Annotated in this window: 329 protein-coding genes, 1 tRNA gene, 8 pseudogenes and 1 riboswitch (1 of these 339 cut by a window edge); of the genes and pseudogenes, 206 read left to right on the top strand and 132 right to left on the bottom strand. The window is 66.8% G+C overall.

Annotated elements, in window-relative coordinates:
- The 3 genes from HWX31_RS11190 to HWX31_RS11180 form a co-directional block, all read left to right on the top strand.
- Positions 1 to 832, top strand: an 832-nt coding sequence (locus HWX31_RS11190; RefSeq protein ID WP_175933910.1) for an electron transfer flavoprotein-ubiquinone oxidoreductase, incomplete at its 5' end; no start/stop codon positions are given.
- Between the two features lie 43 nt (positions 833 to 875).
- A complete protein-coding gene (gene bktB / locus HWX31_RS11185; RefSeq protein WP_010091542.1) occupies positions 876 to 2,072 on the top strand; it encodes a beta-ketothiolase BktB in 1,197 nt (398 codons plus the stop codon).
- Between the two features lie 33 nt (positions 2,073 to 2,105).
- Positions 2,106 to 2,960, top strand: a complete 855-nt coding sequence (locus HWX31_RS11180) for a 3-hydroxybutyryl-CoA dehydrogenase (protein ID WP_042585741.1) — start codon at positions 2,106 to 2,108, stop codon at positions 2,958 to 2,960.
- A gap of 88 nt (positions 2,961 to 3,048) precedes the next feature.
- Here the strand turns inward: HWX31_RS11180 and HWX31_RS11175 are convergent, their stop codons facing one another.
- Entirely contained in the window at positions 3,049 to 3,708 is a 660-nt protein-coding gene (locus tag HWX31_RS11175) for a TetR/AcrR family transcriptional regulator (RefSeq protein ID WP_174961646.1), read from the bottom strand.
- Between the two features lie 92 nt (positions 3,709 to 3,800).
- Between HWX31_RS11175 and HWX31_RS35180 the strand changes: the two genes are divergently transcribed.
- Positions 3,801 to 3,926: a hypothetical protein gene (locus tag HWX31_RS35180; RefSeq protein WP_279613146.1), complete on the top strand. Its 126-nt coding sequence runs from the start codon at positions 3,801 to 3,803 to the stop codon at positions 3,924 to 3,926.
- Between the two features lie 3 nt (positions 3,927 to 3,929).
- A complete protein-coding gene (locus tag HWX31_RS11170) occupies positions 3,930 to 4,415 on the top strand; it encodes an anthrone oxygenase family protein (RefSeq protein WP_174961648.1) in 486 nt (161 codons plus the stop codon).
- Between the two features lie 27 nt (positions 4,416 to 4,442).
- On the opposite strand, the gene HWX31_RS11165 is transcribed toward HWX31_RS11170, so the two are convergent.
- On the bottom strand, positions 4,443 to 5,243 hold the full coding sequence (locus tag HWX31_RS11165; RefSeq protein WP_174961650.1) for an AraC family transcriptional regulator: 801 nt from the start codon (positions 5,241 to 5,243) through the stop codon (positions 4,443 to 4,445).
- A 172-nt stretch (positions 5,244 to 5,415) separates the two neighbouring features.
- On the opposite strand from HWX31_RS11165, the gene HWX31_RS11160 reads away from it, so the two are divergent.
- A complete protein-coding gene (locus HWX31_RS11160; protein ID WP_174961652.1) occupies positions 5,416 to 6,372 on the top strand; it encodes an ATP-binding protein in 957 nt (318 codons plus the stop codon).
- A 14-nt stretch (positions 6,373 to 6,386) separates the two neighbouring features.
- Here HWX31_RS11160 and HWX31_RS11155 read toward each other — a convergent pair whose 3' ends face one another.
- Positions 6,387 to 6,761: a hypothetical protein gene (locus tag HWX31_RS11155; RefSeq protein ID WP_174961654.1), complete on the bottom strand. Its 375-nt coding sequence runs from the start codon at positions 6,759 to 6,761 to the stop codon at positions 6,387 to 6,389.
- Between the two features lie 130 nt (positions 6,762 to 6,891).
- Positions 6,892 to 7,572: a deoxyribose-phosphate aldolase gene (deoC, locus tag HWX31_RS11150; RefSeq protein WP_174961656.1), complete on the bottom strand. Its 681-nt coding sequence runs from the start codon at positions 7,570 to 7,572 to the stop codon at positions 6,892 to 6,894.
- A 138-nt stretch (positions 7,573 to 7,710) separates the two neighbouring features.
- Between deoC and deoR the strand changes: the two genes are divergently transcribed.
- Entirely contained in the window at positions 7,711 to 8,481 is a 771-nt protein-coding gene (gene deoR / locus HWX31_RS11145; protein ID WP_059610072.1) for a DNA-binding transcriptional repressor DeoR, read from the top strand.
- Positions 8,482 to 8,556: 75 nt separating this feature from the next.
- Here the strand turns inward: deoR and fucP are convergent, their stop codons facing one another.
- Both fucP and rbsK read right to left on the bottom strand, forming a co-directional pair.
- Entirely contained in the window at positions 8,557 to 9,930 is a 1,374-nt protein-coding gene (gene fucP, locus HWX31_RS11140) for an L-fucose:H+ symporter permease (protein WP_174961658.1), read from the bottom strand.
- Positions 9,931 to 9,980: 50 nt separating this feature from the next.
- The gene (gene rbsK / locus HWX31_RS11135; RefSeq protein ID WP_174961660.1) at positions 9,981 to 10,907 is read right to left on the bottom strand and encodes a ribokinase; all 927 of its coding nucleotides are present in this window, start codon (positions 10,905 to 10,907) and stop codon (positions 9,981 to 9,983) included.
- Between the two features lie 276 nt (positions 10,908 to 11,183).
- Here rbsK and HWX31_RS11130 point away from each other — a divergent pair, with 276 nt between their 5' ends.
- The gene (locus tag HWX31_RS11130) at positions 11,184 to 12,191 is read left to right on the top strand and encodes a hypothetical protein (RefSeq protein WP_059657096.1); all 1,008 of its coding nucleotides are present in this window, start codon (positions 11,184 to 11,186) and stop codon (positions 12,189 to 12,191) included.
- 195 nt (positions 12,192 to 12,386) lie between these two features.
- Here HWX31_RS11130 and HWX31_RS11125 read toward each other — a convergent pair whose 3' ends face one another.
- Positions 12,387 to 13,244 carry a DUF2071 domain-containing protein gene (locus HWX31_RS11125; RefSeq protein ID WP_174961662.1) on the bottom strand — a complete coding sequence of 286 codons (858 nt, stop codon included), beginning with the start codon at positions 13,242 to 13,244 and terminating at the stop codon, positions 12,387 to 12,389.
- An 80-nt stretch (positions 13,245 to 13,324) separates the two neighbouring features.
- Complete coding sequence (locus HWX31_RS11120; protein ID WP_415493040.1) at positions 13,325 to 14,347, bottom strand: AraC family transcriptional regulator; 1,023 nt, start codon at positions 14,345 to 14,347, stop codon at positions 13,325 to 13,327.
- A 156-nt stretch (positions 14,348 to 14,503) separates the two neighbouring features.
- On the opposite strand from HWX31_RS11120, the gene HWX31_RS11115 reads away from it, so the two are divergent.
- The 18 genes from HWX31_RS11115 to HWX31_RS11030 all read left to right on the top strand — a co-directional run bounded on the left by HWX31_RS11115 (position 14,504) and on the right by HWX31_RS11030 (position 36,102).
- Positions 14,504 to 16,210, top strand: coding sequence for an acyl-CoA synthetase (locus HWX31_RS11115; RefSeq protein WP_174961664.1), 1,707 nt, complete (start codon positions 14,504 to 14,506; stop codon positions 16,208 to 16,210).
- Positions 16,211 to 16,225: 15 nt separating this feature from the next.
- On the top strand, positions 16,226 to 16,993 hold the full coding sequence (locus tag HWX31_RS11110; protein ID WP_059610033.1) for a 3-hydroxyacyl-CoA dehydrogenase: 768 nt from the start codon (positions 16,226 to 16,228) through the stop codon (positions 16,991 to 16,993).
- Between the two features lie 19 nt (positions 16,994 to 17,012).
- Positions 17,013 to 18,206, top strand: a complete 1,194-nt coding sequence (locus HWX31_RS11105; protein ID WP_174961666.1) for an acetyl-CoA C-acetyltransferase — start codon at positions 17,013 to 17,015, stop codon at positions 18,204 to 18,206.
- A gap of 365 nt (positions 18,207 to 18,571) precedes the next feature.
- Entirely contained in the window at positions 18,572 to 18,898 is a 327-nt protein-coding gene (locus HWX31_RS11100; protein ID WP_174961668.1) for an H-NS histone family protein, read from the top strand.
- 498 nt (positions 18,899 to 19,396) lie between these two features.
- Positions 19,397 to 19,723 carry a hypothetical protein gene (locus HWX31_RS11095; RefSeq protein WP_174961670.1) on the top strand — a complete coding sequence of 109 codons (327 nt, stop codon included), beginning with the start codon at positions 19,397 to 19,399 and terminating at the stop codon, positions 19,721 to 19,723.
- 294 nt (positions 19,724 to 20,017) lie between these two features.
- Complete coding sequence (locus tag HWX31_RS11090) at positions 20,018 to 20,590, top strand: GNAT family N-acetyltransferase (protein ID WP_059635231.1); 573 nt, start codon at positions 20,018 to 20,020, stop codon at positions 20,588 to 20,590.
- Positions 20,591 to 21,212: 622 nt separating this feature from the next.
- Positions 21,213 to 21,917 carry an energy transducer TonB gene (locus HWX31_RS11085; RefSeq protein ID WP_174961737.1) on the top strand — a complete coding sequence of 235 codons (705 nt, stop codon included), beginning with the start codon at positions 21,213 to 21,215 and terminating at the stop codon, positions 21,915 to 21,917.
- A 75-nt stretch (positions 21,918 to 21,992) separates the two neighbouring features.
- Positions 21,993 to 22,910 carry a MotA/TolQ/ExbB proton channel family protein gene (locus HWX31_RS11080; protein WP_174961673.1) on the top strand — a complete coding sequence of 306 codons (918 nt, stop codon included), beginning with the start codon at positions 21,993 to 21,995 and terminating at the stop codon, positions 22,908 to 22,910.
- Between the two features lie 17 nt (positions 22,911 to 22,927).
- Positions 22,928 to 23,350: an ExbD/TolR family protein gene (locus tag HWX31_RS11075; RefSeq protein ID WP_059481340.1), complete on the top strand. Its 423-nt coding sequence runs from the start codon at positions 22,928 to 22,930 to the stop codon at positions 23,348 to 23,350.
- Positions 23,351 to 23,359: 9 nt separating this feature from the next.
- Positions 23,360 to 23,788 (top strand): ExbD/TolR family protein, encoded by a 429-nt coding sequence (locus tag HWX31_RS11070; RefSeq protein WP_010095493.1) that lies wholly within the window; start codon positions 23,360 to 23,362, stop codon positions 23,786 to 23,788.
- Between the two features lie 257 nt (positions 23,789 to 24,045).
- Complete coding sequence (locus HWX31_RS11065) at positions 24,046 to 24,621, top strand: helix-turn-helix domain-containing protein (protein ID WP_174961675.1); 576 nt, start codon at positions 24,046 to 24,048, stop codon at positions 24,619 to 24,621.
- A 219-nt stretch (positions 24,622 to 24,840) separates the two neighbouring features.
- The gene (locus tag HWX31_RS11060; RefSeq protein ID WP_174961677.1) at positions 24,841 to 27,591 is read left to right on the top strand and encodes a TonB-dependent receptor; all 2,751 of its coding nucleotides are present in this window, start codon (positions 24,841 to 24,843) and stop codon (positions 27,589 to 27,591) included.
- Positions 27,592 to 27,730: 139 nt separating this feature from the next.
- On the top strand, positions 27,731 to 29,554 hold the full coding sequence (locus tag HWX31_RS11055; protein ID WP_244143729.1) for an extracellular solute-binding protein: 1,824 nt from the start codon (positions 27,731 to 27,733) through the stop codon (positions 29,552 to 29,554).
- A 14-nt stretch (positions 29,555 to 29,568) separates the two neighbouring features.
- Positions 29,569 to 30,621 (top strand): microcin C ABC transporter permease YejB, encoded by a 1,053-nt coding sequence (locus HWX31_RS11050; protein ID WP_174961681.1) that lies wholly within the window; start codon positions 29,569 to 29,571, stop codon positions 30,619 to 30,621.
- Positions 30,575 to 31,681, top strand: coding sequence for an ABC transporter permease (locus tag HWX31_RS11045; protein ID WP_174961683.1), 1,107 nt, complete (start codon positions 30,575 to 30,577; stop codon positions 31,679 to 31,681). The genes HWX31_RS11050 and HWX31_RS11045 overlap by 47 nt, the downstream gene beginning before the upstream one ends.
- Positions 31,681 to 33,315 carry an ABC transporter ATP-binding protein gene (locus tag HWX31_RS11040; protein WP_174961685.1) on the top strand — a complete coding sequence of 545 codons (1,635 nt, stop codon included), beginning with the start codon at positions 31,681 to 31,683 and terminating at the stop codon, positions 33,313 to 33,315. The genes HWX31_RS11045 and HWX31_RS11040 overlap by 1 nt, the downstream gene beginning before the upstream one ends.
- Positions 33,308 to 34,741 carry a TldD/PmbA family protein gene (locus tag HWX31_RS11035; RefSeq protein WP_174961687.1) on the top strand — a complete coding sequence of 478 codons (1,434 nt, stop codon included), beginning with the start codon at positions 33,308 to 33,310 and terminating at the stop codon, positions 34,739 to 34,741. The genes HWX31_RS11040 and HWX31_RS11035 overlap by 8 nt, the downstream gene beginning before the upstream one ends.
- Positions 34,741 to 36,102, top strand: coding sequence for a metallopeptidase TldD-related protein (locus tag HWX31_RS11030; protein ID WP_174961688.1), 1,362 nt, complete (start codon positions 34,741 to 34,743; stop codon positions 36,100 to 36,102). Before HWX31_RS11035 ends, HWX31_RS11030 begins: the two co-directional genes overlap by 1 nt.
- Positions 36,103 to 36,136: 34 nt before the next feature.
- On the opposite strand, the gene HWX31_RS11025 is transcribed toward HWX31_RS11030, so the two are convergent.
- Positions 36,137 to 37,006, bottom strand: a complete 870-nt coding sequence (locus HWX31_RS11025) for a LysR family transcriptional regulator (RefSeq protein WP_174961690.1) — start codon at positions 37,004 to 37,006, stop codon at positions 36,137 to 36,139.
- A gap of 152 nt (positions 37,007 to 37,158) precedes the next feature.
- Between HWX31_RS11025 and HWX31_RS11020 the strand changes: the two genes are divergently transcribed.
- From HWX31_RS11020 to HWX31_RS11010, 3 genes are all read left to right on the top strand, one after another.
- Positions 37,159 to 38,322, top strand: a complete 1,164-nt coding sequence (locus tag HWX31_RS11020) for a multidrug effflux MFS transporter (RefSeq protein ID WP_244143721.1) — start codon at positions 37,159 to 37,161, stop codon at positions 38,320 to 38,322.
- 116 nt (positions 38,323 to 38,438) lie between these two features.
- Positions 38,439 to 39,230, top strand: a complete 792-nt coding sequence (locus HWX31_RS11015) for an MHYT domain-containing protein (protein WP_174961692.1) — start codon at positions 38,439 to 38,441, stop codon at positions 39,228 to 39,230.
- A gap of 32 nt (positions 39,231 to 39,262) precedes the next feature.
- Complete coding sequence (locus HWX31_RS11010) at positions 39,263 to 39,838, top strand: cysteine hydrolase family protein (RefSeq protein WP_174961695.1); 576 nt, start codon at positions 39,263 to 39,265, stop codon at positions 39,836 to 39,838.
- A gap of 14 nt (positions 39,839 to 39,852) precedes the next feature.
- On the opposite strand, the gene HWX31_RS11005 is transcribed toward HWX31_RS11010, so the two are convergent.
- From HWX31_RS11005 to HWX31_RS10995, 3 genes and pseudogenes are all read right to left on the bottom strand, one after another.
- Positions 39,853 to 40,563, bottom strand: coding sequence for a DUF3142 domain-containing protein (locus HWX31_RS11005; RefSeq protein ID WP_174961697.1), 711 nt, complete (start codon positions 40,561 to 40,563; stop codon positions 39,853 to 39,855).
- Positions 40,564 to 40,570: 7 nt separating this feature from the next.
- On the bottom strand, positions 40,571 to 42,742 hold the full coding sequence (locus HWX31_RS11000; RefSeq protein ID WP_174961699.1) for a PA5441 family protein: 2,172 nt from the start codon (positions 42,740 to 42,742) through the stop codon (positions 40,571 to 40,573).
- 678 nt (positions 42,743 to 43,420) lie between these two features.
- A pseudogene (locus HWX31_RS10995) lies at positions 43,421 to 44,179 on the bottom strand (beta propeller lectin); the annotation flags it as partial.
- Between the two features lie 149 nt (positions 44,180 to 44,328).
- On the opposite strand from HWX31_RS10995, the gene HWX31_RS10990 reads away from it, so the two are divergent.
- Positions 44,329 to 45,474: a helix-turn-helix transcriptional regulator gene (locus HWX31_RS10990; RefSeq protein ID WP_174961701.1), complete on the top strand. Its 1,146-nt coding sequence runs from the start codon at positions 44,329 to 44,331 to the stop codon at positions 45,472 to 45,474.
- Between the two features lie 270 nt (positions 45,475 to 45,744).
- Here HWX31_RS10990 and HWX31_RS10985 read toward each other — a convergent pair whose 3' ends face one another.
- The 7 genes from HWX31_RS10985 to HWX31_RS10955 all read right to left on the bottom strand — a co-directional run bounded on the left by HWX31_RS10985 (position 45,745) and on the right by HWX31_RS10955 (position 54,090).
- Positions 45,745 to 46,605 carry a PhzF family phenazine biosynthesis protein gene (locus HWX31_RS10985; RefSeq protein ID WP_174961704.1) on the bottom strand — a complete coding sequence of 287 codons (861 nt, stop codon included), beginning with the start codon at positions 46,603 to 46,605 and terminating at the stop codon, positions 45,745 to 45,747.
- An 87-nt stretch (positions 46,606 to 46,692) separates the two neighbouring features.
- Entirely contained in the window at positions 46,693 to 47,118 is a 426-nt protein-coding gene (locus HWX31_RS10980) for a GNAT family N-acetyltransferase (protein ID WP_174961706.1), read from the bottom strand.
- Positions 47,119 to 47,148: 30 nt separating this feature from the next.
- A complete protein-coding gene (locus HWX31_RS10975; protein WP_415493042.1) occupies positions 47,149 to 48,252 on the bottom strand; it encodes an ABC transporter permease in 1,104 nt (367 codons plus the stop codon).
- 14 nt (positions 48,253 to 48,266) lie between these two features.
- Positions 48,267 to 49,325, bottom strand: a complete 1,059-nt coding sequence (locus tag HWX31_RS10970) for an ABC transporter permease subunit (protein WP_174961741.1) — start codon at positions 49,323 to 49,325, stop codon at positions 48,267 to 48,269.
- Positions 49,326 to 49,331: 6 nt separating this feature from the next.
- Positions 49,332 to 51,224 carry an extracellular solute-binding protein gene (locus HWX31_RS10965; RefSeq protein WP_174961710.1) on the bottom strand — a complete coding sequence of 631 codons (1,893 nt, stop codon included), beginning with the start codon at positions 51,222 to 51,224 and terminating at the stop codon, positions 49,332 to 49,334.
- Positions 51,221 to 53,371 (bottom strand): TonB-dependent siderophore receptor, encoded by a 2,151-nt coding sequence (locus HWX31_RS10960; RefSeq protein WP_244143720.1) that lies wholly within the window; start codon positions 53,369 to 53,371, stop codon positions 51,221 to 51,223. Before HWX31_RS10960 ends, HWX31_RS10965 begins: the two co-directional genes overlap by 4 nt.
- A gap of 92 nt (positions 53,372 to 53,463) precedes the next feature.
- Positions 53,464 to 54,090, bottom strand: coding sequence for a TetR/AcrR family transcriptional regulator (locus HWX31_RS10955; RefSeq protein ID WP_174961713.1), 627 nt, complete (start codon positions 54,088 to 54,090; stop codon positions 53,464 to 53,466).
- Between the two features lie 852 nt (positions 54,091 to 54,942).
- On the opposite strand from HWX31_RS10955, the gene HWX31_RS10950 reads away from it, so the two are divergent.
- The 21 genes from HWX31_RS10950 to HWX31_RS10850 all read left to right on the top strand — a co-directional run bounded on the left by HWX31_RS10950 (position 54,943) and on the right by HWX31_RS10850 (position 73,131).
- A complete protein-coding gene (locus tag HWX31_RS10950) occupies positions 54,943 to 55,656 on the top strand; it encodes an autoinducer binding domain-containing protein (protein WP_174961715.1) in 714 nt (237 codons plus the stop codon).
- 331 nt (positions 55,657 to 55,987) lie between these two features.
- Positions 55,988 to 57,859 (top strand): hypothetical protein, encoded by a 1,872-nt coding sequence (locus tag HWX31_RS10945; protein WP_174961717.1) that lies wholly within the window; start codon positions 55,988 to 55,990, stop codon positions 57,857 to 57,859.
- Positions 57,856 to 59,421 (top strand): AMP-binding protein, encoded by a 1,566-nt coding sequence (locus tag HWX31_RS10940; protein WP_174961719.1) that lies wholly within the window; start codon positions 57,856 to 57,858, stop codon positions 59,419 to 59,421. Before HWX31_RS10945 ends, HWX31_RS10940 begins: the two co-directional genes overlap by 4 nt.
- Positions 59,418 to 59,675: a hypothetical protein gene (locus tag HWX31_RS10935; RefSeq protein ID WP_059714142.1), complete on the top strand. Its 258-nt coding sequence runs from the start codon at positions 59,418 to 59,420 to the stop codon at positions 59,673 to 59,675. The genes HWX31_RS10940 and HWX31_RS10935 overlap by 4 nt, the downstream gene beginning before the upstream one ends.
- A 10-nt stretch (positions 59,676 to 59,685) precedes the next feature.
- Positions 59,686 to 60,273: a GNAT family N-acetyltransferase gene (locus tag HWX31_RS10930; RefSeq protein ID WP_174961721.1), complete on the top strand. Its 588-nt coding sequence runs from the start codon at positions 59,686 to 59,688 to the stop codon at positions 60,271 to 60,273.
- Complete coding sequence (locus HWX31_RS10925; RefSeq protein WP_244143719.1) at positions 60,248 to 61,390, top strand: C45 family autoproteolytic acyltransferase/hydrolase; 1,143 nt, start codon at positions 60,248 to 60,250, stop codon at positions 61,388 to 61,390. Before HWX31_RS10930 ends, HWX31_RS10925 begins: the two co-directional genes overlap by 26 nt.
- Positions 61,387 to 61,722, top strand: coding sequence for a ferredoxin FdxA (fdxA, locus tag HWX31_RS10920; RefSeq protein ID WP_059610003.1), 336 nt, complete (start codon positions 61,387 to 61,389; stop codon positions 61,720 to 61,722). Before HWX31_RS10925 ends, fdxA begins: the two co-directional genes overlap by 4 nt.
- Positions 61,723 to 61,738: 16 nt before the next feature.
- Positions 61,739 to 63,199: an MFS transporter gene (locus HWX31_RS10915; protein ID WP_174961723.1), complete on the top strand. Its 1,461-nt coding sequence runs from the start codon at positions 61,739 to 61,741 to the stop codon at positions 63,197 to 63,199.
- A gap of 36 nt (positions 63,200 to 63,235) precedes the next feature.
- On the top strand, positions 63,236 to 63,535 hold the full coding sequence (locus tag HWX31_RS10910) for an acyl carrier protein (RefSeq protein WP_208456077.1): 300 nt from the start codon (positions 63,236 to 63,238) through the stop codon (positions 63,533 to 63,535).
- Positions 63,532 to 64,755, top strand: coding sequence for a beta-ketoacyl synthase N-terminal-like domain-containing protein (locus HWX31_RS10905; protein WP_175933909.1), 1,224 nt, complete (start codon positions 63,532 to 63,534; stop codon positions 64,753 to 64,755). Before HWX31_RS10910 ends, HWX31_RS10905 begins: the two co-directional genes overlap by 4 nt.
- The gene (locus tag HWX31_RS10900; protein WP_174966052.1) at positions 64,752 to 65,660 is read left to right on the top strand and encodes a beta-ketoacyl synthase N-terminal-like domain-containing protein; all 909 of its coding nucleotides are present in this window, start codon (positions 64,752 to 64,754) and stop codon (positions 65,658 to 65,660) included. The genes HWX31_RS10905 and HWX31_RS10900 overlap by 4 nt, the downstream gene beginning before the upstream one ends.
- Positions 65,661 to 65,664: 4 nt before the next feature.
- Positions 65,665 to 66,606, top strand: a complete 942-nt coding sequence (locus tag HWX31_RS10895) for an alpha/beta fold hydrolase (RefSeq protein WP_174966051.1) — start codon at positions 65,665 to 65,667, stop codon at positions 66,604 to 66,606.
- A gap of 23 nt (positions 66,607 to 66,629) precedes the next feature.
- Positions 66,630 to 67,355: an iron-containing redox enzyme family protein gene (locus HWX31_RS10890; RefSeq protein ID WP_174966050.1), complete on the top strand. Its 726-nt coding sequence runs from the start codon at positions 66,630 to 66,632 to the stop codon at positions 67,353 to 67,355.
- Positions 67,356 to 67,381: 26 nt separating this feature from the next.
- Positions 67,382 to 68,311, top strand: a complete 930-nt coding sequence (locus tag HWX31_RS10885; RefSeq protein WP_174966049.1) for a diiron oxygenase — start codon at positions 67,382 to 67,384, stop codon at positions 68,309 to 68,311.
- A gap of 37 nt (positions 68,312 to 68,348) precedes the next feature.
- Positions 68,349 to 69,518, top strand: a complete 1,170-nt coding sequence (locus HWX31_RS10880) for an acyl-CoA dehydrogenase family protein (RefSeq protein WP_174966048.1) — start codon at positions 68,349 to 68,351, stop codon at positions 69,516 to 69,518.
- Positions 69,515 to 70,261, top strand: coding sequence for an SDR family NAD(P)-dependent oxidoreductase (locus HWX31_RS10875; RefSeq protein WP_174966047.1), 747 nt, complete (start codon positions 69,515 to 69,517; stop codon positions 70,259 to 70,261). Before HWX31_RS10880 ends, HWX31_RS10875 begins: the two co-directional genes overlap by 4 nt.
- A gap of 49 nt (positions 70,262 to 70,310) precedes the next feature.
- Positions 70,311 to 70,748, top strand: coding sequence for an acyl-CoA thioesterase (locus tag HWX31_RS10870; RefSeq protein WP_174966046.1), 438 nt, complete (start codon positions 70,311 to 70,313; stop codon positions 70,746 to 70,748).
- Positions 70,745 to 71,209 carry a 3-hydroxyacyl-ACP dehydratase FabZ family protein gene (locus tag HWX31_RS10865; protein ID WP_174966045.1) on the top strand — a complete coding sequence of 155 codons (465 nt, stop codon included), beginning with the start codon at positions 70,745 to 70,747 and terminating at the stop codon, positions 71,207 to 71,209. The genes HWX31_RS10870 and HWX31_RS10865 overlap by 4 nt, the downstream gene beginning before the upstream one ends.
- 49 nt (positions 71,210 to 71,258) lie before the next feature.
- Positions 71,259 to 71,552 carry an acyl carrier protein gene (locus HWX31_RS10860; protein WP_174966044.1) on the top strand — a complete coding sequence of 98 codons (294 nt, stop codon included), beginning with the start codon at positions 71,259 to 71,261 and terminating at the stop codon, positions 71,550 to 71,552.
- Complete coding sequence (locus HWX31_RS10855; RefSeq protein ID WP_244143718.1) at positions 71,549 to 72,268, top strand: hypothetical protein; 720 nt, start codon at positions 71,549 to 71,551, stop codon at positions 72,266 to 72,268. The genes HWX31_RS10860 and HWX31_RS10855 overlap by 4 nt, the downstream gene beginning before the upstream one ends.
- A gap of 155 nt (positions 72,269 to 72,423) precedes the next feature.
- Positions 72,424 to 73,131, top strand: a complete 708-nt coding sequence (locus HWX31_RS10850; protein WP_174966043.1) for a hypothetical protein — start codon at positions 72,424 to 72,426, stop codon at positions 73,129 to 73,131.
- 248 nt (positions 73,132 to 73,379) lie between these two features.
- On the opposite strand, the gene HWX31_RS10845 is transcribed toward HWX31_RS10850, so the two are convergent.
- The 8 genes from HWX31_RS10845 to HWX31_RS10810 form a co-directional block, all read right to left on the bottom strand.
- The gene (locus HWX31_RS10845; protein ID WP_174966042.1) at positions 73,380 to 74,012 is read right to left on the bottom strand and encodes a GNAT family N-acetyltransferase; all 633 of its coding nucleotides are present in this window, start codon (positions 74,010 to 74,012) and stop codon (positions 73,380 to 73,382) included.
- A gap of 5 nt (positions 74,013 to 74,017) precedes the next feature.
- Positions 74,018 to 74,194, bottom strand: a complete 177-nt coding sequence (locus HWX31_RS10840; RefSeq protein ID WP_174966041.1) for a hypothetical protein — start codon at positions 74,192 to 74,194, stop codon at positions 74,018 to 74,020.
- Complete coding sequence (locus HWX31_RS10835) at positions 74,191 to 75,360, bottom strand: MFS transporter (RefSeq protein ID WP_244143728.1); 1,170 nt, start codon at positions 75,358 to 75,360, stop codon at positions 74,191 to 74,193. The genes HWX31_RS10840 and HWX31_RS10835 overlap by 4 nt, the downstream gene beginning before the upstream one ends.
- A 215-nt stretch (positions 75,361 to 75,575) precedes the next feature.
- Positions 75,576 to 76,010 carry a FixH family protein gene (locus HWX31_RS10830; RefSeq protein ID WP_174966040.1) on the bottom strand — a complete coding sequence of 145 codons (435 nt, stop codon included), beginning with the start codon at positions 76,008 to 76,010 and terminating at the stop codon, positions 75,576 to 75,578.
- Positions 76,007 to 76,981: a branched-chain amino acid ABC transporter permease gene (locus tag HWX31_RS10825; protein WP_175933908.1), complete on the bottom strand. Its 975-nt coding sequence runs from the start codon at positions 76,979 to 76,981 to the stop codon at positions 76,007 to 76,009. The genes HWX31_RS10830 and HWX31_RS10825 overlap by 4 nt, the downstream gene beginning before the upstream one ends.
- The gene (locus tag HWX31_RS10820; protein ID WP_175933907.1) at positions 76,978 to 77,901 is read right to left on the bottom strand and encodes a branched-chain amino acid ABC transporter permease; all 924 of its coding nucleotides are present in this window, start codon (positions 77,899 to 77,901) and stop codon (positions 76,978 to 76,980) included. Before HWX31_RS10820 ends, HWX31_RS10825 begins: the two co-directional genes overlap by 4 nt.
- 1 nt (position 77,902) lies before the next feature.
- The gene (locus HWX31_RS10815) at positions 77,903 to 78,646 is read right to left on the bottom strand and encodes an ABC transporter ATP-binding protein (RefSeq protein ID WP_175933906.1); all 744 of its coding nucleotides are present in this window, start codon (positions 78,644 to 78,646) and stop codon (positions 77,903 to 77,905) included.
- Positions 78,643 to 79,884 (bottom strand): ABC transporter substrate-binding protein, encoded by a 1,242-nt coding sequence (locus tag HWX31_RS10810; protein WP_174961513.1) that lies wholly within the window; start codon positions 79,882 to 79,884, stop codon positions 78,643 to 78,645. Before HWX31_RS10810 ends, HWX31_RS10815 begins: the two co-directional genes overlap by 4 nt.
- 358 nt (positions 79,885 to 80,242) lie before the next feature.
- Between HWX31_RS10810 and HWX31_RS10805 the strand changes: the two genes are divergently transcribed.
- Positions 80,243 to 81,259, top strand: a complete 1,017-nt coding sequence (locus HWX31_RS10805; protein ID WP_174961537.1) for an alpha/beta hydrolase family protein — start codon at positions 80,243 to 80,245, stop codon at positions 81,257 to 81,259.
- A 34-nt stretch (positions 81,260 to 81,293) separates the two neighbouring features.
- Positions 81,294 to 81,506, top strand: coding sequence for a hypothetical protein (locus tag HWX31_RS10800; protein ID WP_059609984.1), 213 nt, complete (start codon positions 81,294 to 81,296; stop codon positions 81,504 to 81,506).
- A gap of 38 nt (positions 81,507 to 81,544) precedes the next feature.
- Here the strand turns inward: HWX31_RS10800 and HWX31_RS10795 are convergent, their stop codons facing one another.
- Positions 81,545 to 82,690 carry an aminodeoxychorismate synthase component I gene (locus HWX31_RS10795; RefSeq protein ID WP_244143717.1) on the bottom strand — a complete coding sequence of 382 codons (1,146 nt, stop codon included), beginning with the start codon at positions 82,688 to 82,690 and terminating at the stop codon, positions 81,545 to 81,547.
- A 128-nt stretch (positions 82,691 to 82,818) separates the two neighbouring features.
- Positions 82,819 to 82,904: riboswitch (ZMP/ZTP riboswitch) on the bottom strand.
- Positions 82,905 to 82,943: 39 nt separating this feature from the next.
- Positions 82,944 to 83,543 (bottom strand): LysE family translocator, encoded by a 600-nt coding sequence (locus HWX31_RS10790; protein WP_244143716.1) that lies wholly within the window; start codon positions 83,541 to 83,543, stop codon positions 82,944 to 82,946.
- 106 nt (positions 83,544 to 83,649) lie between these two features.
- Between HWX31_RS10790 and HWX31_RS10785 the strand changes: the two genes are divergently transcribed.
- The gene (locus tag HWX31_RS10785; protein ID WP_174961533.1) at positions 83,650 to 84,510 is read left to right on the top strand and encodes a LysR substrate-binding domain-containing protein; all 861 of its coding nucleotides are present in this window, start codon (positions 83,650 to 83,652) and stop codon (positions 84,508 to 84,510) included.
- Between the two features lie 99 nt (positions 84,511 to 84,609).
- Here the strand turns inward: HWX31_RS10785 and HWX31_RS10780 are convergent, their stop codons facing one another.
- Positions 84,610 to 85,329 carry an AraC family transcriptional regulator gene (locus HWX31_RS10780; RefSeq protein ID WP_230463571.1) on the bottom strand — a complete coding sequence of 240 codons (720 nt, stop codon included), beginning with the start codon at positions 85,327 to 85,329 and terminating at the stop codon, positions 84,610 to 84,612.
- Between the two features lie 151 nt (positions 85,330 to 85,480).
- Between HWX31_RS10780 and HWX31_RS10775 the strand changes: the two genes are divergently transcribed.
- The 21 genes from HWX31_RS10775 (at position 85,481) to HWX31_RS10675 (ending at position 107,835) form a co-directional block, all read left to right on the top strand.
- Positions 85,481 to 86,920: an SLC13 family permease gene (locus HWX31_RS10775; protein WP_174961508.1), complete on the top strand. Its 1,440-nt coding sequence runs from the start codon at positions 85,481 to 85,483 to the stop codon at positions 86,918 to 86,920.
- Positions 86,921 to 87,073: 153 nt separating this feature from the next.
- Positions 87,074 to 88,033: a LysR family transcriptional regulator gene (locus tag HWX31_RS10770; RefSeq protein WP_059657182.1), complete on the top strand. Its 960-nt coding sequence runs from the start codon at positions 87,074 to 87,076 to the stop codon at positions 88,031 to 88,033.
- Between the two features lie 180 nt (positions 88,034 to 88,213).
- On the top strand, positions 88,214 to 88,450 hold the full coding sequence (locus tag HWX31_RS10765; RefSeq protein WP_059673617.1) for a hypothetical protein: 237 nt from the start codon (positions 88,214 to 88,216) through the stop codon (positions 88,448 to 88,450).
- 524 nt (positions 88,451 to 88,974) lie between these two features.
- On the top strand, positions 88,975 to 91,188 hold the full coding sequence (locus tag HWX31_RS10760; RefSeq protein ID WP_174961505.1) for an iron-containing redox enzyme family protein: 2,214 nt from the start codon (positions 88,975 to 88,977) through the stop codon (positions 91,186 to 91,188).
- Entirely contained in the window at positions 91,185 to 93,035 is a 1,851-nt protein-coding gene (locus HWX31_RS10755; protein ID WP_174961503.1) for a carbamoyltransferase family protein, read from the top strand. Before HWX31_RS10760 ends, HWX31_RS10755 begins: the two co-directional genes overlap by 4 nt.
- A gap of 21 nt (positions 93,036 to 93,056) precedes the next feature.
- Entirely contained in the window at positions 93,057 to 93,245 is a 189-nt protein-coding gene (locus HWX31_RS10750) for a hypothetical protein (protein ID WP_174961501.1), read from the top strand.
- 42 nt (positions 93,246 to 93,287) lie between these two features.
- Positions 93,288 to 94,391, top strand: coding sequence for a hypothetical protein (locus HWX31_RS10745; protein ID WP_174961499.1), 1,104 nt, complete (start codon positions 93,288 to 93,290; stop codon positions 94,389 to 94,391).
- 8 nt (positions 94,392 to 94,399) lie between these two features.
- Positions 94,400 to 94,552, top strand: coding sequence for a hypothetical protein (locus tag HWX31_RS10740; RefSeq protein WP_155122764.1), 153 nt, complete (start codon positions 94,400 to 94,402; stop codon positions 94,550 to 94,552).
- A gap of 111 nt (positions 94,553 to 94,663) precedes the next feature.
- Positions 94,664 to 95,659, top strand: a complete 996-nt coding sequence (locus HWX31_RS10735) for a fumarylacetoacetate hydrolase family protein (RefSeq protein WP_174961497.1) — start codon at positions 94,664 to 94,666, stop codon at positions 95,657 to 95,659.
- Positions 95,660 to 95,730: 71 nt separating this feature from the next.
- Complete coding sequence (locus HWX31_RS10730; RefSeq protein ID WP_174961495.1) at positions 95,731 to 96,918, top strand: amidohydrolase family protein; 1,188 nt, start codon at positions 95,731 to 95,733, stop codon at positions 96,916 to 96,918.
- 102 nt (positions 96,919 to 97,020) lie between these two features.
- Complete coding sequence (locus HWX31_RS10725; RefSeq protein ID WP_059775249.1) at positions 97,021 to 97,995, top strand: acyl-CoA desaturase; 975 nt, start codon at positions 97,021 to 97,023, stop codon at positions 97,993 to 97,995.
- An 87-nt stretch (positions 97,996 to 98,082) separates the two neighbouring features.
- Positions 98,083 to 98,382 (top strand): acyl carrier protein, encoded by a 300-nt coding sequence (locus HWX31_RS10720; RefSeq protein ID WP_059609973.1) that lies wholly within the window; start codon positions 98,083 to 98,085, stop codon positions 98,380 to 98,382.
- Positions 98,379 to 99,281, top strand: coding sequence for an SAM-dependent methyltransferase (locus HWX31_RS10715; protein ID WP_059609972.1), 903 nt, complete (start codon positions 98,379 to 98,381; stop codon positions 99,279 to 99,281). The genes HWX31_RS10720 and HWX31_RS10715 overlap by 4 nt, the downstream gene beginning before the upstream one ends.
- 140 nt (positions 99,282 to 99,421) lie before the next feature.
- Complete coding sequence (locus tag HWX31_RS10710; protein ID WP_059657195.1) at positions 99,422 to 100,576, top strand: cytochrome P450; 1,155 nt, start codon at positions 99,422 to 99,424, stop codon at positions 100,574 to 100,576.
- Positions 100,576 to 101,376 (top strand): thioesterase II family protein, encoded by an 801-nt coding sequence (locus HWX31_RS10705; RefSeq protein ID WP_059657197.1) that lies wholly within the window; start codon positions 100,576 to 100,578, stop codon positions 101,374 to 101,376. Before HWX31_RS10710 ends, HWX31_RS10705 begins: the two co-directional genes overlap by 1 nt.
- On the top strand, positions 101,373 to 103,202 hold the full coding sequence (locus HWX31_RS10700; RefSeq protein ID WP_174961493.1) for a fatty acyl-AMP ligase: 1,830 nt from the start codon (positions 101,373 to 101,375) through the stop codon (positions 103,200 to 103,202). Before HWX31_RS10705 ends, HWX31_RS10700 begins: the two co-directional genes overlap by 4 nt.
- Positions 103,189 to 103,620 (top strand): PaaI family thioesterase, encoded by a 432-nt coding sequence (locus HWX31_RS10695; RefSeq protein WP_059609968.1) that lies wholly within the window; start codon positions 103,189 to 103,191, stop codon positions 103,618 to 103,620. The genes HWX31_RS10700 and HWX31_RS10695 overlap by 14 nt, the downstream gene beginning before the upstream one ends.
- A gap of 9 nt (positions 103,621 to 103,629) precedes the next feature.
- On the top strand, positions 103,630 to 104,568 hold the full coding sequence (locus HWX31_RS10690; protein WP_059657201.1) for an AEC family transporter: 939 nt from the start codon (positions 103,630 to 103,632) through the stop codon (positions 104,566 to 104,568).
- 10 nt (positions 104,569 to 104,578) lie between these two features.
- The gene (locus HWX31_RS10685) at positions 104,579 to 105,628 is read left to right on the top strand and encodes a TauD/TfdA family dioxygenase (RefSeq protein ID WP_157378006.1); all 1,050 of its coding nucleotides are present in this window, start codon (positions 104,579 to 104,581) and stop codon (positions 105,626 to 105,628) included.
- Positions 105,629 to 105,653: 25 nt separating this feature from the next.
- Complete coding sequence (locus HWX31_RS10680) at positions 105,654 to 106,721, top strand: DUF6817 domain-containing protein (protein ID WP_059714187.1); 1,068 nt, start codon at positions 105,654 to 105,656, stop codon at positions 106,719 to 106,721.
- A 28-nt stretch (positions 106,722 to 106,749) separates the two neighbouring features.
- Positions 106,750 to 107,835, top strand: coding sequence for an enolase C-terminal domain-like protein (locus tag HWX31_RS10675; RefSeq protein ID WP_059714247.1), 1,086 nt, complete (start codon positions 106,750 to 106,752; stop codon positions 107,833 to 107,835).
- A gap of 241 nt (positions 107,836 to 108,076) precedes the next feature.
- On the opposite strand, the gene HWX31_RS10670 is transcribed toward HWX31_RS10675, so the two are convergent.
- The 3 genes from HWX31_RS10670 to HWX31_RS10660 form a co-directional block, all read right to left on the bottom strand.
- Positions 108,077 to 108,412 (bottom strand): H-NS histone family protein, encoded by a 336-nt coding sequence (locus HWX31_RS10670; RefSeq protein ID WP_059750209.1) that lies wholly within the window; start codon positions 108,410 to 108,412, stop codon positions 108,077 to 108,079.
- A gap of 72 nt (positions 108,413 to 108,484) precedes the next feature.
- The gene (locus HWX31_RS10665; protein ID WP_174961491.1) at positions 108,485 to 109,771 is read right to left on the bottom strand and encodes an MFS transporter; all 1,287 of its coding nucleotides are present in this window, start codon (positions 109,769 to 109,771) and stop codon (positions 108,485 to 108,487) included.
- A gap of 132 nt (positions 109,772 to 109,903) precedes the next feature.
- Complete coding sequence (locus tag HWX31_RS10660; RefSeq protein ID WP_174961489.1) at positions 109,904 to 110,809, bottom strand: LysR substrate-binding domain-containing protein; 906 nt, start codon at positions 110,807 to 110,809, stop codon at positions 109,904 to 109,906.
- Between the two features lie 779 nt (positions 110,810 to 111,588).
- Between HWX31_RS10660 and HWX31_RS10655 the strand changes: the two genes are divergently transcribed.
- Together HWX31_RS10655 and HWX31_RS10650 are read left to right on the top strand one after the other, a co-directional pair.
- Positions 111,589 to 114,135: an EAL domain-containing protein gene (locus tag HWX31_RS10655; RefSeq protein WP_174961487.1), complete on the top strand. Its 2,547-nt coding sequence runs from the start codon at positions 111,589 to 111,591 to the stop codon at positions 114,133 to 114,135.
- 136 nt (positions 114,136 to 114,271) lie between these two features.
- Positions 114,272 to 114,823 carry a glutathione peroxidase gene (locus HWX31_RS10650; protein ID WP_174961485.1) on the top strand — a complete coding sequence of 184 codons (552 nt, stop codon included), beginning with the start codon at positions 114,272 to 114,274 and terminating at the stop codon, positions 114,821 to 114,823.
- Between the two features lie 53 nt (positions 114,824 to 114,876).
- Here the strand turns inward: HWX31_RS10650 and HWX31_RS10645 are convergent, their stop codons facing one another.
- Positions 114,877 to 115,893 (bottom strand): extracellular catalytic domain type 2 short-chain-length polyhydroxyalkanoate depolymerase, encoded by a 1,017-nt coding sequence (locus tag HWX31_RS10645; RefSeq protein WP_174961483.1) that lies wholly within the window; start codon positions 115,891 to 115,893, stop codon positions 114,877 to 114,879.
- A 490-nt stretch (positions 115,894 to 116,383) separates the two neighbouring features.
- On the opposite strand from HWX31_RS10645, the gene HWX31_RS10640 reads away from it, so the two are divergent.
- Positions 116,384 to 118,528 (top strand): TonB-dependent siderophore receptor, encoded by a 2,145-nt coding sequence (locus HWX31_RS10640; RefSeq protein WP_174961531.1) that lies wholly within the window; start codon positions 116,384 to 116,386, stop codon positions 118,526 to 118,528.
- 62 nt (positions 118,529 to 118,590) lie between these two features.
- Here HWX31_RS10640 and HWX31_RS10635 read toward each other — a convergent pair whose 3' ends face one another.
- Positions 118,591 to 119,424, bottom strand: coding sequence for a response regulator transcription factor (locus HWX31_RS10635; RefSeq protein WP_174961529.1), 834 nt, complete (start codon positions 119,422 to 119,424; stop codon positions 118,591 to 118,593).
- Positions 119,425 to 119,916: 492 nt separating this feature from the next.
- Here HWX31_RS10635 and HWX31_RS35375 point away from each other — a divergent pair.
- The 5 genes and pseudogenes from HWX31_RS35375 to HWX31_RS10615 all read left to right on the top strand — a co-directional run.
- Positions 119,917 to 121,875: pseudogene (locus HWX31_RS35375) on the top strand (ESPR-type extended signal peptide-containing protein); the annotation flags it as partial.
- Between the two features lie 678 nt (positions 121,876 to 122,553).
- The gene (locus HWX31_RS35370; protein ID WP_425129507.1) at positions 122,554 to 126,483 is read left to right on the top strand and encodes a beta strand repeat-containing protein; all 3,930 of its coding nucleotides are present in this window, start codon (positions 122,554 to 122,556) and stop codon (positions 126,481 to 126,483) included.
- A 67-nt stretch (positions 126,484 to 126,550) separates the two neighbouring features.
- Positions 126,551 to 127,219, top strand: coding sequence for an OmpA family protein (locus HWX31_RS10625; RefSeq protein ID WP_174961479.1), 669 nt, complete (start codon positions 126,551 to 126,553; stop codon positions 127,217 to 127,219).
- A 221-nt stretch (positions 127,220 to 127,440) separates the two neighbouring features.
- Positions 127,441 to 127,788, top strand: coding sequence for an H-NS histone family protein (locus tag HWX31_RS35170; RefSeq protein WP_059657216.1), 348 nt, complete (start codon positions 127,441 to 127,443; stop codon positions 127,786 to 127,788).
- Between the two features lie 151 nt (positions 127,789 to 127,939).
- On the top strand, positions 127,940 to 129,580 hold the full coding sequence (locus tag HWX31_RS10615; RefSeq protein WP_059609955.1) for a YadA family autotransporter adhesin: 1,641 nt from the start codon (positions 127,940 to 127,942) through the stop codon (positions 129,578 to 129,580).
- An 87-nt stretch (positions 129,581 to 129,667) separates the two neighbouring features.
- On the opposite strand, the gene HWX31_RS10610 is transcribed toward HWX31_RS10615, so the two are convergent.
- Together HWX31_RS10610 and HWX31_RS10605 are read right to left on the bottom strand one after the other, a co-directional pair.
- Positions 129,668 to 130,756, bottom strand: a complete 1,089-nt coding sequence (locus HWX31_RS10610) for an ATP-binding protein (RefSeq protein ID WP_174961527.1) — start codon at positions 130,754 to 130,756, stop codon at positions 129,668 to 129,670.
- Positions 130,753 to 131,523, bottom strand: coding sequence for a response regulator (locus HWX31_RS10605; RefSeq protein WP_174961477.1), 771 nt, complete (start codon positions 131,521 to 131,523; stop codon positions 130,753 to 130,755). Before HWX31_RS10605 ends, HWX31_RS10610 begins: the two co-directional genes overlap by 4 nt.
- 98 nt (positions 131,524 to 131,621) lie before the next feature.
- Here HWX31_RS10605 and HWX31_RS10600 point away from each other — a divergent pair, with 98 nt between their 5' ends.
- The 28 genes and pseudogenes from HWX31_RS10600 (at position 131,622) to HWX31_RS10465 (ending at position 166,499) form a co-directional block, all read left to right on the top strand.
- Positions 131,622 to 132,797 carry an efflux RND transporter periplasmic adaptor subunit gene (locus tag HWX31_RS10600; protein ID WP_174961475.1) on the top strand — a complete coding sequence of 392 codons (1,176 nt, stop codon included), beginning with the start codon at positions 131,622 to 131,624 and terminating at the stop codon, positions 132,795 to 132,797.
- A 20-nt stretch (positions 132,798 to 132,817) separates the two neighbouring features.
- Positions 132,818 to 135,967 (top strand): efflux RND transporter permease subunit, encoded by a 3,150-nt coding sequence (locus HWX31_RS10595; protein ID WP_174961473.1) that lies wholly within the window; start codon positions 132,818 to 132,820, stop codon positions 135,965 to 135,967.
- A gap of 4 nt (positions 135,968 to 135,971) precedes the next feature.
- Entirely contained in the window at positions 135,972 to 137,402 is a 1,431-nt protein-coding gene (locus tag HWX31_RS10590) for an efflux transporter outer membrane subunit (RefSeq protein ID WP_174961471.1), read from the top strand.
- Between the two features lie 421 nt (positions 137,403 to 137,823).
- On the top strand, positions 137,824 to 139,308 hold the full coding sequence (locus HWX31_RS10585) for a flavin monoamine oxidase family protein (RefSeq protein ID WP_174961525.1): 1,485 nt from the start codon (positions 137,824 to 137,826) through the stop codon (positions 139,306 to 139,308).
- A gap of 11 nt (positions 139,309 to 139,319) precedes the next feature.
- Positions 139,320 to 139,976 carry a c-type cytochrome gene (locus tag HWX31_RS10580; RefSeq protein WP_174961469.1) on the top strand — a complete coding sequence of 219 codons (657 nt, stop codon included), beginning with the start codon at positions 139,320 to 139,322 and terminating at the stop codon, positions 139,974 to 139,976.
- Positions 139,977 to 140,010: 34 nt separating this feature from the next.
- Complete coding sequence (locus HWX31_RS10575) at positions 140,011 to 140,703, top strand: hypothetical protein (protein ID WP_174961467.1); 693 nt, start codon at positions 140,011 to 140,013, stop codon at positions 140,701 to 140,703.
- Between the two features lie 40 nt (positions 140,704 to 140,743).
- On the top strand, positions 140,744 to 141,364 hold the full coding sequence (locus HWX31_RS10570; RefSeq protein WP_174961465.1) for a TetR/AcrR family transcriptional regulator: 621 nt from the start codon (positions 140,744 to 140,746) through the stop codon (positions 141,362 to 141,364).
- 168 nt (positions 141,365 to 141,532) lie between these two features.
- A complete protein-coding gene (locus tag HWX31_RS10565; RefSeq protein WP_174961462.1) occupies positions 141,533 to 142,366 on the top strand; it encodes a phytanoyl-CoA dioxygenase family protein in 834 nt (277 codons plus the stop codon).
- Positions 142,367 to 142,383: 17 nt separating this feature from the next.
- On the top strand, positions 142,384 to 142,797 hold the full coding sequence (locus HWX31_RS10560; protein WP_059535579.1) for a RidA family protein: 414 nt from the start codon (positions 142,384 to 142,386) through the stop codon (positions 142,795 to 142,797).
- A gap of 345 nt (positions 142,798 to 143,142) precedes the next feature.
- Entirely contained in the window at positions 143,143 to 144,510 is a 1,368-nt protein-coding gene (locus tag HWX31_RS10555; protein WP_174961460.1) for a DUF1329 domain-containing protein, read from the top strand.
- Between the two features lie 77 nt (positions 144,511 to 144,587).
- Complete coding sequence (locus HWX31_RS10550) at positions 144,588 to 146,429, top strand: DUF1302 domain-containing protein (RefSeq protein WP_174961458.1); 1,842 nt, start codon at positions 144,588 to 144,590, stop codon at positions 146,427 to 146,429.
- Between the two features lie 63 nt (positions 146,430 to 146,492).
- Positions 146,493 to 148,853 carry an efflux RND transporter permease subunit gene (locus tag HWX31_RS10545; RefSeq protein ID WP_174961456.1) on the top strand — a complete coding sequence of 787 codons (2,361 nt, stop codon included), beginning with the start codon at positions 146,493 to 146,495 and terminating at the stop codon, positions 148,851 to 148,853.
- A 31-nt stretch (positions 148,854 to 148,884) separates the two neighbouring features.
- Positions 148,885 to 149,181: a beta propeller repeat protein gene (locus HWX31_RS10540; RefSeq protein WP_174961454.1), complete on the top strand. Its 297-nt coding sequence runs from the start codon at positions 148,885 to 148,887 to the stop codon at positions 149,179 to 149,181.
- Between the two features lie 31 nt (positions 149,182 to 149,212).
- Complete coding sequence (locus tag HWX31_RS10535) at positions 149,213 to 150,178, top strand: WD40/YVTN/BNR-like repeat-containing protein (RefSeq protein ID WP_174961452.1); 966 nt, start codon at positions 149,213 to 149,215, stop codon at positions 150,176 to 150,178.
- 66 nt (positions 150,179 to 150,244) lie between these two features.
- Positions 150,245 to 151,747: a flavin monoamine oxidase family protein gene (locus HWX31_RS10530; RefSeq protein ID WP_174961450.1), complete on the top strand. Its 1,503-nt coding sequence runs from the start codon at positions 150,245 to 150,247 to the stop codon at positions 151,745 to 151,747.
- A complete protein-coding gene (locus HWX31_RS10525) occupies positions 151,748 to 152,524 on the top strand; it encodes a c-type cytochrome (RefSeq protein ID WP_415493009.1) in 777 nt (258 codons plus the stop codon). It begins immediately after the preceding gene.
- A gap of 107 nt (positions 152,525 to 152,631) precedes the next feature.
- Positions 152,632 to 153,762 (top strand): saccharopine dehydrogenase family protein, encoded by a 1,131-nt coding sequence (locus HWX31_RS10520; protein ID WP_174961448.1) that lies wholly within the window; start codon positions 152,632 to 152,634, stop codon positions 153,760 to 153,762.
- A 41-nt stretch (positions 153,763 to 153,803) separates the two neighbouring features.
- A complete protein-coding gene (locus HWX31_RS10515; RefSeq protein WP_174961446.1) occupies positions 153,804 to 155,357 on the top strand; it encodes a class I adenylate-forming enzyme family protein in 1,554 nt (517 codons plus the stop codon).
- Positions 155,358 to 155,382: 25 nt separating this feature from the next.
- Positions 155,383 to 156,624: a thiolase family protein gene (locus tag HWX31_RS10510; protein ID WP_174961444.1), complete on the top strand. Its 1,242-nt coding sequence runs from the start codon at positions 155,383 to 155,385 to the stop codon at positions 156,622 to 156,624.
- 106 nt (positions 156,625 to 156,730) lie between these two features.
- Positions 156,731 to 158,124: pseudogene (locus HWX31_RS10505) on the top strand (NAD(P)/FAD-dependent oxidoreductase).
- Positions 158,125 to 158,361: 237 nt separating this feature from the next.
- A complete protein-coding gene (locus HWX31_RS10500; RefSeq protein WP_174961442.1) occupies positions 158,362 to 159,036 on the top strand; it encodes a TetR/AcrR family transcriptional regulator in 675 nt (224 codons plus the stop codon).
- 170 nt (positions 159,037 to 159,206) lie between these two features.
- A complete protein-coding gene (locus HWX31_RS10495) occupies positions 159,207 to 160,496 on the top strand; it encodes an acyl-CoA dehydrogenase family protein (protein ID WP_174961440.1) in 1,290 nt (429 codons plus the stop codon).
- Between the two features lie 176 nt (positions 160,497 to 160,672).
- Positions 160,673 to 161,422, top strand: a complete 750-nt coding sequence (locus tag HWX31_RS10490; protein ID WP_174961438.1) for an electron transfer flavoprotein subunit beta/FixA family protein — start codon at positions 160,673 to 160,675, stop codon at positions 161,420 to 161,422.
- 15 nt (positions 161,423 to 161,437) lie between these two features.
- Entirely contained in the window at positions 161,438 to 162,382 is a 945-nt protein-coding gene (locus HWX31_RS10485; RefSeq protein ID WP_174961436.1) for an electron transfer flavoprotein subunit alpha/FixB family protein, read from the top strand.
- Positions 162,383 to 162,598: 216 nt separating this feature from the next.
- A complete protein-coding gene (locus HWX31_RS10480) occupies positions 162,599 to 163,273 on the top strand; it encodes a histidine phosphatase family protein (RefSeq protein ID WP_174961434.1) in 675 nt (224 codons plus the stop codon).
- 25 nt (positions 163,274 to 163,298) lie between these two features.
- Positions 163,299 to 164,330: a phosphotransferase gene (locus HWX31_RS10475; protein ID WP_174961432.1), complete on the top strand. Its 1,032-nt coding sequence runs from the start codon at positions 163,299 to 163,301 to the stop codon at positions 164,328 to 164,330.
- Between the two features lie 59 nt (positions 164,331 to 164,389).
- Entirely contained in the window at positions 164,390 to 165,154 is a 765-nt protein-coding gene (locus tag HWX31_RS10470; RefSeq protein WP_059657220.1) for an SDR family oxidoreductase, read from the top strand.
- An 82-nt stretch (positions 165,155 to 165,236) separates the two neighbouring features.
- On the top strand, positions 165,237 to 166,499 hold the full coding sequence (locus HWX31_RS10465; protein WP_174961430.1) for an acyl-CoA dehydrogenase family protein: 1,263 nt from the start codon (positions 165,237 to 165,239) through the stop codon (positions 166,497 to 166,499).
- Between the two features lie 123 nt (positions 166,500 to 166,622).
- Here HWX31_RS10465 and HWX31_RS10460 read toward each other — a convergent pair whose 3' ends face one another.
- Positions 166,623 to 167,231 (bottom strand): VTT domain-containing protein, encoded by a 609-nt coding sequence (locus tag HWX31_RS10460; RefSeq protein ID WP_174961428.1) that lies wholly within the window; start codon positions 167,229 to 167,231, stop codon positions 166,623 to 166,625.
- Positions 167,232 to 167,466: 235 nt separating this feature from the next.
- Here HWX31_RS10460 and HWX31_RS10455 point away from each other — a divergent pair, with 235 nt between their 5' ends.
- From HWX31_RS10455 to HWX31_RS10425, 7 genes are all read left to right on the top strand, one after another.
- Positions 167,467 to 169,758, top strand: a complete 2,292-nt coding sequence (locus HWX31_RS10455; protein ID WP_174961426.1) for a heavy metal translocating P-type ATPase — start codon at positions 167,467 to 167,469, stop codon at positions 169,756 to 169,758.
- Positions 169,759 to 169,857: 99 nt separating this feature from the next.
- Positions 169,858 to 170,181, top strand: coding sequence for a hypothetical protein (locus HWX31_RS10450; protein ID WP_174961424.1), 324 nt, complete (start codon positions 169,858 to 169,860; stop codon positions 170,179 to 170,181).
- Positions 170,182 to 170,251: 70 nt separating this feature from the next.
- Positions 170,252 to 171,148 carry a LysR family transcriptional regulator gene (locus HWX31_RS10445; protein WP_174961422.1) on the top strand — a complete coding sequence of 299 codons (897 nt, stop codon included), beginning with the start codon at positions 170,252 to 170,254 and terminating at the stop codon, positions 171,146 to 171,148.
- Between the two features lie 306 nt (positions 171,149 to 171,454).
- The gene (locus tag HWX31_RS10440; RefSeq protein ID WP_415493048.1) at positions 171,455 to 172,573 is read left to right on the top strand and encodes a branched-chain amino acid ABC transporter substrate-binding protein; all 1,119 of its coding nucleotides are present in this window, start codon (positions 171,455 to 171,457) and stop codon (positions 172,571 to 172,573) included.
- 291 nt (positions 172,574 to 172,864) lie between these two features.
- Positions 172,865 to 174,061 (top strand): ABC transporter substrate-binding protein, encoded by a 1,197-nt coding sequence (locus tag HWX31_RS10435; protein WP_174961418.1) that lies wholly within the window; start codon positions 172,865 to 172,867, stop codon positions 174,059 to 174,061.
- 46 nt (positions 174,062 to 174,107) lie between these two features.
- Complete coding sequence (locus HWX31_RS10430; protein WP_174961416.1) at positions 174,108 to 177,818, top strand: hybrid sensor histidine kinase/response regulator; 3,711 nt, start codon at positions 174,108 to 174,110, stop codon at positions 177,816 to 177,818.
- Positions 177,819 to 177,854: 36 nt separating this feature from the next.
- A complete protein-coding gene (locus HWX31_RS10425; RefSeq protein WP_244143713.1) occupies positions 177,855 to 180,485 on the top strand; it encodes an EAL domain-containing protein in 2,631 nt (876 codons plus the stop codon).
- On the opposite strand, the gene HWX31_RS10420 is transcribed toward HWX31_RS10425, so the two are convergent.
- Entirely contained in the window at positions 180,416 to 182,050 is a 1,635-nt protein-coding gene (locus HWX31_RS10420) for a bifunctional aminoglycoside phosphotransferase/ATP-binding protein (protein WP_244143712.1), read from the bottom strand. The two genes, HWX31_RS10425 and HWX31_RS10420, sit on opposite strands and share 70 nt — an antisense overlap.
- A 298-nt stretch (positions 182,051 to 182,348) precedes the next feature.
- Between HWX31_RS10420 and HWX31_RS10415 the strand changes: the two genes are divergently transcribed.
- The 3 genes from HWX31_RS10415 to HWX31_RS10405 all read left to right on the top strand — a co-directional run bounded on the left by HWX31_RS10415 (position 182,349) and on the right by HWX31_RS10405 (position 183,760).
- Positions 182,349 to 182,828: a universal stress protein gene (locus tag HWX31_RS10415; protein ID WP_174961414.1), complete on the top strand. Its 480-nt coding sequence runs from the start codon at positions 182,349 to 182,351 to the stop codon at positions 182,826 to 182,828.
- 126 nt (positions 182,829 to 182,954) lie between these two features.
- Positions 182,955 to 183,230 carry a DUF1488 family protein gene (locus HWX31_RS10410; RefSeq protein WP_059775229.1) on the top strand — a complete coding sequence of 92 codons (276 nt, stop codon included), beginning with the start codon at positions 182,955 to 182,957 and terminating at the stop codon, positions 183,228 to 183,230.
- Positions 183,231 to 183,325: 95 nt separating this feature from the next.
- On the top strand, positions 183,326 to 183,760 hold the full coding sequence (locus tag HWX31_RS10405; RefSeq protein WP_174961412.1) for an Hsp20/alpha crystallin family protein: 435 nt from the start codon (positions 183,326 to 183,328) through the stop codon (positions 183,758 to 183,760).
- A 100-nt stretch (positions 183,761 to 183,860) separates the two neighbouring features.
- Here the strand turns inward: HWX31_RS10405 and HWX31_RS10400 are convergent, their stop codons facing one another.
- A complete protein-coding gene (locus HWX31_RS10400) occupies positions 183,861 to 184,526 on the bottom strand; it encodes a SagB/ThcOx family dehydrogenase (protein WP_174961410.1) in 666 nt (221 codons plus the stop codon).
- 231 nt (positions 184,527 to 184,757) lie between these two features.
- Between HWX31_RS10400 and HWX31_RS10395 the strand changes: the two genes are divergently transcribed.
- Positions 184,758 to 185,408 (top strand): BON domain-containing protein, encoded by a 651-nt coding sequence (locus HWX31_RS10395; RefSeq protein ID WP_059617256.1) that lies wholly within the window; start codon positions 184,758 to 184,760, stop codon positions 185,406 to 185,408.
- Positions 185,409 to 185,468: 60 nt separating this feature from the next.
- A complete protein-coding gene (locus HWX31_RS10390; RefSeq protein WP_059750202.1) occupies positions 185,469 to 185,708 on the top strand; it encodes a hypothetical protein in 240 nt (79 codons plus the stop codon).
- 37 nt (positions 185,709 to 185,745) lie between these two features.
- Here the strand turns inward: HWX31_RS10390 and HWX31_RS10385 are convergent, their stop codons facing one another.
- The 5 genes from HWX31_RS10385 to HWX31_RS10365 form a co-directional block, all read right to left on the bottom strand.
- Positions 185,746 to 187,518, bottom strand: coding sequence for a SulP family inorganic anion transporter (locus HWX31_RS10385; protein WP_174961408.1), 1,773 nt, complete (start codon positions 187,516 to 187,518; stop codon positions 185,746 to 185,748).
- A 162-nt stretch (positions 187,519 to 187,680) separates the two neighbouring features.
- Positions 187,681 to 187,971 carry a hypothetical protein gene (locus HWX31_RS10380; protein ID WP_059657230.1) on the bottom strand — a complete coding sequence of 97 codons (291 nt, stop codon included), beginning with the start codon at positions 187,969 to 187,971 and terminating at the stop codon, positions 187,681 to 187,683.
- 143 nt (positions 187,972 to 188,114) lie between these two features.
- Positions 188,115 to 189,155: an LOG family protein gene (locus HWX31_RS10375; protein ID WP_174961406.1), complete on the bottom strand. Its 1,041-nt coding sequence runs from the start codon at positions 189,153 to 189,155 to the stop codon at positions 188,115 to 188,117.
- Between the two features lie 13 nt (positions 189,156 to 189,168).
- Positions 189,169 to 189,504 (bottom strand): c-type cytochrome, encoded by a 336-nt coding sequence (locus HWX31_RS10370; protein WP_059610226.1) that lies wholly within the window; start codon positions 189,502 to 189,504, stop codon positions 189,169 to 189,171.
- 33 nt (positions 189,505 to 189,537) lie between these two features.
- Positions 189,538 to 190,539: an Acg family FMN-binding oxidoreductase gene (locus HWX31_RS10365; RefSeq protein WP_174961404.1), complete on the bottom strand. Its 1,002-nt coding sequence runs from the start codon at positions 190,537 to 190,539 to the stop codon at positions 189,538 to 189,540.
- Between the two features lie 197 nt (positions 190,540 to 190,736).
- Between HWX31_RS10365 and HWX31_RS10360 the strand changes: the two genes are divergently transcribed.
- Positions 190,737 to 191,726, top strand: a complete 990-nt coding sequence (locus HWX31_RS10360; RefSeq protein ID WP_174961401.1) for a zinc-dependent alcohol dehydrogenase family protein — start codon at positions 190,737 to 190,739, stop codon at positions 191,724 to 191,726.
- A gap of 75 nt (positions 191,727 to 191,801) precedes the next feature.
- Here HWX31_RS10360 and fnr (HWX31_RS10355) read toward each other — a convergent pair whose 3' ends face one another.
- The 3 genes from fnr (HWX31_RS10355) to HWX31_RS10345 all read right to left on the bottom strand — a co-directional run bounded on the left by fnr (HWX31_RS10355) (position 191,802) and on the right by HWX31_RS10345 (position 194,003).
- The gene (gene fnr, locus HWX31_RS10355) at positions 191,802 to 192,575 is read right to left on the bottom strand and encodes a fumarate/nitrate reduction transcriptional regulator Fnr (RefSeq protein WP_059610224.1); all 774 of its coding nucleotides are present in this window, start codon (positions 192,573 to 192,575) and stop codon (positions 191,802 to 191,804) included.
- Positions 192,576 to 193,006: 431 nt separating this feature from the next.
- Positions 193,007 to 193,435 carry a hypothetical protein gene (locus tag HWX31_RS10350; protein ID WP_174961399.1) on the bottom strand — a complete coding sequence of 143 codons (429 nt, stop codon included), beginning with the start codon at positions 193,433 to 193,435 and terminating at the stop codon, positions 193,007 to 193,009.
- A 1-nt stretch (position 193,436) separates the two neighbouring features.
- Positions 193,437 to 194,003: a hypothetical protein gene (locus HWX31_RS10345; RefSeq protein WP_174961397.1), complete on the bottom strand. Its 567-nt coding sequence runs from the start codon at positions 194,001 to 194,003 to the stop codon at positions 193,437 to 193,439.
- 1 nt (position 194,004) lies between these two features.
- Here HWX31_RS10345 and HWX31_RS10340 point away from each other — a divergent pair, with 1 nt between their 5' ends.
- On the top strand, positions 194,005 to 194,175 hold the full coding sequence (locus tag HWX31_RS10340; protein ID WP_174961395.1) for a hypothetical protein: 171 nt from the start codon (positions 194,005 to 194,007) through the stop codon (positions 194,173 to 194,175).
- Between the two features lie 50 nt (positions 194,176 to 194,225).
- Here the strand turns inward: HWX31_RS10340 and HWX31_RS10335 are convergent, their stop codons facing one another.
- Together HWX31_RS10335 and HWX31_RS10330 are read right to left on the bottom strand one after the other, a co-directional pair.
- Positions 194,226 to 194,873, bottom strand: a complete 648-nt coding sequence (locus HWX31_RS10335; protein ID WP_174961392.1) for a response regulator — start codon at positions 194,871 to 194,873, stop codon at positions 194,226 to 194,228.
- Entirely contained in the window at positions 194,870 to 196,867 is a 1,998-nt protein-coding gene (locus HWX31_RS10330; protein ID WP_174961390.1) for a PAS domain S-box protein, read from the bottom strand. The genes HWX31_RS10335 and HWX31_RS10330 overlap by 4 nt, the downstream gene beginning before the upstream one ends.
- A gap of 232 nt (positions 196,868 to 197,099) precedes the next feature.
- Here HWX31_RS10330 and HWX31_RS10325 point away from each other — a divergent pair, with 232 nt between their 5' ends.
- Complete coding sequence (locus HWX31_RS10325) at positions 197,100 to 197,570, top strand: universal stress protein (protein WP_174961388.1); 471 nt, start codon at positions 197,100 to 197,102, stop codon at positions 197,568 to 197,570.
- Between the two features lie 70 nt (positions 197,571 to 197,640).
- On the opposite strand, the gene HWX31_RS10320 is transcribed toward HWX31_RS10325, so the two are convergent.
- The 3 genes from HWX31_RS10320 to HWX31_RS10310 all read right to left on the bottom strand — a co-directional run bounded on the left by HWX31_RS10320 (position 197,641) and on the right by HWX31_RS10310 (position 200,007).
- Positions 197,641 to 198,474, bottom strand: a complete 834-nt coding sequence (locus HWX31_RS10320) for a universal stress protein (RefSeq protein ID WP_174961386.1) — start codon at positions 198,472 to 198,474, stop codon at positions 197,641 to 197,643.
- Positions 198,471 to 198,974, bottom strand: a complete 504-nt coding sequence (locus tag HWX31_RS10315) for a universal stress protein (RefSeq protein ID WP_174961384.1) — start codon at positions 198,972 to 198,974, stop codon at positions 198,471 to 198,473. The genes HWX31_RS10320 and HWX31_RS10315 overlap by 4 nt, the downstream gene beginning before the upstream one ends.
- A 193-nt stretch (positions 198,975 to 199,167) precedes the next feature.
- The gene (locus tag HWX31_RS10310; RefSeq protein ID WP_174961382.1) at positions 199,168 to 200,007 is read right to left on the bottom strand and encodes a universal stress protein; all 840 of its coding nucleotides are present in this window, start codon (positions 200,005 to 200,007) and stop codon (positions 199,168 to 199,170) included.
- A 186-nt stretch (positions 200,008 to 200,193) separates the two neighbouring features.
- On the opposite strand from HWX31_RS10310, the gene HWX31_RS10305 reads away from it, so the two are divergent.
- From HWX31_RS10305 to HWX31_RS10290, 4 genes are all read left to right on the top strand, one after another.
- Positions 200,194 to 200,730 carry a hypothetical protein gene (locus HWX31_RS10305; protein ID WP_174961380.1) on the top strand — a complete coding sequence of 179 codons (537 nt, stop codon included), beginning with the start codon at positions 200,194 to 200,196 and terminating at the stop codon, positions 200,728 to 200,730.
- Positions 200,720 to 201,466 carry a beta-ketoacyl-ACP reductase gene (locus HWX31_RS10300; protein ID WP_174961378.1) on the top strand — a complete coding sequence of 249 codons (747 nt, stop codon included), beginning with the start codon at positions 200,720 to 200,722 and terminating at the stop codon, positions 201,464 to 201,466. Before HWX31_RS10305 ends, HWX31_RS10300 begins: the two co-directional genes overlap by 11 nt.
- Positions 201,463 to 203,292 (top strand): PHA/PHB synthase family protein, encoded by a 1,830-nt coding sequence (locus HWX31_RS10295; protein ID WP_244143711.1) that lies wholly within the window; start codon positions 201,463 to 201,465, stop codon positions 203,290 to 203,292. The genes HWX31_RS10300 and HWX31_RS10295 overlap by 4 nt, the downstream gene beginning before the upstream one ends.
- Positions 203,293 to 203,392: 100 nt before the next feature.
- Complete coding sequence (locus HWX31_RS10290) at positions 203,393 to 204,433, top strand: zinc-dependent alcohol dehydrogenase family protein (protein WP_174961376.1); 1,041 nt, start codon at positions 203,393 to 203,395, stop codon at positions 204,431 to 204,433.
- 65 nt (positions 204,434 to 204,498) lie between these two features.
- Here the strand turns inward: HWX31_RS10290 and HWX31_RS10285 are convergent, their stop codons facing one another.
- Together HWX31_RS10285 and HWX31_RS10280 are read right to left on the bottom strand one after the other, a co-directional pair.
- Positions 204,499 to 205,902 (bottom strand): MBL fold metallo-hydrolase RNA specificity domain-containing protein, encoded by a 1,404-nt coding sequence (locus HWX31_RS10285; RefSeq protein ID WP_174961374.1) that lies wholly within the window; start codon positions 205,900 to 205,902, stop codon positions 204,499 to 204,501.
- Positions 205,903 to 205,994: 92 nt separating this feature from the next.
- Entirely contained in the window at positions 205,995 to 206,945 is a 951-nt protein-coding gene (locus HWX31_RS10280) for a universal stress protein (protein ID WP_174961372.1), read from the bottom strand.
- Positions 206,946 to 207,124: 179 nt separating this feature from the next.
- On the opposite strand from HWX31_RS10280, the gene HWX31_RS10275 reads away from it, so the two are divergent.
- Positions 207,125 to 207,571, top strand: coding sequence for a hypothetical protein (locus HWX31_RS10275; protein WP_174961370.1), 447 nt, complete (start codon positions 207,125 to 207,127; stop codon positions 207,569 to 207,571).
- Between the two features lie 10 nt (positions 207,572 to 207,581).
- Here the strand turns inward: HWX31_RS10275 and HWX31_RS10270 are convergent, their stop codons facing one another.
- From HWX31_RS10270 to HWX31_RS10250, 5 genes are read right to left on the bottom strand one after another with little or no spacing between them, the layout of a single operon-like run.
- On the bottom strand, positions 207,582 to 209,072 hold the full coding sequence (locus HWX31_RS10270; protein WP_174961368.1) for an efflux transporter outer membrane subunit: 1,491 nt from the start codon (positions 209,070 to 209,072) through the stop codon (positions 207,582 to 207,584).
- Positions 209,050 to 210,135 carry an HlyD family secretion protein gene (locus tag HWX31_RS10265; protein ID WP_059750079.1) on the bottom strand — a complete coding sequence of 362 codons (1,086 nt, stop codon included), beginning with the start codon at positions 210,133 to 210,135 and terminating at the stop codon, positions 209,050 to 209,052. The genes HWX31_RS10270 and HWX31_RS10265 overlap by 23 nt, the downstream gene beginning before the upstream one ends.
- Entirely contained in the window at positions 210,132 to 210,836 is a 705-nt protein-coding gene (locus HWX31_RS10260; RefSeq protein WP_174961517.1) for an ABC transporter ATP-binding protein, read from the bottom strand. Before HWX31_RS10260 ends, HWX31_RS10265 begins: the two co-directional genes overlap by 4 nt.
- A complete protein-coding gene (locus HWX31_RS10255) occupies positions 210,833 to 211,969 on the bottom strand; it encodes an ABC transporter permease (protein WP_174961366.1) in 1,137 nt (378 codons plus the stop codon). Before HWX31_RS10255 ends, HWX31_RS10260 begins: the two co-directional genes overlap by 4 nt.
- Positions 211,970 to 211,997: 28 nt before the next feature.
- Positions 211,998 to 212,189: a DUF2964 family protein gene (locus HWX31_RS10250; protein ID WP_059617217.1), complete on the bottom strand. Its 192-nt coding sequence runs from the start codon at positions 212,187 to 212,189 to the stop codon at positions 211,998 to 212,000.
- Positions 212,190 to 212,431: 242 nt separating this feature from the next.
- Between HWX31_RS10250 and HWX31_RS10245 the strand changes: the two genes are divergently transcribed.
- Genes HWX31_RS10245 through ftsH form a run of 3 tightly spaced genes read left to right on the top strand, consistent with a single transcriptional unit; the run spans position 212,432 to position 215,703 of the window.
- Positions 212,432 to 213,082, top strand: a complete 651-nt coding sequence (locus HWX31_RS10245; protein ID WP_059610202.1) for a BON domain-containing protein — start codon at positions 212,432 to 212,434, stop codon at positions 213,080 to 213,082.
- A gap of 33 nt (positions 213,083 to 213,115) precedes the next feature.
- Positions 213,116 to 213,763, top strand: coding sequence for a BON domain-containing protein (locus HWX31_RS10240; RefSeq protein WP_174961364.1), 648 nt, complete (start codon positions 213,116 to 213,118; stop codon positions 213,761 to 213,763).
- Between the two features lie 23 nt (positions 213,764 to 213,786).
- Complete coding sequence (gene ftsH / locus HWX31_RS10235; protein ID WP_174961362.1) at positions 213,787 to 215,703, top strand: ATP-dependent zinc metalloprotease FtsH; 1,917 nt, start codon at positions 213,787 to 213,789, stop codon at positions 215,701 to 215,703.
- 22 nt (positions 215,704 to 215,725) lie between these two features.
- Here the strand turns inward: ftsH and HWX31_RS10230 are convergent, their stop codons facing one another.
- Entirely contained in the window at positions 215,726 to 217,525 is a 1,800-nt protein-coding gene (locus HWX31_RS10230) for an adenosylcobalamin-dependent ribonucleoside-diphosphate reductase (RefSeq protein ID WP_174961360.1), read from the bottom strand.
- Positions 217,526 to 217,785: 260 nt separating this feature from the next.
- Here HWX31_RS10230 and HWX31_RS10225 point away from each other — a divergent pair, with 260 nt between their 5' ends.
- The 4 genes from HWX31_RS10225 to HWX31_RS10210 all read left to right on the top strand — a co-directional run bounded on the left by HWX31_RS10225 (position 217,786) and on the right by HWX31_RS10210 (position 223,202).
- Positions 217,786 to 218,721, top strand: a complete 936-nt coding sequence (locus tag HWX31_RS10225; RefSeq protein WP_174961358.1) for a 1-phosphofructokinase family hexose kinase — start codon at positions 217,786 to 217,788, stop codon at positions 218,719 to 218,721.
- A 107-nt stretch (positions 218,722 to 218,828) separates the two neighbouring features.
- Positions 218,829 to 219,617: a polysaccharide deacetylase family protein gene (locus HWX31_RS10220; RefSeq protein WP_415493172.1), complete on the top strand. Its 789-nt coding sequence runs from the start codon at positions 218,829 to 218,831 to the stop codon at positions 219,615 to 219,617.
- On the top strand, positions 219,580 to 220,869 hold the full coding sequence (locus HWX31_RS10215) for a putative glycoside hydrolase (protein ID WP_415493171.1): 1,290 nt from the start codon (positions 219,580 to 219,582) through the stop codon (positions 220,867 to 220,869). Before HWX31_RS10220 ends, HWX31_RS10215 begins: the two co-directional genes overlap by 38 nt.
- Positions 220,824 to 223,202, top strand: coding sequence for an exo-beta-N-acetylmuramidase NamZ domain-containing protein (locus HWX31_RS10210; protein ID WP_174961353.1), 2,379 nt, complete (start codon positions 220,824 to 220,826; stop codon positions 223,200 to 223,202). Before HWX31_RS10215 ends, HWX31_RS10210 begins: the two co-directional genes overlap by 46 nt.
- Before the next feature lie 291 nt (positions 223,203 to 223,493).
- Here HWX31_RS10210 and phaZ read toward each other — a convergent pair whose 3' ends face one another.
- Entirely contained in the window at positions 223,494 to 224,714 is a 1,221-nt protein-coding gene (phaZ, locus tag HWX31_RS10205) for a polyhydroxyalkanoate depolymerase (RefSeq protein WP_174961351.1), read from the bottom strand.
- Between the two features lie 352 nt (positions 224,715 to 225,066).
- On the opposite strand from phaZ, the gene HWX31_RS10200 reads away from it, so the two are divergent.
- Both HWX31_RS10200 and HWX31_RS10195 read left to right on the top strand, forming a co-directional pair.
- Positions 225,067 to 225,297, top strand: coding sequence for a hypothetical protein (locus HWX31_RS10200; protein WP_175933905.1), 231 nt, complete (start codon positions 225,067 to 225,069; stop codon positions 225,295 to 225,297).
- Entirely contained in the window at positions 225,294 to 225,743 is a 450-nt protein-coding gene (locus HWX31_RS10195) for a CBS domain-containing protein (RefSeq protein WP_174961347.1), read from the top strand. Before HWX31_RS10200 ends, HWX31_RS10195 begins: the two co-directional genes overlap by 4 nt.
- Before the next feature lie 35 nt (positions 225,744 to 225,778).
- Here HWX31_RS10195 and chrA read toward each other — a convergent pair whose 3' ends face one another.
- The 3 genes and pseudogenes from chrA to HWX31_RS35365 form a co-directional block, all read right to left on the bottom strand.
- A complete protein-coding gene (gene chrA, locus HWX31_RS10190; RefSeq protein WP_174961345.1) occupies positions 225,779 to 227,014 on the bottom strand; it encodes a chromate efflux transporter in 1,236 nt (411 codons plus the stop codon).
- A 227-nt stretch (positions 227,015 to 227,241) separates the two neighbouring features.
- Positions 227,242 to 228,015: a fumarate/nitrate reduction transcriptional regulator Fnr gene (gene fnr, locus HWX31_RS10185; protein ID WP_174961342.1), complete on the bottom strand. Its 774-nt coding sequence runs from the start codon at positions 228,013 to 228,015 to the stop codon at positions 227,242 to 227,244.
- A gap of 320 nt (positions 228,016 to 228,335) precedes the next feature.
- Positions 228,336 to 228,503 (bottom strand): annotated as a pseudogene (locus HWX31_RS35365) (ribose-phosphate pyrophosphokinase-like domain-containing protein); the annotation flags it as partial.
- Positions 228,504 to 228,546: 43 nt separating this feature from the next.
- Here HWX31_RS35365 and HWX31_RS10175 point away from each other — a divergent pair.
- The gene (locus HWX31_RS10175) at positions 228,547 to 229,506 is read left to right on the top strand and encodes an acetyltransferase (RefSeq protein ID WP_175933904.1); all 960 of its coding nucleotides are present in this window, start codon (positions 228,547 to 228,549) and stop codon (positions 229,504 to 229,506) included.
- Positions 229,507 to 229,607: 101 nt separating this feature from the next.
- Here the strand turns inward: HWX31_RS10175 and HWX31_RS10170 are convergent, their stop codons facing one another.
- The gene (locus HWX31_RS10170) at positions 229,608 to 230,120 is read right to left on the bottom strand and encodes a lecithin retinol acyltransferase family protein (protein ID WP_174959018.1); all 513 of its coding nucleotides are present in this window, start codon (positions 230,118 to 230,120) and stop codon (positions 229,608 to 229,610) included.
- A gap of 442 nt (positions 230,121 to 230,562) precedes the next feature.
- Here HWX31_RS10170 and HWX31_RS10165 point away from each other — a divergent pair, with 442 nt between their 5' ends.
- On the top strand, positions 230,563 to 231,222 hold the full coding sequence (locus tag HWX31_RS10165) for a dienelactone hydrolase family protein (RefSeq protein WP_174959015.1): 660 nt from the start codon (positions 230,563 to 230,565) through the stop codon (positions 231,220 to 231,222).
- A gap of 58 nt (positions 231,223 to 231,280) precedes the next feature.
- Here the strand turns inward: HWX31_RS10165 and HWX31_RS35165 are convergent, their stop codons facing one another.
- Positions 231,281 to 231,415 carry a hypothetical protein gene (locus HWX31_RS35165; protein ID WP_279613145.1) on the bottom strand — a complete coding sequence of 45 codons (135 nt, stop codon included), beginning with the start codon at positions 231,413 to 231,415 and terminating at the stop codon, positions 231,281 to 231,283.
- A gap of 28 nt (positions 231,416 to 231,443) precedes the next feature.
- The gene (locus tag HWX31_RS10160; protein WP_059615635.1) at positions 231,444 to 231,641 is read right to left on the bottom strand and encodes a hypothetical protein; all 198 of its coding nucleotides are present in this window, start codon (positions 231,639 to 231,641) and stop codon (positions 231,444 to 231,446) included.
- Between the two features lie 278 nt (positions 231,642 to 231,919).
- On the opposite strand from HWX31_RS10160, the gene HWX31_RS35160 reads away from it, so the two are divergent.
- The gene (locus HWX31_RS35160; protein WP_279613144.1) at positions 231,920 to 232,054 is read left to right on the top strand and encodes a hypothetical protein; all 135 of its coding nucleotides are present in this window, start codon (positions 231,920 to 231,922) and stop codon (positions 232,052 to 232,054) included.
- Positions 232,055 to 232,130: 76 nt separating this feature from the next.
- Here HWX31_RS35160 and zwf read toward each other — a convergent pair whose 3' ends face one another.
- The gene (gene zwf / locus HWX31_RS10155; protein WP_174959012.1) at positions 232,131 to 233,606 is read right to left on the bottom strand and encodes a glucose-6-phosphate dehydrogenase; all 1,476 of its coding nucleotides are present in this window, start codon (positions 233,604 to 233,606) and stop codon (positions 232,131 to 232,133) included.
- Positions 233,607 to 233,957: 351 nt separating this feature from the next.
- On the opposite strand from zwf, the gene HWX31_RS10150 reads away from it, so the two are divergent.
- The 4 genes from HWX31_RS10150 (at position 233,958) to HWX31_RS10135 (ending at position 236,664) form a co-directional block, all read left to right on the top strand.
- Positions 233,958 to 234,389 carry an STM2901 family protein gene (locus HWX31_RS10150; protein ID WP_059897044.1) on the top strand — a complete coding sequence of 144 codons (432 nt, stop codon included), beginning with the start codon at positions 233,958 to 233,960 and terminating at the stop codon, positions 234,387 to 234,389.
- Positions 234,389 to 234,742: a DUF1493 family protein gene (locus HWX31_RS10145; protein ID WP_174959009.1), complete on the top strand. Its 354-nt coding sequence runs from the start codon at positions 234,389 to 234,391 to the stop codon at positions 234,740 to 234,742. The genes HWX31_RS10150 and HWX31_RS10145 overlap by 1 nt, the downstream gene beginning before the upstream one ends.
- 372 nt (positions 234,743 to 235,114) lie before the next feature.
- A complete protein-coding gene (locus HWX31_RS10140; RefSeq protein ID WP_059534493.1) occupies positions 235,115 to 235,693 on the top strand; it encodes a TetR/AcrR family transcriptional regulator in 579 nt (192 codons plus the stop codon).
- Between the two features lie 95 nt (positions 235,694 to 235,788).
- Entirely contained in the window at positions 235,789 to 236,664 is an 876-nt protein-coding gene (locus tag HWX31_RS10135; protein WP_174959006.1) for an SDR family NAD(P)-dependent oxidoreductase, read from the top strand.
- Between the two features lie 15 nt (positions 236,665 to 236,679).
- Here HWX31_RS10135 and HWX31_RS10130 read toward each other — a convergent pair whose 3' ends face one another.
- The gene (locus HWX31_RS10130; protein WP_174959003.1) at positions 236,680 to 237,219 is read right to left on the bottom strand and encodes a DUF6622 family protein; all 540 of its coding nucleotides are present in this window, start codon (positions 237,217 to 237,219) and stop codon (positions 236,680 to 236,682) included.
- 196 nt (positions 237,220 to 237,415) lie between these two features.
- Here HWX31_RS10130 and HWX31_RS10125 point away from each other — a divergent pair, with 196 nt between their 5' ends.
- The 3 genes from HWX31_RS10125 (at position 237,416) to HWX31_RS10115 (ending at position 239,954) form a co-directional block, all read left to right on the top strand.
- Entirely contained in the window at positions 237,416 to 237,964 is a 549-nt protein-coding gene (locus tag HWX31_RS10125) for a hypothetical protein (protein WP_174959001.1), read from the top strand.
- A gap of 174 nt (positions 237,965 to 238,138) precedes the next feature.
- A complete protein-coding gene (locus HWX31_RS10120; protein WP_244143710.1) occupies positions 238,139 to 239,221 on the top strand; it encodes a sensor histidine kinase in 1,083 nt (360 codons plus the stop codon).
- 1 nt (position 239,222) lies between these two features.
- Positions 239,223 to 239,954 carry a LytR/AlgR family response regulator transcription factor gene (locus HWX31_RS10115; protein ID WP_174958998.1) on the top strand — a complete coding sequence of 244 codons (732 nt, stop codon included), beginning with the start codon at positions 239,223 to 239,225 and terminating at the stop codon, positions 239,952 to 239,954.
- Positions 239,955 to 239,995: 41 nt separating this feature from the next.
- Here the strand turns inward: HWX31_RS10115 and HWX31_RS10110 are convergent, their stop codons facing one another.
- Positions 239,996 to 240,904 carry a LysR family transcriptional regulator gene (locus tag HWX31_RS10110; protein ID WP_174958995.1) on the bottom strand — a complete coding sequence of 303 codons (909 nt, stop codon included), beginning with the start codon at positions 240,902 to 240,904 and terminating at the stop codon, positions 239,996 to 239,998.
- A gap of 121 nt (positions 240,905 to 241,025) precedes the next feature.
- Here HWX31_RS10110 and HWX31_RS10105 point away from each other — a divergent pair, with 121 nt between their 5' ends.
- Entirely contained in the window at positions 241,026 to 241,769 is a 744-nt protein-coding gene (locus HWX31_RS10105) for an SDR family oxidoreductase (RefSeq protein WP_174958992.1), read from the top strand.
- 8 nt (positions 241,770 to 241,777) lie between these two features.
- Here HWX31_RS10105 and HWX31_RS10100 read toward each other — a convergent pair whose 3' ends face one another.
- From HWX31_RS10100 to HWX31_RS10075, 6 genes are all read right to left on the bottom strand, one after another.
- A complete protein-coding gene (locus HWX31_RS10100; RefSeq protein ID WP_174958989.1) occupies positions 241,778 to 242,587 on the bottom strand; it encodes a TlpA family protein disulfide reductase in 810 nt (269 codons plus the stop codon).
- Between the two features lie 14 nt (positions 242,588 to 242,601).
- Positions 242,602 to 243,807, bottom strand: coding sequence for a sugar transporter (locus HWX31_RS10095; protein WP_174958986.1), 1,206 nt, complete (start codon positions 243,805 to 243,807; stop codon positions 242,602 to 242,604).
- 45 nt (positions 243,808 to 243,852) lie between these two features.
- Entirely contained in the window at positions 243,853 to 244,215 is a 363-nt protein-coding gene (locus HWX31_RS10090) for a hypothetical protein (RefSeq protein ID WP_174958983.1), read from the bottom strand.
- A 431-nt stretch (positions 244,216 to 244,646) separates the two neighbouring features.
- Positions 244,647 to 245,681, bottom strand: a complete 1,035-nt coding sequence (locus HWX31_RS10085; RefSeq protein ID WP_174958980.1) for an extracellular solute-binding protein — start codon at positions 245,679 to 245,681, stop codon at positions 244,647 to 244,649.
- Positions 245,678 to 246,481 (bottom strand): ABC transporter permease, encoded by an 804-nt coding sequence (locus HWX31_RS10080; RefSeq protein WP_244143709.1) that lies wholly within the window; start codon positions 246,479 to 246,481, stop codon positions 245,678 to 245,680. The genes HWX31_RS10085 and HWX31_RS10080 overlap by 4 nt, the downstream gene beginning before the upstream one ends.
- Positions 246,474 to 247,367 carry an ABC transporter permease gene (locus HWX31_RS10075; RefSeq protein ID WP_174958977.1) on the bottom strand — a complete coding sequence of 298 codons (894 nt, stop codon included), beginning with the start codon at positions 247,365 to 247,367 and terminating at the stop codon, positions 246,474 to 246,476. Before HWX31_RS10075 ends, HWX31_RS10080 begins: the two co-directional genes overlap by 8 nt.
- A 289-nt stretch (positions 247,368 to 247,656) precedes the next feature.
- Here HWX31_RS10075 and HWX31_RS10070 point away from each other — a divergent pair, with 289 nt between their 5' ends.
- From HWX31_RS10070 to HWX31_RS10040, 7 genes are all read left to right on the top strand, one after another.
- Complete coding sequence (locus HWX31_RS10070; protein WP_174958975.1) at positions 247,657 to 248,730, top strand: AraC family transcriptional regulator; 1,074 nt, start codon at positions 247,657 to 247,659, stop codon at positions 248,728 to 248,730.
- A 235-nt stretch (positions 248,731 to 248,965) separates the two neighbouring features.
- Positions 248,966 to 249,115: a hypothetical protein gene (locus HWX31_RS10065; protein WP_174958973.1), complete on the top strand. Its 150-nt coding sequence runs from the start codon at positions 248,966 to 248,968 to the stop codon at positions 249,113 to 249,115.
- Between the two features lie 21 nt (positions 249,116 to 249,136).
- A complete protein-coding gene (gene nosR, locus HWX31_RS10060) occupies positions 249,137 to 250,546 on the top strand; it encodes a response regulator c-di-GMP phosphodiesterase, NosR family (RefSeq protein WP_174958971.1) in 1,410 nt (469 codons plus the stop codon).
- Between the two features lie 93 nt (positions 250,547 to 250,639).
- Positions 250,640 to 252,409, top strand: a complete 1,770-nt coding sequence (locus HWX31_RS10055) for a histidine kinase (RefSeq protein WP_174958968.1) — start codon at positions 250,640 to 250,642, stop codon at positions 252,407 to 252,409.
- Positions 252,410 to 252,694: 285 nt separating this feature from the next.
- The gene (locus HWX31_RS10050; protein WP_174958966.1) at positions 252,695 to 254,134 is read left to right on the top strand and encodes a UbiA family prenyltransferase; all 1,440 of its coding nucleotides are present in this window, start codon (positions 252,695 to 252,697) and stop codon (positions 254,132 to 254,134) included.
- A gap of 18 nt (positions 254,135 to 254,152) precedes the next feature.
- A complete protein-coding gene (locus HWX31_RS10045; protein ID WP_244143708.1) occupies positions 254,153 to 255,340 on the top strand; it encodes a hypothetical protein in 1,188 nt (395 codons plus the stop codon).
- Positions 255,340 to 255,678 carry a DMT family transporter gene (locus HWX31_RS10040; protein ID WP_174958963.1) on the top strand — a complete coding sequence of 113 codons (339 nt, stop codon included), beginning with the start codon at positions 255,340 to 255,342 and terminating at the stop codon, positions 255,676 to 255,678. The genes HWX31_RS10045 and HWX31_RS10040 overlap by 1 nt, the downstream gene beginning before the upstream one ends.
- 4 nt (positions 255,679 to 255,682) lie before the next feature.
- On the opposite strand, the gene HWX31_RS10035 is transcribed toward HWX31_RS10040, so the two are convergent.
- The 10 genes from HWX31_RS10035 to HWX31_RS09990 all read right to left on the bottom strand — a co-directional run bounded on the left by HWX31_RS10035 (position 255,683) and on the right by HWX31_RS09990 (position 276,123).
- On the bottom strand, positions 255,683 to 257,047 hold the full coding sequence (locus HWX31_RS10035; RefSeq protein ID WP_175933903.1) for a cytosine permease: 1,365 nt from the start codon (positions 257,045 to 257,047) through the stop codon (positions 255,683 to 255,685).
- Between the two features lie 98 nt (positions 257,048 to 257,145).
- Complete coding sequence (locus HWX31_RS10030) at positions 257,146 to 257,907, bottom strand: aspartate/glutamate racemase family protein (RefSeq protein ID WP_174958957.1); 762 nt, start codon at positions 257,905 to 257,907, stop codon at positions 257,146 to 257,148.
- 96 nt (positions 257,908 to 258,003) lie between these two features.
- A complete protein-coding gene (locus HWX31_RS10025) occupies positions 258,004 to 258,780 on the bottom strand; it encodes an alpha/beta fold hydrolase (RefSeq protein WP_174958954.1) in 777 nt (258 codons plus the stop codon).
- Between the two features lie 80 nt (positions 258,781 to 258,860).
- On the bottom strand, positions 258,861 to 259,478 hold the full coding sequence (locus tag HWX31_RS10020; protein ID WP_244143707.1) for a flavin reductase family protein: 618 nt from the start codon (positions 259,476 to 259,478) through the stop codon (positions 258,861 to 258,863).
- Positions 259,475 to 260,959, bottom strand: a complete 1,485-nt coding sequence (locus HWX31_RS10015; RefSeq protein WP_244143724.1) for an efflux transporter outer membrane subunit — start codon at positions 260,957 to 260,959, stop codon at positions 259,475 to 259,477. The genes HWX31_RS10020 and HWX31_RS10015 overlap by 4 nt, the downstream gene beginning before the upstream one ends.
- Positions 260,960 to 261,032: 73 nt before the next feature.
- The gene (locus HWX31_RS10010) at positions 261,033 to 264,218 is read right to left on the bottom strand and encodes an efflux RND transporter permease subunit (protein WP_174958947.1); all 3,186 of its coding nucleotides are present in this window, start codon (positions 264,216 to 264,218) and stop codon (positions 261,033 to 261,035) included.
- A 56-nt stretch (positions 264,219 to 264,274) separates the two neighbouring features.
- The gene (locus tag HWX31_RS10005) at positions 264,275 to 265,453 is read right to left on the bottom strand and encodes an efflux RND transporter periplasmic adaptor subunit (RefSeq protein WP_174958944.1); all 1,179 of its coding nucleotides are present in this window, start codon (positions 265,451 to 265,453) and stop codon (positions 264,275 to 264,277) included.
- A 66-nt stretch (positions 265,454 to 265,519) separates the two neighbouring features.
- Positions 265,520 to 273,157 carry a non-ribosomal peptide synthetase gene (locus tag HWX31_RS35460; RefSeq protein WP_174958941.1) on the bottom strand — a complete coding sequence of 2,546 codons (7,638 nt, stop codon included), beginning with the start codon at positions 273,155 to 273,157 and terminating at the stop codon, positions 265,520 to 265,522.
- A gap of 50 nt (positions 273,158 to 273,207) precedes the next feature.
- The gene (locus tag HWX31_RS09995; protein WP_175933902.1) at positions 273,208 to 274,458 is read right to left on the bottom strand and encodes an acyltransferase family protein; all 1,251 of its coding nucleotides are present in this window, start codon (positions 274,456 to 274,458) and stop codon (positions 273,208 to 273,210) included.
- A 633-nt stretch (positions 274,459 to 275,091) separates the two neighbouring features.
- Positions 275,092 to 276,123 carry a helix-turn-helix domain-containing protein gene (locus HWX31_RS09990; RefSeq protein ID WP_174958935.1) on the bottom strand — a complete coding sequence of 344 codons (1,032 nt, stop codon included), beginning with the start codon at positions 276,121 to 276,123 and terminating at the stop codon, positions 275,092 to 275,094.
- Positions 276,124 to 276,775: 652 nt separating this feature from the next.
- Between HWX31_RS09990 and HWX31_RS09985 the strand changes: the two genes are divergently transcribed.
- The 9 genes from HWX31_RS09985 to HWX31_RS09945 all read left to right on the top strand — a co-directional run bounded on the left by HWX31_RS09985 (position 276,776) and on the right by HWX31_RS09945 (position 295,701).
- Positions 276,776 to 277,570: an alpha/beta fold hydrolase gene (locus tag HWX31_RS09985; protein ID WP_174958932.1), complete on the top strand. Its 795-nt coding sequence runs from the start codon at positions 276,776 to 276,778 to the stop codon at positions 277,568 to 277,570.
- A 72-nt stretch (positions 277,571 to 277,642) separates the two neighbouring features.
- Complete coding sequence (locus HWX31_RS09980) at positions 277,643 to 277,906, top strand: hypothetical protein (protein WP_174958929.1); 264 nt, start codon at positions 277,643 to 277,645, stop codon at positions 277,904 to 277,906.
- A gap of 327 nt (positions 277,907 to 278,233) precedes the next feature.
- Complete coding sequence (locus HWX31_RS09975) at positions 278,234 to 282,724, top strand: RHS repeat-associated core domain-containing protein (protein ID WP_174958927.1); 4,491 nt, start codon at positions 278,234 to 278,236, stop codon at positions 282,722 to 282,724.
- A gap of 406 nt (positions 282,725 to 283,130) precedes the next feature.
- A complete protein-coding gene (locus HWX31_RS09970; RefSeq protein ID WP_174958925.1) occupies positions 283,131 to 284,237 on the top strand; it encodes an ATP-binding protein in 1,107 nt (368 codons plus the stop codon).
- A 135-nt stretch (positions 284,238 to 284,372) separates the two neighbouring features.
- Positions 284,373 to 286,859, top strand: coding sequence for a DUF5682 family protein (locus HWX31_RS09965; RefSeq protein ID WP_174958923.1), 2,487 nt, complete (start codon positions 284,373 to 284,375; stop codon positions 286,857 to 286,859).
- A 100-nt stretch (positions 286,860 to 286,959) separates the two neighbouring features.
- Positions 286,960 to 288,084: a vWA domain-containing protein gene (locus HWX31_RS09960; protein ID WP_059761107.1), complete on the top strand. Its 1,125-nt coding sequence runs from the start codon at positions 286,960 to 286,962 to the stop codon at positions 288,082 to 288,084.
- Positions 288,085 to 288,092: 8 nt separating this feature from the next.
- Positions 288,093 to 290,321, top strand: coding sequence for an SWIM zinc finger family protein (locus tag HWX31_RS09955; protein WP_244143706.1), 2,229 nt, complete (start codon positions 288,093 to 288,095; stop codon positions 290,319 to 290,321).
- Positions 290,322 to 290,491: 170 nt separating this feature from the next.
- Positions 290,492 to 294,709 (top strand): WGR and DUF4132 domain-containing protein, encoded by a 4,218-nt coding sequence (locus HWX31_RS09950; RefSeq protein ID WP_174958919.1) that lies wholly within the window; start codon positions 290,492 to 290,494, stop codon positions 294,707 to 294,709.
- Between the two features lie 146 nt (positions 294,710 to 294,855).
- A complete protein-coding gene (locus HWX31_RS09945; RefSeq protein WP_174958917.1) occupies positions 294,856 to 295,701 on the top strand; it encodes a lysophospholipid acyltransferase family protein in 846 nt (281 codons plus the stop codon).
- 84 nt (positions 295,702 to 295,785) lie between these two features.
- On the opposite strand, the gene HWX31_RS09940 is transcribed toward HWX31_RS09945, so the two are convergent.
- The 6 genes and pseudogenes from HWX31_RS09940 to HWX31_RS09915 form a co-directional block, all read right to left on the bottom strand.
- On the bottom strand, positions 295,786 to 297,165 hold the full coding sequence (locus HWX31_RS09940) for a cytochrome P450 (protein ID WP_174958914.1): 1,380 nt from the start codon (positions 297,163 to 297,165) through the stop codon (positions 295,786 to 295,788).
- Positions 297,166 to 297,184: 19 nt separating this feature from the next.
- Entirely contained in the window at positions 297,185 to 298,309 is a 1,125-nt protein-coding gene (locus tag HWX31_RS09935) for a sterol desaturase family protein (protein ID WP_174958911.1), read from the bottom strand.
- A gap of 69 nt (positions 298,310 to 298,378) precedes the next feature.
- A complete protein-coding gene (locus HWX31_RS09930; protein WP_244143705.1) occupies positions 298,379 to 299,032 on the bottom strand; it encodes a YdcF family protein in 654 nt (217 codons plus the stop codon).
- 297 nt (positions 299,033 to 299,329) lie between these two features.
- Positions 299,330 to 300,082: a hypothetical protein gene (locus HWX31_RS09925; RefSeq protein ID WP_174958908.1), complete on the bottom strand. Its 753-nt coding sequence runs from the start codon at positions 300,080 to 300,082 to the stop codon at positions 299,330 to 299,332.
- Between the two features lie 461 nt (positions 300,083 to 300,543).
- Positions 300,544 to 300,651: pseudogene (locus HWX31_RS09920) on the bottom strand (IS6 family transposase); the annotation flags it as partial.
- A 120-nt stretch (positions 300,652 to 300,771) separates the two neighbouring features.
- The gene (locus HWX31_RS09915; protein ID WP_174958905.1) at positions 300,772 to 302,358 is read right to left on the bottom strand and encodes a glycosyl hydrolase family 18 protein; all 1,587 of its coding nucleotides are present in this window, start codon (positions 302,356 to 302,358) and stop codon (positions 300,772 to 300,774) included.
- A 404-nt stretch (positions 302,359 to 302,762) separates the two neighbouring features.
- Between HWX31_RS09915 and HWX31_RS09910 the strand changes: the two genes are divergently transcribed.
- A complete protein-coding gene (locus HWX31_RS09910; protein ID WP_174958902.1) occupies positions 302,763 to 302,945 on the top strand; it encodes a hypothetical protein in 183 nt (60 codons plus the stop codon).
- 140 nt (positions 302,946 to 303,085) lie between these two features.
- Here the strand turns inward: HWX31_RS09910 and HWX31_RS09905 are convergent, their stop codons facing one another.
- Complete coding sequence (locus HWX31_RS09905; protein ID WP_174959057.1) at positions 303,086 to 303,715, bottom strand: TetR/AcrR family transcriptional regulator; 630 nt, start codon at positions 303,713 to 303,715, stop codon at positions 303,086 to 303,088.
- 478 nt (positions 303,716 to 304,193) lie between these two features.
- Here HWX31_RS09905 and HWX31_RS09900 point away from each other — a divergent pair, with 478 nt between their 5' ends.
- The 7 genes from HWX31_RS09900 (at position 304,194) to HWX31_RS09870 (ending at position 314,418) form a co-directional block, all read left to right on the top strand.
- The gene (locus tag HWX31_RS09900) at positions 304,194 to 305,360 is read left to right on the top strand and encodes an efflux RND transporter periplasmic adaptor subunit (protein WP_059615113.1); all 1,167 of its coding nucleotides are present in this window, start codon (positions 304,194 to 304,196) and stop codon (positions 305,358 to 305,360) included.
- Positions 305,357 to 308,527, top strand: coding sequence for an efflux RND transporter permease subunit (locus HWX31_RS09895; RefSeq protein ID WP_174958899.1), 3,171 nt, complete (start codon positions 305,357 to 305,359; stop codon positions 308,525 to 308,527). Before HWX31_RS09900 ends, HWX31_RS09895 begins: the two co-directional genes overlap by 4 nt.
- Complete coding sequence (locus tag HWX31_RS09890; RefSeq protein WP_059617937.1) at positions 308,527 to 309,993, top strand: efflux transporter outer membrane subunit; 1,467 nt, start codon at positions 308,527 to 308,529, stop codon at positions 309,991 to 309,993. The genes HWX31_RS09895 and HWX31_RS09890 overlap by 1 nt, the downstream gene beginning before the upstream one ends.
- Before the next feature lie 127 nt (positions 309,994 to 310,120).
- Positions 310,121 to 311,455 (top strand): paraquat-inducible protein A, encoded by a 1,335-nt coding sequence (locus HWX31_RS09885; RefSeq protein WP_174958896.1) that lies wholly within the window; start codon positions 310,121 to 310,123, stop codon positions 311,453 to 311,455.
- A 39-nt stretch (positions 311,456 to 311,494) separates the two neighbouring features.
- Positions 311,495 to 313,090 (top strand): PqiB family protein, encoded by a 1,596-nt coding sequence (locus HWX31_RS09880; protein ID WP_174958893.1) that lies wholly within the window; start codon positions 311,495 to 311,497, stop codon positions 313,088 to 313,090.
- A gap of 26 nt (positions 313,091 to 313,116) precedes the next feature.
- Complete coding sequence (locus tag HWX31_RS09875; protein ID WP_244143704.1) at positions 313,117 to 313,788, top strand: PqiC family protein; 672 nt, start codon at positions 313,117 to 313,119, stop codon at positions 313,786 to 313,788.
- Positions 313,789 to 313,890: 102 nt separating this feature from the next.
- Positions 313,891 to 314,418 carry a TetR/AcrR family transcriptional regulator gene (locus HWX31_RS09870; protein WP_174958886.1) on the top strand — a complete coding sequence of 176 codons (528 nt, stop codon included), beginning with the start codon at positions 313,891 to 313,893 and terminating at the stop codon, positions 314,416 to 314,418.
- A 117-nt stretch (positions 314,419 to 314,535) separates the two neighbouring features.
- Here HWX31_RS09870 and dnaK read toward each other — a convergent pair whose 3' ends face one another.
- The 4 genes from dnaK to HWX31_RS09850 form a co-directional block, all read right to left on the bottom strand.
- A complete protein-coding gene (gene dnaK, locus HWX31_RS09865; protein WP_174958883.1) occupies positions 314,536 to 316,461 on the bottom strand; it encodes a molecular chaperone DnaK in 1,926 nt (641 codons plus the stop codon).
- A gap of 52 nt (positions 316,462 to 316,513) precedes the next feature.
- Positions 316,514 to 317,167: an HPF/RaiA family ribosome-associated protein gene (locus HWX31_RS09860; protein ID WP_174958880.1), complete on the bottom strand. Its 654-nt coding sequence runs from the start codon at positions 317,165 to 317,167 to the stop codon at positions 316,514 to 316,516.
- A 378-nt stretch (positions 317,168 to 317,545) separates the two neighbouring features.
- The gene (locus tag HWX31_RS09855) at positions 317,546 to 317,917 is read right to left on the bottom strand and encodes a hypothetical protein (protein WP_174958877.1); all 372 of its coding nucleotides are present in this window, start codon (positions 317,915 to 317,917) and stop codon (positions 317,546 to 317,548) included.
- Positions 317,918 to 318,023: 106 nt separating this feature from the next.
- Positions 318,024 to 318,407, bottom strand: coding sequence for a hypothetical protein (locus HWX31_RS09850; RefSeq protein ID WP_059617840.1), 384 nt, complete (start codon positions 318,405 to 318,407; stop codon positions 318,024 to 318,026).
- Between the two features lie 249 nt (positions 318,408 to 318,656).
- On the opposite strand from HWX31_RS09850, the gene HWX31_RS09845 reads away from it, so the two are divergent.
- From HWX31_RS09845 to HWX31_RS09830, 4 genes are all read left to right on the top strand, one after another.
- Complete coding sequence (locus tag HWX31_RS09845) at positions 318,657 to 319,097, top strand: Hsp20/alpha crystallin family protein (protein ID WP_174958874.1); 441 nt, start codon at positions 318,657 to 318,659, stop codon at positions 319,095 to 319,097.
- A gap of 15 nt (positions 319,098 to 319,112) precedes the next feature.
- Positions 319,113 to 319,520, top strand: a complete 408-nt coding sequence (locus HWX31_RS09840) for an Hsp20/alpha crystallin family protein (protein ID WP_017335032.1) — start codon at positions 319,113 to 319,115, stop codon at positions 319,518 to 319,520.
- Positions 319,521 to 319,684: 164 nt separating this feature from the next.
- The gene (locus HWX31_RS09835; protein WP_059617836.1) at positions 319,685 to 320,248 is read left to right on the top strand and encodes an Hsp20/alpha crystallin family protein; all 564 of its coding nucleotides are present in this window, start codon (positions 319,685 to 319,687) and stop codon (positions 320,246 to 320,248) included.
- 51 nt (positions 320,249 to 320,299) lie between these two features.
- A tRNA-OTHER gene (locus HWX31_RS09830) sits at positions 320,300 to 320,373 on the top strand.
- Between the two features lie 79 nt (positions 320,374 to 320,452).
- On the opposite strand, the gene HWX31_RS09825 is transcribed toward HWX31_RS09830, so the two are convergent.
- From HWX31_RS09825 to HWX31_RS09810, 4 genes and pseudogenes are all read right to left on the bottom strand, one after another.
- Positions 320,453 to 320,848, bottom strand: coding sequence for a hypothetical protein (locus tag HWX31_RS09825; protein WP_174958871.1), 396 nt, complete (start codon positions 320,846 to 320,848; stop codon positions 320,453 to 320,455).
- An 85-nt stretch (positions 320,849 to 320,933) separates the two neighbouring features.
- Positions 320,934 to 321,188 (bottom strand): hypothetical protein, encoded by a 255-nt coding sequence (locus tag HWX31_RS09820; protein ID WP_059615134.1) that lies wholly within the window; start codon positions 321,186 to 321,188, stop codon positions 320,934 to 320,936.
- 109 nt (positions 321,189 to 321,297) lie between these two features.
- A pseudogene (locus HWX31_RS09815) lies at positions 321,298 to 321,501 on the bottom strand (TCP-1/cpn60 chaperonin family protein); the annotation flags it as partial.
- A 255-nt stretch (positions 321,502 to 321,756) separates the two neighbouring features.
- Positions 321,757 to 322,677 carry a LysR family transcriptional regulator gene (locus HWX31_RS09810; RefSeq protein WP_059615138.1) on the bottom strand — a complete coding sequence of 307 codons (921 nt, stop codon included), beginning with the start codon at positions 322,675 to 322,677 and terminating at the stop codon, positions 321,757 to 321,759.
- 81 nt (positions 322,678 to 322,758) lie between these two features.
- Here HWX31_RS09810 and HWX31_RS09805 point away from each other — a divergent pair, with 81 nt between their 5' ends.
- From HWX31_RS09805 to HWX31_RS09770, 8 genes are all read left to right on the top strand, one after another.
- Positions 322,759 to 323,709 (top strand): ketopantoate reductase family protein, encoded by a 951-nt coding sequence (locus tag HWX31_RS09805; RefSeq protein WP_059615140.1) that lies wholly within the window; start codon positions 322,759 to 322,761, stop codon positions 323,707 to 323,709.
- Positions 323,706 to 324,098 carry a VOC family protein gene (locus tag HWX31_RS09800; protein ID WP_059615142.1) on the top strand — a complete coding sequence of 131 codons (393 nt, stop codon included), beginning with the start codon at positions 323,706 to 323,708 and terminating at the stop codon, positions 324,096 to 324,098. Before HWX31_RS09805 ends, HWX31_RS09800 begins: the two co-directional genes overlap by 4 nt.
- 2 nt (positions 324,099 to 324,100) lie before the next feature.
- Positions 324,101 to 324,559, top strand: a complete 459-nt coding sequence (locus HWX31_RS09795) for a MaoC family dehydratase (protein ID WP_059631972.1) — start codon at positions 324,101 to 324,103, stop codon at positions 324,557 to 324,559.
- Positions 324,559 to 325,779, top strand: coding sequence for a CaiB/BaiF CoA transferase family protein (locus HWX31_RS09790; RefSeq protein WP_174958867.1), 1,221 nt, complete (start codon positions 324,559 to 324,561; stop codon positions 325,777 to 325,779). Before HWX31_RS09795 ends, HWX31_RS09790 begins: the two co-directional genes overlap by 1 nt.
- The gene (gene aroE, locus HWX31_RS09785) at positions 325,779 to 326,612 is read left to right on the top strand and encodes a shikimate dehydrogenase (RefSeq protein ID WP_174958864.1); all 834 of its coding nucleotides are present in this window, start codon (positions 325,779 to 325,781) and stop codon (positions 326,610 to 326,612) included. Before HWX31_RS09790 ends, aroE begins: the two co-directional genes overlap by 1 nt.
- Positions 326,613 to 326,631: 19 nt before the next feature.
- Positions 326,632 to 327,075 carry a type II 3-dehydroquinate dehydratase gene (gene aroQ / locus HWX31_RS09780; RefSeq protein WP_174958861.1) on the top strand — a complete coding sequence of 148 codons (444 nt, stop codon included), beginning with the start codon at positions 326,632 to 326,634 and terminating at the stop codon, positions 327,073 to 327,075.
- A 57-nt stretch (positions 327,076 to 327,132) separates the two neighbouring features.
- Positions 327,133 to 328,560: an MFS transporter gene (locus tag HWX31_RS09775; RefSeq protein WP_174958858.1), complete on the top strand. Its 1,428-nt coding sequence runs from the start codon at positions 327,133 to 327,135 to the stop codon at positions 328,558 to 328,560.
- Positions 328,561 to 328,710: 150 nt separating this feature from the next.
- Positions 328,711 to 329,943, top strand: coding sequence for an MFS transporter (locus HWX31_RS09770; RefSeq protein WP_174959053.1), 1,233 nt, complete (start codon positions 328,711 to 328,713; stop codon positions 329,941 to 329,943).
- Positions 329,944 to 330,139: 196 nt separating this feature from the next.
- Here the strand turns inward: HWX31_RS09770 and HWX31_RS09765 are convergent, their stop codons facing one another.
- Entirely contained in the window at positions 330,140 to 330,895 is a 756-nt protein-coding gene (locus HWX31_RS09765) for a TetR/AcrR family transcriptional regulator (protein ID WP_059751925.1), read from the bottom strand.
- 149 nt (positions 330,896 to 331,044) lie between these two features.
- On the opposite strand from HWX31_RS09765, the gene HWX31_RS09760 reads away from it, so the two are divergent.
- The 7 genes from HWX31_RS09760 to HWX31_RS09730 all read left to right on the top strand — a co-directional run bounded on the left by HWX31_RS09760 (position 331,045) and on the right by HWX31_RS09730 (position 340,262).
- Positions 331,045 to 331,353: a hypothetical protein gene (locus HWX31_RS09760; RefSeq protein ID WP_174958855.1), complete on the top strand. Its 309-nt coding sequence runs from the start codon at positions 331,045 to 331,047 to the stop codon at positions 331,351 to 331,353.
- A gap of 12 nt (positions 331,354 to 331,365) precedes the next feature.
- Positions 331,366 to 332,436, top strand: coding sequence for a VOC family protein (locus HWX31_RS09755; protein ID WP_174958852.1), 1,071 nt, complete (start codon positions 331,366 to 331,368; stop codon positions 332,434 to 332,436).
- 36 nt (positions 332,437 to 332,472) lie between these two features.
- Positions 332,473 to 333,429 carry a fumarylacetoacetate hydrolase family protein gene (locus HWX31_RS09750; RefSeq protein WP_174958849.1) on the top strand — a complete coding sequence of 319 codons (957 nt, stop codon included), beginning with the start codon at positions 332,473 to 332,475 and terminating at the stop codon, positions 333,427 to 333,429.
- Positions 333,426 to 335,420: an acyl-CoA synthetase gene (locus HWX31_RS09745; protein WP_174958846.1), complete on the top strand. Its 1,995-nt coding sequence runs from the start codon at positions 333,426 to 333,428 to the stop codon at positions 335,418 to 335,420. Before HWX31_RS09750 ends, HWX31_RS09745 begins: the two co-directional genes overlap by 4 nt.
- Positions 335,421 to 335,535: 115 nt before the next feature.
- Positions 335,536 to 336,273, top strand: coding sequence for an OmpW/AlkL family protein (locus HWX31_RS09740; protein ID WP_174958843.1), 738 nt, complete (start codon positions 335,536 to 335,538; stop codon positions 336,271 to 336,273).
- A 55-nt stretch (positions 336,274 to 336,328) separates the two neighbouring features.
- Positions 336,329 to 339,307 (top strand): molybdopterin-dependent oxidoreductase, encoded by a 2,979-nt coding sequence (locus tag HWX31_RS09735; protein ID WP_174958840.1) that lies wholly within the window; start codon positions 336,329 to 336,331, stop codon positions 339,305 to 339,307.
- 10 nt (positions 339,308 to 339,317) lie between these two features.
- On the top strand, positions 339,318 to 340,262 hold the full coding sequence (locus HWX31_RS09730; protein WP_174958838.1) for a 4Fe-4S dicluster domain-containing protein: 945 nt from the start codon (positions 339,318 to 339,320) through the stop codon (positions 340,260 to 340,262).
- On the opposite strand, the gene HWX31_RS09725 is transcribed toward HWX31_RS09730, so the two are convergent.
- The 11 genes from HWX31_RS09725 to HWX31_RS09675 all read right to left on the bottom strand — a co-directional run bounded on the left by HWX31_RS09725 (position 340,229) and on the right by HWX31_RS09675 (position 353,664).
- Positions 340,229 to 341,428, bottom strand: a complete 1,200-nt coding sequence (locus HWX31_RS09725) for a M20 aminoacylase family protein (RefSeq protein WP_059615169.1) — start codon at positions 341,426 to 341,428, stop codon at positions 340,229 to 340,231. The genes HWX31_RS09730 and HWX31_RS09725 overlap by 34 nt on opposite strands.
- Before the next feature lie 69 nt (positions 341,429 to 341,497).
- On the bottom strand, positions 341,498 to 342,967 hold the full coding sequence (locus HWX31_RS09720) for an aldehyde dehydrogenase family protein (RefSeq protein WP_174958835.1): 1,470 nt from the start codon (positions 342,965 to 342,967) through the stop codon (positions 341,498 to 341,500).
- Positions 342,968 to 343,015: 48 nt separating this feature from the next.
- Positions 343,016 to 344,341 (bottom strand): NAD(P)/FAD-dependent oxidoreductase, encoded by a 1,326-nt coding sequence (locus tag HWX31_RS09715; RefSeq protein ID WP_174958832.1) that lies wholly within the window; start codon positions 344,339 to 344,341, stop codon positions 343,016 to 343,018.
- Between the two features lie 2 nt (positions 344,342 to 344,343).
- Positions 344,344 to 345,078, bottom strand: coding sequence for a cupin domain-containing protein (locus tag HWX31_RS09710; RefSeq protein WP_174958829.1), 735 nt, complete (start codon positions 345,076 to 345,078; stop codon positions 344,344 to 344,346).
- A gap of 90 nt (positions 345,079 to 345,168) precedes the next feature.
- On the bottom strand, positions 345,169 to 345,600 hold the full coding sequence (locus HWX31_RS09705) for a helix-turn-helix domain-containing protein (protein ID WP_059631990.1): 432 nt from the start codon (positions 345,598 to 345,600) through the stop codon (positions 345,169 to 345,171).
- 25 nt (positions 345,601 to 345,625) lie between these two features.
- Positions 345,626 to 346,903 carry an NAD(P)/FAD-dependent oxidoreductase gene (locus tag HWX31_RS09700; protein WP_244143703.1) on the bottom strand — a complete coding sequence of 426 codons (1,278 nt, stop codon included), beginning with the start codon at positions 346,901 to 346,903 and terminating at the stop codon, positions 345,626 to 345,628.
- Between the two features lie 200 nt (positions 346,904 to 347,103).
- On the bottom strand, positions 347,104 to 348,975 hold the full coding sequence (locus HWX31_RS09695; RefSeq protein ID WP_174958823.1) for an ABC transporter ATP-binding protein: 1,872 nt from the start codon (positions 348,973 to 348,975) through the stop codon (positions 347,104 to 347,106).
- A complete protein-coding gene (locus HWX31_RS09690) occupies positions 348,975 to 349,934 on the bottom strand; it encodes an ABC transporter permease (RefSeq protein WP_059617794.1) in 960 nt (319 codons plus the stop codon). Before HWX31_RS09690 ends, HWX31_RS09695 begins: the two co-directional genes overlap by 1 nt.
- Before the next feature lie 30 nt (positions 349,935 to 349,964).
- Positions 349,965 to 350,918, bottom strand: coding sequence for an ABC transporter permease (locus HWX31_RS09685; protein WP_059711970.1), 954 nt, complete (start codon positions 350,916 to 350,918; stop codon positions 349,965 to 349,967).
- A gap of 79 nt (positions 350,919 to 350,997) precedes the next feature.
- The gene (locus HWX31_RS09680) at positions 350,998 to 352,584 is read right to left on the bottom strand and encodes an ABC transporter substrate-binding protein (RefSeq protein ID WP_174958820.1); all 1,587 of its coding nucleotides are present in this window, start codon (positions 352,582 to 352,584) and stop codon (positions 350,998 to 351,000) included.
- Between the two features lie 411 nt (positions 352,585 to 352,995).
- Positions 352,996 to 353,664, bottom strand: a complete 669-nt coding sequence (locus HWX31_RS09675) for a haloacid dehalogenase type II (protein ID WP_174958817.1) — start codon at positions 353,662 to 353,664, stop codon at positions 352,996 to 352,998.
- Positions 353,665 to 354,128: 464 nt separating this feature from the next.
- Between HWX31_RS09675 and HWX31_RS09670 the strand changes: the two genes are divergently transcribed.
- The 5 genes from HWX31_RS09670 (at position 354,129) to HWX31_RS09650 (ending at position 359,640) form a co-directional block, all read left to right on the top strand.
- Positions 354,129 to 354,989, top strand: a complete 861-nt coding sequence (locus HWX31_RS09670; protein WP_059617785.1) for a GNAT family N-acetyltransferase — start codon at positions 354,129 to 354,131, stop codon at positions 354,987 to 354,989.
- A gap of 12 nt (positions 354,990 to 355,001) precedes the next feature.
- Positions 355,002 to 355,928: a 2-hydroxyacid dehydrogenase gene (locus HWX31_RS09665; RefSeq protein WP_059774818.1), complete on the top strand. Its 927-nt coding sequence runs from the start codon at positions 355,002 to 355,004 to the stop codon at positions 355,926 to 355,928.
- Between the two features lie 160 nt (positions 355,929 to 356,088).
- Complete coding sequence (locus HWX31_RS09660) at positions 356,089 to 357,489, top strand: aspartate aminotransferase family protein (protein WP_174958814.1); 1,401 nt, start codon at positions 356,089 to 356,091, stop codon at positions 357,487 to 357,489.
- Positions 357,490 to 357,576: 87 nt separating this feature from the next.
- Positions 357,577 to 358,068, top strand: coding sequence for an Lrp/AsnC family transcriptional regulator (locus HWX31_RS09655; RefSeq protein WP_059615195.1), 492 nt, complete (start codon positions 357,577 to 357,579; stop codon positions 358,066 to 358,068).
- 99 nt (positions 358,069 to 358,167) lie between these two features.
- Positions 358,168 to 359,640, top strand: coding sequence for an NAD-dependent succinate-semialdehyde dehydrogenase (locus HWX31_RS09650; RefSeq protein WP_174958812.1), 1,473 nt, complete (start codon positions 358,168 to 358,170; stop codon positions 359,638 to 359,640).
- A 121-nt stretch (positions 359,641 to 359,761) separates the two neighbouring features.
- On the opposite strand, the gene HWX31_RS09645 is transcribed toward HWX31_RS09650, so the two are convergent.
- Complete coding sequence (locus HWX31_RS09645) at positions 359,762 to 360,310, bottom strand: type 1 glutamine amidotransferase domain-containing protein (RefSeq protein ID WP_059617929.1); 549 nt, start codon at positions 360,308 to 360,310, stop codon at positions 359,762 to 359,764.
- A gap of 158 nt (positions 360,311 to 360,468) precedes the next feature.
- Between HWX31_RS09645 and HWX31_RS09640 the strand changes: the two genes are divergently transcribed.
- Both HWX31_RS09640 and HWX31_RS34915 read left to right on the top strand, forming a co-directional pair.
- A complete protein-coding gene (locus tag HWX31_RS09640; RefSeq protein ID WP_059617778.1) occupies positions 360,469 to 360,723 on the top strand; it encodes a hypothetical protein in 255 nt (84 codons plus the stop codon).
- Positions 360,724 to 360,778: 55 nt separating this feature from the next.
- Positions 360,779 to 361,003 (top strand): annotated as a pseudogene (locus tag HWX31_RS34915) (divalent metal cation transporter); the annotation flags it as partial.
- 93 nt (positions 361,004 to 361,096) lie between these two features.
- Here HWX31_RS34915 and HWX31_RS09635 read toward each other — a convergent pair.
- From HWX31_RS09635 to HWX31_RS09600, 8 genes and pseudogenes are all read right to left on the bottom strand, one after another.
- Positions 361,097 to 361,639 carry a hypothetical protein gene (locus HWX31_RS09635; protein ID WP_174958809.1) on the bottom strand — a complete coding sequence of 181 codons (543 nt, stop codon included), beginning with the start codon at positions 361,637 to 361,639 and terminating at the stop codon, positions 361,097 to 361,099.
- A gap of 28 nt (positions 361,640 to 361,667) precedes the next feature.
- On the bottom strand, positions 361,668 to 362,066 hold the full coding sequence (locus HWX31_RS09630) for a BON domain-containing protein (protein ID WP_174958806.1): 399 nt from the start codon (positions 362,064 to 362,066) through the stop codon (positions 361,668 to 361,670).
- A 168-nt stretch (positions 362,067 to 362,234) separates the two neighbouring features.
- Positions 362,235 to 362,444, bottom strand: coding sequence for a hypothetical protein (locus HWX31_RS09625; RefSeq protein WP_059615206.1), 210 nt, complete (start codon positions 362,442 to 362,444; stop codon positions 362,235 to 362,237).
- 199 nt (positions 362,445 to 362,643) lie between these two features.
- Positions 362,644 to 362,763: pseudogene (locus HWX31_RS09620) on the bottom strand (GMC oxidoreductase); the annotation flags it as partial.
- Positions 362,764 to 362,784: 21 nt separating this feature from the next.
- Positions 362,785 to 363,720, bottom strand: coding sequence for a hypothetical protein (locus HWX31_RS09615; RefSeq protein WP_174959051.1), 936 nt, complete (start codon positions 363,718 to 363,720; stop codon positions 362,785 to 362,787).
- A gap of 248 nt (positions 363,721 to 363,968) precedes the next feature.
- Entirely contained in the window at positions 363,969 to 364,325 is a 357-nt protein-coding gene (locus tag HWX31_RS09610) for a hypothetical protein (protein ID WP_063894714.1), read from the bottom strand.
- A 154-nt stretch (positions 364,326 to 364,479) separates the two neighbouring features.
- Positions 364,480 to 365,007: a DUF421 domain-containing protein gene (locus tag HWX31_RS09605; protein WP_174958802.1), complete on the bottom strand. Its 528-nt coding sequence runs from the start codon at positions 365,005 to 365,007 to the stop codon at positions 364,480 to 364,482.
- Between the two features lie 253 nt (positions 365,008 to 365,260).
- Positions 365,261 to 365,422, bottom strand: a complete 162-nt coding sequence (locus HWX31_RS09600) for a DUF1328 domain-containing protein (protein WP_174958800.1) — start codon at positions 365,420 to 365,422, stop codon at positions 365,261 to 365,263.
- 441 nt (positions 365,423 to 365,863) lie between these two features.
- On the opposite strand from HWX31_RS09600, the gene HWX31_RS09595 reads away from it, so the two are divergent.
- The 4 genes from HWX31_RS09595 to HWX31_RS09580 all read left to right on the top strand — a co-directional run bounded on the left by HWX31_RS09595 (position 365,864) and on the right by HWX31_RS09580 (position 369,776).
- Entirely contained in the window at positions 365,864 to 366,298 is a 435-nt protein-coding gene (locus HWX31_RS09595) for a CBS domain-containing protein (RefSeq protein ID WP_059632016.1), read from the top strand.
- Positions 366,299 to 366,389: 91 nt separating this feature from the next.
- The gene (locus HWX31_RS09590) at positions 366,390 to 366,884 is read left to right on the top strand and encodes a PRC-barrel domain-containing protein (RefSeq protein ID WP_174958797.1); all 495 of its coding nucleotides are present in this window, start codon (positions 366,390 to 366,392) and stop codon (positions 366,882 to 366,884) included.
- 108 nt (positions 366,885 to 366,992) lie between these two features.
- Positions 366,993 to 367,703, top strand: coding sequence for a UdgX family uracil-DNA binding protein (locus tag HWX31_RS09585; protein ID WP_174958794.1), 711 nt, complete (start codon positions 366,993 to 366,995; stop codon positions 367,701 to 367,703).
- A 480-nt stretch (positions 367,704 to 368,183) separates the two neighbouring features.
- On the top strand, positions 368,184 to 369,776 hold the full coding sequence (locus tag HWX31_RS09580; protein ID WP_174958791.1) for a PAS domain-containing hybrid sensor histidine kinase/response regulator: 1,593 nt from the start codon (positions 368,184 to 368,186) through the stop codon (positions 369,774 to 369,776).
- Between the two features lie 120 nt (positions 369,777 to 369,896).
- Here the strand turns inward: HWX31_RS09580 and HWX31_RS09575 are convergent, their stop codons facing one another.
- Genes HWX31_RS09575 through HWX31_RS09540 form a run of 8 tightly spaced genes read right to left on the bottom strand, consistent with a single transcriptional unit; the run spans position 369,897 to position 377,447 of the window.
- On the bottom strand, positions 369,897 to 370,868 hold the full coding sequence (locus HWX31_RS09575) for an alpha/beta fold hydrolase (protein WP_174958788.1): 972 nt from the start codon (positions 370,866 to 370,868) through the stop codon (positions 369,897 to 369,899).
- A gap of 6 nt (positions 370,869 to 370,874) precedes the next feature.
- Positions 370,875 to 371,294 carry a PaaI family thioesterase gene (locus HWX31_RS09570; RefSeq protein ID WP_174958785.1) on the bottom strand — a complete coding sequence of 140 codons (420 nt, stop codon included), beginning with the start codon at positions 371,292 to 371,294 and terminating at the stop codon, positions 370,875 to 370,877.
- A gap of 46 nt (positions 371,295 to 371,340) precedes the next feature.
- A complete protein-coding gene (locus HWX31_RS09565) occupies positions 371,341 to 373,125 on the bottom strand; it encodes a fatty acyl-AMP ligase (protein WP_174958782.1) in 1,785 nt (594 codons plus the stop codon).
- Positions 373,122 to 374,108, bottom strand: a complete 987-nt coding sequence (locus tag HWX31_RS09560; protein ID WP_174958779.1) for an amidohydrolase family protein — start codon at positions 374,106 to 374,108, stop codon at positions 373,122 to 373,124. Before HWX31_RS09560 ends, HWX31_RS09565 begins: the two co-directional genes overlap by 4 nt.
- 39 nt (positions 374,109 to 374,147) lie before the next feature.
- A complete protein-coding gene (locus HWX31_RS09555; protein ID WP_174958776.1) occupies positions 374,148 to 375,155 on the bottom strand; it encodes an acyl-CoA desaturase in 1,008 nt (335 codons plus the stop codon).
- Complete coding sequence (locus tag HWX31_RS09550) at positions 375,152 to 376,090, bottom strand: class I SAM-dependent methyltransferase (RefSeq protein ID WP_174958773.1); 939 nt, start codon at positions 376,088 to 376,090, stop codon at positions 375,152 to 375,154. The genes HWX31_RS09555 and HWX31_RS09550 overlap by 4 nt, the downstream gene beginning before the upstream one ends.
- Positions 376,091 to 376,102: 12 nt before the next feature.
- Entirely contained in the window at positions 376,103 to 376,387 is a 285-nt protein-coding gene (locus tag HWX31_RS09545) for an acyl carrier protein (RefSeq protein WP_174958770.1), read from the bottom strand.
- 25 nt (positions 376,388 to 376,412) lie between these two features.
- Complete coding sequence (locus tag HWX31_RS09540; protein WP_174958767.1) at positions 376,413 to 377,447, bottom strand: acyl-CoA desaturase; 1,035 nt, start codon at positions 377,445 to 377,447, stop codon at positions 376,413 to 376,415.
- Positions 377,448 to 377,799: 352 nt separating this feature from the next.
- Here HWX31_RS09540 and HWX31_RS09535 point away from each other — a divergent pair, with 352 nt between their 5' ends.
- On the top strand, positions 377,800 to 379,206 hold the full coding sequence (locus tag HWX31_RS09535) for a GGDEF domain-containing protein (RefSeq protein ID WP_174958763.1): 1,407 nt from the start codon (positions 377,800 to 377,802) through the stop codon (positions 379,204 to 379,206).
- Positions 379,207 to 379,275: 69 nt separating this feature from the next.
- On the opposite strand, the gene uvrA is transcribed toward HWX31_RS09535, so the two are convergent.
- A protein-coding gene (gene uvrA, locus HWX31_RS09530) for an excinuclease ABC subunit UvrA (protein ID WP_174958760.1) crosses the window boundary here: on the bottom strand, positions 379,276 to 381,939 show its final stretch. The gene runs 3,243 nt beyond the window's last position; the window shows 2,664 of its 5,907 coding nt (coding positions 3,244-5,907); the start codon falls outside the window, past its right edge — the gene reads right to left on this strand; its stop codon occupies positions 379,276 to 379,278.

The following is a 381,939-nucleotide window of genomic DNA, read 5'->3' as shown; positions in this document are numbered from 1 at the left end:
CCTGTCGCCGTTCGAGGAATTCCAGCGCTACAAGACGCATCCGTCGATCCGCGCGTTCCTCGAAGGCGGCAAGCGCGTGTCGTACGGCGCACGCGCGATCACCGCGGGCGGGCTGCTGTCGCTGCCGAAGACGGTGTTCCCGGGCGGCGCGCTGATCGGCGACGACGCGGGCTTCCTGAACGCGTCGCGGATCAAGGGCAGCCACGCGGCGATCAAGACCGGCATGCTGGCGGCCGACGCCGCGTTCGACGCGGTGCAGGCCGGGCGTCAGAGCGACGAACTGAATGCCTATCCGGACGCGTTCAAGCAGTCGTGGCTGTACACCGAGCTGTATCGCGCGCGCAACTTCAAGCAGTGGATGGCGAAGGGGCTGTATCTCGGCACGCTGATGGTCGGCCTCGAACAGAAGGTGATGGGCGGCAACGTGCCGTGGACGCTGCACCACAAGCACGCGGATCACGAGACGCTGAAGCCTGCGTCGCAGTGCGAGCCGATCGAGTATCCGAAGCCGGACGGCAAGCTGACGTTCGACCGGCTGTCGTCGGTGTTCATCTCGAACACGAACCACGAGGAAAACCAGCCGGCGCACCTGACGCTGAAGGATGCGAACGTGCCGGTAAACGTGAACCTGCGCACCTACGCGGGGCCGGAAAGCCGGTTCTGCCCGGCGGCCGTGTACGAGTTCGTGAAGAACGACGACGGCAGCGATCGGCTGGTGATCAACGCGCAGAACTGCGTGCACTGCAAGACCTGCGACATCAAGGACCCGACGCAGAACATCGTCTGGGTCACGCCGGAAGGCGGCGGCGGACCGAACTACCCGAACATGTAATGCGTGACCGCGCATGCGTGCGCGACCGAACTGGAGAGAGATGATGAGTCAAGCAGCAAAGGAAGTGGTGGTGGTGAGCGGCGTTCGCACCGCGATCGGCGATTTCGGCGGCAGCCTGAAGGACTTCGCGCCGACGGAGCTCGGCGCGAAGGTCGTGCGCGAGGTGCTGTCGCGCGCGAACGTGCCCGGCGACGCGGTCGGCCATGTCGTGTTCGGCCACGTCGTGAATACGGAACCGAAGGACATGTATCTGTCGCGCGTTGCGGCGATCGACGGCGGCGTTGCGCAGCACACGCCCGCGATGAACGTGAACCGGCTGTGCGGCTCGGGCCTGCAGGCGATCGTGTCGGCCGCGCAGACGATCCTGCTCGGCGATGCCGACGTCGCGATCGGCGGCGGCGCGGAGAGCATGAGCCGCGCGCCGTATACCGTGCCGGCTGCGCGCTTCGGGCAGCGGATGGGCGACGGCAAGCTCGTCGACATGATGCTCGGCGCGCTGCACGACCCGTTCCAGACGATCCACATGGGCGTGACGGCGGAAAACGTCGCGCGCAAGTACGGCATCACGCGCGACGACCAGGATGCGCTCGCGCTCGAATCGCATCGTCGCGCGGCGCGCGCCATCGCGGAAGGGCGCTTCAAGGACCAGATCCTGCCGATCGCGATTCGCACGCGCAAGGGCGAAGTGCAGTTCGATACCGACGAGCACGTGCGCAACGACGCGAGCGCCGACGATTTCACGAAGCTCAAGCCGGTGTTCCAGAAGGAGAACGGCACGGTGACGGCCGGCAACGCATCGGGCATCAACGATGCGGCGGCGGCCGTGCTGATGATGAGCGCGGATGCGGCGCGCGCGCAGGGCGTGAAGCCGCTCGCGCGGCTCGTGTCGTATGCGCATGCGGGCGTCGATCCGGCCTACATGGGCATCGGCCCCGTGCCGGCGACGCAGAAGGCGCTCGAGCGCGCGGGGCTGACGATCGCCGATCTCGACGTGATCGAGGCGAACGAAGCGTTCGCCGCACAGGCGTGCGCGGTGACGAAGGAGCTGGGTCTCGATCCGGCGAAGGTCAACCCGAACGGCTCGGGCATCTCGCTCGGCCATCCGATCGGCGCGACCGGCGCATTGATCACGGTCAAGGCGCTCTATGAGCTGAAGCGCATCGGCGGCCGCTACGCGCTCGTGACGATGTGCATCGGCGGCGGGCAGGGGATTGCGGCGATCTTCGAAAACCTTCAATAATCGAGCGCTCAGCACCCGACCACAGGAATCGTCATGGCAATCGAAACCGTAGGCGTCATCGGCGCCGGCACCATGGGCAACGGCATCGCGCAAACCGCGGCCGTTGCGGGACTCAACGTCGTGATGATCGACGTCAACGACGCGGCGCTCGCGAAGGGCGTCGCCACGCTGAAGGGCAGCCTCGACCGGCTCGTGTCGAAGGACAAGCTCGACGCCGCGACGCGCGACGCCGCGCTCGCGCGCATCGAGACGTCGACCGACTACCAGCGGCTGGCCGCGGCCGACATCGTGATCGAGGCGGCCACCGAGAACGTCGAGCTGAAGGCCCGCATCCTGAAGCAGATCGAAGCGGTGGTGCGTGCGGACGCGATCGTTGCGACCAACACGTCGTCGATCTCGATCACCGCGCTCGCCGCGCCGCTGGCCGACCCGTCGCGCTTCGTCGGCATGCACTTCTTCAATCCGGTGCCGCTGATGCCGCTCGTCGAGATCATCCGCGGGCTGCAGACGAGCGACGCGACCGCGGCCGCGGTGCGCGCGCTGACGGAGCGCTTCGACAAGTCGCCGATCGGCGTGCGCAACTCGCCCGGGTTCGTCGTCAACCGCATCCTGGTGCCGATGATCAACGAGGCGTTCTTCGTGCTCGCCGAAGGGATCGCGTCGGCCGAGGAGATCGACCAGGGGATGAAGCTGGGCGCGAACCATCCGATCGGGCCGCTCGCGCTCGCGGATCTGGTCGGGCTCGACGTGTGCCTCGCGGTGATGGACGTGTTCCTGAAGGACTTCGGGGATCCGAAGTATCGTGCGTGCCCGCTGCTGCGCGAGATGGTGACGGCCGGGCGCCTCGGGCGGAAGACGGGGCGCGGGGTGTACGACTACAGCGCGTGATGCTGCCGCATCGTCGCGACGGGCCGGGGGACCGGTCGTCGCGGCGATGCATGCTTTCCGGCATTGCCGTTATCGGCGCAAATAACCGCTACGCTTCAAGCACCGCCAGATCCACCGGCAACGTCCGCTTGAACATCGCCAGCCTTTGCCTTGCCGCTTTCGGCGGCAACCCGATCGCGTAGCGAACCGCCGCCGCGATCAGCACCATCGTCAGTTCCGAGAACGCGGACAATTGCGCACCGCGCGCGTCGGGCGCGATTTCGCGCAGCCGCTCCGTCAGCAACCCCGCCAGAAACGCACCGTCCGCCTCGTCGAGCGCCTGCAGCGCCCGGTCGGCCTGCGTCGCGCGCCAGATGTCCCGCATCAGCGGTTCGTCGACGAACATCCGGTAATAGCTGTCCGTGATGCGGCACAGTGTGTCGTGCAGGTCGTCGATCCGCTTCATCCTGGACAGGTCGCGCCGCACGCATTCGTGCCCGAGCGCGTTGTAGCGTTCCGCCAGCGTGCCGATCACGGCCGTCTTGTCCGGAAAGTACTGGTAGAGCGAGCCGAACGCGATGCCGGTCCGCTCGACGATGTCGCTCATCCGGAACGCATCGCAGCCCTTCTCGACCATCACCTCGGCCGCGCACGCGAGAATGCGCTCGAAGCGCTCGCGGCTGCGCTGCTGGGTCGGAACGAGCCGCGCGCGGCCGGGAACGCTCGCGACGTCGTCGCTGCCGGTCTGCTCCGATTTTCGCGTCGCCATGCCGCCTCCGGAAAAAACTTGATCTTTCAAATGCGAGAGTCTATCGTGTTTTAAAAACGCGAGATATTCTCGCTTTTACAAAGGAGATGCTCATGGCAACGCTTTCCGTCATCATCGTCGGCAGTTCCGGCAAAACGGGCGCGCGTGTCGATGCACGCCTGCGCAAGCTGCTCGGCACCGCGTTCGACCGGGCGCATCCCGACACGTGGAGCGCCTGACCCATGCGCGCGCTCGTCACGCTGGTCCTGCTGTGGTTTGCCGCGATCGGCTGCGGCTTGATGGCCGGGGTTTATTTCGCGTTTTCGACATTCGTGATGACGTCGCTCGGCCGCCTCGCGCCGGCGGCCGGCGTTGCCGCGATGAACGCGATCAACGTCGACATCGTCAGGTCGCTGTTCATGCCGGTCTTTCTCGGCACGACGCTGGCGTCGCTGGCGCTGGCGATCCTCGCGCTGCTTAACCGGGGCGACCCCGGCGCGCTATGGATCGTCGCGGGCGGCGCGATCTACGTGCTCGGCATGTTCGTCGTCACGATGGTCTTCAACGTGCCGCTCAACGACGCGCTCGCCGCGATCGATGCGTCCGGCACGGAAGGGGCCGCGTTCTGGGCGCGCTACCTGCGCGACTGGACGGTCTGGAATCATGCGCGCACGGCGGCATCCGCGGCGGCGTGCGGCTTGTTCATCGCCGCGCTCGCGGCGAGATAGCGCCGCCGCGTGACCGTATCGCACGGCCTATGCGTAGAACGCCGACGGCGGCACGCCGAAATGGCGCTTGAACATCGCCGAGAACGCGCTCTGGCTGCTGTAGCCGTGGTCCATCGCGACCGTGAGCACCTTCTCGCCATGCGCGAGCCGCTTGAGCGCGAGCAGCAGCCGCGCCTGCTCGCGCCAGCGGCGGAAGCCGAGCCCCGTCTCGCGCTGGAAGCCGCGATGCAGCGTCCTGACTGAAATGCCGGCGATGCCGGCCCATTCGGCGACCGTGCGCAGGTCGTCTGGGGCGGCGACGAGCGCATCGCAGATCGTCCGCAGCCGCGTGTCGTGCGGCCACGGCAGGTAGAGCGGCAACAGCGGTGCGGCCGTCACCTCGGCGAGCAACAGGCGCATCAGGTGGTCGTGGCGCGAGCCGGGCGCATAGTCGAGCGGGACGTCGACCGCCGCGAGGATCAGTTCGCGCAGGAGCGGATGCACTTCGACGACGCAACTGCGTCCGGGCAGATGCTCGACCGCCCCGGGCTCGACGAACACGGTCCGCATCTCGACGTTGCCGCTCATCTGCACCGTATGGTCGAGGCCCGCTTCGAGCCAGACGCCGCGCGTCGGCGGCACGATCCACGACGCGCCGTCGGACTGCACGTGCATCACGCCCTCGATCGCATAGAGCAGCTGCGCGCGCCGATGGCGATGCGGTGCGATCCAGGTGCCGTGAGGATACGACGCCGCCATCGCGGACACGGGCATCGGCGTCGACTCGTATGGCAGGTGCGCATCCTCGTGCACGGGCTGGGTTGGCCGATTGGCGACAGGTCGTGACATGTTGGCGTGAGACAGGCAGTTGGCGGGCAGGCACGATGACGCTTCGATTCACGTCAGCTGAATACAACGATATTAATCCGTCGCACGTTATGAACAAGATCACGCTGTTTCGTCACCGCGCAATCGCGCAACGTTTCCCGGCGCAGTTGCGTCAATCGCGAGGAGCACGGCAATGAGCGCCGATCCGCGGATGCAGGAACCGATTCCGTCGCCTGAAGGCTTCATGTTCGGCCTCGCGCACAAGCTCGACCGGATCGCGGCCGCGCTCGAAGCGATGACCCGCACCGCGCGTTCGACCGACGTCGATTTCGACGCGGCCGTCGCGTTCCGCTGGCGCGGCTTCGACAATCCGCAGCGCGCCGCGCCGCTTGAACCGATCCCGTCGCCGGCGCTGATCGCGTTCGATGCGCTGCGCAACGTCGAGCGGCAGGCGGCCGTCGTCGAACGAAACACCCGGCAGTTCGTGCAGGGCCGCACGGCGAATCACGTGCTGCTGACGGGCGCGCGCGGCACCGGCAAATCGTCGATCGTTAAGGCATGCCTGCACGCGTTCGCGAAGGACGGGCTGCGCCTGATCGAGGTCGGCAAGGACGGGCTGAAGGATCTGCCGGCCATCGTCGAGCTGGTTCGTGCGCGACCCGAGCGTTACGTCGTGTCTTGCGACGACCTGTCGTTCGAGGCCGGCGAGACCGGATACAAGGAACTGAAGACCGTGCTCGACGGATCGGTGGCGACCGATCTGTCGAACGTGCTCGTGTACGCGACGTCGAACCGCCGGCATCTGCTGCCCGAGCACGCGAGCGACAACGCGGACGTGTCGCGCGCGGAGAACGGCGAACTGCATCCCGGCGATGCGGTCGAGGAGCGGATCTCGCTGTCCGAGCGCTTCGGCATCCGGGTGACGTTCTATGGCTTCACGCAGGAACAATACCTGGCCGTCGTCGAAAGCCGCCTGGCCGCCGCCGGCTTCGATGCAGAGCAGATTCGCGCGGCGCGCGAGCCCGCGTTGCAGTGGGCGCTCGAACGCGGCGCGCGGTCGGGCCGGATCGCGGCGCAGTTCGTGCTCGATCATGCGGGGCGGTTCGATGTGGCCGAGGCGGGGGGCCAGCGCCAACTGAATCAAGCATAGCGAGGAGGTAAGCTTTACTGCATTTCCAGCAATCTAAAAACAAGAGACGCTTTCCCCTGCATCACTGACCAATCGGCCATCAAAGTAAGTTCGGCCTTTCTGCCCTCAGCCCACAATTGGCATGCGATGCGCCGCGATCTTGAGTCGGCATCGGTTTCGAATATATCGAATGGAATTCTGCCCGTATTGTCCGGGACAAATGCTAAATCATGCGGCGGCAAATTCAGGTCCTCGGCAGCAACTCCGGATCGCCGCAACTCATCTTCAATTTCCTCGAAAATATCACGAGTCACCCCGAATTTAATCAGTTCATCTGCTATTCCGATCTGGATTCCTTTTAAAAGATCACTCATGAGCCGATAGGTTTCATCCCGATCGAACGCTTGCATATTTCATGTCCTCCGTTTCACCGGAGCATCATAGTAACCGTACTTTGGCAGTGAGCTTACCGCCGCACGCTTCATCAAGCGCGCAGCGAGCGCATCGCCATTCCCGGGCCTCCGCGCCCGGCGGATCGAATCAATAAGCCCCGTCGCTCGCGCTTGCGTCGGTCACGATCGCGACGCCCGAACTCGTGCCCAGCCGCGTCGCGCCGGCGTCGATCATCGCGACGGCGGCCGCGCGGTCGCGCACGCCGCCCGACGCCTTCACGCCGATCTCCGGCCCGACCGTGCGGCGCATCAGTGCGACGTCCGCGAGCGTCGCGCCGCCGTGGCCGAAACCGGTCGACGTCTTCACGAACGCGACTCGCAGCTCGCGGCAGATCCCGCAGACGCGCACCTTCTCGTCGTCGGTCAGCAGCCCGGTCTCGAGGATCACCTTGAGCGGCACCGGGCCGCACGCGGCCTGCACGGCGGCGATGTCCGCCGTCACGTCGGCGACGCGGCCGCTCTTCAGCGCGCCGAGATTGATCACCATGTCGATTTCGCCGGCGCCGGCCTCGATCGCGGCCGACGCTTCGAACGCTTTCGCGGCAGAGAGGCCCGCGCCGAGCGGGAAGCCGACGACCGCGCACACGTTGACGCCCGTGCCGGCAAGCTCGCGGGCCGCGAGCGGCACGTTCGCCGAATTGACGCAGACCGAGTAGAAGCGGTGCTCGGCCGCCTGGCGGCACAGTTCGCGAATCTGCGCGTCGCCGGCGTCGGCCGCGAGCAGCGTGTGATCGATGGTTTGGGCGAGTTGGGCGTTGGAAAGCGGCATGTTTCAGACTCCACTGAGCGGTGCGGCGGTCCCGCCGCACGAAAAGTTGATGTTTTCACATCGGTTTGTTACAAATACGACATTTCGGCCGGGCGCTGGCGTCCGGCCCGACGAGCGGCTGGCAAGCAGGGCACGAGCATGGAAACGAAGAAGGGCGAACGGATCAAGACGCTGATGAACGTGCTGCAGGGGCAGAACGCGATCCATCTGCGCGAAGTCGCCGAGCTGTTCGGCGTGTCCGAAATGACGATCCGCCGCGATCTCGCCGACAATCCGCACGGCGTCAGCCTGATCGGCGGCTACGTGACACGCCATTTCGCCGCGCAGCGCAGCGACATCGGCGAATACCTGATCAGCGCCGAGAACAACCGGCAGACCGAGGAGAAGCGCCGGATCGGCAAGCTCGCCGCGCAGTTCGTGAAGACCGGCGACACGATCTTCGTCGATTGCGGCTCGACCACGCCGTTCGTCGTCGACTTCATTCCGGACGACCTCGAATTCACCGCCGTCTGCAATTCGCTGAACGTGTTCGCGAAACTGCAGCAGAAGCCGCACTGCAGCGTGATCCTGTGCGGCGGCACGTATCACCGCAAGAACATGGTGTTCGAGTCGGTCGCCGAATCCGGCATTCTCGACACGATCCGCGTGTCGAAGGCCTTCATCTCGGCGGCGGGCGTCAGCGACCGCTGCGGCGTCACCTGCTTCAACTTCCACGAAGTCGATGCGAAAAAGAAGGTGATGCAGCACGCGCAGAACCGCTTCCTGCTCGTCGATCACACGAAGTTCGACGAAGTGCGCGCCGCGTACTTCGCCGAGCTGACCGACTTCAACTACGTGATCTCCGACGGGCAGTTGAGCCGCCGCTACGAGACGGCGATCCGCGAGCACGGCATCGCGCTCGTGACCTGACGCACGGCTTGCGACGTCACGCATGCGGCGCTTCGCGGAAGTCGTCGCGCCGCAGTTCGATTTCGCCTTGCATATTCAGGCCTCCGACGGATTGCGCGCGTCGGCGTAGCGCGCGTTCGCATGCTCGGCCGGGGCCACGTCCGGCGTGGCGGCGGGCAGGTGCCGCAGGCAGTGGAAGCCGTAGTAGACGATCACGACGAAGCACGCGAGCGGCACGACGAACGCGAGCTGCATGTTGCCGCCGGTGTGGTCGGAGATCAGCCCCTGGATCAGCGGCACGACGGCGCCGCCGACGATGCTCATCACGAGGATCGAGCCGCCGTACTCGGTGTCCTTGCCGAGGCCGTCGATCGTGAGGCCGTAGATGGTCGGCCAGCACGGGCCGAGGAAGATGCTGACGCCGACCGCCGCGTACACCGCGGTGATGTCGTGCACGCTGATCGTGTACGCGAGCAGCGCGATGCACAGGATGCCGTAGACGATCAGCACCTTGGCCGGGCCGACGCGCTTCATCACGAGCGTCGCGATCAGCTTGCCGACGAAGAACGCGAAGAACGTCGCGAGCAGGTAGCGCGATGCGCCGCGCTCGGTGAGCCCGCCGATCTGCATTGCGAGCCGGATCGTGAAGCTCCACACGCCGACCTGCGCGCCGACGTACAGGAACTGCGCGACGACGCCCGCGACGAAGCGGCGGTTGCCGGCGAGGCGCGCGAGCGTGCCGCGCGCGTCGACGCGGTGCGTCGCGGCGTCCGAGCCGTTACCCTTGCAGGCCGGGTACGGCGTCAGCGCGAACACCACGAACACCGCGGCGAGCACGGCGATCAGCCACCGGTACGGCTCGAGCGTGGCCCGGATCATCGCGAGCTGGTGCAGGTGCGCGTCGGCGGCCGACATCGCCGCGAGCTGCGCATGCGACGCGTCGCCTTCCTTGAAGATCAGGAGGCTGCCCATGACCACGCCGGCCATCGCACCGAACGGATAGAACGTCTGCGAGATGTTGAGCCGCCGTGTGCTGGTTGCGCGCGGCCCCATCAGCGTCGAGTACGAGTTCGACGCCGTCTCCAGGAACGACAGGCCCGCGGCGATCACGAACAGCGCGACGAGGAACATCCCGTACTTCGCCATCGACGCGGCCGGGAAGAACAGCAGGCAGCCGATCGTGTACAGCAGCAGGCCGACGAGGATCGTCGTCTTGTAGCTGAACTTCTTCACGACGGTCGCGGCGGGAATCGCGACGAAGAAATAACCGAGATAGAACGCGGATTGCACGAACGCCGATTCGAAATCGGACAGGAAGAACGATTTCCTGAACTGCGCGATCAGCACGTCGTTCAGGTTCGCCGCGGTGCCCCACAGCGCGAACAGGCAGCACAGCAGCGTGAACGCGAAGAGGGGCGTGCGGTTCAGGTAATAGCCGTCGGGTGTGGGTTCGATTCTGGCTCGGCTCATGGGTGTCTCCTTCCCGGGTTGTCTCGTCTTTGGACGTCGCGTCGCGGCCGTCAGAGTCCGGCGTCGCGCATGAAACGCTCGAAGGTGGCGGCGTCGGCATACGACTTCTGCGTGCCGAGGCCGGTCACCGAGTGCGCGGCATACGCGCACGCGTAGCGCATCGCGGCGGCGGCGTCGCGCGATTCGACGTAGTAGCGCGCGAAGCAGCCGATGTACGCGTCGCCCGCGCCGGTGGTGTCGCGCGCGTCGACGCTGACGCCCGGCACGTGGCGCACGCCGTCGCGCGACACGAGCAGCGAGCCTTTGTCGCCGAGCGTGACGATCACCTGCCTGAGCCCGCGCTCGACGAGCGAAGCGGCGGCGCGCGCGGCGGTTTCGGGCGAATCGACGGGCATGCCGGACACGATCGCGAGCTCGGTTTCGTTCGGGACGAAGAATTCGACCGGGCGGATTCGCTCGAAATCGAGGTCGGGCACGGCCGGCGCGGGATTCAGCAGCACCGGTATGCCGTGCCGCGCACCGAACGCGATCGCGTGATAGACGGTGTCGAGCTCGATCTCGAGCTGCAGCACGATCAGCGCGCATTCGCGCAGCTTCGGCGCGGCTGCGTCGATGTCGGCGGGCTTCAGGTGGCGGTTCGCGCCCTTGATGATCAGGATGCTGTTGCTCGAATCGGGCTCGACGAAGATCGGCGCGACGCCGCTCGGCACGCCGGGCACCTTGCGCACGTGCTCGGTGTCGATGCCGGCGTGCGCGAAGTTGCGGATCGTGTTGTCGGCGAACACGTCGTCGCCGACTTTCGTCACCATCACGACCCGAGCGCCGAGGCGCGCGGCCGCGACGGCCTGGTTCGCGCCCTTGCCGCCGCAGCCGAGCTCGAAGCCGGGCGCTTCGAGCGTTTCGCCGCGCACGGGCATGCGGGTGACGTAGGTCACCAGGTCGACCATGTTGCTGCCGATGACCGCGATTGTCTCCATGTGTTGTTTTCCTTGGAATGATTTGGGGCGGATGCGGGGGAAAGGGCGGTCCGCGCATGTGTGATAATAAAATCACACAAAATGTGAAAATGCAATCTTCAGATGTGATGGGTGTCACGGGTGGGCATTGCTGCCGCGCGCGGCCGTTCCCCAAAATTGAAATGACCCTAAGAAATCAGGCGGGTCAGTGTGGATTGCCCCTATAACCCGAGGCCACCTATAATCGCCATCAACTTGTCCAAGATGTCGCGGTTACCAAGGTGAGGGGGTGTCCAAATGGGACAGTGCCGTCGCATCTATTCGCGCTTCGTCCTCGCAAGCTCGATCGTCGGTCTGGCAAGTCTGGCAGGCCTCGCGCACGCCGAGGACAGTCCTTCGAGCTCGCCGACCGGGTTCAAGCCATCGGAAAGAACGATCGACGTCTATGCGGTGTACGGCAACGGACGCGCGACCGAGGGTGGCGATATGCGTTGGCGTGCCTACGAAGTCGGCTTCGGCGACGTCCTGAATGACTACCTTTCGGTCTACCTCGCGTATGTGAACGAGGGGCATCCCAGCGATCACCACCGTGACGGCTTCGCCGCCCTGGGTTCGTTTCGTTGGCCGGTCGGCGATCGCCTGGCGCTCGAATTGTCGGCTGGGCCGTATTTCAGCATGGACACGACGCATGTCGACAACCAGCCGCGTAACGAAAAGCGATGGGGCGTGCGTGCCTCAGCGGCAGTGCGGTATTACCTCGTTCCCAACCGCTTCTTCCTCAAGGTGCAGTACAACCACATCCAGATGATCGACGGATTCAATTCCGACGCGGTGCTCTTCGGCATCGGCTCGGATTTCGGCGGCGATCCTGGCCCGGCGTTTTCGGACGGCAAGACGCAGGTTAGCGTTTGGGCCGGGACGTCGCAGACGAACCGTCCCCAAGTGCCGATCGAAAAGGGGTATATGGTCGAAGTCAAGCGGCCGCTCGGCAATGCGTGGGCCTATTCGGCGAGCTTCGTCTACGAAGGCAACAACGGCGTCGCCGGCCGAAGAGGTGTGGCGGCGCAATTCTGGTACGTCGCGCCGATCAAGATCAAATGGACGCTTTCGGCAGGTGTAGGTCCGTATCTCTCGCATGATCGTGACGAGGTCTCGAGCAAAACGAGACTCAATGCCTTGCTCAGCGCGCAGGTGACCTATCAGGTCACGAACGATTGGGCGGCGAGCTTGCGCTTCAATCGTGTCGCAACCGGCAACAACAAGGATCAGGACATGTTCATGGTCGGCCTGGCGCGCAACTTCTAGGGTCTCATTCTCACGCGTAGGCCCATTCCGTTCAGAGCGTCGAGAAGCGTTGCGGTTTGGGCTTGCAGGAAAGGCGCGGGAATACTACTTCGGGATCCGCGGCACACGTTTCCGGCCCGTTGTCCGGATGTCCGCGCTCGAGGGGGTATCGAGCGGCGGAGGTGAATGCTGCGCGCTTTGACGCGCGACCAGGCATCAGAGCACCCGCTCCGACAACACACGAAACGCAACGCCCGGAACGACAAAACAGAACGGCGCGCCAACCGCGCCGATCCGCTGCAGGAACTCGCCATGGCCAACCGGCTCCACCGTCCTGAGCGGCTCGACAGCCTCGACGTCGATCGGCAGGTCGATGCGCGCATGCGCGAGGCCATTGCAATCCTCGACATGCGCAACCGCACCATGCTGCAGGCACAGGAACGTCACCGCACTGCGCCATGAATCGAAGAACGGCGCGAGTTCGTCGGGCAGCGTGCGTTCGGAAATCGTCTCGGCGACGCAGCGAAAATCCGGCGCGCTGCCGTCGCCGCCCGCGAGCAGCGTACTGAATCGTCCGTCACGCGCCGCATGCTCGAAGCGCTGCGCGAGATGCGACGGCAACGCGTCGCTGAACAGCCGGCTGCCGAGCGCATAAAGCGGATGGTCGAAGACGTTCTTCACGAACAGGACCGTCGATTCGGCCGGCTTCCGTCCCGCAAGCGTATCGACGTAAAGCCGCCAGTTGCTTTGCAGCGGCGACGGAAAGAGGCGGCGCAGCGGGCCGGCGGCGCGCGGGCCGAAGTGGCGGTGCGCGTAGGTCAGGATGGTGAACGGCGTCTTGCCGTCGCGCGCGGCGAGCCCGACGCCGGGCGGCACCAGATGCGCGACGTCAGCGAGATCGACGAGCCACGTGCAATACACGACGTCCTGCACGTCGCTGGCGAGTTGCAGGAACGGCAGCCGCGACAGCAGCGCGCGGCGGGTGCGCAGCAGCGGACGGCTCGCGACGACCCGGTTGGCGAGCCGGCCGACGATGCCGGCGGACGGATGAACGAATGCGTTGGTATAGGACATGGCCGTTGTTGTCGTGATGGATCGATGCGCGACGCGTAAGCAAGCGCTTGCGGCTTGGGCGGGCACGCACGCAAGGTACCTCAATCGTCTGCCATCCGTTCGCGCGACGAACCGGATGAGCGACGCAAGCCCGCATGATCCGACCGAAACCCGCCGGGCGACTGCCCGGTCCATTTGCGGAACGCGCGATGAAACGCGCTCGGCTCGGAGAAGCCCAGCTCGCCCGCGATGTCGGCCACGCTGCGCGTGCCGTCGCGCAGCAGCGACTGCGCGATCACGCTGCGCATCTCGTCCTTGATCGCCGCGAAGCTCTGCCCTTCGCTGCGCAAGCGCCGCCGCAGCGTCGCCGGCGGCAGGTCGAGCCGCGCGGCCAGCGCGTCGAAGTTCGGCCAATCCGCCGCCGGAATGGCCTTCAGGTGCGCGCGGATCTTCGCGACCCACCCCGAGTCGTGACGGTAGCGCACCAGGATGTTGGCGGGCGCGCCGCGCAGGAAGGTCTTCAGCGCCTGCTCGGAGCGGATCGTGGGCAGGCGCAGATAGGCCGCGTCGAACGTGAGCCGGCAATCGGGCCGGTCGAAATGCACCGGCGCGCCGAAGAACTGGCTGTAGTCGGCGCGATGGGCGGGGCTCGCGCACGAGAAATCGATGCGCCGCAGCGGAATGCGCCGCCCGATCAGCCAGCACGCGAGCCCGAGCAGGATCAGCCAGAACGTGCGATACGCGAACGCAGGGCGCGGCCCGCCCGCGTCGGCGAGCACGATGCGCGCCTCGCCGCCGGCCACCTGCAGCCGGCCGTGCGGGTGGTCGAGCACCACCCGCAGAAACCGCAGCGCGCGCCGCAGCGCCTGCTCGAGCGTGGCCGCATGCAGGACCGCGTGACACAGCAGCGCGAAGCTGCCCACGCGCATCGGCCGCGCGGCGAGGCCGAAGAACTCGTCGTCGAGCGCGTCGGCCATCGCCAGCCACAGCCGCCCGTACTGCTGGATCGTGACCGGGCTGTCCACCTCGGCCGGCAGCCCGGCCGCGCGCAGCAGCGGCTGCACGTCGACGCCTTGCTGGCGTAGGCATGCGAGCGCGTCCTCGACGAAGCCCGGCGCGATCATGTGCCGTTCCACCACGGACCCTCCGAATATGGTATTTCCGATCAGAATCGTAGACTCGATTTGTCATTGTTTGCAATGTCGGCGATGACTACCATCGGGAACGAATCTGCCGCGCCGGCCGCTCTGCCGGCAGCGAGTCAACGGGAGGAGACACCCATGCCAGATCAGATCGCCGACGCCATCCCCGCCTACGCCGATGCGGTGGCCCGCTTCAGCCTCGATGCCGCCGCGGCGCGCCTCGACGGCGACCTCGCGCGCGGGCTGAACGCCTGCGTCGAATGCTGCGACCGGCACGTGGCGGCCGGCGGGACCGCGCTCGACTGGATCGATGCCGGCGGCCGGCATCACAGCTTCAGCTTTGCGCAGATGCAGGCGCTGTCGGCGCGCGTCGCCCATCTCCTCGTCGCGCAGGGCGTTCAGCCCGGCGACGCCGTGGCCGGCCTGCTGCCGCGCACGCCCGAACTGGTCGCGACGATCCTCGGCGTGTGGCGCGCGGGCGCGGTGTACCAGCCGCTGTTCACGGCGTTCGGGCCGAAGGCGATCGAGCACCGGCTGCGCATGAGCGACGCGAAGCTGGTCGTGACCAACGTCGCGAACCGCGCGAAGCTCGATGAAATCGCGGCGTGCCCGCCGGTGGCGACCGTGCGCCGGCCGGACGAGCCGCTGCATGGAGAGGACGAGCCGCTGCATGAGGAAGACGAGCCGCTGCGCGGCGGCGACATCGATTTCCTCGCCGCGCTCGATGCGCAGCCCGATGCATTCGAGCCCGTGCCGCGCACCGGCACGGACCTGTTCCTGATGATGTCGACGTCGGGCACGACCGGGCTGCCGAAGGGCGTGCCGGTGCCGCTGCACGCGTTGCTCGCGTTCGGCGCGTACATGCGCGACGCGGTGGACCTGCGTCCGGACGACCGGTTCTGGAACATCGCGGACCCGGGCTGGGCCTACGGGCTCTATTACGCGATCACCGGGCCGCTGCTGCTCGGCCATGCGACGACGCTGGTCGAAGGCGGCTTCTCGGTCGACGCGACCTATGACGTGATCGAGCGGCTCGGCATCACCAGCCTCGCCGGCTCGCCGACCGCGTACCGGCTGCTGATGGCGGCCGGCGCCGGGCCGGCCGCGCGCATCCGGGGCCGCCTGCGCGTCGTGAGCAGCGCGGGCGAACCGCTGAATCCGGAAGTCATCCGCTGGTTCGACGCCGAGCTTGCCGCGCCGATTCGCGATCACTACGGGCAGACCGAGCTCGGCATGGTGGTGAACAACCATCACGGCCTCGCGCATCCGGTGCATCCCGGCTCGGCCGGCGTCGCGATGCCCGGCTACCGGGTCGCGGTGCTCGACGACGCGGGCCGCGAACTCGGGCCGAACCAGCCCGGCGTGCTGGCGGTCGACATCGCGCGCTCGCCGCTGCTGTGGTTCACCGGCTACTGGCGCTGGCAGACGCCGGCCATCGCCGGCGGCTATTACCGCACCGGCGACAACGTGGAGCTGGAGCCGGACGGCAGCATCAGCTTCATCGGCCGCGCGGACGACGTGATCACGTCCGCCGGCTACCGGATCGGGCCGTTCGACGTCGAAAGCGCGCTGATCGAGCATCCGGCCGTGATGGAGGCGGCCGTGATCGGCGTGCCCGATCCGGAGCGCACCGAGATCGTCAAGGCGTACGTCGTGCTGTCGGACGGCCACGCGGGCTCGCCGGCGCTGGCCGACGAACTGAGCCTGCACGTGAAGAAGCGCCTGTCCGCGCATGCGTATCCGCGCGCGGTCGAATTCGTCGACGCGCTGCCGAAGACGCCGAGCGGCAAGATCCAGCGCTTCGTGCTGCGCAAGATGGCGGTCGAACAAAACGCGAAGAACTGAACGGAGGAACAACGAATGAACATCGATAACCGCGTGTTTCTGGTCACGGGCGCCGGCTCCGGCCTGGGCGCGGCCGTGGCGCGCATGGTCGTCGAGCACGGCGGCCGGGCGATGCTGGTCGACGTCAACGGCGATGCCGCGGCGGCCGTGGCGCGCGAACTCGGCGCGGCGGCGCGCAGCCACGCGGCCGACGTGACCAGCGAAGCCGACGGGCAGGCCGCGCTCGCCGCCACGCTCGACGCGTTCGGCCGAATCGACGGGCTCGTCAACTGCGCGGGCGTGGCGCCCGGCGAGAAGGTCGTCGGGCGCGACGGGCCGCACCGGCTCGCGAGCTTCGCGCGCGCGGTCTCGATCAACCTGGTCGGGACCTTCAACATGATCCGGCTGGCGGCCGACGCGATGTCGAAGCAGGACGCCGACGCGAACGGCGAGCGCGGCGTGATCGTCAACACCGCGTCGATCGCCGCGTTCGACGGGCAGATCGGCCAGGCGGCCTATGCGGCGTCGAAGGGCGGCGTGGTCGGGATGACGCTGCCGATCGCGCGGGAGCTTGCGCGCTTCGGCATCCGCGTCGTGACGATCGCGCCGGGGATCTTCGCGACGCCGATGATGACCGGGATGCCGCAGGACGTGCAGGACTCGCTGGGCCGGAGCGTGCCGTTTCCGTCGCGTCTCGGCCGCCCGGAGGAGTTCGCCGCGCTGGTGCGGCACATCGCCGGGAACACGATGCTGAACGGCGAAGTCATTCGACTCGACGGCGCGTTGCGGATGGCGCCGCGCTGACTCTCAAGGAGCATTAACCATGACGACACAACACGATCCGATTGTCATCGTCGGTGCGGCCCGCACCCCGATGGGCGGTTTCCAGGGCGACCTGGCCGCCGCGACGGCGAGCGAGCTGGGCGCGGTGGCGATTCGCGCGGCGCTCGAACGCGCCGGCGTGCCGGCCGACCAGGTGGACGAGATCGTCTTCGGCTGCGTGCTGCCCGCGGGGCAGGGACAGGCGCCGGCCCGGCAGGCGGCGCTGAAGGCGGGGCTGCCGCTGGCGGCGGGCGCGACCACGGTCAACAAGATGTGCGGGTCCGGCATGAAGGCCGCGATGTTCGCGCACGACCTGCTCGTCGCGGGCTCGGCGGACGTGCTGGTGGCGGGGGGCATGGAGAGCATGAGCAACGCACCGTACCTGCTGCCGAAGGCGCGCGGCGGCTACCGGATGGGACACGGGCAGGTGCTCGACCACATGTTCCTCGACGGCCTCGAGGACGCATATGACAAGGGCCGCCTGATGGGCACGTTCGCCGAGGACTGCGCGGCGGCCTACGGCTTCACGCGCGACGCGCAGGACGCGTTCGCGATCACGTCGCTCACGCGCGCGCAGCAGGCGATCGCGAGCGGCCGGTTCGCGGCCGAAGTCGCGCCGGTGCAGGTGCGCGCGGGCAAGACCGACACGGTGGTGAGCATCGACGAGCAGCCGGGCAAGGCGAAGCTCGACAAGATCCCGACGCTCAAGCCGGCGTTCCGCGAAGGCGGCACGGTGACGGCCGCGAATTCGTCGTCGATCTCGGACGGCGCCGCGGCGCTGGTGCTGATGCGCCGGTCGGAAGCGGCGCGGCGCGGCCTGACGCCGAAGGCGGTGATCGTCGGCCATTCGACTTATGCGGACAAGCCCGCGCTGTTCCCGACGGCGCCGGTCGGCGCGCTGCGCAAGCTGTCGGAGAAGACCGGCTGGGCGCTGCGGGACGTCGACCTGTTCGAGATCAACGAAGCGTTCGCGGTGGTCGCGATGGCCGCGATGCGCGATCTCGACCTGCCGCATGACAAAGTCAACGTGCACGGCGGCGCGTGCGCGCTCGGCCACCCGATCGGCGCGTCCGGCGCGCGCGTGATGGTCACGCTGCTCGCGGCGCTCGAGACGCATGGATTGCGGCGCGGCGTGGCGTCGCTCTGCATCGGCGGCGGCGAGGCGACGGCGATCGCGATCGAACGCCTGTCCTGATCCGGCGACGCGGGTCCGGCGTCCGGATTCGCGACGGCGTCGAGCGAGGGGCAGGACCGGGGCGGGCTGCAAGGGCCCGCCCCGGTTCGTTTACGGTCCCGTTCGTTGGTCGATCGCCGCGAACGTCGATCGAAAGCGGCGATGCCCGCGCGGACTGCTACAATCGCGACTTGTTTCATTCAGTGTGCTTGACGTTACGGACTCTGAACGGCTCGCGAGCGGCATGGTCGACTTGCGCAGAAAGCCGGGCGGTCAAAACCCCGACACCGCCTCATTCGGCAACGGTCAGGCAGACTGTGAACGAGTGAAGGGAATCCGCGTGCCCCGGTCGATGCCGGGCACCGCATCGACGAAGAAAACGCCACGTGACATCCAGCAAAATTCAAACGCTGCAGCAGCAGCTCGGCCACCTCAACCTGCTCGTCGAAGAAGCCCGGACGAAAGAGAAGGCGGAAGCATTGGCCAGGATCCGGGAACAGGTCAAGGAATACGGCATCACGGAGGTGGAACTGCTCCGTGCGGCCGGCTTCGTGAAGGACCGGCCGAAGAAGCATCCCGCCAAGTACTACGATCCGTCGTCGGGTAATTCCTGGACGGGTCGCGGCGCCCGCCCGAAATGGCTGGCCGACAAGAATCCGGACGACTATCTGATCCGACCCGAGGCCAAGCCCTGGTGGCCGGGCGAGGATTGATGCAATCCGGCCGGGCGTTGCCGATACGGCCCGCCTGATCCCGGCCGCTCGGCCGGCGCGATCCCTTTCCGCCGTCATTTCGCGCGGTCATTTTCCGCTGACGTTTCCGAATGTGACGGTAGCGAGTCAGCGAAGTGACATGCTTGCGCCCCCTGAATCGAACGGCGACGCGTGCGCCAAGTACGCCGCGTTGCGCCGCGCGACGGCCGCGCGGGGCCGTGCAAGCCCGCGCTCGGGGTCCGATCCGTTCATTCATCCGATCGCGAGCCTGCCGTTCGACCGGCGGCGCGCGGCTGCGCCACGCGTGCGCCGACGAACGGGCCGTCGCCGATGACCTACACTAGAAGCCTGCTCCTCGTGGGCCGGTGGCCGTTCCGGCACAACCAACCTGCATCGCTTCGACCCCCGGCTCGCCGTTGTGGATGGCGGTGGAGGGGAAGTACGGCGTGATCGGCTGCCCGGATTCGCCGGGCGCCGACATTCATGTAGGAGGTCATCATGTTGCAAGCCAGCGAGATGCAACAGCGCTTCAGCCACCTGCAGCAGACAATCAGCGAGGCATCACGGACCTGCCACTCGGACAAGACAGCGCCCAAGGACTTGCTGAACTGGGTGGACGAGCTGGACAAGGAATGCAAGTCGGCGAAGAAGATCGCGGCGTCCGGCGACGACGATCGCATCCGCCAATGGGTCGACGATCTCGAACGGATCGGTGATCGCGCCGAGCGCGCCTGCATGAAGGCCGGCGGTGTCGATGCCGGCATCATGAACGCGGTGAGCTCGATGCATTCGGAGCTCTCGGATCTGAAGCAGCAATTGCACTGAGCGATTCGCCCGGTATCGCGCGTCGCCGAGCGGGTAAACCGCGAACGGGTTTACCTGTGTCGAACGCGGGATTTTCGAGGAGTACGATCAGTCGTCCAGTTTGTTTTTGAGGTTTCTCAGAGCGAAGCTCGCCCGCGTACCGCGGGCATTTTTTTGTCCGCGATCCGGGGCCGTCGCAAGGATCTGCAACGTTTTCACTTTTTGATCCGATCAGGCCCGCGTGGGCGCTCGTGCCGACGACGGCAGGCTGCGCTATCTTCCTGCCTTCGACCTCCGCTCCTGTTCGATCCGCCGATGAAATTCGCGCCCCCGATCCTGCCGAACCCGCTCATCACCGACCGCCTGCTGCTCCGCCCGGCCGATCGCGCATACGCGCCGGATATGCTCGCGTACTACGTCGAAAACCGCACGCATCTGATGCCGTGGGAGCCGTCGCGGCCCGATTCGTTTTACACCCGGCATGCGATCGAGATGCGGCTGCAGTCGATGGAGGAAAACATCGCCGCCGGCCGCGCCGTGCACCTTCTGATGTTCGATAAGGACGACGATCGATTGATCGGCGATTGCAATTTCACGCAGATCGTTCCGGAGCCGTTCCGCGCGTGCTATCTCGGCTTTTCGATCGCACGCGATTGCGAAGGTCGGGGATTGATGCACGAGTGCCTCGAGACCGCGATTCGCTACGTGTTCGACGAGCTCGCGCTGCATCGCGTGATGGCCAATCATCGTCCCGAAAACCGGCGCAGCGCGCGGCTCCTCGAACGGCTCGGATTCGAGCGGGAAGGCTATGCGCGCGCGTATCTGCGCATCAACGGCGCGTGGGCGGACCATGTCCTGACCGCGCTGATCAATCCGGCGCCGGTTTGACGGCGTGCGTCGGCGGCGCGTTGCCGTGCCGATCGCCTGTTAATTTCCGATGCTTAATGATCGGATGACGAAATGAAATGAAGGTTATTTCGGCTTCGCGAGAGGCGGTTTCAAGTGGTCATATCCGGATAAAAGTTTGATGTGGTCAAACTTTTATCGATTATTCTGAATCGTGGATATAAAAGATGTTTGATTCAATCAAACGTCCGGTATTTTTCGTAATTAATTCGTCAAGTTTGATGTGATCAAACTTTGAGTGTTTCATCAAAAAAAGTTTGACGCTCATTTTTTTTCCTTGATATCTTCCTCAATCACGAAGCGACGGTTTGTTTATGAATATTCAATCAGCTCGGGGTTATTTCTCGGAGCGGCCCGCCTGATTTCGGCTTGGCCGCGCGCTGCCGGCCGCCGTTCGAGCGGACGAATATTCGCTACATTTCCCGGAATCGAATTGGGCTCGATGTGTGAGCCGCTTTGCCCGTGCGCGAGCCGCGGCTAACCTGAATTGCATATCCATAAATAAGCAATTCAGGATTAAGGGAAATTGAATTCGAGCACGTCGTAATCCGGGCCGTGGTCTGAAAAGACCGGTGAATTTCGCGTTGGGGGATTGAAGGTGGGTATCAAAGTCGACGAAGGCGTGCTCGCGTCCAGCAGCGGGCTGGCTCAGCTCGGGCGGCCGCGGCAATTCGGCGGGAAGCCGCAAAACCCGGTGCGCCGGTTCGGCGGTATCGCGATCGTGCTGCTGTTGCACGTCGTTCTGGTCTACGCGCTCCTCAATGGCCTCGCGACCAAGGTCGTCCAGGTCGTCCAGCATCCGATCGAAACCCGCATCATCGAACCGGTCAAGCCGCCGCCGCCTCCGCCGCCGATGCCGGTGGTCAAGCTGCCGCCGCCGAAAGTGGCGCTGCCGCCGCCGCCGTTCGTCCCGCCCCCGGAAGTGCCGGTGCAGGCGCCGCCGCAGGCGACGATCACCCACCAGGCCGCACCCGTGCCGTCCGCGCCGGCCGTGCAGGCGCCCGTCGTCGCACCGCCCGCGCCCGTCGCGAAGCCGGTGAGCCACGAGGTCGGCGTCGTCTGCCCGAATTCCGATCAGATGCGCGCATCGATGCAGTATCCGAAGGAAGCGCAGGAAAACAACATCACCGGCGACGTCACGATCGAATTCGTCGTCGACGCCGACGGCAACATCACCAACGAGCGTGTCGCGCAATCGGCGGACCCGATCCTGGACCGCGCGGCATACAACACGGTCAAGCGATTCAAGTGCGTGGCGCAGGGGCAGTCGGTGCGCGTGCAGGTTCCGTTCTCGTTCAACCTGAACTGAGCAGGCGCGAGCGGCGCCGGAACGGCAGGATCTGGCATGTCAATTAGTAAGTTTAACGAAAGAATCGGAGCAGGTATGGAAAAGCGTTCAATGGCCGCGCTGGCGGCCTGCATGTTGATCTCCGCAGCAGCGGTCGAGGCGGTCGTGGCGCCGCAGGCGGCGTTCGCGCAGGCGAGCGGGGCGGCCGCCGCACCGGCATCGGTCACGACGGCGGCCACGACGGCGGCCGAGCCGCAGGCCGCCGCGGACGCGCCTTCGCCGCCGCCCGCGCCGGCGGCGACGAAAGCCGTCGAGAATCCGTACGGTCTCGGCGCGTTGTGGAAGAACGGCGATTTCGTCGCGCGGTTCGTGCTGATCCTGCTCGTGATCATGTCGATGGGCAGCTGGTACATCATGATCGCCAAGTTCCTCGAGCAGTTCCGTGCGAACCGGCGCGCGAAGCTCGCGGACGAGCAGCTCTGGTCGGCTCCGACGCTGTCGGACGGCGCGAAGCTGCTGGACGACGCGTCGCCGTTCCGCTTCATCGCCGAGACCGCGATCGAGGCCGGCGAGCATCATGACGAGGCGCTGCTCGAGGCGGTCGACCGCAATACGTGGATCGACGTGTCGGTCGAGCGCGCGATCACCAATGTGTCGAACCGTCTGCAGGACGGCCTCGCCTTTCTCGCGACGGTCGGCTCGACCGCGCCGTTCGTCGGCCTGTTCGGCACCGTATGGGGCATCTACCACGCGCTGACCGCGATCGGCATCGCGGGGCAGGCGTCGATCGACAAGGTCGCGGGCCCGGTCGGCGAGGCGCTGATCATGACCGCGATCGGGCTGGCGGTCGCCGTGCCCGCGGTGCTCGGCTACAACTTCCTGGTTCGCCGCAACAAGTCGGTGATGGAGCGCGTGCGCAACTTCGGCGCACAGCTCCACACGGTGCTGCTCGCGGGCAGCAAGCGTCCGGTGCGGGCGGCCGCCGGCGCGCGGGCCGCGTCGCTCGTCCACTGACGCGGGCGGGGTGCGCGATGGCCATGAACGTCGGGCAGGACGACAGCGACGAGGTGATCGCCAACATCAACACGACGCCGCTCGTCGACGTGATGCTGGTGCTGCTGATCATCTTCCTGATCACGATCCCGGTCGTGACGCACACGATTCCGCTGGCGCTGCCGAAGGAAACGGTGCAGCCGCTGCAGACGACGCCGAAAAGCGTCGAGATCGCGGTGAATCGCGACGGGCAATTCTTCTGGGGCGAAACGCACGTGGACGGCGCGACGCTGCTCGCGAAGCTGAAGGGCATCTCGCAGATGTCGCCGCAGCCCGACGTGCACGTGCGCGGCGACGAGAACACGCGCTACGAGTTCATCGGCCGCGTGATCACCGCGTGCGAGCGCTCGGGCATCGCCAAGGTTTCATTCATCACCGAGCCGCCGGCGCGCGGCGGGTAGGAGTCGACGATGGGCATGAACGTATCTTCGGGTAGCGGCGGCGAGCCGGACGTGATGGTCGACATCAACACCACGCCGCTGATCGACGTGATGCTGGTGTTGCTGATCATGCTGATCATCACCATTCCGATCCAGATGCACTCGGTCAGGATGGACCTGCCGGTCGGCAATCCGCCGCCGCCGGCGAAGCCGCCGGAGGCCGTGCAGATCGACATCGGCGCCGACGGCGCGACGAACTGGAACGGCGCGCGGGTGCCGGATCGCGCGGCGCTCGAGCAGAAGCTCGCGCAAGTGGCCGCACAGCCCGTGCAGGCCGAGATCCGCCTGCGGCCGGACCGGCTCGCGCCGTACAAGGCCGTGGCCGGCGTGCTGGCCAGCGCGCAGCGCGTCGGCGCAACCAGGATCGGCCTCATCGGCAACGAGCAGTACATGCCGTGAAGCGGGCGGGCGTGCCGGTGATCCGGTAACGGCAGGCAGCGGTAACGGCGGAAACCGGGGAAAAGGCGAGATATCCACATTGGTTTGCAGTGCAAACTGACACGAGGCGATGCGAATAGCGGGAAAACCGTAACATCGAATCCAGGTCGCGTGACCACGGCTCCTGCCGGTACGCAGCCGCGCTGGAGGCGTGCTGCGATCGGGTCGGCCGGGCGCGTATTCATCAAACAGTTTCGACTACGGGTTCGTGTCTCACTATGGCTTCGCCTTCCGATGAATCGATGCTTGTCGCCGCCTCGATGGGAAACCGGATTCGCATGCTGCGGCGGCAGCTCAAGCTGACGCTGGACGTGACCGCCGCGTCGGCCGGCATTTCCAAGCCGTTCCTGTCACAGATCGAACGCGGGCGCGCGATGCCGTCGATCGCGTCGCTCGTCGGGATCGCGAGGGCGCTGGGCGTGACGATCGACCACTTCGTCGGCGCGCCGGGCGACGCGCCGACGGCGTGCCGGTGCGCGGCGCTGCCGCAGTCCGGCGTCGACGCGATCGCGCACGCGTTGGCTCAGGTCTCCCACCTGGCGAGCGGGACGAAGCTGGACGCGATGCTGTTCCGGATACCAGCCGGGCAGGCGGCGCGGGAAGTCGCGTCGTACGCGGGGGAGGAATTCCTCTACGTGATGAACGGCGAGATCGAGCTGACGCTGGACGGACGAACCGTCATGCTGAAGGCGGGCGAGACCGCGCATTACGAATCGATGGTGGCGCATGCGTGGAGCAACGCCGCCGACGAGGAAGCGGTGATCGTCTGGGTCGGTGCACCAAGACAGGGCTGATCGATGAAAAGGGCATCGCGTGTCCGGTCGAAGAATTACATAAGGACGACTGAATGATGAAAGTCGTCCGGTTCGCAACGCGGAAGGACGGGTTCGAAGCAGTGCAAGTGGCAGGTCGGCAATAACGGGGACCGGTATGCAGACGCCCGGCATCGGGCGGGGATCGACGAGATCCCGCTGCAAAACCGGCGGATTCTTATTGATGAGCGAGTGGGGAAGATGAAGCAGAGAGCTTTGGCGTTGGCTATCAAGAGAATGATCTGGGCGGAAGTGGCGCTGACGGCCACGCTGGCGGCGCCGGCGTTCGCGCAGAGCCAGCCGTCGCCCGGGGGGGCGGCGGTCGCGGAGGCGGTTGCGAACGATGCGCCCGCATCCACCGGTGCGGAGGCCGCGGCGCAGGGCAAGAACAAGGTCGCGCAGATCAAGCGCTTCGAAGTCACGGGCTCGCTGATCCGCAGCGCTGACAAGGTCGGCTTCAATCAGGTCCAGACCGTCACGGCCAAGGACATCGAACAGAGCGGCTATACGACCGTGTCGGATTTCCTGCGCGGCGTATCGGCCAACTCGTCGAGCAGCTGGGGCGAGGGCTCGGGCGCGCAGGGCAGCTTCGCGCCCGGCGGCGCGGGCATCGCGTTGCGCGGGCTGAGCGAGAAATACACGCTGGTGCTGGTGGACGGGCAGCGCGTCGCGCCGTATGCGTTCGCGGTGAACGGCACCGACCAGTTCTTCGACCTGAACACGCTGCCGATCAACATCATCGACCGGATCGAGATCGTCAAGACGGGCGCCGTGTCGCAGTATGGTTCCGACGCGATCGCGGGCGTCGTGAACATCATCACGAAGAAAAACTTCCAGGGCCTCGAGCTCGGCGGCAGCTACGGCGGCGCGACGCAGGACGGCGGCGGCGCGGGCACGACCCAGTTCAGCATCCTGGGCGGCATCGGCGACCTGAATGCCGACCGCTTCAACGTCACGGCCGCACTCAGCTACTACAAGTCGAACGGGATTCTGGCGTCCGACCGCGACATGACGCAGAACCAGGATTTCTCGAACTTTCCCGGCGGCCTGAACAACGAATCGCTGTCGTACTGGCGGCGCAACGGCACCAACATTCCGCTCGGCCCGTGCCCGAACGGCGGCCGGCAGCTTCCGTCCGGTTCGACCGCGCAGGCGTTCGGCTCGAGCGGCAGCGTGTGCGGCAACAACACCGCCTATGCGTCGTCGATCTCGCCGTGGACCGAGCGCCTGAGCGCGAAGGTGCATGCGGACTTCAAGATCAGCGACGCGATGCAGGCGTTCGCCGACCTGTGGGAAAGCAACAATACGACGGTCACGAACTCCGGCGTCGGCCGCCTGGGCTCCAGCACGCAGACGTTCGATCCGGCGACGGGCGGCGTCAAGCTGGTGTCGAACGTCGTGCCCGGCAGCAATCCGTACAACCCGTTCGGCGTGCCGACCCAGTTGCGCTATGCGTTCGGGCAAACGCAGTCGGTGCGCACCAGCGCGAACTTCTGGCGCGCGGCGACGGGCGTGAAGGGCACGTTCGAGACGCCGAAGGCCGGCGACTGGGACTGGTCGGTCGCGTACTCGCACTCGCAGAGCGTCGTGTCGAACAACTTCTCGAACCGGATCCGCGCGTCCGTGCTGGAGAACCTCATCCAGAACGGCGGATTCGACTTCGCGAACCCGTCCGCCACGCCCAACGGCCTGAACGGGCTGTACGGCAACGCGGAAACGCAGGCGATCACGAAGCTCGACACGGTCGACGCGACGCTCGCGACGCCGAACCTGTTCACGCTGCCGACCGGCAACGTCGGCCTCGGCCTCGGCGCGCAGTTCCGGCATGAATCCCAGTACATCGGCACCGGCCTCGGCTGGGCGGACGGCACGTTCATCGCGCCGGCGATGCAATCGGTGAACGGCCAGCGCAACGTCGCGGCGGTCTACTACCAGATCGACGTGCCGATCCTGAAAAACCTCACCTTCAGCCAGTCGGGCCGCTACGATCACTACAGCGATTTCGGCGGCGCGTTCTCGCCGCGCTTCGCGCTGCGCTTCCAGCCGGTGCGCGAGTTCACGACGTATGCGTCGTACACGCGCGGCTTCCGTGCGCCGACTCTGATCGAGAACACGTCGTCCCGCACTTTCGGCACGCAGGGCGTGATCGATTCGCACGATCCGAACAACCCGGGCGCGTACAACCTGACCGAGGAGATCCAGGCGGGCAACCAGAACCTGCAGCCCGAGCGCACGAAGAACTACAACATCGGCTTCCAGCTGTCGCCGACGCGCACGACCGACATCGGCTTCGACTGGTACAAGATCCACGTCGACAACGTGATCGGCACCGACGACGTGCAGTCGGTGGTCGACGCGAACGACCCGTCGCGCGTGGTCCGCAACCCGAACGGCTCGATCGCGTACGTGCTGCTGCCGTACAAGAACCTGTCGCACCTCGACACGGACGGCTTCGAGACGACGTTCCGCCAGTCGGTGAAGACGGCGATCGGCACGTTCACGCTGTCGGGCGACTGGGCGTACGTGTGGCACTTCAAGATGCCGGTGGGCGGCGTCGAGACGGACTTCGCGGGCAACAACGGCTCGGTGAACCAGCCGTTCGGCGGCAGCTTCCCGCGCTGGAAGGGCAACACGGACCTGAACTGGAACTACCGGAAGTGGAACACGACGCTGACGTGGATCTACGTGGGCCCGTACACCCAGGCGATCCTGCCGGCGGGGAACTATCCGGGCCAGCAGGACAGCGTCGCGTCGTACAGCCAGTTCAACCTGAACGTCAGCTACACGGGGTTCAAGCACTGGACGCTGTACGCGGGCATCAACAACATCTTCAACCGCAAGCCGCCGTTCGATCCGGTGTACATGAACGCGGCCTACCAGACCGGCTACGACACGTCGCTGTACACGTACGTCGGCCGCTTCGCGCAGGCCGGCGCGACGTACCGGTTCTGACCGCGTGAGGCCGGCGCTTGCGCGCCGGCATTTCGAATCGACCTCGCATCGGCCGCGCGCCGATGCGGCCACACGAAAATCCACGATGACAGTGTTGATGTTGCATGCGCGCTCGCTCGCGACGCGCGTCGCCCGCGCCATGAGCGCGGCCGTGCTCGCGTACGGCGTCGCGACGGCGGGCGCGGCGGCGGCGCCGGCGATCGCGCAGTTCGGCGAGCCGAAATATCCCGCCGGGTTCACGCATTTCGACTACGCGGACCCGGACGCGCCGGACGACGGCACGCTCAGCTTCCAGAACTACAACGAGGCGCAGAGCTACGACTCGCTGAACCCGTTCCTCGTGCGCGGCTCGGCCGCCCCGGATATCCAGCATCTGATGTTCGATACGCTGATGCAGCGGAGCTGGGACGAGCTTGCGTCCGAGTACGCGTTGATCGCCGACGACGTGCAGGTCGCGCCGGACGGCATGTCGGCGACGTTCCATGTCGATCCGGCCGCGCGTTTCTCGAACGGCGACCCGATCACGGCGGCGGACGTCAAGTATTCGTTCGACACGCTGTCGAGCCCGCAGGCGTCGCCGCTCTTCAACGCGCAGTTCGCGGTGATCCGGCGCGCGGTGGTCGTCGACCGGCAGACGGTCCGCTTCGACTTCAATCGCGCGGAGCGCGCGGCGCCGCTGATCGCGGGGGACCTGCCGGTGTTCTCGCCGAAGTGGGGGCTGCGGCCCGACGGCACGCGGCCGCCGTTCGACCAGATCGCGACCGTGCCGCCGATCGCGAGCGGCCCGTACCTGATCGAGCAGCGCAAGAACGACAAGCAGATCGTCTACACGCGCAACCCGCGCTACTGGGCGGCGCACCTGCCGTCGCGGCGCGGCATGTACCGCTTCGCGCGCGTGTCGTTCAAGCTGTATCTCGACCAGTACACGATGCTCGAGGCGTTCAAGGCGGGCGACATCGACGCGCGGGCGGAATACAGCGCGACGCAATGGGCGCGCCGGTACGTCGGCAAGAACTTCCGCAGCGGCTTGCTGACGCGCGCGACCTTCCCCGACGGCCCCGCGCAGATGCAGGGCTTCCTGATCAACCTGCGCAAGCCGCAGTTCAGCGACGTGCGCGTGCGTCATGCGCTGGCGCTCGCGTTCGACTACGACTGGATGAACCGGATGATGTTCTACGGGCAGTACCGCCGCACGAACAGCTTCTGGGAAGCGAGCCCGTTCGGCGCGCAAGGCATGCCGGGCGAGAAGGAGCGCGCGCTGCTCGCGCCGTATCGCGCCGAGCTGCCGCCCGAGGTGTTCGGCCCGATGGTCCGGCAGCCGTCGACGCTGCCGCCCGGCTCGCTGCGCGACAACCTGAAGGAGGCGCGCGACCTGCTCGCGCAGGCCGGCTGGCGCTACCGGGACGGCGCGCTGCGCGATGCGAACGGCACGCCGATGACGATCGAGATCATCGACGACCAGCCGGGGATGGACCGGCTGATCCTGCCGTACATCCAGGCGCTCGGCACGCTCGGCATCCGCGCGTCGCTGCACGAGCTCGACAGCGCGCTGTACCAGCGGCGCATGGACAACTTCCAGTACGACATGACGACCTTCATCTACCCGCCGGTCACGATCCCGGGCGCGGAGCTCGCGCGCCGCTTCGGCAGCGCGGCGGCCTCCGAGGTCGGTTCGGAGAACTATCCGGGCGTGCGCTCGAAGGCGGTCGACGCGCTGATCCGCGCGGCGCTCGCCGCCGACACGCTGGACGACCTCGAGACGGCGACGCGCGCGCTCGACCGCGTGCTGATCAACCTTTACCTCCTCGTGCCGCAGTACTACCTGCCGAATGCGCGGATCGCCTACAAGACCACCTTCGGGCATCCGGCCGTCATTCCAGGCTCCTACCAATACGAGGACTGGATCATCGACTACTGGTACCGGAAGCGGCCCGCGGGCGCCGCGCCGGTTGCCGGCACCTGACGGAGGGCGCGACGATGCTTGCCTACATACTCAGACGGCTGCTGCTGATGGTCCCGACGCTGATCGGCGTCGTGACGATCACGTTCATCGTCACGCAGTTCGTGCCGGGCGGCCCGGTCGAGCAGGTGCTGACCCAGTTGCGCCACGGCAACGCGCATGGCGGCGAAGCGGGCGGCGGCGGGGGCGGCTATCACGGCAGCCAGGGGATCGACCCGCAGCAGATCGAGCAGATCCGCCGGCAGTTCGGTTTCGACAAGCCGCCGCTCGAGCGCTACGGGATGATGCTGAAGGCCTACGCGCGCTTCGACCTCGGCCAGTCGTACTTCGTGCACGCACGCGTGTGGGACGTGATCCGCTCGAAGCTGCCGGTGTCGATCACGCTCGGCCTGTGGACGGTGTTCCTCACCTACCTGATTTCCGTGCCGCTCGGCATCGCGAAGGCGGTGCGCAACGGCTCGCGCTTCGATACGGCGACGAGCGTGCTCGTGCTCGCCGGCTACGCGGTTCCCGGCTTCGTGCTCGGCGTGCTGCTGCTGATGCTGTTCGGCGGCGGCACGTTCTGGCAGCTGTTCCCGATGCGCGGCCTCACGTCCGACGACTTCGACGAGCTGACGCTGGCCGGCCAGGCGCTCGACTACCTGTGGCACATCGTGCTGCCCGTCACGGCCTCGGTGGTCGGCAATTTCGCGATCGTCACGATCCTGACGAAGAACACGTTCCTCGACGAAATCGGCCGGCAGTACGTGCTGACCGCCCGCGCGAAGGGCGCGCCCGAACGCGACGTGCTATGGAAGCACGTGCTGCGCAACGCGGCGATTCCGCTGCTGACCGGGCTGCCCGCCGCGTTCGTCGGCGCATTCCTGAACGGCAACCTGCTGATCGAGACGCTGTTCTCGCTCGACGGCATGGGCCAGCTTTCGTACGACTCGGTGATCCGCCGCGACTATCCGGTCGTGCTCGGCTCGCTGTTCCTGTTCACGCTCATCGGTCTGCTGACCAAACTCATCGCTGACGTCTGCTATGTCCTCGTCGACCCCCGCATCCAATTCAACCGCCTGGACCGCTGAGCAGGCGCGCGCCGGCCAGTCCGCGTCGCCATGGCGGCGCACGTGGCGGCGCTTTCGCGCGCAGCCGCTCGGCTACTGGAGCTTCGTGATCTTCGTCGCGCTGTTCGCGCTCAGCCTGGGCGCCGACGTGCTGTCGAACGACCGGCCGCTCGTGCTGCGCTACGACGGTCACTATTACTTTCCGATCCTGAAGGACTATCCGGAAACCCAGTTCGGCGGCGATTTCCCGGCGAAGACGAACTATCTCGATCCTGATATCCGCGCGAAGCTCGACGCGCGCGGCAACCTGTCGATCTATCCGCCGAACCGTTTTCGCTACGACACGATCGACTACTTCGCGTCCCGGCCGTACCCGGCGCCGCCGTCGGCGAGCAACTGGCTCGGCACCGACCAGTTCGGCCGCGACGTGCTCGCGCGGCTGCTGTACGGCTTCCGGCTGTCGGTGCTGATGGCGCTCGCGCTGACCGCGTCGGGCACGCTGATCGGCGTGCTCGCGGGCGCGCTGCAAGGCTTCTACGGCGGCCGCACCGACCTGATCGGGCAGCGGCTGATCGAGATCTGGAGCGCGCTGCCGGACCTGTACCTGCTGATCATCTTCGCGTCGATCTTCGAGCCGTCGCTGTGGCTGCTGTTCGTGCTGCTGTCGATGTTCGGCTGGCTCATGCTGTCCGACTACGTGCGCGCCGAGTTCCTGCGCAACCGCGGGCTCGACTACGTGAAGGCCGCGCGCACGATGGGGCTGACGAACCGCCAGATCATGTGGCGGCACGTGCTGCCGAACAGCCTGACGCCGGTGATCACGTTCCTGCCGTTCCGGATGAGCGCGGCGATCCTGTCGCTGACGAGCCTCGACTTCCTCGGGCTCGGCGTGCAGCCGCCGACGCCGAGCCTCGGCGAGCTGCTGAAGCAGGGCAAGAACAATCTCGATGCGTGGTGGATTTCGGCGTCGGCGTTCGCCGCGCTGGTCGTCACGCTGCTGCTGCTGACGTTCATGGGCGACGCGCTGCGCAACGCGCTCGACGCGCGCACGCGCGGGTCCGCATTCGGTGGAGGCCGATGATGACGAAACCGTTGCTGGAAATCGACCGCTTTACCGCGCAGTTCGGCGACCGGACCGTCGTGCGCGAGCTGAGCCTGTCGGTCGCGCGCGGCGAGCGCGTGGCGCTCGTCGGCGAATCGGGCTCGGGCAAGAGCGTGACCGCGCTGTCGATCCTGCGCCTCGTGCGGCACGCGCAATTGTCGGGACGCATGCTGTTCGACGGCGAGGACCTGCTGACGAAGACCGAGCAGCAGATGCGCGGGATTCGCGGCGCGGACATCGCGATGGTGTTCCAGGAGCCGATGACGGCGCTCAATCCGCTGTATACGATCGGCCGGCAGATCGCGGAGAGCCTGCGGCTGCACGAAGGGCTGCGGCCCGGCGCGGCGCGCGCGCGGGGCATCGAGCTGCTGCGCCGCACCGGGATTCCGGAGCCGGAGCGGCGCATCGACAGCTATCCGCACCAGCTGTCGGGCGGCCAGCGGCAGCGCGCGATGATCGCGATGGCGCTCGCGTGCCGGCCGCGCCTGCTGCTCGCCGACGAGCCGACCACCGCGCTCGACGTGACCGTGCGCCAGCAGATCGTCGACCTGCTGCTCGAACTGCAGGCGCAGGAGGCGGCCGCGCGCGGGATGGCCGTGCTGCTGATCACGCACGACCTGAACCTCGTGCGCCGCTTCGCGCAGCGTGTCGCCGTGATGGAGCGCGGCGTGCTCGTCGAGACGAACGAGACCGGCGCGCTGTTCGATGCGCCGCAGCATCCGTATACGCGCCGCCTGCTCGACAGCGCGCCGCGCCGCGCGATCGAGCCGGTCGCGGCCGACGCGCGGACGATCCTCGACGTGCGCGCGCTCGCGGTCGACTACCGGACCGCCGCCAGGGGCTGGCGCGCGGTGTTCGGCCAGAGCGCGTTTCGCGCGGTGCACGACGTGCAGTTGTGCTTGCGTCGCGGCGAGACCGTCGGTATCGTCGGCGAATCGGGATCGGGCAAGTCGACGCTCGCGTCCGCCGTGCTCGGCCTGCAGCAGCCGGCGGCCGGCGCGATCGAGATCGACGGGCTGCCGCTCGCGGCGCTGCGCGCGAACGCGGGGCGGCGCGCGCTGTACGGGCGGATGCAGGTGGTGTTCCAGGACCCGTTCGGCTCGCTGTCGCCGCGCATGACGATCGAGCAGATCGTCGGCGAAGGGCTCGCGCTGCATCGGCCCGAGCTGGCGGGCGCCGCGCGCCGCGCGCGGGTCGCGGCGCTGCTGGAGGAAGTCGGGCTGCCGGCCGACGCGCTGCCGCGCTACCCGCACGAGTTCTCCGGCGGGCAGCGGCAGCGGATCGCGATCGCGCGCGCGCTGGCCGTGGAGCCCGAGCTGCTGGTGCTCGACGAGCCGACCAGCGCGCTCGACGTGTCGATCCAGAAACAGGTGCTGACGCTGCTGACGAACCTGCAGGCGCGCTACCGGCTCAGCTACCTGTTCATCACGCACGATCTGGCCGTGATGCGCGCGATGGCGCATCGGGTGATCGTGATGCAGGCGGGGCGCGTGGTCGAGGAAGGCGAGACGCTGCAGGTGCTGCATGCGCCGTCTCATCCGTATACCCGCGCGCTGATGGCGTCGTCGATGCTGACGCCGATGCGGGAAACAGTCGAGAGGGCACATGATTGACGAGAGCTGGGCGCATGCCGCCCGCGGATTGCGCAGCGACGCCGATTTCTGGTCGCTGCGCGTCGTCGACGAGACGACCGAGGACCACCGGGTGCGCAACGACGTCGCGCTGCCTTTTTCACGCGTGCGCGACCGCGGCGCGATGCTGGTCGCGTGGGCGGGCGCCGGCGCGGGCTACGCGGCGACCGCGAACCTGTCGGCGGCCGGACTCCAGGCGGCGCTCGACGTGGCCACCGCGCGCGCGAAGGCGAGCGCCGCGTGGTCGCTGATCGATCACCGGCAGGCCGCGCGTCCGCACGAGAGCGGCGCCTATGCGTCGCCGGGCCTCGATGCGCCGCTGCCGTCGCGCGCCGAGTGGATCGAGCGCCTCGCGCACGAATGCGCGGCGGCGCGCGTCGACGCGCGGATCGTCGAGCGCACGGCGAGCGTGTCGGTCACGCACACCGACCAGCTGGTCGTGACGAGCGACGGCGTGCGGATCGACCAGCGCTTCCGCTACCTGATGCCGGAGCTGAGCGTCGTCGCGCACGCTGACGGCGATACGCAGGTACGCTCGCTCGGCCAGTCGGGCACGCTTGCGCAGGGCGGCCTCGACGTGCTCGCGCGCTACGGCTTCGACGGCGCGGGCGCGCGGGTCGCCGACGAGGCGCTGCAGCTGCTCGCCGCGCCGAATTGCCCGTCGGGGCGGCGCGACCTGCTGCTGATGCCGGACCAGATGATGCTGCAGATCCACGAATCGATCGGCCATCCGCTCGAGCTCGACCGGATTCTCGGCGACGAGCGCAACTTCGCGGGCTGGAGCTTCGTGACGCCCGGGATGTTCGGCGCCTACCAGTACGGCTCGCCGCTTCTGAACGTCACGTTCGATCCGGGCCTGCCGTCCGAGGCCGCGTCGTATGCGTTCGACGACGACGGCAGCGCCGCGCGCAAGCAGTACCTGATCCGCAACGGCGTGCTCGAGCGGCCGCTCGGCGGCGCGCTGTCGCAGCAGCGCGCGGGCCTGGCCGGCGTCGCGAACTCGCGCGCGTCGAACTGGAACCGCCCGCCGATCGACCGGATGGCGAACCTCAACGTCGAGCCCGGCGACCAGCCGCTCGATGCGCTGATCGCGGGCATCGAGCACGGCATCCTGATGCGCACCAACACGTCGTGGTCGATCGACGATCGCCGCAACAAGTTCCAGTTCGGCTGCGAGTTCGGACAACTGATCGAGGGCGGCAAGCTGACGCAGGTCGTCAAGCAGCCGAACTACCGCGGCATTTCCGCGAGCTTCTGGCGCAGCCTGCGCGCGGTCGGCGACGCGAGCACCTTCGGCGTCTACGGCACGCCGTTCTGCGGCAAGGGCGAACCGATGCAGGTGATCCGGGTCGGCCACGCGTCGCCCGCGTGCGTGTTCGCCGACGTCGACGTTTTCGGAGGCGCGTGATGACGGGATTCGATACGACCACGGCCGCCGCGGCGCTCGACTGGCGCACGCACTTCGCGCGGCTCGCCGACGAAGCCGGGCGGCTCAAGGCGCCCGGCGAGACGGTGCTGCTGTGGTTCGCCGGCGAGACGACCGATTTCGTCCGCTTCAACCAGGGCCGGATTCGCCAGACCGGGCGCGTGGTGCAGGGCAAGCTGTCGGTGCGGCTGATCGACGGCGCGCGGCAGGCGAGCGCCACGTCGACGCTGGCCGGCGACACGGCCGCCGACCTGCCGGACCTCGCGGCGACGCTTCGCGCGCTGCGCGACGGGCTGCGCGACGCGGCCGACGATCCGCACCTGCTGTACGACACGTCGACGTGGACGCAGGACACGCGCCGCGCCGGCCGTCTGCCGGACGCGGATTCACTCGCGCGGATCGTCGCCGAATGCGCGCGCGGGCTCGACTTCGTCGGCTTTTACTCGGGCGGCTCGCTGGCGCGCGGCTTCGCGTCGTCGACGGGCAGCCGCGGCTGGCACGAAGTCGAGAACTTCGATTTCAACTGGTCGCTGTACGAGCCGGGCGGCCGCGCGATCAAGACGGCCTACGTCGGCGACGACTGGGACGACGCGGTGTTCGCGCACAAGGTCGAAACGGCCGCCGCGCGGCTGCCGGTGCTCGGCCGCGCGCCGCAGGCGCTCGCGCCCGGCCGCTATCGCGCGTATTTCGCGCCGGCCGCGATCTACGAGATGACCAGCCTGATCGGCTCGGACGGCTTTTCGGCGCGCGCGCACCAGAGCGCGCGCAGCGCGCTGCACAAGCTGCACGCGGGCGACGTCGCGCTCGATCCGCGCGTGTCGATCGCCGAGGATCTGGCGCTCGACCTCGTGCCCGCGTTCAATGCGGACGGATACCGCCGCGAGAGCGTGCCGCTCGTCGTCGCGGGGCAGAGTGCCGCGCGGCTCGTCGGCGCGCGCAGCGCCCGCGAGTACGGTCTGACGCCGAACGGCGCGGACGCCGACGAGACGCCGCAGTCGCTGTCGATCGCGGGCGGCACGCTGGCGGACGACGACGTGCTCGCGGCGCTCGATACCGGGCTGTACGTCGGCAATCTCTGGTACCTGAATTTTTCGGACCGGATGAATTGCCGGATGACCGGGATGACGCGTTTCGCGACGTTCTGGGTCGAGGGCGGCAGGATCGTCGCGCCGGTCGACGCGATGCGCTTCGACGACAGCTTCTATCGGCTGTTCGGCGCCGAGCTGGAGCAGCTCGGCGCGACGCCTGCGCTGCAGTTAAACGATGCCGGCTGGGGCGAGCGCGCGACGGGCGGCGCGCAGGTGCCGGGCGCGCTCGTGCGCGCGTTTGAATTGACGCTGTGAAGGAAGGGGGGCGCTGCCGGTCGGGCAGCGCGTCTCAACGCGCAAACGCGTCGGCAAGCGCGTCGACCACGACCCGCACCCGCGCCGTATGCGCCAGGTCCTGATGCAATACCAGCCAGGCTTCGTACGGCGTGGCGCGCTGCCGCTCGGGCCAGATTCGCACCAGCTCGGGGTCACGCAGCGCGAGGTAGGCAGGTAGCTCGCCGAGCGCGAGGCCCGCGCGCACGAACGTCGCCAGCATGAGACTGGAGTCCAGTTCGGCGACGACGCGCCCGTCGGTCATGGGTTCGCCGACCAGCGTGTCGTCTTGCCGTTGTGTGACGCCCGACTGGTACCGGGCAATATCGTGGCCGGCGAATCCGCTGCCGGGCTGCGGTTCGCCGAAGCGGTCGAGATAGCGCCGTGTCGCATAGAGCCCGACCTCCCAGCGCCCGAGCAGGCGCACGATCAGCTCGGGCTGGTCAGGGCGCGACGTGCGCACGGCGATATCCGCTTCGCGCCGCGCGAGATTGAGCACGCGCGGCGTGGTGCTCATGATTACGCGCACCGCCGGGTGACGGGACTGCAAGCGCTCGATCGCCGGCACCACGAAATCCACCGCCAGCGCATCGGTCGTGGTCACGCGCACCTCGCCGGCCGCCAGCGCGTCAGCGCCTTCGCTGCGCCGCTCGAACGAGATGGCCATGCATTCCATCGCCTCGGCCGTTCCCAATACCTGCTGGCCGCTGTCCGTCAGCGCGAGGCCGCCGGTCGTGCGCAAAAACAGGCGGCTGCCCAGGTCGCGCTCGAGGCTGCCCAGCCGCCGCCCCACCGTCGTCTGATCGACGCCGAGCTGTTCCGCCGCGCCGCGCAGCGTGCCGGCGCGATGCACGGCGAGAAAGATTCGGACGTCGTCCCAGTTCATAGTCACGGTCGAGGCTGCAAATTTGCAGATCATATCTGCGAATTCATGCATTTTCACCTGTTCGACGGCTCCGTAACATGGCCCGCTCCTATCCCAACCAAGCATGCCGGCGTCGCCGGCGTGCCCGGAGTTTCGTCATGCCACGACTATCGTTGATCCTCACCGTCGCGATGCTGAGCGCGTTCGGCCTCATCGCGTCGGATGTCTATCTGCCCGCCATGCCGGACATGTCCGTCGCGTTCGGTATCGCGGACTGGCAGATGCCGCAATCCGTTTCCGCCTATCTGCTGGTGCTGGCGACCGCGCAACTGGCCTACGGCCCGCTGTCCGACCGTCACGGCCGCAAGCCCGTCCTGCTGGCGGGCATCGCGCTCTACATCGTCGGCTCGCTGGGTTGTGCAGCGGCCGGCAGCTTCGCGGCCTTTCTGATCTGGCGCATGGTGGAAGCGCTGGGGGCCGCGTCGGGCCTCGTCATCGGCCGGGCCGTCATCGCCGACACCTGCGACAAGCGCACGTCCGCCAAGGTCTATGCGGTGGTTTATCCGCTCGTTTCGCTTTCGCCGGCTCTTGCACCGGCCATCGGCGGCCATCTTGCCGCGGCGGTCGGCTGGCGTGCCGACTTCCTGCTCGTCGCGGCATTCGGCGCGGCAGCGCTGCTGATGGTGCTCGCGTTGCTGCCCGAGACGCATCCTGAAGGCGTTCGAACCCGGACGTCGCCGTTCGCCGGATTTCGCGATGTATTGCGTGACTCCGCGTTCCGCCGCTACACGCTGGTGGTCTGCACGATCTATTGCGCGTGGTTCGTCTACCTGACGCAGTCGCCGTTCCTGTTCGCGCGGCAAGGGCTGAGCGAGGAACAAAGCGGCTGGCTGTACCTGCCGCTGACGGCCGGCATCATCTCGGCCAACCTGCTGGCCAAGCGTTTGCTCGACCGTTGGCCGTACGATCGCATCGTCGCGGCCGGCATCGCCTGCTTCGTGCTCGGCGGCATGGCCTTTGCCGCAGCGGCCGCGTTTCGGCTTCAGGGCGTCGCAGCGGTGGTGCTGCCGATGTGCGTGGTCAGCCTGGCCAACGGTTCGTCGCTGTCGCTGGCCGTTTCGGGCGCGGTCGCGAGTGAGCACGGCCATTCGGCCACGGCGTCGGGCCTCGTCGGCTTTTGTCAGATCGGCAGCGCGGCGCTGGTCGCGACGAGCGTGAGCGCGCTGTTCGGCACGAGTGGCAAGGTGCTCGCCGCGTCGGTTCTGGTGCTGGGGCTGCTGGCGCTTTCGACATGCGTTCCACGACGTTGGCATATGCGTTCGGCAGACCCGGCATGACGCGTTTCACCGAGTCTATGTATATACTCGATCCCTCAAGAATCAGGGCGCATCGGGGGCAATAACCGCGCGCTGGCAAGCATTGGCCAAATGCAGTTCAAACGAGTAGAACGATAATGACTGGCACTTACGATCTCGCGCTTGTCGGGCTTTCTTGTCTTATTGCAATCTTTGCATCGTATACGGCGCTGAATATTTCCGATCGCCTGGACGTGATCGGCAATCGACCACTCGGCCCGTGGATCGTTTTCGGCGGCTGCATCATGGGGCTCGGCATCTGGTCGATGCATTTCATCGCCATGCTGGCCTTCAAGCTGCCGATCGCCGTCGGCTACGACATCCCTGTCACGATTGCATCGCTGCTCGTCGCGATCGGCGCGTCGGCAATCGGATTCATGCCGCTGTGCCGCTACGATCCGAGCTGGCCGCATCTGATCACGGGCGCAATCGCGATGGGACTGGGCGTCGCCGGCATGCACTACCTCGGCATGCAGGCGATGGACATCTGTTCCGGAATTCGCTACCAGCCGTGGCTGGTCGTACTGTCGGTGGTGATCGCCATCTTGGCAAGCGGGGCGGCTTTATGGCTTGCATTCGATATGCGCCGCCACAGCACGCACCGGCGGATTCGCCGGGTGGGCTCGGCGATCGTGATGGGCTTTGCGGTGTGCGGGATGCATTACTGCGGCATGGCCGCCGCGCATTTTGAAGCAGGCAGCTACCCCGTTTCCATGTTGCGCAATCTGCCGGTGCCGTGGTTGGCCGGGATTGTCGTGACATTCAGCCTGGTGATTTTCGCGGTCGCGATTGCCATTGCGGGGCTGGATGCCAGGGCGAACGTGCGTGCACGTGCACGGGCCGAGGCGATTCTGGCCGAGCATATCGACAGGCGGGGCGCGGTTCGCTAATTGCCGTCGACGGAAAGGACAAGGGCACCAGCATGAGTTCACGGATTCCAGCTATCGCGCCGGCGCAAACCGCGCTCGTCGTCATGCATTACCAGACCGACATTCTCGCGCTCTTTCCATCGGTCGCGCCGGCGTTGCTCGCCAATACGCGCAAGCTGTGCGACGCGGCGCGGGCCAAGGGCGTCGGCGTCTATTTCGCGAACCTGCGGTTCAGTCCGGGCTATCCGGAAGTCAGTCCGTTGAACAGGAACGGGCAGGGGATCAAGCAGCTGGGTCTCTTCATCGACGACCGGACCGCGCCGGAGTTGGGCCAGCAGGCGAGTGAACCGCTCATCACCGCGCATCGCGCCAGCGTGTTCTTCGGCACCGATCTTGAAGTACGACTCTCCGCACGAGGCGTCGATTCGCTGATCATGGTCGGCATTGCGTCGACCGGTGTCGTGCTGTCGTCGGTCGCGTACGCGAGCGACGCGGATTTCCGCCTGTATACGGTCAAGGATTGCTGCTACGACCCGGATCAGGTCGTCCATGACCATCTGTTCTCCACCGCATTCGATTCGCGCACGACGGTGCTGTCGCTCGCGGATGCGTTGCAGTTGCTCGCCTAGGGCGTGAACACGCCCTAGGATGCATTCCGCAGGAATACGACGTAGCCGCGAAACCATGGATTCGCCGCGAGGTAGGGCGGCGCATCCCACTCGCCGCCTTCGATCACGCCGATGCGGAACGGCAGCTGCAGCCGCGCGACGCGGGGGAGATAGGCGGCGTAGGTGGGGATCGTGCTGCGCCCCTGATAGGTCTGCACGACCACTTCGTCGACGATCCCCCTGAGCTGGTTGACCTGGTCGGTATCGATGCGGCTGCTCCAGTCGAGGAGCCCCGTGATGCTCAACCGGCAATCGGCGGGCAAGGTCTCGCGCAGGGTCCGCAGAAACGCAAGGTAGTCCTGAAGATGGCGCGTGCGCGCATCGAAGTCGATCTGGATGCCCGCGATCGTGCGGCCCGACGCACGCCAGCGCGCGAGCTGGGCCAGCATGATCTGCGTGACCCGCGGCGTCCAGCGCAGCGTATGCGCACGATAGACGAGCCAGATGCGCGCATTCGGCGCGGGCGGCAGCGCGACGCCCTGGGCGATGAAGCGCACTTGCGCATCGTCCCGGGGCGACGCCTCGATCTGGCCTTGCAGCACGTAGACGGTGCGCGCATCGCGCACGACCGCTTGCGGCTTCACGCCCGCCCATAGCCAGAACGCGTCGTACTGCGCGGGATCGGCCGTGCCGGCCAGCGCGATGCGCGCGCAGAGCAGCAACGCGGTGCACAGGATGCGCATCAAGCCGGGCTCACCAGTAGTACTTGAGCGTCTGCGCCCACGGGCTGCCCGGATAGGCGGACTTCAGCGTATTGAACCAGCGCTTGCGGGTGGTCTTCGGAACGTCTTTCCCGCCGCAGTCGTTGGAGCCCGACGGCGCATAGCATTTGATCGCCCGATAGAGCGCGTAGGCCCGGTCGTTGGGGTTCGCCTGCGCATCGTCCATCACCGTCACGTAGCTCGGCATCCGCTCGTACCGCTTGCCCTTGAACAGTGACGGCGCACTCCCGAGCGTCGGCGGCACGCGCGCGCCGCTGGCAGGCGCGGCGCCGGCAGCCCACGACGGCGTCGAATATTCTTCGAGACCCGGAGCGGGCGGATGGCGGCGCACGAAATCGGCGAGGCAGTTCAGGCTTTTCGCATCGGCGGGATTCTGCTGCAGCGCCGCCGCGACGTCGCGCGCGGACGGGCACGCGTAGCCGTCCTCGTTCCTGGCGCCGGGCAGGGTGAACGGCTTCAACGCATCGGCAGGCGTGTCGGGCACCAGCGCGACGTCCGCGACGAAGTCGGCGTAATGCCCGCGCGTGAACTCCTTGTACAGCAGCGTATAAAGCGCGATGTCGCGCAGCGCGCCGGTGGTCGACTTGTTCTGTGCCTGCGCGCGCAGCAGGTCCGCATTGGCCGCGCGTTGCAGCAGGATTGCACGGATGGCGGCGTTCCGGACGGGTGAATCGTCGGCGAATGCGTCGTCGACGAGGCCGGCCTGCTCGAGGTTGATCGCGAGCGCGAGCTCCAGCGCCTCGCGCTGGAAGCGGAGTTTCGCGAGCGGGATCAGATCGCGCCAGAGCTGCCGCGCCTTGTCGGACTGGCCGCTGTCCTCCAGCGCGAAGGCGCGCAGCGTCTGCTGGCTCAGGCCGAAGTAGTCGAGCGACGCGCCGGGCGTCTGCGGCAACAAGCCGAGCGCCGCGTCCGGCTTATGCCCGACATGGACGTACCAGGTGGCAAGCAGGAAATCGTAGAGCGCGGGCATAGCGGCGAATCTCGGCTTCTGTGCCTGCAATTCGCCCAGTGCCAGCGGCTTGTCGCGGCTCGCGTCGCCGCTGCTCGACGTGCGCATGCGCATCAGGTCGACGGTCGCCAGCATGGCGGGCGACTGGACCTTGCGCGCGTCGAATTCCGATGCGAACAGCAGCTTGTTGTCGAGTTCATTCGCCAGTTGGATGAGCGGCACGTTCGACGCCGTGGGCGACCAGTGCGCGAACGCGTTGTCATAGAGATCGGCTTGCTGTGCGACGTTTCCGCCGAGCCATGCGACGCGCCGCAACAGACCCGACGCGGAGGCCGCATAGCGCCCTTGCGGATAAATCCGCAAGTACGTGCGAAAGACCGTATTCGCGGCGTCGAGCGAGACCTTCGATACGCTGTCGCGTGACGGCGTGGGGCTGTCGTGGTCGAACGCATTGGCCTGCGCGGCGTTCAACTGCGCGCGCCCGGCCATATAGAGCCCGGTTTCCTTCAGCCACGGGTTGGCGCCGCGCGATGCGCCGGCGAACGCCCTGGTCGCGGCGAGGAAGTCGAAGCGGTAGAACGCGTTCGTGCCGTCGAGGTAGGCCGCGAACTGCTGCCCGATCGGCGATTTGACCGCGGGCTTCGTCCACGCGGCACTGGCGCCGCCAGTGGAGCAGGTCTTTTGGGCGATTTCGACGCGCGCGGCGCGCAGGCGCGCGGCTTCGTCAGCGGGGAGATCCTTGGCGGTGTTCAGTGCGTCGCCGAACGCGTCGACGCCGGCATTCATGCTGCGGCAAATGCTGCCTTCGCCATCGGCGTATCGATTCGATGGAGCGGCGGCGTCCGATGCGTTGCCAGCCGTGTCGGGCTGCTTCTGGCCGATGTCGATCCATCCGGAGAAGTCGTACGAGAACGGTACGATGATCCGGTTTACCCGGTCTGCCGGCGGGATGGTCTTCGGGTCCGGGAACAGTTGCGCGACCTTGCCGCTGTCGACCATCAGCAGCATCGCGTTGATGCGCGTGTCGTTGGCAGGGGTCAGGATCGGCATGCCGCCGCAGGAATAGGTGTTCTGCCGGAGCGTGACGGGCGAATAGCAACTATCGTCCGAGCTGGCGTGGGCATGGGAGATGCAAAGCAGGCTCGCCGTCAGCGAGGCGATCAGGTTTCGGTGCAGCAACATGGTTTTCGGCATTGTTCTTGTGCTGGGGTGGAGCCGGGCGGATTCGAGGATTTCGGCCATGGGCTCGAAGCCGCTTGTTCCGGGCTTGCTTGCTCGGGGGAGCAAGGTCGAAGGGCTCGATTTTATTGAATGGGCATTGCTGGTAGCAAGCGGGCAAGCCGAGTAGTTGTTGGCGGGCTTGCGCGCGCGGCCGCGAATGACCGAGTTGTACTGGCGCCGACGTCCTCGGCGCTTCGATTGGGGAGTTCAACGTGCTGATGGTGACGTCGGCGGGTAATTTCGGTGGCTGTTGCAGACATCTTCCATTCGGTCGCGGACCGAAGACTGACCGGGGCGAATGTTCGGCGCAACCGTCTCGATCGTCGCTGAGAACGACCGCTTTCTGTGACCGGGGCAGCCCACTATCGACCCACTGCCGCCGGTCGGCAGATTTTTACGGACGTCGTCGATGCAGCGCGTAGCTTGAAGTATGTCGCTAATGGGTTGGACGTTTCTTCCATCGCAGCGGAGTCAAATCGATCCGTCCGCTGTTGCGCCCGAGGAAGTTTCCCGTTCCGTTGCTCGTAAGCGTTTTCTGTCCGGTTTTGTGCGTCGTGGGTCCGCTTCCGCTAAGGATGTCGTAGCTGAGTCGGACGGTCCCGCCAGAAGTGAACCCGTTGCCGGTAACCTCCATGAATCGTCCTTCATCGGCTATCGTGGGACAATCGGGACCGGTCCGTTCCATCCACCGGCACCATTTACCCAGGCAACATGCAGGATCCCGTTGCCATCAACGGCAAACACGTCCGTCTGATCCGAAATCCCGAACTGGTTCGATGCTGCAACGGCCGCGCCGGGAGGGAATAGGCCCGGCGGACTGATCGGAGCCGGGCCATTCCATCTGCCGGCGCCGTTGACCCAGGCAACGTGCAAGGCCCCATTGCTGCCCACGCCAAACACGTCGGTCTGATTCGAAATCCCGAACTGGTTCGACGCTGCGATGGCGGCGCCGGGAGGGAAAAGGCCCGGCGGACTGATCGGAGCCGGCCCGTTCCATCCGCCGGCGTCGTTGACCCAGGCAACGTGCAACGCCCCATTGCTGCCCACGCCAAACACGTCGGTCTGATTCGAGAGCCCGAACTGGTTCGACGCTGCGACGACCGCGCCGGGAGGGAATAGGCCCGGCGGACTGATCGGAGCCGGCCCGTTCCATCCGCCGGCGCCATTGACCCACGCAACATGCAAGGCCCCATTGCTGCCCACGCCGAACACGTCGGTCTGATTCGAGAGTCCGAACTGATTCGACGCTGCGACGGCGGCGCCGGGAGGGAAAAGATCCGGTGGACTGATCGGAACTGGCCCGTTCCACCTTCCGGCACCGTTTACCCAGGCGACCTGCAGGGTGCCCTCGCTATCGACGAGAAATACGTCGGTCTGATCTGAAATGCCGAATTGATTCGACGCAGCCAACTTGACCATTTTTTTTCCCCCGTCCTGTTCAATAACGTATAGGGTTTTGCGTTTCGCACCTGAAACGCCCTTGCCTATACTTTCGTTCAGATTGAATACGTCCGGCACTCCCATTTGGGAGGGAAATCGTCCTCAGACGGGCGGTAAACATGACGCGCGTCGAAACAATTCATCAAGCGATCCGGCATGTCTATGAAGCGGCGCTTGCACCCGACGGCTGGTCACACGCAGGTATCTCCGTCACCGAGGCGACCGGGGCGCACAAGGCAATATTCCTGGGGATTTCGGCAGCGACGGTACCTTGGTCGGCAATCACGACCGGCTTTGATGCCGAGTACGCGCGGCGCATGCAACGGAAATTCGAAACGCAACCACCGAACTGGGTGAAGGCGATTCCGGTCGGTATGCCGCTGCGCCAGACTTCGTTCGTCTCGGATGGGGCGTTCCGGCGATCGGAATTCTATTGCGACGCAGTGCGACCGACTGGTGGATTTTATGGAATGCTCGCGCCGCTTGTTCCCGATCGATGCATTTATTTTGTAGTGGGCCGAGATCTCGGGATGGCCGATTTCAGCGACGACGATGTCGAAGCCGCCCGATTGATCGTGCCGCATCTGACGACGGCGCTGCAGGTACAGAATCGTCTCGCCGCGGCGGATCTCAGGGCAAAAGAGGCATACGAAGTTATTTCGCGCCTGGAGTTTGGCGTGATTCTCCTCGACGCGAGAATGCGCCCGATTTTCGCCAATGGCCGCGCCGAAGCATTGGCGCACTGCGGCGACGGGCTTCTGCTCAAACGCAGCGAAGTGACTGCGGCGTCGCCCGCCGACGCACAGAGCCTGCACGACGCCATTGCAACGGCGGTCCGCTTGAACGCCGGCGGCCGAGACGCCAGCGAAGCCGTCGCGCGACCTTGGGCGCCGCTGAAATGCTATGTGTCGCGCCGTTCGCCCCATCTTCCACTGGTCATTCGTGTAGTGCCGGTCTCTGCATCGGAAATACCGAACGGAATAAGTACGGCCACACGGGTCATTCTGTTCGTGATGGAACCGGCCAAGCCGCCGGAGATTGATCCGAGCTTCCTCGTCGCGACTTTTAACCTCACGCGACGCGAGGCGATGCTTGCGGCGCTGCTCGTACGCGGCCTGGACCTCGCCGAGGCGGCGTCGCAATTGGGCATAGGCCTGGGAACCGCGCGCGGTTATCTGAAGCAGATCCTGGCGAAGACGGACACGCACCGGCAGGCGGAACTTGTATCGCTGCTTCTTCGCGCGGACATGCCAATCGTGCGTTGATGAGGCGATGTAGCCTCCGCCTCGTCACAGGCGATCCAGCTAATGGAACAGTGTCCGCACGAAGCCGGGCCTCAGGCTGCGATGCGTTTCTGCATGAATACACTCAGCGGGTCATTCGTGTAATCGCCAACCGGTCCCCGGCGGCGATCACGTCAGGTTGATCGGGGGATTCGAATGCGATAGTCATGGCTGGATAAGCGGAGCGAAACGGTCATCCAGGCGCCCAAAGACGCCTGCTGTCATGCAACGCCTGTCGGCGGATGTCTGCATCTAAACGTCGATCACACCCCGTCCGAGTTCTATCACCCGACCGCCAACGCCGATCTCGCCATTCGCGCTAACCGACAGCCGCAGCAGACAAGGCCGGCCAACGGCTTCACCTTGCTCGACCTCAAAGACGGCGGGCAAATGCCGGTTGGTGGCAAGCAGCCAACCGCCGAGATTCGCACAGGCTGAGCCGGTACCCGGGTCCTCCGAGATGCCGCCTCCCTCCTTCGCAAAGAAATAGCGGGAGACCACCTTCCCGGGGCGGTCCGAGTCAAAAGCGAACACATAGGCCGTCTTGCGACCGAGACTGCTTTTCGGCCAGATATCGAGGCATGCGCTATCGGGCCGGGCGCGGCGCACGGCGTCGGTGTCCTTGACTGCGACCAGCAGTTGATCCGAACCGGTGTCGACCCATATGGGCGACGCGAGCAAATCGCCCTCCGTCAGTCCCAGCAGCGCTGCGGCTTTTGCATCGGGAAGCTCGCAAGCGGCCGTTTTCGGCATGCCCGCGTGCGGCGCGGCGAATGTCCATACGTCGTCATCTGCACGGACGGATACAACCCCGGCTTTGAATTCGAGTTCGAGATCGTCGCCCGCATCAAGCATGTCTCGCACGACATGCGCCGTCCCGAGCGTGGGATGGCCTGCAAAGGGCATTTCATGGCCGGGCGTGAAGATGCGTACCCGCGCATGTGCACGGTCCGACGGCAAGACAAATGTCGTTTCGGACAGGTTGAACTGCACGGCCAGCGCCTGCATTGTCGCTTCGTCAAGGCCGCGCGCATCTTCGAACACACATAGGGGATTGCCGCCGAACGTAGACTCGGCAAATACATTCAGCAGGCGGAAGGCGTACGTTGTCATTCGACTCTCATGTTGGTATGTCGATCACCGTACTTCAGGGGACCGGTGACAGGCTGGTCGCGTCGGAGGGAAACATCCATACAGCAGTCATCCACCCAGCTTCTTCCTCAGAAAAATCCGCGAATGCCCAACAGGATAATCCGGCAATTCGCCGAAGCAAACATACCCGAGCCTTTCATAAAACGGCCGCGCCTGAAATTCGTGCGTATCGAGCCATGCGCTGTGGCACCCGCGCGCAATTGCCTCCTGTTCGGCCAACTGCATGAGACGTGTGCCCACGCCCCGGCCGCGCGCGCTGTCCGGCACGACGAGCAACTGGGTGAACAGCCAGCCATAACCCGTGGCTCCCCACATTCCGCCGACAACCTTGTCTTCCGCATCGCTCAGCATGACGACCAGCGGGCGATAGTGGCTGGGGCCGGCCTGGGCTTCGTTGAACCGAACCAGCGGCTCGACGATCTGCTTGCGAATGTCTTCGTCCGCGTGATCCGTCAGTGTGTATGTGTAGGTCATCGAGGGCAACATTCCGGGTGGGGCATAGCATCATAAATCACCGGCCCCAACGTTCGCCCGCTCGCGCTGCACGAACACCTCGCGCAACGCGTCGCCGATGAAGGTCAGCAACAGCAACGTCACCACCAGCACGCCGATCGCCGTCGCCGAAATCCACCACGCATCCAGATGCGCCTTCCCTTCGGCGAGCAGTTCGCCGAGGCTCGGCGCGGGCGGCGGCACGCCCATCCCGAGAAAATCCAGGCTCGTGAGCGCGACGATCGCGGCGCTCATCCGGAACGGCAGATAGGTAATCACGGGCGTGAGACTGTTCGGCAGGATGTGCCGCCGCATGATCTGCCAGTCGGACAGCCCGAGCGTGCGCGCGGCGCGCACGTAGTCGAGCGAGCGTTGCCGCAGGAACTCGCCGCGCACGTAGTCGGACAGCGTGATCCAGCCGAACGCGGCGAGCAGCGCGAACAGCAGCGGCAGGCTCGGCTCGAAGATCGACGACAGGATGATCAGCAGATAGAGGTCGGGCAGCGCATTCCAGATCTCGATCAGGCGTTGCCCGACCAGGTCGACGCGCCCCGCGTGATAGCCGAGCACCGCGCCCGCGAGCACGCCGACGAGCGCGCCCGACAGCGTGAGCGCGGCGGCGAACAGGATCGAGCTGCGAAAGCCGTACAGCGCGCGGGCGAACACGTCGCGGCCGAAGGCGTCGGTGCCGAGCCAGTTCTCGGCGGAAGGCGGCGCCGGAAACGGCCGCGCCGCATGATAGGCGACGGTGTCGAAGCGATAGTGGTCCGGCGCATAGAGCGCGAAGTTGCCGGGCCGCGCGAACTGGTCGCGGATGAACGGGTCGAGGTAGTCGGCCTCGGTCGGCAGCGCGCCGCCGAATTGCCGGTCGGCATACGCGTGCAGCGCCGGGAAGAGCCAGCGCCCGTCGTAACGCGCGACGAGCGGCCGGTCGTTGGCGAGGCAGCCGGCAAGAAGACTCGCGGCGAACAGGATCGCGAAGACGACGAGGCTCGCGAACCCGACCTTGTGACGGCGAAAGCGCTGCAGGATGCCGGCGGCGCGGGCGGGCGCGTTCGCCTGTGGGAGCGCGATCGCGCGGGCAACGTCCGGGTGAGCAGGGGAAGCGGCGGTCATCGAAGTGGACGGTTTCATCGCGCATCGCCGCCAAAGTGAATGCGCGGATCGATCAGCGCATACATGAGATCGCCGGCCAGTTTTGCGAGCAGGCTTACGGCGGTGAAGACGAACAGCGAGCCGAGCACGACCGGGTAATCCCGGCCGACGATCGCGTCGTACGAGAGCCGCCCGACGCCGTCGAGCGAGAAGAGCGTTTCGATCAGCACGCTGCCGCCGACGAAGGCTGCGACGAACGCAGCGGGAAAACCGGTGGCGATCGGAATCAGCGCGTTGCGCAGCACGTGCCGCCACACCACGCGGCGGCGGGATGCGCCCTTCGCGCGGGCGGTCAGCACGTACTGTCGCGCAAGCTCGTCGAGAAACGCGTTGCGCGTCAGCATGACGACCACCGCAAGGCTGCTCGCGACCGATGCCGTCACCGGCAGCACGAGGTGCCACAGGCGGTCGAGCGCGCGCTCGGCGAACGGCAACTGGTCGTAGCCGTCCGACGCGAGGCCGCCGAGCGGAAACAGGTGCAGGAACCGGTCGCCGCTGAGCAGCATCAGCAGCAGCACGCCGAGCACGAAGCCGGGAATCGCATAGCCCGCGAGCAGCGCGGCGCTCGTCGCGAGATCGAACGCCGAGCCGCGGCGCAGCGCCTTGGCGATGCCGAGCGGCACCGAGATCAGGTACGTGAGCGCGAGCGTCGCGCCGCCGAGCGCGATCGTGACGGGCAGCTTGCTGCAGATGAGCGCCCACACGGAACGGTGCTGGAAGAACGACTGGCCGAGGTCGAGCCGTGCGTAGCGCGACAGCATCCGCACGTAGCGCGTGAGCGGCGGCGCGTCGAAGCCGAACTCGTGGCGGATCGCGGCGATCTGCGCCGGATCGACGCCTTCGTTGCCGTGATAGCCGCCGTCGCCGGTGCTTGCACCGCCGCCCTCGCCATGCGGCGACGCGTGTTGCAGCCGCGCCATCACCTGCTCGACGGGGCCGCCGGGCACGAACTGCATGACGACGAAGGTGACGGTCAGCACGCCGAGCAGCGTGGGGATCATCAGGAACAGCCGGCGGCCGATATACGCGATCATCATGCATCACTCCTTGTGCGCGGCAGCGCCGGCCGCATCGGGGCTGGCATGCCACCAGCCGATCACCCAGTCGGCCCAGCGGTATTGGCGGGGCGTGCGCGCGGGCGGCGCGATACGCCGGTTCCACGCGATCCGCGCATGCGTGATGTGCCACTCGGGCACCATCACGTGCTCGCCCAGCAGCACGCGGTCCAGTGCGCGCGCGGCAGCGGTCAGTTCGCGTTTGCCGCGCGCGTGCTGGACGGCCGCGATCAGCGCGTCCACGGCCGGCGACGCGATGCCCGCGTAGTTCTCCGACCCGGGCGTGCGCGCCGCGCGGCTGCCGAAGCGCCGTTCGAGCTCCGCGCCCGGCACGCTGGCCGCGCGGTAGCCGACCGTGGTCATGTCGAAGTCGAAACGCTTGAGCCGTTCGTTGACGACGGTCTGGTCCATGAGGCGCAGCCGCGCGTCGATGCCCAGCAGGCGCAGGTTGCGCACGACGATCAGCAGGATGCGTTCCATGCCGGAGCCGTCGTCGAGCAATTCGAGCGTGAACGGCGCGCCGCCGGCGTCGCGCAGCACGCCGTCGCGATACCGCCAGCCGGCGTCGGCGAGCAGCGCCTCGGCGGCCGCGAGGTTGCGGCGCAGGCCGTCCGGGCCCGACGTATCGGGCGGCGGCGGCAGCGGGCCGAACACGCGGGCCGGCACCGTGCCGCGCAACGGTTCGAGCAGCGCGCGCTCGTCCGCGCCGGGTGCGCCGCTCGCCGCGAATTCGCTGTCGTCGAAATAGCTGCGGGTGCGCGTGTACTGGCCGTAGAACATGTTGCGGTTGATCCACGCGTAGTCGAGCGCCAGGCCGATCGCCTCGCGCACGCGCCGGTCGCGGAACTTCGCGCGGCGCAGGTTGAAGACGAGGCCCTGCATGTCGCCGATGCCGTGCTCGGGGAATTCGCGCTTGGAGAGCGTGCGGTTCGCGAACGCGGGGCCGGCATAGCTGCGCGTCCATTGCCCGGCGCTGCCTTCGAACATCGCGTCGATCTCGCCCGCGCGAAACGCCTGCAACGGCGCATACGGATCGCTGTAGAGCCGGAAGCGCACCGTCGAGAAGTTGAACATGCCGCGCCGCACCGGCAGGTCCGCGCCCCAGTAGCGCGGATCGCGCCGGTAGACGATGTCGCGGTTGCTCGCGCGCGACGCGATCCGGTACGGGCCGCTCGCGACCGGCGGCACCGTCGCGAGCTGATCGAAGGTCAGCGTCGCGCCGCCGGGTGCGCGCGCCCAGTTGCGCGAGAACACGTAGAGATCGCCGGCGGCGAGGGCGGCGCGCCGGCCGGGTGTGCGGAATTCGAAACGCACCGTCCGCGCATCGACGACGACCGCCGCGCGGATCGACGCATAGCGGCTGCTGTAGACAGGCGACGCGGCCGGGCTCGTGAGACGTTCGAACGAATCGCGCACGTCGTCGGCGGTGACGGGCGAGCCGTCGGAGAAGCGCGCGGCCGGGTTCAGGTGGAAGGTGGCGGAGCGCCCGTCCGGCGCGAGCGCGACGCGATCGGCGAGCAGCGGGTATTGCGTGTCGACGTCGTCGAGGCTGCGCTGCATCAGCGTTTCGAACATCAGGTTCAGCAGGTCGGGCGCCGGGTTGCCGCGCAGCAGGAACGGATTGAGCGAATCGTAGGTGGAGAACGCGTCATAGTTCGCGAGCGTGAGCGTGCCGTCGCGCGGCGGCTCGGCGTCGGCCCACGGCAAGCGCACGAACGCCGGGCCGGGCGGCACGTCGTCGAAGGCGGACAGCACGGTTTGCCAGTGCGGCGCGGCGGCGGCGGGCGCACCGGCGGCCGCACGCGCGACAGGCGCGCCCGTGGTCGCGATCGCGGCATACAGCGCTGCGACCGCCGCGGCACGACGCAGCGCGCTCACAGATCGAACCTCGCGTTCAGCGTGACCGTGCGCGGCGCGCCGACGAAGAGGTAGCCGGACTGCAGGAAGCCCCAGTAGCGGCGATTGAACAGATTGTCGACCTCGGCGCGCAACGTGACGCCGTGACCGCCGACCGTCGTCCGGTAGCTGACGCCCGCGTTGAACAGCGTGTAGCTCGGCAACGTGTACTGGTTGAAGCTGTCGGCCATCATCGCGCCGAAGTAGTGCGCCTCGGCGGAGGCCGTCACGCCGGGCAGGCCCGGAATCCGGTCGCTGACCTGCAGCACGCCCTGCCAGCGCGGAATGCCTTCGATGCGCTTGCCGACGAGATCGGCTTCGGTCTCGGTATAGGTGCCCGCGATCCACGACGCGCCCGCCGTGACCCGCAAGCCGGCCGGCAGGTCCACGCGCGTATTCAGCTCGAGCCCCTGGATGCGCTCGGAGCCGTTCGACACGAAGACGTTCTGCGCGTTGCCGTATTCGGCGCCGCGTTCGATCCGGAACAGCGCGGCCGATGCGCCGACCTTCGCGCCGTCGAATTTCACGCCGACTTCGTACTGCTTGCTCTTCATCGGCTTGAGCACTTCGTTCGCGTTCACGTAGGTCTGGCCGACGGTGCCGCCGTCTTCGAGCGCTTCCACGTAGCTCGCGTAGAACAGCAGGTCGCTGCGCGGACGGAACATCAGCGCGAGCGTGGGCGTGATCGGCGTGTACGTGTAGGTCGCGCTCGCGGCGCCCGGCCTGGTTCGCGACGACTGGTGGTAGTTCGTGTAGCGGATGCCGGCGAGGAACGACCAGTACTCGAGGAAGCTGAGCGTATCGCTCGCGAACACCGATTTCTGCTGCGAACTGAAGTTGTCGTACTGCAGGCCGTAGTCGTAGGTGCCGTTCCACGTATGCGTCGTGATCGGCCCATACAGATTGTTCGAGCCGATGTCCGTATACAGCGACTTCGGCACGGTCTTCTTGCTGAGCCATTGCTCGGCGACGCCCGCCACGACCTGATGGGCGATCGGGCCGGTCGAGAACCTGCCTTCGACCGTCGCCTGCACCTGGTCGTAGATCGACGAGCCGCGCGCACGGTTGAGGAACGTATCGAAGTCGCCCTGCGGGTCGAGCAGGCCGAGCCACTGGCCCGAGTAGCTGCGTTCGTCCTTGCTGTGGCTGTAGTCGACGCTGGCCTTCCAGACCGGATCGATCTGCCAGTGCAGGCCGGTGCCGAGGAAATAGACGTTCGAGTTGAACCACGTGTCGTCGTAGGCCGACAGGTTGGTGCGGCCGCTCGGCGCGCGCGGCAGGCTCGCGCCCTTGTACGCATCGAGCGTGAGATCCTGGATGCCGCCCGCGACCTTGCGCGACTGGTAGATGCCGTCGAAGGTCCAGGTGAGCGCGTTCGTGAGCCGCGCGTCGAGCGACAGCGATTCGGAGTTGCGCAGCACCGACGAGCCGCTGTAGGTGCCGCCCTGCTCGTGCGTGATGTTGAAGCGGTAGCCGAGCCGGCGGTCGGGGCCGAAGCGCCCGCCGGTGTCGATGTGCTCGCTGAACACGCCGTCCGAGCTGTAGCCGGCATCGGCGCTGAACGTGAAGGTGTCGGTCGGCTTCTTCGTGACGAAGTTGATGATGCCGCCCGGCGCGCCGAAGCCGTACATGAAGCCGGACGCGCCCTTGAGGAGCTGGATCGACTCGAACGACTCGACCGGCAGCTCCACCGTCGTCATGTAGAACGGCAGGCCGTTGATCTTGTAGCCGTTGTAGTCGTCGAGCGCGATGCCGCGCACGTTGATCGAATACGCGTTGAACGAATAGGTGTCGCCCAGCGACAGGACGGCCGCGTCTTCCGCGAAGACCTTGCCGAGCGCCTTGACCTGGCGGTCCTCCAGTTCCTGCTGCTTCACGACGCGCGTGGAAAACGGCGTTTCGAGGTCGGAGCGCGTGCCGAGCGCGCCGCTCGACACCTGCGGCGCATGCCGGCGCTTGCCGTTGACGGTCACGGTCGCGAGGCTGTGGACCTTGCCGTCGGCGGGCTCGCGGTCCTGCGCGGGCGGTTTCGGCGCGGCGGGCGTCGCGGTCGGGGCGTCGTCGGCGGCGTGCGCGACGGACAGGGCAAGCGTTCCCGTGCCCAGCAGCAGGGCGGAAAGCATGCGCATGCGAAATGCTCTTGTCTTCATCGATAGGAGTGCGATATTTCAGGTGGAATCCGGCTGGCCGGGAACGAATCGAAATCAGCCGTGGAGGAAACTCATGCGGGATCGGCGCCCGGCTGGCCGAGGAACGCGCGCAGCATGTCGACGAAATGCTCGAACGCGCGATCGGGAATCGCCTGGTCGCGCACGAACAGCTCCTGGAAACACAGCCCGCGGATGAAGCACGCGATCACGTAGCGCGTGAGCTCGGGCGAGCGCGACGCGTCGATGCGGGTGCGCGGCAGGTGGTTGCTCGCATCGTCGCCCACCGGATGCGTGAGCAGCGCGGCGTTGAAGCGCTCGCGCAGGTCGCGGTCATTGCGCAGCGCCCAGTAGAACTCCTGGGTCATCGAAAACGTCTCCTTCATCTGCGCACGCCACGCCGCCACTTCGTCACGCACGCCGGCCGCCGGCTGGAGACGCGCCTCGAGCGTCGCGAGCTTGCCCTCGAGCCACACCATGTACGACGCGACCAGCAGCTCGTTCTTGTGCGGAAAGTGGTGCAGCAGCGCGCCGCGCGACAGGCCGGCGCGCTTGCAGATCTCGGTGATGGACGTCTGCGCGATGCCGATTTCCATCAGGCAATCGAGCGTGGCGCTGATCAGCGCGAAGCGGGCGGACGCGCTGCGCTCGTGCTGCGAGCGGCGCGCGCGCGGCGGCGTGGTCGATACGGCATTCGTCATGGTCTGGCGTGCGGCGCGCCGGCTCACGCCGCGCCCCGTCGAATTGCGCTGAACAGGGAAAGAACAAGGAAACAGTACGAGCGGTATGTTATTGAGCGGCGTCGGGGGTGTCCAAGAACATCGTGTCACATGCTTATCTGCGTGACGGACGGCGTTGTACGGTTTTCGTCGAGGCCCGGGCGGGCGCGGTGCGCGACGGGTGCGGATTGAACCCGAATACGGCCGATTATCGATTCGGGTCTGATCGGATGATTTACTCCGATATTTTGATCGAAGCACTAATTAGGCTCGCTTAACTGAATAACCCTGTTTGAAACGGGTTATCGGTGGCCGTGTCTTGACAGAATTCGGTCAATCCGTAATTGCTCAGGTACTTTTTTGGTTATCGAAACTATTTTGCGGATTATTCTTGGGAATCGGCGGAAAATCCCGTTTCCAGACCATGCTTTGGCTTCTGGTATGCTTCAGAAGCATGCGAATGATGCAAAAATGTAATTTGAGTCGCATTGGGTATTCACTTCCAATACAAAAGCCCTATTTTTGAGGGCGGAAATCAAAACAGTCTTCGTCGTTCTTTTAAAATAATTCGTAAAACGAGACGGAACATCATGTGATCGCTGGTCACGGGATGACGGCTGTTCCGATTCCGCCGCGTCGAAGCGAAAACTTGTCGTCGTTGTACATCGAGCAGTCCCACCATCGAACCAAAGTCCCCGGTGTGCCTTTCTCGATGGTGGCCGGACGGCGACCCCGTCCGGGAGCGCGTGCGTCGGCCGGGCTGCAGTGCCCGTGCGACGCGCCGGCTCCGCGCATGACGCGCCGGCACAACCGGAGACGCGATCAGGAGCCAAGATGACAAACTGGGTTGAAGCACTGTTGGCCGGACTGGAGCAGGCCGGTTCCGAACGGGAGGTCTACGGCTGGATCGAGCACGCGGCGCGCGGCCTCGGCTACGAGTACTGCGCATACGGCCTGCGCATGCCGTGGCCGGTGTCGCGGCCGAGGATCCATATGCTCGACAACTATCCGGAGGCGTGGCAGAAGCGCTATCGGGAGGCGCGCTACGTCGACATCGATCCCACCGTGAAGCACGCGCGCCGCTCCCAGGCGCCGATCGTCTGGAGCGACGCCTGCTTCGCCGCCACGCCGCAGCTCTGGAGCGAGGCGCAGGCGCACGGGTTGCGGCACGGCTGGACGCAATCGGCGTTCGACAGGTGCGGCGTATCCGGCATGCTGACGCTCGCGCGTTCCAACGGGCCGATCACGCCGGCGGAACTCGAGCAGAACGAGTTCAAGATGCGCTGGCTCGTCAGCACCGCGCATCTCGCGATGACCGGCAAGCTGCTGCCGAAGCTCGCGCCCGACACCGAGCGCGGCCTCACCGATCGCGAGGTCGAAGTCCTCAAATGGGCGGCCGACGGCAAGACGTCGGGCGAAATCTCGACGATCCTGGTGATCTCCGTCGATACCGTCAACTTCCACTTCAAGAACGCGGTGTCGAAGCTCAAGACCGCGAACAAGACCTCCGCCGTGGTGCGCGCGACGATGCTCGGGCTGCTGAGCTGAGTCTTCGCGCGCGCGTTCCCCGCTGATCGTGCCGAAGCCGCACGTGCCGCGACGCTGTGCACGCGCCGCCGCATCGCATGCGCGCTTGACGAGCGTCGCATGCGATGCGCAAACAGTTGTAGCTCCTAACTCTGGTAGTTGTCGCGCCGCACGTCGCGCGCTGAAATCTCACTCCAGCGAATGGTCCGGTGCGATTGCCGCAAGGTCCGCACGAATCGGTCGTTCGCCTCGCTTCATCCCGTCGAAACGACACCCCCGGCAGGCGTGCTGTCCGGCTGATCCGGCGAGCGCGTCATTTGATCGAGTTTCCTTGCCTGAAGAGAGGTTGACGATGGACCCCAGAGCACACATGCCGACGCAGGACCGCGAGTCGCACAGCCTGTACGGGTTCGACATGACCGAGTACCTGCGCGGCGGCTCGCATGCGGGCCGCCCGGCCGGCGACGTCGCGCGGCACGCGCTCACGCACGGCGGCATCTATCCGGTCGAGCAGGCGCGCCTTGCACTCGGCGCCTACGAACGCGCCGCGCTCGACGTGCTGCAGCGCCGTCGCGAACTGCTCATCGACGCGGATACGCCGGCTGCCGCCTGCAGCGCCGCGACGCTCGCGCTCTACGTGAATTCGCTCGGGCGCCTGCACATCCGTCCGGCAGCGGCGCCGAAGGTCGCCTACGACGCGCACGACAGCTGGGTCGATCTCGGCACCGTGACCGTCGGCGCCGACGTGCTCGCCGAGATCGACGCGGGCGTCGCCGCGTGGCGCGCGATCGAGCGCCGCAGCTTCGCCGAGGTGCGCGCCGCGATGGATCGCGTGCATGCGGAAGGTCAGCTGCCGCGCGTGCTGGAGGAAGTCATCGATCACGTCGAGCACGTCGAATCGGTGTGCTTCTACGTCGGCGACCGCTTCTTCGCGCTGATCGACCGCTACACGAACCTGATCGACAGCAAGGGCGGCAAGGGCCATCTGCCCGGGTTGCGCGACCGGCCGTACCCGGCCTGGAGCGACGACGACGTGCTGATCGTCGCGGCGCTGCACGCGCTGTTCCTGTCGGGCCGCTCGGTGCGCTTCGAGGAATTCAACGGCGCGCTGCTGTGCGCGCAGGACCTCGTCGGCCGGCTCGACCGGCTCGCGGCCGCCTATACGGACGCCGGGTGCGAGGTCGCGGTGCCGCAAGCGCTCGACCTGTTCGAGCGCGCGCGGAAGATCCGCGAGCAGACGCTGTGCGCGATCGGCAAGCCGTGGCTGCGCTACCGGTGGATCTACGGGCTCAATTTCCAGAAGACCGAACGGATCCTGCGTTCGAGCGCGTCGACCGAGGCGCACGACCAGTGGTATCGCGAGTTCGGCGACGACTTCCGCCAGTTCGTGTCGCCGCGCGGCGAATTCTCGCCGCCCGAATACGTCGCGTTGGCGCTGCTCGCGAACGCCGCGATCGCGCGCGACGTCGCGGGCGTGCGCTGCGACGCGGGCAGCACGGCCGTCACGAGCTGGATCGAATACCTGATCGAGAAGACCGTCGCATCGGCGGTGCTCGCGACCGGCTCGGACTACGGAATGTCGAGCTCGCTGCGCGACATCGGCCAGCTCGTCGCGTACGACGAGACGACGCTGCTCGACACGATCCACGCGCTCACGCCGGCAAGCTTCTTCACCGCCTACGTGTCGCACCGGACGATCGCGCGCTTCGGCGAGCCGGAGAGCACGATGATCGCGACCTCGGTGCAAAAGCGCATGCAGTTCAACCGCTGGCACTTCATCCCGGGCAACTTCGACCGGCCGCTGATCCGCGCATCGCGCCACTGGTACTACCCGCCGCTCGTGCCCGACATCTCGTCGCATTCGGACATGCACCGCGCCGCGCACAACCGCGCGCGCGTCAAGTTCTCGATCCGCGTGCCGGGCCCGGACATGTCGCGCCCGCCGCTGAACATCGCGGGCCGGCGCTATCGCGGCTTCTACGACGTGCGCGTCGTGCGCGCGGAAGGCGACGAATACTCGACCGAGGACATGCTGCGCGTGCGCCGCCGCACGCTGTGGCTCGAAGCGCTGTACACCGCGCTGGTCAACTACCTGATGACGCCGGATGCGCGCCGGCTCACGGTCGACGGATTCGACGCGGGCACCTATCTCGACCTCGCGGGCGACGTGCTGCCGAACGCGGCCGATGCGCTGCGCGCGACGGCCACGGAGGGCGCACTGTGACGGCGTCCAGGGCAAGCGTCGTCAATACCGTCGCCGCGAACGGCGGCAAGCGCGCGACGCATCGCGTCACGTTCTTCCAGCAGGGCGGGCGAATCGTGCTCACGCACGCGCAGCTCGACGCGCAGGCGGCGCGGCTCGCGCACGCGTTGCGCGCGGGGGGCCTCGCGCCCGGCGCGCGCATCGGGATCGTCGCGCGCAACGGGCTCGCGTGGGTGCTGCTCGATCTCGCCGCGCTGAAGGCGGGGATCGTGACGGCCGGCTTCGAGTTCGGCAAGTTCCGGCCCGATCAGGCGCTCGTCGACCAGTACGCGCTCGACGCCGTCTATGCGGACGGCGCCACGTCGTTCGATCCGGCGCGCGACCTGCGCGCGCTCGTCGATGCGCAGGTGCGCGCCTGCCGCGATGGACGTAACGGGCGCGACGTCGATCCGGTCGCGCCGCCGTTCGAATCCGCGACGTATGCGCGCGACGACGTCACGACGATCAAGTTCACGTCCGGCAGCTCCGGCGAGCCGAAGGGGCTCGCGGCGCGCGCGGGCAGCATCGACGCGTCGCTCGCGGCGGTCCAGCAGCTCTACGCGCACGGCGACGGCGACGACGTGCTGGTGTTCCTGCCGCTGTCGCTGCTGCAGCAGCGCTACTGGGTCTATTCGGCGCTGACCTACGGGCACGACGCGACCGTCGCGCCGTTCGAGTTCGCGCTCGAGGCGACGCGCGAGCAGCCGCCGACGGTCGTGATGGGCGTGCCGGGCTTCTACGACGGCATAAAGAAGCGCATCGAACGGACCACGCCGCCGGACGACGACGGCCTCGACGCGCGCAGGCGGCGGATCGACGCGCTGCTCGGCCCGCGCATCCGCTACCTGTGGACGGGCTCCGCGCCGGCGAACCCGCAGACGCTGCGCTTCTTCGACGAAGCGGGCGTGCCGATCTTCGAAGGCTACGGGATGAACGAGACCTGCATCGTGACCAAGAACCATCCGGGCGCGGCGCGCACGGGCAGCGTCGGCCGGCTGATCCCGGGCAAGCGCGCGCGGATCGACGACGACGGCGTGCTGATCGTCGGCGCGGACGAGCCGGTCAACACGCAATACCTGTACAGCGAGCCCGGCGCGAGCGAACGGATCTTCCTGCCGACGGGCGAGGTGCGCACCGGCGATCTCGCGCGCTTCGACGACGACGGCTACCTGTACATCCTCGGCCGCGCGGACGACCTGATCGTGCTCGCGAACGGCAAGAACGTGCATACCCGCAAGCTGGAGGAGCAGGTCAAGGCGCACGTCGGCATCGAGGAATGCGTGCTGTACGGCGCGGGCCGGCCGTTCCTCGTCGCGGTGATCTCGCCGCAGCACGCGCGTGCCGACCACGCGGCGATCCACGCGCATCTCGCGGATCTCAACGCGACGCTCGCGCCGCACGAGCGGATCGTGAAGGCGTTCGTCGCGCCGCGGCCGTTCGGCGGCGACACGCGCTTCGTCACGTCGCAGTTCAAGCCGAAGCGCAAGGCAATCTTCAGCGCGTTCAAGAACGAAATCGAGCGACTTTATGGAGGGCAAGCGTGACCGACATCGAATCCATCGTGCGGCGCCACCTGTGCGAAGTAGCGGGGCGGCCCGCGTCCGACGCGGCGACGCTGCCGCTCGACGACGACCTGACGTTCGACTTCGGCCTCGCGTCGCTCGAACTGATCGTGCTGCTGAGCGGCGTGTGCGAAACCGCGCGCGTGCCGCTCACGGAATTCGGCGAGGACGATCTCGCGAAGCTGCGCACCGGCCGCGACATCGTCAACCTGCTGGCCGCCAAAGTACACGCATAAAGGACCACTGATGAGCTGGAACATTCCGAACCTCCTGAACGCGACGCTCGAGAACGACGTCGTGAAGCTGCGCCGCATCGGCGTCGACGACAAGGCCGGCTTCGCGCGGATCGCCTGCGACCCGGACAGCTGGACCTACATGGTGTCGGTCGTGCAGGACGAGCCGAGCCTCGTCGCGTTCCTCGAGCGCGCGATCGCCGATTCGCTCGCGGGCACGCGGATCGTGTTCGCGATCATCGACAAGGCGAGCGGCCGCTTCGCGGGCACGACCGCGTTCGGCAACCTCGCGCCGGCCGACCGCCGCATCGAGATCGGCTGGTCGTGGCTCGGCGCGCCGTATCGCGGCACCCGCGTGAACCGCGCGACGAAAGGGCTGCTGCTCGACTACGCATTCGGCGAGCTGGGCTGCGAGCGCGTCGAGTTCAAGACCGACGTGCTGAACGCGAGGGCGCGCGCGGGGCTGAAGGCGATCGGCGCGACCGAGGAAGGCGTGATGCGCAGCTTCAACTTCATGCCGGGCGGCCGCCGTCGCGACGCGATCTACTACAGCATCCTCAAGGCGGAGTGGCCCGATGTCCGTGCAACCCGCTTTCGTTGAGCCGGCGGTGCGCGCGCCGCACGACGACGCGCCGTTCGCGATCGACGCCGACGTCGAGCCGGCGCGCCGCGTGCGGCTCGCGGGCAGCCGCCGCGAGATCGGCCGCCGGCACGGCGCGGTGCTGCGCGACGCGATCGGCCGGTTCCTGACCGATCGCATCGCGCGGCTCGCGCCGCTCGTCACTCACGCACGGCTGCGCGAGCTGGCGCCGCTCGTCGCGAGCCATGCGCGCGTGATCGAGCGCGCGCTGCCCGATCTCGCGGAAGAGGTGCACGGGCTCGCGGAAGGCGCGGGCATCACGCTCGAGGATGCGTACCTGCTGCAGCTGCGCCGCGAGTTGACGGGCTTCCGGCGGATGCCCGCGCGCGGCGACTGCACGACCTTCGCGCGGCATGCGAACGGGCAGGCGGTGGTCGCGCAGACCATCGACCTGAACGGCGACATGGCGGGCGAGCTGAGCGTGCTGGAGATCGCGCCCGACGCGGGCGGCGCGCCCGTCGCGCTCGTCAGCTTCACCGGGCTGCTCGGCTACCTGGGGATCAACGGCCACGGCGTCGCGATCGGCCTGAACCTCGTGCTCGGCGGCGAATGGCGGCCCGGCATTCCCGGCTACCTGGCGATCCGCCATCTGCTCGACACCTGCGCGAGCGTCGACGAATGCGTGGACACGCTGCGCCGGCTGCCGCGCGCGAGCTCGCGCGCGCTGACGATCGCCGACGCGCGGCGCGTCGTGACGGTCGAGACCCTGCCCGACGACCTCGTCGTGATCGAAGGCGTCGAGCATGCGCATACGAATCACTTCCTGCATCCGGCCTTCGCGGCCGGCGACGCGCTGAACCCGTTCGCGCGCACGTCGTCGCTGCGCCGGCTGGACGCCTGCCGCGCCGGGCTCGCGCGCCTGCCGGACGACGCGGACGCGGCGGCCTGCCTCGCGCTGCTCGGCGAGCCGCCGATCGAGGTCGCGCCGACGGGCGACGTGCGGCGCGAGTGCACGGTCGCGTCCGTCGCGATGTTTCCCGCGCGGCGCGCGCTGCATGTGCGCGGCCGGCCGGGGCGCCGCCGCACGGATGACTCGAACCGACTACCGAATCCCGTCCCCACCGGAGAACCGCAATGACCTACGTCGTCACCGAGAACTGCATCAACTGCAAGCACACCGATTGCGTCGAGGTGTGCCCCGTCGACTGTTTCCACGAGGGCGAGAATTTTCTCGTCATCGATCCGGACGAATGCATCGACTGCGGCGTATGCGAGCCGGAATGCCCGGTCGGCGCGATCCGCCAGGACGTCGCGCTCGATGCGGACCAGGTGCATTACGCGAGCCTGAACCGCGAGCTCGCGCAAAGCTGGCCGACCCTCACGATCCGCAAGCCGGCGCTGCCCGACGCGGCGCAGTGGAAGGATGTCGAGGGCAAGTTTCAACAACTCAAGCGCGACGCGATCGCGTAAGCAACAAGGATTTTTCATGTCGAATGCTGGTATCAACGGGGCCGGCGTCTTGCCGGCAACACCTGAACGCGCGGCGCCGCACCGCCGGATGCTGCCGCTGCTGCTGATCGGGCAGGGGATGGCCGCGATGGACACGTCGATCGTGAACGTCGCCGCACCCGCGCTGCGCGCGGACCTGGGCATCTCGGGCGCGCTGCTGCAGCTCGTCGTCGCGGGCTACATCCTCGCGTATGCGGTGTTCCTGATCACGGGCGCAGGGCTCGGCGACGATTACGGCTACCGCCGGCTGTTCGTGACCGGGCTCGCGATCTTCACGGTGTCGTCGCTCGCATGCGGCGTCGCGCCGGGCACGTGGCTGCTGATCGTCGGGCGCATCGCGCAGGGCGTCGGCGCGGCGATGCTGGTGCCGCAGGTGATGTCGCTGATCCAGCGCAGCTTCGAGGGGCCCGCGCGGGCCCGCGCGATCGGCTATTACTCGATGATTCTCGGCCTCGGCTCGACCGCCGGCCAGGCGCTCGGCGGCGTGATCATCACCGCCGATTTCGCGGGGCTGTCGTGGCGGCCCGCGTTCCTGATCAACGTGCCGATCGGCATCGTGCTGCTCGCGAGCGCGCGCTCGGTGCTGCCGGCGCTCGCCGGGCCCGAGCGGCGCAAGCTCGACCTCGTCGGCGTCGCGCTGCTGACGGGCGCGATGCTGCTGATCGTCGTGCCGCTCACGTTCGGCCACGACGTCGGCTGGCCCGCATGGGTATGGGCGTCGCTCGCGGCGGGCGTCATCGGCGTCGCGACGTTCCTGCGTTTCGAGCGCACGCTCGCGCAGCGCGGCGGCAGCCCGCTGCTCAATCTCGACGCGGTGCTCGCCACCGGCATCCGGCCCGGGCTCGCGGTCGTGTCGATCGGCTTCATTGGCTACGGCGGCTGGCTGTTCGCGTGCGCGCTCTACCTGCAGACCGGCCTCGGCTTCTCGCCGATGATCTCGGGCTTCGTGTTCGCCGCGTACGCATTCGGCTTCGGCATCTCGAACGTGAGCTGGTCGAAGCTGCCCGCGCGCCTGCTGCGCTTCACGCCGGCAGTTGCGTTGATCGCGATGGCGGCCGCGAACCTCGCGTTCGGCATGACCGCGCGCCACGCCGGCTGGGTCGCCGCGGTGATGGTGCCGCTGCTGTTCTGCGCGGGCGCGAGCCACGGCCTTACGTTCGGCACCACCGTCAACCAGATGACGCAGCGCACCGCGCCGCAGCACGCGCCCGCGCTGAGCGGGCTCGTCACGACGTCGGTGCAGCTGTCGATCGTGATCGGGGTCGCCGCGCTCGGCGCGATCTATCTCGCGGTCGCGGCGCCCGGCGCGCACGTGGCGTCCGCGCGCGCGATCGCCGACGTGACGTTCGCGATCGGCGCGCTCGCGCTCGTCGCGATCGCGTGCTCGCTGCGGCTCGCCACCGTGCGCGCGCCGGCCGCGGCAGCGCAGCCGGCCTGATTTTCCCGCACGCGGACTAACCACAAGGACCGATTCGTGAACGACCAACCGTTGATCCTCAAACCCGTCGGCGCGCCAGAGAAGTTGCGCGCGCAACTGATCGACGAACTGCGCGCGACGGTCGCGGCGACGCTGCACGTCGCACCGGACACGCTCGATGCCGACTTTCCGCTCGCCGACGCGGGCCTTACGTCGGTCGAGCTGATCGACCTGATCGTGAGCTGCCAGGCACGCCATGCGATCGAGTTCCCGCCCGAGCTTCTGGTCAGGCTGACGCTCGGCTCGCTCGCGGACGGCATCCTGGCCGCCCGCGACGCGGGAAAGGACGCGCGATGAGCACGCCGATCGCCATCACCGGCTTCGGCGTGCTGTCGCCGGCCGGCGCGACGCCGGACGCGCTGTGGCGCGCGCTGGAGACCCGTGCGGTGCTGAACGGGCCGTGGCCGAAGCGGCCGCTGGCCGGCTATCCGGCCGACAACGTGATCGCGGTGCCGGAGGCGGTCTGGCGCACGCTCGAGCCAGGCGCGACCGGCATCGAGAACCGCGCGGCCGCGCTCGCGCGCCACGCGATCGGGCAAGCGCTGGCCGACGCGCGGCTCGCCGGCGCTGGCGCAGGCGGCCTGCGGATCGGCTGCATGCTCGGCACGACGACGGCCGGCGTCGAGGTCGCGGAGAACGTGCTCGTCGACGCGCCCGGCAGCGGCGCGGCCGGCGCGGCGGATCTCGACCCGAGCGCGCTGCTGCCGGGCCGCGACGGCCGCTGGCGCGGCCCGCTCGCGGTGCTGTCGACCGCGTGCTCGTCGGGGCTGCTCGCGCCGGCGCTCGCGATCGACGCGCTCGCGGCCGGCGAGGCCGACGTGATGATCGCGGGCGGCGTCGACGTGCTGCTCGAATACACGATCTGCGGCTTCAACGGGCTGCGCGTCGCGACGCGCGACCGGTGCCGGCCGTTCAGCGGGGACCGGCAGGGCGTCGTGCTGTCCGAGGGCGTCGCCTGCGTGTGCGTCGAACCGCTCGATGCGGCGCTCGCGCGCGGCGCGCCGATCCGGGCCATCGTGACCGGCCATGCGGCGGGCTGCGACGCGGCGCACGCGACCGCGCCGGACATCGATGGCGTCGCGCGCACGATCGCCGCCGCGCTCGCGGCGAGCGGCGTGCGCGCGGACGCGCTCGGCGGCGTGTTCGCGCACGGCACCGGCACGCCGACCAACGACGGCGCGGAAATCGCCGCGCTGCGCCGCGCGTTTGCCGACACCTACGGCAGTGACGCGCTGCCGCCCGTCACGTCGATCAAGTCGACGCTCGGCCATCCGCAGGCGGCGGCCGGCACGTTCTCGCTCGTCGCGGCGGCGCTCGCGCTCGCACGGCGGCGTTTGCCGCCGACCGCGAACCTCGACGTGCGCGACGACGCGCTCGGCGACGTGCGCATCGCCGACGGCGACGGCCTGCCGCTGGCGGGCGACAGCGTGCTCGTCAACGCGTTCGGCTTCGGCGGCAACAACTGCGTGATGGTCGTCGCCGACGCCGCGCGCGCCCGTCAGGAGGCCAGCGCATGAGTGCCATGACACCCCGCGCGTTCCGGATCGCGGCGGCCGCCGCGATCGTGCCCGCCGCCGACGGCGTGCTGACCGACGCGCATCTGCATGCGGAGCGCCGCTCGCGCAAGGTCGGTCCGCTGCCGCCGAAGGCGCGGATGACGCTCGCCGCCGCCGAGCGGCTGCGCGCCGCGCTCGGCGACGCCGACCGCGCGACGCCCGCCGGCCGGATCGGCGTGAGCTTCGGCACGCTGTTCGGCGCGATCGACGTCGCCGAGCAATGCATCGGCACCGTGCGCGCGGAAGGCTTCGAGCAGGTGACGCCGTCGTGGTACGCGGCGGGCCTGCCGAACGCGACCGCCGCGATCGTCGCGTCGCTGTTCAACTGGCGCGGCCCGAACCTGACCTTCCTCGGCTACCAGGCCGGCCTCGACGCGATCGTCGGCGCATGCCGGCAGCTCGCCGCCGGCCACGCGGACGCGGTGTGCGCGGGCGGCTTCGACTTGCCGAGCGCCCGCTATGTCGCGCGTGCCGACGCGCCGCTGCGCGACGCGCAGGCGCTCCATCCGGGCGCGGGCGTCGTATGGCTCGCGGCCGGTGACGCGCGCGCGGGCGACCTCGGCCGGATCGTCGGCTGGTCGCAGCAGGCGTTCGACGCCGATGCATTCGACGCGGCGCACGCGCGCGGCTTCCCGGCGCTCGTCGCGGCCGCGCTGCCCGGCGCGCCGGCCGATACGGCGCCGACGGTGCACGTCGTGCGCCCGGGCGCGCCCGGCACGATCGACCGGCTTGCGGCAAGCGCGCCGGTCGCGCTCGCCGAGGGGCTCGCCGGCGCATGGCGGCCGGGGCTGCACGCGCTCGTCGTGAAAGGGCTCGGCACGCTCGCGACGTGCGTGATCGTCGACAACCAATCAGTCAGGGCGTGACGCGATGGCCGACCTCATCGACCTGCTAGCGCGCGCGGCGCTGCCGTATCTCGATGCGCGGCTGCGCGCGTTCGACGCGCTGCGCCCGCTCGACGCGCTGACGTCGCACACCGTGACCGCGAGCGACGGCGTACCGCTCGCCGCGTTCGACGCGGGCGACCGCGATGCGCCGACGGTGCTCGTCGTCAACGCGCTCGGCGTATCCGCCGCGTTCGTCGCGCCGCTCGTCGCGCGGCTTGCCGATCGCCGCCGCGTGATCACGTGGGAATCGCGCGGGCTGCCCGATGCACGCGGCGATGCGTCCGACCTGTCGCTCGCGCGCCATGCGCGGGACGCGGCCGACGTGCTCGCCGCGCTCGCCGGCCCGAGCGCGCGCGTCGCGGCGATCGTCGCGTACTGCTCGGGCGCGAACGTCGCCGCGTACGCGCTCGACGAGCGCGTGCTGGCCGCGGACCGTCTCGCGATCGTGAGCCCGTCGCTCGAAGTCGCGGGCGTCGCGGACAAGACGCTCTACCAGAAGACCGTGCTGCCGATGTGGACGCGCATCGCGGAAGCGGGCGCGAAGCACGCGGCGCTCGTACGCGTGCTGCTGAGCCAGGCGCGGCGCGTCGACGACGGCTCGCTCGACTACCAGCTTTCAACGCTGAACGGATTGCCGTTCGGCGACGACGATTCGATCTGCCGCTATGCGCGGATGCAGGCCGCGTGCCTGCGCGAGGACTGGGCGGCGCGGCTCGGCCGCGTCGCGTTGCCCGCGCGGGTGCTGCACGGCGCGCGCGACGACGTGATTCATGCCGCGACGTCGCGCGGCGTCGCGCACGCGCTGCCCGGCGCGACGCTCGAGACGATCGACGACGCCGGCCACTTCGGCGTGTATACGAGCCGGACCCTGCAGGAACGGGTTGCGGCGTTCCTGGACGACGCCGGCCGGCCCGCGGGCAAATGATTTTCTGACAAGGAGTGCGAACGATGAAGATGCATCTCACCGTGCTGGAAGAAGCGAAGGCCGAGCTCGTCGGCCGGATTCGCAATCATTCGTTTCTCGCGCGCTGCCGCTCGGGCGACGTGCCGCTCGACGAGCTGAAGCTGTTCCTCGTCCAGCAGGGCCTCTACGGCAGCTACTTCACGCGCTATCTGTGCGCGCTGATGGCGAACCTGCCGGACAACGCGGACGTGCTGAAGCTCGCGGGCAACCTGTGCGAGGAACTGGGCCTCACCGACGACAGCGAGACGCCGCACAGCCTCGTCTATCGCGGGATGCTCGAGCACTTCGGGCTGACGACCGACGGCGCGCAGCCGCTGATCGGCACGCGCCGGCTGATCGACGCGATGTTCGACCATTGCCGCCACCCGGACCCGTCGCGCGGTCTCGCCGCGCTGTGCCTCGGCGCGGAGGCGCTGGTGCCGGCCGTCTACGCGGACATCATCAAGGGCTTCGAGCGGCACGGCGTCGCCGCGCCGGCGCTCATGTTCTTCCATCTCCACGTCGAATGCGACGACGGCCATGCGGAGACGATGCGCGACATCATGGTCGACATCGCGCAGCGCGACCCGGAGCGGATTCCGGCGATGCTGAGCGCGGGCTACGCGCTCGTCGACGCGCGCCTGGCGTTCTTCGATTCGATCGAGACGGGCTTCGCGCGGCGCGGCGACGCGCAAGGCCGCCGCGCATACGGCCCGCTCGCGCTCGCGTGAGCGCCGCCTTTCACGGAAACCGACACATGTACACGACGCTCAATCACGATGCGAGCTTCACGCGGAAGGTCGTCGAACGCCTCGCGGCGAGCTGGAACCACCGCGTGGCCGTGCGGCAGGAACGGCTCGACCTGACGCAGTACTGCGACGACGCGATTCCCGAATTCCCGGTGTCGATGGTGCCGTTCTGGGACGACGCGGATTTCGCGCGCCTGCCCGACGCGCGGAAGCGGCGCTTTCTCGGCGCCGCGTGGGTCGCGTACAACGAGAAGGCGATGTATCTCGAGGACGAGATCGTCCAGCCGCTGTGCAGCCTGCTGCTGAAGGGCCGGCTGCCGGGCGTCGGCGACCCGCGGCTCAAGCAGGTGCTCGCGCAGATCCAGGTCGACGAGCAGTTCCACATCCTGATGTGTGTCGACGTCTGCCACTGCGCGCGCGAGCGTCATGCGCTCGACGGCTACGCGCTGCCCGAGCCGCTGGTCGGCGCCGGGCAGCGCGCGCGGCTCGCGCAGGTGGGCGACGACGCGCGCCGCGCGGCGATCGTGCGGCTCGCGTATGCGTCGATCGCCGAGATGTCGATCAACGCATACCTGACGCAGGTGTCGGGCGACATGACGATCCAGCCGCTGAACCGCATCAACACCGACATGCACCGCCGCGACGAGGCCGCGCACAGCACCGCGTTCCACGAGATCGTCGCGTCGGTGTACCGCGCGCTCGACCCCGCCGGGCAGCTGGCGTTCCGCGACGAGACCGCCGCCGCGCTCGACGTGTACACGACGCCCGATGCGAGCGCGTGGGTGTCGATCCTCGCGTTCCTCGACGTGCCGGGCCGCGAGCGGATTCTCGCGCGGCTCGACGCGCGCACGCGCGGCGTGAAGCTGAACCGCGACTACGCGACGCTGCGCAGCCTGTTCGACGAGCTCGGCATCGCCGCGCCGGCCGCGTTCGCGTGACGCGTGCCTCCGATTGCAACGCCCATTCGGGAGCCACATGAAGATCTTCGATGCGTCGATCCTGAACCTGCCGTTCTACGACGCCGCGCACCGCACGCTGGCCGCCGACCTCGAAGCGTGGGTCGACGTGCACGCGTACCTGCCGCGCGAGTACGCGCACCTGAGCCCGTCCGAGCGCGGCCGCGTCTATGCGCGTGTGCTCGGCGAGCACGGCTGGCTGCGCTACGCGGTCGATCCGGCGCCGGGCCGCACGCGGCCCGACGTGCGCAGCCTGTGCCTGATCCGCGAGGCGCTGTCGTATCTCGACGATCTCGTCGACTTCGCGTTCGCGATCCAGGGCCTCGCGGCCGCGCCGATCGCGTGGTTCGGCTCCGCTGCGCAGCAGGCCGCATGGCTCGGCGCGCTGCGCGACGGCACCGCGGTCGGCTCGCTCGCGCTGTCCGAGCCCGACGCCGGCTCGAACCTCGCGGCGCTCACGGTGGCCGCCGAGCGCACGCCGGACGGCTATGCGCTCGACGGCTGCAAGACCTGGGTGTCGAACGGCACGATCGCGACACACCACGCGGTGCTGCTGCGCACCGGCGACGGCCCCGGCGGGCTCGGCCTGAGCTTCCTGTCGGCGCCGGCCGCGACGCCGGGGCTCGCGGCGAGCGAGATCGAGCTGGTCGCGCCGCGCGCGTTCGCGAGCCTGACGTTCGACCGCGTCGCGCTGCCCGCCGACGCGCTGATCGGCGCGTCCGGCGCGGGTTTCCGCTATGCGATGGAGATCCTGAACCTGTACCGCGTGACGGTCGGCGCGACCGCGCTCGGCTTCGCGCGGCGCGCGCTCGCCGCGTCGCTCGACTGGTCGCGCCGGCGTGAGGTCGCGGGCGGCAAGCTGATCCAGCAGCAGTTCACCGTCGACAAGCTGGCCGGGATGGCGACCTTCGCCGACGCCGCCGCGCTGCTCGTCGCGCGCGCGGCGTGGGAGTTCGACACGGGCGCAGCCGACGTCGCCGCGCACGCGAGCATGGCGAAGCTGTTCGCGACCGACGGCGTCGCGCAGGTCGTCGACGACACCGTGCAGCTGTTCGGCGCGGCCGGCCTCGTCGCCGGCTCGACGCCCGAGCAGCTGTACCGGCAGGTGCGCGCGCTGCGCATCTACGAAGGCACGTCGGAGATCCAGAAGATCGTGATCGCGGGCAGCGTCTCGCGGCCGCGCAAATGAGCGCGGGTGCGGGCGACGGGCGCGCCGTGCTCGTCACGGGCGGCACGCGCGGCATCGGGCTCGCGATCGTGCGCCGGCTCGCGGCGGCCGGCTGGTGCGTGGCGGCGTCGTATCGCGGCGATGCGGCGGCCGGCGCGCGGCTCGCCGACGCGCTGGCGCGCGCGGGCGTCGAGCATGCGGTGCTGCAGGCGGACGTGACCGCGCCGGACGCGGTGCGCCGGCTCGTCGCCGACGTCGTCGCGCGCTTCGGTCGCCTCGATGCGCTCGTCAACAATGCGGGCATCGTCGACGACGCGCCGTTCGTCACGCTGCCGCGCGAGCGCTGCGCGAACGTGCTGCGCGCCAACCTGCTCGGCGCGATCCGCACGACCGGCGCGGCGCTGCCGCATCTGCTGAAGTCGGCGCGGCCGGCGGTCGTCAACGTCGCGTCGCTCGGCGGCGTCGTCGGCAAGGAAGGGCAGGTCGCGTACGCGGCGAGCAAGGGCGGGCTGATCGGCTTCACGCAGTGGCTCGCGCGCCGCTATGCCGACGCCGGGCTCGCGGCGAACGCGGTCGCGCCGGGCTTCATCGACACCGACATGATCGCGTCGCTCACGCCCGCGATGACCGCGCACATCGTCGGCGGCAGCGCGGCAAAGCGGGTCGGGCGCGCGGACGAGGTCGCGCGGGCCGTGCAGTTCCTGCTCGAGCCCGGCTACGTGCACGGCACGACGCTGCGCGTCGACGGCGGCTTCAATCGGTGACCCGGGCTCCGGGTCTTCATCGGGATCAACCCGGAAACGGACACGCACCATGCGGACAGACGAACACGACACGACGATCGACTACGAAGTGGGCTACGCAGACACCGACGCGGGCGGCATTGTCTATCACGCGCGCTACATCGAGATGGCGGAGCGCGCGCGCAACCGGCTGATGCGCGCGGCCGGCTACTCGTTCGCGCGACTCGCGGACGACGGCGCGCTGTTCATCGTGCGCCGCGTCGAGGCCGTGTATCACGCGAGCGCGTGGCTCGAGGATCGGCTGACGCTGCGCGCGCGGATCGCGAGCGTGTCGGTGTCGCGCTCGGTGTGGGTGACCGACGTCGCCCGAGACGGCGCGCCGATCGCGCAGGTCACGATCGAGATGGTCGCCGTCGATCGCGCGACGCGGTGCGCGGTGCCGCATCCGCCCGCGCTGATCGACTGCCTCGTGCCGTACACGGCGCAGCGCGCGGGCGCGCCGGCATGACGGCCGCGACCGAAGCGGGCTTCACGCTCGCCGCCGCCGACGTGCTGCGCTGCCTGCCGCACCGGCCGCCGTTCCTGTTCGTCGAGCGCGCGCAGGTCGCGGCGGACGGGCTCGCGATCGTCGGGCATCGGACCTTCGCGCCCGACGAGCCGTGGTTCGCGGGGCATTTTCCCGGCGATCCGCTGGTGCCGGGCGTCGTGCTGATCGAGTTCGTCGCGCAGACGGCCAACCTGCTCGTCGGCCATCTCGCGGGCGGCGAGGCGCGCTGCCGTCTCGTCGGCGTGCGCAACGCGCGCTTCGCGCAGCCGGTGCGGCCCGCGCAGGCGATCGAGGCGCACGTGCGCGCGGGGCCTGACGGTGCGCTGCCGCGCGCGGGCGGCATCGCGACGTTCGACGCGGCCGTGCTGCGCGGCGGCGTGCGCTGCATGAGCGCGAGCGTGACGATTTACCTGACGCAGTAACGCAATCCGCCCGGCTTGCGCCGGGCCTTCAACCCGAATGGAGACGCACATGAGCCAGCCTTGGACGAAGAATCAGGTGATCGACGTGATCAGGACGGAGCTGCTGCCGGCGCTCGAATCGGCGGCGGGCGTGGCGCCGGAATCGATCGGCGTGGAGACCGCGCTGCTCGACAACGGGCTCGCGCTCGATTCGCTCGACGTGCTCGATCTGCAGGTGGCGCTCGAGCGCCGCTTCCGCGTCAAGCTGCCGGTGCTGAACCGGCAATTGATCGACGGGCCGCGCAACAGCGTCGGCGGCCTCGCGAGCCTCGTGCTCGACCATCTGCCGCAGGTCACGGCTTGAGCGCGCGGGTGCTGGTGATCGACGCGCACGGCCCGGTCGAGCGCGCGCTCTGCGCGAGCCTCGCCGAAGCCGGGCTGCGGGTCGTCGCGCATGTCGTGGATGAGGCGGACTTGCCGGACGCGCCTGGCGTGCAGCTTGTGCGCGCGGCCGATCCGGCCGCCGCGCTCGACGGCTGGAACGACGCGCACGGCCCGTTCGACCGGATCGTGTTCGGCCAGCCGCGCGACGTGCGCGCGGGCACGGGTGCTCCGGAGGTCGATCCGTTCGACGCGCTCGCGGACGGCGTCGAAACGCGGCTCGACGCGTTTCTCGCGACGCTGCAGGCGGCGTCGGCCGTCGCGCTGCGGCGCGGCGACGGCGCGCAGATCTGGGCGCTGACGCAGGACGACAGCGTCGGCTATTACCTGGACACCGCACCCGGCGCGCTGCCGATCGACGTGCGCGCGCGGCACGCCGCGCTGAAGAGTCTCGGCAAGGAGATGCTGCGCTTCGGCGTGCGCGTGAACGTTGCGCACCTGCAGCCGGTGGCCGAGGCGGCGGCCCCGGACGCGTGGCACGCGGCGCGCGACGGCCTGAAGGCGTTCGCGCTGCGGTTCCGGCCGTCGCCCGCGGCGTGCGTCGCGGCCGCGCTCACCGCGTGGATCGCACGTGACGACCTGCCGCTCGCCGGCATGGTGGTGCCGATCGGCATCGGTTTTGCGGAGAACAACGTGTGAAGGCCGGTGAATGGCTGATCGAGGTTGGTGCGCCCGGCACGTATAAAGCCCCGATATTTAAATGCTGCTCTCGTGTATCGCGACGAATATGCGGTTGATCGTCGCTATTTCCGGTTTCGCGATTAAATCATATAATGAATTCGTCAGGATCGGGTTTGTTATCTGACAACTTTGCGAGTTTCCAGTCGCATCATGCGGTCGAAGTCTTCTTCATATGCAGTGAAAAATTCAACAAGGGGATTCTTATGAAATCGGTGCGTATGGGCGTTATTTTGCTTGCGTGTAGTGTTGGCGTAGCTGTCGAGCCGGTGATTGCCGCGGAATTATTTCAAACATCCGAAGTTGCTGCGAACAATGCATCAAGCGAGAGCGGGAAAAAGGGGAGCTTTAAACTGGATGCCGCGCAACAAGCCGAGCTCGATCAGGCGCTTGGTTCCTATCCCCGGCAAAACTATCAGGGGCCTTATTTTGGAGCAACGCCTTACTGGAATCCAGGCACCGGGCCTTTTTGTCTCTACAATTGCCCTCCGCCGGTAGGCAGCGTATCGGCGTCTCCTCAACAAGTCAGCGTTCCGCAAAATGGGACGGGCGCGACAACGTTGCACTGGACATGGGATGAATCGCGCAAGTATCCGGTTGCCGAATATGCATGCCTTTGGGTGAGCGCCGGTAACGAACCCAATGCTCACATGGTGGATTGTGAACATCCTGGTAACCAATATACGGTCAATATTCCATGGATCGCTGCCGGCACGTATATATTCTGGGTCGCTTTAGGTAACCCGAAGGGAGGGCCTTCTACCGTGCCGATTGCCAATCTGATTCGATTTGCCCAGACGACCGTGGTAGGCATTTCACAGTAGTCGCTGTGACGCTGCCGAACGCGGCGACATAAACCACCGTCCGTCAATTTCAATGCAATTCGGAACGATATATTCCCGCGCAGTGTTGAGCGTTCTGTGCTCTTGGGGTGGTTAAGCAAGGTGACCCGGCTGCGGCCGGGTCACGATTCGGAGTGACCTTGCGTCGAATTCACGTGCGGCAACTCGCGCAGTTATCGATAACGATGCAGCATCGGTTGATGCTGACCGCGCTTCTCCGCTAAATACGACTACGTCCGCCCCGGCTCGCCGCGCATCACCACGCGCCGCAGCAGCGCGCGCCATTGCGCGGCGCGCACCGGCGCGCACGGGCGTTCGAGCATCTCGACCCGCAGCCGCGGCGGCACGCGCATGCCGTCCGGCGGCGGGCCGTCCATCCCGCACACCGTGAATCCGTGACGGGCGAACGTCGCGTGGCGCGCGTCGAGATCGGGAAACACTGCGCAGCGCACGGCCGCGCAGCCGTCCAGTTCGGCCAGCGCGGCGATCCGCGCCAGCAGCGCGCCGAGCACGTCGGCGGCGTGCGCGCCGTCGCGCACGTACAGCCGGCGGATCTCGCGCGGGCTCGCGGGCCCGCCATCGGCGGCCACGGCCGCACAGCCGAGCGGCGTCCCGTCGACCCGCGCGACGTACACCGCGCCGTACGGCGGCGCATACGGGCCCGGCAGCGACGTCAGCTCCGCGCCGAGCCGCGGCATCGTCACGCCGTGCCGCAGCAGCGCCATTTCGTATTCGAGCAGCAGGTCCTGCACGATCTCCTCGTCGTCGGGAAACGTCGCGGCGCGCACGTCGACCGAACGCGCGCGCGCCGCGGCGTCGAGCCCGGCCGGAAGCGATGAGGAAAGCGCGGAGGCAAGCGTCATGGGCGTCACCCGCAGAGCGAGAAGCCGGTGAGCAGCGACAGGAGCGCGGACGGCGTCAGGTAGCCGGCGAAGCTCCATGCGACGAGCGCGAGCAGGCCGAGCGACACGGCCCCGACGCGCGCGATGTGCGCGATGTGCACGATACGCAGGGCCGCGCGGCCGGGATGGCGTGCGGTGCTCATGCGGGCTGGGCCGCCGCCGGCACGGCGAGCCGCGCGACGCGCTGGTCGTTGATCGGCAGGTGCAGCAGCCCGGCGATCACGCCGAGCGCGATCGAGCCGTACCACAGCAGGTCGTACGAGCGGGTCGTGTCGTACACGATGCCGCCGAGCCACACGCCGAAGAAGCTGCCGAGCTGATGGCCGAAGAACACGAGGCCGAACAGCGTCGTGATGTAGCGCACGCCGAACACCTGCGACACCACGCCGTTCGTCAGCGGCACCGTGCCGAGCCAGATGAGCCCCATCACGAACGAGAACACGTAGAGGCTTGCCTGCGTGAGCGGCAGGAGCACGAACAGCGCCATCGCGGCCGAGCGGACGAAGTAGATGCCCGCCAGCAGGTACTTGCGCCGCAGGAAGCCGCCCGCGTAGCCGCACAGGAACGTGCCGATCGTGTTGGCGAGCGCGATCGTCGCGAGCGCGATGCTCGCCTCGCGCGCGGTCATCCCCTTGTCGAGCAGGTACGCGGGCATGTGCGCGGCGATGAACGCGAGCTGGAAGCCGCACGCGAGAAAGCCGAGATTGAGCAGCCAGAAGCCGCGGTGCGACAGCGCTTCGGTCATGGCCGCGCGGATCGTCTGGTCGTGGCCGCCTTCGGCGCCGCGGGTGACCGGGCGATCGCGCAGCCAGCCGGCGAGCGGCGCGGTCGCGAGCATCACGACCGCGAGCACGACGATCGCCGACACCCAGCCGAGCCCGCCGATCATCCCCTGCGCGAGCGGCACCATGCAGAACTGCCCGAGCCCGCCGATCGTGCCGGCGACGCCGAGCGCCCAGCCGCGCTTGTCCGCCGCGAAGAGCCGCGACAGCGCGCCGTACACCGCGCCGAACGCGGTGCCCGACAGCGCCACCCCGACCAGCACGCCGGTGCCGAGCGTGTAGACGCCCGTGGTCGCCGCGTAGGCCATCACGAGCAGGCCGAGCGCATACAGCACCGCGCCGACGAAGATCACCCGCGCGGACCCGAAGCGGTCGGCGATCATCCCCGTGAACGGCTGCGCGACGCCCCACAGCAGGTTCTGCAGCGCGAGCGCGAGGCCGAACGCTTCGCGCGACCAGCCGCGGTCGAGCGTGACCGGCATCAGGAACAGCCCCTGCACGTTGCGCACGCCGAGCGCCGCGCCCATCACGATGCCGCCCGCGATCACGAGCAGCCAGCGGCGCTTCCACGCCTCTTCAGGTCCGATCACCGTCGTCTCCTTCTTCTGTTGGACACTTTCATGCGTGCGTCGCACGCGGGCGACGACCGTTCGGTTATTAAAGCGCCGGCCGGACCGTTCCCTCAAGTGACTCTTCAGGCGGCTTCGCATGCACGGCGCGCATGCGAGTCGGTGAGCCGGGGTCAGCCGGCGCTGCCGCCGCTGCTGCCGTCGAAGCGCAGCTTGCGCACCACGCGGTCGCGCACCGGCGCGCTGAACGTCAGCTTCACGAGCCACACGCCGTCCATTTCCAGCGCGAGCCGCGCGCGGTAGCGCCCCGGCTGGCCGTCGGGCATCGCGTCGACTGGCGTGATGTTGTGCGCCATCGGCATCGACGGCATGTCGGCCGTCACCGTGAAGCGCGCGCCGTCGACGGGCGCGTGCGTGCGCGGATCGGCAAGATCGATCGCGCAGTCGTAGGCGGACGCGGCGCCGGCCGGCTTGCACGCGATCCGCGCGTCGGGGGCTGCGGCGTGTGCGGCGGGGAGGGCGGCCGCCAGCGCGACGATCGTCGCCAGCGCGCGTGCACGGCGCAGCGGCCGCCGGGCGGCGGCGAGGCAGGAATGCGGAAGGGTCATGTTTGCTCCGGTTGGCGCCGCGCCGCGCGGCGGCGCAAGCGGCGCGGCAGCAGCAGCGGCGAGAGGGAAAGGACACGCATCACGCGCCGAATACGCATCGCATTCCACCCGCACAGCTTCGCGACGAGGGTTTCGTCGATCAGCCCGCGCGGGCGCACGACGAGGATCACCGCGACGAGACCGCCGAACACGATCATCCGGTAGCCGTGAAACAGCCGGCTGCCCTCGAGCAGGCCGAGATCGACGGCGACGCCCGCGAACGCCCCGAGCGGCGCGCCGAGCCCGCCGATCAGCGCGTACGACAGCCCGTGGATGCCGAGCATCACGTCGAAGTTGTCCGGCTCGATATAGGTGTTGCAGTGCGCGTACAGCGCGCCGCCGAGCGCCGCGATTCCGCCCGCGAGCGCTGCCGCGCCGAGCTTCGTGCGCCGCACGTCGATGCCGAGCGCGCCGGCCAGCGCCGGGTCCTCGCCGGTCATCCGCAGCGCGCGGCCGAAGCGCGTGCGCTCGAGCACGACGAGCCCGGCGAACACGAGCGCGAGCACGCTCCACACGACGAGCGCGACGTCGCCGGGCGTCATCCCGTGCTCGAAGACGTAGCGGATGCCGGCGAAGCCTTCCGCGCCGTTCGGGCCGACCGGCTCGCCGTCCGCGCCGGGCCGCTGCACGCGCACGACCGCCAGCGCCTGGCGCACCGTTTCGGCGGCCGCGAGCGTCGCGAGCGAGAAGCCGAGCGCGTGCAGCCGCAGCGTGAGCGCGCGCAGCACGAGCCCGGCGGCGACGCCGACCGCCGCCGCGAGCGCGAGCGCGGCCGCGAGCGGCCACGCGAGGAGCACCGTCGCCGCCGCGCCCGCATACGCGCCGAGCGCGAACGGCGCCTGCTGGCCGAACGACCAGTCGCCGCCGATCGCGAGCACGTACGCGGACAGCGCAAGAAACGCCAGCAGCCCGAAGTTCGCGAGCAGCGTCATGGGCCGGCCTCCGCGCGGCCGAGCAGCGCGGCGCGCGCACGGGTGCCGGGCACGAGCGACGCGAGCCCGCCGGGCCGTACGCACAGCACCGCGAGCAGCAGCAGGTTCGATGCGAGATCGCGGTATTCGGCGCCGACGCGGGCCTGCAGCACAGTCTCGACCGCGCCGAGCGCGAGCCCGCCCGCGATTGCGCCCGGCATCGAGCCGAAGCCGCCGAGCACCGCGGCGGCGAGCCCCTTGAGCGTCGCCCACATCGCGAACATCGCGCTGACCTGGCCGTGGAGGCCGGCGATCAGGCAGCCGCCGAGCGCGCCGAGCGCCGCCGCGAGCGCGAACACCCGCGCCGACACGCGGCGCACGTCGACGCCCATGAACGCGGCGGCCGCGGCGTCGTCGACGACCGCGCGCACCGCGAGGCCGAACCGGGTCCGGTGGATCAGCAGCCAGCAGCCGAGCGTCGCGAGCGCGGCGCAGCCGAGCGCGATCGCGTGGTCCGCGCGCAGCGGGCCGGCCTGCCACGCGGCCGGCAGCCGCGCGAACGGCGACGGGAACGGGTTCGCGTGCGCGGGCAGCAGCAGCACGCTCGCTTCCTCGACCTGCATCCACACGGCGAAGCTGGCGGCCATCGCGGTGACGTTCGCGCCGACCTTCGCGCCGCCGCGATGCGGCGCGAAGCACAGGCGCTCGACGTACAGGTTCGCGACGAGCGTCGCCGCCACCGCGACGAGCGGCGCGGCGACCAGCGCGGCGACGGGCGGCAGCGGCGCCGTCAGCCGGATCGCGGCGTACAGCCCGAACATCACGGTCGCGCCGTATGCGAGATTCACGCGCCGCAGCACGCCGAACACGAGCGTGAAGCCCGATGCGAGCAGCGCATACGACGCGCCGAGCGCGAGGGCGTCGAACGGCAGCGCGCCCATGTCAGGCCACCGTGCAGCCGGGCTGCGGGGCCGGTGCGTCGCCGGGATACGCGTCGGGATACGCGCCGAGATACGCGCGGCATACGTCCGGGTCGGCGAGCACGCGCGCGGGCGTGCCGGCCGCGAGCACGCGGCCGTGTTCGAGCACGACGATGCGCTCGGCGAGCTGCGCGACGAAGCCGACCCGGTGCTCGACCAGCACGATCGCGACGCCACGCGCGCGCAACGCGGCGAGCCGTTCGCGCAGTGTCGCCAGTTCGTCCGCGTCGAGCCCCGACGCCGGTTCGTCGACCAGCAGCACGCGCGGGCGCAGCGCCAGCGCGCGCGCCAGTTCGAGCCGGCGCCGCTCCGCGAAGGTCAGCGTCGCCGCGAGCGCGTGCCGCCGGTGCGCGAGCGCGGCGTCGTGCAGCGCGGCGTCGGCGGCGTCGCGCCCGGCCGCCGCGAGGTTGTCGCGCACCGACAGCCGCTCGAACACCCGCGGCTGCTGAGCGGTCCACGCGATGCCGAGCGCGACGCGCCGCCACGCGGGCACGCGCGTCACGTCGGCGCCCGCGACGCGGATCGCGCCGGCCGTCGGGCGCAGCGTGCCCGCGACGAGGCCGAGCGTCGTGCTCTTGCCGGAGCCGTTCGGCCCGATCAGGCCGACCGTCTCGCCTGCCGCGACGTCGAGGTCCAGCCGGTCGACCGCGCACACGTCGCCGAAGCGGCACGTCACGCCGCGCAGCGCGACGAGCGGCTGCGTCACGGCTGGCGAACCGTCGGCGCGGCGCCCGCGAGCTCGCTGCGCGGCGCGGGCCGCTCGATGACGGTCCACTCGTTGCGGCGCGCCTCGACCAGCACGAACGGCTTGATCGACTCGCGATCCGCCGTGCGCTTCACCGGGCCGAGCAGGCCGTCGGCCGTCTTCATCGCGGCGAGCCCCTCGCGGATCTTCTCGCGGTCGGCCTGCACGGTGTCGGGCTTCGCGAGCACGCCGCGCGTCTCGATCGCGGCACGGATCATGTACAGGATCTCCCACGCGGCCATGCTGTGCAGGTCCGCGTAGCCGCCGTAGCGGGCGGTCTCGGTCGCAGCCTTCTGCGCGTCCGGGTTGATCGTCGCGAAGCTGGTCGGGATCACGAGCCCCTCGGCCGCCGGCCCGCACACCTTCAGCAGCTCGGGCGTCGAACTGCTCGTGAGGCCGACCAGCACCTTCGGCCGCACGCCCTGGCGCTGCATCTCCTTCAGTACGCCGCATGCCGAGTATGGATGCGCGGAGATCGCGACGACGTCGGCATTGGCCGCCTTGATCGCGCGCACCTGCTCGGCGAAGTTCGTGTCGTCGAGCAGCCAGCGCGTCTCGCCGAGCACGTCGAAGCCGGCCGCCTGCGCGCGCGGCTTCATCACCTGGTACCAGGTCTGGTTCGAATGGACGAAGTTCTGCTCGACGCCGCCGTACACGGTGCGCGCGTCCGGGTGCTCGCGCCGGACCCACGCGAACACGTCGTCGTACATTGCATTCTCGTCGGGAATGTTGCGGAACGACCAGTCGGACATTTTCGCGAGGCCGATCTTCATCGCGACGTCGGTGAAGACGGGCAGCTGCAGGCCGGAATCGGCCGCGTCGCCGGCTTTCTTCTGCAGCGAGCCGTACACCGCCTGCACGACCGGCGAACAGGTCGTGCCGACCGCTGCCAGCGTGTCGGCTTGCGCGAGGCGCCGCACGATGTCCACGCCGTCGGTCGGCTTGCAGTTGTCGTCGAGGTAGCGGATCTCGATGCGGCCGCGCGCGCCGTCGCCGAGCTTCACGCCGCCCGCGCGATTGATGTCGTCGGCGGCCGCGCGCAGCGCCGCCTCGCTGTTGACGCCGAACGGGCGCAGCACGCCCGACGTCGCGCCGAAGCCGGTGATCCGGATCACGCGCTCTTCGGCGGCGGCGCGGCCCGCGCCGGCGAGCGTCGCCAGCGCGAGCGCGGCGGCCAACCAGGGTTTGAGGTGTTTCATCGTGTGTGCCTCCTGAGGCGCGGCGGGCGGACGCTCGGCTCGGGCGTCGCGGACGCTGCGATGCGGTCGTTGGAACGCCGTCGATTTCACCGCGTCATGCCGAACGCGGACAACTACCAGCTTTGGTAGGTGGCGGCGCGCGCGAGGGTTTCAGGGGGCGGTTTGCATGGATGACGGGCCGCCGAACGGGCGCGTCGCCGATCGCGACGAAGCCGCGGACCCGGTCGGGCGAAGGTAGCCGGACGAGCGGGACTGCCATGCGTATCCCTCATGCGAGAGATGCAAGAAGATTGATTGAGCGAAACAGCTCGGTCAAGTGAAATAGGTGCCGTGACGTGGAGGGTTTCGAATGAGCGGAATGAATGACAGGGACACGAACATCGCCGAGCCGGAATCGATCGCGCTGACGGCGGCCGACGGCTATCCGATCAAGGGCTTCGTCTGGCGCCACCGCACGGGCCAGGACGATGGCGAGCCGCGGCCCGTCGTGATCGTGAACGCGGCGACGTCGGTGCGCTGCCGCTACTACTTCCGGTTTGCCGCCTACCTGCACCGGCACGGCTACGACGCGATCGTGTACGACTATCGCGGGATCGGCGAATCGCGGCCCGCGCAGCTCGCGCGGCTCGACGCGACATGGCTCGACTGGGGCGAGCGCGATTTCGAGGCGGTGCTGCGGTATGCGCTCGCCGAGTTTCCGGGCCAGCCGATCGACGTGGTCGCGCACAGCATCGGCGGCTTCGTCGCCGGCCTCGCGCCGTCGAACCATCTGGTGCGCCGCGTGTTCACGATGGGCGCACAGTACGCGCACTGGCGCGACTACGCGCCGCGCAGCAAGCTCGCGATGCTGTGGAAGTGGCATGTCGTGATGCCGGTGCTGTCCGCGCTGTTCGGTTATTTTCCGGCCAAGCGCCTCGGCTGGATGGAGGACACGCCGAAGGGCGTCGCGCTGTCGTGGAGCCGCAGCCGGCCGGATTTCGAGGACACCTACCGCCGCGCGCCGATCGCGCGCGACGACGCGCAGCGCCGCGCGCTCGTCCGGCGCTTTGCCGGGATGCGCGCGCAGGTGCTCGCCGCGAGCGTCACCGACGACCCGTTCGGCACGATTGCCGCGATCGAACGGCTGCTGCGGTATTTCACGCGCAGCAGCGTCGTGCATCTGCGGATTCCGCCGGATGCGATCGGCGTCGACAGCATCGGCCATTTCGCGTTCTTCCATAGCCGCTTCGAGGCGACGCTGTGGCCGATTCCGCTCGGCTGGCTGAAGACCGGGACGCTCGCGCCGGCGACGCCCGGCCGGATCGTGTCGGAGCGCGCCGCGCCGAGGCAGGCCGATGCGGAGCCGGCGGTCGAGCATCAGATCGTGCTGTTGTGAGCGGGCGGGTTGACCTGTCTAACGAGGTGCGGAAATGTTGCTCAGTCCACATGAAATCGCCGCGCTGATGGTGCTGGCCAGCACGCCATGCCAGCTGGACGGCGAGCTGGCGGAGGTTCGCGCGCTGCTCGGCCACGGTCTCGTGCGGCTCGACGCCGATGCGAGCGCGCATGTGCGCGTGCTGCTGTCGGTTCAGGGGCGGGACGTCGTGTCGCGGCTGGCGTCGACGCCGGCCGCGCGGGGGTAGTGGTCAGCGCGTACCCGGAGCGCCGGTGACCGGGATCGTCAGGTCCACGCGTCGCCGAACACGTCGCCCAGCACGCGGGATTTCCATTGGCATTCGCGCCACTCGAGATCCGCTTCGGAATCGAACACCACGCCGCCGCCGACGCCGTATACGCCGGCGCCGTTGCTTTCCAGCACGAGCGTCCGGATCGCGACGTTCAGCGAAAAATCCCCATTGGGCGCCATCCATCCGATGCTGCCGCAATAGAGGCCGCGATCCGCCGTCTCGAGTTGCTGGATGCTGCGCATCGCGGCGATCTTGGGCGCGCCGACGACCGAGCCGCACGGGAAGAGTGCGCGCAGCACGTCGAAGAAGGGCGCGTGTCCGACATCCGCGTTGATCGTCGACGTCAGCGTCCAGATGGACGGGTAGCGTTCAAGCTCGAACAGCTTCTCGACGGTGACGGAGCCGGTGCGGGCGATTTTGCCCATGTCGTTGCGCAGCAGGTCGACGATCATCGCATTCTCGGCCCGGTCCTTTTGGCTTGCCTGCAGCATGCGCGCGGACATCCGGTCCGCTTCCGGATCCGCATGCCGGGGCGCGGTGCCTTTCATCGGGCGGCTCGTCAGGACTCCTCCTGAGCGGGACAGGAACAGCTCGGGCGAGAAAGACAGCACATACGACTCGCCGTCGTCGATATAGGCTGCATGCGACACCGGGTGCAGGTTGATCAGGTTCCGATAGAGCGACTCCGGATGACCTTCGAAGCGGACGTCGACCGGAAGCGTGTAGTTGATTTGGTAGACATCCCCATTCTCGATCGAGCGCTTGATGGCCGAGATCTTTTCCCGGTATTCGTCGAAACGGATTCTCGGGCGAGCACCGAGAATGCGGCTGGATCGATCGGCCGGCAGCGATTTCCACGCGGGCTCGTTCAACGCGCTTTCGAAGACGAGGGCGGTCAGGCGAGGCGCAGCGTGGTCCGCCGAATGCGCGCCGTCTGCCCGCAACGCGGGTTCGAGCCACTCGCCCAGCGAATAGGCGAGCTTGAGGGCAATCCAGCGGCCTTCTTGTTGTGCGTGGTCGATGTCGGCGATGGCTTGCGGCAGTTCATCGGCCGTTCTGGCGGAGATTGTCTTGACGAATCCATGCAGCGAAACAGCGCTGCCGCGGATGGCATCCTCGAAGCGGCAGGTGACCATCATGCTCCCCGCGTGATGAGCGTGCAGGTGTCTGGAGCATGTGTGGCCGAACAGAATGGTTCGGCAACCGGGCGGCAATGGGCGGGGCGGGAGAGCGCGGGCATATTCCTGACCGTCGAATGGTTCAAAGGGAAATAGGCCCAGGCGCGCGGCAAGATGATTCACGTCGCGCTTCCCGATAGTGTTCTATCTCGTGGCGCCAGTTACGCGACGCGCCGATTCTCTCATGCTCCGTCATTCCGCCGCGCCCCGGCCGCTACGACAGCCACATCGGGACGATCGAGGCCACCAGCAGCAGCGCCAGCATCCCGTTGAGCAGCCGCCATTGCAGATCGGTTCGCAGCAGGCGGGCGAACAGCAGCCCGGCGGCGCACCACACGGACAGCGACGCCATCGCGGCAACGCCGAACGCGCAGCCGAGCAGCACGCCCAGCCGAAGCGGCCCGGACGCGAGCGCCGCGAACGATGCGGCCGCGCCGAGCGTCATCGCCCATCCCTTCGGGTTGTGCCACAGCATCCAGACGCCGCTCGCGAAGCCGGCCGGCTTGCGCAGATGCGCGTCGAGATGCGGCGCGCCGCTGCGTCCGATGCGCGATGCGAGCCACACCAGATAGCACGAGCCGATCGCTTTCATGCCGAGCTGCAGCGCAGGCATCGCCAGCAGGATGCCGCCGAGCCCCGCGGCCGCGGCGGCGGCCATCGACGCGAGGCCCGCCGCGATGCCCGCCATGTAGGGCAGCGACCGCCGAAAGCCGAAATGGGCGCCCGATGCGGTCGCCAGGGTCGTCGCGCCGCCCGGCGTAACGGTGGAGACGATGACGAACAGGAGCAACGGCAGGTAATCATGGAGCGGCACATGGTCTCCCGGCGATCGAAGATGACGATTTGCTGTTTTACCCGCGCGCCGCGCATTGAAACAGCGAATGTTCCTGATGCGTGCCATTAGCATCCATAATGCCGGGATGCCACGCAATCTCGACATCGCTTTGCTCCGCGCCTTCGTCACGGTCGCCGACCGTGGCAGCATGACCGCTGCCGGCCACCTGCTGCATCTGACGCAAGGCGCGGTCAGCCAGCAGATCGCGCGGCTCGAGGCGCTGTCCGGGCCGTTGTTCGTTCGCGAGTATCGCGACCTGCGCCTGACCGCGGCGGGGGAGCGGATGCTGGGGCACGCGCGGCGCCTGCTGGACGTTCACGACGCGTTGTGGACGGACCTGACGGCTGGCGCGGTGGACGGCGTGGTGCGCCTCGGCGCGCCGCAGGACCTCGTCGGCGCGCACCTGGGTCCGATCCTGAAGGGCTATGCGCAGGCGCATCCGCAGGTGGAGCTTGCGCTGACTTGCGCGGCTTCGCCGGCGTTGCTGCTTGCACTCGAGCGCGGGGAAATCGACGTGGCGCTGATCGAGGCGCCGGCCGGCGCGTCGAGCGGGGAATGCATTGCCGTCGAACGGCTGGTGTGGGTCGGGGCGCGAGGGGGAAGCGCGTATCGGATGCAGCCGTTGCCGGTGTCGATGGTGGACGAGACCTGCGGGTTTCGGCAGGTGGTGCTCGATGCGCTGCGCGAACGCGGGCGGGCGTGGCGGACCGTATTCGAAAACGGCAGCATCGATGCGACGGCGGCGACGGTGCGCTCGGATCTGGCGGTGACGGCCTGGCTGGCGTCGACGGTTCCGGAGGGGCTCGATGTTCTGCCGCCGGAAAGCGGGTTGCCTGAATTGCCGGGGTTCGCGATCAACCTGCATGTGGCGCGGGGGCAGCGGGCGGCGGCGGTGGGGGCGTTGGCGCGGTGCTTGAAGGAGGGGTTGGGGCGGCAGGCGGCGTGATGCGCGGGGGTTGGGCGCAGCCTGGGCCGCCTGGTGTCCGTCCGGCCCGGCACCGGCCGGGTCGCGTGCGCAACTGCAGTTTCTTCGGTGCGCGTCCGCTTACGTCGAAACGTTGCATAAATGCGAAGGCGGAAACCCGAGCGCACTCCGGAACATCGTCGAGAATGCGGGCGCATTGGCATAACCCACTTCCGTTGCGACGTCTGCGAGCGGTACGTTTCGGCCAATGAGATCGATCGCGCGCGCCAGCCTGAGTTGCCGGCGCCAGATTCCAAAGCTCGTTTGCAACTCCGTATGGAAGAGACGCGCGAGCGTGCGGGCGCTGGCGCCTACGATCGGCGCCCAATCCTGCAGCGTATTTTCCGAGCCGGGGTCTTCCATCATCGCCATGCATAACGCGCGCAAACGTCGTTCCTCCGGCAACGGCAGACCGAGCGGCAACGACGGGGCCTCCCGAATTTCTTCCACGAGCAGGCTCATCGCCATCCGCCTGCGGCGTTCCTGAACTATCGCGTCATCGGCCAGCGCGTTGACGAGCTCACGCATGAGCCGGCTCACTTCCACGACGGCGCATCGATCGAGCGGCAGCGGCGACGCGGTCGGCTCCACATAGAGCGCATGGAACTCCACCTCGCCCTGCATCACCACCTCGTGCTCGATCCCGGGCGGTATCCATACGGCGCGGTAGCGCGGAACAATCCACATCGTGCCGGGCACGCTGACGCGGATGCTCCCGAACCGCGGGCAGTTGAGCTGGCCCCAGCTGTGCCGATGCCGGCGGATGACGCTGTCGACCGGCGGTCGGCGGAGATGAACCATCACCGGTTCCGTCGGCGTTGGAGCGAGCTTCGGGAACGGATCATACGAGGAACGGCGTGGCATGATTTCGTAACTTTTTGGCTTGTAAGCAGATCGATGCCATTGTAAATCTAAATATCATCTACACCATCGCATCTTCCGGATCAACGCAATGAATCAACCGGCAAAGTCATTGGGCGCGCCCGAGCGGCAATGGACTGGCGAAGTCGTCGGTACCGGGCTTCTGCTCCTGACGGTGATCATTGCGCTCGTCTTGTTGCAACACACGTCGTTTCTGCCGGGTCTGTCCGCCGCGGCTTCACGTGCGGCCGTTCTCGTTTGCTTCACCGTCTGTTCCTGGGCGCTCGGTTTCTTCAAGGAGCCGATGACGACGCTGCTGTTCTTTCTGTTGGCGATGCTGTTCGATGTGACGCCGGCGCAGACGATTTTCGGGGGATTTGCATCGCCGGCGTGGTGGCTCGTGTTCGGCGGGGGCATCACGGGAATTGCCGTGCGCACGTCGGGACTCGCCCAACGGCTGAGCGACTTGCTCCTGTCGATGCGGATGGGCACCTACGGCTTCTATGTGTCGGCCGTCGTTCTTGCATCGGTGGGACTCGCTTTCGTCATGCCGTCGACGACCGGGCGAATCATGCTGCTCACGCCCATCGCATTGACACTGGCGGACCGCCTCGGATTCGGCGCGGGCCGGCGCGGCCGCACGGGCCTTGTGATGGCGGTGGCCGCCGCGAGCTATATGCCTCCCACGTCCATCCTTCCGGCAAATATTCCCAACTCGGTCCTGCTTGGCGCGGCAGAGCAGCTCTACGGCGTCAAGCTTCACTACGCCCCCTACTTTTTGCTGCACTTTCCCGTGCTGGGCGCGTTGAAGTCCGTGATACTGATCTGGCTCGTGCGCAGTCTCTATCCGGACGAGATCGATCCGGGACTCGGGCGCAACCATGAGGCCACGCCGCTGACGGCGCGTGAGATCGCCCTGGGCTCCGTGCTCGCGTTGTCGCTGGTCTGCTATGCAACTGACTTCTGGCACGGCATATCGCCCGCATGGGTCAGCCTTGCCGCGGGCATCGCCTGTTTGTTGCCCCAGACGCGAATCATGTCCCTGAAAGACTTTACCGAGCAGATGCATATTGCGCCGCTCGTGTACGTTGCGGGATTTCTGGGCCTCGGAGCCGTCGTGACGGAAAGCGGTCTGGGTGTGTGGGCGGCCAATCTGCTATTGCGTGCGGCGCCCATGGAGCCGGGTCATTACGTGACGAATGCATTGCTGATCCTCGGAATCGGCGCATCGATCGGATTGGTGACGACGCTACCGGGCCTCCCCGCCGTACTGACGCCCATTGCCGGCCAGCTCGCTCGTGCAAGCGGCTTGCCTTTGTACACGGTATTGATGCTTCAGGTTCCTGTTTTTTCAACGGTCTTTATTCCCTATCAATCGCCGCCGATGATGATCGCCATGCATATGGGTGGGGTCTCGTTGAAAGACGGCATTCGGCTCTGTATTCCCCTCGCGGTTCTTACCGTACTCTTTCTGTTGCCTCTCGATTATTTCTGGTGGCGATTCCTTGGTGTGCTTTCAGCGGCCACATAACAGCAGGGTTTCGTCTCTCGATTTTAAAAATAACATGCTGGTGCGCGCTTGAGCGTGACGGCGGGGCGCAATGTGCCGCCTTGTCGACGCTCGAGTGTGACAACCGCTCGCGTGTCGTCGCGGGTGACGGACATTGGACAGAGGACAGAAAAAATGCTTGATCCGAAACGATTGCGTTCCTTCGTTACGGTGGCTGAGGAACTGCATTTCGGTCGCGCGGCCGAGCGGCTTCATATCGCACAGCCACCTTTGACCCGGCAAATCAGCTTGCTTGAAACCGAACTGGGGTTCCAGCTCTTCGCGCGTACCAGCAGAAAAGTCATGCTGACGCCGGCAGGACTTCAATTCCTTCCGTACGCCCGAAGCGTGGTTGAATTCCATCTGCGCGCGACGGAGTTTGCGCGAAGACTTGCCGAGGGCATGCCGGTGCCCGTCACGTTCGGCTATTCGCCGTCCATATGTCTGGAAGATCGATTCACGGCCTCGATCAGAGCAGTCGGCGAAGAATTCCCGGGCGTCAAATGGACTTTCGTCGAACTGCCTTCAAAAGCGTTAAACGAAGCGGTGGCGAACGGCCGAATCGATGTCGCCGTTTCGCGCATCCGGCCGCCGCAGGATGCGCGCGGCATCGTGCTCGAAAACCGGATCAGCGAGCGCCTCGTCGTTGCGTTGCCGGAGAACGATGCGCTGTGCAAGCGGGCGAGCGTCTCCCCGGATAGCCTTCAAGACAAGCACATCATTCTTTCAGCCGCCGGTGCGGCGTCCGGGTTGAACGCACAACTTCATACGCTCTTTGACTGCTGGAACGTCAGGGCGCGGCTCGGCCCGACGGCTCCGCATCTGGCGTCGGTGCTCGCGCTGGTCGCGGCCAACCTCGGCATCGCGCTCGTTCCCGAATCCGCGGCCGCTTCGCCAAGGCTGGGCGTGCAATACCGTCCGCTCGAAGGTGAAAGCGGGTATCTCGACGCCTACGTTGTTCGCAAGGAAGAGAAATTGTCCGGCGCGGCCGAATGGTTGCTGCAAGCGATCGCCGGCTATTTTGGATCGGGGCAGTTCGCCGTTGTCCAACCGGATGAAGAAGCGGAGTTGGCTGGCGAAAGAGTGTGCGAGTAAGCGGGCGGTCAGGGCATCACGTGCGCGGGACGCGGGTTGCCGGCAATGCGATACGCTCGTCCAGGAACCGGTCCCGGCGCAGGTGACCGACAAGGGCATCGCTGCCGCCGGCTTGCCCGTCCAGGCGCTCGCCAACAAGTCCAATCGAGGACAACCGGGGCAAAACGAGAATGCGTCCGATTGGAGCCGGCCCGGCAAGGGCAGTTCGCGGGCTCGTTCTGCGCCGGGCATCGCGCCGCCGCCGCCATGAACATGTTTCGCTCGATCAATATGCCGAGCAGGTACGCATCATTCATCCGCAGCGCATCGAGCATGCCGCGCGATGCGGTATCGAACCGTATCGCCATTCTTGTCGCTATTCGCCAAATCGCCGCTCGTTGCGACTCCTTCGAGAGGCATCGTTTATTTCCCGCTTGAGTTCGCGAGCTTCGATTCTGATCTAAAAAAGACGAAAGTCGCGACAATCACCCTCGTAAAAACACGAGTCTAATCTCAAAAAAGGTATCGATACCGACGAATTTGGTATTGGTATTGCGTATGTCGGCGCTGGTATAAATGGTGCGACCCTCCAGGTGACGGCAATGAAGTTTCGCCGTAATGGTTGATATTGATTCCATATTGGAGGCGACCTGATTTATCGCGTTCGCGAGGTGGAGCAGCGCGCGATATCGGAATGATTCTGTCAGACGTGCGACCGGCCTGGATAAGGTCCGTTTGACGGTGAATGGTTGCGTGGTCAAAGAATGACAAGGCAGAGATGTTTGGATTGGAAAACTGCCGAGATGACGTTCCGAATGAAAGTGCGTTATCAAACATGGAGACCTGAGAGAATGCGCTTACACCCGCTGGGTGAGAGTTTAGCGGCGTCGTCGCCGGACTATGACGCAAAATGCGTTTTCAACGCACTCGTCTCGCTGGATGAGTCGCCTGACTCTCGGGAAATGGCACGCTATACCGTTCGTGCGGAATTGGACAGGGCCCGCATGTCCGGTACGGGCAGCATCGATCTGGACGTCACGATGTCCAGGCCGGCTGAGTGGCCGGCCGCCATCATCGAGCAGCGTTTGCGCGACGAAGAGAAAGTCAGCCGCTTGCTCGAAGGCGTCGACGACGCGGCACGCAAGATGATCTTGTGGCAGCATGCTCCCGCCGCGCTAACCGAGGGCAGCTGGATTCAGTTCGCCTTTTGTCCGGCGAGGTCCCACACGAACGTGAGCGCGATACTCCTGCGTGCACATCAGGAGTACGTCGGGTATGGAAATCAGAGCCGACACTTGGGAGGCCAGTTTCTCGACGCGCTGCGCGCGCTCGATATCACGGTCCCGGACGTCTCGACGTGGTCGTTCGCCAGTTCGCCCAATATCGATCCTGACGCGTGGCGGGGACCTGCTTTTGCGCTGGCGTTATCGGAATACCCGACGCACTATTTGCCGGAGCTGCTGGGCTACAACCTGTATCGGGCCGTATACGGGCTGTGCCCGTCGGTCGCCAACGCCTATCTGGGATTATCGAAGCAGCAGGCGGCGAGCAGATATTTCGATTTCCACAGCTCGGACACCCGCAGCAAATGGCTGGCAGGGCTCGCGGTCGACGCAATCGATGCCTATCTTGAAGAGCTGCGAGCCAGCTCGAGCGATACTCAAACGACGTTGGAACGCATTAAAACAGGCGTGAACGTCGGGGTATTGCTGGGTCGGCATTGGTTGAACATGATCACGGCGCTGAAAGACGGCGACGCGTTTACTGCTCGGGGCCGAATGCTGAGCCTGGTCCGGCGAAAGAGCATCGATGCGTTCGGATACCACCATCATTCGAGGCTGCGCGGGAAATCCGTCGACGACTATCTCGATCCCGAGGCGCCCCAGGCGGAGGGCTTGCTGGACGCGCTCGCGAAGTCCCCCTATGTCCGGCCCGGAAATTCGGCGGCCAGTCCGCTATTGACCCATCTCGTGCGGTTTGGCGGCCCGATGTTTCGGATTTTCACGCCGACCGAACTCGAGGATATCGCCCGGTGGATCGACAGTCTTCCAGCGGCGGCCGCAACGGAAGTGCAAGCGACCGTCGCTCGCGATCCGGTGCATGACGACCAGCGCTTGGCACACGGACCGCGCGCAGCGAAAGGCGGCGAAGGTGCGCGTCTCGCTTCTCGAATGAGCGTGTCCGAGCGTCTGCCCTTGCGCGAGCTTTATCATCGCCTCGTCAATATTGAGGAATATGGCGACGTGCTGGGCGCTGCGCATCGCTTCACATCGGAATGGCTGATGCGGTCGCGCGCGGGATTGACCGGCGACGATCGGAGAATCCCCTTTCTCGAGTATTCGCACGCGCGTCTCGAGCAGTGGTTGAGCGACAAACATCGGGAACAGGTCGAATCATACAGCGGCGACGAGGGGGCGCCGGTTCCTTCGCAGGAAGATGTCATTCAACAGTCGGTGCAACTGTGTCCGATGGTGCTGGTCGACGGCGCATGGCTTCAACGATTCTCGTCGGTGGCGCTGAGTGGAAGCCATATCGGTTCGCTTCTGTATCACGTCTACGCGGACGAACTCGGCAACGGCAGCGTGAAAGAGAATCACCCGAACGTCTATCGCGAACTCATGGCGCAAATGAAAGTCGATTTGCCGCCGTTCGGGTCGGCGGCTTTTGCGTACTGGAGTGGCTTCGATGACGAGTCATTCAAGGTTCCGGCGTTCTGGCTGTCGATTTCCCGTTTTCCGAGGGAATTTCTTCCAGAGCTCCTGGGCGTCAACCTTGCAATGGAGTTGTCGGGAGTCGGCGGTACATACCGCCAGGGCCGCGACATGTTGCGCCACTATGGCTACAGCTCCGCCTTCGTGGATTTGCACAACACGATCGATAACGTTTCGACCGGGCACACGGCGATGGCGTTGCGGGCCGTGTCGGTTCATCTCGATGAAATCGCCGCGAGAGGCAACCGGGAAGACGTGAACCGGGAATGGCTGCGCGTCTGGACCGGTTATCGGGCGCTGAAACCGCCTTCGGGCCTGAAGAGCCGGGTCTCCCTTCTCGGGAGCGTCATCGCGCAATCGATCTCGGGGATCGCAAAACGGCCGATCCATGCCGCGAGAGAATACCGGCTCGCCCCGTATGTCCGGTCCAGTTCCGAAGCAGACAACCACGTGGGAGCACCATGAAAAGTCGCGCGATTCTCGGCATATCCGCCTACTACCACGACAGTGCCGCGGCGCTGATAAAAGATGGAGTCATCGTCGCCGCAGCTCAGGAGGAGCGTTTTACACGCAAAAAGCAAGATAGCCGCTTTCCGGAAAACGCGATTCAATATTGTTTGCGGGAAGCCGGCCTGCGCCTCGATCAGCTCGAATCGGTCATCTTCTATGACAAGCCGCTTGCGAAATTCGACCGGCTCCTGAAGACCTATCTCGCGTTCGCGCCGAAAGGTTTTGCGTCGTTCGCCGAAGCGATGCCGTCGTGGATGCGCGACAAACTTCATGTCAAGTCGTCCTTGTACGCCGAACTCGCGAAATTCGGCGGACTCTCGTTGAGCGAACTTCCTCCGCTGCTGTTTTCCGAACATCATCTTTCTCATGCCGCATCGGCTTTTTACCCGAGTCCTTTTCGCAGCGCCGCGGTCTTGTGCCTTGATGGCGTGGGAGAGTGGGCGACGACGAGCGCCTGGCTAGGGAAAGATACATCGATCACGCCGCTGTGGCAGATCGATTTCCCGCACTCTCTGGGGCTGCTCTATTCCGCGTTCACCTATTTTTGCGGCTTCAAGGTGGACTCCGGCGAATACAAGGTGATGGGGCTTGCACCTTATGGCGTACCGCGATACCGGGACGTGATCCTTTCCACGCTGATGGATCTCAAGGACGACGGTACGTTTCGCCTGGATATGTCGTATTTCAACTATGCGACCGGTCTCACGATGACCAACGAGAAATTCGCTGCGCTCTTCGGCGGGGCGAGGCGCGAACCCGAGACGGAGTTGACTCAAAGGGAAATGGATCTGGCCGCCTCGGTTCAAGCCGTCACGGAAGAGGTGGTGCTTCGTCTCGCCAGAACGATTCATCGTGAAACCGGAGAGCGGAATCTTTGCCTCGCCGGCGGCGTGGCGCTCAACTGCGTTGCCAATGGCCGGTTATTGCGCGAGGGTCCGTTCGACGATGTATGGATCCAGCCCGCGGCGGGCGATGCCGGCGGGGCGCTGGGCGCAGCGCTCGTTGCATACCATGCGGACACGACGAGTTCCCGGCATGCCGACGGACGCAACGACGCCATGTTCGGCGCCTATCTCGGGCCCGCCTATACGGACGAGGAAGTGATCGCTTATCTCGACTCGGTCGGCGCCCCGTACTACCGGATGGATGAAGCGCATCTTGCCGAGTATGTTGCCGAACTGCTGGCCGAGGAGAAAGTGATCGGCTGGTTCCAGGGGCGCATGGAATTCGGTCCTCGCGCGCTTGGAAGCCGCTCGATCATCGGGGATCCGCGCAGCACCAAAATGCAAAGCACGATGAACCTGAAGATCAAGTATCGCGAGTCGTTTCGTCCGTTCGCGCCTTCGATATTGGCAGAACACGTGTCGGAATGGTTCCTGCAAGACCGCGCCAGCCCGTACATGCTGATCGTGGCGCCGGTGCTCGACGCACATCGATTACCCGTCGACGAAAATTACGGGAAGCTTTTCGGGATCGCCAAGCTGAACGTACCGCGATCCACCGTGCCGGCGATCACGCACGTCGACTTCTCGGCGCGTGTGCAAACCGTGCATGCGCAAACCAATCCGCGATTCCACAGGCTGCTGACGCACTTCTATGAACGGTCGGGTTGCCCGATGGTGGTCAACAGCTCGTTCAACGTGCGCGGCGAACCCATCGTCGAGTCGCCGGCCGACGCGTACCGCTGTTTTATGCGGACTGAAATGGACTGCCTGGTATTGGGCAACTGCGTATTGCTGAAAGAGCAGCAACCGGCCCAGGAGCGGGACACGGCATGGAAAGAGGAATTCGCGCTCGATTGATGAAACCAAGGAGCTTCGTATATGGCTGAACTGAAGGAAGTGGCGTGGCGTGTCGGGGTGGCACTGGTTTTCTTTGCAATCGTATCTCCGATCGCTTTGCTCGTGCGCCTGTTCCATGACCCGGTTGCAATGAAATGGGATCGCAAGGCGTCGACATACCGCGTCCAGGCAAAGAAGAACTATCGTCCAAATTTTTCGCGCGCTTCGTAGAAGGGCGTTATAGGCGATCGAAGATCGCCAGTGAGGAGCGGCATGTCCGGCGCGATGAAACGGTGGGCTGACGATCGGTACGCACTCGTTCCGCAGATGGTGGAATACGATCGCCTCATGGCGCCATCTCGACTGAGATGGCACCCGCACGTGATGTTCTTTCATCCGGAAAACTATCTATCCGAGGTGGTCAGCACGGATCGATGGGGGTTTCGGTACGGCAGCGGACGCAATGGAGAAGCGGAGATTTCCCTCGGCGACCTGCGTGGCGTCTCGGAGGTGAACCTGCTCGTCGGTGGCTCGGTTACCTTTGGTCTCGGCTGCACGCGAGACAGTCTGACGATCAGCTCGCGATTGACCGCTCTGGAATCGGGCGGGGCGCCATGGCTGAATTTCGGCGGGCGTGGCTTCACGTCCGCGCAAGAGCTGGTCGCATTCTTGCTGCTGCGTGACGAATTGCCTGCGGTACGGAACGTCGTGCTTTTGAGCGGACTCAACAACCTGGTGCTCGCTGATCCGGCTACGCGTCTGCGCAGCCCATTCGGTGAATTCTTCTTCTCCGAGGATTTCTATCGGGCGATGGAGGATGTGAAGAACGGATACAAGCCGAAGCAGGGCCTCTGGAAGAAACTGGCGCGGCATGAAGGCGCCGGCACGGCGCCTCCGGCCACCGCGAGTGACGCGCGTGGAGACAGGGATCGACATGAGATCGCCATTGCCGGGATCGAGCGCGACGTCCAGCATTGGGCGGCGATTTGCCAGGCACAGGGCATATCGCTGTTCTATGCCCTTCAACCATTCGCAACGTGGCCAGATCGGATTCTGCACGAGAGCGAGGCGACGCTTTTCGATTTGCTCGACAAGATGGCAGGAGGGCAATCGAATGCGACAGCCGAGATCGGCGACAAGGCGGTGGGTGCGCGATTCCGGCGCGCCGTACGAGAAATGTGCGACGGACTGACGGTGCCGTTCGTCGACGTCACGGAAGCCATCGAGCGCGATGCATGTCAGGGCAAGTGGCTGTTTGTGGATCGTGCACATCTGACCGACGACGGCTGCGCGGTCGTTGCCGAGCTGATCGATGCGCTTGTCGTTGCCAAATCGCAACCGCGTCATGCGGGAGCGCTTCTTCAATATGGCCATTAGGAGGTTATATGAATACCCGGAGTCAGAAGCAACCGACCGTTCGTCAGGCCGCACCGGCGCGCACTGGCGCGGTGCAGCGTCAATCGCTATGGGAAACCGTGGTCGCCAAGCTGTTTCGGCGAAAGAAGAAGAATGAAAAGACCATTTATCCGCTGTTTTGACCGGGCCTGAGGCAGGGAACGGCGGGAACCGTCGAACCACGCTTCCCGCTGTCCCGTCACGCAGACCCGATAGCGTGTACGTAGCGGCCGTCTAATCATTCCAGGATCCCTATGAACGGTATTGAGCTTGAACACGGATTCGCATTTGCAGTGGTTTCAAAGGCAGGACAAACGCCGTTTGACGCGATTGTGACGGGAAGCCGGGCGATTGCGCTTGCCGATGTCGTGCATGACGTGGAGTATCGGAAAACCGGCAGCGCGGCTGGTATCTTCGACGACTGGGATGCATTGTCGGCAACTGTCCTCGACGCGCATCGATCCGGCTTCAAGGGCATCGATGAGCGGCATTGGATCGATCTGTCGGACTTGCAGTTTCATGCGCCGTTGTTGCCGCGCGCGCAAATTTACTGCTCTTCCGCGAATTATCGCAAGCAGCTGGTCGAATTGATTATCTCGCGCGGCGGTGATCCCGAAATAGACGTGTTGCCGATATCGGAACGACGACCGACTGCCGAGCGAATGGTTGAAAAACGATCGCGCCAGGGCGAGCCGTATTTCTTTCTCCGGCCTAACTCGGGGTTGGCCGCGCCATACGCGGATATCGCGGTACCGGATACCGAGCATCAGATGGACTGGGAAGTGGAGCTTGGTGTCGTCATCGGACGCAGGACGAGAAACGTCAAGCGCGATCAGGCGCTTTCGCACGTAGCGGGTTATACGATCCTCAATGACCTGACGGATCGAAGCAAGATATACCGCAAGGATTTCCCCGGCGCCGACTGGTTGCGGGGGAAAGGGATGCCGGCGTCCATGCCGGCCGGCCCGGTCATCGTCCCTGCGTGCTGTGTGTCCGATGTGGGCGCGCTGCGCCTCCGGCTCTGGGTGGACGGCGAGCTCATGCAGAGCGAGCTGGTGAGCGACATGATCATCGACATCCCGCGGCAGATCGAATATTTGTCGGCGCGGTGCGAATTGCTTCCCGGAGACGTCATTGCGACGGGTACACCTGCCGGCACAGGCGCGGAGCGAGGCACGTTTCTGCGTCCTGGAAATGTCCTGAAGGCCCAGATAGACGGCCTCGGATTTCAGCTCAATCGAATTGTGTGAATCCTGCGTGCGAGGTGGCTGCACGAGTCGCGCGAACGCCACAAGGCACGCAACGATGCGGGGGAGGGGGCATGCTAACGCTGGGTCATTGCCCTGCAAGCTGGGCACTCAAGGGTATTACGTACTTTGACCACGAAACGCGTCGATTCGAAGTCGGCGATATTGAAATCGATGGCCAATGGATCACGAGCGTCGGCGCGCCAGGGTCGTCGAAGATCGAGTACGCAATCGATGGCCGCGACTACGCGTGCACACCCGGTCTGATACTCGCGCAAACCGATCTGCCGACGATCCAGCGAGGGTCGGAGCGATTGTTGCGAGCAGGCGTCACGACTGCCGGTGCGACTTGCCGGACTGCGAGCGAATGCATTCTGACGGCGAGTCAGACACAGGTTCAGTTGGTCCTGCGCCTGGTTCTGAATTCACCTGGCCGCGAGTGGAACGGGGAAGAGATTCTGGATGGACGAGACGCGCGCATTTTCAGTCGGATTGCGAGCCTGGCAAAGCTCAATCGCGTGCGCGTCGCCCCGGCGATTCACTGCTCGTCGGTTTTGTCTGCATCTGAACTCGTCTATGCGCAGAAGTTCGCGGCGGCCATCGGTCAAGGTCTCTGCGTGGTCTTGTCGGAGAGCCCGGAAGCAGCCCAAGCATTTCGCGAGCGATTCTTCTGCAGCGAAATACAACTGCTTTCATTTTTGCGGCTGATCGAGCCGGGTACGACGGTATCGGGACTGTCGCAAGTCACCCCCAGGGATCTCGACACGCTGAGGCGATCGGGCGCCGACGTCGTCGGCCTTCAGGATGCGATGAGAATGCACCGGCGCCGCAAGCGCTTGCCGGCATCCACGTGCTCGGGCGCACGGCGTGAGCCCTTCTCGCAACGCAAACCCGAGATGCGTCTCGGCGATGGTTCGTTTGCGACCGATCTGACGACGGCCGGTCCGTTCATCGAATCTGCGTTGGTCGACGCGGACGCCGGTGTGGACGATGCGACGATTCGGGCGGCTGCCACGCTGGGCGTGTCGCAATACTGCGGCCGCATTGCGCCGGGGATGCAAGCGGACCTATGCCTCTTCGACCTGCACGACCTGGAACGCCAGGGGCCATGCAGCGCGGCTTTCCTGCAGCTGTTCGAACATCGCGAACCTCGGTTTGTGTTCGTTGCGGGACAGCTCGCGACAGGCGCGTCGTCGACCATCTCCGATCGCGCGTCTTGGGAAATACCACAAAGGAGCAACGAAATTGCGCACTTGGCATGAAGGAAAGAGAGCGTGCGTCGGACCTGGCCCTCGGCATATCGGACGACGTGCAGAGGCGGCAGCGGAAACGGTTGAATACGATTGCATCGAACGGAGGCACGGGTGACAGGCGATTTCGACAGTGAGTTCCGGTCGGTTTTCACGGGCGATACGCTCGGGATCGCCGCGAAGCGGCGCGTCATCGACGATCCGTACATCCATCGGCTACAGCGTCGGCACTTCATTCTGTTCGACGTGTTGCCGTTTTTCGGCACGCTCGCCGCGCTTGCGTGGCTTTTCGCGCGGCCAATCGGCTGGCCGGAACTCGTCGCGTTCCTCACGATGTGGACGTTCTCGGGGCTCGGAATCTCGTCCGGCTATCACCGGCTGTTCGCGCACAAGTCGTATACCGCGACGCGCGGCACGCGGATCGCACTCGCGATCGCAGGCTCGATGGCCGGGCAGGGCGGCCTGATCTCCTGGGTCGCGATGCATCGCCGGCATCACGAGCGCGGCGACCAGGAAGGAGACATGCATTCGCCGAACCTTCATGGTCCGGGTTGGCGCGGCAAGCTGCGCGGCTTCCTGCACGCACACTTCACATGGATGATCGCGCATCCGTATCCGAACGTCGTCCACTATGCGCCGGACCTCGTTCGCGATTCCGCGATGAGCTATGTGAGCCGCCATTACTATCGGTGGGTTGTGCTGGGCTTCATCACGCCCGCAGTGTTTTGCGCGCTCGTGGAGTGGTCGTGGACGGGCTTGGCAAGCGGCTTTCTTTGGGGCGGAATGGTGCGGATGTTCGTGCTCGAGCAAGGGATCTGGTCACTGAACTCGTTCTGCCATCTGGTCGGCAAGCGCTCGTTCGCCACGCGCGACCAGAGCCGCAACATCGGTTGGCTTGCACCGTTCATCTTCGGTGAATCGTGGCATCACAACCATCACGCGTTCCCCGGCTCCGCATCATTTGGCCTCCGCTGGTATCGTGTCGACCCGGGCTACTGGTTCATCCGTGTGCTCGGCTTGCTCGGGCTCGCGAAGGAAATCAAGGTGCCGGCGCGCGAGCAGGTCGAGATGCGAGTAATGCGGACCTGAGGTAAGTCGATCACGCAATCATGACCGTCGAGAGATGCAGATTCCGAGCATGGCAGTTCGTATTCCTACTCACATTGGGGAAAATAGATGAACGCAGTCACGTCTTCGAGCACGCGTGAACAAGACGCGCAGGCCATTTTCGAATGGTGTGCGAAGTACATAGGCCAAATTCTGAATCTCGAACCGGAGCGAATCGTGCAGACAGATTCGCTCGACGTGCTCGGCCTCGATTCTGCGACCGCGACGTCCATGGTGATCGAACTCGAGAACCGATTCGGTGTGGACGTGCCGATCGCAATGGTGTTCGCGGAACCGACGCTCGGCGACATCGCGCACAGGATCGCCGAGCGGATGGCCGACGCCGCATGTGAGCGAGGCGTCGCATGAGTGCGCATGAGACGGTGGACTACGGCGGGTCCGCGCGGGCGGTCCAGTACCACTACGACATTGGCCGCGAATTCTACGGGCTATGGCTCGATTCGACGATGGCGTACTCGTGTGCGCAGTGGGCGGACGACGATCCGGCGTCCGCCGAACCGCTCGAATCTGCACAGCGACGCAAATTCGCGTTCCACCTGGGGCAGTCACGCGCAACACGGGCGAGACGCGTGCTCGATATCGGCTGCGGTTGGGGCGGACTCATGCAGTGTGCGGCCGCGTTGCCGGACGTCGAACGAGTGGTCGGGCTTACGTTGTCGGACGATCAGGCCGACTATGTGAGCGGCCTGAAATTGCCGAACGCACATGTGCGGCTCGAAAGCTGGGTCGATCATGCGCCGGACGAACGCTACGGCGCAATCGTGTCGATCGGCGCGTTCGAGCACTTCGCGAAACCGGAGGACAGCATTGCCGACAAGATCGCGGTTTATCGCGACTTCTTCGTGCGCTGCCGGGACTGGCTCGAACCCGGCGGCCGTCTGTCCCTGCAAACCATCGCATACGGCAGCATGCGCCGCGATGAGGCAAGTGAGTTCATCAACAACGAGATCTTCCCGGCCGCAGATCTGCCGACGTTCGCGGAAATCGCGCAGGCTGCAGACGGCGTGCTCGAGATCGTCGAGACGTACAACCACCGGCTGCACTACGCGCGGACGATGGAGGCGTGGGCGCGCAACTTGCGCAAGCGGCGCGACGAGGCGGTCTCGCTCGTCGGCGAGGCGGTTGTCGGACGTTACGAGCGCTATCTGACGCAGTCCGCGATGGGGTTCTACATGGGGAAGATCGGCCTGCTGCGCATCGCGTTCAGGCCGATCACCACGAACTGGCGCCATAGCGCGACGCCATGAGCTTGCGCGGCGCAGTCTTTCCGGGTTGGCCAGTCAATGGAGGAGCGGTGCAAGCAGTCGAACCCGTGCGCACAGCACGCATCCGTTTTAATCCGATCGATCCGGCTTTCCATGCGGATCCTTATCCTACGTATGCGCAGATGCGGCGCGATGCACCTCATCTGCGCGCGCTTGGCACGCTCGTGTTGACGCGCTACGCGGATGTCGTCGCCGCGCTGAAGACGCGCGACTTGAGCGTTGCATTGATTCCGGAAACGATCGAGCGTGCGGCACGCAGGCTCGACGTCGGCGACATCAGCGAGATCAGTCGCTTCATCCGACAATCGATCGTGTTCACCGACAATCCGGCGCATCTCAAGCTGCGCCGGCTCGTGAACGCCGCGTACAGCCCGGCGATGCTGACGGCAGTCGAACGGACGGTCGACGTGCAGGTGAGCGCGCTGCTCGACGCAATCGATGCTCGCGGCGGCACGGCCGACTTCATCGCGGACTTTGCCAGACCCCTGCCGGTCAACGTTCTATGTGCCTGGATGCGTGTGCCGGAGGCGCGCCGTGCATGGATCGCCGAGCACATCCACATGGTCCGCCATCTGCTCGATCCAGGATTGATCAACCGTGATCGGCTGGTGCGCACGCGCACGTCGCTGCGCACGTTGACCTCGTTCTTTGTCGACCATCTGCGCACCATTGGCGATGACGACGGCGTGATCGGCGCATTGACGATCGCGCGCGACGATGGCGACCGACTCGACGAGATCGACATCGCGTTCGCGTGCATCATGACGTTCGTTGCGGGTACGGAAACGACGGAGTCGCTGGTCGGCAATCTGTTCGACACGCTGCTCGCGCATCCGGACGCGCTTGCCGCGTTGCGCGACGACCGTTCGCTGATCGATGCGGCCGTCGACGAGTCGATTCGTTTCGAAACGCCGCTGCAGATGACGAAGCGGATCGCCCGCGCGCCGCAGTCGATCAACGGCATCGATGTGCGTGCGGACGAACAGATCCTGCTGTGCCTGGGCGCCGCGAATCGCGATCCGGAGGCGTTCGACGCGCCGGACACGTTCCGGCCTGATCGTCGCGGCCCGCCGCACGTCGGCTTCGGTTACGGGATGCACGCGTGTCTCGGCGCGGCACTTGCGCGGATGCAGGCTGCGCGCAGCGTCGCATATTCGCTGGAACGCTACGCGCACTGGCGCCGCACGTCGCCGGACGTGCGCTGGCAGACACACAGTGTGATTTTGCGCGGGCGGGGGGCGTTGCCGATCCAATTCGCAAAGGATGGGGTGGCGTAATGAAGCCGCATCGCTGGATCGTGCCGCCCGCCCGGCCGCGCGAACGCGCCTTGTTGCGGCTCGTCTGCTTTCACCACGCGGGCAGCAGTGCGGCTTGCTTCGCGGCTTGGCATGCCGGACTGCCGGATTGGATCGACGTATACGCGGCGCAACTGCCGCGCGCGTATCGATTCGACGAAGCCGCGGGTCATGCGGCACACGATACGACGCCACGTGCGTTGCTCGACACTTGGATCGACGCGTTGCTCGAAGCGCTCGTGTCGAACGTCGCCGGTTCGGCGCCTTTTGCGTTTTATGGCCACAGCCTCGGCGCGCTCGTCGCCTACGAACTCGTTTGCGCGCTGCGTCGCGCCGGCGAACCGTTGCCGGTCGCGCTCGCGGTGTCGGGCCGCCGCGCGCCGCATTGTGAACTGGCTGGCGCGCCGCTCGCGCTGCTCGACGATACGTCGCTCGTCGCCGTGCTCGAACGAATGGGCGGCGTTGCGCACGGGCTGTTGCATAACGACAATTGGCGAACGACGTTCCTGCCGACGCTGCGCGACGACCTGCGCGTCAGCGACCTGTACGCACCGCGCGACGAGCGGCCGCTCGATGTGCCGCTGCTTGGGTTTCGCGGCCAGGACGATCCGATTCTGACGCGCGACGAATTCGACGCGTGGCGCGCAGCGACAATCGGTGTCGTGCGGATGCGCGAACTTTCCGGCGCGCACTTCTTCGACGCAGCCGGTACGGCCGCATTGCAACGCCATATCGCGGTCGATCTCGAATCGCTTTTGACGGGTACGAAGGAGCGTCCATGAAAAACGACGACGTGATTCACGCCGATTTGGCGTACTGCCCGGTCGGCGGGCCGTCCGACGACGGGCCGCGAACCTTTGCACGGCTGTTGACGCATTGGGCCGCCATCGGCGGCAACGCTGTCGCGTGCGTGATGCTCGACAACGAGGGTGTGGAGGTCGGTGCGCTCACCTATGCGGAACTCGATCGCGCCGCGACGGTGCTCGCGGCCGAGCTTGCCGCGCGTGCCGAGCCCGGCGCGCGAGCGTTGCTGATGTTTCCCACCGGTCTCGCGTTTGTCGTCGCGTTCGCCGCGTGCCATTACGCGTCGCTTGTCCCGGTACCGGTCGTGCCGGTGCGCGGCCGGCGAATGCGCGACGCGTCGATCGCGATCGCGATCGACTGTGCGCCGGCGCTCGTGCTGACCGTGCCCGATTACGTGGATGCCGTGCGCGACCAGTTCGCGTCGCTGCCCGGACTCGCACGTGCGGCAATCGTGCCGGTCGACGCCGGTGTATCGGCGCACGCCCCGATGGGGCCGGCGCGCGGCATCGACCTACCGGCGCCGCTCGCCTTGCTGCAATACACGTCGGGATCGACGTCGATTCCGAAGGGAGTCGCGGTGTCGCAGGCGAACTTGTTCGCGAATCTCGAAATGCAGCGTCGCGTGTTCGGCAATCCGCCGGGTGCGACATACGTCGGCTGGGCGCCCTTGTATCACGATATGGGATTGATCTGCAATCTGCTGGAACCGCTATATGTTGGAGGCCGAGCGGTCCTGATGTCGGCAGGCGCGTTTGCGCAGTCCCCATGGCTGTGGCTGCGCGCGATAGACCGCTATCGCGCACGCGTTTCCGGCGGCCCGAATTTCGCGTACGACCTGTGCGTCGCGCGCGCGGAGCGTATCCTGCGCGAGCCGCTCGACCTGTCGCACTGGACAATCGCGTACAACAGCGCGGAGCCGGTGCGCGCCGACACGATCCGCCGCTTCTCCGACACGTTCGCGCCGGCCGGCTTCCGCGCTCACGCATTGCGTCCGTGCTACGGGATGGCCGAGGCAACGCTGCTCATCAGCGCGTCTCGCGTCGCGCGAGTGCCGACGATCGAGTCCGTCGACAAGAACGCGCTCGCGTTGGGCGATGCGCGACCGGCGCAACTGCCCGACGCCGTGCGCCTGTCGATCGGCTGCGGCGGCGCACTCGACGCGGAGCGAATCGCGATCGTCGACCCTGCGACCTGCGACGAGTTGCCGGAGGGCCGCATCGGCGAGATTTGGGTGCAGGGTCCGCACGTGCCGGACGGCTATTGGAACCGTCCCGAGCAGTCGCGCGAGACATTTCACGCGCACATCGCCGGCGACGCGTCCTTGCGTCGCTATCTGCGTACGCGCGACCTCGGTTATATGCGCGACGGCGAGCTGTTCTTCGTCGGCAGGTTGAAGGACGTCCTGATCGTCCGCGGCCGCAACGTGTATCCGCAAGACATCGAGCGGATCGCGGAGTGCGCATATCCGGGGATGAAGCCAAACTCGTCCGCTGCGTTCGCGCTCGACGAGGACACCGGCACACCGCGCTACGTGCTCGTGCAGGAGGTCGAGCGCGGGGTGCGGCGCACGCTGGACCACGATTTGGCCGCGCGTGCGATACGCCGCGCAGTGCTCGACGAATTCGACATGACGCTCAACGAGATAAGGTTCGTCGAGCCCGGTTCGATTCCGAAAACGTCGAGCGGCAAGATACGTCGCGGCGAGACGCGCGACCGTTACGGTCGCGACATGCTTGCGGCGATCGACCGGCCGCTGCGTGTCGCTCAATCGTTCAAAGAGGAGGATCGGGATGTCGTTGGCTGAAGTGGGAGGCGGTACCGGGCTCACGCGCGATGCACTCGAGGCGGTAGTCGCGCGGACGCCGTTTGCGGGCTGGATCGACGCGCTAATCGAAGCGTTCGAGCCGGGGCGCGTTGCGCTGTCGGTGCCGTGGAAGGCCGAATTGACGATGCACCACGGGTTCGCGCATGGAGCGGTGATCGGCTTCCTCGCAGACAGCGCCTGCGCGTGGGCGGCCGCGTCGCTTGTCGGCGACGTTGTGACGCTCGAATACAAACTGAACCTGATCGCACCCGCCGTGGGCGACTCGCTGTACGCCGTCGGCGAGGTACTGCGCACGAGCGGCCGCCATGCGGTGTGCCGCGCGGACGTATTCGCGCGACGCCGGGACCGGAGCGATCTGGTCGCAACTGCGCTCGCGACGATAGCGCGTTTCAAGTGAGGGGGCGTGATGCTTCAACTGCTGTACACCATGTTTCCGGTGTTCGCGATGATCGCGGCTGGCTATGCTGCCGAGCGGTTCGGCTGGCTGCAGGTCGCGCATTCCGAATCGCTGAACCGCTTTGTCTACTACGTGTCGTTCCCGGTGCTTCTATTCGGTGTGCTCGCGCACACGCCGACTACCGAAATCGCCGACACGCCGTTTCTCGTGGCATGGACCGCGTCGATGCTGGCCGGGTACGCGCTCGCGTGCGCGATAAGCACATGGCGGCACGGCGACGGACTCGCCGCGATGGGCGTGCGATCGATGAACGCGACATGCGGCAACACCGCGATGATGGGCATTCCGGTGGCGCTCGCCGCATTCGGGCCGCGCGGCCAACTGCTGGCGGTGCTCGCGACGACCGTGCTCGTGATCGTCAATGTGAGCCTGACCGTCTTGCTGCTCGAAGCAGGGCGTCACACGAACGGGGCGCGTCGCGTGGCCGTCGCGAAGATCGTGGCGGCGCTCGTTCGCAATCCGCTGGTGATTGGTGTCGTGGCCGGGATTGCGTACGGGCTCGCGTTTGGTGCGCCGCCCGCGCCGCTCGCGCGTCTCACGGACCTGCTCGGCGCGGCTGCGATACCGTGTTCGCTCGTCTCGACCGGACTGTTCTTCGCGGGCCAACGCAATCGGAATGGTGCGCGCTTTTCGGCCGCGCCCACCTTCACGTTGTTCAAGTTGATCGTGCAGCCCGGGATCGCGTACGCAATCTCGTGCGCGTTCGGCCTCGACCGCTGGACGACGGCGGTCGTCGTGCTGTTGTCCGCGATGCCGCCGGCGTCCACCTCTTTCGTGATTGCGCAACGCTACGGGATTCTCGTCGAGGAGACGTCGTCGATGACGATCGTATCGACCGCAGTGTCGGTGCTCACGTTGTCCTTGCTGCTTGCGTGGGCGAAACCCTGAGGAGGGCATGATGATCGAATTCGACGAGCAACCAGCAGACGACGGCGGCAGTGTGCCGCTCGTATGGCGGATTGTTGCGGGCGGCGCCGCCGCGCCGGAACAGATCAGCGCATGGCTTGCGCACGAGCGCGTGCGCGTAGACGCGGCGGTGTTGCGGCACGGCGCGGTACTGATCCGTGGTTTCGAAAGGCTCGCGAACGCGGCAGCGTTCGAGGCAGTCTCCGGCGCGCTCGGCAATGGGACGATGCCGTACATCGGCGGCACGTCGCCGCGTCGCGCGGTGCGCGGCAACATCATGACCGCGACCGAGGTGCCGCGCGATTACTCGATTCCGCTGCATCAGGAAATGTCGTACACGGAGCACTTTCCACCGCGCATCGCGTTCCTGTGCGTGACGCCCGCCGCGACCGGCGGCGAGACGACGGTTGCCGACATGCGTGACGTGACGAGGCGGATCGATCCGGCAGTGCGTGCGCGCATTGCGGAAAGGGGATTGCAACTGCGCCGCAACCTGCCGTTGCCCGAGTACGTCAACGACCGGCCGGGCGTGCCGAAGGCATGGACCGAGGTGTTCGCGACCGACGATCGTCGGCTCGCGGAGCGCGCCGCGACCGAGCGCGGCTGGCGCACCGAATGGCTCGCGGACGGCTCGCTGCAGCTGTGGCAGGAGGTCTTGCCCGCGATGCGCCGGCATCCGCTGACGCACGATCTCGTGTGGTTCAACCAGGTGCACATCTTCTCGCCGCACGCCGCACTGCGCTGGGCGCGCCGTGACGGCCGCCATGCGCTCGCCGGGCGGCTCGAGCGCGCGCTCGTGGAACATCCGGAACGGCTCGACGACGTTTGTCATGGCGATGGCACGCCGCTCGATCGTGACGACGTACTGCATGTCGCCGACGTTTTAGACGCTGCCGCGCGGCCCGTACGCTGGCAGCGCGGCGACCTGCTGCTGCTCGACAACGTACTCGGCGGGCACGGCCGCCGGCAGTTCGAAGGCGAGCGGCTGATCCTCACAGCGTTGATCGGCACGCAAGCCGCCGGGCAACGTCACGCGGCGTGATGCCGTATCGAAGCGGAGAAGAATCATGGATCGAATCGACGACAACGGCTGGCAGGTCGACGCGTGGCTCGCGGACGACTGGGCGGCCGTCGACCCCGAATACCCGCGTTTGCTTGCGTTGCTGAACAAGCGCCGGGCAGGGCAGAGCTGGCACAAGCACGCAACGTTCCGCGACCACCTGGTCGGGGTGTACCGTATGTTGAAGCTGTGGCGGCAGGATCGCGAGACGTGTCTGTGCGGGCTCTTCCATAGCGTCTATTCGAACGAGTACGTCGATCTTGCGCTGTTCGACCCGCACGAGGGACGCGACGTGCTCGCGAACGAAATCGGTGCCGACGTCGAACGGACGATTCATCGTTTCTGCACGATTCCGCGTACCGCATTCGTGCTCGCGCTGCTCGATGAGCGAACCGACTGCCGCGAAGGCATCACACTCGACCGCAACGGCGAGACATTCGAGCTGAGTCCGCGCGAGGTCGCGCTGTTCCTCGTCGTCACGCTCGCCGATCTCGTCGAGCAGTGGTACAGCTGGCAGGAAGACACGATGGCGAGCTATCCGCACACCGGTCGGCTGGACGCCCAGCCGAACTGGGCCGTCACGCTGTGGCCGGGGCCGTTTCGGCCCGGCTCGTCCGCGCTGTCGCTCGCGTCGCGGCTGGCGCGCCATCTGCGCGGGCTAGCCGAACCCGTGCCGCCGATCTTCGCGCAGTGCACCGCGCGCCTCGATTCAGCCGACGAAGCGGCCGCCGCCGCGCTTTACTGGCAAGTCGCGACGCTCCAGATGCCGCTCGTTGACCGCGAGCACGCGCGCGGCATGCTCGCACGCGCGGTTGAAATGAACCCGTGGGTGGGTGAACCGCATCTCATGCTTGCACAGATCGATCTGGTGTCCGGGCGGTTCGAAGACGCGGAGCAACACGCAGGACGGGGGCTCGCGCTGCTGCGCGATTGGGGCATTCAATGGGACAAGCGCGTGTCGTGGGAGGGATGGGTGGTGTGGGCATCGATGCTCGCACAACGCGCGCGACTGCGTGAATGGCCGGGCACGCTGCGCGATTTCAACAACCTTGGACTGGTGACGCGCGATGCATGACGCCGATCATCTTGCAGGTACGTGCGACATGCGTGGCAGCTTGCGCATTGCCGGCGTGCGGATGCGCACGGTCAGCGTGCCGCTCGAAAAGCCCGTGCGCACGGCGGCAGGTCTCGTATCGACCGCTGCGCTCGTGATCGTCGATATGGATACCGACCACGGCGCGAGCGGCACGACGTACGCATTCACCGACACGCCGGTCGCGCTCGGCGCGATACGCAGGCTGCTCGACGATCTTGCGGGGATGCTCACCGGGCTGCCGGTCGCGCCGGCCGCGCTCTACGCGACGCTGCGCCAGCGCCTCAAGTTGCTCGGCACCCCGGGGCTCGTCGGGATCGTGCTCGCGACGCTGGACATGGCCGCATGGGATGCGCTTGCGCGCACGCTCGGCGTGCCGCTTGCGACGCTTCTCGGCGGTGGGCCGGGGCCGGTGGCAGCGTATGCGAGCTACGGAATGGCCGGCGTCGAACAGGCGGAGCGAGACGGGGCCGAAGCGATGGAGCGCGGCTATCGCGCGCTCAAGATCAAGATTGGCTATCCGACGCTCGCCGAGGATCTCGCCGCGATTCGCGCAGTACGGCGCGTCGTCGGTGACGAGGTGCGCGTCATGGTCGACTACAACCAGTATCTGTCCGTCGCGGACGCGCTCGTGCGTTGCGCGGCACTCGACGACGAACGGATCGAGTGGATCGAGGAGCCGACTGCGTACGACGACTATGCGGGCAACGCGCGGATCGCCGCCGCGATCCGCACCCCGGTGCAACTTGGCGAGAATCTTTGGGGGCCCCGCGAGGTCGGCAAGGCGCTCGCGCACGGCGCGAGCGACCTGATGATGCTCGATCTGATGAAGGCGGGCGGCGTGACGGGCTGGCTGCGCGGCGCGGCACTGTGCGATGCAGCTGGTGTGCGCGTGTCGAGTCACGTGTTTCCGGAAGTGAGCGCACAGTTGTTGCGCGTCACGCCGGGAGCGCACTACCTCGAATCACTGGGCATCGCGACACCGCTGCTCGCGCGGCCGCTGCGCGTCGTCGACGGGATGGCGATCGTCGATGACACGCCCGGCAGCGGAATCGTCTGGAACGACGACGCGGTTGCGCGGCATTTGGTCGATTAGAACCAGGGAGATCACCGCGCCGCCCCGAATCGCATTGGCCCGGCCAAGAAAAAAGGCGATTGCCGTCAAGCAATCGCCTGAAACCATCTGCTGGTACTCAAGGCCACCCAGCGAAGACGGGACACGGCCATGCAGCCGCGCCTAAGGCACTCGGGGCCGGGCAGGTGCCCGAGCCGGAAAGCGACGGACCATCTCGGCGATCATTCGCCTGAACCCCGTCGGAACCCTGGCGAGCGAGCCGTCATCTCGCGCCGCGTTCGTGCTGCCGGGTGATCAGGAACGCGTCGCGGCTGCGGCCCGCGATCCACAGCGGCGGCCTGCCTCGACCGCTCCACGTCGCGCCGGTTTCCGGGTTGCGGTACTTCGGGGCGACCGAACCACGGCGTTTCCCGCGACCGCCGCTCGGCTTGGCCCGGCCAAAGATGTCCTCCGCGGAAATACCGTACTGGCAGACGGTCTGCCGTATCGCCTTGATCGCATCCGCGGCTTCCTTTTGCCGTGCAATCTCGGCCGCTTCCGACACCGACTTCAATCTGGCCTGGAGCTCTCGATAGGTTTCAGAATTCAGTTCGCTCATTTTTTACTCACCTATATAAATTTCCATCCCGGATCATCGAATTCGACGAGATGTTCCGCTTGACTGATCGGCTCAATCCTTGCGCGGGGACCAACATGCGGTTGCGATGAAGCTGAGGGCCGCGGTTCCCATCACGTAAAAGGCCGGAGCAAGATTATTCTGCGTTGCTGCAATCGCCCACGTGAGAATGGCCGCGGAAAATCCCCCGAACGTAATGACGGCAAGGTTGTACGAAATCGAAATGCCCGTGGAGACGATTTGCCGCGGAAACGTATCGCTCAACGCGGCGAGGATCGGCCCTTCATAACACGCAATAACCAGTCCGAATACGATCTGGAACAGCAGCAGCGAATGCAGCCCGGGGCTCGCATTCAAGAGCTTGAACAGCGGGTGCGCGGCAATGATGGCCATGACGAGCGCTCCCATGAGAAAGCGACGCCGTCCGTATCGATCGGAGAGGTGACCAAAAATCGGCGTGACGAACAGAACGATCGACGCCCCGACGAGAACGGCGATAAATCCCGTCGATGCCGGCAAGTGCAGCACCTTGGTTGCATACGTGGGGATATAGAAGAGCAGCACATACGAGCAGACGGTCCAGAAGATCACCAGGCCGAACCCGATCAACGTCTTGCTCTTCCAGCGACGCGCAATCTCGATCACCGGCGTACGCTCCCGAACGCGCGTCACGTCCTCCGTGGAATCATGCGCCTGGTTGCGGATGTAGATGCCGAGCGGCCCCAGGCACAAGCCGATCAGGAACGGTATGCGCCACCCCCACGACTCGACCTGATCCACGCTCAGATACTTGACGAGCACGACCGCCAGAACCGATGCGAGAATGATCGCGAATCCGATGCTCGCCTGAATCCAGCTCGTGTAATAGCCCAGCCGCTCGGCAGGAACGTGGTCTCTCAGGAATCCGGTGGCGCCGCCCATTTCGCCGCCGGCGGAAAAACCTTGCAGCAGGCGTGCACACACGATCATCAACGGCGCAAAGATTCCGGCGTCCTTGTAGGTCGGTGCAAAGGCAATCAATGCCGTGCCGATGGTCATCAACGTTATCGTGATGACCAGCGTTGCACGACGCCCGATCTTGTCCGCCATGCCCCCGAGGATGATGCCGCCCACCGGCCGCATGAAGAATCCGACGCCGATCGTGGAAACGGACAGCAACAGGGAAAGGTTGTCATCCGAAGTGGGAAAGAATAGTTTCGCAATAATGACGGAAAAGAAGCCATAAGAAATAAAATCGAACCACTCGAATCCATTTCCGATGATGACGGCGACGACGGCCTTTGTTCTTTCCTGCGCGGTGGAGTCTTGCCTGCTCCCGTGCAAGCCAACGGTGGTTTCCATATTCTTGTGACCTCGGATATTGATGTTGTGGCGCCATTGGCATGAATCAGCGGCGCAGCCAATGGTACGGGTTTTTCCTGACTATTTACTCTGAAATTTTTTCTGGCAAGGCCGAGTTTCTGGAATGCCTGGTTATCGCCTCCTCGGCATTCGCTTCAGCAACCACTCCCGGAATCGCGCCACGGCTGCCGTATCGCGCCGATCGTCGGGCCAAACCAGCTGGTACGCGCCGCCGAAGCTCGCGCTTGCATCCGACGCGAGCACCAGATCATTGCTTTCAACCAGCGGCGTGATCATGTGGTTCCATCCAAGGATGACGCCGTGGCCTCGCTGCGCAAGCTGCAGCAATACGGGATAGCTGTTGGCGGTGATCGTGCGCAACGGCTTGTACGTGATCTCGCTGTCGCATAGATGAAACCAGTCGCGCCAGCTCATCCATTGACGCTGCTGTTCCTCCGCGACCAGCAATGTCGAGCTCATCAACTCGAACGGCAACACGCGCCGGCGGCCCAGATAATCCGGTGCGCAATACGCGTGCACCTCTTCCTCGATGATGCGAATGCCGCTCATGCCGGGGGGCGGCGCATCGCGAATGTAATAAACGCCGATGTCGAATTCGGCGGGATTCAGATTGAAAACACCCTCCCGAACCAGGATCCGGATCGCCACGCTCGGATACTCGCGGCTGAATTCGGCAATCATGGAAGTCAGGAACATGCCGGCCGTGCCGGATGCGCAGGCAATCGTGATGCTGTGGGGCGTCGGCTCTTTCATGACGAGCGCCGTGGCTTCCGAGCAGGAAACCAGCATGTCGTGAATCCGGTCGGCATAGGTTTGCCCGGCACGCGTCAGATGAAGCGCCTTTGCGTCTCGCACGAACAACTGCATGCCGAGAAAGCTTTCCAGCTTGACGACCTGCTTGCTGACCGCACCTTGCGTCACGTTCAGTTCCTCGGCTGCGCGCGTGAAATTGCCATGCCGGGCGGCGGCATCAAAGAAGACCAGGCATTGCAGGGGCGGAATCGGGTGAATTCTCATGCGCGTTCCATATGACGTGGCTAGACCGACGTGCGATCGCAAGCGTAAGCAGGCACTTGACGGCACATCGTTCAGCAGTCGAAAAAATGGTCGTTCAAACGAAGCTTTCTTCGGAGCAGCTTCCTGTCACCGTCAACCGATAACAGGTCAACGCTGTCCGGAACCCGGTATGTCGCGATGAATGAAACAGCCGAGTGATGTGTTTCTTGACGGTGTGCGGCACGCTATCGGAATGGGCCCGAATAATCAAGAACCGCCGGCGCGGATCTCCTGAATACCCACTCTACGTCGTCATTCCCGTAAATCCGGTGCATGATTCGCCCGGATGCATCAAAGTGCATAAAATAGGAATGTTTTATTTTAATATTCAATATTATTGAATTATTGAGAAACTGTAAGGTAACGACGTGCGATGTCTTTGTTGCACGGGTTTATTCGCTGAATATGCGCTGTGTTTATTGCTTTCCGGGCGCAGCGTTTATCAATCACCGGCACGATTGACCCGTTCGACGGGCCTGTTGTCGGGAAAATGAAAGCCGTCGTCGCCGGTCGACCTGCCGGCGCGCTGCGTCCGTGGCCGCCGCGGCCCTCAACTCTTGGCCGAACCTGTCGTTAACCCGGGATGGCCACCTCTGGGTCTGTGCGACCCAAAGCGTGGGCCAGGTTGACACAGGATCGTCAAATGCGCCATCGAGGCCAGTGTGCCGTGTTCTCCGCCGCGACGCGCCGAGCGATCGGTCACAATTCCTGTTTGCGCGGTCATTGGATTTGGTCTGAGCATGTATCCGAGCACCTACGATGTTCCCGTTGCGCGCCTCGTCGCGCGTTCGATACTTTCCTGCACGCGAGCCACGCCGGTGCGAGAGGTCGCCCGACGCATCTTCGCCGAGCGTTGCAGTTCGATCGTCGTGATGGAGGACGGCAAGGCCGTCGGCATCTGGACCGAGCAGGACGCGCTGGCGGCCGGGGACAGCCCGCAGGCGCTCGACCGTCCGGTCGGCGAAGTGATGAGCAGCCCGGTGCTGACGCTGGAGGCCGATACGCCGCTCGGCGAAGCGGCGGTGAAGTTCAAGCAGTCGGGCGTCCGTCATTTCGTGGTCGTCAGGGACGGCGTTGCGATCGGCGTGTTGACCCAGACCGACGTCGTGGTGAACCAGGGGGCCGAGTTCTTCCTGCGCCTGAAGCCGATCGAGTCGATCCGTGTCCATTCGCCCGTCATGGTGCCCGAGCATGTCGCGCTGCATGATGTCGTCGCGCGGATGCGCGCGGAGAAGCTCGATGCCGTCCTGGTTGCCTACGACGATGGCGAGCATGGCATCGTGACCGAGCGCGACGTCGTCCGGCTGATTGCGGGCGGCGGCTTGCAGGGGGCCGTCGGCGAGCATGCGAGCAGGCCGCTGCAGATGCTGGCCACGAATCAGAGCCTGTATGCGGCCCACCGCTACATGATGCAGCAGAACATGCGCCATGTCGGCATTCACGACGACGACGGCGCGCTCACCGGGCTGCTCAGTTTTGCGGACGTCCTGCAGGGCATCGAGCACGAATACGTCAACGAGCTTCGCAGCGCATTGCGCGAGCGCGACGAAGCGCTCGGCCTCGCCCGCTTCAACCTGCGCATGGCGGACCGGGTCTTCGAGTCGGCGCTCGAAGGCATCATGGTGACCGACCGGCACGCCAGGATCGAGCGCGTGAACCAGGCGTTCACGCGCCTGACCGGGTACACGGAGGACGAAGTGGTCGGGCGTGATCCGAGCCTGCTGAGTTCCGGCCGCCAGACGCCGGATTTCTACCGGAAGCTCTGGCATTCGCTCACGACCGACGGCCACTGGCAAGGCGAAATCTGGAACCGCCGGAAAAACGGCGAGCTGTTCCTCGAATACCTGACGATCACCTGCATTCGCGACAACGACGGCAAGATCTCGCACTATGCGGCGATCTTCTCCGACATCACCCAGCGGCGTCAGGCGGAGGAGCGGCTGGGCTACCTCGCCACGCACGACGTGCTCACCGGCCTCGCGAACCGGACGCTGTTCGAGGAGCGGCTGGCGCACGCGATCATTCAGGCGAAGCGGCGCAGCCGCAAGGTCGCGGTGATGTACGTCGATCTCGATCGCTTCAAGCTCGTCAACGATACGCTCGGCCACAACGCCGGCGACGAAGTGCTGAAGGTGGTGGCCGGCCGGATCGTCGCGGGCGTGCGCGCGAGCGACACGGTGGCGCGCATGGGCGGCGACGAATTCGCGCTCGTCCTCGAGGAATTCGACGATGTCCGCGACGTCGGGCGGATTGCGCGCAAGCTGCTGGATGAAGTGGGGCAGGCGATCGACATCGGCGGCCGCGAGATCTTCGTGACGCCGAGCATCGGCATCAGCATCTATCCCGACGACGGCACCGACGCGGAGCAGTTGATGCAGCTCGCGGATCAGGCGATGTACGGCGCGAAGAGCCGGGGCAGGAACGTCTTCCAGTTCTTCGAGAGCAAGATGACGTCGTCGGCGATGGAGCAGCTCGAAACGCTCGGCGAACTGCACCGCGCGCTCGAGCAGAACGAATTCCGCCTTTTTTACCAACCGCAATACGACCTGTCGAGCGGCAGGATCGTCGGCGTCGAGGCGCTGCTGCGCTGGCTGCATCCGCACAAGGGGCTCGTGCCGCCGGGCGAGTTCATCGGGCTCGCGGAACGATCCGCGCTGATCGTGCCGATCGGCAGGTGGGTGCTGCGCGAAGCATGCCGGCAGGCGCGCAGGTGGCTCGACGAAGGCTTCGAATTCGGCCGCATCGCGGTGAACGTGTCGGCGCGGCAGTGCTTCGCCGACAGCTTCCTCACCGACCTGACGACCATACTCAGCGAGACTGCGTTGCCGCCGGAATACCTGCAGCTCGAATTGCTCGAAAGCATGGCGATGAACACGCGCGAGGAAATCGGGATTCTGCTGCGGGAGCTGGCGACCCGGGGGATCAGCCTCGCGATCGACGATTTCGGCACCGGCTATTCGTCGCTCGTGTATCTGAAGGACCTGCCGGTCGATACGCTGAAGATCGACCGGTCGTTTCTCGCCGACTGCGGCTCGGACAGTCCGGACGACGCGATCGTGCGCGCGATCGTCGCGATGGGGCGCGCGCTCGGCCTCGACGTCGTCATGGAGGGCGTGGAGACGGAGAAGCAGCTGGCGTTCCTGCAGGAGATCGGCTGCCACCAGGTGCAAGGGTTCCTGCTGGCACGGCCGCAGCCGGCCGAACAGCTGGTCGGGATCTCGCAGGGGCGCGGCGACGGCCGCGCGGCGGCCGGAGACGATTGCGGGGCGGCACTGCTGGCCGGGTGAGCGCGCGGGTGTCGGGATGGCAGGCAATGCGCGGTCGGCTCCGGCGCGTTTTTGCCGGTGCTGCTACGATACCCACCACACCGTACGCGCCGCTGCCGCGAACGTCATCGTCTCCCCCAACCGCAAGGACTCGCGCATGACCTCGCCCCTCTACGACATCCCCGTGAACGCCATCGACGGCACGCCGACCACGTTGCGCCCGTTCGAAGGCAAAGTGCTGCTGGTGGTCAACGTCGCGTCGAAATGCGGGCTGACGCAGCAATACGAAGGCCTCGAAGCCCTCTACGAAGACAAGCGCGCACGCGGCCTCGAAGTGCTCGCGTTCCCCGCGAACAACTTCAAGGGCCAGGAGCCGGGCACCAATGACGAAATCCAGGCCTTCTGCAGCGCGACGTTCGGCGTGAAGTTTCCGCTGTTCGCGAAGATCTCGGTCGTGGGCGACGATCAGCATCCGCTCTATCGCACGCTCACGCAGGCGCAGCCGCAGGCCACGGGCGACGGCCCGTTCCGCGAGCGCCTGAAGGGGTACGGGATCGAGCCGAATCCGGCGCCCGACGTGCTGTGGAACTTCGAGAAGTTCCTGGTGAGCCGCGACGGCAAGGTGGTCGCACGCTTCGCGCCGAACGTCGGCGCGGACGATCCCGCGCTCGTCGCCGCGATCGACGCCGAATTGGCGAACGCGCAGTAAGCGCGTCCCCGCATGCGCCGCACCCGCCCGGCGCATGCGTTCACCTCACCGCGTCAGGGCTTCGACGTGAGCCGCCCGATCATCGCGTTGACGGCCACCATTTGCGCGCCGGCCTTCACCGCGTAGTCCTTGCCCGTATAGCCGAACCAGTCCCAGCAGCCGTTCGGGTTGTTCGGCACCTTGGACGCATCGACCTGCGGATACAGGACCACGATGTTGTTGGTGTCGGCCCAGCGGTTGTAGCTGGTCTTCTGATAGAAGTCGTCGCCGACGACGCTCGCCGATTGCTTGCAGCCGTGGAACGCCACATGAACCCGGCACGCGGTGCCCTGCGTGCATGCCTGCGGCACGTACGCATACGCCTGCTCGGCCATTCCGGTCGCGGTGCCGGCGAACTCGCGCTGGTTGAACGCGATGATCTTGCCGGCGGGCTGGTCGGCCGGCGGATTCAGCGGGCCGTAGATGAACGACAGCAACTTGCCCGGCTGGTCGTAGCTCTGCTTGTTGACCGTGCAATGGTTGATGTAGGGCGTCGCCGTGATCGGGCAGTTGTTGCCGAAATCCGGCGTGATCAGCGCATGACCGGCCGGGATCGTCTTCTCGTAGGTGAGATTGTCGGCCGGCACGCCGGCGTCCTTGAAGAACGACACGGTCGTGTCGACGGCCCGCTGGTGCACCACCGTATCCTTGGTGCCGCTGAACACGTAGATGCGGTCGTTCTGCAGGCCGGCGAGCGGATCGATCTCGCCGCGCGCGGCGAAGTCCTTGGCGGCGCGCAGCAACTGCGCGGGATTGGGCAGGACCGGGAGCATCCCCATGCATTTGCCGGTGTTCGCCAGCTTGCCGGTTGCGCAGTAGTACGGGCCGCCGGCGACGATCCCCGAGCCGACCACGGAGTCGGAGTAGGCGACCTGGTACTGCACGGCCATGAACGCGCCGGACGACAGCCCGGAGACGGACGTATGGGCGGGATCGGCGCCCAGCGCGGGCAGCGGATCGACGGCAAAGGCGGCACGGGAACACAACGCGGTGCCGAGTACGGCAGCCGCCAGGGTGCGGTGGAATTTCACGGCAAACCTCCTGTTTCGTCGAGGGTTCGAATGCGCGAAGCGTTCATGGGCGAGGCAGTCGAATACCTGACTGCCGCGTTCGTCACGACACAAGCAGATACGATTGCGTGAATCTTGAAGCGGGGCATCGAAGCGCCGGAGGCGGAAAGCGGGCAGCCCCCCGCGGGGGAAAACTGTGCATGAAAAACGATTGTTGAGGCACCTGCTTTTTCTGACAGGTGCGGCGATCGTTCGCATTCGGTGCGGCGGTCCACGAGGAATCGAGGCGGGGCCACGTTCTCGAGCTTCGGGCCGACGGTCGCGGGCAACTAAAGACGATGCAGCTTTCTGCCGATATCGTCGAGAGGCCGGCACACGGCGCAGCCGGACGAAGCACGCTGAGGCATGCATGTGACGTTCCAGGGAAACAACGGGGAGGCCACAGGACGAATGTTGCTCTTGGACGGGCGGACCAACCCGAAAGGCCACCTGCATGACGGAGCAACTGAAGATGGAATGGGCAACGAGCACGGTGCGAGATACGTTTGCACTCGCTGCTGGAGCGATATCGTGCGCGACGCTCGCCGGCAACGCATACGCGCAGGCGATGCAGCCGGCGATCACCGTACAGGCGACGGGGGCGTCCAGCGGGCTCGTCGAAATGCGCACCGCAACCGGCACGAAGACCGACACGCCGGTCGCCGAGGTTCCGCAGACGATCAACGTCGTCACTGCGCAGCAGATCGAGATGACCGGCGCGACCGATCTCAACCAGGCGCTCCGCTATGTGCCCGGCTTCTCGACATTCGGGTCCGACAGCCGCACCGACGGGTATGCGGCGCTGCGCGGCTTTACGCCCACGTTGTTCGTCGACGGTTTGCAGGCGCCGAACACGGCAGCCATCGCGAGCTGGCGCGTCGATCCCCAGATGATCGACGGCGTCACGGTGCTGCGTGGGCCGACGTCGGGGCTGTACGGGGCAGGCGACCCGGGCGCGATCGTCGACGCACGGACGAAGCAGGCCGACGGTGAGCGCATCCGTGAAGCGGGCGTTCAGATCGGCAACTACGCGCGCAAACAGCTCATGTTCGACGTCGGCGACAAGCTCGACCCCGGCAATGCGGCTGCGTATCGCTTCGTCGGCGTCGCGCGCGACGGCAATGCGATGACCGGCCCGCATGCGGATCGACGCGTGGCGCTTGCGCCGTCGTTCCGCTGGCGGCCGAACGCCGACACGTCGCTGACGATTTCGGCGTCCTATCTGCAGGACCGGAGCGACATCTCATTCAATTTCCTGCCTGCGCGGGGCACCGTGCTGCCGAACCCGAATGGGCGCCTGTCGCCGGATGTCTACACGGGCGATCCGGCATTCAACGCCTACCGAAAGAAGCAATGGTCGCTCGGCTATCAGGCCGAGCACACGCTGAATTCGATATGGACGCTGCGCCAGAGCGCGCGCTGGATGCACCTGTCGCTCGACGATGCATCGGTCTTCGGCAACGGCCTTGCCTACGGCAGCACGACCAGCATGACGCGCTTCGCGGGGCTGTTTCAGCTGAACTACGCCCGCTTCGACGTGGACAACAACGCGCAGGCGCGTTTCGGCACCGGTCCGATCGAGCATGTGGTGCTGCTCGGCTTCCAGTACAACCGGCAGACGACGACCGACAGCGTGTGGCTCGCGCTGGCGCGGCCGTTGAATCTCTACCACCCCGTCTACACGCCGGTCACGAGCGCGATCTTCTCGGGCCCGACTTCGCTGGGCCACGTCAACCAGTACACGGCGATGAACACGTTCGGCGCATACGCGCAGGACCAGATCAAGTGGCATCGCTGGACGCTGACACTCGGCGGTCGGGAAGACCGCGTGAACATGCGCAAGGACGACCGCGCGGCGGGCACGCAAGCCGATGCGGACGTCAGTGCGTTCTCGGGCCGCATCGGACTCACGTATCAGGGCGGCCACGGGCTGTCGCCGTACGTCAGCTATTCGACGTCGTTCAATCCGGTCATCGGCGTGAGGATGGTCGGCGGCGGCTTGCCGAAGCCGACACGCGGCAGGCAGACCGAGGCCGGCCTGCGCTGGCAGTCGCCGGCCGGGAATCTTGCGCTGAGTGCGGCCGTCTACCAGATCGACCAGACGAACGTCGTGACGCGGGCGCCGACGCGTGTCGATCCGGCCGGCACGTCGTCCGTGCAGACCGGCGAGGTGCGCTCGCGAGGAATCGAGCTGAGCGTGGCAGGCAACGCGACTCGAGAGCTGTCCGTCGTCGCGTCATACGCGTACCAGGACGTGAAGAACGTGAAGGCGAACGATGTGTCGCTGAACAATTGGCCGGTCGCGGTTCCGCTCCCGCGCCAGATGGCATCGCTGTGGGTCGACTGGACATCGCGCATGGGCGCGCTCTCGGGCCTGGGGATCGGGAGCGGCATCCGCTACCAGAGCGCGACCGCGGGTGCGCCGGACAACTCGCTGAAGATCGCGAGCCATACGCTGTACGACGCTGCGCTGCACTACGACATCCGCAACTGGCGCTTCGCGCTGAACGTCGCGAACCTGTTCGACCGCCGCTACATCAGTGGTTGCAACTCTTACGAGGTCTGCGTGTTCGGCAATGAGCGAACCGTGCTGGCCACCGCGAAATACGACTGGTGATCGCGTGACGGCATGCCAGGTCAGCCTCGCCATGCGCATCCGAAGATGCATGCTTCGATGCGCTATGCATCGGCCTGACACGCTTCGGCGGTGTGGGCCATATCACCCCGCATGCACTGCTTTCGCCAATCCGACGGCGTGACGCCGAAGCGTTCGCGAAACGCCGTGGCGAAATTGCCTGCCGCGGAAAAACCGATCTCCACGGCGATATCCCCGATGCCCATCGACGTTTCGGCGAGAAAGCGATGGGCGATCCGCAGCCGCGTGTCGCGCAGATATTCGAATACCGTCTGGCCGAGATTGTCGCGGAACGCCCGGGACAAGCGCTTTTCGTGGGTGCCGACCAGCCTGGCGAGATCGTCGAGCGCCGGCGGATTGCGCAGGTCGCGCAGCAGGATCTCGCTCGCGGCGCGCACCAGCGATGCATCCGGATTGTCGGAAAGCACCGGCAGATGCTCGAGAGGCCGGATGCCGCGCGCCCTTTTCAGGTGATTCCGGATCCGCGCAATGACTTCGGCCGGTTCGAACGGTTTGACGATGTAGTCGACCGCGCCGATTTCGAGCCCTTCGATACGGTCCTCGAGGTCGCCGACGGCAGTCAGGAAGATGATCGGGATGGCTTGCGTCGAGGGCGCCGACGTCAGCAGCCGGCAAGCGACGAAGCCGTCCATGCGGGGCATGCGCACGTCCATCAGGATCAGGTCCGGGGAGATGGCCTGAGCACGGTTATAGGCCTGCAAGCCGTCGAACGCGATACTGATCCTGCAGCGCGCGACCCGCAGGATATCGATCAGTAAACGGAGCTCGTCCGGGCGATCGTCGACGACGAGAATATGTGCGTCGGCAAGATCGGGCGCAGCACGAAGCGACATCGAACCGGACAAGCAAGATGACATGGTTGGAAACGAGTTGGGGAGCGGATCTTGTTGGACCGACGGCATCGGGGGCCACGGGCGTGCCATTGTTGCAAAAATCATAAGCGGGCGGAAGAGACGGTTTGGGGTCCTGCACGGTCGCACGACCTGTGCTGCAGCGCGGCATTTTTGTTGTGAATTACCGGTGAATGTTTATTCCGGATTTGATTGGGTGTCGCGTTGCAATCTTCGAATGCCCGACGCGAAATGAATGTTCGCGTTGTCCGCTCCAGAAAAGAATATTTCCGCCCGGAAAAAAGTCCGTCTCGCTGAATCCTTGCACACTACGCCCATATCGCTGAAGCCGGCTTGCGACCTTGGGTACGGCTTCGTGAGCGAAGAGGAAGGCAATAAGCACTTCCATATCTAATTCAGTAATCCGAAGTGTATTGAAGAAGGCCAGCGGAGCGTCATCGCTCTCTGCAGGGATCGCTTTTGCGTCGTCAAGTACGTGAAAACCGAGGGGAAACTTAGATGAACAAGTCATTCAGGACAATCTGGAACGAAGCATTGGGCGCATGGGTTGCGGCGTCCGAGCTGGATCGTGCGCGGGGGAAGCGGGTTGCGTCGTCGAGAAGCGCAGCCGTGGAAGGCGGAGAGGCGCGCGAATCGAAAGGCGGGAACACCGGGTGGAGTACATCGCCGACGCGTCTCGTCGCGCTGACGCTGATCGGTGTGGGCGGATGGAGCGTGCACGCACAGGCGCAGGTGGACTGCACGGCGCCGCCCTTTAACCTTTATAGCGGCAGCCTCACATGTGTGGGCTATCAGTCGACAGCCAATCAGGCCGGGGCGACGGCGATCGGCTACCAGGCGAATGCAAACGGGCAATACACGGTCGCACTCGGCCAGAGCGCCGCGGCGACGGGGCAGGGCTCGATGGCGCTGGGCGGGGGCACGGTCTCGAACGGCATCAATTCGGTGGCGCTGGGCGTCAGTTCCAAGGCTACCGCGGCCGGCGCCAGCGCGTTGGGCACCTTCGCCGTTGCGTCGGCGGGGAACGCCACCGCGCTCGGCGTCAGTTCCAGCGCGTTGACAGCGTATTCGTTGGCGGCTGGCTGGGGGAGCGTCACCAGCGGGCAGAATGCCGTCGCGATCGGCATGCAGGCCATTGCCAGTGGGCTCAATTCCATTTACCTGGGCGCGCGCACGGCTCCTGGCACCGGCGCGACCGGACAATCGGCCACGGGCATCGGCACCGACGTTGCCGCTACCGGCGACTTCGCCACCGCGATCGGCTTCCAGGCGGCGGCGGGCGGGCCTGAAGCCCTTGCGCTGGGTTATCTGTCCAACGGGTCTGCACAGCACACCACGGCTCTCGGCTTCCAAGCCATCGCCAGCGGCCTCAATGCCGTGTATCTGGGGGCGCGTACGGTTGCGGGCACCGGCGCAACAGGGGCGGGGGCGGTTGCGATCGGCACGGACGTGACTTCGTCCGGCCCCTCTTCGCTCGCAGCGGGAACGGTGGCCAAGGCCTCGGCGCAGAACGCCGTGGCGTTGGGCGCGGGAGCCGCCGCCAGCGGCGTGAACGCGCTCGGCATGATGAACGGCTCCAGCGCCAGCGGTGCAAACGCCATAGCGTTGGGCGGCGCCGATGCCGTCGCGGAAGGCGGTTCGTCCGCGCCGGCGGCAGCGGCGGGCGCCGCGGCGTCGGGCATTCGCGCCATTGCGATCGGCACCGGCGCCAACTCGGCCGGCGCCTCGTCCATTGCGATAGGCGACTCGGCGCAGACGGGCGTCAACACCAATGCGATCGCCATGGGGACGAACGCAACGGCGTCAGGAAGCAGCGCGATCGCATTGGGCAACCAGGCGGTGGCAAGCAACGGCGATGCGACGGCGGTCGGCTTCAAGTCGCAAGCCCTCGCGACGTCGTCCGTGGCCATCGGCGACAGCAACGTGGTGGCGGCGGTTGCCGGCACCGGTTCGATCGCGGGCGGCCACAACTCCCGCGTGCTCGGCGGCACCGGCGCGGTGGCGCTCGGCGAAGGGCAAACGGTGAGCGGCAACGGCGCGGTGGCCATCGGCGATCCGAGCACGGCGATCGGCACCGGCGCCGTGACGGCGGGCTCGAACAATACGGCGAACGGCGACGGCGCAGTCGCCATCGGCAATTCGAACAATGCGCAGGGGCAAGGTTCGGTCGCGCTCGGCAATACGTCGACGGCGGCGGCGGCCGGCGCGCTTGCGTTCGGTTCGTCGGCGGTCGCGAACAATGCGGGTGACGTCGCGCTGGGCTCCGGCTCGGTGACGGCTGCGCCGAATCCCACCGCGAGCGCGACGATCGGCGGCAAGACGTACGGTTTTCAGGGAACGAATCCGACCAGTGTCGTCAGCGTGGGCGCCGGCGGCAGCGAGCGGCAGATCACCAACGTAGCGGCCGGGCGAATCAGTTCGGTGAGCACGGACGCGATCAACGGCTCGCAATTGAATGCGACGAATCTGGCGATCGACTCGTTGTCGACGTCCACGTCGACCGGCATCGGCTCGCTGTCGACCGGACTGTCGTCGACCAATAGCTCGGTGGCGTCGCTGTCGACCTCGGCATCGACCGGTCTCTCGTCGGCAGTCAGTTCGATCGCATCGCTATCCACGTCGACGTCGACCGGCATCGGTTCGCTGTCGACCGGCCTCTCGTCGACCAACAGCTCGGTCGCATCGCTGTCGACCTCGGCATCGACCGGTCTCTCGTCGGCAGTCAGTTCGATCGCATCGCTGTCCACGTCAACGTCGACCGGCATCGGTTCGCTGTCGACCGGACTGTCGTCGACCAACAGCTCGGTGGCGTCGCTTTCGACCTCGACATCGACCGGTCTCTCGTCGGCAGTCAGTTCGATCGCATCGCTATCCACGTCGACGTCGACCGGCATCGGTTCGCTGTCGACCGGCCTCTCGTCGACCAACAGCTCGGTCGCATCGCTGTCGACCTCGGCATCGACCGGTCTCTCGTCGGCAGTCAGTTCGATCGCATCGCTGTCCACGTCAACGTCGACCGGCATCGGTTCGCTGTCGACCGGCCTCTCGTCGACCAACAGCTCGGTGGCATCGCTCTCGACCTCGACGTCGACCGGCATCAGCTCGCTGTCGACCGGCGTGAGCACGGTCATCAGCATGACCAACAATCTCGGCAACAGCACGGCGACGGCACTCGGCGGCGGCGCAACCTACAATTCGACGACCGGCACGCTCTCCGCTCCGTCGTACACGACGTACAACACGGACGGCACGACGACGATCAACAACAACGTCGGCTCGGCCATCGACAACATCAATTCTCATGGCCTGAAGTACTTCCACGCGAACTCCACGGCAGCGGACAGTCAGGCGACGGGCGCCGACAGCGTCGCGATCGGCCCGCAGGCTATCGCGAGCGGAACGAGCAGCCTGGCAGCCGGCAATGGCGCGCAGGCCGCCGCAACCAACGGTCTGGCGCTCGGCACGCAGTCGAACGTGTCGGTCGCGGGCGGCGTCGCGATCGGCTCGGGCTCGGTGTCGGATCGGGCCGTCCTGTCCGGCGCCGGATCGGTGACGATCGGCAGTCGCGCGATACCGTTCAACACGTCCGATCGAACCTTGCTCGGCGCGGTGTCGTTCGGCGATGCGAGCGGCAGCACCTATCGTCAATTGACCAACGTCGCCGACGGCACGCAGGCGCAGGATGCGGTCACGGTGCGCCAGCTCGCCGGCGCGCTGGCGTCGTTCGCGGTGACGGGGCAGAAGTACTTCCATGCGAATTCGACCCAGGCGGACTCGCTCGCGGTGGGAACGGATGCCGTCGCGGTCGGCCCGACGACCGTCGTCAACGGCAACAACGGCGTGGGCATGGGCAACGGCGCGATCGTCGATTCGACCGCGCCCGGCGGCGTCGCCATTGGCCAGAGCGCGAGCTCGGCGCAGGCGGACGCGATCGCGCTCGGCAGCGGCGCAACGGCCGCCGGCGCGCAGTCGATCGCACAAGGCGCCAATGCGATTGCGCTGAACGCGGGCGGGGTGGCGCTCGGGTCCGGCGCGCATAGCAACGGGATCAATGCGCTGGCGCTGGGCGCCGGTGCGAACGCCACGCTCGCCAACAGCGTAGCGCTCGGCGCCGGCAGTACGACGGCTGCTCCGAACACGGGCACGACCGCACTGTACGGCGGGACCGCGGCCGGCCTCGCGAGCGCGGCCAACGGCGTCGTATCGGTCGGCGCCGCCGGCCGGGAGCGGCAGCTGCAAAACGTCGCCGCGGGCGTGATCTCGGCGGCGAGCACCGATGCGATCAATGGATCGCAGCTGTTCTCGGTGGTTGCCGGTGTCAATACGCTCGGCAACAGCGTCGCGTCCAGCCTCGGCGGCGGCAGCACCTACGACAGCGCGACCGGCGCCGTGACGGCGAGCCTCAGCTATGCGGGCAACACGTACAGCTCCGTCCAGAACGTGCTGAACGCGATCACGGGCGGCGGGACGACCGCGGGCATCAGGTATTTCCACGCCAATTCGACCGGCGCTGACAGCCGCGCGCTCGGCGCCGACAGTGTCGCGATCGGCACGAATGCGGTCGCGACCAATGCGGGCGATGTTGCGCTCGGCGCTAATTCGACGACCACGGCGGCGGCCCCGACACCCGGCACGACGATCGGCGGCACCCACTACGGCTTCGCGGGCGTGAATCCGACGAGCGCGGTGAGCGTGGGCGCGTCCGGCGCGGAACGGCAGATCCAGAACGTCGCCGCCGGCCAGCTCGGCCAGAACAGCACCGACGCAGTCAACGGCTCGCAGCTTTACGCGACGAACCAGCAGGTCACCGCGAATACCACGGCGATCAACAACATGGCCAACGGCGGCGGGATCAAGTATTTCCATGCCAATTCCACGGCGCCGGACAGCCAGGCGACCGGCACGGACAGCGTCGCGATCGGCGGCAACGCGCAGGCGACCTCCGCGAATTCGGTCGCGCTCGGCGCGAATTCGACGACGAACGCCAATCTGGGCCTCGCCGCATACAACCCGGGTACCGCACCGCTGGCGGGCGCGACGCCCGCGGGTGAAGTGTCGGTGGGGGCCGCGGGGGCCGAGCGCCGCATCACGAACGTGGCGGCAGGCGCCGCGCCGACCGATGCCGTGAACGTCAGCCAGCTGCAGGCAGTCAGTTCGCAGGTCAGTCAGGTGCAGAACGATGCGCTGTTGTGGGACCCGACGGCGAACGGCGGCGCCGGCGCGTTCAGCGCCAAGCATGGCGGCAGCGGTCCGAATACGATCACGAACGTCGCGGCCGGCGCATTGAGCCCGACCAGCACGGACGCGGTCAACGGCTCGCAACTGTACGCGACGAACCAGAACGTGACCAACGTGACGAATGCCGTCAACAGCATCCAGAACGGCGGCGGCATCAAGTACTTCCGCGCGAACTCCACCGCGGCCGACAGTCAGGCCATCGGCGCCGATAGCGTCGCGATCGGCCCGCAGGCCATCGCGAGCGGGACGAGCAGCCTGGCGGCCGGCAATGGTGCGCAGGCGACCGCAGCCAACGGTCTGGCGCTTGGCACGCAGTCGAACGTGTCGGTCGCGGGCGGCGTCGCGATCGGCTCGGGCTCCGTGTCGGACCGGGCCGTCCTGTCGGGCATCGGGTCGATCGCGGTCGGCAGCCATTCGATACCGTTCAACACGTCCGATCGAACTTTGCTCGGCGCGGTGTCGTTCGGCGATGCGAGCGGCAACACCTATCGTCAATTGATCAACGTTGCCGACGGCACGCAGGCGCAGGACGCGGTCACGGTTCGGCAACTCGCCGGCGCGCTGGCGTCCTTTGCAGTGACTGGCCAGAAGTACTTCCATGCGAACTCGGCACAGACCGACTCGCTCGCGGTGGGGGCGGAGTCGGTCGCGGTCGGCCCGACGACCGTCGTCAACGGCGACAACGGCATCGGCATGGGCAACGGCGCGATCGTCGATTCGACCGCGCCCGGCGGCATCGCCATCGGTCAGAGCGCGAGCTCGGCGCAGGCGGACGCGATTGCGCTCGGCAGCGGTTCGGTCGCGGCGGGCGCGCAGTCGCTTGCGCAAGGCGCGAATGCATCGGCGCTCAAGGCGGGCGGCATGGCCTTCGGTTCGGGGGCGCACAGCACGGCGATCGATGCGGTCGCACTGGGCGCCGGCGCGAGCGCGACATTCGCGAACAGCGTTGCGCTCGGCGCCGGCTCGCTGACGACGGTCGGCGCGCTAAACAACTACGTCGCGTACGGGCTCGGCTCGCCACAGTCGTCCGCGGGGGAAGTGAACGTCGGAAATCGTCAGATCACCGGGCTGGCCGCGGGCCGTATCGGGTCCGATGCGGTCAACGTGTCGCAACTGGACGCGGTGGCCAATCAATTGACCACGCTGATCAGTCAGAGGACGAGCAATACCGGTGGATCGACGGGTGGATCGTTTACGTCCAACCCGGCCAGCCCGAACGGCGCGCCGGCGCCGACCGGTTCGAACGCTTCCGCGGGTGGGTTGGGGGCGGTGGCATCCGGGGCGAGCAGCACGGCGGTCGGCAACAGTGCGCAAGCGACGGGCAACGGCTCGACGGCAATCGGCGTGGGTGCGACGGCAACCGGGAACAACTCGGCGGCCATCGGCACCGGCAGCAGCGACGGCGGGCGCTCGAGCGTGCTCTCGGTGGGCTCCGCCACGTCGGCGCGGCAGGTCGTCAACGTCGCGGCGGGCACGGAAGGGACCGACGCGGTCAACGTCAACCAGCTGAACGCCGTGTCGGGCGCGTTGTCGACGTCGGTGAACAATCTGGGCAACCAGATCAACCAGGTGCAGCAGCAGGTCCAGCAGACGGACGCGATGGCGCGCCAGGGGATTGCCGCCACGGCCGCGATCGCGTCGATCCCGCACATGGACCGGGATTCCAATTTCGCGATGGGGGTCGGCACGGCGACGTTCTCGGGCCAGAAGGCCATGGCGCTCGGCATGCAGGCCCGTATCACGGAGAACCTCAAGGCCACGCTGAACGGCGGCTTCAGCGGAAGCCAGCGCGTCGTGGGCGCCGGCATGTTGTATCAGTGGAAGTAACGCAGAGGCCGGGCGTCTCGCATACCTGCCCGGCTTCTACTCCATACGGATTTTCCGGAGCATTACAGTGAAAAATCTCTATCTCGTACCCATTCTGTCCGCGCTGTTGCTTTCTGCATGCACCAGCGCATCCGGCCCGACGTTCAGCGCATACGAGCTGCAGCTGAGGGATGGCATCCGGACGTACCAGGTCGACTGTCACGGCATCTTTTCCAGCCAGGCGACGTGCATGAAGGTCGCCAAGCGCATGTGCGCGGACCAGCCCGTTCGAACGGTCGATTCGACCAGGCCGTTCCGCGATGGTGCGGACCCCGGAACGCTCGTATTCCAATGCGGTGCTGTTGCAGCACCGGCGTCCGCACCTGCACCCGTTGCGGCGGCGCCGGCTCCCGTACAAAACGTCAATCTCTCGTCGGATGCCCTGTTCGCATTCGGATCGGCGACGCTGACTCCCGCCGCTCGCGCAACGCTCGACAAGCTGACGAGCCAGCAAGGCGACCAGCACTTCACGCGCGTGTCAGTCACCGGCCACACGGACGCGATCGGCTCGGACGCGTCGAACCTCCAGCTCTCGCAGCAACGTGCGGACGCGGTTGCCGGCTACCTTCGGGAACGTGGACTTCGGGCCGACACGCTCGTCGTGACCGGACGCGGGAAGGCCGAACCGGTTGCGTCCAACGCGACAGCCGAGGGGCGCGCCGGTAACCGGCGTGTCGAGATCGTGCTGCAGCGTTGATGACGCCGCGTTTCGAGCATCCGTAACCGGATGCGGTTGCGGCGCGCGTTGCCGGGCGCGCGCCGGATTTTGGCAAGCCTGCGGTCACCCCGCAGGTTCACCGGCTACGGGGACCAGAAATCATATTGGGCGCGGCCGATCGCGGCCTCGAGTGTCGGCACGGGAAGACGAGGCGGCCACGGCGATATGCGTTTCCGGGGCGCAAATAAAAAGGAGAACACATGTCGAGCGAATCGTTGCAGGAGTTGCTGGCCCGTCGTGCCGAGCTGGATGCCCGGATCACGACACAACGCGCCGCTCGCCGCAAGGATGTCGTGGAGCAGATCGTCAAGTTGATACGCGACTACGAGATCGACTGGCGAATGATCGAAGCGCGTTTGTTGAATGTCGGATCGGCCTGGACGCAGCGGCGTCGGCATGCCGAGCCGCGCTACTGGGATCCCGACACCGGCGCGACCTGGACAGGGCGCGGCCGGCGGCCGCACTGGTTGAAAGGACGCAATCCGGAGGATTTCAGGATCAGGTCGCCCGGCGAGGCTGCGGGCGAATCCACGCCGGGCGATGCGTGATGTGAACCGTGACGAAGCGCGTTGGCGAGACCGCTAAAAGAATTTCCTCCCAAACAGAATGTTCTTCCGCCGTGGCAAACATGGGCGCCGGTGACACCGATCACAATCCCGTGCGCAACATGACCGTCTTATCTATAGCTTAGGAAAACGTATGAACGAGGAACGTCGAGGTTTGGGAAATCCGGCACAACGCGCGCCGGCGAAATCGAAAGCGGCACTTGCTTTCGCCGTTGGTGCGGCGATGGTCGCAATGGCGGCGTCTACATCCGCGCGGGCGGATTATGTGCAGAACGGGACGTCGACCGAAACGTCGGGAAGCTGTGTCGGCAACATCGCGATCTCGGGGAGCGGCACGTATCCGGCAGCGGCAACGGGTTGCGACAACGTTGCGATCGGTACCGCGGCAGTGGCGAATTCGGGCTCGGCGACAGCCTATAGCGAAACCGTAGCGATCGGCCGCGTGGCGGTGGCGACCGGTACGCAGGCGACGGCGGTCGGCGGAAATTCCACGGCTACCGGGGATCAGGCGACGGCGGTGGGTGCGCTTTCAGGTGCGATCGGAACCAAAGCGACGGCAGTGGGTGACGGGGCAATCGCGAACGGGGCAACAGCATCGGCATTCGGTCAGGGGGCTTTCGCAGTGGATCAGTCGACGGCGGTTGGGCAAGGTGCAAGCGCCACAGCGACATTTTCGACTGCCGTGGGCAAGGGCAGCAGTGCGGCTGGCGGTACGGCGCTTGGTTTTCAGGCAAACGCTGGCGCGGGTGATGCGGTAGCGCTCGGCATCGACAGTTCGGCGTCTGCTACCGGGAGCGTCGCCATTGCCCGTGCGACAGCATCAGCGGTAAATGCGGTCGCCATCGGGGAAGGCGCGAACGCCGTCGATGCGAATTCCGTAGCATTGGGCTCGAACGCGACCACGCGAGCTTATACCACCGTCAGCAGCGTGACGCTGAACGGCGTCAGCTACAGCGGCTTCGCGGGCACGCCCGTCGGCGTGGTGAGCGTTGGCAGCGCCGGCGCGGAGCGTCAGATCGTGAATGTTGCGGCCGGGGAAATCAGCGCAACCAGCACCGATGCCGTGAACGGCTCGCAGCTTTTCTCGGTCGCAAGTCAGGTTTCGGCATTGTCGACGAACCTGGCAGCGCTCTCTACGACCGTCGGCAAGATTTCGACGAGCGGCTCAAACGGCACGGTTGCGGATGACACGGGAACCGCGGTCGGCAAAAATTCGGTCGTCAGCGTGCCGAACGGAACCGCCGTCGGCGCGAATTCGAAAGTCACCGCAACGAACGGAACGGCTATCGGCTCGGGTTCGAATGTCTCGGGCAAGGACGCTACCGCCATCGGCACGAACAGCCGCGCGAGCGCAAACAATTCGGTTGCCCTCGGTGCGAATTCGATCGCGGATCGCGACAACACGGTGTCGATTGGTGCGCCGGGCGCTGAGCGTCAACTGGTCAACGTGGCTGACGGTACGGCACCGACCGATGCCGTGAACGTGCGCCAGTTGAACGGCGCAATCAATTCCGTTCGCGACGAAATGTCGAAGTATCGCAAGGACGCGAATGCGGGTACCGCGAGCGCCATCGCAATGGCAAACCTGCCGCAAGCGGTTTTGCCCGGCGAGAAGGTCGTCGCGCTCGGCGGCGGTACGTACGGCGGCCAAAGCGCGATGGCGGTGGGTCTTTCCGTCGCAACGGCGAAATGGCTGGTGAAGGGATCGATGACGACGGCGGTTTCCGGCCACGGCTCATTCGGTGCGGGCGCGGGCGTCGGCTATCGTTGGTAACGGGTTTTTGGTACGCGGCTGCGGCATGTGCGCAGCCGCGACCGGTCTCATGCGCCCGGGCGAACCCGCCCGGGCGCGCGCCGGGCTTCAGGCCTGAACCCGCTCCGGCATGTGCGCCGGCGCCGGATCGTCGGGCCACTGCAATTCGAACACCGTGCCGCCGCCGGCCGCCGGACGGCACGTCGCCTGTCCGCCGTGCGCATGCGCAATGGCCGCCACGACGGCCAGCCCGAGGCCGGTGCCCTTGCCCGCACGCTCACCTTCGGCCCGCCTGAACGCATCGAACACGTGCGGCGCGAAGTCGGCGGGGATGCCCGGACCATCGTCCTCGACGCTCAGATGGCATCGCCCCTGCTCGACGCGCGTGCGGATGCGGATCGAACCGGGCACTGCGTGCATGCGCGCGTTTTCGAGCAAGGCCAGCAGCGCCTGCCGGATCCGCACCGGGTCGCAACGCATGAGGCGCGCGTCCAGGTCCAGCACGGCATGCTGGCCCGCCGCCTTGAGCGCATCGTCGAACACCGCGACGACGGCCTCGACGTCGGCGCCCAGGTCGGCCTCGTGCACCTGGAGATTCAGATGGCCGCTTTCCGCGAGGCCGACCACGCGCAGGTCCTCGATCAGCCGCCCGAGCCCCTCGACCTGGGTCAGCAGCCGGCGGAACTGCGATTCATCGGACGGAAACACCCCGTCGGCCAGGCCCTGCAGCCGCCCGCGCAGGATGGTGACGGGCGTGCGCAGCTCGTGGGCGATCGCGGCATTCCAGAATGCCCGCTCCGCGGTCACGCGTTGCAGCTCGCTCGCGAGCGCGTTGAAGTCGTCGGCCAGCAACGCCGCTTCGCGCAGCGAGCGGTCGCCCGCGACGGCGCGTGCGTCGAGATCGCCCTGCGCGACGCGGCGGATGCCGTTCGCCACCGAGTTGAGCGGCACCAGGATGCGGCGCGCGAGCCTGACGGCCATCAGAACGGCCAGCGCGAGGGCGAGCAGCGTGGTGGCGATCAGCCACGCCCATTCCGGCCCGGTCGGCACCCAGCCCATTTGCGCGCACAGCTTGGGCCAGTAACGGAATGTCAGAAAGTAAAAAACATAGGACGTCGCTATGAGCAGCGCCGCCACGCCGAACGCGATGGTCGCCATCGACAGCGCGATCTGGCGGCTCATCCCCTCCAGCTTCATTCGACGCTCCACAGCTTGTAGCCGACGCCGCGCACGCTGCACGGAATGCCCTTGACGCCGAGATCCTCCAGCTTCTTGCGCAGCTTGCTTATGTGGCTGTCCACCGTCCGCTCCATCGCGTCGCCTTCGGGCAGGCAGGCGGTCATCAGCTCGGCGCGGCTGAACACGCGCTTGGGCGCGCGCGCCAGTTGCGTGAGCAACTTGAACTCGGTCAGGGTCAGCGTGAGGAAATGACGCTGCTGCTCCACCTGCACCACGGCTTCGTAGTGGTCCAGATCGATTTCCAGCGGCGGCACGCGCAGCACGCGCTGCTCGCCGTCATGCGACGCGGCCATCGACCGGCGCAGCACCGCCTGCGCGCGCGCGACGACTTCCGCGGGATTGAACGGCTTGACGACGTAATCGTCCGCCCCGATGCGCAGCCCCATCAATTTGTCGAGGTCCTGATCGAGCGCCGTCAGCAGGATGACCGGGGTGCTGCCCCGGTGGCGGATCTCGGTCAGCACCTTCCAGCCGTCGACATGCGGCATCTGCACGTCGAGCAGCACGAGGTCGGGCTTGACGGACAGGTGGAGATCCAGCGCGCGGCGCCCGTCGGCGGCGTGCACGGTGCGAAAGCCGCTGCGCGCGAAGTAGGCGGCGAGGATGTCCGCGATTTCGGGCTCGTCCTCGGCAATGAGGATCAAGGCTTGGGCATTCTGAGCCGCGCCGGGCGGCTGGGGGGTGTCGGGCGTGACCACTACGTTGCTTCCATTCGGCAGCTCCATCGAATCTCCATACTACCGTAGAAGAAACGCCATCGGGCGCACGCACACTGCCGCGTGTCAGGGTCGGCAATCGGCTGCCTGCATCCCATGGAGTCCAAATGAAGAATGAAAAACTGTGCCGCTACGGCGGCGTCTACGCGCTGGTGACCGCATTGCTGGCAGGCTGCGGGCAGTCCGACAAGCCGGCCGCCCCGCCTGCGATCCCGGTCGCGGCGATGACCGTGACGCCGGCCCCCCTGAAGCTGACCGAGGACCTGCCGGGCCGGATCGCGGCGGTGCGGATCGCCGAGATCCGTCCGCAGGTCAGCGGCATCGTGCTGCGCCGGATGTTCGAGCAGGGCACCGAAGTGCACGCGGGCCAGCCGCTGTTCCAGATCAACCCGGCGCCGTTCAAGGCCGACATGGACACCGCCGCCGCCGCGCTGCAGCGGGCCGACGCGGCGCTCGAGCGCGCCAAGGTGCAGACCGCGCGACTCAAGCCGCTGGTCGAAGTGGACGCGATCAGCCGCCAGGTCTATGACGATTCCGTGTCGCAGCGCGACCAGGCCGCGGCCGACGTGGCGCAGGCGCGCGCGACGCTGGCGCGCCGGCAGCTCGACCTGAAGTTCGCCACGGTGGAGGCGCCGATCACGGGCCGCATCGACCAGGCGCTCGTGACCGAAGGCGCGCTCGTCGGCAGCACCGACGCCGCGCCGATGGCGCGCATTCAGCAGATCGACCAGGTCTACGTCGACGTGCGCCAGCCGGCGTCGTCGCTGCAGCACCTGCGCGACACGCTGGCGTCGCAGGACAGCTATGCCGGTACCGGCCTGCCGGTCGAGGTGCTGCGCGACGACGGCACGCCTTACGACGTGAAAGGCCGGATGCTGTTCTCCGGCGTGAACGTCGATGCCGGCACCGGCGACGTGCTGGTGCGCGTGCTGGTGGACAACGCGAAGCGGCTGCTGCTGCCGGGCATGTACGTGCGCGCCCGGATTCCGCGCGCGAACTACGCGAGCGCGCTGACGGTGCCGCAACAGGCGGTGGTGCGCGCGGACGGCAAGCCGCAGATCTGGGTGCTCGACGCGAAGAACCAGGCGCACCTGAAGCCGGTCGAGCTCGGCGAGCAGACGGGCCGCAGCTACCGCATCAAGTCGGGGCTGCAGGCGGGCCAGAAGGTCGTGGTGGAAGGGATGGAGCGCCTGACCGACGGCGCCCCGGTCGCCGCGAGCGCCTGGAAGTCGCCCGTTGCCGCGGCCGCTGCGGCCACCACGGCCACCGCGGCCGCGCGCTGAGTCACGGGGAGCGTCCTGCCATGTCTCAATTCTTCATCCGGCGCCCGGTCTTCGCGTGGGTCGTCGCGCTCTTCATCATCCTGATGGGCGTGATCGCGATCCCGCAACTGCCGATCGCGCGCTATCCGACGGTCGCGCCGCCGACCGTCACCATCAACGCGACCTACCCGGGCGCCACGCCGCAAACCATGAGCGACGGGGTGCTGAGCCTGATCGAACGGGAGCTGTCCGGCGTCAAGAATCTGCTCTACTACGAGTCGTCGGCCGACACGTCCGGCACGGCGAAGATCACCGTCACGTTCAAGCCCGGCACGGATCCGGCGCTCGCGCAGGTCGACGTGCAGAACAAGCTGAAGGCCGTCGAGCCGCGCTTGCCCGCGGTCGTGCGGCAGAACGGCGTGATCGTCGAGTCGGCGTCGTCCGGCTTCCTGCTGTTCGTCGCCCTCAAGTCCGATAGCGGCCGTTTCGACGAAGGCGAGCTGTCCGACTACATGGCGCGCAACATCGTCGAGGAGCTGCGTCGCGTCGAGGGCGTGGGCCGCGTGCAGATGTTCGGGTCCGAACGGGCGATGCGCATCTGGGTCGATCCGTCCAGGCTGATCACCTACGGCCTGTCGATGAGCGACCTGACGGCCGCCATCAGCCAGCAGAACGTCCAGATCGCGCCGGGCAGCGTCGGCGCGTTGCCGGCCATGTCGGGGCAGCGGGTGACCGTGCCGCTGACCGTGCAGGGCCAGCTGACGACGCCGGAAGAGTTCGCCGCGATCGTGCTGCGCGCCAACGCGAACGGCTCCAAGGTCGTGCTGGGCGACGTCGCGCGGGTGGAGCTCGGCTCGCAGTCCTACAACTTCGTCAACACCGAGAGCGGCAAGCCCGCCGTCATCGCCGGCGTGCAGCTCTCGCCGGGCGGCAATGCGGTAAAGACCGCGGATGCCGTGCGGGCGCGGCTGGCGGAGCTGCGCAAATCGATGCCGTCGGGCATGAGCGATTCGATCCCGTTCGACACCGCGCCGTTCGTCAAGATCTCGATCGAGAAGGTGCTCGACACGCTGATCGAGGCGATGGTGCTGGTGTTCCTGGTGATGTACCTGTTCCTGCAGAACGTGCGCTACACGCTGATCCCGGCCATCGTCGCGCCGGTCGCGATGCTCGGCACCTTCACGATCATGCTGGCCTCCGGCTTCTCGATCAACGTGCTGACCATGTTCGGCATGGTGCTGGCGATCGGCATCATCGTCGACGACGCGATCGTCGTGGTGGAGAACGTCGAGCGCCTGATGGCGGAGGAAGGCCTGTCGCCGAAGGACGCGACGGTCAAGGCGATGAAGGAGATCACCGGCGCGATCATCGGCGTCACGCTGGTCCTGACCGCCGTGTTCCTGCCGATGGCGATGTCCAGCGGCTCGGTCGGCGTGATCTATCAGCAGTTCACGATGGCGATGGCGGTGTCGATCCTGTTCTCGGCGCTCCTCGCACTCACGCTGACGCCCGCGCTGTGCGCGACGATGCTCAAGCCGATCGCGCACGGGCACCACGAGAAGCGCGGCTTCTTCGGCTGGTTCAACCGCCGTTTCGACCGCATGACGCAGTCGTACGCGACGCGTGTCGGCCGGCTGATCGGCCGCGCGGGACGGGTGATGCTGCTGTTCGTCGCGATCTGCGGCGTGCTGGTGGTCGGCTTCCGCGAGCTGCCGTCGTCGTTCCTGCCCGAGGAGGATCAGGGCTACTTCATGACGGGCTTCCTGCTGCCGTCCGACTCGACGGCCGAGCGTACGCGGGATGTGGTCAAGACGCTCGAACGGCACATCGCGTCGCGCCCCGGGATCGAGTCCAGCATTTCGATCGTCGGCTACGGCTTCTCCGGCCTGGGTCCAAACGCGGCATTGAATTACGCGGTGCTGAAGGACTGGGACAAGCGCAACGGCGCGACGGCCATGGACGAAGCGATGCGGGCCCAGCAGGCGATGGCGGGCGTGACCGAAGGCTCGGTGATGAGCCTGATGCCGCCGGCGATCGACGAACTGGGCACCAGCTCGGGCTTCTCGATGCGCTTGCAGGACCGCGCGAACCAGGGCAATGCGGCGCTCAAGGCGGCCGAGGCCAGGCTGCTCGAGCTCGCGGCGCAAAGCAAGGTCGTGGTCGGCGTCTATCCGGACAGCCTGCCGGCCGGCGCGAGCATCCGCCTGGACATCGACCGGCAGAAGGCCGAGGCGCTGGGCGTGTCGTTCACGAGCATCAGCGACACGCTGTCCGGCGCGATGGGCTCGACCTACGTCAACGATTTCCCGAATGCGGGGCGCATGCAGCAGGTGATCATCCAGGCCGATGCGCCGGCGCGGATGCAGATCGACAGCGTGATGAAGCTCTACGTGCGCAACGCGAGCGGCGGCATGGTGCCGTTGTCCGAAGTGGTCCGGCCGGTCTGGGCCGATACGCCGCTGCAGATGGTGCGCTACCAGGGCTACCCGTCCGCGCGCATCTCGGGCATGGCCGCGCCCGGCTACTCGAGCGGCGCGGCAATGGACGAGATGGAGCGTCTCGCCAAGCAGTTGCCGCCGGGCTTCTCGGTCGCGTGGACGGGCCAGTCGCTGCAGGAGCGCCAGTCCGCGTCGGAGGCGCCGATGCTGATGGCGCTGTCGATGATCGTGGTGTTCCTGGTGCTGGCCGCGCTCTACGAGAGCTGGTCGATCCCGCTGTCGGTGATGCTGGTCGTGCCGCTGGGGCTGATCGGCGCGATCGGCGCGGTGATGCTCCGCGGACTGCCCAACGACGTGTACTTCAAGGTCGGGATGATCACGGTGATCGGCCTGTCCGCGAAGAACGCGATCCTGATCGTCGAATTCGCGAAGCAGTTGCGCGAGGAAGGCAAGGGGCTGCTGGAAGCGGCCGTGGAGGCGTCGCGGCTGCGCCTGCGCCCGATCCTGATGACGTCGCTGGCATTCGGCCTGGGCGTGGTGCCGCTGATGATCGCGGTGGGCGCAAGCGCCGAAACCCAGCACGCGATCGGCACCGGCGTGTTCGGCGGGATGGTGACCGCGACGGTGCTGGCGATCTTCTTCGTGCCGGTGTTCTTCGTGTTCGTGATGGGCTTCCAGGAGCGCGTCGGGGCATGGCGGGCATCCCGCAAGAGCAAGAATGTCGTGGCCGTGAGCCAAGAAACGGAAGGTTAATGTCATGCGATTGCTAGTTCTTCCCGTCGCCGTCGCCCTGGCCCTGTCGGCCTGCTCGATGGCACCCAAGCTGGTGAAGCCCGAACTGCCGGTGCCGACCGCCTACACGCAAGGCGCCGCGCCGCAAGCCGGTGCGAACGCGGCCGATCTCGGCTGGCGCACGATGTTCGGCGACCGTCGCCTGCAGCGCCTGATCGAGCTCGCGCTCGAGAACAATCGCGACCTGCGCCTGGCCACGCTGAACGTGGAGGCGGCGCAGGCCCAGTACGGCATCCAGCGCTCGGCCCGGTTGCCGTCCGTCAATGCCGGCGCCGGCTTTACGCGCCAGCGCACCCCCGCGGATTCGCAATCGAACCCGCCGATTCTCGAGTCCACGCAGAATCAGTACGGCGTGAACATCGGGATCAGCGCGTTCGAAATCGATCTGTTCGGCCGCGTGAAGTCGCTGTCGGATGCCGCGTTTGCGCGCTATCTGGCAAGCGACGAGGGGCGCCGAGCCGTGCAGATTTCGCTCGTCGGCGCGGTGGCGGATGCGTACTTCGCCGAGCGCCTCGCGCAGGAGCAGCGCGCGCTGTCCGAACGCACGCTCGCCGACTGGCGGCAGTCGCTCGATTTGGCGCTGCGCCTGAGGGAAGCCCATCAGGCCAGCGGCGTCGACGTCGCGCAGGCCGAAGGCCAGGTCGCGAGCGCGGCCGCGGACCTCGAGGCGCGCACGCGCGCCGTCGACCAGGCGCGCAACGCACTGCGGCTGCTGGTCGGCACCGAGCTGCCCAAGGATCTGCCCGAACCGGTGCCGCTGGAGCGCCAGCCGGTCATCACCGCGCTGCCGGCGGGGTTGCCGTCCGAGCTGCTGTTCCGGCGGCCGGACATCCGGCAGGCCGAACAGAACCTGGTGGCCGCCAACGCGGATATCGGGGCGGCGCGCGCCGCGTTCTTCCCGCGGCTGTCGCTGACGACGACGCTGGGCTTCATCAGCCCGAGCTTCGGCCACCTGTTCGACGGCGGCCAGCGCACGTGGGCCTTCTCCCCGCAAGTGACGGTGCCGATCTTCCAGGGCGGCAGGCTGCGTTCCGAACTGCGTCTGGCGGAGGTGCGCAAGTCGAGCGCCGTCGCCGAATACGAGCGGGCGATCCAGACCGCGTTCCGCGAGGTCGCGGACGGCCTCGCCGGCCGCGAAACCTACGGCCGGCAGATCGACGCGCAGACCCGCGTGGTCCTCAGCGCCGAACGCCGCACCGACCTGTCGAACCTGCGCTATCGCGCGGGCATCGAAGGGCGGCTGGAGTTGCTGGATTCGCAGCGGCAACTGTATGCGGCGCGACAGGCGTTGCTCGACCTGCGACGCAGCGAACTCGGCAATGCCGTTGCGCTCTACAAGGCGCTCGGCGGCGGCCTGACGGATACCGACGTCGCGCCGATGGCGAAGGCGCAATGACGCCGGGCCGGCGCGTCGTGCGGGAGACGCGCGCCCGGCTCGGAAGGGGGCGCCGGCAGCGGGATGTTCGCCGGCGGCCTGCGGGAAGCAAGCGCCGCGCCGAGGGCGCTGTGCCAGTCCATGTTTAGAGCCGAACGGTGCGCGTCAGCAGTCTGAAGACAGGGGAATACCCTGTCTTTTTTTTTCTCCTTCATGTTATGTATCATGACCTATGTTTTGTAATGTGTACTAGAAATGGAGAGGTGGGACGCCCGAAAACCAGCCGGCGCCGAAGGGGTTTTATTTCGGAAGCCGAAGGGATGCAGGGCCGTCGGCGCATTTCCTTCGATTCGATCCGGATCCCGATTCCGGGCAACCGTCTCGCGCGCGCTGCCTCGACGGGCTGCTGACGCATGACTTTCCTGGCATGAGAAAAGACACCATGGCGAAGAAGTCTTCATCCAACCGTTCGGCCGACCCGCAGCGAAGGCAATGGCTCAAGTACGCCGGCACCTCCGTCGCCGCCGCCGGCATCGCAATGGGCGCCGCCCGGGCAAACGCCGGCGCTGCCCAGGCGGCGGGCAACCCGGGCGACGTGCTCGATGTCGTCATCGTCGGCGCGGGGCTGGCCGGCCTGACCGCCGCGCGCGACCTGCGCTACGCCGGCTGCGAGTCGTTCCTGGTCCTGGAGGCGCGGGACCGCGTGGGCGGGCGGACGCTCAACTACGACGCGGGCGGCGGCTACGTCACCGAAGTCGGGGGCCAGTGGATCGGGCCCGGCCAGACCGCCGTGGCGGATCTGGCGCGCGAGCTGGAGGTCGGCACCTTCCCGAGCTACTACAAGGGAAAGACGGTCGTGCTCGGCGGCGACGGCCGCGCGGAGGTGGACCTGGACGGCACCTTCGGCACCGACGAGGCCATCGGCGCCAGGCTCGGCAAGCTGTCGCGCGACGTGCCTTCGGGCGCGCCGTGGAAGTCGCCGAAGCTCGCCGAGTTCGACAAGCTTTCGGTCGGCGACTGGCTGGCCACGCAGAACATCGCGGCGGAAGACCGGATCGGATGGAACGGGTCGATCGCGCTTTCCGGCGGCGTGATGCCGGCCAAGATGGGGCTGCTGCACTTCCTGTCGATGATCAACTCGGCCGATTGCGATTACTCGCAGCTCGACTCCATCCGGCACAGCGCGCAGGAAACCCGGTTCGTCGGCGGCTCGCAGATCCTCAGCATCAAGATGGCGCGGCAGCTCGGCGACAAGGTGCGCCTGTCGTCGCCGGTGCGCCGGATCGCCGATTGGGATCGCGACGTCGTCGCGCTGCATACGGACCACGGCGTGGTGCGCGCCCGGAAAGTCATCATGGCGATCCATCCGGCGTTGTGCAACCAGGTGCAATTCGATCCGCCGCTGCCGGCAAAGCGGGCCGCGCTGCAACGCGCATGGCCCGCTCATTCGCCGGCGCGCAAGACGGCGATGATCTACAAGCGCCCGTTCTGGCGCGACAAGGGATTGAACGGTCACATCTTCCAGTTCGACGGGCCGATCATCTGGGCCTACGACAACTCGCCTCCGGGGGGCGAGATCGGGATCATCAATGCGTTCGTCAAGAACGCGGTGATGCCGTCGGACCTTCAGGCGGCGCAGCGCATGCATACGGAGATCTATGCGCAGGCGTGGGGCAAGGAAGCGCTGTCGCCGGTGGCTTACCACGATCAGGACTGGGGGCAGGCGGACCCATGGACGATCACCTGCGTGTCGGCGATTCCGCCGGGTTTCTGGAGCACGCATGGTGACGCACTGCGGCCGCCGTGCGGCAACCTGATCTGGTCGGGCACCGAAACGGCGAACATCTGGGCCGGCTATATGGATGGCGCCGTGCGTTCGGGCCACCAGGGTGCGCTCCAGGCGCTCAATGCGCTGCGCCGGGCATAAGGAGAGCCGACATGAAGAAACGCATCCTGTTCGCCGTCGCCGCCGTCGTCGTGGTCCTGCTTGCGATTTACGGACCCGGTCTCGTCGATCTCTATCGCCTGCAGCGCTACGTCACGGCGTCCGCGCAGGCCAGTCAGGCCGACGGCGGCCCGTGGCCGCGCTTGCCCGACGTGTGCCTCAGCTGCCACGGCGTCAACGGCAATTCGCTGAATCAGGGCTATCCGAGCCTGGCGGGTCAGCCGCCCGCATACATCGCCGATCAACTGCACAAGTTTGCCGATGGACGGCGGACCAATCCGATCATGGGCCCGCTCGCGATGACGCTGAGCGACGCCGAGATCAAGCGCCTGTCCGATTACTACGCGAAGCAGACCGCTGCCGAGAATCGCTTCTTCGAGCCGGATGCCCGGTTGAAGGCGCGCGGCGAGCAACTGGCGAAGGCAGGGGCATGCGCGGCGTGTCACGGCGCGCAGCTGATGGGCCAGGGCCCGTTTCCGCGCCTCGCGGGGCAAGGCGTCGACTACGTGCTGAAGCAGCTCGACGCGTTTGCCGCCGGCACGCGCAGCGAATCCACCGGCACGATGCAGCGCGTCGCCGCGGCCATGTCGCCGGAAGACCGCAAGGCGGTCGCTCACTACCTGGCGAGCGCCAGGCCGGCGAAACAATGACCAAACCAATGCAATCGGAAGGAGGCGTTTAATCATGGATCAGAGAACTTTCGTGCTTTGCCTGGCCAGCGCGTTGCTGGCAACGACGACGTGCATCTACGGTTGGAAGTTCCTCAAGAAGCGTAACTACCTGCTGGGGATCGAGTGGCTGATCGTGACGGTTTCCTCGACCAATGCGCTGATCTATTTTGCAACCGGCTTCGAGGTCTCGGGTCTCGTCTCGCATGTGCTGGATGCGTTTTCCCGCGGGTTCGGCATGCCGATCGTCGCCGTCGCGGGCCTGATGGCGGTGACGCACGGCTACAAGCCGTCGGCGCGCCAGGATGTCGCGCTGTTCGCGATGTCCTTCGCGGGGACCGCCGTGCTGGTGGGCGCCGGTTTCATCGCCAAGGTGCTGCCTTACTTCTACGTCGCGATGTGGGCGCTCCTGTCGATCTATCTGGCCTACTTCGTGCGGAGACTCCTGGGCGCGGGGCAGCTGTTTCATGCGGTGACCACGACCGTGGCCCTGGTCGCATCGCAGGTGATCGCCTGTATCTACGATTTCTATCCGATACCCGGCGACGCGCACAACGTCGTGTTCAATTTCTTCGTGCTCGCGCTGGTGACGTGGTCGTACGTCACGGCCTCGCTCTATTACGCGTATTGCGCGCTGGAGCGCGCCAATCGGACGGATCGCGTCGGGGACATCCCGTCGGCGCGGGGCCGGCATCGTCGCCTTGCATGAGCGCGATGCGCCGCCGATGGCGGCAGCCGGAGGCGCGCCCGTGAATCCGCCACGCCTGACCCGGGTGCAGAAGCGGGACCGGACGCGTGAATGCCTGCTGACTGCCGCGCGCGCGGTGTTCCTGAAGAAGGGATACTGCGCGGCGAGCATCGAGGAGATCGCGATACTGGCCGGCCATACGCGTGGCGCGTTCTACTCGAATTTCAGTGACAAGACCGAGCTGCTGCTCGAGTTGCTCAAGCGCGATTGCGACGAGATCAATGCGGAATTGCAGCGGATTCTCGAAACGGGCGGCCCCCGCGACGAGGTGCAAAGGATGGCGCTCGAGCACTATCGGCAGCACTTTCGCCGGCACGAGTCGTTCCTGATGTGGATGGAAGCGAAGCTGCAGGCGGTTCGCGATGCGCGATTCCGCGAGCATTTCAACGCATTTCTGCGGGACAGGCAGAGCCGGATGACGGCGTACGTCGCGGGTCTCGCGGAACGCACGGGTGCGGCGCTGCCGCTGCCCGCGGAGCTGCTGGCGGTCGGGCTGCTGGGGCTGTGCGACGGTGTGCAGTCCTGTTACGCCGTCGATCCGCAGCGTGTCACCGACGAGCTGGCCGACGCGGTGCTGGCCGGCTTCTTTGCGCGTGCGGTGTTCGATCGCATGCCTGATTGACGGCGCGTCGCGTCGCGCCCCCCACACGCTGCACCGGACAGGGAATACCCTGTCTTTTTTATTTTTTTGTTTTTGTCATCATGACCTAACATTGGCAACATGTTCTATGAGAGAAACATCGGAAGCATTCGCGACCGAGCTCTCATTCGACTCATCAGGAGACGACCGATGGATGAATCCAAGCGCAGGGCTTTCGCAGAGGATGGCGCAGTGCTGATCGAAGGCCTGCTCGACGACGAACAGCTGGCGATGTGCCGGGCGGCATTTGACTGGGGCATCGAGAATCCTGGCCCGATGGTTTCCAGCATGCTCGACGGCACCGAGCTCAAGTCGCACGTCGACAACGCCAATCCGTACGCGAAGGAACGTCTCGACGAACTGGTCAGCAAGCTGCCGATCGGCAAGCTGTTTGCCGAGCTGTGGGGCTCGAAGCACGTCTGGTATTTCGCCGAGGAACTCTTCCTGAAGAAGGGCGGCAAGGGCGCTCGCTCGCTGTGGCACCAGGACACGTCGTACCTGCCGTGGGAAGGAACGCACTTCGGCAACGCGTGGATCAGCTTCGAGGCCGTCCCGAAGCGCAATGCGCTGGAGATCGTCCGCGGTTCGCATCGTGGCACGCGTCACGACGGCACGACGTTCCGGAACGCCGACGATCCGACCGAGCCGCTGCACGGCGGCGGCGTGTGGCCGCGGATGCCGGATATCGAAGCGGCGCGGCGCGCCGATCCGGATGCCTACGAAGTCATCTCGTGGGCAACGAAGCCCGGCGACGTCCTGCTGCTGCATCCCGGCGTGCTGCACGGCGGCGGCGTGGTGGACGCCGATTTCCCTGACCGCCACACGCTCGTGCTGCGCTTCTTCGGCGACGACGCCGTTTTCAGCCCACTGCCCGAAAACAGTGCGTCGGGCTTTACGCCGGCGGGCGTGCTGTTTGTCGAGGAGCTGGCGTCGCTGAAAGCAGGCGATCCGTTCCGCGCCCCCTGTTTCCGCCAACTCGTCTGAACAAAGGAGTTCAACTCATGGCAACCAGCAACAAACGTCAGTCGATCATCCCGCCCGGGTTCAAGGCCTGGTACGACGCCTTCCATTTCGCGCCGGCCACGCGCGTGGGCGACACGATCTGGGTGTCGGGCCAGGTCGGGATCGGCGCGGACATGAAGCCGGGCGAGGGTGTGCAGGCGCAAGCCCGGATCGCCTTCGAGTCGCTGAAGGCGATTCTCGTGGAGGCGGGCGCGAGCCTCGCCGACGTCGTCGAGCTGACGACTTTCCATACCAATCTTCAGGGCGAAACCGAGGCCTTCGCGGCCGTCAAGGACGAGTATTTTCCGGACCGCTACCCGTCGTGGACCGCGGTCGGCGTGACGCAGCTCGCGCTGCCGGGGCTGTGCGTCGAAATCCGGGCGGTGGCGGTCGCCGGGTCGGGGGCGGCCTGAGTCGTGAACCGCCCGGCCGGCGCGGCGTCGCGGACGCCGTTTCCGGCCGGTGAGGAAGGGTTGCGCCGGACTGGTCGGGAGCCGGCGCAATCAAGCGGAGTGCCTATGGAGTGAGACGCGCTTTTCTACCAGACTTCGATCATGCGACCGATAAAAGTCGCAGTCCTGAGGATTTGTGTGGCGAAGATCGAGCGGCGCGCTTACCGGTTTCACGATCGACCGGGGCGAGGCAAGGCGCCGCCGGAAACTGGCTTGGCCGGTTGGCCGAACAACCGGATCGGAACGAACGCCGACCGTCCGTCAGTGGCGCGAACGGCGAATGAATGCGGAATCGGAAGGAGACTCATGATGAAGAAGCACACCCTCGGAGCCATGTCGGTCATCGCGGCGGCCTTGCTGCTCGTGGCCGGTGAAACCGCCGCGGCGGACGATCTCACGCCGGTCGGCGCCGAACGCGGCGCGAACAAGGACGGCACCGTGCCCGCCTTCGCCGGCCGGCAGGCGACGCCCTCCGGCTGGGAATACGGGAAGGTTCGCGGCGAATTCTGGAAGCATCGGAGCGAGAAGCCCCTTTACTCGATCGACGCCGCGAACGTCGACAAGTACGCGAGCCAGCTCACGCCGGGACAGATCCAGCTGATCAAGCAGCAGAAGGGCTATCGGATGGACGTCTATCCGTCGCATCGCGAATGCCAGCTCCCGGAAGTCGTCGAGCAGAACTCGAAGGCGAACCTGACGTCGGCGAAGCTCGCGTCGAACGGCGAAACGTTGCAGTCGGCGATTCTGCCCGGCGTGCCGTTCCCGCAGCCGAAGAGCGGCGCCGAAGCGATCCTGAACTACGAAATGCGCTATCGCGGCGAAGGCATCGAATGGCCGCTGGACGTCACGACCATTTCGCCTCGCACGGGCGGCGGCGAATGGATCGACGGGATCGGCCCGCAGGTCTTCTTCTTCCCGTCGGGCAAGCTGGGCAAGAGCTCGCCGCAGGACGTCGACCAGCTCAGCCTGGCCGCCTACTTCACGGCCAACTCGCCGGCGGCGCTGGCCGGGCAGGCGTTCGTGCAGCGCCAGTACTTCGACAAGGTCTCGGAAACGTACTACTACTTCCCCGGGCAACGCCGCGTGAGGCGCATGCCGGCCTATACGCACGATGCGCCGCTGATCGGCTTCGAGAACCAGTATCTGATCGACGAAGCGAACATGTTCAACGGCCCCATCGACCGGTTCAACTGGAAGCTGGTGGGCAAGAAGGACATGATCGTGCCGTACAACGCGTTCGGCATGTACACCTTCAACGCCAGGCTGCATGACGTCGCGACGCCGAACGGCATCGCCGCCGGCCACCGCCGCTACGAGATGCATCGCGTGTGGGTGGTCGAGGCGGCGGTCAAGCCGAGCGCGCGCCACGTCGCGTCGAAGAAGGTGTTCTATCTGGACGAGGACAGCTGGCTCGCGCTCGTCGGCGAGGACTACGACGCGCAGGGCAAGCTGTGGAAGGTGCGCGAGAGCTACCCGATCCCGGTGTGGGAGCTGGGCGGCACCTGCGACAACGAACCGTTCGTACAGTACGACCTGATCAACGGACGCTATGTGGTCGATTCGTCCACGATCGGCCAGGGCAAGGACCTTCGCTGGTATCAGCAGGTCAACGATCCGCGCTTCAAGGCCGATTTCTTCACGGCGGAATCGCTGCGCTCGGTCAGCGATCGCTGAAGCGTGCTGCATAGATAAATAATAGAGCCGGCGTGCGCGAGCGCGCCGTCGGCATCCGGTTTGGGTGAGGTGGGGCGATGAAAGCGAATCAGGTAGTTAGGAAAACTACGATTTCGATTGCCGTGCTGGGTGCGGTGACGTCGAGTGCGTACGGATACGATTTCACGATGGGAGAAGGCGCTGTCCAGGGTTCGTGGGTGACCAATCTCACGGCGGGCGGGGGAATCCGCACCAAGAGTCCGAGCTGCTCGCTCACCGGCGACCCGAATGCGTACGGGTGCGGCGCGGCGGCCAACACCAACCAGTGGGGCTACGGCGACAACGGCGACCTGAACTACCGGAAAGGGCAGCCGTTCAGCACGTACATCAGCGCGACCAGCGAACTGCTGCTGAAGATGCCGAGCGAGGGGCTGAAGTTCATGGTGCGCGGCACGGGGATGTACGACTTCCTGGCCGGGAACACGGCCAGAACGCCGCTGTCGAGCACCGCGTCCGCGCAGGTGGTCTACAACGCGCAATTGCTCGACCTGTGGGCGCAGAAGGATTTCACGATCGGCGGGCGCAACGCGCACGTGCGGCTCGGCAACCAGGTGATCAACTGGGGCGAGAGCATGTTCGCGCAGAGCGGCATCAATACGACCAACTCGCTCGACACCCAGAAGCTGCTGATCCCGGGCACGCAGCTCAAGCAGGCGCTGCTCCCCGCGCCGATGCTGAGCGTGGCCGCGGATCTGTCCCACGGGTTCAGCACCGAGGCTTACTACCAGTTCCAGTGGAACGGCAACCGCTACCCGCCGGTCGGCTCGTACTGGTCGCTGGCCAACGTCTTCGGCCGCGGCGCCGAGCCGTTCACGATCAACACGAACAACCTCAACGTGGCGGGCCCCGGTGCGGGCACGATTGCGAACGCGATCGGCGGGGGCGGCGCGGCAGGCAACTCCGGCGTGCTCGACGGCATCAAGAACGGGCTCGTGAACGGCACCTATGCCGGGCCGCCGTTCAACGACATCGGCATTCCCGTCTCGACGCAGCTGCCCGCGAAATACCGGCCGCAGTTCGGCGTGAAGTTCAACTACTCGCCGCGTTCGTTCGACGCGAACTTCGCGTTCTACTACCTCAACTACATCGACAAGTCCCCGGTGCTCTCGACGCTGGCGAACGGCACCGCGCAGTGGTCGTACCTCGGCAACCGTCAGCTGTTCGGCGCCAGCGCGAACTTCGGCCTCGGCCCGTGGGCGATCGGCACCGAAGTGTCGTATCGGCCGCGCGACGCCGTCGCGTTGTCGAGCTGCTTCGGCGCGGGCGGCCCGCTCGACCTGAACACGAACGGCGTGCCGGGGACCGACTGCAAGCAGTGGGTCGACAAGAAGAAATTCCAGCTCGACATCAACGGCCTGCTGGCGCTGACGAGCAGCGAGTATCCGTTCCTCAAGCTGCTCGGCGCGGATTCCGCCGCGCTGACCTGGGAACTGACGTGGATCTATTACCCGGGCCTCGGGTCGAGCGTCACGCGCACGATCAACGGCCAGCCGGTCACGCAGGTGCCGGCGACCGGTTATTTCCCGTGGCTGAACAACAACTCGGGGCTCGGCTATCCGATCACCGCGAGGCAGGGCACGTCGAGCTCGGTGGGCGCGACGATCGACTTCAACTGGACGTATGACGGCTCGCTGATCCCCGGCTGGCAGGTGACGCCCGGCGTGACCTTCACCACCGGGCTCTACGGCTATACGCCGACGTTCAGCGCGAACTACATGCAGGGCGCGAAATCGGTGAACGTCTACGTGCTGTTCAACCAGAATCCGCCGAAGTGGCAGGCGGGCATCAACTTCGCGGCGTTCTTCGGCGGGCACAACACGGTCGGTCAGCCGTACGCGGATCGCAATTTCGTCGGCTTGTTCGTCACCCGGAACTTCTGACGCGGGAACCCATGGGAGACGGCGCACGTCGTGCGCCGCCGGAATACTTGAAGGGGTAATGTCGTGCTCAATCGTCTAGTCAGCCGTCTGGAAAGAGGCTTCTTCGGCCATCGCGCGATCGTGCTTGCCGCGATCGGGCTGTTCACCGCCGCGATGGCCGTGTTCGCGGTGCAGTTGCGCATGGACGCCGGCTTCGAGAAGCAGATGCCGATCGGCCATGAATACATCCGGACGTTTCAGAAATACCGAAACGACCTGCTCGGCGCGAACCGGATCACCGTCGTCGTGCGCGCCCGCAAGGGGCCGATCTGGACGAAGGAAGGGTTGACGCGGCTGTACAAGGTGACGCAGGCGGTCACCTACCTGCCGAACGTGGATCGGATCGGCGTGCGCTCGCTCTGGACGCCGAACGCGTTCGTCAACGAGATCACCGACGAAGGGTTTCGCGCGGAGCCGATCATCTCGGGCACCATCACGCCCGACCAGTTGACGCCCGAGATCGTCACGAACATTCGCCGCGCGACGACGCTCGGCGGCTACGTCGGCACGCTCGTGTCGCACGACGAGGACAGTGCGATGATCACGGCCGAGCTGAACGAGCGCGATCGCGCCGGCAAGGTGCTCGACTACGTCGCGTTCAACCGGCTGCTCGAACAGCAGATCCGCAAGCCGTTCGAGGACGCCGGCTACGAGATCCAGATCATCGGCTTCGCGAAGCAGATCGGCGACATCGCCGACGGCGCGACCGCCGTGCTCGGCTTCTGCGCGATCGCGCTGCTGCTGACCGCGCTCGCCGTCTACTGGTACTGCCATTCGGTTCGCTTCACCGTGCTGCTGATCGCCTGCTCGCTGACGTCGCTCGTCTGGCAGTTCGGCACGCTGAAGCTGCTGGGCTTCGGTCTCGATCCGCTCGCGGTGCTGGTGCCGTTCCTGGTGTTCGCGATCGGCGTGTCGCATGGCGTGCAGCAGGTCAACTTCATCGTGCGCGAGATCTCGCACGGGCACAGCTCGTATGAAGCGGCGCGGCGCAGCTTCAGCGGCCTGCTGATTCCCGGCGTGCTGGCGCTCATCACCGCGTTCGTGTCGTTCATCACGCTGCTGCTGATCCCGATTCCGATGGTGCGGGAGCTCGCGATCACCGCGTCGCTCGGCGTCGCGTACAAGATCGTCACGAACCTGATCCTGCTGCCGGTCGCGGCGTCGTGCTTCAACTTCTCGAAGACCTATGCGGACAGCGCACTGAAGCGCGGCGAGCGGCGCTCGGCGTGGCTGCGCGGGCTCGCACGCATCGCGCAGCCGAAGTATGCGGGCGTGACCGTCGCGGCGACGCTGGTGGTGTTCGCGCTGGCCGCCTGGCAAAGCCGCGACCGCGTGATCGGCACGCTGCAGCCGGGCGCGCCGGAGCTGCGCGCGGACGCGCGCTTCAACCGCGATGCGACGTCGATCGCGGGCAACTACGACATGGGCCTCGACTGGCTCACGGTCGCGATCGAGTCGAGCGGCAAGGCGTGCGACAACCCGGCGGTCGGATTGTACGAAGACGACTTCACGGCGGCGATGCGCACCGAGCCGGGCGTCGTGTCGGTGCAGTCGTATTCGGCGCTGCTGCGCACCTACAACCAGGGCTACAACGAGGATTACCCGAAGATGAACGTCGTGCCGATCGCCCCCGAGAACTACGGGGCGGTGTCGGTCGATGCCGGCCGCATCAAGGGCTTCATGAACGGCGACTGCAGCATGACGGCCGTGCACCTGTTCCTGACCGATCACAAGGCGACGACGATCAACCGGATTCTCGACGACGTGAAGCAATACCGAGCGTCGCATCCGTTCCCCGGCATCGGCATTCGCCTCGCGGCGGGCAACGCGGGCGTGCTCGCGGCGACCAACGACGAAGTCGAGAAGAGCGAGCTGCCGATGATGCTGTACGTGTACGCCGCGATCCTGATCCTCGTGTTCCTCGCGTACCGCGACTGGCGCGCGATGCTCGCGTGCTGCGTGCCGCTGTCGGTCGCGACCTTCATCGGCTACTGGTTCATGAAGGAACTGCAGATCGGGCTGACGGTGGCGACGCTGCCGGTGATGGTGCTGGCGGTGGGCATCGGCGTGGATTACGCGTTCTACATCTACAACCGGCTGCAGGTGCACCTCGCGGGCGGCCAGACGATCGTGAAGGCGGTCCAGCACGCGATGCTCGAAGTGGGCGTGGCGACGATCTTCACGGCGATCACGCTGGCGATCGGCGTCGCGACGTGGAGCTTCTCGGCGCTGAAGTTCCAGGCGGACATGGGCAAGCTGCTGGCGTTCATGTTCCTCGTGAACCTGCTGATGGCGATGACGGCGCTGCCCGCACTGGCTTCGGTGCTGGAGCGCGGGTTCCCGCGCCGCAAGCCGGCGCGCGCGCCCGGTTTGTTCAGCCACTGACGCACGCGATCACTACTACGGAGGCCCAGCCATGATCAAGACTCTTGTTGCCTGTACCGCGCTTTGCGCCGCCGCGGAGGCAATTGCGCCATTCCATGGATCGGTTGCGGACCGGACCGCGAAGCCGGCCCACGCGCGGACCGCGCCGACCGACGCAACGCGCGCCGGCGCGCGCATCGCCGCCGTCGACGAGAACGGTGTCGTTCTCGTGTCGGACGACGACGGCAAAACCTGGCGGCAGGCGCCGCGCGTGCCGGTGTCGGCTACGCTGCCGGCCGTTGCGGTCGGCGATGCAAGGTTCGGCCTGGCGGGTTTATTCAACCACTGACGCGCGCGACCCCCCCTACAGAGGCCCAGCCATGATCAAGACTCTTGTTGCCTGTACCGCGTTGTGTGCCGCCGCGGCGGCGTTCGCGCAATCCCATGGAACGGTCGCGGACTGGACCGCGAAGCCGGCCCACGCGTGGGCCGCACCCACCCGCATGATGCTGACGGACGCGACGCGCGCCGGAAAGCGCGTCGTCGCCGTCGGCGAGCACGGCGTGATCCTGCTGTCGGACGACGACGGGCGCACGTGGCGGCAGTCGCGGCGCGTGCCCGTGTCGGCGACCCTGTCGGCCGTCACGTTCGCCGATGCGCAGCACGGCTGGGCGGTCGGCCAGTGGGGCGCGATTCTCGCGACCGCCGACGGCGGCGAAACGTGGGAGAAGCAGCGCATCGACACGTCGGTCGACCAGCCGCTGTTCTCCGTCATCTTCACCAGCGCCCGGGACGGGATCGCGGTGGGCCTGTGGTCGCTGATGCTGCAGACCCATGACGGCGGCAAGACGTGGACCCGGACGACGTTGCCGAAGCCGCCGGGCGGCGGCAAGGCGGACCGCAACCTGTACCACATCTTTGCCGATCGCCAGGGCGCGCTCTACATCGTGTCGGAGCAGGGGACCGTGCTCAAGTCGACCGACGGCGGTGCGAACTGGCGCTACCTGCAGACGGGCGGCAAAGGCTCGCTGTGGACCGGCGTGGCGATGCCCGACGGCCGGATCGTGGTCGGCGGGCTGCTCGGCAGCCTGTTCCAGAGCAGCGACGGCGGCGCGACCTGGACGCCGTTGAACCCCGGCACGAAAAGCTCGATCACCGACGTCGTCGCGACCGGAAACGGGCTGCTCGCGGTCGGACTCGACGGGCTGGTGTTGACGCAGCGCGCGAACGGCGAATCGTTCGCGGTCACGCAGCGCCCGGACCGCGCGACGCTGACCGCGGCGCTGGTCGGCGCAGGCGGCAAGCCGCTGCTGTTTTCGCAGGACGGCGTGCTTGCGTCGCAGTGAGCACGCTCGGCCTGTCTGCGCAGATGAGTCAGCGGTCCTGATAAAAACTGAGAAAGGAAAGGCGCGATGAAAATCGTTGGAGTAAACAAGCGGGATCGGCAGCACTCGCCCGATACGCAGACCCGGCGTCAGATCCTTCGTCTCGCGGCCGTGGGCGCCGTGTCTTTGGCTGCGGGCGAGGTGTCGCTGGCGGAGGGTGCTGCAGCGCCCTCCACGAACCGCGACGTGCTGGACGTCGTGATCATCGGCGCCGGTCTGGCGGGACTGACGGCCGCGCGCGACCTGAGCCGCGCCGGGTGCGATTCGTTCGTCGTGCTGGAGGCGCGCAACCGGGTCGGCGGGCGCACCCTCAATCACGAGCTGGGCCATGGCGTCGTGTCCGAGGCCGGCGGCCAGTGGATCGGCCCGGGCCAGACGGCGATCGCCGACCTCGCCCGCGAGCTCGAGGTCGATACGTTTCCGACGTACTACGCGGGCAAGTCCGTCATTCTGGCGGGCGACGCGCGAGTCGCGCAGGATCTGCACGGCGGCACGGGCGGCGACGACGCGATCGGCGCGAAGCTAGGCGAACTGGCGCGCGGCGTGCCGTCCGGCGCACCGTGGAAGGCGCAGCGCGCGCCGGAGCTCGACAAGCTCACGTACGGCGAATGGCTGGCGAAGCAGGGCGTGAAATACGAGGACGGGTACTTCATCGCGCTGGCCGCGAAGCTGTCGCTCGGCGGGGCGCCCGCGCAGCTCGGTCTGCTGCACTACCTGTCGGTGATCAACAGCGCCGATTGCGATTACGCCAAGCTCGAGTCGATCAAGGGCGGCGCACAGGAAACGCGCTTCGTCGGCGGCTCGCAGGTTCTCAGCACCAAAATGGCGCGCGAACTCGGCGGCAAGGTGCGGCTGTCGTGCCCTGTGCGCAGGATCTCCGGCTGGGATCGCGACGTCGTCGAGGTGCAGACCGATCAGGGCGTCGTGCGCGCACGCCGGGTGATCGTCGCGCTGAATCCGGCGCTGTGCAACCAGATCGTGTTCGATCCGCCGCTGCCGGAAGGGCGTTCGCAGTTGCAGAAGCGCTGGCCCGCGAACGCGCCGATGCGCAAGACGGTGCACGTCTACGAGCGGCCGTTCTGGCGGGACGACGGCTACTGCGGACAGATCTTCCAGGTCGGCGGCCCGGTGTTCCTCGCCTACGACAACTCGCCGCCGGACGCGTCGGTCGGCGTGCTGAGCGCGTTCGTCGCGCCGGGCGCGCTGCCTGCCGAGCCCAAGGCCGCCGAGCGGGCGCTGTCGGCGATCTATGCGAAGGCGTTCGGCGACAAGGCGCTGCGCCCGACGCAGTTCCACGACTTCGACTGGGGGCGGGTCGATCCGTGGACGCTGCAGTGCATTCATCCGATCCCGCCGGGCTTCTGGACGAAATGGGGCAAGTTCCTGCAGCCCGAGGTGGGCCGCCTGATCTGGTCGGGCACGGAGACGGCCGACATCTGGGCCGGCTCGATGGACGGCGCGGTGCGCTCGGGGCACCGCGCGGCGCTGCAGGCGCTCGGCAAGCTGGCACAACACGGCGTGAGGGTGTAAATGAAGCGGGTAATGATCATCGGCGCTGTCGTGGCAATCGTTGCATTGGCGGGCACCGGCGCGCTCTACGGGCGCGACATCCTTGACGGAATGCGTTTCGAGAAGGCGATGAGCCGGACAGGCGAAGCGGACCAGGCCAACGGCGGTCCGTGGCCGCAGCCGCAGGAGACCTGCTTCTTCTGTCACGGCGCACGCGGCCAGTCACTCAATGCATGGTATCCGGCGCTGTCCGGCCAGCCCGAGACGTATCTCGCGGCGCAACTGCGCGCGTTCGCCGACGATACGCGCCACAACGCTTACATGGGACCGCTTGCGAGGGATCTCGACGACGGGCAGGTCAGGACGTTGGCCGCCTATTTCGCGCGGCAGACCCCGACCCGCAACGAGGACGTTCCGGCCGACGTGGCGCTCGCGAAGCGCGGCTTGGCCTTGATCCAGGCCAGGAGTTGCCAGGCCTGCCACGGCGCGACGCTGATGGGCAGGGATCAGGCGCCGCGACTCGCGGGCCAGGGGGAGATCTACCTTGCGACCCAGCTCGCCGCGTTCAAGACGGGCGAGCGCAAGGATCCGGCCGGCGCGATGAACGGCATCGCCGCGACGCTGTCGGGCGACGACATCCGGGCGGTGGCGCACTACCTGGCCAGCGTGTCGCCCGGGCAGGCCGACGGCGCTGCTGCGGCAACCGTGCGTGACGGCCCGGACGTGTTCGGTGCAGATCGCCAGGGCAGGGAATACCCGGTCTTTTTGTTCGCCCATTTGTTTGTCATGATGACCTAACATTGGCAGTGTGTTCTAGAAATGGCGCGACCGGAATCCGGTCCCCGCAACATCGGCAAAGTTTGATCGTTCCGATTCATCACCACTCGAGTTTCAGGAGACAAACCATGGCAAAGCACCCCGTCGTCGTCTATGGCGCAAGCGGTTACACCGGCATGTTGATCATGGACTGGCTGATCGACCAGAACATCCCGTTCACGGCCGTTGCCCGTAATGCGGGGCGGGCGAAGGAAATGATGGCGCAGCGCGTCGTGCGCCTCGAATCCGCGGAATACGAAATCATCGAGGCAGAGCACAACGTCGATGCGCTCGTCAACGCGTTCCGCGGCGCGAAGGTGGTGTGCAACACCGTCGGGCCGTTCACCAACTTCGGGCTCGTCGGCGTCGAAGCGGCGCTGAAGGCCGGCTGCCATCATCTCGACACGACGGGCGAGCAGTCCTACATCCGCAACGTGCGCGACCAGTTCGGCGAACTGTATCGGCAGGCCGGCCTGCTGGTGTCGTCGTCGAATGCGTACATGTACACGTTCGCGGAAATCGCCGCCGAGCTCGCGCTCGAGACGCCGGGCGTCGATGCGCTGGAGACCGCGACGCTGACGCGCGGCCCGCGCGGCGCAGCGGGCGTGAGCGTTGGCTCGACGGCGACGATCTTCGACGGCTCCCGCCACGAATCCTTCTACCTGTGGGAGAAGAAGCTCGCCCCCCACGCGCCGGACGCGTCGTTCACCGTCGCCGCGCCCGAGTTCATGCAGCCGGTGTTCTGCCTGCCGTGGGGCGGCACGTCGCTGCCCGTCTACTTCGAGCGCGATCCGCGCGTGCGCAGCTGCATTTCGTGCGTCGGCTTCTACGACAACAACGTGATGCAGCTCGTGCATCAGTTCGGCCAGAAGTGGGAAGCCGAATACAAGCACCTGCCGCGCGAGCAGCAGGACGCAGTCCTGAAGCAGGTCGTCGATTCGACCACGCCGTCGATGCCGCCGCGCGAGCGCACGACGATCCAGCGCAGCGTCGATTTCGCGATCGGCCGCGGCCAGCTCGCGTCGGTGCGCGCGACCCTCCACGGGATCACGCCGTACATCTCGACGGGCGCGATTCATGCCGCCGGCGTGGTCAAGCTGCTCGACGGCGAGACCGCGAAGGTCGGCTTCGCGTCCGGCTCGAAGGCGTTCGGGCATCGCTACCTGCTCGGCTTCCTCGAGCAGCGCGGGCTCGCGCGCGCGACCGTGACGCAACTGTGACGCCGACGCCGGGTCGTCACGGACTATAAGGACAACGAGACATGGCAATCATTGATTTCTTCGACCGCGGGTGGCGCATTGCCCCGAACGGCATTGCGTATATCCAGGGCGAGCGCAGCTATTCGTTCCAGGAGATCGGCGAGCTGTCCTGCCGCATCGCCAACGGGCTGCTCGCCGCCGGATTCGCGAAGGAAACCAAAGCGGCCGTCTGGGCGGACAACGACGTGACCGCCTGGGGTTGCGCGCTCGGGCTCTGGCGTGCCGGCCTCGCGTATATCCCGGTCAACGGGCGCAGCACGCCCGCGGAGAACCAGTACGTGCTCGATGCGTTCGACTGCGAAGTGCTGTTCTTCCAGCAGGCGTTCGCGACGGCGATCGACGCGTTGCGCGCCAGGCTGCCGAAAGTGAAGCTCTGGGTGTGCATCGATGCCGAGCTGCCGTGGGCGCCGTCGCTCGCGACGTGGAGCGCGGGCCAGCCGTCGACGATGCCGTTCGTGGATTACGACACGGACGACGTCGTCACGCTGTCGGCGACGGGCGGCACCACCGGCGCACCGAAGGGCGTGATGAACACGCACCGCTCGTTCCAGACCTACTTCGCGCAGTTCATGATGGCATGCGCTTATGGCGCCGAGCGACCGGTGAATCTCGCCGCGGCGCCGATGACGCACACCGCCGGAATGATGTCGCTGCCGTGCACGGCGCGCGGCGGCACGGTGGTCGTGCTGCCGAAGCCCGATCCCGCGCTGCTGCTCGGCGCGATCGCGCAGCATCGCGTCACAGAGTTCTTCCTGCCGCCGACGGTCATCTATCGCCTGCTCGACATCCCCGGCATCGAGAAGCTCGATTATTCGTCGCTGAAGTATTTCCTCTACGGCGCCGCGCCGATGTCGGTCGAAAAGCTCAAGCGCGCGATCGAGGTGTTCGGTCCCGTGATGGCCGGCGGCTACGGGCAGACCGAAGCGCCGGCATCGATTGCCAACATGACGCCGGCCGAGCATTTCGTCGACGGCAAGCTGGCGTCCGACGAACGGCTGTCGTCGGTCGGCCGCCCGAATCCGCTGGTGCGCGTCGAGATCCTGAACGATCGCGGCGAGGTGCTGCCGCAGGGCGAGACCGGCGAGATCTGCGTGCGCGGCGACCTCGTGATGAAGGGCTACTACAACGCGCCGGACAAGACGGCCGACACGATCGTCGACGGCTGGCTTCACACGGGCGACATCGGCCATCTCGACACCGACGGCTACCTGCACATCACCGACCGCAAGAAGGACATGATCATCAGCGGCGGCTTCAACGTGTACCCGAGCGAGATCGAGCAGGTGATCTGGGCGCACCCGGCGGTGCAGGATTGCGCGGTGATCGGCGTGCCCGACGACAAGTGGGGCGAGGCGGTGAAGGCTGTCGTCGAGCTCAACGCCGGCCAGAACGTGAGCGCCGAGGAGCTCGTCGCGCTGTGCAAGGAGAAGCTAGGATCGGTGAAGGCGCCGAAGAGCGTGGATTTCGTCGCCGCGCTGCCGCGCAGCACGGTCGGCAAGGTGTTGAAGAAGGACCTGCGCGAGCAGTACTGGCAGGGTCAGCAACGCAGGATCTGAGCCCCACTTCCACGGACGCTACACCATGAGCAACATTTATATTGCCGGCATCGCGATGACCGTGTTCGGCCGGCATTTCGAGCGCAGCATCGACGATCTCGCCGGCGAGGCGCTGCGCGGCGCCCTCAAGGACGCCGGCTGCGGCGCCGACGCGATCGGCGCGGCCTTCTACGCCGGCATCACCAACGGACAGCTGCAGGGCCAGCTGTCGATTCCCGGCCAGGTCGTATTCAGCAAGATCGGCGTCGAGGGCGTGCCGGTGTTCAACGTCGAGAACGCATGCGCGTCCGGCAGCACCGCCGTGCATCTGGCGGTGCAGCACCTCCGGGCGGGCGCCTGCGACGTCGCGCTGGCGCTCGGCGCGGAAAAGATGAACGTCGAGGACAAGGCGAAGGCGCTCGCGCTGTTCGAGACGGGGTGGGACGTGTCCCGCGTCGACGAGAATTTCGCGACGCTGGCGAAGATGGGCGAAGGCGTCGTGCCGCCGCCGGGATCGGAATCCGACAAGCCGTACAGCCGCTTCATGGCGATCTACGCGGCGATGTGCCGCTATCACATGAAGACCTACGGCACCACGCAGCGGCAGATCGCCGCCGTGTCGTCGAAGAACCATCTGCATTCGGTGCACAACCCGCATTCGCAGTTCCGCAAGCCGTTCACGATCGACGAGGTGCTCGCGGCGCCGCCGATCACCTATCCGATCACGCTGCCGATGTGCGCACCGGTGACGGACGGCGCGGCCGCGGCGATCCTCTGTACCGAGGAGGGCCTCGCGCGCATCGGCGCCGATCGCAGCCGCTGCATCCGGATCGCGGCGAGCGTGATCCGCAGCTTCACGCATCGGCGCATCGACGAGCCGGGGAAGAGCATCGGTCGCCTCGCGGCGCTGCAGGCTTATGAGGAGGCATCGCTCGGCCCGGAGGATATCGACGTCGCCGAAGTGCACGACGCGTCGGCGATGGGCGAGATCATCCAGGCCGAGAATCTCGGGCTCGCGCCGCTCGGGGAGGCCGGCGCCGCGGCCGAGCGCGGCGAATTCACGCTCGGCGGGCGCATTCCGATCAACACGTCCGGCGGCCTCGAATCCAAGGGTCATCCGCTCGGCGCGACGGGGATCGGTCAGCTCTACGAACTGGTCACGCAATTGCGCGGCGAGGCGGGCGAGCGGCAGGTGCAGGGCGCGCGGCATGCCATCCAGGAGAACGGCGGCGGATTGCAGGGCGTCGAGGAGGCCGCGCTTGCCGTCCATATCCTGAGCCGGCACTGAGGAAGGCAATTCCGGGTACCCCGGCGCGCGTTCGCCGAAGGACGGACGCCGGGGCGGAGATGGCCGCGCGCGAAGCGCGGCCGGTGCAGTGGCGACTGGATCGCAGATGGCCGCGAGCGCGGCCGCGTTCCTCGTTCGTCGGAAGGGGGAATCAGAGTGAATGCAGTGCTGGAGACGTACCGTCCGCTCGGCGGATGGGTGGAAACGCCGGACGATCCGCAGCCGCCGCTCGAGGGCGAGATCAGCGCGGACGTGATTGTCGTGGGCGCCGGCTTCGCGGGCCTGTCCACCGCGCTGGAGCTTGCCGCGCGCGGTGCACGCGTGGCCGTCCTCGAACGCGAGTTCGCGGGCTTCGGTGCGAGCGGCCGGAACGCGGGCTATCTCGCCGGCGGCCAGGGGCTCGAATACGAGCTGTTCCTCAAGCGCGTGGGGCACGCGCGGGCGAAGCAGATCGTCCGCTTCTACGACGAAGGCGTCGCCTACGTCGAACGCAAGCTCGGCGAATACGGGATCGACTGCGACTACCAGGCGACGGGGATCATCCGCGCCGGAGTGCATGCGTCGCAGGAGAAGCGGCTGCGCGAGAGCATGGAGACGGGCGTCGAACTCGGTTCTCCGGCGGAGTTCCTCGATCATGCCGCGATGCGTGCGCGCGGCATCCCGCCGGCGTTCCTGTTCGGCTGCTACATGCCGCACGGCGGCACGCTGAATCCCGGCAAGTACGTGATGGGGCTGCGGCGCGCGGCGCTCCGCGCGGGCGTGAAGATCTATGAAAACACCGCGTTGCTTTCGTATACCGAGGGACCGGTCGTCAAGGCGCACACCGCACGCGGCAGCGCGAGCGCGCCGTTCCTCGTGCTCGCCACCAATGCCTATACGCCGCAGCTTGGCCTGCTCGGCGACAAGGTGATGCCGCTGCGGGTCTCGGCGATCGAGACCGAGCCGCTGTCCGAGGCGCAACTGGCGGCGCTGGGCTGGCCGCGGCGCGAAGGCATCGTGACCTCGCATCTGACGATGGAAAGCCATCGCCTGACGGTGCGCAACACGCTCGTGGTGACGACGAAGCGGATCCATTACGTCTATGGCTCGCAGACGCCGAACGTGCCCGACAACGACGCGTATCGCGCGCTCGCGAAGACGCTGCATGAGCGCTTTCCCGAATTGGGCGACGTCGCGGTCCGCGCGTGCTGGAGCGGCTATATCAGCCTGGCCGGCGATGCGTTGCCCGTGGCGGGCGAGACCGGCGAGCATCGGAACGTCATCTACACCGCCGGGTGTTCCGGGCATGGCGTCGGCACCCAGTCGCTGATCGGCGAGCTGCTGGCCGAGCGGATCCGGGGCGCCGAGCATCCGCTGCTGGCGGCCTTGCGCCACAAGACGCCTGCGACGCTGCCCGAGCCGTTGCGATGGTGCGCGATCAACGGGGTGCTGGGCATGGCGAACATGCTCGACGAGCGGGTGAACCGCAAGGTGCGCGACGCGGCGGCGCGAAGCGGATAGAGATAGCAACGGGTGTCGCGGCGGTTGCCGCGGACGGAGTCACCCGATCGGGAACGCCTTGCGGGCCGGCTCCGGATGCGTCGAAACGGAGGTCGATCACGCACCGGGGCAAGCCGGCCGGGCGTAAGCGGCTTGTTGGAAAATGCGTCAGGCATCGGGTATAGTCTTCAGCGCCCGGCGAAGCGCCGGTGAGATGATTACCACGAGGCCAGAGCGCCCAAACGACGACGGAAAGCGATGACAGTGCCCAATGAGCAGCGCAACGGCAGGAAACGGCGCACATCGAGCGCAGCACCCGCAGGAAACGGCACCGACGGCTTGCGAGCCCAGGGCGTGCGCACGCGCAACACGATCGTGCGCGTCGCAAGAAAGCTCCTGCTCGAAGGCGGCGCCCTCGATTTCTCGCAGCGCGCGGTCGCCGCTGCCGCAGGGATCAGCGTCAGCAACCTCCAGTACTACTTTCCGACGCGGCTGGCCGTATTGCGGGCGGTCGTCGAGCCCGCCATCGGGACGTATCTGAAAGACCTGACGCGTGCGCTCGACAGCGACGCGCCACCGCGCGAGATGCTCGACGCGCTCATGAAAAGGGCGCTGCGCGACGCGAAGGATGCGCAATACAAGGCGCTGTGGGCGCACTTCTTCTCGTTCGCGGCGATCGACGACGAGTGCCGCAGGCTGGTCGACGAATGGTATGCGACGCTGACGCGCGAGCTCGCGCAGCTGGTCCGCGCCGCCAATCCGGAGCACAGCGCGGCCGACAGCCGGCACGTCGCCACGCTGCTGATCTCGATGGCCGACGGGCTGGCCTTTCAAGCCGGCGTGGGGCGGCATACGCCGGCGCTCGAGGCGAGATTCATGGAAACCGCCCATTACCTCGTGTACGGAGAGCCGTCGAGAGCCGCCGGAAAATAACGGCCGAAACTCTCCCGCGGCATCCGGAAGAGACAGGGGAATACCCTGTCTTTTTTTTCTTTTACGTGTTTGTCATCATGACCTATGTTTGGCATGTGTTACTAGATTTGGGATGACCGGATGCACCCGCTGTCCGGTCGGCATGCTTCCAGGAGAGGAGGAGAACCGAAATGATTCGTCTGCATAAATCCGCTGCATTGCCGTCGGTCGGGCTGACCGGTTTCGAGACGCCGTTGAGCGAGGAAGAAAGTGCGATCCAGCACACGGTCCACCGTTTCGCGCGTGACGTGCTGCGCCCGATCGGCCGTGAGCTCGACCGCATGACGCCGGAGGAGGTGATCGCGCCGGGCTCGCCGTACTGGGCGGCCGTTGTCGAAAGCGCGAAGCTCGGGCTCGATCCGCAACTGATCGCGCAGTTTCCGCCGGAGGTCGCGGTGCGCATCGAATCGCTGATCGGCGAGGAGCTCGGCTGGGGCGATTCGGGCCTGGCCGTTTCGCTTGGCGCCGCGACCACGCCGTTGATGATGGCCCAGTCGGTCGGCAACCAGGAGCTGATCGACATGTGTACCGGCAAGGTCGGCTGCTGGATGAACACGCAGCCCGACCGCGGCTCCGATGCCGCGATCCTGTATCGGCAGGAACTCAGCGCGGGCGGCAAGCAGCCGACGGGCAACGTGACCGCTAAGGTCGGCGCCGACGAAATCGTCATCAACGGCCAGAGCTCGGCGTGGGTCTCGAACGGTTCGGTCGCGCAGGTCGCGCTCGCATACATGGCGGCGGATTACGGCGACGGCTTCTACGGCGAAGGGGAGCAGGGCGCGTTCACGCACGGCATCGGCATGATCATTCCGCTCGACCTGCCGGGCATCTCGCGCGGCAAGCCGCTCGACAAGATCGGCCAGCGCGCGCTGCCGCAGGGCGAGATCTATTTCGACAACGTCAAGGTGCCGAAGCGCTTCGCGATTGCGTTGAAGGACGAATACCTCGGCAACCTGGCCTCGACCTGGTCGTTTGCCGGCACGCACATGTGCCAGGTGTTCGTCGGCGCGGCCCGTGCGGCGTTCGAGCTCGCGCTGGCGTATTCGCACGAGCGCAAGCAGGGCGGCGCGCTGCTGATCGATCATCAGATGACGCAGTTGCGCGTGGGCGAGATGCTGCGCCGGCTGGAGATGGCGCGCGCGATCGCCCGCCGCAGCCTCGCTTATTCGCGGATGTCGCCGCAGAGTCACCCGTACGCGACCGCGCAGGCCAAGGTGAGCGTGACCGAGGAAGCGATGAAGATCACGCACGAGGCGTTCCAGCTGTTCGGCGGCAACGGCACGACCCGCGAATTCCCGATCGAAAAGCTCTTCCGCGACGTGCGCTCCGCGCTGATCGAGGACGGCGAGAACTACATCCTCACGTCGCGTCTCGGCGTGCTGGCCGGGAAGCTCTATCAGGAAGGGTGGGCGCGGGAATAAGCGCGCGACGGCGACGGGGGTCCCGGCCGGCGCGAAGCCGGGAGCCCTCATGCGTCCTGTCTTCGCGCAACCGGGCAACGGATCGATGTGGTCGATTCGTTCAGGAATCCGGATCGGTGAACGACATGAAGGGACTGGACGGCCGCTGTATCGAGGAAATTGAATCAGGAGCAGCAATGAAAGTGCTGGTAGCAGTGAAGCGCGTCGCGGATGCGAATGTGAAGGTGCGCGTGAAGGCCGACGGATCGGGCGTCGATCTGGCAAACATCAAGATGAGCATCAATCCGTTCGACGAAATCGCCGTCGAAGAGGCGGTGCGCCTGAAGGAAGCGGGCGTGGCGACGGAAATCGTCGCGGTGTCGGTCGGCGTCGCGCAAGCGCAGGAAACGCTGCGCACGGCGCTGGCGATCGGCGCGGATCGCGCGATTCTCGTCGAATCGAACGACGGCGTCGAGCCGCTCGCGGTCGCGAAGATCCTGAAGGCGCTGGTCGACAAGGAGCAGCTGCAGCTGGTGATCCTCGGCAAGCAGGCAATCGACGACGATTCGAACCAGACCGGCCAGATGCTCGCCGCATTGGCGGGCCTGCCGCAGGCGACGTTCGCGTCGAAGGTCGTTGTAGCCGACGGCAAGGCGACGGTTGCGCGTGAAGTCGACGGCGGCGCGGAAACGCTGTCGCTGACGCTGCCGGCCGTGGTCACGACCGACCTGCGCCTGAACGAGCCGCGCTACGTGACGCTGCCGAACATCATGAAGGCGAAGAAGAAGCCGCTGGAAACGGTGAAGCCGGAAGACCTCGGTGTCGACGTCGCGCCGCGCCTGAAGACGCTGAAGGTGGTCGAGCCGCCGAAGCGCGCGGCCGGCGTGAAGGTGCCGGACGTGAAGACGCTGGTCGAGAAGCTGAAGACCGAAGCCAAGGTGCTGTAAGGGGAGCGGAAAGAAATGACGATTCTGATAATTGCAGAACACGACAACGCGTCGATCAAGGTGGCCACGCTGAACACGGTGGCGGCGGCAGCGGTTGTCGCGACGTTCACCGACAAGGCGATCCATGTGCTGGTCGCGGGCCACAACGCACAAGCCGCAGCGGATGCGGCAGCGAAGATTGCAGGCGTTTCGAAGGTGCTGCTGGCCGACGCGCCGCAACTGGCCGAAGGTCTTGCGGAAAACGTCGAGGCGACTGCGCTGAACATCGCGAAGGATTATTCGCACATCCTCGCGCCGGCGACCGCCTACGGCAAGAACATCGCGCCGCGCATCGCGGCGAAGCTGGACGTCGCGCAGATCTCGGACATCACGGCAGTCGATTCGGCCGACACGTTCGAGCGCCCGATCTACGCGGGCAACGCAATCGCGACCGTGCAATCGAGCGATCCGGTCAAGGTCATCACGGTGCGTGCGACGGGCTTCGACCCGGTGGCGGCTGAAGGTGGCAGCGCAGCGATCGAGAAGATCGACGCGGCAGCGGATGCGGGCAAGTCGCAATTCGTCAGCCGCGAAGTGACGAAGCTGGACCGTCCGGAATTGACGTCGGCGTCGATCATCGTGTCGGGCGGCCGCGGCCTGGGCAGCGGCGAGAACTACACGAAGGTGCTGGAGCCGCTGGCCGACAAGCTGCAAGCGGCACTCGGCGCATCGCGCGCCGCAGTGGATGCGGGCTACGTGCCGAACGACTACCAGGTCGGCCAGACCGGCAAGATCGTCGCGCCGCAGCTGTACATCGCGGTCGGCATCTCGGGCGCGATCCAGCATCTGGCCGGCATGAAGGATTCGAAGGTGATCGTCGCGATCAACAAGGATCCGGAAGCGCCGATCTTCAGCGTCGCGGACTATGGCATCGTCGGCGATCTGTTCACGCTCGTGCCGGAGCTGGCGGCCGCGCTTTGACCGGGTGCGGCGCGACGAAAGGTGCGCCGCAGGTTGCGCGGATTGAATGAAAACGGTTCCATGCGCCGTTCCGATCGGCCGCGAGCCGTCACCCCAACGCTTCGCCCGACCGGGCAGCATGAAATTCACAAGATGAATACCTGTCGATTCAACAAATAAATTTCAAAAATGCACGCCCGGCCGCTAATCTGACCGCTACTCATGGATGAGCATGCGATGGCTGAACTCTATCTGGTACGGCACGGACAGGCGTCGTTCGGCACGGAGAACTACGACCGGCTCTCCGCGCTCGGCGAACGGCAAAGCGTCTGGCTCGGCGAATACTTCGCGCAGCAGGACATCGTGTTCGACCGCGTGATCTGCGGCACGCTGGCGCGCCACGCGCAGACGGTCGATGCGATCCTGCGCGGCATGGGCCGCGAGGGCGCCGGCTACGACCGCCACCCGGGCCTGAACGAATACGACTTCGAAGGGCTGTTCGCTGCGGCCGCGGGCGACTATCCGGAGCTCGCGCGGCTCGCGGCCGGCTCGATGAAGGAGCATTTCCGCGCGCTGCGGCAGCTGTTGCAGCTATGGTCGGAGGACAAGCTGAGCGGGCCTGTTCCCGAAACCTGGGCGCAGTTCCAGCAGCGCGTCGCCGACGCGCGCGCCGCGATCCGGCAAGGCGGCGGGCAGCGCGTGCTTGCGGTGAGCTCGGGCGGGCCGATCGCCGTCACCGTGCAGCAGGTGCTCGCGGCGCCGCCGTCGAGCGCGATCGCGCTGAACCTGCAGATCCGCAACAGCGCCGTCTCGCAGTATTTCTTCAATGCCGACGCATTCAACCTGGCATCGTTCAACGGCATCCCGCATCTGCAGGACCCAGAACGGCATGCCTTCCGGACCTACGGCTGACCCACCTCACGGAACGATCGCGACGATGACGAACACACCGCAGCAACTCGATATCGCCAGGCTGACGCAGTATCTGGAACAACACATCCCCGGCTTCGAGGGGCCCGTCGAAGCGGAGAAGTTCGCCGGCGGCCAGTCGAACCCGACTTTCCTGCTGAACGCGAAGAGCGGCCGCTACGTGCTCCGGCGGCAGCCGCCGGGCGAGCTGCTGAAGTCCGCGCACGCGGTGGACCGCGAGTTCCGGATCCTGACCGCGCTGTCGGGCACCGCGGTGCCGGTCGCGCGTCCGTATCACCTGTGCGAGGACCGCGACGTGATCGGCAGCCTGTTCTACGTGATGAGCTACGAGGACGGGCGGATCTTCTGGAATCCCGCGCTGCCCGACCTGCCGAAGCCGGACCGCGCGACCTGCTACGACGCGGTGCTGCGGACGATGGTCGCGCTGCATGAAGTCGACGTCGATGCGGCGGGCCTGTCCGACTACGGGCGTCCCGGCAATTATTTCGAGCGGCAGATCGGCGTGTGGACGAAGCAGTATCGCGCGGCCGAAACGGAGCGGCTCGACGCAATGGAGACGCTGATCGACTGGCTGCCGAAAGCCTGCCCGGCCGACACGGGCCGGCCGGCGCTCGTGCACGGCGACTTCCGGATCGACAACCTGATGTTCGAGCACGACAGCTACCGCGTGAAGGCGGTGCTCGACTGGGAGCTGTCGACGCTCGGCAATCCGCTCGCCGATCTCGCGTATTTCTGCATGTGCCTGCGGCTGCCGTCCGGCGGCGACGTGCCGGGGCTCGCGGGGCAGGATCGCGACGCGCTCGGCATCCCGCACGAAGCGCGGATCGTCGCGCGCTATTGCGAGCTGCGCGGCATCGCGCCGATCGAGAACTGGCATTTCTATCTCGCGTTCAGCTTCTTCCGGCTCGCCGCGATTGCGCAGGGCGTGAAGGCGCGCGCGCTGAAGGGCAACGCGTCGAGCACGAAAGCGCGCGAGGTGGGCGCAATGGCGGGGCGGCTCGCCGAGGAAGCCGTGCGCGTGATCGACGCGCATCGCTGAACAAGCCGAAGCCGATGCGGCGCTTGCCGCACGCACATACATACATGGAGGAGCAACACATGGCAACGAATCTGTTCGACCTGACGGGGAAGATCGCGCTCGTGACCGGCGCGAGCCGCGGAATCGGCGAGGAAATCGCAAAGCTGCTCGCGGAGCAGGGCGCGCACGTGATCGTGTCGAGCCGCAAGATCGACGACTGCCGCGCGGTCGCCGACGAGATCGTCGCGGCGGGCGGCAAGGCCGAGGCGCTCGCGTGCCACGTCGGCCGGATGGAGGACATCGCCGCCGCGTTCGAGCAGATCCGCGCGAAGCACGGGCGTCTCGACATCCTCGTCAACAACGCCGCCGCGAATCCGTACTTCGGCCACATCCTCGATACCGATCTCGCGGCCTATGACAAGACCGTCGAGGTGAACATCCGCGGCTATTTCTTCATGTCGGTCGAGGCCGGCAAGCTGATGCGCGAACAGGGCGGCGGCGCGATCGTCAACACCGCGTCGGTGAACGCGCTGCAGCCGGGCGACCGGCAAGGCATCTATTCGATCACGAAGGCGGCGGTCGTCAACATGACGCGCGCGTTCGCGAAGGAATGCGGGCCGCTCGGGATTCGCGTGAACGCGCTGCTGCCGGGCCTCACGAAGACCAGGTTCGCCGGCGCGCTGTTTGCCGACGAGGCGATCTACGAAACCTGGAAAGCGAAGATCCCGCTGCGCCGTCACGCGGAACCGCGCGAAATGGCCGGCACGGTGCTGTACCTCGTGTCGGACGCGTCGAGCTACACGAACGGCGAGTGCATCGTCGTCGACGGCGGGCTGACGATCTGAGCGAACGGCAACGCGGGAGCGATCAGGATTCCGATCAGTCGATAGCCGGGAACTTCGGTTCCCTCATTTCAGGAAAAGACTCATGAACTTCGAATACTCGCCCAAAGTCAAGGAAATGCAGGCGCGCCTGCTGGCGTTCTTCGATCGGCACATCTACCCGAACGAGCATCGCTTCGAACAGGAGGTGGCCGCGAACCGCCGCGCGGGCAATGCGTGGGTGCCGACCACGGTGATCGAGGAGCTGAAGCCGCTGGCGCGCGAAGCGGGCCTGTGGAACCTGTTCCTGCCGCGCTCGACGCGCGCGCCGGAAGGGCTGTCGAATCTGGAATACGCGCCGCTCTGCGAGATCATGGGCCGAGTGCCCTGGGCCGCGGAAGTGTTCAACTGCTCCGCGCCGGACACCGGCAACATGGAGACGCTCGAACGCTATGCGTCCGACGCGCTGAAGGACCGCTGGCTCGAGCCGCTGCTGCGCGGCGAGATTCGCTCGGCGTTCCTGATGACCGAGCCTGCGGTCGCGTCGTCGGACGCGACCAATATCGAATGCCGGATCGAGCGCCAGGGCGACGAGTACGTGATCAACGGCCGCAAATGGTGGTCGTCGGGCGGCGGCGATCCGCGCTGCGCCGTCTACATCGTGATGGGCAAGACCGACCCGGATGCGGGCCGCCACGAGCAGCAGTCGATGATCGTGGTGCCGGCCGACACGCCGGGCATCACGGTGCTGCGCCACCTGCCGGTGTTCGGCTACGACGACGCGCCGCACGGCCACATGGAAATCGACCTGAAGGACGTGCGGGTGCCGGTGTCGAACCTCCTGCTGGGCGAAGGCCGCGGCTTCGAGATCGCGCAAGGCCGCCTCGGGCCGGGCCGCATCCACCACTGCATGCGCAGCATCGGCATCGCCGAGCGCGCGCTGGAGCTGATGTGCAAGCGCCTGACGGCGCGCGTCGCGTTCGGCAAGCCGCTCGCGCAGCACGGCGTGTGGCACGAGCGCATCGCCGAAGCGCGCTGCATGATCGAGCAGGCGCGCCTGCTGACGCTGAAGGCCGCGTACATGATGGACACCGTCGGCAACAAGGTCGCGAAGGCCGAGATCGCGATGATCAAGGTGGTGGCGCCGAACATCGCGTGCCAGATCATCGACTGGGCGATCCAGGCGCACGGCGGCGCCGGTGTGTCGGACGACTTTCCGCTGGCGTTCGCGTATGCGAACCAGCGCACGCTGCGCTTTGCCGACGGTCCGGACGAAGTGCACCGCGCGGCGATCGCCAAGCTCGAGCTAGCGAAGCACCTGCACCGGCTGGCCGGCGTGGCCGACATGCCGGTCACGCGCGGCGCGTAACGCCGCCGCCGGAGGGCTGGTGGCCGCGATCGTCGAGCGCCGCGCGCACATCGGTGTATCGGTGCATCGGGCGGCCCGACGATCATGACGAAGATGGCGCGGCAACGCCCGGACATCGATGCGCTACGGGCGCTTGCGGACCCGGCGCAACGTGAATCGATGCTCGCCGATGAGCGCGTGCCAGTCGAGCTTCATCAGGACGAAGACGAGCCCGAGCAACGCAAGTTGCGTCACGACGAAATACCCGCCGAGATAGGTGCCTTCGAGTTGCGATTCCACGTCGAGATGCGTGGAAGCCAGGCGGCCGAGATGCGCCCAGATCGCGTAAGTCACGGTGCGGCCGATGAAGAACGCGGCGGCGATGACCTTGAGCGGCAAACCCGACAGTCCGTATGCGATGAACAGGTAATTCGACGGAAGCGGACTCAGCGCGTACAGGAAAAATCCACTCGCGGTGATCGTTTTGTGCTTCTGCAGCCAATGCGCGGCGATGTCGATGTTGTCCCGGTCCGACTCCCGCATCCAGCGCGATCGCACGAGCGAGCGGGCGAACGTGGCGAGGATCACGCGGCCCGTCGTCGCGGCGCCGGCGGCGACGACGGCGAAGATCAGGGGATTGCCTTCCGGCAGGTTGAAGCCGACCCAAGATATCGCCATCCAGGTAGGCGGCGCGAACGCCGGCATGAGGTTCAGGACGAGAATCACCAGGAAGAGTGCGGCCAGCGTTAGCACGGGATCGGCTCCAGGCGATCGGGGTCACGCTGTCATTTTGCTGACGAAAGGGCCGAGCGGCTTGATGCACGTCAAGCAGGCAGGCGCGCCGGCGACGCATCGTGCGACACGTCGCGTTGACACGCATCAAGCGCCGAACCGCGACGTTTCTTAGACTCGACGCAACGCAACACCATCCGCGGCTTCACGCGGGACGAAGCGACCCCGTCCCTGCGCGAAGATCCGCCATTTCGCCATGCCACGTATTCCATGGTCCGTCGATTTCGTGTTGCTGGCCCTGTCGGCCGTCACGCTGGCGGGCGGCGGCATATGCAGCGCGCTCGGCCTGCACGCCGTTGCGCGAACCGTCTGGCTGTCCGGCACGTTGCCGGTCCTGCTCGCCCTGACCGTATCCGTCGCGACGGCCGTGGTGAAGCGCCGTGCCGGCGTCGACATCCTCGCGTGGCTGGCGATCGGGCTCGCGTTGGCGCTCGGCGAGACGCTCACGGCCGCTGTCATCGCCTTGATGCTGGCGAGCGGCCGCACGCTCGAGCAATACGCGCAGCACCGCGCGCGGCGCGAGATGACCGCGTTGCTCAGCCGTGCGCCGCGCCGGGCAAACCGGTTCGAGAACGGCGAATGGCATGCCGTCGCCGTTGAAACCCTTCGTCCCGGCGACCGGCTGCTCGTGCGAAGCGGCGAACTCGTGCCGGTCGACGGCACCCTGGCCGATGTCGCCGAACTGGACGAATCCATGTTGACGGGCGAATCGGCGATCCAGCGGCGACGCTCGGGGGAGTCCGTGCGCAGCGGCGTGGTCAATGCCGGTGCGCCGTTCGAGCTGGTCGCGTCCGCGCGTGCCGGCGACAGCACCTTCGCCGGCATCGTCCGCATGGTCCGGGATGCGCAGCGCGAGCGCAGCCCCGCAACGCGGCTCGCCGACCGCTATGCCGGGTTCTTCGTGCTCGTTTCGCTGGGCGTGGCAGGCGTCAGCTGGCTGGCGACCGGCAGCGTCGCGCGCGCGCTCGCCGTGCTCGTCGTCGCCACGCCGTGCCCGCTGATTCTTGCGGTTCCGGTCGCGATCGTCTCCGGCATGTCGCGCTGTGCGAAGCGGGGCATTCTGGTCAAGGGCGGGGGCGCGCTGGAGCGGCTCGCCCAGGCGACCATGCTGTGCTTCGACAAGACCGGGACGCTCACGGGCGGCCGTGCACGCCTCGCATCGATCGAGTGCGGCCCGGCGATGACGGCCGACACGGTGCTGCATTTTGCCGCTTCATTGGCGCAGGCGTCCGGCCATGTCATCTCCGAAGCGTTGACGGTCGCGGCGCGCGAACGCGGCATCCGCCTCTCGGCGCCGTCCACGGTCACGGAAGTCCCGGGCGAAGGCGTGACGGGGCAGGTCGACGGCCGGGCGGTCGCGATCGGCACGTTCGCGCACGTGGCGGCCCGCTCGACGATGGCGCCGTGGAGCGACGCGCTCCTTCGGCGGGTGGGCGGCGAAGGCGGGGCCGCCGTATTCGTCGGCGTGGACGGCTGCATGGTGGGCGCGGCCTGCCTGACCGATCAGGTCCGGCTGGAGACGCCGCGCGCATTGCGCCTGCTCAGGCGCGAAGGCGTCGGGCGGCTGGTCATGCTGACCGGCGACCGGCGCGACGTCGCGGAAACCGTCGGCGCGCTGCTGGGCGTGACCGAGGTGCTCGCGGAGCAGACGCCGGCGGACAAGCTCGCCGCGATTCGGGCCGCGCGCCGGCAGGGCGTGGTGATCATGGTTGGCGACGGCGTGAACGATGCCCCCGCACTGGCAGCCGCCGACGTCGGCATCGCGATGGGCGCGCGCGGTGCGGCCGCCTCTTCCGAGGCTGCCGACGTGGTGTTGCTGGTGGATCGCCTGGATCGGCTCGTGGATGCATTGCGCATCGCCCGGCAGTCGCGCCGGATCGCGCTCCAGAGCGTGGTGGCCGGCATGTCGCTGTCGATGGCCGCGATGGTGGTCGCCGCACTGGGCTTCCTGCCGCCGATTGCCGGCGCGGTGCTTCAGGAGCTCATCGACGTGATCGTCATCATCAACGCGCTGCGGGCATCGCGCATCGGCGCGACGCCGAAGGCGGGCCTTCTTGCCGGCGTCGACGTCGAGCAACTGAAGACCGGGCATGCGGCGCTGGCGCCGGTGCTGCAGCAGGTCAGGGACCTGGCGGACGGCCTGCCGCATCTGTCCGGCGCAGCCATGGCAAGCGCGCTTGCTCGCGTGATCGATGCGCTGGATCGACTGTTGCTGCCTCACGAACAGGCCGACGACGCCAACGTCTATCCGCGCCTCGCGCCGCTCCTCGGCGGCGACGATCCGCTCGCGGCGATGAGCAGTGCGCATCGGGAGATCTTCAGGATGGCCGCGTTGCTCAAGCGGCTGGCCGCCGACCTGCCGCCCGATGGTTGCGATGCCGTGCGAATCCGGGAGATACAGCGCGTGCTGTACGGGCTGGAGGCGATCGTGCGGCTGCATTGCGCGCAAGAGGACGAGCTGTTTCACGCGGTCGGCAGGGATGCCTGACGGCGATCGGTCATGCCGGCGCGACGTCGTACGTTTCCCCCCGAGGTCGAGGATAATCCGGTCAGCGGTTGACGTCCCACTTGCTACGGAGGCATCGCCATGATCACTGAACTCATCTTCTTCAAGCTCGAGCCGGACGTGGACGTCGCCACGCTCCTGGAGCGTTACGAAACCACGGCGGCGACATGGGCGCAAAACCCCGACTTGCTGCATAAATGGTACTTCTACGACGAGGCCGCCCGCGAAGGCGGCGGCGTGTATATCTGGCGTACCCGCGAGGCGGCCGCGCGATGGCATGGCGCCGAATACCGGGCGATGGTCGAAAGGGTCTATGGCCATCCGCCTGAAATACGCGTGCTCGACACCCTCATCCACGTCGATGCGGCGCAGCAGAAGTACGAGATCGTCGGCAAGACCGCCTGACGCGATCGAGCGTCCCGGCGTGGACGCAAGCGCGGCGCACGTCTTAAGATGCGGGCGAGGAGGCGACGCGATGCGTTTATCGAAGCTGGACCTGAACCTGTTCGTCGTATTCGAGGCGATCTACGACAAGCGCAACCTGACGCGCGCGGCCGAGGTACTGAGCATCACGCAGCCGGCCGTCAGCAACGCGCTCGCGCGGATGCGCAAGTCGCTGAACGATCCGCTGTTCGTGAGCACGCCGGCGGGCATGAAGCCGACGCCGATGGCCGAGAACATCATCGGCCGCGTGCGCGAGGCGCTGCAGTTGCTCGATTCCAGCGTGCACGAGGGCGACGTGTTCGATCCCGCGTCGTCCGCGCGCGTGTTCCGGCTGAGCATGAGCGACCTGACCGAGGCGCTGGTGCTGCCGGCGCTCGGCGAGCTGCTGCAGCAGCAGGCGCCCGGCATGCACGTGCACAGCTACTACACCGATCGCCGCGAGGTGGCGACCGCGCTCGCGAACGGCTCCGTCGACATCGCGGTCGACGCGCCGCTGATCGACGATCCGTACCTGCACCAGGCGCAGGTCGAACGCGACCGCTACGCGTGCATGATCCGCCACGATCATCCGTTCAAGGGCAAGGCGCTGACGCTGGACGATTACCTGGCGATGGGGCACATCCACGTGTCGAGCCGCCGCACCGGCGCCGGCCACGTCGACGCGGAGCTCGCGCGCCTCGGGCGGCGCCGCAACATCCAGATGCGCGTGCAGCACTACATGGTCGCGCCGCTGATCGCGATGCGCGGCGATCTCGCGCTGACGGGGCCGGTCCGGCTGCTGCGCCGCTATCCGGCGCGCATTCTCGAGCTGCCGTTCGAGGTGCCCGACCTCGAATACTGCTGCTACTGGCATCGCAGCGCCGACCGCGACCAGGCCAACCAGTGGTTGCGCGAGCAATTGATCCGGCTGTTGCGCGACGTCGGCTGACGAAGCCGGCGGGCAAAAAGCAAGCGTATCGAAGATGCCGCCTTCCATGCGCGATTTGAGCGCATTTGGCCGCTGTTTCATTGCCGTTTCATGATGCGGCTCAATCGATGCGCGCCAGTAGAGCATCGCTCAATTATGTTCACTTGACACATTTCCCGGCAGAGCGACAATTTTGAGATTGCCGGCGCCGTTCCGAGAATGATGGCAGGCGTCAATCGGCAATCCATCGAGACGCGGATCAAAGCGTCGTCCACATTTCAGGAAACACAGATGAGACAACAAAAAGCGCTCAAGACGCGCAAGCACATGCTGATCGGAGCCGCGGCGATTCTGTCGTCGGTGGCTGTCGCCGACGCGATGGCGGACCAGACCGTCCGGATCGGCAGCGTCGAACCGCTGACGGGCGGGATTGCCCACCTCGGCAAGGACAACGAGAACGGCGCGCGTCTGGCCATCGAGGAAATCAACGCGAAGGGCCTCACGATCGGCGGCCAGAAGATCACGCTGCAGCTCGACGGCCAGGATGACGCGGCCGATCCGCGCCAGGCCACGCAGGTCGCGCAGAAGCTCGTCGACAACAAGGTCGCCGCGGTGATCGGCCACCTGAACTCGGGCACGTCGATCCCGGCGTCGAAGATCTACAGCGACGCGGGCATCCTGCAGATCTCGCCGTCGGCGACCAACCCGACGTACACGCAGCAGGGTTTCAAGACGACGTACCGCGTCGTCGCGACCGACGCGCAGCAGGGCCCGGCGCTCGCGGCCTACGCGCAATCGAAGGGCATCAAGAGCGTCGCGGTGGTCGACGATTCGACCGCCTACGGCCAGGGTCTCGCGAACGAGTTCGAGAAGAAGGCGAAGGCGCTCGGCCTGAAGGTCACGTCGCACGACGCGACGAACGACAAGGCGGTCGACTTCCGCGCGATCCTGACCAAGATCAAGGGCGAAAACCCGGACGCGATCATGTACGGCGGCATGGATGCGACGGGCGGCCCGTTCGCGAAGCAGGCGAAGCAGCTCGGCCTGCGCGCGAAGATCTTCTCGGGCGACGGCGTGTGCACCGAGCAGCTGTCCGACCTCGCGGGCGAAGCGGCGTCGAACGTGGTCTGCTCGCAGGCCGGCGCGGCGCTCGAGAAGATGCCGGGCGGCGCGGCGTTCAGGGCGAAGTACGAGAAGCGCTTCGGCCAGGTCATCAAGTTCGATGCGCCGTTCGCGTATGACGCGGTGTACATCATCGTCGACGCGATGAAGCGCGCGAACTCGACCGATCCGGCGAAGATTCTCGCGGCGATGCCGGCGACGAATTACTCGGGCGTGATCGGCACGACGAACTTCGACGCGAAGGGCGACCTGAAGCACGGCGTGATTTCGCTGTACGGCTACAAGAGCGGCAAGAAGACCTTCCTCGACGAAGTGAAGATGTAACGCATCATCCGCGCATTGCGCGCCGATCGCCGGCAATTCACCCGGATTGCCGGCGATTCACGTTTACGCGCCCGATCGATGCAATGCACCATTTGATTTAAAAAAAGAAATAGAAAATCGAATCGGTAACCGTATCGAAATGACGAGCGGCTTTCAATCCGCCCCTCTGACTTGCGATCGCATTTAATGCAATCTATATATATTTTGTAGCCGTTTTTCCTGCCGCACCGGCAGGCGGCGGGCGCATTGCCGGGCAGACCTTCATCACCGTGTGCTGCAAAGGGACGTAGCATGAGCGCGAGTGCGTTTTCGGCATGGTTCCGTTTCGTTCGCGCAAGCTGGCGCGGGACGCTGGCCGCATGCGTCGTCGCGATGCCGTTCGCCGGCCTGTGCGTCGCGGCGGAGCCCGGCGTGACCGACGACGCGATCCGCCTCGGCATGGTCAATGCGCAGACGGGCGCGGCGGGGGGCCTCGGACGCGGGCTGCGCATCGGGGCGCAAGCCGTGTTCGACGACGCGAACGCGCGCGGCGGCGTGCACGGCCGGAAGATCGACCTCGTCGTCGACGACGATCGCTACGAGCCCGACCGGACCATCGACGGCACGCTGGCGATGATCGAGCAGCGCAAGGTGTTCGCGCTGTTCGGCTATGTCGGCACGCCGACGACCACGGCGGTAGTGCCGATCATCAGGGATGCGGGCATTCCGCTCGTCGGCGCGTTCACCGGCGCGATGGCGCTGCGCCGGCCGGTCATCCCCGAGGTCTTCAACATCCGTGCCAGCTATGAGGACGAGACGCGCGCGCTGGTCGACCATTTCATCGCGCACGGCGGCGCGAAACGCTTCGCGGTGTTCTATCAGGACGACGGTTTCGGGCTCGCGGTGCTGGCGGGCACGCGGCTGGCGCTGCAGCGTCATGGGCTGGACGTGGTCGCGACGGGCACCTTCCGGCGCGGGACGACGGCGGTCGACTCGGGCCTCGCGGCGGTGCTGGAGGGCCGGCCCGACGTCGTCATCATGGTCGGCCCCTATACGCCGATCGCCGCATTCATGCGCGCGGCGCGCCATGAAGGGCTCAAGGCCCGGCTCGCGGCGGTGTCCTTCGTCGGCACCGACGACCTGCTGCGCCTCGTGGGCGCCGACGGCGACGGCACGCTGATCTCGCAGGTCGTGCCGCTGCCGCAGAGCGACTACGGCGTGATCCGCGACTGCGCACGATTGATCGGGGTGCGCTTTCCGGAGGAGCGCGTGGGCGTCGTGAACATCGAGGGCTGCATCGACGCGAAAGTCATGCTGATCGGGCTCGAACGCGCCGGCCCGTCGCTGACCCGGGCGGCGCTGATGCAGGCGCTCGAATCGATCCGGCACCTCGACCTGGGTGGCCTCACGGCCGATCTGGGCGCGGACCATCACCAGGCGCTGAACGCGGTGTTCCTCACCGAAATCGCGCACGGGCAGGTCACGCCGCTGGACGCGCCGGCCAAGTAACCGCGAGGATGGCCGCGCGCGGGCCATCCCGATCCCGGAGGGCTGAATGGACATCAAGGCCAAGCTTGTCGCCAGCACCAGCCTGATGCTGCTCGGCGTGCTGGCGATCTCCGCGACCAGCCTGCTCGCCGTGCACGGCATTGCCTCCGGCGTGCGCACGCTGACGACGGAATCGCTGCCGCTGCAGGTGAACAGCAACGCGCTCCAGCGCGCATACGCGGAGCTCGCGGTGGATTTCAGCCGGCTCGAGCGGGCGCAGGACGCGTCCGAGCAGGAACGGGCGACGTCGGCGATCGAAACGCAGTTGCAGCGGATTGCGACCGTCACGGCTGCCGTGCGCGCGATCGACATGCACGACATCGACGAACCGTACGACGCCATGCAGGCGATGCTCCGCTCGATGAACGAAGGCGTCGGCCGGCGTCTGCGGGACGTCGCGCAGCTCGACGCCGACAGCAGGCTGATCGAGCGCGCCCAGGCACGGAGCGAGACGTTGCTGGCCGCCATCGGCAAGGAAACCGAACGGCTGAACAACCAGGCGGAAACCGCCGTGACCGACGCGCTGGCGGCCAACACCGCATTCAACCGGACGATTCATGCGCTCGACCAGGTCCGGGGGCACGTCAAGGACATCATCACGGTTACCGACAATGTCGACGATGCGCCGAACCGATACCGGCTCGCGCCGCTGCGCGAACGGATGAAGGCGGCCTTCGACGGCGCGCGCAACGCGCTGGCGATCGCGGCGCCGAACGTCGATGCCGCCGCGACGCGGGACGTGTCGAATGCGCTCGAACGGGTGGCGGCCGACATCCTCGTCGGCAACGACAGCCTCGTCGCGCTGCGCGCGCGGGTGTTCGCGGAGCCGTCCGCCGCGCCGCGCTATCAGGAAAAAGAGGACCAAGTGACGAAGTCGCTCGATGCGCTGGACACGAAGCTGGCGGAAATCGTCGATCCGTTCGCATTGCGGATCCTGAAGGCGCGGCAGCGTCTCGACGAAGCGATCGCTTTCCAGCGGCGAGCGGCCCGGATCAAATACCTGTCGTCGGTCGTCATGGGGGGGATCGAGGAATTGACGGCCGACCTCCGCCTGGTCGGGCAAGGCGAGAGCACGGAACAGCTCAAGCGCGTCGACGACGAGGTACAGGCGGATATCGGCAAGCTCGCCGCCTCCGCGAACGCGCTGCGGGACGCGCTCGTCGCCAACGGGCAGGGCGAACTGAGCCGTGCGCACGACATGGTTCCGCTGGCAGCGGCGCTGGCCGGAGCCGCACGCCGCATCCTGGCGGCGAAGTCGCGGATGCTGGCCAACGACGAGACCATGCAGCGCATCGTCGCGGAAGTCGACACGACCGCGAATCGCCTCGCGGCCTACGCGGAGCAGGAGGTCGTGCGCGTCGACCTGCAGCAGCGCAGCATCGTGTCGCAGGTGTATCGCGCGATGGCGGGCGCGGTCGGGATGATCGCCGTCGTGTCGCTGTTGCTCGCGGTCGTCGGCTTCGCGATCAGCCGCCGCATCGGCACGTCGATCTCGAGCCCGCTGTCGAACCTGACGCGCACGATGGCGCGCATTCGCGGCGGCAGCGACCTGTCGCTGCGCGTGCGTCACCACGGCACCGACGAGGTCGCGACGCTGATCGCCGGCTTCAACACGATGCTCGACGAGATCGAACGGCGCGACGTCGAACTGCAGGCCGCGATCGCGGCGGCGGAAGCCGCGAATTCGGCGAAGTCGGAATTCCTCGCGCGGATGAGCCACGAAATCCGCACGCCGATGAACGGCGTGCTCGGCATGACCGAGCTGCTGCAGCGCACGCGGCTCACCGCGAAGCAGCGCAACTTCGTCGACACCGTGTACCGGTCCGGCCAGACGCTCCTGACCATCATCGACGACATCCTGGATTTCTCGAAGATCGAGGCCGGCAAGCTGATGCTGGAGCGCATCGAATTCAACCTGTACCAGCTGCTCGACGACGTCGTGTCGCTGCTCGAACCCACCGCCACGCGCAAGGGGCTCGCGCTGCGGTTCCGCAAGCAGGACCCGGTGCCGGAATGGGTGCGCGGCGACCCGGTCCGGCTGCGGCAGATCCTGACGAACCTGGTCGGCAATGCGATCAAGTTCACCGAGCGCGGGCAGGTCGAGCTGGCCGTCGCGTACTCGGACCACGGTCTCGTCGTGTTCACGATCGCCGACAGCGGCATCGGCATCGCGCCGGACGTGTCCGCGCAGCTCTTCAAGCCGTTCCAGCAGGCCGACAGCTCGATTGCCCGAAAATATGGCGGGACCGGGCTCGGGCTCGTGATTTCGCGGCAACTGGCCGAGATGATGGGCGGCGCGCTCACCGTCGAATCCGCGCCCGGCCGGGGCTCGGTGTTCACCGTGACGGCGCGGCTCGAGCCGGCGGACGGCGCGGCCGGCGCGGTCGCGGGCGCGCGACGGTCGCTGGCCGGGCTGAAGGTGCTGATCGCGGACGACAGCGAGACCGACCGCCGCGTGCTTGTCGAGCATGCGATCGAATGGCAGCTGCGCGTCGCCACGGCCAGCGGCGGCGACGACGCGCTGGCGCAGCTGCGGGCCGCCGCGGCCGACGGCCAGCCGTTCGACCTGGCCATCGTCGACGTGCGGATGCCGGGCATGGACGGCATCTCGCTCGTGCGGCACATCCGCAATGACCCCGCGCTGCGCGGGCTGAGGATCATCACGCTCACCGCGTTCGAGATGATGGACAGCATCCAGGTTGCGCAGGAGCTCGGCATCGACGCGCGCCTGACCAAGCCGCTCCACGGCTCGGACCTGTACGCGTGCATCGCGTCGGCGATGCGCGTGACGCCGCCCCGGCTGCCGTCGTCGGCGCCGCTCGCCGACGAAGCCGAAGCGGACGACGCTTCACCACCCGGCACGGTCGCGGCGCGCGTGCTGCTGGTCGAGGACAACGCGGTCAACCAGCAGATCACGCTGGCGATGCTGGAAGACACGGGCTATGCGGCGGCCGTCGCCGAGAACGGCCGGCAGGCGCTGGAGCGGCTCGCGAACGAAAGGTTCGACGTCGTGCTGATGGACTGTCAAATGCCGCTGATGGACGGCTTCGAAGCGACGGAGCTGCTGCGGCGGCGCGAGGCGGAAACCGGCGCGCCTCGGCTGCCCGTGATCGCGTTGACGGCCAATGCGATCAGCGGCGACCGGGAACGGTGCCTCGCGGCCGGCATGGACGACTACCTGAGCAAGCCGTTTCGTCGCGACGTGCTGCTGAAGCTGCTCGCGCGCTTTGCGCGCGGCGATGCGCCGGCGGCGGCGCAAGCGGCGGCGCCGGCCGCGAGCGACGCAGCCGTCGACGCGGCAATCGATGCAGTCATCGACACGGCGAGGGCAACCGACCCGGCGAGCGCCGCCCCGGACGACGACGCGAACGTGATCGACCGCAACGCGCTCGACGCATTGCGCGCGCTGCAGCGGCCCGGCCGCCCCGACGTACTGACCCGGATCATCGATCAATTCAATCTCGATGCGCCTCGGCTGATCGGCGACATGCATGCGGCCGTCGCGGCGGGCGACGCCGTCGCGCTCAAGATTGCCGCGCATACGCTGAAATCGAGCAGCGCGAACGTCGGCGCCCATCGGCTGTCGGCCCGCTGCCGGGAGATCGAGCAGTTCGCGCGCGCCGCCGAAGTGGCGGCGTCGGCGGACCTGGTCGCCGGCACGAACGCCGAATTCGATCGGGCGCAGGCCGCGTTGCTCGCGGAGCGGGTCGCCGGATGAGCCACTGAAGCAACTGGAACAGGAGGGAACCCAGTCGTGAACGATCGACATTCCGATGCACCGGTGATCCTGGTCATCGACGACGACGTGATGACGCGCCTGCTGGTCGTGGAGACGCTCGAGCCGGACGGTTTTCGCGTCGAGGAGGCGGCGGCGCCGCAGGAAGGCATCGATGCGTTCCTGCGCCATCGCCCCGACCTCGTGCTGCTCGACGTCGAGATGCCGGGCGGCGACGGCTTCGATTGCTGCCGCCGGCTGCGCGCGCTGCCGGAAGGGCGCCGCGTGCCGATCGTGATGCTGACCGGCAACGACGACGACGCGTCGATCGCGAGCGCGTTCGACGCCGGCGCGACCGATTTCGTGTCGAAGCCGATGCGCTGGAAGCTGCTCGGCTACCGGATCCGCTACCTGCTGAGGGCCGCCGCCACGCTCGAACGGCTGGCGACCGCCGAGACCAGCCTGACTCACGCGCAGGCGCTTGCGCACGTGGGCAACTGGGCGTACCAGGCCGGCCGCGCGGACGGCTACTGGTCGCCGGAGCTGTATCGAATCCTCGGCCTCGACGCCGGGCGCACGCCGCCCACCTTCGAGCGGCTGCTGCAGGCCGTGCCGGCCGACGAGCAGCCGCTGCTGAGCCAGTCGTTCACGAGCCTGCGCACCGAAGGCGCCGCGTTCTCGCTCGAGCACCGGCTGATACATGCGGACGGCACCGAGCGCCACGTGCTGCACCAGGCGGAATCGGGCCGCGACCTGAATCACGCGATCCTCCTGCGCGGCATCGTGCAGGACATCACCGAGCGCAAGGCGCAGCAGGGGCGCATCGAATACCTGGCCAACCACGATGCGCTGACCGGCCTGCCCAACCGCAACCTGCTGAGCGACCGCATGGAGCAGGCGATGTCGCAGGCGCGGCGCACGGGGCAGCTGGTCGCGGTCATGGTGCTCGACCTGGACCGCTTCAAGCACGTCAACGACAACTTCGGCCATTCGGTCGGCGACGGCCTGCTGCGGGCCGTCGCGGCGCGCCTCAAGGCGGTCGTGCGCGACGGCGACACGGTTGCGCGGCTCGGCGGCGACGAGTTCGTCGTGATGCTGGTCAACCTGTCGACGCCGGCCGATGCGGATGCGATCGGCCGCAAGATACTCGGCGCCTTCGCCGCGCCGTTCGCGTTCGACGGGCACGACCTGCACGTGACGACGAGCGTCGGCGTCAGCCTCTGCCCGATCGACGGCGCCGACACGGAGACGCTGCTGAGGACGGCTGATGCCGCGCTGTATTGCGCGAAGGAGCGCGGGCGCAATTGCTACAGCTTCTACACGCGCGAGCTCGGCGCCCGGGTGGAGGAGCGGGCCGAGCTGGAGAACGCGCTGCACCTGGCCGTCGAGAACGACGAACTGGCGCTGTACTACCAGCCGAAGGTCGATCTGAAGACCGGCCAGATCAGCGGCGTGGAGGCGCTGATTCGCTGGCGGCGTCCGGGCGTCGGCGTGATTCCGCCCGACCGCTTCATCCCGATCGCGGAGGAAACCGGGCTGATCGTGCCGATCGGGGAATGGGTGTTGCGCACCGCATGCGCGCAGGCCGTCGCGTGGCAGCAGGCCGGGCATCCGCCGATTCCGGTCGCCGTCAATCTGTCGGCGCGCCAGTTCCGGCAGCAGGACGTGGCCCGCATGGTGCGCGCGACGCTCGACGAAACCGGCCTCGCGCCGGCGTGGCTCGAGCTGGAGCTGACCGAGAGCGTGCTGATGCAGGACCGCCGTGCGATCGCGCATGCGCTGCGCGAGCTGAAGGCGCTGGGCGTCGTGCTGTCGCTGGACGACTTCGGCACCGGCTATTCGAGCCTGTCGTATCTGAAGGACCTGCCGATCGACGTCGTCAAGATCGACAAGTCGTTCCTGAGCGACGTGACCACGAGCGCGGAAGGGGCGTCGCTGACGCGCTCGATCATCGCGATGGCGGAGTCGCTGAACATGGAGACGGTGGCCGAGGGCGTGGAGACGGAAGCGCAGCTGTCGTTCCTGAACCGGCATCGCTGCCATGCGATGCAGGGCTACTACTTCAGCCATCCGGTCACGGGCGCGGAAATCGCCGACATGCTGTCCGCCGGCACGGAGCTGCCGGACCATTGCCGGCGGCGCGAGCTGCTGCACCGGACGCTGCTGCTGGTCGACGCCGACCGGTCGGTCCTGCAGCAGCTCAGGCGGGCGCTGAGCCGCGACGGCTACGAGATCCTCGGCGCGACCGATGCCGACGAAGCGCTCGGCCTGCTCGCGCAGCATCGCGTGGGCGTGATCGTGTCGGACTTCCGCACGCCGGCCCGCTCGGGGATCGACCTGTTGCAGCGGGTCAAGGCGCTGTATCCGGACGTCGTGCGCATCCTGCTGTCGGGCTACGCCGACGCGCAGTCGCTCAGCGACGCGAGCAGTGCGGAATCGGTGCAGAAGTTCCTGACCCGGCCGTGGGACGTGGCGCTGCTGCGCGAGCACATCGCCGAGGCGTTCCGGCAATTCGAGCGCGGCGACGCGATGGTGCCGCCGCCGGGCGGGGCGGGCGCGGAGGCCGCGCGCACCGCGCATCTCGACAATCCGGCCGGATCTCACGCGGCGCTGGCCGCCGTGCAGCCGAGCGTCGCGAACAGCGGCGCCCAGAAGGCTTCGCGTTCGTAGGCCGCCGGTTCGACGTCGGTATCGAAGCGGACCGCGAGCGCGCGCTCCGCGGCGCTCAGCGGCTCGGCCCGCGCGAGCTGTCCGGCGAGCACCGCCGTATCGGCGTCGGACGCGTCGCGGCCCTCGGCCGCTCTCGCCGCGACGCGCGCATAAAGTGTCGCGGGACTTGCCGTGAAATCCAGGATCGCGACCGGCACGCCGACGTGCCGCGCGAGCGCGATGAACGCGGCCCGGTTCCGTTCGCGCAGGAAGGTCGCGTCGACGATGGCCGTATGGCCGCTCGCGAGCACGGTGTGCGCGTGCGCGAGCAGCCGGCCGTAGAGTGCGTCGATCGCGGCGGCCGAATAGGCCGACGCAGGCAGCCGCGCGTCGGCGGGCCGGCCCGCTGCGCGCTTGCGCTCGGCATCGCTCGACAGGCGGATCGCGCCGAGCCGGCCGGCGAGGGCGCGGCTGGCGAGCGATTTGCCTGAGCCCGACATGCCGTGGCACAGCAGCAGGCAGGGCCGTGCGTCGCGCGAGCCCGCCGCGACGTTCGTCGCGACGCGCAGATAATGCGCGTGCCCGGCGGCGTCGCCGCGCAGCCGGGCGGCCAGCGCGCGCACCAGCGCACGATAGGCCACGTAGAACGGCAGCACGTCGAGCGCCGCATAGTCTCCGGTCGCCGCCAGCCATCCGGCGAGCAGGCGGTGCGCGCAGTCGTCGCGCCCGCGGGCCGCATAGTCCATCACGGCGAACGCGAGATCGCTGGCGACGTCGATCCAGCGCAGCGCGTCGTCGAATTCGATGCAATCGAACATCAGCAGCCGGCCGCGCCAGCGAACGATATTGTCCAGATGCAGATCGCCGTGACACGCGCGCACGAAACCGTTCGCGTGACGCTCGGCCAGCCGCGGCGCGACGCGCGCCAGCTCGGCTTCGCACCACGCGCGCAGCGCGGCCTCGGACGGCAGCGCGGCGTCGAGCGCATCGAGCAGCGGCCGGCATTGGGCGGCGACCGTGGCGGCGCTGCCGAAACGCGTGCGCGGCGCACGGCGGGGCGCATGCAGATGGTAGTGCGCGAGGCGCGCCGCCAGCGCGTCGGCGTCCGCGAGGCCGTCGTCGTGCCGCGCGCTGCGCGCGGACAGCATCGCGCGCGCATCGAAACGCCGCATCCGCACCACGTATTCCAGCGGATCGTCGCGCGAGCGCCGCTCCCGCCCGCGCGAGCGCAACGCGCGGCCGACCGTGCCGGAGAACGCGCCGCGCCGGCCCTGCGCGACGAGCGGCCGGACGTCCAGATACAGCGGATCGGCAAGCGCGCGGTTGAGCGTGCATTCGGCCAGCGCGCAACGCCGGCGCTGCGCGCGATGCGTGACGTCGACGAAGCCGAGCTTCACCGGCTTGATGATCTTGTACGCATAGCGTCCCGCGAGATACACGACCGACAGGTGCGTCTCGATCCGCCGGATCCGGCCGGCGGGATGCGGATAGGTGGCCGCGCGGCGCAGCGCGCGATCGACGCGCCGCGCGTCGCGGCGCGCTTTGCCGCCAGTCAGCGCGAAGGGAGTGCGTCGCGTATCGGGCATGGCGCGGAGTCGGGTTCGATGCAATGCTCGCGCACGGCGAGCGCTCGTGGTCGGGCCGGCATGCATCGGCGTCGTGCGTGCCGGCCAGCCGTATTCGACCGGACTTCGCCGCGCCGCCGCTTGACCTGCATCAAGCGCGGGCGTGCGGCCGCTCGCGGCAGGCGACGCGCGACCGTTCGTCGCGTCGATGCGCGGGGGACGCTTGATGGAAATCAACGTTCGAATCGTGCGGCCGTCGATGATGGTGACAGAGCCGGACGCGACGACAGCGCCCGGCCATTCACCCAGCGAGGTTCGCATGTATACCAACATCATGGTTGCCGTGGACGGCAGCACGTCGTCGAAGCACGCGCTCGACGAAGCCCTGAAGATGGCGAAGCTCAGTGGCGCCCGCCTGTTCGCGGTCTACGTAGTCGACACGTCGATCCTGTTCACCTTTGCCGGGCGGGTCGATCCGGACGTGCTGCTCGAGGAGGCCCGGCGCGACGGCGTCGCGGTGCTGCGCGAGGCCGAGCGGACCATCTCGCACGCGGCGGTGAACGGCGACACGGAGCTCGTCGAGACGGCGGCCATCGGCGAGGACGTCGCGGAACGCCTGCAGCGCTATGTCGACGAGCATCACATCGATCTGGCCGTGATCGGCACGCACGGGCGGCGCGGGATCCGGCGCGTGGTCATCGGCAGCGTCGCGGAGCGCTTCCTGCGCGGCTCGAAATGCCCGGTCCTGCTGATGCGCAGCGACGACGCGCCGCGTGCCGCCGCAGCGGCGGCGGCGTAGCACGGCTGCGGCATCGTCCGGCGCGCCGAGCGGGCCGATTGATACAGGTCAACGGCGCGCGGGACGGTGAATCTACGCTTTCGGCATGAGGCGGCCGATCCTGCGCCGCCGAATCAGGAGACTCTCATGCGGATCTCGTTTCCTGTCGAACAACCGGCGTATTGCGGGCCGGATCTTCTGCTGGCCTTTCCGGCGCTCGTCGAAGGCGGTCGCGTGCGGTGCGCGATCACGGCCGAAGCGCTCGAGGACCATTTCGGCGCGGCGTCGCCGCGCGAACAGGATCTGGCGGACGCGTTCTCGCGCCATCGTCCCGTGATCGAGCAGGCGGCGCGCGACATGCTGGAAGCAGTGGGCGGACGCCCCGTGCTGCTGCACAGCGGGGTCTTCCGGTTCTATACGTGAGCCGGCCGCGCGTCGCGCCGACGCACGGTGCATCACGGTCCGGCGCCGTCGGGACGAAAGCGCCGGTCCCATCCAACCTTTGAGGAGTGCACACCATGAGCAACATGACGCGTTACGATCCGTTTTCGATGGAGCCCGTTTCCGACCTGTTCCAGGGGCTGTTCCGGCCGCTGCGGGGCCTGACGACGACGGACGAGCCCGATCTCGCGTCGATGAAGATCGACGTCACGGAAAGCGACGGCGCGTATTCGGTCAAGGCGGAGCTGCCCGGCGTCGCGAAGGAGGACATCGACGTCCAGGTCACCGGCCGGACCGTGTCGATCAATGCGAAGGTCGAGCGCAGCAAGGAGCAGAAGGAAGGCGAGCGCGTGATCCGGCGCGAGCGCTACAGCGGCGCGATCAGCCGCTCGTTCTCGCTCGCTGACGAGATCGACGAAGCCAACGCGACGGCCGCGTACCAGGACGGCATCCTGTCGCTGACGCTGCCGAAGAAGGCGCCGGTCGGACAGAAGAAGCTGACGATCGGCTGAGCGGGCAGCGGCCGATGCGTGAGCGCATCGGCCACCCGGAATGACCCGGCGCGCGACGTGTTTTCGCGCGCTTTTTTTTGAGCGGCGGCCGTGCGCCGGCTCAGGCGGCAGGCATGGCGCCGTCGGCGCGGTAGCCGACGGTCTGCGCGAGGATCGGCAGTTCGTCCTCGTTGAGGCGCAGCGCATCGGCGAGCGTGCGGTGATTGATCCAGCCGCGTACGACCGTGCCGAGTCCGGCCGACGCGCAGTATAACGAAACATTCTGCGAGATCGCGCCGGCCGCGATCGCGGCAAACACGTCGCGCTGCTGCGGCGGCATGGCCAGGATCGCGGACGTGCGCACCACGTAGACGAGATCGACCGGCGCCCGGCCGACGAAATCCTGATAGCCGGTCAGGTTGCGCGCGTCGACCGCGTGCTTCAGCACCAGCCGGTGCGCCGGCGCATCGTAGCGGTAGACGCCGCAGGGCAGCGCGACGTAGACGTCGATTTCGTTGAACGCATGCGCGGACGGCGCCGTGCGCCCGCCGCTCGCCGGGCGGTTGATGCCGTCCGCGGCCCACAGCAATGCGCCGAGCGTCATGGGCGGGAGCGGCGTCGCGGCGAATTCGCGCGTGCTCGCCCGCAGCGCGAGCGCCGTCATCAACGGCGCGCCGCCGTCGAGCGCCGGACGCGGCAAGTCGATGCGCTCGGGCGACTCGCCCTGCGGCGACGCGGGCTGGACCGGCGGCGCCGGCGAATAGGTCAGCAGCGGCTGTTCGGTCATCGGAGTCTCCTCGAAGCAGGCAGGCGGGCGCGCGGCCTCTCGCGCAGCGACGCTCTCACGATAGGACGGGCGCCCGGCGGCCGCTTGACCTCGGTCAAACGGCGCGTCGGCGCGGCGCGGCTTGCGGCGCGACGCGTCCGTTGACCTGAATCAGCGAAACGCAGCCGCACGCGTGCAAAGTTGGTTTCGATGCGGCGGATTCGCGCGCCGCGGCTCACAGGAGAGCAGGCGATGAAAACCGACAGGCAGTTGAAACTGGACGTGCAGGAAGAACTGGAGTCCGATCCGTCGATCGATGCGACGCGCATCGGCGTCGAAGTGGCGAACCGCATCGTCACGCTGTCGGGCCACCCGGCAAGCTATGCGGAGAAACTCGCGGTGGAGCGCGCGGCGAATCGCGTGGCCGGCGTCAAGGCTGTGGTCGTCGACCTCGCCGTTCATCTGCCGAACGACGACGTGAGGACCGACGAGGATGTCGCGAATGCGGTGCGCTCGGTCCTGCGCTGGACGGTCGGCCTGCACGACGACGCGGTCAAGGTGCAGGTCGAACACGGCTGGATCACGCTGTCCGGCAAGGTCGACTGGGCGTACCAGAGCCATCTCGCGGTACGCGCGATCTCGCAGATGCGCAGCGTGACCGGGGTGACGAATCACATCGCCGTGATGGCCGCCGCCGGCACGGCCGACATCGGCGGCGACATCAAGCGCGCGATCCTGCGCCACGCGGAGCGCGAGGCGAAGCACATCGGGATCGAAGTGCGCGACGGCACCGTGACGCTGTCCGGCAAGGTGGACTCGTTCGCGGAACGCAAGGCGGTGCGCGGCGCGGCCTGGTCGGCGCGGGGCGTGCGCGCGGTCGTCGACAATCTCGTCGTCGATTGAGCGGCGGCGGCTCGGGATGGCGCGGTGCGGAACCGGCGCGGGATGGATGAGGAGGCGAAGATGACGGTTTCAGGCGAGCTTCACGAAGCGGACTGGTCGGTGGCGATCGAGACGGCCGCCGCCGACGGGGGCGGCTACCAGTGCCGGATCCGTGTGGCGCTCAAGGCGCCCGATGGCGCGTGCGAACGTGCGTTCGCGCACAGCCGGATTTTCGCCAGCGAGCGCGAAGCGGCGCTGGAAGGGCTGCGAACCGGGATGACGTGGATCGAAATGAAGAAGTCGGACACGTTCACCCTCTGACGCGAACCGGCCCGCCCGAGGCGGACGCCGTCCGCTGTCAGCGTCGCGCGGGCCGCCTGAGCTTGCGCCGCACCTGCCGGCGGCGCGTGCGCGACACGTGGCCGGCCCGCGCGTCGGCCCGCCGTTGCCGGACATGGTGCGCGACGGCATCCGTCACCGTCGGAAAGAAGTTCGCCGGCCCGAACGTGTCGAACAGCCCGTAGGCGCGCAGGCGGTCCTTGACCGGCCCTTTCATTTCGGCGAAGCACAGCGTGATCCCGCGCTCCCGAAGTTCGCCGGCCAGCGCGACGAGCCGGTCCGCCGCGCTGACGTCGATGTCGGTGACGGGTTCGGCCGCGACGACGACGCGCGACGCCGGCGACGGCGCATGCCCCAGCGCCGCGTGCAGGTGCTCGCAGAAAATCTCGACGTTCGCGTAGAACAGCGGCGCGTCCCAGCGAAACAGCACGAGCCCGGGCGTCTGCGCGGCTTCCGGGTGCCGCGCGACGTCGTGATAGCCGCGCACGCCGGTCAGGCGGCCGAGCACCGCGTCGTACGGATGCCAGGCCCGCCACACGAACGACAGCAGCGACAGCGCGCTCGCGAGCAGGACGCCGGGCACGACGCCGAAGCCGATCACCCCCGCGAAGCACAGCACCGAGATCAGGCATTCGCCGCGGCGCATCCGGTACAGCCGCACGACGCTGCGGACGTCGACGATGCCGAGCGCCGCATAGACGACGACCGCGGCCAATGCGGCGCGCGGCACCCGCATCAGCAGCGTCGGCGCGACGGCGAGCAGCAGCACGATGCAGGCGGCCGCGACCAGATTCGTGACCTGGCTCTGCGCGCCGGCGGCCATCGCGACCGGCGTGCGCGACGTACTGCTGCTGACCGCGCAGCCCTGCATCAGGCCGGCCAGCAGATTGGCGGCGCCCAGCGCGACGAGTTCCTGGTTCCGGTCCGGCGCGTCGCCGGCGCGCGCGGCGAGCGCGCGGGACAGCATGCTGATGTCGGCCAGCGACACGAGCGCGACCGCGAATGCGCCGGACGCGAGCGCCGCGACGTCCGCGAGCGAGACGGCCGGCAGGTGCGGCATCGGCACGCCGGCGGGCAGGGCGCCGACCGCCGCCGCGCCGTGCAGCGGCGGCAGTTGCGCGGCAAGGGTGGCCGCCAGCACGGCGATCAGCATGGCGGGCCAGCGCGGCGCCGCGCGCTTGAGCAGCGCAATGGCCGCGAGCGCGCCCGCGCCGAGCACGCAGGCGTTCACCGAGACCTGATGATCGAGCAGCCCGCGTGCGATCTGCCGGACGGCGGCGGCCATGTTGCCGGACGCGGCAGGCAGGCCGAGCAATTCCGGCAGCCGGCCGATGATGAGCGAGACCGCGATGCCGTTCAGGTAGCCGTACTGGATCGGGCGCGACAGCAGGTCGGTCACGAAGCCGAGCCCGAGGACGCCGATCAGGACGCAGATCGTGCCGGCCGACAGCGCCAGCGCGGCGGCGAGCGCGACCGCGCGCGACGGGTCGTGGCCGGCGAGCGGCGCGATGGCGCCGGCAATCAGCGCGGCCAGCGCCGAATCCGGCCCCAGCACCAGAATCCGGCTCGGGCCGAGCAGCGCATAGGCGAGCAGCGCGGCGATCGATGCGTAGAGTCCCGTCACGGCCGGCAGGCCGGCGGCCTGCGCATAGCTCATGCCGACCGGCACGAGCACCGCGGTGAGCGCGACGCCCGCGTAGAGGTCGCGCCCGAGCCATGCGCGCCGGTAATCCGCCAGCAGCGCGAGCCCCGGGAGATGCGGTGCAACGCGTTCGAGAAGGCGCCGGTTCATCGCGCGTGCGCCGGGGGAAAGGGCGCGCCGTGCGCCACGTTTGCCGTCGGCGCTATGGGAACGATGCGCATCGTCTCGCTGCGACGCGTGGCGGCGGCAGCGCGCCGACGGCACGCGAAACCGGATCGGCCGTGACGGCCGGGCGCGTGCGGGCGTCCGGCATCACGCCGCCTCGCGCATCGCAAGCTGCAGCGCCTGCGCGAAGCGGGCCAGCGTCGCGATCGACCCCGTCACGCTTTCGTAGCGCTCGCGGCCGATCGTCGCATCGAGCGTGACGAGCATGCCGGCGTCGCGCGCGAGCGCGACGAGTGCCAGCGTGTCGGGCAACGCGGGCGATCCTGCGGCAGGCGATCCTGCGGCAGGCGCCCCTGCGGCAGGCGCGGCGCAAGCGGTTGCGTCGGTCTGGTACGTGGCCCGATAACCCGATTCGGAACGAAACGTAGCGTGTGACATTGCGCTTCTCCTGGTCGCCTGCGTCGTGTCGGCGTGCTGCATCGCCTGTCGCCGTGTATCCAGTATCGTCGGCGCCCCCGGGGGATTCAATCAGGCGGCCCCGAAGTTGCGGTAGGAATCGCACGGCCGCGATCAGCGGATTCCTACACGCGCCGTGCCCGCCGCGCGGCGCCGCGCCGTGCGCCCGGGCGCGTCCGCTGCCGCGCATACCAGCCGCCGATCGCGCGCCAGATGTCCGGCGCGGATTCGCAATAGGCGAACAGGTCGAGATCGCGGCGATCGATCATCCCGTCGTCGGCGAGGAACGCGAAATCCACCGCGCGGCGCCAGTACGCTTCGCCGACGAGGATCACCGGCAGCGGCGGGATCTTCCCGGTCTGCAGCAGCGTCAGCACCTCGAACAGCTCGTCGAAGGTGCCGTAGCCGCCCGGGAAAAACACCGCGGCCTTCGCGCGTTCGAGCAGGTGCAGCTTGCGGATCGCGAAATAGTGGAACCGGAAGCACAGGTCCGGCGTGAGGTAACGGTTGGGCGCCTGCTCCCGCGGCAGCTCGATGTTGAAGCCGATGCTCGGCGCACCGCTTTCGTAGGCGCCACGGTTGGCGGCTTCCATGATGCCCGGGCCGCCGCCGGTGACCACCGCGAGCCGCGTGGAGCGGGCGCGCCGGTCGGCGAGGCCGACGAGGCGGCCGAATGCGCGGGCGACGCGATAGTACGCGCTGTGCTCGACGAGCCGGCTCGCGTCGGCGAACGCGCGCCGCCGGCGCGCGTCATGCGGCCGCTCCGCGAGCGCCCGGTTCGCTTCGGCCAGCCGCGCGTTCGCCACGGCCGGCGCGACGATGCGGGTGCTGCCGTAGATCACGACGGCGTGGCCGATGCGCTCGCGCTGCAGGCGTTCCTCGGCCTTCCAGTAGTCGAGCTGCAGCCGGATGCCCCGCATGGCCGGGCGTGTCAGGACCGCGGTGTCTGCATCCGCGCTTGCGGCGAGGTTCAGACCGCGGCGCGAATGCGGCAAAGGCGCGCGCCGGCCGCCGGTTGCAAGCCGCCTCGGGCGGCGGCGTTCGCCGGGCGCCTTCTTGCCGGGCGCCTCTTTGCCGAGCGCCCCTTTGCTGGGCGCCCCTTTGCCGGGCGCCTCCTTCGTCGCGACGGCGGCGCCGGTGCGCGTGCGCTTGACTGCGGCCGTCATGAGGCTGGCGCGGCTACTGGCTCAGCACCCACTGCACGAGCCGGTGTGCGTCGTCGCGCGACAGCGGCCCGCCGCGCTCGGCGGCGGACGGCATCGGCGTGTCGCCCCAGTGCGCGCGTCCGCCGAGCCGAAGCTTGATTTCGAGCTGTTCGGCCGCGCGCGGCTTGTCGCGATAGCGATCCGCGATCTGGTGAAACGACGGCGCGAGGAACGGCATGTCGGGCGTATGGCAGAACATGCAGTGCTGCGCGTCGACGAGCTCGGTGGGCTCCGGCACCGCCGTCTGCGCGGCGGCGATGCCGGCCGCCGTGGCGAGCAGGCCGGCGGCGAGAGGGCGCGTGAAGTTCATGTTCTGCTCCTTGGCGGGGCTGGCTGGTCCGGATTACGACACCACCTCGTCGAGCGGCCGGCGCGGCGAATGCGGCGCATGCGGGCCGCGCCCGACGCGCAGCAGCAGCTGCGGCGTGCCGCCGAGGTCGAACAGGTGCGCGAGCTGCTTGCGCAGCGCGGCCATTTCGATCGGCTGGTTCAGGTACGACGCCGTGTAGCCGGCGCGTGCGGCGACGAGCAGTATCCGCTCCAGCGCCTGCCCCGCGGCGAGCCACGCATCGCGGTCGTCGCGCGTGGTCGCGATGCAGACCAGCAGCGGCGACGCGCCGACGAGCTGGTGATGCAGCGCGGCGAGCCCGTTGCCGAGATCGAACGTGCGCACCGCGGTCGTGACGATGGGCGTCGCGTAATCGAGCAGCGCCGGTACGCCGGCCGCGAACGCCGGCATGCCGTCGACGCGCCGGCGAGGATCGACCCAGCTCGCCAGTTCGCGCCGGAAGCGCGGGTCCGCGAATTGCTGGCGGTCCGCGTCGGCGATCAGCTCGGCGACCTGGGCCCGCCGGGCGAGCGACTCCACGCAGCCCACGTCGACGCCTTCCGCCGCGCCGGCCTCGACCAGTTCACGCTGCAGTTCGCCGGGAACGGGGTCGGCCGCGAACGGCGCGCGTGTCGTGACCCGTTCGGGAATCGCGTCGAACAGCGCGCCGAGACTCGCGTCGGCGTAGCCGTCGTCGCAGACGCGCACGAGCGCGAGCACGTCGGGATCGACGTCGGACGGGAACGTGCCGATCATGTGCGCGAAGCCCGCATGAACGAGCGCGACGCGCAGGTTGAGCAGCGCCGCGCCGCAACTGATGATCAGCTCGCGGTCGAACGGATCGACGACCGGCAGCGCGCGCAGCCGGTCCGCGCACACGGCGATGGTGTTGCCGTCGACGATGAACCGCCACGGCTGGGAGTTGTGGCTCGACGGCGCGAGCACCGCATAGCGCAGCAGCGACCGCAATGAATCGTCGGGATGGACGCCTGCCGCGAGTGAGCTAAGGGAATTCATCGGGCACTCTCCAATTGCAGGTTTCCGCCGAACGGCGGAACACCTTTTAATCGTGTCAGCAACCGCCCGGAGCCCGTTGACCCAGGTCAAGCGCCGGCAGCCGAGGCGTGCGGAGGTCGTGCCGGGCGAGTAGTCTTGGAGCGTGTAAGGCGCGCCTGATGGCGGGCGCGCGATGGCGCTGGAGCAGGGAGGCCGGAATGCTTGCGATGATCTTCGACGGCGGCACGCCGCGGTTGCGCGAGGCGCGCGTGCCGGATCCGTCGCCCGCTGCCGGGCAGTTGCTGATCGACGTGCGCGCGTGCGGCGTGTGCCGCACCGATCTGCACGTCGTCGACGGCGATCTGCCCGACCCGAGGCTGCCGCTGATTCCGGGGCACGAAATCGTCGGCACGGTGGCGGCGCTGGGCGCCGGCGTGACGGGTTTCACGGTCGGCGACCGGGTGGGCGTGCCATGGCTCGGGCACACCTGCGGCCATTGCGCGTATTGCGCCGCCGGGCGCGAGAATCTGTGCGATGCGCCGGGCTTTACCGGCTATACGATCGACGGCGGCTACGCGGAGCGCACCGTGGCCGACAGCCGCTATTGCGTGCACCTGCCCGAACGCTATTCGGACCTTCAGGCGGCGCCGCTGCTGTGCGCGGGCCTGATCGGCCATCGCACGCTGCGCATGGCGGGCGACGCGCGGCGGATCGGCATCTACGGTTTCGGCGCGGCGGCGCATCTCGTCGCGCAGGTCGCGCGGCTGGAGGGGCGCAAGGTATTCGCGTTCACGCGGCCCGGCGACGCCGCTGCCCTGCAGCTCGCGCGCAGGCTCGGCGTGGCATGGGCGGGCGGCAGCGACGAGCCGCCGCCGGAAACGCTCGACGCCGCGCTGATCTTCGCGCCGGTCGGCGCGCTCGTGCCGGCGGCGCTGCGCGCGGTCGACAAAGGCGGCATCGTCGTGTGCGGCGGCATTCACATGAGCGACATCCCGGCCTTCCCGTATGCGTTGCTGTGGGGCGAGCGCCGCATCGCGTCGGTGGCGAACCTGACGCGCGCGGACGCGGTCGCGTTCATGAAGTTGGCCGAAGCGATGCCGCTGCAGATCGAAGCGGTGCGCTATCCGCTGACGGACGCGAATCGCGCGCTCGACGACCTGCGCGCGGGACGCGTGTCGGGCGCCGCGGTGCTCGACACGCGCGGCTGAGCGGTGCGGCGCGGCGTGCGTTCGGGAGGCGGCGCGAATTGCGCGGCGGGTCGCGCAACCCGCGCCTTCAGGCGCTCAGACGCGCGCGAGGCCGTCCGCGTCCACGATGCGGATCTGCTTGCCCTGCGCGGCGAGCATCCCGTTGCGCTGGAATTTCGACAGCATGCGGCTGACCGTTTCCAGCTTCATGCCGAGATAGCCGCCGATTTCGTCGCGCGTCATCCGCAGCACGAATTCCGCGGACGAGTAGCCGCGCGCCTTGAAGCGCGTGGAAAGATTCAGCAGGAACGCGGCGACGCGCTGTTCGGCCGTCATCGTGCCGAGCAGCAGCATCAGCGCCGATTCGCGGACGATCTCGCCGCTCATCATCTGGTAGACGTGATGCTGCATCGTCCGCACCTCGTGGCACAGCTGTTCGAGCTGGCCGAACGGGATGATGCAGACGGTGCTGTCTTCGAGCGCGATCGCGTCGCCGTTGTGATGTCCGGCATGCAGGCCGTCCAGCCCGAGCGACTCGCCGACGATCTGGAAGCCCGTCACCTGCTCGCCGCCGTCGCGATGCATCACGACGGTCTTGAACGAACCGGTCCGCACCGCGTAGATGCTGTGGAACGCATCGCCCGAGCGATACAGCGCCTCGCCGCGCTTCACGTGACGCGTCGTGCAGATCATCGCATCGACGCGCGCGAATTCCGCGGGCGTCAGCGCCTGCGGCATGCAGACGTTGCGCATCGCGCAGGACGAACAGCGGGACGCGGTGCGCTTGGGCTGGTCTTCGCGGGCGACCGCGTACAGCGGGATGACAGGGCGGGAGGGGGCGGTCGTCACAGCATCGGCATGGCTCAGCATGATCGGCTCCAGTTCGTTGGGTCGGTGGCGATCGGGACCCGGGCGGGGTCGCGTCGGCCGTTTTGCGTGCGGCGTCGATTGTCCGCCGTCTTCGTGAAAGTCGATCGCATCGGCCTGGGCCGATCGATCGTGCCGCCGCCGGACGGCGCCGCCGCCGGTGTTTCGGGAGGCGCACGGCTGTCCGGCTTCGATGGTGGGCAGTATGGACGGTCGGGCACCCAATTGAAATCAGCGTGGCTTGAAGATTCAGTAGGTGCTGCGGAAGTCTTGTAGGGCGATTCCTACAGGCGCGTGTCGATTTGTCGCACGCGTGGCGGGGTGGTTCCGGCTTGCATGAAAGCCTGCGCGAGGACCGGATGCCGGCGCCCGGGGCGCGAACGACGAAGGGCGCCACACCGGGTGGCGCCCTTCGCATGAACTTGCCGCGGAGCTTACTTTCCTTGAAGCAGATCCATGACGGGCGGGAACGTGAGCAGCACGCCCAGGGCCAGCAGAACGAACGAGACGAAGATGACGCGGCCGAGCGTCACTGACGTCTTGCCCCATTGGCGCGACAGCACGAACCACGACAACAGCCATACGACGATCGCGCTCGTCGTTACGCCGGAAAGCGGCCCGGTCGGCTTGTAGAACGTGAAGAAGTGCGCGATGGCCTTCGACGCATCGCCGGCCAGTGCAAACAGTCCGACGGCGAAGCAACCGATGCCGGCGGCAAGAATGGCCGCGGCGGCCGGGCCGTTATCGACGGATTCCGTCGCAACGCCGCGTGCCGGTTGCGTACGTCCGCGCGACGAGGGGTCGAGGCGACGTCCCAGGTCGGCCGTGCGTTGTGCGGACTCGCGGGTTTCGGTCGGGTTCATTTCATTCTCCCGTCATGAGATGAATGGCCGGGCCGCCACGGACCGGGGCGTACTTGTTCAGAAAGGCGCCGAATGCACCCGCGACGGCAGTGGCCGCAAACGCGACGACTGCAAACACCAGAACCGCGTGGCGAATCTGCGGCAGCTTCACGAGCGACGGACCGTATTTGCCGAACACGTAGGCGACCATCGTCATCGAAATCGGCGCGAGCCACGCAACGTGTTCCTTCCATTCCATCCCGAGGCTATGCCAGCCCGACGTGTTGGGGCTCGCAAGCAGCAGCCGCTGCGGATAGTTCGCCAGGTCGGTCAGCCCCGCCGGCGGAATCGCCCGGTACCACGGATAGACGACGTAGGCGCCCGAGAGCACGCTCGCCCACGCGAGGATCACCATCGCCGACAGGTAGAGCATGAGCAGCCGGTGCTCGCGGGGAGAGGGGACGGTCGGCGCGCCGGGCGCCGACATCCGGTACAGCTCCGCGAGCGCACCGGAAAACGCCAGCATGAACAGCGCGCCGAATCCCATGCCGTGCAGGACCGTGAGCAGGTCGCGTAACGAAATTTCCATAATGGCCTCCTGGTTCGAGCGATGCGTCGCCGCCCTCGTCGAATCCATCGTGCGCCGGCGCAAGCCGCCGCGCTTGACATGCCTCAAGGAAGCCATTGGGTGTTTCGAGCGCGTCGCTGCGGAGATTCCCACGCGTGAAGCGCACGCCGATAGCCGACGCCGCTTTCGGTGATCGACCGCAATGCCGCCGCCGCCCGGCGTTCGTCCGCTACACGTCGTCCGTTACACGTCGTCCGGATCTTCGAACAGCTTGTGCCGCATCGCGTAGCGCACGAGCGCCGCTTCGTTCGGCATTTGCATCTTGTCGAGTATGCGGGTCTTGTAGGTGCTGACGGTCTTCACGCTCACGCACAGTTCGTGCGCGATCTCGGAGATCGACTGGCCGGCGGCCACCCGGCGGAACACGTCGAATTCACGATCGGACAGGCGCTGGTGCGGCAGGATGTCGGCCGGCTCGTTGAGGCTTTGCGCGAACTGCTCGGCCATCGCGAGGCTCACGTAGACGCCGCCGGCGGCGATCTTGGTCAGCGCGGCGACGAGCTCGGCGCTCGCGCTTTCCTTGGTCATGTAGCCGGACGCGCCCGCGCGAAACGCGCGCACCGCATACTGCTGCTCCGCGTGCATCGTCAGCACGAGGATATGCAGCGCCGGCCGTTCCTCGCGGATCTGCCTGATCAGCTCGACGCCGTTGCGCCCGGGCATCGACAGGTCGAGCACCAGCACGTTCGCGTCCGTGCCGCGTATCAGCGCGATCGTCGATACGCTGTCCCACGCTTCGCCGGCGACTTCGAAGCCGCTGGCGTTCTGCAGGATGTGGCGCAGGCCTTCCCGCACGAGCGCGTGGTCGTCCGCGATGAGTACCTTGATCATGACAGCACGCCCCTCTGCTGGATCGCGTGGAGCGGCAGCGCCACGGTGATCGTGAAACCCTGGCCCGGCACGCTGTCGATCGTCACCGTGCCGTCGAGCATGTGCGCGCGCTCGCGGATGCCGATCAGGCCGAACGACGGATGGTCGCGCACGGCCTGCGGGCGTTCCGGCGCGCCGTGGCCGTTGTCGGCGATGCGCAGCATGCAGTAGCCGTCGTCGACCTTCAGCGTCAGCATGACGCGCGTCGCGTCGGCGTGCCGCGCGACGTTGGTCAGCGCCTCCTGGACGATGCGGAACAGCGCGGTCGCGCCGGCGCTGGTAAAGCTCGTGTCGGCGGGATCGATGTGCCGCTCGACCTCGATCCCGTAGCGATGCGTGAAATCGTTCGCGAGCCATTCGATCGCGGGGACGAGCCCGAGATCGTCGAGCATCACGGGCCGCAGGTCCGCGGCAATGCGCCGGACCGACGCGACGGTCGCATCGATCAGCCGGTGCATCCCACCCAACTGGTCGCGCACGCCGCCGCCGGGGGCGGGCTGCTTCGCCAGCCCCAGTTCGACGGCGGACAGATCCATCTTGAGGGCGGTGAGCTGCTGGCCGAGATCGTCGTGCAGTTCGCGCGCGATGCGCGTCTTTTCTTCCTCGCGGATGTTCTGCAGGTTCGCCGACAGCTCGCGCAGCTCCTCGCGCGACTGCTTGAGCGCATTCTCCGAGCGCACGCGCTCGGTCACGTCGCGCAGCATGACCGTGTACAGCTTGCCGGCGCCGTCGCGAATCTGCGAGATCGACGCCTCGATCGGAAACTCCGTGCCGTCGCCGCGCAGCCCGAACAGCACGCGCTGCCGCCCCATTTGCCGTTCCGAGACGCCCGTCACGCCGAACTGCTCGACGTGCTTCGCGTGCGAGGCCCGAAAGCGTTCCGGGATGAAGCGCGACAGCGGGGCGCCGATCGCGTCCATCGCGGACACGCCGAACACCTGTTCCGCGGCGGGATTGAAGATGACGATCGTCTGACTTTCATCGATGGTGATGATGGCCTCCATCGACGACCGGATGATGCCCATCATGCGCGCTTCGCTGAGCGGGCTGCCGCTGCCGGGCGCACCCGGTTGGGGCTGGCCCCGGGCGATGGCCTGATGAACGCTCGCGGCGAATGCCAGCGACAGCGCGAGGCCCGCCAGCAGCACCGCGATCGCGGTGCCCGACGCGTCGGGAAGGGGGGCGCTGTATGCGAGCGAAAGCGTGGTGCCGCCGAACGTCAACGTGTCGGTGCGCCGCGCGGATTCGCCGGCGGCGGGCGTATCACCGGCGTTCAGGCCGCCGGTATAGACAACCGTCGGCGGATTGTCGGTCGTGGCCCGCAGGCCGAGCGGAACAATGGGTGACAGATCGAAGAGCCGCTGCGCGTCGAGCCCGGCGTAGACGAAGCCGGCTGTCGCGGCCCGCTGCGGGTTGCCCGCCGGTGGCGCGTCGCCGCCTGTTCCGATCGGAAGATAGAGCGCGAGGTCGGGGCGGTTGGCCGTCGCGTCGGCGCTGTCCCGCACGAGCCGCGCCGCCAGCGCCGCCTTGCCGGTTTCGGCCGCGCGCCGCAACGCGCGCTGCGTCGCCTGATCGTCGTCCGCGACGCCGGCGGCGCCGATGATGCCGACGGTGCGCACGGGCGATTGCAGGCTGTCGAGATCGAGGCCGGCGACGTAGCGCCGCCACGCATCGCCCGGTTGCGCGGCCGTCGCGGCCGCGAAGCCGCGCGCGCCGCGCAGCACGGTGGTCGCGTCGAGCAGGTTGTGCTGGAGCCCGGCGGTGATGCGCGTCGCGTCGCGCTCGAATTGCGCACGCGCCGCGTCGTGCGCGCGCATCTGCGGGATGCTCGCGGCGGCGAGCGACGCAACGGCCCCGATCGCCAGCGTCAGCAGCGCGGCCCGGGTCGCGCGCGGCACGGGCCGGCGCCGGCGCGCCTTGGGGGCGGCGTTGGAGGAAGGCACATGCGCGGTCATGGGCGATCGTCCTGAACGATGTCGCCGGCGCCGACGGGCGGCGGCCGGGCGTGAAACAGGTTGGGGGAACCGGCAGGTACGGCTTTGTATGGCGGGAATTGTGCGCGTTTTTGCCGACATTCGCCAATCGGGGCGCAATCCGGGGCGCCGCCGGCCGGGCTTGACCCGTGTCAAGCGTCGGCGCCGCGCCCGGCCCAGACTGGGGAAACGGGACGCGTGATCGGGAGGCGATATGTACGAACGGATCTTTGCCGCGCTGGACGGCAGCCGCGGCGCACGGCTTGCGCTGGACGAGGCGATCCGGCTCGCCCGCGCGTCGGGCGGGCTGGTCGTGGCGGTGTGCGTCGTCTCGGATACGCTGCGGCTCACCGACGTCGACAGCGGCTACGTCGAGCAGCTGGAATGGAGCGGGCTGGAGACCGGCGCGGCCGGCACGGTCGTGGCCGATGCGGAAACCGCGTTCCGGCTGAGCGGGGTGCGCGGCACCGCGCAGACGGTCGACGCGTGCGGCGAGAACGTATCGCGCGTGCTTGCCCGCGCCGCCGCCGAATGCGACGCCGACCTGATCGTGATGGGCACGCACGGGCGCCGCGGCATCCGCCGCGCGCTGCTCGGCAGCGTCGCGGAATCGCTGGTGCGCTGCGCCGACCGGCCGGTTCTGCTGGTGCGCGACGCGCCGGAAGCGGGCGGCGCCGGGTTGTAGGTCGGAAACGGAAAAAAACGGAAAGCGAACGGAAAGCGGGGCGGCCGGATGCGGCCGCCCCGTGCGCCGGTCAATGCGACATCAGCACCGGCACCGTCATCGTTTCGAGGAGGGTGCGCGTCGCGCCGCCGAGCACGCGCTCGTGCATCCGCGTGTGGCTGTACGCGCCCATCACGATGAGATCCGCGTGCAGGTCGCTGGCCCGGTTCAGCAGCGTCATGCCCGAGCCGATGTCGTTCTCGCGCGGCGTCGTCGAGAACGACGCGCGCACGCCGTGACGCTCGAGGTACGCGGCGACGTCGACGCCGGCCGGCGTCTTGTCCGGATCGGGACGCGTGCGCGTGACCGTTTCGACGTTGACGAACCGCGCGCGCATCAGCAGCGGCATCGCATCGGCCACCGCCCGCGCGGCCTCGCGGCCGCCGTCCCAGCCGATCAGCACGTTCTCGCCGAGCGTTCGCACCTGGCCCGCGTAAGGCACGACGATGGCCGGCCGGCCGCTGGCCATCACGACGTCCTCGACGAAATGGCGGGCGATGTACGTCATGCGGTCATCGGGGTCCTGCTGGCCGAGCACGAGCAGATCCGCGTGACGCGCATGCAGGATCGCGGTCTCGGTCGCGGGGCCGGCGGGCGCGCGCCATTCGACGCTGCGCCCCGCGCGTTCGGCCGCGTCGAGGAAGCGTTCCTCCGCCTGCTTGCGGCGCTCCTCGCACAGCCGCTCGTACACGGCGAGCTTGAGCGGCTCGCTGGGCCGCAGCAGCGGCTCGAACAGGTCCTGGCAGACGATGTAGAGGCCGATCAGGTGCGCGTTCCAGCGCTCCGCAAGCTCGAGCGCGAGTTTGACGCGCGTGGCGCAGCGCTCGCTGTCGTCGAGATGGACGAGCAAGGTCTTGTAGCTCATGACGGCTCCTTTTCGGTCGATGCCGCGACGGTTGCGGCGGCGGGCTGCGGCGCGCAGCGCGCCGGAATCATCAGGACGGGGCGCGTGGCGCTGCGCAGCACGCGCTCGGCGACGCTGCCGAGCACGAGGCGCCGGAAGCCGCGCCGGCCGTGCGTGCCCATTACGATCAGGTCGGCGCCCACTTCTTGCGCGACGAGCAGGATGCGATCCGCGATGTCTTCGCCGGCCGGCTGGACGTTGGCGATCTGCGGCGTGCCGGCCACGCCGCGCGCGGCCATCCGCTGCGCGGCGTCGTCGGTGACGCGCAGCCCTTCTTCGCGGAACGCGTCGATCAGGATCGACGGATCGTAGCCGAGCGCGTCATAGGCCGGCACCAGGAAGTCGATGACGTAGACGGGGGTGAGTCGCGCACCCGTCTCCGACGCGAGGGTCAGCGCGGCATCGAGTGCATGCGAGGATGTTTCGCTGCCGTCGAGCGCGACCAGGATATGCGAGTACATGACGGGTTCCCTTGAACAGGCGTGGATGCATTCATCATCGGCGCACGCGGCGTGGTCGCGCTGATCTGGATCAAGCGTCGCGGCCGTCCCCGCCGAGCCGGCCGGGCGATGCGCGGATTCGCTGGCGCGGCACACACGCATGCATGACCGATGCCGGCCCGCAGGCCGGCACATCGACGCCGCATCGGCCCGCTCAGTGCGACATCAGGACCGGCAGCGTCATCGATGCCAGCACCGTGCGCGTCACGCCGCCCATCACGAGCTCGCGCCAGCGCGCATGGCCGTAAGCGCCCATCACGAGCAGATCGGTGCCGGTCTCGTACGCGCGCGACAGCAGCGTGTCGCCGATCGACGCGCCGGGGCCGCACTCGATGTCGAGCACGTTGACGTCCGATGCGTGCCGCGCGAGCATCAGCGCCGCGTCGGCGCCCGGGATGCGCACGTTGGCGTCCGGGTCGTGGCCGTTGCCGACCGCGACGACCGTCGTGCGCTTCGCATGCTCGATGAACGGCATGGCGTCGTGGGCGGCGCGCACGGCCTCCCGGCTGCCGTCCCACGCGACGAGCACGCGCTCGCCGAGCGACGCATGGTCGCCCGCATACGGGACGAACAGCACGGGCCTGCCGGCCGACAGCACGAGGTTCTCGGGAAACTGGTCGTCGATGTAGGTCTCGGGATCGTTCGGATCGCTCTGGCCGACGATCACCAGATCCGCATGACGCGCATGGTGCGGCACGACGGTATTGGCGCGCGCGTCGGCGGCGATCCAGTCGGCCGACACCTTGGCGCGCGTCGTCTCCGCGTAGAACAGGCGCTCGAGCGCGGCAACGCGTTCGTCGCGCCGTTCCCGGTGTTCCCGGAAATAGTCTGCGGAACCGGCCATCACGTAGAACGAAACGGGTTCCGGCGTGTAGATCGCGGACAGCGCGGTCAGGTGTGCGTCAAAGCGCCGCGCAAGCCGCAACGCAAGCTCGAGGCGCGCGTGCGCGCGGTCGCTCGTGTCGAGGTGCACGAGGATGCTCTTGTAGCCCATCACGGTCGCTCCATCGACGGTGGATCCGTCAGTGCAAACCAGTCTACGAAGCAGCTTGCCTGTGCGCTTGACTCAGATCAACGGCGGCCGCGCGCCCGCAACGCACAGTTAAGCGGTCGCCGCGCCGGTATCGGGCGGCTTGGTGCGGCATCCCGATCCGCGGCCGGATCGAAAAGGGGGAAGACGATGACGACGGAATCCGTAACGACGCCGTTGGGCGTTTACCGCGCGGGCTGCGATGCCGCGCTGCGCATGCTGGCGCTTGGCGGCGACTGGCGGCGCGAGTGGCACGCATTGCTCGGGCGCGGCATCGAGCGGGACTGCGATGCGGTGCGCAAGTTGCAGGACGCGACGGGCGCGACGGACGGCAAGGCGCTCGGCGAAGCCGTCGTGCGCGTGCTGCGCGACTACGCGGACGCGAGCGCCGCGATCTGGGAGGATGCGGGCGAGCTGTGCATGCGCGCGCAATTCGAGAGCGGGGGCATCTGGCGCGACTGGCTGCGCGAATACGGGGTGGGCGGGCTGCCCGGCATCCAGACGGACTTGCTGCCCGACCTGAGCCGCCTCGCCGTGATCAACGAGGCCAGCATGCCGTGGCGCGAATGGATGGAAGCGCTCGAGCGCGGGATGACGGAGGTCGTCGCGCCGGACGACGGAAAGCTGCTGACCGCGCAGCATACCGACGCCGCGGGCGCGGCAGGGGAGCGTACCCATGCGCGCTGATCGGGTCGCATTCGTCACGGGCGGGATGGGCGGCCTCGGCGCCGCCATCAGCCGCCGCCTGCTTGCGGCCGGCCTGACGGTCGCGGTTTCGCATTCGGAAGGCAACGATCACGTCGCGACGTGGCTCACGCGCGAACGCGACGCCGGGCGCGTCTTTCACGCGTTCGAGGTCGACGTCGCCGATTTCGACTCGTGCCAGCAGTGCGGCAAGCGCGTGATCGATCAATTCGGCCGCGTCGACGTGCTCGTCAACAATGCGGGCATCACCCGCGACGCGACGTTCGCGAAGATGACGAAGTCGCAGTGGGACGCGGTGCTGCGCACCGACCTCGACGGCCTGTTCAACGTGACGAAGCCGTTCGTCGGCGGGATGATCGAGCGCGGCTTCGGCCGCATCGTCAACGTCGGCTCGGTGAACGGCTCGCGGGGCGCGTACGGGCAGACCAACTACGCGGCCGCGAAGGCCGGCGTGCACGGTTTCACGAAAGCGCTGGCGCTCGAGCTCGCGAAGCACGGCGTGACCGTCAATACCGTGTCGCCCGGCTATCTGGCGACGGCGATGGTCGAAGCCGTGCCGAAGGAGGTGCTCGACGCGAAGATCCTGCCGCAGATTCCGGTGGGCCGCCTCGGGCAGCCCGACGAGATCGCGGCGCTCGTCGCGTTCCTGTGCTCGGACGAAGGCGCGTTCGCGACCGGCGCCGATTTTGCCGTGAACGGCGGGATGCACATGCGATGAAAGTGGTCGCCATGCGCGGCTCCGCCGCACGAGATCCCGCGAGCCACGACGTGGCCCCTGCCGCCGCGGACGCGCGCCCGCAACCGCGCGCGGACGCACGCAAGCGTTCCGATGCGATGCCCGCCGAGCAGTGGAACCGCGCGGCGCACGCAAGCCTCGCCGCGATGACGTTCGGCCTGTCGCCGGTGTCGATGGCGCTGGCCGTGCTCGACTGGGGCGCGCATCTGGCGGTGTCGCCGGGCAAGTGCTTCGACCTCGCGACGCAGGCGTGGATCGCGGCCGTGTCGTGGCCGGCCGGGGCGCCCGCCGCGCGCGACGACACGGACGAAGACGGTTACGCGGTGCACGCGGGGGAAGCCGACCCCCGTTTCGCCGCGTCCGCCTGGTCGAACTGGCCGTTCCGGTTCTATCGCGACGGCTTTCTCGCGACCCAGCGCTGGTGGCGCGAGGCGACGCGGGGCGTGCCGGGCGTCGAGCGGCATCACGAGGAACTGGTCGGCTTCGCGGCGCGCCAGTGGCTCGACGCGTGTTCGCCCGGCAACTTCGTCGCGACCAATCCGGTCGTGCTCGAAGCGACCGCCCGCAGCGGCGGCGCGAACCTCGCGGCCGGGCTGCGGCACTGGCTCGAAGACGCGCATGCGCTGGGCGAACGCATGCGCGGCGTGCATGCGCGCAAGGCGCCCGAGTATCTGCCGGGGCGCGACGTGGCGATCACGCCGGGCCGGGTCGTGTGGCGCAACGAATTGTGCGAACTGCTGCAGTACGAACCCATGACGCCGAACGTCGCGCGCGAACCGATCCTGATCGTGCCGTCGTGGATCATGAAGTACTACATTCTCGACCTGCAGCCGCACAATTCGCTGATCCGCTTCCTGGTCCAGTCGGGCCATACCGTGTTCGCGATCTCGTGGCGCAACCCCGGCGCGCAGGCGCGCGACCTCGGCCTCGACGACTATGTGCGAGACGGCTTGCTCGCGACGCTCGACGCGGTGCGCGCCCGGTGCGGCGAGGCCGTGCACGCGGTCGGCTACTGTCTCGGCGGCACGCTGCTCGCGATCGGCGCGGCGGCGCTGGCCCGCGACGGGCGGCGCGACGCGCTGCGCTCGATCACGCTGCTCGCCGCGCTGACGGACTTCGGCGAGCCCGGCGAGCTCGGGCTGTTCATCGATGCGAGCGAACTGGCGGCGCTCGATGCGCTGATGTGGCGGCAGGGCTATCTGGACGGCTCGCAGATGTCCGCCGCGTTCCAGCTGCTGAACGCGCGCGACCTGATCTGGTCGCGCATGATGAGCGAGTACCTGCTCGGGCGGCGCACCAAGCCGAACGACCTGATGTCGTGGAACGACGACACCACGCGCATGCCGTATCGCATGCACACCGAATACCTGACGCAGCTCTTTCTCGACAACGACCTGGCGGCCGGCCGCTATTGCGTCGACGGCCGGCCGGTCGCGCTGTCGGATCTCGTCGCGCCGATGTTCGTCGTCGGGACCGAACGCGATCACGTGTCGCCGTGGCGTTCGGTCTACAAGCTGCACCTGCTCACGCACAACGCGCTGACGTTCGTGCTGACGGCGGGCGGCCACAACGCCGGGATCGTGTCCGAACCGGGCCATCCGGGCCGCCACTATCGCTGCGCGACCCGCGAGCCGGGCGCGGCCTTCCGCAGCCGGCAGGATTTCCTGCGCGATGCGGCCGCGGTCGACGGATCGTGGTGGACCTGCTGGCGCGACTGGTTGCGCGCGCAATCGACCGGCGACGTGCCGGCGCGCATGCCGGACGACGGAGCGGGGCCGGCGCCGGGCACTTACGTGCTCGAGACATGACCAGGCGTTGCCGCTTGATGCGGGTCAAGCAGGCCGGCCCGCGCGTCTCCTACATTGTTGAGCGCAGGGGGCAATGCCCCATCGACGGAGAGAACACCCAATGAAAGCACTCGTATATCAAGGCCCCGGGCGCAAGGCGCTCGAGGAGCGGCCGATGCCGGAACTGCAGGCGCCGACCGATGCGATCGTCAGGATGACGCGCACGACGATCTGCGGCACCGACCTGCACATCCTCAAGGGCGACGTGCCGTCGTGCGAGCCGGGGCGCATCCTCGGTCACGAAGGCGTCGGGATCGTCGAGCGGGTCGGCGCGGCGGTCGACACGCTGAAGCCGGGCGATCACGTGCTGGTCTCGTGCATCTCGTCGTGCGGCCGCTGCGACAACTGCCGCCGCGGCCTGTACTCGCACTGCGCGACGGGCGGGTGGATCCTCGGGCACCGGATCGACGGCACGCAGGCCGAATTCGTGCGGATTCCGCACGCCGAGACGAGCCTGTACCGGGTGCCGCCCGGCGTGGACGAGGACGCGCTCGTGATGCTGTCCGACATCCTGCCGACCGGGTTCGAATGCGGCGTGCTGAACGGCAAGGTGCAGCCCGGCTGTTCGGTCGCGATCGTCGGCGCCGGCCCGATCGGGCTCGCGGCGCTGCTGACCGCGCAGTTCTACACGCCCGGCAGGATCATCATGATCGACCCGGATCGCAACCGGCTCGACGTGGCGCGCCGCTTCGGCGCGACCGATTGCATCGACGGACGCGCCGGCGACACGGTCGCGGAAGTGATGAGGCTGACCGACGGCGTCGGCGTCGACTGCGCGATCGAGGCGGTCGGCATTCCGGCGACGTTCGAGATGTGCACGTCGATCGTCGCGCCGGGCGGCGTGGTCGCGAACGTCGGCGTGCACGGCGTGAAGGCGGACCTGCACCTCGAGAAGCTGTGGGACCGCAACATCGCGATCACGACGCGGCTCGTCGACACCGTCAGCACGCCGATGCTGCTGAAGACCGTGCGCGCGGGGCGGCTCGATCCGAAGCAGCTGATCACCCACCGCTTCTCGCTCGACGACGTCGGGCAGGCGTACGACACGTTCGGCCGCGCGGCGCAAACGCACGCGCTCAAGGTCATCATCGAAGTGAGCTGAGCCATTCGGGCAGGGCGCGGCAGGGCGGGCCGCGTCGCCCGCCCTGCCGCGCGCGCATGACCTGCCTAGCGCGACAGCACCGCGTGCTCGTCGGTATCGGCCGCCGCGACCTCGTCGAGATCGACCGTCTGCTGATAGGTCGGCACTTCGCACGGCCAATGCAGCCGCTCCTCGATGCGCCGGCGCAGCGCATCCGCGGCGGCCGGTTCACCGTGGGTCACGAACGTGCGGACCGGGGGCTGCTGCATCGCGCCGAGCCACTGCAGTATCTCGTCGTAATCGGCATGGGCGGACAGCGCCGCGATGGTCTCGACCTGCGCGCGCACGCGCACGTATTCGCCGTGGATCTTCAGGGTCGGCTCGTGCGCGGCGAGCGCCGCGCCGCGCGTGCCGGCGGCCTGGTAGCCGACCAGCGCGACCGTGTTGCGCGCGTCGGGGGCATAGCGGGCCAGGTGATGCAGCACCCGCCCGCCCGTCGCCATTCCGCTGCCGGCGATGATCACCATCGGGCCCTGGTGCCCGGCGATGGCCTTCGACTGATCGACGGTGCGCACCATGGTTGCCGCATGGCCGAGCGCGTCCGACTCGGACAGGGTCAGCCGGTGCTCGAGGAGGTGATGGCGATAGACGTCGGTCACGTCGGTCGCCATCGGGCTGTCGAGATACACCGGGACGTGCGCCATGCGGCCGCTCGCCTTCAGCCGGGCGATGTAATGCAGGATCTGCTGCGCGCGGCCGACGGTGAAGCAGGGCATCACGACCACGCCGCCCCGCGCGAAGGTCTTCTCGAACAGCGCGGCCAGTTCGCTTTCGGGGTCCGAATCGGGATGCAGACGGTCGCCGTAGGTCGACTCGACGACCACGTAGTCCGCATGGGCCGGCGGCGTCGGCGCGCGCATGATCGGGTCGTGGCGGCGGCCGAGGTCGCCCGAGAAAGCGAGCACCTTGTGATTCCAGTTCATCACGACGCTCGCCGCGCCGAGAATGTGGCCGGCGGGCAGCAGCCGGAACGACAGCCCGCCGCCCAGCGGCACGCATTCGTCGAACGCGCGCGGCGTCAGCAGGCGCAGCGCGCGCAGCGCGTCGTCCATCGTGTAGAGCGGCCGTGCCGGATGGTGTCTCGAGTAGCCGTGGCGGTTCGCGAAATCGGCTTCCTCCTCCTGCAGCCGCGCGCTGTCGCGCAGCATGATCCCGCACAGTTCGGCGGTCGCCGCCGTGCAGTACACCGGCCCGTGATAGCCGTCGCTCGCCAGCACCGGCAGGTAGCCGCTGTGGTCGATGTGCGCGTGCGTGAGAATGACCGCGTCCAGCGTGTCGGGCGGGAACGGCAGCGGGTTCCAGTTGCGCAGGCGCAGGTTCTTCGTGCCCTGGAACAGGCCGCAGTCGACCAGCACGCGCCGGCCGCCATGCTCGACCAGGTATTTCGAGCCGGTGACGGTTTCGGTCGCGCCCAGGAAGGTCAGTTTCATTGCTCGTCTCGATGGAAGTTGCGGGTTTCGATGATTCGATTACATCGCGAACACGCGTCCGATCGTTGATGGAAATCAGGAAGTGCGGTGCGTCATGATTCCCGGGCGTTCACGAGCAGCAGCGGCACGCGCGCGATGCGCGCCATGCGCCACGCGACGCTGCCGAGCATCCAGCCGGCGATGCCGCGCCGGCCGTGCGAACCCATCACGATCAGGTCGGCTTGCCACGCGGTTGCTTCGCGCGCGATCGTCTGCGCCACGTCATCGCCGGTCCGCTGCGTGTGCACGAGCGCCGTGCCGGCATGCGCCGACACTTCCGCAAGGACCGATGCCGCGGCCGCCAGCGCGCGCTCGCCTTCCTCGACGAACGCATTGTCGAGAACATCGATGGGAACGAAGTCCGTCAGGCGCACCGCGCGGTCGACGACGTAGACGGCCCGCAGCGCCGTATCGGCCGACGCGTACCGGATGCCGAACCGCATGGCCTGCAGCGCCGGCGGGCTTCCGTCGGTCGCGAACAGGATGCGGCCGGGCGCGTGCTCGACGATCGAACCGCAGCCGTCGGGGACGATCAGGATCGGGCATCCGGTCTGCCTGGCCAGCGGCTCCGACACGGCGCCCTCGAGCCAGCGCAGCAAGCCGTGATGCTGGCGTGCTCCGACGACGACCAGCTCGGCTTGCCAGGTCCGGGCGACGTCGAGCAGCGCCTGCACGATGTCGCCGCCGCGCCTGGACAGATCGATGACGTCGGTCTCGACATGCACGTCGTCGCGCGCGAACGCGTCCCGGGCCTTGCCGAGCACCGCGACCGCATCCTGGAGCAGCTCCGCGCGCGCCGCATCCAGATAGGCCGCCGTCGCCGCGCCGGTCGGTACGAGCGTGCGCGGATTGTCCGCCACGGTGACGATGCGGACTTGCCCGCCGGGCGGGACGATATTGCGTGCGTACGTCAGCGCCTGCCCGGACGATGCCGAGCCGTCGATTGCGACGAGGATTCGGCCGGGCCGTGTTGAAATGCCGCCGCTTGAGCTGTCGGGAATCATCAGGGAGCCTCGTTATGGGTTGCGACCATTCACGGAAATTCTGTCCCGCCGACGATGCGGCGGCTTGATGCCGATCAACGTCCGGGTTTTGCGGCAGCCGGATAGTCGGACTCATGTGCGAGCGCGGCGCTGGAATCGATGGGCGGCGCGCACCGCATCGCTTCGACGGGGGACGCATCATGACGCTGATCGCCAATCTGGACGGGGCCCGCGGCGGCTACCGGCTGTGCTTCGTGCGCGCGCCGTGGGCGTGGTTCACCTGCCTGCCGCTCGACGAGCAATGCGGCGAAAGCTGGGCGGAGGTGCCGTACCAGGGCGTCGCGAAGCCGCCGTACAGCGATTCCCGCACCCAGGTCCTCAAGGTCGCATTCGACGCGCCGCGCCTGCTGCCGCCCGAGGCCGGACGGCACGGCGCCGCGTACAGCGTCGAGGAGATCAATCGCGGCGCGGCGCCGTGGCTGCGCAGCGAGGATTTCGTCGACGGCGCGACGCTCACCGTGCCGGGAGGCGCGACGCTGCAGGCATTCGTCGAGGCGATCGAGGCGGCCGGCGGCACCGTGTACGGCCCGCTCGGCTGGGCGGAGCTGCCGCCGTGGCAACGGCCCGCCGTGCCGGCGGCGCGCTGAGCGGGCAGGGTCAGGCGGCCTCGCCCCAGCCGCCGCCGAGCGCGACATAGAACGCGACCGTGTCCTGCAGCCGCTGCGCGAGCGCCTGCAGCCACGCGATGCGCGCCTGGTGGAACTGCGTGTCGGCGACGAGCAGCTGGATATAGCCGGTGATGCCCGCCTCGTAGCCGGCCTGGGTGAGCGTCAGCGCATCGCGTGCGGCTGCCATCGCGCGCGCCTGCGCGTCGAGCGCCGCCGCGTCGTGCGCGAGCGCGCGCAGCGTATCGGCGACCTGCGAGAACGCTGACAGCACCACTTGCCGGTAGGCGGCATCGGCTTCGTCATAGGCATCCTGCGCGGCGCGCCGCTGGTTCAGGAGCGCGCCGCCGTGGAACAGCGGCGCGGTGAGCCCCGCGCCGACGCTCCACGCGTGGCCGGCCGGCCCGAACAGCTTGCTGGCGACGACGCTGTCGAAGCCGCCTGAAGCGGACAGCGTGACGTTCGGGTACAGCGCCGCCGTCGCGACGCCGACCTGCGCGCTGGCGACGTGCAGCTGGGCTTCCGCCTGCAGGATGTCCGGCCGGCGCCGCACCAGGGAAGACGGCGCGGTGTCGGGCAGGCTCGCCGGCAGTGCGATGGCGTCGAGCGACACGTCGGGCGTGCGCCAGTCGGCCGGGTAGCGTCCCGCCAGCAGCGCGAGCAGATCGTCGGCCTGCGCGCGCTTCTGCTCGAGCGCGGGCAGCGTCGCCTCCAGCGACGCGCGCTGCGACTCCAGCGTCAGCACCGCGACGTAGGCCGTCGCGCCCGCCGTCACCTGCGCGCGCGTGAGGCGGACCTGCTCGTCGAGCAGGCCGATCATCTCGCGCGTCGCGGCGATTTCGTCGCGATAGGCGGCGTGCGCGATCATCGTGTTGACGACGTTCGCGGTCAGCATCAGGTAGGCGCCCGCCAGCGCCTGGCGCCGCGCGTCGACGTCGGCCGCCAGCGCCTCGACCTGGCGGCGTTCGCCGCCCCACAGGTCGAGCGTGTAGCTGACGGTCGCCGACAGCGTGAACAGGTTGAAGATCGTGCCCGGCAGCGCCTGGCCGGTGCGCAGCGGCGAGTAGCGCTGCCGCGACGCGCCCGCTTGCGCATCGGCTTGCGGGAAGAAGATGCCTTCGCCCGCCCGCAGCGCGTGTTCGCTGCGCCGCAGCGTCGCCTGCGCGAGCGCGAGCGTCGGGCTGCCGGCCAGCGCATCGTCGACCGCCGCGTCGATCTCGCGGCTGCCGAAGCGGGTCCACCAGTCGCGCGTCAGCGGTTCGGCCGCCGACAGCGTTTGCGTCCGGCCGCCGCCCGTCCACGCGCCGGACGTCGCGGCAGGATCGTCGGGCGCCACGAAGCGCGCCACGCCCGGCGCGCTCGGCCGCACGAAATCGGGGCCGGCCGCGCATCCGGCCAGCAGCGCGGCGAGCGCGAGCGCACCCGTTGCGCGCCGCGCGGCGCGCCCGCGATACGTTCGGTCATTTGCCGGCCACGTACACATCGACGACCTGCCCCGGGAACAGCCGCACATCCTTGTTCGGCACGATACGGAAAATCACCGGCAGCACCCGCACGTCGACGCGCTCGGTGCGCTGGTCGGACAATTCGATCTTCGGCGTGACGTAGGGCTGCACGCGCACGAACTGCAGATCGGCCTCGACCGACGTGCCGCGCACGAACATGTGCGCCTTCAGCGCGTGCAGGTCGGGCAACTGGTGGATCAGGATCTCGTCGATGTAGCAGCGCACCTGCAGCCGGTCGCCCGGCGTGCCGAGCACGGCGACGGGCGCGTTGCCCTGCGCATAGGTGTCGTAGAGGCCCTGCGGGCTCAGGTAGGTGCCGACGGCCGCGTTCATCGCGAGCACGACGCCGTCGGCCGGCGCGCGCAGCGTATAGCGCGCGAGCAGCGCGGCGGCCGCGTCCGCGCCGCGCCGCAGCGCGATCGCCTGCGCCTGCTGGTTGCGCACGTCGTAGTTCCACGCGCCGGCCTTCGTCAGCTGGTACTGGCGCGTCACGACGCCGAGATTCGCGGTCGCGACGCGCACGCCGTTCGCGGCCGTGTCGAGCGCGTCGCGGCTGACCGCCTTCGGGTCGATGTCGTACGCGCGGCGCTGCTTGTCGTACTGGTCCTGCGCGAGCTTGAGGCTCGCCTGCGCGGCCGTCATCTGCGCGCTCGCGACGTCGAGCACCTCGCGGCGCGGCTGCGCCTTCAGCTCGTCGAGCATCGCGGCCGCGGCGTCGGCCTGGGCGGCGAGCTGCGCGGCGGTCGCGCGCTGCACCGAATCGTCGATCGTCAGCAGCGCGTCGCCGGCCTTCACCGCGTCGCCGTCGTGCACCAGCACGCGCGTCACCGCGCCCGACACGTCCGGGTACACGTTGACGTTCGCGCCGGCCGGCTGCTCGCTCTCGACGATCCCGTTCGCATAGACGCCGCGCGCATACGGGTTGGCGGCCGGCTTGAACACGGGCGGCTGCGGCGGTTCCTGGCGGCTGTAGACCCACGCCGCGACGAGGCTAGCAAGAAAGCCCGCGAGCGCGATGACGAACACGAGGCGGTGCTTCATCGCGCGCCTCCGGGTTCGATGCCGTTCAGCTTGCCGTCTTCCATCTTCAGGATGCGGTCCGCGTATTCGAAGATCCGCGCGTCGTGCGTGACGATCACGATGCAGCGCGTGTCGTTCAGCACCTGGTGCTTGACGAAGTCGATGATCACCCGGCCCGTGTCGCCGTCCAGCGACGCGGTCGGCTCGTCGAGGATCAGCAGGTCGGGCTGGCTGACGATCGCGCGCGCGATCGCGACGCGCTGCTGCTCGCCGCCGGACAGCTTGACGGGCGGCAACTGCGCGCGGTTCGCGAGTCCGACCACGTCGAGATAGGCGAGCGCCTCCTTCAGCGCGTCGTCCCACGGCCGGCGCTTCAGGATCAGCGGGATCGCGACGTTCTCGGCCGTCGTGAGCCGCGGGAACAGGTGATAGTCCTGGAACACGAAGCCGATCCGGTTAAGCCGGAAATCGGCGATCGCGTCGTGCGGCTGCGCCCACAGGTCGACGCCGTCGATCGACACCGTGCCGGCTTCCGGCCGCAGGATGCCCGAGATCACGCTCAGCAGCGTCGTCTTCCCGCTGCCGGACGGCCCGACGATCAGCAGCATCTCGCCGAAGCGCGCCTGCATCGACACGTCGCACAGCGCCTGCGTGCGCGCGGCGCCTTCACCGAACCACTTGCTGACGCCGCGCGCGTCGATCGCGATCCCGCTCATCGTCAGCCCCGGAAGATGTCGAACGGCTCGATGCGCAGCACGCGCCGCACGCCGAGATAGCTCGACAGCGTCGCGATCACGACCACCATGCCGAACGCGAGCGCCAGGTTGCCGTACGTGATCAGTGCCGCGTAGTCGGGAATCTGCAGCTTCGCGAGGCTGATCATCAGCACGCACAGCCCGACGCCGATCCCGTAGCCGGTCAGCGCGGTGAAGGTCGCCTGGAACAGGATCATCACGACGAGCTCGCGGCTTTTCGCGCCGATCGCCTTCAGTGCGCCGAACTTGTCCAGGTTCTCGAGGATGAACGCATAGAACGTCTGCCCCGAGATCGACAGCCCGATGATGAAGCTGATGATCGTCATCAGCATGATGTTGGTGCCGAGCCCCGTCTCGTACTTGTAGAAGCGCGCGATCTGCGCGATGAACTCGTTGCGCGTGTACGCGCGATAGCCGAGCGCCTTCACGACCGCCTTGATGTGCGGGATGTCCGCGTCCGATTTCGGCTCGACGAGGATGTACGACGTCGTGAAGCGCGGCGACGGGATGTAGCGGATCGCGCGCGCGTAGGTCGTATAGAGCGTCGGCGTGCCGAACAGCCCGCTTGCCGCGACCTTCGCGATGCCGACGATCACGCCGCGGTGGTCGTTCAACTCGAAATCGGTGCCGATCGCCGGGTTCTCGAGCTTGCGGAACTCGGTGTCGTCGATCGCGATGAAGCCGTTTTCCGCGTAGATGTCCTCGATGCGCCCCTGCAGCATCGTCGGGCGGCCGAGCAGGCTCGCGTCGTCGAGGCCGACCACCGTCACGGCCTGATAGGTGCCGGAACGCAGCTTCACGAGCGCCGCGCCGGAGTAGAGCGGCACCGCGTACTTGACGCCGTCGGTGCTGCGCACCGCGTCGAGCACGTAGTCGGGCATGCCGATGCTGTTCGCGATCGTCTTCACGGCCGGGTCCATCACCCACACCTTCGCGCCGATGTTGATCACGGACGCGGACGACTTGTTCAGGATGCCCGCGAACAGCGACGTCATCTCGATCATCAGCAGCACCGAGAACGTGATGCCGACGATCAGCGCGGTGAATTTCGCGCTGTCGTTGACGAGCAGCTTGAATGCGAGACGCAGGATGCCGTTCATGATGCAGCACGGCGCGGGTGTGCGCCCGCTATCGCTCGTCCCGCGCGGTCGGGTTGAGCAGCGAGACGAACGCGGCGATGCCCGCCACCAGCGCGACGATCGCAAACGCGAATACCCGCTGGTTGTCGAACAGCATGCCGTGCACGATGCCGGCCAGCGCGCCGAGCGCGACGAATACGAAGATCGTTGCGAGCACGATCCGGGATTGCTTGCGTACCATGAAGTCCTCCTGAATGGCGGCCTCCGGATGCCCGGCGGACGCGCGATCGAGGTCATGATCGCGTGCGGGGGCGCGGCGCGGTTGATCTGCATCAACGGACGAAAACGGCGGGCGCGCCATGCGGGGGCGCGCCGCGCGTTTTACGCAACCGTTGACCTGCATCAGGGAACCGGCCGCTCAGGCGCACACAGTCGCTTCATGTGCGGCGGTATCCGGCGCCGTGTGTCGATGGAGAGCGAGCAATGAAAGCGGACAAGCAACTCAAGCAGGACGTGCAGGAAGAGCTTGAATTCGATCCGGCCGTCGATGCGGCACGCATCGGCGTGGAGGTCGCGAACCGCATCGTGACGCTGTCCGGGCATCCGGCGAGCTATGCGGAAAAACTCGCGGTGGAGCGGGCGGCGAACCGGGTGTCGGGCGTGAAGGCCGTCGTCGTCGACATGACCGTGCGCTTGCCGGTCGGGGACTTGCGCACGGACGAGGACATCGCGGACGCGGTGCGCTCGATCCTGCACTGGACCGTCGGCCTGCACGACGACCGGGTCAGGGTGCAGGTCGAGCGCGGCTGGATCACGCTGTCGGGCAAGGTCGACTGGGCCTACCAGAGCCATGTCGCGGTGCGCACGATCTCGCAGATGCGCGGGGTGATCGGCGTGACGAACCATATCGAGGTGCTGGGCGACGTCGGCGCCGACGATATCGGGGCCAGCATCAAGCGCGCGATCCTGCGGCATGCGGAGCGCGAGATCAGGCACATCGAAATCGACGTGCACGATGGAACGGTCACGCTTTCCGGCAAGGTGGATTCGAAGGCCGAGCGCGAGGCCGCGCGCTGGGCCGCGTGGTCGGCGCGCGGCGTCCGGGTGGTGGTCGACAACCTCGACGTGGCGTGATGTCACCGAAATCGGCTCCGACGGGAGAATCCCATGAAATCCGATGCAACGCTCAAGCAGCACGTCGAACAGGAACTGTTCTGGGACCCGGCGCTCGACGCGCGCCGGATCGACGTCGACGTCCGTGATCGCGTCGTCACGCTGCGCGGCACGGTCGCGAGCTGGGCGCAGAAATTCGCGGCGCAGAAGGCGGCCCAGCGGGTCGGCGGCGCACGCGCGCTGGTGCTCGAGCTGGCGATCGCGGCGCCGCCGTCCGCCCGCGCGGACCAGGATCTCGCGGCGGCGATCATGTCCGCGTTCAAGTGGCAGGAAGCGCTGCAGGATCAGCCGGTCCGGGTCGAGGTCGATCACGGCTGCGTGACCCTCGACGGCGAGGTGGACTGGGGGTACCAGCGTCTTGCGGCGGAAACGATCGTGAGCCGGATGGCCGGCGTCGTCGGCGTCGCGAACCGCATCCAGGTGCGCGCCGCGCACACGGCGTCGGACGTCGGCGCGCAGATCGCCGCCGCGTTCGCGCGCCGCGCGCAGCGCGAATCCGCCGCGATCTCGGTCGACGCGGCCGACGGCGTCGTCACGCTGTCGGGCACCGTCGATTCGCTGGCCGACAGGCGCGCCGCGTGCGGCGCGGCATGGTCGGTCAAGGGCGTCCGGGAAGTCGTCGACCGGCTGACGGTCGCGTGACGCGCGGCTGCCGGCCTCCCGTCATGGACAAGCAATTCGACTATTCCAGCCTGCTGATCGCGATCGGCTTCGTCGCGCTGGTCGCGGTGCAACTGCTGTCGTCGCATCAGGAAACGACGTCGATCGCGTACAGCGACTTCCATCGGCTCGTTACCGCGCGGCTCGTCGACGATCTCGAGATCGGCCAGGCGTCGATCTCGGGCACGCTGAAGATGCCCGAGGCCGGCGCAATGCTGCCGGACCCCGAGGCCGCGTTTGTGAAGAAACTCGGGCCGCCGTGGCGCTTCTCGACCAACCGCGTCGCCGACGATCACCTGGTCGACACGCTGACCGCCGCGAGCATCCGCTATCACGGCATGCCGGACACGAGCTGGCTGTCGGCGCTCGCGTCGTGGGTGCTGCCGCTGATCGGCTTCGTGTTCATCTGGAACCTGATGCTGCGACGGCGGGGCGGCGCGCAGGATTTCAGCGGAATGGGCAAGAGCCAGGCGCGCGTGTATGCGCAGCAGGCGACCGGCATCACGTTCGACGACATCGCGGGCATCGACGAGGCGAAGGCCGAGCTGCAGCAGCTCGTCGCGTTCCTGCGCAACCCGGAGCGCTACCAGCGGCTCGGCGGCAAGATCCCGAAAGGCGTGCTGATCGTCGGCGCGCCCGGCACCGGCAAGACGCTGCTCGCGCGCGCGGTTGCCGGCGAGGCGGCGGTGCCGTTCTTCTCGATCAGCGGCTCGGCGTTCGTCGAGATGTTCGTCGGCGTCGGCGCGGCGCGCGTGCGCGACCTGTTCGAGCAGGCGCAGCAGAAGGCGCCGTGCATCGTGTTCGTCGACGAGCTCGACGCGCTCGGCAAGGTACGCGGCGTCGGCATGATGTCGGGCAACGACGAGCGCGAGCAGACGCTGAACCAGCTGCTCGTCGAGATGGACGGCTTCCAGGCCAATTCCGGCGTGATCATCATGGCCGCGACCAACCGGCCCGAAATCCTCGACCCCGCGTTGCTGCGCCCGGGCCGCTTCGACCGGCACATCGCGATCGACCGGCCCGATCTCAACGGCCGCAGGCAGATCCTCGGCGTGCACGTGAAGCGCGTGAAGCTCGCGGCCGGCGTCGATCTCGCCGAGCTGGCGTCGCGCACGCCGGGCTTCGTCGGCGCGGATCTCGCGAACGTGGTCAACGAGGCCGCGCTGCATGCGGCCGAGCTCGGCAAGCCGGCGATCGAGATGGCCGACTTCGACGAGGCGATCGACCGCGCGATGACCGGCATGGAGCGCAAGAGCCGCGTGATGAATGAACAGGAGAAAGAGACGATCGCCTATCACGAGGCCGGGCATGCGCTCGTCGCGCAATGCCGCGCGCACTGCGATCCGGTGAAGAAGGTGTCGATCATTCCGCGCGGCGTCGCGGCGCTCGGCTATACGCAGCAGGTGCCGACCGAGGACCGCTACGTGCTGCGCAAGAGCGAGCTGCTCGACCGGCTCGATGCGCTGCTCGGCGGGCGGGTGGCCGAGGAGCTGGTGTTCGGCGACGTGTCGACGGGCGCGCAGAACGATCTCGAACGCGCGACGGCGATGGTGCGGCACATGATCATGCAATACGGGATGAGCGAGCGCATCGGCCTCGCGACGTTCGACGACGGCGCGCCGCAGGCGGGCGTGCCCGGCGCATGGACGCCGGGCGACGGGCGCTGCAGCGAGCACACCGCGCGGCTGATCGACGACGAAGTGCGCGCGCTGCTCGCGGACGCGCACGCGCGGGTTGCCGCGACGCTCGCCGGGCATCGCGACGCGCTCGAACGGATCGCGCGGCGGCTGCTGCAGCGCGAGGCGATCGATCACGACACGCTGGTGGCGCTGATCGCGGCGCCGGTCGACGCCGCGCGGCCGGCCCGGAGGCCGGAAGCGAGTGCGCCGGCGGATGCCCGCACAGTTGACACCCAGGCATGACGGGTAACTGGAATCACGCGGCTCAGCAGGTGCACGCCGGCTTGTCGGCCCGGTTCGCCGCGTCGTCGGCGACGACCGACGCAAGCTGCGGGTCCGGGCGGAAGATCGTGATGCCCTTGAGCCGCTCGCGCCACGCGAGAAAGAACAGCGCGTCGACTTGCGACAGCGAACAGCGCTGATCGACGGTGACCGTCTTCGAGATGCCGGCGTCGACGCAGGGCTGCAGCGCCGCGAGCATCGCGACGTGATCGGCCGGCGCGACTTGCGCGGCCGTCACGAAGTAGTCGGGCAGCGCTGCGCGATTGCCGTGCAGTTGCCGGAACAGCCGGTACGCGTGGTTCTCGACGCGGAACGCGTGCACGCGATCGTCGCCGGTGCGGACGTGGCGCTGCTGCACCCAGCCGACGGTCGGCTCGATGCCGTTCGAGCAGTTGTCGCAGAACGCGAGGCTCACGCTGCCGGCGGGCGCGAACGACAGCAGATGGCTGTTGCGCAGCCCGTGCCGCGCGATTGCGTGGTGCACGGCCAGCGGCAGCGGCGCGCGGTGCGACGCCGGCCCATCGAGATAGTCGGCCGGGTCGTAGGCCGGAAACGCGCCGCGCTCGGCGGCGAGGGCGGCCGACGCGCCGAATGCGTGCTGGCGCATCGTCAGCGCGATCTCGCGCGCGACCATGCGCGCGGGCGCTCCGTCGTAGCGCAGCTGCAGCATCGTCAGCGCATCCGCGAGGCCCGTCACGCCGACCCCGATCCGCCGCTTCGCGTGCGCCTCGCGCGCATGCGCGGCGAGCGGCCACGTCGTCAGGTCGAGCACGTTGTCGAGCAGGCGCACCTGCACGCGCACGAGTTCCGCGAGCAGCGCGAAATCGAAGCGCGGCGCGCCGTCGATGCCGAACGGATGCCGCACGAGCCGCGACAGATCGATCGGCCCGAGCACGCAGCTGCCGTATGCGGGCAGCGGCTGCTCGCCGCACGGGTTGGTCGCGTCGATCCATTCGTGCTCGCGCAGCGGATTCGCGTCGCGGATCGTATCGAGAAACAGCAGCCCGGGCTCGGAACTGTCGCGCGCCGCGTTGACGATCGCCTGCCACAGCGTGCGCGCCGGCACGGTCGCATACGCATGCCGGCCGTCGGGCAGCGCGGCCGGCGGGTTCTGGGCGTTCCGGGCGGCCGGCGGCACGCGATGCGCGAGCGTCCAGGGCAGGTTGTGCGCGACGGCTTCCATGAACGCGTCCGTCATGCCGACCGACAGGTTGAACGTCGTCCAGCGCCGCCGGCCGTGCTTGGCCGTGACGAACGCGAGCAGGTCCGGATGGTCGCAGCGCAGCACGCCCATCTGTGCGCCGCGCCGTGGGCCGGCGAACGGCAGTGCGCGGCACATCGCGTCGAAGCGCTCGATCGCCGCGCACGCGCCTCTTTGTTCCACGCCGGGCCGCTCGTACGCGCCGGCCGGCGGAACCTGCGAGAAATCGTAGCCGATGCCGCCGCCCATCAGCAGCGTGATCCGTGCCTCGTCGAGCGCCTGCGCGAGCGCTGCGTCGACCGCGTGCGCGGCCGCTTCGTCGGGCATGGCGAGCGGGTGCACGAAGCAGTTGACCATCGTGCAGTCGGTCCCGGCGCCCGCATTGGCGAGGATGCGTCCGGCCCCGATCGCGCCGCGCTGCAGGTTGCGGAGAAACGCCTGCTTGACCTGCGCGCGCGACGCCGCCGGCTCGGCCAGCGAAAGCGCATGCGCGACCCGGTAGAACGCCGCGGCGCGAGTCGTTTCGCCGGGCCGCGCATAGCGGTCGGCGAACACGGTCTTGCAAAGTGGCTGTTCGTCCATGGCGAGACTCCGCGACGGTCAAGGGTTCACTGTACGACGCGCGAATGGCGAAGCGTTGATCGAACGCAATTCCGGCCGTTTCGGGCATCGCTTGACGACGGTCAACGAAACCCGTGGCATCGGGCGTAGGGTGACGCGAGGCAGGCGCGCCACGGTGGCCGCAACGGATCGGGCGCATCGCGACCGGCGTCGGCACGGCCGTCGCGGGCACGCCTGCACTGCATAGCCATTCGAACCCTCGTTTTCATGCTGACCATTCGATGACCGACGTCGTTACCGTGACATTGAATCCCGCCGTCGATGTCGCGACATCGGTCGAGCACATCGTCGATACGCACAAGCTGCGCTGCGCGGCGCCGAGGCGCGACCCGGGCGGCGGCGGGATCAACGTCGCGCGCGTCGTTCACCGCCTGGGCGGCGACTGCGTCGCGCTATATGCGGCCGGCGGCCCGACCGGACAGGTGCTGACCGCGTTGCTCGAGGCCGAGCGCCTGCCCGCCGTGCGCGTGGCCATTGCCGGCGAGACTCGCGAGAACTTCTGCGTGCGCGAAACGTCGACCGGCCGCGAATTCCGCTTCCTGATGCCGGGCCCGTCGCTCGCCGCCGACGAATGGCGGAACGTCGACGCCCACCTCGAGCGCATGCATCCCGCACCGCGCTATCTGGTGCTGAGCGGCAGCCTGCCCGCGGGCGCGCCGGTCGACGCATACGCGACGCTGGCGCGTGCGGCAGCCCGGCGCGGCAGCCGGGTCGTCGTCGACACTTCCGGGCCGCCTCTGCAGGCCGCGCTCGAGGCCGGCGTTCATCTCGTCAAGCCGAGTCTCGGCGAACTGAGCGCGCTGGCCGGCGCGCCGCTCGACGAGGAGGCGGCCTGCCGGAAGGCGCGCGAGCTCGTCGCCCGCGGCTGCGCCGAGATCGTCGCGCTGACGCTCGGCGAGCGCGGCGCGTGGGTGGTCACGCGCGATCGCGCGCTGCGGCTGCATGGCCGGCCGACGGCCGTGTGCAGCACGATCGGCGCGGGCGACAGCTTCGTCGGCGGGATGGTCTGGGCGCTCGCGCGCGGCGCGCCGCTCGACGATGCGTGCCGCTATGCGCTCGCCGCGTCGGCGGCGTCCGTCGCGAATCCGGGAACGACCTTGTGCACGCGCGACGACGTCGAGCGGGTCCATGCGGAGCTGGTCGCCGAAACGGCGTGATGCGGCGGGTTCCGAACGCACATGCGCCGCACGGCCGCTTGATCTGACGCAACGTGCATCCGGCGCAATCGCCAAGAATGAGGGACGGCTATTGCGCGAGGTGCATCGTGACCGTCCGATTGATCGTCTGCCTGTTCCTGTTGTCGTTCGCGCCGTCGGCCGTGTTCGGCGACGATGCGCTCCCGGCGCCGCCGCGCGTGCTGATCCTCGCCTATCACCGGTTCGCCGGCGAGAAGCTGGATTCGATGACGGTGCGCGTCGACACGTTCCGCGCGCACCTTCGCGCGATCGACGCGGCCGGCTACCGGATCGTGCCGCTCGCCGACGTGGTGCGCTGGCATGCCGGCGACCCCGGCGCGGTTCCGGCGCGCGCGGTCGCGATCACGGTGGACGACGGCCATCGCTCCGTCTACGACGTGCTGCGCCCGCTGCTCGCGCAGCATCCGGCGCCGGTCACGCTGTTCATCTATCCGTCGGCGATCTCCAACGCCAGCTATGCGATGACCTGGGACGAACTGCGCGCGCTCGACGGGGCGGGCGGCTTCGACATCGAGTCCCACACGTACTGGCATCCGAACTTCAGGACCGAGCGCGCGCGGCGCACGCCGGACGACTTCCGGCGCTTCGCTTCCTGGCAATTGAGCCGGTCGCGCGACCGGCTCGAAGCCGCGACCGGCAGGCCGGTCCGTCTGCTGGCCTGGCCGTTCGGCATCCACGACGCCGACACGGAGCAGCTCGCGGCCCAGGCCGGGTACGTCGCCGCGTTCACGCTCGACGCGCACCCCGTGCGGCTGGCCGACCCGGCGCTGGCGCTGCCGCGCTACCTGATGACCGATGCGTGCGACACGCGCTGCATCAATGGTCTGCTGCGCACCGCCGGAGACGGCCGTGGCTAGGCGCGCGATCCTCCGGCTCCTGCTGTTGCTGCTCGCCGCGCTCCCGGCGCAGGCGGCGACGGTGACCGTCACCGTCGTCGATGCCGCGAGCGGCCGGCCGCTCGCGGGCGCGGTCGGCTACGCGTCGGGGGCGACCCGCGTCGCCGATGCCGACGGCGCGTTTGCGGTGCCGACGGACGGAACCGGCACGCCCGTCAGCGTGACGACGCCCGGCTACACGCGTGCGGCGATCACGCTGGACGGGCAGGCGGCCGCGCGCACGATCCGCATGACGGCGCTGCGGCCGAAGGCCGTCTATCTGTCGGCATACGGCGTCACGGACCGCAAGCTGCGCGACGCGGCGCTGGCGCTGCAGGGCAGGACCGCCATCAACGCGCTCGTCATCGACGTGAAGGGCGACAGCGGGGCGACGCCCTACCGCAGCGTGGCGCGCGAAGCCGCCGGCGCGGCGAACCCGGTGCCCGGCAGCGGGCGCGACGCGGCGGAGCTGCCGAACCTGCTCAGGGCCTTCCACGCGCGCGGCCTCTACCTGATCGCGCGCATCGTCGTGTTCAAGGACGACCGCCTGGCGGGCGCGCATCCCGACTGGGCGGTGCGCGACGCCGCCGGCGAGATCTGGCGCGACCGCGAGCGCCAGCGCTGGATCGATCCGACCGCGCGCGCCGCCTGGGCGCACAACTACGACGTCGCGGAGGAAGCCGCCCGCATGGGCTTCGACGAGATCCAGTTCGACTATCTGCGCTTTCCGGACGCGAACGGGCTGCGGTTCGGCGAGCCCAACACCGAGGCCAACCGCGTGGCGGCGATCACCGGGTTCCTCGCGGGCGCGCGCGAGCGGCTGCGGCCGTACAGCGTCTACCTGTCGGCGGACATCTTCGGCTACGTGTGCTGGAACTTCAACGACACCGCGATCGGGCAGCGGATCGAGACGTTCGGGCGGGTCGTCGACTACATTTCCCCGATGCTGTATCCGTCCGGGTTCACGTGGGGGCTGCCGGGCTGCCGCAAGCCGACCGACCGGCCGGGGGAGATCGTGTCCCGCTCGCTCACGGAAGCCATGCGCCGCACCGGCCTGGACGGCGTGCGTTTCCGGCCGTGGCTGCAGGCGTTTCGCGACTACGCGTTCGATCATCGCGTATTCGACGCCGACGAGATTCGCGCGCAAGCGGACGCCGCCGACGCGGCCGGCACCGACGGGTGGATGCTGTGGAATCCGCGCAACCGCTACGATCCCGACACGTTGCCGCGCTGATCTGCGCGCTGACGCTGGCGCTGCCGGGCGCGGGCGCGGGCGCGGCGCACGACGCGGCGGCTGTCGACGCAAGCGGTCAGGCGGCGGCCCGGATCGACGCCGCGATTGCGGCGGAGATCGCGGATCGCCATCTCGCCGGCGCGGTCGTGCTGGTCGGTGACGAGGACGGAGTACGCGTCCGGGTCGCACGAGGCGTGCGCACGACCGGGCCCGCGCCCGAGCCGATGACGGCCGACACCCTGTTCGATCTCGCTTCGCTGACGAAGGCCGTCGCCACCGCGACGGCGGTCATGCAGCTCGCGGAGCGCGGCCGGCTCGCGCTGGATGCGCCGGCCGCCCGATACTGGCCGGCTTTCGGCGCGCACGGCAAGGACGGCATCACGATCCGGCAACTGCTCGCGCATACCTCGGGCCTGCCGGCCGGCGTGTCGTCGGCGCGGGCGTTGCGCACGCGCGCGGCGGTCCTGGCCGACGTCGCCGCGATGCCGCCGGTCGCGGCGCCGGGCGCGCGCGTGATCTACAGCGACGTCAACTACGTGGCGCTCGGCGAAATCGTCGAGCGTGCGAGCGGCCAGCCGCTCGACGCATGGTGCGCGGCGCAGGTGTTCGCGCCGCTGCGCATGCGCGATACGCAGTTCCGGCCCGGCGTGCGCGCGGCGGCGCGCATCGCGCCCACCAGCCGGCGGGAGGACCTTGCGGCGCGTGCCCGCGTCAGCGATCCGGTCGCGGCGGCGCTGGGCGGCGTCTCGGGCAACGCGGGCCTCTACGCGAGCGCCGACGATCTCGCGCGCTTCGCGCGCATGCTGCTGCACGGCGGCACGCTCGACGGCCGGCGCATCCTGCGGCGCGCAAGCGTCGCCGAGCTGGCCGCGCCGGCGACGCTCGACGCGGACGGCGACGCCCGCACCGCGGGCTGGGCGCTGCAGCCGCCGCTGGTCGCCAACCGCTACCGGCTGCCGGCGGCCGGCGCAATCGCGCATCTCGGCTATACGGGCACCGGCCTGTGGATCGACCTGGTCACGCGCCGCTTCGTCGTCGTGCTGACGAGCCGCCTGTATCCGGACGCGACGGGCGACGCGCAGCCGTTGCGCGGCGCGGTGCTCGGCATCGTGTCCAGCAGCGCGCCGCCGCTGTCGGGCGCGCAGATCGCCGCGCGCGTGCCCGCGACGGCGCCCGCCGTTGCGCGCGCGGCGCGCTTGCCGGCGTCGTCCGGACCGGTGCTGGCGGGCATCGACGTGCTCGCGTCGAGCGGCTTCGCGGCCGTCGCCGGAAAGCGCATCGGTCTCGTCACGAATCGCAGCGGCTTCGACCGCGCGGGCCGCCGCACGATCGACCTGCTGGCGCAGGCGCCGGGAGCGCGGCTCACGGCGATCTTCGCGCCGGAACACGGGATCGACACCGAGCTCGACACGACGTTCGGCGACACGCTCGACGCGCGCACCAACGTGGCCGTTCACAGCCTGTACGGCGAGCGGCGGCGGATCGCGCCGGCGGCATTGTCGGACGTGGACGTGCTCGTCTTCGACCTGCAGGATGCCGGCGTGCGCTTCTTCACCTACCTCGCGACGCTCGGCTACGCGCTCGAAGCGGCGGCGGCCGCGCGGGTGCCGGTGCTCGTGCTCGACCGGCCGGACCCGCTCGGCGCGGACACGGTCGGCGGGCCGGTGTCGGATGCCGGGCCCGCGTCGTTCACGAACTATTACCCATTGCCGCTGATGCACGGGATGACGGTCGGCGAGCTGGCGACGCTGTTCAACCAGCGGCTGCGGATCGGCGCGGATCTGACGGTGGTGCCGATGCAGCACTACCGGCGATCGATGCGCTTCGAGGACACCGGGCTCGGCTGGGTGCCGCCGTCGCCGAACCTGCGCGACGCGGCCGCGTTGTCGCTGTATCCGGACCTGGGGCTCGTCGAGGGCGCGGACGTGAGCGTCGGGCGCGGCACCGCGACCCCGTTCGCCGTGATCGGCGCGCCGTGGATCGACGGCCGCGCGCTGGCGGACGATCTGCGCGCGATGCACGTGAACGCGACGTTTGCGCCGATCCGTTTCGTGCCGACCGAAGGGACGCATCGCGGCGCGCTGTGCGAAGGCGTGCGGATCGCGCGGTCGGCGGGAACGGTGCAGCCGGGGGCGGTGGGACTCGCGCTGGCGCTGGCGCTGCATCGGCGCTATCCGGAGCGGTTTCGTATCGACGCGATCCGGGCGTCGGTCGGTTCGCAGGCGGTGGCCGACCTGCTGCGCGACGGGCGGCCGCTCGACGAGATCGAGCGGGTCGTCGCGGCGCAGAACGCGGCGTTCGCGCGCGAGCGGGATGCGTTTCTGCTGTACTGACGCGAGACGTCGGGGTACTACACGGTCCTGGCACGGGGTGGCAACGTGCTCGACCGACAAGATCCTCGTGGTGTTTGACTCGCGCACGGGCACGACCCGCAGGGCCGCAGTCGCGTTGGCGGCGATGCTGCATGCCGACGTCGGGGAGATCGTCGAATACCTTGCCGCGCTGTTCGGCGGGATCGCGGAAATCGGCAAGCTGCAGCAGATCGGGGAGCAACGGTTCCGCGCTTGGCGGGCGGCTCCGCTGCGTGCCGGCGCGCAGGCACGCAGGCACGACGAGCTGCTTCGTCACGCACGTCGCCGCGCCCGGGCGGCTTCGGCCTGCGCGAACACCGTTTGCAGCACCGGATGCACGTCGTCGCGCCAGTGCTCGCCGGTGAACAGCCCGTAGTGATCGCACCCGTCGACGTCGAGGCGCCGCCGCTCGCGCGGCGCCAGACCGCGGCACATCTCCAGCGCCGCATGCGTCTGCCCGGCCCCGGTGACCGCGTCGCACGCGCCCTCGACGGTCAGCAGGAAAACGCCGCGCAGCGCGGCCGGCTCGACGAGCTTGCCGCCGACGTGCCAGTCGCCGTTCGCGAGGCTCGCGCGCTGGAACACGACGTCGACGGTATCGAGGAAGTATTCGGCCGGCATGTCGAGCAGCGCGGCGTACGCGCGCAATTCCCGTTGCGCGTCGGCGAGCGCTTGCGCGTCGCCGCGCGACATCGCCCGCGCATAGCGCTCCATCAGCGACAGATAGCGATGCGGATAGAGGATCGCGATCTCGGCCCGCTGCAGGTAGGCCGGAAACACGCGGCGGCCGTGCCCCGCGAAACCGGCCGGCACGACGTCGATCAGATGATCGCGGCACCAATCGAGCGAATGCGACCGGGCCGCGATGCCGAGCGCGCTCGGATGCAGGCGCGCGTCCAGCGGGCCGCCGATCAGCGTGACGGTCGCGGGCTGTGCGCAGCCGCGCCGCGCGCGCAGCGCCAGCGCGCCGAGCGCGGGAAACGTTGCCTGGCAGACGGCGACGACGTGCAGCGGCCGGCCGTCGCGTGTGAGCGCGTCGATGAAGCCGTCGAGCATCGCCACGTATTCGTCGAGGCCGAAGCGGCCCGCGTCGAGCGGCACGTCGCGCGCATCGAGCCAGTCGGTGACGCACACGTCGCCGTCGGCCAGCAGCCCTTCGACGGTATCGCGCATCATCGCGGCCGCATGGCCGACCAGCGGCACGCACAGCAGCACCGTGCGCCGCGCGCCGGCGCGCGCGAAGCGGCGCAGGCGGCAGAACGGCATGCGCGCGACGATCTGCTCGTCGACGCGGCGGCCGTCGGGCGCGACGGCGCCGATCGCGAACGGCGGCGGGTCGGCCGGCACGCCGAGCAGGGGCGCATACAGGTCGGCGTACCAGGACGACGCGGCACCGGCCGCTATCGCCGCGGGCCACGCGTCGCACGCGTGCCGGGTCGCCGCGTGCCACGCGCGCAGCCATTGACGCTGTTGTTCGACAAGCTCGTACCACATGGCGGGCCTTCACGAAGCGATGGGAGTCTCTGCACGATCACTGTCGGCGCATGGCCCGAGTGCGATTTGACGGGCGTCAAGCGCGGGCGCGGAAATCGCGGGCCTCTGGATAAGTCCCGATCCGTTGCGCAACCGGCCCGTGCGCGGCTGACCTGGATCAATTTCGCCCTGTTTCGGACGACGTACCGTGACATGCATCGACGGCGCCGCAGGCGAGCGATCGTGAAGATCGATGCCGAATGGCGCAGCACCGCGGGGCAGGCGTCGCGCGCAGGCCGCCCGGATCTGGCCGCCGCATGGTTCGTCCGCCGGCTCGCCGGCCATGCAGGGCATCGATGGAAGGGGGATCGTGATGGATCGGCTGTTTCATCGTTTCGAACGACTGGCGTTCGGCATCGTCACGCTGTCGGCCGTCGCGTGCGTGGGCATTCTCGTCGCGCACCGGCATCCCGGCTGGTTGGAGCTCGCTCTCGCGCTGCCGCATGGCATGGCCGCAACGGCCGCATTCACGCCCGATTGCCTGGCGCTGTGCGCGGCGGGGGCATGCGAACCGCTGCTGGCCGGCCGGAAGGAGGCGAAATGAACGCTGCCACGCTGTGTACGCGCGAGGTCGCCACCTGCGGCCCGCGGACGACCGTCATCGAAGCGGCCGAGCGGATGCGCGGCCTGCATGCGGGCGACCTCGTGGTGGTGCGCGAGCAGGACGGGGTGCGCGTGCCGGTCGGCCTGCTGACCGACCGCGATATCGTGCTCGCGGTGGTGAGCCCGGACGCCGATGCCGGCGCACTGTTCGTCGGCGACGTGATGTCGGAGCCGGCGGTGGTCGCGCACGGCGACGACGACGTCTGGCTGCTCGCGCGACGGATGCGCCGGCATGGCGTGCGCCGGCTGCCGGTGGTCGCGGACGACGGCGGGCTCATCGGCGTCGTCACGCTGGACGACCTGCTGCATGCCGCCGCAAGCCTGCTCGACGAACTGCGCCTCATCGCGGCGCGCCAGCCGCATCTCGAGGAAAAGCGGCGCACGTAGCGCCGGTTCGGTCGCTTCGGCGGCCGGTGCGCGCGTCAGCGCGGCATCGCCTCGGCAATGCCCGCCGCCGCACAAAGCACGACGATCGCGAGCGGCGGCACTTTCCAGCGCGTCAGCAGGAAAAAGCCCACGGTCGCGATCGCGAAGTCGATCCCGGAAAACACGGCGCTGGTCCAGACCGGCGTGTAGAGCGCGCTCGCCAGCACGCCGACCACGGCGGCGTTGACGCCCGACAGCACCGCGACCGCCGCGGGACGGGCGCGCAGCGACTGCCAGTAGGGCAGCGCGGCCAGCACCAGCAGCAGGCCGGGCAGGAAAATGCCGGCGGTGGCCAACGCCGCGCCCCACGCATGGCTGGGCGCGGGCCCCATGATCCAGCCGAGAAACGCGGCGAAGGTGAACAGCGGCCCCGGCACTGCCTGCGCCGCGCCATATCCCGCGAGGAAATCGGTGGACGACACCCATCCGTGCGCGACGGTCGCCTGCTGCAGCAGCGGCAGGACCACGTGGCCGCCGCCGAACACGAGCGCGCCGGAGCGATAGAACGCGTCGAACACGCGCACGGCGCCGGTCGGGTCGGCCGCCGCGAGCGCCGGCAGCCCGAACAGCAGCGCGCAGAACAGCGTCAGCGCGATTGCGCTTGCCGTTCGCGATATGCGGACTGCGTCGGCATGCCGGTGCGCGTGCGCCGTGCCGGCCGCCGCCGAGGTTTCGCACAACGCGAACCCGAGCACCGCGCCGAGCACGATGACCAGCAACTGCGCATACACGGTGGCGAGCAGGTTCAGGAGCGCGACCGCGAAGAGCGCGATCGCGGCGCGGCGACGGTCGGGGCACAGACGGCGCGCCATGTCCCATACGGCTTGCGCGACGACGGCGACCGCCACGAGCTTCAGGCCGTGAATCAGCCCGCTGCCGACCGGGCCGTCCAGCGCCGGCGCGATCGCGGCGAAGGCGAGCAGCAACGCGACGGACGGGAGCGTGAAGCCGCACCATGCCGCCAGCGCGCCGCGCCATCCGGCCCGCAGCAGGCCGATGGAGAAGCCCAGCTGGCTGCTGGCCGGACCGGGCAGGAACTGGCAAAGGCCCATCAGGTCGGTGAAGGCCGCGTCGTCGAGCCAGCCGCGGCGCTTGACGAATTCCCGGTGAAAGTAGCCGATGTGCGCGACCGGCCCGCCGAAGGACGTGACGCCGAGCTTCAGAAATACCCGCAGCACTTCGAGCGCCGAACCGGCCCGAACCGTGCTGAACGATGACCTGCCGGCTTCCATTTGGCTGGCGATCCTGCAGAAGTGGAGACGCCGAGATGATACTGCTCATGTGACCAGGAAGCGTTGCTTGGGCGAGAAGTCAGGTGCAGCAACTCGCGGGCGAAGTCGACGAGGCGACCGCGACCGCGACGTACCATGCCGACGAAGAAGGCACCCGTCAGCCAGAAGAAGCTGGCGATCGGTTGACCGGTACCCGGCCGATTCGGCGACGCATGCTGAATGCGCAATCAGATTTGCGCGAGACTGTCCGGATCCACGATGCGAATTTGCTTGCCGTGCGCGGCGACCACCCCTCTGCGCTGGAATTTCGACAGCATGCGGCTCACCGTTTCCAGCTTCATGCCGAGATAGCCGCCGATTTCGTCGCGTGTCATCCGCAGGATGAATTCCGCAGACGAGTAGCCCCGTGCCTTGAAGCGCGCGGAGAGATTCAGCAGGAAGGCGGCGACGCGCTGCTCGGCGCTCATCGTGCCGAGCAGCAGCATCAGCCCCGACTCCCGGACAATCTCGCCGCTCATCATCCGGTACACGTGATGTTGCATCGTGCGGTTTTCACGGCATAGCTGTTCGAGTTGGCCGAAAGGAATGATGCAGACGGTGCTGTCTTCGAGTGCGATTGCGTCGCCGTTGTGATGGCCGCTGTGCACGCCGTCCAGCCCGAGCGATTCGCCGACGATCTGAAAACCCGTTACCTGCTCGTCGCCGTCGCGATGCACCATGACCGTCTTGAACGAACCGGTCCTCACCGCGTAGATGCTTTGGAACAGGTCTCCCGCGCGGTAGAGGGAGTCGCCGCGTTTGACATGACGGGTCGTGCAGATCATCGCGTCGAGCCGCGCGAAATCGTCAGGTGTCAGATCGTTCGGCATGCACACGTTGCGCAATGCACACGATGAACAGCGGGAAGCGCTACGCTTCGGCTGGTCCTCGCGCGCGACCGGATGCAGCGGAATGATGGGGTGTAGCGGCACGGGAGTCGCGATATCGGCGTTGGTCAGCATGATCTGCTCCAGTTCATACGGGGTCAGCAACGCTCGATACCCGCGGCATGGGCATGACGATGTCGACCATGTTGCATGCGACGGCGATCCTTTGCCGTCTTCACGAGAGGAAACCCGCACCGGCGCGGTCGATCGATACCGCGGTTGTTGGACGACGAAGCTGCTTCTGTTCCGGGAGGCACACGCTGTTTGGTTTTCTTATTGGCCAGTATGTATCGCTTGAAGGGCAAGCGAAATCGGCGAGGCTTGCAGATGCGGTAGGTAATAGGGAAGCGCTGTAGGACGCTTCCTACACGCGTATCAGTATCCCGTATCCATGCATAGACATCGTGCCCGCGCACGCTGACGAGCGGGCGGGTCTTGTGTTCGCCGTCCTCGAGCGGCCGTTCTTCGTGCGGCGCGAGCGCGACGCGGAGATGCGCGGCGATTCGTTCGCCGAACGGCCGGCTGGTCGAGAATGCAAAGAGATCGAAGGTGCTGTGCGACATGACGGACATCCTCGCTTCAGGTGACGTTCCGGGGGGACGAACGATGCAACGCTACGACGTATTCAACGGCGACGCGGACGGCATCTGCGCGCTGCAGCAACTGCGGCTCGCATCGCCGGCCGCGTCGATTCTCGTGACCGGGCCGAAACGCGACATCGCGCTGTTCGCGCGCGTGCCGGCCATGCGCGGCGACGCCGTGACCGTGCTCGACATCTCGCTCGACGCGAACCGCGCCGCGTTGACGGCGCTGCTCGACAGCGGCGTCGACGTCGCGTACTTCGATCACCACGAGCCGGGCGTCGTGCCGGTTCACGCTTGCCTCCATGCATGCATCGACACGGCGCCGACGGTTTGCACGAGCCTCATCGTCGACCGTCACCTGGCCGGGCGGCATCGCCCGTGGGCCGTGGTGGGCGCCTATGGCGACAACCTCGTGGAGGTCGCCGCCCGGACAGCCGCGCAAGCCGGGCTGGCCGCGCCCGATGCGCGCCGGCTGCAGGCGCTCGGCGAAGCGATCAACTACAACGCCTACGGCGATTCCGCAGACGATCTGTTCATGCCGCCGCTTGCCGTCTACGCGTCGCTGCGCGCGTGCGCGAATCCGCTCGATTTCGCGGGCTCGCCGCTCGCGCGGCAGCTCGACGACAACCGGCGCCGCGACCTCGCCTGCGCGGCCCGGCAGCGCGCGGCGTTCGTGATGCCGGGCGCGCGGGCGTATGTGCTGCCCGACGCGCGCTGGGCGCGCCGGGTGCGCGGCGCGTTCGCGAACCAGCTCGCGCGCGACGCGCCCGACCGCGCGCATGCGGTGCTGACGATCGCGCCGGACGGCTACTACACCGTCAGCGTGCGCGCGCCGCTCGCCGCGCCGCGCGGTGCGGACCGGCTGTGCCGTGCGTTCCCGGGCGGCGGCGGGCGGGAAGGGGCGGCCGGCATCAACCGGCTCGCGCCGGACCGCCTCGACGCGTTCGTCGCCGCGCTCGGCGCCGCGTATCGTGCCGGGTGAACGCCGGGTAGGCCCGCGAGGGGCGTCCTCATCGCGAATCCAGGAACGAAGCGGCGACGATGCGTTGACGGACGTCAAATCCGTGCGGATACGGCGCGGCGTCAGGCGGCGCATTGCCAGGACAGATCCTGGCTGCCGGCGTCGGCGCCGGGCGTTGCCGCATGCCGCTTGCCGGTGAACCGGCACAGCACCAGCATCACGACCACCGCCGCCGCGCGGGCCGGATTGCGCAGGCAGGCTTCGACCTGTTCGCTGCGCGCGACGCCGAACAGGCACCACAGGCAGAAGTGCTCGCAGTTGTTCGTCAGCAGCCGGTAATGGCATTCGCCGAGCCGCGACGCCGCGCGGCGCGCGACTTCCGGCCCGCTGTACGGCGCGCAGTCATGCTGCATGATCGCGAGCTCGGACCCGGAGGCGAAACAGTCGACGGAGACCACCTCGACCGGGCCGCCGCTCAGGCGCCGCGACAGTCCCGCGTAGTGGATCACCTTGCCGCCGCCGATGTAGATCCCGTGATGCGCATAGCCCGGGCGCCGGGTCATCAGATGCGCGCCAACCGGCAGGTCGGGGCCGTATGCGTCGTCGTCGGATTGCGGCTGGATCGGAGAGTTCATCGCCTGCTCCCGGGCTTTGCGGCCTGTGCCCGGACCTGTCGCGTGACCGCCGGGCACATGGCTTCCTGTCACGCCTCCAGTATTGGCGGCGGGGCGGGCGGCAACAATCAGCGGGGCCTGAACTTGCTGTCCGATGTGTCGCCGTCGTGTCGGAAATATCCGACAGGCGGCGGAACGTTTGCTGATGGCCGGCGCGGAAATCGTGGGCGTCGGATCTGCGCCGATGCATCGCGCAACCCGCCCGTGCGCGGCTGACCTGGATCAATTTCGCCCCGTTTCGCACGACATACCGTGACATGCATCGACGGCAATCGCAGACGAACGATCGTGAAGACCGATGCCGAATTGCGAAGGGACGCGGGACAGGCGTCGAGCATGCGCGAAGCGGTCGCCCGGGCGAAGGTCGGGTAGCCGGCGCGGTGCGCGGCAAGCGAGGTGCGACATGCGGACATGCGAGATCGCGATCCCGATCGACCGGACCCGGCTCGACGGCGTGCTGACGCTGCCGCCGCGCGCGTGCGGCGTCGTCGTGTTCGCGCACGGCAGCGGCAGCAGCCGCCTCAGCCCGCGCAACCGCGCCGTTGCGCAGACGCTGGTGAAGGCCGGACTCGCGACGCTGCTGTTCGATCTGCTCGATCGCGACGAAGAGCAGGTCGACTGCGTGACGGCGCTCTATCGCTTCGACGTCGATCTGCTCGCCCGTCGTCTATGCGCCGCGATTGCGTGGATACGCGCGCTGCCGGAATGCCGGCCGCTGCCGCTCGGCCTGTTCGGCGCGAGCACGGGCGCGGCGGCTGCCCTCGTCGCGGCCGCGCGCGAACCGGCCGTCGGCGCCGTCGTGTCGCGCGGAGGCCGCCCGGACCTGGCCGGCGATGCGCTCGAGCGCGTGGCCGCGCCGACGCTGCTGATCGTCGGCGCGCGAGACGAACAGGTGCTGCGTCTCAACCGGCTGGCGGCCGCGCGACTGACGTGCGAAACGGTGATCGAAATCGTGCCGGGCGCAACCCATCTGTTCGAGGAGCCCGGCGCGCTCGACGCCGTTGCGCGGCTCGCCGCCGCATGGTTCGTCCGCTGGCTCGGCGGCCATGCAGAGGATCGGTAGAGGGGGATCGTGATGTATCGGCCGTTTCATCGTTTCGAACGACCGGCGTTCGGCATCGTCACCGGCAGGAAGGCACGACGATGACGAGCGGCGGCACTTTCCAGCGCGTCAGCAGGAAAAAGCCCACGGTCGCGATCGCGAAGTCGATCCCCGAAGATCCAGCCGGGAAACGCTGCGACGGCGCATAGCGCATGCGCCCGCTGCTGCGGGACTCGGGAACGTCAATGACGACGATCGATCGTCTCCAGCATCGAGCGTCCGTTTTCCGTCAGACGGGCCCGCCGGCTTTCCGATGCGAGCAGCTCCAACGAGACGAGCTGGCGTTCGACGAGCGACGTCAGGTCGCCGAGATCGAGGCCGGTCGGATCGGCGGCGTCATCGATCAGCAACAGTGCGGCAAATTCATGCGGGCTCAACATGTTCGTCTCCTGAAGATGAAGGCGTCGGCATCGGAGGCATGGTCGACGCGCGTTGGCCGCTCCCGCTTTCGGGCCATCGAGGCGGTCATGCCGTGTGTATCAAAGCTAGGCATTTTGATGCGGCGTCGCGACGTGCATTTTGTCGCACGTGGCGCGCGCGCTTGACGTGGATCAGACATTCGTACCGGATGCCGCTGCGGCCCGTAGGGAGACCGGCTCGTATCGATCGTGGCGGCGCCAGGATGGTCGGAACGCACCATCCTCCGCCGGAGAAAGACATGAAAATCAGCGAACCGTTGAAGCCGGCGTCGACGCCCGACACGTTGCCGGTGCTGCAACTCGGCGTGCGGCCGTTCCATGCGGGCGGGGCGTTGTTCGGCAGCGTGGCGATCGCCGCGTGGCTGGCCGCCTGATCTCGCCGACGGCCGACGGCCGACGGCCGCGCGGATCGACGGCGGCCGCGCGGGGGCGGGCCGCCCGTCGTTCAGGTCAGGCTTCCTCGGACCACGACATGTTGTTCCGCGCGAGCAGCGCCGACGACGCGGCCGGCCCGAACGTGCCCGACGTATACAGCCGCGGGCGGTCGCCGATCTGCTGCCAGCCGTCGAGGATCGGCTCGACCCACGTCCACGCGGCCTCGAGCTCGTCGCGGCGCATGAAGTGCGTGAGGCGCCCGCGGATCACGTCGATCAGCAGCCGCTCGTACGCTTCCGCGCGCCGCTCCGGAATGGCCTGCTGCAGGTCGAGGTTGAGGCTCACCGGCACCATGTTCATGCCGCTGCCCGGCTCCTTCGCGAGCATCTGCAGCTGAATCGATTCTTCCGGCTGAAGCTGGATCACGAGCCGGTTGCTGTAGTGGCGCGGGCCGCTCGGGATGATCGAGAACGGCATGTCCGCGAACTCGATCACGATTTCCGACTGGCGCTTCTGCAGCCGCTTGCCGGTGCGCAGGAAGAACGGCACGTTCGCCCAGCGCCAGTTGTTGATGTGCGCGCGCAGCGCGACGAAGGTTTCCGCGCGGCTGTCCGGCGGCACGTTGTCTTCCTCGAGGTAGCCCTTGACCGGCTGGCCGTCGATCGCGCCCGCCGTGTACTGGCCCCGCACCGTGTCGCGCGCGATGTCCGACGGCGACATCGGCCGCAGCGAGCGCAGCACCTTCAGCTTCTCGTCGCGCACCGCGTCCGGATCGAGCGACACGGGCGGCTCCATCGCGACGATGCACAGGAGTTGCAGCAGGTGGTTCTGCACCATGTCGCGCAGCGCGCCGGTATGGTCGTAGAAGCCCGCGCGGCTGCCGACGCCGACCGTTTCCGCGACGGTGATCTGCACGCTGCGGATGCAGGGCGCCTGCCACAGCGGCCCGAAGATCGGGTTGCCGAAGCGCAGCACCATCAGGTTCTGCACGGTTTCCTTGCCGAGATAGTGGTCGATCCGGTAGATCTGCGATTCCTCGAAGTGCTTGCCGACCGCATCGTTGATGGCCTTCGCGGATGCGAGATCGTGGCCGAGCGGCTTCTCCAGCACGACCCGCGAGCGGGCGTCGACGAGGTCGGCCGACGACAGGTTGTCGCAGATCGTCGTGAACAGCTCCGGCGACGTCGACAGGTAGAACGCGCGAACCGCGTCGCGGCGGGTTGCTTCCGTGAGGCGCGCGTAGTCGGCCGCGTCGTGCACGTCGATCAGCACGTAGCGGAACAGGTCCAGGAAGCGACCCCACGCCTGCGGGTCGAACGCCTTCTCGTCGATGAACGGCCGCGACTGCTCCTCCATGAACTTCAGGTAGCCGTCGATGCCCCAGTCGCGGCGGCCGACCGCGATGATCCGCGTTTCGGGCGGGAGGTTGCGGTGCAGATGCGCCATGTACAGCGCGGGCAGCAGCTTGCGGGCGGCGAGGTCGCCGCCGCCGCCGAAGATGATCATGTCGACGGGCTGCTCGGCTGCAGTCTGGGTAGGCTGATTCGTCATGGGTGGTTCGCTGTCTGAAACGGTGGGCGTTGAACGAACGTCGAGGGCGCCGATGCGGCGGTGCAATGAAAACCCTAATAGTGCACGGTTTTGCCGAATTGCGTGCGTGGTCGTTATCGACGTGCCCCCTTCGAAGAGACAGGTGCTTCCTGGCCGGTACCGCTCAGTTCCCAAGGATGGGTGTCCACGAAACCGTGGTCGACTCCAGGCTCGACGATTCACTGCAACCACTTCTGCGTGCGAATCGCGCAGAGTTTCCCTAATCGGATCAACGTGCGAGCAAAGCGACTCCGATTGCAGGGTTGGCTTGCTAACGGTATCCTTTCTGTTTCATTACATTTGTACGATGATATGTCGAATACATATACGTACGGGATACACGAGAACCTCACTCCCGTGGAGTTGTTCTTTTTGGTCGCAGTGGATGAAACGATGAATGAGCTAGGAATCAGCGATGCGGTCGGTGTTGCGATGATCCTCGCAGGCTCGCGGTTTCTTTCCACACGAGGTAAATTTGCCGGCGCAGTAAAGGGAACCTCGGCTGCATCGAAGCTCTCTCGCTCGCTGCTGCCCTATGAGATAAAGCATCGAATCTTACCGACATTCACGTCTTGGACCAGTGTGGTCCTGTTGCGAGTGAAAATGACCAATCATATCGGTGTGTTCGTCGGACGGGCCATCCCCGGGGTTGGTTGGATGATTACTGCTGCCGACGTGGCGACCATCGGATATAAAACGGTTTTGGCATACAACCGTCATGTGAAGCCAGAGGACCGCCTCTAATGAGCGACACATGGCTCCAACTCCAGCAATTTATACGAGAAGTCCGCGCACCGGGGGTGTTTGGCCTTGACGAACAACTGACTCCTGATATGGACCTGTATCACGATCTCGATTGGGAACCACCAAAAATCGTGAACGTAATGCAAATGTGGGCAGAACGTTTTCAAGTAGACCTTGAAGACTTCGACGTTGCCTACTACGTTCCATCTGCGAACATGCGAAAGCGCGATGTAGTGCTGGCCGTGTTGAAGTCGCCGTTCAGCACGAAGGCGCGGGAGTCCCTGGCTGGGCGCTCGCTTACTCTCGGGATGCTGGAGGAAGCAATGAAGCGGGGATCGTGGAAGCAGGACTAGGGCCTGTTCACGCTAATAACGGGCTTGCGAACGTGCCTTGCCGGTTGCAATACAAGGAGCGCCGTTTGGCCGAGCCAAACAAGCGACGATCGACGCCGCAGTGCGGCCGGCAAGGCACGTTCCCCTGTTTGGAAAAATTCATTCGTGGGGCTGGCCCCCAGAAGGGCCGATCGCCGCGTCATGCTCCTCGCGAATACGTCGAGTATTCGCTTCGTCGCAATCCTTGCGCTCGGCCCTTCTGGGGGCCAGCGCAAGCCCGTTATTAGCGTGAACAGGCCCTAGGGGCTGGTAGAAGCGTTCAACCGTCCCGCTATGCAAAACCCGGCAGACTCGACTATGATTGAGCAATCACTCATTTAAGGCGACGAAATCTTGGCACGACCCCGCAGTCTCGACAAGCACGAAGCAATTCTCGCCGCGGCGGCCGGCGCGCTCGCCGAACACGGCGCGGCCGCGACCACCGCGCGCATTGCGCGGCTCGCGGGCGTGGCCGAGGGGACGGTGTTCACGTATTTCGACACCAAGGATGCGCTGCTGAACGCGCTGTACCTGCATCTGAAGGCCGACCTGCGGCGCGCGATGATGACGGGCTTCCCGGAGGATGGTCCCGCCGAGCCGGCGATGCGCCATGCGTGGAACGGCTACGTGTCGTGGGGCGTCGCGAATCCGGACGGGCGGCGCGCGCTGCGGCAGCTCGAGGTCAGCGGACGCATCGACGACGCGCATCGCGACGCGGGCGCCGAAGGATTCGGTCCGATCCGGGCGGTGCTGCGCGAGCGGATCGCCGCATCGGGCACATTGCGGCCCGACGAGGCGCTCGCGTTCTGCGGCGCGTTGTTCACGTCGATCGCGGAAACGACGATGGAATCGGTCGCGCGCGATCCGGCGCGGGCCGATGCCTACCGCGAAGCCGGCTTTCGGGCGCTGTGGGCCGTATTGCACACGCTGTGAACGTGCGGTGCGTCGGTCGAACCATCGACGCATCGTCTTTATTAATGAGTGAGTAATCATTCATTTTATGTGGTGTCCTTCTCGAGGAGTGGAACATGTCGAAAGTCTGGTTGGTCACAGGGGCCGCACGCGGCCTGGGGCGGTCGATTTCGGAGGCGGTGCTCGCGGCGGGCGACCGGCTCGTGGCGGGTGCGCGCGATCCCGCGCGGCTCGCGGATCTGGCCGGACGTTACGGCGACCGGCTGCTGCCGGTCGCGCTCGACGTCACCGATGCAGCGGCGGCGTCGCGTGCCGTCGCTGCCGCGCGCGACGCATTCGGGCGCATCGACGTGCTCGTGAACAACGCGGGCTACGGCCATACGGCGCCGTTCGAGCAGATGAGCGCCGACGATTTCCGCGCGCAGATCGAGACGAACCTGTTCGGCGTGGTGAACGTGACGCGCGCCGTGTTGCCGACGATGCGCGCGCAGCGTGCAGGCCATATCTTCCAGGTGTCGTCGGTGGGCGGGCGGACGTCGACGCCCGGCCTGTCCGCGTATCAGGCGGCGAAATGGGCGGTCGGCGGATTCAGCGACGTGCTGGCGAAGGAGGTCGCGCCGTTCGGCGTGCGCGTGTGCACGCTGGAGCCGGGCGGAATGCGCACCGACTGGGCCGCCGAGGCGAAGCGCAGCGTCGACGGCATGCTGCCGGACTACCAGCCGTCGGTCGGACACATTCTCGACTTGCTCGGCGCGTATGGCGGCAATGAGGTCGGCGATCCGGCACGGATCGCCGCGCTGATCGTCGAGCTGTCGCGTCGCGATGACGTGCCGATGCGGCTGTTGCTGGGCGGCGATGCGGTGTTCGTCTGCGCGCAGGCCGAAGCGCAGCGCGCGGACGAGGCGGCGCGCTGGCGGGACACGTCGCTGTCGACGCAGTTTCCGGATGCGAAGCTGCCGGCTGGCCTGGAGGCGCTGAAGGGGCATGAGTAACCGGCGACGGCGGCATCAGGCGTCGCGCGTGAAGGTCCCGTCCTGATCGCGCGCGCCGTTCGCGTATCGCATCGCGCGCACGACGACGTTGAGCGCGCGGCCGAGCGGCATGCCGACGAGCAGGCCCCAGACGGCGAACGCGGCGAGCGCAAAGCCGGTCGTCGCCGCCCATGGCTGTTCGGACGCGATGGCGTAATGCACGTACGTTTCGGCCGCGAACGTGAGCATCAACGTCGCGAGCAGGCTCGGGTCGCCCGGCAGGCGCACGAGCAGCCCCGCCGGGCGAACCGCGAATTCGAGCCGCCAGCGGCGCGCGTGCAGCCAGCCGAGCGCGGCACCGACGGAAAGGGCCGCGAGCGCGACCATGCCGGCGCCGGGGCCGGCTCCCGGAAACAGGGCCCTGAGGCTCGCGACGCCCAGCATCGCGAACGCGACAGGAAACAGCAGCGTTCTCGCAGGCGGCGCTTCGCGCGGGAAGCAGCGCTTCACGCCGAGATACACTAGCGCGCAGAACAAAAGGTAGACGTAGCTCGGCACGGAAAGGAACGGTTGCATGGTCGGCGCTCGGGATGGGTGGTGACGAACGCACGATATCGGCCCGAGGGCGCGCCTGCCGCGCTTTGCGACGAAGCGCGGGTTCGGCGCGATGGACGGCAGCCGCATCCGACGAACGTGCGGGCGCCTCTTGCGAATCGGATGCGCCGTCAGGGGCCGTTCGGTTCTGAAAACAAGATGAATTTATCCGCACGTAATGAAGAAATTGCTGTTTGCTGCGCTCATGGTTGCGCAGGCGATGGGGCTGCCCCACGCAAATGCCGCTGATGCGGAAGAGGGCTTTGGAACATACGAAACCGCGGATTGGCAGACCAGGTTCGTGGCGTGCGAGAAAGCCATTTTTGAGCGGAACTGGTACGTCTACGACCGTGACCTTCTGCGCAAAGGCGGCTTGAGCACACCGCAGGCGGAGACTGCATTCGAGGCCTTGAATGAAGCCAACATGCGTGAGATTTTCTTCCACGCGACGGCTCGGAGCGTGGACCCCGATGCGTACGCCATCAAGTTGAAACAGGTGGAGGACGCCGGCTACGCCATGTTCGAAAAAGACGAGGCCGCCGCCGTGCGCGAGTACAAGCGCCTTGCGGACTACTGCCTCTTCAGGGTGTACCCGGCGCTGATTGCCTACAATTCCAGTTTCGCGGAACTGGACAAGGCGGTTCGTGCCACTCCGATTCCGGAGGACTTGAAAAAGGCCGCCAAGGCCGAGTTTATCGAGAAGGCAACCAAGGCCGCGGCCAAATAGGCCGTTTGCGGACACGGCGTGCCGAACGGGGGGCGCAACCGGAATCTCGCCGCCCGTCGGCTCGTCGTGCATTTGGTCGCGTCCGCGTGCCGTTCGTCTCATGCGTCGCCGGTCATGCACGTTCGACGTTAAGGTTACGCATCGCATTCGATTGCATTCAGCCCGTCCGACACCATGCAGAACCGGCTCCATTCGATCTTCCCCAAGCGGCCGCCCGAACCGGCCGCGCCGACGCCGTTGCGCGGGCTGCCGGCGCTCGTCGCCCTCGTGCTGTTCAATTGCGCGGTCGGCCTCGGTTTCTGGGCGAGCCGGCGCGATGAAGGCGTGCTTCCGTACCTCGTGGTCGCGAACGGCATCGGCCTGTGCGCGCCGCTGTTCAGCATCGCGCTGGGCAAGCTGTCGCGCGGCCGGCTCGCGACGCTGCCGAAACTGCTGATCGTCGTGCCGGCAAGCGTCTTCGCCGGGTTCGAAATCGCCGCGTCGACGGTCGGCCACGTGCCGCATCTGGTCGGGCACGCGAGCGTTCGGACCTCGCTTGCGTACGCGTCGTCATTCGCAGTCACGGGCGCAGCCTATGCAATTTTCGTGTTGTTCATGCAGACGGCGCGCATGCGCGCGTCGCTCGAAACGCAGCGCCGCGAAGCCGCCGAAGCGCGCCAGGCGGAGACGGCCGCGCGTCTCGCGCTGCTGCAGGCGCAGGTCGAGCCGCATTTCCTGTTCAACACGCTCGCGAACGTGCAAAGCCTGATCGAGCGCGATCCGGCGCGTGCGTCGACGATGCTCGACAGCCTGAACCGCTACCTGCGCGCGAGCCTGAGCCGCACGCGACGCACGACGTCGACGCTCGGCGACGAAATCGAGCTGGTCGACGCGCTGCTGAAAGTCGCGTCGATCCGGCTCGGCGAACGGCTCGCGTACGTGATCGACGTGCCGATGCCGCTGCGCGGGCTGGCGGTTGCGCCGCTGCTGCTACAGCCGCTCGTCGAAAATGCGTTGCGGCACGGCATCGAGCCGTCGCTCGACGGCGGCGAGATCCGCATCGTGGGCAAGCGCGGCGGCGACGGGCTCGAGCTGAGCGTGATCGACACCGGCGTCGGTCTCGGCCACGGCGGCCCGACGCTGCACGGCGGCGTCGGGCTGGCGAACGTCGCCGCGCGCGTCAAGGGTCTGTACGGGGAGCGCGGCCGCATGGCGGTCGGCGGCACGCCCGGCGCCACGCGGGGCGTGACCGCGACTTTGCTGATTCCGATCGACTGACATGCCGACCGCCCTGATTGCCGACGACGAACCGAACCTGTCCGACGCGCTTGCCGCGCGCCTCGGCCAACTCTGGCCCGAGCTCGACATCGTCGCGATGCCGCGCAACGGCGTCGATGCGCTCGCCGCGCTCAACGCGCATCGTCCCGACATCGCGTTCCTCGACATCCGGATGCCGGGCATCGACGGCCTGAAGCTGGCGAGCATCGTGCCGGACGTGCAGGTCGTGTTCGTGACCGCGCATGACGAATACGCGGTCCACGCGTTCGATCGGGCGGCGGTCGACTATCTGCTGAAGCCCGTCACGGACGAGCGGCTCCTGCGCTGCATCGCCCGGTTGCAGCGCGGCGAGCCCGCGCGAAGCTTCGCGTCGGCGTCCGCCGACAGGGCGGCCGTGACGGAGCCGGCGCCGATTCGCTGGCTGACCGTCGGCTTGAAGGACACGACGCGGCTCGTCTCGATCGCCGACGTGCTGTATTTCCAGGCGCTCGACAAGTACACGGAAGTCGTGACGCAAACGGATCGGCACGTGATCCGCACGCCGCTCAAGGAGTTGCGTGCGCGTGTCGATCCGGATCACTTCGCGCAAGTGCATCGCAGCGTGATCGTCGCCTATGCGGCGATCGATCGCATCGAGCGCGACCTGCTGGGCCGCCTGCGCATTCATCTGCAAGGCTGCGGCGATGTGCTGCCGGTCAGCCGGGCCTACGCGGGGCGCTTCCGGCATATGTAGAGATGGATGCCGGCGGCCATCGGCATCGTGTTTCCCGCGCGTCAAGCGCCCCGGACCTGATCCGGCACCTGTCGAAATACCTCCTCCAGCCACTGCACGAAGATCCGCACGCGAGGCGACAGCTGCCGGCTGTGCAGATAGAGCACCGACACGGGCATCGGCGGCGGCGGGCTCGCGGGCAGCACGACCTTCAGCCGCCCGTCCGCCAGCTCGCCGGCAATCCGGTAGCGCGGCACCTGGATCAGTCCGGCGCCCGCGAGCGCGGAGCCCGTGTACAGGTCCGCGCCCGTCACGGAAATCGTCGAGCGCATCCGGACCTCGATCACGATGCCGTCGACCGTGAATTCGAGCGGCACCGGCTTGCCGGTCGCGCTCGACACGTAATCGACCGCGAAATGCGCGTCGAGGTCCGCGAGCGTCGCCGGCGCGCCGAACCGTTCGAGATAGGCCGGACTGGCGACCGTGACCTGCTCCATCGCGGCGATCTGCCGGCCGATCAGCGACGAATCGCGCAGCACGCCCGCGCGCAGCACACAGTCGACGCCTTCTCGCACGAGGTCGACGAGCCTGTCGTCCTCGCCGATCTGCAGCCGCAGGTCCGGATAGCGCGACAGGAACGCGGGCAGCGCCGGCACCACGAAGTGCCGCGCCAGCGTGCCCTGCAGGTTCGCGACCAGCAGCCCCTTGGGCATCGCGTCGCGAAACGCGCCCTCCGCTTCGTCGAGGTCCGCGAGCAGGCGCACGCAGCGGTGGTAGTGGGCCTCGCCGTCGTGCGTGAGACGCACCTGGCGCGTGGTGCGCTCGAGCAGGCGCGTGCCCAGCCGCAGCTCGAGCCGCTTGATCAGGTTGGTGATCGTCGCGCGCGGGATGTCGAGGTCGTCGGCGGCCCGCGAAAAGCTGTTGCGCTCGGCGGTTCGCACGAAAGCCTGCATTTCCTGAAATCGATCCATCGGATGCTCGTCGGCCAATCGTTGAAGCAAATGGAATAGTGATGGCGAAACTGCGCTAATTATCTCAGTTCCGATGCCGGTCATCATGTCGCTCACGTTCCCACCCAAACTGGAGATTCCGATGAGCGCAGCACACCACGCCGGCGTCGCGATCGTGACCGGCGCATCCCGCGGCATCGGCGCGAGCGTCGCGCGCCGCCTCGCACGCGACGGCTTCGCCGTCGCGATCAACTACGCGTCCGGCGCCGCCGACGCGGACGCGCTGGCGGCCGAGCTCGCGTGGCACGGCGGCCGGGCCGTCGCCGTGCGCGGCGACGTATCGAAAGCCGACGACGTGCGCCGCCTGTACGACGCGGTCGAGCAGCAGCTCGGCAAGGTCGACGTGCTCGTCAACAACGCGGGCATTCTCAAGACCGCGCCGCTCGCGCAAACCAGCGACGAACTGTTCGAGCGGACGTTTGCGATCAACGTCGGCGGCGTGTTCAACATGCTGCGCGAAGCCGCCGCACGCATGAACGACGGCGGCCGGATCGTCAACCTGTCGAGCACGACGCTCGCGCTGAATCTGCCGGGCTACGCGATCTACAACGGCACGAAGGCGGCGGTCGAAGCGTTTACGCGCGTGTTCGCGAAGGAGCTGCGCGGCCGCCGCATCACGGTGAACTGCGTCGCGCCGGGGCCGGTCGCGACCGAGCTGTTCCTGAACGGCAAGACCGACGAGCAGATTGCGCAGTTCGCGAAGATGCCGCCGCTCGAACGGCTCGGCCAGCCCGACGACATCGCCGGCGCCGTCGCGTTCCTCGCGGGCCCGGACGGCGCATGGATCAACGCGCAGGTATTGCGCGCGAACGGCGGCGTCGCCTGAGACGAGCATCACCGGCCGAAGCGTCGAGTCACGGTGTCCTTCAGCCGCGCGGCGGTCAGCTCGCCCATGTGCGATTCGACGAGTTCGCCTTTCGCGTCGAAGAAGAGCGTCGTCGGCAGCCCGCGCGAGCCGTACGCATGCATCGCGTGCAGCGCAGGATCGAGCAGCACGTGGTCGAAGCGCAGGCCTTGCTGTTCGAGGAACGCACGCACCGCTTGCGCGTTTTCGCCCTGGTTGAGCATCAGGACCGTGAGGTTCGGATGATCGCGCTGCGCTTGCTCGAGGATCGGCATCTCGCGCCGGCAAGGCGGGCACCACGTCGCCCACAGGTTCACGACGACCGGCTTTCCGGCGAAGCGTTGCGGCGACACGGGTGTAGCGTCGAGCGCTTCGATCCGCATCGCGGCGAACGGCGGCGCGGTGCGCTGCAACGACGCCAGCATGCCCTGCGCGATGCCCCACGCGACGAGGCCGGCCGCCATTCCGGCCAGCACGGGGCGACGCAGCGCCGGCAGGCGGCGCAGTCTCCAGCCGGCGCACCCGAGCGCGGCCGCGACGCCGATGCGCCAGTCGAAGCCGCCGTCGCCGAGCGCGACGATCGACCGGGGCGCCGCCGCATACTCGGACCACCACTGCGCGACATAGCCGACGCGCGCGGCGATCAGCCCGAGCAGCAGCGTGTCGAGGATCAGGCTCGATGCGCTCTTGTGCGGGCCGTCCGGCGGGCGGCGCTGCATGAAACGGGCGACGAGCCACGCCAGCAGCGCGGCGACGACTACCGCGACGACACGGATCGAGAAGGGACCGATGCTCAACATGGGCAGCCGTTCCGCTAGGCGAGCGATGCGGGATTCGGCGCCGCCGCTCTCGTCGCGTGCACGCGCAATGCCAGCCAGCAGACGCCCACGCCGAGCCCGCCGACGATGCCGCCGAACGTGCCGATCCACGCGAGCCCGAAGTCGCGCGCGATGTGGTTGCCGAGCAGCGCCCCTGCGCCGATCCCGACGTTGTACAGCGCGGAAAAGATCGAGACGGCGAGATCGGTCGCGTCCGGCGCCAGTTTCAGCACCCATGCCTGCATCGCGAGGCCGAAGCAGATGATCGCGCCGCCCCAGACCACGGTGTGAACCGATAGCGTGACGAGGCTGAGCGCGCTGGGGAACAGGATCAGCAGGCAGGACGCGATGACGACGATCGACGCCAGCAGGAATTGCGCCGGCCGGCGCGGGTAGAGGCGGTTGAAGCAGAGGGCGGCGGGAATGCCCGCGCCGCCGAACAGGATCAGGATGGTCGTGATGCCGCTTTCGCTTGCATGGCTGACCTGCTGGAGGAACGGCTCGATGTAGGTGTACGACGTGAAGTGCGCCGACACGACGAGAATCGTGAGCAGGTAGAGCAGGATCAGCGTCGGGTTGCGCAGCAGGGCGGGCAGGCTGGCGAGCGAGCCCGTCCGCTGGCTCGGCAGCGCCGGCAACGTGGTGCGCAGCATCAGCAACGCGACTGCCGCGGCGCCGGCGATGATCAGGAAGGCCGTCCGCCAGCCCAGCGTCTCGCCGATCACGCGGCCAAGGGGAATGCCCGCCACCATCGCGATCGACGTTCCCGTGGCCAGCAGACCGAGCGCGCGGCTCTTTTTCCGCGGCGGCGCCAGCCTCACCGCCAGCGAGATCGAGATCGACCAGAAGATCGCATGCGCGCACGCGATGCCCACCCGGCCGAACACCAGCACCGGAAAGCTCCACGCGACGCCGGTGATGACGTGGCTGGCGATGAACAGCACGAGCACCCCGGCCAGCAGCTTGCGACGTTCGATGGTGCGGGTCGCCAGCGTCAACGGCAGGGACGTCACGGCCACGGTCCACGCATAGATCGTCAGCATCAGGCCGACGTCGGTCGGCTGCATGTGAAGGCTGTCGCCGATCGCGCTGAGCAGGGCAACGGGGACGAATTCGGTGGTGTTGAAAATGAAGGCGGAGAGCGTGAGTGCCCATACGCCCCACCACGAATGTTCGGGGGAGACCGGTTCAGGCGTCGACATGCTGGGTTCAGGCAAGGATCGGGAACCGCCGATTATCGCGTATAACTATTGCAGTGCAGCGTCGGGTGGCGTGCCGGAGCCTTGCCTCATGAAACAGGGCAACATCAAAGCCGCTTCGACCGCCAATGCAGACGCGCGGAAGGCAGCGGTTGCGGCGGCCTTGTGCTCGCGTCGTCCGCGCAACGGCTCGCGGGGCATTGCACGCTCGACGCGCGCGCAGCGGCCTTCCTCGGTGGCGTCGATTTCGCGCCGCCCGCCGCCGCGCCGTTCCTGCGGCGGCGGCCATTCGGTGGTGTTCGGCTCGTCGGTGTCCAGATCGTGTTCATACAGTTCAGCATTGACGTCACTCCCCGTGTGATTGGCGAAAGCTCGTGCGTCGCGAACGACGCGGCGACCGCCGATGCGCACGCCGCCCGGCGTCGATCGGCATGGAATAAAAGGCGCCGTGAGCGCATCTCGCCGGAGAAGCGCCCGCGGCGAAGCCACCGGCCAATAGAGAGAGCCAAACGGGAATTTGGCGGTGGTGTGAAGCGCGGAAAGAGAAAGCGGCCCTCGACGGGATCGTGGTGGTCGAAGGCCGAAAACCCGTCTGGCTTATCCGAGGCACGCGGCTGGATCTGATCGCGTGTCCAGACGGGACTCCGGGGGAGTCCGGGATGCGCGACGCGGCGCGCGAAGAAAATGCATGATGCGTCATACGTTTCGTTGTCGAATCAATTTGCCGCTTCGCTACGGAGAACGAATCAATGTAAACCTGGCATGGCTCGTTGAACCTCGATCGAGCGATGGCCCGCCGACCGGCCGGCGAAACCGGCGGGTCGGCGGACATGGAAACAGCCTCAGCCTTTCAGCTTGACCCACACCTTGTCGCGCAGCGCCATCGCGGCCGGCGAGCAGATCTTCATCGGCTTCAGGCGCTTCTGAAACTCGGGCGGCGGGTTGATCGTCGGGTCCTTCTGCAATTCGGGCGTCAGGAACTGCGTCGAGCCGACGATCGCATCGTGATAGCGATTGAAGTTCGACGCCTCGGCAATGTTGCGCGGCTCCATCATCCAGTTGATGAAGCGATACGCGTTGTCGCGATTCTTCGCCGCACTCGGAATGACGAAATTGTCGACGTATTGATGCACCCCTTCCCGCGGATACATGAAGACGATGGTCGGCAGCACCTTGTGATACTTGGCCGCGTCGGCGCTCCAGTCGTGGTTCACGATGACTTGCTTCGACTGGAAGCGCTCGACCACGCCGTCGTTTGCATAGGCGAGCAGCGACGGCTTCTGCTTCTCGAGCACGGCGAGCACGCGCTTCGCGTCTTGCGGGTTCTCCGAGCATTCGTCCTGCCCCAGGTACCAGGAGGCCGCCATGTACAGCTCCTCCTGGACGTTCAGCGCGACGATCTTGCCCTTCAGGTATTCCGGCGGCTCGAAGAAGGTCTTCCAGGTGTCGGGCAGCACGCCGTTCGGGACGCGCGACGTGTCGTAGACCAGGCCGGTCGTGATCACCTGGTACGGCATCCCGTAATCGCGATTCGCGTCGCCGACAGGATGGGCGTACTCGGGCCGGATATTCCTGGCGTTCGGCAATTTGGCCTTGTCGAGCTTGTCGATCAGGTTCTGCTTGCCCAGCATCGACACGTAAAGGTCCGAAACGATCACGACGTCGTAGTCGCTGCCGCCGGCCTTCATCTTCGTCGCCACCGCGGCATCGCTGTCATACGCGGTGAGCGTGACGTCGATCCCGGTTTCCTTCTTGAACTTCTTGAGCAGTTCCACCGGGTAATAGCCCGGCCAGTTGCCGAAGCGCAGCACTTGCTCGGCTTGCGCGGATTGCATCATGGCCATGCCGGCCAGGACGACGGTTGCTACGATCTTCATGCTCGCTCCAGGATTGACAGTTGTTTTTCGCTGTTGGCCGCTCGCGAGAGCCAGACCGACAGCAGCGCGGCGCCGAACGAGAAGAACAGCACGATCGTCGCAAGCGCATTCACGTTGGGTTTGACGCCCCGCGTAATGAGGCCGTAGATGTACATCGGCAGTGTCGTCGTCGCCGTCCCCGACAGGAAGTACGTCGTCACGAAATCGTCGATCGACACGACGAAGGCGAGTGCGAAGCCGGCCGCGACACCCGTGCGGATCAGCGGCCAGACGATCTGCCGAAAGACGCGCCAGCGATCGGCGCCGAGGTCGGCCGCGGCCTCGAGATACGACGGGTCGATCCTCGACAGCGAGCCGCGAATCGGCAGGTACGCGAACGGAAGGCAGAAGACCGTGTGACCGAACACGATCGTCCAGAAGTCGAGCTTGACCGCCACGATCGAAAACAGGATGAGCGTGCCGAGCGCGAGCACGATCTCGGGCACGAGCAGCGGCGACGCGACCAGGATCCCCGTGAAGTCCGCGGTTCGACGCGTGTTGTTCCACAGATGAAGTGCGGTGGGAACGGCGATCAGCGACGACAGCGTCGCCGCGAGGGCGGCGATCGCAAAGGACGTGCGGGCGGCCGCGAAAGCGGCGCCGTCGTGCAGCACGGTCACGTATCCGCTCAGCCCGAATCCTTGCCACACGGTCGCCGATCCGCCGTTGTTGAAGCTCAGCGCGACCAGCGCGGCGATGGGCGCGTACAGGAACAGGAAGAAGGCCCAGGCGAGCGCGCGCAATCCCGGGAACTCACGCATGGTGCGCACGCCGGCCTCCCGTCCTTGCAGTCATGAGCAGGCGCTTCGCCAGCACGCAGAGCAGCACCAGCGCGTACATCGCCATCGCCAGCGACGCGCCGAGCGGCCAGTTGTGCGCGTCGCCGAACTGGAGATTGATCAGGTTGCCCAGCATCATCGACTTCGCGCCGCCCAGCATGTCCGGAATCAGGAACGCGCCGAGCGACGGCACCAGCACCAGCATGCACCCGGACACGATGCCGTGCCGCGCCGACGGCGCGATGATCTGCGTGACCACCGTCCAGGGTGTCGCACCGAGATCGAACGCGGCGTCGACGATGTTCCAGTTCATGTGTTCGAGGCTCGTGAAGATCGGGAGCACCATGAACGGGATGAATGCGTAGACCAGGCCGATCACCGTCGCGACGTCGGTATACAGGATCGTGGGAACGTGGGCCCCGAACAGGCCGCCGAGCACCGTCGAGATGACGCCGCCGCTTCTCAGAAGCAGGATCCACGCATACAGGCGGACGATCAGGCTGGTCCAGAACGGCACGGTGACGAAGATGAGCAGCCAGGTCCGGCGACGGGCGGGTTGCATCGCGATATAGAGCGCGGCCGGGAACCCGAGCGCGAGGCAGCCGATGGTCGCTGCGACCGACAGCGCGAAAGTCCGGACGGCGATTGCCGCGAGCCCCGTGTTGAGCGTCCAGTTGCCGTCGAAGTCCTGCTCGAACAGAATCCGCCGATAGGCGTCGGCGCTGAAACTCCCCCAACGCACGCCGCCCCATTCTTCCGGCGCGGAAATCGACGCGAATGCGATGACGGCCATCGGGAGCACGACACCGGCCACGAGCAGCAGCAGCGCAGGCGCGGCCAGCGATTGCCCGAGCCATGCGGAATTCACCCGGAACCGGGGCAGGAATGCAAAATCGGTCGCGCTCGGTCGAGGCCCTGTCGCCCCGGACACATGCTCACTCATAACACGTTCGGCCCGCTTTATTATGTTTCGCAACAGGGTTCGTTCGCTTCGCCCCGGTGGTTTTGTATTCAAATCATGCCGATCGTACTTTTGCGGTTTTACCCTGGATAGTCAATAGGCACTTGGCGACATTCTTAGGCATTTCACGACAAACCGAGCATATACTCTCGTGAAATCCGGCACCCGATACCGACGCATTCGGATGGAACACGCGATGAACGGCTCGATGGATTCAACACTTGATCATGTCGATGAAATTCAAACTCCGGTTTCGCTTCACACCGTCTCGATCGTCGTCGATCTGCTCGACGCGGCCGGCATCGCCGCGGAGGCGGTATTGCGAGGCGCCGATATCTCCGTTCAACAGCTCGAGAACGACGAAGTGTCGATCACGTATGCGCAGGAACTCGCCGTGCTGGAGAACGCCAGGCGCCTGTCGCGGGACCCCGCGCTCGGCTTGAAGATCGGGCAGGCGATCCACGTTTCGATCGGCGGGGTGCGCGGCTACGCGATGCAATGTGCGCCGACCTTCGGCGAAGCATGGCAATTCGCATGCGACCATCCGCTCACCGGCGAGTCGTATTTCAGAATGAGAGTGGAAGAGCATGGGGATCTGGCGTCGATCGTCGTGGACGGTTATCGCTTCAACGAGAACCTGCGGCAGTTGAATACGGAAATCTGCGTGGCCACGATTCGGACCGAGTCGGAAGACATGCTCGGTTATCCGGCGCCATTTACGAAAATTGAATTTTCTCTGCCAAAATCAAAAGTACCGAAACGGACGTTCAAGAGAATATTCGGCTGCCCGGTCGAATTCAATGCGCCGCATACCCGGATCATTTTTCCCGCCTGGTTGCTGATGTCGAAGCTCCGGTTCTCGAATCGGGCGGTATTCCGGCAATTGTTGCCGCGCTGCAATCAGCTGGAATGGCAGCTGGCCAATCACACGAAGCAGTCGATCACGGCGCGGGTGACCCAGCTCCTCTATCAGTCGTGGGCCAGATACCGAAGCCTGAATGCGGTTGCCGACGCGCTCGGCATGAACGCGCGCACGCTGCAGCGCCGGCTCGAGATCGAAGGCGCGAACTTCAATGCGCTGGTGAAGAGCGTGATGATCGATCTCGCGAAGAACTTCCTGCAGAACCCGGCGATCGCATTGTTCGACGTCGCCGAAAAGCTGGGCTATTTCGACGTCGCCACGTTCAGCCGGGCGTTTGCCCGCATTTCGGGCGAGAAGCCCGGCGCCTACCGGAAGATGCTGTTGTCGGGGCAGAGAGAGGGGTTGTAGCAGAGGGCGGCTGCCTGGTCCGCCGGCCGTGAATCCGGGCATTGACTGGTCGGATGGCTTTCAGAAATTCCGGAACAAAGCGCGCGCAAAGCTGCTTGAAATTTCGGGTTCGAATTCATAGCATTGTCGAGAGCCATGCTCGCCGGCGCCACGAGCAGGACGTCACCGAACCAGGACAGGAAAAACAGGCGGCAGCCGGCCGCGCACGTCGCGCATGTCCACATTCCGGGGAATCATGAACGCACCATCCGCTGCGCAACGGCAGCCTGATGCCGCCATTCAGGCCTCCCTGCAGCCGGCGCAGGCGAACGCGCGCCGGACATCGATCCGCGTTTTCCCCGATGCAGAAACGGCGGCGCAGGCCGATGTTGCAGGCAAGGCGTGAGAATTCGATACGAGGGCCATCATGACGACGCCGGCAACCCACAGCGCAACAGGCGGCAGCACGACAGTCGACGCGACGCAGCCGGCCGACGAGACGCCCGCCGCGCCGGTGATCCTGCTCGTCGACGACGAGCCCGCGGTGCTGTCGGCGCTCAAGCGCCTGCTCAGGCCGGCGCGCTATGAGGTGCTGACCGCCGACGGCGGCGAGGCGGCGCTCGAGATCCTGGCGTCGACCGAAGTCGACCTGATCGTATCGGACATGCGCATGCCGCACATGAGCGGCGCGGCGTTCCTCGCCCGCGCGCGGGACTTGCAGCCCGACACGATGCGCATCCTGCTGACCGGCTATTCGGAAATCGACTCGGTGGTGCAGGCGATCAACGAAGGCGGCATCTATCGCTACCTGAACAAGCCGTGGGACGACCACGATCTGCTGCTGACGATCGAACAGGCGCTCGAACAGCGGCGCCTGCGGCGCGAGGCCGCGCGGCTGACGGCGCTCACGCAGGCGCAGAACGAGACGCTGCGCCGGTTCAACACGGAGCTCGAAACCCAGGTGCGGACCCGCACCGAGGAACTGGCCCAGACCGTGATGTTCCTCGAAGCGGCGCAGCGCGACCTGAAAAGCAATTTCACGGCGATGGTGCAGATCTGCGCGAGCATGATCGAGCTGCGCTGCGGGGACGCCAGCGGAAAGTCGATGCGCATCGGCGAAATCGCGCGTCATCTCGCGTTCGCGTCCGACATGTCCAGTCTTCACGCGCAGGACGTCTATTACGCCGGGCTGCTGCACGGGATCGGCAAGCTGTCGTTGCCCGACGAGCTGCTGCACAAGCCGCTGAGCCGCATGACCACGGACGAGTCGCGACTGTTCCAGCAGCATCCGCTGCGCGCGCAAATGGTGCTGACGCCGGTTGCGCAGCTTCACCAGGTCGCGTCGATCGTGCTGCACCAGTACGAACGGTTCAACGGCCGCGGCGCGCCGAACGGCCTCTCGGGCATCGATATTCCGCTCGGCTCGCGGATCATCGCGGTCGCGCGTGATTTCGAGGGGCTGCGCCTCGGCGAGATCGGCCCGCCGCATTCCGTCGAACAGGCGCTCGACGTCCTCAAGTCGCAGGCCGGCGTGCGCTACGACCCGCAGATCGTCGAACGCTTCGTGGCGCTGATGCAAAAGCCCGCGGCCTTGGGCATCGCGTCGTCGGTGTCGGAAGTGAAATCCGGGCAGCTGTGCGAAGGGATGCAGCTCGCGGACGACCTGCGCACGCATCGCGGCGTGCTGCTGATGACGAAGGGCAGCGTGATGACGACCCATCAGATCGACCTCGTGCGCCGTTTCGAAGCGCGGGAGGGGACGCCGTTCGACATTCTGGTGCTTGCCGCGCCGAGCGCGCCGAAGCCTGTGCCGGCGGCCGGCGGCCCGGCCGGGTAACGGCGGCGCGGCGCGTGTCGCCGCGCCTCATGACCGGCCGCACGACCTGCCGCACCACGCGGCAAGGGCACCCTCACCTGACCGGACGCGACCATGCAAGGCACCTACCATCCGTCGCTCGTCCTGCTGTCGCTCGTCATCGCGACGCTGGCTTCCTATACGGCGCTCGATCTGGCCGCGTTCATTTCGCTGCTCGACAAGCCGCGGCTCAGGCGCGCGTGGCTGGGCGGCGGCGCGGCCGCGATGGGCACCGGAATCTGGTCGATGCATTTCGTCGGCATGCTGGCGTTCTCGCTGCCGATTCCCCTCGGCTACGACCTGGTCGCGACGGGCGTATCGCTCGCGATCGCCGTGCTCGTGTCGTACTTCGCGCTGAGCGTGGTGACGCGCGCCGCGCTGACGCGTTCCCGGCTGCTCGCCGGCGGCGTGCTGATGGGGGGCGGCATCGCCGGCATGCATTACACGGGCATGGCCGCGATGCAGATGCAGCCGGGCATCCGCTACGATCCCGCGCTGTTCGCCGCGTCGATCGGCATCGCCGTGCTGGCGTCGACCGCCGCACTGTGGCTCGCCCAGGCGCTGCGCACGCGGCATGCGGGATTCGCGATCGCGCGACGCGTGGGCGCGGCCACGCTCATGGGCATCGCGATCAGCGGCATGCATTACACGGCGATGGCGGCGGCGCATTTCGCGCCTAACGCGCGTTGCGGCGCCGCGAACGGCATCGACACGCCGTGGCTGGCAACGACGGTCGCGCTGTTCACGCTGGCGATCCTGATCGTGACGCTGATGATCTCGCGCTTCGACGCACGCACGATGTTCCTGCGCGGCATCACCGACATGCTCGAGGACCTCGTGCAGGTGCGCACGGCCGAGCTCGAGCAGGCGCTGCGCCGATACGAGCTGACGACCGAGACGCTGCAGCGCACCCGCGCGCACATGGCGCGCGAGATCGAGGAGCGCAAGGCGGCGCAAGCGCGCCTCGAACAGGAGAAGGACGAGCAGCGGCGCCTGCTGCACGAGCTCGAGGAAACCCACGTTCAACTGCTGCAGTCGGAAAAGCTCGCGTCGATCGGCCAGCTCGCGGCCGGCGTCGCGCACGAGATCAACAATCCGATCGGCTTCGTCAGCGCGAATCTCAATACGCTGAAGACCTGGGTCCGTGGCCTGCTCGACGTGGTCGCCGCGCATGAAGCCGCGCTGCCGAGGCACGACGCCGAAACCCGCGTTGCGCTGACGGCCGCGGAACGCGCGGCGGATATCGACTACATTCGCGGCGAGATCGCGACGCTGATCGATGAATCGATCGACGGGACGATGCGGGTGCGGCGCATCGTGCAGGACCTGCGCGACTTCTCGCGCCCGGGCAGCGACGAATGGAGCGTCGTCGACATCCACGCGGGCCTCGAGAGCACACTGAACGTCGTCCACAACGAGCTCAAGTACAAGGCCGACGTCGTGCGCGAGTACGGCGACGTGCCGCGCGTCGAATGCCTGCCTTCGCAACTGAACCAGGTGTTCATGAACCTGCTCGTCAATGCGGCGCAGGCGATCCCGGGGCGCGGCGTCATCACGATTCGCACGACGAGCGACGGCGACTACGTGACGATCGCGATCAGCGATACCGGAAAGGGCATGCCGCCCGACGTCATGCGCCGGATCTTCGATCCGTTCTTCACGACCAAACCGGTCGGGCAGGGGACCGGGCTCGGGCTGTCGGTGTCGCACGGAATCGTCGAGCGTCATCGCGGCGTCATCGATGTGACGAGCGAGCCGGGGCGCGGCTCGACTTTCTCGATCCGATTGCCGATCCGGCACGCACGGGACGAGGCGCATGCCGCCGTATTGCGGGACGAGGCGTGAACGTCAGGTTTGCACCGCGTGTTACGCAACTAACGGTCTAGCCAACCATAACCCGCCAGCCGCGCCCCGGATTCCCGGTGCGCGGTAAAGGCTTGCCGTCAGGTGGAGAGGGCCTTCCGAAACGTCGTTTTAGGACGTGTCCTATGCTGTATCATTCCGAGCCGTCAGCAAAATGAAACAATACGAATGCGCGAGGGAACGAATCTCACGCCGGCAGTAAATCATGGCGATTGTTGACGTATCGTCATGAATAATTGATTCAAAACAACACAAATAGTATTGAAAGTGCGTGAGACCAGAGATTTACCGCTTGTCGTCGATCTCGACGGCACGCTGACAACAACCGACACGCTGGCTGAATCCGTCATCCGAGCCGTCCGGCGCAAGCCGGCGAGCCTGCTGCGATTTCCGTTCTGGCTCGCCAGCGGCCGCAGCACGTTCAAGGCCAGGATTGCCGAGCAGGCCGATCTGCACGTCGAACATTTGCCTTATCGAGCGCCGTTGGTCGAGTATCTCGAACAGGAGCAGCAGCGAGGCCGCAAGATCGTTCTCGCGACGGCCGCGCATCGCTCGATTGCGGAACGGGTCGGCGAGCATCTCGACCTGTTCGACGAAGTCATCGCGACCGATGGCGAGACCAACCTGAAAGGCGAAGCGAAGCTGGCGCGCATCCGCAAGCACGTCGGCGAGCGTTTCGTCTATGCGGGCGACAGCAAGGCCGATCTTCCTGTCTGGGCGGCGGCGCAGGGCGCGATTCTCGCGGGCGCGACGCCGGCCGTGACCGCGACGATCCGCGACACCGTTCGCATCGAGCGCGAATTCTCGAACGAGTGCGTCAATGTCTCGACCTGGTGCAAGGCGCTGCGCGTGCATCAATGGCTGAAGAACCTGTTGCTGTTCGTGCCGTTGCTCACGGCGTTCGCATTCTTCGACGCCGACAAGATCGGGACCTTGGTGGTGGCGTTTCTCGCGCTGTCCCTTGGCGCGTCCGCGACCTACATCGTCAACGATCTGTGGGATCTCGACAACGACCGCCGTCATCCGCGCAAGCGCAATCGCCCGTTCGCGAAAGGCACGCTGTCGATCGCGCAGGGGATAGGCGGCGGCGCCGTGCTGCTGACGCTGGCATTTGCGCTCGCCGGTACGGTGTCGGCGCAATTCGTGGGGATGTTCGTCCTGTATCTGATGTTGACCTCCGCGTACAGCTGGCGGCTGAAGTCGATCGTGCTGCTCGACGTCATCGTGCTGTCGCTGCTGTACACGCTGCGCATCGTTGCCGGCGCCGTGGCGGTCGGCATCGCCGTCAGCCACTGGCTGCTCGCGTTCTCGGTCCTCACGTTCCTGAGCCTCGCGCTCGTCAAGCGCTGTTCGGAGCTCGTGCTGCTGCGGCAGAGCGACAAGCGCGAGTCCGCCGGACGCGACTACCGGGTCGGCGATCTCGAAGTGCTGTGGCCGTTCGGCATCGGCGCATCGCTTGCCGCGGTGGTCGTGTTCGGGCTCTTCATCAATGCCCCCGAAACGGCCGCGCGCTATGCATCGCCGCATTTGCTCTGGCTCGTGCAGATCGCGCTGATCTATCTGTTCGGCCGGCTGTGGGTCACGACGGTGCGCGGTGCGATGCACGACGACCCGATCGTGCACCTGCTCGAGAATCGCGGCAGCCTCGGGGTGCTGCTCGCGATGGTGGCGATCGTGCTGACCGCGCATTTTCTGCCGATCCTGTAATTGGAACAATCGATACCCATGACGGAAAAGAATCAAAAGAGAGTGGCGGCGTTTTGCCGTTTCGCGATCGTCTACGTGATGCTGTTCATCTGCGCAGGCAACATCACCAACAGCATGCTGCTGAAATGGGGGTTCCGCGACGACCAGGGCGCGGATTTCGCGACCAGCTACAGCCTGGTCGGCATGATGAACGGCGATGCCCCGAAGCCGTTCGCCTATCGCTCGTCGTTTCCGCAGGCCGCGAAGTGGCTGACCGAGCAGCTCGATCCGGAGAAGCAACAGAAGCTCTTCCGTTCGATCAAGCGCCACGATTCGCTGCGCAACGCCTATTTCTCCGGCGTGCCGAGCGAGTACTGGACACCGGTCGTCGCGATCACCTATCACCTGACGTACATCGCGATCGTGTTGTCGATGCTGTTCGCGCTGCTGCTGGTCTACAAGCTCGCACGCCTGCACGGACTGAACTTCGGCCAGTCGATCGGCTTTCTTGCCGCATTCAGTTTTATCTATCCGCTCACGTTTCAGCAGGGCGGGTACTACTACGATTTCTTCGAGATTCTCGGCGCGCTCGGTGCGTGCTATTTCCTGCTGCGGCAGCGCATGGTGGTGTGCACGCTGCTGATCGCGATCTTCTCGCTGAACAAGGAAACGTTCTTCCTCGTTCCGCTGGCGCTGTTCTTCCTGCATGACAGCGACGTCGCGCTGTCGAAGCGGTTCGGCTGGCTTGCCGCGCAGCTCGCGATCTGCTTCGCGACGCGCCACTTCATCATGAGCGGATATGCCGATAACGCCGGCGACTTCGTCGCCTTCCAGTTGTGGGGCAACCTGAAATTCTGGGTGAATCCGGCGTCCTATCTGTCGTTCTACAACCTGGTCGGCAAGGGTATTTTCACGCCGAGCCTGGAGAATCCGCTGATGCTGGTGCCGCTCGCGGTGTTCTTCCGCGCGGCGTGGCGCAATACGCCGTCGCGCTATCGCCGCTACTTCCTCGCGGCCTTCGTTCCGGTGGTGCCGCTGTTCCTGCTGTTCGGTTGCCGCGACGAGGCACGCAATTTCTCGGTCGTGTTTCCGGCGATCATCCTGATCGCGCTGCACGGCGCAACCCGGTTCGACGCGATCTTCGGCGGCCGTGCAGCGGCCGACCATGGCGGAGCGGCGCGTACGCCGCGTGTATCCGGCTTTGCCGAGGCGAAGGAGACCGCGTGATGAACTGGCTGATCCTCGCCGCGAGCGGCGCGTTCGGCGGACTGGCAAGCGTGCTGCTGCGCATCGCCGCGGTGCAGGGCGTGGCGGCCGGCGCTTCGGCGCTGTTGCCGTGGGTGCTGCGCGGCGCGGCGATCGGCGCATACGGCGTCGGTTTCGTGCTGTATGCGTTCGCGCTGCGCAAGGCGAACCTGGGTGTCGCTTATCCGTTGATGGTTGCGATTTCGATTCTCGTCGTGCTCGGCTTCACGGCATGGCATGAACACGTGCTGCGTCCGACCCAGGTGGCGGGTGCGCTGGTCATTCTCGTCGGCATCTGGCTGGTGACCCGGTCCGCGTAAGACCTCAACGGTTTTCCGGCGTTCTCCCGCGTCGGATCCCGCGCAGCGGAAATCCGCCGATGGCGAAGGCCAGCAGGAAGCCGTCGACGGGAGGCACGGTAGTCAGCGAAAAGACGCCCAGGCCGTAGAGTCCGTTGAGTGGATCGAAGCGCATGGTCAACCACCCGAGGATCGCGCCCGAGATCCATGCCAGCAAGCTTCCGGGCACCACGGCGGGTGCGCGTTCGGGCAGTCGCCCGCGCAGGCAGAGAAAGTAGTAGCCGCTGTAGGCGCCGCCTATCGGGGCGACGACGATCGACATCATGACGAGAAAGTTCAGGAAATGATCGGCGATTCCCGCGACGGCGAGCGTCGTGCCGACCGCACCGGCGCCGATCGCGTAGAGCGCCTTGGGGATACCGGCTTCCGGTGCGACGCTGGAGAAGGCCAGGCTGATCGAATAGATGTTCGACGTGTTGGTGACCCACTGAGCCAAGGTCAGCACGATCACGGCGCACAACGTCATGTGAAGGCTCGCGAACAGTTTCACCAGATTGGATTCGCCGGTGTACTTCGACAGCACGATCGCGATGACGAGCATCAGACTGTTGCCGAGGAAAAAACCGAAGAACGCGCCGAGCGCTGCGTCCTTCGTACTACGCGCATAGCGGGAGATATCGGGAAACGAGGATACCGACGCGAGAAAGCCGCTCAGCACGTAGCCCATCGCGACGGTGAACCGGATGGGATGGGGAGGCGCGTGCTCCGAGAGCCCGCCGCGTGCGAACAGTACCGCGATCGCCAGACCCATCGTGAGCATCAGCGCGGGCACCGACCATTTGGAGAGCGTCTCCATCGAACGGTAGCCGTAGATCGCGGTCGACGTCATCAGGATGCCACCGCAGACGGAAAAGAGCGCGCCGGGCACATGGAAGCCGAGCGTCGCGAAGATGTCGGCCAGGTTGTTGCCCAGGAAGCCGTCCTGTACGCCGAACCAACCCAACAGACTCAGTCCGGAGAGCAGCGCGATCAGGCGTGCGGCGTAGTGCCCGAACGAGAACCACGCGACGCGCGCCGCCGAAAACCCGGTACGGCTGCCGACCACCGCGCACGAGATTGCGAGCAATCCCAACAAGGTCGAGCCGGACAATGCGGCCAGAATCGCCTTGACCAGAGACAGGCCATCGGCAAGCGCGATGCCGATCAGGAAAGCGCCGACATCGAAGCCGATCGCGACCATGATCACGGTCATGGAGAGCCAGGACCTTCGGCTGCCGGCCGGAACCGGCTCCAGCGCGAAGTCCTGCGTCTTCTCCCAGATATTCGGCTTTTCCGAGGGCCGGCTGTCGGCGCAAGGTTGAAACTTGTCGGTCGTCGAGAACGATTTCATCGCGGCTGCTCCGTGTTCGGATGGGCGCCGGAAGAGCGGCCGACAGGCGGGCTCTTCGTGGAACCAGTCCATGCGGTCATTCGTGACGGGTTCGGAATTCAGCGCCTGAGGGTGTCGATCAGTGTGTCGTATCCCCTGGTCGGCTTGCCCGGGTCGCATCGGTAGGCATGGGGGCCATGCGTGAGCCCCAGCTCGGACAGGGCCCGTGCAATCGCGATGGTGGCGGGCAGGGGATCGATTACCGGAACCCGGATGTCTTGCGACGCGAGTTTCGCCGTGACCGCCTCCGCGCTGCCGAGAAACCCGGTGCAGCCCAGCACGATCGCATCGGCACGATCCTCCCGGACTGCCGCGGCGGCTTCCCGTGCCAGCGCGTCGTGGAGCACGGCGACATCGGCGCCGAGTTCCATCACCGGAATATTGATGACCCGAATGGACGCCAGCTTGTCGATGATCGCGGCTTGCCTCGCGAGATTCTCGATAAGCGGACGTACCGTCTCCACCACGGTGACGACCGAGAATTTGTGCCCAAGCAGCGACGCGACATACATCGACGTTTGCCCGGGGCCCAGCACCGGGATCCGTACGACCTCCCGCGATGCGGCGACGCCCGGGTCGCCGAAACAGGCGACGACGGCGACGTCGATCCCTTCGTTGGCGGCGCGTGCGACCTCCCGGATCGTACCCGGCGTGGCAAGCGCCTGATCCAGCTCGCATTCGATGGAGGCCGGCCCGGTTTCGATCGCCGTATGCGAAATATCCAGGCCGTCCTTCCTGAACAGTCGGATGTAGGTCTTGAGGTCCTCGACCTCCGTGGATTCTTCCGTGTAGTGCGGAGAGATGATGCGCAGCTTCACCATGAGATTCTGCTCCTGATCGTCAAAAGGTCGATTTCACGCCGTCAAGCCGTGAAATGACACGGTGGGGGAAGCAATGCTCTCTGTCGAAGCGGCGCATCAATCGAGCAGGAAGTCGCGGATGCGCGCAACCAGCTCGTCGGCCGCCTCGAGAAACACCGCATGGCCGCTGTCGATCTCGTCGTACCGGCTGTTGCTGATTAGTTGATGCAGCACCTGGGCCTGGTAAGGGGGAATCAGATAGTCGTGCGAGCCATGCACGATCAGCGTCGGCGCGCTGATGTTCGGCAGCTTGTCGCGCAGGTTGATCCGTTGGCCGAGCGCGATGCGACGTTGCGTGTCCGGAGGGGCGGCCTGGCGCAGGAACGCCGCGATGTTGTCGCCGCCGAGCGCGGTGAGAAACGCGGGCTTGACCGCCAGGGACATGACGTAGCGATTGCTCAGCTCCGAGTCCGTTCCCTCGAGGCGAGCCCAGGTGTCGAACACCATCCGGTGGCGCGCGTCGCCGCTGTCCGCCCACCCTGAGACCAGCACCAGCCTGCGCACCAGCGATGGATGGGTTGCCGCGGTGGCCGCTGCCACCACGGCTCCCAACGAATCGCCCACCAGGTCGACGGCGCCGATATCCGCATGGCGAATGGTGCCGGCGATCTGTTCGACCAGTATGTCGAGCGTCAAATCGCCCGCGGGGATGGTGGAATCACCACATCCCGCATAGTTGGGCGCGATGACCAGCCGTCGATCGGCGAACCGGCCGGTCACGTGACCAAAATTTGCCTGAGCATCGATACTTGTTCCGTGAACCAGCACCAGGCCCGGCCCCGTGCCGGTCGTCGTGTAATTGACGCTCGTTTCCGCAACGGAAAATGTAGCCATCGGTAATGATCCTCTTCAGTGAGTAAAGAAATAGGACAACGCAATAAGGTTCGACCTGTTCTCGTACGTGATGCGCATGTTCACAGTACTCTCGACGCAGCCGGCGCACCATCCTGCCAGAGCAAAGGGGAGATGGATTCGGCAACCTCCACGGCTTCGACGCGCCCGATCACGATCTCGTGGCTGCCGTAGTGCAGCCTGCCATCGAGACGGCAGAAGAGCGCTGCCTGCGCGTCGATCAGGAACGGCAAATCATGGATGTCCGCCCAGGCGCCGTGTTCGAAGCGGTCGCAGTGCTTCGACTGCCCGCCGAATACCGGAACGAGCGCAGCTTGCCGCTCCTGCAGCAGGCTCACGGAGAAATATTTCCTGCGCACCAGCGGATCGAAGATGCTGCTGGCGCGATTGATGCACACCAGAATTGCCGGAGGGGCCATGCACAATGAACTGACGGCCGTCGCCACGATGCCATAGCGCGTCGCGCCTTCCCTCGTCGCGATGATCGACACGGCCGCAGTCAGGCGGCGCATGGCTTTCCTGAATTCGTCGGCGACGATTTCCGGATTTTCCATGAGCGCGGCGTCGGTCCGATCGATGCGGGACTCGTGCGGGCTCTTGTCGGTGCCGCTCAGGATTCCTGGCGGGTGCCCGGAATCGTGCGTCACTCTCAAACGATGGTTGGTCTGGTCGCATGTCATTGCGCGCGCTCCATGGAAATAACGGAACCCGGCCCGGTGGGCGAGGCGGGTTGTCGGGCGTCGGCGGGCGGGTTGTCCCAGCCTCCGCCGAGGGCACGGATCAGGTTCACCGTCGACACCGCCTGCGCGCCCGCCAGGTGACTTGCCTGCAATTGCGACGCCAGCGCCGAGCGCTCGCTGTCAATTACGTCGAGATAGCTCACCTGTCCCTCCTGATACTGGAGCCGCGACAGCCGGGCAGCGCGCTCCGATGCGTCGACCGCGTCGCTCTGCGCACGGATCTGCTCGTCGAGCAGACGCAGGTTGGCGAGCTCGTCCTCGACTTCACGGAATGCGATGAGCACCTGCTGGCGGTACAGCGCGACATCCTCGTCGTACTTCGCGCGCGCCTGGTCGAGGCCCGCCTGCCGGCGGCCGCCGTCGAAGATCGGCAGCGTCAGCGCGGTGCCCGCCAGCGGCCCGAGCACGAACACCCGGCTCGACCACAAGAAGAGATCGCCCAGGGTCGCCGACTCGTAGCCGAACGACCCGGTGATGTCGAGCTTTGGGAAAAACGCGGACTTCGCGAGACCGACCCGGGCATTCGCCGCGGCCATCGACCGCTCCGCCGCCGCAATATCCGGACGGCGCTCGAGCAGCGCGGATGGCAAGCCGGCCGGCACGCGCACGGCGACCGGCGCGAGCGGCGTTTGCGGGAACGAGAAATCGGCGGGGGCCTTGCCGAGCAGGATGGCGAGGCCGTGCTCCGATGCGGCGCGCTGGCGCGCGCTGCCGACCATGTCGGCGCGCGCCGAAGCGAGTTCGTTGCGCGCCTGCGCGACATCGAGTTCGCTGATGTCGCCTTCCTTGAAGCGATGCTCGTTCAGATTCAGCGCGTTCTCGCGTAGCGACACGGTGCGTCGATACAGATCCTGGCTGGTGTCGTATTCGCGCAGCTGAAAGTAGTTCTGCGCGACATCCGCCTGCAGCGACAGCTGAACCGAACGGAGCAGCGCTTCGCTTTGCTGGGCATCCGCGCGTACCGCGTCGACGTTCGCCCCGATCCGCCCGAACAGGTCCGCTTCGTACGAGACCGTGCCTTGCGCGCGCCACAGCGTCGTGGTCTGCGAGCCCGCGCTCGGCGGCAGGAACTGCGATGCCGCCGATACCGTTTCGCGCGTGGGACCGAAGCCCGCGTCGAGCGACGGGAACCAGGCGGAACGTGCCGCCTGCACCAGCGCGCGCGCCTGCCGCACGCGTGCGGCCGCCGCTTTCAAATCCTGGTTGGCGACCGCGGCCTGCTGTTCGAGATCGTCGAGTACCGGATCACCGAACACCGCCCACCATTCGCCGCGCTGCGCGGCATCGGCGGGCTGGGCGGGTTTCCACGCGCCCGCGTCCTTTGCGTCGATCACGCGCGCTTCCTTGAAACCGGCCGGTATCGGCGCGTCGGGACGTGCATAGCGCGGCTGCACCGAGCAGGCGGCGAGCAGCACCAGCATCAGCAGCGTGCAGCTGACTGACACCAGTCCCCGGAGGTTCACGCATGCATGGATCCTGGTCACCTGGATTTCCTCACGCATCCGTCATCGGCACCGCATAGTCCGGCGGGTCGCTCCGCGCCACGTGCATCCTGCCTCCCGTGAGCATGCGCAGCACCACGTAGAACACCGGCGTGAGCAGCAGTCCGAACAACGTGACCCCGAGCATGCCGAAAAACACCGCGATGCCCATCGCATGACGCATTTCCGAACCCGCGCCCGACGACAGCACCAGCGGCACCACGCCCAGGATGAACGCGATCGAGGTCATCAGGATCGGGCGCAGGCGCAAGCGGCTCGCCTCGATCGCTGCGCGCGTCACCGAGTGGCCCTGCATTTCCAGCTCGCGAGCGAACTCGACGATGAGGATCGCGTTCTTCGCCGAGAGCCCTACCAGCACCATCAGGCCGATCTGCGTGAAGATGTTGTTGTCCCCCCCGGTCAGAAATACGCCCAGCAGCGCCGACAGGATGCTCATCGGAACGATCATGATCACCGCCAACGGCAGCGTCAGGCTTTCGTACAGCGCGGCGAGCACGAGAAAGACCAGCAGTACGCTGATCGGGAACACCCACAGCGCCGCATTTCCGGCCAGAATCTGCTGGTAGGTCAGATCGGTCCACTCGAACTTGATGCCGCGGGGCAATACCTCGGCGGCGATCCGCTCGGCTGCCGCCTGCGCCTGTCCGGACGAGTAGCCGGGGGCGGGGCTGCCGTTGATGTCGGCGGCCGTGTAGCCGTTATAGTGGACGACCATTTCGGGGCCATACGTCGGCGTCACGGTGACGAGCGACGAGAGCGGCACCATGTCGCCGGCGATGTTGCGGGTCTTCAACGCCATGATGTCGCTCGCGCGCTGCCGGAACGGTGCGTCGGCCTGTACCCGCACCTGGTACACGCGACCGAAGCGGTTGAAGTCGTTCACGTACAGTGAACCGAGATAGATCTGCATGGTGTCGAACACGTCCGTCACCGACACCCCCAGCTGTTTTGCCTTCACGCGGTCCAGATCGACGTTCAGTTGCGGTACGTTGATCTGATAGCTGGAGAAGGCCGGACCCAGTTCCGGGGCCTGGGCCGCACGCTCGAGGAACGCCTCGGTGGCGGCGTTCAGCTGTTCATAGCCCAGCGCGCCACGGTCTTCCAGCTGCATCTTGAAGCCTCCGAGCGTGCCCAGCCCCAGCACGGGCGGCGGCGGGAACACGGCGATGAAAGACTCCTTGATGCCTTCATACTTCCGGTTCAATGCGGCGGCGATCGCGTTGGCCGACAGGTCGGCACGTTCGCGATCGCGGAACGGCTTCAAGGTGATGAACAACACCCCCGCGCTGGACGAATTGGTGAAACCATTGACCGACAGCCCCGGAAATTCCACTGCGCTCTCGACTCCCGGCTGCTTCAGCGCAATCGCGGACATCTCGCGCATCACCGCTTCCGTGCGATTCAACGACGCGCCATTGGGCAACTGCGCGAAACTGATGAGAAATTCCTTGTCCTGCGTCGGAATGAAGCCGGTGGGTACCGCCTTTCCCAGCAATGCGGTGCCGCCGAGCAGCGCCGCGTACACGCCCATCATCAACGCCTTGTGGCCGATGACCCAGGTCACGCCCGTGCCATACGATTCCGAACCGCGATGAAATGCCCGGTCGTAGGCGGCAAAGAACCGGCCGAAGATCCGGTTCATCACGCGCGTGGGCTTGTCCGGAGGCGCATCGTGCGCTCGGAGCAGCAGCGTGCACAAGGCCGGCGACAACGTGAGCGAATTGAGCGCCGAGATCACGGTGGAAATCGCAATGGTCATCGCGAACTGCTTGTAGAACTGTCCGCTCAGGCCGGGCATGAAAGCCAGCGGCACGAATACCGCGACCAGCGACACCGCGATGGCGACGATGGGCCCGCCGACTTCGCGCATCGCGCGGTGGGTGGCTTCGCGCGGCGACAGGCCCGCGGCGATGTTGCGCTCGACGTTCTCGACCACCACGATCGCGTCGTCGACCACGATGCCGATGGCGAGCACCATGCCGAACAGCGACAATGCATTGATCGAGAAGCCGAACACGAGGAGCAGCGAGAACGTGCCGATGATGGAGATCGGCACCGCCAGCAGCGGGATGATCGATGCGCGCCAGGTCTGCAGGAACAGGATCACGACGATCACCACCAGCAGGGTCGCTTCGAGCAGGGTATGCACCACGGCGCTGATGCTGGAGCGGACGAACCGGGTGGTGTCGTAGACGATGCGGTAATCCACGCCCGGCGGCATATCGGCCTTCAGCTCCGCCATGATCTTGCGGGCCTGAACGGCGATTTCGAGTGCATTGCCGCCCGGTGCCTGGTTGACGCCGATTCCGACCGCGGGTTGATTGTCGAGCAGCGCGCGCAGCCCGTATTCGGAGGCGGCCAGCTCGATGCGCGCCGCGTCGCGCAGATGCGTCACCGCGCCATCGGGGGCCGTCTTGAGCACGATGTCGCCAAACTCGGCTTCGGTCCGCAAGCGCCCGTGGGCATTCACGTTGAGCTGCATCGGCACGTCGGCCGGCGCGGGCGATGCGCCGATCACGCCGGCGGCCACCTGGACGTTTTGTTCGCGGATCGCAGTGACCACGTCGCTCGCGGTCAGGCCGAACTGGGCGATCTTCCGTGGATCGAGCCAGATTCGCATCGCGTAGTCGCCGGACCCGTACAACGGGACATCGCCGACTCCGGGAATCCGTTCGAGCCGGTTCTTGACGTTGAGCAGCGCGTAATTGCGCAGATACGTCATGTCGTAGCGATTGTTCGGGGACACCAGGTGGATGAACAGAATGTTGGTCGGCGACGACTTCACGGTGGTCACGCCGAGCCGCTGCACATCGTCGGGCAGGCGCGGCATCGCCTGCAGCACGCGGTTCTGAACCAGCTGCTGCGCCTTGTCCGGGTCGGTGCCCAGCCTGAAGGTGACCGTCAGCGTGAGGTTGCCGTCGCTGTTGGCCTGGGACTGCATGTACAGCATGTTCTCAACCCCGTTGATCTGCTCCTCGAGCGGCGACGCGACGCTCTCGGAAATCACTTTCGGATTCGCGCCCGGGTATTGCGCGCGCACGATGATCGACGGCGGGATCACTTCCGGGTATTCGGAGATGGGCAACTGGAAGAGCGCAATCACGCCCGCCAGCAGGATCAGGGCCGACAGCACGCCGGCGAGGATCGGTCGATCGATGAATAGTCTGGAGAGGTTCATTCCGGTTCCGCGGGTCTCGCGATCTGGTCAACTCGTTGGAATGCCGATTCGCCGCATCAGGGATTCGGGCCCGTGGCGGATGCGCCAGCCATTTGCACCATGTTCGGTTTCACCAGATCGCCCGGATGCAAGCGCTGCAAGCCGTTCACGACGATCCGGTCGTTGGGTTGCAGGCCGTGCGTGACGACGCGCAAGCCGTCATGCAGATCGCCCGGCGCGATCTCGCGATACTGAGCGTGATTCTGAGCATCGAGCACGAACACGAATTTCTTGTCCTGATCCGTGACCACTGCGCGGTCGTCGATCATGACGGCCGGGTGGGGCGCGCCGCCCTCGATCCGGACCTTCGCGAACAGTCCGGGTATGAGGCTGCCGTCCGGATTGTCGAAGCGCGCGCTCACCCGGATCGTGCCGGAGCCGGTATCGAGATGGTTGTCGACCGACGTGATCGCGCCGCGGCGCGAATAGGCATCCTCGTCGCTCAGTGCGAGCCAGGCGGTCACATGATCCTTGCCGTCATGTTCCAGAAAGCGGAGATAGGTCCGTTCATCCATGTCGAACGATGCAAAGATGGGCGAGACCGACATCAAGGTCGCCAGCACCGGCGCCCCTGATCCGGACGCGACGATATTGCCCGTCGTGATCTGGGCGCGTGACATCCGGCCGGTCACGGGGGCGAGGATGCGCGTATGGTCGAGATTCAGCCTGGCCGCTTCCAGCGCCGCGCGAGCCGCTTGCAGATTGGCCGATGCTTCCAGGGCCGCATGTTCCTTTTCGTCGAAATGGCGTTTCGCGATCGCGTTGTCGGCAAGCAGGCGCTGCGCGCGCGACAGCTCGGCCGCGGCATACGCGCAGCTCGCTTGCGCGGCGGCCAGCTGTGCCTTTGCGCGATCGACTTCGGCCGCGTAGGGGCGCGGATCGATCGTGAACAGCAGGTCGCCCTTGTTCACGAATGCGTCGTCCTTGAAGTGCACCGCGAGAATCGTGCCCGACACCAACGGACGAATATCGACCTTGTCCACCGCTTCCAGGCGACCCGAATAGCTTTGCCGGTCCATGATCGTTTTCGACACGATCGTCGCCGCGTCGACCTGCACCCCTTGCGGCTGCGGCGCGGCATGCGCGAACCCGACCGCGGAATCGGCGCGGCCGGGCAAAGGGGTGAGCCTGCCCGCAACGAGCGCGACAAGCGCTACCGCGATCGCGGCACCCAGGTATTTGCGCTTGGAGGACATGAGCAATACTCCATGATTTCGCCGGTAACCGACGGCACCGACCGGTGCCGTCCGGGAATTGCATCGTCAGGGCGTGCGCGTTCTCATCGCGGGGCAGGCCTGCGATTCGTCCACGAGCGCCGGCTGCACGTCGCGTTCGCTCAGCTTTCGGGCCAGCTCGCTCAGAACCGGTTGCGCGAACAACGTACTCAACGCGAGTTCCATCTTCGTGATCTGCCGCAAGCGGGACATGCACTGCACCGCCAGCAACGAATTCCCGCCCAGTTCGAAGAAGTGATCGTGGCGCCCGACGCGCTCCACGCCGACCAGTTCCGCCCAGATTCGCGCGATGGCGTTTTCGAGTTCGCCTTGCGGTGCCTCGTATCCCTTCACCGTGAAGGACTGCATGTCCGGTGGCGGTAACGCCTTGCGGTCCAGCTTGCCGTTGGGTGTCAGCGGCATGGCGTCGAGCTGCACATAGGCCGACGGAACCATATATTCCGGCAGCTCGGCCCGGCAATATCGTCTGAGCGTCCGGGCATCCGGTGGCGCAAGCGCGATCGAATCGCGCAGCGCGCGCAGGGAATCGAGCGCGGGCAACGCGTCGTCGGGATTCATCCAGTCGATCAGGCAAGCGATCTCGTCGACGCCCGAATCCCTGAGCTGGTTGACGAGCGGCAGGCAGGTCCGCGGCGTGCCGATCAGCGACGCGGTACGGGAGTAGCGATCGAACGCATGCGCGACGATGTTGTCGAGATCCTGCTCGGAGAGGCTGTCCGTCGAAATGTTCAGGCTTTTCAGCATCGGCGCCAGCAAACCCAGATGTGCGCGCAGGTAGTTCATGAACGGCTGCCTGGATTTCACGAACGCCGCGTCCTCGTCGTCGCTGACGAAGGTGTGGATCATCATCGTCACCTTGCCGGTCGCCGGATCGTGACCATGTTCCAGCCGCGTCTTGCGGTACAGCGCGATGTTCTCCGCGGCCTGCTCGACCGTTTGTCCAAGCAGATGGGTCAGAACATGCGCACCGATTTTCCCGGCGTGGACGAAGGTATCGGCGTTGCCCGCGGCGGTAATCCATAGCGGCAGCTCGTGTTGCAGCGGTTGCGGAAAAATCCGCACGTCGGACGCAGCGCCGAGGCCGTCCCGGAATGTCGCGGCGTTGCCCGCCCAAAGGGTCTTGAGCGTTGCGATGCCGTCTTGCAGCACCTGCTTGCGGCTTGCGTAGTTGTCCGGAGCAAGCACGAAATCGCGGGAATGCCAGCCGGTGGCGAGCGCCATGCCGACGCGGCCTCCGGACAGGTTGTCGACCACCGCCCATTCCTCCGCGACCCGGATCGGGTTGTGCATCGGAAGCACGACGCTGCCGGCGCGCAGCTTGACGTTCCGCGTGATGGTGGCCAGTGCGGCATTCAATACCGAAGGATTGGGGTACAGACTGCCGACATGGTGGAAATGTCGTTCCGGTGTCCAGATTGCCTCAAAGCCGTGTTCATCGGCAAACCGGGCGGATTGGAGATAGAGCCGGTATTTGTCGTTCGCGGCATAGGTATCCGCGCCGAAGAAGAACAGGCTGAACCCGACCGCGGCTTGATCCGCCGCGGACGCCATGTCGTGTTCGACGTCCGGCTCGTGCGGCACCACGTAGGCGACCAGTCGCTGGTCGCCTTTGACGTCTTCGCGCGCCAGCACGACGGCCTCGCGAATGCGCGGATGCTCCAGCAGACGCGCCTCGATTTCGCCCGGCTCGATCCGGAAGCCGCGCAGCTTTACCTGGAAATCGTTGCGGCCGAGATATTCGATGTCTCCACCGGGCAGCCAGCGCGCGAGGTCGCCGGTCCTGTACATGCGTGCGCCGTCCTGATCCGAGAACGGATCCCGCAGGAATCGCTCGGCACTCAACTCCGGACGGTTCAGATAGCCGCGCGCGACGCCGTCGCCGCCGATATGGAGCTCCGCGGCGACCCCGACGGGCGCGGGCCGCCCCTGGTCGTCGAGCAGATAGATTCTGGTGTTCGAAATCGGACGGCCGATGGATTCGTTGATCGGCCGGAAACCCGCGCGATTGTCCAGGCGCGTGGCGGTCGACCAGATGGTCGTTTCGGTCGGGCCGTATACATTCCAGACGCTGTCGACGCGTTCGCGCAACCGCTCGCCCAGTTCTCCGCTGAGCGCCTCGCCGCCGCACAGCGCCTTGAATCCCGGCGTGGCATGCCAGCCGCTTTCAACCAGCAATCGCCAGGTTGCCGGTGTGGCTTGCAGCATCGTGGCGCCGAAACGAAGCAGCGCGTCGCTCACCGCCGCCGGATCGTGGGCGCTGGCCCTGTCCAGCAGGATGACGCGAGCGCCGCAAATCAGCGGCAGATAGAACTCCAGCGCGGCGATGTCAAAGGCGAACGTCGTCAACGAGAGAATCCGGTCCGCCGATCCGATGTCGACGATGCTCCGCATCGAGGTCAACAGATTGACGACCCCGCGATGCTCGACCATCACCCCTTTGGGCGTACCGGTTGAGCCGGACGTATAGATCACGTAGGCCAGGTCCCGGGGCGTGACGCCGGTGACCGTGCTCGACAAATTGTCGGTCGATTCGCTGCTCCACCGACACGGTGTCTCGGTCAGATCCAGTATCGGCAACGTGGCGCCGGCGCTCGACGTGCGTGTCCAGACGGGTTCCACACCGGCCTGAGTCAGTACTGCGGCCGGTGCGCAGTCCCGCAGCATGTAGGTCAGCCGGTCGGCGGGATAGGCCGGGTCCAGCGGCACGTAAGCCGCGCCGGTCTTGAGCACCGCGAGGAGGCCGGTCAGCATGGGCAGGCCTCGCTCGATGCAGACTGCGACGCGGTCGTTCGGCCCGACGCCGAGTGCGCGCAGATGATGGGCGAGTTGATTGGCCCGTGCATTCAACTGCGCGTAGGTCAGCGAGTGATCGGCCTGCATTGCCGCCACGGCATCCGGGGTTCGCCGCGCTTGCGCCTCGATCAGCTCGTGGATGCAGCGGTCGGCCGGATAGTCGGTGCGCGTGTCGTTCCACTCGTGGAGCACTTGTCCTTGCTCGGCTTCCGGCAACACATCGATACGTTTCGTTGCCGTAGCCGGAGCATGTTCCAGTGCTTCCACCAGGCGTTCCATTGCGGTGCGCATGAAATGGCAGACGCGCATGGCCTCGAGCGGCGCCTGGGTTTGCGCTTTGAGCTTGAAAGCATCGCCCAGATCATCGACCGACAACGTCAGGGGATAATTGGTCCGCTCCTCGCCGTGGAGTGCCTGTATGCCCTCCCAGGCCCGCCGTTCCTCGTCGGTGCGGACCTGCTCCCGGCTCAGGCCGTGGCGATAATTGAACAGCGCGGTAAACAACGGGGCGGGCGCCGGTACCGCACTGCAGCTTTGCGCCAGGGCCAGCGACGCATGCTCGTGGGACAGAAGCTCGGCCAATAGAGACTGGGTGCGCCTCACGCCCGACACGACATCTTCGTCGCCCAGCTTGATCCGGATCGGCAGCGTGTTCATGAACAAGCCCATGACGCGGTCGATGCCTGCTTGTCCGTCCATGCGTCCAAACAGGGTCGTGCCGAACACGACATCGTCGCGCCCGGAGACGCGGGCCAGTACCTGGGCGCAAGCCAGGTGACACACGCTCGCCGGACTGACGCCGAGCTTGCGGGCGCGCGTGCGCAAGCGTTCCGCCCATTCCGGCGCCAGCGTCAGGCGGGCCTCGTCGATGTCGGTGCCGTCGCCCTGGACCTGGAGCAGACCGAATGGCGCGGTGGGTTCATCCACATCGCCGAGCATGCGCTGGAAGAATTCCTTGTGCGATTGCGAGCCGTTACCGGCGCGGCGCGCCTCGCCGACGAAATTCCGGAACGGCAGCGGTTCCGGCAACTGGCCGTCTTGCCCGAGCAGATGTGCCTGGATTTCGGAGCGCATGACGTCCAGCGTCGCATCGTCACACATCAGGTGATGGAACAGCATCAGCATCAGCCAGCGACCTTCCTTCACGTCGTGCGCAATGGCCGCCCGCATCAGCGGCGCCTTGTGCACGTCGAAACGCGTATGCCGGGGGGCGACGAGGCGTTGCAGTTGCTGCACGCCGTCTTCCTGATCCGGATCGAGCACGATCTCGTCCACCGGCAACGGTGCACGACGCCATACCACTTGCACCGGCGCCGACAGGCCATCCCACACGATGGCGGTACGCAGGACGTCGTGACGATCCATGACCGATTGCAGCGCGCGCAAATAGCTGTCGAGGCGCTCGCGCCGATCGAAGCTGGTCATGCGCGACAACAGGTAAGGGTCGGCATCGGTCGCCATCAGATGATGGAACAGGATGCCTTCCTGCAGTGGCGCCAGCGGATAGATGTCCTGAACGTTGGCGGCACCGCCGGGCACGCTTTCGACGATACGATCGATCTCGGCCTGTTCCAGGTCGAGCAACGGAAGCATTGCCGGCGTGATGGCGGTGCAGCCCGCCGGAATCAGATTGCCCGGCGATTCGGCGCGGAGCTCGCCTTGGCTCGCGCCGGCCGCCAGCAGGGCCAGCGTCGGATTCGTGAAGACTGCGCGCACGTCGGCGCGCAGTCCCCTCGCGCGCATGCGCTCCATGAGGGTGACCGCCAACAGCGAATTGCCGCCCATCTGAAAGAATTGATCGCAACGACCCACGCGTTTGACCTTGAGCAGATCGGCCCAGATTTCCGCGATGATCGTTTCGGCGCGCCCTTGCGGCGCTTCGTATTCCGCCGTGACGTATGCATCGGTGTCCGGCGCGGGCAGCGCCTTGCGGTCGAGCTTGCCGTTGGGCGTAAGCGGCAAGGTCTCCAGTCGCACATAGGCGGCCGGCACCATGTGCTCCGGCAAATGTTCCGCCAGGTAATCGCGCAGGCTCGCATTGACGCTGTCCGGACCTTCCGGAACGCCGGCATCCGCGGGACGCGCAAAGTAGGCGACAAGTCGCTGATCGCCCGGAGTGTCTTCGCGCACGAGCACCGCGACTTCGCGCACGCCTGGATACATGGCGAGCCGGGATTCGATCTCGCCCAATTCGATCCGGAAGCCCCGCACCTTGACCTGGAAGTCGCAACGGCCGAGATATTCGATGTTGCCGTCGGGCAGCCAGCGAGCGAGATCGCCCGTTCGGTACATCTTCGCGTCGTCCCGCCCGGAGAAAGGGGCGTGGAGGAAGCGTTCGGCAGTCAGCTCCGCACGATTCAGATAGCCGCGCGCGACCCCGACACCGCCAACGTAAAGTTCGCCGGCCACGCCGATGGGTACCGGTTGCCGGTGTTCGTCCAGGACATAGAGCTTCGCGTTCGCAATCGGCCGCCCGATCGGCGGCTTGCGCGGATCGTCGTGACGGCAATCGTACTGGCTCGCCCATACCGTTGCCTCGGTCGGCCCATAGGCATTGATGAGTCGACGGCCTCGTCCCCAGCGTTGCACCATTGCCTGCGGCAGCGCATCGCCGGCGACGATCAGGGTATCGACCGACGCCAGGCGGGCGCGCTCGGACAATCCGGCCAGTACCGCGGGCGTCAGCGTCGCGTGGGTGATGCCGTATTCGTCGATGGTGTGGATCAGCGTATCGCCCACCAGGATCGCGCCGGGCGCAGGGTAATAAAGCGTCGCCCCATGGCACAGCGCCATGACGATCTCGAAAATGCATGCGTCAAAACTGAAGGAGGCAAATTGCAGAACGCGACTGGCCGGGGACACCGTGAAGCCCCGGGCTTGCGCGACGGCCATACTGACGACGCCGCCGTGTTCGACCATCACGCCCTTCGGCAGTCCCGTCGATCCCGACGTGTAGATCACGTAAGCGAGGTGCGCGGGCATCAGGCCGATCGATTCGCGGTCCGGATTTGTCGTGGGCAGGTGTGCCCACGGCGGGTTTTTCGCGGTCAAGTCGAGCCTGGGCGCCCCGGCAAGCGCCTCGCCGAGATCGCCGTCCCAGAGGTCATCCAGTTCCCCTTGCGTGAGCACCGCCACCGGGGCGCTGTCGCGCAGCATGTGGGCCAGACGGTTCGCGGGATAGGCGGGATCCAGGGGCACATAGGCCGCGCCGGCCTTGAGGACGGCCCAGATGCCGACCAGCATGGACGGACCCCGCTCGACGCAGATCGCGACACGCTGATCCGGCACGACGCCCAGCTTCCTCAGGTAATGGGCCAGCCGGTTGGCGTGCTCGTTCAATTCCGCATACGACAGCCGAACGTCGCCCTGTACCGCGGCAATTGCATCGGGCGTTCGCGACGCCCAGGCCTGAAACAGTTCGTGAATGCACTGGGTGTGTGCGTAGGGCGCGGCGGTATCGTTCCATTCGACGAGCAGTTGCCGCCGCTCCTGCTCGGAGAGCAGCGACAGCCGGTCCACCGGACGATGTTCGTCATCCGTCATCGCGGCCAGAAGGGTGCGCCAGTTTTCGATGTGACGCTCGACCGTACTCCGATCAAGCAATTCGGTTGCGTATTCGACACGGAACACGACGGTTTCCCCTGCGTCCCGGAAGGAGAGGGCCAGGTCCGCGAGCGCGGCGCCCCGCGAAGCCACCTTTGCCGGTGTAACCGTCAGGCCCGGCAGCCGGAACTGCCTCGTTTGCTGCCCGTACTCGGAGAACATGGCCTGGAATACCGGGCCGCGGGACGTGCCATGAGTCGATGCGGCGACTTCCAGCGCGCGCTCCAGCGGAATGCCCCGGTACTGCCGGGCTTGCGCCAGTTTCGACTGGACGCGGACCAGCATTTCCGCCGTCGATGGCGCATCCGCGCAGTCCAGCCGTAACGCGAGCGTGTCCGAGAAACAGCCGATCATGCCGGACGCTTGCCCGGTGCCGCGTGTATCGGTTGACGTGCCGACAAGCACTTCACCTTGCCCCGACAACCTGGCGAGCAGCACGGCCCAACCCGTGAGCAGCGTGACGAACAACGAAGTCTCATTGCGGCGGGCCAGCGCTTTCAGGCATTGCGTGAGCTCGACTGCCAAGTGGCCTTCGATAACTTCGCTGGCGAAATCACGTTGCAGCGGCCGCTCACGATCAACGGGAATCGTCAGCATGGTGGAGCGTGTGCTCGAAACCTCGACGTCACGGCTTTCCCACGCTTCCTGCGCAAGCCCGGATTGCTGCTGTGTGCGTACGTAGTCGCGGTATTGAATGGTCACCGGCGGCAGCGGATCTTCCGCGCGATACAGCGAATCGAGTTCTCGAAGCAGAATTTCCATCGACACGTGGTCGGCGACAATCCGATGGGCAGTCATCAGCAGCGTGTGTTCCTGTTCGGACTCCCGAATCAGCGTCCCTCGAATCAGCGGACCCTGCTCCAGGTTCATGGGCATGCGCGCGTCCATCGCGATCAGGCGATCGCGCTCCTTCAACGGTTCGGCGTGCGCCTGGACGTCATGGTCCGTCAGATGAAACCCGGAGCCGGATTCGGGCGCCACACGTGGCAGGGGTTCGCCGTCGGCAGATGCGAACGTGGTCCGCAATATCTCGTTCCGAGCGACGATTCCGTCAAGCGCGCGACGCAGCGCCGTTCGATCCAGGGGGCCGTGCAAATGGAGGCCGACCTGAAAACTGAATGTGCCCTCATTCCCGTTCAGCTGATCGAGAAGCCAAAGCCGCTGTTGCGCGGATGACAATCGATATTGCTTTTCAGAATGGATGACGTGGCTTACCGACCGATTGGCCGATGCGGACGTATGTTCGAAGAGTTCGTTGCTGAGGCTCATGATCGTGATCGAAGTTCGGATTGGACCGTCGATTGAAAAGGGGAAGGGGGCTACTTGACCAATGCACCAGGACTGGTCTCGAGGACCGGATTTCTTTGCGTGGCCGTAGACTTTTTGGCCGGGATTCCATGCAGATCAAGGATTCGTTCGGAAACCATTTTTCCTTTCGCGATCATGGGCCGCTCAATGACGCGATAAATGATTTCTGTTGCGATCAGCGAAAGTGATGAGGCGAGTATCAGGTACTCGGGCAATAATTGAGTGCCGAGAGGTTCGTGGATTTTCCTGCTGTAGCGGAGCAGGATTTCCTGGGTCAGTGTCACCATCGGCATGTGAACCAGATACATGCTGTAGGAACGTGAGCCCAGATAATCGAGAAGCAAATTAACCGGCCGAGGAAAATTGATGATGTTTGCCTCGCACGAAGCAATGGTCACCAAGATGAGCGAGATCCAGCATGCGACAGGAATGACGAGGCTCGAGGAGAATCCGACACCGGGAATGCCCGCGAGAATGAGAAGAAGCGTCGCTACCAGCAGGCTGCTCAACCAGCTGCTGCGGCCCGGCGGCAGCTGAATCACCTTGAACCATGGCTGCTGCGTCAGAAAATATATCAGGCAGCCGTAAAGCAGACCGTCTCCACGGTTCTGCATGAAGAAAAACAATACGTCGTCATGCAACACCGGCCGGACAATGAAAGTAATGGCCAGAAGCAGGCCGACCAGGATCCAGATTCTGAGGCGGGTCGAGCCGGTCAGTATCAGAAAGAACGGGAGGATGAAATAAAACTGTTCCTCGAGCGACAGGCTCCAGTAAGGGCCCAGTGCGCAGGTCTGGGAGAAGCAGTGATGGACCGCGAAGTAATTATATGTATACGTGAATATGGTGATGCCTGATTCGATGTTGTTCGTCGGTGATGAAAAATAGTCTCCTTCGTTAAAAATTATGCTGCCAGCCAGAACCAGAAAAAATACTGTCCAGGCTACCGGGTATATCCGAAAAATTCTCCGGACATAGAAGGCTTTCACATAGGCGACGAGCAGGCTGGGGGAGTCGCGGAGCTGGTCCAGTTTTTCTACGATGGTCTTGCAGATGATGAATCCGGATATCACCAGGAACAGATCGACGCCGCTCCACGAGTTGTTGAAGACGTTGAGCGGCGTACCATCCACTCGATATGGATGGAATAACGTCCACGGAAAGAGCAAATTCTCAAAATGGAAGTTCAGCGTCATGAGAACCGCAAAGGCGCGTAAGCGATCCAGCTCTAGATTTCTAGATTGCATGTCTTGCTCGATCATCAAATGGAGTTGCGCGATTTGAATTTGAAAACATCCGGAAACAAATACGAAAGGTTTCTGCCGCGGTGCGCTTTGCGATTCCTTCCGGCGGGTGACGTATGCGGGTTGGCTTCCGAAGCTAGGGGCGCTGACGATGCGAGGCGATAAATCTGGAAGTCTCGTCCATGTCTTTTCTTACAATAATAAATTAAGTTTCTTTTTAACAAATCCGTTGGATGCCGGGTGGCGCATTTTCGGCATTGCGGGATATGTTGGGTCGTGTTGATTGATGGCGTGTTTGCGCGTTATTTCTCAGGTCAACCGGGGTCGATGCACTTTTTATTAAATGAACTAATCCTCGACGCCTAGGCTAAATTAGATCGTTGAATTGTCAAAGCGGAATTTGTCTCAAATCGATATGGAATCGTCTCGCCACATGTAATGTTTTTCGTGACTGCGATGTAAGGCTATTGTATTGGTTTAAACATTTACCAAAGAACGGGCGGCGACACCACGTCGTGAGCCCACGACACGGTTCGATGCGTCCCGACGTTTACTCGCTATTCAAAGTCCGGCAGCGGGCAGTTGGTTGGACGGACTTCCAGGCGCAAGTGTCAGCTCACCCTAAGGCAATTCCATTTTTGAAAGCGGGCATCATATTTTGTGCCAGTGCTTGAAGTCATGGGAAATGCTATATGGACATTCATCTTCGGCGGTCAAGCCGTTCCATGTGGAATGCTGGATTTCATTGGGCGCGCACCCAAAGGATTTTTTGAAATCCTTGGATAAAGCGGAGGCGCTGTAAAATCCATACTGATAGGCCAAATCAGATAGCCGTGGCTTTTCCGTTGCCGGAATCAACAGAGTGGAATAAATTTTCCGCAAACGTGCCAGCTTGATGTATTCCGCGACGCCGGTGCCATTTTCAGAGAAAATCCGGTATAGTCTTGCACGCGATAAACCCATATCTTTGCAGATTTTTTCCACACGCAGGGATGGGGATTTCAGATTTGCGTCGATATATTTCTTGATTTTGTTGAACATTTCAACGCTGAAATATTCCTGGGTCTGGCGAAGATTGTCCTGGTTGGGCATCAACGCCGCGACGAGCATGCCCAGGGTTGCCTGCGCGATCCCCGGCGCCTCGGCGGAGGAGATGTCCCTGATCTTGGACGCGAGGGTATGCAGATATTGACTGAACAACGTTGCCAGCGTGTTCGTGATGATGGCATCGCCCCGGTTTGCTATATCGAATGGGATGAAGTTTCTCGGAATCATCAATATTTCGACATTCCCGGCCTGAATCTCGACCTGGCAAGGTTTTGAAAGATCGATGATGGCAATCTGGTTTGGAAGGACTTGAACGGAGTGCCCGTGAATGTTGGCTTGCCATGCATGCACGGCGCTCGTTCTAAAGTAGTAGTGATCGCAACCGTCTTGCTGGATGTTCCTGCGGGATCGAATCGCGTCGTACCGAATGAAATCAGATTGTAAATTGGCAATGTGGGTCAGCGATCCGAACATGATCTGATTGATGTGTATGCCAAGAAAATTGCTGTCGAGCATGGACGTGCCAGCTTTTCTTGGGTTCACATCGGCCAATCGATTTTGATCCCGCCAGGCATCGAGTTTTTCTTGGGTGGCGTAGTTCAACGTCGAGAATTCAAAGATCATCGGGTTATGCATATCGCGCTCCAATACACATGATGCGTATTTCGGGGGAATTGAACACCCGTTTCGGTGAAGTTGAACAGGCGAGGAGGGAGGTGCTGTGTGGTGCTCAGATTGTAGTTCGACGGTTCGAGAACTGGTTGCTTTTTCGTTCGTGGCGGTGTTCGCAAATCCGCGCATGCACTCGCTGGTTATCGAGGGTCGGTATCTCGTCCGGCAAGAAAATCCATATGTGAAGGAGGTTGGGTCTTCGCAAATTGCGTCATTAAGGAAATCCGTCGAATACCTGATTTGCAATATTAACGAGTTCGTTCCAGCGTGTGTCCGGAGATATAGGGACAAGTCGAACCAAGTCAGTCGAGTCGCTTGCGATAAATCAGCCGTGGTCTGAGACAAAACGCGCTACCGCATAACCATAAACCGACTTAATCTGGACCTATGCCCGGCTCATGTCAACACAAGGGTCCGGACCTGATGAAAAACCATACGACCAGGCCAATCGACAGGCAACAGGCTGAGACCATCCATACTCACGCTTCTCTCGAGCAGGGGCGGTGCATGGATCGAACGATCGGATCAGATTTGCAGCACTCGAAGCTTTAAACCGATTGCCGCGGTAGATGATCGGATCGACCGTCAACCCATTTTCCTGATTTCAACGCGCGCCATGCCTATCGCACATGTCAACGGTATCGATCTGTACTATGAAAGCCAAGGGAAAGGACGTCCCATTGTCCTGATTGCCGGCTTCGGCATGGATCATCGGGTCTGGCAATACACGGCCGACGTGCTCAGTCGTCAATATCGGGTGATCTTCCTCGATAATCGCGGAGTCGGACAGTCCTCGTGCCCGGACCATGCGTATACGGTGAAGATGATGGCGGAGGACACCATCGGCCTGATTGCGACACTGGGTTTGTCCTCCGCGGATTTCGTCGGCGCATCATTTGGCGGATGCGTGGTTCAGGAAATCGCGGCTCGGCACCCGGAAATAGCCCGATCAGCCACGATCCTGTGCTCGCCGGTCAAGGCCAGCCCCCGCCTCCTGCAATTCGCCCGGCTGCGGATCGAGATGTTGCAGGCGGACATCCCGAGCGCCATCGTGGGACGATTCTTTGCGGTGACTGGGCTGTCCAATGACTATATGACGAGGCCGGGCTCGGTCGAGCAACTGGTTAGCGCCGCACCGGCACCCGTCAGCGAAATCGGGCTGAAGCAGCAGTTGCACGCGATGTCGTCCTTTGACTCCCGGTCCTGGGTTGGCGAAATCCGCTGCCCGACGCTGCTGATTTCGGCCGACGAGGACATGCTGGTCGAACTGGCGGATGTCAGCTTCATGGCATCGGTGATCAAGAGGCATCGCTTGCATGTCTTCGAAAAAGCCGGCCACAACCCGTGGTTCGAACAGCCCGATGATTTCCACGCACTGTTGCTTGATTTCCTTAGTTCGCCGATCAATTAGGCGTCGCCTCGGCAGGCGTGTGACGCTGTCACACCATACGAGATATTGCGGCTGCTGGAAGCATGCCACGCCATGAACACATTATCCAAAATGGATTTCAATCGCATTGAAATGCTCGTTCCGTCTGCGCGTTTCAAAAAGTTACAAGTGTCAAATCAATCGTTAGATGAATGTGCGCTAGAGTTCCTGAGCCCACGGAACGTTGCGCTCGATTGGTTGAAACTTGCGTACGTTGCGGTTTCCACCCCCAAGAAAAACAGGCAATTCCGCTTGGACGCGACGATCCGGGGGATCCGCGTCGCCTGCGTCAAGGTGTTGGCGAACGCGGTGGCCTAATTCGGTCTCGCGATGGTGCCGCCGGCTGGCTGACGCTCGTTCATACGAAGATCGAGACGGAGAAGGGGCAGCGTCGCGCTGTTCGCGTGCGGCAAGACGGCCAAAGCCGCAAAGAACCGGATCGATGCGATGCGCCTGTGCGAGCAGTTTGGCAGCGGAAGGCAGCGCGGCAACATTCTTGATCGACTCGTGTCGCTCGATGCGAAAGCTGGCCTGAAAACCGAGACCAGACGAACGAGTTGGGAAAGGATTCGCCTTTCGCGACTCGCCGGTGTGGAGCCGCGGCGTCTGCTGCACACGGTAGCCGGATAGGAGTGGGGCACAGCGATGAGCGACTCGGAAAACCGGTTGGTTCGTGCCTCCGATCCGCCACCGCGCGACGAGACGCGGCCAGAATCCAAGGTCGACACGTCTTGCGACGCGCTTCTTGACACGATCAAGTCAACTTGCGACCCGTTCAAGGAAACCTTCTCGTCGAAGGGGAGCACGCTTCATCATCTTGGCGAGGCCGTGAATGCACTGGCGTCGCTGCAGAGTGCGCCTTCGCAGCTGCTCAATACCGGCATCGCCCAGATCCCGCTGCTCGACAAGATGCCGGGGATGCCGGCTGCCACCATCGGCGCCGCGCATCTCGGCACGCCGCACGCGCACGATCATCCGCCGAGCGACGGGTTTCCGTTGCCGAGCGTCGGCGGGACGATCGGGAGCGGCTGCCTGAGTGTGCTGATCGGCGGCATACCGGCGGCCCGCGTGACGGATATCGGCATCGCGCCGACGTGCGGTGGGCTGACGCCTCTTTTCGACATTCAAACGGGTTCGAGCAATACGTTCATCGGCGGGATGCGTGCGGCGCGCATGGGCATCGACATGACGCGGCATTGCAATCCGATGGGGCACGGGGGGAAGTCCGGTCAAGAAGCGGAGGGGGCTACGGAGAAAGGCGAAGAAGCCGCGGGCGAAGCCGCCGAGGTATCGAGCCGTGCGGGCTGGATGGGGCGCGCAGGCAAGGCATGGAAGGTCGGCAATGCGGCGGTGGGGCCTGCGTCGGGCGTGGCGGGCGCTGCCGCCGACGCCGAGCATGGCGAGGAACTGGCGGCAGCGATGATGGCCGCGCAGACGGCCGCGGACGCCGCGATGATGGCGCTCAGTAATTTGATGGGCAAGGATCCGGGGATCGAGCCGAGCATGGGCATGCTGATGGACGGCAACCCTACCGTTCTGATCGGCGGGTTGCCGATGCCGGATTCGCAGATGATGTGGCATGGAATCAAGCATGGGATCGGGAAGAAGGTAAGGCCGAAGTTGCCGAAATGGGCGCAGAAACTGGCCTGTGAGTTGTGGGGTGAGCCGGTTAGCGCCGTTACGGGAGAGGTCGAGAACGACTTCACGGATTACGAGACCGACGAGGTTGTGCCGTTCAAATGGGGGCGCTACTACTGCAGCGGTTGGCATGAGCGGGATGGCGTGCTGGGATACGGATTCAGGCATAGCTGGCAACACGAGCTGCAACTGCTGCGCACGCGCGCCATGTACACCGATCCGCGCGGAACAGAATACGCCTTCAACAGACGGGCGGACGGGACATATGGCGGCGGCTGCCAGGGCTACGAGATCGAACAGGTGGACGGCCGGCGCTTCATCGTCCGGCATGAGGTGGCAGGTGACCTGGAGTTTGAGCGGGCCTCGGCAACGGACCGGACCGCCCGTTGTGTGGGTCATATCCGTGATGAGGCGCGCAGCAGGCTGCACTGGGATGCATACGGGCGCCTCGGCAAAATCGAGCAATCCGAGGAACGCGCCCATGTTCGACGGATAGCTCAATTTCACTATGACCAGTACGGGCGGATCGTCGAAGTCGCGCTGACCGACGTCGATGGACAGACCAACCGAATCTCCCGGTACGGATACGATACGAACGGCTGTCTGGTCCGCTACCGCAACGCGCTCGACGCGGCGTCGGCCAGTGAATACGATGTGCAGCGGCGCATGGCGCGACTTACCGATGCGAACGGCTACTCGTTCTTCTATCGCTACGACGCTGAGGGCCGTTGCGTCGAGAGTAGCGGGCAGGACGGGTTGTTGCACGTCCAGTTTCAATACCAACCGGGGCGCACCCTTGTGACCGAGGGGGATGGCGGCAGGTGGACGGTTCTCTACAACGACGTGGGGACGATTATCCGCGTCGTCGATCCATATGGAGGCGCAACGGAGTACGTAATCGGCGAGGACGGCCGCATCACCGAGGAAATCGACTCGGGCGGGCAGGTCTTGCGATGGCTCTACGACGCGCACGAGCGCAACACGGGACGCGTGGATCGCTGGGGCAACGTCTGGCCTGTCAAGGACGAAGCGCCGGACTTGCCGAATCCGTTGGCACTCAAGGTGCCTGACACACCGTTAGGGTTGCAATGGGGTGAAGTCAAACCGGAGGATCTGAGCCGTGCGATATTGCTGCCCCCGAAAATCGCCAACGTCGTCGAGACGATCTTTGCGCGGGATGTCCTCGCGGCTGCGCCGGTGAAGCGACGCGATGCGGCCGGCCTGATTATTGCCCATACCGATGAGTATGGCTGGACTGAACGGCGGCGACATGACGCGGCTGGAAATCCGCTGCAGCGTCGTGATCAGGACGGACGCGACTACGTCTACAGCCCCGTGTCTTGGAATCTGCGCGAGAGTGAAACCGATCCATTGGGGAACACCGTCCGGTACAGGTATACGGCGAAACGGAAAATCGCGGCCATCGTCGATGGCAACGGCAACGAGAGCGCCTATACCTATGATCTCAAGAGCCGCATTGCCAGCGTAATGCGCCACGGGGTGCTTCGGGAGACGTACGCGTATGACACTGGCGATCGACTGATCGAGAAACGGGATGGCACCGGCAACATCCTGTTGCGCTTCGAGGTGGGCGACAACGGCTTGCGCAGCAAGCGCATTCTCGCAAGCGGCGAGGTGCACAGGTACGAGTACGATCAGCGCGGCCACTTCACCAAGGCGTCTACGGACAAGTTCGATGTCACGATGGCGCACGATGCGCTCGGCCGACTCACAGCCGACAAGCGCGACGGCATCGGCGTCGAGCACGTCTATGCCGGCGGGCGCCTCGTCAGCACGACATACCTCGAGCGCTTCACCGTGAGTTACGAAGTAATTGGCGATAACGAAGTGCTGATCCACGGGCCAGCCGGCGGCGCCCATCGGCTCGAGCGCACCCCGGAAGGCCGAATTCTGCTGCGCCTGGACAACGGTACCAACATGCTGTGCGGGTTCGATCGGTACGGCCGATGTACCGGGCGGCTTGTTTGGCCGGAGGGCGACACGGGAGATGTCCATTGGGTGCAGTACCGGTACAGCGCGACCGGGGAGCTACGGCGCGTGATCGACAGCGCGAACGGCACCACCGAGTACCAATACGACGCTGCCCATCGGCTGACCGGCGAAAGGCGCGATGGGTGGCCCGTGCGGCGCTACGAATATGACCGAGGCGGCAATTTGCTGTCGACGCCCGCATGCCAGTGGACGCGCTACGCTGAAGGCAACCGGCTTGTGAGCTCATCTGCCGGTATGTTCCGCTACGACCACCGGAATCACCTGGCCGAAGAGATCGACGAGAATAACCGCCGGACGACCTATCATTACAACAGCCTGGACCTGCTGGTGAAGGTGACGTGGAGCGATCGGGGCGAGGCATGGACGGCGGAGTACGACGGGCTGTGCCGGCGCGTTGCCAAAGCGATAGGAGATGCGCGTACCACGTACTGCTGGGATGGCGATCGGCTGGCAGCGGAGGTCGGGGCGGACGGACGGTTGCGAATCTATGTGTACGTGAACGAGGCGGCGTTCTTGCCGTTCATGTTCGTTAATTACCCTGGCGTCGGTGCCTTGCCCGAGACAGGGCGTGCGCATTTTGTGTTCTGCAATCAGGTTGGATTACCCGAGTGGATCGAAAATAGCGATCGCGAGGTAGTGTGGCGCGCAAGGGACATCGATCCTTACGGAGCGATTCAGATTGCCGCCGGCAATGCTGTCGAGTATGACCTACGCTGGCCGGGGCACTGGTTGGATCGGGAAACAGGACTGCATTGCAATCGGTTTAGGTCATACAGTCCTACACTCGGTCGATATCTTCAAACGGATCCCATGGGGCAGGCGGGTGGGATTAATCTTTATGCATATCCTGATAATCCGCTCGTATTGATTGATGTCTTGGGGATGTTTCCAGCCCGAAAAAATAATCCAAACAAAAAAAGGGATCCAAATTCGGGCGGGCATGCCCAAGGCAATAACAGGTCCAATCAATCCAAGGGCGGAGACGCAGATCAGGAATCGACTAGTGCGGACGCCGCTGTTGTCCCTAAACCACCAAAGTTCACGCTAGACGACGTTGATTGGGATCATGTTCTCGCGGGTAGTCTCGAAGGCGGCTTTACCGGTGGGCATCATGCGGAGTCCGTAACAAACACGCACCGCATCATAGTCACCAGGTGGTCGCGACCATATGGTTTAGGCGCGCCCTATAAGGCGGACTTGAGGCAAGGTAATAATGTGATATGGAATGGAAAGGATATGTTTCCGGATGGTTGGGGAGTTCCTGACGTAAAAGATGCGGTTCAGGGCGCATTTGAGCGCGGCCTTATTGAAGGGCCGGCACCTGATTCGCACCGTGGTGACCCCACCAACATTAGAACCTTTACAGGGACCGTTATCTGGAGGGGTGTTGAGTTTGAGATAACCGGAATTATCGATTATAACCCGGGCGCCAAATATCGAATTACACAAGTGAAGCCTACAAGCGACCACACGAGATTAACTTGAAATCGGCGATAACGGCCTGCCGCGCGAGCGAATCCTGGCGTCAGGTGGCAAGCATGTCTACGAATATGACCGCTTCGGCAAGCGTACGAAAGCCTCGACCAATGCGTACGAGAATGACCGCCGCGTGCTGCTGCAGTTGGACACCGGCACGCAGGTTTGCTACGCGTTCGATCGCAAGGGGCGTTGTACGGAGCGCGTCCGATGGTGTACCGGCGCATCGACCGATCTAAGCGTGACAAGGCCTGGCGCTCCGCCCCTAAAACGATACTCAATAGTATCAAGCGCTTCCCGACCAGCCATTGTTCCCGACCTCAACACTGCCTCGCCAAGCTCCGGCGGGGCGATATAATCCGCGGTCCGAGGGCATTCAAGCCCGACCGCGAATACAAGAGAAGAAGAAGCAGAAATGGCTCCGTCTCAACCGCATGCATTGCAGCGTCCGCCCGCTGAAGTCCTGTATGCCGATCAGCTCGCGGAACTGAAGGCGCTGGATGGCGCCCGTCCACGACCGCCGGGCTGGCAGCTCAGCCTCGCGGCCGCCCGCGCATTCATTGCCGGCGATCGCTCGCTCGGCATCACGCCGAAGGTGGTCGCGCCGATCGCGAGCATCGAGCGCATGCTCGTCACGCTCGCGACCGGCCGCGGGCTGATGCTGGTCGGCGAGCCGGGCACCGCGAAATCGATGCTGTCCGAGTTGCTGGCGGCCGCGATCAGCGGCACGTCGACGCTGACGATCCAGGGCGGCGCATCGATCACCGAAGACCAGATCAAGTACGGCTGGAACTACGCGTTGCTGATCAACGAAGGGCCGAGCCCACGCGCGCTTGTGCCCGCGCCGCTGTACCAGGGAATGAACGACGGCCGGATCGTGCGCTTCGAGGAACTCACGCGTGCGCCGCTGGAGGTGCAGGACTGCCTGCTCGGCATGCTGTCGGACCGCGTGATGGCGGTGCCCGAGCTGCACGGCGAACACGGGATGCTGTACGCGCGCGAGGGCTTCAACATCATCGCGACCGCGAACACGCGCGACCGTGGCGTGAACGAGATGAGCGCGGCGCTCAAGCGGCGTTTCGATTTCGAAACCGTGTTTCCGATCCTCGACTTCGACAGCGAACTCGCGCTCGTGCGCGAAGCCAGCGCGCGCCTGCTGGCCGGCAGCGGCATTCCGGCGGCCGTGCCGCAACCGGTGCTGGAATTGCTGGTCACGACGTTTCGCGATCTGCGCGGCGGGGCCGGCGATGCGGCGGGCGGCGACGGCGCGATGGACCGGCTGACCGCGGTGATGTCGACGGCCGAAGCGGTGAACGTCGCGCATGCGGTCGGGGTGCGCGCATGGTTTCTCGAGCAGCGCGAAGGGTCGCCGCAGGATCTCGTCGACTGCATCGCCGGCACCGTCGTCAAGGACAACGCCGACGATCGCGCGAAGCTGCGCCGCTACTTCGAGCAGAAGGCTGCGCGGCGCGAAGGGCCGCACTGGCGCGCGTACTACGCGGCGCGTCACCGCCTGCCGTGACGCGTGACATGAGTATGCTCGATCACGGACGCATGCCGGGGCCGCGACGCGTCGCGGCCGGCGCGCGCGGCGGCTGCGTGGAGGCGTCGGCCGCCGCCGGCGCCGCACGCATCGACATCGACTGACAGGCGCAGCATGCAGACCGACACGCCCGGCGAACCGCACATCGTCGGCATCCGGCATCACAGTCCCGCCTGCGCGCGGCTGGTGGCCGAGCGCATCCGCGCGCGGCGGCCGCGTTACGTGCTGATCGAAGGGCCGGCCGACTTCAACGGCCGGCTCGACGAACTGTATCGGCCACACCGCCTGCCGATCGCGATCTACAGTTATCTGTCCGGCGATGCCGCGCATTACGGCTCGTGGACGCCGTTCGCCGAGCATTCGCCGGAATGGCAGGCGTTGCAGGCGGGGCGCGAAGTCGGCGCGACGGTTCGTTTCATCGACCTGCCCGCGTGGCATGCGGCGTTCTCGCGGCTGGAGAATCGCTATGCCGATGTCGCGGATGCCGAACACGAGGCGCGCGCCGACGCATACGAGCGCGCGCTCGCCGACACGCTTGCCGTGCAGGGACGCGACGCGCTCTGGGACCACCTGTTCGAGGACGTCGGCGATACGCCGGGCGCGCTGGACGAACTCGCGCAGCGCCTGTCGACCTACTTCTCGCACGTGCGCGACGACGATCCGGGCTCGCTCGGCAATCAGGCGCGCGAACGGACGATGGCGCGCTGGATCGCCTGGGCCGTCGCCGAATCCGGCGGGCGGGCGGACGACGTGCTGGTCGTCTGCGGCGGTTATCACGCGCCGGCGCTGGCGCGACTCTGGCGCACGCTGCCGGCTACGTTGCCCGACACGCCGGAACCCGGCGCGATCGACGGCGGCGCATGCACCATGCTCGATGTGCAGGCGGGCGACGCCTGCGTGCCCGAGACGGACTCGAATACCGCCGACGTGGCCGCGCGCAGCGTTCGCTACGGTTCCTATCTCGTGCCTTACACGTTCCGGCGCCTCGATGCGTTCGCGGGCTACGCGTCGGGCATGCCGTCGCCGGCCTATTACCAGTGGGTCTGGGCGCACGGCGCGGAAGAGGCCGCGCGGCGCGTGCTCGAGAACGTGATGCAGCGGCTGCGCGCGCGCAAGCTGCCGGTATCGACGGCCGACCTGATTGCCGTGCACGTGCGGGCCGAAGGGCTGGCGCGCCTGCGCGGCCACGCGCGGCCGCTGCGTTGCGACTGGCTCGACGCGCTGGCCGGCGCGCTGGTGAAGGACGCGCTCGACGCACCGCTGCCGTGGACCTATCGCGGGCCGCTGCGGGCGGGCACCGATCCGGTGCTGGTCGAGGCGATGGATGCGCTGGCCGGGGACGTCACGGGCGAGCTCGCGCCGGGCACGCCGCAACCGCCGCTCGTCTGCGCGGTGCGCGACGAACTGGCCGCGCTCGGCATCGTGCTGCGCGGCACGCTGACGCTCGACCTGCTGACCGACGAAGGTCGTGCGCGCAGCCGCGTGCTGCATCGACTGGCGCTGCTGCGCGTGCCCGGCATCGTGCGCCGCCAGGGCGCACAGCTCGCGATGTCGGGCGAACGCGACGAGGTCTGGCAGCTCGGCGAGCCGCTCGAGCAGCAGGCGGCGCTGATCGAGGCCGGTGCGTGGGGCGCGACGCTGTCCGACGCCGCCCGCGCGCGGCTCGAGGACGAATTGCGCGCCGCCGGCGGCCGCATCGAGCCGCTCACCGACGGCCTGAACCGCGCCGCGTGGGCCGGGCTGGCGGCACTGAGTACCGCGCTGCTGGACACGCTGCGTCACGCGGTCGCGCGCGAGCAGCGCTTCGAGTTGCTCGCGCCGGCGCTCGGCACGTTGCATACGCTGCTGCGTCATGGCCATCTGCTCGGCATGAACGATGCGCCGGTGTTGCGGATCGTCGTCGAGGCCGGGTTCGATCGCGCGCTGTGGCTGCTGGAACCGGCCGCCGCGCTGGCGCCGGCCGATCTCGATGCGCACCTGCAGGGGCATGTCTCGCTGCGCCGGATCGTGGCCGATGTGCTGGCCGGCGTCGATGATGCTGTCGACACGCCGCTTGCGATCGAACCGTCGCGCGCACTGGCCGTCTGGCGGCGCAAGGCGGCCGATGCGGCCGCGGCGCCTGCGAGTCGCGGCGCGGCGCTGGGTGCGCTGCTCGGTCTCGCCGCGCATGCAGGGGGCGACGACGGCCAGCCGGTCGCCGGCATCGACGATGCGATGGCGCTGCTGCAGGCGATGCCGGCCGCCGTGCTCGGCGATGCGCTCGGCGGATTGCTTGCGCTGGCGCGCGAGACGCTGGCAAGCGCGCCCGCGTTCGTAGCGGGCATGGACGCGACCGTGCGCGCGCTCGACGACACCGATTTCGTGCTCGCGCTGCCGGGGCTGCGCGGCGCGTTCGCGTGGTTGCCGCCGCAGGAGCGCGGGCGGCTCGCGGACCAGGTGCTGGCGCTGCATCAGGCGACGCACCTGTCGCGACGGGTGCTGACGGAGCGGCGCGCGGACGAGGCGTCGCCCGAGGATGCCGCGCACGCGGCACGCATCGAGGCGCAGGTGCTCGGCCGCCTGCGGCGCTGGGGGCTCACGCCCGATCCGGAGGCGTCGTGACGAGCCGATCGACGGGCCGCCGCGCGCCCGGCTTCTCTTTCCTTCACCACGATGTCGCGCCGTTCCGGCCCGGAGCGGCGCGGCGCCTGCGAGTCCTGCCATGCCGCTGAACATTCCCGGTCCGCTCGAACGCTGGCGCCTGCTGCTCGGCGAACCCGCCGAAGCCGCGTGCGGCACGCCGGGCGCGAACGCACTGGCCGCCGATGCGGCGCTCGAATGGCTGTACGGTCGCGACGGCGACCGCGCGCAGCGCGGCGAGCGCGGCGCCGGGCTCGGGCCGTCGGCGCTGAGCACGCCGGACTGGATCAACGCGATCCATACGCTGTTTCCGAAAGAGGTGATCGACCGGCTCGAACGCGATGCGGTCGAGCGCTTCGGCATCGACGAAGTCGTCACGAACCTCGACGTGCTGGAGCGGATCGAGCCGTCCGAATCGCTGCTGCGCGCCGTGTTGCACACGAAGCATCTGATGAACCCGCAGGTGCTGGCCGCCGCGCGGCGGCTGGTCGCCGAAGTGGTCAGGCGCATCATGGAGCGGCTGGCGACCGAGGTACGGCAGGCCTTCAGCGGCACGCGCGACCGGCGCCGGCGCTCGCGGATGAAGATCGCGCGCAATTTCGACTACACGCGCACACTGGCCGCGAACCTGCGCCACTGGCATCCGGAGCGGCGCAAGCTGTATCTCGACACGCCGGTCTTCAACAGTCGCACGCGTCGCCACGTCGAGCCGTGGGACATCGTGCTGCTCGTCGACCAGAGCGGGTCGATGGTCGATTCGGTGATCCACAGCGCGGTGATGGCCGCGTGCCTGTGGCAATTGCCGGGCATGCGCACGCGTCTCGTGGCCTTCGATACGTCGGTGGTCGACCTGACCGACGACGTGTCCGACCCGGTCGAGCTGCTGATGAAGGTGCAGCTCGGCGGCGGCACGGACATCGCGAAGGCCGTCGCCTATGCGCAATCCCGCGTCGCGAATCCCGCACGCTCGATCGTCGTGCTCGTCAGCGATTTCCATGAAGGCGGCAGCGGTTACGAACTCGTGCGCCGCGTGAAGGCGCTGGCCGAGAGCGGCGCGCGCGTGCTCGGGCTGGCCGCGCTCGATTCGGCGGCCGAGCCGGCGTACGACCGCGAGATGGCCGCGCGGCTCGTGAATGCGGGCGCGCAAGTCGGCGCGATGACGCCCGGGCAACTGGCGGCGTGGCTCGCCGAGAAGGTGCAGGGATGAGCGCGCCGATGCGTGACGACCTGCTCGAACTGACGTCGGAGGCGCTGACCGCGCTTGCCAACGCCGGATTCGTCAAGCGCGCGCAGAAGGATGTCGCGGCCGGTGCCGTGCCGGCGCTGGTCGTCGACGGCGACGGCACGGTGCACGCGTCGTTCGAAGACGGCGTGCGCACCAGCCTGCCGCCGGGCCGGACCTTGCGCGACGCGGCGTGCAGTTGCACCGCGAGCGGGATGTGCCGGCATCGCGTGATGCTGGTGCTGGCGTATCAGGCGAGCATGCAGGCGACCGAAGCGGCCGATGCGCGCGCAGACGGTGACGGCGCGACCGAGCAGATCGATACGCATGAGGGAACGATCCGTCATCCGAACGATGTGGTGAACGACGAAACGCGCGACGACTCGGGCGATGCACCAGCAGATGACGATGCGAACGGCGTGCCGTCCGCCGACCGCGCATGGAGCCCCGCCGATTTCGACGATGCCGCGCTTGCGGCGAGCTTCGCGCCGTCGGTGCTCGAACAGGCTGCGGGCATGGCGGCCGCGCGGCCCGTCGTGGCTGTGCAGCCGTGGTCCGGGCCGCGCTCGTCGCCGGTTGCGCGACTGCCGATGTGCAGCGTGCGGTTCTTCTCGCGACGCTCGCTCACGCATGCGCGCTGCGATTGCCGGCAGGGCAGCGGCTGCGCGCATGTCGTGGTGGCCGTCTGGGCATTTCGCCAGGCCGGCGCATTGGCCGACGGCGCGTCGGAGACGATGGTCGAGGTGCGTCCGCCGGCCGGCGAGGAGGCCGCGAGCAACGACGACCGGTCGCCGCTGCGCGACGACGCGGCGCACGCATTGATCGCCGACCTCGACATGCTGGTGCGCGCGCTGTGGCTGGACGGTTCGAGCCAGCCGCCGATCGCGCTGGCCGCGCGCGTGGAGTCGCTGCGCGGCCGCCTGCGCGAACGCGGCTGGCAGTGGGTCGACGATGCGCTCGACGAAGCCTGGCAGCTCGTGCACGCGCAACACGCGCGCAGCAGCCGTTTCGAGCCGCTGCGGCTCGTGCGCGTGCTGGCCGAGCTGTGGGCGCGCCTGCGCGCGGCGACGTGCGCCGCGACGCAGCGCGACGGTGTCGCCGTGCCTGCGCGCCAGATGCTCGGCATCGGCGTGAAGGGCGAGGTCGAACTCGATCATTTGCGGTTGGTGTCGCTCGGCGTCGAGCTGTGGGCCGACGAAGCGGAAGAGGGCGCCAGCGTGCTGTTCGCCGATCCCGACACGCAGACCGTGATGGCGTTGACGCGAAACTGGCCGCGTGCCGCCGACGTCGCGGCCGGCGGTCGTGCGCCGGATCTGGCCGGTCGCCGCGTCGCGGGTTTTCCGTTGCGGCAGATCGCCGCCGGGCAGGTCGTCACGAAAGCGGCCACGCGGCGCGCGAACGGCGCGCTCGACATCGCGGCCGGCGTGCGGCAGACGGGCGTGTTGCCGCTGTCGCCGAAATCCTGGGACGATCTCGTCGCGCCGATCCGCCAGTCGAGCGTCGCGGCGCTCGTCGCGCACCTGCGCGACGCGCTGCCCGATTTCGTGCGGCCGAGGCTGGCGGCGAACGGCGCGGCGGCCGGCGCGGCCGGCGCGGCCGGGTCGCTGCACGTCGTCGCATTCGAGCCGATGATCGTGCGGTCGGTCCACTGGGACGCGGCCGCGCAGGTGCTTCACGCACGGCTCGCGCAGCGCGAAGCGCACACGGCCGACGTGGACGGCGATGCCGATGCGCTGCACGTCGCGTTGCCGCATCGTGCCGTGGCGCCCGGCGCGGTCGATGCGTTGGCGCGCACGTTGTCCGGTGAATGGGGCGCGCTGCGCGCGATGGCGGGCACCGTGCGCCTGCATGCGGGCGCGGCCGTGATGCGGCCGCTGGCCGTTCTGACTGCGCAGCGCGCCGTCGTGCTGCAGACCGAAGCGACGGCGCCGCAACCGCTACCGCTGTCCGGCGCGCGCGAGCCGTTGCCGGCGCTGGTCGCGCTCGCGGAGGACACGCTGGCGCTGCTGGCCGAGTGGCTGCGCCAAGGCATGCGCCATCAGGGCGGCGGTGCGGTCGAGCGCGCGCTGTCGCAGGCCGCGCGGCTGGAGCGGGCGGGCCTCGCGCAGGCGGGCCGGCTGCTGCGCGCGCTGGCCGACGGCTTGCACGCCGCGCAATCGGCATCGATGCAGGCGCAACTGGGTTCGCTGACGCTGCTGCTGCTGGGCATCGTCGAGCAATGACGGCATGACCGTCGATCGGGCGAGCAGGCAGCGCCCGGCATCGCGATTCGTCGCACGGCAGCGCGCGGATCGCGGGATGAATTATCGAGAGGGCGTCGTGGCTGCCTGGCGGCCATGACATACGGGGCGCGGCACCGTGCCGCGCCGTCGATCCGAGTGAGAGGGAGCGGATGCGTCGTTTTGAACTGATCGAAGGCAATTCCAGCAAGTTCTGGGAAGTGGAGCAGGACGGCTCCGGGCTCGATATCCGCTGGGGCCGTATCGGCACCGCGGGCCAGAGCCAGACGAAGTCGTTCGCGGACGACACGAAGGCGCGCGCCGCGCTCGACAAGCTCGTCAAGGAGAAGACCGGCAAGGGCTATGCGGAAGTCGCGGTGGCTGCCGGCGCCGGCATCGGCGCGACCGCCGCGAAGCCGCCGGCGGCAGATGCGGCGGCGGGCGCGCAACCTGCGACGGTGAATGGCGCGCCGGCCGCGCCATCGGCCCAGCCGGCCGCCACGGCTGCCGCATCGGCGCCGGCATCGACTGACTCTTCCGCTCCCGCCCCCGTGCCGCCCGTTGCGGCCGACGGCTTCGATGCACAGTGCGAGCGCGTCTTCGAGACCGTTCGCGCGCAGATCGCGAACGGTGACATGAAGCCCGGCGAGACGTTGACGGTCGCCGTGATCAAGCGCCGCTACGATGTCAGCGACCAGGGCGCGGCGATGGCGTTCGACCTGCTCAAATCGCGCCGCCTGCTGTATGGCTGGGGGACGTCGGCCGACGTGCACGAGCACGCGCAGGCAACGGCCGCGGCGCTTGGCGAGTGGGCGGCGTCCGAGGCCGCCGCCGTCGCGCCGGAGCCCGCGCCGCCCGCGGTTGCCGACACCGGCGCGCCGCCGTGGCTGATGCACGGCGACCCGGTGCGCCTGTCGCCGCAGATCCAGCGCGTTGCCTACGCGTCGCGCCGCTTTCCGGTTGCGGTGAACGTGCTCGACGTGCGCGCCGCATGGCTGAAGATCGAAGGCAAGAACGGTTACTCGATCGACATGAGCGCGACCGATGCGGCGCTGCGCCCAGCCGTCCAGCGCATGCTCGACCGGCTGGCCGCGCGCACGCCGATCGCCGGACCGGCGGCGGATGCCGAGGCCGACGCCGCGCTGTTCGCGCTGGCGCTGACGCTGGGCGACTATCACGGCGAAACCGCGATCGGCGGCCCGGTCGCCGACTATCTCGTCGCGCAATACGGTTTGATCGGTGCGATCGACGTGCTGCTCGACGCGCTGAAGCTCCAGGTGCACGGCGACTACGATCGTCAGGCGCAGCGCCGCGTCCAGCGTTTCTCGACGAACGTCGATGGCCCGGTGCGCGCCAGCTGGCGCGGGCCGATCGCGGGCGGCGAGGCGACGCTGCGCGAGCATCTGGCCGCCGCGAGCGACGCGGACTGGCAGGCCTGCGTCGACAGGATCGAAGCAGGCTTGCCGGCGCTGCATCCGAGCCGCCAGCCGGTGCCCGCGCTGCTGCTGCCGGATGCGCCGGACTTGTCCAACGCACTGGTGCGCCGGCTGGGCGCCGGGCGCGACGTGCCCGAGACGCTGCACTGGATGCTGCTGACCGCGACCGATCCCGATGCGATCGCGGTTGCCGCGAAAATCCGGCCGGACAGCTATGGCCATACGTTCTGGGGGATGGAGCGGATGGCGGCGACCGTGCTGCGCGAGCGCGGCGCGGCGGCGTTCGACGTGCTCGAACGCGGCGCTGCCGACGATGCGGCAGGCGACGCGCTTGCCGCGATCGGCACGCCCGACGCGGTGACCGCGCTGGCGAAGGTCGCCAGCGGTTCGAAGGGCGCGCTCGCGCGCCTGTCGCTGTCGCTGGATCGCTGGCCGGTGGCGGGCATGGTTGCGCTGTCGCGGCTCGTGGCAGCGGGCGGCAAGGATGCCGGGCTGCTGACACCGAGCCTGACGCGCCTGCTGCGCGCGCATACGGCGCACGTCGACGTGCTGCGGCCGTGGCTCGACGCGCCGGCACAGGCGGTGATCGACAGGCTGCTCGCGTTGCTGGCCGGCCCAACCGACGTCGCATCGACCGCCGAGTTGCCGGACGTGCTGGCAGCGCCGCCGTGGCTCGCCGCCCGGCAGAAGAAGACGGCCGCACTGACGCTGGAGCCGCTCGAACTGACGGCGATCGAATGCTGGGACGAAGCGAAGCGCAACCAGGCGAAAACGCCCGACCAGTGGGAGGCGAAGCGGCTCGCCGCCGCGGCAAAGGACGCGATGGCGCTGATCGACGGCCTCGGCTTCGATGCAAGCAAGAAGTACTACGGTCCGCTCGGCGAGGCCGCGGCGAAGGCGCTCCGGCAACGCGACGCGCCGGCGTTCGTCGACGCGTGGCGCGCGATGCTCGACGAGCGCAAGCGCGAACGGTACTTCTGGTACTGGTTGCGCGCCGAGTACCTGACGCTGCTGCCGGCCGGGGTGGGGGTCGAGATCTGGAACGCGATCGCGGGCGAGTACAGCACCGGGTCCGTGGACATGCTGATGGCCACCTTCGGCCTGTCCGCATTGCCTGGCCTCGTCGCGACCGTGCGCAACAAGCCGACGGAGAATTTCCACTACGCGCTGAACTACGGCGCCGTCGAATGCGCGCCGATCGCGGCGCGCGCGTTTGCGAAACTGAAGACGCTGCGCGACGACGGCCGTGCGTGGTTGCTGAAGTTTCCCGAGCACGCGGCCAGCGGCCTGATTGCGCCGTCGCTCGGCAAGCCGGGCGAAGCGCGCGACTGCGCGGGCGCCGCGCTGCGCCTGCTGCAGGCGAACGGTCACGAGGCGTTGCTGATGGACGTCGCCGCGCGCTATGCCGACGACGCGGTACCGCAAGCGGTGCGCGCGGTGCTCGACGAGAGCCCGCTCGACCGTTTTCCGACCAAGCGCGGCAAGCTGCCCGAATTCTGGCAGCCGCGCGGCTGGCGCCGGCCGGTGCTGAAAAACGGCAAGGCGCTGCCTGACGAAGCACTCGATCATTTCGGCCAGATGCTGACGTTTCCGACCAATGAAGGGGTATACGGAGGCATCGACGTCGTGAAGGACGCGTGCACGGCGGAGTCGCTGGCCGACTTCGCGTGGGACTGCTTCAACGCATGGCTCGATGCGGGCGCGCCGGGCAAGGAAGGCTGGGCGCTGACCGCGCTGGGCCTGTTCGGCAACGACGACACCGCGCGCAAGCTGACGCCGCTGATCCGCACGTGGCCCGGCGAATCGGCGCACGCACGCGCGGCGACGGGCCTCGACGTGCTGGCCTCGATCGGCAGCGACGTCGCGCTGATGCTGCTCAACGGCATCGCGCAGAAGGTCAAGTTCCGCGCGCTGCAGGACCGCGCGCGCGAGAAGATCGAAGCGATTGCGGACGCGCGCGGACTGTCGTCCGAGGAGCTGGAAGATCGTCTCGCGCCCGATCTCGGGCTCGACGCGCAAGGCACGATACTGCTCGACTTCGGTCCGCGTGCGTTCCGGGTCGGCTTCGACGAGACGCTCAAGCCGTATGTGCGCGAGACGGGCGCCGACGGCGTGCCGGGCGCGCGGCTCGCGGATCTTCCGAAGCCGAAGAAGACCGACGATCCCGTGAAGGGCAAGGAAGCGGTCGAGCGCTTCAAGCTGCTGAAGAAGGATGCACGCACCATCGCGAGTCAGCAGCTCGCGCGGCTCGAGGTTGCGATGTGCGGGCGCCGCCGCTGGGCACCCGATGTGTTTCGCGCGTTTCTCGCCGAGCATCCGCTGGTGCGCCACCTCGTGCAGCGCCTCGTCTGGGGTGTGTACGAAGTCGACGATGGCGGCAACTTCGGCGGCACGCTGAAGGCCTGCTTCCGCGTGGCCGAGGACGGCACCGCGGCGACGGCCGACGACGATGTGTTCACGTTGCCGGAAGGCAAGACGATCCGCATCGGCGTGCCGCATGCACTGGAAATCGAGCCGGCCGATGCCGCCGCGTTCGGGCAGGTGTTCGCCGACTACGAGTTGCTGCAGCCGTTCGCGCAGCTCGGCCGCGACGTGTACCGGCTGACCGACGACGAGCGCAACGGGCTTCTGCTCGAACGCTGGAAGGGCGTCAAGGTACCGACCGGCCGCGTGCTTGGGCTTGTCAACAAGGGCTGGCGGCGCGGCGAAGCGCAGGATGCCGGCTGCATCTGGTATTTCACGAAGCCGCTCGGCGCGGGCAAGGTGATCGAGCTGTCGCTTGACCCGGGGATCATCGTCGGTTCGGTCGACATGTATCCGGAGCAGGCGCTCGGCGCATTGCAGACCGGATCGCCGTCGAACTGGGGCGGTGTTCGCGAGCCCGACGCGCTGTCGACGCTCGACGAAATCTCGGCGAGCGAGTTGATCCGCGATCTGGAAGGGATGCGCGAATAGCGCGTGACAGCGCGAACGGAATACCGACCTGGGGCGCCCCGTGGAGATGAGCTCCGCCGCCGCGTTGTTTTTCGCGAAATCGCGAGGCGTGCGGAACAGATTTTTTAACGAGTTTGATTTTTATGGATTCGCCGGACTTGAGGCGCATGGACACACCTATCGAACGGGCCTGCACGACGCAGCGTGTTCAATTCTCGTATGCGGGGCAAGTCACCACGCCGTTCAGGCGCTTCTTGATCGAAACGGTCGAGCGCCTGACAGCGCGTGCGAAGCTCGAACACCTGTACCGGCAGAATCGTTTGAATCCGGTCGAAGGCGAGAGTTTCTGGTCCGCCGCCGCTCGTTTGCTCGAACTCGATATCCGCTTCGACGCCGCCGCACTCGCGAGTGCGCCCGCGCAAGGTCCGCTGGTGGTGATCGCCAATCATCCGTATGGCGTGCTGGATGGCGTCACACTTTGCTGGCTTGTCGAGCGGTTGCGCCCCGACTTCCGCCTGCTGGCGAGTTCGGTGCTCATGCAGGCACCCGAGTTGCAGCCCTGGCTGCTTCCGGTCGATCTTTCGATTCGCGAATCCGCACGCGCCATGAACGTCGCCACGCGGCGCAAGGCGCTCGAGCACGTGCGCAACGGCGGCGCGCTGATTGTCTTTCCCGCCGGGCTGATCTCCGTCTCGCCGGATCGCGCCGGCCGGCGGCGCGCGATCGATCCGCCGTGGGGCACCTTTGCCGCGCAGCTTGTGCGCCGCACTGGCGCCACGGTGTTGCCGGTCTATTTCCACGGGCAGAATAGTCGGCTCTTCCAGATCGCGAGTCACATCGACAGGACGCTCAAGCTCGCGCTCATTTTCCGCGAGGTGGGCGCACGTATCGGGTCGTCCGTCACGGTGAGCATCGGCGCACCCGTGCCTTTCGCACAACTCGCCAACGGCCGTGGCGATCGCGCATTGATCGACGAATTGCGTGAGCGCACTTACTCGCTTGCCGAAGGCTGAGCGTGAACGAAAAAAAGGGCGCGCAAATGATGATGTACGCGACGACCTGAGAGAAGGCTGGGTCGGCCATCACGGCCGGCCCGCTTAGCGCGTGCTGATGCGCATCATCATGCCGTGCTGCGGGCGCATGGCCACCCGCACCTGAGGCATGACGCGATGGCCCGGAACCAGATCGAAGCGAAAGCGGCCGAGTAGGCAACGCAGGACCACCAGCATTTCGGTCATCGCGAAGCTCATGCCGATGCACACGCGCGCGCCTGCGCCAAACGGAATATACGCATGGCGTTGGATGTTTTCGCGCGCGGCGCCCATGAATCGCTCAGGATCGAATGCGTGTGGGTCGCTCCAGAGCGTCTGATGGCGATGCAGCACATACGTGGCAACCGTGACGATCGTGCCTGCCGGAATCGCCACGCCGGACAGCGTGTCGTCTTCGTGTGCGATTCGGCTCATCATTGGAATGGGCGGATACAGGCGCAGGGTCTCCTCGATCACCGCGCGCGTTACGGGCAGATCGGTGAACGCCGGGCCTTCGTGCGCGTGCGCATCGATTTCGGCCTCCACGCGCGCGCGCCAGCCGGGCGACTGCGAGAGCAGATAGAGAACCCACGTCAGGGCATTGGCGCTCGTTTCGTGGCCCGCGCCGATGAACGTCACGATATTGTCGTGCAGTTCGCGCTCGCTCATCGCTTGTCCCTCGGCGTCGTGCGCGCTCAGCAGCAGCGTGACCAGATCCTGGGGCGCGGGCGCGCCGCGTTCGAGCAGCGCGCGACGCTGCCCGATCATCTCGTTGACAACGCGCGCGGCGTGCTGCAGGGATTTGCGTCCCGTGAGGCGATTCAGGCGCGGCAGCCAGTCCGGCAAGCCGACGAGGTCGAAGTAGTCAAGCCGTCCGAGCGTTTCGAGGTAGTGCGCGATGGCCTGCTGGAACATCGAAGGCTCGCACGCGAGTCCCTGGCCGAACAACGTGTGCTCGAGGATTTCAAGCGTGAGGCGGCCCATTTCAGTGGCGACGTCGAGCGTGTGTTCGCCGCGGGCGCGCGAGACATGAGCGATGCGCTCCGCGCATTGCTGCGCTGCCGCCGCCTGTGCAACGGCGAACGCCTTGACCCGCTGCGGCGTGAACAGCGGGGCCATCATCTGGCGCTGTCTGCGCCATGCATCGCCATTCGACGTGATGATGCCGACACCCAGTGCCGGGCGCAGCAGACGCAGTTGCAACTCGTTTTTCTCGTAGTTGCGCACGTTGTCAACGAAGATGCGACGGATCGCGGCGGGGTCGTTGACCAGCGCGCGTCGATCGACGATGGTCTTGCGAAGCTGCATCGGCAGTCGGAAATCGTCTTCGCACCAGATCTCCAAAGGATTGCGGCGAAGCGTGAGCAGCAGCGCGAAGGGGCCGAGCGGTGACTTGTGCGGCGTCGGCGAAGGGGGGTAGAAACGCGTGGGCGAAAGCAGGTTCATCTACGAAGGGCGAAAGCGTTCAGCGCTGCGGCAGTCGGGCGGATGCCGCAGCGTTGCGCGCGAACTGGATCATGCCGAAGACGCCGTGCACGGCAAACAGCACGAGGAGCGCGGCGGGCACGGTGTCGCTCATCGTGCGATCGCCGTGCAGCAGCGCGGGCAGCGCGAGCGCCAGCGCGCACCAGGCGGGCAGCGCCCAGCGCTTGCCGTCGCAATGCGCGCCGAGCGCAATCGTGCCGGCCAGCGTGCAGCCCATCAGCATCCAATGCAAGTCGGAGTGGGCGTGATGCTGCGTATTTAGCCAGCAAATGAGCATGCCATAAAGGAGCAAGCCCCCGCTGGCCACGAAGACTGCACTCACACGCGCCGGCGAGCCATGTTCGCCGGCTGGCCACCTCGCGCCCGCGAGCCGCAACAGCAGTTCGTGACTCGCGCGCAGCGGGTTGCGGCTGTTCGCAATGCCATCGACGCCGTAACGGGCATCGACGTGATCGTCGTCGGCTCGGGTGAAGGTGCCGAAGATTTTGTCCCACAGAAGAAAGGTGCCGCCGAAGTTGCAGTTGAAGAACTGCGGCTCGGCGCGATGGTGCACACGGTGATGTCGCGGCGTGATCAGAAAGCGGTCCAGTACGCCCGCCGACCGCACGAGGCCGCTGTGGTTGAAGAACTGGACGGCATAGTGGAACGACGAAATGGCGACGTAAATATCGAGCGGCAAACCCAGAACGGCCAGCACGCCGGTGAACGGAGAATCGGTGAGCGACGCATACCAGGAATTGCGGTTACACAGCGAGAGATTGAAGTTTTCGCCCTGGTGGTGAACGACATGCACGGCCCAGAGCAGCCCGAATCGATGGTGCGCGCGATGCCGCCAATAAAAGCAGAGATCCCACGCGAACAGCGCAAAAATCCACTGCGCGGCGCGCGGCAGGCGGTCGATCCAGTGCAGGTTTAGATGCGCGAGAACGGCTGCGTAGGCCGCGATTTCGACACCACGGAAGGCCCACATCAGGATATGGCCGGAATTGAGGTTGAAGACGAGTTCCGGCCAGACCGTGCGTTCGCGGCGCATCATTCTCAGCAGGAGTGCTTCCGCGAGAATCAGGCCGCCGCCCACGGCACAAGCGATGGCGGATGGACTCATGCTGGACAATACCCCGGTGTCGCAAATGTCATGGCTTCACGAAGCTTGCAGGCATCGCAAATCATGCGCTTACCGAAACAGACTCAACAGCAACAAAACCGGGCGGATAGTGACGGGTTCCGCGGACGGATTCAAGGTGAGACGAATCTTATAGACTGCGTAGGCGGGAACCTCGCGCCAACTTGAATACAGGTCAAGTGCGCGAAATTCATGCGGATATGCGCCGAATATCGTAAGCGCGTTGGCACCAACACGTTCGACTGCGAGACGTGCACGCGGAAGATGATAGTACTGGCTGATTAGCATGACGGATGCAAGATGCTGCTCGTGCATATACGCCGCCAGATGGCGAGCGCTAGCGAGCGTGTTGTCGCCGGCATTGTCGGCGATGATTGCCGTCTCCGGTACCCCGCGTGCTGTCAGATATTGCTTCATTGCAACCGTTTCGTCGCCGAGCGGCGCATCGATGCTTCCCGTTACGAACAGCCGGCCACACATTCCTGCCCGGTAGCATTGTATGGCTACGTCAAGGCGTTGGGCCAGAATGGGAGCGGGCGTCCCATCGCTGTCAAGCGCGTTGCCAAATATGGCGGCGACTTCAGCCTTGCCATCCGGCATCGAAATACCAGCCACGCAGATCACAACGGCCGCAAGAGCCCACGCCAGGGCAAGCAGCATCGTCACCTTCTTGAACAGCCAATATATCGTCTTTGCGTATTTCATATTTCATGCCGCTTCGAAGCGCCGGCATCGCGCCGACAGAGTTCACTCGTGCCGTTTTTCCAGGTAGCCGTACCGCTCCCATCCTGCCAGTTGTCGGCAGTTTCTCGTTGCTGGAATGAAGCAGCACGAGCTTGGGTACCAACAGAATGCGCAGCAAACACAGCAATAGGAGCCAAGATACGCAATCCACGCATGTATCCGTGATCTTTGATGTTTCTGTTGGTATTCACTTCAGCGTAAGCCGCAGTCCGGCTCATCTGGAACCGAAGTCAACGTTGCGTTGACCGGAGGAATGGTTCATTGTCCCTGGAAGCTTCGCGGCTTATAGGAGGTACCGTCCCAGACCGCGCGTTTAACGGTCTTACCCGTTTTCGCCTGGGCGGCTCGAGTGCGGATCAGCAGATCGTAGTGGTCGAGCGTCATATTGGGACTGAAGCCAAGAACGTATTCTTCGTTGCTGGTATTTTCGCTGTCGCAGCCTGCCTCCTGGTCGTCTGTCGGCGCCTTGGCCGTGCCTGCGAGCTTCTGCGCGCAGTCCGCTGCACCATCCTTGTCGTAGACGGACGACAAGGTCAGCGCGCTGAAGATCGGCGTCAGCGCGCTGCCGCTGAAGCGGTAAAGATTGATGGCCTCGTAGTTGTCGCTGTGTGCCGTGGAGTTGTAGTCGTCAAGAATGCGTACGCCGAACGCAGTCTCCTGCATACTGATGCGATAAGGAATCAGGTCGAGCTGGAGCGACAGATGCCAAGGCGGAAAACCGAAGTCATCGAGTTTTTCGTGGGAACTGCGCGCAAGCAGATGAAAATCGTGACCGGTTCGACGCAGTACGCCAGTCCACAGTTCTCTCCGATCGTCATCGTGAGGCACGGGCAGCAGTGCCGCGACAACCCACACGTCGCCGCTACCGGCGGGTGCGTGCAGCCATCGGGCAAGGACAACGCTATCCGTAACATCGGCAGCGTTGTCCGCACGCCCAATCAACGCCGTAAGCGCGTCGGCCTTGTCTTGCGGGTCGACCGTACCGGCTGCGCAAGCAGGGTGGATGATCAAGAGGGCGCACAGTGAAAGCAGAAACGTTCGAAGCACGTTTGCCGAAATAACACGGGTACCGCAGGCGGTCGTCAATTGAGGGGTACCTTGTCTGGATTCGTGCGGATCACTTTTGAGATCATCACGGCTGACCGGGGACGCCGTGATTCTCACAACTCGGGAACGTTTGCTCCAACCATTCTAGCGTGTGAAAGGCCTGCCGAACTGAAATGTCGCCATATCGTCAGGAGCCGCGTGTTGCGCACTTCGATCATGGATGGGATTCAGCCGATTCCAACTCACGCATTCAGAGCGAGAGCGCGGGAAAGAGCGATTATTTCCGGTGGCGGCACAATCACTTACAAGGATCTGCAGTTACGCGAAGACGAAAACGCGGCTCGGCTGCTGTCGATTCCGGGGATCGGTGTCGTCACGGCAAGTCTTCTCGCGTCCGAGATCGGGAACGTTATAAACAACCTACATTCTTCGACATCGCGCAGGCTGAGCTGGAAGCGGAAATACCACCGCACGGCCTGAGCAATGGTGGCCGCAGGAAACCGGCGTCCACGATAGAGCGAGGTCGTTTTCATGTCGTTATCCTACGCCAGCGTGACAATGCCGGTGCGTCGTTAAAAGACCGCGTACCTTGAGCGAGGGATTGGGCACGCGGACCGGCATGCTGGACTGCAGCTAAAAATGCTTTGCTAGCATTAACGGTTCGGCGTCACCCCGGTGGGCTTGGTGGCGGCGGTGGCGCTGCGCAACTCGCCCATGGTGGACAGCAGTGAGCCTTGCATATCGTCGCCATCCAATGACCAACTGAACACGCCGCCCAGCTGCTGGGCTTTGACATAGCCCAGCTTGGTGCGGATCACATCCGGTGTGTCATAACTCCAGAACTGCGTGCCGTCATAGCTCCACAGCTGCTTGGTGACGGGATGCACATAACGCGCGCCTGCGCGGCCCCCCAGCACACGATAGTCCTCGTAACCCGCCTCGTAAGTGCCGGGCGCGGGGCCGGTGGCGCTTTGATACAGGCCATTGCCATTAGGGCCGGCGGCCACGCCGGTCCAGCCGCGGCCATAGAACGGGATGCCCACATTGATGCGGTTGCGGGCCAGGCCAGCGCTGACCAGGGCATTCACCGCGTCGTCGATATCGTAGAACTTGGCGTCGTTCTGGGCCGGATTGGCCGGATCCGGGTAGAGGTTGGACTGGAAGTTGGTGGGGCCTTGCGCTTCCCAGCCGCCATGGAAGTCATAAGACATCACATTGGCCCAGTCCAGGTAAGCGCCGTAGTTGCTCGGTTCGGTATTGCGGATTTTGTCCACGCCAGCGCCCAGCGCGGCGGAAAGGTAATAGCGACGCTTGTTCTGCTGGCCCAGCGCATCCAGCTGACGGCGGAACTCCGCCAGCAGCAGGGTGAAGTTTTGCTTGTCCGCCGCGCTGTAATGATTGGTGGGCAGGCCACCGGCCACCGGGTATTCCCAGTCGATGTCAAAGCCGTCAAACACGCCCAGCGCCACACCCTGTCCCCCGGCGTTTTCTTGTTGCGGCAGGTTGCCCTTGATGTAGAGGTTGATGCAGGAGGAAACCAGCGCCTGGCGGCTGGCGTCGCTGGCGGCTACGGTGGAGAAGTTCTTGGACCAGGTCCAGCCGCCCAGGGAGATCAGCACCTTGAGCTGCGGATTTTTCAGTTTCAGCTTACGCAGTTGGTTGAAGTTGCCGCGTAGCGGGGTGTCCCAGCTGTCTGCCTGGCCGTCCACGGACTCCGCCGCGGAGACGGTGCGCTGGTAATCCGCCCAGGCGTCGCCGCCATCGCCATTGCCGCTTTCCGCCACCGTGACCATGCCGCACTGGCCGTTGGCGTAGACATTGCCAAAAGCGTAGTTGAGCACGGTGAGTTTTTTATCGCCGCCGCTGGCCGCCAGGTTTTTCACAAAGTACTGGCGCTGATAAATACCCCATTGGGTGAAATAAGAGCCCACGTTGTAGCCCACGGTGGGCGTGGGTTCCGGCGGCACGCCGCTGCCTGAGCCGCCGCCGCTGACAGGCGCACATGAGTTGGCGGCGCGCTGCTGCCAAACGGCCCCTTGGCTGGCTGTAGGCGTTTCCCCTCGCGTCCACCATTGCGCTTGCCAGGTTTGGCCGTTGTACAAGGCGTAATCGCCCGCGTTATAGATCTGGCTGGATTGCCAGGCGCTGCAGCTGGGCAGGGCATAGGCCGCAGAGCTGGCCACGATGAGGCTGCTCGCGCCGATCAGGGGCAGGCAGAGGCGGTGAATCGAACGTTGCATTACATTCTCCTTTGCTTTATGGCGGATGCCGGTGACGAAGCCTGGCTTACTTTGGTATGCATTTGGTATTAAATTGGTATCAGTATTGGCCAGGATTTGGGAAATGCAAGGAGAATTTCGGGGCGCTTCAGAAAATCTATGGTCACCCCCTTTTTTGCAAGACTGATTTCGATGTCGTTGTTGGCTTGCGTAAATCTATTCGGCGTCGTTCAGGGGAATGACTCCCCGCGCCACGATGAGATTCGCGCCTGGCGGTCCTAAAAACGGAAGCAGTCTGGCATAGGTGCTTGGAAAACGATTATTTAGAAAAATCCGGCAATGACAATGTGATAACTGTTAAGTCAACCTGAATACGCTGTTGAAGCGCATCGTATTCTTGAACATCGGCACGGATATGCATTTGAATGCGTAACAATGTCCACGGCGGGGCCCTGCGCGAGATCCGCGCTCGCATCGCTCTGCGTGGCACGCGCCGCGGCGCGACGCCGCGCGCGAAATTCGCGATCGGCGACGGCGACGCGGACGTCAGCGTTCGTGACGTTGACTGGCCGGCCAATATCAACCAGACCCCATTAAAACTTTGCTAAATCACCTTATGTCAAATATGGTGACTACCATACTAGACAGACCTCCACTTATCCGTATTGCACTGCCGTTCAACATGAAAACGGTATCGGCTTCGTTGCCCAACTGAACCGGCCGGACCTGCGTCGACGGCAACCGCCGGTCAACCGCTCTCCGCTGCGGCGAAGTCGCCGGGCGGCAACGGTCGGTTCACCACGTCCTGTGCCTCGGCGCGCGTCAAGCCGAGCGTCTGCAATACCATCGCCGCGGCACGCTCGGGGAGCCGGCCCTCGTCTCCCACCCGCTTCCTCGTCCCGCCCGCAGCAGTGTCCGCCGCGTAGGACTCCGCCGCGATCGCCGCCAGGATCGTCCCCGTCATCGCGAGCACGCTCATGAACGGATCACCGACGACGAAGCGGCGTGCCGCGATTCCGCGCTCGCAGTCCCGCCGCAAGCGCCGGCCCAGCCCGTGGTCGAGCGCGCGCACCGAGAAACCCTCCCGCATCAGAAACTGCCCCCAGAGCCGCTCGCGGCGCGCGCGCATCAGCGTGTGACGCATGCAAACCGACACGACCTCGGCCGGATCCGACAAACCGCTCGCAAGACGCTCGAGCCCGTCCGCGAAATCGTCGAACACCCACTCCGTCAGCGCGGCGAAGATCCCGTCCTTCGATTCGAAGTGGTAGTAAAACGAACCGAACCCCACATCCGCCGCCTCGGTGATCTCGCTGATCGCGACGTTGTCCCTGCCCTTTTCCGCCATCAGGCCGAACGCCGCCCGCAGCAAGCGCATACGTGTCGCCTGCTTGCGCCGGGCACCGCGCGGCTGGCGCTGTTCCGCGTCGCCCGCTGACTCGTTCGGGAGACGCGGCCAGGCCGGTTCGTCGTCCACGAGCGCGCCTTCCCTGTCCAAAAGAAATTTCTGCATGGCGCAATTCTAGATCGATCTCTCATACTTGACAACATTATCAGGTATGAGTCTAATCTCGAAAATCACAGAGCCGGTTCCCGTCCAGACACTGTGTCGGACCCTTGCTAGCGAGCGTCGGTGACGTGCAGGCGGCCCCGTCGGCACGCTCGGCGGCCATCGCCGTGCGCAAGCCGCGCCATGTCGGCAATCGGAATGAACTGCACCTCGAACGTCGGAGTACTGATTGATCGTCATGCGCACCGTTGGCGGAGATGCTCGCGCGCGCCTGCATAAACCGGGGCGACCCTCCGTGGTCGCCGAACCCTTTTCAGTTGGCCCCCTCACTTGTCTTGGAAACATCGTGAAATCACCCGGTCTTGACGCGCGGACTTCAACGCGCCCGTTTCTGACACGCATCGCGCCGCCGCTTCGGCGAGCCCCGATCGCGTTCGCCTGCTGTGCGATTCTCCTCACGGCATGCCACTCGCACGAGGCCCCCGCGCCCGAACTGCAGCCGGTGGTCGCGCTGCCAGTTCATTCGGGCAACGGCGCAGTGCAGCGCGTGCTGCCCGCGCAGGTTCAGGCGCGATATTCGACGCCGTTGTCGTTCCGGGTCGGCGGCAAGATCGTCGAGCGGCGCGTGAGAATCGGCGACGCCGTCAAGGCCGGCCAGGCCCTCGCGATGCTCGACCCCGCCGATCTGCACAACACGTTGCTGAACGCGCGCGCACAGCTCGATGCCGCCGAGCATCGCGTCGCGTACGCAAAGCAACAACTGGATCGCGACCGCGCCCAGGCTCAGGCCGACCTGATCGCGCCCGCACAGCTCGAGACGACGCAGGACGCGTATGCATCGGCGGTCGCACAACGCGATTCCGCGCTCGCACAAATGGCGCTCGCGGAAGATCACGTGCGCTACGCGACGCTAGTCGCGGATCACGACGGCGTCATCACGTCGGAGGATGCCGATACCGGGCAGAACGTCGAGCCCGGCCACGCGGTGTTTCATCTGGACTGGAGCGGCGACCTCGACATCCTCTGCGACGTCTCGGAGCGTGATCTGCCCGATCTGTCGGTCGGCCGCACCGCGCACGTCAGCCTGACGGCGCTGCCGGGCAAGGTGCTCGACGCACGCGTGCGCGAAGTCGCGGCGGCCGCCGATCCGCAGAGCCGCACGTGGCGCGTGAAGCTGACGCTACTTTCGCCGGGTCCGGACGTCCGCTCCGGCATGACCGCCAACATAGCGTTCGACGGCGCCGCCGACACCGCGGCGGACCGTGCGATCACCCTGCCGGCCACCGCACTCTTCCATCGCGGCGAAGCGCCGGCGGTCTGGGTCGTTCGCAAAGGCAGCGACACGCTGGAACTGCGCCCGGTAACGGTCGGACGCTACGACGAGCGCACGGTCACGGTCACGTCCGGCCTCGCGGAAAACGAGCGCGTCGTGATGCAAGGCGCCCATACGGTCAGTACCGGCCAGCACGTGCGCGTGGTGCCGCCGCTGCATGCGGAGGACTTCACGTCATGAATGCTCCAGAACACCAGCCCTCGACGGACAGCGCGCTCGCCGCGCAAATCGGCGCCACGTCGCGCGGCGACGGCCGTTTCAACCTCTCCGCATGGGCACTGAAGCATCAGCAACTGGTGATCTTCCTGATCGGCCTCGCGACGATCTTCGGCGTGATCGGCTATACGCGCCTCGCGCAATCGGAGGATCCGCCGTTCACGTTCCGCACCATGGTGATCCAAACCTATTGGCCGGGCGCCACGGCGCGCGAAGTGCAGGAACAGGTCACGGACCGGATCGGCCGCCAGCTCCAGGCCGCACCTTACGTCGATAACGTCAAGAGCTATTCGCGCCCCGGCGAGTCGATGATCTTCTTTGCGATGAAGGATTCGGCACCGGTCGACCAGGTGCCGGAAACCTGGTATCAGGTGCGCAAGAAGGTCGGTGACATCCGCGCGACGCTGCCGAAGGGCACCGTCGGCCCGTTCTTCAACGACGAATTCGGCGACGTCTATACCAACATCTATGCGCTCGAAGGCGACGGCTATTCGCCCGCGCAACTGCACGACTACGCGGACAAGCTGCGCACCGTGCTGTTGCGCGTGCCGGGCGTCGCGAAGGTCGACTACTTCGGCGACCCCGCCCAGCACGTATTCGTCGAGATCTCGAACGCGCAGCTGACGCGGCTCGCGATCACGCCGCAGCAGCTCGCGCAGGCCATCGACGCGCAAAACGCCGTCGCGCCGGTCGGCACGATCACGACAGCGGACGATCGCGTGTTCGTGCGGCCGAGCGGCGCGCTCAAGGACACGCAGGCGCTCGCCGACATGCTGATTGCGGTGAACGGCCGGACGTTCCGGCTCGGCGACGTCGCGAAGGTCACGCGCGGCTACGACGATCCGCCCGTCACGCAGATGCGTACGAACGGTCACGCGGTGCTCGGCATCGGCGTCACGATGCAAAAATGCGGTGACGTGATCGACCTCGGCAAGGCGCTCGACGCGAAGGCAGCCGAACTGCAGGCCGGTTTGCCTGCCGGCCTAAAACTGGCCGCGGTGTCCAGCATGCCGCATGCCGTGAAGCACTCGGTGGACGACTTCGTCGAAGCGGTCGGCGAAGCCGTCGCGATCGTGCTCGTCGTCAGCCTCGTGTCGCTGGGCCTGCGCACCGGCATGGTCGTCGTCATCACGATTCCGATCGTGCTCGCCGTGACGGCGCTGTGCATGCACGCGTTCGGCATCGGCCTCGACAAGGTGTCGCTCGGCACGCTGGTCCTCGCCCTCGGGCTGCTGGTGGACGATGCGATCATCGCCGTCGAAATGATGGCGGTGAAGCTCGAGCAGGGCTGGAGCCGGACACGCGCCGCGGCATTCGCGTATACGAGCACGGCGTTCCCGATGCTCACGGGGACGCTCGTCACCGTGTCGGGCTTCCTGCCGATCGCGCTCGCGAAATCGAGCACCGGCGAATACACGCGATCGATCTTCGAGGTATCCGCGATCTCGCTGATCGTGTCGTGGTTCGCGGCCGTCGTGCTGGTGCCGCTGCTCGGCTACCACATGCTGCCCGAGCAGCAGCATCACGATGGTCATGCACATGGCCAGGATGTTTACGAGACGGGTTTTTACCGGCGGCTGTCCGGCTGGATCTCCGCTTGCATCGAGCGCCGCTGGGTCGTGCTCGGCGTGACGGCCGTGCTGTTTGCGATCGCGATGGCGGCATTCACGCGTGTGCCGCAGCAGTTTTTCCCGAATTCGGAGCGGCCGGAGCTGCTGGTCGACATGCGCCTGCCGGAAGGCGCTTCGTTCGACGCGACACTGCGCGAGGCGAAGCGGCTCGAGAAGGTGCTCGACGGTCGACCTGAAATCGATCACGTCGTCGATTTCGTCGGCACCGGTGCGCCGCGCTTCTACCTGCCGCTCGACCAGCAGCTCCAGCAGCCGAACTTCGCGCAGTTCGTGATCACGGCCAAGGACGTCGAATCGCGCGACCGCTTGTCGCATTGGCTCGAATCGACGCTTGCAATCCGCTTCCCGACCGTGCGCACGCGCGTCGCGCGCCTCGAAAACGGGCCGCCCGTCGGCTTTCCGATCAAGTTCCGCGTGAGCGGCGACGACATCGCGACCGTTCGCGGCATCGCCGAAAAAGTGGCGGACAAGGTGCGCGCCGACGCCCGCACGCGCAACGTGCAGTTCGACTGGGACGAGCCGGCGGAGCGATCGGTGTCGTTCGAAATCGATCAACTAAAGGCACGCCAGCTCGGCGTGACTTCGGAAGATGTGTCGGGCTTCCTCGCGATGACGCTGTCCGGCTATACGGTCACGCAGTATCGCGAGCGCGACAAGCTGATCGACGTCGACCTGCGTGCGCCGAAGAGCGAACGCGTCGACCCGTCCAGGCTCGCCGGCCTGGCGATCCCGACGCCGCACGGCCCGGTGCCGCTCGGCACGATCGGCCACGTGCGCGACACGCTCGAATACGGCGTGATCTGGGAACGCGACCGCCAGCCGACCGTCACGGTGCAGGCCGACGTCCGTGGCGAAGCGCCGAGCATCGGCGTGACGCGCGACATCGACAGCGCCCTGGCGACGCTGCGTGCCACGCTGCCGGCCGGTTATCGGATCGAGATCGGCGGTGCAGCCGAGGAGAGCATGAAGGGCCAGACGTCGATCAACGCGCAGATGCCGCTCATGATCATCGCGGTGCTGACGCTGCTGATGATCCAGCTGAAGCGCTTCTCGCGCACCTTCATCGTCGTGCTGACGGCCCCGCTCGGCCTGATCGGCGTGGTCGCGGCGCTGCTGCTGTTCGGCAAGCCGTTCGGCTTCGTCGCGCTGCTCGGCGTGATCGCGATGTTCGGGATCATCATGCGCAATTCCGTGATCCTGGTCGATCAGATCGACCAGGACATCGCGGCCGGGCAGCCGCGCTTCGCCGCGATCGTGGGTGCGACCGTGCGCCGCTTCCGGCCGATCATGCTGACCGCCGCCGCCGCCGTGTTCGCGCTGATTCCGCTGTTGCGTTCCGGCTTCTTCGGCCCGATGGCCACCGCGCTGATGGGCGGTATCACGATCGCGACGGTGCTGACCATCTTCTTCCTGCCGGCCCTGTATGCGACGTGCTTCAAGGTGCGCAGCGACGAACGCGAGTCGCGCGCAATGGACGTCACGTCCTCGGAGACATGCTGATGAACTTCCCTCGTATCACATCGGTGCTCGCCGTGAGCGCAGCGCTCGGCCTGAGCGGCTGTGCAATGGCCCCGAGCAGCACGCCGCCCGCGATGCCGTCGCCGGCGCACTACGGCGCGACGCCTCAGGCGCCGCGCACCGCCGAAGCGGCAGGCGTCGCGCAGCAATTCGACGTCGGCGCCGCGCCCGTCCCGCAATGGTGGCGCCTGTATCGCTCCAGCGCGCTCGACGCGCTGGTCGACGAAGGCCTGCGCGCGAACCCGACGCTGGCCGCGACGGAAAAGACGCTCGCCGCCGCGCAGGAGGAACTGCGCGCGCAGATCGGCGCATCGACGCTGCCGTCGATCGACGCGAACGCGCAGGTGGCCCGCACGCGCACGCCGGACATCTCCGGCGCAGGCACGCAAAGCCTGCGCTACAACGTGTTCGTCGGACAACTGCAGGCGCATTACACCTTCGACCTGTTCGGCGCCACGCGATATGCGAACGAGGCGAGCGCCGCGCGCGTCGACGTGCGCGGTTGCGAGCTCGAAGCGGCAAGGCGTGCGCTGGCGGCCAACATCGTCGGCACCGCCATCCGCGCCGCGACGCTCGACCGCCAGATCCTGCTGACGGAGCGCCTGGTCGCCGTCGCCGAGGCATCCGCGCTCGAAGACCAGCAGCGCTACGCGCTCGGCGCGGTGTCCCACGTGCAGGCGCTGGCGTCGACGCAGGGTGCGGCGTCGCTTGCCGCGACGCTGCCGCCGCTGCGCCAGCAACGCGCGAGCGCGGTTCACGCGCTGGCGATCCTGCTGGGCCGCACGCCCGACGCACCGCCGCCGGTCCCCTCCTTCACCGGACTGTCGCTGCCGGAACATGTGCCCGTGGTGGTGCCGTCCGACCTGCTGAAGGCACGCCCGGACATCCGCGCTGCCGCGGCAGCCGTGAAGGCGGCATCGGCGGACGTCGGCGAGGCGACCGCCCAGCTGTTCCCGAGCCTGTCGCTCACCGCGACGATGGGGCGCGGCGGCTTCAGCTGGCCAGCGCTGTTGTCGGGCGCGGGCGGGTTGTGGGCCGTCGGCGCCGGGCTGTCGCAGCCGATCTTCCACGGCGGCGCGCTGCTGGCTCACCGGCGGGCGTCGCGCGATGCGTACGACGCCGCAGTGCTGCAGTACAAGGCGGCGGTGCTGTCCGCATTCGGCGACGTCGCCGATTCGCTCGCCGCGCTGGACAACGATGCGCAAGCGCTGGCCGCGAACGAACTCGCGGCGCGCGCGGCAGGCGAGGCCTTCCACGAAACGGCGCAACGCCGCACGTTGGGTGCCGTACCGATGTCCGCGCAACGGTCGAGCGAGCAGCTCTATCTGAACGCGGAGCTCGATGCGGTGCGTGCCGCGAGCCGCCGGATGACCGATACGGCGGCGCTGCTGCAGGCAATGGGCGAACTGCCGCCCGACACCGGCACCACGGTCGCGGCCCGGCAGTAGCCGCTGCTTGCGTCGACGGACCGGCCTGCACCTTCGGGCCGCACCGGTCCGCAATCTCGAAGCCCGATGCCCGGCGTACCGGTCATCGCGCGGTGCCAGCCTTCGTTATCCGCATGATTGATTCCCGATGAAATCCGACAACCTAGTCGCCTGCCACGAATGCGACCTGCTGCTTCAGCGTCCGCCGCGCCTGCGCGCACTGACGGCGCACTGCCCGAGATGCCGCGCGCGCGTGAGCGGTGCGGCGCACGGCCGCCGCTCCCTCGACCGGATGTGCGCATTGACGGTCGCCGCGCTGGTGACGTGTTGCATCGCGCAGGCCTTCCCGATCGTCGCGCTCGATGCCGCCGGCATCGCGTCGCACGCGACGCTCGGCGACGCGGTGCGCGCGCTATGGTCGAACGGTCAGCCGCTGGTGGCCGCGCTCGTGTTCTGCACGACGATGCTGTTTCCGATGCTGGAGCTGGCCGCATGGCTGTACCTGCTCGTGCCGTTGCGCGCGGGCCGCGTACCGCGCCACTTCGCACAAGTGCTGCGCGGCATTCACCGATTGCGGCCGTGGAGCATGGTCGAGGTGCTGATGCTCGGCGTGCTCATCACGATCGTCAAACTGACGAGCCTCGCACACGTGCTCGCCGGGTCCGCGCTATTCGCGTTCGCCGGGCTTACCGTGATGCTCTGCCTGCTGTCGACGATCGAACCGGCCCGACTGTGGGAAGCACACGACGAACTCGCCGCCCTGCAGCCGGGCGACGCCGACCATACGAAACCGCCCCGCCCCGACATGACGCGACATGCGGCGCCCCGGACAACCGAAAGCAGCGGATCGGCGGGCATGACGGCCCGCGCCGCGGGATGGATCGCCTGTCACCACTGCGCACGCGTGCAGTCGGTCCACGCGTGCGGCCAGCGCTGCACGCGCTGCGGTTCGCCGCTGCACGCACGCCGCCCGCGCAGCGCCGCCCGCACCGGCGCACTCGTCGCCGCCGCCGCCCTGCTCTACATCCCGGCGAACCTGTTGCCCGTCATGCACGCGACCTCGCTCGGCCGAGCCGAGGACGACACGATCCTCGGCGGCGTCGCGTACTTCTGGACGTCCGGCGACTGGGCGCTCGCCGTCATCGTGTTCATCGCGAGTGTGCTCGTGCCGATGCTCAAGCTCGCGATCCTCGCATTTCAGGCGATCGCCGCCCATCGCGGCGTGCAATGGCGGCCGCTCGAACGAGCCCGGCTGCATCGGCTGGTCGAGCGCGTGGGCCGCTGGTCGATGCTCGACGTATTCGTCGTCGCGCTCACGATCGCACTCGTGCATTTCGGCTCGTTCGCCGACATCACGCCCGGCCCCGGCGCGCTCGCGTTCGGCGCCGTGGTCGTGCTGACCATGTGCGCGTCGATGCAGTTCGATCCGCGGCTCATCTGGGACGGTGCGCCGCGCCCGGCCGCCGCCCATCACCAACCCTGAACCGGGTCAAGCGCCCGCTTTCTTGCGAATTCCAAAACGATGTCTCCGTTCGATTTTCCTCCACCCGAGATCCGGCCGCGCAGCCGCTGGATTCCGTCTCTCGTCTGGATCGTGCCGCTCGTGTGCGCGCTGATCGGGCTGTCGCTCGTGATCCGGACCGTCGCCGCCAACGGTCCGACGATCACAGTCACGTTCGCCAATGCCGAGGGCCTTGAAGCCGGCAAGACCAAGGTCCGCTACAAGGACGTCGATATCGGCTCCGTCCAGACCATTACGCTCACCCCCGACTTCAAGCGCGTGGTCGTCGGCATTCAACTGACGCGCGACGCAGCCCGGTTCGCGAATCGCGATACCCGCTTCTGGGTCGTTCGGCCGCGCGTCGGCGCCACCGGGATTTCCGGGCTCGGCACACTGCTCTCCGGCGCATACATCGGCGCGGATCTCGGCCGCTCGCCGCAGAAGCAGACCGACTTCACCGGTCTCGAGACGCCGCCCGCCGTCACCGCGGACCAGCAGGGTCGACACTATCGGCTGCATGGCGACTCGCTCGGCTCGATCGACATCGGCTCGCCGGTGTTCTACCGGCATCTGCAGGTCGGTCAGGTCGTCGGCTTCTCGCTCGACAACGACGGTACCGGGGTCGACGTGCAGGTGTTCGTCAAAGCGCCCTACGACAAGTACGTCGGCACCAATACGCGGTGGTGGCACGCAAGCGGCGTGGATCTGCGGCTCGACTCGAGCGGCCTGAAACTCAACACGCAGTCGCTGGCTACCGTGATCGTCGGCGGTCTCGCGTTTCAGTCTCCGCCCGGACAACAGGACGCGCCCCAGGCAGCCGACAATGCGCCGTTCCGGCTCGCGCCGGACGAGCCCGACGCGATGCGCGACCCGGACGGCACGCCGCTGATGGTCGTCATGCGCTTCGACCAGTCGCTGCGCGGGCTGTCCGTCGGCGCGCCGGTCGACCTGCGCGGCATCGCACTCGGTCAGGTCACGAACATCGGCATCGAGTACAACGAACACTCGCGCAACTTCAGCATGAAGGTCACGATGGCGCTGTATCCGTCGCGACTGAGCCGGCACAGTGATACGGCGCTTCCCGCGCCCGATACGGCCGGCGGCCACGATCTGCTCGAGCACCTGGTGGTCCAGGGGCTGCGCGGGCAGTTGCGCACGGGCAGCCTGCTGACCGGTCAGCTGTACGTGGCGCTCGACATGTTCCCGAAGGCGCCGCGCGCGAGCGTGGACGCTCGCCGCACGCCCGTGGAGCTGCCGACCGTGCCCAACACGCTCGACGAACTGCAGGTGCAGATCGCCGACATCGCGCGCAAGCTCGATCAGGTTCCGTTCGACCGGATCGGCAACAATCTGAACAGCGCGCTGGCGCATGCGAACCAGTTGTTCGGCCACCTCGACGAGCAGGTCGTGCCGCAGGCGCGTGACACGTTGGCGGCCGCGCAACGCACATTCAACGCGGCCGAGTCGACGTTGCGGCAGGATTCGCCGATGCAGTCGGACGTGCATGAGGCGATGCAGTCGCTCACGCATACGCTGCAGTCGTTGAACGCGCTCGCCGACTATCTGGAACGTCATCCCGAATCGCTGCTGTTCGGTAACAAGGGGGACCACCAATGAAAGCGCGTTCTTTTGGCCGGCTCCGCATGTCGGCGCGCATCGCGACGTGCGTCGCACTCGCGGCGCTGAGCGGGTGCGCTTCGCCGCCGGTGCATTTCCATACCCTCGCGGTGGCAGACGATGCGGGTGTTGAGGCCGCCGCCGCGCATCCCCCATGGCTGATCGACATCCAGGCCGTGCACGTCGCGGCGCCGGCGGACGGCAACCGGCTCGTCGTGCAGCGCGACCCCCAGCGGGCCGACATCCTGGAGCAGGAGCGCTGGGCCGCGCCGCTCGGCGACGAAATGCGCGGCGGACTGTCGACACGCGTCGCGTCCGTGCTCGGCACGATCGATGTTCACCGCGTCGCCCACCCGGACGGCACCCCCGTCTACCGGGTCGCGGTGGACATGCAGCATGTCGAGTCGAGGCCGGCGTCGCACGTGCTGCTCGATGCGGCCTGGAGCGTGAGTTCCGGGGCCGGACAGCCGGCACTGACGTGCCGCAGCATCGTTCGGGCCGATACGTCGGCGGGCTACGATGCACTCGTCGATGCGTATCGCCGCGCGCTCGATGCGCTCGCGCTCGGGATCGCCGCGGGCATTCGCACGGCGGCCACGCACGCCGCGCCGCCGGCCGATTGCCGAGCGGGCGCATTCAAGCGCCCGATCGCGTCCTCCGCTGTCAATCGCGGCGCGCCAGACGCGCTCGACGATTGAACCGGCGCCGTGACGACGCGACAGACCGGATCGTCGACACGACGTTTCGCGCGGCGCGATATTGCGCCGCTTCAATCATTTCCACCGCACGGACAGCACAGGATGAAACCCGCCCGCCTCACCCGCATGCAACGCCGGCTCGACACCCGCGAACGGCTCATCGCCGCCGCTCGCGAATGCTTCATCGCGAAGGGCTTCGCCGACACGACCGTCGAGCATATCGTCGAGCGCGCGGGTTTCACGCGCGGCGCGTTCTATGCGAACTTCGGGCACAAGCGCGAGCCGTTGATCGAGATCCTGCGCCGCGACCGCGATCGACTGCTGACGAAGGCGCAGCCGGCGACGCGCACGCGTTGCGGTTCTCGTACGGTCGCTGACTACGCGGACATTGCCGCCGGTTGGGAATGTTTCCCGCTGTGGGTCGAGGTCCATCTGTACGCGCTGCGCGATGCCGGATTCCGGCAGATCGTCGACCGCCTGCATGCCGAACCGGCCGCGCCACCGGATATGGCAGGCGGCTTGGCGGGTGCCGCGGACACGATGCCGTTCTCGACCGAATGGGCGGCCGCGCTCGGCGTTGCGCTGCTGAGCGTCGGCGCGCGATGCGCACGGCGTGGCGATGCGGCGTAGCGGACGGGCCATGCGAGCGCTCGTCGGGGCCGTCGCCGTACCTGATGCCGCCGTGGGTCCAGACGGAATCGGTTCGTCCAAGCCTGGAATCGAGCCGAAGCATGACTTTGCTGCGGCTTACCGCTTTGTCTTCACCTCCTTGAACTCCGCATCTACTACATCGTCCTCTTTTGTCGCGCCATCGGCTTCCTGACCGGTCGGGCCGCCTGAGCCGACGGCCTGCGCGTCGGCATACAGCTTTTCGCCGAGTTTCTGCGAGGCCGTGGCGAGCGCATGCACCCGGGCGTCGATCTCAGCCTTGTCGGATCCCTTGAGCGCCCCCTCGAGCTCCTTGATCGCGGCTTCGATCTTTTCCTTCTCACCCGCCTCCAGCTTGTCGCCGTACTCGGTGAGCGCCTTCTTCGTGCTATGCACCAGCGCATCGCCATGGTTGCGCGCGTCGGCCAGCTCGCGCATCCGGTGATCTTCAGCGGCATGGGCCTCGGCATCCGTCACCATCTTCCGTATTTCCTCCTCGGACAGCCCTGAATTTGCCTTGATGGTGATGCGCCTTTCCTTGCCGGTCGCCTTGTCTTTGGCCGACACGTGCAGGATGCCGTTCGCGTCGATGTCGAACGTTACCTCGATCTGTGGCACGCCGCGTGGCGCGGGTGGAATGCCTTCGAGGCTGAAGTCGCCCAGCAGCTTGTTGCCGGCGACCATCTCACGCTCGCCCTGATAGACCTTGATCGTCACTGCAGGCTGATTGTCGTCGGCGGTGGAAAAAATCTCCGAGAACCTGGTCGGGATGGTGGTGTTTTTTTCGATCATCCTCGTCATCACGCCGCCTTGTGTTTCGATGCCGAGCGACAGCGGGGTGACGTCGAGCAGCAGCACGTCCTTGCGTTCGCCTGTGAGCACCGCGCCCTGGATGGCCGCGCCCACCGCCACGGCTTCGTCCGGGTTGACGTCCTTGCGCGGCTCGCGGCCGAAGAACGCCCTGACCTTGTCCTGCACCCGTGGCATGCGGGTCATCCCGCCCACCAGAATCACGTCATCGATGCGGTCCACTGCCACGCCGGCGTCCTTGACGGCGATGCGGCACGGCTCCATCGTGCGCTCGATCAGATCCTCGACCAGCGCTTCGAGCCTGGCCCGCGTGAGCTTCATCGTGAGATGCCTGGGACCGTTCGCGTCGGCCGTGATATACGGCAGATTGATTTCAGTCTGCTGGGTCGACGAGAGTTCGATCTTGGCCTTCTCCGCGGCCTCCTTCAGGCGCTGCAGTGCGAGCACGTCCTTCGACAGGTCGACGCCTTGCTCCTTCCGGAACTCGCCGATGATGTAGTCGATGATGCGCTGGTCGAAGTCCTCGCCGCCGAGAAACGTGTCGCCGTTGGTCGACAGCACTTCGAACTGCTTCTCGCCCTGCACGTTGGCGATCTCGATGATGGAGATGTCGAAGGTGCCGCCGCCGAGGTCGAACACGGCGATCTTGCGGTCACGGTTTTCCTGCTTGTCCAGGCCGAACGCGAGCGCCGCCGCGGTCGGCTCATTGATGATCCGCTTCACTTCGAGGCCGGCGATGCGACCCGCGTCCTTGGTCGCCTGGCGCTGGCTGTCATTGAAATAGGCGGGCACCGTGATGACGGCTTCCGTGACCGGCTCGCCCAGGTAATCCTCGGCGGTCTTCTTCATCTTGCGCAGCACCTCCGCCGAAACCTGCGGCGGGGCAAGCTTCTTGTCCTGCACCTCGACCCATGCGTCGCCGTTGTCAGCCTTGAAAATTCTGAAAGGCATCAGGCCGATGTCCTTCTGCACTTCCTTCTCTTCGTAGCGGCGGCCGATCAGCCGCTTGACGGCAAACAGCGTGCTCTTTGGATTGGTCACGGCCTGGCGCTTCGCGGGTGCGCCGACGAGCACTTCGTCCGCGTCCATGTACGCGACGATCGACGGCGTGGTGCGCGCACCTTCCGAATTTTCGATTACCTTGACCTGATTGCCTTCCATCAGCGCCACGCACGAGTTCGTGGTGCCGAGGTCGATGCCGATGATCTTGGCCATGGTGTTCACTCGCTCGATCTGGTTCGGAGAAGGTCACGTGAAACCCGCTCCGTTACGCCGACATCCCACCGCGCATCCCGGTCGATACTTGACCGGGTCCCCTGGCCGGAAAGGTCTCCTGCAGCGCCTCGTCGAGCAGTACGTCCGCGCCAGCGAGTTCCGACGCAGGCGCGGGCCAGCGTCTCGTCGACGACCTCATCGACGGCGGGGTCCCCCGATGCGAGATCGCCACGCGCCTGCAGGTAGGCGAGTTCGCGTTCCACGAAGCGCTTGAGCGCCGGCAGCAATGGGCGCACGAGATCGCTGAATAGCGCCAGCCCGGCGCCGGCGGGACCGGCCGCCGCGTCTTTGAGTCGCCGCAACCCGGCGCGGCGCTCCTCGCGGCGCAGTTGTCCTCGTGACGCAGATGGGCGATGTGGCGCTCGAGCTGCCGCTGCAGTTCCGTGAAGGAGAGTTCGAGGGCTTTGCCGAGCTCGGGCGATTCGTCCGAGCAGGCGAGTGTGGCGCTCGGCAATCCGAGCCGGAGCCTTGCCCGGTAGAGACTGCGATGGCCGCTTCGTTCGAGGGTCGCACGCAACCGGACGAGTTCCGCGGGGAAGTGCGACAGGTGCGGCTGAAGGTGTCGGTCGAGGAGATTGCCAATCAGGCCTTTCAGGTCGGGGCGGGCAAGCTCCGAAATGTTCCGGAAACTGATCGCCGTTTTCATGACAGCCCTGCACGTCTTCCACTGGCCGCCGCATCGGAGGCGGCCGTTACTCCCTCAGGGGCGGACGATCGCGGGCGGGACCGCCGGCCCGACGCCTGCGCTACGACGCTCACCACATGCGGTGAGATTTCGCTTCGCACCCCTGACTCTACCCGCTTGCCGTGTTTCCCAGACACGCGTCATCCGACGTCACGGGCATACGCCATTTGCCCTTCATCGCTATCCGGGCTGGCAAAACAAAATATAAAAACAGTTACGAAAAAATCAAGGTCGTCGATGTACTGTTGGGCATCGCGTGCGATTGCAACGACGTCCGCCCGGTGGGCGGACCGAAGCCGCGCACGGTAGTGCATGCGCGTTGGAAGCGCTCCTGCCGGGTCAGTAGATCGGAAATACGAAGTCCGGCGTCGGTGCAAACTGGATTCCGGAATCCGGGCAGGTAATGCGCCCTTTCACCGCGACCCGCTGGTTCAGATACGGCAACAGCAGCAAGTGTTCGGTGGTGTCGGCCCGGCCGAGCAGAATGTCGGTCACGACCTTGTCGCTGCACGGTGACGCGGCCGGACGATCCAGCCGGATCGTCGTATAGTCCCCCGGCGCGAACTGCCCGTTGCCCCGCTGGATCGTGCCGGCGATCCAGATGTCCTGCAGGGCCGGCAGTGCCCGCGGCGCCACCGCAACCACCGCTCCAGAGAAGGCGCCCGCGGCCAGGGCGGCCGCGGCGAGTAGCCCGCGTGAACGTACTTTCATGATGGTGCTCCCATTCCGAGATCGTTGCCGCCGTGCCCGCCCCGCGCCAGCGTGGCGGGAGACGCGAACCTGTGCCGGCCGCACGGCGGAGTGCCGGACCGATCGGTCAGCGGGGCGGCGACGTCGTACTCAGCTTCTCCGACAGCATCCGCTCGTACACGCCAAAGTGCAGATCGACCTCCTTTTGCGTGACGGGGGTGACCGTGATGTTGATCTGGTCAGGCAACAGGCCGAGCACGACCGCAACCGCGGCTTCAAGTTGCGGTGCACAAACCTTGTCCTCCGCCATCGTCGTGCCGACCAGCACGTCGTAGGTCTTTTCTTGCCGGCAGACGACCTCGACGAGTCGCGCCCGCGCGCTCATGTTGTTGTCGATCGCGAGCCTGACGACCTCGGTCACAGTGCGCATCGTCTCGGTCGGAAAGCCCTTCGTCGAGCGCAGCCGGATACGATGCCTGCCCAGCGTAAGCCAGTCCGTGTCGAATTCCATGGCGTCCTCCGCATGCAGTAACGAGCCGCTGCGATGATAGGTTCCAGCACCGAAATTTCAAGTGCAAAAATCCGCCGACGCCCCTTGAAATTTTCCGCAGAGTTCCTATCTTAGGTTTCGCTCAGGCAGACGCGCGAGTCGCTTCATTCCGCGCGCTGCGTGTTTCGATTTGTTTGCCGGCAGTCCGGCAGGCGAACTGGAGCGCGTAGGCCCGTTCGCCTCCCGGCTGCACTCGAGGAGGATACGATCATGAGCGATCTTTACTTCGGAACCGATCTCTTGAGCGAGTTCGACCGCCTGCAGCAGCAGATGGCGCAACTCTTCGGCGGTTTCCCGTCCAGTATCCGCGCCGGCCGGCTCGGCGCGTTTCCTCAGATCAACATCGGCGCGACTGACGAGTCGATCGAGATCGTTGCCTTCGCCCCGGGCATCAACGCCACCGAACTCGACGTAGCGATCGACAAGGGCCTGCTGACCATCAGCGGCGAACGCAAATCGACACAACCCGACACTGGAAGCGACACGCGTACCTATGTGCAGGAGCGCTTCGTCGGCACCTTCCGGCGCGTCATCGAGCTGCCCGACACCGCCGATCCCGACAAGGTCCAGGCGCGCTACGAAAATGGCTGCCTGTCGATCAGTGTCGGCAAGCGCGAGTCGTCCAAGCCACGCGCCATCGCTATCCAGTAACACGAGGAGCCGATCATGAACGACACGACCCAACTGGCTGAACGCGACCGATCCGCAGTAACGCGTCGCGACACGGAACAGGCTACGCGCCGGATCACCCTCACCCCGGCCGTTGACATATACGAGGACAGTCACGGCGTCACCCTGTGGGCAGATCTGCCCGGCGTGACGAAGGACAAGCTGGACGTCAAAGTTCACGACAGCAGCCTCTCGATCGAGGCCGAGGCGGTGGTGCCGACGCCGGCAAACCTGCGACTGCAGCATGCCGAGGTCCGCGAACCGCATTTCGCCCGGACGTTCACGCTGTCACCGGACTTCGATACGTCAAAGATCGAGGCGAGCCTCCAGGACGGCGTGCTCAAGCTGACGATCCCACGCCGCGACGAGGCACGCCCACGGCGCATCGAAGTCAAGTCCAACTGATTCGTCAGCAACGGCAGGTCAGAAGCACAGGCGGCAGCGATCGCGCTGCCGCCGCCGCGAAGCAGGAGCAGGAGCAGGAGCAGGAGCAGGAGCAGGAGCAGAGGCACCGGTGTCTGATGTCATGCAGGAATCCCGAACAGATTGAAGCTGAATCGGAGGACGCTATGAATACCGATTTGAAAAAATGGAACCCCTTCAAGTTCCTTCGCGGAGCTGCCCGCAAGTCCGATGCAGAAGGCCCGGAAAGCCCACAGACAGGCGAACAGTGGCGGGCCTCGTGGCCTGACATTCCGCGACTGCTCTCACGCGAACCGTGGCGTGCAGTGGAGGAGTTCTTTCATGACCCGTTTGCAGGCCGTAGCGCGCTCGAACGATGGTTTGGCGACTTCAGTTCGTCGCGCTTCCAGCCGCGCATCGACGTCGTCGACGAAGGGCCGGTACTGCGCGTGACCGCCGAACTGCCCGGAATGGAGCGCGACGATCTGAAGGTGAGCGTCGAGGATGGGGCGATCGTGCTGCGTGGAGAGAAAAAGCAGGATGTGCGCAGCGAGGAAAACGGCTGCTACCGGCTGGAGCGTGCCCATGGAAGCTTCATGCGCACGATTCCGATGCCGGAAAACGCCGACCCCGATCGCACCTTGGCAAAGTTTGACAACGGTGTGCTCACGTTGACCGTGCCAAAATCGGAGCGATCGCAGACCGTGAGTCGCACGATCGATATCGGCTGACTAGGGCAAACACGCAAAGTGCCATGGTGGCGGGCGGATATCAGACGAACCGGGCCGTTAGCTCAGTTGGTGGAGCAGCCGACATTTTTGTCCGTTGGTCACTGGTTCGAATCCAGTACGGCCCACATGAAACCGGGAATCCGATGCCCCCCGACAAACGCGGCTTGCCATGGGCAACGAACGCAACGAATCCATGGATGACGGTCAGCCAGCCGAGGTGGACGGGTCGTGACGTAAATGCATGGCGCTGGAAACGCTCGACGCATATCGCACTGCGTCGTCCTTTGGACCCGGCTTGATCTCGCACCAGAATTCCTGATGACGGGCGCCGAGACGGCGGGCGGCCTCATAGCGGTGAAAGTGACTGGCGAGCCAGAACCGGCAGCCATCGAAGAAGACCTTCATTGCCGGCCGTGCCGCGCGCATTGAACCGACGCGGATGGCGCTCATGGCGTCCTCCAGCGCTTCGTCGCCGAGTGACGCCTCGCCGAGAAGCTCATCATCAACCGAAAGTTGTAAAAACTTGAGGTAGTCGATTCCGAGCACGCCAGCGGGAAGCCGAATCGACGAGCGGACAGACGAACGGGAATCGCCGGGCATCGTGATGTCTGATTCTGCGGGACAGCAAGACAGTCGAGACACGGGTCTATGTCGCCACCGCCCTAACCTGCCTGGTTGGGCAAGTTCATTCGTCGGCCATGAGATGGCGGATGACCAGCGCCGGGTCTGCGATATCCAGAATCAGCCGGCGAAGTATGCGTCTGCGCATGTGCTCCTCGTCGAGACTCCAGGGCTCGCCCTTTTCGCTCAGATAGCGCGCAAGGGCGTCCTTGTTGTCTGCACCTGCGGGCAGGTTGAGTCGGGCAGCCAGCAGTCCTGCCACGACGTCGTCGAGCTCAATGTCAAGCGGTTTTGCGTCAATGCGAAGTTCGAGTTTCATGTTGGTTTCCGGCAAAAAAGCGGCGCCGCGTTGCGAGGACAGCGCTCGGCGCCGAACGCGTTGCGCCGGCCGCGACTGCTGGCCGGCGCGTGCACGACCCGCTGCCAGGTCAGTACTCGCGTTCCGGTGTGGCAGCCTGAACCGGCTTTTCGTCCTTCGGCGCTTCGGCAACCGTTGCATCCGTCGTCAGGATCAGCCCGGCAATCGATGCGGCGTTCTGCAGCGCCGTATGCGTGACCTTGGTGGGATCGAACACACCCGCCTCGCCGATGGCCGCGTTGTAGCCGAAGTTGTCCTTGCCTTCGAGTACCCGGCCGTAGAGGGGACGAATCTGCATTTCCATCTCCTGAGCGATTAAAGGATCACCAATAAGGGAATCCGGCTGCACACCGGGGCGCGTGGAACGCCGCAGTGCAGCCGAGCCAATGTCTGGCGGATTGCGAAATAGAGGCGCCCATCGCGCGCTTCAAGAGGCCATGAAAATGACTCTTTGTAACAAATTGTTTCGGCGCGGCAGCAGGATGCGATGGCCTGTGGCAACCGCCGCCGGAAATGCCGAAGCGACCCGTCAATGCGATGCACCGAACAATCGAATCACGACGCCGCGCAGCCACCGGTTGCCCGCCTCATGGTGATAGCGCGCATGCCAATGCTGCCGTACCGCAAACCCGTCGACCGGGATCGGGCACGCATGAACCGCCAGATCGCTCGCCTGAGCCAGTGTCTGGCCGATATGACGGGGTAGCGTCGTGATCAGGTCGGTCGTCTGGACGATCGCACCCAAACCCAGAAAACCCGGCAACTCCAGCACCACGTCGCGCTCGATGCGCGCCTGCCGCAGCGCCTGCTCGAGGAGCTGCGCGCCCGTTCCCGCCGTAATGGCGACATGTCCTTCCGAACGATACTGCTTTGCCCCGAGGCGACCGCGAATCCTCGGGTGATGCCGATTGACCAGACATACCCAGTCCTGGTCGTACAGCTTCTGCTGATAAATGCCGCCGCCGAGCCATGGCACATAGCCGATCGCGAGATCGGCTTCGCCGGATTCGAGCGCCCGCTCCGTATTGCCGTCGATCCGTGCGGCTTCCAGCCGGACGCCGGGCGCCTGCGCCCGGACATGAGCCAGCAGCCGCGGAAGCAGCGTGATGTGGCTCGCGTCGGTCATGCAGATGCGAAACCGTCTCTGGGCCGTCGCAGGATCGAACGCGATCTCCCACGCGGTGAAGCGCCGCAGGGATTCGAGAATTTCCCGGCAAGGCCCGATCAGCGCGTCGGCTTGCGGTGTCGGCGCCATGCCGCCGGGCGTGCGGATGAAGAGCGGATCGTGCAGGTATTCCCGCAAGTGCCCGAGCCAGATGCTGACCGTCGGCTGGCTCTGGCCCAGTTGCTCGGCGACGCGCGTGACGCTGCGCACGTCGTACAGGAGATCGAAAAGCTGAAGCAGCTTCAGGTCGGGCAGGTCGGCGGGCATCATGGCATTATTGTCCATAGCAATGATGCCATTGTATCCATTGCATTGTCGGCATGAGCGGCGACTTCTATCGTGAGGCCATACGTCAAGGAGACACCATTGAAAATCGCGATTCTGGGAGCTGGCGCGCTGGGCTGTGCGATCGGCGCCACCCTCACCCAAGGCGGCCATGAGACCTGGCTGATCGACCGCTCGCCCGCGCACGTCGATGCGATGAGCCGCGACGGCCTGCGCGTCGACGACGCCGGCGGCACCCGCCACGTACGCGTTCACGCGACGACTCGGGCCGCCGACGTCGGCGTGGCCGACCTGGTGGTGGTGCTGGTCAAGTCGTTCCACACCGATGCGGCCATCCGCGGCGCCCAATCGCTGGTGGGGCCGGATACCGCCGTGCTGTCGCTGCAGAACGGCCTCGGACACGAGGACATCCTGATCGACGTCGTCGGCCGCGAGCGCGTGCTCGCCGGCAAAACCTACGTCGGCGGCGTGCTGCGCGGCGCGGGTCATATCGAATCCGGCGTGATCGGCAAGACCACCTATATCGGCGAACTCGACGGCCGCATCACACCGCGTATCCAGGCGATCGCCGCCGCATTCAATACCGCCGGCCTCGCCACGACGATCAGCGACAACATCGTCGGCACGATGTGGGACAAGCTGCTGGTGAATGTCGCGACCGGCGCGCTGACGGGTCTTACCGGCCTCACCTACGGGCAGCTTTACGAGGAGCCGCTTCTGAAGGCGACGTCGCTCGCGGCCGTGGCCGAGGCGATCGCGGCGGCGCAGGCGGCGGGCGTGAAGCTGTCGATGACCGATCCCGAACAGGCATGGACGCTCGCCGCCGAGGGGCTGCCCGCGACCTTCAAGACGTCGATGCTGCAAAGCCTGGAGAAGGGCTCGATCACCGAAATCGACTTCATCAACGGTTCGGTCGTGCGCTGGGGGCAGCGCTACGGCGTGCCGACCCCGGTGAATGCAACGCTCGTCGCCTGCATCAAGGGGCTGGAACGCGCGATGGCCGACCGCCAACGGCAGGAGGCCGCCGCATGAATGCCCCGAAAGCCTATCTCGAACATGTTGCGATCTGGGTGAAGGACATCCGCTGGCACATCCGTTTCTTCGAGGACGTGCTCGGCATGACGCTGCGCGAAGTGGACGGCACGCTCGACGCGCCGCGGCAGTACTGGACGCTCGGCGGCCTGCAGTTCATCCACGCGCCGGAATACGAAGGCCCGGAAGGCCGGCTCGCGCATCTCGGCGTGATGTGCGAAGACCTGGAGGCCGCGCTGGCCGCGGCCCAACGATTCGGCGTGACGGAGATGCCGCAAGGGCGCAACTGGCTTCGCCTGCCCGACGGGCTCGCCGTCGAACTGATCCAGGCCAGACCGGCTTCCTGCGTCGCGCAGGCGCTGGCAATCAACCCGCGCGCGGAGGCGTGACCATGACGATCGTCGAAAAATACTGGGACGACGCCCGCGAGGGTGACGTGTGCACGAGTCCGAGCTACATCGTGACCAAGGAGCGCATTCTCGCGTACGCCGACCTCACCGGCGACCATACGCCCGTCCACGTGGACGAGGAATACGCGAACGCGAGCCATTTCGGGTGCCTCGTCGCGCACGGGCTGTTCGGCTTGTCCATCGCCGACGGCCTGAAAACGCAGAGCGACTATCGCTTTCTGCCGGGCATGTCGCTCGGCTGGAGCTGGGATTTTCTGCTGCCGATCAAGGTCGGCGACGTGCTGCACGTGAAGTTCCGCGTCGGCTCGATGCGGGCCAGCAAGAGCCGCCCGGACTGGGGCATCGTCGTGCTGCCGTCGGAGCTGATCAATCAGGACGGTCAGGTCGTTCAACGCGGCGAGCATCGCCTGATGGTGCCGCGCCGCCCGGAGGCACTGTGATGCAGGCTCGCCCACTCGAAGGCATTCGCGTCGTCGACTACAGCCACTTCCTTGCCGGTCCGTATGTCGGGCGCTGTCTCGCGGCGCTCGGCGCCGAAGTCATCAAGGTCGAGCGTCCCGGATCGGGCGACGCCGGACGCCAGCACGCGACCGTGCTCGACGACCAGCAGAGCGGCTACTTCCTGCAGCTCAACATGGGCAAGCGCGGCGTGAGCGTCAACATGAAGGACGCGCGCGGCAAGGCGTTCATGCAGCGGCTGTGCGACTCGGCCGACGTGTTCATCGAGAACTATCGGCCGGGCGCGCTGGACAAGCTCGGGCTCGGCTATGCCGAATTGTCGGCGCGCAATCCGGGCCTCGTCTACTGTTCGATTTCGGCGTACGGGCATACCGGTCCCGATGCGCATCGCGCGGGCTTCGGGCTGATCGCGGAAGCCAAGAGCGGAATCATGCAGATGGTGGGCACGCCGGGCGAGCGGCCGCCGCTGCTGCGCATCTCGCTCGGCGACATGTACACCGGCATTCATGCGGTCGCGGCCATCAACGCCGCGCTGCTGGGGCGCGTGAAGAGCGGCCGCGGTCAGCACGTCGACATGGCGCTGTACGACACGCTCGTGTCGATGCACGAATACGCGGTGCAGTGCTATACGCTGCAGGGCGTGCTGCCCGAGCAGACCGGGCACGACATGCCGACCTCGACGCTCTATGGCGTGTTCCGTGCCGCGGACGGCGATCTCGTGATCGCCGCGCAAGTCGACGACGCGTGGAAGCGCTTTGCCGAGCTGATCGCGACGCACGGCGGCCCGGCGGATTTCGGCGCCGACACACGGTTTCACGACAGCAGCGGCCGCAACGCGCACCGTGCGGAGATTCTGTCGGTGGTCGAGCCGTGGGTGGCCGCGCGTTCCGTCGCGTCGGTACTGGATCTGCTGGACGGCATCGACGTTCCCTGCGCGAAGGTGCAGCGCATCGACGAGGTATTGAACGATCCGCAGATCCAGGCCAGAGGCATGGTCGTCGAGCAACAGCATCCGCGCTACGGGACGCTGCGCCTGCCCAACCTGCCGTTCCGGTTTTCCGATTGCGATACGACGATTCGCGACGTCGCGCCCGATCTCGGGCAGCACAACGCGGAAATCGCGCGTTCCCTCGGGTTCGATTCGGCCGAAATCGACGCGATGCAGGCCGACGGCGTCCTCTATTCAAAAGCGAGCCAATGATGACCGACCAATACGCGGTGATCGGCAATCCGATCGGACACACGAAATCCCCACTGATTCACGGTCTCTTCGCGCAAGAAACGCGGCAGGACATCAGCTATACGGCGATCGAGGGGCCCGTCGAGCCGGCAGGCGCTTTCGCTGCCGTGGTTCGCGCGTTTTTCGAGGGCGGCGGCAAAGGCATCAACGTCACCGCGCCGTTCAAGCTCGACGCGTTCGCGATGTCGGACGAACGCAGCGAGCGTGCGAAGCTCGCGGGCGCGGCCAACGCGCTCAAGTTCGACGGCGGCCGCATCCTGGCCGACAACTTCGACGGCATCGGACTGGTTCGCGATATCGAAGCGAACCTCAATCTTCCGATGGCCGGCAAGCGTGTCCTGGTGCTCGGTGCAGGCGGCGCGGCACGCGGCGCGCTCTTGCCGTTCCTCGAAGCCGCGCCGGCCGAACTGGTCATCGCGAATCGCGACGTCGACAAGGCGCGCGCACTCGCCGCGCAGGTTGCCGGACGCGGTTCGCTCGTTGCCAGCGGCTACGCAGACCTCGCGCGGATGGGGCGTTTCGACCTGGTCGTCAATGCGACGTCGGCCAGCCTGACCGGCGACCTGCCGCCTGTCCCGCCGAGCGTGTTCAGTCCGGCCGGCACGGCCTACGAACTTGCATACGGCAAGCGTCTGACGCCGTTTCTCCGGCTCGCGAAAAATGCCGGGGTGCACGGGATCGCGGATGGCGTCGGCATGCTGGTCGAGCAGGCGGCCGAAGCGTTCGCGTGGTGGCGCGGCGTACGCCCCAAGACCAGTTCGGTGATCGATCGGCTGGCCGTGCCGTTCGATTGAACACACAATGGAGATCCGCATGAAGAAGATCCTGATGCTGCACGGCATCAATCACAACATGTTCGGCAAGCGCAATCCGGCACAGTATGGGACGATCACGCTCGCGCAGATCGATGCGCGGCTGCAAGGGCTCGCGACGGAACTGGGTGTACAGGTGGAGTCGTTCCAGACGAACAGCGAGGGAGCGATGTGCGAGCGCATTCATCGCGCTTTCGAGGAACGCCAGGATGCGGTGCTGATCAACGCGGGGGCATGGACGCATTACAGCTACGGCATTCGCGATGCCCTTGCCATCCTCACGTGCCCGATCGTCGAACTGCACATGTCCAACATTCATGCACGCGAGCCGTTCCGGCATCACTCCGTCCTGGCCGAGATCGTCAGCGGGCAAATTTGCGGCTTCGGTGTTCAAAGCTATCTGCTGGCGCTGAGGGCCGCAGTCTCGGCGCTCGGAGAGGATTAGGCCGATTCCCGCATCACCCGCCTTGCCCGGCACGCATATCAATATCTGGAGACGACGATGACCACGACCTTGCGAGACGAGCCCCGGGGCGGGCACCAGTCGAGAAAAGCCGCCGTCAGCGGCTGGATCGGCTCGGTGCTCGAATACTACGATTTCTTCATCTACGCCACGGCATCGGCGCTGATCTTCCCGCAGATATTCTTTCCGCACGGCAGCCCGACGACTGCCATCATCGCGTCGCTGGCCACTTACGGCGTCGGCTATGTGTCCCGCCCGATCGGCGCGTTCGTGCTGGGTCATCTCGGCGACACGCGCGGACGGAAAACCGTCCTGCTTTTCTGCATGTTCCTGATGGGATTCTCGACCGTCGGAGTCGGCCTGCTGCCGACCTATCAGCAAGCCGGGCTGATCGCGCCTGCATTGCTGGTGACGCTTCGCCTGCTGCAAGGTTTCGCCGTGGCCGGCGAGATTACCGGCGCGAGCTCGATGATCCTGGAGCACGCGCCGTTCGGCCGACGCGGATACTTCGTCAGCTTCACGCTACAGGGCGTGCAGGCCGGGCAAGTACTGGCCGCCGCCGTGTTCCTGCCGCTCGCCTACTACATGCCGTCCGCGCAATTCGATAGCTGGGGCTGGCGCATTCCGTTCCTGCTGAGTGCGCTGGTCATCGTTGCGGGCTGGATCATTCGCCGCGAGGTCGACGAGTCGCCGGCCTTCGACGAAGCGGTACGCAATCGGCCGCAAGCCGGCTCGCCCGTTGCCGACGCTTTCAGGCATCACTTTCCCGACATGGCGCGCGTTGCCTGCATGTCGATGATGAACGTGATTCCGGTCGTCGCCACGATCTTCGGCGCAGCCTATGCGGTCCAGCCGGCGTATCGAATCGGATTCCCGAAAGATGTCTATCTCTGGATCACGGTGGTGGGCAATATCGTTGCGATGATCGTGATTCCGTTCGTCGGCAACCTGTCCGACCGGGTCGGCCGCAGGCCGCCGATCATCGTCGGCTCGCTGGCCGCCGGGCTGCTCGCGTTTGCCTACCTGTATGCGATCAGCATCCGGAACGTGCCGCTTGCATTCGTGATGTCGATGCTCATGTGGGGTGTCGTGTACCAGGGCTACAACGCCGTATTTCCCGCCTTTTACCCGGAACTCTTCCCGACCCGCACGCGCGTCTCGGCGATGGCAATCGCGCAGAACCTCGGTACCGCGGCCACGGCGATGCTGCCCGCGCTGTTCACGGCGGTCGCGCCGCCCGGCGGGCACCACGTCTGGCTGATCGTCGGGACGATCGCGTTCGGCATCACCGTGATTGCGTCGCTCGCAGCCTTGAGCGCACGCGAGACACATCGTGTCCATATGAACGACCTGGGGCGAGCGAACGCTCAACCGGTCGACAACGCAGAATACGACCGACTGCGCGTCGAAGCGATGTCGCGCAGTCGCATCGCGCACGAACACGTGCCAGGATCCGTCGGCAGCTAGCCAGCACGCGACGGGGCGTCGTGTTCGGCGCCCCGTCGCCCAGCCTTTTCAGCTCGCTGCTGCCGCTCTCACCGGACGAGCGACCTTGCGTTACCGCTGCCCTTACTCGATGCCCGATGCCCGATGCCCGATACCGTGTCGAAAACCGTCATGCCGGACACCACGCGCCCCGCTCGCCTGAACTTCGCGCTCATGTTGCCGCTTCTGCTGGCGGCCCAGCCGGTGGCGACCGACAGTTACCTGCCGGCGCTGCCTGAAATCGCCGCAACGCTGGGGTCCGCCAGCGTCAGCCTCACGGTTTTCGCATTGATATTCGGTATCGGGCAATTGCCGATGGGCAGTCTTTCCGACCGATTCGGCCGCCGTCCCGTCTTGCTGACCGGCCTTGCGCTCTATGCGCTGGCAGCGCTGGCAGCGGCGCTGGCTTCAAGCGCAGCAATGCTGGTGGCCGCTCGTGCAATGCAGGGCTTTGCAATGGCCGCGATACTGGTATGCGCACGCGCGACGGTGCGCGACCGGTATTCGGCGGCCGATGGTCCGTACGTGATGGCGCGCGGTTTCATGGGAATGGGGATGATGGCGTTCCTCGCGCCGATTCTCGGTGCGTATGTCACGCAGCAGGCCGGATGGCGATGGGTGCTCGCAGGGATGAGCCTGTATGCGTTCGGGCTGCTCGTCATGTGCTGGTACGGCTTCGAGGAAAGTTTCTCCGGAATCGCGCCGAGCCGGAGCTCGACCCGGGACGTGCGCGAAATATTCGGCAATGCCACGTTCAGGGTATGGGCGCTGCTGGCCGCCTCGACGTACACCGGCATGTTCTGCTTTCTATTGCTTTCTCCCGCAATCTACATCCGGCATCTCGGCCTGTCGCCCCAGCGATATGGCTGGATACCAGCGAGCGGCACGCTCGTCTATGTCCTGAGTACGTATGGCTGCCGCCTGCTGCTGCGACGTCAAAGCATGCTGCGAACGGTGCGACAAGGTGCAACGTTGAGCCTTTCCGGCGCGGTGATTCAGGCATTGGGGTGCGCGCTGCTTCCTGGAAGCATCTGGCCGCTGCTCGTGGGGCATGGCGTGTATTGCCTCGGCCACGGAATCCATCAGCCATGCGGGCAGGCAGGAGCGGTCAGCGGTCTGCCCCACCTTGCAGGCCGCGCGGTATCCTGGTCCGGCTTCATCATGATGTTCTTCGCTTTCAGCGTGGGACAGACGGCGGCGGTGTTTACCGATCCGCGCTATCAACTGGGCGCGTGGCCCATGGTGGTTCCGATGCTCATCGTCGGCGTGACGCTGGTAACGATTGCGTTTGCCTGGCTGCCGAAAATCATCCACGAGACTTTGGTCGCTACAACGGTTCCGGCACGTGCGGCGGATGTTCAATGACTTGCGTCGGGCAATCGATGGGCAAGCTCGCATTGGCAATACTGCGTCCCAAATGACGCCCACATCGACCGTGCGCTGTCCGGCTTCGACAGGCGACGGCTGGACGGCGCACGCCTGGCTCATCGACCCGGTCAGCTGACGGGTACCGCACGAGCGCTCGGGGTCGCCTGGCCGGCGCCTGCGTCACCCCGCTGCGTCACCGTGCCGTCTCGGCCGCTTCCACGACCGGCAGCGGCCGGCTTGCGATCTTCTCGGCTTCCCCGCGCTTGAGCCCCAGCGTATGCAGCAGCGTCGCCGCCGTGCGTTCCGGAAAATGCTCTCCGCTGAAGCCGAGTTCCTTGAGAACGCCGGCCGCCGGCGCGCCCGGAGCGACGAAGTTGAGCTCGGCGGCAATGGCGGTCAGCACCGTCCCGCCAACCGAAAGGAAGCCGATGAATGGGTCGGCGACCACGAAGCGTTTCTCGGCGATGCCGCGCTCGATGTCGCGCAGCAGGCGTTGACCCAGGCCAAACGTCAGGACGCGCGCCGAAAAGCCCTCGCGTATCAGGAAGCGTCCCCACACCGGCTCGCGCCGCGCGCGCATCAGCGTATGCCGCACCGAGACGGAAATGATTTCCGCCGGGTCGGACAAGCCGCTGGCCAGGCGATCGAGCGAATCCGCGAACTCCTCGAATACCGATTCCACGAGGGTGGCGTAGATCGCCTCCTTCGATTCAAAGTGGTTGTAGAACGAGCCAAAGCCGACGTCGGCGGCCTCGGTGATTTCGTTGATGGCGACGCCTTCCATGCCCTTCTCCGCCATCAGTCTCAGCGCGGCGTCCAGCAGCCGGGCACGGGTCTCCCGCTTGCGGCGCGCGCCGCGCGGCTCGCGCTCTTCGGCGACCGCGGCCACGGGACTGGGTGCTTCCGGAGCCGAGCGCTTTGGTGTCCGGCGATTCGATGTATTCGGCATGACGTTTCCGATCCTTGTTCGTACCCAAGTATAGATTCAAATGTCTACATTGACAAAGTCATCATCTATGACTTTAATGTCACCAAAGGCTGCGGAACACGGCCTCAGGAACCGATCGAACGACGAATGGAGAAACGGTGGAGACACACATGCACACGGGCGCCAGCGCGTCCATTCACGACAACCCGCTCTCGTCGCCGGAGTGCGGGCTGCCTTCGATGCTCGGCGTACTGATCGCGGGATTCGGGCCAGTCGGCGCCGCATCGGGCCCTTTGTCGGCCAGTCACGGCACCGGCGACGAGGCGCGCCGCTCCCACGCGAAATCGACGATCGACCTCGCGACATTCATGGTCCGGCCGGTGATGTCGTGCGACGGTGAGATTGCATGCCTGCCGTTGCGCGGCAAGCCCCTCGATGCGACGGCGCCTGCCTTCGCGATTGCCATTCGATCTGCCTGATTGCCATCCGCCATGAAACTGACCACCACACAACCGGCTCGCCACCCTCACCCCACGACGAAGGCATCGGCGCTCGCCTATCTGATCTTCGATCGCCCCGATCTCGACGAGGCAGAGCACTTTCTCAACGACTTCGGTCTCCGAACGGTGCTGCGGAACGACACGCAATTGCTGCTGCGCGGAACGGGCACCGCACATTTCTGTTATGTCGTTCGCCATGCGCCGAAGGCCAGCTTCGTAGGCTTCGGATTGCAGGTCGACAGCCGAGCCGATCTGGAGGCGCTCGCCAAAGTCCCTGGCGCGTCGGAGATCGAGGCATCGGATTGGCCAGGCGGCGGCCTCCGGGTGCGGCTCGTCGATCCGTCGGGTTTTCGGGTCGACGCGATTGCGGGCCAGTCACTGGCCGACACGCTGCCGCATCGCGCCCCGCTCCCGTTCAACTCGGTCGACGCGCCCGTGCGGATCAACGAAACGCAGCGGCCGCCGGCGAGCGCGCCCGAGGTCATTCGGCTCGGACACGTCGTACTCGAGCTGGCCGACTACCAGGAAACCTGCGCGTGGTACACGCAGCATTTCGGGTTCATCCCCAGCGATGTCCAGGTGCTGCCGGACGGCTCCCCTGCGGTTGCGTTCATGCGGCTCGATCTCGGCGACAGGCCGGCCGACCACCATACGCTCGCGCTCGCCCAAGGGTTCGTGTCGACTTACAGCCATAGCGCGTACGAACTCGTCGACGCCGATGCCGTCGGCATGGGCCAGCGCATGCTCCACGACAACGGGTGGGCGCACGCGTGGGGCATCGGCCGGCACATTCTCGGCAGCCAGATCTTCGACTATTGGCAGGACCCGTGGGGCGACAAGCACGAACACTATTGCGACGGCGACCTGTTCACGGCCGACGAGCCGACGGGCGTGCACGCGGTCAGCCGCGAAGCGATGGCGCAGTGGGGCCCGACGATGCCGCGCAGCTTCACGAAGCCCCGGCTCACGCCGTCGAGCCTCGCGGCGCTGTTTCGCAACCTGCGCCGCAGTCCCGATCTTACGGTCGGCAAGCTGCTGACGCTGGCAAAGCTGTTCGCCTGATCCCCAACCGCCAATTCGATTCACGAGAGATCATTCATGTCACTGCATGTCCTGCACTTCCGGCATCAAGGCCGCGCCCAATGGGGTGTGGTCGCCAACGGCGCCGTCACGCCGATTCCCGGCGACTTCGAGACAACCGCGAGCTTTCTCGCGGCGAATCCGGTTGAACGACTCGTCACGCTCGACGGATCGACGATTCCGGAGTCGGACGTTGAGTGGCTTCCGCCGGTGACAGCCAACCAGCAATTCGTTTGCCAGGGCGCGAATTATCGTCGGCACATGATCGAATCGGGCATGGATCCGGACGCGAAAAAGTTCAACATGATCTTCACGAAGGCGACGAGCTGCATCGTCGCTGCCGACTCACAGGTCGTGAAACCGCGGCACGTCCGGTTTCTCGACTACGAAATCGAGCTCGGCCTCATCCTCAAACGCGACATCACGTCTCACCAGCAGATCACGGACACGAACCTGCACGACTATGTCGCCGGCACCGTGATCGTCAACGACTATTCCGCGCGCGATGTCCAGATCCCGCAGATGCAGTTCTACAAGGGCAAGAGCTTCCGGACGTTTGGCCCGGTCGGCCCATATCTGTGCCTGCTCGAGCGGCGTGACTTCCCGAAGCTGAAGGCGCTCGTCCTGACGTTGACCGTCAACGGCACGGTGCGTCAGCAGGACTCGACATCGAACCTCGTCTATGGTCCGGCGGAAACGTTGACCGAGTTGTCGGGCGTGCACGACCTTCGCGCCGGCGATCTGCTCGCGACCGGCACGCCGGCCGGCTGCGCACTCAGCATCCCGTCGCCGCTCAAGCAGCGGGCCGTCGCGCTTTTTCCGGAATCCGTCAAATGGAAGATGTTCATGAAGGTGCAGGCGGGGCGAGCGCAGTATCTGAAGGCCGGAGATATCGTCGAAGCCCGGATCGCGAGCCGCGACGGAACGATCGATCTGGGCGTGCAGCGTAACGAGATCGTGGACGAAGCAGCATGAACGGCATCGCGACCCAAGACGACGTGCTGGCGATCGAAGCGCTGGGCCTTCCGCCGGACCTTCCGGCCAGCACGTACGAGATGATCTGCGCGGGTGCAGCCATCGATCCGTCCGCCCCCGCCCTCTCCTTTTTCATGACCGCCGACGCGCACCGCGACGCCGAATGCTGGACCTATCGCGAGCTGGTTCGCGACATCACGCGCACGGCCAACATGTTCGCGCGCCTCGGTGTGAATTCGCAGTCGGTGATCGCTTATGTGCTGCCCAATCTTCCCGAAACGCATTTCGTGATCTGGGGCGGACAGGCGACCGGCATCGTATGCGCGATCAATCCGCTGCTCGAAGGCGAAGCGATAGGCCATCTGCTCAAAGCGGCCGGTGCCAGCGTGCTCGTGACGCTCGCGCCATTTCCCGGGATCGACCTCTGGCAAAAAGTCGCGGATGTCCTTCACGAGGTCGAGCCGCTGCGGCATCTCGTGCTGGTCAATCCGGCCGATCGCGTGCGGGGCACGGCGCAGTCGGCGGCACGCACGCTCCAGCATGACGCGTGTGCGCAGCTATACGGCGATGGCGGTTTGCGCAGCGCCGTGCCTGCGCGCATCCAGATCCACGACTTCGGTACGGCAATCGCGCGGGAATCCGGTACAGCGCTCGACAATGCGCGCCGCATTCAACCTGGCGACATGTCCTCTTACTTCTGTACCGGTGGAACCACCGGGTTGCCGAAAATCGCGATGCGCAGCCACGGCAACGAAGTGGCGAATGCATGGAGCGCCGGGCGGTTCTTCGGCGACAGTATCGGCCCCGGCAAAGCGACTTTCTGCGGCTTGCCGCTCTTTCACGTCAATGCCGCGATGGTGACCGGCCTCCTGCCTTTCTCGCGCGGCGCCCATGTCGTGCTCGGCACACCGCAGGGTTACCGAGGCGACGGCGTCGTCAAACGTTTCTGGGAAATCGTCGAACATCATCACATCAATTTCTTCAGTGGCGTCCCGACGCTTTATGCCTCGCTGCTCGACATTCCTGTCGACGGTCATGTCATCGACTCGCTCGAATACGGCCTGTGCGGTGCTGCGCCAATGCCGGTCGGCGTCTTCAGGGCCTTCCAGGAAAAAACGGGCATCCGGATTCTCGAAGGTTACGGCCTGACCGAAGGAACGTGCGTGAGCAGCGTCAACCCGACGACCGGCGAGCGCCGGCCGGGATCGATCGGGCTTCGCATCCCCTTCCAGGCGATGAAGGCAGTCGTCGTGGACGATGCGGGACGGTATCTGCGCGACTGCGCAGCTAACGAGGAGGGGCTGCTCGTCATCTCCGGGCCGAACGTTTTCACCGGCTACACACATCCCGACCAGAACAAGGCCCTGTGGCTCGATCTCGGTGACGGCAAGCGCTGGCTCAACACCGGCGACCTCGGCCGCTGCGACGTCGACGGTTACTTCTGGCTGACCGGCCGCAAGAAGGAGTTGATCATCCGCGGCGGACACAATATCGACCCGGCGACGATCGAGGAACCGCTGCATCGACACCCGGCGGTCCAGATCGCCGCGGCAATCGGGCGCCCCGATGCCTATGCCGGCGAGTTGCCGGTCGCGTATGTTCAGCTCAAGCCGGGTATGACCGCTACCGCGCACGATCTGGAAGTGTTCATGCAGCAGGAGATCGCTGAACGCGCCGCCCTGCCCAAGCATGTCCGAATCGTCGAAGCGATCCCGCTCACGGGCGTCGGCAAGATTTTCAAACCGGAACTCAAGCGCCGGGAGACGAGTGACGCACTCCGCACGGCATTGGACCAGGGCGGAGCCCCCGGCGCATCAGTCGACGTCGCGACCAGTGATTCCGGCGGAATGTCGGTCTCGGTCAAGCTGAGCGATCCCGGGTTCGAGACTGCGGCGCGCTTCGTGCTGGGGCGCTTTCCGTTTGCGTTCTCGATTTCGATCGCCGCGGGGCCAATACGATCGCCTGGATCGACGGCGACAGATCCGCGGTGACGAAGAAGCACCACTAGCCGCGACAACACAAACTCAGAAAGCGGCTCGTCACTATCAATAAGGTATCCAAATTAGTTGTTGTTCGTGAATCGGATCGAGACAGAGGAGACACAAGATGAATTCAAGGCGAATGACGAGTTTCGCAGGCATGGCGGTTTGTATCTGCACGGCTGCACTTGCCGACAATGCAGATGCACAGACGGCCGGAAGCATCACCACATCGGTGGGATGGCTGCACGTATCGCCACAGGGCAACGCAACGCCGCTGACCGTGCAAAGTGTTGGCGGCGTAACGGTGAATCAGCAACTATCTGGTACCGGGGCGCATGCCAGCTCGACGGATACGATGGGCATCACCACCGAGTACTACGTCACCGACAACGTTGGTGTCGCCATGCTGCTCGGACTGCCGCTGACAGTCAATCTGGTCGGTGACGGGACGCTGCAGAAGTATGGCACCCTCGGCACGACAAGGCCGATGCCGCCCGCCATCGAACTTCGATATCACCTGTTTTCCGCTACATCGAAATTCCGCCCGTACGCAGGACTTGGCGTGAACTATACGTGGTTCACCCAGGTTCGAGCCACCAATCGCCAGTTCGTCTCCGACAGCTTTGGGCCGGGCGGCTCGGCGCGCGCGACACTCAGCGCATCGTGGAACCCGGTGTTCGAGCTCGGGGCGAGTTACGCAATGACCAAACATTGGTCTGTCGGTGCTTCCGTCGGCTACATGCCGGTGAAGACCCACCTCACGTTATACGGGCAGACCGCGACCGGGACGCAGATCGTTTCCACATCGACGCTCCGACTCAATCCCGTCAGCGTTTTCCTGAACGTCGCTTATACGTTCTAGCGGATGCGCCCCGATGCCAGCGCCCCCGCATGGAAGCAACACTTTGGATCGAACGATGAAACGACAGGCCCTCAAGACCATTCTTTTTGCATTGCCCAAGGTACTGGACCTGACGGCGCGCCGCTTCCCCGCCTATCGCGATCGCCTCAAGGAGCGCAATCTCGTCGCGTGGATCGGGCTCATGGATCAAAGCATCGGTCGCGCGATCGAGTTCAGGAATGGCCGCATTCGGTCGCGCGCCGGCAAGCATCCGCGGCCCGACGTGCGCATGGCCTTCAAGGACGTCGCCACCGCCCTGAAGTTCCTTTCCCCGAGCCCGGACCAGGGCGAAATCGTCCACGCCGCCAAGAACTTCAAGGTGGTCACCGAGGGCGAGGACGAACTGCTGGTTTGGCTCATGCAAACCCTGAGCATGATGCGCACGGTCGGTCTGCCAATGGGCACGCCCATGCGCGACGGCACCCGACGCTACACGACCTGTACCAATGGCGGGCCCCTGTTCGTCTACGTCAAGGATGGCCGCATCGTCCGCGTGACGCCCATCGAGCTGGACGATACGGATGCGTCAAGCTGGGTGATCGAGGCACGTGGACGCCGCTTCAGCCCACCACGGCGTGGATTGGTCGCGCCCCACGCGTTGACCCTCAAGTCGCTGGTCTACTCCGACAAGCGCATCCTTCACCCGATGAAACGGGTCGACTTCGACCCTGACGGCGAGCGCAATCCCCAGAACCGAGGCAAGTCCGGCTATGTGCGTATCAGCTGGGACGAGGCCCTGGACATCGTCGCCAAGGAGATCAACCGGCAGAAGCGCGTTCACGGTCCCGGTTCCATCACGTTCCCGATGTCGTCCCACCACCAGTGGGGCAACGTCGGCTACTACCTCAGCGCGCTGACGCGCTTCGCCAACCTGATCGGCTTCACCCGGGTGGCCGCGAATCCGGACAGCTGGGAAGGCTGGTACTGGGGCGCCATGCATCATTTCGGCAATTCGATGCGCGTCGGCGTGCCCTCCGGCTATGGCGGCCTCGAAGATGGTCTCAAGGAAGCCGAAATGATCGTCTTCTGGTCCTGCGACCCCGAAAGTACCAACGGGGCCTACGCAGGATTCGAGGGAACCCCACGCCGCCTGTGGGCCAAGGAGCTCGGCATCGAGTTCGTTCACATCGACCCGCACTGCAATCCGACCGCCCAGCTGCTGGGCGGCCGCTGGATCCCGATCCGGCCGCAAACCGATGCCGCCCTCGCTACCGCCATCATGTACGTCTGGACCGTGGAGGGCCTGTACGACGAGGATTACGTCGCGACGCGCACAACCGGTTTCGACGATTGGAAAGCCTACCTTCTGGGCGAAACCGACGGTACCCCCAAGACGCCCGAGTGGCAGGAGAGCGAGACCGGCGTGCCGGCCAAGGACGCCCGTGCGCTTGCGCGCCTATGGGGCAAGAAGAAGGTGCATCTCGCCGTCGGGATGACCGGCGCGGGATTCGGCGGCGCGGGCCGCGGGGCGACCGGGGCGCAATGGGCGCGCTGCATGATCATGATGATGTCCATGCAGGGCTGGGGCAAGCCGGGAGTGAATTTCGGCTGCCTCGAAATCGGCGTCCCGCACGACCTCCAGTTCTACTTCCCCGGCTACGCGGACGGCGGCATTTCAGGCGACCTGGCGTGGACCGCCAATGCGGTGGACAACTACCAGCGCATGCCGCACATCCTGACCATGAATCCCGTCAAGCAAATGGTGCCGCGACAGCAGATGCCCGATGCGATTCTCAACGGTCACGCCACCGGTTATCTCTGGGACGGCATGTCCCAGGAAGCCCAGTTTGCGCCGTTCACCTACCCGATGCCCGGCTATTCGCCGATCCGCATGATCTATCGCTACGGCGGATCCGCGTTCAGTACCGTGACGAATTCCGGACGCTGGACGGAGGCCTACCGGCACTCGAGCATCGAGTTCGTCGTCAATCAGTCGATCTGGATGGAAGGCGAAGCCCAGTTCGCCGACATCATCCTGCCCGCGTGCACTTCGCTGGAGCGTTGGGACATCGGAGAATGGGCGAATTCGGGCGGCTACGCCCACCATGGGTATGGCACGGTCAACCATCGAATGCTGACGCTGCAGCACAAATGCATCGAACCCTTGGGCGAGTCCCGCTCCGACTACGACATTTTCACCGCCATCCTGACCCGGTTGGGCCTGGGTGGCGTTTTCACCGAAGGCTGCGGCGATCTTGACTGGGTCAAGCGCGTCTTCGACTCGTCGGACCTGCCCGATCACATTTCGTGGCGCGAATTCTGCCGCAAGGGCTACTTCGTCGTGCCGCCCGAAAAGCCCGAGCTGCGCCATCCCGTGGACATGCGCTGGTATGCGGAAGACAGGAGGAAGGACCTGCCGGAACCTCATCCGCTGCCGTCGCAGTTCTCGGAAAAGTTCGGCAGGGGCCTTCAGACGCCGAGCGGCAAGCTGGAGTTCGTGCCCGAGTTGCTGAAGCGGCACACTGCGGACAACCCCGAGCGGCCAGCGCTCAACCGATATATCCCCTCCTGGGAGGGCCTGCGCTCGGACCTGGCTCGGCGCTACCCGCTGCAATTGATCGCCACCCACAGCCGCTACAGCTTTCATACCCATTGTGACGGCAAGAATTCCGCGGTGAACGGCATCGACGATCATCGCGCGCTGATCGCGGGGCACCGGTTCTGGCTGCTGAGGCTCAATCCGGCTGACGCCGCCATTCGACGCATTGCCCATCGCGATCTCGTCAAAGTGCACAACGACCGCGGCGCCGTGATCTGTGCGGCCGATGTCTCGCCTCTGGTGAACGCCGGAGTGGTGAAATCCTACGAGGCGAGCGCTGAATTTCAGCTGATCGAAATCGACGGCGAGCAAGTCGAGATCGGCGGTTGCATGAACATGCTTACCTCCGACCGGCCGCAGACCTCCGGCACCAGCAGCATGAGCCCGAATTCCTGCCTGGTGCAGGTCGAGAAATGGCGCGGTGCCGAGGCGTTCATGCTCGGTCGCGCAGCGTGAGGAATTTCAAATGAGCAAGTGGAACCTGATTGTCAAAGTCGGGCGTTGCGAGAATTGCCAGAATTGCGTGATCGCCGCGCGGGACGAGCACGTCGGCAACGACTTCCCCGGTTACGCCGCACCCGCCGCGGCCAACGCCGAGAGCCCCATCCGCATCCTGCGTCGTGTACAGGGTGCTTCGCATATGATCGAGACCACTTATCTGCCGGTCATGTGCAACCACTGCGACGACGCGCCCTGCATGCGTGTGGGCGGTGGCGCCATTCGCAAGCGCGCCGACGGCATCGTCATCATCGATCCGGACAAGGCGCGAGGCCGAAAGGACATCGTGAAGGCGTGCCCCTACAAGGCGATCGTCTGGAACGAAGAACTGCAACTGCCCCAGATCTGGATCTTCGATGCTCATTTGCTCGACCAGGGGTGGCCCCGTCCGCGTTGTCAGCAGTCGTGCCCCACCGGTGTTTTCGAGACGGTCAAGCTCGATGACGCAGCGATGGCCCAAAAGGCCCGGCGCGAGGGACTCAAGGTATTGCGACCCAACCTGGGCACGAAGCCCCGCATATGGTATAGCGGCCTCGAGCGCTGGGAAACGTGCTTCGTCGGCGGAAGTGTCAGCGCCCAGGCAGGAGATGTGGTCGAGTGTGTCACGGATGCGGTCGTCGCCTTATATGCAGGTAATCTGCAGGTAGCCGAAACCGTCTCGGACGGCTTCGGCGATTTCCGGTTCGACGGCCTGGCCAGGGGCAGCGGCATCTACCGAGTCAAGATCCGACACGCCCTCGGCAACGCTTGGCGCGAATGCGAATTGGGCGACAGCGCGTACCTGGGCGAGATCAGGCTCAGTCAGAGCCACTCGGCCACCTCAACAGTGCCGAGTTCGCCGGACACCGTATGTGCTCCGGCATCACGACGCGATGGGCGTCAGGCACACGTTCCCGGTGAACGCCTGAAGTAACCCTGTGCCAGGGCAACCCAATACCGGACGCCGGCCGGAATGATGTCGTCGTTGAAATCGTATTTCGGGTGATGCAGCGCCGGCGCGCCCGCTTCGGCCGGCGCATTGCCGATCAGCACGTAAGCGCCGGGGCGCTCCTCCAGCATGAAGCCGAAGTCTTCGGACGTCATGTTCGGCGGCACGTCGGGGTAAAGGCGTTCGTCGCCGAACGTCTCGCGAATCACCGCTTCGCAGAGTGCGGTTTCGGCCGGCGTGTTGACCGTCGCCGGGTAGTACTGAAAAAATTCGACCTCGACTTGCGCGCCATGGGCGCGGGCCAGCCCCTCGCACATGAGCTGGACGTCGCGCTGCAGCTGTTGCTGCAATGCAGACGACAGCGTGCGAATCGTCCCGCGCAGCTCGGCGCTGTCCGGAATGACGTTGTCCGTCGTTCCCGCATGGAACATGCAGACGGAAATGACGGCGGGATCCACGGGATCCTTGTGCCGCGCAGCGATGGTCTGACACTGCAGCACCATCGAACATGCGAGCGGGACGGGATCGACGCCCAGATGCGGCTGCGCCGCATGCGCGCCTTTGCCGGTTACCGTGATCCTGAACCGGGAACCCGCGGCCATGATCGGCCCCGTGCGCAACCCGAAATGCCCGGCCGGCAAACCGGGCCAGTTGTGCATGCCGAATACCGCTTCCGTCGGGCATTGCTCGAACAGCCCGTCGTCGATCATCTTCCGCGCGCCCGCGCCGCCCTCCTCTCCTGGCTGAAACACGAAATGAACCGTGCCCGGCAACTGCGGCAGGCCCCTCATGACGCGTGCTGCCCCGAGCAACATGACGGTATGCCCGTCATGCCCGCACGCATGCATGACCCCTTGCGCGCCCGATGCGTGCGCGAAGTCGTTGGCTTCCTGGATCGGCAGCGCATCCAGATCCGCACGGAGCACGATTCCGCGGCCAGGGTCCGCCCCGGGCAGGCTCGCGACGACGCCCGTGCCGCCCAGCCCGCGCGACACCGTATAGCCGATATCCTCAAGCTCGCGGGCAACGACGTCGGCCGTCCTGTGTTCCTCGAATCGCAACTCGGGATGCGCATGCAGATCGCGGCGCAAGGCCGCCCAGTGTGCGTAATGGGCTTTCAGGGACGTCTCGGGGATGTCGGGGTTTTCCAATGTCGGCACCTTCGAAAAGTAGACGGCTTCCATTCTGTACTGCCGCCGCGTTCGCGCACAGCGGCTCTTTCAGTCGTAGAAGCCCAGGATCGACTTGACCTCCGTGTACTCCTCCATCCCTTCGATCCCGTACTCGCGGCCGTTGCCCGACTGCTTGTACCCGCCGAACGGAGCCTGAGGGTCCCATACCGGATAGTTCAGGTGCACCTGCCCCGCCCGGATGCGCGCAGCCACCGCGCGCACGCGTTCCTTGTCGGTGCCCTGCACATGTGCGCCCAGCCCGTAAACCGTGTCGTTCGCGATGGCGACGGCTTCGTCGATGGTGTCGTAAGGAAGGATCGCGAGGACCGGGCCGAAGATCTCCTGCTGCGCGATCGTCATGTCGGTGCGGACGTCGGAAAAGATGGTCGGCCGCGCATAAAAGCCCCGGTCGAATCCCGCCGGCCGCCCGGGGCCGCCGGCGAGCAGCTTCGCCCGTTCGTCGATGCCCGCGTCGATCATCTGCGCGACCCGGCCGAACTGCGCGCGATTGGCCAGCGGGCCATGCGTCGTCGCCTCGGCGAACGGATCGCCGACCACCATCCGTTCCATTGCCGCGACGGCCAGCTCCTCGACGCGGCCCAGGACGCTGCGCGGCACGATCAACCGGGTCGGCGCGCTGCACGACTGGCCCATGTTCCGAAACGCGGCGGCGACGCCTGGCGCGACGGCCCGCTGCAGGTCCGCATCGGGCAATACGATGTTCGGCGACTTGCCGCCAAGCTCCTGCGCGACGCGCTTGACGGTCGGCGCCGCCGCTTGCGCAACCAGCACGCCGGCACGCGTCGACCCGGTGATCGACACCATGTCGACCTCCGGGTGCGACGCGAGCGACGCGCCCACTTCCGTTCCATTGCCGCTCACCAGGTTGAACACGCCCGCGGGCACGCCCGCGTCGGCGATCACTTCCGCAAACAGCAACGCGCTGAGCGGCGACAGCTCACTGGGTTTCAGCACCACCGTGCAGCCTGCCGCGAGCGCCGGGCCGACCTTCGCGGTGATTTGATAGATCGGCCAGTTCCACGGTGTGATCAGCGCGCAGACGCCGATCGGCTCACGCACGATCGCGGTCGTCCCGCGCCGGGTCCGGAACGGATAACCGGCCAGATTGTCGCGCGCGACCCGGATATGTTCGGCCGCGAGCGGCACATGAGCGCCGCGTGCGTAGTTGATCGGCGCGCCCATTTCCATCGCGAGCGCCATGGCGAACCGTTCGGCGCGCGCCAGTATCAACGCGTGAACGCGGTCGAGCAGCGCGGCGCGTTGCTGCGGCGAGGTCGCGGCCCAGCGCTCGAAAGCGCGGCGCGCGGCCTGCACCGCGCGCTCGGCGTCGCGCGCGTTGCCGAGCGGGATGTCGCACAGCGTGTCTTCAGTGGACGGACAGACGACCGCGAACCGGTCGCCGCCGTCAGGCAAAACCCAGTCGCCGTCGATGAAGAAACGATCCAGCCTTCCGGCTTCCATCAGGTGACGAACCGGTGAGTCGATGAGTGAATGCATTGCAGGGTGTCCTTGAGTCGATGCCATGTGCCGCGGGACGGCCTCGAACTAGAAATCAGCGACCTTGCCCCATGCGGAATCGTCGAACCGGCTCGGCCGATACGGTATCGGGTCCACGATCGGTTGCGCGCCCGTGGCAAGATCCGCGATCAAGTGACCGGCGCCCGGGCCGATGCCGAAACCGTGCCCGGAAAAACCCGCCGCCAGGATCAATCCCGGCACGCCCGGCACTTCGCCGATACCCGGGACGCCATCCGGCGTGCTGTCGACGAACCCCGCCCATGCGTGCGTGATCGTCGCTTCGCGAAGTTCGGGCAGCAGTTCGACCGCACGGCGGTACGTTTCGGTGACCGTCCGCATATCGGGCTTCGGGTCCAGAATGCGCACCGACTCCATCGGGGTCGGCGCATCGAGCCGCCACCGCTTGAGCGTTTCGTGGCCGCCGCGCATGCCTTCGAGGCCGCCCGGAAGCAGGTTGCGCCAGCGCTTCGCGAACATCGGCACGAACTGCGGGGCGAATCGCAGGAACTGCGGCGTCACGTCCACGCGCGCGCGGCCGCTGATGGCGAGTGCGTAGCGTCCATCGCCGCGGCGCGTCACGGACACGCCGGAGGTGTACAGCGCATCCGGCAAGCGCTGTTCGACGGGCGACACGCTCAGGATCGACTGACGGATCGACGCCTGCGGAAAACGGACGCCGAGCTGGCGGCAGAACGACGACGCCCACGCGCCCCCGGCGAGCACGACCGTCCTGGTCTTGATCACGCCGGCTTCCGTGACGACGCCGCTGACGCGCCCGCCCTCGAGTTCGATGCCGCGAGCCGCGCAGTGCTGGTGGACGCTGCCGCCGAGCGTCATCAGTGCGGCTGCCACGGCCGGCGCGGCCTTACCCGGATCGGCCGTGCCGTCGCTCGGCGACAACACGCCGCCTTTCCACGGCCGCCCGGTTGCGTGCCCGCGCTCGGTGGCTTGCTTGCCGTCGAGCATATACGTCGTCACGCCCGCGGTCTTCGCGAAGTCGCCCCAACTGGCCCAGCGGGACAGCTCGGCCTCGTCATTGCTCAGATACAGCAGCCCGCAGCGATGAAAGCCCGTGTCTTCGCCGGATTCGGCGGCGAATCGTTCCCACAGATCGATGCTCTTGCTTGCCATCGGCAATTCACGCTCGTCGCGGTTCTGCTGCCGGCACCAGCCCCAGTTGCGGCTCGACTGCTCGGCCCCGATTCGCCCCTTCTCGACCAGCGCGACCGACACCCCGCGCCGGGCCAGGTAGTACGCGGTAAAGACGCCGATGATTCCGCCGCCGATCACGACGACATCGGCCGCGGCCGGCAGCGTGGGTGAAGTTTCGATATGGCGCAGCGGAGGGGACATGTTCAGTCTCGTTCGGTTGATACGCGGACGTTTTGCACGACGTAGAATTTCGCCACGCGTTCGCTGCTTTCCCACCCGATCGATGCGCCGCGCGGCACGAACAGCGCGTCGCCGGCGCCGAGCGACAGCACGCCGCCGTCGGGCGCGGCGAACCGTACGCTGCCGGCCAGCAGGAACATGAACTCGTTCACGCGATGCGGGCGAACGATCCGGTGATAGGGCGTCGAATCCCACGTGCCCGCGCAGAACTCGGCGCCGTCGTCGACGAAGACGTTGTCGCTGCGGCATTGCGGTGCGGGGCCGAGCAGCACCTCAGCCGGTAGCGACGCAGAGGGCTTGAAGTCGGCGTCTGCGCGCAGCGGGAACAGGCCGCGCTTCGTCGGTTTCGCGCACGCGGCAGCGCAGAACATGACGAGCACGCGCGATTGCGCGGCGACGCGAAGCGCCGTGCCGCTGCCGATGACTGCCCCCTCCCCCGGGCCCAGCACCAACGGGGCGGCTCCCGCCGCTTCGAGCGTCAGCTCTCCTTCGACGACGACGATCGTTTCGATGTGCGGATAACCCGGGACGTCAAGTTTGCCGATGAAACGGATACGGCCGGCGGCCATCGAGTCGGGCCCTTCCCACGCGATCTCCCGATGTCCCGCGAAAGGATCGCGCTCGCCGAACGCCTGCGTGCGGAAGACGGTTGTATTGGCCGTGCCGTCGGCACGATGCAACACGAAAGCTGCGGTCATTTCTGCTCCTGCCAGTGCGCGACGGGGTTGTCGAGAACCCGTCGCACGGTATTGGAAATCGTTGTTCGCGGACACCGTCCGCGCTTGCGCCTACGCAACGTGACACGCCCCTTCGCGGCGTTCGGCGCGCGTGCGCATCGACGACGTTCGCGCCGGCGCGCCACCCGGCCGCACGATCACGTATTCGCGCGGCGTGATCCCGAGCACCCGCCGGAAATGCCGGCAAAGATGGCTCTGATCGAAGAATCCGACCTCGGTCGCGACGACCGAGGGCGCCAGACCGGCGCGCAACAAGTCCTGCGCACACCGCACGCGCACCAGGCACAGATATCGATGCGGCGACAACCCGACTTCGCTGCGAAAGCGCGCGGTGAAACGCGACACGCTCAATCCGGCCACCGCCGCGAGCGTGTCGAGGTTCAGCGGCTGCGCGAACGATGCATCGATCGTGCGCAGCACGTCGCCGATCGCCGGCGATACGGGCCGCGGGACATGGAGCGGGCAAACGAATCGTGTGGTCATGTCGAATCCTCCCGGGGCAGCCGCTTCAGTGCAGGAAATCCTGCATCCGGTAATACGCGCCGACGAGCGGCAGGAACCACGCGTGCCCGAAATGGCCGGGCATCGCCGGCCAGTCGAGCTCGCGCCACGGATTCGACGCGGCCGCGCCGTACAGCACGTCGGCCATCACGCGGCCCATGTGCACGGACATCTGCACGCCGTGGCCGCTGTAGCCCATCGAGTAATAGAGCCCGTCGTGCTGGCCCGCGCGCGGCAGCCGGTCGGCGGTGATGTCGACCAGCCCGCCCCAGCAGTAATCGAGCCGCACGTTGGCCAGTTCCGGGAAATAGCCGGCCATGCCGGCGCGCAGGATCTCGCCGCTTTTCGCGTCGGAGCGCGGGCTCGACATCGCGAAGCGTGCGCGGCCGCCGAACAACAGCCGGTTGTCGGGCGTCACGCGGAAGTAGTTGCCGATCTGGCGCGACGTCACGTACGCACGGCGGTGCGGGAACAACCGGTTCAGCTGCACGTCGGGCAGCGGCTCGGTGACGACGATGAAACTGCCGACCGGCGCGATGCGCCGCCGGAACCACGCGAACGGGCCATGTTGCGACGCACCGGTCGCGACCAGCACGCGATCGGCGACGAGCGTGCCGCGCGTGCAGGTGATCGCGTAACGCTCGCCGTCGAGCCGCTCGAGCCCCGTGACGGCCGCCTGCTCGTAGATGCGCGCGCCCGCCCGCACGGCCGCCTGCGCGAGGCCGACGCCGAACTTGCCCATGTGCATCTGCACGCCGTTGCGCTGCAACAGCCCGCCGTAGAAGCCGTCGGAGGCGATTTCATCGCGGATCCGCGACGGCTCGATCAGTTCGATGTCGGGATCCACTTCGCGCCGCAGCACGTCGAACGTCTTCGCCAGTCCCGCGAAATGCTGCGGCTTCGCGGCGAGCTTCAGCTTGCCGGCATGCCGGAAATCGCAGTCGATCGCATGTTCGGCGACGATCGCCTCGACGCTCCTCACCGCGCTTTCGTAGGCGCGATAGAACTGCCTTGCGGGTTCGGCGCCGATCCGCGCGACCAGCGACGCGTAGTCCTGCGCGACGCCGGTATTGCACTGGCCGCCGTTGCGGCCGGACGCTTCACCCGCGATCTGCGCGGCTTCGAGCACGACCACCGATACGCCGCGCTGCGCCAGCGCGAGCGCCGCCGACAGGCCGGTGAAGCCGCCGCCGATCACGGCCACGTCGGCGCGCCCCTCGACGGGCCCTTCGCAGCCGGCACGAAACGCGGGGCGGGTATCCAGCCAGTACGAATCGAATTTCATCGGATCCTTCTCAAGCATTCCGGCGACAGCGATCGGCGATCGCCCGTTGAAAACCATTTAACCACCGTCACAAAGCGCAGTTGCCGCGTATTCGCGCACGGCGCGCGCACGATTCACCGTTTTGCACGACCGCCGCAGCACACTATGCGGAAGGCCGCTCGCCGGAGCCGGCGGCCGCGATGAATGAACGGCGCGGCACGCTACTGGCGCACCGGCTGCACCGGCGCGACGCCGTCCGCCGGCTCGGCCTGGAAGCGCGCGAGGTCTTCCTCGCTGCGATGGCACAACACCTGCGCGCCGTTCTCGAGCGTGCGCAGCGCGGGCGCGGTCCGGTTGCACACGCCGTCCACCCGCATCGCGCAGCGAGACAGGAACGGACACAGCTCGGCGTCGTCGGCGCTCGCGCCGATCGGCACGAGCGGCCGGTGGCAGCGCTCGGCCGCATCGTCGAGCCAGCCCGCGCGCAGCTCCGGCGCGGACGACACGAGCAGGTGCGAGTACGGGTGGTAAGGCGGCGCGCACAGCGCGTCGCGGCTGCCCGTCTCGACGCGGCGGCCCGCGTACAGCACGACGATGTCGTCGCTGATCGCGCGCACCTTCGCGATGTCGTGCGTGATGAACACGTACGACACGCCGAGCTTCGCCTGCAGGTCGCGCAGCAGGTCCATGATCGCGGCGCCGACCACGGTGTCGAGCGCCGACGTGACCTCGTCGCACAGGATCAGGTCGGGCTGGGCCGCGAGCGCGCGCGCGAGGTTCACGCGCTGCTTCTGCCCGCCGGACAGCTCGCCGGTGCGCCGCCCGGCAACCGCTTGCGGCAGCCGCACGAGCTCGAGCAGTTCGGCGACGCGCCGCCGCGCGCGCGCGCCCTTGATCCCGTGATAGAACGCGAGCGGCCGCGCGAGCGTGCGCTCGACGGTATGCACGGGATTCAGCGCGGTATCCGCGTTCTGGAACACGATCTGCACGCGGCGGTGCTGCTCCTTCGTGCGCTTGGCCGTATCGCGCGCGAGCGGCTCGCCGTCGAGCAGGATCTGCCCGCCCGTCGCCGGCACGAGCCCCGCGATCACCTTCGCGAGCGTCGTCTTGCCCGAGCCCGATTCGCCGATCACGCCGACCGTCTGCCCGCGCCCGATGCGCAGGTCCACTTCGTGCAGGATCACCTTCGACGGCCAGCCTTTCGCGGTGGGTCCGCCATACCCGGCGATCGCGCCGCGCACCTCGAGCAGCGGCGCGGGCGCGGCGGGCGCCGGCTTGCCGTCGCGCGCGGCGTCGGTCGGCGTGACGGCCGCGATCAGGCTCTGCGTATACGGATGCGCCGGCGCATGCAGGATCTGCCCGGTCTCGCCGACCTCGCGGATCACACCGTCGCTCAGCACGACGATCCGGTCGGCCATCTGCGCGACCACCGCGAGATCGTGCGACACGTACACGGCACTCATCCCGCAGCGCCGGATCACGCTCTTGAACGCCTGCAGCACGTCGATCTGCGTGGTCACGTCGAGCGCGGTCGTCGGCTCGTCGAGGATCACGAGCTCCGGATCGGTGATCAGCGCCATCGCGGCCATCAGCCGCTGCAGCTGCCCGCCCGACACCTGGTGCGGATAGCGCTTGCCGATCGTCTCCGGATCGGGCAGCGCGAGCGCGCGAAACAGCTCGACCGCCTTCGCCTGCGCATCGCGCTTCGTCATCGTCTTGTGGATCAGCGCGCTCTCGATCACCTGGTCGAGGATCGTGCGCGACGGGTTGAACGCGGCGGCCGCGCTCTGTGCGATGTACGCGACCTTGCGGCCGCGCAGCGCCGCAAGCGCGGAGGCAGGCAGCGTGCAGACGTCCGTGCCGCCGAGCTTCACCGAGCCGCCGGCGATCCGGCAGCCGGCACGCGCATGGCCCATCAGCGACAGCGCGATCGTCGTCTTGCCCGAGCCCGATTCGCCGATCAGCGCGAGCACTTCGCCACGCCGCACGTCGAAGTCGACGCCGTGGACGATCGTGGTGTCCGCCTCGCCCGGGCGACCGCCGACCACGCGCAGCCCGCGCACCTCGACGAGCGGAGTCGATTCGTTGCGCATCAGTGTTCTCCCGCGGCGCCGGCCGCGCCCTTGCGGCGACCGCGATGCGGCAGGCCGTCGATCAACAGGTTGACGCCCACCGTCAGGATCGCGATCGCGACCGCGGGCATGATCGCGACGGCCGAGCCGTCGCCGAGGCTCGCGATGTTCTCGCGCACGAGCGAGCCGAGATCCGCGTACGGCGGCTGCACGCCGAGCCCGAGGAAACTGAGCCCGCTCAGCAGCAGCACGACGAACGTGAAGCGCAGCCCGGTATCGGCCAGCATCGGGTGGATCATGTTCGGCAGCATCTCGACGCACGCGATGTACAGCGCACTCTCGCCGCGTGCCCGCGCGACCTGCACGAATTCGAGCGTGCTGATGTTCACGGCCAGCGCGCGGGCGATCCGGTACGAGCCCGGCATGTAGCTCACCGCGGCGGTCAGGATCAGCAGCGGCAGCGACGAACCGAACGCGGCGACGAACATCAGCGCGAACATCTTCGACGGAATCGACGTGAGCGCATCGAGCAGCCGGCTCATCGTCTCGTCGACCGCGCGGCCCGACACGGTCGCGAGCAGCCCGAGCGTCGTGCCGGTCAGCGCGGCGAGCAGCACCGCCGCGAGCGCGAGCAGCACGGTCAGCCGCGTGCCGTACAGGATCCGGCTCAGCATGTCGCGGCCGAGGAAGTCCGAGCCGAACGGCAGCTTCGCGCTGAACGGCGCGAACACGTCCGGCGTGACGATCGCGCCGACGTCGTGCGGCGCGAGCAGCGGCGCGAACACCGCGATGAACAGCATCAGGCCGACCATCGACAGGCCGACGCGGCCGCCGCTCGTCAGTTTGACGCGCGCGGCGCGGCGCTTGCGCGGCTGGTCGGGGGCGGGCGCGGCGGGCGGCGTCGTGCCGCCCCACGGCGTGGGCTGATCGCCGGACGGCGGCAGCGCGCTGCTGCGTTGAACGGGGTCGGTCGGGTGCATGGGCGGCATCTCGGAAGGAGGACGGGACACTCAGGTCCGCAGTCTCGGGTTCGATACGATCGAGCACAGGTCGGCGAACAGCACGAGCGTCAGATAGGCGACGCAGAAGATCAGCGTGCACGCCTGGACCAGCGGGAAATCGCGGTTGCCGACGGCATCGACCATCAGGCTCGCGAGGCCCGGGTAGTTGAAGATCGTCTCGACGACGATCACGCCGCCGAGCAGATACGACAGGCTCAAGGCGATCGCATTGGCGATCGGCCCGATCGCGTTCGGCAGCGCATGGCGCAGCACGACGCGCGCGGGGCTTGCGCCCTTGAGCACGGCCATCTCGACATACGACGCGCTCAGCTGCTCGATCACCGCGGCGCGCGTCATCCGTGCCATCTGCGCGATCACGACCGCGCAGAGCGTCAGCACCGGCATCGCATACGCGCGCAGGAAGTCGTGCAGGCTTTCGATCGGGCCGCTGTACGACAACGCGGACAACCAGTGCAGCTTCACGGCGAGCACGAGCACGGCGACCGTCGCGATCAGGAATTCCGGCGTTGCGACGAGCGACAGCGTACCGAGACTGATCGCGCGGTCGACCAGCGACTCGCGCTTGACCGCGGCGAGAATGCCGAGCAGCAGCGCGATCGGCACCGACACGGCCGTCGTGATCGCCGCGAGCGTCAGCGACTTCGGCAGGCGTCCGCCGATCATCTCGGACACCGGCATGTCGCCGGACAGCGAGCGGCCGAAATCGCCGTGCAGCAGCCCCGCGAGCCAGTGCAGGTAGCGCACGTGAGCCGGCATGTCGAGGCCGAACTGCCGGCGCAGCGCGGCGACCGTCTCCGGCGTCGCCGACTGGCCGAGCGCGGCCTGCGCGGCGTCGCCGGGCAGCAGGTTCGTGATCGTGAAAATGATCGCGGACACGATCAGCAGCGTCAGCGCGGTGACCGCGATGCGCCGGCCGATCAGCCCGAGCAGGATTCGATTCATGAAGCGGCACTCCGTGAAAAGTCGCGCGCGACCGGGGCGGTGGCCCGCACCGGCCGCGCGGCGGCGGCACGCATCGGCGTCACGCGTTCCACCACACGTGCTCGGCGAACATGAAACCCATCATCCCGCCGGTCGGGATCGAGCCGAGGCCCGCGAGCCGCTTGTCGTAGCCGTCGAGGAAGCTGATGAATGCGGGGATGCCGATCCTGCCCTGCTGCGCGACGAGCACCTGCATGTCGCCGTACATCTGCTTGCGCTTCGCGTCGTCGGTTTCCGATCGTGCGGCGAGCAGCAACTGGTCGAACTTCGCGTTCTTCCAGCCCGACTCGTTCCACGGCGCATCCGACTTGAAGAACTGCGTGAACAGCACGTCGGCGCTCGAGCGCGGGTTGATGTTGCCGAAGCCGAGCGGATGCTTCATCCAGTGGTTCGACCAGTAGCCGTCCGCCGACACGCGGTTCACCTGCAGGTTCAGCCCGATTTTCTGGCCGGCCTGCTGCAGCAGCACGGCCATTTCGATCGACCCGTTCGCGTCGGAGGTCGCGTAGATCGGCGGCAGCGCGGCGCCCAGTGCGCCCGCCTTCTGGAACAGGAACTTCGCCTTGTCCGGATCATGCGGCCGCTGCGGCAGCGACGCGTTGAAGTAGCGATGCCCCGGGGGGATCGGCTGGTCGTTGCCGATCACCGCGTAGCCGCGAAACACCGCCGAGCGGATCTGCTCGCGATCGAACAGGTACTTCATCCCCTCGACGAAATCGGGGTTCGCGACGATCGGGTTGTCGCTGCGCATGATCAGGTCGGTATAGAGCCCCGACTTGGTTTCCTGCAGCGCATAGCCCGGCGTCGACGCGACCCGCTGCGTCGAGCGCGGATCGATCGCGTTGATCAGGTGCACGTCGCCCGACAGCAGCGCGTTCAGGCGCGCGGCGCTGTCGCTGATGCCGATCAGCTCGATCTCGTCGAGGTACGGCATCCCCGGCTTGAAGTAGTTGTCGTTGCGCACGCCGACCGTCGACACGCCCGGCTTGAACGTCTTCAGCTTGTACGGGCCGCAGCCGATGCCGGTGCTGAAGTCGGTCGTGCCGTCCTTGACGATCACGAGCTGCGGCGTCGCGAGGATCACCGGCAGATCGGCGTTCGCGCTGGCGAGCGTGAGCGTGACTTCGTCGGGGCCGCTCGCCTTCGCATCGGCGAACTGATCGGCGAGCGGCTTGGCCTTCGACGCGGTGGCCGCGTTCTTGTGGCGCATCAGCGAAAACACCACGTCGGCCGGCCCGACCGGCTTCCCGTCGTGGAACGTGACGCCCTTGCGCAGCTTGATGATCCACGTCTTCGCATCGGTGGTCTGCAGCGACTGGGCGAGATTCATCTGCGGCGTCAGGCTCGCATCGAGCTGCGTGAGGCCGCTGTAGAACATGAAGAAACGAATGTAGTCCGCGCCCGTCGAGCCCTTGGCCGGGTCGAGCGTATCGGCCGTCGAACTGGATTCGTTCGCGACCCGGATCTTGCCGCCGCGCTTGGGCGCCGGCGCGGCGAACGCAGAACGGGGGCCTGCCAGCAATCCGCCGGCGCCGGCGGCCATCATGCCGCTCGCCGCCATGACCCGCATCATGTCGCGGCGCGTGAAGCCGCCCTTGCCGCCGCCGTTGTCGATATCGTCGCTCATCCGAACTGCTCCTGACTGTGAAAGTGGGTCCTGGGGTCCAGCGTGGTTCGAGAATCCCGTCGCGTCCGCCTGCTGGTGGCGAGCGCGACGTCGTGCGCATTGAGGTCATTTAAGCATCGCCAAAATGCGGGTTGTCGCGATTCGGGGCGGCTGCACAATACGATTCGACCGTTTTGGGCCGCCTGCGCAGCATGATTTGCTGCGTGCCCCGGCGGCGGTCGAAGCGAGCGGAACATCCTGATCGAGCGCGGCGCGTGCACGCCGTCGGACGCCATCCAGGACTGCCGCATGAAAGTTCAGAGGATTGCCCGTCTTGTCGAAGCCGTGGCGGCCGCGTGCGCGGGTGTTCCCGGGCATCGCGGCGGGCCGGCAGCAGGCTGCGCGACGAACGCCGCGCAGGCAGCGCGGCGCTTACAGCCCGAGCTGCGTCGCGAGGTGGCCGATGTCCGACACCTCGTAGTAGTTGTAGAACGGCGTGCCGGGCTCATGGCCGCGGTTGACGAACGCCTTGTGCTTGATGCCGAGATCCTCGGCCGTCATCAGGTCGTAGCGCAGGCTCGACGACACGTGCAACACGTCCTCCGGCTTGCAGCCGAGCTTGCCGAACATGTATTCGAAGCCCTGCATCCGCGGCTTGTACGACTGCGCCTGCTGCGCGGTGAACACCGCATGGAACGGCGCGCCGAGCTTGTCGACGTTGCTCATGATCTGGTCGTCCGACGCGTTCGACAGGATCACCAGCTTGTACTTCTTCGCGAGCCGCGACAGGCCCGCCGGAACGTCCGGATGCGGGCCCCAGGTCGGGACCGCATGGTAGAAACGCTCGGCCTCGACTTCGTCGAATTTCGTGCCGACCCGCGCGCAGGTGCGCCGGATCGCGTTGACGACGACGTCGCGATACGGCTTCCACGCGCCGAGCACCTCGTCGAGCCGGTAGGCGGCGAACGCGCGCACGAATTCCTCGAGCGCGACGGGCGACAGCCGGTCCGCATAGACCTCGCGCGCCATGTCGGCCATCCGGAAGCGGGTCAGCGTGCCGTAGCAGTCGAACGTGATGAACTTCGGTTCAAATTGGATCATGGTGACGTCCTGTCGGTATGAAGCCCCGGCAGGGCCGGGGACGGGCTGGGTTCAACGAAATTGAATCAGGGCAAAAAATCCGTCGCGCATCGTTCGACGCCGTTCGGAACGCAGAATCGCCGCGTGTTGCAGGCCGCGGGCAGCACGATCTGCGGCGCGATCGCGCGCGGCGCTGCGGCGCCGGCCGGCGGACGTCACGAAACCGCAAGATCGCAGCCCGGCGAGGCTCGCCGACGCGCGGCAGCGCCACCGCGTTTCCATCGTAGCGGCATTCACACAGCAGAAGCTGTCGGAATGACGAGCCTCGCCGGCATGCAGCGCGCGTTCGTCCGTGCCGATCGAGCCGGTTTGCGTCGATCTCGCGCGACCGCCCGCCGACGCCGTAAAACAGGCGAATCGTCCTATCCGCGCCGCAACGGCGCTGGCAGAGTCGATACGTCATTCCTACCCATCCGGAGTCCGGCGTGGCCGACCTCAATCCTTCCAGCACGCTTACCTATCGCCCGTTCGCCGAAACCGACCTGCCCGCCGCGCACCGGCTGTCGGAGGCGGTCAAGTGGCCGCACCGGCTCGACGACTGGCGCTTCGCATTCCAGCTCGGCAGCGGCTTCGTCGCCGAAGACGAAGCCGGCGTCGTCGGCACCGCGCTCGGCTGGCGCTTCGGCGAGTCGCACGCATCGCTCGGCATGGTGATCGTGTCGCCCGAGCGCCAGGGCCGCGGCATCGGCCGTGAACTGCTCGCGCGCGTCGTCGACAGCCTCGGCGCGCGGACCGTGTTCCTGCATGCGACGCCGGCCGGCGAGCCGCTCTATGTGAAGTTCGGATTCGACGCGATCGGCACGATCGACCAGCACCAGGGCGCCGCGTTCCAGCCGCCGCTGATCTCGCTGCCGCCCGGCGAGCGCCTGCGGCCGCTCGGCACCACCGACGGCCCGCGTCTCGCCGCGCTCGCATCGCGCGCGGCCGGCTACCCGCGCGACGCGGTGATCGATGCGCTGCTCGGCGTCGCCAACGGAATCGCGCTCGATCGCGACGGCGAACTGCTCGGCTTCGCGCTGTTCCGCCGCTTCGGCCGCGGCCACGTGATCGGCCCGGTGATCGCGCCGGACGCGCTGCGCGCGCAGGCGCTTATCAGCCACTGGCTTGCGCTGCACGAAGGCATGTTCGTGCGCCTCGACGTGCCGGGCGACAGCGGGCTGTCGGACTGGCTGCAGGGGCTCGGCCTGCCGCGCGTCGATACCGTCGTCGCGATGGCCCGCGGCGCGGCACCCGCCCCCGATCCGGCGCTGCGCACGTTCGCCATCGTCAACCAGGCGCTCGGCTGAGCGGCACGCGCGATGAGCTTCCTCTACAAGGCCGACCCGGTGCGCGGCGCGCAATGGGCGCAGCGCTTCGCGCAACAGGCGCCCGACCTCACGTTCCGGATCTGGCCCGACATCGGCGACCCGCACGCGGTGCGCTACCTCGCCGCATGGCAGCCGCCCGACGACCCGGTCGCGCTGCTGCCGAATCTCGAGATCGTGTTTTCGGTCGGCGCCGGCATCGATCAATTCGACCTGTCGCGCGTGCCCGCGCATATCCCGGTCGTGCGGATGGTCGAGCCCGGCATCGTCGACGGGATGGTCGAATACGTGACGCAGGCGGTGCTGACGATTCACCGTGACCTGTTCGACTATGCGGCGCAGCAACGCGCGCAGGCGTGGCGCGAGAAGCCGGTGCGCGCGGCCGCGTCGCGCCGCATTGGCGTGCTCGGGCTCGGCACGCTCGGGCACGCCGTGCTCGACACGCTGCGGCGCTTCGGTTTCCCGTGCGCCGGCTGGAGCCGCACGCCACGCACGCTCGACGGCATCGACTGCTACGCGGGCGACGCGGCGCTCGACACGTTCCTGGCCCGCACCGACATCCTGATCTGCCTGCTGCCGCTGACCGACGCCACGCGCGGGCTGCTCGGCGCGCGCGTGTTCGGCGCGCTGCCGGCCGGCGCATCGCTCGTGCAGGTCGGGCGCGGCCCGCAGCTCGATGCGGCCGCGCTGCTCGCCGCGCTCGACAGCGGCCGCCTCGACAGCGCGATCCTCGATGTGACGGATCCCGAACCTTTGCCGGCCGGCCATCCGTTCTGGACGCATCCGCGCATCCGGATCACGCCGCACATCGCCAGCGCGACGCGGCCCGACACCGCCGTCGATGCCGTGCTCGCGAACCTCGCGCGACATCGCGCGGGGCAACCGATGATCGGCGTCGTCGATCGCGCGCGCGGTTACTGACACGCGCGGCCGGCCCGGCGGGGCGCGCAGCAGAAAATGCCGAAGCGCCCCGTGCAAACACCGCTTTCGTACGTTTCAGGCCGCAAATTGAAGACGCGTGCGGATGCCTCGCCCGGTAGCATGACCTCACGCTGACACCCGACGAGAGTCCCGCCCTGCCATGAACCAAGCCGCGCTGATCGAAGCCGATCGTCAACACCTGATCCACCCTGTCGTCAACTATCGTGCGCACGAGGCGCGCGGCGTCACCGTGCTCGACTCCGCCGACGGCGTCTTCCTGCGCGACGCCGACGGCCACACGCTGCTCGATGCGTTCTCGGGCCTGTGGTGCGTGAACGTCGGCTACGGCCGCGACAGCATCGTGAAGGCCGCCGCCGCGCAGATGGCGAAGCTGCCCTACGCGACCGGCTATTTCCATTTCGGCTCGCAACCCGCGATCGAACTGGCCGAACGGCTCGCGGCGCTGGCGCCGCCGTCGCTGAACCGCGTGTATTTCACGCTCGGCGGTTCGGATGCGATCGACTCCGCCGTGCGTTTCATCACGCACTATTTCAACGCGACCGGCCGCCCGTCGAAAAAGCAGATGATTGCGCTCGAGCGCGGCTATCACGGCTCGTCGTCGATCGGCGCCGGCCTGACCGCGCTGCCCGCGTTCCACCGTCACTTCGACCTGCCGCGCGCGGACCAGCATCACATCCCGTCGCCCTACCCGTATCGCCACCCGCTCGGCGACGATCCGCAGGCGTTGATCGCCGCGTCGGTCGCCGCGCTCGAAGCGAAGGTCGCCGAACTCGGCGAGGACAATGTCGCCGCGTTCTTCTGCGAGCCGGTGCAAGGCTCCGGGGGCGTGATCGTGCCGCCGGCCGGCTGGCTGAAGGCGATGCGCGACGCGTGCCGGCGCCTCGACATCCTGTTCGTGGCTGACGAGGTGATCACCGGCTTCGGCCGCACGGGCCCGCTGTTCGCGTGCGAGACCGAACGGGTCGAACCGGACCTGATGACCGTCGCGAAAGGGTTGACCGCCGGCTATGCGCCGATGGGCGCGGTCTTCATGTCCGACGAAATCTACGAAGGGATCGCCGGCAGCCGCGCCGATACGGCCGTGGTCGGCCACGGCTACACGTATTCCGCGCATCCGGTCAGCGCGGCGATCGGCCTCGAAGTGCTGAAGCTCTATCACGACGGCGGGCTGCTCGCGAACGGGCAGGCGATGGCGCCGCGCTTCGCGGCAGGCCTCGACGCGCTGCGCGACCACCCGCTGGTCGGCGACGCGCGCTCGGCCGGCCTGCTCGGCGCGCTCGAACTGGTGGCCGACAAGGCGTGCAAGACGCGCTTCGACCCGGCGCTGAACGTGCCCGACAAGATCGCGGCGGCCGCTTACGCGAACGGCGTCGTGTTCCGCGCGTTCGGCGACGGCGTGCTCGGTTTCGCCCCCGCGCTGAGTTTCACCGCAGGCGAGTTCGACCTGATGTTCGAGCGCGTGCGCAAGACGCTCGACGGCGTGCTGGCCGACGCAGGCGTGCAGCGCGCGCTCGACGTCGCGCACACGCAGCCCGCGTGAGCCGGACAAGGGCAAAGCGGGGCTTGTGGCGGCTACCGTTCGACTCTAAAGTAACCAGACATTCCATTCCTGCCTTCTGACGCGAACATGACGGACAGCAAGCTAGACCGGATCGACCTGCGCATTCTTTCCCAGTTGCAAAAGCGCGGGCGCATGACCAACGTCGAACTGGCCGATGCCGTCGGGCTGTCGCCCAGTCCATGCCTGATCCGCGTGAAGCGGCTCGAGAAAGCCGGCTACATCGGCGGGTACGGCGCGCACATTCAGCTCGAAAAGCTCGGCGATGTGCAGGTCGTGTTTACGGAGGTCACGCTGGCCGACCACCGGCGCGAGGACTTCGACCGGTTCGTCGCGGCGATCCGCAATGTCGACGAGATCGTCGAGTGCCATCTCGCGAGCGGCGGCTACGACTATCTGCTCAAGTTCGTCACGCGCAGCGTGAGCCACTACCAGACGATCGTCGAAGGGCTGCTCGAGCAGAACATCGGCATCGAGAAGTATTTCAGTTACGTGATCATCAAGTCGCCGTTCGTCAAACGGCACTACCCGCTCGAATCGCTGTTCGGCGACCGGCACTGACGAACGGCGTGCGGCAACGTCGAACGCGGCAGCGTGCTGTCCGCGTGGGGTAGTCGCGCGCCCGCGCCGCCGCCGAACCGCTTCATCCAAGGACCTGTCATGCCGCTTACGCTGTCCCGAACCGAACTGCTGCGTACCGCCAACCTGATCGACGGCACATGGCGCGATGCGCTCGACGGCCGCCGTTTCGACGTCACCGATCCGGCGACGCTCGAGACCGTTGCCCACGCACCTGACAGCGGCGCGGCCGACGCGCGCGCCGCGACCGACGCGGCGGCACGCGCGCTGCCCGCCTGGCGTGCAACGCCCGCTCGCGAACGGGCCGCGATCCTGCGTGCGTGGCACGCGGCGATCGTCGCGCACACCGACGATCTCGCCAAGCTGATGTCGCGCGAACAGGGCAAGCCGCTCGCCGAAGCGCGCGGCGAAGTCGCCTACGGCGCGTCGTACGTGCTGTGGTTCGCCGAGGAGGCGACGCGCACGTATGGCGACCTGATTCCGCAACAGCAGCGCGGCAAGCGGCTCAGTGCGATCAAGGAGCCGATCGGCATCGTCGCCGCGATCACGCCGTGGAATTTCCCGCTCGCGATGATCGCGCGCAAGATCGCGCCCGCACTCGCGGCCGGCTGCACGGTCGTCGCGAAGCCGGCGGAGGACACGCCGCTGACCGCGCTCGCGTTGGCCTTCCTTGCGCAGGAAGCCGGCGTGCCGCCCGGCGTGCTGAACCTGATCGCCGCGTCGCGCGAACGCGGCATCGATGCCGTGGCCGACTGGCTCGCCGACGGCCGCGTGCGCAAGATCACGTTCACCGGATCGACACCCGTCGGCAAGCTGCTCGCACGCGAGTCGGCGGCGACGCTGAAGAAGCTGTCGCTGGAGCTCGGCGGCAATGCGCCATTCATCGTGTTCGACGATGCCGAACTCGATGCCGCGGTCGACGGGCTGATGGCCGCCAAGTTCCGCAACGGCGGTCAGACCTGCGTGTCGCCGAATCGCGTGTACGTGCAGGCCGGCGTCTACGACGCATTCGCCGCGAAGCTCGCGGCGCGCGTTGCCGCGCTGAAGGTCGCGCCGGCGACCGACCCGGCCGCGCAGATCGGCCCGATGTTCAACGCGCGTGCGGTGGACAAGATCGCGCGCCACGTCGGCGACGCGATCGAACGCGGCGCGCGCGTGCTCGCCGGCGGCAAGCGTCTGGCCGAACTCGGTTCGAACTTTTACGCACCGACGGTGCTCGCCGACGCCACTGCCGACATGCAACTGAACTGCGAGGAAACGTTCGGCCCGATCGCGGCGCTGTTTCGCTTCGATGCCGAGGACGAGGCCGTCGGCGCCGCGAACGACACGCCGTTCGGGCTCGCCGCGTATTTCTACACGCAGGATGTGCGGCGCATCGCGCGCGTGTCGGCGCGGCTCGAAACAGGCATCGTCGGTATCAACGAAGGCGCGCTCGCGAGCGAGGCCGCACCGTTCGGCGGCGTGAAGGAATCGGGCTATGGCCGCGAAGGCTCGCGCTACGGACTCGACGATTACCTGTCGATCAAGTACCTGTGCCAGGGCGGGCTCGATTGAACCGTGCCATCGACCGAGCCCAGACAACAACCATCTGATTAAAAAAAATATTGGGGGCAGTCCGGGACTGCCGCAGCCTAGCGCCTGCCGTTTCCGTTCGTCGCGCCGAACCTGTGCCGGCTTACCCGCCCCGGCCAGCGAGGCGCTCGACCAGCGCGCCGTTGAACGCGATCAGGTCGGCCGGCTTGCGGCTCGTGATCAGGTTGCCGTCGCGCACGACCTCCTTGTCGACCCATTTGCCGCCCGCATGACGGATATCGTCCTGCAGGGTCGGCCAGCTCGTCATCGTGCGGCCCTCCACGAGGCCCGACGACACGAGCAGCCAGCCGCCGTGGCAAATCGCGGCGATCGGTTTGCCGGCGCCGGCAGCAGCCGTCACGAATTCGCGCGCGGCGGGAATCATCCGGATCGCGTCGCCGTTGACGACGCCGCCGGGCAGCACGACCGCGTCGTAGTCGCCCTCACGCGCCTCGTCGAACGTCAGGTCGACCTTCACGCGCTCGCCTTTCTCGACGTGCCTGAAGCCCTGGATCTCGCCGCGCTTCTGAGAAATCACGTCGACCTGCGCGCCTTCGGCCGAGAGCGCGCGCTGCGGCTCGACGAGTTCGGCTTCCTCGAAGCCGTCCACCGCGAGAATTGCCACCTTGCAATGATCCAGTCTGCCGCTCATGAGCGCCTCCGTCGGTATGCCGGCACACGTCGTGCCCTCCCCGCAGCGCAGCAATCGGCGTACCGGCCGCCTCGCATGCGGATCGCGCGTGCACCGCTCGAATCGGGAACGGCCGTTGCGCGCATTGCGCGTCAACGTCATCGACACGGAGGGACACCATGAAGGATACGACCCGGTCCGGCCAGGATGCCCCGGCGCGCGAGCGGCGCCCCGATCCATCGCCGCCGCTGAAGCACCGCGACCGCACGCATCAGCGCCGTTCTGAACGCGATATCGACAAGCAGCTCGAGGATACGTTTCCGGCGAGCGACCCGCCCTCGACCGGCGGCATCACGCGCATCGAGCCCGACACGCCGCCCGGCACGCATGACGATGGGCCGTGGCAGGACAAGCGCGAACGCGACGACACGTGAATGGCGTCCGGCATTTCAACCACGGCGATACGCGCTGAACCGTCGGAGAAGCCGAATGAGCGGGCTGGGCGATGACACGCGGCCGGCCGGGGATACCGCGCCGGCCGCCGCGAAGCCGTGGTACCGGCTGCTCGGCCCCGGCCTGCTCGCCGGCGCATCCGACGCCGATCCGGGCAACGTCGCCGTCTATGCGCAGGCCGGCAGCCAGTTCGGCTTCAACATTCCGTGGATGATCGTCGTCACGCTGCCGATGATGGTCGCCGTGCAGCTCGTACGTGCTCGAACTCGGCTTCGTGCAAATCGACCGGCGCGATGCGCTGCAACCGGGCAGCCACAAGCGCAAAGCCGCCCGGGGCCGGCCCGCTACATCGGCTCAGTCGGGCCGGCGCACCGGATCGAAATCGCGCCACCTGCCGTCCTGCCAGTCGCCTTCGACGCATTCGATCGATTCGGCACCGGTTGCGCGCAGCACATCCTCGGCTGCGTGCGCGGTGTCGGGCGTCACGCGCGCCGCGAGGATCACGCCGGTTTCGCTCTGCGCGAGCGTCCCCTTGCCTTCGGCCTGCTCGCCGCGCATCCGGCCGAGCGCACCGCCGAACGCGCCGAGATACGCGCCCGCCAGTGCACCCGAGGCCACCATGAACCAGTAGCGTGCGCCGAGCGCATAGACGATCAACCCCGCGACGAAGCCGATCAGCAACCCGCAGGTCGCGCCGACCATCGCGCCACGGCCGCCCGGCTTCGCCGCCGTGTCGGCATACACGTCGCCGCCGATCGGAAAGCGCGCATGCTGGCCGCCCGGGTTGAGGAAAAAGATCGACACGTCGTCCGGACCGAATGCACGCTCGTAAAGGTGGCGCGCCCCACCTTCCGCTTCATCGAACGTCGTGAAGCGGCCTGCGACGATCATCGCCATGCTCGCGCTCCTTGTGAAGGCGTCGCGCTTACTTGGGCCGGATGGTCAGTTGGTCGCGCACGTCCTTCACGCCGTCGACCTGCTTCACGACGCTGACGGCTTGCGTGCGCTGCTGCTCGTCCGGCACGCTGCCGGTGAGCGTCACGGTGCTGTGCCGTGTCTTCACGTGGATGTCGCCGGCCGACAGGCCGCTCGTGCCGACGAGCTCGGCCTTGGCCTTGGTCGTGATCGTCGCATCGCCGAGCTTCGTAGCGGTAGTCGAATGCGACGACGATGCGGCGCTGTCGCCGCCGCCGCCGGCAGCGATCCCGTCGGGCGGGACGACTGTGCAGACGGCGGCCGTGGCGATCGCGACTGCCATGGCGACGCGCGTCGAGCGAGTGCGGTTCGGTCGCTGGGAGCAGGCTTGCAGCGGGAACTTCTTCATCGTGACCTCCTTTTGTCAGGCCGGCAGAACCGGCGGGGAAATACCCGTCGCGCAAATGACGTGCCGCGCAGCCGCGGCGACATGCACGCGGGAAACACCAATCGAACGCCCTTTTATCCAACGCGTTGTAATTTGTTCGGCACACTGACGAACGCCTTTCTCCGCGGCTCAACGGCCGCGCAATCCGGCGACGACGCCACGCGCCTGATCGGCCGCGCGCTTCGTGCAGGCGCGTGCGTAGTCGACGGCGTCACGCTTGCCCTCGATCGTCCTGTCGCGCACATACGTGCGCCGGCGGCGACCGGCCGAGGGATCGAGGAAGTACATCGCCAGCGCGCCGCACGCAACGGCCACCGCGAGATTGAGCAAGGGTTTCATGGGGTTTCGAGAATTCATGGCAGCACCGTGAACGAATGCCCGGAAAAGCCGGGGGTCACAGGTTTTCACCAGCACGACCCGTGCCTCGCGAGGATTCCGCGCATGCGTTGCGGTGCGGCGGTCGAAACGACAATCGCTTGAAAAAAGCGCCCGGCCGCGCATTACCCGGGACCATCGGGAACGTGACGATCGTCGTACCGGCGTTGCGGCACGCGATCGCCTGGATCGTCAGCGACGGATTCACGCCGCCCACGGTCGGAAATACCGAGCCGTCGCAAATCCACAGATTCGGGATGTCCCGGCTCCGGCAATCCGGTTCATCACGCCCCCCGCCGCACGATTACTTCGTCTGCTGGCGGTGGTACTCGTCCTGTTTCATCTGCATGTAGTCCCGCCTGTCGATCTCGTGCAGTTGCAGCGAATATTGCTCGCTGGCACTGAACCAGTTGCTCAGGCGTTGCTCCAGCCGCGTGTCGGGCTGACCCGCTGGTGCGCCGAGATAGGCCTCGATCGCCAGGTAATAGCGCATGGTGTTGCGCTCCACGAGGCCGCGCATCCCGTCGACATATTCAGCCTGCTCCGCGGACGACGGATTGGCGACACGGGTGAAGCCGACCCTGCCGCGGTCGAACGTTGCAAGATAGCCTTTTATCGCGAGACGCCCGAGCATGCCGTAGCCGTACGTATAGATCAGATGCAGGAACGTGCGGTCGCGACCGAGCGACACCGCTTCCACGGCAACCCGATAATCCCGGGTGTTCAACGGCCCTTTGTCGGCGCTGAGATTTATCTTGAAGTATCCGGGGCTGGCGGCCGCCGCGTCGTACCGGAATTGCATGCGGAAAGTGGCGTCGAGTGCTTCGGCGGCTTCCTTCTTGCTGACGTTCACCGTCAGCATGTTGTCGCCGCTGCTGTCGGAGGCATGGCAGTACTTGATGTTGGGATGCAGGATCATCACATCGCACCAGTTCGCCAGCGCTCGCGATGGGGCATCGAGGGCATCGCGAACGGTCTCGAACGGGTAATCGATCACTGCATAGATTTCGCCCGTGACTGTCGACGGATATTCCCGGGAGCCGAGATACAGCCTTCGATGAAACGCGTTGTGGTCGAGCTGTGGCGTCAGGGTCCGATATATCGCGCGCAAGCCGGTGGCATCGTTGGCAGGTTGAGCGTTCAGTGCCGCGCCCGGCAGGCAGCATGCGGCCAGTATGGCCAACGTCCGCGCCGTTCTGCGCACCGGGCCGCTGGCCGGGCTGCAGGTGCGTTCGATCATCGATTTGCTATCGCCGGCTATGCCAGACTGACAGGAACTGTCGCGCATATACACCTCGATCGTGATCACCGCTTCCGGGCGCGTGGTACGCATACGCCTGCCCCCCGAAGAAGAAGCGCGCGCCGTTCTGCCGCAAGCCGCAAGCCGCATGCCCGGGCACCGACACCATTCCGGTCGCATCGTCGCGGGCCAGCCGACCGGACCGTCACGGGACACGCATGGGTGCCCGGCCATCGTTTCGTTCGTGTTCAGTAACCACTCGAGCCGGCACTGCCGGTGCCGCCGGCTCCGCCGCCACCGGGGCCCATGGTGCCGGGCGAGCGGCCGTCGCCCGCGCCGGTGTTGCCGCCCGGGACGTTCGGTGTGGCGTAGCCGGTAGCGCCGGTCGGGTCGCCGGGCGTGCGGTGAGGGGTGGTGCCGGGCGGCACGCGTGGTGGCGCGGTGGGATCTGCGGAAGAAGCCGCCGATGGCGGCATCGTCTGCGCGCCAGGGCTCGCGCGCTGGCCGCTCTGCGCATACGCGCCGGACGCGGTGATTGCAGCCACCAGCGCGGTGCACACGAACGCGCGTCGCGCGGCGGATCGGGTTCGGATCGTCAATACCATCTTGCAGTCCTCCATGGAAACAGGCAGTGATCCACGCATTGCGCAAGTACCGTGCCGTCACGCGCGGCCATGGCGTGCGGCGCTGCGTCAGGTGATCGCGCCCGGCGTCATCGCTGCACGGGCACGAGATCGAGGCTGATCGCGCCATTCCGGATCACTCGGGATGCGATCGGTGTGCCCTTCTTCTATCGCGCAGCTTGCGCCGGATCACGCTCACATGCCCGTTGCGCTCGAGGATCGCGGCCGACACGCCCGCGAGGCTGCGCTGTCCAATCGACTGTCGCACGCTCTCTTGAACGTCGGTCACCGTGATGAGCGCCGCGCGCATCTGCGCTTCGTTGAAGCGGCCGTCGCGATACAGCTCGCGCTCCGCGCCGACCATGAGCCGCTCGAGACGCGCCCAGCGCACGCACATCCATGCGAGCGCTCGATGCACGACCACGATGGCGAACGACGCGGCGATCGTCGCGACGAACGGCGACGCGCCGGCGATCGCGCGACTCAGCATCGCGCCGAGCAGGATGCCGACGACGCAGTCGAACGGCGAACGCTGTCCGAACGCGCGGCGCCCGGCGATCCGGATCATCACGAGCGCGATGAAGAACACGGCGATCGCGCGCGCCGCCATCTGCATGGGGTCAAGCAGTCGCCCCTCCCCGAACAGCGCGACGACGATGTCCATGGCCCGCCTCCCCGCTATGCCGGCGCGCCGGCCACACGCGGTTCGCGTACCCGCACGCCCTGACCGGTTCGCAGCGCGTCGCCGTCGAGCCGCACGCGGTGCGCATCGAGCGGGCGTGATCCGGCGTGCCGGCCCGGCCGCGAACCCGCGGGCGCAGGATACGAGTCATGGGGGGCCGTCATCGGGGACACTCCTTCTCGGGCGCAGACGTCATGTCGTCATGCCTCTGCGCCGGATCGTCGCTGTCGAAGCGTCATCGTCGGACCACGCCGAGCAACAGCGTGACCAGGAAAATCACGACGAAGACATAGAACAGGATCTTCGCGATTTCCGCCGCGCCGGCTGCAATGCCACCGAAGCCGAAAAGCGCCGCGATGATCGCGATGACAAAGAAAATGACGGCGTATCGAAGCATGTCGCCCTCCCGTGGATGATTGGCGTCGAAGTGTTGGCTCAGTGCTCGTGTATCGGCTGGCGGGATATCCGGACAGCATGCAAGCGCCATACCTGTCAACGGGTGAGCCAGGTCACGGACCTTCGGCGCGCGTCCCCCATTCGGCACGCTGCACGCTGGCCGCTTTTTACAAGCGCTCAGTAAGTTTTGGGCATGCGCGCGCCGCGCGGCCCTGCTCACACGTGCTCCGTGCGCGTGCCACCCGTCGCGGCGGCATCGATACATTGCGGGCAATCGCCGCTGCGACTGCACAGCATGGCCGCTGCGACGTCTCTCGCGCATCGCTTCGTCGAAGCCCGAGTCAAGGCCGGCAACGAAGCCCGCGTCGACGTAAGTGCCTACACGAGCGCCACGGCACATCGCTTGCGCACCTGAAACGCACCTATCCGTGAGGAGAGTGCAATGCATCGCGTCAAGGAAGTCATGTCGAAGGACGTCGTGCACGTCGCGCCGTCGGACTCGATTCGCCATGCCGCGCAACTGATGGCGCGCTACGACGTCGGCGCGCTGCCGGTCTGCGACGACGGCCGGCTCGTCGGCATCGTGACGGATCGCGATGTCGCGGTGCGGGCAGTATGCGCAGGCAAGCCGCCCGCGACACGCATCCGCGAAGTCGCCTCCGGGCCGATCGAATTCTGTTGCGAAGACGATGCGCTCGACGAGATCCAGCGCTACATGGCCGACGCGCAATTGCGCCGCATGCCGGTCCTCGATCGCGACAAGCGGCTCGTCGGCATGCTGTCGCTCGGCGACATCGCGACGCGTCGCACCGACGGCGCATCGCACGAAGAAGTCGCGAACACGCTCGAACGCGTGTCGCAACCGAAGCGGACGTGACGCTGCGTACATCACGCACGCCTGCCCCGCTACCAACCGCGCGATGCATCGCCCGCCCCGGGGGCCGCGCGCACCAGACAGGAGAACGACCATGCACACCTCTGACCAACGCCGCCGAACCACGATCATCCGCAAAGGACGCGAAACGGCCAGCGGCCCCGGCCCCGACGTCATGGCGGCCAGCACGCTGGACGGAGACAAGGTCCTGACGACCGACGGCGACGACGTCGGAAAGATCAAGGAAATCATGCTCGACGTCGGTTCGGGCCGCGTCGCGTACGCCGTGCTGTCGAGCGGGGGCATCCTCGGCATCGGCGACAAGCTGCTGGCAATTCCATGGAGCGCGCTGACGCTCGATACCGAGCGCAAGTGTTTCCTGCTGTCGGTCTCGTCGGAGCGGGTTCGCAACGCGCCGGGGTTCGACAAGGACCACTGGCCGGCGATGGCCGATCCGCAATGGGCCGGCCCGATCCACGAGTATTACGGCAGCGCGCCTTACTGGGATGTGGGCGACGAGCTCGGCGTCGGCCTGCGAGATGACGAGGTGCCGCCCAACTATCCTGAGCGCGGCGACGGCCCGCGCTGATCGCACGCTGCATAACTTGGCGGGCGCGCGCGCTGCGCTCGTCTCGCACGCCCCGTGCAAGCCGTGCGCCCATCACGACGGCGGCATGCCGCCTGCGTGCTCGAGCGCATGACCGACGCCGGAGCCGCTTATGCACGACCAACCGTGCCTGTCCGCCATCGCCGCGCCGCCTCCGGCTCGCGCCGGGCGCGAAGCGGCCACGCAATCGGCGGCCGCATCGTGACGCGCAAGCCGCCGCCGATCGTGCCCGCTGCGCTCGACGCGTGCCGCCGCTGCCCGCTGTGGGAGCACGCGACGCAAGCCGTGCCGGGCGCCGGCCCCGTCGATGCACGCATCATGCTGGTCGGCGAGCAGCCGGGCGACCGGGAAGACCTCACCGGCTTGCCGTTCGTGGGCGCGGCCGGCCATATGCTCGATCGCGCCCTCGACGAAGCGGGCATATCGCGCGCGACGGTCTACGTGACGAACGCGGTGAAGCATTTCAAATGGGAGCCGCGCGGCAAGCGCCGGCTGCACAAGACGCCCGCGCAGCGCGAAGTCGACGCGTGCCGCTACTGGCTCGAACGCGAGATCGATGCGATCCGGCCGCGCGTGATCGTCGCGCTCGGCGTCACCGCGCTGCGCGCCGTGACGCAGGACAACGATGCGACGCTACGCGGCGCATCGGCCACGCTGCGGACCGCCGACGGCTGCCCGGTCGTCGCCGCCAACCACCCGTCCTACGTGCTGCGCACGCGCGGCGCAGATGCGCGCGAGCAGGCCTATCACGCGCTGGTCGACGCGCTGCGGCGCGCCGTCGGCCTTGCGCGCGGCGAGTGACTGCGCCCGCGCATCCCGATGACCGATCGCGTCGTACCTGTCGTGCGCGCGCTCGTCGCCATCGCGATGCACCCGCACCCGGTTTTCGACGTCGCGTCTTGATCGCGCCTTGCCCCCTCGGCGGCCCCATGCCGTCGCGTGACCGTGCGCGTCAAGACCGTGGCACGTTGTCGACCTTCCCAATCTGCAACGCGATTGCAGTTTTTGCGTACCCGATGTCACGACGCGCCACCGGCCCCTTTTTGTGCGGCCCGTCGATACCTTTTGGACCCGCTCGGCGGCTCGATGCCGGTGCCTTCGTCGAGCGTCGCGCGGATCGTCCGGTTGCCGACCGCGCGGCACAATCGATGCTCATCCACTGATCAGCCGAATTGAGTTCCCTTGCTCATCAGGGGCCAATCCGATTCGTGTTGCCGCCGCCGGTGCGCCCCGGCGACGGCCGGGGCGGCGTTTTCCGCCCGCATCAGGCTTGCCGCTCCGATGACGAAAGACGACGCCGCTCCCCATTCCCGTTCGCCGCCGCACGGGTTGCCCGATGCGCGCGATCTCGTTCACCGCTTCGCCGAATTCCGTTTCCAGACCGTGGTCGAGTCGATCACCGATTACGCGGTCTTCATGCTCGATCCGTACGGCAACGTCGCGACGTGGAATGCGGGGGCGGAACGCATCAAGGGCTACCGCGCCGCCGAGATCATCGGCAGCCACTTTTCCCGCTTCTATCCGCCTGAGGCGATCGCGGCCGGCCGCCCGTCGCAGGGGCTCGGCGAAGCGGCCGTGCGCGGCCGCTTCGAGGACGAAGGCTGGCGCGTGCGCAAGGATGGCTCGCTGTTCTGGGCCAGCGTGACGATCACGGCCGTGCACGATCACACCCACCAGCTCTGCGGCTTCATCAAGATCACGCGCGACATGACCGAGCGCAAGCGGCTCGAGGAACTGGAGGCTTCGACGCACCGGCTCAGCGTGTTCATCGCCATGCTCGGACACGAGCTGCGCAACTATCTCGCGCCGCTGCGCCATTCGGTCGGCGTGCTGCTGAGCCTGCCCGATCCGGCACCCGTGCTCGAGCAATGCCGCGACGCAGTGGATCGTCAGGTCGGGCAACTGACGCGGCTCGTCGACGACCTGCTCGACATCGGGCGCATCGCGGCCGGCAAGGTCGAACTCGACAACCGCCCGATCACCGTGCGCGACATCGTGTGCCGCGGCGTCGAGAGCATCCACCCGAAACTGGCCGCGCGCGAACAGCGAATCCGCGTCGACCTGCCGGCCGATACCGTGGTACTGCACGGCGACGATGCGCGACTCGTGCAGGTGCTGCACAACCTGCTCGACAACGCATCGAAATTCTCGCCGCACGGCGGGCGGATCGACATCGGCGCGCAGGTCGAAGGGCCGGTCGTCGCCATTCGCATCGTCGATCATGGTGTCGGCATCGTGCCCGGTGCACTCGAAGCGATCTTCGACATGTTCGAACAGGAGGGCGCACCGGGTCGGCATCCGTCCGGTGGCTTCGGCCTCGGCCTCGCGATCTGCCGGTCGTTCGTCGAACTGCATGGCGGCAGGATTTCGGCCGCCAGCGCCGGGCCCGGTCACGGCGCGACCTTTACCGTGCGGCTGCCGGTCAGGCGCACGGAGCGCATCGCGCATATCGCCATGCCCGCGCCGACGGCGCTCGCGCAACCGGCCGCGACGCCGCTGCGCATCGTCATCGTCGACGACAACCGGGATTCGGCCGACACGCTCGCGGTGCTGCTGCAAATAAAGGGGCATGCGCCTCGCGTCGCGTACGACGCCGCCGACGGGCTGACGCTCGCGCGGGACTATGTGCCACAGCTGATGTTCCTCGATCTGTCGATGCCCGAGGTCGACGGCTTCACGTTGCTGCGCGAGCTGCGCACGATCGACGCACTCGCCGCGACGACCTGCGTTGCGCTGTCCGGCCATGCACGTTCGTCCGACTTCGTGCGCACCGGACGCGCGGGCTTCGACGATCACCTTGTGAAGCCCGTCGAGATGGCGGTGCTCGACGCGCTGCTGCGGCGCGTCGAGCACCGTGTTCAGAACGATCGGTAACGTATTGAACGTTCATCCGTTGCTACTGGCTCCGGTTCATATCGTCAACGCGCCAGCTTTACTCCCACTTTTTGCTTGTAAGTCCGGGAGCATCGCGCGCTAACGCGCAGCCGACCACCATCACCCCGCGTTCTTCGTGCCCAGCCAGTCCAGCAGCACTTCCGCAAACGCCGGACTATCTTCGAGTTCCGGCGAATGTCCCGCATGCTCGAAGAACGCATGCCAGACGGCGTGCGGCACCTGGCCTGCAATCGACAGCTTGTCGCTGTGCCGATGCGTGCGGTCGGCGGCGCCCCACGTGACGAGCGTCGGCTGCCGGACCGAGACCGCCGGCGGTGCGCGGTCGTAGAAATGCTGCCAGAGCGAGCCGAAGCAGCAGAACGCGCCCTGCTCGAACGCGGTCTCCAGCAACGGCGTGAATTCGCGATAACGGTCTTTCGCCATCGCCTGCCGGAACCAGGCGATGCCGATTTTCCGCGCGCCGAACGCGCAGGCAAACTGCCCGACGAGCGGCGTCGCCAGGAGTTTGCGGGCGTCGACGTGGCGCGCCCAGCGGACCTGATCGCTCCACCCGGGGCTTTGCCACAGCATCAGTTTCGCGATCCGCTCGGGCTCTCGCGCGGCGATCTGCAACGCGATGTGCGCCCACACGCACGAGAACGCGAGCAGATACGGTCCTTCGTCCAGCTCGATCAGCATCTGCTCGATCGCCGAGCGGTAAGCGTCGAACGAGAACCTGAAACCGCGCTTCGGCACCGAGAAGCCGAACCCGGGGGGCTCGAAACATACGACGCGCGCGGACGGCGCGAGCAACGAAACCAATCGGTCGTAGTGTTCGATCACGCTTGGCGGATCGCATACCAGCACGATCGTCGGCCGCTGGCTGGACCGTTCGCCCGCGACGCGCACGCGAATGCTCGCATCGGGCAGCTCGCAGAAGCGCACGCCGGGCGTCGATTGCGCGGCCCGGTCGCGCTTGAGCCGCGCCGCGCGCATGCCGAGCCGCAGCGGGTCGAGCCAGGTCATGTCGATTTCGGCACGCCGTTCGCGAGCGGTCGCATGCGGCGTGTCCTTCAGATGAGGGGCGCTCATCGCGATCTACTTCGTCGGCCAGAGGATCATCTGCGTGCAGCGGAACGTGGCGAGCAGCTTGTCCGTTTCGCGATGCCGGACGGTCGCGTCCCAGACCTGCGTCATGCGGCCGCTATGGAGCGCGTGCGCCTCGCAGACGATCACGCCGGCGCGGGCCGACCCCATGAAATTGCTCTTCAGCTCGAGCGTGCTGAAGCTGGACGCGCCTTCCGGCAAGCTCGCGAGACACCCGTAGCCGCATGCGGTATCGGCGATGCTGACGATCGTGCCCGCATGGAGGATGCCGTGCGCGAGCACGGCTTCGCGAATCGTCAGCTCGGCGAGCACGTGGTTTTTCTCGACCCGGTTGACGACGATGCCGAGCAAGCCCGGCAGATAGTCGGCGCCGAATCGATTGAAGTAGTCCGCGTCCAGTTTTTCTTGCATGCTGCGTTCCTCGTCAGTTGTTCCGGATGTCGTTCGGCGCGTCGAGCTACGCGCGCCACTGTGTGATCACCGGCAGCGTATCGCTGAGAAACAGCTCGCGACAGGCGTGCCGCTGGACCTTTCCGCTGGTCGTCTTCGGTATCGCCGACGGCGACGTGAAGACGATGTTGTGCACCGCGATGCCGTGGTGCAGATTGATCGCATGACGCAGCCTGCCGAACAGCGCATCGGGCGCATGACCGCTTGCATGATCGCCGTCGCTGAACGCCTTCAGGTAGCGCGCCCGCAACTCGCGCACGACGATCACCTGCGGCGTGGCGTCGGCCTCGAGCGCGAACACCGCGCATCCGCCGGGGCGAAACAGTTCGGCGTCGAGCGGCTCGATCGTCTCCTCGACGTCGTGCGGGTAATGATTGGCGCCGCGAATCAGCATCATGTCCTTCAGGCGTCCCGTGACGAAAACTTCGGACCCCGACCGATAACCGTAATCGCCGGTGCGCAGGAAGCGCCCGTCGTAGCCGGGCAGCTCGGCTTCGAAGGTCTGCTCGCTCAGCGCGCGATTGTTCCAGTAGCCGAGCGCGACGCTCGGCCCTTGCGCCCAGATTTCGCCGACCTGGCCATCGCCGCACGGCACGCGGGTATCGGGGTCGACGATCAGCGTCAGGCTGTCGCCCGCTGCGTCGCCGCATCCGATCGTCGTGCCCGCGAGCTGCGCGTCGGGTTCGCTCGCGGGCTCGGCATCGCCCGGCTCGACCGGAATGACGGGGGGCTGCGATTTCAGGCCGCCCGTCATGAACAGCGTATGCTCCGCCAGCCCGTAGCATGGATAGAACGCCCGCGCGTCGAAGCCGCAGCGCGCGAAGCGCTGCGAGAACGCCTCCAGCGTGCCGCGCCGGATCGGTTCGGCGCCGACGAACGCGAGATCCCACGAGCCGAGATCGAGCTTGTCCAGATCGGCATCCGCGATGCGCATCGTGGCGAGCATCTGATACGCGAAGTTCGGACCGCCGCTCGTCGTCGCGCGCCGCTCGCCGATCATGCGCAGCCAGCGCAGCGGATGCTTGAGGAAATCGACGTGCGACATCAGCGTCACCGGAAAGCCGACGTAAAGCGGCTGAAGGATGCCGCCGATCAGGCCCATGTCGTGATACGGCGGCAGCCAGATCACGCCCTGGCTGTCGGCGTCGTGCTCGAAGCGGCTCGCGATCAGCGCGGAGTTGTGCAGCAGGTTCCGATGGCTGATCATCACGCCCTTCGGCGCGCCGGTCGAGCCGGACGTGTATTGCAGGTAGACGGGTGCCCCGTGATTCACCGGGCGCGGGACGTAGCGCTCGGCGACGTCGCCCAGCGTGTCGACCGTGATCCAGCGCAGGCCGCCGAGCGTGGACGAACCGGCTTCGATGCGACCGGCGTCGTTGCGCACGGCCATGGTCGACAGGATCGCGGCCGGTGCGCAATTCTCGACGATGCCGATCAGCCGCCGCAACGTGCGTTCCGCCTGCGCAGGCTCGACCGGATAGGCGGGCACCGCGACGACGCCCGCATACATGCAGCCGAACAGCGCGACGATGTAGTCGATTCCGGGCGGAAACAGCAGCAGCACGCGATCTCCGGGGCGGGCGACCTGTTCCAGCGCCGCCGCGACGACGCCCGCGCGCCGGTCCAGATCCGCGCAATCGAGATGCTGCTCCGCGCGCTCGCCGCCCGTCACGAACGTGTAGACCCGCAGGTCGGGCTGATGCGCGGCGCGGTATCGCGTCAGTTCGACGAAATCCGCGAACGTGTCGGCGGACGGTGCGCCGGTGGCCGTCGAGCGGTCGGCATGCGTCATGGCGCCGGCTCCGTGGTGGGTTCGGGCGTGAGCGTTTCGGCTGATGCACCGGCGGGCGCGTCGCCGTCGAACAATGCACTGGCGTTTTCCCACAGCACTTTGTGAAGTACGTCCTCGGGCAGGTAGCGCGTCAACTGCTCGATTTCGAAATCCCATTCATACGGGATCAGCGGAAAGTCGCTGCCGTACAGAAAGCGGCCGGGACGATCGCATATCTGCGGCACCAGCTGTTCCAGCGCGGGCTTCCACGGGGTCGGCAGATGCGGATGCGCGCCGCGCGGATAGCGCGCCTCCTGCAGCGGCCGGACATCGGGCACGATCTCGCCGGTCGCGACACGATGGCCGCCTATCGCCATCGCGGTATCGAAGTACAGGTTGGGAAATTCGTCGAGCAGGTCGACGTATTCCTGAACTTCGTCGTAGCCGATGTGCGGAACGACGACCTTCAGATGCGGCGTATGGCGCATCGCGCGCCGGAAGCGCCCGACATTGCAGAGCTGGCGGATCTCGTCCAGTTGCGTATTGTTTTTCGCGACGGCGCCCGAGTGCAGGTTCAGCACCTTGCCCCGGTCGGCGACCGCTTCGAAAATCGGCGCGAGCGCGTCGTCGTCCGGCGCCATCTTCAGCAGATGGCAGTGAATCTTCAGACCGGCGAAGTTCAATTCGTCCAGCACGCGAACGGTTTCGCGCGCGCAATCGCGGTCCAGCGGATGCACGGTGCCGAACGGCACCAGGAACGCCGGATGGCGCGACGCCAGTTGCGCGACGAAGTCATTGAGGAACGGCGCGATGCCCGGCTGCCCCGCATAGCAGATGCCGGCGGCGCGCGCGACGCCGCGCGCCTTCAGGAAGGCGATCGATTCGTCGGCGAGCAGTTCATGGCGAATCTTCCATGCGTCGCGCGCGTAGTTCTTCCAGACGAGCTTCGACACGACGTCGGGCAGCACATGCACGCGCGCATCGAAGATTTTTGATGTCGTCATCGCGAGGTCCGGTTGATGGCTGTCGCAGGGGAACGCGAGTCATGCATCGTGGTGCCGCGGGTCCGCGAGCCGCTGGCGGATCGCATCCGGATCGGGGTGCTGAACGTCCCACACCAGCCCCAGCCTCTCGAGCAGCGCGATCAGCGATCCGGTCACGTCGATCTGCCAGCGCCGGAAGCGCGTGCTCGCGTACTGCGGAAAGGCGTGGTGGTTGTTGTGCCAGCCGGCCCCGAGCGTCAGGATCGCGAGCCACCACGCGTTGCGGCTCTGGTCGCGGCCGGGAAACGGCCGGCGGCCGCCGAGCGAATGGCCGACGGAATTGACCGCCCAGATCGCGTTCGTCGCGAGGAAGATCCGCACGCTGCCGCCCCACAGGAGGCCCAGCAGCGCGCCCCGCCACGACAGGTCGAGCAGCCCGCCGATCGCGGCCGGCAGCAGCAGGCCCAGCAGCAGCCAGAAGTCGTACGCGAGATGAATGCGCAACAGCGTCGGATCGCGGTACATGTCGTTCGCGTATCGATTCCAGCCCTTGGGGCGCGCGGACGACGGGTCGAACAGCCAGCCGACGTGGCCGTGCAGGATGCCTTTCGCGCGGCCGACGAAGCCGTGTCCGCCCAGCTGCGGCGTATGCGGATCGCCGGGGCCGTCGGCGTTCGCATGATGCAGCCGGTGAATCGCCACCCACCACATCAGCGGTCCCATGTAGGCGAGCGAGCCGAGGATCGCGAGCGCGACCTTCATCGACGGCGCGGCCTTGAACGTGCGATGCGCGAAGTAGCGATGCAGCGCAAGCTCCATGCCGAGGATGTTGAGCACGTAGAAGATCACGAGCATCGCGATGTCCTGCGCGTGCGGGGCCAGGCCGAACCCGCCCCACAGCGCGAGTGCGGCGACGGTGCCGACCGCCGGTATCGACGCGACGCCCAGATGGCGCGCCGACGATGCGCGGGACAGATGTCCGGCCGCGTGTTCGCCGGGCATGGGCGAGCTCGCCGGACCGTTCGTCGATGCCGCGCGGTCGGCGCTGTCGGCGGCCGCGTCCTTCATACGGCGGCCGCCCGATACGCGCTCGCATGGATCCGGGTCGGCTCGATGCGCCGGAACGTGATCCGGTACAGCACGAACGCGCCGAGATCGAACGAATAGCTCATCGTCCGGTACAGCCGTTCGTAGCGCTCGACCACGTCGAGCGGCGCGAGTTCGAGCGCCTCGCGGCGATGCGCGCGCAGGTTCTCGAACCACGCGCGCATCGTCTTCACATAGTCGTGGCGATCGTTGCGGACGAGTTCCACTTCGAACAGCATTTCGGAGGCCCGGACGATGTCCGCGAGGTACGGCAGATCCGATTCCGGAAACACCTCGCGCGCGATGAAGAGATCGGTGTGCCGCGCGTCGCGCGGGACGTCGCCGTACCCCATCGTCTGCAGCGACATCCGGCCGCCCGGCTTCAGGAACGCATGGCACTTCCTGAAGAAATGGCGATACGCTTCGACCTTGTCTTCGTCGATCTTCGCGAAGTGCTCGAACGCACCGAGCGAGATGATGCCGTCGAACGGCTGCTCGGGCTCATAGTCCTGCCAGTTCCGCAGCATCACGTCGATGCCCGGGTGCCGATATCGCTCGCCGATGTACTTCAACTGCTCGTTCGACAGCGTGAGCCCCACGGCCTCCTGCACGCCGGCGACCGTGACGAGCCGGTCGAGCAGCGCGCCCCAGCCGCAGCCGATGTCGAGCACGCGCGCCGCGCCGCGCGCCCGGATCTGCGCGATGTGGTAGTCGAGCTTGCGGATCTGCGCCTGTTCGTGCGTATCGCCCGGCTCGTACATCGCGCACGAGTAGTTGCGGCCGCTTTCCTGCGCGAGCGCGAGGAACGCGTTGCCGATGTCGTAGTGATACTGGATCGCGTCGGCGGATGCGCCGTACGGCACGTCGCGCGCCGATGCGCCGGCTTCCCGGCTCTGGATCTGAATCTGGACGGTCATCGTTCGGTCTCCCTATCGCCCGGCCGACAGATCGGCCAGCGCCTGCGCGAGCGCGTCGATCGTCGGATATTGATAAGGCAGGCTCGGAGACAGCTCGAAGCCGACATAATCCTCGAGATCGCCGACCATCTTCATCGCGTCGGCCGAATCGAGGCCGTAGTCGATGAACTGCCGGTTCACGTCGATCGATCCGCTGTCGGTGCGTAGTCTGGCCGCCAGATAGCCGGTCATCCAGTCGAGGATGTCCTCGCGGCTTTTTGCGTCGTGTTCCACTGCGTTCGAGGTGGCGCTCTTCATTCGCTCGGCTCCTGTCGAGAGTTGGTCATGGTGCGATGCGCTTCTTTTCGATCAGTTCCGCGGCGGGACGCTGCACGTCGTAGACGAGATGCAGGCGTTCCAGCACGCGGACGAACAGCCCGCCCGGATCGATCTGCCACCAATGCAGCCCGGTGAAGGCGGACGCGGGAAACGCGTGATGGTTGTTGTGCCAGCCCTGCCCGAACGTCGGGATCGCGAGCAACAGGCTGTTGCGGCTGCGGTCGTGCGCGGTGGTATGGAAATCGCGCCGGCCGATCACGTGACACAGCGAGTTCAGCGCCCAGATGCAATGGCTGACCGCGAAGATCCGCACCATGTCGCCCCACAGGAAGCCGAGCAGCACGCCCATCCACGAACGCGACACGAGCCCGCAGATCAGCGGCGGCAGTGCGAGCCCGATCCAGACCCAGCGGTAGTACGCCATGTGCTGCTTGAACACGAGCGGGTCCTGATAGAGGTCGGGCACGTATTTTTCCCATCCCGCCGGCCGCGTCGACTCGCCGACGAACAGCCAGCCCATATGACTGTGATACAGGCCCTTGAGCCGGCCGCCGGCGCCCTCGCCCGACAAGTGCGGAGAATGGGGATCGCCGCTGCCGTCGCTCGTCGAATGATGACGCCGATGCGTCGACGCCCACCAGTTGACGGGGCCGTGCGCGCCCATCGAGCCGAGCGCGATCAGCGCGACCCGCACCCACGGCTTCGCCTTGAACGCCTTGTGCGTCACGTGGCGATGAAAGCCGACTTCGAGCCCCAATGCGGTGGCGAAATAGAAGACTGCGAACACGATCAGCTCGACGGCGCCCGGCCCGTAGCCGCCGGCCCACAACGCGATCGCCGCGACCGTGCCCAACGCGGGCAGCAGCGTGACGACGGCGGCGATGCGGCGATCGAGACGGACGGTTGAACGGGTCGAGCTTCTTGTCGGGCGAGCCGGGCCATGCGAACCGGAAGAAAAAGACGCGGAAATCGCGCTTCCGATCGCACCCTCGGGCTGGCTCGCACCTTCGCTCGATGACGGAGGCTGGCCGGCACTCATGAAGTGTCTCTCAGTAAAATTAAATTGTCCGGCACATATTCCATGGATGAAATTGGAAACTCAAAATGAATTTTCCTATCGTCAACGCTGACGCATTTGGTATCCCGAAACAAATTTTCGATATTAATTCGCGATTTGAATACGAAAATGAACAACAGCTAGTGGAAACCGATTCCAGGAATTCTTGCGTTTACCGGTCAGCGCTCTTTCGTTTCGTTGAACGTGCGGCGCGAATGAATTCGATATCGAATTGATTTTCGGGCAATGCGGGTTTATTCGGTGGGCATGATGTTCAGCCTGGATGCGTCCCTTTGCCTATACTGAAAACCATCCGACGAAAATGGGGCAGAACGTGACCATCCATGTTTCCGCCAATGAGACATCCGGGCCGGTCGTCCAGTCGATCACCAGGGGCTATGCCCGGCTGCTGCTGATCGGCTTCGCGCTGGTGCCGCTGTATCTGATCGCCTACCTGTACTACTTCCAGGACCCTTCGCTGAAATTCGAGAATCACGCCTTTCACGAGCTGGCGATCGCCGCCGCTACGCTCGAAGGCGGGTTCGTCACCTACGTATGCTGGCGTTGCTATCGCCTGTCGGGCGAGCCGCTGTTGCGTTGGCTTACGCTCGGCTTCCTGGGCTTTTCGCTCATCTATGCATTGCATGGCGCCTTCACCGGCATGGCGCATCACAATATCTGGCTGTTCCTGCTGTATGGGCCGGCCTCCCGCCTGGTGATGTCGATCCTGGTTCTCGTCGGGCAGCTCGCGTACAGCCGGGCGGCCGACAGCGAAGCAACCCGCACCGATCGCCGCGTCTGGGCGGCGTGGATCGCGTTGTTCGTGCTGGTCGACGTCGCGGTTGCCGGCGTCGCCTACTCGCCGGTAGCCGGCAGCCCGTGGGTGCGCCTTTCGATGGAAGGCGGCGCGCTCGCGCTCTTCGCCGTGAACGTCACCGCGCTCGTCCTGCGCCGCATCCATTCGCCGCTGATGACGATCTACGGTATTTCGGTGACGTCATTCGCGCTGTCGTCGCTCGCCTTCATCCTCGGGCGGCCGTGGAATCACATGTGGTGGCTGGCGCACGCGATTTTCGCGGCCGGGTTCTTCCTGCTCAGCTTCGGTGTCGTGCAGGCGTTTCACACGACGCGTTCATTCTCGAAAATCTATAGCCAGGAGGAGCTGTTCGCGCGCTTGCGAGAAGCCATGTCGCGGACGGAGCGAGCGCTGCAGGAGTTGCAGCGGACCAACGAGAAGCTCGAGCATATGGCCGCAACGGACCCGCTGACGGGCGCGGCCAACCGGCGGCATTTCCTCGACCGGGTGGAAACCGAAATCGCGCTGGCGAAACGCAATGGCGCGCCGTTCTCGGTGCTGTCGCTCGATCTCGACCACTTCAAGTCGATCAACGACAGCTACGGGCATCAGGCCGGCGACGAGGTGTTGCAGCGCTTCGTCAAGAAATGCCTCGATGCGATCCGGCCGTACGACGGCGTCGCGCGGGTCGGCGGAGAGGAGTTCATGGTGCTGCTGCCGCAAGCCGGGCTGGATACGGCCCGGTCGATCGGCGAGCGTATCCGCGAGGCGATCGCCGGCACACCGTTCGAGACGGGCATCGGCAAGCCGATCGAGGTCACCGTGAGCGTCGGCGTCTCCGAGTTCGGCCGTGACGGGGAGACGGTCGACGCGATTCTGCGCAAGGTGGACGAACGCCTGTACCGCGCGAAGGACCAAGGCCGCAACCGGGTCGTTGCGGCGTAGTCCGTGGCGCGTTCCCGGCGGAACCTTGCGTGAACGGCAGGTCCGGCCCATTCACCGGACCCGTCCCGCTCACGCAGCGCCCGCCTCGCCGCTGCGCCCGCGCTCGCCGCGTTCAGCGCCGCTGCGCGCCAGCACGGGTTCGAGCGCGCGCCCCGTGTGACTCGCGCTCACCTGCACGAGCCCTTCCGGATGCGCGGCCGCCACGATCGCGCCGCCGCCCACGCCGCCCTCCGGGCCGAGGTCGATGATCCAGTCCGCTTCCGCGATCACGTCGAGGTCGTGCTCGATCACGACGACGCTGTGCCCCGCATCCACGAGCCGGTGCAGCACATGGATCAGCTTCGCGACGTCGGCCATATGCAGGCCCACGGTCGGTTCGTCGAGCACGTACAGCGTATGCGGCGCTTTCTGGCCGCGCCGCGTGATGTCGTCGCGCACCTTGCTGAGTTCGGTGACGAGCTTGATGCGCTGCGCCTCGCCGCCGGACAGGGTCGGCGACGGCTGGCCGAGCGTCAGGTAGCCGAGGCCGACGTCCTTCATCAGCTGCAGCGGATGCGCGATGTTCGAGATCGGCGCAAAGAACGCCACCGCTTCGTCGATCTCCATCGTCAGCACGTCGCCGATGTTCCGGCCGCGCCACGTGACCGCGAGCGTCTCCGGATTGAAGCGCTGCCCGTGGCACACGTCGCACGGCACCTTCACGTCGGGCAGGAAGCTCATGCCGATCGTGCGCACGCCCTGCCCTTCGCAGGCGGGGCACCGCCCTTCGCCGGTGTTGAACGAGAAACGCGACGCCGTGTAGCCGCGGGCGCGCGCCTCCAGCGTTTCCGCGAACAGCTTGCGGATGGCGTCCCACACGCCGATGTAGGTCGCCGGGCATGAGCGCGGCGTCTTGCCGATCGGCGTCTGATCGACTTCGAGCACGCGATCGATGTGTTCCCAGCCGCTGATCGACTCGCAGCCCTGCCACGCATGCGTGACGTTGAGCGACGGCCTTGGCGCACTGCGCGCCAGCACGCTCGCGCGACGATTCGCCGCCCGCGGCGCGGCCTGCTCCGCGGCCTTGCGCGCACGGCGCGTGGCCGGCGACGACAGCACCGAGCGGCCCACCGCATCGAGCAGGTTCGTCATCAGCACGTCGCGCGCGAGCGTCGACTTGCCCGAGCCGCTCACGCCCGTCACCGCGACGAGCCGCCCGAGCGGAATGCCGACCGTGACGTCGCGCAGGTTGTGCAGTTTGCCGCCGTGCACCGTCAACCAGGTCTCCGGCACCGCCGGCCCGTGCTTCGCGCCCGGCAGGCTCACGCTGCGGCGCGGCTGCAGCGGATGCACGATCGGATGCGCGAGGAAGCGCCCCGTCAGCGAATCGGGCTGCGCGGACAGGTCCGCGACGCCGCCCTGCGCGACCAGCGTGCCGCCGCGCTTGCCGGCGCCCGGGCCGACGTCGATGATGTGATCGGCGCGGCGTATCGTGTCTTCGTCATGCTCGACGACGACGAGCGTGTTGCCCTTGTCGCCGAGCTTGCGCAGCGCGTTCAGCAGGATCTGGTTGTCGCGCGGATGCAGGCCGATCGTCGGCTCGTCGAGCACGTAGCAGACGCCCTGCAGGTTGCTGCCCAGTTGCGCCGCGAGCCGGATGCGCTGGGCCTCGCCGCCCGACAGGCTCGGCGCGGCGCGGTCGAGGCTCAGGTAGCCGAGCCCGACTTCCTCGAGAAACGCGAGACGGCTGCCGATCTCGCTGACGATGTCGCGCGCGATCTGCGCATCCCGCCCGGCGAGTTCCAGGCCGTCGATCCAGCGACGCGTATCCGACACGGTCCACTGCGCGACATCGACGATCGGATGGCCGTCGAAGGTCACCGCGCGCGCGGACGGATTCAGACGCGTGCCGCCGCAATCCGCGCACGGCTCGTCGCCGACGCCCTCCGGCTCCTGCTCGTCGGAAGGCAGCGTCTGCTCGCGCCCTCGCCCGTCTTCGGCGAGCACCGTATCGTCGTAGGCCGCGCGCTGTTCGCGCGTGAGCGTGACGCCGGTCCCCACGCAGGTCGTGCACCAGCCGTGCTTGCTGTTGTACGAGAACATCCGCGGGTCCAGCTCCGGGTAGCTCGTGCCGCACACCGGGCACGCGCGCTTCACCGACAGCACCTTGACCTCGCCGATCCGCGCGGTCGAATGATCGTTGGTCATCGCATGATGCAGGCCGTCGAGCGGCGCGAGCAGATGCATCACGCCCTTGCCGAGCTCGAGCGTCTCGTCGAGGCGCTGCCGTAACTCGGCCTCGTGATCCGGCGATACGACGAGATCGGCCACCGGCAGCTCGATCGTATGCTCGCGGAAGCGATCGAGCTTCGGCCACGGGTCCACCGGCACGAATTCGCCGTCCACGCGCAGATGCGTATTGCCGCGCGCCTTCGCCCACTTCGCGAGATCCGTGTACACGCCCTTGCGGTTGACGACGAGCGGCGCGAGCAGCCCGACGTGCTCGCCGCGGTGGTCGCGCAGCAACTGCGCGGCGATCGATTCGACGGTTTGCGACGTCACCGGCGTGCCGTCATGGATGCAATGCTGCAGGCCGAGCTTCACGTACAGCAGCCGCAGGAAGTGCCACACTTCGGACGTCGTCGCGACCGTGCTCTTGCGCCCGCCGCGCGACAGCCGCTGCTCGATCGCGACGGTCGGCGGAATGCCGTACACCGCGTCGACTTCCGGACGCCCCGCCGGCTGCACGATCGA

Origin of the sequence: Burkholderia ubonensis (genome assembly GCF_902833085.1) — a bacterium.
In the GTDB taxonomy this organism is placed as follows: Bacteria; Pseudomonadota; Gammaproteobacteria; order Burkholderiales; family Burkholderiaceae; genus Burkholderia; species Burkholderia ubonensis.
This window is presented reverse-complemented; position numbering and strand designations above follow the sequence as displayed.

Excerpts from the sequence above, each read along its gene's own strand:
- bktB (WP_010091542.1), top strand. The coding sequence starts at position 876 with ATGAGTCAAGCAGCAAAGGAAGTGGTGGTGGTGAGCGGCGTTCGCACC.
- HWX31_RS11180 (WP_042585741.1), top strand. The coding sequence starts at position 2,106 with ATGGCAATCGAAACCGTAGGCGTCATCGGCGCCGGCACCATGGGCAAC.
- HWX31_RS11175 (WP_174961646.1), bottom strand. The coding sequence starts at position 3,708 with ATGGCGACGCGAAAATCGGAGCAGACCGGCAGCGACGACGTCGCGAGC.
- HWX31_RS35180 (WP_279613146.1), top strand. The coding sequence starts at position 3,801 with ATGGCAACGCTTTCCGTCATCATCGTCGGCAGTTCCGGCAAAACGGGC.
- HWX31_RS11170 (WP_174961648.1), top strand. The coding sequence starts at position 3,930 with ATGCGCGCGCTCGTCACGCTGGTCCTGCTGTGGTTTGCCGCGATCGGC.
- HWX31_RS11165 (WP_174961650.1), bottom strand. The coding sequence starts at position 5,243 with ATGTCACGACCTGTCGCCAATCGGCCAACCCAGCCCGTGCACGAGGAT.
- HWX31_RS11160 (WP_174961652.1), top strand. The coding sequence starts at position 5,416 with ATGAGCGCCGATCCGCGGATGCAGGAACCGATTCCGTCGCCTGAAGGC.
- HWX31_RS11155 (WP_174961654.1), bottom strand. The coding sequence starts at position 6,761 with ATGCAAGCGTTCGATCGGGATGAAACCTATCGGCTCATGAGTGATCTT.
- deoC (WP_174961656.1), bottom strand. The coding sequence starts at position 7,572 with ATGCCGCTTTCCAACGCCCAACTCGCCCAAACCATCGATCACACGCTG.
- deoR (WP_059610072.1), top strand. The coding sequence starts at position 7,711 with ATGGAAACGAAGAAGGGCGAACGGATCAAGACGCTGATGAACGTGCTG.
- fucP (WP_174961658.1), bottom strand. The coding sequence starts at position 9,930 with ATGAGCCGAGCCAGAATCGAACCCACACCCGACGGCTATTACCTGAAC.
- rbsK (WP_174961660.1), bottom strand. The coding sequence starts at position 10,907 with ATGGAGACAATCGCGGTCATCGGCAGCAACATGGTCGACCTGGTGACC.
- HWX31_RS11130 (WP_059657096.1), top strand. The coding sequence starts at position 11,184 with ATGGGACAGTGCCGTCGCATCTATTCGCGCTTCGTCCTCGCAAGCTCG.
- HWX31_RS11125 (WP_174961662.1), bottom strand. The coding sequence starts at position 13,244 with ATGTCCTATACCAACGCATTCGTTCATCCGTCCGCCGGCATCGTCGGC.
- HWX31_RS11120 (WP_415493040.1), bottom strand. The coding sequence starts at position 14,347 with ATGATCGCGCCGGGCTTCGTCGAGGACGCGCTCGCATGCCTACGCCAG.
- HWX31_RS11115 (WP_174961664.1), top strand. The coding sequence starts at position 14,504 with ATGCCAGATCAGATCGCCGACGCCATCCCCGCCTACGCCGATGCGGTG.
- HWX31_RS11110 (WP_059610033.1), top strand. The coding sequence starts at position 16,226 with ATGAACATCGATAACCGCGTGTTTCTGGTCACGGGCGCCGGCTCCGGC.
- HWX31_RS11105 (WP_174961666.1), top strand. The coding sequence starts at position 17,013 with ATGACGACACAACACGATCCGATTGTCATCGTCGGTGCGGCCCGCACC.
- HWX31_RS11095 (WP_174961670.1), top strand. The coding sequence starts at position 19,397 with ATGTTGCAAGCCAGCGAGATGCAACAGCGCTTCAGCCACCTGCAGCAG.
- HWX31_RS11090 (WP_059635231.1), top strand. The coding sequence starts at position 20,018 with ATGAAATTCGCGCCCCCGATCCTGCCGAACCCGCTCATCACCGACCGC.
- HWX31_RS11080 (WP_174961673.1), top strand. The coding sequence starts at position 21,993 with ATGGAAAAGCGTTCAATGGCCGCGCTGGCGGCCTGCATGTTGATCTCC.
- HWX31_RS11075 (WP_059481340.1), top strand. The coding sequence starts at position 22,928 with ATGGCCATGAACGTCGGGCAGGACGACAGCGACGAGGTGATCGCCAAC.
- HWX31_RS11070 (WP_010095493.1), top strand. The coding sequence starts at position 23,360 with ATGGGCATGAACGTATCTTCGGGTAGCGGCGGCGAGCCGGACGTGATG.
- HWX31_RS11065 (WP_174961675.1), top strand. The coding sequence starts at position 24,046 with ATGGCTTCGCCTTCCGATGAATCGATGCTTGTCGCCGCCTCGATGGGA.
- HWX31_RS11060 (WP_174961677.1), top strand. The coding sequence starts at position 24,841 with ATGAAGCAGAGAGCTTTGGCGTTGGCTATCAAGAGAATGATCTGGGCG.
- HWX31_RS11055 (WP_244143729.1), top strand. The coding sequence starts at position 27,731 with ATGAGCGCGGCCGTGCTCGCGTACGGCGTCGCGACGGCGGGCGCGGCG.
- HWX31_RS11050 (WP_174961681.1), top strand. The coding sequence starts at position 29,569 with ATGCTTGCCTACATACTCAGACGGCTGCTGCTGATGGTCCCGACGCTG.
- HWX31_RS11045 (WP_174961683.1), top strand. The coding sequence starts at position 30,575 with ATGTCCTCGTCGACCCCCGCATCCAATTCAACCGCCTGGACCGCTGAG.
- HWX31_RS11040 (WP_174961685.1), top strand. The coding sequence starts at position 31,681 with ATGACGAAACCGTTGCTGGAAATCGACCGCTTTACCGCGCAGTTCGGC.
- HWX31_RS11035 (WP_174961687.1), top strand. The coding sequence starts at position 33,308 with ATGATTGACGAGAGCTGGGCGCATGCCGCCCGCGGATTGCGCAGCGAC.
- HWX31_RS11030 (WP_174961688.1), top strand. The coding sequence starts at position 34,741 with ATGACGGGATTCGATACGACCACGGCCGCCGCGGCGCTCGACTGGCGC.
- HWX31_RS11025 (WP_174961690.1), bottom strand. The coding sequence starts at position 37,006 with ATGAACTGGGACGACGTCCGAATCTTTCTCGCCGTGCATCGCGCCGGC.
- HWX31_RS11015 (WP_174961692.1), top strand. The coding sequence starts at position 38,439 with ATGACTGGCACTTACGATCTCGCGCTTGTCGGGCTTTCTTGTCTTATT.
- HWX31_RS11010 (WP_174961695.1), top strand. The coding sequence starts at position 39,263 with ATGAGTTCACGGATTCCAGCTATCGCGCCGGCGCAAACCGCGCTCGTC.
- HWX31_RS11000 (WP_174961699.1), bottom strand. The coding sequence starts at position 42,742 with ATGCCGAAAACCATGTTGCTGCACCGAAACCTGATCGCCTCGCTGACG.
- HWX31_RS10990 (WP_174961701.1), top strand. The coding sequence starts at position 44,329 with ATGACGCGCGTCGAAACAATTCATCAAGCGATCCGGCATGTCTATGAA.
- HWX31_RS10985 (WP_174961704.1), bottom strand. The coding sequence starts at position 46,605 with ATGACAACGTACGCCTTCCGCCTGCTGAATGTATTTGCCGAGTCTACG.
- HWX31_RS10980 (WP_174961706.1), bottom strand. The coding sequence starts at position 47,118 with ATGACCTACACATACACACTGACGGATCACGCGGACGAAGACATTCGC.
- HWX31_RS10975 (WP_415493042.1), bottom strand. The coding sequence starts at position 48,252 with ATGACCGCCGCTTCCCCTGCTCACCCGGACGTTGCCCGCGCGATCGCG.
- HWX31_RS10970 (WP_174961741.1), bottom strand. The coding sequence starts at position 49,325 with ATGATCGCGTATATCGGCCGCCGGCTGTTCCTGATGATCCCCACGCTG.
- HWX31_RS10960 (WP_244143720.1), bottom strand. The coding sequence starts at position 53,371 with ATGCGCATGCTTTCCGCCCTGCTGCTGGGCACGGGAACGCTTGCCCTG.
- HWX31_RS10955 (WP_174961713.1), bottom strand. The coding sequence starts at position 54,090 with ATGACGAATGCCGTATCGACCACGCCGCCGCGCGCGCGCCGCTCGCAG.
- HWX31_RS10950 (WP_174961715.1), top strand. The coding sequence starts at position 54,943 with ATGACAAACTGGGTTGAAGCACTGTTGGCCGGACTGGAGCAGGCCGGT.
- HWX31_RS10945 (WP_174961717.1), top strand. The coding sequence starts at position 55,988 with ATGGACCCCAGAGCACACATGCCGACGCAGGACCGCGAGTCGCACAGC.
- HWX31_RS10930 (WP_174961721.1), top strand. The coding sequence starts at position 59,686 with ATGAGCTGGAACATTCCGAACCTCCTGAACGCGACGCTCGAGAACGAC.
- HWX31_RS10925 (WP_244143719.1), top strand. The coding sequence starts at position 60,248 with ATGTCCGTGCAACCCGCTTTCGTTGAGCCGGCGGTGCGCGCGCCGCAC.
- fdxA (WP_059610003.1), top strand. The coding sequence starts at position 61,387 with ATGACCTACGTCGTCACCGAGAACTGCATCAACTGCAAGCACACCGAT.
- HWX31_RS10915 (WP_174961723.1), top strand. The coding sequence starts at position 61,739 with ATGTCGAATGCTGGTATCAACGGGGCCGGCGTCTTGCCGGCAACACCT.
- HWX31_RS10905 (WP_175933909.1), top strand. The coding sequence starts at position 63,532 with ATGAGCACGCCGATCGCCATCACCGGCTTCGGCGTGCTGTCGCCGGCC.
- HWX31_RS10900 (WP_174966052.1), top strand. The coding sequence starts at position 64,752 with ATGAGTGCCATGACACCCCGCGCGTTCCGGATCGCGGCGGCCGCCGCG.
- HWX31_RS10895 (WP_174966051.1), top strand. The coding sequence starts at position 65,665 with ATGGCCGACCTCATCGACCTGCTAGCGCGCGCGGCGCTGCCGTATCTC.
- HWX31_RS10890 (WP_174966050.1), top strand. The coding sequence starts at position 66,630 with ATGAAGATGCATCTCACCGTGCTGGAAGAAGCGAAGGCCGAGCTCGTC.
- HWX31_RS10885 (WP_174966049.1), top strand. The coding sequence starts at position 67,382 with ATGTACACGACGCTCAATCACGATGCGAGCTTCACGCGGAAGGTCGTC.
- HWX31_RS10880 (WP_174966048.1), top strand. The coding sequence starts at position 68,349 with ATGAAGATCTTCGATGCGTCGATCCTGAACCTGCCGTTCTACGACGCC.
- HWX31_RS10875 (WP_174966047.1), top strand. The coding sequence starts at position 69,515 with ATGAGCGCGGGTGCGGGCGACGGGCGCGCCGTGCTCGTCACGGGCGGC.
- HWX31_RS10870 (WP_174966046.1), top strand. The coding sequence starts at position 70,311 with ATGCGGACAGACGAACACGACACGACGATCGACTACGAAGTGGGCTAC.
- HWX31_RS10865 (WP_174966045.1), top strand. The coding sequence starts at position 70,745 with ATGACGGCCGCGACCGAAGCGGGCTTCACGCTCGCCGCCGCCGACGTG.
- HWX31_RS10860 (WP_174966044.1), top strand. The coding sequence starts at position 71,259 with ATGAGCCAGCCTTGGACGAAGAATCAGGTGATCGACGTGATCAGGACG.
- HWX31_RS10845 (WP_174966042.1), bottom strand. The coding sequence starts at position 74,012 with ATGACGCTTGCCTCCGCGCTTTCCTCATCGCTTCCGGCCGGGCTCGAC.
- HWX31_RS10840 (WP_174966041.1), bottom strand. The coding sequence starts at position 74,194 with ATGAGCACCGCACGCCATCCCGGCCGCGCGGCCCTGCGTATCGTGCAC.
- HWX31_RS10835 (WP_244143728.1), bottom strand. The coding sequence starts at position 75,360 with ATGGGCGCGGCGCTCGGCGTGCGCAACGTGCAGGGGCTGTTCCTGATG.
- HWX31_RS10830 (WP_174966040.1), bottom strand. The coding sequence starts at position 76,010 with ATGACCCTTCCGCATTCCTGCCTCGCCGCCGCCCGGCGGCCGCTGCGC.
- HWX31_RS10825 (WP_175933908.1), bottom strand. The coding sequence starts at position 76,981 with ATGACGCTGCTCGCGAACTTCGGGCTGCTGGCGTTTCTTGCGCTGTCC.
- HWX31_RS10820 (WP_175933907.1), bottom strand. The coding sequence starts at position 77,901 with ATGGGCGCGCTGCCGTTCGACGCCCTCGCGCTCGGCGCGTCGTATGCG.
- HWX31_RS10810 (WP_174961513.1), bottom strand. The coding sequence starts at position 79,884 with ATGAAACACCTCAAACCCTGGTTGGCCGCCGCGCTCGCGCTGGCGACG.
- HWX31_RS10805 (WP_174961537.1), top strand. The coding sequence starts at position 80,243 with ATGAATGACAGGGACACGAACATCGCCGAGCCGGAATCGATCGCGCTG.
- HWX31_RS10800 (WP_059609984.1), top strand. The coding sequence starts at position 81,294 with ATGTTGCTCAGTCCACATGAAATCGCCGCGCTGATGGTGCTGGCCAGC.
- HWX31_RS10795 (WP_244143717.1), bottom strand. The coding sequence starts at position 82,690 with ATGATGGTCACCTGCCGCTTCGAGGATGCCATCCGCGGCAGCGCTGTT.
- HWX31_RS10785 (WP_174961533.1), top strand. The coding sequence starts at position 83,650 with ATGCCACGCAATCTCGACATCGCTTTGCTCCGCGCCTTCGTCACGGTC.
- HWX31_RS10780 (WP_230463571.1), bottom strand. The coding sequence starts at position 85,329 with ATGGTTCATCTCCGCCGACCGCCGGTCGACAGCGTCATCCGCCGGCAT.
- HWX31_RS10775 (WP_174961508.1), top strand. The coding sequence starts at position 85,481 with ATGAATCAACCGGCAAAGTCATTGGGCGCGCCCGAGCGGCAATGGACT.
- HWX31_RS10770 (WP_059657182.1), top strand. The coding sequence starts at position 87,074 with ATGCTTGATCCGAAACGATTGCGTTCCTTCGTTACGGTGGCTGAGGAA.
- HWX31_RS10760 (WP_174961505.1), top strand. The coding sequence starts at position 88,975 with ATGGCACGCTATACCGTTCGTGCGGAATTGGACAGGGCCCGCATGTCC.
- HWX31_RS10755 (WP_174961503.1), top strand. The coding sequence starts at position 91,185 with ATGAAAAGTCGCGCGATTCTCGGCATATCCGCCTACTACCACGACAGT.
- HWX31_RS10750 (WP_174961501.1), top strand. The coding sequence starts at position 93,057 with ATGGCTGAACTGAAGGAAGTGGCGTGGCGTGTCGGGGTGGCACTGGTT.
- HWX31_RS10745 (WP_174961499.1), top strand. The coding sequence starts at position 93,288 with ATGTCCGGCGCGATGAAACGGTGGGCTGACGATCGGTACGCACTCGTT.
- HWX31_RS10740 (WP_155122764.1), top strand. The coding sequence starts at position 94,400 with ATGAATACCCGGAGTCAGAAGCAACCGACCGTTCGTCAGGCCGCACCG.
- HWX31_RS10735 (WP_174961497.1), top strand. The coding sequence starts at position 94,664 with ATGAACGGTATTGAGCTTGAACACGGATTCGCATTTGCAGTGGTTTCA.
- HWX31_RS10730 (WP_174961495.1), top strand. The coding sequence starts at position 95,731 with ATGCTAACGCTGGGTCATTGCCCTGCAAGCTGGGCACTCAAGGGTATT.
- HWX31_RS10720 (WP_059609973.1), top strand. The coding sequence starts at position 98,083 with ATGAACGCAGTCACGTCTTCGAGCACGCGTGAACAAGACGCGCAGGCC.
- HWX31_RS10715 (WP_059609972.1), top strand. The coding sequence starts at position 98,379 with ATGAGTGCGCATGAGACGGTGGACTACGGCGGGTCCGCGCGGGCGGTC.
- HWX31_RS10710 (WP_059657195.1), top strand. The coding sequence starts at position 99,422 with ATGCGGCGCGATGCACCTCATCTGCGCGCGCTTGGCACGCTCGTGTTG.
- HWX31_RS10705 (WP_059657197.1), top strand. The coding sequence starts at position 100,576 with ATGAAGCCGCATCGCTGGATCGTGCCGCCCGCCCGGCCGCGCGAACGC.
- HWX31_RS10700 (WP_174961493.1), top strand. The coding sequence starts at position 101,373 with ATGAAAAACGACGACGTGATTCACGCCGATTTGGCGTACTGCCCGGTC.
- HWX31_RS10695 (WP_059609968.1), top strand. The coding sequence starts at position 103,189 with ATGTCGTTGGCTGAAGTGGGAGGCGGTACCGGGCTCACGCGCGATGCA.
- HWX31_RS10690 (WP_059657201.1), top strand. The coding sequence starts at position 103,630 with ATGCTTCAACTGCTGTACACCATGTTTCCGGTGTTCGCGATGATCGCG.
- HWX31_RS10685 (WP_157378006.1), top strand. The coding sequence starts at position 104,579 with ATGATCGAATTCGACGAGCAACCAGCAGACGACGGCGGCAGTGTGCCG.
- HWX31_RS10680 (WP_059714187.1), top strand. The coding sequence starts at position 105,654 with ATGGATCGAATCGACGACAACGGCTGGCAGGTCGACGCGTGGCTCGCG.
- HWX31_RS10675 (WP_059714247.1), top strand. The coding sequence starts at position 106,750 with ATGCGTGGCAGCTTGCGCATTGCCGGCGTGCGGATGCGCACGGTCAGC.
- HWX31_RS10670 (WP_059750209.1), bottom strand. The coding sequence starts at position 108,412 with ATGAGCGAACTGAATTCTGAAACCTATCGAGAGCTCCAGGCCAGATTG.
- HWX31_RS10665 (WP_174961491.1), bottom strand. The coding sequence starts at position 109,771 with ATGGAAACCACCGTTGGCTTGCACGGGAGCAGGCAAGACTCCACCGCG.
- HWX31_RS10660 (WP_174961489.1), bottom strand. The coding sequence starts at position 110,809 with ATGAGAATTCACCCGATTCCGCCCCTGCAATGCCTGGTCTTCTTTGAT.
- HWX31_RS10655 (WP_174961487.1), top strand. The coding sequence starts at position 111,589 with ATGTATCCGAGCACCTACGATGTTCCCGTTGCGCGCCTCGTCGCGCGT.
- HWX31_RS10650 (WP_174961485.1), top strand. The coding sequence starts at position 114,272 with ATGACCTCGCCCCTCTACGACATCCCCGTGAACGCCATCGACGGCACG.
- HWX31_RS10640 (WP_174961531.1), top strand. The coding sequence starts at position 116,384 with ATGGAATGGGCAACGAGCACGGTGCGAGATACGTTTGCACTCGCTGCT.
- HWX31_RS10635 (WP_174961529.1), bottom strand. The coding sequence starts at position 119,424 with ATGTCATCTTGCTTGTCCGGTTCGATGTCGCTTCGTGCTGCGCCCGAT.
- HWX31_RS35370 (WP_425129507.1), top strand. The coding sequence starts at position 122,554 with ATGACCAACAATCTCGGCAACAGCACGGCGACGGCACTCGGCGGCGGC.
- HWX31_RS35170 (WP_059657216.1), top strand. The coding sequence starts at position 127,441 with ATGTCGAGCGAATCGTTGCAGGAGTTGCTGGCCCGTCGTGCCGAGCTG.
- HWX31_RS10615 (WP_059609955.1), top strand. The coding sequence starts at position 127,940 with ATGAACGAGGAACGTCGAGGTTTGGGAAATCCGGCACAACGCGCGCCG.
- HWX31_RS10610 (WP_174961527.1), bottom strand. The coding sequence starts at position 130,756 with ATGAAGCTGGAGGGGATGAGCCGCCAGATCGCGCTGTCGATGGCGACC.
- HWX31_RS10605 (WP_174961477.1), bottom strand. The coding sequence starts at position 131,523 with ATGGAGCTGCCGAATGGAAGCAACGTAGTGGTCACGCCCGACACCCCC.
- HWX31_RS10600 (WP_174961475.1), top strand. The coding sequence starts at position 131,622 with ATGAAGAATGAAAAACTGTGCCGCTACGGCGGCGTCTACGCGCTGGTG.
- HWX31_RS10595 (WP_174961473.1), top strand. The coding sequence starts at position 132,818 with ATGTCTCAATTCTTCATCCGGCGCCCGGTCTTCGCGTGGGTCGTCGCG.
- HWX31_RS10590 (WP_174961471.1), top strand. The coding sequence starts at position 135,972 with ATGCGATTGCTAGTTCTTCCCGTCGCCGTCGCCCTGGCCCTGTCGGCC.
- HWX31_RS10585 (WP_174961525.1), top strand. The coding sequence starts at position 137,824 with ATGGCGAAGAAGTCTTCATCCAACCGTTCGGCCGACCCGCAGCGAAGG.
- HWX31_RS10580 (WP_174961469.1), top strand. The coding sequence starts at position 139,320 with ATGAAGAAACGCATCCTGTTCGCCGTCGCCGCCGTCGTCGTGGTCCTG.
- HWX31_RS10575 (WP_174961467.1), top strand. The coding sequence starts at position 140,011 with ATGGATCAGAGAACTTTCGTGCTTTGCCTGGCCAGCGCGTTGCTGGCA.
- HWX31_RS10565 (WP_174961462.1), top strand. The coding sequence starts at position 141,533 with ATGGATGAATCCAAGCGCAGGGCTTTCGCAGAGGATGGCGCAGTGCTG.
- HWX31_RS10560 (WP_059535579.1), top strand. The coding sequence starts at position 142,384 with ATGGCAACCAGCAACAAACGTCAGTCGATCATCCCGCCCGGGTTCAAG.
- HWX31_RS10555 (WP_174961460.1), top strand. The coding sequence starts at position 143,143 with ATGATGAAGAAGCACACCCTCGGAGCCATGTCGGTCATCGCGGCGGCC.
- HWX31_RS10550 (WP_174961458.1), top strand. The coding sequence starts at position 144,588 with ATGAAAGCGAATCAGGTAGTTAGGAAAACTACGATTTCGATTGCCGTG.
- HWX31_RS10540 (WP_174961454.1), top strand. The coding sequence starts at position 148,885 with ATGATCAAGACTCTTGTTGCCTGTACCGCGCTTTGCGCCGCCGCGGAG.
- HWX31_RS10535 (WP_174961452.1), top strand. The coding sequence starts at position 149,213 with ATGATCAAGACTCTTGTTGCCTGTACCGCGTTGTGTGCCGCCGCGGCG.
- HWX31_RS10530 (WP_174961450.1), top strand. The coding sequence starts at position 150,245 with ATGAAAATCGTTGGAGTAAACAAGCGGGATCGGCAGCACTCGCCCGAT.
- HWX31_RS10525 (WP_415493009.1), top strand. The coding sequence starts at position 151,748 with ATGAAGCGGGTAATGATCATCGGCGCTGTCGTGGCAATCGTTGCATTG.
- HWX31_RS10520 (WP_174961448.1), top strand. The coding sequence starts at position 152,632 with ATGGCAAAGCACCCCGTCGTCGTCTATGGCGCAAGCGGTTACACCGGC.
- HWX31_RS10515 (WP_174961446.1), top strand. The coding sequence starts at position 153,804 with ATGGCAATCATTGATTTCTTCGACCGCGGGTGGCGCATTGCCCCGAAC.
- HWX31_RS10510 (WP_174961444.1), top strand. The coding sequence starts at position 155,383 with ATGAGCAACATTTATATTGCCGGCATCGCGATGACCGTGTTCGGCCGG.
- HWX31_RS10500 (WP_174961442.1), top strand. The coding sequence starts at position 158,362 with ATGACAGTGCCCAATGAGCAGCGCAACGGCAGGAAACGGCGCACATCG.
- HWX31_RS10495 (WP_174961440.1), top strand. The coding sequence starts at position 159,207 with ATGATTCGTCTGCATAAATCCGCTGCATTGCCGTCGGTCGGGCTGACC.
- HWX31_RS10490 (WP_174961438.1), top strand. The coding sequence starts at position 160,673 with ATGAAAGTGCTGGTAGCAGTGAAGCGCGTCGCGGATGCGAATGTGAAG.
- HWX31_RS10485 (WP_174961436.1), top strand. The coding sequence starts at position 161,438 with ATGACGATTCTGATAATTGCAGAACACGACAACGCGTCGATCAAGGTG.
- HWX31_RS10480 (WP_174961434.1), top strand. The coding sequence starts at position 162,599 with ATGGCTGAACTCTATCTGGTACGGCACGGACAGGCGTCGTTCGGCACG.
- HWX31_RS10475 (WP_174961432.1), top strand. The coding sequence starts at position 163,299 with ATGACGAACACACCGCAGCAACTCGATATCGCCAGGCTGACGCAGTAT.
- HWX31_RS10470 (WP_059657220.1), top strand. The coding sequence starts at position 164,390 with ATGGCAACGAATCTGTTCGACCTGACGGGGAAGATCGCGCTCGTGACC.
- HWX31_RS10465 (WP_174961430.1), top strand. The coding sequence starts at position 165,237 with ATGAACTTCGAATACTCGCCCAAAGTCAAGGAAATGCAGGCGCGCCTG.
- HWX31_RS10455 (WP_174961426.1), top strand. The coding sequence starts at position 167,467 with ATGCCACGTATTCCATGGTCCGTCGATTTCGTGTTGCTGGCCCTGTCG.
- HWX31_RS10450 (WP_174961424.1), top strand. The coding sequence starts at position 169,858 with ATGATCACTGAACTCATCTTCTTCAAGCTCGAGCCGGACGTGGACGTC.
- HWX31_RS10445 (WP_174961422.1), top strand. The coding sequence starts at position 170,252 with ATGCGTTTATCGAAGCTGGACCTGAACCTGTTCGTCGTATTCGAGGCG.
- HWX31_RS10440 (WP_415493048.1), top strand. The coding sequence starts at position 171,455 with ATGCTGATCGGAGCCGCGGCGATTCTGTCGTCGGTGGCTGTCGCCGAC.
- HWX31_RS10435 (WP_174961418.1), top strand. The coding sequence starts at position 172,865 with ATGAGCGCGAGTGCGTTTTCGGCATGGTTCCGTTTCGTTCGCGCAAGC.
- HWX31_RS10430 (WP_174961416.1), top strand. The coding sequence starts at position 174,108 with ATGGACATCAAGGCCAAGCTTGTCGCCAGCACCAGCCTGATGCTGCTC.
- HWX31_RS10420 (WP_244143712.1), bottom strand. The coding sequence starts at position 182,050 with ATGCCCGATACGCGACGCACTCCCTTCGCGCTGACTGGCGGCAAAGCG.
- HWX31_RS10415 (WP_174961414.1), top strand. The coding sequence starts at position 182,349 with ATGTATACCAACATCATGGTTGCCGTGGACGGCAGCACGTCGTCGAAG.
- HWX31_RS10410 (WP_059775229.1), top strand. The coding sequence starts at position 182,955 with ATGCGGATCTCGTTTCCTGTCGAACAACCGGCGTATTGCGGGCCGGAT.
- HWX31_RS10405 (WP_174961412.1), top strand. The coding sequence starts at position 183,326 with ATGAGCAACATGACGCGTTACGATCCGTTTTCGATGGAGCCCGTTTCC.
- HWX31_RS10400 (WP_174961410.1), bottom strand. The coding sequence starts at position 184,526 with ATGACCGAACAGCCGCTGCTGACCTATTCGCCGGCGCCGCCGGTCCAG.
- HWX31_RS10395 (WP_059617256.1), top strand. The coding sequence starts at position 184,758 with ATGAAAACCGACAGGCAGTTGAAACTGGACGTGCAGGAAGAACTGGAG.
- HWX31_RS10390 (WP_059750202.1), top strand. The coding sequence starts at position 185,469 with ATGACGGTTTCAGGCGAGCTTCACGAAGCGGACTGGTCGGTGGCGATC.
- HWX31_RS10385 (WP_174961408.1), bottom strand. The coding sequence starts at position 187,518 with ATGAACCGGCGCCTTCTCGAACGCGTTGCACCGCATCTCCCGGGGCTC.
- HWX31_RS10380 (WP_059657230.1), bottom strand. The coding sequence starts at position 187,971 with ATGTCACACGCTACGTTTCGTTCCGAATCGGGTTATCGGGCCACGTAC.
- HWX31_RS10375 (WP_174961406.1), bottom strand. The coding sequence starts at position 189,155 with ATGACGGCCGCAGTCAAGCGCACGCGCACCGGCGCCGCCGTCGCGACG.
- HWX31_RS10370 (WP_059610226.1), bottom strand. The coding sequence starts at position 189,504 with ATGAACTTCACGCGCCCTCTCGCCGCCGGCCTGCTCGCCACGGCGGCC.
- HWX31_RS10365 (WP_174961404.1), bottom strand. The coding sequence starts at position 190,539 with ATGAATTCCCTTAGCTCACTCGCGGCAGGCGTCCATCCCGACGATTCA.
- HWX31_RS10360 (WP_174961401.1), top strand. The coding sequence starts at position 190,737 with ATGCTTGCGATGATCTTCGACGGCGGCACGCCGCGGTTGCGCGAGGCG.
- fnr (WP_059610224.1), bottom strand. The coding sequence starts at position 192,575 with ATGCTGAGCCATGCCGATGCTGTGACGACCGCCCCCTCCCGCCCTGTC.
- HWX31_RS10350 (WP_174961399.1), bottom strand. The coding sequence starts at position 193,435 with ATGAACCCGACCGAAACCCGCGAGTCCGCACAACGCACGGCCGACCTG.
- HWX31_RS10345 (WP_174961397.1), bottom strand. The coding sequence starts at position 194,003 with ATGGAAATTTCGTTACGCGACCTGCTCACGGTCCTGCACGGCATGGGA.
- HWX31_RS10340 (WP_174961395.1), top strand. The coding sequence starts at position 194,005 with ATGGCCTCCTGGTTCGAGCGATGCGTCGCCGCCCTCGTCGAATCCATC.
- HWX31_RS10335 (WP_174961392.1), bottom strand. The coding sequence starts at position 194,873 with ATGATCAAGGTACTCATCGCGGACGACCACGCGCTCGTGCGGGAAGGC.
- HWX31_RS10330 (WP_174961390.1), bottom strand. The coding sequence starts at position 196,867 with ATGACCGCGCATGTGCCTTCCTCCAACGCCGCCCCCAAGGCGCGCCGG.
- HWX31_RS10325 (WP_174961388.1), top strand. The coding sequence starts at position 197,100 with ATGTACGAACGGATCTTTGCCGCGCTGGACGGCAGCCGCGGCGCACGG.
- HWX31_RS10320 (WP_174961386.1), bottom strand. The coding sequence starts at position 198,474 with ATGAGCTACAAGACCTTGCTCGTCCATCTCGACGACAGCGAGCGCTGC.
- HWX31_RS10315 (WP_174961384.1), bottom strand. The coding sequence starts at position 198,974 with ATGTACTCGCATATCCTGGTCGCGCTCGACGGCAGCGAAACATCCTCG.
- HWX31_RS10310 (WP_174961382.1), bottom strand. The coding sequence starts at position 200,007 with ATGGGCTACAAGAGCATCCTCGTGCACCTCGACACGAGCGACCGCGCG.
- HWX31_RS10305 (WP_174961380.1), top strand. The coding sequence starts at position 200,194 with ATGACGACGGAATCCGTAACGACGCCGTTGGGCGTTTACCGCGCGGGC.
- HWX31_RS10300 (WP_174961378.1), top strand. The coding sequence starts at position 200,720 with ATGCGCGCTGATCGGGTCGCATTCGTCACGGGCGGGATGGGCGGCCTC.
- HWX31_RS10295 (WP_244143711.1), top strand. The coding sequence starts at position 201,463 with ATGAAAGTGGTCGCCATGCGCGGCTCCGCCGCACGAGATCCCGCGAGC.
- HWX31_RS10290 (WP_174961376.1), top strand. The coding sequence starts at position 203,393 with ATGAAAGCACTCGTATATCAAGGCCCCGGGCGCAAGGCGCTCGAGGAG.
- HWX31_RS10285 (WP_174961374.1), bottom strand. The coding sequence starts at position 205,902 with ATGAAACTGACCTTCCTGGGCGCGACCGAAACCGTCACCGGCTCGAAA.
- HWX31_RS10280 (WP_174961372.1), bottom strand. The coding sequence starts at position 206,945 with ATGATTCCCGACAGCTCAAGCGGCGGCATTTCAACACGGCCCGGCCGA.
- HWX31_RS10275 (WP_174961370.1), top strand. The coding sequence starts at position 207,125 with ATGACGCTGATCGCCAATCTGGACGGGGCCCGCGGCGGCTACCGGCTG.
- HWX31_RS10270 (WP_174961368.1), bottom strand. The coding sequence starts at position 209,072 with ATGTGTACGTGGCCGGCAAATGACCGAACGTATCGCGGGCGCGCCGCG.
- HWX31_RS10265 (WP_059750079.1), bottom strand. The coding sequence starts at position 210,135 with ATGAAGCACCGCCTCGTGTTCGTCATCGCGCTCGCGGGCTTTCTTGCT.
- HWX31_RS10255 (WP_174961366.1), bottom strand. The coding sequence starts at position 211,969 with ATGAACGGCATCCTGCGTCTCGCATTCAAGCTGCTCGTCAACGACAGC.
- HWX31_RS10250 (WP_059617217.1), bottom strand. The coding sequence starts at position 212,189 with ATGGTACGCAAGCAATCCCGGATCGTGCTCGCAACGATCTTCGTATTC.
- HWX31_RS10245 (WP_059610202.1), top strand. The coding sequence starts at position 212,432 with ATGAAAGCGGACAAGCAACTCAAGCAGGACGTGCAGGAAGAGCTTGAA.
- HWX31_RS10240 (WP_174961364.1), top strand. The coding sequence starts at position 213,116 with ATGAAATCCGATGCAACGCTCAAGCAGCACGTCGAACAGGAACTGTTC.
- ftsH (WP_174961362.1), top strand. The coding sequence starts at position 213,787 with ATGGACAAGCAATTCGACTATTCCAGCCTGCTGATCGCGATCGGCTTC.
- HWX31_RS10230 (WP_174961360.1), bottom strand. The coding sequence starts at position 217,525 with ATGGACGAACAGCCACTTTGCAAGACCGTGTTCGCCGACCGCTATGCG.
- HWX31_RS10225 (WP_174961358.1), top strand. The coding sequence starts at position 217,786 with ATGACCGACGTCGTTACCGTGACATTGAATCCCGCCGTCGATGTCGCG.
- HWX31_RS10215 (WP_415493171.1), top strand. The coding sequence starts at position 219,580 with ATGGTCTGCTGCGCACCGCCGGAGACGGCCGTGGCTAGGCGCGCGATC.
- phaZ (WP_174961351.1), bottom strand. The coding sequence starts at position 224,714 with ATGTGGTACGAGCTTGTCGAACAACAGCGTCAATGGCTGCGCGCGTGG.
- HWX31_RS10200 (WP_175933905.1), top strand. The coding sequence starts at position 225,067 with ATGGATCGGCTGTTTCATCGTTTCGAACGACTGGCGTTCGGCATCGTC.
- HWX31_RS10195 (WP_174961347.1), top strand. The coding sequence starts at position 225,294 with ATGAACGCTGCCACGCTGTGTACGCGCGAGGTCGCCACCTGCGGCCCG.
- chrA (WP_174961345.1), bottom strand. The coding sequence starts at position 227,014 with ATGGAAGCCGGCAGGTCATCGTTCAGCACGGTTCGGGCCGGTTCGGCG.
- fnr (WP_174961342.1), bottom strand. The coding sequence starts at position 228,015 with ATGCTGACCAACGCCGATATCGCGACTCCCGTGCCGCTACACCCCATC.
- HWX31_RS10175 (WP_175933904.1), top strand. The coding sequence starts at position 228,547 with ATGCAACGCTACGACGTATTCAACGGCGACGCGGACGGCATCTGCGCG.
- HWX31_RS10170 (WP_174959018.1), bottom strand. The coding sequence starts at position 230,120 with ATGAACTCTCCGATCCAGCCGCAATCCGACGACGACGCATACGGCCCC.
- HWX31_RS10165 (WP_174959015.1), top strand. The coding sequence starts at position 230,563 with ATGCGGACATGCGAGATCGCGATCCCGATCGACCGGACCCGGCTCGAC.
- HWX31_RS35165 (WP_279613145.1), bottom strand. The coding sequence starts at position 231,415 with ATGCGCTATGCGCCGTCGCAGCGTTTCCCGGCTGGATCTTCGGGGATC.
- HWX31_RS10160 (WP_059615635.1), bottom strand. The coding sequence starts at position 231,641 with ATGTTGAGCCCGCATGAATTTGCCGCACTGTTGCTGATCGATGACGCC.
- HWX31_RS35160 (WP_279613144.1), top strand. The coding sequence starts at position 231,920 with ATGAAAATCAGCGAACCGTTGAAGCCGGCGTCGACGCCCGACACGTTG.
- zwf (WP_174959012.1), bottom strand. The coding sequence starts at position 233,606 with ATGACGAATCAGCCTACCCAGACTGCAGCCGAGCAGCCCGTCGACATG.
- HWX31_RS10150 (WP_059897044.1), top strand. The coding sequence starts at position 233,958 with ATGTCGAATACATATACGTACGGGATACACGAGAACCTCACTCCCGTG.
- HWX31_RS10145 (WP_174959009.1), top strand. The coding sequence starts at position 234,389 with ATGAGCGACACATGGCTCCAACTCCAGCAATTTATACGAGAAGTCCGC.
- HWX31_RS10135 (WP_174959006.1), top strand. The coding sequence starts at position 235,789 with ATGTCGAAAGTCTGGTTGGTCACAGGGGCCGCACGCGGCCTGGGGCGG.
- HWX31_RS10130 (WP_174959003.1), bottom strand. The coding sequence starts at position 237,219 with ATGCAACCGTTCCTTTCCGTGCCGAGCTACGTCTACCTTTTGTTCTGC.
- HWX31_RS10125 (WP_174959001.1), top strand. The coding sequence starts at position 237,416 with ATGAAGAAATTGCTGTTTGCTGCGCTCATGGTTGCGCAGGCGATGGGG.
- HWX31_RS10120 (WP_244143710.1), top strand. The coding sequence starts at position 238,139 with ATGCAGAACCGGCTCCATTCGATCTTCCCCAAGCGGCCGCCCGAACCG.
- HWX31_RS10115 (WP_174958998.1), top strand. The coding sequence starts at position 239,223 with ATGCCGACCGCCCTGATTGCCGACGACGAACCGAACCTGTCCGACGCG.
- HWX31_RS10110 (WP_174958995.1), bottom strand. The coding sequence starts at position 240,904 with ATGGATCGATTTCAGGAAATGCAGGCTTTCGTGCGAACCGCCGAGCGC.
- HWX31_RS10105 (WP_174958992.1), top strand. The coding sequence starts at position 241,026 with ATGAGCGCAGCACACCACGCCGGCGTCGCGATCGTGACCGGCGCATCC.
- HWX31_RS10100 (WP_174958989.1), bottom strand. The coding sequence starts at position 242,587 with ATGTTGAGCATCGGTCCCTTCTCGATCCGTGTCGTCGCGGTAGTCGTC.
- HWX31_RS10095 (WP_174958986.1), bottom strand. The coding sequence starts at position 243,807 with ATGTCGACGCCTGAACCGGTCTCCCCCGAACATTCGTGGTGGGGCGTA.
- HWX31_RS10085 (WP_174958980.1), bottom strand. The coding sequence starts at position 245,681 with ATGAAGATCGTAGCAACCGTCGTCCTGGCCGGCATGGCCATGATGCAA.
- HWX31_RS10080 (WP_244143709.1), bottom strand. The coding sequence starts at position 246,481 with ATGCGTGAGTTCCCGGGATTGCGCGCGCTCGCCTGGGCCTTCTTCCTG.
- HWX31_RS10070 (WP_174958975.1), top strand. The coding sequence starts at position 247,657 with ATGAACGGCTCGATGGATTCAACACTTGATCATGTCGATGAAATTCAA.
- HWX31_RS10065 (WP_174958973.1), top strand. The coding sequence starts at position 248,966 with ATGAACGCACCATCCGCTGCGCAACGGCAGCCTGATGCCGCCATTCAG.
- nosR (WP_174958971.1), top strand. The coding sequence starts at position 249,137 with ATGACGACGCCGGCAACCCACAGCGCAACAGGCGGCAGCACGACAGTC.
- HWX31_RS10055 (WP_174958968.1), top strand. The coding sequence starts at position 250,640 with ATGCAAGGCACCTACCATCCGTCGCTCGTCCTGCTGTCGCTCGTCATC.
- HWX31_RS10045 (WP_244143708.1), top strand. The coding sequence starts at position 254,153 with ATGACGGAAAAGAATCAAAAGAGAGTGGCGGCGTTTTGCCGTTTCGCG.
- HWX31_RS10040 (WP_174958963.1), top strand. The coding sequence starts at position 255,340 with ATGAACTGGCTGATCCTCGCCGCGAGCGGCGCGTTCGGCGGACTGGCA.
- HWX31_RS10035 (WP_175933903.1), bottom strand. The coding sequence starts at position 257,047 with ATGAAATCGTTCTCGACGACCGACAAGTTTCAACCTTGCGCCGACAGC.
- HWX31_RS10030 (WP_174958957.1), bottom strand. The coding sequence starts at position 257,907 with ATGGTGAAGCTGCGCATCATCTCTCCGCACTACACGGAAGAATCCACG.
- HWX31_RS10025 (WP_174958954.1), bottom strand. The coding sequence starts at position 258,780 with ATGGCTACATTTTCCGTTGCGGAAACGAGCGTCAATTACACGACGACC.
- HWX31_RS10020 (WP_244143707.1), bottom strand. The coding sequence starts at position 259,478 with ATGACATGCGACCAGACCAACCATCGTTTGAGAGTGACGCACGATTCC.
- HWX31_RS10015 (WP_244143724.1), bottom strand. The coding sequence starts at position 260,959 with ATGCTGGTGCTGCTCGCCGCCTGCTCGGTGCAGCCGCGCTATGCACGT.
- HWX31_RS10010 (WP_174958947.1), bottom strand. The coding sequence starts at position 264,218 with ATGAACCTCTCCAGACTATTCATCGATCGACCGATCCTCGCCGGCGTG.
- HWX31_RS10005 (WP_174958944.1), bottom strand. The coding sequence starts at position 265,453 with ATGTCCTCCAAGCGCAAATACCTGGGTGCCGCGATCGCGGTAGCGCTT.
- HWX31_RS35460 (WP_174958941.1), bottom strand. The coding sequence starts at position 273,157 with ATGAGCCTCAGCAACGAACTCTTCGAACATACGTCCGCATCGGCCAAT.
- HWX31_RS09995 (WP_175933902.1), bottom strand. The coding sequence starts at position 274,458 with ATGATCGAGCAAGACATGCAATCTAGAAATCTAGAGCTGGATCGCTTA.
- HWX31_RS09990 (WP_174958935.1), bottom strand. The coding sequence starts at position 276,123 with ATGCATAACCCGATGATCTTTGAATTCTCGACGTTGAACTACGCCACC.
- HWX31_RS09985 (WP_174958932.1), top strand. The coding sequence starts at position 276,776 with ATGCCTATCGCACATGTCAACGGTATCGATCTGTACTATGAAAGCCAA.
- HWX31_RS09980 (WP_174958929.1), top strand. The coding sequence starts at position 277,643 with ATGAACACATTATCCAAAATGGATTTCAATCGCATTGAAATGCTCGTT.
- HWX31_RS09975 (WP_174958927.1), top strand. The coding sequence starts at position 278,234 with ATGAGCGACTCGGAAAACCGGTTGGTTCGTGCCTCCGATCCGCCACCG.
- HWX31_RS09970 (WP_174958925.1), top strand. The coding sequence starts at position 283,131 with ATGGCTCCGTCTCAACCGCATGCATTGCAGCGTCCGCCCGCTGAAGTC.
- HWX31_RS09965 (WP_174958923.1), top strand. The coding sequence starts at position 284,373 with ATGCAGACCGACACGCCCGGCGAACCGCACATCGTCGGCATCCGGCAT.
- HWX31_RS09960 (WP_059761107.1), top strand. The coding sequence starts at position 286,960 with ATGCCGCTGAACATTCCCGGTCCGCTCGAACGCTGGCGCCTGCTGCTC.
- HWX31_RS09955 (WP_244143706.1), top strand. The coding sequence starts at position 288,093 with ATGCGTGACGACCTGCTCGAACTGACGTCGGAGGCGCTGACCGCGCTT.
- HWX31_RS09950 (WP_174958919.1), top strand. The coding sequence starts at position 290,492 with ATGCGTCGTTTTGAACTGATCGAAGGCAATTCCAGCAAGTTCTGGGAA.
- HWX31_RS09945 (WP_174958917.1), top strand. The coding sequence starts at position 294,856 with ATGGACACACCTATCGAACGGGCCTGCACGACGCAGCGTGTTCAATTC.
- HWX31_RS09940 (WP_174958914.1), bottom strand. The coding sequence starts at position 297,165 with ATGAACCTGCTTTCGCCCACGCGTTTCTACCCCCCTTCGCCGACGCCG.
- HWX31_RS09935 (WP_174958911.1), bottom strand. The coding sequence starts at position 298,309 with ATGAGTCCATCCGCCATCGCTTGTGCCGTGGGCGGCGGCCTGATTCTC.
- HWX31_RS09930 (WP_244143705.1), bottom strand. The coding sequence starts at position 299,032 with ATGAAATACGCAAAGACGATATATTGGCTGTTCAAGAAGGTGACGATG.
- HWX31_RS09915 (WP_174958905.1), bottom strand. The coding sequence starts at position 302,358 with ATGCAACGTTCGATTCACCGCCTCTGCCTGCCCCTGATCGGCGCGAGC.
- HWX31_RS09910 (WP_174958902.1), top strand. The coding sequence starts at position 302,763 with ATGCGTAACAATGTCCACGGCGGGGCCCTGCGCGAGATCCGCGCTCGC.
- HWX31_RS09905 (WP_174959057.1), bottom strand. The coding sequence starts at position 303,715 with ATGCGCTTGCTGCGGGCGGCGTTCGGCCTGATGGCGGAAAAGGGCAGG.
- HWX31_RS09895 (WP_174958899.1), top strand. The coding sequence starts at position 305,357 with ATGAATGCTCCAGAACACCAGCCCTCGACGGACAGCGCGCTCGCCGCG.
- HWX31_RS09890 (WP_059617937.1), top strand. The coding sequence starts at position 308,527 with ATGAACTTCCCTCGTATCACATCGGTGCTCGCCGTGAGCGCAGCGCTC.
- HWX31_RS09885 (WP_174958896.1), top strand. The coding sequence starts at position 310,121 with ATGAAATCCGACAACCTAGTCGCCTGCCACGAATGCGACCTGCTGCTT.
- HWX31_RS09880 (WP_174958893.1), top strand. The coding sequence starts at position 311,495 with ATGTCTCCGTTCGATTTTCCTCCACCCGAGATCCGGCCGCGCAGCCGC.
- HWX31_RS09875 (WP_244143704.1), top strand. The coding sequence starts at position 313,117 with ATGTCGGCGCGCATCGCGACGTGCGTCGCACTCGCGGCGCTGAGCGGG.
- HWX31_RS09870 (WP_174958886.1), top strand. The coding sequence starts at position 313,891 with ATGAAACCCGCCCGCCTCACCCGCATGCAACGCCGGCTCGACACCCGC.
- dnaK (WP_174958883.1), bottom strand. The coding sequence starts at position 316,461 with ATGGCCAAGATCATCGGCATCGACCTCGGCACCACGAACTCGTGCGTG.
- HWX31_RS09860 (WP_174958880.1), bottom strand. The coding sequence starts at position 317,167 with ATGAAAACGGCGATCAGTTTCCGGAACATTTCGGAGCTTGCCCGCCCC.
- HWX31_RS09855 (WP_174958877.1), bottom strand. The coding sequence starts at position 317,917 with ATGAAAGTACGTTCACGCGGGCTACTCGCCGCGGCCGCCCTGGCCGCG.
- HWX31_RS09850 (WP_059617840.1), bottom strand. The coding sequence starts at position 318,407 with ATGGAATTCGACACGGACTGGCTTACGCTGGGCAGGCATCGTATCCGG.
- HWX31_RS09845 (WP_174958874.1), top strand. The coding sequence starts at position 318,657 with ATGAGCGATCTTTACTTCGGAACCGATCTCTTGAGCGAGTTCGACCGC.
- HWX31_RS09840 (WP_017335032.1), top strand. The coding sequence starts at position 319,113 with ATGAACGACACGACCCAACTGGCTGAACGCGACCGATCCGCAGTAACG.
- HWX31_RS09835 (WP_059617836.1), top strand. The coding sequence starts at position 319,685 with ATGAATACCGATTTGAAAAAATGGAACCCCTTCAAGTTCCTTCGCGGA.
- HWX31_RS09825 (WP_174958871.1), bottom strand. The coding sequence starts at position 320,848 with ATGCCCGGCGATTCCCGTTCGTCTGTCCGCTCGTCGATTCGGCTTCCC.
- HWX31_RS09820 (WP_059615134.1), bottom strand. The coding sequence starts at position 321,188 with ATGAAACTCGAACTTCGCATTGACGCAAAACCGCTTGACATTGAGCTC.
- HWX31_RS09810 (WP_059615138.1), bottom strand. The coding sequence starts at position 322,677 with ATGGACAATAATGCCATGATGCCCGCCGACCTGCCCGACCTGAAGCTG.
- HWX31_RS09800 (WP_059615142.1), top strand. The coding sequence starts at position 323,706 with ATGAATGCCCCGAAAGCCTATCTCGAACATGTTGCGATCTGGGTGAAG.
- HWX31_RS09795 (WP_059631972.1), top strand. The coding sequence starts at position 324,101 with ATGACGATCGTCGAAAAATACTGGGACGACGCCCGCGAGGGTGACGTG.
- HWX31_RS09790 (WP_174958867.1), top strand. The coding sequence starts at position 324,559 with ATGCAGGCTCGCCCACTCGAAGGCATTCGCGTCGTCGACTACAGCCAC.
- aroE (WP_174958864.1), top strand. The coding sequence starts at position 325,779 with ATGACCGACCAATACGCGGTGATCGGCAATCCGATCGGACACACGAAA.
- aroQ (WP_174958861.1), top strand. The coding sequence starts at position 326,632 with ATGAAGAAGATCCTGATGCTGCACGGCATCAATCACAACATGTTCGGC.
- HWX31_RS09775 (WP_174958858.1), top strand. The coding sequence starts at position 327,133 with ATGACCACGACCTTGCGAGACGAGCCCCGGGGCGGGCACCAGTCGAGA.
- HWX31_RS09770 (WP_174959053.1), top strand. The coding sequence starts at position 328,711 with ATGCCGGACACCACGCGCCCCGCTCGCCTGAACTTCGCGCTCATGTTG.
- HWX31_RS09765 (WP_059751925.1), bottom strand. The coding sequence starts at position 330,895 with ATGCCGAATACATCGAATCGCCGGACACCAAAGCGCTCGGCTCCGGAA.
- HWX31_RS09760 (WP_174958855.1), top strand. The coding sequence starts at position 331,045 with ATGCACACGGGCGCCAGCGCGTCCATTCACGACAACCCGCTCTCGTCG.
- HWX31_RS09755 (WP_174958852.1), top strand. The coding sequence starts at position 331,366 with ATGAAACTGACCACCACACAACCGGCTCGCCACCCTCACCCCACGACG.
- HWX31_RS09750 (WP_174958849.1), top strand. The coding sequence starts at position 332,473 with ATGTCACTGCATGTCCTGCACTTCCGGCATCAAGGCCGCGCCCAATGG.
- HWX31_RS09745 (WP_174958846.1), top strand. The coding sequence starts at position 333,426 with ATGAACGGCATCGCGACCCAAGACGACGTGCTGGCGATCGAAGCGCTG.
- HWX31_RS09740 (WP_174958843.1), top strand. The coding sequence starts at position 335,536 with ATGAATTCAAGGCGAATGACGAGTTTCGCAGGCATGGCGGTTTGTATC.
- HWX31_RS09735 (WP_174958840.1), top strand. The coding sequence starts at position 336,329 with ATGAAACGACAGGCCCTCAAGACCATTCTTTTTGCATTGCCCAAGGTA.
- HWX31_RS09730 (WP_174958838.1), top strand. The coding sequence starts at position 339,318 with ATGAGCAAGTGGAACCTGATTGTCAAAGTCGGGCGTTGCGAGAATTGC.
- HWX31_RS09720 (WP_174958835.1), bottom strand. The coding sequence starts at position 342,967 with ATGCATTCACTCATCGACTCACCGGTTCGTCACCTGATGGAAGCCGGA.
- HWX31_RS09715 (WP_174958832.1), bottom strand. The coding sequence starts at position 344,341 with ATGTCCCCTCCGCTGCGCCATATCGAAACTTCACCCACGCTGCCGGCC.
- HWX31_RS09710 (WP_174958829.1), bottom strand. The coding sequence starts at position 345,078 with ATGACCGCAGCTTTCGTGTTGCATCGTGCCGACGGCACGGCCAATACA.
- HWX31_RS09705 (WP_059631990.1), bottom strand. The coding sequence starts at position 345,600 with ATGACCACACGATTCGTTTGCCCGCTCCATGTCCCGCGGCCCGTATCG.
- HWX31_RS09700 (WP_244143703.1), bottom strand. The coding sequence starts at position 346,903 with ATGAAATTCGATTCGTACTGGCTGGATACCCGCCCCGCGTTTCGTGCC.
- HWX31_RS09695 (WP_174958823.1), bottom strand. The coding sequence starts at position 348,975 with ATGCGCAACGAATCGACTCCGCTCGTCGAGGTGCGCGGGCTGCGCGTG.
- HWX31_RS09690 (WP_059617794.1), bottom strand. The coding sequence starts at position 349,934 with ATGCACCCGACCGACCCCGTTCAACGCAGCAGCGCGCTGCCGCCGTCC.
- HWX31_RS09685 (WP_059711970.1), bottom strand. The coding sequence starts at position 350,918 with ATGAATCGAATCCTGCTCGGGCTGATCGGCCGGCGCATCGCGGTCACC.
- HWX31_RS09680 (WP_174958820.1), bottom strand. The coding sequence starts at position 352,584 with ATGAGCGACGATATCGACAACGGCGGCGGCAAGGGCGGCTTCACGCGC.
- HWX31_RS09675 (WP_174958817.1), bottom strand. The coding sequence starts at position 353,664 with ATGATCCAATTTGAACCGAAGTTCATCACGTTCGACTGCTACGGCACG.
- HWX31_RS09665 (WP_059774818.1), top strand. The coding sequence starts at position 355,002 with ATGAGCTTCCTCTACAAGGCCGACCCGGTGCGCGGCGCGCAATGGGCG.
- HWX31_RS09660 (WP_174958814.1), top strand. The coding sequence starts at position 356,089 with ATGAACCAAGCCGCGCTGATCGAAGCCGATCGTCAACACCTGATCCAC.
- HWX31_RS09655 (WP_059615195.1), top strand. The coding sequence starts at position 357,577 with ATGACGGACAGCAAGCTAGACCGGATCGACCTGCGCATTCTTTCCCAG.
- HWX31_RS09650 (WP_174958812.1), top strand. The coding sequence starts at position 358,168 with ATGCCGCTTACGCTGTCCCGAACCGAACTGCTGCGTACCGCCAACCTG.
- HWX31_RS09645 (WP_059617929.1), bottom strand. The coding sequence starts at position 360,310 with ATGAGCGGCAGACTGGATCATTGCAAGGTGGCAATTCTCGCGGTGGAC.
- HWX31_RS09640 (WP_059617778.1), top strand. The coding sequence starts at position 360,469 with ATGAAGGATACGACCCGGTCCGGCCAGGATGCCCCGGCGCGCGAGCGG.
- HWX31_RS09635 (WP_174958809.1), bottom strand. The coding sequence starts at position 361,639 with ATGGCGATGATCGTCGCAGGCCGCTTCACGACGTTCGATGAAGCGGAA.
- HWX31_RS09630 (WP_174958806.1), bottom strand. The coding sequence starts at position 362,066 with ATGAAGAAGTTCCCGCTGCAAGCCTGCTCCCAGCGACCGAACCGCACT.
- HWX31_RS09625 (WP_059615206.1), bottom strand. The coding sequence starts at position 362,444 with ATGAAACCCTTGCTCAATCTCGCGGTGGCCGTTGCGTGCGGCGCGCTG.
- HWX31_RS09615 (WP_174959051.1), bottom strand. The coding sequence starts at position 363,720 with ATGATCGAACGCACCTGCAGCCCGGCCAGCGGCCCGGTGCGCAGAACG.
- HWX31_RS09610 (WP_063894714.1), bottom strand. The coding sequence starts at position 364,325 with ATGGTATTGACGATCCGAACCCGATCCGCCGCGCGACGCGCGTTCGTG.
- HWX31_RS09605 (WP_174958802.1), bottom strand. The coding sequence starts at position 365,007 with ATGGACATCGTCGTCGCGCTGTTCGGGGAGGGGCGACTGCTTGACCCC.
- HWX31_RS09600 (WP_174958800.1), bottom strand. The coding sequence starts at position 365,422 with ATGCTTCGATACGCCGTCATTTTCTTTGTCATCGCGATCATCGCGGCG.
- HWX31_RS09595 (WP_059632016.1), top strand. The coding sequence starts at position 365,864 with ATGCATCGCGTCAAGGAAGTCATGTCGAAGGACGTCGTGCACGTCGCG.
- HWX31_RS09590 (WP_174958797.1), top strand. The coding sequence starts at position 366,390 with ATGCACACCTCTGACCAACGCCGCCGAACCACGATCATCCGCAAAGGA.
- HWX31_RS09585 (WP_174958794.1), top strand. The coding sequence starts at position 366,993 with ATGACCGACGCCGGAGCCGCTTATGCACGACCAACCGTGCCTGTCCGC.
- HWX31_RS09580 (WP_174958791.1), top strand. The coding sequence starts at position 368,184 with ATGACGAAAGACGACGCCGCTCCCCATTCCCGTTCGCCGCCGCACGGG.
- HWX31_RS09575 (WP_174958788.1), bottom strand. The coding sequence starts at position 370,868 with ATGAGCGCCCCTCATCTGAAGGACACGCCGCATGCGACCGCTCGCGAA.
- HWX31_RS09570 (WP_174958785.1), bottom strand. The coding sequence starts at position 371,294 with ATGCAAGAAAAACTGGACGCGGACTACTTCAATCGATTCGGCGCCGAC.
- HWX31_RS09565 (WP_174958782.1), bottom strand. The coding sequence starts at position 373,125 with ATGACGCATGCCGACCGCTCGACGGCCACCGGCGCACCGTCCGCCGAC.
- HWX31_RS09560 (WP_174958779.1), bottom strand. The coding sequence starts at position 374,108 with ATGACGACATCAAAAATCTTCGATGCGCGCGTGCATGTGCTGCCCGAC.
- HWX31_RS09555 (WP_174958776.1), bottom strand. The coding sequence starts at position 375,155 with ATGAAGGACGCGGCCGCCGACAGCGCCGACCGCGCGGCATCGACGAAC.
- HWX31_RS09550 (WP_174958773.1), bottom strand. The coding sequence starts at position 376,090 with ATGACCGTCCAGATTCAGATCCAGAGCCGGGAAGCCGGCGCATCGGCG.
- HWX31_RS09545 (WP_174958770.1), bottom strand. The coding sequence starts at position 376,387 with ATGAAGAGCGCCACCTCGAACGCAGTGGAACACGACGCAAAAAGCCGC.
- HWX31_RS09540 (WP_174958767.1), bottom strand. The coding sequence starts at position 377,447 with ATGAGTGCCGGCCAGCCTCCGTCATCGAGCGAAGGTGCGAGCCAGCCC.